The 445,836-nt window shown below is 70.8% G+C and carries 457 protein-coding genes, 10 pseudogenes and 1 riboswitch (1 of these 468 running past the window's edge); of the genes and pseudogenes, 230 read left to right on the top strand and 237 right to left on the bottom strand.

Annotated features, from left to right (window positions below; all coding sequences use genetic code 11):
- Together ACQP1V_RS22220 and ACQP1V_RS22215 are read left to right on the top strand one after the other, a co-directional pair.
- Positions 1–1,052: the 3' portion of a sensor histidine kinase gene (locus tag ACQP1V_RS22220; protein ID WP_433411304.1), read on the top strand. The gene continues 214 nt to the left of window position 1, outside the view; 1,052 of the gene's 1,266 nt are visible here — the last part of the coding sequence; its start codon lies beyond the left edge, outside the window; it ends in the stop codon at positions 1,050–1,052.
- Positions 1,049–1,699, top strand: coding sequence for a response regulator (locus tag ACQP1V_RS22215; RefSeq protein ID WP_433411302.1), 651 nt, complete (start codon positions 1,049–1,051; stop codon positions 1,697–1,699). The genes ACQP1V_RS22220 and ACQP1V_RS22215 overlap by 4 nt, the downstream gene beginning before the upstream one ends.
- Positions 1,700–1,750: 51 nt before the next feature.
- Here the strand turns inward: ACQP1V_RS22215 and ACQP1V_RS22210 are convergent, their stop codons facing one another.
- Positions 1,751–2,725: a LysR family transcriptional regulator gene (locus ACQP1V_RS22210; RefSeq protein ID WP_433411300.1), complete on the bottom strand. Its 975-nt coding sequence runs from the start codon at positions 2,723–2,725 to the stop codon at positions 1,751–1,753.
- A gap of 128 nt (positions 2,726–2,853) precedes the next feature.
- Here ACQP1V_RS22210 and dnaE point away from each other — a divergent pair, with 128 nt between their 5' ends.
- From dnaE to ACQP1V_RS22190, 4 genes are all read left to right on the top strand, one after another.
- Positions 2,854–6,384 (top strand): DNA polymerase III subunit alpha, encoded by a 3,531-nt coding sequence (gene dnaE, locus ACQP1V_RS22205; RefSeq protein ID WP_433411298.1) that lies wholly within the window; start codon positions 2,854–2,856, stop codon positions 6,382–6,384.
- Positions 6,381–6,701, top strand: a complete 321-nt coding sequence (locus ACQP1V_RS22200) for a DUF6300 family protein (protein ID WP_433411296.1) — start codon at positions 6,381–6,383, stop codon at positions 6,699–6,701. Before dnaE ends, ACQP1V_RS22200 begins: the two co-directional genes overlap by 4 nt.
- Before the next feature lie 200 nt (positions 6,702–6,901).
- Positions 6,902–7,480: a TetR/AcrR family transcriptional regulator gene (locus ACQP1V_RS22195; protein ID WP_433411294.1), complete on the top strand. Its 579-nt coding sequence runs from the start codon at positions 6,902–6,904 to the stop codon at positions 7,478–7,480.
- Entirely contained in the window at positions 7,477–8,976 is a 1,500-nt protein-coding gene (locus ACQP1V_RS22190) for an MFS transporter (protein WP_433411292.1), read from the top strand. Before ACQP1V_RS22195 ends, ACQP1V_RS22190 begins: the two co-directional genes overlap by 4 nt.
- Here the strand turns inward: ACQP1V_RS22190 and ACQP1V_RS22185 are convergent.
- The gene (locus ACQP1V_RS22185; RefSeq protein WP_433411289.1) at positions 8,958–9,977 is read right to left on the bottom strand and encodes a hypothetical protein; all 1,020 of its coding nucleotides are present in this window, start codon (positions 9,975–9,977) and stop codon (positions 8,958–8,960) included. The two genes, ACQP1V_RS22190 and ACQP1V_RS22185, sit on opposite strands and share 19 nt — an antisense overlap.
- A gap of 130 nt (positions 9,978–10,107) precedes the next feature.
- Between ACQP1V_RS22185 and ACQP1V_RS22180 the strand changes: the two genes are divergently transcribed.
- Positions 10,108–11,205, top strand: a complete 1,098-nt coding sequence (locus ACQP1V_RS22180) for a sensor histidine kinase (RefSeq protein ID WP_433411287.1) — start codon at positions 10,108–10,110, stop codon at positions 11,203–11,205.
- Positions 11,145–11,774: a response regulator gene (locus ACQP1V_RS22175; protein ID WP_067127461.1), complete on the top strand. Its 630-nt coding sequence runs from the start codon at positions 11,145–11,147 to the stop codon at positions 11,772–11,774. Before ACQP1V_RS22180 ends, ACQP1V_RS22175 begins: the two co-directional genes overlap by 61 nt.
- 262 nt (positions 11,775–12,036) lie before the next feature.
- Here ACQP1V_RS22175 and ACQP1V_RS22170 read toward each other — a convergent pair whose 3' ends face one another.
- Entirely contained in the window at positions 12,037–12,984 is a 948-nt protein-coding gene (locus ACQP1V_RS22170) for a helix-turn-helix domain-containing protein (protein ID WP_433411285.1), read from the bottom strand.
- Positions 12,985–13,055: 71 nt separating this feature from the next.
- On the opposite strand from ACQP1V_RS22170, the gene ACQP1V_RS22165 reads away from it, so the two are divergent.
- Positions 13,056–14,129 (top strand): saccharopine dehydrogenase family protein, encoded by a 1,074-nt coding sequence (locus tag ACQP1V_RS22165; protein ID WP_433411283.1) that lies wholly within the window; start codon positions 13,056–13,058, stop codon positions 14,127–14,129.
- Between the two features lie 134 nt (positions 14,130–14,263).
- Here ACQP1V_RS22165 and ACQP1V_RS22160 read toward each other — a convergent pair whose 3' ends face one another.
- From ACQP1V_RS22160 to ACQP1V_RS22135, 6 genes are all read right to left on the bottom strand, one after another.
- Positions 14,264–14,800, bottom strand: coding sequence for an alpha/beta fold hydrolase (locus tag ACQP1V_RS22160; RefSeq protein WP_433411281.1), 537 nt, complete (start codon positions 14,798–14,800; stop codon positions 14,264–14,266).
- A complete protein-coding gene (locus ACQP1V_RS22155; protein ID WP_433426140.1) occupies positions 14,775–15,053 on the bottom strand; it encodes a hypothetical protein in 279 nt (92 codons plus the stop codon). The genes ACQP1V_RS22160 and ACQP1V_RS22155 overlap by 26 nt, the downstream gene beginning before the upstream one ends.
- 121 nt (positions 15,054–15,174) lie before the next feature.
- Positions 15,175–17,538 carry a hypothetical protein gene (locus tag ACQP1V_RS22150; protein WP_433411279.1) on the bottom strand — a complete coding sequence of 788 codons (2,364 nt, stop codon included), beginning with the start codon at positions 17,536–17,538 and terminating at the stop codon, positions 15,175–15,177.
- A gap of 282 nt (positions 17,539–17,820) precedes the next feature.
- Positions 17,821–18,645 (bottom strand): MerR family transcriptional regulator, encoded by an 825-nt coding sequence (locus tag ACQP1V_RS22145; protein WP_433411277.1) that lies wholly within the window; start codon positions 18,643–18,645, stop codon positions 17,821–17,823.
- Positions 18,629–19,552 (bottom strand): alpha/beta fold hydrolase, encoded by a 924-nt coding sequence (locus ACQP1V_RS22140; protein WP_433411275.1) that lies wholly within the window; start codon positions 19,550–19,552, stop codon positions 18,629–18,631. The genes ACQP1V_RS22145 and ACQP1V_RS22140 overlap by 17 nt, the downstream gene beginning before the upstream one ends.
- A gap of 115 nt (positions 19,553–19,667) precedes the next feature.
- Positions 19,668–20,420 (bottom strand): dienelactone hydrolase family protein, encoded by a 753-nt coding sequence (locus tag ACQP1V_RS22135; protein WP_433411273.1) that lies wholly within the window; start codon positions 20,418–20,420, stop codon positions 19,668–19,670.
- 421 nt (positions 20,421–20,841) lie between these two features.
- Here ACQP1V_RS22135 and ACQP1V_RS22130 point away from each other — a divergent pair, with 421 nt between their 5' ends.
- Positions 20,842–23,511, top strand: coding sequence for a DUF6493 family protein (locus ACQP1V_RS22130; RefSeq protein WP_433411271.1), 2,670 nt, complete (start codon positions 20,842–20,844; stop codon positions 23,509–23,511).
- Positions 23,512–23,668: 157 nt separating this feature from the next.
- Here the strand turns inward: ACQP1V_RS22130 and ACQP1V_RS22125 are convergent, their stop codons facing one another.
- From ACQP1V_RS22125 to ACQP1V_RS22105, 5 genes are all read right to left on the bottom strand, one after another.
- Entirely contained in the window at positions 23,669–26,059 is a 2,391-nt protein-coding gene (locus ACQP1V_RS22125; RefSeq protein ID WP_433411269.1) for an ATP-binding cassette domain-containing protein, read from the bottom strand.
- 225 nt (positions 26,060–26,284) lie between these two features.
- Positions 26,285–26,695, bottom strand: a complete 411-nt coding sequence (locus ACQP1V_RS22120) for a VOC family protein (RefSeq protein ID WP_433411267.1) — start codon at positions 26,693–26,695, stop codon at positions 26,285–26,287.
- Between the two features lie 5 nt (positions 26,696–26,700).
- Complete coding sequence (locus tag ACQP1V_RS22115) at positions 26,701–27,153, bottom strand: helix-turn-helix transcriptional regulator (protein WP_433411265.1); 453 nt, start codon at positions 27,151–27,153, stop codon at positions 26,701–26,703.
- A gap of 152 nt (positions 27,154–27,305) precedes the next feature.
- Entirely contained in the window at positions 27,306–27,986 is a 681-nt protein-coding gene (locus ACQP1V_RS22110; protein WP_433411263.1) for a DUF4097 family beta strand repeat-containing protein, read from the bottom strand.
- Between the two features lie 265 nt (positions 27,987–28,251).
- On the bottom strand, positions 28,252–29,376 hold the full coding sequence (locus ACQP1V_RS22105; protein WP_433411261.1) for an epoxide hydrolase family protein: 1,125 nt from the start codon (positions 29,374–29,376) through the stop codon (positions 28,252–28,254).
- A gap of 64 nt (positions 29,377–29,440) precedes the next feature.
- Between ACQP1V_RS22105 and ACQP1V_RS22100 the strand changes: the two genes are divergently transcribed.
- The 8 genes from ACQP1V_RS22100 (at position 29,441) to ACQP1V_RS22065 (ending at position 40,244) form a co-directional block, all read left to right on the top strand.
- Complete coding sequence (locus ACQP1V_RS22100) at positions 29,441–32,059, top strand: ATP-binding protein (RefSeq protein WP_433411259.1); 2,619 nt, start codon at positions 29,441–29,443, stop codon at positions 32,057–32,059.
- 151 nt (positions 32,060–32,210) lie between these two features.
- Positions 32,211–33,428: an NAD(P)/FAD-dependent oxidoreductase gene (locus ACQP1V_RS22095; protein WP_433411257.1), complete on the top strand. Its 1,218-nt coding sequence runs from the start codon at positions 32,211–32,213 to the stop codon at positions 33,426–33,428.
- A gap of 21 nt (positions 33,429–33,449) precedes the next feature.
- Entirely contained in the window at positions 33,450–34,403 is a 954-nt protein-coding gene (locus ACQP1V_RS22090) for a sigma-70 family RNA polymerase sigma factor (RefSeq protein WP_433411255.1), read from the top strand.
- Positions 34,404–34,508: 105 nt separating this feature from the next.
- Positions 34,509–35,069 (top strand): DinB family protein, encoded by a 561-nt coding sequence (locus tag ACQP1V_RS22085; RefSeq protein WP_433411253.1) that lies wholly within the window; start codon positions 34,509–34,511, stop codon positions 35,067–35,069.
- A gap of 411 nt (positions 35,070–35,480) precedes the next feature.
- Positions 35,481–38,267, top strand: coding sequence for a BTAD domain-containing putative transcriptional regulator (locus ACQP1V_RS22080; RefSeq protein WP_433411251.1), 2,787 nt, complete (start codon positions 35,481–35,483; stop codon positions 38,265–38,267).
- 256 nt (positions 38,268–38,523) lie between these two features.
- On the top strand, positions 38,524–39,282 hold the full coding sequence (locus tag ACQP1V_RS22075) for a class I SAM-dependent methyltransferase (RefSeq protein ID WP_433411249.1): 759 nt from the start codon (positions 38,524–38,526) through the stop codon (positions 39,280–39,282).
- 106 nt (positions 39,283–39,388) lie between these two features.
- Positions 39,389–39,937 (top strand): GNAT family N-acetyltransferase, encoded by a 549-nt coding sequence (locus tag ACQP1V_RS22070; protein ID WP_433411247.1) that lies wholly within the window; start codon positions 39,389–39,391, stop codon positions 39,935–39,937.
- An 88-nt stretch (positions 39,938–40,025) separates the two neighbouring features.
- A complete protein-coding gene (locus tag ACQP1V_RS22065) occupies positions 40,026–40,244 on the top strand; it encodes a hypothetical protein (RefSeq protein WP_433411245.1) in 219 nt (72 codons plus the stop codon).
- A gap of 10 nt (positions 40,245–40,254) precedes the next feature.
- Here the strand turns inward: ACQP1V_RS22065 and ACQP1V_RS22060 are convergent, their stop codons facing one another.
- The 5 genes from ACQP1V_RS22060 to ACQP1V_RS22040 all read right to left on the bottom strand — a co-directional run bounded on the left by ACQP1V_RS22060 (position 40,255) and on the right by ACQP1V_RS22040 (position 43,678).
- Complete coding sequence (locus tag ACQP1V_RS22060; protein WP_433411243.1) at positions 40,255–40,989, bottom strand: alpha/beta hydrolase; 735 nt, start codon at positions 40,987–40,989, stop codon at positions 40,255–40,257.
- Positions 40,990–41,346: 357 nt separating this feature from the next.
- Positions 41,347–41,985 (bottom strand): recombinase family protein, encoded by a 639-nt coding sequence (locus ACQP1V_RS22055; RefSeq protein WP_433411241.1) that lies wholly within the window; start codon positions 41,983–41,985, stop codon positions 41,347–41,349.
- A gap of 117 nt (positions 41,986–42,102) precedes the next feature.
- The gene (locus tag ACQP1V_RS22050) at positions 42,103–42,468 is read right to left on the bottom strand and encodes a recombinase family protein (protein ID WP_433411239.1); all 366 of its coding nucleotides are present in this window, start codon (positions 42,466–42,468) and stop codon (positions 42,103–42,105) included.
- A complete protein-coding gene (locus ACQP1V_RS22045) occupies positions 42,461–42,598 on the bottom strand; it encodes a hypothetical protein (protein ID WP_433411237.1) in 138 nt (45 codons plus the stop codon). Before ACQP1V_RS22045 ends, ACQP1V_RS22050 begins: the two co-directional genes overlap by 8 nt.
- Positions 42,599–42,823: 225 nt before the next feature.
- Positions 42,824–43,678, bottom strand: a complete 855-nt coding sequence (locus ACQP1V_RS22040; protein ID WP_433411235.1) for a MarR family winged helix-turn-helix transcriptional regulator — start codon at positions 43,676–43,678, stop codon at positions 42,824–42,826.
- Between the two features lie 139 nt (positions 43,679–43,817).
- Here ACQP1V_RS22040 and ACQP1V_RS22035 point away from each other — a divergent pair, with 139 nt between their 5' ends.
- Entirely contained in the window at positions 43,818–44,684 is an 867-nt protein-coding gene (locus tag ACQP1V_RS22035) for a haloalkane dehalogenase (RefSeq protein WP_433411232.1), read from the top strand.
- Between the two features lie 1,023 nt (positions 44,685–45,707).
- Here ACQP1V_RS22035 and ACQP1V_RS22030 read toward each other — a convergent pair.
- The gene (locus ACQP1V_RS22030; RefSeq protein ID WP_336203725.1) at positions 45,708–46,001 is read right to left on the bottom strand and encodes a DUF1330 domain-containing protein; all 294 of its coding nucleotides are present in this window, start codon (positions 45,999–46,001) and stop codon (positions 45,708–45,710) included.
- A gap of 188 nt (positions 46,002–46,189) precedes the next feature.
- Between ACQP1V_RS22030 and ACQP1V_RS22025 the strand changes: the two genes are divergently transcribed.
- The gene (locus ACQP1V_RS22025; RefSeq protein WP_433411229.1) at positions 46,190–47,092 is read left to right on the top strand and encodes a LysR substrate-binding domain-containing protein; all 903 of its coding nucleotides are present in this window, start codon (positions 46,190–46,192) and stop codon (positions 47,090–47,092) included.
- Between the two features lie 408 nt (positions 47,093–47,500).
- On the opposite strand, the gene ACQP1V_RS22020 is transcribed toward ACQP1V_RS22025, so the two are convergent.
- From ACQP1V_RS22020 to ACQP1V_RS22005, 4 genes are all read right to left on the bottom strand, one after another.
- Positions 47,501–47,914: a nuclear transport factor 2 family protein gene (locus ACQP1V_RS22020; RefSeq protein WP_433411227.1), complete on the bottom strand. Its 414-nt coding sequence runs from the start codon at positions 47,912–47,914 to the stop codon at positions 47,501–47,503.
- A gap of 148 nt (positions 47,915–48,062) precedes the next feature.
- Positions 48,063–49,712 carry a sensor histidine kinase gene (locus tag ACQP1V_RS22015; protein ID WP_433411225.1) on the bottom strand — a complete coding sequence of 550 codons (1,650 nt, stop codon included), beginning with the start codon at positions 49,710–49,712 and terminating at the stop codon, positions 48,063–48,065.
- A gap of 115 nt (positions 49,713–49,827) precedes the next feature.
- Entirely contained in the window at positions 49,828–50,646 is an 819-nt protein-coding gene (locus ACQP1V_RS22010) for an ABC transporter permease (RefSeq protein WP_433411223.1), read from the bottom strand.
- Positions 50,643–51,581 (bottom strand): ATP-binding cassette domain-containing protein, encoded by a 939-nt coding sequence (locus ACQP1V_RS22005; protein WP_433411221.1) that lies wholly within the window; start codon positions 51,579–51,581, stop codon positions 50,643–50,645. The genes ACQP1V_RS22010 and ACQP1V_RS22005 overlap by 4 nt, the downstream gene beginning before the upstream one ends.
- 237 nt (positions 51,582–51,818) lie before the next feature.
- Here ACQP1V_RS22005 and ACQP1V_RS22000 point away from each other — a divergent pair, with 237 nt between their 5' ends.
- From ACQP1V_RS22000 to ACQP1V_RS21985, 4 genes are all read left to right on the top strand, one after another.
- Positions 51,819–52,499 carry a response regulator gene (locus ACQP1V_RS22000; RefSeq protein ID WP_433411219.1) on the top strand — a complete coding sequence of 227 codons (681 nt, stop codon included), beginning with the start codon at positions 51,819–51,821 and terminating at the stop codon, positions 52,497–52,499.
- 115 nt (positions 52,500–52,614) lie between these two features.
- Positions 52,615–54,216 carry a carboxylesterase/lipase family protein gene (locus ACQP1V_RS21995; RefSeq protein ID WP_433411217.1) on the top strand — a complete coding sequence of 534 codons (1,602 nt, stop codon included), beginning with the start codon at positions 52,615–52,617 and terminating at the stop codon, positions 54,214–54,216.
- A 75-nt stretch (positions 54,217–54,291) separates the two neighbouring features.
- Positions 54,292–55,152, top strand: coding sequence for a helix-turn-helix domain-containing protein (locus ACQP1V_RS21990; RefSeq protein WP_433411215.1), 861 nt, complete (start codon positions 54,292–54,294; stop codon positions 55,150–55,152).
- Positions 55,153–55,318: 166 nt separating this feature from the next.
- Positions 55,319–56,155, top strand: a complete 837-nt coding sequence (locus tag ACQP1V_RS21985; protein WP_433411213.1) for an aminoacyl--tRNA ligase-related protein — start codon at positions 55,319–55,321, stop codon at positions 56,153–56,155.
- Positions 56,156–56,292: 137 nt separating this feature from the next.
- Here the strand turns inward: ACQP1V_RS21985 and ACQP1V_RS21980 are convergent, their stop codons facing one another.
- Positions 56,293–57,171, bottom strand: a complete 879-nt coding sequence (locus ACQP1V_RS21980; protein WP_433411211.1) for an alpha/beta fold hydrolase — start codon at positions 57,169–57,171, stop codon at positions 56,293–56,295.
- A gap of 112 nt (positions 57,172–57,283) precedes the next feature.
- On the opposite strand from ACQP1V_RS21980, the gene ACQP1V_RS21975 reads away from it, so the two are divergent.
- From ACQP1V_RS21975 to ACQP1V_RS21960, 4 genes are all read left to right on the top strand, one after another.
- The gene (locus ACQP1V_RS21975; protein WP_433411209.1) at positions 57,284–59,221 is read left to right on the top strand and encodes a BTAD domain-containing putative transcriptional regulator; all 1,938 of its coding nucleotides are present in this window, start codon (positions 57,284–57,286) and stop codon (positions 59,219–59,221) included.
- A gap of 232 nt (positions 59,222–59,453) precedes the next feature.
- A complete protein-coding gene (locus ACQP1V_RS21970; protein WP_387418371.1) occupies positions 59,454–59,807 on the top strand; it encodes an ArsR/SmtB family transcription factor in 354 nt (117 codons plus the stop codon).
- On the top strand, positions 59,804–60,265 hold the full coding sequence (locus tag ACQP1V_RS21965) for an SRPBCC family protein (RefSeq protein ID WP_433411207.1): 462 nt from the start codon (positions 59,804–59,806) through the stop codon (positions 60,263–60,265). The genes ACQP1V_RS21970 and ACQP1V_RS21965 overlap by 4 nt, the downstream gene beginning before the upstream one ends.
- Positions 60,265–61,734, top strand: coding sequence for an MFS transporter (locus tag ACQP1V_RS21960; RefSeq protein ID WP_433411205.1), 1,470 nt, complete (start codon positions 60,265–60,267; stop codon positions 61,732–61,734). Before ACQP1V_RS21965 ends, ACQP1V_RS21960 begins: the two co-directional genes overlap by 1 nt.
- A gap of 45 nt (positions 61,735–61,779) precedes the next feature.
- Here ACQP1V_RS21960 and ACQP1V_RS21955 read toward each other — a convergent pair whose 3' ends face one another.
- From ACQP1V_RS21955 to ACQP1V_RS21940, 4 genes are all read right to left on the bottom strand, one after another.
- Positions 61,780–62,706: an FAD-dependent oxidoreductase gene (locus ACQP1V_RS21955; protein WP_433411203.1), complete on the bottom strand. Its 927-nt coding sequence runs from the start codon at positions 62,704–62,706 to the stop codon at positions 61,780–61,782.
- Positions 62,703–62,933 (bottom strand): FAD-dependent oxidoreductase, encoded by a 231-nt coding sequence (locus ACQP1V_RS21950; RefSeq protein ID WP_433411201.1) that lies wholly within the window; start codon positions 62,931–62,933, stop codon positions 62,703–62,705. The genes ACQP1V_RS21955 and ACQP1V_RS21950 overlap by 4 nt, the downstream gene beginning before the upstream one ends.
- Before the next feature lie 263 nt (positions 62,934–63,196).
- Entirely contained in the window at positions 63,197–64,033 is an 837-nt protein-coding gene (locus tag ACQP1V_RS21945) for a phosphotransferase enzyme family protein (protein WP_433411199.1), read from the bottom strand.
- A gap of 199 nt (positions 64,034–64,232) precedes the next feature.
- Entirely contained in the window at positions 64,233–64,754 is a 522-nt protein-coding gene (locus ACQP1V_RS21940; protein WP_433411197.1) for a hypothetical protein, read from the bottom strand.
- A 225-nt stretch (positions 64,755–64,979) separates the two neighbouring features.
- Between ACQP1V_RS21940 and ACQP1V_RS21935 the strand changes: the two genes are divergently transcribed.
- The 5 genes from ACQP1V_RS21935 to ACQP1V_RS21915 all read left to right on the top strand — a co-directional run bounded on the left by ACQP1V_RS21935 (position 64,980) and on the right by ACQP1V_RS21915 (position 70,165).
- A complete protein-coding gene (locus tag ACQP1V_RS21935) occupies positions 64,980–67,565 on the top strand; it encodes an AAA family ATPase (RefSeq protein WP_433411195.1) in 2,586 nt (861 codons plus the stop codon).
- Positions 67,566–67,722: 157 nt separating this feature from the next.
- Positions 67,723–68,232: a carboxymuconolactone decarboxylase family protein gene (locus ACQP1V_RS21930; protein ID WP_387418377.1), complete on the top strand. Its 510-nt coding sequence runs from the start codon at positions 67,723–67,725 to the stop codon at positions 68,230–68,232.
- Positions 68,233–68,371: 139 nt separating this feature from the next.
- The gene (locus ACQP1V_RS21925) at positions 68,372–68,737 is read left to right on the top strand and encodes a DsrE family protein (protein WP_387418378.1); all 366 of its coding nucleotides are present in this window, start codon (positions 68,372–68,374) and stop codon (positions 68,735–68,737) included.
- A 603-nt stretch (positions 68,738–69,340) separates the two neighbouring features.
- Positions 69,341–69,559 (top strand): DUF4158 domain-containing protein, encoded by a 219-nt coding sequence (locus tag ACQP1V_RS21920; protein ID WP_433411192.1) that lies wholly within the window; start codon positions 69,341–69,343, stop codon positions 69,557–69,559.
- Positions 69,560–69,805: 246 nt separating this feature from the next.
- Complete coding sequence (locus ACQP1V_RS21915) at positions 69,806–70,165, top strand: DUF4158 domain-containing protein (protein ID WP_433425918.1); 360 nt, start codon at positions 69,806–69,808, stop codon at positions 70,163–70,165.
- Here ACQP1V_RS21915 and ACQP1V_RS21910 read toward each other — a convergent pair.
- From ACQP1V_RS21910 to ACQP1V_RS21865, 10 genes and pseudogenes are all read right to left on the bottom strand, one after another.
- A pseudogene (locus ACQP1V_RS21910) lies at positions 70,083–70,520 on the bottom strand (cytochrome P450); the annotation flags it as partial. The gene ACQP1V_RS21915 and the pseudogene ACQP1V_RS21910 sit on opposite strands and share 83 nt — an antisense overlap.
- A 655-nt stretch (positions 70,521–71,175) precedes the next feature.
- Positions 71,176–71,574, bottom strand: coding sequence for a hypothetical protein (locus ACQP1V_RS21905; protein ID WP_433411190.1), 399 nt, complete (start codon positions 71,572–71,574; stop codon positions 71,176–71,178).
- Complete coding sequence (locus tag ACQP1V_RS21900; protein WP_433425916.1) at positions 71,571–72,311, bottom strand: SDR family oxidoreductase; 741 nt, start codon at positions 72,309–72,311, stop codon at positions 71,571–71,573. Before ACQP1V_RS21900 ends, ACQP1V_RS21905 begins: the two co-directional genes overlap by 4 nt.
- 103 nt (positions 72,312–72,414) lie before the next feature.
- Positions 72,415–73,311: an RNA polymerase sigma-70 factor gene (locus ACQP1V_RS21895; RefSeq protein WP_433411188.1), complete on the bottom strand. Its 897-nt coding sequence runs from the start codon at positions 73,309–73,311 to the stop codon at positions 72,415–72,417.
- 372 nt (positions 73,312–73,683) lie between these two features.
- Positions 73,684–74,532, bottom strand: coding sequence for a helix-turn-helix domain-containing protein (locus tag ACQP1V_RS21890; RefSeq protein ID WP_433411186.1), 849 nt, complete (start codon positions 74,530–74,532; stop codon positions 73,684–73,686).
- Between the two features lie 52 nt (positions 74,533–74,584).
- Entirely contained in the window at positions 74,585–75,412 is an 828-nt protein-coding gene (locus tag ACQP1V_RS21885) for an alpha/beta fold hydrolase (protein WP_169806712.1), read from the bottom strand.
- Between the two features lie 127 nt (positions 75,413–75,539).
- Entirely contained in the window at positions 75,540–77,255 is a 1,716-nt protein-coding gene (locus tag ACQP1V_RS21880; RefSeq protein ID WP_433411183.1) for an ABC transporter ATP-binding protein, read from the bottom strand.
- Positions 77,252–78,967 carry an ABC transporter ATP-binding protein gene (locus ACQP1V_RS21875; protein ID WP_433411181.1) on the bottom strand — a complete coding sequence of 572 codons (1,716 nt, stop codon included), beginning with the start codon at positions 78,965–78,967 and terminating at the stop codon, positions 77,252–77,254. Before ACQP1V_RS21875 ends, ACQP1V_RS21880 begins: the two co-directional genes overlap by 4 nt.
- 101 nt (positions 78,968–79,068) lie before the next feature.
- On the bottom strand, positions 79,069–79,464 hold the full coding sequence (locus tag ACQP1V_RS21870; RefSeq protein WP_433411179.1) for a cupin: 396 nt from the start codon (positions 79,462–79,464) through the stop codon (positions 79,069–79,071).
- Positions 79,465–79,479: 15 nt separating this feature from the next.
- Positions 79,480–79,668, bottom strand: coding sequence for a hypothetical protein (locus ACQP1V_RS21865; protein WP_067137437.1), 189 nt, complete (start codon positions 79,666–79,668; stop codon positions 79,480–79,482).
- A 401-nt stretch (positions 79,669–80,069) separates the two neighbouring features.
- On the opposite strand from ACQP1V_RS21865, the gene ACQP1V_RS21860 reads away from it, so the two are divergent.
- The 6 genes from ACQP1V_RS21860 (at position 80,070) to ACQP1V_RS21835 (ending at position 85,614) form a co-directional block, all read left to right on the top strand.
- A complete protein-coding gene (locus tag ACQP1V_RS21860; RefSeq protein WP_433411177.1) occupies positions 80,070–80,444 on the top strand; it encodes a hypothetical protein in 375 nt (124 codons plus the stop codon).
- A gap of 47 nt (positions 80,445–80,491) precedes the next feature.
- Entirely contained in the window at positions 80,492–81,040 is a 549-nt protein-coding gene (locus ACQP1V_RS21855; protein WP_433411175.1) for a tyrosine-type recombinase/integrase, read from the top strand.
- A gap of 361 nt (positions 81,041–81,401) precedes the next feature.
- Complete coding sequence (locus ACQP1V_RS21850) at positions 81,402–81,743, top strand: hypothetical protein (protein ID WP_433411173.1); 342 nt, start codon at positions 81,402–81,404, stop codon at positions 81,741–81,743.
- Positions 81,744–82,446: 703 nt separating this feature from the next.
- Positions 82,447–83,304, top strand: coding sequence for an NAD(P)H-binding protein (locus tag ACQP1V_RS21845; RefSeq protein ID WP_433411171.1), 858 nt, complete (start codon positions 82,447–82,449; stop codon positions 83,302–83,304).
- Between the two features lie 156 nt (positions 83,305–83,460).
- Positions 83,461–83,886: a tyrosine-type recombinase/integrase gene (locus ACQP1V_RS21840; protein WP_433411169.1), complete on the top strand. Its 426-nt coding sequence runs from the start codon at positions 83,461–83,463 to the stop codon at positions 83,884–83,886.
- Between the two features lie 552 nt (positions 83,887–84,438).
- The gene (locus ACQP1V_RS21835; RefSeq protein ID WP_433411167.1) at positions 84,439–85,614 is read left to right on the top strand and encodes a hypothetical protein; all 1,176 of its coding nucleotides are present in this window, start codon (positions 84,439–84,441) and stop codon (positions 85,612–85,614) included.
- Between the two features lie 194 nt (positions 85,615–85,808).
- Here the strand turns inward: ACQP1V_RS21835 and ACQP1V_RS21830 are convergent, their stop codons facing one another.
- Entirely contained in the window at positions 85,809–86,996 is a 1,188-nt protein-coding gene (locus ACQP1V_RS21830) for an MFS transporter (protein ID WP_433411165.1), read from the bottom strand.
- 126 nt (positions 86,997–87,122) lie between these two features.
- Between ACQP1V_RS21830 and ACQP1V_RS21825 the strand changes: the two genes are divergently transcribed.
- The gene (locus ACQP1V_RS21825) at positions 87,123–87,572 is read left to right on the top strand and encodes an ArsR/SmtB family transcription factor (RefSeq protein WP_433411163.1); all 450 of its coding nucleotides are present in this window, start codon (positions 87,123–87,125) and stop codon (positions 87,570–87,572) included.
- 247 nt (positions 87,573–87,819) lie between these two features.
- Here the strand turns inward: ACQP1V_RS21825 and ACQP1V_RS21820 are convergent, their stop codons facing one another.
- Positions 87,820–88,512 (bottom strand): TetR/AcrR family transcriptional regulator, encoded by a 693-nt coding sequence (locus ACQP1V_RS21820; RefSeq protein WP_433411161.1) that lies wholly within the window; start codon positions 88,510–88,512, stop codon positions 87,820–87,822.
- 54 nt (positions 88,513–88,566) lie between these two features.
- Here ACQP1V_RS21820 and ACQP1V_RS21815 point away from each other — a divergent pair, with 54 nt between their 5' ends.
- Positions 88,567–89,739, top strand: coding sequence for an FAD-dependent oxidoreductase (locus ACQP1V_RS21815; protein WP_433411159.1), 1,173 nt, complete (start codon positions 88,567–88,569; stop codon positions 89,737–89,739).
- A 133-nt stretch (positions 89,740–89,872) separates the two neighbouring features.
- Here ACQP1V_RS21815 and ACQP1V_RS21810 read toward each other — a convergent pair whose 3' ends face one another.
- Positions 89,873–91,069, bottom strand: coding sequence for an MFS transporter (locus ACQP1V_RS21810; protein WP_433411157.1), 1,197 nt, complete (start codon positions 91,067–91,069; stop codon positions 89,873–89,875).
- A gap of 54 nt (positions 91,070–91,123) precedes the next feature.
- Positions 91,124–91,717 carry a TetR/AcrR family transcriptional regulator gene (locus tag ACQP1V_RS21805; RefSeq protein WP_433411155.1) on the bottom strand — a complete coding sequence of 198 codons (594 nt, stop codon included), beginning with the start codon at positions 91,715–91,717 and terminating at the stop codon, positions 91,124–91,126.
- A gap of 347 nt (positions 91,718–92,064) precedes the next feature.
- Between ACQP1V_RS21805 and ACQP1V_RS21800 the strand changes: the two genes are divergently transcribed.
- Positions 92,065–92,589 carry an RDD family protein gene (locus ACQP1V_RS21800; protein WP_433411153.1) on the top strand — a complete coding sequence of 175 codons (525 nt, stop codon included), beginning with the start codon at positions 92,065–92,067 and terminating at the stop codon, positions 92,587–92,589.
- 125 nt (positions 92,590–92,714) lie between these two features.
- Here the strand turns inward: ACQP1V_RS21800 and ACQP1V_RS21795 are convergent, their stop codons facing one another.
- Both ACQP1V_RS21795 and ACQP1V_RS21790 read right to left on the bottom strand, forming a co-directional pair.
- Positions 92,715–93,599: a LysR family transcriptional regulator gene (locus ACQP1V_RS21795; protein ID WP_433411151.1), complete on the bottom strand. Its 885-nt coding sequence runs from the start codon at positions 93,597–93,599 to the stop codon at positions 92,715–92,717.
- Between the two features lie 403 nt (positions 93,600–94,002).
- The gene (locus tag ACQP1V_RS21790) at positions 94,003–94,932 is read right to left on the bottom strand and encodes a LysR family transcriptional regulator (protein WP_433411149.1); all 930 of its coding nucleotides are present in this window, start codon (positions 94,930–94,932) and stop codon (positions 94,003–94,005) included.
- Between the two features lie 157 nt (positions 94,933–95,089).
- Between ACQP1V_RS21790 and ACQP1V_RS21785 the strand changes: the two genes are divergently transcribed.
- Positions 95,090–96,262 (top strand): alpha/beta hydrolase, encoded by a 1,173-nt coding sequence (locus ACQP1V_RS21785; RefSeq protein ID WP_433411147.1) that lies wholly within the window; start codon positions 95,090–95,092, stop codon positions 96,260–96,262.
- Here the strand turns inward: ACQP1V_RS21785 and ACQP1V_RS21780 are convergent.
- A complete protein-coding gene (locus ACQP1V_RS21780; protein WP_433411145.1) occupies positions 96,259–97,239 on the bottom strand; it encodes a helix-turn-helix transcriptional regulator in 981 nt (326 codons plus the stop codon). The two genes, ACQP1V_RS21785 and ACQP1V_RS21780, sit on opposite strands and share 4 nt — an antisense overlap.
- 13 nt (positions 97,240–97,252) lie before the next feature.
- Between ACQP1V_RS21780 and ACQP1V_RS21775 the strand changes: the two genes are divergently transcribed.
- On the top strand, positions 97,253–97,747 hold the full coding sequence (locus ACQP1V_RS21775; protein ID WP_433411142.1) for an alpha/beta fold hydrolase: 495 nt from the start codon (positions 97,253–97,255) through the stop codon (positions 97,745–97,747).
- Positions 97,748–97,871: 124 nt separating this feature from the next.
- On the opposite strand, the gene ACQP1V_RS21770 is transcribed toward ACQP1V_RS21775, so the two are convergent.
- Together ACQP1V_RS21770 and ACQP1V_RS21765 are read right to left on the bottom strand one after the other, a co-directional pair.
- Complete coding sequence (locus ACQP1V_RS21770; RefSeq protein WP_433411140.1) at positions 97,872–99,047, bottom strand: erythromycin esterase family protein; 1,176 nt, start codon at positions 99,045–99,047, stop codon at positions 97,872–97,874.
- A gap of 222 nt (positions 99,048–99,269) precedes the next feature.
- On the bottom strand, positions 99,270–99,944 hold the full coding sequence (locus tag ACQP1V_RS21765) for an alpha/beta fold hydrolase (protein ID WP_433411138.1): 675 nt from the start codon (positions 99,942–99,944) through the stop codon (positions 99,270–99,272).
- 154 nt (positions 99,945–100,098) lie between these two features.
- Here ACQP1V_RS21765 and ACQP1V_RS21760 point away from each other — a divergent pair, with 154 nt between their 5' ends.
- From ACQP1V_RS21760 to ACQP1V_RS21750, 3 genes are all read left to right on the top strand, one after another.
- Positions 100,099–100,713, top strand: coding sequence for a TetR/AcrR family transcriptional regulator (locus ACQP1V_RS21760; protein WP_387409920.1), 615 nt, complete (start codon positions 100,099–100,101; stop codon positions 100,711–100,713).
- A 414-nt stretch (positions 100,714–101,127) separates the two neighbouring features.
- Positions 101,128–101,421, top strand: coding sequence for a hypothetical protein (locus tag ACQP1V_RS21755; RefSeq protein ID WP_387409918.1), 294 nt, complete (start codon positions 101,128–101,130; stop codon positions 101,419–101,421).
- Positions 101,422–101,649: 228 nt separating this feature from the next.
- Positions 101,650–102,570, top strand: a complete 921-nt coding sequence (locus ACQP1V_RS21750) for a recombinase family protein (RefSeq protein ID WP_387409916.1) — start codon at positions 101,650–101,652, stop codon at positions 102,568–102,570.
- Positions 102,571–102,579: 9 nt separating this feature from the next.
- Here ACQP1V_RS21750 and ACQP1V_RS21745 read toward each other — a convergent pair whose 3' ends face one another.
- A complete protein-coding gene (locus tag ACQP1V_RS21745) occupies positions 102,580–102,984 on the bottom strand; it encodes a PPOX class F420-dependent oxidoreductase (RefSeq protein WP_433411135.1) in 405 nt (134 codons plus the stop codon).
- Positions 102,985–103,006: 22 nt separating this feature from the next.
- On the bottom strand, positions 103,007–103,942 hold the full coding sequence (locus ACQP1V_RS21740) for a zinc-binding dehydrogenase (RefSeq protein WP_433411133.1): 936 nt from the start codon (positions 103,940–103,942) through the stop codon (positions 103,007–103,009).
- Between the two features lie 158 nt (positions 103,943–104,100).
- On the opposite strand from ACQP1V_RS21740, the gene ACQP1V_RS21735 reads away from it, so the two are divergent.
- A complete protein-coding gene (locus ACQP1V_RS21735; RefSeq protein WP_387409911.1) occupies positions 104,101–104,490 on the top strand; it encodes a MerR family transcriptional regulator in 390 nt (129 codons plus the stop codon).
- Between the two features lie 57 nt (positions 104,491–104,547).
- Positions 104,548–104,919 (top strand): recombinase family protein, encoded by a 372-nt coding sequence (locus ACQP1V_RS21730; RefSeq protein ID WP_433425915.1) that lies wholly within the window; start codon positions 104,548–104,550, stop codon positions 104,917–104,919.
- Here the strand turns inward: ACQP1V_RS21730 and ACQP1V_RS21725 are convergent.
- Positions 104,817–105,296 (bottom strand): annotated as a pseudogene (locus ACQP1V_RS21725) (MerR family transcriptional regulator); the annotation flags it as partial. The gene ACQP1V_RS21730 and the pseudogene ACQP1V_RS21725 overlap by 103 nt on opposite strands.
- 191 nt (positions 105,297–105,487) lie before the next feature.
- Positions 105,488–106,282: pseudogene (locus ACQP1V_RS21720) on the bottom strand (IS5 family transposase); the annotation flags it as partial.
- A 268-nt stretch (positions 106,283–106,550) separates the two neighbouring features.
- On the opposite strand from ACQP1V_RS21720, the gene ACQP1V_RS21715 reads away from it, so the two are divergent.
- The 5 genes from ACQP1V_RS21715 (at position 106,551) to ACQP1V_RS21695 (ending at position 111,404) form a co-directional block, all read left to right on the top strand.
- Positions 106,551–108,026 (top strand): MFS transporter, encoded by a 1,476-nt coding sequence (locus ACQP1V_RS21715; RefSeq protein WP_433411131.1) that lies wholly within the window; start codon positions 106,551–106,553, stop codon positions 108,024–108,026.
- Between the two features lie 162 nt (positions 108,027–108,188).
- The gene (locus tag ACQP1V_RS21710) at positions 108,189–108,479 is read left to right on the top strand and encodes an ArsR/SmtB family transcription factor (RefSeq protein ID WP_067127300.1); all 291 of its coding nucleotides are present in this window, start codon (positions 108,189–108,191) and stop codon (positions 108,477–108,479) included.
- On the top strand, positions 108,476–108,862 hold the full coding sequence (locus ACQP1V_RS21705) for a VOC family protein (RefSeq protein WP_433411128.1): 387 nt from the start codon (positions 108,476–108,478) through the stop codon (positions 108,860–108,862). The genes ACQP1V_RS21710 and ACQP1V_RS21705 overlap by 4 nt, the downstream gene beginning before the upstream one ends.
- Positions 108,863–109,002: 140 nt before the next feature.
- A complete protein-coding gene (locus tag ACQP1V_RS21700; RefSeq protein WP_433411126.1) occupies positions 109,003–109,989 on the top strand; it encodes an ArsR/SmtB family transcription factor in 987 nt (328 codons plus the stop codon).
- A gap of 113 nt (positions 109,990–110,102) precedes the next feature.
- On the top strand, positions 110,103–111,404 hold the full coding sequence (locus ACQP1V_RS21695) for a Cmx/CmrA family chloramphenicol efflux MFS transporter (protein WP_433411124.1): 1,302 nt from the start codon (positions 110,103–110,105) through the stop codon (positions 111,402–111,404).
- Positions 111,405–111,464: 60 nt separating this feature from the next.
- Here the strand turns inward: ACQP1V_RS21695 and ACQP1V_RS21690 are convergent, their stop codons facing one another.
- The 3 genes from ACQP1V_RS21690 to ACQP1V_RS21680 all read right to left on the bottom strand — a co-directional run bounded on the left by ACQP1V_RS21690 (position 111,465) and on the right by ACQP1V_RS21680 (position 113,877).
- On the bottom strand, positions 111,465–112,211 hold the full coding sequence (locus ACQP1V_RS21690; protein ID WP_433411122.1) for a class I SAM-dependent methyltransferase: 747 nt from the start codon (positions 112,209–112,211) through the stop codon (positions 111,465–111,467).
- Between the two features lie 245 nt (positions 112,212–112,456).
- Positions 112,457–113,218 carry an SDR family oxidoreductase gene (locus ACQP1V_RS21685; RefSeq protein WP_433411120.1) on the bottom strand — a complete coding sequence of 254 codons (762 nt, stop codon included), beginning with the start codon at positions 113,216–113,218 and terminating at the stop codon, positions 112,457–112,459.
- 14 nt (positions 113,219–113,232) lie between these two features.
- Positions 113,233–113,877 (bottom strand): carboxymuconolactone decarboxylase family protein, encoded by a 645-nt coding sequence (locus ACQP1V_RS21680; RefSeq protein ID WP_433411117.1) that lies wholly within the window; start codon positions 113,875–113,877, stop codon positions 113,233–113,235.
- Positions 113,878–113,972: 95 nt separating this feature from the next.
- Between ACQP1V_RS21680 and ACQP1V_RS21675 the strand changes: the two genes are divergently transcribed.
- Both ACQP1V_RS21675 and ACQP1V_RS21670 read left to right on the top strand, forming a co-directional pair.
- On the top strand, positions 113,973–114,929 hold the full coding sequence (locus ACQP1V_RS21675; protein WP_433411115.1) for an RNA polymerase sigma-70 factor: 957 nt from the start codon (positions 113,973–113,975) through the stop codon (positions 114,927–114,929).
- Between the two features lie 196 nt (positions 114,930–115,125).
- On the top strand, positions 115,126–115,536 hold the full coding sequence (locus ACQP1V_RS21670) for a GbsR/MarR family transcriptional regulator (RefSeq protein WP_433411113.1): 411 nt from the start codon (positions 115,126–115,128) through the stop codon (positions 115,534–115,536).
- A 49-nt stretch (positions 115,537–115,585) separates the two neighbouring features.
- Here the strand turns inward: ACQP1V_RS21670 and ACQP1V_RS21665 are convergent, their stop codons facing one another.
- Complete coding sequence (locus ACQP1V_RS21665) at positions 115,586–115,816, bottom strand: hypothetical protein (RefSeq protein WP_067127285.1); 231 nt, start codon at positions 115,814–115,816, stop codon at positions 115,586–115,588.
- Positions 115,817–116,111: 295 nt separating this feature from the next.
- On the opposite strand from ACQP1V_RS21665, the pseudogene bla reads away from it, so the two are divergent.
- Positions 116,112–116,963, top strand: a pseudogene (bla, locus tag ACQP1V_RS21660) (class A beta-lactamase); the annotation flags it as partial.
- 113 nt (positions 116,964–117,076) lie between these two features.
- Here the strand turns inward: bla and ACQP1V_RS21655 are convergent.
- Complete coding sequence (locus ACQP1V_RS21655; RefSeq protein WP_433411111.1) at positions 117,077–117,865, bottom strand: SDR family NAD(P)-dependent oxidoreductase; 789 nt, start codon at positions 117,863–117,865, stop codon at positions 117,077–117,079.
- A gap of 110 nt (positions 117,866–117,975) precedes the next feature.
- On the opposite strand from ACQP1V_RS21655, the gene ACQP1V_RS21650 reads away from it, so the two are divergent.
- A complete protein-coding gene (locus ACQP1V_RS21650; protein ID WP_433411109.1) occupies positions 117,976–118,437 on the top strand; it encodes a winged helix-turn-helix transcriptional regulator in 462 nt (153 codons plus the stop codon).
- Between the two features lie 207 nt (positions 118,438–118,644).
- Here ACQP1V_RS21650 and ACQP1V_RS21645 read toward each other — a convergent pair whose 3' ends face one another.
- Together ACQP1V_RS21645 and ACQP1V_RS21640 are read right to left on the bottom strand one after the other, a co-directional pair.
- Positions 118,645–119,304 (bottom strand): CHAP domain-containing protein, encoded by a 660-nt coding sequence (locus ACQP1V_RS21645; RefSeq protein WP_433411107.1) that lies wholly within the window; start codon positions 119,302–119,304, stop codon positions 118,645–118,647.
- 14 nt (positions 119,305–119,318) lie between these two features.
- Positions 119,319–119,458: riboswitch (cyclic di-AMP (ydaO/yuaA leader) on the bottom strand.
- 327 nt (positions 119,459–119,785) lie between these two features.
- The gene (locus ACQP1V_RS21640) at positions 119,786–121,057 is read right to left on the bottom strand and encodes an MFS transporter (RefSeq protein WP_433425728.1); all 1,272 of its coding nucleotides are present in this window, start codon (positions 121,055–121,057) and stop codon (positions 119,786–119,788) included.
- Positions 121,058–121,129: 72 nt separating this feature from the next.
- Between ACQP1V_RS21640 and ACQP1V_RS21635 the strand changes: the two genes are divergently transcribed.
- Positions 121,130–121,972, top strand: coding sequence for a LysR family transcriptional regulator (locus ACQP1V_RS21635; RefSeq protein ID WP_433425726.1), 843 nt, complete (start codon positions 121,130–121,132; stop codon positions 121,970–121,972).
- A gap of 213 nt (positions 121,973–122,185) precedes the next feature.
- Here the strand turns inward: ACQP1V_RS21635 and ACQP1V_RS21630 are convergent, their stop codons facing one another.
- The gene (locus ACQP1V_RS21630; protein ID WP_433425724.1) at positions 122,186–122,728 is read right to left on the bottom strand and encodes a MarR family winged helix-turn-helix transcriptional regulator; all 543 of its coding nucleotides are present in this window, start codon (positions 122,726–122,728) and stop codon (positions 122,186–122,188) included.
- Between the two features lie 49 nt (positions 122,729–122,777).
- Between ACQP1V_RS21630 and ACQP1V_RS21625 the strand changes: the two genes are divergently transcribed.
- Positions 122,778–123,626, top strand: a complete 849-nt coding sequence (locus ACQP1V_RS21625; RefSeq protein WP_433425722.1) for an alpha/beta hydrolase — start codon at positions 122,778–122,780, stop codon at positions 123,624–123,626.
- 211 nt (positions 123,627–123,837) lie between these two features.
- Here the strand turns inward: ACQP1V_RS21625 and ACQP1V_RS21620 are convergent, their stop codons facing one another.
- Positions 123,838–123,996 (bottom strand): transposase, encoded by a 159-nt coding sequence (locus tag ACQP1V_RS21620; protein WP_433411875.1) that lies wholly within the window; start codon positions 123,994–123,996, stop codon positions 123,838–123,840.
- 72 nt (positions 123,997–124,068) lie between these two features.
- Here ACQP1V_RS21620 and ACQP1V_RS21615 point away from each other — a divergent pair, with 72 nt between their 5' ends.
- Positions 124,069–125,217, top strand: coding sequence for an RNA-guided endonuclease InsQ/TnpB family protein (locus ACQP1V_RS21615; RefSeq protein WP_433425720.1), 1,149 nt, complete (start codon positions 124,069–124,071; stop codon positions 125,215–125,217).
- 165 nt (positions 125,218–125,382) lie between these two features.
- Here ACQP1V_RS21615 and ACQP1V_RS21610 read toward each other — a convergent pair whose 3' ends face one another.
- Entirely contained in the window at positions 125,383–125,679 is a 297-nt protein-coding gene (locus tag ACQP1V_RS21610) for an AzlD domain-containing protein (RefSeq protein WP_433425718.1), read from the bottom strand.
- Positions 125,676–126,347 carry an AzlC family ABC transporter permease gene (locus ACQP1V_RS21605; protein WP_387409867.1) on the bottom strand — a complete coding sequence of 224 codons (672 nt, stop codon included), beginning with the start codon at positions 126,345–126,347 and terminating at the stop codon, positions 125,676–125,678. Before ACQP1V_RS21605 ends, ACQP1V_RS21610 begins: the two co-directional genes overlap by 4 nt.
- Before the next feature lie 67 nt (positions 126,348–126,414).
- Here ACQP1V_RS21605 and ACQP1V_RS21600 point away from each other — a divergent pair, with 67 nt between their 5' ends.
- A complete protein-coding gene (locus tag ACQP1V_RS21600) occupies positions 126,415–127,293 on the top strand; it encodes a LysR family transcriptional regulator (protein WP_433425715.1) in 879 nt (292 codons plus the stop codon).
- A gap of 147 nt (positions 127,294–127,440) precedes the next feature.
- On the opposite strand, the gene ACQP1V_RS21595 is transcribed toward ACQP1V_RS21600, so the two are convergent.
- The 3 genes from ACQP1V_RS21595 to ACQP1V_RS21585 form a co-directional block, all read right to left on the bottom strand.
- Entirely contained in the window at positions 127,441–128,100 is a 660-nt protein-coding gene (locus ACQP1V_RS21595; protein WP_433425713.1) for a class I SAM-dependent methyltransferase, read from the bottom strand.
- 101 nt (positions 128,101–128,201) lie between these two features.
- Positions 128,202–129,236, bottom strand: coding sequence for a serine hydrolase domain-containing protein (locus ACQP1V_RS21590; protein ID WP_433425711.1), 1,035 nt, complete (start codon positions 129,234–129,236; stop codon positions 128,202–128,204).
- Positions 129,237–130,156: 920 nt separating this feature from the next.
- Positions 130,157–130,783: a TetR/AcrR family transcriptional regulator gene (locus ACQP1V_RS21585; RefSeq protein WP_433425709.1), complete on the bottom strand. Its 627-nt coding sequence runs from the start codon at positions 130,781–130,783 to the stop codon at positions 130,157–130,159.
- Positions 130,784–130,842: 59 nt separating this feature from the next.
- Here ACQP1V_RS21585 and ACQP1V_RS21580 point away from each other — a divergent pair, with 59 nt between their 5' ends.
- Positions 130,843–131,265 (top strand): VOC family protein, encoded by a 423-nt coding sequence (locus ACQP1V_RS21580; protein ID WP_433425707.1) that lies wholly within the window; start codon positions 130,843–130,845, stop codon positions 131,263–131,265.
- Between the two features lie 303 nt (positions 131,266–131,568).
- Here ACQP1V_RS21580 and ACQP1V_RS21575 read toward each other — a convergent pair whose 3' ends face one another.
- Positions 131,569–132,780, bottom strand: coding sequence for an RNA polymerase sigma factor (locus ACQP1V_RS21575; RefSeq protein WP_433425705.1), 1,212 nt, complete (start codon positions 132,778–132,780; stop codon positions 131,569–131,571).
- A complete protein-coding gene (locus tag ACQP1V_RS21570; protein ID WP_433425704.1) occupies positions 132,777–133,148 on the bottom strand; it encodes a YciI family protein in 372 nt (123 codons plus the stop codon). Before ACQP1V_RS21570 ends, ACQP1V_RS21575 begins: the two co-directional genes overlap by 4 nt.
- A 233-nt stretch (positions 133,149–133,381) precedes the next feature.
- Between ACQP1V_RS21570 and ACQP1V_RS21565 the strand changes: the two genes are divergently transcribed.
- Positions 133,382–134,875 carry an MFS transporter gene (locus ACQP1V_RS21565; RefSeq protein WP_433425702.1) on the top strand — a complete coding sequence of 498 codons (1,494 nt, stop codon included), beginning with the start codon at positions 133,382–133,384 and terminating at the stop codon, positions 134,873–134,875.
- 64 nt (positions 134,876–134,939) lie between these two features.
- Here the strand turns inward: ACQP1V_RS21565 and ACQP1V_RS21560 are convergent, their stop codons facing one another.
- Entirely contained in the window at positions 134,940–135,836 is an 897-nt protein-coding gene (locus tag ACQP1V_RS21560; protein ID WP_433425700.1) for a sigma-70 family RNA polymerase sigma factor, read from the bottom strand.
- A gap of 75 nt (positions 135,837–135,911) precedes the next feature.
- On the opposite strand from ACQP1V_RS21560, the gene ACQP1V_RS21555 reads away from it, so the two are divergent.
- Positions 135,912–136,631: an FMN-dependent NADH-azoreductase gene (locus tag ACQP1V_RS21555; protein ID WP_433425698.1), complete on the top strand. Its 720-nt coding sequence runs from the start codon at positions 135,912–135,914 to the stop codon at positions 136,629–136,631.
- Positions 136,632–136,742: 111 nt separating this feature from the next.
- Here the strand turns inward: ACQP1V_RS21555 and ACQP1V_RS21550 are convergent, their stop codons facing one another.
- Positions 136,743–137,138, bottom strand: coding sequence for a cupin domain-containing protein (locus ACQP1V_RS21550; RefSeq protein ID WP_387409850.1), 396 nt, complete (start codon positions 137,136–137,138; stop codon positions 136,743–136,745).
- 183 nt (positions 137,139–137,321) lie between these two features.
- Between ACQP1V_RS21550 and ACQP1V_RS21545 the strand changes: the two are divergent.
- The 5 genes and pseudogenes from ACQP1V_RS21545 to ACQP1V_RS21525 form a co-directional block, all read left to right on the top strand.
- Positions 137,322–137,495: pseudogene (locus tag ACQP1V_RS21545) on the top strand (argininosuccinate synthase); the annotation flags it as partial.
- 2 nt (positions 137,496–137,497) lie between these two features.
- A complete protein-coding gene (locus ACQP1V_RS21540; RefSeq protein ID WP_433425696.1) occupies positions 137,498–137,815 on the top strand; it encodes a hypothetical protein in 318 nt (105 codons plus the stop codon).
- A gap of 378 nt (positions 137,816–138,193) precedes the next feature.
- Positions 138,194–139,393 (top strand): cytochrome P450, encoded by a 1,200-nt coding sequence (locus ACQP1V_RS21535; RefSeq protein ID WP_433425690.1) that lies wholly within the window; start codon positions 138,194–138,196, stop codon positions 139,391–139,393.
- Between the two features lie 189 nt (positions 139,394–139,582).
- Positions 139,583–140,797 carry a hypothetical protein gene (locus ACQP1V_RS21530; protein WP_433425688.1) on the top strand — a complete coding sequence of 405 codons (1,215 nt, stop codon included), beginning with the start codon at positions 139,583–139,585 and terminating at the stop codon, positions 140,795–140,797.
- A gap of 131 nt (positions 140,798–140,928) precedes the next feature.
- Positions 140,929–144,072: a BTAD domain-containing putative transcriptional regulator gene (locus tag ACQP1V_RS21525; protein WP_433425686.1), complete on the top strand. Its 3,144-nt coding sequence runs from the start codon at positions 140,929–140,931 to the stop codon at positions 144,070–144,072.
- On the opposite strand, the gene ACQP1V_RS21520 is transcribed toward ACQP1V_RS21525, so the two are convergent.
- The 10 genes from ACQP1V_RS21520 to ACQP1V_RS21475 all read right to left on the bottom strand — a co-directional run bounded on the left by ACQP1V_RS21520 (position 144,056) and on the right by ACQP1V_RS21475 (position 153,187).
- Entirely contained in the window at positions 144,056–144,805 is a 750-nt protein-coding gene (locus ACQP1V_RS21520; protein WP_433425684.1) for an ABC transporter permease, read from the bottom strand. The two genes, ACQP1V_RS21525 and ACQP1V_RS21520, sit on opposite strands and share 17 nt — an antisense overlap.
- The gene (locus ACQP1V_RS21515; RefSeq protein ID WP_433425682.1) at positions 144,802–145,746 is read right to left on the bottom strand and encodes an ATP-binding cassette domain-containing protein; all 945 of its coding nucleotides are present in this window, start codon (positions 145,744–145,746) and stop codon (positions 144,802–144,804) included. Before ACQP1V_RS21515 ends, ACQP1V_RS21520 begins: the two co-directional genes overlap by 4 nt.
- 166 nt (positions 145,747–145,912) lie before the next feature.
- Positions 145,913–146,665 carry an AraC family transcriptional regulator gene (locus ACQP1V_RS21510; protein ID WP_433425680.1) on the bottom strand — a complete coding sequence of 251 codons (753 nt, stop codon included), beginning with the start codon at positions 146,663–146,665 and terminating at the stop codon, positions 145,913–145,915.
- 46 nt (positions 146,666–146,711) lie between these two features.
- A complete protein-coding gene (locus ACQP1V_RS21505) occupies positions 146,712–147,014 on the bottom strand; it encodes a putative quinol monooxygenase (RefSeq protein ID WP_387409839.1) in 303 nt (100 codons plus the stop codon).
- A 197-nt stretch (positions 147,015–147,211) separates the two neighbouring features.
- Positions 147,212–149,173 carry a heavy metal translocating P-type ATPase gene (locus ACQP1V_RS21500; RefSeq protein ID WP_433425678.1) on the bottom strand — a complete coding sequence of 654 codons (1,962 nt, stop codon included), beginning with the start codon at positions 149,171–149,173 and terminating at the stop codon, positions 147,212–147,214.
- Positions 149,170–149,547, bottom strand: coding sequence for an ArsR/SmtB family transcription factor (locus ACQP1V_RS21495; protein ID WP_433425676.1), 378 nt, complete (start codon positions 149,545–149,547; stop codon positions 149,170–149,172). The genes ACQP1V_RS21500 and ACQP1V_RS21495 overlap by 4 nt, the downstream gene beginning before the upstream one ends.
- Before the next feature lie 344 nt (positions 149,548–149,891).
- Positions 149,892–150,560, bottom strand: coding sequence for an SDR family oxidoreductase (locus tag ACQP1V_RS21490; RefSeq protein ID WP_433425674.1), 669 nt, complete (start codon positions 150,558–150,560; stop codon positions 149,892–149,894).
- Positions 150,561–150,643: 83 nt separating this feature from the next.
- Positions 150,644–151,162, bottom strand: a complete 519-nt coding sequence (locus ACQP1V_RS21485; protein ID WP_433425672.1) for a MarR family winged helix-turn-helix transcriptional regulator — start codon at positions 151,160–151,162, stop codon at positions 150,644–150,646.
- Between the two features lie 175 nt (positions 151,163–151,337).
- Positions 151,338–151,997 (bottom strand): response regulator transcription factor, encoded by a 660-nt coding sequence (locus tag ACQP1V_RS21480; RefSeq protein WP_387409824.1) that lies wholly within the window; start codon positions 151,995–151,997, stop codon positions 151,338–151,340.
- Complete coding sequence (locus ACQP1V_RS21475) at positions 151,994–153,187, bottom strand: sensor histidine kinase (RefSeq protein WP_433425670.1); 1,194 nt, start codon at positions 153,185–153,187, stop codon at positions 151,994–151,996. The genes ACQP1V_RS21480 and ACQP1V_RS21475 overlap by 4 nt, the downstream gene beginning before the upstream one ends.
- Before the next feature lie 110 nt (positions 153,188–153,297).
- On the opposite strand from ACQP1V_RS21475, the gene ACQP1V_RS21470 reads away from it, so the two are divergent.
- From ACQP1V_RS21470 to ACQP1V_RS21460, 3 genes are read left to right on the top strand one after another with little or no spacing between them, the layout of a single operon-like run.
- Complete coding sequence (locus ACQP1V_RS21470; RefSeq protein ID WP_433425668.1) at positions 153,298–154,227, top strand: ATP-binding cassette domain-containing protein; 930 nt, start codon at positions 153,298–153,300, stop codon at positions 154,225–154,227.
- Complete coding sequence (locus ACQP1V_RS21465; protein ID WP_433425666.1) at positions 154,224–155,771, top strand: hypothetical protein; 1,548 nt, start codon at positions 154,224–154,226, stop codon at positions 155,769–155,771. Before ACQP1V_RS21470 ends, ACQP1V_RS21465 begins: the two co-directional genes overlap by 4 nt.
- Entirely contained in the window at positions 155,768–156,544 is a 777-nt protein-coding gene (locus tag ACQP1V_RS21460; protein ID WP_433425664.1) for an ABC transporter permease, read from the top strand. The genes ACQP1V_RS21465 and ACQP1V_RS21460 overlap by 4 nt, the downstream gene beginning before the upstream one ends.
- On the opposite strand, the gene ACQP1V_RS21455 is transcribed toward ACQP1V_RS21460, so the two are convergent.
- Entirely contained in the window at positions 156,524–157,678 is a 1,155-nt protein-coding gene (locus ACQP1V_RS21455) for a zinc-dependent alcohol dehydrogenase (protein ID WP_433425662.1), read from the bottom strand. The two genes, ACQP1V_RS21460 and ACQP1V_RS21455, sit on opposite strands and share 21 nt — an antisense overlap.
- Positions 157,679–157,815: 137 nt before the next feature.
- On the opposite strand from ACQP1V_RS21455, the gene ACQP1V_RS21450 reads away from it, so the two are divergent.
- Positions 157,816–158,400 carry a TetR/AcrR family transcriptional regulator gene (locus ACQP1V_RS21450; protein ID WP_433425660.1) on the top strand — a complete coding sequence of 195 codons (585 nt, stop codon included), beginning with the start codon at positions 157,816–157,818 and terminating at the stop codon, positions 158,398–158,400.
- Between the two features lie 142 nt (positions 158,401–158,542).
- Here ACQP1V_RS21450 and ACQP1V_RS21445 read toward each other — a convergent pair whose 3' ends face one another.
- From ACQP1V_RS21445 to ACQP1V_RS21435, 3 genes are all read right to left on the bottom strand, one after another.
- Positions 158,543–160,162 (bottom strand): DHA2 family efflux MFS transporter permease subunit, encoded by a 1,620-nt coding sequence (locus ACQP1V_RS21445; protein ID WP_433425658.1) that lies wholly within the window; start codon positions 160,160–160,162, stop codon positions 158,543–158,545.
- A gap of 151 nt (positions 160,163–160,313) precedes the next feature.
- On the bottom strand, positions 160,314–160,658 hold the full coding sequence (locus tag ACQP1V_RS21440; protein WP_433425656.1) for a VOC family protein: 345 nt from the start codon (positions 160,656–160,658) through the stop codon (positions 160,314–160,316).
- A 1-nt stretch (position 160,659) separates the two neighbouring features.
- Positions 160,660–160,839, bottom strand: coding sequence for a CopG family transcriptional regulator (locus ACQP1V_RS21435; protein ID WP_433425654.1), 180 nt, complete (start codon positions 160,837–160,839; stop codon positions 160,660–160,662).
- A gap of 90 nt (positions 160,840–160,929) precedes the next feature.
- Here ACQP1V_RS21435 and ACQP1V_RS21430 point away from each other — a divergent pair, with 90 nt between their 5' ends.
- Positions 160,930–161,403, top strand: a complete 474-nt coding sequence (locus ACQP1V_RS21430) for a cupin domain-containing protein (protein WP_433425652.1) — start codon at positions 160,930–160,932, stop codon at positions 161,401–161,403.
- Positions 161,404–161,852: 449 nt separating this feature from the next.
- On the top strand, positions 161,853–162,986 hold the full coding sequence (locus ACQP1V_RS21425) for a methyltransferase (RefSeq protein ID WP_433425651.1): 1,134 nt from the start codon (positions 161,853–161,855) through the stop codon (positions 162,984–162,986).
- Between the two features lie 61 nt (positions 162,987–163,047).
- Here the strand turns inward: ACQP1V_RS21425 and ACQP1V_RS21420 are convergent, their stop codons facing one another.
- A complete protein-coding gene (locus tag ACQP1V_RS21420; RefSeq protein ID WP_433425649.1) occupies positions 163,048–164,397 on the bottom strand; it encodes a serine hydrolase domain-containing protein in 1,350 nt (449 codons plus the stop codon).
- Positions 164,398–164,470: 73 nt separating this feature from the next.
- Positions 164,471–164,794 (bottom strand): ArsR/SmtB family transcription factor, encoded by a 324-nt coding sequence (locus ACQP1V_RS21415; RefSeq protein WP_433425647.1) that lies wholly within the window; start codon positions 164,792–164,794, stop codon positions 164,471–164,473.
- 120 nt (positions 164,795–164,914) lie between these two features.
- Between ACQP1V_RS21415 and ACQP1V_RS21410 the strand changes: the two genes are divergently transcribed.
- Positions 164,915–165,811 carry an LLM class F420-dependent oxidoreductase gene (locus tag ACQP1V_RS21410; protein WP_387409806.1) on the top strand — a complete coding sequence of 299 codons (897 nt, stop codon included), beginning with the start codon at positions 164,915–164,917 and terminating at the stop codon, positions 165,809–165,811.
- Between the two features lie 68 nt (positions 165,812–165,879).
- Here the strand turns inward: ACQP1V_RS21410 and ACQP1V_RS21405 are convergent, their stop codons facing one another.
- Positions 165,880–166,722 (bottom strand): NAD(P)H-binding protein, encoded by an 843-nt coding sequence (locus tag ACQP1V_RS21405; protein WP_433425645.1) that lies wholly within the window; start codon positions 166,720–166,722, stop codon positions 165,880–165,882.
- Positions 166,723–166,802: 80 nt separating this feature from the next.
- Here ACQP1V_RS21405 and ACQP1V_RS21400 point away from each other — a divergent pair, with 80 nt between their 5' ends.
- On the top strand, positions 166,803–167,297 hold the full coding sequence (locus ACQP1V_RS21400) for a MarR family transcriptional regulator (protein WP_433425643.1): 495 nt from the start codon (positions 166,803–166,805) through the stop codon (positions 167,295–167,297).
- Positions 167,298–167,576: 279 nt separating this feature from the next.
- Positions 167,577–169,796 (top strand): SF1B family DNA helicase RecD2, encoded by a 2,220-nt coding sequence (gene recD2 / locus ACQP1V_RS21395; protein ID WP_433425642.1) that lies wholly within the window; start codon positions 167,577–167,579, stop codon positions 169,794–169,796.
- A gap of 9 nt (positions 169,797–169,805) precedes the next feature.
- On the opposite strand, the gene ACQP1V_RS21390 is transcribed toward recD2, so the two are convergent.
- Positions 169,806–170,537: an ArsR/SmtB family transcription factor gene (locus ACQP1V_RS21390; protein WP_433425640.1), complete on the bottom strand. Its 732-nt coding sequence runs from the start codon at positions 170,535–170,537 to the stop codon at positions 169,806–169,808.
- Between the two features lie 241 nt (positions 170,538–170,778).
- On the opposite strand from ACQP1V_RS21390, the gene ACQP1V_RS21385 reads away from it, so the two are divergent.
- On the top strand, positions 170,779–171,984 hold the full coding sequence (locus ACQP1V_RS21385) for an Ig-like domain-containing protein (protein ID WP_433425638.1): 1,206 nt from the start codon (positions 170,779–170,781) through the stop codon (positions 171,982–171,984).
- A gap of 128 nt (positions 171,985–172,112) precedes the next feature.
- Here ACQP1V_RS21385 and ACQP1V_RS21380 read toward each other — a convergent pair whose 3' ends face one another.
- From ACQP1V_RS21380 to ACQP1V_RS21370, 3 genes are all read right to left on the bottom strand, one after another.
- A complete protein-coding gene (locus ACQP1V_RS21380) occupies positions 172,113–172,595 on the bottom strand; it encodes a TIGR03618 family F420-dependent PPOX class oxidoreductase (RefSeq protein WP_433425636.1) in 483 nt (160 codons plus the stop codon).
- A 49-nt stretch (positions 172,596–172,644) separates the two neighbouring features.
- Positions 172,645–174,114 carry an MFS transporter gene (locus ACQP1V_RS21375; RefSeq protein ID WP_433425634.1) on the bottom strand — a complete coding sequence of 490 codons (1,470 nt, stop codon included), beginning with the start codon at positions 174,112–174,114 and terminating at the stop codon, positions 172,645–172,647.
- Between the two features lie 147 nt (positions 174,115–174,261).
- Positions 174,262–175,038, bottom strand: a complete 777-nt coding sequence (locus ACQP1V_RS21370) for an alpha/beta fold hydrolase (protein ID WP_433425632.1) — start codon at positions 175,036–175,038, stop codon at positions 174,262–174,264.
- A 57-nt stretch (positions 175,039–175,095) separates the two neighbouring features.
- On the opposite strand from ACQP1V_RS21370, the gene ACQP1V_RS21365 reads away from it, so the two are divergent.
- Positions 175,096–175,569 carry a MarR family winged helix-turn-helix transcriptional regulator gene (locus ACQP1V_RS21365; protein WP_433425630.1) on the top strand — a complete coding sequence of 158 codons (474 nt, stop codon included), beginning with the start codon at positions 175,096–175,098 and terminating at the stop codon, positions 175,567–175,569.
- Positions 175,570–175,671: 102 nt separating this feature from the next.
- Here ACQP1V_RS21365 and ACQP1V_RS21360 read toward each other — a convergent pair whose 3' ends face one another.
- From ACQP1V_RS21360 to ACQP1V_RS21330, 7 genes are all read right to left on the bottom strand, one after another.
- The gene (locus ACQP1V_RS21360; RefSeq protein WP_433425628.1) at positions 175,672–176,160 is read right to left on the bottom strand and encodes a MarR family winged helix-turn-helix transcriptional regulator; all 489 of its coding nucleotides are present in this window, start codon (positions 176,158–176,160) and stop codon (positions 175,672–175,674) included.
- A gap of 63 nt (positions 176,161–176,223) precedes the next feature.
- The gene (locus ACQP1V_RS21355) at positions 176,224–177,024 is read right to left on the bottom strand and encodes an ABC transporter permease (RefSeq protein WP_433425626.1); all 801 of its coding nucleotides are present in this window, start codon (positions 177,022–177,024) and stop codon (positions 176,224–176,226) included.
- On the bottom strand, positions 177,017–177,802 hold the full coding sequence (locus tag ACQP1V_RS21350; RefSeq protein WP_433425623.1) for an ABC transporter permease: 786 nt from the start codon (positions 177,800–177,802) through the stop codon (positions 177,017–177,019). The genes ACQP1V_RS21355 and ACQP1V_RS21350 overlap by 8 nt, the downstream gene beginning before the upstream one ends.
- Entirely contained in the window at positions 177,799–178,725 is a 927-nt protein-coding gene (locus ACQP1V_RS21345; RefSeq protein ID WP_433425621.1) for an ABC transporter ATP-binding protein, read from the bottom strand. The genes ACQP1V_RS21350 and ACQP1V_RS21345 overlap by 4 nt, the downstream gene beginning before the upstream one ends.
- A gap of 95 nt (positions 178,726–178,820) precedes the next feature.
- Positions 178,821–179,333 carry a GNAT family N-acetyltransferase gene (locus ACQP1V_RS21340; protein WP_433425619.1) on the bottom strand — a complete coding sequence of 171 codons (513 nt, stop codon included), beginning with the start codon at positions 179,331–179,333 and terminating at the stop codon, positions 178,821–178,823.
- Between the two features lie 61 nt (positions 179,334–179,394).
- Positions 179,395–180,147, bottom strand: coding sequence for a phytanoyl-CoA dioxygenase (locus ACQP1V_RS21335; RefSeq protein WP_433425617.1), 753 nt, complete (start codon positions 180,145–180,147; stop codon positions 179,395–179,397).
- Positions 180,148–180,205: 58 nt separating this feature from the next.
- Positions 180,206–180,946 (bottom strand): SAM-dependent methyltransferase, encoded by a 741-nt coding sequence (locus tag ACQP1V_RS21330; protein WP_433425615.1) that lies wholly within the window; start codon positions 180,944–180,946, stop codon positions 180,206–180,208.
- 185 nt (positions 180,947–181,131) lie between these two features.
- Here ACQP1V_RS21330 and ACQP1V_RS21325 point away from each other — a divergent pair, with 185 nt between their 5' ends.
- The 3 genes and pseudogenes from ACQP1V_RS21325 (at position 181,132) to ACQP1V_RS21315 (ending at position 182,975) form a co-directional block, all read left to right on the top strand.
- Positions 181,132–181,572 carry an SAM-dependent methyltransferase gene (locus tag ACQP1V_RS21325; protein WP_433425613.1) on the top strand — a complete coding sequence of 147 codons (441 nt, stop codon included), beginning with the start codon at positions 181,132–181,134 and terminating at the stop codon, positions 181,570–181,572.
- 91 nt (positions 181,573–181,663) lie between these two features.
- A pseudogene (locus ACQP1V_RS21320) lies at positions 181,664–181,834 on the top strand (response regulator transcription factor); the annotation flags it as partial.
- Positions 181,835–182,207: 373 nt separating this feature from the next.
- Positions 182,208–182,975: a GNAT family N-acetyltransferase gene (locus ACQP1V_RS21315; RefSeq protein ID WP_433425611.1), complete on the top strand. Its 768-nt coding sequence runs from the start codon at positions 182,208–182,210 to the stop codon at positions 182,973–182,975.
- Between the two features lie 139 nt (positions 182,976–183,114).
- Here ACQP1V_RS21315 and ACQP1V_RS21310 read toward each other — a convergent pair whose 3' ends face one another.
- Together ACQP1V_RS21310 and ACQP1V_RS21305 are read right to left on the bottom strand one after the other, a co-directional pair.
- Positions 183,115–183,831, bottom strand: a complete 717-nt coding sequence (locus ACQP1V_RS21310; RefSeq protein WP_433425609.1) for an SDR family NAD(P)-dependent oxidoreductase — start codon at positions 183,829–183,831, stop codon at positions 183,115–183,117.
- A gap of 110 nt (positions 183,832–183,941) precedes the next feature.
- Positions 183,942–184,622: an NADPH-dependent F420 reductase gene (locus ACQP1V_RS21305; protein ID WP_433425607.1), complete on the bottom strand. Its 681-nt coding sequence runs from the start codon at positions 184,620–184,622 to the stop codon at positions 183,942–183,944.
- 72 nt (positions 184,623–184,694) lie between these two features.
- Between ACQP1V_RS21305 and ACQP1V_RS21300 the strand changes: the two genes are divergently transcribed.
- From ACQP1V_RS21300 to ACQP1V_RS21275, 6 genes are all read left to right on the top strand, one after another.
- On the top strand, positions 184,695–185,117 hold the full coding sequence (locus ACQP1V_RS21300; protein WP_433425605.1) for a MarR family winged helix-turn-helix transcriptional regulator: 423 nt from the start codon (positions 184,695–184,697) through the stop codon (positions 185,115–185,117).
- Positions 185,118–185,540: 423 nt separating this feature from the next.
- On the top strand, positions 185,541–185,951 hold the full coding sequence (locus tag ACQP1V_RS21295) for a TOBE domain-containing protein (protein ID WP_433425603.1): 411 nt from the start codon (positions 185,541–185,543) through the stop codon (positions 185,949–185,951).
- 10 nt (positions 185,952–185,961) lie between these two features.
- The gene (gene modA / locus ACQP1V_RS21290; protein WP_387409767.1) at positions 185,962–186,756 is read left to right on the top strand and encodes a molybdate ABC transporter substrate-binding protein; all 795 of its coding nucleotides are present in this window, start codon (positions 185,962–185,964) and stop codon (positions 186,754–186,756) included.
- Positions 186,757–186,856: 100 nt separating this feature from the next.
- Positions 186,857–187,618, top strand: a complete 762-nt coding sequence (gene modB / locus ACQP1V_RS21285) for a molybdate ABC transporter permease subunit (RefSeq protein WP_387409966.1) — start codon at positions 186,857–186,859, stop codon at positions 187,616–187,618.
- Positions 187,615–188,661: an ABC transporter ATP-binding protein gene (locus ACQP1V_RS21280; RefSeq protein WP_433425601.1), complete on the top strand. Its 1,047-nt coding sequence runs from the start codon at positions 187,615–187,617 to the stop codon at positions 188,659–188,661. Before modB ends, ACQP1V_RS21280 begins: the two co-directional genes overlap by 4 nt.
- 304 nt (positions 188,662–188,965) lie before the next feature.
- Positions 188,966–189,145: a hypothetical protein gene (locus ACQP1V_RS21275; protein ID WP_433425599.1), complete on the top strand. Its 180-nt coding sequence runs from the start codon at positions 188,966–188,968 to the stop codon at positions 189,143–189,145.
- A gap of 221 nt (positions 189,146–189,366) precedes the next feature.
- On the opposite strand, the gene ACQP1V_RS21270 is transcribed toward ACQP1V_RS21275, so the two are convergent.
- On the bottom strand, positions 189,367–190,365 hold the full coding sequence (locus ACQP1V_RS21270) for a radical SAM protein (protein WP_433425597.1): 999 nt from the start codon (positions 190,363–190,365) through the stop codon (positions 189,367–189,369).
- A 286-nt stretch (positions 190,366–190,651) separates the two neighbouring features.
- Here ACQP1V_RS21270 and ACQP1V_RS21265 point away from each other — a divergent pair, with 286 nt between their 5' ends.
- A complete protein-coding gene (locus ACQP1V_RS21265) occupies positions 190,652–192,121 on the top strand; it encodes a PLP-dependent aminotransferase family protein (RefSeq protein ID WP_433425595.1) in 1,470 nt (489 codons plus the stop codon).
- A 70-nt stretch (positions 192,122–192,191) separates the two neighbouring features.
- On the opposite strand, the gene ACQP1V_RS21260 is transcribed toward ACQP1V_RS21265, so the two are convergent.
- Entirely contained in the window at positions 192,192–193,166 is a 975-nt protein-coding gene (locus ACQP1V_RS21260) for a helix-turn-helix domain-containing protein (protein ID WP_433425593.1), read from the bottom strand.
- Positions 193,167–193,709: 543 nt separating this feature from the next.
- Here ACQP1V_RS21260 and ACQP1V_RS21255 point away from each other — a divergent pair.
- Entirely contained in the window at positions 193,710–194,534 is an 825-nt protein-coding gene (locus tag ACQP1V_RS21255) for a tyrosine-type recombinase/integrase (protein ID WP_433425912.1), read from the top strand.
- A gap of 62 nt (positions 194,535–194,596) precedes the next feature.
- Here the strand turns inward: ACQP1V_RS21255 and ACQP1V_RS21250 are convergent, their stop codons facing one another.
- Complete coding sequence (locus ACQP1V_RS21250; RefSeq protein WP_433425591.1) at positions 194,597–195,742, bottom strand: FAD-dependent monooxygenase; 1,146 nt, start codon at positions 195,740–195,742, stop codon at positions 194,597–194,599.
- An 11-nt stretch (positions 195,743–195,753) separates the two neighbouring features.
- Positions 195,754–196,758, bottom strand: a complete 1,005-nt coding sequence (locus tag ACQP1V_RS21245) for a reductase (RefSeq protein WP_433425589.1) — start codon at positions 196,756–196,758, stop codon at positions 195,754–195,756.
- A 158-nt stretch (positions 196,759–196,916) separates the two neighbouring features.
- On the opposite strand from ACQP1V_RS21245, the gene ACQP1V_RS21240 reads away from it, so the two are divergent.
- Both ACQP1V_RS21240 and ACQP1V_RS21235 read left to right on the top strand, forming a co-directional pair.
- Positions 196,917–197,366, top strand: a complete 450-nt coding sequence (locus tag ACQP1V_RS21240; protein WP_433425587.1) for a GbsR/MarR family transcriptional regulator — start codon at positions 196,917–196,919, stop codon at positions 197,364–197,366.
- Positions 197,367–197,400: 34 nt separating this feature from the next.
- Positions 197,401–197,604: a hypothetical protein gene (locus tag ACQP1V_RS21235; protein WP_433425585.1), complete on the top strand. Its 204-nt coding sequence runs from the start codon at positions 197,401–197,403 to the stop codon at positions 197,602–197,604.
- 109 nt (positions 197,605–197,713) lie between these two features.
- On the opposite strand, the gene ACQP1V_RS21230 is transcribed toward ACQP1V_RS21235, so the two are convergent.
- Positions 197,714–198,292: a hypothetical protein gene (locus tag ACQP1V_RS21230; protein ID WP_433425583.1), complete on the bottom strand. Its 579-nt coding sequence runs from the start codon at positions 198,290–198,292 to the stop codon at positions 197,714–197,716.
- 221 nt (positions 198,293–198,513) lie between these two features.
- Between ACQP1V_RS21230 and ACQP1V_RS21225 the strand changes: the two genes are divergently transcribed.
- Positions 198,514–199,971 carry an IS1380 family transposase gene (locus ACQP1V_RS21225; RefSeq protein WP_433425910.1) on the top strand — a complete coding sequence of 486 codons (1,458 nt, stop codon included), beginning with the start codon at positions 198,514–198,516 and terminating at the stop codon, positions 199,969–199,971.
- A gap of 389 nt (positions 199,972–200,360) precedes the next feature.
- Here ACQP1V_RS21225 and ACQP1V_RS21220 read toward each other — a convergent pair.
- Positions 200,361–200,498, bottom strand: a pseudogene (locus ACQP1V_RS21220) (VOC family protein); the annotation flags it as partial.
- 158 nt (positions 200,499–200,656) lie between these two features.
- On the opposite strand from ACQP1V_RS21220, the gene ACQP1V_RS21215 reads away from it, so the two are divergent.
- Entirely contained in the window at positions 200,657–200,899 is a 243-nt protein-coding gene (locus ACQP1V_RS21215) for an LLM class flavin-dependent oxidoreductase (protein WP_433425581.1), read from the top strand.
- A gap of 209 nt (positions 200,900–201,108) precedes the next feature.
- A complete protein-coding gene (locus tag ACQP1V_RS21210; RefSeq protein ID WP_433425579.1) occupies positions 201,109–201,801 on the top strand; it encodes a carbon-nitrogen hydrolase family protein in 693 nt (230 codons plus the stop codon).
- Positions 201,802–201,872: 71 nt separating this feature from the next.
- Here ACQP1V_RS21210 and ACQP1V_RS21205 read toward each other — a convergent pair whose 3' ends face one another.
- Positions 201,873–202,289, bottom strand: a complete 417-nt coding sequence (locus tag ACQP1V_RS21205; RefSeq protein ID WP_433425577.1) for a hypothetical protein — start codon at positions 202,287–202,289, stop codon at positions 201,873–201,875.
- On the opposite strand from ACQP1V_RS21205, the gene ACQP1V_RS21200 reads away from it, so the two are divergent.
- The 5 genes from ACQP1V_RS21200 to ACQP1V_RS21180 all read left to right on the top strand — a co-directional run bounded on the left by ACQP1V_RS21200 (position 202,266) and on the right by ACQP1V_RS21180 (position 205,636).
- On the top strand, positions 202,266–202,820 hold the full coding sequence (locus ACQP1V_RS21200) for a hypothetical protein (RefSeq protein ID WP_433425575.1): 555 nt from the start codon (positions 202,266–202,268) through the stop codon (positions 202,818–202,820). The genes ACQP1V_RS21205 and ACQP1V_RS21200 overlap by 24 nt on opposite strands.
- Positions 202,821–202,833: 13 nt before the next feature.
- Positions 202,834–203,103, top strand: coding sequence for a cupin domain-containing protein (locus ACQP1V_RS21195; RefSeq protein ID WP_433425908.1), 270 nt, complete (start codon positions 202,834–202,836; stop codon positions 203,101–203,103).
- A 313-nt stretch (positions 203,104–203,416) separates the two neighbouring features.
- Positions 203,417–204,028 carry a dihydrofolate reductase family protein gene (locus ACQP1V_RS21190; RefSeq protein ID WP_433425573.1) on the top strand — a complete coding sequence of 204 codons (612 nt, stop codon included), beginning with the start codon at positions 203,417–203,419 and terminating at the stop codon, positions 204,026–204,028.
- A 52-nt stretch (positions 204,029–204,080) separates the two neighbouring features.
- Positions 204,081–204,404: a YciI family protein gene (locus ACQP1V_RS21185; RefSeq protein WP_433425571.1), complete on the top strand. Its 324-nt coding sequence runs from the start codon at positions 204,081–204,083 to the stop codon at positions 204,402–204,404.
- Positions 204,401–205,636 carry an RNA polymerase sigma factor gene (locus tag ACQP1V_RS21180; RefSeq protein WP_433425569.1) on the top strand — a complete coding sequence of 412 codons (1,236 nt, stop codon included), beginning with the start codon at positions 204,401–204,403 and terminating at the stop codon, positions 205,634–205,636. The genes ACQP1V_RS21185 and ACQP1V_RS21180 overlap by 4 nt, the downstream gene beginning before the upstream one ends.
- Positions 205,637–205,674: 38 nt before the next feature.
- Here ACQP1V_RS21180 and ACQP1V_RS21175 read toward each other — a convergent pair whose 3' ends face one another.
- The 4 genes from ACQP1V_RS21175 to ACQP1V_RS21160 form a co-directional block, all read right to left on the bottom strand.
- Positions 205,675–205,812, bottom strand: a complete 138-nt coding sequence (locus tag ACQP1V_RS21175) for a hypothetical protein (RefSeq protein ID WP_433425567.1) — start codon at positions 205,810–205,812, stop codon at positions 205,675–205,677.
- Between the two features lie 44 nt (positions 205,813–205,856).
- Positions 205,857–207,827, bottom strand: a complete 1,971-nt coding sequence (locus tag ACQP1V_RS21170) for a GTP-binding protein (RefSeq protein ID WP_433425565.1) — start codon at positions 207,825–207,827, stop codon at positions 205,857–205,859.
- Between the two features lie 190 nt (positions 207,828–208,017).
- Positions 208,018–208,470 carry a hypothetical protein gene (locus tag ACQP1V_RS21165; protein ID WP_433425563.1) on the bottom strand — a complete coding sequence of 151 codons (453 nt, stop codon included), beginning with the start codon at positions 208,468–208,470 and terminating at the stop codon, positions 208,018–208,020.
- Positions 208,467–208,616, bottom strand: coding sequence for a hypothetical protein (locus ACQP1V_RS21160; protein WP_387409748.1), 150 nt, complete (start codon positions 208,614–208,616; stop codon positions 208,467–208,469). Before ACQP1V_RS21160 ends, ACQP1V_RS21165 begins: the two co-directional genes overlap by 4 nt.
- A gap of 44 nt (positions 208,617–208,660) precedes the next feature.
- Here ACQP1V_RS21160 and ACQP1V_RS21155 point away from each other — a divergent pair, with 44 nt between their 5' ends.
- Positions 208,661–208,885: a helix-turn-helix transcriptional regulator gene (locus tag ACQP1V_RS21155; RefSeq protein WP_433425561.1), complete on the top strand. Its 225-nt coding sequence runs from the start codon at positions 208,661–208,663 to the stop codon at positions 208,883–208,885.
- Here the strand turns inward: ACQP1V_RS21155 and ACQP1V_RS21150 are convergent.
- On the bottom strand, positions 208,854–209,339 hold the full coding sequence (locus ACQP1V_RS21150) for a hemerythrin domain-containing protein (RefSeq protein WP_433425559.1): 486 nt from the start codon (positions 209,337–209,339) through the stop codon (positions 208,854–208,856). The two genes, ACQP1V_RS21155 and ACQP1V_RS21150, sit on opposite strands and share 32 nt — an antisense overlap.
- 179 nt (positions 209,340–209,518) lie before the next feature.
- Positions 209,519–210,415: an alpha/beta hydrolase gene (locus ACQP1V_RS21145; RefSeq protein WP_433425557.1), complete on the bottom strand. Its 897-nt coding sequence runs from the start codon at positions 210,413–210,415 to the stop codon at positions 209,519–209,521.
- A gap of 117 nt (positions 210,416–210,532) precedes the next feature.
- Between ACQP1V_RS21145 and ACQP1V_RS21140 the strand changes: the two genes are divergently transcribed.
- The 4 genes from ACQP1V_RS21140 to ACQP1V_RS21125 all read left to right on the top strand — a co-directional run bounded on the left by ACQP1V_RS21140 (position 210,533) and on the right by ACQP1V_RS21125 (position 213,418).
- On the top strand, positions 210,533–211,567 hold the full coding sequence (locus ACQP1V_RS21140; RefSeq protein ID WP_433425555.1) for a helix-turn-helix domain-containing protein: 1,035 nt from the start codon (positions 210,533–210,535) through the stop codon (positions 211,565–211,567).
- 127 nt (positions 211,568–211,694) lie between these two features.
- Positions 211,695–212,018, top strand: coding sequence for a DMT family transporter (locus tag ACQP1V_RS21135; protein WP_387409741.1), 324 nt, complete (start codon positions 211,695–211,697; stop codon positions 212,016–212,018).
- Positions 212,019–212,077: 59 nt separating this feature from the next.
- On the top strand, positions 212,078–212,626 hold the full coding sequence (locus ACQP1V_RS21130; RefSeq protein ID WP_433425553.1) for a TetR/AcrR family transcriptional regulator: 549 nt from the start codon (positions 212,078–212,080) through the stop codon (positions 212,624–212,626).
- 198 nt (positions 212,627–212,824) lie between these two features.
- Positions 212,825–213,418 carry a TetR/AcrR family transcriptional regulator gene (locus tag ACQP1V_RS21125; protein WP_387409738.1) on the top strand — a complete coding sequence of 198 codons (594 nt, stop codon included), beginning with the start codon at positions 212,825–212,827 and terminating at the stop codon, positions 213,416–213,418.
- Positions 213,419–213,426: 8 nt separating this feature from the next.
- Here the strand turns inward: ACQP1V_RS21125 and ACQP1V_RS21120 are convergent, their stop codons facing one another.
- Complete coding sequence (locus ACQP1V_RS21120; RefSeq protein ID WP_433425551.1) at positions 213,427–214,416, bottom strand: hypothetical protein; 990 nt, start codon at positions 214,414–214,416, stop codon at positions 213,427–213,429.
- The gene (locus ACQP1V_RS21115) at positions 214,400–215,026 is read right to left on the bottom strand and encodes a PadR family transcriptional regulator (protein ID WP_433425548.1); all 627 of its coding nucleotides are present in this window, start codon (positions 215,024–215,026) and stop codon (positions 214,400–214,402) included. Before ACQP1V_RS21115 ends, ACQP1V_RS21120 begins: the two co-directional genes overlap by 17 nt.
- 229 nt (positions 215,027–215,255) lie before the next feature.
- On the opposite strand from ACQP1V_RS21115, the gene ACQP1V_RS21110 reads away from it, so the two are divergent.
- Entirely contained in the window at positions 215,256–215,402 is a 147-nt protein-coding gene (locus tag ACQP1V_RS21110) for a hypothetical protein (protein ID WP_433425546.1), read from the top strand.
- On the opposite strand, the gene ACQP1V_RS21105 is transcribed toward ACQP1V_RS21110, so the two are convergent.
- Positions 215,366–215,770, bottom strand: coding sequence for an MscL family protein (locus ACQP1V_RS21105; protein WP_433425544.1), 405 nt, complete (start codon positions 215,768–215,770; stop codon positions 215,366–215,368). The genes ACQP1V_RS21110 and ACQP1V_RS21105 overlap by 37 nt on opposite strands.
- A 10-nt stretch (positions 215,771–215,780) precedes the next feature.
- Here ACQP1V_RS21105 and ACQP1V_RS21100 point away from each other — a divergent pair, with 10 nt between their 5' ends.
- Together ACQP1V_RS21100 and ACQP1V_RS21095 are read left to right on the top strand one after the other, a co-directional pair.
- On the top strand, positions 215,781–216,071 hold the full coding sequence (locus tag ACQP1V_RS21100; protein WP_433425542.1) for a hypothetical protein: 291 nt from the start codon (positions 215,781–215,783) through the stop codon (positions 216,069–216,071).
- A gap of 247 nt (positions 216,072–216,318) precedes the next feature.
- A complete protein-coding gene (locus tag ACQP1V_RS21095) occupies positions 216,319–217,110 on the top strand; it encodes a putative protein N(5)-glutamine methyltransferase (RefSeq protein ID WP_433425540.1) in 792 nt (263 codons plus the stop codon).
- A gap of 3 nt (positions 217,111–217,113) precedes the next feature.
- Here the strand turns inward: ACQP1V_RS21095 and ACQP1V_RS21090 are convergent, their stop codons facing one another.
- The gene (locus ACQP1V_RS21090) at positions 217,114–217,848 is read right to left on the bottom strand and encodes a DUF2786 domain-containing protein (RefSeq protein ID WP_433425538.1); all 735 of its coding nucleotides are present in this window, start codon (positions 217,846–217,848) and stop codon (positions 217,114–217,116) included.
- Between the two features lie 904 nt (positions 217,849–218,752).
- Here ACQP1V_RS21090 and ACQP1V_RS21085 point away from each other — a divergent pair.
- A complete protein-coding gene (locus ACQP1V_RS21085; protein ID WP_433425536.1) occupies positions 218,753–219,400 on the top strand; it encodes a GNAT family N-acetyltransferase in 648 nt (215 codons plus the stop codon).
- A gap of 101 nt (positions 219,401–219,501) precedes the next feature.
- On the opposite strand, the gene ACQP1V_RS21080 is transcribed toward ACQP1V_RS21085, so the two are convergent.
- Positions 219,502–220,023, bottom strand: coding sequence for a TetR/AcrR family transcriptional regulator (locus ACQP1V_RS21080; RefSeq protein WP_084258498.1), 522 nt, complete (start codon positions 220,021–220,023; stop codon positions 219,502–219,504).
- Positions 220,024–220,101: 78 nt separating this feature from the next.
- On the opposite strand from ACQP1V_RS21080, the gene ACQP1V_RS21075 reads away from it, so the two are divergent.
- Complete coding sequence (locus ACQP1V_RS21075; protein WP_433425534.1) at positions 220,102–220,899, top strand: NAD(P)H-binding protein; 798 nt, start codon at positions 220,102–220,104, stop codon at positions 220,897–220,899.
- 105 nt (positions 220,900–221,004) lie between these two features.
- Here the strand turns inward: ACQP1V_RS21075 and ACQP1V_RS21070 are convergent, their stop codons facing one another.
- The 6 genes from ACQP1V_RS21070 to ACQP1V_RS21045 form a co-directional block, all read right to left on the bottom strand.
- A complete protein-coding gene (locus ACQP1V_RS21070; RefSeq protein ID WP_433226795.1) occupies positions 221,005–221,829 on the bottom strand; it encodes an ABC transporter permease in 825 nt (274 codons plus the stop codon).
- Entirely contained in the window at positions 221,829–222,599 is a 771-nt protein-coding gene (locus ACQP1V_RS21065; RefSeq protein ID WP_433425532.1) for an ABC transporter permease, read from the bottom strand. The genes ACQP1V_RS21070 and ACQP1V_RS21065 overlap by 1 nt, the downstream gene beginning before the upstream one ends.
- 1 nt (position 222,600) lies before the next feature.
- Positions 222,601–223,536: an ABC transporter ATP-binding protein gene (locus tag ACQP1V_RS21060; protein ID WP_433425530.1), complete on the bottom strand. Its 936-nt coding sequence runs from the start codon at positions 223,534–223,536 to the stop codon at positions 222,601–222,603.
- A 130-nt stretch (positions 223,537–223,666) separates the two neighbouring features.
- Positions 223,667–224,689, bottom strand: a complete 1,023-nt coding sequence (locus ACQP1V_RS21055) for a metallophosphoesterase family protein (RefSeq protein ID WP_433425528.1) — start codon at positions 224,687–224,689, stop codon at positions 223,667–223,669.
- A gap of 466 nt (positions 224,690–225,155) precedes the next feature.
- Positions 225,156–226,409 (bottom strand): RNA polymerase sigma factor, encoded by a 1,254-nt coding sequence (locus ACQP1V_RS21050; protein WP_433425526.1) that lies wholly within the window; start codon positions 226,407–226,409, stop codon positions 225,156–225,158.
- A gap of 2 nt (positions 226,410–226,411) precedes the next feature.
- On the bottom strand, positions 226,412–226,762 hold the full coding sequence (locus ACQP1V_RS21045; protein ID WP_433425524.1) for a YciI family protein: 351 nt from the start codon (positions 226,760–226,762) through the stop codon (positions 226,412–226,414).
- 333 nt (positions 226,763–227,095) lie between these two features.
- Here ACQP1V_RS21045 and ACQP1V_RS21040 point away from each other — a divergent pair, with 333 nt between their 5' ends.
- Entirely contained in the window at positions 227,096–228,379 is a 1,284-nt protein-coding gene (locus ACQP1V_RS21040; protein ID WP_433425522.1) for an APC family permease, read from the top strand.
- 10 nt (positions 228,380–228,389) lie between these two features.
- Here the strand turns inward: ACQP1V_RS21040 and ACQP1V_RS21035 are convergent, their stop codons facing one another.
- The 9 genes and pseudogenes from ACQP1V_RS21035 to ACQP1V_RS20995 form a co-directional block, all read right to left on the bottom strand.
- Positions 228,390–229,649: an RNA polymerase sigma factor gene (locus ACQP1V_RS21035; RefSeq protein WP_433425520.1), complete on the bottom strand. Its 1,260-nt coding sequence runs from the start codon at positions 229,647–229,649 to the stop codon at positions 228,390–228,392.
- Positions 229,646–230,056: a YciI family protein gene (locus tag ACQP1V_RS21030; RefSeq protein WP_433425906.1), complete on the bottom strand. Its 411-nt coding sequence runs from the start codon at positions 230,054–230,056 to the stop codon at positions 229,646–229,648. The genes ACQP1V_RS21035 and ACQP1V_RS21030 overlap by 4 nt, the downstream gene beginning before the upstream one ends.
- Before the next feature lie 168 nt (positions 230,057–230,224).
- Positions 230,225–230,869 (bottom strand): hypothetical protein, encoded by a 645-nt coding sequence (locus ACQP1V_RS21025; protein ID WP_433425519.1) that lies wholly within the window; start codon positions 230,867–230,869, stop codon positions 230,225–230,227.
- A gap of 211 nt (positions 230,870–231,080) precedes the next feature.
- A pseudogene (locus ACQP1V_RS21020) lies at positions 231,081–231,215 on the bottom strand (hypothetical protein); the annotation flags it as partial.
- A 192-nt stretch (positions 231,216–231,407) separates the two neighbouring features.
- On the bottom strand, positions 231,408–233,519 hold the full coding sequence (locus tag ACQP1V_RS21015; protein ID WP_433425517.1) for a xanthine dehydrogenase family protein molybdopterin-binding subunit: 2,112 nt from the start codon (positions 233,517–233,519) through the stop codon (positions 231,408–231,410).
- Entirely contained in the window at positions 233,516–234,502 is a 987-nt protein-coding gene (locus tag ACQP1V_RS21010) for an FAD binding domain-containing protein (RefSeq protein ID WP_433425515.1), read from the bottom strand. Before ACQP1V_RS21010 ends, ACQP1V_RS21015 begins: the two co-directional genes overlap by 4 nt.
- Positions 234,499–235,005: a 2Fe-2S iron-sulfur cluster-binding protein gene (locus ACQP1V_RS21005; RefSeq protein WP_387409703.1), complete on the bottom strand. Its 507-nt coding sequence runs from the start codon at positions 235,003–235,005 to the stop codon at positions 234,499–234,501. The genes ACQP1V_RS21010 and ACQP1V_RS21005 overlap by 4 nt, the downstream gene beginning before the upstream one ends.
- Positions 235,006–235,230: 225 nt before the next feature.
- Entirely contained in the window at positions 235,231–235,854 is a 624-nt protein-coding gene (locus tag ACQP1V_RS21000) for an ATP-binding protein (protein WP_433425513.1), read from the bottom strand.
- Positions 235,855–236,037: 183 nt separating this feature from the next.
- Complete coding sequence (locus tag ACQP1V_RS20995; RefSeq protein ID WP_433425511.1) at positions 236,038–236,595, bottom strand: CGNR zinc finger domain-containing protein; 558 nt, start codon at positions 236,593–236,595, stop codon at positions 236,038–236,040.
- 38 nt (positions 236,596–236,633) lie between these two features.
- Between ACQP1V_RS20995 and ACQP1V_RS20990 the strand changes: the two genes are divergently transcribed.
- The 3 genes from ACQP1V_RS20990 (at position 236,634) to ACQP1V_RS20980 (ending at position 238,033) form a co-directional block, all read left to right on the top strand.
- Positions 236,634–236,756 (top strand): hypothetical protein, encoded by a 123-nt coding sequence (locus ACQP1V_RS20990; RefSeq protein ID WP_433425509.1) that lies wholly within the window; start codon positions 236,634–236,636, stop codon positions 236,754–236,756.
- Positions 236,757–236,770: 14 nt separating this feature from the next.
- A complete protein-coding gene (locus ACQP1V_RS20985; RefSeq protein ID WP_067127049.1) occupies positions 236,771–237,508 on the top strand; it encodes a class I SAM-dependent DNA methyltransferase in 738 nt (245 codons plus the stop codon).
- A 117-nt stretch (positions 237,509–237,625) separates the two neighbouring features.
- Positions 237,626–238,033 (top strand): DUF3224 domain-containing protein, encoded by a 408-nt coding sequence (locus tag ACQP1V_RS20980; protein WP_433425507.1) that lies wholly within the window; start codon positions 237,626–237,628, stop codon positions 238,031–238,033.
- A 30-nt stretch (positions 238,034–238,063) separates the two neighbouring features.
- On the opposite strand, the gene ACQP1V_RS20975 is transcribed toward ACQP1V_RS20980, so the two are convergent.
- The 3 genes from ACQP1V_RS20975 to ACQP1V_RS20965 all read right to left on the bottom strand — a co-directional run bounded on the left by ACQP1V_RS20975 (position 238,064) and on the right by ACQP1V_RS20965 (position 241,313).
- Positions 238,064–239,422: a hypothetical protein gene (locus tag ACQP1V_RS20975; RefSeq protein WP_433425505.1), complete on the bottom strand. Its 1,359-nt coding sequence runs from the start codon at positions 239,420–239,422 to the stop codon at positions 238,064–238,066.
- Between the two features lie 122 nt (positions 239,423–239,544).
- Positions 239,545–240,162 carry a response regulator gene (locus tag ACQP1V_RS20970; protein WP_387409692.1) on the bottom strand — a complete coding sequence of 206 codons (618 nt, stop codon included), beginning with the start codon at positions 240,160–240,162 and terminating at the stop codon, positions 239,545–239,547.
- Positions 240,159–241,313 (bottom strand): sensor histidine kinase, encoded by a 1,155-nt coding sequence (locus ACQP1V_RS20965; RefSeq protein WP_433425503.1) that lies wholly within the window; start codon positions 241,311–241,313, stop codon positions 240,159–240,161. Before ACQP1V_RS20965 ends, ACQP1V_RS20970 begins: the two co-directional genes overlap by 4 nt.
- 148 nt (positions 241,314–241,461) lie before the next feature.
- On the opposite strand from ACQP1V_RS20965, the gene ACQP1V_RS20960 reads away from it, so the two are divergent.
- Entirely contained in the window at positions 241,462–242,001 is a 540-nt protein-coding gene (locus tag ACQP1V_RS20960; protein WP_067127026.1) for a hypothetical protein, read from the top strand.
- Positions 242,002–242,017: 16 nt separating this feature from the next.
- On the opposite strand, the gene hypF is transcribed toward ACQP1V_RS20960, so the two are convergent.
- On the bottom strand, positions 242,018–244,366 hold the full coding sequence (hypF, locus tag ACQP1V_RS20955) for a carbamoyltransferase HypF (RefSeq protein ID WP_433425500.1): 2,349 nt from the start codon (positions 244,364–244,366) through the stop codon (positions 242,018–242,020).
- A 170-nt stretch (positions 244,367–244,536) separates the two neighbouring features.
- Here hypF and ACQP1V_RS20950 point away from each other — a divergent pair, with 170 nt between their 5' ends.
- From ACQP1V_RS20950 to ACQP1V_RS20890, 13 genes are all read left to right on the top strand, one after another.
- Complete coding sequence (locus ACQP1V_RS20950) at positions 244,537–245,457, top strand: SIS domain-containing protein (RefSeq protein ID WP_433425498.1); 921 nt, start codon at positions 244,537–244,539, stop codon at positions 245,455–245,457.
- Entirely contained in the window at positions 245,444–246,124 is a 681-nt protein-coding gene (locus ACQP1V_RS20945) for a D-sedoheptulose-7-phosphate isomerase (RefSeq protein ID WP_387409683.1), read from the top strand. Before ACQP1V_RS20950 ends, ACQP1V_RS20945 begins: the two co-directional genes overlap by 14 nt.
- 175 nt (positions 246,125–246,299) lie before the next feature.
- Positions 246,300–246,692: a hydrogenase maturation nickel metallochaperone HypA gene (locus tag ACQP1V_RS20940; RefSeq protein ID WP_433425496.1), complete on the top strand. Its 393-nt coding sequence runs from the start codon at positions 246,300–246,302 to the stop codon at positions 246,690–246,692.
- On the top strand, positions 246,640–246,918 hold the full coding sequence (locus tag ACQP1V_RS20935) for a HypC/HybG/HupF family hydrogenase formation chaperone (RefSeq protein WP_067127017.1): 279 nt from the start codon (positions 246,640–246,642) through the stop codon (positions 246,916–246,918). Before ACQP1V_RS20940 ends, ACQP1V_RS20935 begins: the two co-directional genes overlap by 53 nt.
- Positions 246,919–246,924: 6 nt before the next feature.
- On the top strand, positions 246,925–248,052 hold the full coding sequence (gene hypD, locus ACQP1V_RS20930) for a hydrogenase formation protein HypD (protein WP_433425494.1): 1,128 nt from the start codon (positions 246,925–246,927) through the stop codon (positions 248,050–248,052).
- Complete coding sequence (hypE, locus tag ACQP1V_RS20925; protein WP_433425492.1) at positions 248,049–249,188, top strand: hydrogenase expression/formation protein HypE; 1,140 nt, start codon at positions 248,049–248,051, stop codon at positions 249,186–249,188. The genes hypD and hypE overlap by 4 nt, the downstream gene beginning before the upstream one ends.
- Before the next feature lie 43 nt (positions 249,189–249,231).
- Positions 249,232–250,218, top strand: a complete 987-nt coding sequence (locus ACQP1V_RS20920) for an NADPH:quinone reductase (protein ID WP_433425491.1) — start codon at positions 249,232–249,234, stop codon at positions 250,216–250,218.
- Between the two features lie 83 nt (positions 250,219–250,301).
- Positions 250,302–251,285, top strand: coding sequence for a carbohydrate-binding protein (locus ACQP1V_RS20915; RefSeq protein ID WP_433425489.1), 984 nt, complete (start codon positions 250,302–250,304; stop codon positions 251,283–251,285).
- A gap of 195 nt (positions 251,286–251,480) precedes the next feature.
- A complete protein-coding gene (locus ACQP1V_RS20910) occupies positions 251,481–252,845 on the top strand; it encodes an alpha/beta fold hydrolase (protein WP_433425487.1) in 1,365 nt (454 codons plus the stop codon).
- Between the two features lie 12 nt (positions 252,846–252,857).
- Positions 252,858–253,532 (top strand): response regulator, encoded by a 675-nt coding sequence (locus ACQP1V_RS20905; protein ID WP_433425485.1) that lies wholly within the window; start codon positions 252,858–252,860, stop codon positions 253,530–253,532.
- Positions 253,529–254,932, top strand: a complete 1,404-nt coding sequence (locus tag ACQP1V_RS20900; protein WP_433425483.1) for an ATP-binding protein — start codon at positions 253,529–253,531, stop codon at positions 254,930–254,932. The genes ACQP1V_RS20905 and ACQP1V_RS20900 overlap by 4 nt, the downstream gene beginning before the upstream one ends.
- Complete coding sequence (locus tag ACQP1V_RS20895; protein ID WP_433425481.1) at positions 254,929–255,408, top strand: hypothetical protein; 480 nt, start codon at positions 254,929–254,931, stop codon at positions 255,406–255,408. The genes ACQP1V_RS20900 and ACQP1V_RS20895 overlap by 4 nt, the downstream gene beginning before the upstream one ends.
- A 79-nt stretch (positions 255,409–255,487) precedes the next feature.
- Entirely contained in the window at positions 255,488–256,447 is a 960-nt protein-coding gene (locus tag ACQP1V_RS20890; RefSeq protein WP_433425479.1) for an NAD(P)/FAD-dependent oxidoreductase, read from the top strand.
- Between the two features lie 5 nt (positions 256,448–256,452).
- Here ACQP1V_RS20890 and ACQP1V_RS20885 read toward each other — a convergent pair.
- From ACQP1V_RS20885 to ACQP1V_RS20875, 3 genes and pseudogenes are all read right to left on the bottom strand, one after another.
- Positions 256,453–256,503 (bottom strand): annotated as a pseudogene (locus ACQP1V_RS20885) (hypothetical protein); the annotation flags it as partial.
- 44 nt (positions 256,504–256,547) lie between these two features.
- A complete protein-coding gene (locus ACQP1V_RS20880; protein WP_433425477.1) occupies positions 256,548–257,222 on the bottom strand; it encodes an SDR family NAD(P)-dependent oxidoreductase in 675 nt (224 codons plus the stop codon).
- Between the two features lie 267 nt (positions 257,223–257,489).
- The gene (locus tag ACQP1V_RS20875; protein WP_387409669.1) at positions 257,490–257,963 is read right to left on the bottom strand and encodes a cupin domain-containing protein; all 474 of its coding nucleotides are present in this window, start codon (positions 257,961–257,963) and stop codon (positions 257,490–257,492) included.
- Positions 257,964–258,029: 66 nt separating this feature from the next.
- On the opposite strand from ACQP1V_RS20875, the gene ACQP1V_RS20870 reads away from it, so the two are divergent.
- Positions 258,030–258,992, top strand: a complete 963-nt coding sequence (locus ACQP1V_RS20870) for a DUF5937 family protein (RefSeq protein ID WP_433425475.1) — start codon at positions 258,030–258,032, stop codon at positions 258,990–258,992.
- Between the two features lie 154 nt (positions 258,993–259,146).
- Here ACQP1V_RS20870 and ACQP1V_RS20865 read toward each other — a convergent pair whose 3' ends face one another.
- The gene (locus ACQP1V_RS20865; RefSeq protein WP_433425473.1) at positions 259,147–259,536 is read right to left on the bottom strand and encodes a MerR family transcriptional regulator; all 390 of its coding nucleotides are present in this window, start codon (positions 259,534–259,536) and stop codon (positions 259,147–259,149) included.
- Between the two features lie 80 nt (positions 259,537–259,616).
- Here ACQP1V_RS20865 and ACQP1V_RS20860 point away from each other — a divergent pair, with 80 nt between their 5' ends.
- The 4 genes from ACQP1V_RS20860 to ACQP1V_RS20845 all read left to right on the top strand — a co-directional run bounded on the left by ACQP1V_RS20860 (position 259,617) and on the right by ACQP1V_RS20845 (position 263,869).
- Positions 259,617–260,801 (top strand): MFS transporter, encoded by a 1,185-nt coding sequence (locus ACQP1V_RS20860; protein ID WP_433425471.1) that lies wholly within the window; start codon positions 259,617–259,619, stop codon positions 260,799–260,801.
- Between the two features lie 103 nt (positions 260,802–260,904).
- Positions 260,905–261,801 (top strand): oxidoreductase, encoded by an 897-nt coding sequence (locus ACQP1V_RS20855; protein WP_433425470.1) that lies wholly within the window; start codon positions 260,905–260,907, stop codon positions 261,799–261,801.
- A 188-nt stretch (positions 261,802–261,989) separates the two neighbouring features.
- On the top strand, positions 261,990–262,793 hold the full coding sequence (locus ACQP1V_RS20850) for a zinc-dependent alcohol dehydrogenase family protein (protein ID WP_433425468.1): 804 nt from the start codon (positions 261,990–261,992) through the stop codon (positions 262,791–262,793).
- Between the two features lie 176 nt (positions 262,794–262,969).
- Complete coding sequence (locus ACQP1V_RS20845; RefSeq protein ID WP_433425466.1) at positions 262,970–263,869, top strand: aminoglycoside phosphotransferase family protein; 900 nt, start codon at positions 262,970–262,972, stop codon at positions 263,867–263,869.
- A gap of 120 nt (positions 263,870–263,989) precedes the next feature.
- On the opposite strand, the gene ACQP1V_RS20840 is transcribed toward ACQP1V_RS20845, so the two are convergent.
- From ACQP1V_RS20840 to ACQP1V_RS20830, 3 genes are all read right to left on the bottom strand, one after another.
- Positions 263,990–264,859, bottom strand: a complete 870-nt coding sequence (locus tag ACQP1V_RS20840; protein ID WP_433425464.1) for an alpha/beta fold hydrolase — start codon at positions 264,857–264,859, stop codon at positions 263,990–263,992.
- 170 nt (positions 264,860–265,029) lie between these two features.
- Positions 265,030–266,226: an NAD(P)/FAD-dependent oxidoreductase gene (locus ACQP1V_RS20835; RefSeq protein WP_433425462.1), complete on the bottom strand. Its 1,197-nt coding sequence runs from the start codon at positions 266,224–266,226 to the stop codon at positions 265,030–265,032.
- A gap of 93 nt (positions 266,227–266,319) precedes the next feature.
- The gene (locus ACQP1V_RS20830) at positions 266,320–267,264 is read right to left on the bottom strand and encodes an RNA polymerase sigma-70 factor (protein ID WP_433425460.1); all 945 of its coding nucleotides are present in this window, start codon (positions 267,262–267,264) and stop codon (positions 266,320–266,322) included.
- A 143-nt stretch (positions 267,265–267,407) separates the two neighbouring features.
- Between ACQP1V_RS20830 and ACQP1V_RS20825 the strand changes: the two genes are divergently transcribed.
- From ACQP1V_RS20825 to ACQP1V_RS20810, 4 genes and pseudogenes are all read left to right on the top strand, one after another.
- Entirely contained in the window at positions 267,408–267,722 is a 315-nt protein-coding gene (locus ACQP1V_RS20825; protein ID WP_433425458.1) for a hypothetical protein, read from the top strand.
- Between the two features lie 109 nt (positions 267,723–267,831).
- Complete coding sequence (locus ACQP1V_RS20820; protein WP_433425456.1) at positions 267,832–268,173, top strand: hypothetical protein; 342 nt, start codon at positions 267,832–267,834, stop codon at positions 268,171–268,173.
- Positions 268,174–268,315: 142 nt separating this feature from the next.
- Positions 268,316–268,747: a hypothetical protein gene (locus ACQP1V_RS20815; protein WP_433425454.1), complete on the top strand. Its 432-nt coding sequence runs from the start codon at positions 268,316–268,318 to the stop codon at positions 268,745–268,747.
- A 205-nt stretch (positions 268,748–268,952) separates the two neighbouring features.
- Positions 268,953–269,261: pseudogene (locus ACQP1V_RS20810) on the top strand (beta-ACP synthase); the annotation flags it as partial.
- 84 nt (positions 269,262–269,345) lie between these two features.
- Here the strand turns inward: ACQP1V_RS20810 and ACQP1V_RS20805 are convergent.
- Together ACQP1V_RS20805 and ACQP1V_RS20800 are read right to left on the bottom strand one after the other, a co-directional pair.
- Positions 269,346–269,459: a hypothetical protein gene (locus ACQP1V_RS20805; protein ID WP_433425904.1), complete on the bottom strand. Its 114-nt coding sequence runs from the start codon at positions 269,457–269,459 to the stop codon at positions 269,346–269,348.
- A complete protein-coding gene (locus ACQP1V_RS20800) occupies positions 269,434–269,652 on the bottom strand; it encodes a methyltransferase family protein (RefSeq protein WP_433425452.1) in 219 nt (72 codons plus the stop codon). The genes ACQP1V_RS20805 and ACQP1V_RS20800 overlap by 26 nt, the downstream gene beginning before the upstream one ends.
- Positions 269,653–269,890: 238 nt before the next feature.
- Between ACQP1V_RS20800 and ACQP1V_RS20795 the strand changes: the two genes are divergently transcribed.
- The 5 genes from ACQP1V_RS20795 (at position 269,891) to ACQP1V_RS20775 (ending at position 275,168) form a co-directional block, all read left to right on the top strand.
- Positions 269,891–270,070, top strand: a complete 180-nt coding sequence (locus ACQP1V_RS20795) for a hypothetical protein (protein WP_433425450.1) — start codon at positions 269,891–269,893, stop codon at positions 270,068–270,070.
- Between the two features lie 360 nt (positions 270,071–270,430).
- Positions 270,431–271,753: an ABC transporter substrate-binding protein gene (locus tag ACQP1V_RS20790; RefSeq protein WP_433425448.1), complete on the top strand. Its 1,323-nt coding sequence runs from the start codon at positions 270,431–270,433 to the stop codon at positions 271,751–271,753.
- Between the two features lie 139 nt (positions 271,754–271,892).
- Positions 271,893–272,894, top strand: coding sequence for a carbohydrate ABC transporter permease (locus ACQP1V_RS20785; protein WP_433425446.1), 1,002 nt, complete (start codon positions 271,893–271,895; stop codon positions 272,892–272,894).
- Positions 272,887–273,726: a carbohydrate ABC transporter permease gene (locus ACQP1V_RS20780; RefSeq protein WP_387409649.1), complete on the top strand. Its 840-nt coding sequence runs from the start codon at positions 272,887–272,889 to the stop codon at positions 273,724–273,726. Before ACQP1V_RS20785 ends, ACQP1V_RS20780 begins: the two co-directional genes overlap by 8 nt.
- An 89-nt stretch (positions 273,727–273,815) precedes the next feature.
- Positions 273,816–275,168 (top strand): GH1 family beta-glucosidase, encoded by a 1,353-nt coding sequence (locus tag ACQP1V_RS20775; RefSeq protein WP_433425443.1) that lies wholly within the window; start codon positions 273,816–273,818, stop codon positions 275,166–275,168.
- 71 nt (positions 275,169–275,239) lie between these two features.
- Here ACQP1V_RS20775 and ACQP1V_RS20770 read toward each other — a convergent pair whose 3' ends face one another.
- Entirely contained in the window at positions 275,240–276,292 is a 1,053-nt protein-coding gene (locus ACQP1V_RS20770; protein WP_433425441.1) for a LacI family DNA-binding transcriptional regulator, read from the bottom strand.
- A gap of 448 nt (positions 276,293–276,740) precedes the next feature.
- Entirely contained in the window at positions 276,741–277,139 is a 399-nt protein-coding gene (locus tag ACQP1V_RS20765) for a hypothetical protein (protein ID WP_433425439.1), read from the bottom strand.
- A gap of 268 nt (positions 277,140–277,407) precedes the next feature.
- Here ACQP1V_RS20765 and ACQP1V_RS20760 point away from each other — a divergent pair, with 268 nt between their 5' ends.
- From ACQP1V_RS20760 to ACQP1V_RS20745, 4 genes are all read left to right on the top strand, one after another.
- On the top strand, positions 277,408–277,854 hold the full coding sequence (locus ACQP1V_RS20760) for a ribosomal protein L7/L12 (RefSeq protein WP_433425437.1): 447 nt from the start codon (positions 277,408–277,410) through the stop codon (positions 277,852–277,854).
- A gap of 381 nt (positions 277,855–278,235) precedes the next feature.
- Complete coding sequence (locus tag ACQP1V_RS20755; protein WP_433425902.1) at positions 278,236–279,972, top strand: IS1182 family transposase; 1,737 nt, start codon at positions 278,236–278,238, stop codon at positions 279,970–279,972.
- Between the two features lie 522 nt (positions 279,973–280,494).
- The gene (locus ACQP1V_RS20750) at positions 280,495–280,962 is read left to right on the top strand and encodes an SRPBCC family protein (protein WP_433425435.1); all 468 of its coding nucleotides are present in this window, start codon (positions 280,495–280,497) and stop codon (positions 280,960–280,962) included.
- Positions 280,963–281,607: 645 nt separating this feature from the next.
- On the top strand, positions 281,608–281,736 hold the full coding sequence (locus tag ACQP1V_RS20745) for a hypothetical protein (protein WP_433425433.1): 129 nt from the start codon (positions 281,608–281,610) through the stop codon (positions 281,734–281,736).
- Here the strand turns inward: ACQP1V_RS20745 and ACQP1V_RS20740 are convergent.
- Positions 281,733–283,067, bottom strand: a complete 1,335-nt coding sequence (locus ACQP1V_RS20740; protein WP_433421412.1) for an ISL3 family transposase — start codon at positions 283,065–283,067, stop codon at positions 281,733–281,735. The two genes, ACQP1V_RS20745 and ACQP1V_RS20740, sit on opposite strands and share 4 nt — an antisense overlap.
- A 158-nt stretch (positions 283,068–283,225) precedes the next feature.
- Here ACQP1V_RS20740 and ACQP1V_RS20735 point away from each other — a divergent pair, with 158 nt between their 5' ends.
- Positions 283,226–283,882, top strand: a complete 657-nt coding sequence (locus ACQP1V_RS20735) for a class I SAM-dependent methyltransferase (RefSeq protein ID WP_433425900.1) — start codon at positions 283,226–283,228, stop codon at positions 283,880–283,882.
- A gap of 333 nt (positions 283,883–284,215) precedes the next feature.
- Here ACQP1V_RS20735 and ACQP1V_RS20730 read toward each other — a convergent pair whose 3' ends face one another.
- A complete protein-coding gene (locus ACQP1V_RS20730; RefSeq protein ID WP_433425431.1) occupies positions 284,216–285,310 on the bottom strand; it encodes a serine/threonine protein phosphatase in 1,095 nt (364 codons plus the stop codon).
- 162 nt (positions 285,311–285,472) lie between these two features.
- Here ACQP1V_RS20730 and ACQP1V_RS20725 point away from each other — a divergent pair, with 162 nt between their 5' ends.
- Together ACQP1V_RS20725 and pip are read left to right on the top strand one after the other, a co-directional pair.
- Positions 285,473–286,042 (top strand): HIT family protein, encoded by a 570-nt coding sequence (locus ACQP1V_RS20725; RefSeq protein WP_433425429.1) that lies wholly within the window; start codon positions 285,473–285,475, stop codon positions 286,040–286,042.
- A gap of 229 nt (positions 286,043–286,271) precedes the next feature.
- Complete coding sequence (pip, locus tag ACQP1V_RS20720) at positions 286,272–287,228, top strand: prolyl aminopeptidase (RefSeq protein WP_433425427.1); 957 nt, start codon at positions 286,272–286,274, stop codon at positions 287,226–287,228.
- A 32-nt stretch (positions 287,229–287,260) separates the two neighbouring features.
- Here pip and ACQP1V_RS20715 read toward each other — a convergent pair whose 3' ends face one another.
- The 5 genes from ACQP1V_RS20715 to ACQP1V_RS20695 form a co-directional block, all read right to left on the bottom strand.
- Positions 287,261–288,079 carry an SDR family oxidoreductase gene (locus tag ACQP1V_RS20715; RefSeq protein WP_433425425.1) on the bottom strand — a complete coding sequence of 273 codons (819 nt, stop codon included), beginning with the start codon at positions 288,077–288,079 and terminating at the stop codon, positions 287,261–287,263.
- Between the two features lie 140 nt (positions 288,080–288,219).
- Positions 288,220–289,011 carry a methyltransferase domain-containing protein gene (locus tag ACQP1V_RS20710; protein ID WP_433425423.1) on the bottom strand — a complete coding sequence of 264 codons (792 nt, stop codon included), beginning with the start codon at positions 289,009–289,011 and terminating at the stop codon, positions 288,220–288,222.
- 359 nt (positions 289,012–289,370) lie between these two features.
- Positions 289,371–289,925: a dihydrofolate reductase family protein gene (locus ACQP1V_RS20705; RefSeq protein WP_433425421.1), complete on the bottom strand. Its 555-nt coding sequence runs from the start codon at positions 289,923–289,925 to the stop codon at positions 289,371–289,373.
- A gap of 56 nt (positions 289,926–289,981) precedes the next feature.
- On the bottom strand, positions 289,982–290,920 hold the full coding sequence (locus ACQP1V_RS20700) for an RNA polymerase subunit sigma-70 (RefSeq protein WP_433425419.1): 939 nt from the start codon (positions 290,918–290,920) through the stop codon (positions 289,982–289,984).
- A gap of 67 nt (positions 290,921–290,987) precedes the next feature.
- Positions 290,988–291,455 (bottom strand): MerR family transcriptional regulator, encoded by a 468-nt coding sequence (locus tag ACQP1V_RS20695; RefSeq protein WP_433425417.1) that lies wholly within the window; start codon positions 291,453–291,455, stop codon positions 290,988–290,990.
- Between the two features lie 166 nt (positions 291,456–291,621).
- Here ACQP1V_RS20695 and ACQP1V_RS20690 point away from each other — a divergent pair, with 166 nt between their 5' ends.
- The 3 genes from ACQP1V_RS20690 (at position 291,622) to ACQP1V_RS20680 (ending at position 295,012) form a co-directional block, all read left to right on the top strand.
- The gene (locus tag ACQP1V_RS20690; RefSeq protein ID WP_433425415.1) at positions 291,622–292,536 is read left to right on the top strand and encodes an NmrA family NAD(P)-binding protein; all 915 of its coding nucleotides are present in this window, start codon (positions 291,622–291,624) and stop codon (positions 292,534–292,536) included.
- Positions 292,537–292,853: 317 nt separating this feature from the next.
- The gene (uppS, locus tag ACQP1V_RS20685; RefSeq protein WP_433425413.1) at positions 292,854–293,543 is read left to right on the top strand and encodes a polyprenyl diphosphate synthase; all 690 of its coding nucleotides are present in this window, start codon (positions 292,854–292,856) and stop codon (positions 293,541–293,543) included.
- Positions 293,543–295,012 carry an oxygenase MpaB family protein gene (locus ACQP1V_RS20680; protein WP_433425411.1) on the top strand — a complete coding sequence of 490 codons (1,470 nt, stop codon included), beginning with the start codon at positions 293,543–293,545 and terminating at the stop codon, positions 295,010–295,012. The genes uppS and ACQP1V_RS20680 overlap by 1 nt, the downstream gene beginning before the upstream one ends.
- A 178-nt stretch (positions 295,013–295,190) precedes the next feature.
- Here ACQP1V_RS20680 and ACQP1V_RS20675 read toward each other — a convergent pair whose 3' ends face one another.
- Together ACQP1V_RS20675 and ACQP1V_RS20670 are read right to left on the bottom strand one after the other, a co-directional pair.
- Positions 295,191–295,742: a GNAT family N-acetyltransferase gene (locus ACQP1V_RS20675; protein WP_433425409.1), complete on the bottom strand. Its 552-nt coding sequence runs from the start codon at positions 295,740–295,742 to the stop codon at positions 295,191–295,193.
- 23 nt (positions 295,743–295,765) lie between these two features.
- Complete coding sequence (locus ACQP1V_RS20670; protein WP_433425407.1) at positions 295,766–296,854, bottom strand: epoxide hydrolase family protein; 1,089 nt, start codon at positions 296,852–296,854, stop codon at positions 295,766–295,768.
- A gap of 203 nt (positions 296,855–297,057) precedes the next feature.
- Between ACQP1V_RS20670 and ACQP1V_RS20665 the strand changes: the two genes are divergently transcribed.
- A complete protein-coding gene (locus ACQP1V_RS20665) occupies positions 297,058–297,498 on the top strand; it encodes a MarR family winged helix-turn-helix transcriptional regulator (protein ID WP_433425405.1) in 441 nt (146 codons plus the stop codon).
- A gap of 32 nt (positions 297,499–297,530) precedes the next feature.
- Here ACQP1V_RS20665 and ACQP1V_RS20660 read toward each other — a convergent pair whose 3' ends face one another.
- Both ACQP1V_RS20660 and ACQP1V_RS20655 read right to left on the bottom strand, forming a co-directional pair.
- On the bottom strand, positions 297,531–297,902 hold the full coding sequence (locus tag ACQP1V_RS20660) for a ClpX C4-type zinc finger protein (RefSeq protein WP_067126919.1): 372 nt from the start codon (positions 297,900–297,902) through the stop codon (positions 297,531–297,533).
- Positions 297,903–298,321: 419 nt separating this feature from the next.
- Positions 298,322–298,873 (bottom strand): helix-turn-helix domain-containing protein, encoded by a 552-nt coding sequence (locus ACQP1V_RS20655; protein WP_433425403.1) that lies wholly within the window; start codon positions 298,871–298,873, stop codon positions 298,322–298,324.
- Between the two features lie 57 nt (positions 298,874–298,930).
- Between ACQP1V_RS20655 and ACQP1V_RS20650 the strand changes: the two genes are divergently transcribed.
- Together ACQP1V_RS20650 and ACQP1V_RS20645 are read left to right on the top strand one after the other, a co-directional pair.
- Complete coding sequence (locus ACQP1V_RS20650; RefSeq protein ID WP_433425401.1) at positions 298,931–300,220, top strand: alpha/beta fold hydrolase; 1,290 nt, start codon at positions 298,931–298,933, stop codon at positions 300,218–300,220.
- A gap of 47 nt (positions 300,221–300,267) precedes the next feature.
- Positions 300,268–300,597 (top strand): DUF3817 domain-containing protein, encoded by a 330-nt coding sequence (locus ACQP1V_RS20645; RefSeq protein ID WP_433425399.1) that lies wholly within the window; start codon positions 300,268–300,270, stop codon positions 300,595–300,597.
- A 200-nt stretch (positions 300,598–300,797) separates the two neighbouring features.
- Here the strand turns inward: ACQP1V_RS20645 and ACQP1V_RS20640 are convergent, their stop codons facing one another.
- From ACQP1V_RS20640 to ACQP1V_RS20625, 4 genes are all read right to left on the bottom strand, one after another.
- Complete coding sequence (locus tag ACQP1V_RS20640; RefSeq protein WP_433425397.1) at positions 300,798–301,352, bottom strand: isochorismatase family protein; 555 nt, start codon at positions 301,350–301,352, stop codon at positions 300,798–300,800.
- A gap of 35 nt (positions 301,353–301,387) precedes the next feature.
- Positions 301,388–302,794: an MFS transporter gene (locus tag ACQP1V_RS20635; protein ID WP_433425395.1), complete on the bottom strand. Its 1,407-nt coding sequence runs from the start codon at positions 302,792–302,794 to the stop codon at positions 301,388–301,390.
- 79 nt (positions 302,795–302,873) lie between these two features.
- On the bottom strand, positions 302,874–303,314 hold the full coding sequence (locus ACQP1V_RS20630) for a MarR family winged helix-turn-helix transcriptional regulator (RefSeq protein WP_433425393.1): 441 nt from the start codon (positions 303,312–303,314) through the stop codon (positions 302,874–302,876).
- 154 nt (positions 303,315–303,468) lie between these two features.
- Entirely contained in the window at positions 303,469–304,905 is a 1,437-nt protein-coding gene (locus ACQP1V_RS20625; protein ID WP_433425390.1) for an MFS transporter, read from the bottom strand.
- A 200-nt stretch (positions 304,906–305,105) separates the two neighbouring features.
- On the opposite strand from ACQP1V_RS20625, the gene ACQP1V_RS20620 reads away from it, so the two are divergent.
- Both ACQP1V_RS20620 and ACQP1V_RS20615 read left to right on the top strand, forming a co-directional pair.
- Complete coding sequence (locus ACQP1V_RS20620; RefSeq protein ID WP_433425388.1) at positions 305,106–306,203, top strand: tyrosine-type recombinase/integrase; 1,098 nt, start codon at positions 305,106–305,108, stop codon at positions 306,201–306,203.
- Positions 306,204–306,332: 129 nt separating this feature from the next.
- The gene (locus ACQP1V_RS20615; RefSeq protein WP_433425386.1) at positions 306,333–307,001 is read left to right on the top strand and encodes a LysE family translocator; all 669 of its coding nucleotides are present in this window, start codon (positions 306,333–306,335) and stop codon (positions 306,999–307,001) included.
- A gap of 204 nt (positions 307,002–307,205) precedes the next feature.
- On the opposite strand, the gene ACQP1V_RS20610 is transcribed toward ACQP1V_RS20615, so the two are convergent.
- The 3 genes from ACQP1V_RS20610 to ACQP1V_RS20600 are packed head-to-tail and all read right to left on the bottom strand — an operon-like array spanning position 307,206 to position 309,053.
- A complete protein-coding gene (locus ACQP1V_RS20610; RefSeq protein WP_433425384.1) occupies positions 307,206–308,051 on the bottom strand; it encodes a MerR family transcriptional regulator in 846 nt (281 codons plus the stop codon).
- 59 nt (positions 308,052–308,110) lie between these two features.
- The gene (locus tag ACQP1V_RS20605) at positions 308,111–308,614 is read right to left on the bottom strand and encodes a DUF3995 domain-containing protein (RefSeq protein WP_433425382.1); all 504 of its coding nucleotides are present in this window, start codon (positions 308,612–308,614) and stop codon (positions 308,111–308,113) included.
- Entirely contained in the window at positions 308,601–309,053 is a 453-nt protein-coding gene (locus tag ACQP1V_RS20600; RefSeq protein ID WP_433425380.1) for a hypothetical protein, read from the bottom strand. Before ACQP1V_RS20600 ends, ACQP1V_RS20605 begins: the two co-directional genes overlap by 14 nt.
- Positions 309,054–309,272: 219 nt before the next feature.
- On the opposite strand from ACQP1V_RS20600, the gene ACQP1V_RS20595 reads away from it, so the two are divergent.
- The 4 genes from ACQP1V_RS20595 to ACQP1V_RS20580 all read left to right on the top strand — a co-directional run bounded on the left by ACQP1V_RS20595 (position 309,273) and on the right by ACQP1V_RS20580 (position 311,806).
- Positions 309,273–310,007 (top strand): GNAT family N-acetyltransferase, encoded by a 735-nt coding sequence (locus ACQP1V_RS20595; RefSeq protein ID WP_433425378.1) that lies wholly within the window; start codon positions 309,273–309,275, stop codon positions 310,005–310,007.
- Between the two features lie 110 nt (positions 310,008–310,117).
- Positions 310,118–310,837, top strand: a complete 720-nt coding sequence (locus ACQP1V_RS20590) for an HAD family hydrolase (RefSeq protein WP_433425376.1) — start codon at positions 310,118–310,120, stop codon at positions 310,835–310,837.
- A 193-nt stretch (positions 310,838–311,030) separates the two neighbouring features.
- Complete coding sequence (locus ACQP1V_RS20585; RefSeq protein ID WP_387409589.1) at positions 311,031–311,444, top strand: VOC family protein; 414 nt, start codon at positions 311,031–311,033, stop codon at positions 311,442–311,444.
- Between the two features lie 5 nt (positions 311,445–311,449).
- The gene (locus ACQP1V_RS20580) at positions 311,450–311,806 is read left to right on the top strand and encodes a YdeI/OmpD-associated family protein (protein WP_433425374.1); all 357 of its coding nucleotides are present in this window, start codon (positions 311,450–311,452) and stop codon (positions 311,804–311,806) included.
- Between the two features lie 184 nt (positions 311,807–311,990).
- On the opposite strand, the gene ACQP1V_RS20575 is transcribed toward ACQP1V_RS20580, so the two are convergent.
- The 3 genes from ACQP1V_RS20575 to ACQP1V_RS20565 all read right to left on the bottom strand — a co-directional run bounded on the left by ACQP1V_RS20575 (position 311,991) and on the right by ACQP1V_RS20565 (position 317,605).
- Positions 311,991–312,821: a GNAT family N-acetyltransferase gene (locus ACQP1V_RS20575; protein WP_433425372.1), complete on the bottom strand. Its 831-nt coding sequence runs from the start codon at positions 312,819–312,821 to the stop codon at positions 311,991–311,993.
- Positions 312,818–314,245, bottom strand: coding sequence for an adenylosuccinate lyase (purB, locus tag ACQP1V_RS20570; protein ID WP_387409585.1), 1,428 nt, complete (start codon positions 314,243–314,245; stop codon positions 312,818–312,820). Before purB ends, ACQP1V_RS20575 begins: the two co-directional genes overlap by 4 nt.
- A 111-nt stretch (positions 314,246–314,356) precedes the next feature.
- Positions 314,357–317,605, bottom strand: a complete 3,249-nt coding sequence (locus tag ACQP1V_RS20565) for an efflux RND transporter permease subunit (RefSeq protein WP_433425370.1) — start codon at positions 317,603–317,605, stop codon at positions 314,357–314,359.
- Between the two features lie 128 nt (positions 317,606–317,733).
- Between ACQP1V_RS20565 and ACQP1V_RS20560 the strand changes: the two genes are divergently transcribed.
- Both ACQP1V_RS20560 and ACQP1V_RS20555 read left to right on the top strand, forming a co-directional pair.
- A complete protein-coding gene (locus ACQP1V_RS20560) occupies positions 317,734–318,240 on the top strand; it encodes a MarR family winged helix-turn-helix transcriptional regulator (RefSeq protein ID WP_433425368.1) in 507 nt (168 codons plus the stop codon).
- Positions 318,241–318,280: 40 nt separating this feature from the next.
- On the top strand, positions 318,281–319,054 hold the full coding sequence (locus ACQP1V_RS20555; RefSeq protein WP_433425367.1) for an SDR family NAD(P)-dependent oxidoreductase: 774 nt from the start codon (positions 318,281–318,283) through the stop codon (positions 319,052–319,054).
- On the opposite strand, the gene ACQP1V_RS20550 is transcribed toward ACQP1V_RS20555, so the two are convergent.
- Together ACQP1V_RS20550 and ACQP1V_RS20545 are read right to left on the bottom strand one after the other, a co-directional pair.
- A complete protein-coding gene (locus ACQP1V_RS20550) occupies positions 319,041–319,934 on the bottom strand; it encodes a pentapeptide repeat-containing protein (protein ID WP_433425365.1) in 894 nt (297 codons plus the stop codon). The two genes, ACQP1V_RS20555 and ACQP1V_RS20550, sit on opposite strands and share 14 nt — an antisense overlap.
- Before the next feature lie 147 nt (positions 319,935–320,081).
- Positions 320,082–320,678 carry a TetR/AcrR family transcriptional regulator gene (locus ACQP1V_RS20545; protein WP_433425363.1) on the bottom strand — a complete coding sequence of 199 codons (597 nt, stop codon included), beginning with the start codon at positions 320,676–320,678 and terminating at the stop codon, positions 320,082–320,084.
- A 115-nt stretch (positions 320,679–320,793) separates the two neighbouring features.
- Between ACQP1V_RS20545 and ACQP1V_RS20540 the strand changes: the two genes are divergently transcribed.
- The 3 genes from ACQP1V_RS20540 to ACQP1V_RS20530 all read left to right on the top strand — a co-directional run bounded on the left by ACQP1V_RS20540 (position 320,794) and on the right by ACQP1V_RS20530 (position 324,378).
- Positions 320,794–321,810, top strand: a complete 1,017-nt coding sequence (locus tag ACQP1V_RS20540; RefSeq protein WP_433425361.1) for a hypothetical protein — start codon at positions 320,794–320,796, stop codon at positions 321,808–321,810.
- A gap of 120 nt (positions 321,811–321,930) precedes the next feature.
- Entirely contained in the window at positions 321,931–323,493 is a 1,563-nt protein-coding gene (locus tag ACQP1V_RS20535) for an FAD-dependent oxidoreductase (RefSeq protein WP_433425359.1), read from the top strand.
- Positions 323,494–323,880: 387 nt separating this feature from the next.
- Entirely contained in the window at positions 323,881–324,378 is a 498-nt protein-coding gene (locus tag ACQP1V_RS20530; protein WP_433425357.1) for an SRPBCC domain-containing protein, read from the top strand.
- A 226-nt stretch (positions 324,379–324,604) separates the two neighbouring features.
- On the opposite strand, the gene ACQP1V_RS20525 is transcribed toward ACQP1V_RS20530, so the two are convergent.
- Entirely contained in the window at positions 324,605–325,384 is a 780-nt protein-coding gene (locus ACQP1V_RS20525; RefSeq protein ID WP_433425355.1) for an SDR family NAD(P)-dependent oxidoreductase, read from the bottom strand.
- Between the two features lie 50 nt (positions 325,385–325,434).
- On the opposite strand from ACQP1V_RS20525, the gene ACQP1V_RS20520 reads away from it, so the two are divergent.
- From ACQP1V_RS20520 to ACQP1V_RS20510, 3 genes are all read left to right on the top strand, one after another.
- Positions 325,435–325,788, top strand: coding sequence for an ArsR/SmtB family transcription factor (locus ACQP1V_RS20520; protein ID WP_387409553.1), 354 nt, complete (start codon positions 325,435–325,437; stop codon positions 325,786–325,788).
- Between the two features lie 103 nt (positions 325,789–325,891).
- Entirely contained in the window at positions 325,892–326,710 is an 819-nt protein-coding gene (locus ACQP1V_RS20515) for an alpha/beta fold hydrolase (protein WP_433425354.1), read from the top strand.
- Entirely contained in the window at positions 326,707–327,177 is a 471-nt protein-coding gene (locus tag ACQP1V_RS20510; RefSeq protein ID WP_433425352.1) for a GbsR/MarR family transcriptional regulator, read from the top strand. The genes ACQP1V_RS20515 and ACQP1V_RS20510 overlap by 4 nt, the downstream gene beginning before the upstream one ends.
- Positions 327,178–327,282: 105 nt before the next feature.
- On the opposite strand, the gene ACQP1V_RS20505 is transcribed toward ACQP1V_RS20510, so the two are convergent.
- Entirely contained in the window at positions 327,283–327,681 is a 399-nt protein-coding gene (locus ACQP1V_RS20505) for a nuclear transport factor 2 family protein (RefSeq protein ID WP_433425350.1), read from the bottom strand.
- An 88-nt stretch (positions 327,682–327,769) separates the two neighbouring features.
- Between ACQP1V_RS20505 and ACQP1V_RS20500 the strand changes: the two genes are divergently transcribed.
- On the top strand, positions 327,770–328,558 hold the full coding sequence (locus ACQP1V_RS20500; RefSeq protein WP_433425348.1) for a helix-turn-helix domain-containing protein: 789 nt from the start codon (positions 327,770–327,772) through the stop codon (positions 328,556–328,558).
- A 101-nt stretch (positions 328,559–328,659) separates the two neighbouring features.
- Here the strand turns inward: ACQP1V_RS20500 and ACQP1V_RS20495 are convergent, their stop codons facing one another.
- Positions 328,660–329,619 carry an AraC family transcriptional regulator gene (locus ACQP1V_RS20495; RefSeq protein ID WP_433425346.1) on the bottom strand — a complete coding sequence of 320 codons (960 nt, stop codon included), beginning with the start codon at positions 329,617–329,619 and terminating at the stop codon, positions 328,660–328,662.
- A gap of 89 nt (positions 329,620–329,708) precedes the next feature.
- Between ACQP1V_RS20495 and ACQP1V_RS20490 the strand changes: the two genes are divergently transcribed.
- The 3 genes from ACQP1V_RS20490 (at position 329,709) to ACQP1V_RS20480 (ending at position 333,822) form a co-directional block, all read left to right on the top strand.
- On the top strand, positions 329,709–331,316 hold the full coding sequence (locus ACQP1V_RS20490) for an alcohol dehydrogenase catalytic domain-containing protein (RefSeq protein ID WP_433425344.1): 1,608 nt from the start codon (positions 329,709–329,711) through the stop codon (positions 331,314–331,316).
- 242 nt (positions 331,317–331,558) lie between these two features.
- Positions 331,559–333,277 carry a PHP domain-containing protein gene (locus tag ACQP1V_RS20485; protein ID WP_433425342.1) on the top strand — a complete coding sequence of 573 codons (1,719 nt, stop codon included), beginning with the start codon at positions 331,559–331,561 and terminating at the stop codon, positions 333,275–333,277.
- The gene (locus tag ACQP1V_RS20480; RefSeq protein ID WP_433425340.1) at positions 333,274–333,822 is read left to right on the top strand and encodes a hypothetical protein; all 549 of its coding nucleotides are present in this window, start codon (positions 333,274–333,276) and stop codon (positions 333,820–333,822) included. The genes ACQP1V_RS20485 and ACQP1V_RS20480 overlap by 4 nt, the downstream gene beginning before the upstream one ends.
- Before the next feature lie 71 nt (positions 333,823–333,893).
- Here ACQP1V_RS20480 and ACQP1V_RS20475 read toward each other — a convergent pair whose 3' ends face one another.
- Positions 333,894–335,234 carry an FAD-binding oxidoreductase gene (locus ACQP1V_RS20475; protein WP_433425338.1) on the bottom strand — a complete coding sequence of 447 codons (1,341 nt, stop codon included), beginning with the start codon at positions 335,232–335,234 and terminating at the stop codon, positions 333,894–333,896.
- 254 nt (positions 335,235–335,488) lie between these two features.
- Between ACQP1V_RS20475 and ACQP1V_RS20470 the strand changes: the two genes are divergently transcribed.
- A complete protein-coding gene (locus tag ACQP1V_RS20470; protein ID WP_433425898.1) occupies positions 335,489–336,376 on the top strand; it encodes an RNA polymerase sigma-70 factor in 888 nt (295 codons plus the stop codon).
- Positions 336,377–336,433: 57 nt separating this feature from the next.
- On the opposite strand, the gene ACQP1V_RS20465 is transcribed toward ACQP1V_RS20470, so the two are convergent.
- The 3 genes from ACQP1V_RS20465 to ACQP1V_RS20455 form a co-directional block, all read right to left on the bottom strand.
- Complete coding sequence (locus ACQP1V_RS20465; RefSeq protein WP_433425896.1) at positions 336,434–336,730, bottom strand: SDR family NAD(P)-dependent oxidoreductase; 297 nt, start codon at positions 336,728–336,730, stop codon at positions 336,434–336,436.
- An 89-nt stretch (positions 336,731–336,819) separates the two neighbouring features.
- Positions 336,820–337,704, bottom strand: coding sequence for an erythromycin esterase family protein (locus ACQP1V_RS20460; protein ID WP_433425336.1), 885 nt, complete (start codon positions 337,702–337,704; stop codon positions 336,820–336,822).
- A 59-nt stretch (positions 337,705–337,763) separates the two neighbouring features.
- Positions 337,764–338,354, bottom strand: a complete 591-nt coding sequence (locus ACQP1V_RS20455; RefSeq protein ID WP_433425334.1) for an NADPH-dependent FMN reductase — start codon at positions 338,352–338,354, stop codon at positions 337,764–337,766.
- Between the two features lie 106 nt (positions 338,355–338,460).
- Between ACQP1V_RS20455 and soxR the strand changes: the two genes are divergently transcribed.
- Together soxR and ACQP1V_RS20445 are read left to right on the top strand one after the other, a co-directional pair.
- The gene (soxR, locus tag ACQP1V_RS20450) at positions 338,461–338,910 is read left to right on the top strand and encodes a redox-sensitive transcriptional activator SoxR (RefSeq protein ID WP_433425332.1); all 450 of its coding nucleotides are present in this window, start codon (positions 338,461–338,463) and stop codon (positions 338,908–338,910) included.
- Positions 338,907–339,029: a hypothetical protein gene (locus tag ACQP1V_RS20445; protein WP_433425330.1), complete on the top strand. Its 123-nt coding sequence runs from the start codon at positions 338,907–338,909 to the stop codon at positions 339,027–339,029. Before soxR ends, ACQP1V_RS20445 begins: the two co-directional genes overlap by 4 nt.
- A gap of 22 nt (positions 339,030–339,051) precedes the next feature.
- Here the strand turns inward: ACQP1V_RS20445 and ACQP1V_RS20440 are convergent, their stop codons facing one another.
- On the bottom strand, positions 339,052–339,684 hold the full coding sequence (locus ACQP1V_RS20440; protein WP_433425328.1) for a LysE family translocator: 633 nt from the start codon (positions 339,682–339,684) through the stop codon (positions 339,052–339,054).
- Positions 339,685–339,833: 149 nt separating this feature from the next.
- Between ACQP1V_RS20440 and ACQP1V_RS20435 the strand changes: the two genes are divergently transcribed.
- Entirely contained in the window at positions 339,834–340,688 is an 855-nt protein-coding gene (locus ACQP1V_RS20435; protein ID WP_433425326.1) for an alpha/beta fold hydrolase, read from the top strand.
- Between the two features lie 17 nt (positions 340,689–340,705).
- On the opposite strand, the gene ACQP1V_RS20430 is transcribed toward ACQP1V_RS20435, so the two are convergent.
- Both ACQP1V_RS20430 and ACQP1V_RS20425 read right to left on the bottom strand, forming a co-directional pair.
- On the bottom strand, positions 340,706–341,467 hold the full coding sequence (locus ACQP1V_RS20430) for an alpha/beta fold hydrolase (RefSeq protein ID WP_433425324.1): 762 nt from the start codon (positions 341,465–341,467) through the stop codon (positions 340,706–340,708).
- Between the two features lie 101 nt (positions 341,468–341,568).
- Entirely contained in the window at positions 341,569–342,534 is a 966-nt protein-coding gene (locus ACQP1V_RS20425) for a helix-turn-helix transcriptional regulator (RefSeq protein ID WP_433425322.1), read from the bottom strand.
- A 71-nt stretch (positions 342,535–342,605) separates the two neighbouring features.
- Between ACQP1V_RS20425 and ACQP1V_RS20420 the strand changes: the two genes are divergently transcribed.
- Positions 342,606–343,370, top strand: coding sequence for a DeoR/GlpR family DNA-binding transcription regulator (locus ACQP1V_RS20420; protein ID WP_433425320.1), 765 nt, complete (start codon positions 342,606–342,608; stop codon positions 343,368–343,370).
- 40 nt (positions 343,371–343,410) lie between these two features.
- A complete protein-coding gene (locus ACQP1V_RS20415) occupies positions 343,411–344,631 on the top strand; it encodes an MFS transporter (protein ID WP_387409356.1) in 1,221 nt (406 codons plus the stop codon).
- Between the two features lie 18 nt (positions 344,632–344,649).
- On the opposite strand, the gene ACQP1V_RS20410 is transcribed toward ACQP1V_RS20415, so the two are convergent.
- The 8 genes from ACQP1V_RS20410 to ACQP1V_RS20375 all read right to left on the bottom strand — a co-directional run bounded on the left by ACQP1V_RS20410 (position 344,650) and on the right by ACQP1V_RS20375 (position 350,904).
- Complete coding sequence (locus tag ACQP1V_RS20410) at positions 344,650–345,417, bottom strand: sulfite exporter TauE/SafE family protein (RefSeq protein ID WP_433425319.1); 768 nt, start codon at positions 345,415–345,417, stop codon at positions 344,650–344,652.
- Between the two features lie 78 nt (positions 345,418–345,495).
- A complete protein-coding gene (locus ACQP1V_RS20405; RefSeq protein ID WP_433425317.1) occupies positions 345,496–346,107 on the bottom strand; it encodes a hypothetical protein in 612 nt (203 codons plus the stop codon).
- Positions 346,098–347,576 (bottom strand): hypothetical protein, encoded by a 1,479-nt coding sequence (locus tag ACQP1V_RS20400; protein WP_433425315.1) that lies wholly within the window; start codon positions 347,574–347,576, stop codon positions 346,098–346,100. The genes ACQP1V_RS20405 and ACQP1V_RS20400 overlap by 10 nt, the downstream gene beginning before the upstream one ends.
- The gene (locus ACQP1V_RS20395; RefSeq protein WP_433425313.1) at positions 347,573–348,448 is read right to left on the bottom strand and encodes an ABC transporter ATP-binding protein; all 876 of its coding nucleotides are present in this window, start codon (positions 348,446–348,448) and stop codon (positions 347,573–347,575) included. The genes ACQP1V_RS20400 and ACQP1V_RS20395 overlap by 4 nt, the downstream gene beginning before the upstream one ends.
- The gene (locus ACQP1V_RS20390) at positions 348,445–349,275 is read right to left on the bottom strand and encodes a zf-HC2 domain-containing protein (RefSeq protein WP_433425311.1); all 831 of its coding nucleotides are present in this window, start codon (positions 349,273–349,275) and stop codon (positions 348,445–348,447) included. The genes ACQP1V_RS20395 and ACQP1V_RS20390 overlap by 4 nt, the downstream gene beginning before the upstream one ends.
- Complete coding sequence (locus ACQP1V_RS20385; protein WP_433425309.1) at positions 349,272–349,847, bottom strand: RNA polymerase sigma factor; 576 nt, start codon at positions 349,845–349,847, stop codon at positions 349,272–349,274. Before ACQP1V_RS20385 ends, ACQP1V_RS20390 begins: the two co-directional genes overlap by 4 nt.
- Before the next feature lie 274 nt (positions 349,848–350,121).
- Entirely contained in the window at positions 350,122–350,499 is a 378-nt protein-coding gene (locus tag ACQP1V_RS20380; protein WP_433425307.1) for a YbaB/EbfC family nucleoid-associated protein, read from the bottom strand.
- A gap of 15 nt (positions 350,500–350,514) precedes the next feature.
- Entirely contained in the window at positions 350,515–350,904 is a 390-nt protein-coding gene (locus tag ACQP1V_RS20375) for a YbaB/EbfC family nucleoid-associated protein (RefSeq protein ID WP_387409348.1), read from the bottom strand.
- Between the two features lie 135 nt (positions 350,905–351,039).
- On the opposite strand from ACQP1V_RS20375, the gene ACQP1V_RS20370 reads away from it, so the two are divergent.
- The 6 genes from ACQP1V_RS20370 (at position 351,040) to ACQP1V_RS20345 (ending at position 356,442) form a co-directional block, all read left to right on the top strand.
- Complete coding sequence (locus tag ACQP1V_RS20370; RefSeq protein ID WP_433425305.1) at positions 351,040–351,360, top strand: hypothetical protein; 321 nt, start codon at positions 351,040–351,042, stop codon at positions 351,358–351,360.
- The gene (locus tag ACQP1V_RS20365) at positions 351,351–352,328 is read left to right on the top strand and encodes a hypothetical protein (RefSeq protein WP_433425303.1); all 978 of its coding nucleotides are present in this window, start codon (positions 351,351–351,353) and stop codon (positions 352,326–352,328) included. Before ACQP1V_RS20370 ends, ACQP1V_RS20365 begins: the two co-directional genes overlap by 10 nt.
- Before the next feature lie 71 nt (positions 352,329–352,399).
- Positions 352,400–353,098 (top strand): hypothetical protein, encoded by a 699-nt coding sequence (locus tag ACQP1V_RS20360; protein ID WP_433425301.1) that lies wholly within the window; start codon positions 352,400–352,402, stop codon positions 353,096–353,098.
- A gap of 130 nt (positions 353,099–353,228) precedes the next feature.
- The gene (locus tag ACQP1V_RS20355; RefSeq protein ID WP_433425299.1) at positions 353,229–354,263 is read left to right on the top strand and encodes a pyridoxal-phosphate dependent enzyme; all 1,035 of its coding nucleotides are present in this window, start codon (positions 353,229–353,231) and stop codon (positions 354,261–354,263) included.
- A 74-nt stretch (positions 354,264–354,337) separates the two neighbouring features.
- On the top strand, positions 354,338–355,153 hold the full coding sequence (locus ACQP1V_RS20350; protein WP_433425297.1) for a hypothetical protein: 816 nt from the start codon (positions 354,338–354,340) through the stop codon (positions 355,151–355,153).
- Between the two features lie 41 nt (positions 355,154–355,194).
- Entirely contained in the window at positions 355,195–356,442 is a 1,248-nt protein-coding gene (locus tag ACQP1V_RS20345) for a sensor histidine kinase (protein ID WP_433425296.1), read from the top strand.
- 36 nt (positions 356,443–356,478) lie between these two features.
- On the opposite strand, the gene ACQP1V_RS20340 is transcribed toward ACQP1V_RS20345, so the two are convergent.
- Entirely contained in the window at positions 356,479–356,793 is a 315-nt protein-coding gene (locus tag ACQP1V_RS20340) for a DMT family transporter (protein WP_387409341.1), read from the bottom strand.
- Positions 356,790–357,416, bottom strand: coding sequence for an FMN-dependent NADH-azoreductase (locus ACQP1V_RS20335; protein ID WP_433425294.1), 627 nt, complete (start codon positions 357,414–357,416; stop codon positions 356,790–356,792). Before ACQP1V_RS20335 ends, ACQP1V_RS20340 begins: the two co-directional genes overlap by 4 nt.
- Positions 357,417–357,496: 80 nt before the next feature.
- Between ACQP1V_RS20335 and ACQP1V_RS20330 the strand changes: the two genes are divergently transcribed.
- On the top strand, positions 357,497–358,057 hold the full coding sequence (locus tag ACQP1V_RS20330) for a TetR/AcrR family transcriptional regulator (RefSeq protein WP_433425292.1): 561 nt from the start codon (positions 357,497–357,499) through the stop codon (positions 358,055–358,057).
- A gap of 149 nt (positions 358,058–358,206) precedes the next feature.
- Here the strand turns inward: ACQP1V_RS20330 and ACQP1V_RS20325 are convergent, their stop codons facing one another.
- On the bottom strand, positions 358,207–358,797 hold the full coding sequence (locus ACQP1V_RS20325) for a TetR/AcrR family transcriptional regulator (protein WP_433425291.1): 591 nt from the start codon (positions 358,795–358,797) through the stop codon (positions 358,207–358,209).
- Between the two features lie 50 nt (positions 358,798–358,847).
- Between ACQP1V_RS20325 and ACQP1V_RS20320 the strand changes: the two genes are divergently transcribed.
- Positions 358,848–360,371 (top strand): ABC-F family ATP-binding cassette domain-containing protein, encoded by a 1,524-nt coding sequence (locus ACQP1V_RS20320; RefSeq protein ID WP_433425894.1) that lies wholly within the window; start codon positions 358,848–358,850, stop codon positions 360,369–360,371.
- A complete protein-coding gene (locus ACQP1V_RS20315; protein WP_433425289.1) occupies positions 360,365–361,276 on the top strand; it encodes a Vgb family protein in 912 nt (303 codons plus the stop codon). Before ACQP1V_RS20320 ends, ACQP1V_RS20315 begins: the two co-directional genes overlap by 7 nt.
- A 62-nt stretch (positions 361,277–361,338) precedes the next feature.
- On the opposite strand, the gene ACQP1V_RS20310 is transcribed toward ACQP1V_RS20315, so the two are convergent.
- Together ACQP1V_RS20310 and ACQP1V_RS20305 are read right to left on the bottom strand one after the other, a co-directional pair.
- Complete coding sequence (locus ACQP1V_RS20310) at positions 361,339–361,512, bottom strand: CsbD family protein (protein WP_387417663.1); 174 nt, start codon at positions 361,510–361,512, stop codon at positions 361,339–361,341.
- Positions 361,513–361,711: 199 nt separating this feature from the next.
- Positions 361,712–364,999: a BTAD domain-containing putative transcriptional regulator gene (locus ACQP1V_RS20305; protein WP_433425287.1), complete on the bottom strand. Its 3,288-nt coding sequence runs from the start codon at positions 364,997–364,999 to the stop codon at positions 361,712–361,714.
- A gap of 175 nt (positions 365,000–365,174) precedes the next feature.
- Here ACQP1V_RS20305 and ACQP1V_RS20300 point away from each other — a divergent pair, with 175 nt between their 5' ends.
- Entirely contained in the window at positions 365,175–365,774 is a 600-nt protein-coding gene (locus tag ACQP1V_RS20300; protein ID WP_387417661.1) for a dihydrofolate reductase family protein, read from the top strand.
- A gap of 85 nt (positions 365,775–365,859) precedes the next feature.
- Here ACQP1V_RS20300 and ACQP1V_RS20295 read toward each other — a convergent pair whose 3' ends face one another.
- A complete protein-coding gene (locus tag ACQP1V_RS20295) occupies positions 365,860–366,015 on the bottom strand; it encodes a DUF6131 family protein (RefSeq protein ID WP_387417660.1) in 156 nt (51 codons plus the stop codon).
- A 577-nt stretch (positions 366,016–366,592) separates the two neighbouring features.
- Here ACQP1V_RS20295 and ACQP1V_RS20290 point away from each other — a divergent pair.
- Complete coding sequence (locus ACQP1V_RS20290; RefSeq protein WP_433425285.1) at positions 366,593–367,705, top strand: DUF4037 domain-containing protein; 1,113 nt, start codon at positions 366,593–366,595, stop codon at positions 367,703–367,705.
- Between the two features lie 109 nt (positions 367,706–367,814).
- Here ACQP1V_RS20290 and ACQP1V_RS20285 read toward each other — a convergent pair whose 3' ends face one another.
- The gene (locus ACQP1V_RS20285) at positions 367,815–368,219 is read right to left on the bottom strand and encodes a winged helix-turn-helix transcriptional regulator (RefSeq protein WP_433425283.1); all 405 of its coding nucleotides are present in this window, start codon (positions 368,217–368,219) and stop codon (positions 367,815–367,817) included.
- 127 nt (positions 368,220–368,346) lie between these two features.
- Here ACQP1V_RS20285 and ACQP1V_RS20280 point away from each other — a divergent pair, with 127 nt between their 5' ends.
- The 3 genes from ACQP1V_RS20280 (at position 368,347) to ACQP1V_RS20270 (ending at position 370,799) form a co-directional block, all read left to right on the top strand.
- The gene (locus ACQP1V_RS20280) at positions 368,347–369,207 is read left to right on the top strand and encodes an SDR family oxidoreductase (protein ID WP_433425281.1); all 861 of its coding nucleotides are present in this window, start codon (positions 368,347–368,349) and stop codon (positions 369,205–369,207) included.
- A 227-nt stretch (positions 369,208–369,434) separates the two neighbouring features.
- Positions 369,435–370,040: a hypothetical protein gene (locus ACQP1V_RS20275; RefSeq protein ID WP_433425280.1), complete on the top strand. Its 606-nt coding sequence runs from the start codon at positions 369,435–369,437 to the stop codon at positions 370,038–370,040.
- Between the two features lie 117 nt (positions 370,041–370,157).
- The gene (locus tag ACQP1V_RS20270; protein ID WP_433425278.1) at positions 370,158–370,799 is read left to right on the top strand and encodes a response regulator transcription factor; all 642 of its coding nucleotides are present in this window, start codon (positions 370,158–370,160) and stop codon (positions 370,797–370,799) included.
- Positions 370,800–370,817: 18 nt separating this feature from the next.
- Here ACQP1V_RS20270 and ACQP1V_RS20265 read toward each other — a convergent pair whose 3' ends face one another.
- Both ACQP1V_RS20265 and ACQP1V_RS20260 read right to left on the bottom strand, forming a co-directional pair.
- Positions 370,818–372,068, bottom strand: a complete 1,251-nt coding sequence (locus tag ACQP1V_RS20265; RefSeq protein ID WP_433425276.1) for a hypothetical protein — start codon at positions 372,066–372,068, stop codon at positions 370,818–370,820.
- A gap of 65 nt (positions 372,069–372,133) precedes the next feature.
- Positions 372,134–373,108 (bottom strand): helix-turn-helix transcriptional regulator, encoded by a 975-nt coding sequence (locus tag ACQP1V_RS20260; protein WP_433425274.1) that lies wholly within the window; start codon positions 373,106–373,108, stop codon positions 372,134–372,136.
- 65 nt (positions 373,109–373,173) lie between these two features.
- Here ACQP1V_RS20260 and ACQP1V_RS20255 point away from each other — a divergent pair, with 65 nt between their 5' ends.
- Positions 373,174–373,662 carry a hypothetical protein gene (locus tag ACQP1V_RS20255; protein ID WP_433425272.1) on the top strand — a complete coding sequence of 163 codons (489 nt, stop codon included), beginning with the start codon at positions 373,174–373,176 and terminating at the stop codon, positions 373,660–373,662.
- Between the two features lie 123 nt (positions 373,663–373,785).
- Here ACQP1V_RS20255 and ACQP1V_RS20250 read toward each other — a convergent pair whose 3' ends face one another.
- Positions 373,786–374,499 carry a hypothetical protein gene (locus ACQP1V_RS20250; protein ID WP_433425270.1) on the bottom strand — a complete coding sequence of 238 codons (714 nt, stop codon included), beginning with the start codon at positions 374,497–374,499 and terminating at the stop codon, positions 373,786–373,788.
- 95 nt (positions 374,500–374,594) lie between these two features.
- Here ACQP1V_RS20250 and ACQP1V_RS20245 point away from each other — a divergent pair, with 95 nt between their 5' ends.
- From ACQP1V_RS20245 to ACQP1V_RS20210, 8 genes are all read left to right on the top strand, one after another.
- Positions 374,595–375,620 carry an AAA family ATPase gene (locus ACQP1V_RS20245; RefSeq protein ID WP_433425268.1) on the top strand — a complete coding sequence of 342 codons (1,026 nt, stop codon included), beginning with the start codon at positions 374,595–374,597 and terminating at the stop codon, positions 375,618–375,620.
- 7 nt (positions 375,621–375,627) lie between these two features.
- Entirely contained in the window at positions 375,628–376,542 is a 915-nt protein-coding gene (locus ACQP1V_RS20240; protein WP_387417647.1) for a DUF58 domain-containing protein, read from the top strand.
- Positions 376,542–377,489: a VWA domain-containing protein gene (locus ACQP1V_RS20235; protein ID WP_433425266.1), complete on the top strand. Its 948-nt coding sequence runs from the start codon at positions 376,542–376,544 to the stop codon at positions 377,487–377,489. The genes ACQP1V_RS20240 and ACQP1V_RS20235 overlap by 1 nt, the downstream gene beginning before the upstream one ends.
- A 22-nt stretch (positions 377,490–377,511) precedes the next feature.
- Positions 377,512–378,105 carry a class I SAM-dependent methyltransferase gene (locus ACQP1V_RS20230; RefSeq protein ID WP_067126700.1) on the top strand — a complete coding sequence of 198 codons (594 nt, stop codon included), beginning with the start codon at positions 377,512–377,514 and terminating at the stop codon, positions 378,103–378,105.
- Entirely contained in the window at positions 378,102–378,659 is a 558-nt protein-coding gene (locus tag ACQP1V_RS20225; protein WP_067126698.1) for a TrmH family RNA methyltransferase, read from the top strand. Before ACQP1V_RS20230 ends, ACQP1V_RS20225 begins: the two co-directional genes overlap by 4 nt.
- Positions 378,660–378,756: 97 nt before the next feature.
- Positions 378,757–379,548, top strand: a complete 792-nt coding sequence (locus tag ACQP1V_RS20220; RefSeq protein ID WP_433425264.1) for a glycerophosphodiester phosphodiesterase — start codon at positions 378,757–378,759, stop codon at positions 379,546–379,548.
- Between the two features lie 40 nt (positions 379,549–379,588).
- On the top strand, positions 379,589–381,007 hold the full coding sequence (locus tag ACQP1V_RS20215; protein ID WP_387417643.1) for an MFS transporter: 1,419 nt from the start codon (positions 379,589–379,591) through the stop codon (positions 381,005–381,007).
- 122 nt (positions 381,008–381,129) lie between these two features.
- Positions 381,130–381,474, top strand: a complete 345-nt coding sequence (locus ACQP1V_RS20210; RefSeq protein WP_432859648.1) for an RNA polymerase-binding protein RbpA — start codon at positions 381,130–381,132, stop codon at positions 381,472–381,474.
- Positions 381,475–381,698: 224 nt separating this feature from the next.
- On the opposite strand, the gene ACQP1V_RS20205 is transcribed toward ACQP1V_RS20210, so the two are convergent.
- Positions 381,699–382,154: a hypothetical protein gene (locus tag ACQP1V_RS20205; RefSeq protein ID WP_433425262.1), complete on the bottom strand. Its 456-nt coding sequence runs from the start codon at positions 382,152–382,154 to the stop codon at positions 381,699–381,701.
- Positions 382,155–382,160: 6 nt separating this feature from the next.
- Positions 382,161–382,526 (bottom strand): class I SAM-dependent DNA methyltransferase, encoded by a 366-nt coding sequence (locus ACQP1V_RS20200; protein WP_433425260.1) that lies wholly within the window; start codon positions 382,524–382,526, stop codon positions 382,161–382,163.
- Between the two features lie 73 nt (positions 382,527–382,599).
- Between ACQP1V_RS20200 and ACQP1V_RS20195 the strand changes: the two genes are divergently transcribed.
- Positions 382,600–383,202 carry a TetR/AcrR family transcriptional regulator gene (locus ACQP1V_RS20195; RefSeq protein ID WP_433425258.1) on the top strand — a complete coding sequence of 201 codons (603 nt, stop codon included), beginning with the start codon at positions 382,600–382,602 and terminating at the stop codon, positions 383,200–383,202.
- A gap of 248 nt (positions 383,203–383,450) precedes the next feature.
- Here the strand turns inward: ACQP1V_RS20195 and ACQP1V_RS20190 are convergent, their stop codons facing one another.
- Positions 383,451–383,735, bottom strand: coding sequence for a DUF2218 domain-containing protein (locus ACQP1V_RS20190; RefSeq protein ID WP_067126686.1), 285 nt, complete (start codon positions 383,733–383,735; stop codon positions 383,451–383,453).
- 107 nt (positions 383,736–383,842) lie between these two features.
- Between ACQP1V_RS20190 and ACQP1V_RS20185 the strand changes: the two genes are divergently transcribed.
- The gene (locus ACQP1V_RS20185) at positions 383,843–384,370 is read left to right on the top strand and encodes a MarR family winged helix-turn-helix transcriptional regulator (protein WP_433425256.1); all 528 of its coding nucleotides are present in this window, start codon (positions 383,843–383,845) and stop codon (positions 384,368–384,370) included.
- On the opposite strand, the gene ACQP1V_RS20180 is transcribed toward ACQP1V_RS20185, so the two are convergent.
- Positions 384,330–384,953, bottom strand: a complete 624-nt coding sequence (locus ACQP1V_RS20180) for a TetR/AcrR family transcriptional regulator (RefSeq protein WP_387417640.1) — start codon at positions 384,951–384,953, stop codon at positions 384,330–384,332. The two genes, ACQP1V_RS20185 and ACQP1V_RS20180, sit on opposite strands and share 41 nt — an antisense overlap.
- A gap of 192 nt (positions 384,954–385,145) precedes the next feature.
- On the opposite strand from ACQP1V_RS20180, the gene ACQP1V_RS20175 reads away from it, so the two are divergent.
- Positions 385,146–386,135, top strand: a complete 990-nt coding sequence (locus ACQP1V_RS20175) for a zinc-binding dehydrogenase (protein ID WP_433425254.1) — start codon at positions 385,146–385,148, stop codon at positions 386,133–386,135.
- A 25-nt stretch (positions 386,136–386,160) separates the two neighbouring features.
- Here ACQP1V_RS20175 and ACQP1V_RS20170 read toward each other — a convergent pair whose 3' ends face one another.
- The gene (locus ACQP1V_RS20170) at positions 386,161–387,168 is read right to left on the bottom strand and encodes a phosphotransferase enzyme family protein (RefSeq protein ID WP_387417638.1); all 1,008 of its coding nucleotides are present in this window, start codon (positions 387,166–387,168) and stop codon (positions 386,161–386,163) included.
- Positions 387,169–387,289: 121 nt separating this feature from the next.
- Here ACQP1V_RS20170 and ACQP1V_RS20165 point away from each other — a divergent pair, with 121 nt between their 5' ends.
- Positions 387,290–388,969 (top strand): FUSC family protein, encoded by a 1,680-nt coding sequence (locus tag ACQP1V_RS20165; RefSeq protein ID WP_433425252.1) that lies wholly within the window; start codon positions 387,290–387,292, stop codon positions 388,967–388,969.
- Positions 388,970–389,039: 70 nt separating this feature from the next.
- Complete coding sequence (locus ACQP1V_RS20160) at positions 389,040–389,543, top strand: MarR family winged helix-turn-helix transcriptional regulator (RefSeq protein ID WP_067126666.1); 504 nt, start codon at positions 389,040–389,042, stop codon at positions 389,541–389,543.
- Positions 389,544–389,596: 53 nt separating this feature from the next.
- Here the strand turns inward: ACQP1V_RS20160 and ACQP1V_RS20155 are convergent, their stop codons facing one another.
- Complete coding sequence (locus ACQP1V_RS20155) at positions 389,597–390,166, bottom strand: TetR/AcrR family transcriptional regulator (RefSeq protein WP_433425250.1); 570 nt, start codon at positions 390,164–390,166, stop codon at positions 389,597–389,599.
- A gap of 60 nt (positions 390,167–390,226) precedes the next feature.
- Between ACQP1V_RS20155 and ACQP1V_RS20150 the strand changes: the two genes are divergently transcribed.
- Positions 390,227–393,328 (top strand): bifunctional cytochrome P450/NADPH--P450 reductase, encoded by a 3,102-nt coding sequence (locus tag ACQP1V_RS20150; protein WP_433425247.1) that lies wholly within the window; start codon positions 390,227–390,229, stop codon positions 393,326–393,328.
- A 36-nt stretch (positions 393,329–393,364) separates the two neighbouring features.
- Here the strand turns inward: ACQP1V_RS20150 and ACQP1V_RS20145 are convergent, their stop codons facing one another.
- The 4 genes from ACQP1V_RS20145 to ACQP1V_RS20130 all read right to left on the bottom strand — a co-directional run bounded on the left by ACQP1V_RS20145 (position 393,365) and on the right by ACQP1V_RS20130 (position 400,119).
- Positions 393,365–393,505: a hypothetical protein gene (locus tag ACQP1V_RS20145; protein WP_433226400.1), complete on the bottom strand. Its 141-nt coding sequence runs from the start codon at positions 393,503–393,505 to the stop codon at positions 393,365–393,367.
- Positions 393,506–393,606: 101 nt separating this feature from the next.
- Positions 393,607–398,124 (bottom strand): cation-translocating P-type ATPase, encoded by a 4,518-nt coding sequence (locus ACQP1V_RS20140; RefSeq protein ID WP_433425245.1) that lies wholly within the window; start codon positions 398,122–398,124, stop codon positions 393,607–393,609.
- Positions 398,125–398,208: 84 nt separating this feature from the next.
- The gene (locus tag ACQP1V_RS20135; protein WP_433425243.1) at positions 398,209–398,802 is read right to left on the bottom strand and encodes a hypothetical protein; all 594 of its coding nucleotides are present in this window, start codon (positions 398,800–398,802) and stop codon (positions 398,209–398,211) included.
- Positions 398,803–398,985: 183 nt separating this feature from the next.
- On the bottom strand, positions 398,986–400,119 hold the full coding sequence (locus ACQP1V_RS20130; RefSeq protein WP_433425241.1) for an anhydro-N-acetylmuramic acid kinase: 1,134 nt from the start codon (positions 400,117–400,119) through the stop codon (positions 398,986–398,988).
- A 68-nt stretch (positions 400,120–400,187) separates the two neighbouring features.
- On the opposite strand from ACQP1V_RS20130, the gene ACQP1V_RS20125 reads away from it, so the two are divergent.
- Positions 400,188–401,168 carry an N-acetylglucosamine kinase gene (locus ACQP1V_RS20125; protein ID WP_433425239.1) on the top strand — a complete coding sequence of 327 codons (981 nt, stop codon included), beginning with the start codon at positions 400,188–400,190 and terminating at the stop codon, positions 401,166–401,168.
- Positions 401,169–401,184: 16 nt separating this feature from the next.
- On the opposite strand, the gene ACQP1V_RS20120 is transcribed toward ACQP1V_RS20125, so the two are convergent.
- Entirely contained in the window at positions 401,185–402,747 is a 1,563-nt protein-coding gene (locus tag ACQP1V_RS20120) for a glycoside hydrolase family 10 protein (protein WP_433425237.1), read from the bottom strand.
- Positions 402,748–402,884: 137 nt separating this feature from the next.
- On the opposite strand from ACQP1V_RS20120, the gene ACQP1V_RS20115 reads away from it, so the two are divergent.
- Together ACQP1V_RS20115 and ACQP1V_RS20110 are read left to right on the top strand one after the other, a co-directional pair.
- A complete protein-coding gene (locus ACQP1V_RS20115) occupies positions 402,885–404,414 on the top strand; it encodes a glycoside hydrolase family 3 protein (protein ID WP_433425235.1) in 1,530 nt (509 codons plus the stop codon).
- Positions 404,411–405,310, top strand: a complete 900-nt coding sequence (locus tag ACQP1V_RS20110; RefSeq protein ID WP_433425233.1) for a MurR/RpiR family transcriptional regulator — start codon at positions 404,411–404,413, stop codon at positions 405,308–405,310. Before ACQP1V_RS20115 ends, ACQP1V_RS20110 begins: the two co-directional genes overlap by 4 nt.
- A 386-nt stretch (positions 405,311–405,696) precedes the next feature.
- Here ACQP1V_RS20110 and ACQP1V_RS20105 read toward each other — a convergent pair whose 3' ends face one another.
- From ACQP1V_RS20105 to ACQP1V_RS20090, 4 genes are read right to left on the bottom strand one after another with little or no spacing between them, the layout of a single operon-like run.
- A complete protein-coding gene (locus tag ACQP1V_RS20105) occupies positions 405,697–406,161 on the bottom strand; it encodes a hypothetical protein (protein WP_433425231.1) in 465 nt (154 codons plus the stop codon).
- Positions 406,162–406,197: 36 nt separating this feature from the next.
- A complete protein-coding gene (locus ACQP1V_RS20100; RefSeq protein WP_433425229.1) occupies positions 406,198–406,776 on the bottom strand; it encodes an SWIM zinc finger family protein in 579 nt (192 codons plus the stop codon).
- A complete protein-coding gene (locus tag ACQP1V_RS20095) occupies positions 406,776–408,683 on the bottom strand; it encodes a DEAD/DEAH box helicase (protein WP_433425227.1) in 1,908 nt (635 codons plus the stop codon). Before ACQP1V_RS20095 ends, ACQP1V_RS20100 begins: the two co-directional genes overlap by 1 nt.
- A gap of 6 nt (positions 408,684–408,689) precedes the next feature.
- Positions 408,690–410,153, bottom strand: coding sequence for an MFS transporter (locus ACQP1V_RS20090; protein ID WP_433425226.1), 1,464 nt, complete (start codon positions 410,151–410,153; stop codon positions 408,690–408,692).
- Between the two features lie 109 nt (positions 410,154–410,262).
- On the opposite strand from ACQP1V_RS20090, the gene ACQP1V_RS20085 reads away from it, so the two are divergent.
- Entirely contained in the window at positions 410,263–410,775 is a 513-nt protein-coding gene (locus ACQP1V_RS20085; protein ID WP_433425224.1) for a MarR family winged helix-turn-helix transcriptional regulator, read from the top strand.
- Positions 410,776–411,145: 370 nt separating this feature from the next.
- Entirely contained in the window at positions 411,146–411,553 is a 408-nt protein-coding gene (locus tag ACQP1V_RS20080; protein WP_433425222.1) for a nuclear transport factor 2 family protein, read from the top strand.
- 141 nt (positions 411,554–411,694) lie between these two features.
- Here ACQP1V_RS20080 and ACQP1V_RS20075 read toward each other — a convergent pair whose 3' ends face one another.
- Together ACQP1V_RS20075 and ACQP1V_RS20070 are read right to left on the bottom strand one after the other, a co-directional pair.
- Positions 411,695–412,543, bottom strand: a complete 849-nt coding sequence (locus ACQP1V_RS20075; protein WP_433425221.1) for a phosphotransferase — start codon at positions 412,541–412,543, stop codon at positions 411,695–411,697.
- A 229-nt stretch (positions 412,544–412,772) separates the two neighbouring features.
- Entirely contained in the window at positions 412,773–413,249 is a 477-nt protein-coding gene (locus tag ACQP1V_RS20070) for a hypothetical protein (RefSeq protein WP_433425219.1), read from the bottom strand.
- Between the two features lie 51 nt (positions 413,250–413,300).
- On the opposite strand from ACQP1V_RS20070, the gene ACQP1V_RS20065 reads away from it, so the two are divergent.
- Entirely contained in the window at positions 413,301–413,516 is a 216-nt protein-coding gene (locus ACQP1V_RS20065; protein WP_433425217.1) for a hypothetical protein, read from the top strand.
- Between the two features lie 23 nt (positions 413,517–413,539).
- Positions 413,540–413,878, top strand: a complete 339-nt coding sequence (locus tag ACQP1V_RS20060) for an FAD-dependent monooxygenase (RefSeq protein ID WP_433425215.1) — start codon at positions 413,540–413,542, stop codon at positions 413,876–413,878.
- A gap of 214 nt (positions 413,879–414,092) precedes the next feature.
- Here the strand turns inward: ACQP1V_RS20060 and ACQP1V_RS20055 are convergent, their stop codons facing one another.
- Positions 414,093–414,980, bottom strand: coding sequence for an NAD(P)-dependent oxidoreductase (locus ACQP1V_RS20055; RefSeq protein WP_433425213.1), 888 nt, complete (start codon positions 414,978–414,980; stop codon positions 414,093–414,095).
- Positions 414,981–415,029: 49 nt separating this feature from the next.
- On the opposite strand from ACQP1V_RS20055, the gene ACQP1V_RS20050 reads away from it, so the two are divergent.
- Positions 415,030–415,380, top strand: coding sequence for a winged helix-turn-helix transcriptional regulator (locus ACQP1V_RS20050; protein ID WP_433425212.1), 351 nt, complete (start codon positions 415,030–415,032; stop codon positions 415,378–415,380).
- A 114-nt stretch (positions 415,381–415,494) separates the two neighbouring features.
- Positions 415,495–415,971 carry a hypothetical protein gene (locus ACQP1V_RS20045; RefSeq protein ID WP_433425210.1) on the top strand — a complete coding sequence of 159 codons (477 nt, stop codon included), beginning with the start codon at positions 415,495–415,497 and terminating at the stop codon, positions 415,969–415,971.
- A gap of 19 nt (positions 415,972–415,990) precedes the next feature.
- Here ACQP1V_RS20045 and ACQP1V_RS20040 read toward each other — a convergent pair whose 3' ends face one another.
- Together ACQP1V_RS20040 and murQ are read right to left on the bottom strand one after the other, a co-directional pair.
- Positions 415,991–417,088 (bottom strand): serine hydrolase domain-containing protein, encoded by a 1,098-nt coding sequence (locus tag ACQP1V_RS20040; protein WP_433425208.1) that lies wholly within the window; start codon positions 417,086–417,088, stop codon positions 415,991–415,993.
- On the bottom strand, positions 417,081–418,004 hold the full coding sequence (gene murQ / locus ACQP1V_RS20035; protein WP_433425206.1) for an N-acetylmuramic acid 6-phosphate etherase: 924 nt from the start codon (positions 418,002–418,004) through the stop codon (positions 417,081–417,083). The genes ACQP1V_RS20040 and murQ overlap by 8 nt, the downstream gene beginning before the upstream one ends.
- Before the next feature lie 67 nt (positions 418,005–418,071).
- Here murQ and ACQP1V_RS20030 point away from each other — a divergent pair, with 67 nt between their 5' ends.
- Entirely contained in the window at positions 418,072–419,235 is a 1,164-nt protein-coding gene (locus tag ACQP1V_RS20030; RefSeq protein WP_433425204.1) for an exo-beta-N-acetylmuramidase NamZ family protein, read from the top strand.
- Between the two features lie 10 nt (positions 419,236–419,245).
- Here the strand turns inward: ACQP1V_RS20030 and ACQP1V_RS20025 are convergent, their stop codons facing one another.
- The 9 genes from ACQP1V_RS20025 to ACQP1V_RS19985 all read right to left on the bottom strand — a co-directional run bounded on the left by ACQP1V_RS20025 (position 419,246) and on the right by ACQP1V_RS19985 (position 427,896).
- Positions 419,246–420,133: a GNAT family N-acetyltransferase gene (locus ACQP1V_RS20025; RefSeq protein WP_433425202.1), complete on the bottom strand. Its 888-nt coding sequence runs from the start codon at positions 420,131–420,133 to the stop codon at positions 419,246–419,248.
- Complete coding sequence (locus tag ACQP1V_RS20020; RefSeq protein WP_433425200.1) at positions 420,130–421,140, bottom strand: ABC transporter ATP-binding protein; 1,011 nt, start codon at positions 421,138–421,140, stop codon at positions 420,130–420,132. Before ACQP1V_RS20020 ends, ACQP1V_RS20025 begins: the two co-directional genes overlap by 4 nt.
- Positions 421,137–422,177, bottom strand: coding sequence for an ABC transporter ATP-binding protein (locus tag ACQP1V_RS20015; RefSeq protein ID WP_433425198.1), 1,041 nt, complete (start codon positions 422,175–422,177; stop codon positions 421,137–421,139). The genes ACQP1V_RS20020 and ACQP1V_RS20015 overlap by 4 nt, the downstream gene beginning before the upstream one ends.
- A 3-nt stretch (positions 422,178–422,180) precedes the next feature.
- Positions 422,181–423,089, bottom strand: a complete 909-nt coding sequence (locus ACQP1V_RS20010; RefSeq protein ID WP_387415967.1) for an ABC transporter permease — start codon at positions 423,087–423,089, stop codon at positions 422,181–422,183.
- On the bottom strand, positions 423,086–424,126 hold the full coding sequence (locus tag ACQP1V_RS20005) for an ABC transporter permease (protein WP_387415966.1): 1,041 nt from the start codon (positions 424,124–424,126) through the stop codon (positions 423,086–423,088). The genes ACQP1V_RS20010 and ACQP1V_RS20005 overlap by 4 nt, the downstream gene beginning before the upstream one ends.
- A gap of 4 nt (positions 424,127–424,130) precedes the next feature.
- Complete coding sequence (locus tag ACQP1V_RS20000; protein WP_433425195.1) at positions 424,131–425,945, bottom strand: ABC transporter substrate-binding protein; 1,815 nt, start codon at positions 425,943–425,945, stop codon at positions 424,131–424,133.
- 168 nt (positions 425,946–426,113) lie between these two features.
- Positions 426,114–427,019, bottom strand: a complete 906-nt coding sequence (locus tag ACQP1V_RS19995) for a TIGR03619 family F420-dependent LLM class oxidoreductase (RefSeq protein WP_433425192.1) — start codon at positions 427,017–427,019, stop codon at positions 426,114–426,116.
- Positions 427,020–427,111: 92 nt separating this feature from the next.
- Entirely contained in the window at positions 427,112–427,441 is a 330-nt protein-coding gene (locus tag ACQP1V_RS19990; protein ID WP_387415963.1) for a transcriptional regulator, read from the bottom strand.
- Positions 427,438–427,896, bottom strand: coding sequence for a hypothetical protein (locus ACQP1V_RS19985; RefSeq protein ID WP_433425190.1), 459 nt, complete (start codon positions 427,894–427,896; stop codon positions 427,438–427,440). The genes ACQP1V_RS19990 and ACQP1V_RS19985 overlap by 4 nt, the downstream gene beginning before the upstream one ends.
- A gap of 259 nt (positions 427,897–428,155) precedes the next feature.
- On the opposite strand from ACQP1V_RS19985, the gene ACQP1V_RS19980 reads away from it, so the two are divergent.
- Positions 428,156–428,500 (top strand): hypothetical protein, encoded by a 345-nt coding sequence (locus ACQP1V_RS19980; RefSeq protein WP_433425188.1) that lies wholly within the window; start codon positions 428,156–428,158, stop codon positions 428,498–428,500.
- A 24-nt stretch (positions 428,501–428,524) separates the two neighbouring features.
- Here ACQP1V_RS19980 and ACQP1V_RS19975 read toward each other — a convergent pair whose 3' ends face one another.
- Complete coding sequence (locus ACQP1V_RS19975) at positions 428,525–429,151, bottom strand: Lrp/AsnC family transcriptional regulator (RefSeq protein WP_387415995.1); 627 nt, start codon at positions 429,149–429,151, stop codon at positions 428,525–428,527.
- A 130-nt stretch (positions 429,152–429,281) separates the two neighbouring features.
- On the opposite strand from ACQP1V_RS19975, the gene ACQP1V_RS19970 reads away from it, so the two are divergent.
- From ACQP1V_RS19970 to ACQP1V_RS19945, 6 genes are all read left to right on the top strand, one after another.
- Complete coding sequence (locus ACQP1V_RS19970) at positions 429,282–430,883, top strand: ABC transporter substrate-binding protein (RefSeq protein WP_433425186.1); 1,602 nt, start codon at positions 429,282–429,284, stop codon at positions 430,881–430,883.
- Positions 430,858–431,967 carry an ABC transporter permease gene (locus ACQP1V_RS19965; RefSeq protein ID WP_433425185.1) on the top strand — a complete coding sequence of 370 codons (1,110 nt, stop codon included), beginning with the start codon at positions 430,858–430,860 and terminating at the stop codon, positions 431,965–431,967. The genes ACQP1V_RS19970 and ACQP1V_RS19965 overlap by 26 nt, the downstream gene beginning before the upstream one ends.
- On the top strand, positions 431,964–432,845 hold the full coding sequence (locus tag ACQP1V_RS19960) for an ABC transporter permease (RefSeq protein WP_433425183.1): 882 nt from the start codon (positions 431,964–431,966) through the stop codon (positions 432,843–432,845). Before ACQP1V_RS19965 ends, ACQP1V_RS19960 begins: the two co-directional genes overlap by 4 nt.
- Complete coding sequence (locus ACQP1V_RS19955) at positions 432,842–433,696, top strand: ABC transporter ATP-binding protein (RefSeq protein ID WP_433425182.1); 855 nt, start codon at positions 432,842–432,844, stop codon at positions 433,694–433,696. Before ACQP1V_RS19960 ends, ACQP1V_RS19955 begins: the two co-directional genes overlap by 4 nt.
- On the top strand, positions 433,693–434,607 hold the full coding sequence (locus tag ACQP1V_RS19950; protein ID WP_387415956.1) for an oligopeptide/dipeptide ABC transporter ATP-binding protein: 915 nt from the start codon (positions 433,693–433,695) through the stop codon (positions 434,605–434,607). Before ACQP1V_RS19955 ends, ACQP1V_RS19950 begins: the two co-directional genes overlap by 4 nt.
- A gap of 132 nt (positions 434,608–434,739) precedes the next feature.
- Positions 434,740–435,747 carry an Acg family FMN-binding oxidoreductase gene (locus ACQP1V_RS19945; RefSeq protein WP_067126549.1) on the top strand — a complete coding sequence of 336 codons (1,008 nt, stop codon included), beginning with the start codon at positions 434,740–434,742 and terminating at the stop codon, positions 435,745–435,747.
- Between the two features lie 25 nt (positions 435,748–435,772).
- On the opposite strand, the gene ACQP1V_RS19940 is transcribed toward ACQP1V_RS19945, so the two are convergent.
- Both ACQP1V_RS19940 and ACQP1V_RS19935 read right to left on the bottom strand, forming a co-directional pair.
- On the bottom strand, positions 435,773–436,591 hold the full coding sequence (locus ACQP1V_RS19940) for a universal stress protein (protein WP_433425180.1): 819 nt from the start codon (positions 436,589–436,591) through the stop codon (positions 435,773–435,775).
- Positions 436,592–436,629: 38 nt separating this feature from the next.
- A complete protein-coding gene (locus tag ACQP1V_RS19935) occupies positions 436,630–437,748 on the bottom strand; it encodes a site-2 protease family protein (RefSeq protein ID WP_433425178.1) in 1,119 nt (372 codons plus the stop codon).
- Between the two features lie 163 nt (positions 437,749–437,911).
- Here ACQP1V_RS19935 and ACQP1V_RS19930 point away from each other — a divergent pair, with 163 nt between their 5' ends.
- Positions 437,912–438,067, top strand: a complete 156-nt coding sequence (locus ACQP1V_RS19930) for a hypothetical protein (RefSeq protein ID WP_433425177.1) — start codon at positions 437,912–437,914, stop codon at positions 438,065–438,067.
- A gap of 47 nt (positions 438,068–438,114) precedes the next feature.
- On the opposite strand, the gene ACQP1V_RS19925 is transcribed toward ACQP1V_RS19930, so the two are convergent.
- Positions 438,115–438,306: a hypothetical protein gene (locus tag ACQP1V_RS19925; protein ID WP_433425175.1), complete on the bottom strand. Its 192-nt coding sequence runs from the start codon at positions 438,304–438,306 to the stop codon at positions 438,115–438,117.
- A gap of 129 nt (positions 438,307–438,435) precedes the next feature.
- Here ACQP1V_RS19925 and ACQP1V_RS19920 point away from each other — a divergent pair, with 129 nt between their 5' ends.
- Positions 438,436–438,936, top strand: a complete 501-nt coding sequence (locus ACQP1V_RS19920) for a MarR family winged helix-turn-helix transcriptional regulator (RefSeq protein ID WP_433425173.1) — start codon at positions 438,436–438,438, stop codon at positions 438,934–438,936.
- Here ACQP1V_RS19920 and ACQP1V_RS19915 read toward each other — a convergent pair.
- Together ACQP1V_RS19915 and ACQP1V_RS19910 are read right to left on the bottom strand one after the other, a co-directional pair.
- Positions 438,923–439,663, bottom strand: a complete 741-nt coding sequence (locus ACQP1V_RS19915) for a hypothetical protein (RefSeq protein WP_433425172.1) — start codon at positions 439,661–439,663, stop codon at positions 438,923–438,925. The genes ACQP1V_RS19920 and ACQP1V_RS19915 overlap by 14 nt on opposite strands.
- Before the next feature lie 114 nt (positions 439,664–439,777).
- Positions 439,778–440,560: a 3'-5' exonuclease gene (locus tag ACQP1V_RS19910; protein WP_084258458.1), complete on the bottom strand. Its 783-nt coding sequence runs from the start codon at positions 440,558–440,560 to the stop codon at positions 439,778–439,780.
- 101 nt (positions 440,561–440,661) lie between these two features.
- On the opposite strand from ACQP1V_RS19910, the gene nfi reads away from it, so the two are divergent.
- Positions 440,662–441,351 (top strand): deoxyribonuclease V, encoded by a 690-nt coding sequence (gene nfi / locus ACQP1V_RS19905; protein WP_433425170.1) that lies wholly within the window; start codon positions 440,662–440,664, stop codon positions 441,349–441,351.
- A 10-nt stretch (positions 441,352–441,361) separates the two neighbouring features.
- Here nfi and fdhA read toward each other — a convergent pair whose 3' ends face one another.
- The 3 genes from fdhA to selA all read right to left on the bottom strand — a co-directional run bounded on the left by fdhA (position 441,362) and on the right by selA (position 445,808).
- Entirely contained in the window at positions 441,362–442,585 is a 1,224-nt protein-coding gene (gene fdhA / locus ACQP1V_RS19900) for a formaldehyde dehydrogenase, glutathione-independent (RefSeq protein ID WP_433425168.1), read from the bottom strand.
- A gap of 134 nt (positions 442,586–442,719) precedes the next feature.
- On the bottom strand, positions 442,720–444,504 hold the full coding sequence (locus ACQP1V_RS19895) for a SelB domain-containing protein (protein WP_433425166.1): 1,785 nt from the start codon (positions 444,502–444,504) through the stop codon (positions 442,720–442,722).
- Positions 444,504–445,808, bottom strand: coding sequence for an L-seryl-tRNA(Sec) selenium transferase (selA, locus tag ACQP1V_RS19890; RefSeq protein WP_433425165.1), 1,305 nt, complete (start codon positions 445,806–445,808; stop codon positions 444,504–444,506). The genes ACQP1V_RS19895 and selA overlap by 1 nt, the downstream gene beginning before the upstream one ends.
- Positions 445,809–445,836 lie beyond the last annotated feature (28 nt).

The raw sequence follows: 445,836 nt of genomic DNA, 5'->3' as shown, positions 1-445,836 counted from the left end.
TCCGGATCGGCGTGATGGGCGTCTTCCTGGCCGGCCTGATCCTGTTCGGGCTGGTCATGGTCCTGCGCGACCCGTGGTTCGGCTTCTACACGCCGGCGCTGTACGTCTACGCGTTCTGGATCATCGGCTGGCCGCGCGAGCTGTACTTCATCGCCGGCGCTGCGGTGGTGGCCGGCACGGCACAGTCGGCCGGCCTGGACACCGGCTCCTGGGTCGGCCGCGTCGAGTACCTGGGGGTCCTGGTCGTCAACATCGCGCCGATGTGCCTGCTGGCCTGGATGGGCGAGATCGGCGCGCGGTACTACAACTCCCGGGAGGCGGCGCTGCGCGAGGCCCGCGAGGCCAACGCGCGGCTGGCCGCGGCGCTGGCCGAAAACACGACGCTGCAGGAGCGGTTGATCGAGCAGGCCCGCGCGGCCGGCGTCCTGGACGAGCGGGCCCGGATGGCTCGGGAGATCCACGACACGCTGGCCCAGGGCCTGACCGGCATCGTCACCCAGTTGCAGGCGGCCGAGCACGCGGCCGACGACCCGGCCGCGTGGCGCCGGCACCACGCGGCGGCGACCGCGCTGGCGCGAGAGAGCCTGACCGAGGCGCGGCGCTCGGTGAACGAGTTGCGCCCGGAGCCACTGGAGACCGGCCGCCTGGCCGACGCCATCACCGAGGTGGCGGCCAAGTGGTCGGCCCGCCACAGCATCCCGGCCCAGGTCACCGTCACCGGCGAAACCCGCACGATGCGCCCGGACGCCGAGGTCGCCCTGTTGCGGACCGCCCAAGAGGCCTTGGCCAACGTCGCCAAGCATGCCGGCACCGTCACCCGCGTCGGTCTCACGCTTTCCTACATGGACCAGCAGGTGGCCCTCGACGTCCGCGATGACGGCCGCGGCTTCGACCCGACCGCCCGGGGCGAGGGCGACGGAGGCTTCGGGTTGGTGGCGATGCGGCAGCGGATCGCGGCGTTGTCGGGGACCTTGCAGATCGAATCGGAGGTGGGGGGTGGGACCGGGATCTCGGCCTGCCTGCCCGCCGAGGCGCCGGAGGTGCGTTCGTGAGTGACCCGATCAAGCTGCTCATCGCCGACGACCACCCGGTGGTACGGGACGGGCTGAGCAGCATGTTCGCCCGCGACCCCGAGTTCACCGTGGTCGGCGAGGCGGCGGACGGGGCCGAGGCGGTCCGGCTGGCCGAGGCGCTCGAGCCGGACGTGATCCTGATGGACCTGCGGATGGCCGGCATGGACGGCGTCACCGCGATCGGCGAGCTGACCCGGCGCGGCGTACCGGCCCGGGTGCTGGTGCTGACCACCTACGACACGGACAGCCACGTGCTGCCCGCGATCGAGGCCGGCGCCACCGGCTACCTGCTCAAGGACGCGCCGCGGGACGAGCTGCTGCGCGCCGTACGCTCGGCCGCCCGCGGCGAGGTCGCGCTCTCGCCGTCGGTCGCCGCCCGCCTGATGAGCCGGCTGCGCGCCCCGGCGCCCTCGACCGGCCCGTTGAGTCAGCGCGAGCTGGAGGTGCTGCGCCTGGTCGCGGCCGGCCACACCAACCGGGAGGCCGCCGCCCGGCTGTTCATCACCGAGGCCACGGTCAAGACACACCTGCTCAACATCTACGCGAAGCTCGGCGTCAACTACCGTGCGGCCGCGGTTGCGGAGGGGTACAACCGCGGCCTGCTCGGTGCTCCCGAGCGTCCGTGAATCATCCGGGCGGATCTGATCGATTCGATCATCGTTTGATCGGGTGCGCTGTCAGCCCTGTCGGGGGGCGGAAGCCGCGGCGAAGGCGGCACGGTCGGGCTCGGGCAGCCACTGGCGTCGCGGGTCGAACGGCGGGACATTGTTCACGACGAAGCTGATGAACGGGGCCAGCGCCGGGTGCCGGTTCTGCCGGTGGTAGACCAGCGAGGACGGGTACGCCGGCGCGGGGTCGACGATCGGGATCTGAACAGTCCGCGGATGCCAGGGCACCCGCATCCGTTCACCCACGAACCCGATGTGTTCGCCGGAGCCGATCCCCTCGACGTAGTACTCCCAGCCGAAATCCGGCCCTGAGGTGTCGAGCCGGATGTCGAACTCGGCCCCCAGGGAGCAGTAGAACTCGGCCCACTCACTGCCGGGGACGTTGCCGGGCATCCACACGGTCGATCCGGACAGTTGCGCCATCTCCACCGCCCGCCGGTCGGCGAGGGGGTGGTCGCGGCCGACCAGCAGATGCAGCGGCTCAAGGCACGCCGGCACGTGGCGGAGGTCGTCCTCCAGGGGCCCGGTGACGCGGGCGACGGCGGCGTCGACGGATCCGTGAACGAGCGCGCGGCGCGCGGATCTGAGCCCGTTGGACGTGATGACCTCGATGTCCGCGTCCTTGACGGTCTGATGGAACGCCCGGATCAGATCGACGGAGGACAGCCGGGTGTCCAGTACGTCCACCCGGAGCGCGCGGCGCCGGCTCCGCAGTGCGTCAAGTGCCTGGTCGGCGATGCCGACGAGGGCGCGCGCGTGCGCGAGGAAAGCCCTGCCGTCCTCGGTGAGATCGGCTCCGTTGCGTGAGCGGACGAGCAACCTCACGCCGAGGTCGGCCTCAAGCTTCGCGATCCGCTTGGAAACGGCCTGCTGGCTGATGCCCAGCCGGGCCGCGACCTCGCCGAAGTATCGGTCCTCGGTGACGGCGACGAACGCGCGGACGGTGCCGAGATCGAGATCCGTCCCCGCCTCATCTACAACCAACGGTTGGGGCTTATCGGCGTGTCGATTGTTGGACAACCGCTCCTGCTCTCGGGTCGAATGCTCGGATTGAACGCTCGGGTCGCGGGCGAGCCTACAACCAGGAGGCGTGGATTTCGGTGGGATCCTTCGTGCATCTCCACGTGCACACCGAGTACAGCATGCTTGACGGCGCCGCCAAGGTCGGCCTGCTGATGGACGAGGTGTCCCGGCAGGGGATGCCCGCCGTGGCGATGAGCGACCACGGCAACGTGCACGGGGCGTACGAGTTCTATCAGGCGGCGCGCACGGCGGGGATCAAACCGATCATCGGCATCGAGAGCTATGTCGCTCCGGCCTCGCGCCACCATCGGCAGCCGGTGTACTACAGCGACAACCTCGCGTTGCGCCGGTCGAACGACGAGACAGGCGAAGGCGGGGACGTCTCCGGGCGAGGCCTCTACACGCATATGACGATGTGGGCCGCCGACGCCGAGGGCCTGCGCAACCTGTTCCGTCTCCAGTCCCGGGCCTGGCTGGAAGGCCATGTCCAGAAATATCCGCGTATGGACGACGAACTGCTCGCCGAGCACGGCCGGGGCATCATCGCCACGACCGGCTGCCCGTCGGGGGAGGTGCAGACCAGGCTGCGGCTCGGCCAGTACGGCAAGGCGGTCGAGGCCGCCGCGCGCTACCGCGACATCTTCGGGAAGGACAACTACTTCCTGGAGCTGATGGATCACGGCCTCGCCATCGAGCGCCGGGTGCGCGACGAGTTGCTCAGGCTCGGCAAGGAGCTCGGCCTGCCGCCCCTGGCCACCAACGACTCGCACTACGTCACCGAGAGCCAGGCCCAGGCGCACGACGCGCTGCTGTGCGTCGGCACCGGCAAGCGGATCGCCGACGCCGACCGCTTCCGGTTCGGCGGCAGCGGCTACTACATCAAGCCCGCCGAGGAGATGCGCGCGCTGTGGGACGGCGAGGTGCCGGGCGCCTGCGACAACACGCTGCTGATCGCCGAGCGGATCGGCGACTACGGCGAGGTCTTCGCCCATCGGGATTTGACGCCCCGCTTCCCCGTCCCCGAAGGGGAGAGCGAGTCGAGCTGGCTGCGCGAGCAGACCCTCGAGGGGGCGCGCCGCCGCTACGGCGGCGGGCTGTCCCAGGAGGTGCTCGACCGCATCGACTACGAACTGTCGGTCATCGACGCCATGGGTTTTCCCGGCTACTTCCTGGTGGTCGCCGACATCTGCCGGCACGCCCGCGAGCAGGGCATCGGCCTGGGCCCGGGGCGCGGCTCGGCCACCGGCTCGATCGTCGCCTACTGCACGGGGATCACCCAGCTCGACCCGATCGAGCACAAGCTGATCTTCGAACGCTTCCTCAACCCCGAACGCGTCACCATGCCGGACGTCGACCTCGACTTCGACGACCGGCGGCGCGACGAGATGATCGACTACGTCACCCGTAAATACGGCGCGGACCGCGTCTGCCAGATCGTCACCTTCAGCACCATCAAGGCCAAGGCCGCGATCAAGGACTCCTGCCGCGTCCTGGGCCTGCCGTATGCCGTGGGGGACCGCATCACCAAAGCCTTCCCCGCCGCGGTCGGCGGCAAGGAGATCCCGCTCGCCGCCATCCACAACGAAGGCCACCCCCGCCACGGCGAGGCGGCCGAGCTGCGCCAGATGTACGAGCAGGACCCGGACAGCCGGCGGGTCGTCGACACCGCGGCCGGCCTCGAGGGCCTCACCCGGGGCACCGGTATCCACGCCGCCGGCGTGATCCTCTCCAGTGAGCCCCTGATCGACGTGATCCCGCTGGCCAGGCCCAAAGCCGACGGCCCGATCATCACCGGCTTCCCCTTCACCCAGGCCGAGGACATGGGCCTGCTGAAGATGGACTTCCTCGGTCTGCGCAACCTCACCGTCATCGGCGACGCGATCGCCAACGTCCGCGCCAACAAGGGCGTCGACATCGACATCCTCGACGTTCCGCTCGACGACGCCACGACGTACGAACTGCTGGCGCGCGGCGACACGCTCGGGGTCTTCCAGCTGGACGGCGGCGGCATGCGGGTCCTGCTGAAACTCATGCAACCCACCACGTTCACCGACATCGCCGCGGTGAACGCGCTGTACCGGCCCGGACCGATGGAGATGAACGCCCACACCAACTACGCCCTGCGCAAGACCGGCAAGCAGCCGGTCGAACCGATCCACCCCGAACTCGCGGAGGCGCTCGAACCCATCCTGGGCGACACCTACCACCTGGTCGTCTTCCAGGAGCAGGTCATGGCCATCGCCCAGCAGCTCGCCGGGTACTCCCTCGGCGCCGCCGACATGCTGCGTCGCGCCATGGGCAAGAAGAAGAAGGAGGTCCTGGACGCCGAGTGGGGCCGTTTCTCCGCCGGGATGCGCGAACACGGTTACTCCGACGAGGCGATCAAGGCGGTCTGGGACGTACTGGTGCCCTTCAGCGGCTACGGCTTCAACAAGTCGCACACCGCCGGGTACGGCCTGGTCTCCTACTGGACCGCGTACCTGAAGGCCAACCATCCCCAGGAGTACCTGGCCGCGCTGCTCACGTCGGTCGGCGACGACAAGGACAAGATGGCCGTCTACCTGTCCGACTGCCGGCGCCTGGGTATCCGGGTGCTGCCCCCGGACGTCAACGCCAGTCAGCTGGACTTCGCCGCCGTCGGCTCCGACATCCGGTTCGGCCTGGGCGCGGTGCGCAACATCGGAGCCGGAGTCGTGGACGCCGTCGTCGCCACCCGCGAGGCCGAGGGCCCGTACGCGGACTTCAACGACTTCCTCGCCAAGGTCCCCGCCGCCGTCTGCAACAAACGCGTCATCGAGTCACTGTCCAAAGCCGGCGCGTTCGACAGCCTGGGGCATCACCGCAAGGCCCTGGTCGCGGTGCACGAGCAGGCCGTCGACGCGGTCGTCGACGTCAAACGGAACGAGGCCCACGGCCAGGACTCGCTGTTCGGCGGGCCGAGCCAGCGAGGCGCCTTCTCGATCGCGATCCCGCAGGGCGAGTGGGACAAGGCCACCCTCCTCGCCTTCGAGCGCGAGATGCTCGGCCTGTACGTCTCCAGCCACCCGCTCGACGGCGCCGAGCACGTCCTGGACGCCAACCGCGACACCACGATCGCCGACCTGCTGGCCTCCGGTCGGCAGGACGGAGTGACCAGGATCAGCGGCATCGTCTCCGGTCTGCAACGCAAGGTCACCAAGCAGGGCAACCCGTGGGCGATCGTCACCCTTGAGGACCACGACGCCGCCGTCGAGTGCCTGATCTTCCCCAAGACCTACATCCTCTACGGCGACACGCTGGCCCAGGACCGGGTGATCTCCCTACGGGGCCGGATCAACGTACGCGACGAGACGATGAGCGTCTACGGCGAGGAGATCACCGTCCTCGACGCCTCCCGGGCCGACACTGAGCCCGCCGTGGTGATCTCGATCCAGGAGACCCGGCTGAACCTGCGGCTCGTCCGGGAGTTCCGGCACATCCTCACCACCCACCCCGGCCGGGCGCCCGTACACGTGCGGCTGCTGCGCCACGGCGCCGCGAGCGTGCTGGTGAACCTCCAGCCCTTCCGGGTCGCTCCGGAACCGGCGTTCTACGGCGACGTCAAGGCGCTGCTCGGCGCGGACGCGATCGGTGGCGCATGACCCGCGACTGGGCCTGCCCGCGCTGCCGTACCGACAGCGTCCTCGCCGTCCTCCGCCTGCCCCGCACCTGGACGAACGCGTCGGGGAACCAGGTCCGGGGCGTCAGCGACGTCCTCCTGTGCGCCCGCTGCGACGCGGCCGATCCCCTCGCCGGCCCGATCGTCGCGCACTTCGCCGTCCACGGAACCGTGCGGCCGGAGAACATCGCCCAGCTCGCGCCAGGCCTGCTCCGCTGGATCGACCGGGCAAGGCCGCCCAAACCGGACGAGGACGCGCTGGATGCCGAGGCAGAGGCCTGGTACCGCGGCGAGCTGTGACCCCCGGCTTCGCGGCCAAGTCGTCCAGCTCCAGCTGCGGGACGTGCGAGATGAAGGGCCGGATTCCTCCCTCGCCATGCCCGCTCATCCGGCAACACGCCTGCCGCCCCTGCCGTGCGGTAGACAGTGTCTACCGACAGTGGTAGACACTGTCTATGCAATCGGAGGGCTCTCTTCAGAAGCGGCTTGTCGATGTCGGCGTGGAAATCGTGCTGACCGAGGGTGTTTCGTCGGTGGGATTGCGAGAGATCGCTCGCCGGGCGGGAGTGTCCCACGGGGCTCCGCGCCGGTACTTTCCCACCCATCAGGCGCTGCTTTCGGCGATCGCCCGCCGCGGGTTCGCCGACCTTGCGGAGCGGTTCGCGGAGGCGGCCGGCGACGCGCCGTCACCGGTGGCACAGCTGCGGGCGCTGGCCGGTGCGTACGTGCGATACGCGCAGGAACGTCCCGGCATGTTCGAGCTGATGTTCCGGCACGACCTCCTGCGCGGACAGGCGCTCGCGGCCGGTCAGCCGCAGCTGCGGGAGGCGAGCATGCCTCTGTTCGGCCGGATCGTGGATCTCATCTCCCGGTCCCGGAAGCGGGAGAGCGGGCGCGGGAACGTGCCGGCGGAGGTGACCGCGGTCGCGCTGTGGACGAATGTGCACGGCCTCGCCCAGCTGTGGGGGTGGGGCAGTGTCGGACTCGCGCTGGGCGACGACTCGGCGCAGGCCGACGACCGGCTCGACGAGCTCGTCACCGCGATCGTCGACGCCCATCTGGGCGGAGCGGACACGTGAGCAGCACCGTACGGCGGCGTCTGGCCCTGGTGGTCAGCGCCGGGGGCGCGATGTTGGTCGCCCTCGACGGCACCGTCCTGATCCTGACCCAGCCCAGCGCGCAACGCGACCTCGGCGCGAGCGTGGCGCAGATGCAGTGGACCAGCACCGGCTACCTGCTCGCCGTGGCCGCGCTGCTGGTCATCGCCGGGCGCCTCGGCGACCGGTACGGCCATCGGCGGCTGCTGCTGTGCGGCCTGCTCGGCTTCGCGGGGACCTCGGCCTGGATCGCGCTCGCGCCGAACATCGGGTGGATGATCGGCCTGCGCGTCGCGCAGGGCGTGTTCGGTGCCCTCCTTCAACCGGCGACGCTGGCGATACTGCGCCTGACCTATCCGCCGGAGCGGCTCGGCGGCGCCGTCGCCATCCGTACCAGCGCCATCGGCGTGGCCAGCGCGGCCGGACCGGTCCTCGGCGGCGTCCTGGTGGCACACCTGGGCTGGCGCAGCGTGTTCGTGATCAACGTTCCCTTCGCGCTGGCGATCGCCGCGGCCGCTCTCGCCGTTCGAGCAGCAGCACCGGAGCACCGTGAATCGACGCGCGAGCACACGCAGCGGCTCGATGTCGTGGGCGCGGCGCTGGTCGCGGGCGTTCTCGCCATCGGGGTGTACACCCTCGTCGGAGTACCGGCGCACGGCTGGACCGGCGGACCGACGCTGGCGGGCCTGGCCTGCACCGTGGCCGGTGCGGCGCTCCTGATCGCCCACGAACGCCGCGCCGCCCATCCGATCGTGCCGCCCGAGGTGGCGCGATCGGTCCCGGTGACGGCCGCGATGGCGATCCTTCTTCTCACCGCCGGCGGCATGTTCGGTGCCCTGTTCGTCGCCACCTTCCTGTTCCAGGACGTGCTCGGGCTGGATCCGCTCGCGACAGGCCTGCGGGTCCTCCCGATGACCGTGCTCATGATCCTCGGGGCGCCCCTGGCCAGTGCGGCACTCCGGCGGTACGGGCCGCGCCGCACCGCCGTGGTCGGCTCCGTCCTGGTCACGCTCGGCATCGTGGCCCTGTCCGGCCGCACCTCGGCGACCGCCTGGACGGGGAGTAGCGTGGCCTTCGCCCTGCTGGGCGTCGGCTTCGCCGTTGTCATGGTCACCGCCACCGGGACCGTGGTCGGCGACGCGCCTCCCGGGTACGCCGGAGTCGTCGGCGGGCTCAAGCAGACCGCCATGAACATCGGCCCCACCCTCGGTATCGCCGTCGCCGCCGGCCTGATGCAGACGGACGCGCTCGAGGCCGCGAGCTCCCCACCGCTCAGGACCCTGGCCGCGACCGCCCTCACGGCCCAACCCGCACTGCTGGCATCGGCCGCGGTCGCCGTCCTCGGACTGCTGCCCGCCCTGCTGCTGCCCGCTCAGCCGACGCCCAATGCGCGGCACCCCGAGCAGACCGCGGCTGACCCCGGCGCTCAGGGGCGTCTCCCTCGGCCGCGGATCCAGGTTCACGACCGGATGCTGTGATCGGCGTGAGGGGGACGGACAGCGCTTTCCTGGTGCCCGTCGCGCCTGCGGCGCAGGTGGTAGCAGGTGGTGGCGGTGGCCAGCGCGGCGCCCCAGATCGGCCAGAAGCACTCCGGCAGCCAGGCCCCCCACTCGGCCAGGGCGAACCGGCCGGCGACGGTCCAGCGGATGTACGTCAGCCCGGCCACGGTGATGATGATCGAGACCAATCCGGCGGGGACGACCGCGAGCAGCGGCGGCACCCTTCTCCCGCGCAATCCGGGGATCCAACGCGGGAGGATCTCGCCCCACCGTTGGGTCAGGCCGAGGGTGAGCAGGCCGCCGAGCGCGCCGAAGGTGGCCAGGTAGGCGCCCGCCAGCCACAGACCGCCCTCGCCTTCGGCCAGAAACTCCGCGCTCACGCCGAGCGGGATGCCCAGGGCCCACGCCCATCGGGTGGCGCAGTACACCAGCGGCACCGCGATCGCCACATACACCGCCACCCGCCCCCGCTCCGGAGTGAACCAGCGTCCGCGTCCCTCGTCGCGTCGATAGGCCAGCGCCGCGGCGGCCAGCAGCAGGCCGCCCAGCACGCACACGAGCTGGTTGAGCACCGGCCACGGCCAGGCGTCGGCGAAGGTTGCGCCGCCGAGGCCCCAGCCGAAGACGGGGGCGACGAGCAGCAGCGGCGTGTAGGCGACGCCCATCATCAACCGCGAGTCGGGGATCACCAGGACCAGGAGCGCGGCGATCGCCCAGGCCGCGATGACCGGCGTACGGCGGCCGCTCCCGCGGGTCAACGCCAGCGCCGTGATGGCGGTCACCAGGCAGCCGGCGGCGATCGCCCAGCCGAAGCCCGGAGTCGTTCCGGCCAGGATCGACAGGGCGCCGTCCGGGTCGGGATCGGCGGCGCCCCAGGGGTACCCGGGCGCGCCCAGCGCCCACCCGACCCCGAGCGCGCCATAGGTCAGCGCCCACAGCGCCGCCGCATACCCTTGCCGGCGAAAAGTGAAGATCGTCATGTGACCAGCCTCCCGGCGCGGAGGGCTGACGAGCCAGATGCCGTTCGGCACCCTTCACGGTGAGAACGGGTGCCGTTCGGCACTCCTCGCTACGGCACAAAAGGCGCGTATCCTCGCCCAGGTGTCCGTGATGCTGGTTGTTGCCGGGATATCGGTTGCTGTTGCTGTCGCGCTCGCCGTGACCGGGTTGTCCCGGCCCCGGTTCCGGCCGCACCTGTCCGCGTCGGCCTTGCTCGCGGCGGGCGTGTCGATGTCTGTCACGCTGGCTCATGTGACCGGCGTGGGGCGCCCGGCGCCGGGCACGGACGCGCTCGGCATGGTCGAGAGCGTGGCGTTGATGGTGCTGGTCGGCCTGGTCATCCGGTACGCGCCGTCCCGGCGGGCGGTGTTGTCCGCTCCGGCGGCGGGTCTTGCCGCGGCCGTCTGGTTGCTGCGCGTGTTCGCGCCCGCCTCGCCGCTGGAAGGGGTGGGGGTGTGCGCGTTCTGGGGGCTGGGCGTGCTGGTGGCCGCGGCCGTCGGCGGCTACCTCCGTTTTCTCGACGTACGGCAGGAGCGCGCGGTGGCCGACACCCACCTGACCCTGCGGCTGCGGCTCGCCGGGGACCTGCACGACTATCTGGCGCACGACATCAGCGAGATGGTCGCGCACGCCCAGGCGGGCCAGGTGGCAGGTGAACCCCTGCGGGCGCTCGAACGCGTCGAGGCCGCGGGCCAGCGCGCCCTGTCGATGCTGGACCGGACGCTGGACATGCTGCACCACGACCGGCCCCTCGCTCCCGGCGGCGACCTGGGCGGCATCCGCGAGGCGGCCGAACGGTTCTCCGCCGCCGGCCCGGCGCCGGTCCGTCTGCGCATGGATCCGGCTCTGGTGGTCCCGCCGGAGACCGCGGCCCTGGCCTACCGGATCGTGATCGAAGGAATGACCAACATCCGGCGGCACGCACCGCGGGCCGGACGCGTGGACCTGAGCGTCAGCGCCTCGTCCGGCGTCCTGGAGGTCACGATGACCAACGACGGCATGGTCCGCGCCCCGAGCATCCGGCGTGGCGGCACCGGCCTGCGCGCCCTGGCCTCGCTCGTCCAGGCCCAGGGTGGCGAGCTGACCGCGGAAGCCGTATCCGACGGGTGGTCGCTGACCGCCCGCCTGCCACTGGCAGAATCGCCGGAGTGGTCACCCGCATCCTCATCGCCGACGACCAGGAAGGCATCCGCGGCGCCTTCCGCCTGATCCTCGACGCCCAGCCCGACATGACCGTGGTGGCCGAAGCCGCCGACGGGCGTACCGCGATCGACACCGCCAAGACGATCAAACCCGACGTGGTCCTCGCCGACATCCGCATGCCCGGCGCCGACGGCATCGAGGTGACCCGCGCCCTGGCCGGCACCGGCATCCACGTCGTGGTCGTCACCACCTTCGGGCTGGACGAGTACGTCCACGCCGCGCTGCGGCACGGTGCCGCCGGGTTCGTCCTCAAACGCTCCGGCCCCACGCTGCTCATCGAGGCCATCCGGGCCGCGATGAGCGGCGACGTGCTCATCAGCCCGCAGCTCACCGTCCGGCTGCTGCGCGGGAGCGGCCGGCCACGCGAGACGTCCACCGTCGTCCTCACTGAGAGAGAGGACGAGATCGTGACCCTGGTCGCGCAGGGCAGGACCAACGCCGAGATCGCCGCCGAGCTCTTCCTGTCCGCGGGCACCGTGAAGAACCACGTCGCCTCCATTCAACGCAAGACCGGCGCCAGGAACCGCGTCGCGATCGCCGCGTGGGCCTGGGCGACCGGCCGGGCCGAGCCCTGATCCAGAGCCGGTCACTCTGAGGGGGGCGGCTTCAGGATGCGTTACCGCCGTCGTGGTCACTGTGACGCGTACCGGCGCCGCCTGACCGGGCCTCGCCGCTGAGGGCCCGGCCGTGGCTTCCAGTGAGGAACCAACGACGTCCTCGTCACAGCGCCGCGTCTGCGCGGACCATCCCAGCCGGACCGCCTCAGCCGGCCCGCAAAGGCCGGCGGCCCGTCGGCCGCTGAGACGGCCGAGGGCCGTCAAGGTGCGGACCGCGGCCTCACGCCCGGAACGTCCGGCGGTAGGCGTCCGGCGGTACGCCGATCGTGCGGTGGAAGTGGCGGCGCAATGTCGTCGCCGTGCCCATGCCCGCGGCCGAGGCGATGGTGTCGACGCTGTCGTCCGTGGTCTCCAGCAGCTCCTGCGCGCGGCGGATCCGCTGCGTCAGCAGCCACTGCAGCGGGGTGGTGCCGGTTACCGACCGGAAGTGGCGGGCCAGGTGGCGTGAACTCATGTTCGCCTGGCGGGCCAGGTCCTCCACGGTGAGCGGCTGATCCAGCCGCCGCATCACCCAGGGGAGCAGCTCGGCCAGGGGATGGCCGTCCTGGGCAGGCACCGGTGTGATGACGAACTGGGCTTGGCCACCGGCCCGGTGGGGCGGCACGACCAGGCGGCGGGCGACCACGTTGGCGACTGCCGAGCCGTGGTCGCGGCGGACCAGATGCAGGCACAGGTCCATCGCTGCGGCCTTGCCCGCGGACGTGAGCACGCTGCCGTTGTCCACGTAGAGCACGTCCGGATCGACCTTCACCCGGGGATAGCGCGCGGCCAGTTCCTCGGTGTGGGCCCAGTGCGTGGTCGCGCGCAGCCCGTCGAGCAGGCCGGCGGCGGCGAGCACGAACGCGCCCGTGCACAGGGAGACCACCCGCGAGCCGGACTCGTGGGCCGCCCGAACCGCCTCGACCAGGTCGGCCGGCGGGTCCTCGTCGACGTCCGCCAAGGCGGGGACGATCACGGTGCCGGCGTGCGCCAGCCGGTCGAGCCCGCAGTCCGGCTCCAGCCGGAACCGGCCGACCCGGACGGCGTGCGTGCCGCACACCCTGACGTCGTACCAGGGGCCGGGCAGGGTGGCCGGGGCGGAGCCGAAGACCTCGTGGGCCAGGGCCAGCTCGAAGTGCAGCATCCCGTCGGTAGCGGCGATCGCGACGGAGCGCGGGACGGAGCTCATGTCGGGAATTGTACGGGTTATGTCGTTTCGGACACTGGCACCGATGAGTCAACGGGGACAGGATTTTCGCGGTGGATCACTTCGAGCACGCGGGAGCAGGCATGGGATCGGGTCGGAATGTGGCGGTGTTCGGCGCCTACGGGCACACCGGGCGGTTCGTGGTCGCGGAGTTGCGCGAGCGCGGATACGTCCCGCTGCTCCTCGGCCGCGACCAGGACAAGCTGCTGGCGCTGGCGCAGGCCCAACCGGGGCTCGAGGCGCGGCAGGCGTCGGTCGACGATCCGGCCTCGCTCAACCGCGCGCTGAACGGCGCGGCCGCCGTGATCAACTGTGCCGGGCCCTTCGCCTCAACCGCCGCCCCGCTGGTCGAGGCGGCGCTGCGCGCCGGCATCCCGTATGTCGACGTGGCGGCCGAGATCGAGGCGAACATTGACACGTTCGCACACTTCGCGGGGCGCGCCCGCGCCGCGGGCACCGTGGTGGTCCCGGCGATGGCCTTCTATGGCGGCCTCGGCGACCTGTTGGTCACCACCGCGATGGGCGACTGGACGGCGGCGGACGAGGCGCACATCGCCTACGGCCTGAGCAGCTGGCACCCCACTGCCGGAACGCTCGCTTCGGGCGCGGTCTCGGGGCAGCGACGGGGCGGCCGCCGGGTCCGCTACACCGGCGGACGGCTGGAATACCACGACGACGCTCTGCCGACCCTGGAGTGGCCCTTCCCCGCTCCGCTCGGCCCCCAGAGCGTCATCGGAGAGTTCACCATGGCCGACATCGTCACCGTTCCCAGCCACCTGGCCGTCCCGGAGGTGCGCACCTACATGACCGCCAAGGCGGCCGCGGACCTGTCCGCTCCCGACGCCGCGGCACCGACCGCCGTCGACGACCGCGGCCGCTCCGCGCAGACCTTCGTCGTCGACGTCCTGGTCCGCTCCGGTGGCACGGAACGCCGCGTGGCCGCCACCGGTCAGGACATCTACGCCATCAGCGCGCCGCTCGCGGTGGAGGCCGTCGACCGCATCCTCACCGGCCGGACCAGGACCACCGGCGTCGCCTCCGCGGGCGCGGTCTTCGACGCCCCGGACTTCCTCCGCGCCCTGTCCGCGCATCTCTCGCTGCACGTCCCGCTCGACACACGCGGCTGACCGGCGACCCGTGCCGGGAGCCAGGTCATGGTCAGCGCGGTCGATGAGCAGGCCGATCACCCGTGCGGGACGGCCGTCCGGGCCGAGCACGGTGGTCGGCTGAGCGACGGCGGCAGGCGGTTCAGGTGGACGCGTCAGGCGTCGGGGTCGCCGGCCAGGAACGGCAGCACGCCGGAGAGCACGTCGGCCGATCTGTTCCAGCCTCCCTGGTGGTCGGCGTCGAGCACGGAGAAGAAGCCCACGCCGGTACGCCGCGCGAAGGTCCGCATCGGATCGTGCCAAGGGTCGGCGGTGCCCGCGTACATCAGCATTGTGACGCCGCAGGCCGCCAGTTCGGCGTGCGGGCCGGGCTCATGGGAGAACGCCTCGTAGTTCGCGCGGAACGCCCCGAGATCCCCGGCAACGATGACGGCGGCTTGGGCGGGATCGGCGGCGGCTCCCTGTTTGACCAGCTGGTAGGGGTCGACGTCCGCGGGCAGCCCGAGGTGGCGCAGCGTCGGTCCGATCGCCGAGCGGAAGCCGCCGATGGGGTCGAAGGCGCCGGCGACGAGGCGGGTGAGCCGTCCGGGCGCGTGTACGGCGACCGCGTACCCGGTGAGAGCTCCCAGCGAATAGCCCCAGAACGCGGCCTTGTCCGCACCGACGTCATCCAGCACGGCGGTCGGGTCCACGCGCTCGAGCTTGGTCCAGCCGGTCCAGCCGCGCTTCTTCAGCAGCTCGATCAGCCGACGGGCCGGTGGCACAGTGTCGAACGCCAGTGTGTCCATTCAGCGCCAGCACCAGCGCGAACAGCGCCTGCGGACTCCTGGCCAGTTCCTGAGCCCAGTCGGTCTCCTCGGCCGTCGGGGCGAAGAACACGTGCAGCACCCGCGCCGAGGTCAGGCGCTTGAACTGCGGGTAGGCGGTCCGCTCGATCGACGTCACGGGCGAGCCCTTCCTGCTGATCACTTCCAGAACCCGCACACCATAGCGACAGATGATCACAACGCACCGCACAGCTCATCGGACTGCAACCAAATCAACGCAAATGGTGACACCTCGGCTGCTATCGTGACCTCTGACCAGCCCTATTAGCCCTTTCCGGCGTACTTGGTCTGCCCCCCATGTGACGGCGTATCCGGTCGGCGTCCTCGCCCCGGCCGAGATCGTCGAAAACGTCAGCGAGGAGATCCAGGTCCTGTCGCCGCCGGACAGTGAAGAACCCCGGCGACGGCCGGGCCCATACCATGCAGAGGTCCACCGCCTCCCGCGCGGCCGCCAACGCATGCTCGTGCTGTCCACGAGCGTACTGAGAGGCGGCGAGTGCGGTCAGAGCGCAGGCGAGACCGGGCTGAAAGACGACCGGGAGGTCGCCCGCCAGGCGACGGTGCGTCCGCACGGCTTCCGCGGCGGCGTCGACGGCCTGCTCCACCTGGCCAAGCCGAGTCAGGCACAGGGCGAGACCGGTCAGCGCGTCGGCGAGATCCGGCTCTTCTGTCACGCTCGCCTGCGCCGCCGCCCGGCGATCGGCCACGTATTCATGGAACGCCGCGACGGCCTCCTCGACGGCGGCGAGCGCGTCGACGGGGTTCAGCCATCGGCCCAGATCGCTGAGCATCTCGCAGAGGTATTTCAACGCGTCGGCTCGGGCGAACCGGTTGGTTGCGGCCACCTCGCGCAAGGTCCGTACGGCTTCGTCGGCGGCTGTCAGAGCGTCATCTCCACGTCCGGCCTCCCATAGTCGTCGGCTGAGGGCCGCGAGAGCCGGGGCGAGGTACACCGCGTTTTCCAGCCGCCGATGCACCTCCACCGCGGAGACGGTGACGGTCAGCGCATTGTCGCTCCTGCCCAGGTCGGCGGCCAGTCTGCCCAGTCCGGTCAACGCCTGGGCGAGATCGAAGTCGGCCGGGACGGGCTGCGTCATTTGGGTGTGGACCGCGATGGCGCGCTCCGCGGCGGCCGATGCGTCGCCACTGCGGCCGGCTTCCCCCAGGTGTCGGCCGTACTCCGTCAGCACCCGGATCAGGTGGGCGTCGGACGGGGTGAGCCGGAGAGAGATTCGCACCGCCTCCGCCGCGGCTGCCACGGCCCGCTCCCGATGCCCGGACGCGGCATGCGCGCCGGCGAGGCGGAGCAGTGCTTTGGCCAGTCCGAGCCCGTCTGATTCCGCGCCACCGTGCTCGGCCACGATCTTCTCGGCGGTTGCCAGCCATTCGCCGCGCACGGTGGACAGCCGTACCCCGTGGTCCCGCAGCCAGGCGCGGCTGTCGTTCGCGTGGGCGAGAGCCCGGCACGCCTGCCGGTCGTACGGGAGCCGGATCCGCTCGAACACCCTACGGATGTCGCCCAGCGACAGACTCCACAGCGATTCGTTGTCCGCCAGCGCCGCCAGGTACGCCCGCTGGGCGTCGTCCAGCTCGACCGGCGGCTCCGGAAACGCCTTGAGCAGCAACAGGATCCACTCGAACCCGTCCGTCAGCCGCGCGAACGCGAGCGCCACCGGAAGGAATTCGGTGAAGCCGGTCACCCGCTCCAGGGCGGCATCGAGGAGTGTGCCGCGAAACCGGCCGACAATCTGCGGCAGTCCGTCGGGAAACCAGCGGTCGGCGGCCTCCGGGTCCTGCAACGCGTTCATGATCATATTGACGGCTGCGAGGTCGTCGGCCAGCGCGGGCGCCAGGGCCGCGCACGCCCGCACCCCGGGGTGGGGGTCCTCGAGGAAGTCGCGTGGCGCGGCGCCGAGGTCGCCGAGCGCGAGAACCAGCGCGGCCCGTTCGGCCGCGTCGGCGGTTGGCGCGAGCCGGGCCAACCGCCGAACGAGCCGAGGCCGGGGCGACGGCGCCGTGGCCGCCAGTTCGGCGGCGCGGACCAGCCGGGTCGCCGCGCATGCTGAGGACGCCCGCACCCACGGATCCGCGTCGGCCAGGCAACCTTCGACGACGTCTGCCAGCCGGCTCGCCGCCTGCCGGCAATCGAGCAGGACCATGGCCCACATCGCATGCTCACGCTCCGCATCCTCGAGGATGTCGTCGTACACGTCCTCATCGCTGGAGGCGGCGGCGATCCGCGCGATCTCGCTTCTGATGTCCCGCCCTCCGGGGGCGGCGTCGGCGGCCAGGTCGCCCGGGTACGGCGCGGCGGCGGCTTCGCCGACCTCGGCCAGCCAGCGCAGCAGATCGCGTCTCAGCCAGGCGGTATCCGGGCCGGCGATCGACGGGGCGCGAAGGATCTGCCCCACGGCCAACGCGGCGGACGCCGTGGCCGTCCACGGCGTGCCCTGGTGAATGACGGCGCTGTTGAGATGGTCCAGGGCCGCGCGCCGGGCGGACTCGTCTCCGTCCAGAAGCGCCGTCAAATGCCCGGGTGTGTCGGTCGCCTTGCCGTAGGCGTGCAGCAAAACCGCGAATGAACCGTCGTCTGTCGTCAGCACCCGGGAAGTGTTCCACAGCCCCGGCATGCCCTCGGTCCAGCTCGTACGGGACGAAGTCGCCCGTAGGCGGATCACGCCAGTGGCTCTCGGACGACGCCGGCGACGACCGTGGTCACCACCTTGTGAACCGCCTGTGCCTCCGGCGGGACGCGGCCTGCCCCAGCCGGCCCGCAAAGGCCGGCGGCCCTTCGCGTTGATCGAAGACATCCGCGAGCCGCTGGAAGCGCTGTCTGCCCGGCCCCGCCATCGCCGCGGCCCGCCATGCTTACGACACCCGATCACCTACCTGATCGGGAGATGCTCACCCGAAGGACACGTCGGCCCGGCGCGGTTTCCCTGTGGGTCCACGCGCTCGAGCTTGGTCCAGCCGGTCCAGCCGCGCTTCTTCAGCAGCTCGATCAGCCGACGGGCCGGCGGCACAGTGTCGAACGCCAGTGTGTCCATCAGCCTGACCAGCGGAGGCTCGATGTCGGTGTCGTCAACGTAGTCCTCGCCCTGCTCGTCGGCCAACTGCGTGATGTAGGCGGCTAGTTCGTCGGCCAGCTCGGCCAGCCGTGGGTCGTCGGCGGTCCGGTCGAGAACCTGGCTGAGGGTGAGATAGAAGTCGATGAGCTGCGGGTCGGCGATCTGCTCCCGCTTGCGTGCCATCCACTCCGGGACTCGCTCAGGTGAGTGCGCGGCCAGCAGGATCCAGCCGTCACGCTCGGCCCGGACGATCCGTTCGTCGACCCTGAGCACCCGCAGTCGGTCGAGATACTCGACCACCTCCGGCGGCAGCGTCAGGCTGTCCCCGGCGGCGAGCCGGGCGATCTGCTCCCGGTGCCGCTGCCGCTGCCGGATCTCCGCCCGCAGCCGCTTGTCGATGTCCGCGACCGCCGCGGCGAACTCCTCCTCGTCGGCCCGCAGCAGCTCCCGGACCCGAGCCAGCGGGACCCCTGCCTGCGCGAGAGTCCGGATCTTGATCAGCTCGATCACGGCGCCGGCGTCGTACCTGCGGTAGCCGGAGTGGTCCCGCTCCGGCTCCGGCAGCAGCCCCTTGGCGTGATAGTGCCGCACCGCGCGCACCGTCACTCCGGCGTACGACGCCAGCTCACCGATGGTCAGCATCCCGCCAGTCTCCTCGGGTGTGGCCGACAGGGCCGTGTGTACTCCGGATGATCTGGGCGATCTCCGGGGCGTGGGTGAAGACCAGCCCGTGGTCGGCGTCGAGCCAGGACGTGTCGATGCGCGGCTGCTCGCGGCCAAGCCGCTCGACGCCGGCACGCCAGTTCTGATTGAACCGCGACGCATGCCCTGCGCCGCTGTCGCCGGCCATCGAGGTCGACATGATCATGCTGATGGGCCGGTCGATCTTCTGGTACCGGCCCAAGATCTCGGACCGTACCGCATCGATCTCGACATTCAGGTCGAGAATCTCCTGGGCGGTGAGCAACACCTGACGCGCGGTGCCCCGCACGGCCTCCTGCTGCGTCACCATGTCCTCCCACATTGCGCGGAACTCCGGCAGGACGGCCTCGGTGATGAACGGCTCGGGCACCGGGTTCGCCCCATCGATGAGAACAAGCCCGGCGACGCTGCCAGGGTGCTCGGAGGCATAGTGCACGGCCAGGTCCGCGCCCAGCGAGTAGCCCACCAGCACGGGCGCCGCGTCCAGGTCGAGGCGTGCCAGCTCCGCCATCACGGCGGCCAGATCGCTGAGGAACGCCTCGAAGGAGTACCGGCCGGCGGCCGAGGCGAGGCCATGCCCCCGCAGGTCGAAGGTCACCACGTCGTGGTCGCGCCGCAGCAGGTCGGCCAGCTCGTGCAGGTCGGCCCGCGTCGAGTTCAGCCCGGGGCACAGGACCAGCGGTCGCCCCCGGCCGCCGCGAGACACCGGGATTGTGACGCCGTCGTGGTGGATCGTGAAGTGCCGCATCGTCCTGTCGCTTCTCTCGGCCCGCTGCCCATCGTCGCCGTGGTCGCCGTACGACTCGCGCGGGCCGGCGACCTCCACCGCACTGTTCTTCGTGGTCATGCCACCATGCTGAGAGGTTGCCCCTGCGTCAGGGTCAACCGTCGCGGCGACATGACCTCCGCGAATGCTCGGCTTCGGGGCTCATCTCACGCATCCGAGCGGGGGAGCGGGGGCTTCAGGCGGGCCCGGCCGCCGCGCCGTGCCGGCCGGTGAAATCGAGGATCCGCCGCCAGGCGTCCGCGCACGCCTCACCCCACTCGGCGTAGGCGCGGTCAAAGAAGGAGTGCGGGGCGCCGGGATAGGCGTGGGCCTCGTACGGCACGCCGGCCTCGGCGAGTTCGCCGGTGAACTCCTCGAACTCCCTGGCCGGGGTCACGCTGTCGTTGCCCGCGATGAGCAACAGCAGTGGGCGGCGCATCTCCGGGATCACCTCGCGGACCAGCGCCGGGCGGCCGTAGAAGCCGATCACACCGGACAGGTCCACCGGGCCTGCGGACAGCCGCCACGACATGCTGCCGCCGAAGCAGAATCCCGCGGTGAAGGCGGGGCCGGTCGCCCCGCGCCCGGCCAGGTGCTCCAAGGCCACCGAGACGTCGGCGGCGACGTTGCGCGGGTCCACGTGAGGCAGGTGCGACCGGAACGGAAAGCCATCGCCGCGCTCGTCGTTCTCGGTGGTGCGGCCGAACCAGTCGATCGCCGCGGTCGCGAACCCGGCCTCGGCGAACCGTACGACAAGGTCGCGATAGTAGGGGTGCAGCCCGCGCACGTCGGGCAGCACGACCATCCGCCCGCGCGGCGGCCGGGCGGGCAGGGCGACGTGCGCGGCCAGGCGGCTGCCGTCCGCCGAGGTCAGCGTGACGGGCTCGTGCTCCGCGACCGGGCCCGGGGCGGGCGGGGCGGGCGGGCGGCTGTCGGTGGAGTGGCACATAGTCCAACTCTGCGACAGTCGTCACCGAGCCGAACACCCGCCCTCCGGTTACGCCGGCATCCATGCCATCGGGGGCCGCTTCGGGGCACCCCGTCAGCTGCTGCGCTCCAGCGGCGAGGGCATGCCCGCCCACGCACTCCGGCGGGCCGTACCGAACATCACCGGCAACGTCGTGGCCGTGGTCTTCCTCGGCCGGCGGAGGCCGTTCTCACGTCGGAAGCTTGACGGACATGTGGTGATATGGGCCGACGACATATAGGCCGACGACGTCTGCGCGACGCACAGCGGAACTGTCGGTGGCGATCAGTATGGTCCCCGCCATGGTTGATGCGCTGCCGACGTATTCACACGTTCGCTCTTCCCCGCCCGACCCGGTGTCAGGCCGCCCGGGTCCGTCCACCTCCTACTGCCCGGTGCTCGCATGAACCCGTGGCAGGAGGTCGTGGAGCGCATCGAAGGGCGTCACGACGACGACCTGATGGACGTCCTCGCGTCCCTCGGCGAGCTGGAGCGGCAGGTGGTGGCCGAGCGGCTTCGCCGCTATCTGGCGGACCGCCTCGCCGAGGGAACGGCGACACGCTGGAAGGTCGAGAGCCAGGCCGCGGGACTTCGCCTCGCGGGCGCGGCCTGCTTCACGCGCCCGGCTCAGGTGGCGGCCTGGCTCGGTCGGCGCGAGCTGCGCCGGGTGCCCGACCCGCGCCTGGACGCCGAGCGCATCCGGTCGCTGGTGCGGGACCGGCCGCAGGAGTGGCGCGCGGACCTCGCGGCTCGGCTGGTACGGCGGCTGCCGCGCCCGGCCGGCCGGTGGCGTCGTCTCGACGGCCCGCCGGGGTGGGAGCTGGCTGTCGGGCTGCTGGTGGAGACGGGCAGCGAGCCGCCGGAAGCGGACACGTTCGTCGATGGCTGGGTCCGCCACGCGAGCGCGACGCGCCGCGAGAACGGCGGGCGCGCCACCATCGAGGACGACCCGCTGCTCGACGCGATGGTCCCGCGGCTGTTCCGCGCGGAGGGGGTCGCCGCCACGCTGGCCGCGGACCACGAGTGGGCCCCGGAGACGTCGCTCGTCTCGGCACTCGCCGCCCTCGGCGACTCCGGCCGGCTGAAGCGCCAGGATCTGATCGACGGTTGCGCCGCGCGCTTCCTCGCCGGGGGCGACGTGGCGGAGCTCCGCCCGTTCGTGACGTTGTGGACGGATCTGCGGCCCTCGTCGGCGGAGATCCCGCTGCTCGACTTCGTCCGGCTGCTGCCGTCGGCCGCGTCGCCGTTCGTGCAGATGGCGCTTGACGCGCTGGGCCCGGCCGACGACGAGGGCCTGCTCGGTGACGAGCTGTTCGCCGAGGCGGTCCACGCCCTCGCCTTCCGGCCGGAGAAGAAGTTCGTCACGGCCGCCCTGCGGTGGATCGCACGCTCGGCGACCGGTGCCGGGGCTCCCGGGCGGGCCGGCGGCGCGCTGGCCGCGCTGGCGATGGTATTCGGCCACGAAGACGCCACCCTCCAGGGCCGGGCGGTACGGCTCGCGGTGGCGCTCGCCGCGCATGCGGACCCGTTGGCGGCGGAGGAGGTCCGGACGGCGGCGGGCGAGCTTGTGCCCGAGCTCCGGGAGCAAATCGCGGCCGTCTTCGGCGAGGTGACGGCCGAGGAGCCGGAAGATCCACCCACAGCCGCGGCCCTGATCGTGGCGCCGCTGCCCGGCCTCCTGCCGCCCATCACCTCGGCGGAGGAACTGGCGGTCGAACTGGGCCGCCCCTCCCTCTGGCCTGAGGAGCCCGCCGTGTTCGAACGCATCCTCGCGGCGCTGGTCGAACTCACCCACCGTGACCGCGCGGCCGTCGTCGCGGCGCTCACCCCGTGGCGGCGGCGCGCCTGGCGCGAGCCGTTCGACTCCCATGTCTACGTGTACGGCATCAGCGGTTTCGACCAGCTCGCCCATTCCCTGCTGTCCCGGGCCGCGCTGGCGGTGGTGTCTCCTGAGGAGAGCAGGGAGCTCACCGGTCGGCTGGCCGACTACCAGCGCGAACACCCGCCTTACGACCGGAGCATCCAGGTGCTCGTCCAGCGCCGGCTACGCGAGGTGCTCTTCATGCTGGAAGCCGGACACTCGATGCCGCTGCTGCTCGCGACGCCGACCGCCGCGACCGGACACGTCGACCCCGACATTCTGCTCGACCGGATGGAACGCCTCGAGGGCGCCGAACCGCTGCCCGCCGACTTCCACCAGGCGCTGCTCCGGCTGCCCAGGACCGTGGACCCGGCGACGGCCGTACGGGCGGAACGACTGACCTCGGAGGCGGGGCGGCGCCTGGCGGCACTGCTGCGTGACGGCGGGCTGCCCGATCCCACGGTGACGAGCGATGTCGGGAGCCGTCGCGGGTACGACAGCATTTACGGCACCCAGATGGCCATCCAGAGGATGCGTTCCCGGGTGACGCCGCCTCCGGGTGTCCCCGAGGAGATCCGGAAGCTGTGGGCCGTGGAGACCGACGAGGTGTCGGGGGCCCACTCGGGTGAGACGGTGTGGTGGCCGACGATCATGCCGTCCCACCGCGACGTCGTAGCCGCGCACCTTCTGGAATCCGCCCCATGGCTGGCCCACGGCTATGACGGCCAGATGGAGGCGCTCCGGAGGCTCGTCCACGGGGACGGCCCGGTCGGCGCGGCGACGGCCGGGGCGATCGTCTGCGTCATGGCCCACGCGCGGCCGGCACGGCGTGCGGCGGCGACCGACGCCCTGGTCACACTGGCCGCGCGGGACGAGGTGCCCGCGGCGGAGATCGGACGCTTGCTCGTGGACATGGCCGTCGCGGGCCTGCTGAAGCTCAACCGAGCGGTGGCCGTCCTGGACGACGCCGTGCGGGCGGGGGCGCACGCTTCGGTGTGGTCGATCCTCACGGAGGCGCTGCCCGCGCTGCTGCCCGCGGCGGGGGAGAGGGCCAGGGCGGGGCTCGGGGACCTCCTCGCGGTCGGTGCCAGAGCGGCCGCCCTGGCCGGAGCGCGCGCCGACATCCCGGAGCTCGCCGCGGTCGCGACGCGGCGCGGGGGTAGCCGGGTGGTCGAGGAGGCACGTCGCCTCCACCAGCGCTTGTCGGCGTGACCGGAAGCGCCCCCGTGTGGGGCGCTTCCGGGCGTGGACGGCCCTCGGATAGACCGAGCTACCTCAACCCTTCTCCGCGCCGGCCGACGCCGCCTCCGCGGAGGACGAGGAGAGGCGTCGGCTCATCGCGCCGACCTCCGGCTTTCCCGCTGCCGACCTACCGGTCGATGCCGACGTATGCGGCGAGGTGCTCGCCCGTGAGGGTGGAGCGGGCCGCGACGAGGTCGGCGGGTGTGCCCTCGAAGACGATCCGGCCACCGTCGTGGCCGGCGCCGGGGCCGAGGTCGATGATCCAGTCGGCGTGCGCCATGACCGCCTGGTGGTGCTCGATGACGATGACCGACTTGCCGGACTCGACGAGCCGGTCGAGCAGGCCGAGCAGCTGTTCGACGTCGGCGAGGTGGAGGCCGGTGGTCGGCTCGTCGAGGACGTAGACGCCGCCCTTCTCGGACAGGTGGGTGGCCAGCTTGAGCCGCTGCCGCTCGCCGCCGGACAGAGTGGTGAGCGGCTGGCCGAGGCTGAGGTAGCCGAGCCCGACGTCGGCGAGCCGGTGGAGGATGGCGTGCGCGGCCGGCGTGCGCGCCTCGCCGGCGCGGAAGAACTCCTCGGCCTCGGTCACCGACATCGCGAGCACCTCGCTGATGTCGCGGCCGCCGAAGTGGTAGTCCAGCACCGACGCCTGGAACCGCTTCCCCTCGCACTCCTCGCAGGTGGTGGCGACGCCGGCCATCATCGCCAGGTCGGTGTAGATCACGCCGGCGCCGTTGCAGGTGGGGCAGGCGCCCTCGGAGTTGGCGCTGAACAGCGCCGGCTTCACGCCGTTGGCCTTCGCGAACGCCTTGCGGATCGGGTCGAGCAGTCCGGTGTAGGTCGCCGGGTTGCTCCGTCGCGAGCCGCGGATGGCCCCCTGGTCGATCGACACCACACCCGCGCCGGCCGGGACCGACCCGTGCATGAGCGAGCTCTTGCCGGAACCGGCGACGCCCGTGACGACGACAAGCACCCCGAGCGGGATGTCGACGTCGACGTCGCGCAGGTTGTTCGCCGTCGCGCCGCGGATCTCCAGGGTGCCGGTGGGCGTCCGTACCGTGTCCTTGAGGGCGGCCCGGTCGTCGAGGTGGCGGCCGGTGATGGTGTCGCCGGCCCGCAGCTCCTCGACGGTGCCCTCGAAGCAGACGGTGCCGCCCGCCGTACCGGCGCCGGGGCCGAGGTCGACGACGTGGTCGGCGATCGCGATCGTCTCCGGCTTGTGCTCCACGACGAGCACCGTGTTGCCCTTGTCGCGCAGCCGCAGCAGCAGGTCGTTCATCCGCTGGATGTCATGGGGGTGCAGGCCCGTGGTGGGCTCGTCGAAGACGTAGGTGACATCGGTGAGCGAGGAGCCGAGGTGGCGGATCATCTTGACGCGCTGCGCCTCACCGCCCGACAGCGTGCCCGACGGCCGGGCGAGCGAGAGGTAGCCCAGCCCGATCTCCACGAACGAGTCGAGGACCTGCTGCAGCGTGGCGAGCAGCGGCGCCACCGACGGCTCGTCCAGGCCGCGGACCCATTTGGCCAGGTCACTGATCTGCATCGCGCACGCGTCGGCGATGCTGATCCCGTTGATCTTCGACGACCGGGCGGCCTCGCTGAGCCGGGTGCCGTCGCATTCGGGGCAGATGGTGAAGGTGACCGCCCGCTCCACGAACGCCCGGATGTGCGACTGCAGCGAATCGACGTCCTTGGACAGCATCGACTTCTGGATCTTCGGAATCAGACCCTCGTAGGTCAGGTTGATGCCATCGACCTTGATCTTGGTCGGCTCCTTGTAGAGGAGGTCGTTCAGCTCCTTCTTGGTGAACTCGCGGATCGGCTTGTCCGGGTCGAAGAAGCCGCAACCGCTGAAGATGCGGCCGTACCAACCGTCCATGCTGTAGCCGGGGATCGTGAGAGCGCCCCCGTTGAGCGACTTGCTGTCGTCGTAGAGCTGGGTCAGGTCGATGTCGTTGACCGAGCCCCGGCCCTCGCAGCGCGGACACATGCCGCCGGTGACGCTGAAGGCGCGACGCTCCTTCACCTTCTGTCCGGCGCGCTCCACGGTGACCGCGCCCGCTCCGCTGATCGAGGCGACGTTGAAGGAGAACGCCTGGGCAGAGCCGATGTGCGGCGTCCCGAGTCGGCTGAAGAGGATGCGCAGCATCGCGTTGGCGTCGGTGGCGGTGCCGACCGTGGAGCGGGGGTCGGCCCCCATTCGCTGCTGGTCCACGATGATCGCGGTCGTCAGCCCGTCAAGCACGTCGACGTCGGGCCGTGCCAGCGTCGGCATGAAGCCCTGGACGAACGCGCTGTAGGTCTCGTTGATCAGTCGCTGCGACTCCGCGGCGATCGTGCTGAACACCAGCGAGCTCTTGCCCGAGCCGGAGACGCCGGTGAACACCGTCAGCCGGCGCTTGGGGATCTCGACGCGGACGTCCTTGAGGTTGTTCTCACGCGCGCCATGCACGCGGATCAGATCGTGGCTGTCGGCAACGTGCAGCGCAGGCGACTGCGTGTCCGTCCTCGTGCTCATGCTTTTCGTGACTCCATCTATTGGGCCTGTTAGGCGGGGCCGCCTTCGCGGTCTCCGTCGGCATCGCCTGTTCGATCCAACCAGCTTCGAGCAGTGCGTCCGGTTCTTCTTCGTCGGCGCGGTCGCGGCAACGATCCGGCGCCATGTCCGATCGCGGTGCCGGCCGAGGCCACGTGACGCCCGCCCGGTATCAGCCGGACGGGCGTCGCGTGGCCCGCGCACGGCTCAGCGCAGTTCCTGAATGCGGACCAGGTTGCCCGCCGGGTCGCGGAAGGCGCAGTCGCGAACCCCGTACGGCTGCTCGGTCGGCTCCTGGACGACCTCGGTGTCACCGGCCTGCAGCTTCTCGAACGTGCCGTCAAGGTCGGGGGTAGCCAGCAAGATCCAGCCGTAGGTGCCTTTCGCCATCATCTCGGCGATGGTGCGGCGCTCGTCGTCGGTGATGCCGGGGTCGGCGGCCGGCGGCGCCAGGAGGATGGACGTGCCGGGTTGGCCGGCGGGGCCGACCGTGATCCAGCGCATCTTGCCGTGTCCGACATCGCTGCGGACCTCGAAGCCGAGGGTGTCGCGATAGAAGGACAGGGATGCGTCCGGGTCGTCATGCGGGAGAAAGGACGTGTGAATAGTGATATCCATGCGGGTCAGGCTATGTGCGGCTCGGGAGTCGGCGCTTCTCGATTCCTGACCGGTCTGGTCACCTGCTTCGCCACGCACGACGGCATCCCGGCTGTCGCCCGCGCCGCCTCCCGCCGGTACGCGCTGGGCGGCATACCGACCAACTCCGTGAAACGCGTACTGAAGGTGCCCAGAGAAGAGCAGCCGACCGCGAAACAGACCTCGGTGACGCTCAGGTCACCACGACGCAGCAACGCCATCGCGCGCTCGATGCGACGCGTCATCAGATAGGAGTACGGCGACTCCCCGTAGGCGAGCCGGAACTGGCGGCTGAGGTGCCCGGCCGACATGTGCACGCCACGGGCCAGCGCCTCCACGTCCAGCGGCTGCGCGTACTCCCGGTCGATCCGGTCCCGAACACGCCGCAGTCGCGCGAGGTCGCTCAGATGCTGCGAGGTGGCGGATCTGTTGCTTGTCACAGGAGAATCGTAGGTCGGGCCGGGCGGTGCGGAACTCGCCGCCCGAGGAGGGCGTGGACAGGCGAGCCGGCGGGCCGGCGCCCTTGATGAACACCAAATCCCCGCCGTTCCCGGAGGAAGGCGGGGAAGATGTCGCCGGGCAGCGGCGCGAACTACGCGGGCAGAAGGCTGACGTTGCCGGAACCGGTGTGGATCACGACCCTGTGCGGCGAGCCCAGATCGGTCTTCACCGAGATCGTCGTGTCACCCGATCTCGTCTGGGTGTCCACGCTGTATGGCCCGTCGGGAAGTGTGATCTTCGCATCCCCTGAGCCGGCCGACACGTTGACGTTGTCGGGAGCGGTGGCGTACTTCAGCGTGGCGTTGCCCGAGTCGGCCTCGACCTTGAGCTCCTTACCCGTCAGCGCGGTGCCTTCCAGGTCCCCGGACCCCACCTTGGCCGTGATCGGACCGCTCAGCTCGGTGAGGTACACGTCACCGGAACCGGTTTCCACTTTGGTGGGGCCGCTCAGCGCGTTCAGGCGGACGTCACCCGAACCGGCTTTCGCCTCTACCCGCATGCCCTTGGGCACCTTGACCTTGTAGCTGACCGAGCAGTTGTCCATGGCGTGCGGGCACTCGTAGCTCATCACGAGAGCGTCACCCTCCACCCTGTGCTCGGTGACGGGCTTGCCTGAGGACCAGCGGAGGGTCTCGCCCACCTTGACGACGCTGTCGTCCGCCTCGCCGACCTCGATCTCACCCGAGCCGCCCACCAGGACGACCCTGGCCACCTTGTCCTTCACGTCGTACGTGACGGTCTCGTTGTTGGCTGCTCGCGTGATGTTCTGCAAGCCACATCCACTCACCAACGCCGCGGAAGCCAGCAGACCGCCCGTTATCACCATCGCCTTCACAAGGAAGATCATGCAGCATCATCTGGCCTCGCGCGGTAGGGCATACCCCCCGATCTCTCCTCCGGGATCCCCGAATCCAGGCCATCAGTGAACGGCCAGCCGGGTCCCGGCCTGCGCAGCCGGATCATCTGGGCCGAGCGACTCGAGGTGCCCCTGGGGGCACTGCTGTGGGCGTTCGCCCGGCCCGTCGTGCACTTCCTGGTCAGGCGCTCGCTGCGGAAGCCGGCTCGGCCAGCGGGCCGAAGAACGCCCGCACGTCCGCCATCAGCAGGTCGGGCACCTCGAGCGCCAGGTAGGCGCCGCCGCGGTCGAGCTCGGTCCAGCGCTGGATGTTGGCGTCCCGCTCGGCGAAGCGGCGGATGGTGACGTCATCCTTGGCCAGCAGCACGGCCGTGGGAACGGTCACCTGCGGCTTGGGGGCGTAGGCGCCCGGGTCGTGGCCCATGTCGTAGTAGAGGTTGGCCACCGACCCCGCGGTGGCGGTGAACCACATGATGCTCACGTCGGTCAGCACCCGGTCGCGAGAGAAGGCGTCCTCGGGCAGCTCGGCTGCGGAGTCGGTCCACTCCTTGAACTTCTCCACGATCCACGCGAGCTGCGCGACCGGTGAGTCGGTCAGCCCGTAGGTGATGGTCTGCGGCCGGGTCGACATGATCTGGTTGAATCCGAGGCCCTCCTGCATGAAGTTCTGCATGATGCCCAGCCGCCGCTGCTCGTCGGCGGTGAACTCGCTCTCGTCCGGCGAGGGGAAGGCGACCCAGGCGTTGACGTGCACGCCGACTACCCGCTCGGGCACCTGGCGGGCCAGCTCCAGGCCGAGGTTGGCGCCTCCGCCGCCGCCCTGCGTCCCGAACCGCTCGTAGCCGAGCTTGGACATCAGCTCGGCGAAGGCCGCAGCCGTACGGGGAACCGTCCAGCCCGGCTCGGTGACATAGCCGGAGAACCCGACGCCCGGGCAGGAAGGGACGACCAGGTGGAAGTCGCGCGACAGCTCGTCGAGCACGTCGAGGAAGCCGATCACGCCGCCCGGGTTGTCGGGCAGGAGCAGCAACGGCAGGGCGTCCTCGGAGCTCGACCTGATGTGGAAGAAGTGGATGTTCTGCCCGTCGATCTCGGTGACGAACTGCGGGTGCTTGTTGTACTCAGTCTCGGCCGCCCGCCAGTCGAAGTCGTTGAGCCAGTAGTCGGCCAGTCCCTTGAGGTAGTCCAGGGGTACGCCGCGGCTCCAGCCCTGCCCGGCGATCTCGCGGGTCCATCGGGTGCGCCGGAGCCGTTCGTGCAGGTCATCGAGGTCGGCCTGGGCAATGTTCACGCTGTATGGCTTCATGTCGACAACAGTAGAAGGAGCCCAAGATCTCGGCATGAGTCATCGCATAGGTAATCTTCGACCCATGTTGTGGGGCCGGGATCATGAGTCGAAGATCATCGACGCGCTGCTGGACGGTGCGCGGGAGGGGGTCAGCGGCGCCCTCGTCGTCCTGGGGGAGCCCGGCATCGGCAAGACCGCCCTACTCGGCCACGCCGACCGGACCGATGTCCACGTCCTGCGGACCACGGGCATCGAGGCCGAAGCGGAGTTGCCGTTCAGTGCCCTGCACATGCTGTTCAGGTCGGTACTCGACCGTCTGGAGCACATCCCGGACAGGCAGGCGGCCGCCCTGCGCGGCGCCTTCGGGCTCGGCGAGAGCGGTGCGGGGGACCGGTTCCTGATCGGGCTGGCGGTCCTGTCGCTGCTGTCCGAGCTGGCCGAGAACGGGCCGGTGGTGTGCCTGATCGACGATGCCCAGTGGCTGGATCACGCCTCGGCCGAAGCGCTGCTGATCGCGGCGCGGCGGCTGGCGGCCGAGGGCGTGGTGATGGTGTTCGCCACGCGCCCGGGGTTCGAGGCCAAGGGACTGCCCGTGCTGGAGCTGTCCGGCCTGGACGAGGCGGCAGCCGCGGAGCTGCTCGACTCCGCCGGCCGCACCCTGCCCGCCGGGTCCCGGCAGCGGATTCTCACCGAGGCGGCGGGCAACCCACTGGCGCTCATCGAGCTGCCCAAGTCGCACGGTCCCGCCGACGAGCTCTCCCTCACCGCACGCCTGGAGGAGGCCTTCGCCGCCCAGGCCGACGGGCTGCCGACGAGCGCCCAGGTCATGCTCCAGGTCGCCGCCGCCGACAGCACGGGTGAGCCGGGCATCGTGCTGGCCGCCGCCGGTGCGCTGGGGAGTATGCCGGAGGACTTGGAGCAGGTGCTCGCGGCCGGGCTGGTCGTCCTGGGTGAGGGCAAGCGGCTGGAGTTCCGCCACCCTCTCGTGCGCGCGGCCGTCTGGCAGCGTACGCCGCTGGCCAGGCAGCTGACTGTGCACCACGCGCTCAGCGACGCCCTGGACCGTACCGCGGACGCCGACCGGAGTGCCTGGCACCTGGCCGCGGCCACGCTGGCCGCCGATGAGCGGGTGGCGGCCCGGCTGGAGTCGGCCGCCGACCGCGCCCATTCCCGCAGCGGGTACGCGGCCGCGGCGGCGGCCTACGAGCGCGCCGCCTCACTGAGTCCAGAAATCGCGGACCGGGCGCGCAGGCTCACGCTCGCCGCCGAGGCGACCGAGTACAGCGGCCGCTTCGATCAGGCCAGGAACCTGGCCGAAGGCGCCGGCAATCCCGACACCGAGCTGACCTCCCGGCTGATCCGGGTGCGCGCCTGCTCCGACTATGGCGAAGGACATCTCGCGGGAGCGCACGCGATGTTGTCGGCGGGCGTCGACCATCTGGCGGCCACCGATCCGCGCTCGGCCGCCGGGCTCCTGCTCGACGCCGCGTCCATGATCTGGTTCGACGGGGACCGCGACATGGCCTGGCGCACCGCCGAGCAGCTCGACGCGCTCCAGGTGCCGCCCGGCGACGAGGTCGTCCCGGTCCACCAACTGTCGCGCTGGTTCATCGCCATGGCGCTCGGCCGGCCGGCGGACGGGCTGCCGCCCCTGGGCGAGGTGGTGGAGTCGGCCCGCGCGCTGGCGAAGGCCGACCGTCGCGGGCTGCTGCTGATCGGCGGGCTGGGCCTGGCCGAATACGACGCCCGTACCCACATGCTGGCCTCCGCGGCCACTGCCACGATCCGGGCCGAGGGCATGGTCGGTCTGTTGCCGCAGGCACTGACGTTCCTCTCGCGGGTCGAGTACGCTCGCGGCCGCCACGCCGAGGCACGCAGCCTGGCCAGTGAGGCCGTGGCCATCTCCGGCGACACCAGCCAGCCCGCGTGGGCGCGCCAGGCCGCCGGGCTGCTGGACCAGTTCGCGGCAGTCCGGGGCGAGGCGCTCGATCCCGCCACGGCGCACCCGGGCGCGCTCGCCCTGCTCGACCTCGGCCAGGGACGCTCCGAGCAGGCCCTACTCAGCCTGGAGTCGCTCGTCTACGGTCGGTCCCGCAACCAGATCATGGCCATGCACCACGTCCCCGACCTGGTCGAGGCCGCGCTGCGCAGCGGCAGGATCGCCCGCGCCGCGGAGCCGTTCTCCCGGCTGGAGGCCTGGGCGGCGATGCTGGATCAGCGCTGGGCCGACGCCCTGGTCTCCCGATGCCGCGCCCTGCTGGACACCTCCGGCGACCCCGGCGCGCATTTCCGCGCCGCGCTGGCCGCCCACGATCGACCCTTCGACCGCGCGCGTACCGAACTTCTGTATGGGGAGTGGCTGCGCAGGGCTCGCCACACCGGCGAAGCACAGGAGCAGTTGCGGGCCGCGCTGGAGGTCTTCGAGCGGCTCGGCGCCGAACCTTGGGCCGAGCGGGCGCGTACGGAACTGGGCGCCACGGGCTGGAGCGCGCCGCGCCGTAACGGCGTGGACCGCTTCGTGCGGCTCACCCCGCAGGAACGGCAGATCGTGCAGCTGGCCGCCACGGGGCTGTCCAACCGGGACATCGCCGCACACCTGTTCCTGAGCCCGCGCACCGTGGGCCAGCACCTGTACAAGGCCTTCCCCAAGCTGGGCGTCACCTCCCGCGGCCAGTTGGCCGAGCTCACGCTCGACGAATGAGCTCGGCGAACGGGACCAGCGCGCGCAGGTAACACCGGCCCCGCCGAGCGCCGGGCCGGCATGTGACCGATGCCACATGCGGTTCCTGTCAGCAATCGGGGCGCCGCTCCGCTCAACTCACCGGGAGCAAGCGAACCGACAGGAGTAACACATGAAGCACCGCATCGTCGTCCTCGGCGCCGGCTATGCCGGGGTCTACGTGGCCGGGAACCTGGTCCGCCGGCTGTCCCCGGCGGACACCGAGATCACCGTGGTCAACGCTGTGCCGGACTTCGTCGAGCGGCTGCGGCTGCACCAGTTGGCGGCCGGCCGGGAGATCGAGGCACAAAAGCTCGCCGACCTCTTCGCGGGGACGGGGATACGGCTGCGCCTGGCCCGTGTCACCGCCGTCGACCCCGAGCGCCAAGTCGTCGCCGTGGCCGACGCCGACGGCGGCGGTGAGCTCGGCTACGACACGCTTGTCTACGCGCTCGGCAGCGCCGGTGACGTCGAAGGTGTCCCCGGCGTGGCCGAGCACGCCTTCGACGTCACCGGCCGGCCCTCGGCGCTGCGCCTGCGCGAGCGCCTGGACAGCCTGGGCAGGCGGGGCAGGCGGGGCAGGCGGGGCGAAGGCGGGAGTGTGCTGGTCGTCGGCGACGGGTTGACCGGCATCGAGACCGCCACCGAGATCGCCGAATCCCGGCCCGGCCTGCCGGTGACGCTGGTCGCCCGCGGCGAGCTGGGTGCCCGGCTCTCCGCCGGAGCCCGCAGCCACCTGCACCAGGCCTGCGACCGGCTGGGCATCACCGTCCTGGAGCACACCAGCGTCGAAGCCGTCGGAGCGACGCGGGTGCTGTGCGCCGACGGCACCGCCCTGGCGTCCGACGCAACCGTGTGGACGGCCGGGTTCGCGGTCAGCCCCATCGCCGCCGCCAGCGGGCTGGAGGTCACCGAGAACGGTCGGATCGTCGTCGATCGCACCATGCGGTCGGTCTCGCACCCGAACGTCTACGCCGTCGGCGACAGCGGCTACGCCATCGGCGACAACGGCCGGCCGCTGCCGATGTCCTGCGCTTCGGCCGGCTTCACCGGCGGGCAGGCGATCCACGCGATCGTGGGACGCCTGACCGGCCGCAAGATCGCGAAGACCAAGCTGGTCTACCTGGGCAACCACATCAGCCTCGGGCGGCGGGACGGGATCCTGCAGATGGTCGACGACGAAGGGCAAGCGAAGCCGACGTATGTGGGCGGCCGGAAGGCCGCGCGGATCAAGGCGGGCATCCTCAAGATGTCGCTGTGGGCCAACTCGCACCCGACCTTCGGCGTGCCCAGGCGCAGGCGCCGCGTGGCCGCCGCGCCGGATGTGTCCGCCGCGAACGTGGTCGCGTAGCCGCGACCTTGCGTGGCACGCGTGGACAGAACCGTCACTGATCGCTTCGACACCAGTCGGTTCGAGGCCAGCCGGAACCGGCTGGCCTCGCTGGCATACCGGCTGCTGGGCTCCGCCGCCGACGCCGAAGACGCCGTGCAGGACGCGTTCCTGCACTGGCAGGCCGCCGACCGGCAGCGGATCAAGGTGCCGGAAGCATGGCTGACCAAAGTCGTCACCAACCTGTGCCTCGACCGGCTCCGCTCGGCACAGGCCCGCCGCGAACGCACCGTCGGCTCCTGGCTGCCCGAACCGCTCCTCGACGGCGACCCGATGCTCGGCCCTGCCGACACTTTCGAGCAGCGCGAATCGGCCGCCCTGGCCGTGCTCACTCTCATGGAGCGCCTGTCACCCCTCGAGCGGGCCGTCTACCTCCTGCGCGAAGCGTTCTCCTACAGCCACGCCGAGATCGCCGAGATCCTCGACATCACCGAGTCCGCAAGCCAGCAGCACCTCCACCGGGCCCGGCGCCGCATCACCGCCGCGCGCCGCCGCGGTGGCGAAGTCGACCCGGCATCCGCCCGCAGGGTCGTCGAGGAATTCCTCGCCGCTGCCTCCTCGGGCCGCACCGAACGGCTGGTGGCGCTGCTTACCGACGACGCGACCGCGATCTCCGACGGCGCCGGCCTGGCCGAGAGGCTGCTGCAGTACGACACTCCGCATCGCATCGCCGCCGTCGTACGGGCCGGCTTCAAACCCACACCCGCGAAACGGCGATTCGCCGGCGGCACGCCCGCCATCCACTACGCGCTCGTCAACGGCGCCCCCGCCATCCTCTTCGTGGTCGGCGACCAGGTCGTCGGCGCCGTGACGTTCGACGTCACCAACGGCAAGATCGCAACCGTGCGCGGCATCGCCGCCCCCACCCGCCTCGCCCGCCTCGCCGAAGCCTGGCGGCAGCACGAACCGGACACACCGCTCATCACCCAGTGGTGACCCGCCGCCGACCGCGGCCAGCGGAACCGGGCTCAACGGCGGCGTCGCCTGGCGCGCCCGAATAATCACTTGCCTGTCGGACCGTTGCTCAGAATCATTCACACGGTGAGCGACATACCCGAGCGGTGGACCCAGGCCAGTGTCTACCCCGACATGTGGGTGAACCCCGACGAGGACCCCCGCAACACGGACGGGGTCAGCCCGGACGGTGAGTTGGCGACGCTGCAGGACTTCCTGACCGGCTATCGACTGACCCTGCGGATGAAGTGCGAGGGGTTGACCCCGGAGCAAATGGCGCGCCGGTCGGTGCCGCCGTCGACCATGTCCTTGCTGGGGCTGGTTCGCCACCTTGCCGAGGTGGAGCGGGACTGGCGTACCTGGATTCAGCCAGAAGATCCGGCACCGAAGCTGTACGGAGCGCGTGACAGCGACTTCGAGGGAGCCGTTGCGGAGCAGGCGCTGGTCGACGGCGCATTCGCCGATCTTGCTCGCGAACAGGCGGCAACCGATGCGGCGCTGGCCGAGTATCCGGATCTGGGGGCGCGGGTGATCCGCGACGGCGCCGCTGTCCGGGAGCTGTGGGTTCACCGGGTCGAGGAGTACGCCCGCCACTGCGGGCACGCCGATCTGCTGCGCGAACGCATCGACGGCCGAGTGGGGCAATAGCGCCATCGACTACGGCCCGGAGCGCGACGTCCCAGGCCGAGAACCCGGCGGTCCTGCCGGAGTCATCGGAAGTGACTCCGGCCGGACCGCTTTTGACTGTCTTCACCGCATGTTCATCAGCAGCAGTCCTGGTCATCGGCCGACGCGGACGATGCGACGACCACCCCACCGGCCGTGGCGGACACGGCGAACAGCACGGCGGCCATCAGGCGGAGCAACGTGCGCTTCATGGGATCTCCTTCGTTGGCAACAGTCGGTCGCCTCGGTCCGGGGTGGATCCGACGACGACCGCGCACCGGTTCGTCGACGACGATGCGCGGCCAACCCTGGACAATCCTTGCGAACAACCTTGAATCGGCAGATTGGAACCGCTACAGACTGGTGATCGAGAGATGGAGGTGCGGCGTGCCGATGGAGTTCCGACTTCTGGGTGACGTGGAGGTTCGCGTAGACGGCCGGCGCGTCGAACTCGGGCATCACCGCCAGCGGTGCGTACTCGCGGTACTGCTGGTCGAGGCCGGCAGGCGCGTGTCGATCGATCAGCTCCTGGACCGGGCATGGGGCCACCACCCGCCTCGGCATGGTCGCGACACGCTCTACAGCTACCTGTCCCGCCTGCGGCAGATGCTGGCGGCGGTCGACGGCGCGCGAATCGCACGGCAGAGCGGCGGCTATGTGATCAGCGTCGATCCCATGATGGTCGATATGCACAGGTTCCAGCGCTGGGTCGGAGAAGCCCGAGCCGCCGACGACGTCCACGCCCGACGTCTGCTGGAGCAGGCGCTCGCCCAATGGCGCGGGGATGCCTTCGCCAACCTGGACACCCCCTGGCTGAACACGCTGCGCGAAGGCCTGGTCCAACAGCGGCATGCCGCCGAACTCGACCTCACCGACGCCCACCTCCGTTCGGGGCGGCACGCCGAACTGGTTCCCGCGTTGACGATGCGGGCGGCACGCCATCCGCTGGACGAGCGGCTGGCCGGCCAGCTCATGCTCGCCCTGCACCGCAGCGGCCGGTCGGCCGAGGCCCTCCAGCACTACCAGCGGATCCGGCTGCACCTGGTCGAGGAACTCGGCGCCGACCCCGGCCCGTCACTGCAGGACTTGCACCGCCGCATCCTGACCGCCGACCCCACGACGGCACTGCCCGCTTCCGCGACAGTCACACTGGCCGGACCGCCCGGCATCGTGCCGCGTCAGTTGCCGGCCCCGCCGGCCCGGTTCACCGGCCGAAGAGCCGAACTCGGGCAGCTCAGCAGAGCATTGGACGAATGCGGCCGGCCAGGGGGCACGGTGGTGATCTCCGCCATCGGCGGGATCGGGGGCATCGGGAAGACGTGGCTGGCCCTACGCTGGGCGCACGAGAACATCGACCGCTTCCCCGACGGACAGTTGTTCGCCAATCTGCGGGGCTTCGATCCGATCGAGCAGCCGCTGTCCCCGGCCACCGCCGTACGCGGCTTCCTGGAGGCACTCGGCGTCGATCCCCAGGGGATGCCGACAGACCTGGACGCGCAGGTAGGCCTGTACCGCAGCCTGGTGGCCGGACGGCGGATGCTGATCGTGCTGGACAACGTCCGCGACGCCGACCAGGCCGCGCCTCTGTTACCCGGCAGCCCCACCTGTACGGTCGTGGTGACCAGCCGCCATCAGCTGGCCGGAATGGCCGCGGCCAACGGCACCCGGCCGGTCGCTCTGGACGCACTCGACGACGCCGAGGCCCACCAGTTGCTCCTCCAGCAACTCGGCGCCGACCGGTTGGCGGCGGAACCGGAAGCCGTGGCCTACCTGCTGGCCTGCTGCGCGGGTCTGCCGCTGGCGCTGGCCGTCCTCGCCGCCCGTGCCGTGCTCAGCCCGCAGCTGCCGCTGGCCGCGCTCGCCGCCGAGCTACGGGACACCACCGGCCGGCTGGACGCGTGGGACACCGGAGATCTGCGGACCAACCTGCGCGCCGTGTTCACCGCCTCCTACCTCGGCCTCTCCACGCGAGCCGCCGAGGTATTCGGCCTGCTGGGCCTGGCACCGGGCCCGGACATCGGCCTCGGCGCCATCGCCGCCCTGACGGGCCTGCCTCCCGCCCGAGTACGCGGACCGCTGCGAGAGCTGGAAGGGATGTCCCTGGTCCATCAGCACGCTCCGGGCCGGTGGCGCATGCACGACCTGGTCCGCCTCTACGCCGCGGAACAAGCCCGCGAGGACCAGCCCGAGACCGCTCGGCAGGCCGCGCTTCGGCGGTTGGTCGATTTCCACCTGCACACCGCCTACGCCTCCGAACGGCTCCTCGCGCCGCATCGCGCACCGATCAAGCTCGGTGCCCCCGCTCCTGGATGGTGGCAGGGGCCGCCGGCCGACGACACCGCCGCCTGGGCATGGTTCGCCGGCGAACATGCCTGTCTGCTGGCCACCCAACACCTCGCCGCGAAGCAGAACTGGCACGAAGCGGTATGGCGGCTCGCCTGGAGCCTGGGCACCTTCCACTTCCGGCGCGGAACCATTCAGGACCAGTTCGACAGCTGGCTGGCGGGACTGGAAGCCGCTCGCGATCTCGACGACCCGGAGGCTCAAGCGTTGGCTCACCGGATCCTCGGCCACACCTGCACGCGGATGGGCCGACATGGCCTGGCCATGGATCACTTGCAGCAGGCGCTCACCCTCGCCCAGCGCACAGGGGACCTCGCCGCCCAGGCCCAGATCCATCAAGGTCTGGCGATGTCCTGGGCGCAGCGGGAGGATTTTCGGCAGGCTCTGGAGCACACCACCCAGGCCCTGGACCACTACCAAGCCCTCGACGACCCTGTGCGGACAGCCGACGCGCTCAACGACATGGGCTGGTACGCGAGCAAGCTCGGACTGCACACCGAAGGCCTCGCCCACTGCGAAGCGGCCCTGGCCCTGTTCCGCCGCCACCAGAACCGCGACGGAGAAGCCAACACGCTCGACAGCCTGGGATACATCGCCCACCACACAGGTCAGTACGACCAAGCCCTGAGCTACTACAACGAAGCTCTCAGGCTGCTCCAAGAGATCGGCAACGCCTTCGACGAAGCCAACACCCTGGAACACCTCGGAGACGTCCACGCCACGATCGGTGACCGGCAGCAGGCCCGCAGCGCGTGGCGTCAGGCGCTACGGCTCTACCAAGCCCAGAACCGTGCTGAGGACGCCGACCGCGTTCAGCGCCGGTCGTCCGCCGTCTGAGCGTTCCCGCTCGGGGCGGCAGATCCACAGACAGTCAGTCGACGCCGGGCCGGCCCCCGGTTCGCGCCTGAGCGCGGGGATGGCCGGCGGGAGGATCATGTTGTCGACGCTGAGCACCAGTAGTGCCAGACCAAGAACGCCGAGGATCCACCATCGGCGTGGATGAGTCATGTGACTTCTCCAGCATCGGCGCGTCCGGCGTCCGCCGACTGCCCAGCACCCGCGCGGCTCGCGGGCCCGAGCCTGGTAAGCCAAGATGGCCGACATGTCTACCGTGCCCGAAAATCACGTTGAGCCGGCACACCCGTCCCGAGCCAACGACTATGACAATCTCGCCGAGGCGTACGCGGCCGAGAACGAGGCCGGCATCGCGAACGCCTACTACGAGCGGCCCGCCATTCTGGCCCTCGCCGGGGATGTGACCGGCCGGCGGATCCTCGACGCCGGCTGCGGCTCGGGCCCGCTGTTCGCGGCGCTGCGTGACCGGGGTGCCGTCGTGACCGGCATCGACAACAGCACCGGAATGCTGGAGCTGGCCCGGCAGCGGCTCGGTGCCGGCGCGGACCTGCGGGTCGCCGACCTGCGTAACCGGCTGCCGTTCCCCGACGGCGCGTTCGACGATGTCATGGCGTCCCTGGTACTCCACTACCTGGAAGACTGGGGGCCGACGCTCACCGAACTGCGGCGCGTGCTGACGACCGGCGGCCGGCTGATCGTGTCCGTCGACCATCCCTTCGCCATCCACGCCATCCACCGCTCGGCCGGGCGCAAGACCGACTATTTCGCGACCTACAACTGGACCGAAGAGTGGACCATGGGCGGCCTGACCGTCCCGATGAGCTTCTGGAACCGGCCGATGCACGCGATGACCGACGCCTTCACCGCGGCCGGCTTCCGCCTGGCCGTCATCAGCGAGCCACAGCCCGTGCCGGCCGCCCGCGAGCTGTTCCCCGACGAATTCCGCGCCCTCGCCACCAGCCCGAGCTTCCTGTTCTTCGTTCTCGATGCCGACTGAGGCCCACGACCGGGGAGCTGCCGGCGGCCTTCTTGGGGAGCCGTGGCTTTGTTCGTGAGTTGTGAGAGCGCGTGTTGCTCGGCGGGATTGCGATAGGTTGCCCGCCATGACCGAGCTTGGACCCGTTGCCTGGCCACCTGCCCCGATACGGACCGAGCGGCTCGTGCTCCGTGAGCCCGAGGCCCGGGACCGTGCGGCGATCATCGAGCTGTTCACCTCGCCAGAGGTGGGCACCTACATTGGTGGCCCTCGACCGCGTGATGAGTTCGAGCGTGCGATGCCTGAGGTGCCCACGCGGCGCCCCGGCCTTTTCGTGGTCGATCTGGACGGAGCGATGATCGGCATCGTCACGCTCGACCGGCGCGACGCGGAGCGTCCGGGTCACGTCCGTCCGGATGCCGGGGAGGCCGAACTCGGCTACATGTTCCTGCCGGAGGCGTGGGGACGCGGGTACGCCACCGAGGCGTGCGCGGCGGCACTCGACTGGTTGGCCGGCGCGCTTCCCGGCGAGCCGGTAGTGCTCTGCACCCAGACCGCCAACGACCGCTCGATGCGCCTCGCGGCGAAGCTGGGGTTCACCGAGGTGGAGCGGTTTGAGGAGTACGGCGCCGAGCAGTGGTTCGGCGTGTGTCCCTCGGACACGCCGTCTGGTTGAGCTCGTGCCCGGAAGGGGTGGTGTGCCGGCCGCGAGTCCTCGTCCGGCGTTGGGGAATATCGGTACGCCATTGTCGCTGAGAACGATCATGGTCGTTCAGGCCCTCCTCCACTCGGGGACGTGGGCCCAGCTGATGGAGCCGCTGGTGGCCGAGCGCCGCCCCGACCGGCCGGTACCGCCGATGGCCGGTACCGCCGCGATCGGGGCGGTTGTGCATCTGCCGGCCACCGCAGTCGAGGAGGGCCGGGGCCTGTCCTCGATGAGCGGCATCCTGGCCGGCGCCGCCTACCGTCTGCTGCCGGCCTGACGGCCCGGCCTCACTTCAGGTGCCGGGCGAAGAACCCGGCCGCGTCCTCCCCTGCGAACTGCGGGACGCCGGTGTGCCCGCCCATGTTGGCGTGCAGCGTTTTCTCCTTGGAGCCGAAGGCGTCGAACAGGTCCAGGGCCGCCTGTCGGTCGTTCCCTTCGTCATCCCACTGCAGCAGGACATGCAGCGGAATGGTGACCTGTCGGGCCTCCTCGAACATGGTGCGAGGCACGAAACTCCCGGCGAAGAAGCCGGCGGCCACGATGCGCGGCTCGACCACCGCCAGCCGGATCCCGATGGAGATCACTCCCCCCGAGTACCCGACCGGGCCGCCGATCTCGGGCAGCGACAGGAGGGCGTCCAAGGCGGCCTGCGATTCCGGGACCGCCTTGTCGACGAGCGGGAGGATGAGGGCGTCGATGATCTCGTCGCTGACCGGCTCGCCGGCCTCCATAGCCCTGCGCAGGTCGGCGCGGGCCTGCTCGGCGGCGGCCCAACGGGGCCGGTCACCGCTCCCGGGGAGCTCGATGGTGGCCGCAGCGAAGCCCTCCACCGCGGAGTGCCGGGCCCGCGCCACCAGCCGGGGGTACATCTTGTGCAGTCCGAGCGGGGGGTGGCCGAGCAGGATCAGCGGGACCGGTGCGGATGCGGATGCGGGCGTCCACAGGATGCCGGGGATCTCGCCGAGGGTGAATTTGCGTTCGAGGACGCCGTCATCGAGGCGCTGCTCGGAGGTGAATCGCATGGTCGTGCCTTTCGGGAGTGGCTCTTGAGCGGCGCTCCCGGACGACCTATCGCCCGACCGTGACCCCGGAGGGGAGCACCCATGTCGATACTGCGTTCACGGGTACCACCTCCTCGTTCTCTCGCACGGCTTCTGAAAAAGTAGCAGTGGTCGCCGTGGTCCGCCAACGGGTTTTCGCAGAGGCTCCGTGGCCGTCCGCAGACTCCGGCGCCCATCCGCCGCGGGGGCGTAATCGACCGATTACGCCCCCAGGTGACATCTGACGCCACCCACGGCCTCGGGGAGCAATGGAACAGTGGTTGGCGTTAAGCATTGACCGACGTCATGGACGCCGTTGACGGCGGGCGTTCCCGCCGGTTACCCGTGCTTGTCCGGTTCGGCGTCGGCGAAGGCGCGGTACAGCGAGGCGACAGAGGGATGTCGCCCGGCGTTCTTGCCGGTCTTGATCGTGATCTTCTTGGCGATCTCGGGCACGGGGACGCCCTTGTCCTTAAGCGCCTGCGCGAACGTCAGCATGTCTTCGTCGATGACCTTGGGGCGTCCGCCATGGTTGCCTTTCGCCGCGGCGGTGGCTTGGCCTTCGAGAGTCTTCTCGCGGATGTAGTTGCGTTCGATCTGGGCTGCGGCGGCCAGGACGGCGAAGAACATGGCGCCCATGCCGTTCGGGTCGTGGATGCCGGTGAGCGGGCCGGTGAGCAGTTCGAGTTGCACGCCGGCGCCCTGGAGTTTCCCGGAAGGGGTCATGAGCTCGGCGGCGTTGCGGGCCAGGCGCTTGAGCTCGTGGACGGTGAGGATGACCTCCTGGTCGGGGGCGGCCTCCTTGATGTCGTACGCGAGTCTGAGCGCCTTCTCCAGCTCGGGGCGGACCTTGATCCGGGTGCTGATCTTCTCGGAGTAAACCCGTTTGCAGCGGGCGGCCTCCAGGGCGTCGAGCTGGCTTTGGAGTTCCTGCTGGACGACGACATCGCCCGGCTGTCCCCGTTCGGACGCAAGCACATCAACGTGATCGGCACCTACTCCTTCACCGCTCCCGACCTCGGCCCCACCGGCGTCCGCGAACTACGCGACCCCGACGCCGACGACGACTGACCCACCCGGCGACGCGCCGGCCCTTCAGTCGCCCTCGTCGGCTGCCGGAGCCCGGCGGATCACACGATGGATGGTGGAGCGGCCGACGCTGTACTCGCCCGCCAGGTCGGCCAGGGAGGCCTCGCCGGCGGCATAGCGGCGCCGGATCGACCGCTGCGCGGACTCGGGGAGCTTGGGCTGCTTGCCCTTGAGCTTGCCCTGGCGTTTCGCCAGAGCCATGCCCTCGCGCGTACGCAGGTGACCGAGGTTGGCTTCGAACTCAGCGACCATCGCCAAGGTCTGCAAGAACAGCCGCCCGAACGGGTCGTTCCAGTCATAGACCGAGCCGCCGAGGCCGAACAGCACACCACGGTCGGACAGGTCGGTGAGGATCTGGTTGGCCTCAGCCATATTGCGGGCGAACCGGTCGAATGTAGATCCGATCCTTCGGGACCCCGAGCGCGAGCAACTGCTCGGTCTGGATGATCACGTCTTGTTCGTCAGTGGAGCAGCGCGCGTAGCCAACACCGGTCCCGTTCACGCCCTCCAGTGTTCCGGATAGCCCCCGTCACCGGAACATTTCGCGGAACAGCCTTACGGAACACCTTGACCTGCGGGACCGCTCCGGCCGCCCGGTGTTCCGGTAGACGACCCCCTAACGGAACACCCGATCGACGCCCGCTACTGCAGTCGCGCCTGCAAGGCAGCCGCCCGCCAGCGACGCCGGCCCTACTGCTGCGAGATGCGGCGGGGTGTGTCGATCTGCTTACGGCAAGAGCTTGGTGAGAAGGACGCGAAGTTCTTGCGCGCGGTCCGGGCCGAGGACGTCGTCGATGTCGCGCTCCATGCTCTCCAGGGCTGCACGCACTACAGGCATGCGGGCGCGGCCGAGGTCGGTGAGCTGTAGGGCATAGCGGCGTCGGTCGTGCGGGTCCTGGCCGCGGGACACGATGCCGGCCTGGACCAGTTCCTCGATGAGCGATGCGGTGGCGGGCTCGGTCAGGTGCAGGTATCGGGCCAGTTGCTCTTGCGGGCAGGGGGCGAGCCGGTCCAGCGCGGGCAGCAAGGCGAAGTGGCGGGTGTGCAGGCCGTGCGCCGCGAGCCGATGATCCCCAAGACGGCGCAGGCGGTAGTGGGCTTGAGCTATCAGGTACTCGATGCTGTGGATGGCGGATGGCCCGTCGTCGGCGACGAGCATGGTCAACAGCGCGGCGAGGCGCCGCCGTTCGAGGTCGGTGAGCGCGGCGGTGACCCGGGCATCGCTGTCGGCGACGGCTTGGCGCATGCCGTCCAGGGCGGTACGGCCCGCCTCGGTCAGCGACAGCATGTAGGTGCGGCGGTTGGCCGGGTTGCGAGTGCGGACGATATGGCCCGCCTCTTGGAGCCGATCGAGCAGCCTGACCATGATCGTTCGGTTGATGCCGAGTCGGTGGGCGAGGTCCTGCTGGGAGGGGGCGTCCGCGTCGGCGAGGATGTCGAGCACCACGAACTCGCGCGACTGGGGCCCGTCCTTCACGGCGTGAGCGGTGACGGTCGTGAACACGCGGCGCATCAGGTGACCGATGGTCGCATGCAGCGGTCCGGATTCGTCGTCGACGACGGTTCCTGCCTGGTCGGGCACGAGCCTCACCTCCGGGCGTGATATTAGCAGGCTGATGCTTCTGTAAGTGACGGTTGTATCGGCATTAGTTGGAATGTTGACAGTTGGAGGAGTGCGGATCTAGATTCCCGGTGCCAAACCAGCGAAGGGTCTAACGATCATGCACACTGTCGCCGTCCTCGACTCCCACCTCGCCTACACAGAGACCGGGCAGGGCGAGTCGCCCGTGGTGTTCCTGCACGGCAGCCCCACCTCGTCCTACATCTGGCGCAACGTCATCCCGCACGTCGCCGATCGCGCCAAGGTCCTGGCCCCTGATCTGATCGGGATGGGCGCCTCCGGAAAGCCCGACATCGGTTACCGCTTCGCCGACCACGCCCGCTACCTGGACGCGTGGTTCGAAGCCATGGAGCTGAAGGAGGCCGTCCTGGTCGGCCACGATTGGGGCGGCGCACTGGCCATGGACCGTGCCGCACGCCACCCCGACCAGGTGCGCGGCATCGCCGTCCTGGAGACGTTCCTGCGGCCGCAGATGTGGGCGGAGCTGCCGCAGGACGTGATCGACCATTCCAAGGCGCTGCGCACCCCCGGGCTCGGCGAGCGGCTACTGCTGGAGGAGAATGCCGCCATCGAGTTCGCCCTGCCCCACACGTTCGCCATCAAGACAGGCCTCAGCCCAGAGGACCACGACGTCTACCGCGCGCCCTACACCGACCCTGCGTCGCGCCTTCCGTTGCTCCAGTGGCCTCGCGAGATTCCCTACGACCGCGAACCGGCCGATGTGGCCGAGCGCATGGACGCCTACGGCGAATGGCTTGCCGGCAGCCCCGAGGTGCCCAAACTTCTCCTCACGGTCGAGGAGGGTGTCGGTATCGCCTCCCCCGAGATCGTGGACTGGGCCCGCCGGAACATCGCCGCCCTCGAAATCGAAGGGATCGGACCCGCCGGCCACCAGGCCCCCGAGGACCAGCCCCACGCCATCGGCCAGGCCATCGCCGGCTGGCTGAACCGCCATCACCTCATCTGAGCTGGCCCGGCGCAGCTGCAACACCACCAGCGCGACCAGCGGCTCGCCAACATCCGCCGAATCTACGGCCCGGAGAAGGAAGCGCTGGGAGTCCTGACCATCGAGATCGAACTGGTCACAGACCACCCCTCCTGGGCGCACCACCCGCATCGGAACGGCCAGTCACGACAAGACGAGCCCGCCGGGCTCCTTAACGCGACTGGCCGTTCGGTTGCTGCTCAAGCCCCGTACCCGGTGAGCTTTGCTGGAGTATTGTCCCAGGGCCGCTGCCGGCTCTGGCTACGAGCGATCGAGGTACGGCGGTGTCCTGCTGGCACCGCACACCTGCCTAAATCGGGAAGTTCCAGATAATCTCCCCGTCGGGGCCGCTGGCCCGGTGGTCGGAAGTCTGTCGCACCGGCGCGGCCCCGTGACGGGCGTGCATGAGGTGCGGCGATGGGCTCAAGCCTCGACGGCCGCATGGCCGACTTTCAGGTCGGCCAGTTCGCGCAGGCAGGGCTCACGGGGAACGGGCCTTCGCGGTAGATCTGTGGCATGGCCACCTGATCCCCGAAGCAGGGCGGCCGGCTCCAGTGCGCCATCCTGGCGCAGCCAGGCGCGCCCCTGGGCTACTTCAACAACAGAAGAACCGCAGATCGAAACCCCTCGAAAGAGGTCTTGACCTGCGGTTCTTCAAACTGTATATCAGTACTCTGAGTAGCCCCGCCGGGGCACACGGCAGATGGATGCAGGATGCGCCCCTGGTCATCGAAGCCTTGTGTTCGCTGGACCGATCTGTCGTGTGAGAAGCGGTTCGCGGTTCGCTTCGGGCGAGGGTGAGTTTCGTCGACGAGGTCAGCGAGGCAGTCCAGCTGGCCCGGACGTCGCGTCGCTTCTTCGATCCGCCCGACAGGGATCAGGCCGTCGAGGACGTCGACGACGAACTGGGACGCGGGGCATGGCTTCGAACTCGTCTCGTGAGTCGTCGGTCAGCACCGTGTGCCTATCAGGTGACGGATGCTCAGCGATGGCTGGGCCCGCCGGTCAGTCGATGCCTTCGATGATGCGGAAGTCGCGCTCGACGCCGTCGGGGAGGGCCACCAGCGCCTTCTGGTATGCCTCGCTCTCGTATGCCGCGACGGCCTGTTCAAAGCTGTCGAACTCGATCAGAACGACGCGTTGCGTGATTCCGGCCTCGTGGGCGACGACTCGACCGCCACGGGACAGGAGGCGCCCGCCCCCAGCCTGGACAGCCGGACGGGCCAGCTTGTCGTAGGCAGTCAGCCTCTCAGGGTCGGAAATGGCGGGGTAGACACTGACCCAGTAGCCCTTAGCCATGGAAACCTCCTGTGTTCGGCCGGACACGTCCGACTTCGAATTGACACTCAGATCGATCGATCCCGGCGACGGGTACTGCGGTCAGTTGAATCGTCATATGCGCAGGTTAGGGCTTGATGTGCGGTCGAGGGAAAGACCGGTACGGGATAGACTCAGAACGGATCGTTATCAATCGGCAGGGAGGGCACGTGGCGCCGGATACGGTGAGCCTGCGGTACTTCCTGGTGCTGGCGCAGGAGTTGAACTTCACCCGCGCGGCCGCACGGATCGGTATCGCACAGCCCGCACTCAGCGCCCGGATGCGCCGATTGGAGGCGGAACTCGGTACGGCCCTGCTGGTCCGCAACACGCGCAGCGTCGTATTGACCACGGCCGGTGCGGCTTTGGCGGAGTCTGCGCCGCCCGCGCTGGCGGCGCTGGACCGGGCATGGGACACCGCCCGGAGCGCGGCGGCCGGTGAACTGGGCACGCTGCGCATCGGATACAGCCTCAGCGCCGGGGCCGAGACGGCACCGGCCCTGGTGGACAGGCTGATTCGCGGCAACAGCGGACTCGAGGTCGGCGCGGTCCCGATGGCGACACCGGAGATCTCCCCCGCGGTCGCCGACGGCCGCATCGATGCCGGGATCACCCGCGGTGAACAGCCGGGCCGTGGCGTGCGCCGGTTCCTGCTGCGGCGTGAGCGCGTCGGGGTCCAGCTGGCGCAGCACCATCCGCTGGCCGAACACCCGGAGATCGAGATCGCCGACGCGGCCGCGTATCCGCTGCGACTCCCGGACCGTGCGGCCAACCCCGTGATCCACGATCAGCTGTCCGCACTGTTCCGAGACACCCGACCACACCCCCGATTCCACACGCCCGCAGTCTCTTTCGACATGTCTCAGCGCGACCTGCGCGACGGGGTCACCCTCGCCCCGGCCGGAGAAGCCGCGGTCACGGCACAACCGGCCGGTCTCACCTGGCGGCCGCTGCGAGGCGCGCCCAGCCTGACGTTCCACCTGGTCCTCCCACGCGAGCAGTCGCCGCTACACCGCCGCATCCGTGCCGTCGCCAAAACCCTGGCGTACGAGCTGCACTGGCTGCCGGACTGACGCGCAAGAGGTCAAGCGAGACGGACACCTGCGGTGGCGAGGCCGAAGACCTTGCGCCCGGCGGACTTCGCGGTGATGACGACGACGGCGGTCTTGCTGAATGTCCGACACGACCTCGTTACGCCGGCGGATCAGCATCCGATGATGGCCCCGGGTCCGGTCCGAGTCGTACACCGCGGCGACGTCCTCGCCCAGCCCGAGATCTCGGCGGATACCGCGCCTTCGCCGACGCCGAACCGGACAAGCACGGGTAACCGGCGGGAGCGCCCGCCGTCAACGGCGTCCATGACGTCGGTCAATGCTTAACGCCAACCACTGTTCCATTGCTCCCCGAGGCCGACCCAGAGGGCACGCTTGCCGGTGGTCCGTGCCACACGCTTGTGGCGTCCACAACTTCCAGGAAAGAGATCAGCTCTCGCGTGTCCAGGCGGGCGTGATCCGCACCTCGCGGATCCGCCAGCCCGCCGGTGTCCGCACTGCGGTGGAGTACTGTCGCAGGCCGCCCGTGAAGTGGGGTGCCTGGCCATCGCGGTAGTAGTACACGATCGAGTTCGCCGAGGTGGCCGCCTGGTCGCCGTCGACGTCCACCAAAAGGTCGGTGGTCGTGTGCTGGGCGTGCTGCCCCTCGACCGCACCCTGTCGCATGAAGCTGACGACCTTGTCGATGCCGCGGAGTTCGCCCCCGCGCGGAGAGTGCACCGCCACATCGTCGGCGAAGACGGTGTCTGCATCCTCCCACCGCTTCTCGTCGAGCAGACGCGCGAAGCGGGCGAACAGGTCGGCGATCTCGATACGGTCGGCGATCAGAGTATCCGTGGACATGAGCATCCCTTTCATTGGGAACTCCAACATTGGTTGCGCCAACTATACACAGATTAATTGGCTTCGCCAACGATTTGTGGCGGCGACAAGGCCGTGCTCAACGCGAGCGGTCATGGGTGGTGGCGAGGACTCAGGTCTTCTGAGCAGGTCAGCGTTGGTTCGCCCGCACAGTGTCCTTGGCCACCAGAATGTCGTCGAGCCAGCAGAGCCGGTAGAGGTCGACTTGGTCCAGCAGGTCACGGCCGGAGCGGTAGAACTCGCAGTGCGTGGCCGGCGGCCGGGGTGCGGAACGGGCGTGGTCGGGCGGATACGGAAAATCGCGGGCCGGGAGCAGCCGGGCGAGCTCGGCGCGGGACCGCCCTGTCTCCAGCTCGTCGAACCGGGACGGCGACAGCACTCCCGTCGTCAACTGCCAGGCCAGATAGACGGCGGCCGGCACGAAGAACGCTGCCGCGGTGACCGGCGCCGCAAAGGCGACGACGGAGCGGCGGCGCGCGGTGCGCCGTACCTCGGCGAGCCGTTCGGCGGACTCCGGGGTGGCGCCGAGCTCCGTGTCCCTGCCCGTGTCCCTGCCCGTCTCAGGGGCCGCTGCCCGCGTCGCAAGACGGGCCGGGGCCTGGTGGGGGAGGACGGCGGCAACACGAAACCCGCCCTGGTGCGGACCGGTCCGCAAGGAGCCGCCGAGAACCGTCACCCGCTCCCGAAGCCCCGTCAGTCCCCGGCGTCCGGCGCCCGAGGTCCGGTCTTCGTCCGCCTGCCCAGGCTCGTCAGCGGACCCGCCCGCCGATGGGGCCGCATTGACGACGGTCACGCGGGTGCGGTCGGCCTCGTGGGCGATCCCCACCCGGACCACGCCGCCCGGGGCGTGCTTCACGGCGTTGGTAAGGGCCTCCTGCACCACCCGATACATCCCGCGTTCGACCAGGGGCGACAACGCGGGCACCGATCCGTGCCGCTCCCAGCGCACCGGTACCCCGGAGGCGACCGCCCGGCCGAGAAGGTCTTCGACCGTGTCCTTGACGGGAAGGCCGCCCGAGCCCGTATCCGTCTCACGTGGTTCGTGCAGGACGGCGACGGTCTCCCGCAGCTGCTCGACGGCGTCCGCGATGGTCCCGCGCAGCTCGGCGAGGTCGGCGCGGTCGCGGCCGGTGAGGCCGGGGGAGAGCTCCAGAGCGCCGGCGCGCAGGGCGACCAGGCTCAGGACATGTCCGAGGGAGTCGTGCATGTCGGCCGCGATGTCGGCGCGTTCGGTCAGCCGGGCCCGCTCCGCGACGAGGTGCTGCCGTTCCTCCAGACTTCGGGCCAGGCGCCATCCTTCCTGTACGAGTTCGCGGCGACCGCGCCAGTGCCGTCCGGCCAGCCATGGCAGCAGGAGGGAGCCGGGCAGCATGGTCAGGGCGTAGAACCACCACACGGCCGGCACCCGCAGCACGGCGCAGGCCGCGACGTCGACGGCCAGGCAGGCGGCGAGCACCAGCAGCGGGCCCCGGGCTGCCGCGACCCGGTCACCCAGCAGACAGCTGAGCGCGGCCAGCGACAGGACGTGAGCGTTGGCGGGGGTCGCGGAGTCGGCCAGGCCCAGTGCGCACAGCCCGTTGACGAGGAACACCGCGGCCCCCGGCCGGCTGCGGGACAGCGGCACGGCCACCGCCAGGACGGCCAGCGGGAGCAGCAGGTCCACGACCGGCGAGGGCGCGCTCGCATCCTGGAACCCGTATCCGGTGGCGGCGGCGAGCACGGCCCACAGAGCCACGTCGGCGAGCACGTACCTGGCCGGGGGGATGCGCGGGCGCCGCATGGTGTGTCGCGTCCTTCCGATCGGTGTCGTCACGTGCTCGGGTCGATTCTGGAGGACGTGCCCGAGAGCCCGGCGACGTGGTGGGCGATCCGCGGAAGGCCGGGCCGGTGCGGCGTCAGGCGTCCGTACGGCGCAGCACGAACAGGCCGATCAGATGTGCCGCCGCGGCCCACGCGACCACGATCAGGATGGCCGTCGCCGACGTGTACGGGGCGTCCGCGCCGACGTGCATGAAGTGGTCGCCCGCTCCGTGCGGCAGATGGTCGTTGACGGCCGTGAACGTGTCGCCGCCGAGCCCAAGGAGCACGCTCGGCAGTGCCCACAGCAGCGTGATGAGGATCGACAGCGCGCCGGCCGGGTGCCGCGTGGCGAAGGCCACGCCGACGGTGAGCACGGCGACGAGCGCCTGGTAGGCCCCGACGGCAAGGATCTGCTGGACGGTCGTGCCGATGTCGAGCGAGGCCCGTCCGTCGAACGCGCCCCAGGCCACGGCCGTGCCCACCAGGGCGAACGCGGTGCCGGAGAGGAACGCGACCACGGCTGTCACCAGTGCCTTCGCCGCGTGGACCCGATGCCGCCGCGGCACCCACAACAGCGTGGCCCGTACGCTCCCCGTCGAGTACTCGGAGGTCACCGCCACCGTGGCCAGGATGACGACGGCGAACTGGGAGATGACGGCGGAGGCGGCTGCCGCGTTCCCGACGGGCTGGACCGGATGGTCGTTGATGCGGGCGATCGAGGCGTAGTAGAAGGTGAACACCCCCGTGATCGCGAGGCCCGCCAGGAGACAGAGGTAGGCGGCGCGGACGGACCACAGTTTGGTCCACTCGGAGGCGACCGCCCCGGCGAAGCCGCCGGGCGTGCGCCGGCCCGGGGCGTCGGGCGCGGTCCGAGGCGAAGCCGCCTGCCCGCCGTGCGTCGTGGTCGTGGTCACTGTCGGCCCCTTTCTGCGGTGCCGCCCGTCGCGTACTCGACGCTTCGCGCGGTCAGGTCCATGTACGCCTGCTCCAGCGACACCCGGATGTCGCTCAGGCCGTGCAGCCGTACGCCGCAGTGGTGGGCGAGGTCGCCCACCTCGGCGGCGGTGCTGCCCTCGACGGTGAGCTCGCTGTCCGCCGACGTCTCGACGCTTACGCCGTCGATCGCCATCAGGCGGCGGACCAGTGTCGCCCGCTGCTCCGGGTCGGGCACCGAGGCGCGCGCCGACGCGGGTGATGCGGCGGCCAGGAAGTCCGTCATGGAGGTGTCGCTCAGCAGGCGCCCCCGCCCGATGATGGCGAGGTGGTCGGCGGTCAGCTGCATCTCGCTCATCAGGTGGCTGGAGAGGAACACGGTGCGCCCCTCCGCCGCCTGGTCACGCACGAGCCGGCGGATCCACCGCACGCCGTCCGGGTCGAGGCCGTTCACGGGCTCGTCCAAAATCAGCACGGGCGGGTCGCCGAGGAGGGCGCCTGCCACTCCGAGCCGCCCGCTCATGCCCAGCGAGTACGTTCCGGCCGGCCGGCGGGCCGCCTTGGTCAGACCCACCGTCTCCAGCACCTCGTCCACCCGCCGTACCGGGATGCCGTTGGCCCGGGCCTGGGCGACGAGGTGTGTGCGGCCGGAGCGGGCCGGGTGAACGGCCCGGGCGTCCAGCATCGCCCCGACCGCCCGCAGTGGCCGGCGCAGGTCTGCGTAGGGCCGGCCGGCGATCAAGGCCCGCCCGCGCGTGGGGTGGTCGAGCCCCAGGATCATGCGCATCGTGGTGGACTTCCCGGCCCCGTTTGGGCCGAGGAAGCCGGTTACGCGGCCGGTCTGGATGTCGAAGGTCAGGTCGTCCACGGCGAGGGTGCCGCCGTAGCGTTTCGTCAGTCCTCGGAGGCTGATCACGGAGTTCCTTTGTCGTCGGTCGCGAAGCTCGGCGCACGGGTCGCGGAGCGCAGTGCACGGGAACGCGGAAGGCCGCCGCGCTTCCCGTACGGCAGCGACGCTAGGGGTCGGCACAGCCGTCGCCCATTGGTCGAACGGCAGCGGTGCCCTGCCTTTCGTCGGGGGTGCGCCCCGACCCGGGAGGGATCTCCGGGGCTCACGCCGCGCACGGCGGCGCGCCGACCATAGGCTCGCCGGGTGGAAGAGACGACACCGAGCGGCCGGCCGGTCCGGGTCCTGGTGGCCGACGACGAGGCGATGGTCCGGGCCGGGGTACGCGCCATCCTGGCCCGGGACCCGAACGTCGAAGTGGTCGCCGAGGCGGGCGACGGGCACGAGGCCATCGCGCTCGCCCGCCGGCACCGGCCGGACGTGGTCCTGCTGGACATCCAGATGCCCGGCCTCGACGGGCTGACGGCCGTGGCACGGTTCCACCGGGAGCTGACCACGGTCGGTGTGATCATGCTGACGACCTTCGGCCAGGACGAGTACATCACCCGAGCACTTGAAGAAGGCGCCGACGGCTTCCTGCTGAAGGCGGACGACCCGAGGGAACTTCTCAACGGCGTACGGGCGGTCGGCGCCGGCGGGGCCTACCTGTCTCCGCGGGTCGCCGGCCGGGTCATCGCCGGGATGCGCGCGCACCGGTCCGCACACCCGCACCGTTCACTGGACCGGCTGACGGAGCGGGAGCGCGACGTGCTGGCCGGACTCGGCGCGGGGCTGTCCAACGCGGAGATCGCGAGCCGACTGCATCTGGCCGAGGGCACGGTGAAAGCACACGTCAGCGCCGTACTCACGAAGCTGGGCGCGCGCAACCGAGTGGAGGCGGCCATCGCCGCGCATGAGGCGGGCCTGATCCCGCCGCGCCGCGGCTGACCCGGTGCCCCTCGCCGGATCGAGGAAAGAGCGACACCAACTGTGGCAGGCCGGGTCGACGGCGTCGCGTGGCCGTCGTGGACCACGCCCGCCAGGCCGCCGCCGGTGCCCGTGGGTGCTGACCACAGAGCGAAACATTTGTTCAATACACCCTGGCCCTGAGCTTGTGATGCTCGATCTCGGCACGGCTCCACGTGCGGAGGCCGCGGAGCTCCAAGCGACAGGAGAGGTGATGACCGTGGACAGCGCGCCAGAGGTTCAGGTGGCGAGCGGTCGGCTGCGGGGTCGGATGGACCAGGGAGTCGCGGCGTTCCTCGGGATCCCGTACGCCGCTCCGCCCTTCGGGGCGCGCCGCATGCGGCCTCCCGAGCCGCCCGTGCGGTGGGAGGGCGAGCGCAGCGCCACCGATTATGGGCCGACCTGCCCGAAAGGCGACTACGGTCCGGAGAGCGCGGCGCTGTTCCCGGAGGTCGTGATCCCTGGCGAGGAATGCCTCAACCTCAACGTGTGGACCCCCGATCCCCGGGGATCCGGCTTGCCGGTACTGGTCTGGATTCACGGCGGCATGTTCACCCAGGGGTCCGGATCCGTCGCCGGCTACCGCGGCACCTCCTTCGCCCGCGACGGGGTCGTGTGCGTCACGATCAATTACCGGCTCGGCGCCGAGGGCTTTCTCTACCTCGATGACGGCACCGCCAATCTGGGGTTACTGGACCAGATCGCCGCGCTCGAGTGGGTCCAGGGAAACATCGCCGCCTTCGGCGGCGATCCGGGGAGGGTGACCGTCGCCGGCCAGTCCGCCGGGGCCATGAGCATCACCACCCTTATGGCCATGCCTCGCGCCCGAGGCCTGTTCCGCCAGGCGGTCACCCAAAGCGGGGCTGCCGCCCAGGCACTCACGGCCGAGGCTGCCCTGGGCTTCGCCGCAAGGCTGGCTGAATCGCTCGGGGTTGCCCCGACACGTGAGGCTTTCAGCGAGGTGCCGGCCGAACAGCTCGCGCGGGCGGCGTCCGCCCTCGTCAAGGAGGTCCAGACCGCCTCGGATCCGGCCGAGTGGGCAAGCCTCCCCTTCGCCCCGGTCGTAGACGGCGACACCCTCCCCGACCACCCGCTCGACGCGCTGAGAAAGGGCGCCGGCAGCGGCGTGCGGCTCCTGGCCGGGTGGAACCGGGACGACATCCGGATCGGCCTCGTCCCCACCGGCATGATCGACATCGTCGACGAGCCCGCCCTCTCTGCGATCGCGGGCGCCCTCGGAGCGCCCGGCGGGACGGTCGAGCGCTATCGGGCAGCCCGGCCGGGAGCGAGCAACGGGGATCTGCTCGCTGCCGTGACCACCGACCGCTTCGTTCGGGTTCCGGCGATCCGGGTCGCCGAGGCGCATCTCGAAGCCGGCGGGGCCGACACCTGGATGTACCGCTTCGACCACGAGTCGCCGAGCTTCGCCGGCCGCCTCAGGGCCGCCCACGCGGTGGAGGTCCCGTACGTGTTCGACCTCCTCGACGAGGAGTCCAGCTACGCCCTCATCGGCGACGAACCACCACAGGTCGTCGCCGACACGGCCCATGGCGCCTGGGTCCGCTTCGTCGCCGACGGCGACCCGGGCTGGCCCCGATACAACCTGGCCGACCGGTCCACGGCGTTGATCGACGAGGGGATCACCGTGGTCGACGACCCCGACGGTGCCGAGCGCGAGGTGTGGGCCGGCCGACGCTGATCGGGAGTTGCCATTCGGTGCCGACCGTGTGACTCAACGGTGGCGATCCATTTGACGAAGGCGCAAGGTGGTGTCATGGGGCGAGATCAGAACCAGCACCGAAGCGCCGATGTGCCTCAATGGGAGATCACGGTCCCGTCGCGTCCTGGCCGGCTGCCCGGGGTCATGATGGCAGGGTTCAGCGATCGGGCGAACGAGTTCCTCGACGTCGCGTTCCTCCCGCACCCCGCGGTCACGGTGATCTTCGACTTCAGCGACTATCCATTCGTCGTCGAAGACGGTTGTGGTTCGCAGCAGCGAGAACGCGTCGTCGCCGGACTCGCGCCCAACAGGGCTCGAGGGCGGAGGTTGGCCAGAAGTTCCGAGTGCCTCCAGCTGCGGCTTTCGCCGATGATCGCGCGCGCCATCCTGGGTGCCTCGTGGGAGCTGGACGGGATGGTGGTCGCCCTCGATGACCTGTGGGGACGAGAGGCCGTGCGAACCCAGGAGCGATTGCGTGCCGCCGGGTCGTGGGAGGACCGATTCGCGATCGCGGAGGCGGTGCTGGCTCGGCGGGGGGACGCAGGCCGAACTGTCGACCCGGAGGTCACCTTCTCCTGGGGACAGATGATGGCCAGCCGAGGGCGGGTACGTGTCGAACGACTGGTCGCTGAGACCGGATGGAGCCGCAAGCGCCTTTGGTCGCGGTTCCGCGCCCAGGTCGGCCTCACCCCCAAGCGTGTCGCCCAGCTCATCCGCTTCGACCACGCGGCCCACCGTCTCGCCGCCGGCCACCGCGCCGCATGGGTAGCAGCAGAGAGCGGCTACGCCGACCAGTCCCACCTTCATAGAGACGTCATGGCCTTCGCCGGGATGACGCCGACCGCGGTCGCGGCCTCGCCGTTTCTGGCGATCGACGATGTCGCGTGGCCCCCGAAGCGCGCATCTGGCAGGTGACGTGAGCGAGCCCGACGGCTGGCGCCGATGCCCGTCGCGCTGCTCGGGGGTTGAGGAACCTCCACGTCAGATCGTGCGCCAAGCCCTCGCGGCCTCCATTGACCCTATGACCTGGGCTGCTCGTAGACGTTCGTGCGGCACCACATCAACATGCTCGGCCGGTGGCGTGCTCGGCGGACTGACCCGTGTGCGGGCCATCCAGCTCAACGACGCGCACATCTTCTGCACCCTGGACCAGGTCGCCGAGGAGGCCCAGGCGGCGCTGAAGATGATCCGCCGGGCGTACGAGGCGCTCGGCATCACCCCGACCCGCTACCGGCTCTCCCTCCCGGGTCCTGGCGGCAAGTACGTCGCCGCACCCGAGAAGTGGCAACGGTCCACCGCCCTGCTGACCGACGTCCTCGACCGCTCCGGTCTGCCCTACGAGGCAGCCGAGGGAGAGGCCGCGTTCTACGGCCCCAAGATCGACGTTCAGGTCGCCGACGGCGCCGGCCGGGAGTCCACCCTGTCCACCGTCCAGGTGGACTTCCACCAGCCCGAGCAGTTCGACCTGCATTACATCGGCGCGGACGGCGCCAAGCACCGCCCGGTCATGGTCCACCGCAGCATCATCGGCAGTGTGGAACGTGCGGTCGCCCATCTCATCGAACAGCACGGCGGCGCCTTCCCCGCCTGGCTCGCCCCCACTCAGCTGGTCATTCTCCCGATCTCCGACACCGAACTGCCGAACGCCGCAGCCCTCGCCCAACGCTGCACCCGCCTCGGACTGCGTGCCGAGATCGCGGGACCGGAACGCGGCAGCCTGGGAGCCCGTATCCGAGAGGCCCGCCTGGTTCCCTACCAAGCCGTCATCGGCGCCAAGGAGGCCGCTGACGATCACGTCGCACTGCGCTTGCGTGACGGACGCCGACTCGACCCGCAGCCAATTAGTGACGTGCTCACCCACATCAGCGCTCTCATCGGGGCCAACAGCACCGACCTGTGGGCCGACGCCACCTCATAGCAGGCGTCGCGATCAGCGCCTGCTGTCGCCCGGGGCGAGGACACTGGTGATCTCCGCGCGTCACCAGCCTGCCTGGGCAGTACACCTAGGGCTCGCCGACCGACCGTGGGCCAGTCGGCGAGTCGAGAACAGGAGGCTCAGCGGGCCAGCAGGCCCTGGATCGCCGCCGCGATCTCGTCGGGTGCCTCCTCGGCCATGAAGTGCCCCGCTCGGGTCAGCCGGTGGTCCAGGTCCGGCGCCCACGCCTTCCACACCCCGGCAGCGTCGTAGCCCAGTTGCGCGCCCCAGTCCTGCTGGACGACCGTCACGGGCATGGCCAGCTGCGACCCGGCGTCCAGGTCCGCTTGGTCGTGCATGACGTCGATCCCCGCCGAGGCCCGGTAGTCCGCGACGATCGACGTCACCGCCGCGGCGCTCGCCCGCAGATATTCGGCACGCACCTCCTCCGGCATGGCGGTCGGGTCGTTGGCCCAGGCGTCGAGGAACGAGCCGAAGAACGCGTCCGCACTGCCTGCGATCATCGCTTCCGGCAGGCCCGGCGGCTGCGCCATCAGGAAAAGGTGGTAGCCGACCGCCGCCGAGGCGCCATGCAGGACGTTCCACATGTCGAGCGTCGGCACGATGTCGAGGATGCCCAGGTGCGTGATGGTCTCAGGGTGGTCCAACCCCGCCCGGAAGGCGACATGGGCGCCTCGGTCGTGGCCGACGAGGGCAAAGCGCTCGTGGCCGAGCGCCGCCGCCAGGGTCACGACGTCGGCGGCCATGGTGCGCTTGGCGTACACATCGGGGTCGGTGGCGGCCGGCTTGTCGCTGGCGCCGTAGCCCCGCAGGTCAGGACAGATCACCGTGTGCTCGTCGGCGAGCCGCGCGGCGACGTGTCGCCACATCAGGTGGGTCTGGGGGAATCCGTGCAACAGCACGACCGGGCTTCCGCTGCCGCTGACAGCGGCAGTCAGCTCCACACCGTCTGCACCGGGCAGGCGGATGTGGTCGAAGCCGGGAATGGTGAGCGTCATGAGGGACCACCCTTTCGGGTCGGGGACTTGACCGGATCAGCTTGGGCGACGGCGATCAGCAGCCGATCAGTACGGTTGGGCGCAGTCGGCCCCTGGCACGGAGGATGGGGGCATGCGAATCGACGTGCTCGGTGCCGTGCGGGCCTTCCGCGACGACGGCAGCGCGGTTGACCTGGGCGGACCCCGCCATCGTGAGGTACTCGCCCGGCTCGTCGCCGCCGAGGGACGGATGGTCACCACCGACACCCTTGTCGACGACCTGTGGGCCGATCCGCCGGCCCGCGCCGTGGGCGCTTTGCGGACGTTCGTCGCCGCGCTGCGCCGCGCCCTCGAACCCGACCGGCCGCCCCGCAGTCCGCCGCGCGTAATCATCACCGAAGGTCCCGGCTACGCGCTGCGCCTGCCGCGCGAGGACGTGGACGTCCATCGGTTCCAGGACACCCTGGCCCGAGCCCGGCGCAACCCCGACGCGGTGACCGATCTCGGCACGGCACTCGCGGCCTGGCGCGGACCCGCCTACGCCGATGTGCCCGGCTCCCCATGGGCGCAGCGCGAGCGGACCCGGCTGGAGGAACTGAGGTTGGAGGGGGTGGAACTGCGCGCCCGCATCCTCCTCGACTCCGGGGAAGGGGCCGATCTCGTCGCCGAACTGGGTGCTCACGTCGCCGAACATCCGTGGCGCGAGCCGGCCTGGGGGCTCCTTGCCCGCGCGCTACACCGCGCGGGCCGCCAGGCCGACGCGCTGGCCACCCTCCGCCGCGCCCGCACGATGCTCGTTGATCAACTCGGACTGGACCCCGGTGCCGACCTTCAGCGCTTGGAGATGGACATCCTCACCGGATCCGCGTCCCTCGAAGGCGCACGTACCGCGTGGACCGGCCCCGGTGCCCGGCTCGGCCCGCGCACCACCGTGGATCTGGCCCGCACCCTCGCACTGGCGGGTGGCGACGCCCTCGTCCACTCGCGGCGCGACCGCCTCGCCGCCATCCAGGCGGCGGAACGCACGGGAGACCTCTCCCTGACCGCCCGGATCATCGGCGCCTACGACGTGCCCGCCATCTGGAGCCGGGCCGACGACCCCGAGCAGTCCCGCGCCGTCGTCGTGGCTGCCGAGCGCACGCTCACCGCGCTCGGCCCCGACGGCCCCGCCGACCTGTCCGCCCGCCTCCTGGCCACGATCGCCGTCGAGAGCCGCAGCGCCGATCTATCCGGGATCGAGCTGAGGCGCGCACAGCAGGCGGCACTGCGGGCCGAGGCGCTGGCACGGGACCTGGCCGATCCCGCCCTGCTGGTCTTCGCCCTCAACGGGGTGTTCCTGCAGTCCTTCACCCGCCCCGGGCTCGCGGCGGTACGGGACAGGATCGGCGCCGAGATCCTCGACCTGGCCACCCGGCACGAGCTGCCGAACTTCGCCGTACTCGCCCGACTCGTCCGCCTGCAAGCCGCCTCGGCCCTCGGCGACCTCGACGCCGCAACCTCGCACGCCGAGGCCGCCGAACAGCTCGCCGCCATCACCGAGGCGCCCCTCGTCTCCGTCCTCACCGGGTGGTTCAGGGCCCGGGCCACGGCCGCCCGCAGCACCGAACCCGGCGGACCGACCGCCGCCACGGCAGCAGCGCACTACCGCGCTGCCGAAAACGCACTCCGGACGGCCGGAATGCCGGGGCTGCACCGCGGCCTGTTCCCGCTCGCCCTACTGGGGCTGCGCCTGCTGCACGACCGGCCCGCGCCCACTGACCCCCACCTCGACTGGGGCCCGTACCGGCCTTGGGCACGGCCCCTCGTGTTGCTCGCCCAGGACCGGGGCGAGGAGGCCCGTACCGCCCTCGCCGCGGTGCCCGAACCACCGCGTGACCACATGCAGGAGGCCATGTGGTGCCTGACCGCCCGCGCCGCCGTACGCCTCGGCGAGCGCGGAATCGCCGCACACGCTGAGGCCGCCCTGCGCGATGCCTGCGCAGAACACGCCGGCGCCGCCAGCGGAATGCTGACCCTCGGCCCGGTGGCGCGCTACCTGGCAGAGGCGAAGGCATGCGCCGGAGCGGGGTAAGCGAAAGCAATCCGCGAACCCCGAACCCGCCCGCGCTCGCCCATAGCCCCGGCGGGATCAGGTCGCCATGACGTTCAGGGGCATCCGTCGCCGACACCGGGCGGTCGGCGACGGTCTCGACGCCACGCGTGGTGATCCCGGATGAGGCGTATGCGAGGAACCGGCATGCCCTCGGCGAGAAAGGTTAACCAAGTGCTTGACTATTTGCGGTCGGCACTAAATAGTTAGGCACATGCTTAACCAAGCTGGTTCGTTGGACCGGGTGTTCCAAGCGCTGGCGGACACAACTCGCCGGGAGATCGTTGCGCGGTTGATCCGCGGGCCTGCCTCGGTCAGTGAGCTGGCCCGGCCGCTCGCCATGTCGCTGCCGGCGGTGATGCAGCACCTACAAGTACTGGAGGCGTGCGGACTGGTCCGGTCCGAGAAAGCCGGAAGGGTACGCACCTGCCACATCGAGCCGGGTGTGCTGCGAATGGCCGAGGACTGGATCACCGCGCAGCGCACTGCCTGGGAACACCGCCTCGATCGCCTCGGCGACTACCTGACCGAACACCGCGACAGCCCAGATCAAGGGAGCACACAATGACCGATCACGTGGTCACGCATGCCACGTTCACCCTCGAACGCCTCTACGCGGCCTCACCGGCCACAGTGTTCGCCGCATGGGCCGACCCCGAAGCAAAGGCCCGCTGGTTCGCCGGCCCCGACGCCGAGCACGAGCTTGATTTCCGCGTCGGTGGGCGGGAGGTCAACCGCGGCCGCTCCGACGGTGGCGCAGTGCTGACGTTCGAGTCCTGGTACCGCGACATCGTCCAGGACGAGCGGATCGTCTACACCTCCACTCTGTCCGAGGGGCAAGACCTTGCGACAGTGTCGCTGACGACGGTGCAGTTCTGCCCCGAGGGTGGTGGCACCCGGCTGCTACTCACCGAGCAGGGCACCTTCCTCGATGGCCGCGAAGAACCACGCTGGCGGGAGCAGGGCACCGGCAAGTGGCTTGACGCGCTCGCCGCCGAACTGCTGCGAAGCATCAAGCAACAGTGATGACCACGAGCGACCCTTCGCAGAATCGACGTTGGCGGGTGCTGGCGCTGCTGGGCACGGCGTTCTTCATGACCATTCTGGACGGCACCAGCCTGCTCACCGCTCTGCCCGCGATCGAACACCACCTTCGCCTGCACGGCCCTGCCATCCAATGGACCGTGACGGCCTACGCGCTGGCCTTCAGCGGACTGCTGTTGTTATGCGGCCGCGCTGCGGATCTGCTGGGCCGTCGGCGGGTGTTCATCGCCGGGATGGTGCTGCGGGTCCTGGCCTCGCTGGCGTGCGGGCTCGCCCCATCCATCCAGACGCTGGTGGCCGCCCGTGCACTCCAGGGCGTCTCGGCCGCGATCATCGCTCCGGCCGCGTTGTCGATGGTCATGAACACCTTTCCCGAAGGGGCCGCCCGGAACAAGGCGCTCGGCATCTGGGGCGGACTCGGCGGGTTCGGCGCCACAGCCGGTCTACTACTGGGCGGCATCATCACCGACATCCTCGGATGGCAGTGGGTGTTCTGGATCAACGTCCCGGTCGGGACTCTCGTGCTGGTACTCGCCCCCGCCCTGCTGCGCGAAAGCCGGGACCGAGCACGCTCCCGTTCCTTCGATATCCCTGGTGCACTGACCATCGCCCCAGCACTCGTCCTGCTCGTATACGTGATCACCCGGGTGCCGACATCCGGGTGGGCGAACGGACAGACCATCGGGCTACTGGCCGCCGTGGCCGTACTGGTCTGGATGTTCATCCTGATCGAGAAGCGATCGGTGGCCCCGCTCGTTCCCTTCCGGGCGCTGCGCTCGCGCATGCTGATCGGCGGCAACCTCCTCCTGCTCATCGCCGGCATGACCGTCGACGGCATGCTCGTCACCCTCACCTCTTTCGTGCAGCAGGTGCTCGGCTGGTCGGCGGCGCAGTTCGGGCTGGCGACCGCGATGATGACCGTCACCGCGGTCGCAGGCGCCCTGCTGAGCCAACGAGTCGTGACCAGGATCGGCCTGCGGCGGGTAGCTGCCGCCGGGATCGTCCTGCTCGGTTGTGGCTGCCTGCTGCTCACCCGCATACCGGCCAGCGGCGCGATGAGTCTTCTGCCGGCCGCCCTGTTCTTGTTCGGGGCGGGAATGGGCGCCGCCACGGTATGCGCACAGATCGCCGCGCTGACCGGCGTCACCGAAAATGACTCAGGCATGGCCGCCGGCCTCGCCGACACCTCCTTTGCCGTCGGCACCGCCCTCGGCACTGCCATCTGCACCAGCGTCGCTGCCGCCTACACATCCGCGATCGGTGGTCAGGCACCGCTACCGCTCGCACTCACCACCGGGCAGCATGCCGCATTTGGGGCAGCCGGCGTCTTCGCCGCACTGGCCTTGATCACCGCGTTGACGCTCCTCCGCAAGCGATCCGGCCTATCTCGCAATGTGTCGGCAGACGCAAGCGAGAACGTATCCACCAGGGCGCCGTCGACCTCACCTTGATCTACAGGGCACACCCTGCCGCGCTCCTAGCTGATTCCTGTTCTCCTAGGTCGTCGCCAGGCCAGCCTGCTTGGCTGCGGCGGCCACAGCTTCGAAGCCGTATCGGAGCATCTCCGACTCATAAGCGTGTACGGCCTCAACCAGCGGCAGCCCGCGGTCGCGCGCCTCGGTGAGCCGGCGGGTGAGCAACGCGGCGTCGCGCAGGGCCACCGCAGCGCCGATCCCGGCTGGCACCATGCAGTGGATGGCGTCGCCGACCAGCGTCACCGGGCCGCTCGGCCACGGCTCCACCGGCTGCGACGTCCGCATGGACGCAGTACGGACCGTCGCCGGGTCCACTCGCCGAATGATCTCCCCGAGTTGGGGATGCCAATCGGCGACGCGCTCCTGGACGGCGTCTCGCAATCCGGCGCCGTCCAGCCCCGACACGTCGTCGGGCGTGCCGAGCACCCACATGACGTAGTCGCGGGTGTCGGTGAACTCCAGGCCCAGCCCGAGTTCAGCGGCGGCGGCGCGCGGGTCGCGCCGGAATCGGTGCCCGGCCAGCGGCATGAACCGTCCGCCGGAGCCGACGATCGTGGAGAAGCCATCCAGGGACTCGGCCGGGGTGATCGCCGCCACCTCGTCGGTCAACGGGGTCTTGCCGAAGATCAGCCGTACGCCGAGATCCACGACCCGGGCGTCCGGGAGGAACTGGTGCCGGACCCGCGACATTGACCCGTCGGCGGCGACCAGCAGGTCAGCCTCCTGTACGGCGCCGTCGGCGAAGTGCGCCTCGACCCGGCCGCCGGGAAGGTACGCGAAGTGGGTGAACGCGGCCCCGAACCGGGTCACCTCCTCGAGTTCGGCCAGCAGGATCGTGCGCAAAGTGAGCCGGTCCACGCTGATGTGGCTGTCGGGGGTCGGCTCGGCCGCCGGGTCGCCGACCGGGAACCGGTTGATGACGGTGAGATCGTCGGCGAGGATCGTCACGCCCGAACCGGGCACCCCGTGGTGGCCAGCACCAGGCGGTGAAGGTGTTCGGGCAGGCAGTCGTGGAGTGCGCGGTTACCCTCCGGCGCGATGTGGATGCGGTAGCCCTGCCCCTTGGCCGGCGCCGAATCGCGCTCGTGCAACGTCACCTGGAATCCGGCCCGTCGCAGCCCGTGGGCCAGGCACGGTCCCGCCAGACCGCCTCCGATGATCGCGACATTACTCATCTTTGGAGTTAAGTCCAGATATATCGCGTACCCCGCGGCTGCCGCCCCTCAATCGAGGCCCCACCAAGATGGGACGGCACGCGGACGCCTCGGGTCCGGTGGGATTGCCTCATCTTCAACGAGGCACATAGACACGCCCGCGGTCGCACACGATCGTCGTCGGGGACGATCATCGGCTTCGCTGCCGCGTTCTCCAGCCGCACCGCCTTCGACCGACCGCACTGCCACGCCCGCACCTCACCAACGCCATGATCAATGGACGGTCACCAGTGGGCGATCCCGGCTGTGATGGCCGGGCCCTCCTGCTGTATCCACGCCTCGGCACGAGGCAGCCGATCCTTCGCCCCCTCGTCCCAGAAACGCCGGAACACCGGATCTCTTTCGGCTGCGGCGCGCATGTTGACGTGGAAACGGCCGATCATCGTGGTGGCCGTGGGGACCAGGACGCGGCGCTGCTCCGACGTCATGCCGTAGGCGTCAGCGAACACCGCGACGCGGTGCGGGATGTCAAGGTCGCGGAAGGCGGGCGCCCGGTCCTCGGGATGCATCAGCGGCGCCCAGTAGTAGAGGGCATTGGCAAGGTCGTCGACCCGTGTGGTGGGCTTGGCCAGGTCGAAGTCGATGAGCGCCGCGGGCAGGCCGTCGCGGAAGACGACGTTGCCGGGACAGTAGTCGCGGTGACTCACCAGCATCGGCTCACCGTCCGGGGTCGAGTTCCGGATCCGCATCCCGGGGATCCCGCCCCAGACGGCGTCCTCGGGTGCGACCCAGCCCTCGGCGACGTCGTGCAGCCGCCGGATGAGCTGCGCCAGTGCGACCAGCACCTCCTCCCTCGCTGTCTCCGGCGGGAGTGGTTCACGGGGAACGTCACCGGGGATGAAGGACAACACCTCGCGGCCCCGCTCGTCGAGCCCGAGAGGAACGGGCGCCTCGGAGAATCCTGCGGCGTGCAGGTGCGCCAGGTAAGCCTGGATCGTCAGAGTGAAGGGCCGGACCGGGCGGCGCACGGTGTCCCCGACCCGCACGATGCCTTGGGTGACGCCGTCACCGATTAGCGGTTCCTCATCGGACTGGTCGATGCCACGGCTCGGGTCGGTCACGGGCGCTCCACTGGTGTTGGTTCCACGGTGTCCAGGTTTAGCGGATGGGTCGCGCTCTGGCGATCTGCGCCGGTTCGTAGCGGATCCGAACGCGTCTCCGCGCTGAGTCTCCTGAGACAGGACGATGGCACACCGGACAGCCGCCCCACTCACTTTCACTGATACGGCAACTGTAGATCGTTAGGTGCTGCGGCAGAGGTCACGTGGTCGAAGCCGCCGTGACCTCGTTCCACCGCCGATGACAGGTCGCTGCCCGATATTGATGGCGACGCCGCCACAGGGACGAGCGCAGGGCATGCTCGGGATCGATGTCTTGCCGAGGACGGGGAAGCGTGAATCGGCGAAGGAGTTTCACCAGCTCACGGCAGCTCACCGGGACGAGCTCGACCTTCCTGGTCTCGGCAGTACCGCCGCGTTCGAGGGTGATCGTGACGGCCAGCAGCGCATACGCGATCATGCTGATCAGGCTCCACCGATGCCAGGAGGTCCAGCCGGTGACCTGTCCCTGGTCCAGCCCGGTCAGGCCCTTGGCTGCTTGGAAGTCCTCCTCGATCCGCCACCTGCGGCACACCACGCTCACCAGCTCCTGCAGCGGACGGGGTGTGGCAGACCAGCACCGATAGAACGACAGGGTGCCGGTGTAGCGGTGGCGGCGCACCAACAGGGTGCTCTGCCCGGCCTGGTGTCCGTCAGGGGTGTCGTCGGCGAGCACATCGATCATCGCCCAGTCGTAGTGACGGTCGCCCTTGGTGCCGCTACCGGTCCGCAGCCGCTGCCAGGACCGGCCGGGTAGGCGTTTGACCAGGTCGGTGACGGTGAACGTTCCTGCCGCAGGACAGGAAGGAAGGTCGGCAGTTCGACCCTGCCCCTGACCACACTTCTCTGAAGAGCTCAGACGCCCTGAGCCGATCACGGCCGGGGCGGTTTTGACTTTACTATCGTGCGCATGGAGCTGTGGGAGCGTTCCGGGACGCTGGATCTCCTCGGCGATCTTCTGCGTGAGAGCGCCCGCGGCGGTCGCGTGGCGGTGGTGGCCGGCGAGGCCGGGATCGGCAAGTCCGTGCTCGTGACCGAGTTCGTCCGGCGATGCGGGCCGGCGGCATGGGTGCTCTGGGGCGGCTGCGACCGGTTGATCACCCCACGGGCCCTTGGTCCCCTCCACGACATCGGCCGCCAGACCAGAGGTGTCCTGGCCAAGCGGCTGAACGCCGGTGCCGCGCAGGAGGAGCTCTTCACGGCGTTTCTGGACGAGATCTCCGGCCCGCTGCAGCGCCCGCGCCCGGTCGTTGTCGTGGAGGACGCCCACTGGGCTGACGAGGCCACACTCGACTGGCTGATCTGGTCGGGCCGGCGGATCGGCCGGATGCCGGTCCTGTTCGTGGTGACCTACCGTGACGATGAGGTGGGTGCCGAGCACCCGCTGCGGGGCGCCCTTGCGACCCTGCCCGGCGCGATCACGCGACGCGTGTCGCTGTCGCCGCTGTCGCGGGAGTGCGTGGCGGATCAGGCATACCGGACCGGGCGGGATCCGGAGCTGGTCTACCGGTTGTCCGGCGGCAACCCGTTGCTGGTGACCGAACTGTTGAAGGCGGAGGGGCGGGCGGTGCCGGCCACAGTGCAGGACCTTGTCCTGGACCGGCTGCGGCTGTTGCCGCGGCCCGCCAAGGAGCTGGCCCACCTGGTGTCGGTGATCCCGACTCGCACCGACGCCGCCGTCGTGGCGGGAGTGCCGGACCTGGTCGACATGTGCGTCAACGCCGGGGTACTCATGCCGTCCGGTGACGGCGTGTCGTACCGTCACGAGTTGCTGCGGAGCGCGGTGGAGGACGCGCTGTCGCCCGCGCGCCGCGCCGCGCTGCACCGGCGGGTGCTGGGCGTGCTGGCCGAGGTCCCCGGGGTCGACCCGGGCCGCTTGGTCCACCACGCTATGCAAGCGGGGGACGAGGCCGCGGTCCTGCGGTACGGACAGGTGGCGGGGGCCGGCGCTGCCCGGCAAGGCGCCCATCGAGAGGCGACAGCACACTATCGGTCAGCGGCCGTGTACGCGGACCGGCTACCGGCCCAGCAGCAGGCCGAGCTGCTGGAGGCCTACGCGTTCCAGGCGTACCTGGCCGGGCTGGCCGAGGAGGGATTGCAGGCCCGGTGGGCGGCGCTGGCCGTACGGGAGAATCTGCGGCAACCCGAACAGGTCGGTGAGAACCTGCGCTGGATCTCTCGGTTGGCCTGGTGGGCGGGGAACGCGGGGCAGGCCTGGGAGGCGGCCGCGCGGGCGATCACAGTCCTCGAGACCGAGCTGCCGGGCCGGCAACTGGCCATGGCCTACAGCAACCGGTCCCAGTTGCACATGCTTGCGGGCGATCGGGAGGCGGCGGTCTCGTGGGGAGAGCGGGCGCGAACCCTGGCCGTTCGGCTGGAGGATGTGGAGACCTCCGTCCACGCTGAGATCAACGTGAGCACCGCCCGGCTCACGGGCGGTGACGAAACCGCGGTCGCGGCGCTGCGGGAGGTGCACGAGCGCGCCTCAACCCTCGGGCTGGCCGATCACGCCGCCCGGGCACTCGTCAATCTGGCGACCTCGCTGGTGCAACTGGCCGAGTATGAAGCTGCCGCTCCGGCGGTCGAACACGCGCTGGCGTACGCCACTCAACAGGACCTCGACGGCTACGTCCAGTACCTGCTCGGGGTACGAGCGGGGGTGCGGCTGGTGCGGTGTGACTGGGCCGGCGCTCTGGCCGATGCGGACGCGGCACTGGATCGGCCGGTTCGAGCCGGGGTCGCCGTGGTTCCCGCGCTGCTGGCGCGGGGCCGGATTCAGGCGGCCCGTGGCGAACGCGAGGCGCGGGTCACGCTCGATGAGGCCGCCCGCCAGGCCGACCGCACCGGTGAGGTGCAGCGGGTCTGCCCGGTGGCGGCGGCCCGCTCGGAGTACTTCCTGCTGTACGGCGATGCCAAGCGTGCCGCCGAGGAGGCCCGGCGCGGCCTGGACCTGGCCGTCAGGGCGAACCATTCGGTTTACATCGGGGAGCTGGCCTACCGGTTGTGGCGGGCCGGGGATGCCGGGTTGCCCGGTGCGGGGGCCCAGCCGTACCAGATGATGATCGACGAAGATTGGGCCGGCGCGGCTGCGGAGTGGGCGCGGCGCGGGGCCGCGTATATGCGCGTCGAGGCACTGGCGGGCGGTGATCAGAGCACTGCGGCCGAAGCCTTGCGGGTCCTGGACGAGCTGGGGGCCACGCGGGTGGCGGAGCGGTTGCGTGCGGAGCTGAGAAGGCGCGGTTTCACTCAGGTGCCGCGTGGCCCTCGCCGGACAACGGCCGCCAACCCCGGCGGCCTTACGCTGCGCCAGGCAGAGGTGCTCGCACTGCTGGCCGAAGGGCTGTCCAATGCCGAGATAGCCGGGCACCTGTCGTTGTCGGTCAAAACCGTCGACCACCACGTTTCCGCAGTGCTGGACAAGCTCGGTGTGGCCAACCGGGGCCAGGCGGTTGCTGCGGCGCACCGGCTGAACCTGGTCCGGCCGCCCGCAAAATAGGGAATTCTCCCCAGTCGCGGATCGTCGCGAGGACCTACCGTTCTGCGCTGAGATGGCGTCCCAAGGGGGAGACATGAGTTACCTCAGCACACCTAGCGAATCACCCCTTTACGAAGCTGAGCGGCCCGCTCGGGGATACGTGCCCAACTATCTGAGGGTGCTGGCGCTGCGGCCTGAGGTCTATCACGCATGGCTGCGGCTCGGGGAGGTGGTCAGGGCCGGTATGGATCCGCGTCGGTACGAACTGGTCACCCTGACGGCCGCCCGCCGCCTCGGTTCCACGTACTGCGGTCTCGCGCACGCGGCCGCGCTGCTTGAGCGGTTCTACGATGACGTGGCCCTGCGGGCGATCATGGCGGACCATCACGATGCGGGGCTGGCGCCGGCGGATGTGGCGGCCATGGACTTCGCGGACCGCGTCGCCGCCGATCCCGCCGGCGTGACTGAGGGGGACATCGCGGTCCTGCGCGGGCACGGCCTGGCCGATGACGACATCTTCCAGATCGTCCTCGCCGTCTGTCTGCGCCGGTTCTTCAGCGGCCTCCTGTCCGCGGTCGGCGCCGTCCCGGATCCGGTCTTCCGCGAGCTGCCCCCAGGCGTCCGGACGGCCGTCGGGGCAACCGATGAGGCCTTTGCACGCCAGCGGGGCGACGCAGGTGGCTCGTAGTTCAATCCGCTCCGGATGTCTCGATGACTTCCACCAACTGTCTCCGGCGCCGAGCGGGCAGGTTCGCCGACGGCGTGGTGGACCGTTACCCGCTCCCTGAAACCGACACATGCTCTCGACGAAGGACAAGGAGAAGATCATGGCCGGAAAAGCCGTCGTCAGCCTGACCACCGGACTGGAGGACCCTGAGCGGGTCACTGTGGCGTTCCTGGTCGCGCTCGGCGCGGCCGAGCAGGGCCGTCCCACGCTTATGTTCCTTACCAAGGAAGCAACCCGGCTGGCCCTGGGCGGCGTCGCCACCGCAGTCGCATGTGACGGCTGTCCTCCACTGGCCGACCTCGTAGCCCGGTACGCCAAGGCAGGCGGGCGATACTTCGTCTGCCCGATCTGCTTCGAGGCGCGCACGCTCGACAGGCAGCAGCTCATCGAGGGCGCGGAATTGGGCGGGACCATCCCGATGTGGCAGTGGATCGGCGACGAGGGCGCGACCACTTTCAGCTACTGACTGGTTCCCCCGCTGCCGATGCCGACGGCAACGTTGACGGCAACGTCCTCTGCCAGAGGCAAACGCCGGTTGCCATCAAGCGCCCTCCGTCCCCGGATCCCGGATAGGTGGCAGGGCGACTGCCACAGCTGAAAAGCGGAGGGCCGGCAGTTCGACCCTGCCCCTGACCACACTCTCTGAACAGCAAGAGCGCCCTGAACGGATCATCGTTCGGGGCCTTTTGATCTCCATTGACGACAACGTGCCTGTGACTCTTTGCGGCTGATCATTTTGTTGGCCTCGGTCGGTAGTGGCCAGCACCAGTTGTCGCACAGGTCGGTGAACAGCGACGGTCTTTCCCAGAGTGGGGGTCAGCCCACATAAGCCCAAAACCCGCATTGAGATGATCTTGAAGCCTTGAGCGGGTGGGTTGATGAAGCTGTGATCTTCTTCGTCTGTTACGCGCGTGTTCGTCTCGCTACGGTTTGTTTCGTCCGTTGGCGGGTTGAGCCGGGAGGCGCATGCGGTGACGTCGGTCGAGCGGACCGCCTATCGGGTGTTCCCGCGCTTGATGATGACGCGCGAGCTGTACCTCTTCTACTCCCCCTCGCAGGAGGAGATGGCGTGGGCGCGGGAGAGACCGACACCGATGAGCACCTGCTGGCGCTGACGCTCGCGCTGAAGTGTTTTCAGCGGCTGGGCCGTTTCGCCAAGGCCCGTGAAGTGCCGCCCGTGGTGGTGGAGCACGTACGACGGTGCCTGGAGGTGGGCGAGGACGTGGCCCCGGTGTATGCCTCGCCGCGTACGGCGGAGTCACATCGGGTGCTGGTACGGCGCCGGTAGGGGGTGGCGTAGGCGCCGGGCAAGGCTCGCAAGATCGCGGCCAAGGCGATGACCCGGGCGGCGTGGGTGAAGAACCATCCGCCGGATCTGATCAACGTGGCGTTGGAGCGGCTGGCGCAGGCGCGGTTGGAGCTGCCGGCGTGTCCGGGTGCCACCGGAATACGGCAGAAACGGGCCGCGGGTGTGATCACCGGTCGTTAGGATCTGAGGGTTCGCGCTGATTGGTGACGGTTTCCGGGAGTTCGGGTGGCGTCGATCGACCGGACCGCCTACCCGAGGTTCGCGCGGGCGGTGTCCGCTCGGGAGTTGGCGGAGGTGTTCACCCCGTCGCTGGTTGAGGTGGAGTGGGCGCGTGGCAAGACGCAGGACGATCAGCATCTGTTGGCGCTGCTGGTGTGGTTGAAGGCCTACCAACGGCTTGGGTACTTCCCGAAGCTCGCGGACGTCCCGCCGGTGGTGGCCGAGCACATCCGTGGCGTGATCGGGTTGGCAGAGCAGGTTGTGCTGACCGCAGGGCGAGGCGGAGTTCCATGCGTGCCAGTTGCTGGCCGAGGCATTGGTGGATGCCATGCCCGAAGGCGACGTGAGCGCTGGGGCGGCGGGTGACGTCGAAGGTGTCGGGCTCGGCCATCAGTGCCGGGTCACGGTTGGCCGAGGGCAGGGAGACTGCCACCCGTTCGCCCTCGTGGATCATCTGGCCGGCGAGGGTGAGCTCCTCGGTCGCGGTGCGGATGGCGCCGTTGTTGACGATCGACAGGTAGCGCAGCAGCTCCTCGATCGCGCCGTTGACCACCTCGGGCTCCTCCCGCACCAGCGCAAGTTGGTCGGGGTGACGCAGCAGGAGCAGGGCGCCGAGGCCGAGCATGTTGGCTGTGGTTTCATGGCCGGCGATCAGCAGGAGATTGCCGATGCCGATCAGGTCGTCGTCGCTGAGCTCGTCGCCGTGCGCCCGGACCAGCATGCCGAGGATGTCCGCGCCGGGATTCTCGCGCTGGGCGGCCACCAGGCCGCCCATGTAGGTGTGCATCTCAATGGCGTTGGCGAACTGCTCCTCCATTGTCAGGCTGAGGTCGAGCATGGTGTCGCTGTGCCGTTGGAAGTCCGCGCGGTCCTCATACGGGACCCCGAGCAGCTCGCAGATCACCAGTGACGGCAGCGGCAGCGCGAAGGCGGTCATCAGGTCCACCGGACCCCCGGCCTTTTCCATCCGGTCCAGGGCTTCGTCGACGAGCTCGACGAAGCGGGGGCGGAACGCATTGATCCGCCGGACGGTGAACTCGCCGGTCAACAGCCGTCTGATGCGGGTGTGGTCGGGCGGATCCATGGCTACCAGGAAGCCGGCCTGCTCGCCGATCAACTTCCTCAGCTTGGCATCCGGGCGGCTGCTCAGATGCGAGCAGGCCAGCGCTTCGCGGGCGGTGCCGTACCCGGTGACCAGCCGGACGTCGACCAGGTCGCCGGTCGGCAGGAGCGCCTGGGAGGCCGAGACGGGATCGGTTTCACGCAGCCGGGCCATCTCCGGGTCGGGGCTGAACGGGCAGGCCGCGTCCCTGCGGATCGGCAATGGAACGTTTTCGGGCATAGCAAAGACGCCTTTCTGCGGAAGTGTGGAGGAATTACGCCTTTTCGAGCCGGCTGGTGAGCGGAAGCAGCGCCAGCGGGATCACGACGGCTGCCGTGAGTGCGGCCAGCAACGGCACGCGCTCGCCGGGCGTGAGATGGTGCAGCAGCTGGATGTGGATGGCCAGGTGCGGCACGGCGAACACCAGGTACACGGCGAGTGCCGTACGAGCCGTGCTCCGCCGTACGACGAAAACGGCCACGCCCAGCACCACCGACGTGGCCAGGCTCATCGCGCCGTAGTCCATCATCAGATGCGCGTTGTACGGCATGCGCATCCCCACCCACGGAATGTCGAAGAACGAGCGTGGGAACAGCAGTGCCCACACTCCCACAGCGAACTGCGCCACGGCGAGGAAGGCCAGGCCCGCGCGCAGCCAGGTGCGGGCGCTCATGCGGCGAGGAACTGCTCGAAGGTGATGCGTCCGTCGGCGTGCTCAGGGGTGAGATGTCCCCCTTCGCGGTAGCAGCGGATGCCGACCCCGGGCATCGGCACCGACACCACCGGCCAGCGGCTGGAGCGCGAGCGAGCGTACGCGCGGGCCAGATCGGCGGCGGGGCGCACCTCGGGCCCGCCCATGTCCGGCACCCGGCCGGCCGGTGGCGCGCCGGCCAGCGCGGCCAGGCGGGCGGCCACCTCACCGGCGTCGACGGGCTGGAAGCTGACCCCGCTGGGCATCACGATCATCGGCAGCCAGCGCTGGCTCGTGCACATCCAGACGATGAGCTCATGGAACTGGGTCGTCCGCTGAATCGTCCACGGCAGACCCGAGCGTTCCACGAGCTGCTCGCAGGCCAGTTTCGCCCGGTAGTAAGCCAGGTCCACCCGGTCGACGCCGACGATGGACACGTACATCAGATGCGGACGCCCGGCTCGCACCGCCGTCTGGATGAGGTTGCGCGTGCCGGCGATGTCCGCACGGCCGTTACCGGTGGCGCAGTGGACAATCACACCGACGCCGTCGACCGCCTCCTCCAGGCCCTCACCGGTGAGCAGGTCACCGCGGCACGTCTGCTCATGCGATGGCGGCTTGCGGCTCAGCACGCGGACGGCATGACCGGCCGACAGAAGCTGTGGCACGAGCGCGCGGCCGAGCCGGCCGGTACCGCCCGTCACCAGGATCGGGTTCATCACGGTAGAAACCCCCACGGAGAGCGCGATGCCGGGGTGTTGCGGCCTCGCACGGCTGTCAGGTCACCGCCTCACGCCGGGACCCGGCGTTCGCGGTCACCCATTAAGAACCGGATAGGCCTCCGGAATGTGACAACCGGAGCTTGTCGGGGTTGGCGATGATGCGAATCCCACTGATCCGGCCGTCCGACGTCTCCGGCACCAGCACGCCGACCAACTCCTCGCCGACCCGGGCCAGCAGCCCCAGTGCGCCGTTCACCTCCGTAGCCGACAGCCTCACCCCCTGACCGGCGATGTTCAACGAACCCACCAGGTAGCGCGCCACCTGGGAAACGCCGGAGATGGGCCGCCGGGCAGCGCCGACCCTGCCGCCACCGTCCACCCACACGGTCACGTCCTCGGCCAGCACCTTCTCCAATCCCGGCAGGTCCCCCTGCTGCGCGGCTGCCAGGAAGCTCTCCACCAGGTCGCGGCGGCGGGCCTGGTCCAATCCGCGATCGGAGCGACCACGCGCCTCGGTGAGGCGTCGGCGAGCTCGGGTGTACAGCTGCCGGGAGTTCGCCTCGGAGGAGTTGATGACCTCGGCCACCTCCCGATGGCTGTAGTCGAAGGCTTCGCGCAGGACGAACACCGCGCGCTCCACAGGGTTGAGCCTTTCCAGCACCACCAGGAAGGCCAGCGAGACGAATTCCCGCTGCTCGGCGCTTTCCAGCGGGCCCAGAGCGCCGCCCGCGGTCAGCACCGGCTCCGGCAGCCATGAACCGACATAGCTCTCCCGGCGCGCACGCGCGGACGTCAACCGGTTCACACACAGGTTGGTGGCGACCTTGGCCAGCCACGCCCACGGCGACTCGACAGCGCTCGCCTGATGCCAACGCAGGAAGGCGTCCTGGACGACGTCCTCGGCCTCCTCCGCCGAACCCAGCATCCGATAGGCCAACCCGAACAGCTTCGAGCGGTGCCGCTCGAACTCCTCAACCGCATCAACTGTCACGCCCACCAGCCTCTCAGCGCCCCTTGGCGGCCCGGTCGCCTGGAGGCCATGACCGGTGCCGCTCGCCCTGCCGCAGCGATCGGGGAACGCGCGGAGCGAGTCGCGCGGTTACCAACCAGCGCGAACCACCAGATCCTAACGAACGGTGATCAGCCCGCGGCCCGTTTCGTTTTCCGGTGGAACCCCAGGTAGGCGCCAGGCGTCGATGTCGGCCTGGCCACGGCTTGGCAGCTCACGATCGCGCCGGCTCAGCCGGAAGTTCTCGAGATGCGGCCACGACCAGCGAACCTTCCGCGGGGACTTTGACGAAACCGCCCTGACGCGGCGGGTCTCTCCACCTGCGCGGCGCGTGGCAGCCGCATCGTGTAGGCAAGCTGTTCAACGAAGGTCGGGGATGCGTTCGCCATCCTTCGCCGGGCGCTGGGTCGGCGATGAAGCCGGCCACGCGACGTCGTCGACCGCGAGCCACGGCGCGACGGCCAGGGCCATGGGCGTGAGCCCGGCAAACGTCGTGACCTCGCGGTGGAGGTGGGACTGGTCGACGTAGCCGCTCTCGGCGGCAACGCGGGCGGCGGCGTGACCCGCCGCAAGTAGGTGGGCGGCGTGGTCGAAGCGCACCAGCCGGGCGGCGCGTTTGGGGGTGATGCCGAGCTGGGACCGGAAGCGGGACCACAGGCGCTTGCGGCTCCAGCCGACCTCGTCCGCCAGGCCGTCGACCCGCACCCGTCCCCGGCTGGTGAGCGTCCGCCGCCAGGCGTAGGCGACCTGCGGATCGACCGGTGGGTGGGCGCCCAGCCGTCGGCCGAGGATGTCCACCGCGATCGTGAATCGTTCGTCCCACGACGCGGCGGTGCGCAGCCTGTCCTCGGCTCGCTCGGCGTCGCGGCCCCAGACCTCCTTAAGGGCTACCACCGTCCCGCTGAGCTCGGTCGATGCGCCGAACAACGCAGCCGCCGCGACCGGCTCCAGCCGGATCTGGAGGCACTGGCCGGCTCCCCAGCCAGCCGCCCGGAGATCGCCGGGGAGGAGCCCGACGACGACACTGCCGCGCTCGTGCCGGCCATGGGTTTCGTAGACGACGCCTTCTCCCTCGCTCAGATCGACGAGCAGGGTGACGGACGGGTACGCGACCATGGCGATGTCCACCAAGGCCGGGGCACGATGGCGGAACCCGGCCATGCTGACCCCCGGCAGCCGAACCGACGGGCGGGGGACTGCGACGTCCACCCACGCCTGGTCAGGTGGCGTACCGGCCGACAACACACGGCCAGTCTAGGCATCAGGGGATCACCGGTCGTCGGCGGCCCGTCGCCGTGAAGCTCAGCAGCAGTTCGCCGACCGTCTCGGGCGCTTCCAGCATGGGCAGGTGCCCGACGCCGGGCAGCAGCTCGACCCGCGCGTCCGGCACCGCGTCGTACCGGTGCGCCGACGACGGCTCCCAACGGGGGTCGGCAGCGCCGAAGATCACCTGCACGGGGACATCGAGAGCGGCCAGACGCTCGGGCACGCTCCGCTCGGCGATGTAGGCGGTGTTGCGGCGCAGCACCGCCCGCATCACCCGGTAGGTGATGCCCCGTACGTCGGCGACCACGTCGTCCGGGAGGTCCACCGGGCGAACGGCCGTCGCGCTGATCCCCTTGCGGATCATCGCATCCGAACGCCTCGGCCACAGCAGCGGGCCCAACGGCGGGGCCAGCAGGGCCCGCAGGATGAACGGCTGCCGGAGGAGCGCATCCGGACTCGGGCCGCTACTGATCAATGCAAGCGAACCCACGAGGTCGGGACGTTGCTCGGCAAGCGCGGTGGCGACATAGCCGCCGCTGGAGTGCCCGGCCGCGGCGACGTGACGAAGCCCGAGGTCGTCCAGCAGCGCCGCCACCTGGCCCGCCTGCGCGGGCACGTCATACGACGGCGCGGGCGGGGACTGACCGCAACCCGGCAGGTCAACGCGGATGACGTGATGGTGGCCGGCCAGCGCCGGGACCACCGGGCCCCAGAAGCCGCCCGAGGCCCCCGACCCGTGGATGAGCAACAACGGCGGCGCCTGCCGCGGGCCGTCATGGACCACGTGCATCCCATGCGAGTGCTCAATGTCGTATTCACTCATGCGGAGACTATGCACGGGCGGCCGAGCGTCGGTCTTGGACAAATGTTCCCGTGGAGTTGAAGACCGGCGGCCGTGGCCATAACGGCTGTACCGAGGTCCCCAAGTCCGGAACACGGGCCTGGCGGGCTCATTCCCGCGCGGCGGGAGCCATGGAGAGGTTCCAGAAGTCGGCGTAGCGGCCGCCATGGTCGAGCAGGTCGTCGTGGCTGCCTTCCTCCACGATCCGGCCGCCGTCCAGAAAGGCGATGCGGTCGGCGCGTTGGACGGTCCGCATCCGGTGCGCGACCATGACCACCGTCCGGCCGGCCATCAGGTGCTCGATCCCCTCGTGGACGGCTGCCTCGTTGATCGGGTCCAGCGCCGAGGTCACCTCGTCCAGCATGACAATGGGCGCGTTCTTCAGCAGCGCCCGCGCGATCGAGACACGCTGGCGCTCACCACCTGACAGCAGTGTGCCGCCCTCGCCGACATTGGTTTCCCAGCCAGCGGGCAGTCGCTCGATCACCTTGTCCAGCCGCGCCGCGGTCGCCGCCGCCCGCACCTCGGCGACGTCTGCGTCGGGGCGGCCCAGACGTACGTTCTCCTCGATGGTGCCGTCGAAGAGATAGACGTCCTGGAAGACGATGGCGATCCGCGCCATCAACTCTTCGGTGCTGATCGCGCGCACGTCCACGCCTCCCACGCGTACCGCGCCGGCGTCCACGTCGTAGAAGCGTGCCAGTAGCTGCAGCAGTGTGCTCTTGCCCGCGCCGGACGGCCCGACGACCGCGAGCCGCTGTCCCTCAGGGACGGTAAGCGACATCTCGTCGAACACCGTGCGCTGGCCGTGCCGGAAGGTGACGGCGTCGAACTCCAGGCCGTGGTGCGCCGGCTGGATCGGCTCGCGCGGTTCCCGCAGCGGCTCGGTGCGCAGCACAGCCTCGAGTCTGGCCAGCTCCGAACGCGCGCCGCGGAGTTTGCCGCCGATGTCCGACAGCGACAGCAGGGGGTCGGCGCAGCGGGCGGCCAGCACCAGGATCGCCAGGATCTCCGCCGCGCCGATGTTCCCGCCGAGCGCGAGGTGGGTGCCCAGCACCAGCAACGCTGTGAAGATCGCCTGCACGGTGAGCGTCAGTCCCACGGCGCTGGGCAGCGTGGCCAGCACGGTACGGCGGGAGGCACGCTGGACATCCAGCAGCGAGTCATCGAGCAGTTGGAAGCGTTCGCCGGTCCGACCGGCGGCCCGTAGCAGCGGCTGGTCCCGGAGGAATTCGATGACGCGTCCGCCGGCCTCCTGGTCGCGTTCGTGACGCTCGGCGTCGGCGGCGGCCGTCGCGCGTGCCGTCCGGGCCTGGATCGCCGCCACCACGGGTGCGGCGAGCAACGCGGCCAGTCCCATCCGCCAGTTGAAGGCGGTCATCACGGCCACGATGGTCAGGGGCGTGACCAGGGCGGAGATGAACGGTGCCAGCAGATGCGCGGCCACGCCCATGGCTTGCAGGAGGCCGCGGCCGGCCAGGACGGACACCTCGCCGATGCGACCGGCGTTGTACCAGCCGAGGGGGAGGCGGGCCAGGTGCTCGCCAAGCCGGTGATACATGCCGCGCAACATGGTGGTCCCGACCCGCATGCCGGACAAGTCGCTGATATAGCGCAGCACGGCGTAGAGGGCGACCGCGGCCCCGAACGCGACCAGCCAGCGCACGGCGTCCGCGGGCGTGCTGCCGAGCAGCGCCCGCAGCACCGGGACCAGCAGCGCGTAGGACAAACCTTCGACCACCGCGGTGACCGTCATCAGGATCACGGTGCGGCGCATTGCCCAGGCGTACTCGTCCCCGAGCACGCGCAGCAGCATTCGGATCATCGGGGCTCGTCTCCTCGCAGTACGCCACCGTGGGTTTCGATCTCGGCGGATTGGCGGGATCGCCAGAACGCGGCGAATCTCCCGCCTCTTTCCAGCAGGTCAGTGGGCCTGCCGCGTTCGACGATCGCTCCGTCCTCCAGCACCACGACGGTGTCGGCGTCGGCGACCGTCTCCAGCCGGTGGGCGATGACGACGATCGTGCGGTCGCCGCTCAGCGTCGCCAGAGCCCGGCGGACCGCCTGTTCGGTCTGCGGGTCGGCGAAGGAGGTCGCCTCGTCCAGCACCAGAATGGGCGCGTCGGCCAGCAGGGCGCGGGCGATCGAGATCCGCTGCGCCTCGCCTCCGGACAGCTTGGTCTCTTCACCGAGCACCGTGTCATATCCGCGCGGCAACCGGAGGATGCGGTCGTGGATGCCGGCCAACCGGGCGGCGCGGACCACGTCGTCGCGGCTGGCCTGTGGCATCGCCAGCGCGATGTTGTCGGCGACCGAGGCGTGCAGCAGACGGACGTCCTGCAAGACGAAGGACACCCGCCGATACAGCTCCCGGCTGCCGATCGCACGCAGATCGACACCGCCGAGAAGGACCGAGCCGTGAGTGGGGTCGAAGAACCGTGGCAACAGCTGAACCAGCGTGGACTTGCCGCTTCCCGACGGCCCGACGACCGCGGTGACCGTCCCCGGCTCCAGCACCAGGTCAATGCCGCGCAGCACCTCGTGATCGGCGTCATAGGCGAAACGGACGTCACGCAGTTCCACCCGGTGCCCCTGCGGCGGGCGCGGGTGGGCAGGCTCGGGCAGCGGCGGAACGGCGAGCACGTCTTTGATCCGGCCGACCGCGCGGCCGGCGCTCTGCAGATCGTCGAAGCCGTGGCCGAGCGCCGCCACCGGAGCGGTCAGTCCCAGCCCGAGGAGCAGGAACGGCAGCAGATCCGCCGGGGCCAGGCCACCAGACGCGATCAGCGCCGAGCCACCGATCAGCACGACGAGCAGCACGAACGGCGGCGACAGCGCCAGCTGCATCCCGGCGGCGACCGCGGACATGCCGCGCACCCAGCGGGAGAAGATGCTGACGAAGTCGTCGGCGGCCGTCAGGAACGCGCGGTGGGCGCGCTCGCCGCCGCCGAACGCCTTGACCACCGAGATGCCTTGCACGAACTCGACTACGGAACTGGCGATCCGTCCCATGGCCGCGTCGTAAGCCTCCTGCTCGCGCGTCCTGGCGGGCAGCATCAGCAGCGGGACCAGCGCCATCGCCAGCACCACCGGGATCAGCGTGATCAGCGTGAGCCGCCAGTCGACGGTGAACAAGTAGATCAGCGACACCAGGGGCACCACGAACGCGGAGACGAGCTCGCCGGGGGCGTGGGCGATGAACGGGTGCACGGCACTCACGTCCTCGCTCACCACCTTGGCCAGCTCGCCGGTGCGGCGCCGGGAGAACCAGCCGAGCGGGACGTGTCCCAGCGACGCGGCCAGCTGCCGGCGGAACGTCAGTTGCACCCGGCTGTCGAGAAGATGCCCGATTCCCGACGACGCGGCGGTGAACAGCAGCCGGACGAGCAGGCCGGCCGCACCCGCGGTCACGACGGTCCAGACGTGCGTGTGGTCGATCGGGCCGGGCGACAGCAGGGTACGGCCCAGCTCGACGACCGCCAGCAGCGGGGCCAGACCCGCGAGCGCGCCAATGACCTGCAGGAGCGCCACAGCCACGAAACTCCGCAAATGAGGGCGCAACAGCCGAGTCATGCTCGGTCCCGCCGCGGAATCGGCATCGGGTTGCTCAATCGTCTGAGCGAGATCGGTGGTGCTGGTCATCGTTCTCCGGTTTTCGTCGATCTCGTCACGACCCGGCCCGTGGCCGAGCCGATGGTGGATGAGGGGGCGGCGGTGGATGAAGGGGCAGGGTGCGAGCGGGCCGGCCTGGGCTTCCAGGCTCCGGTCCGCATCTCCAGGCGGCTGCCTCGCGGCAGGGTGACGGCCATGATGTTGCTGGGGACGTCCAGCTCGATGTGGTGCCACAGTCCGCGCGAGACGATGGCAGCGGTGCCGGCCACCAGCCTGACCTCTTCCTCCTGCTGTCCCGCCAGCTCGGGACGGAGGTAGAGGAGTATCTTCCCGATGAGGCAGGACACGATCTCCTCGGCCGCGGGGTGGACTTCCCAGCGGTCGGCGTGGACGTCGGCATCGGTCTTCGCGTGGAAGGCCATCAGCTGCCAACTGTCCTAGCCGGAGTCCGTGAATCTTCTCCTGACATTGATCTCGCCGACTTGGCGCAGGTGGATGGAGGACTCGAAGAGATCGATCGGGAAGGACGAGTGCGGGGGCACGTGGGTGCCGTCCTGGCACACGTAGACGTCTCCGTCGTCCAGGGCCAGGATCGAACTCTCCGTGGTGCCGTCAGGAATGGTCATGGGCCCACTGTCGCCGCCGGCGCGCGCCGGCGGATTGGACAAATGTTCCTCTAGCCGCGGCTTGGGGACATCTTCAGGATTCGATACGCGCCCAAGGACGCGATCCCCGCCGCCACCCTGGCCGCCTGCGCCGCCGCCTACGCCCGGTACTGGGCGCGGATGAGCCGCCAGCCCGCGCCCGCCGGGGTTCCGCATCTGCGCGCCTACCAGCGCCTGGCCGCCAAGGGCGCGCTCGCGTGGACGATGTATCGCACCGGCTGGTAGCCCCAAGGGACTATTCCGGGGATAGCTGATCCTGCAGATAATTCCCTATTATCTGTGGCATCGCTGATCACGGCCTGCGGCGACCCGCCGCCGGGCGTACGTGAAGCGGCCCTGTCATCTGTGCCAGGGAGGACGCCGTGCCCACCGTGGCGCACCTGTCGGCGGCGCCGGGGCTGACGGTCCGCGCCGCGGCCGACGCCTTCCTCGACACCTTGCCCAACCCCAACACCGTGCGCGCCTATGCCGCCGGCGTCGGCAAGACCGCGTCCCGGCTCGGCGAGCATCGCCCGCTCGCGGCGGTGGCCGACGATGAGATCGGCGAGGCCCTGGAAGTCTGGTGGGGAGGCGCGGCGGTCAACACATGGAACGCCCGCCGTGCCGCCGTGCTGTCCTGGCTGGCCTGGTGCCGCGAGCGAGGCCACGCCGCCCCGGCCGTACCCGCCTGGGCCAAGCGGCTGGCCGCCCCCGACAGCGAGACCCCGCCCGTTCCAGGACCGCGATCGACCGGCTGATCACCCGCCGCGACGTCGGAGTCCGCGAGAAGACCCTCTACCGCCTGTTGTATGAGACCGCCGCCCGGGCCGAGGAAATCCTCACCCTCAACATCGAGGACCTGGGCCTGACCGCCCGCCAGGCACGGGTCAAGGCCAAGGGCGCCCGCGCCAAGACCCGCCGCCGCGGCCAGGCCCGCGAGGACTTCGTGCTGGAGACCGTCTACTGGGACGCCGGTACCGCCCGATTGCTGCCCCGCCTGCTCAAAGGCCGCACCCGCGGCCCGGTCTTCGTCACCCACCGCCGCCCCGGCCCCGGCAAGGTCGTCAGCCCCCGGGATGTGTGCCCCGACACCGGCCTGGCCCGCCTGTCCTACGGCCAGGCCCGCGCCCTGCTGGACCAGCACACCGCGCTCGACGGCCCCGGCACGGGCTGGGACCTGCACGAATTCCGCCATTCGGCGCTGAGCCATCTGGGCGAGGCGGGCGCGAGCCTGCTGATGCTGATGGCCAAATCCCGGCACAAGAAACCGGAGAACCTGCGCCGCTACTTCAAGCCCTCACCGCAGGCCATCGCCGGGATCACCAGCCTGCTCGCCCCCAGGACCAGCGGCTGACCTGCCCCGGCTCACTCAACCAAGATCGCGATTGTGGGTTTGGGGCTTACCCTGGCCGCACCCGGTGGCCCCCCAGGGTTCGCGCGCCTGCCCCCACCATCACCACGCGCCATGTCTCAGGTCGTCCCAGACCGGCACCAGCCGCCCGTCGCACCTTCACCACATCGAGACCCTAGGCCGCCTCCTCCCAGCACGGGATCCACTCAAGATCATCCCAATGTGGGTTTTGGGCTTATGTGGGCTGACCCCCAGAGTGGGGTTGTACGAGGTTGATCGACCGGGGCGGGCGCTCTAGGTTCTGAGCGTGATTTCCGTGGAGTCGGCTTCGTCGCGATCGCGCCGTTTGGCGCCGGGGATACATATGGGCTGGGCGTTCGTCGTCGCGCTCGCGTCGTGGATCCTGGGATTCTTCGCGTTGTTCCTGGTCACCGGGTTGATCGAGCTCAGGGAGTGCAGGCTCGATCCATATACGGAGCACGAGAGCGGGAAATGCGCTTCGGTGAGCGCGTGGGCATCCGTGATCGCTAACGTCTGGCTGGCCACGCCGCTCGTCTGGGTGGTCGTGATGGTGTTCCTGGGGCTGGCCCGGGGCCGGTGGGTTCGCGCCCGATGGGTCGCCGGTTGGTGCGTTCCCGCCCTTCCGGTCGGCGCCCTGCTGGCGCAGGTCCTCGTCTGCGTGCTCTACGGCCTGCCGCCCGCGTGACCTGCGCCGCCCGCCGTGGTCATCCCGAGGCCGGGTTACCTTCGGATCGAGACGAGGTGTGTTGGGTTCGCATCCCTCGGGGGTGTCGCGTGCTGGTGAAGGGGACCTCCGTCCCGCCCACGGTCGTCAGTCGGCGACGGACCTGCCGCCGCCTCGGTCTGGCGGACCGGGGCGGACAGCGACCGCAGGCGGTTCCCACGTTCACCACATGACCGATCGACGAGGGAGGCGCCCGGCTCATGCACCGGCAGCGTCGCCACGCCTACGCCGCAGACCTTCGGTGTGGCCTCCCCACCGGCGCTGTCGAACGGCTTCGGAGTTGACCATCCAGTGGATGGCCACACGCTGCACGCCGACCCATATCCACCAGGTTGGAGCCGGCACTCCGCTTACGGAGCTTAACGGTGGTTTCTCGCGTGCACCTTCTCGTCTCGCTAGAAGAGCCCACACCACCTGGTAGTTGATCACCGAGGGCGCCCAAGCCCACGCAAGCGCCATCAATCATTACGAGGCCGAACCATTGGGGGTGTGCCGTGCAGAGCTCCGACGACGAGGTGGTGTCTCTCATCGGTTGAGCCTCTGATCGAACGGCCGCAAACGCCCAAGTGGGAACGTTCCATGTGCGAGGTCGGCCGGACCTGTCCTACTGTCCTCGGCAGCGGGCCCGCACCCATCGTTCGTTTCCACAGAGAGAGGTTTCTCCATGACCATCCTCGTGACCGGAGCGACCGGCACCGTGGGCAGGCACGTGGTCGATCGGCTCGTCGCGGCCGGACGGCCCGTGCGGGCGCTCACCCGCAACCCGGAGGCCGCCGGGCTGCCCGACGGCGTCGACGTCGTCAAGGGCGACCTGAACCGTCCGGGCGAGCTGTCGTTCGACGGGGTACAGGGCGTGTTCCTCATCGCGGGCCTTTTCGATCCAGAGCACGCGACCGACCTGGCGCAAGCATTCGTCAGCCGCGCCGTGGCGGCCGGGGCCGCCCGGATCGTGTCCCTGACCAGCTCTGGCGTCACGGGCCGGCGGGCCGGCTTCTACGAGATGCTGCACTCGGTGGAACTGGTCGTCGAGAAGTCCGGGGCGGCCTGGACCCACGTACGGCCCGGCGAGTTCGCCGTCAACAAGCTCGACGTCTGGGGCGAGTCCATCCGGACCGAGAACATGGTCCGCAACGCCTACCCCGACGGCATCGGCGTGCCGATCCACGAGGCCGACATCGCCGACGTCGCGGCGATCGCCCTGCTGGAGGACGGTCACGCGGGCCGGGCGTACGACCTGACCGGGCCGCAGGCGCTCACCCACCGGCAGCAGGCGGAGGCGATCGGCGCCGGGCTCGGCCGTGCGATCGCGTTCGAGGGGCTGACGTACGGGCAGGCTCGCCGGGCCTACATCGAGGGCGGACTTCCGATGGAGGTCGCCGAGTTCATCTTGGGCTACCAGGCCGAGTACGCGGAGGAGCCCCCGGCGGTCTCGCCCACGTTCGAGCAGGTGACCGGAAGGAAGGGCCGGACGCTCGCGCAGTGGGCGGCCGACCACGCCGCTGAGCTGGCCCCGGCCGCCTGACGGCCGACGGCACGAGGCGGGGCGGGGCGGGGCGGCGGGGGTCTCGGCCCCCAACCGCCCGATAGAACCAATCAAGACCGAGTTACACCGGTTGATTGGACAGACCAGCTGTGGACGGATGCCTGGGCCGAGTTCGTCCCGTTCCTGGCCTTCGATGTGGAGATCCTGCCGCTGGCCCCGCCGATCGCCGATGCCCTGGACTGCTACCTGGCTGACCGCGCCGTCCGGGCTGGCGTGGAGCCCGACCGGCTACACGGGCCGCTATTCCTCACCGAGCCTTCCGGCGCCCACCCTGGCGGAAAGCGCCTGGACCGGTGGGCGATCGCCAAGCTGATCCGCCGGATCGCCCGCGCCGCCGGCATCGCCTCCGCTGCCCGGCTCACCCCGCACTCGCTGCGGCACTCCTTCGCCACGCTGTCCCTGGATGCCGGGGCCGCCCTGCGCGACGTGCAGGACGCCATGGGCCACGCCGATCCGCGCACTACCCGGGCCTACGACCGCGCCCGGTACGCGTTGGACCGGCACCCGGCCACCCGTCTGGTCTCCTTCGTCGTCGCCGTCCGCGACGACCACGACCGCTGAGAGTCACGTGACGAAATCCCAAGAGATGACGGAGCGAACCCCATCGCGTGATCGACCGGCACTGACATATCGCGACCAGTTGCAGTGACGATTAGCGACGAACCCCCAGTGGGACGACGACATGGTCAACGGGATGACACCCTGTTCGCCACCTCGATGACAGACCAACAGTGCGTGACCTCTTGATCCACGAATGGAGTGAGGGTCGCATGCGTACCTCGGTGCGGCGGCGTCGTGATCAGGCGAGGGGAGGCAGGTCGTGGACGCATCTTTACCGACACGAACAGAACATTTAGGTGCCGAGTAGGCGGCTAAGCCGCTGACACGCCATGAGGAACCCGCTGACGGCAGTGACGAAACCCCTGACCAACTAGGTGACCACTCTCACAACTTCACTGAGCCAGGACAGCAGGGCCAGGGCGGCCGCACCCGTTCGGGATTACTTGCGGGAATTGACATTCTCCCAAGTGATCGACGGATCGTTCTGCGCAAGGATTCACCTTTTCTGTTTTTGAGTTTCCAGAAATACAGAAATTGCTAGAGTTGGCGCCCATGACGACCCCTCCGGCGGCGACGCCGTGCAAGCACTGCGGCATGCCCATCGAGCAACGGCCAGGGCGGGGGAGACCCCGCGAGTACTGCCCGGAGGGCGACTGCCAGGCCGCCGCCAAGCGCGAGCGCGAGCTGCGCCGGGCGACGCCGGGGCTCGAAGGCTCGCTCGCCCGCGCCGAGGATCTCTACGAGCGCATGGAGAAGGGGCTGGCCGCGGCGATCGCTCCGCTCGCGCACGTCCTGGCCGAGGAGCTGAGCCCCGCCGGAGTGGAGGCCCGGTTGAGCGCGATACAGGCCGAGGCGCACACCCGCGTCGCCATCGCCCGCACCGAGCGGGAGCAGGCGTTCGAGCAGGTACGGCTGGCCCGCGAGGCGACCGAAGAGGCGAAGCGCGAAACCGAGGAAGCTCGCCGCCAGACCGAGGAGGCGCACACGGAGCGCGACGGGGCGTTCGCCGACGCCGAGACCGCCCGGGAGCAGGCGCTCGCCGCGCTGCGCGAGGCCTCGACGACGGAACGGATGGCCAAGCAGGCGGTCGAGGACGCCCGCAAGCGCGCCGACCTCGCCGAGACCGCCCGGGATCAGGCGCTGCACGAGCTCGCCGAGCACACCGAGCGCGCCACCGCCGAGGTACAGCAGGCCCAGGCGGACGCCGTACAGGCACGGCAGGAGAGCGAGCGGGCCAGCACCGACGCCGCGACCGCGAAAGCGGAGGCGGAGATGGCGCGCCGGGCGCATCGAGAGGCCGAGCAGGCGACCGCCGCCGCCATCGCGCGGGCCCAGGCCGCCGAGGCGGAGCGCGACCGGGCCATCACCCGCGCGGACGGGGAGCGGGACCGGGCCGAGGCCGCCGAGTCGGCCCGCGCCCTCGCCGTAGCGGAGACCTCGCGGGCTCAGGCCGAGGCCACGAAGGCCGTCGCCGACGCCCGCGCCGCCCGCGAGGAGTTGGCCACGGCCGCGGAGCGGGCGCGCTCGGACGCGGCGGAGCGCGAGCGGCTCCAGGCCGAGCTGACCCTGGAGCGGGCGCGCCTGCAGGACCTTCGGGCGCAGCTCGACGCGGCGAGGGCGGAGGCGGCCCAGCTCCGCGAGCGCGCGGTCGCGGCCGAGTTCCGGGCGAACCGCCACGACGAGGCGTCCACGGGCGACACCGGACAGGCCCCCCGGCCTACGGCCTGACGCCCCGCCCGGGCAAAAGCCGCCCTCGTGGTCCGAGCAGCGAGGGACGTGGAATCTCGGTGCGTGATCTTGCTGGGGTTGCCGCTACCGCTCGATGGTCCGTCACCGGCCGACCCGAGGTCACCTCCACTGAGGATCCGCCGAGCCCCGGAGCCGACAACGACTCCGGGGTCCGTGGCGGGCCCATCGGGGCGTTACGCCTCGGCCTTCTCCGGGGTGGAGGGGGCCGGCACAGGTGCCGCGGGCGAACGGCGGTGTGCGGTGGCCAGGTGGTAGAGCAGGGCCAGGATCGTGACACCGGCGGCGGGCAGCCCCAACGCGGCGGGCACGATGGCGAACCACTCCTGCACCAGTCCACCCAGGCCGCCACCAAGAGCTATCCCGACGTAGATGGCCGAGGAATTGAGGCCGAGCAGAACCGGTGCTGCGGCCGGGTTGAGGGCGATGAGCCGGTGCTGTTGGGGTACGACGATGACACCCAGGGCCGCGCCCCAGATCGCGGCCCATGCCAGGGTGGACACGAGCGTGGCGGTCGCCACCGAAGTGAGGGCAAGGGCGACGGCGGCGATGGTGAGGGGACCGGTCAACACGTGCGCGGGGTCGTGCCGGTCGACCATCCGTCCGGCGATGATGTTTCCGGCCAGGACGCCGATTCCCCAGGCCAGCAGGATGACGGCGAGCAGCGATTCGGAGCCGCCGGTCGCATCCCGCAATGCCGGGCCGATGTAGGTGTAGAGGGTGTAGGCGCCGAGGAAGACCAGCGTGGTGACGGCCAGCAGCGCGAGGACCCGGCCCTGCTTGAGCGGGCGCAGCCGGGCGCCCAGTGAGGCGGCGGGGAGCGTCACCTTGGGCAGGCCGGCGGCGATCCCGAGGGCCGCGACGAGGCCGATCCCGGCGACGGCCCACAGGGTGATGTGCCAATCGGTACGGCCGATCAGCGTGCCGAGAGGAAGACCCAACGCCGTCGCCAACGTGAGACCGCCCATCACGAAGGCCAGGGCCCTGCCTCGGCGTTCCGGGGGTGCGATGGCCCCCGCAGTGCTGGAGGCGGCGGAGTTGATCATTCCGGCCCCGACCGCGGTGACGATGCGGGCGATCATCACCAACTCGTAACTGGTGCCCAGGGCGGTGACAGCGTTGCCGACCACGAAGATACACAACGCGATCAGCAGCGCGGTCCGCCTGTCCAGTCCACTGGTGAGCGCGCCCATGACGGGCGCTGACAGGGCCATCACCAGGGCGAACACCGTCACCAACTGCCCGGCGGCGGGAGTGGAGACCTGCAGGTCGGTGGCGATGGCCGGGAGCAGGCCCGCGATGACGTAGCTGTCGGTGCCGACGGCGAAGGTCGCCAGGGCCAGCGGAAGAAGTCGTTTCAACACCGGGTGGTGCCACCTTTCCAGAGGGACCTCAGAAGTACCGAGGGGAACCCTAGGCAATATATGGATGCTTGTCCATGTATCCATATGTTGATAGCGTGGCGGGTGTGCGGAACACAGGGGGCGGCGATGCGTGAGGTGTCACAACCGGCGACCGAGGCCATCCGGCTGGTGGAGGTGCTGCGCGCTCTGGCTGATCCGGTGCGGCTGGACCTCGTCCGGCGGCTCGACCAGATGGGCGAGGACTTCTGCAACGCGATCGGCGCCGAAATCGACGTGCATCAGACGACGCTGTCGCACCACTACCGGGTGCTGCGTGAGGCCGGCGTGACGTGGACGACTGTGCAGGGTCGATCCCGGCTGGTACGGCTACGCCGGAACGATCTCGACACCCTGTTCCCCGGCCTGCTTGACTCCGTACTCAACGCCCAACGTCGAACATTCGACACCGCGACCACCAGCACCGTCGAGACGCCGCCTCAAGACGCTGACCAGCGTGATCGAGTTCGGCTCCAACAGCGAGGGCGCGCGGGCACCGGCGGCGATGAAGCAGTTGCCCCGGCTGCTGGCCGGCAGTAAGAAGAAGGTCGACCTTCACCTGCCGGAGGATCCCGGACAGTTGCTCGCCTAGCGCACGATGGTGCTGCACGTGTGCTGCACTGACCGAGAAGTACGCCACGGTGCGACCGTTCCTGCAGCAGTTGGGCGCGTCGAAGGCGCAGCACGGTCGTCCGGCGTCAAAGCTTGCCGTTGAACCAGTCGAGCAGGTAGGGCGCAGTCTGGCGGGGTCATGCGGCGCCGGGATGCGACCTGGGAATCCTGAGCGTCAGGCCGGCGGCTGGGCGAGTTTGACGGCGACGGCGTCGAGGATCCAGTCCAGGCCGGTTGTGAAGGACGTCTCGGCGTCCACCTCCGTGCCGTCGTGCACGGCCTTGGCCAGCGCGGGGAAGCGGCCCGTGGCCAGCATCCTGCTCACATGCGGGCCGTAGGCGCGCTGCCAGTCGCGCTTGGACAGGCCCGTGGCGCGCTCGGCCCGCAGGTTCGCGATCTCGCGCCTGATCGCGCCAGTGATGTAGGCGCTGACGGTCTCCACGGCGCGCATGACGGTGTCGAGGTCGGCGAGGCCGTCGAGGGCGGCCAGCGTGCCCTCTCCCACGGCGAGGGCGTTCGGGCCCAGGCTCGGACGGCCGCCGAGCAGGTCGGCGAGCCATTCGTGACGGAGGGCGGCCTGCCTGGTGCGGTGGGCGTGGGCGCGCAGCACCTCCCGCCAGTCGCCGGGCCGCTCCTCGGGAAGGAGCTCGGCGTGGACCTCGTCCACCATGAGGTCGAACAGCTCTTCCTTGGTGGAGATGTATCCGTACAGCCGCATCGGGCCGGCGTCCAGCCGGGCGGCGACTTTGCGCAATGACACCGCCTCCAGCCCGCCCTCGTCGGCCAGTGAGATGGCGGCGGCAACGATTCGCTCGCGGTCGAGCGGGGCGGGGCGAGTCGGCGGCTCCGGCCGGTCCCACACAGTCATGGGTTACATCGTACTGTTGCGATACGCCGTATTGCCTTAATACAGTGTATCGACATGAGCCATCGTATCGCCGTGATCGGGGGCGGCCCCGCCGGCCTTACCTTCGCCCGCGTCCTGCGCCACCACGATCACCCCGTCACCGTCCTCGAACGCGATCCCGCCCCCGACGCCCGGCCCCCGGGCGGCACGCTGGACCTGCACGAAAAGATGGGCCAGCTCGCGCTGGCCAAGGCGGGACTGCTGGCGGAGTTCCAGGCGCTGTCCCGTCCCGAGGGGCAGGCCATGCGCATCCTGGACATGGACGGGACTGTCCTGCGCGACTGGCAACCCCGTCCGGATGACCAGGCCAATCCCGAGATCGACCGTGGGCAACTCCGTGACCTGCTGCTCGGCCCCCTGGACGTTCAGTGGGGGCGGGGCGTGACGGAGGTGGTGCCGGGGACCCGGGATGGCGTGCTGGTCCGTTTCGCGGACGGGCGACAGGAGACGTTCGACCTCGTGGTCGGCGCGGACGGCGCCTGGTCCCGGGTCCGCCCGGCAGTCTCGTCCGCGACGCCGCACTACACCGGCGTCACCTTGGTCGAAACCTCCCTGGACGACGTCGACACCCGCCACCCCGACCTCGCCCGGCTGATCGGCGACGGTTCCATGGCTGTGTACGGCGTGAACCGCGCCCTCGTCGCCCAGCGCAACAGCGGCGGCCACGTCAAGGTGTACGCCCAGTTCCGCGCGCCGCTGGACTGGCACACGAACCCGGACCGGCATATGGGCCTGAACCGGCGCGCAGGTCTGGACGCTGGCCTGGGCCTGGCCGACGTCGAGGCCGTGCGATCAACGGTGCTGGCGCTGTTCGACGGCTGGGCCGCTCCCGTCCTCGACCTTCTCCGCCACGGCACCGCTTTCGTCCACCGCCCCCTCTACGTCCTGCCCGTGTCCCACACCTGGGCCCACGTCCCCGGGGTGACGCTATTGGGTGACGCCGCCCACCTGATGCCCCCATTGGGGGTGGGCGCGAACCTCGCGATGCTGGAAGGCGCCGAACTCGCCGAGTCCGTCGCGGCCGCCCCCGGCCCCGACGATCTCGACGAGGCCGTCCGCGCCTTCGAGGAACAGATGTGGGCACGGGCCGGCAGGTGGGCGAAGATCACGGCGGCGGGTCTGGAACGCCTCGTGAGCCCGGACCCCACCGAAGCCCTCGCCCTTTTCGATGAAGTTCAGCCATCCTGACTGCCAAACGCGAGAGCACCAGCGGCTCACCACAGCTTCGCGAGGCAGCACGGCACCACTGCGGTGGCCGCCCGTTGCGCGGTTCGGTCCATGCACCGCGTCGGTGGGTGGTGGATTCGGTTTGTGCGGCGCGTCAGTGGGTGGTGGCGGCTTCGACGCGCTCCTGAGCGAGGCTCTCCGTCGATGACTGCGCCCTGGTACGGCCAAGCTCGGGCAGGAGGGACACCATCCCGAGTACGGCCAGCCCGACGCCCAGCCAGAGGGGGGCGCGCAGCCCGAAGCCGTCGATGACCAGCCCGCCGACCGAGGAACCGATGATCACCCCGAGGGTGATGAAGGAGGCGTGGACGGTGTTGACCAGCGGCCCCGGGTTGCCGACGCGCTGGACGCGTACGGCCATCGCCGGGTTCATGGTCACTCCAACCAGCCCGACGCCCAGCATGGCGATCACCGCGGGGACGCTGAGGTGGGCGAATATCGCGAACCCGGCCAGGAAGATCGTGTTGAGGATCAGCCCGGACAACAGGACGCTGGTGGTGTGCTTGTCGGCCAGGCGTCCGACGATGTGGTTCCCGATCACGGTGGCTGCGCCGTACGCGACGAGCAGGAGGGGAACGGCCCCCGAGGTGAACCCGGTGACCTGGGTGAGGATTGGACTGAGATAGCTGAAGGCGGCGAAGGTCGCGCCGATGATGAGGGTGCTGGTCGACAGCGCCAGCCACAGCCGGCCGTTCCTGAAAACCGCCATCTCCTGCCTGAAGTTGCTGTTGCCGCCGTCAGCGCGCCCGAGCCTGGGAACGCCCGTCATCGTGGCGAGTGCGGCGATGACGGTCAGGGCGCCGACGGCCCAGAAGGCGGCGCGCCAGCCGAGCTGCCCGCCGATCAGTGTGGACAGTGGCAGCCCGAGCAAGGTGCCGAGCATCAATCCGTTCAAGACGATGGCGAGGGCGCGGCCGCGTACCTCTGGGCGGCTCAGCTGGACCGCCACCGAGATGGCGACCCCGAAGAACGCCTGGGAAGCGACGCCGGTAATTACGCGAGCGACCATCATGATCGAATAGGAGGGCGCGACAGCCGCGAGCACGTTGCCTACCAGAAAGATTGCAAACAGCAGCATGAGCGCGGGTTTCGGGCGTATCCGTACCAGCGCGACGGTCATCAGCGGCCCGCCCGCCGACATGGCCACCGCGAAGGCGGTGATCAGATAGCCGATTTGGGAGATGGTCACGCCGAGTCCGCCTGCCATCTCGGGCATCAGGCCTCCGACGGCGAACTCGCTGGTCACCATGGCGAAGATGCCTATGGCCAGGACGTAGACGGCTCTGGGCAAGGGACTCCTTTTTGCATCAATCGGTGTAGAACTTAGGCATGAAAAAAGCAGAGGTCAGGCCAGGGCGTCCATGGCGGTAGCCGCGATGGCCTCGATGGTGGCGTCGTCGGCGCCGCCCTGAGCGGCCACCCGGATCCCGGCGATCACGGCGTTGACGAACCTGGCGAGCTCGGCGGGATCGCGGGTGGAGCTGATGTCACCGTCGACCTGCCCGCTCTCGATGACGGCGCTCAGGTTGACGACTCGCTGCTCGGTGTTGCGATCAAGCATCAGGGCGATCTCCGGGTCGCGGCCGGCGAGCTCCATCGTGGTGTTGACAGTCAGGCAACCGAGGCCGTAGCCGTCGCGCCGGTTCTCCGCCTCCGTCTGGAGGATCTTGGCGAACAGCGCGCGGATCCGCTCGATCGCCGGCAGCTCGTGATTGTCAAGGATCCGCAGCTGGTCGGCAGTGGTGGCGTCCATGTAGCGGGTCAACGCGCGTTTGAACAGCTCGCGCTTGTTGGTGAAGGCGTTGTACACGCTGCTGCGGTCCAGGCCGAGCGCCTCGCACAGATCCCTGGTCGAGGTCGACTCATAACCGTTCGCCCAGAACGTGCGCATCGCAGTGTCCAGGACCCGGTCCTCATCGAATGATCTCGGCCTCGCCATACGAGCACGTTACCGGTTTTGCATCAGTCGGTGCAATACGGGATGGCTACACGTTGCGGGAGCGGTCGCGTACCGGGACTTTCGTTCCGATGTTGGGTGGTTTGAGATCTACATGCGCTCGACGCAGGCCCATGCCGCCTCGTGCCCGGCTCACCGAACACGAGGCGGTCCACATGGAGGAGGCCCCGCACCCTCACTGCCCAGCCGATAGGGGGACGGTTGGCGAGCGGCCTGACCCGCCGCTGGCTGACCTGCGGGACGATCTCGATGAGCGGTGCCACAGGCCGCACAGTCGATGGCACCGGATACGGTGTCTTCGACGACCCCCCCGGACCCTGGAGACGAGCATGGCCGCGGCCTTGCGCAGAGTAGCGGCCACAGTGATCGACTACGGCCTGATCATGGCCTATGCGGGCGTGGTGGCGGCGGTCTATGTCCCGCTCTACTTCGCGGGGATCAAGCTGATCCCCGCCATCGACGGCCTCGGGAGCAGGATTCTCGCCCAGGTGGTCGCGGCGGCGATCCTCTCCGTCCCCGGCACGGTCTGGCTGGCCTCGCGGGAATGGTCCGCGTGGCAGGCGACGCCCGGCAAGCGCCTGCTCGGCCTCAAGGTGGAGACCCTCTCGGGCGCGCGTCCGAGCAGGTCGGTGGCGCTCGCCCGGACGGCGCTCAGGGTGCTCCTGCCGTGGGAGGTGGCCCACACCATGGTCTGGAATCAGCTCGCGTGGCCGAAGGGTGAGTTCGGCCCGCGCGACCTGACGCTGGCCATCGTCACCTACGGGCTGCTCGGCCTGTATGGGCTCACCCTGTTCCTGGGCTCGGGCCGGACCCCTTACGACCGGCTCTGCGCCACGAGGGTTGTCAGAGCTTAGGGAGTGCCTGACAAACGCTGCCCGTAGCAGGGCTTGATTTGTCAGACACGACCTCTAGGGCAGCTCGGTCGCTCCAGCTTCGCCTGCGACGGCCTCGGCGTTGACCTGCGGACGAGATTTCGGCCTTAAGGCGCTACCAGCGAGGCGGTCAGGTGGTCGCGGAAGCGGCGCGCCGCCTCGGACACGTAGGCCCCTTCCCGCCAGTACAGCCGCAGTACCCGCTCGGCACCGGGAGCGGCCAGCCGTACGGGAGAGAACGGCACCCGCGACGCCAGCGGCGAGCGGAGATACCACGCGGGCCCGAACCCCACGCCGAGCCCGGCGCCGACCATCTCGATGGCCGTGGTGGCCTCGTCGATCTCACAGGCGACCACCAGCCCCAGCCCGGCCTCGGAGAACAGCCGCTCGGCCAGCGTGCGCTGCCAGATCCCCGGCCGGGTGGTGACGACGGGTTCGCCCGCCAGATCGGCCATGGTCACCTCCCGTCGGCCCGCGAGCCGATGCCCGAGCGGCACGCCGAGCCAGACTTCCTCGCGGACGAGCTCCTCATGACCCAGCCCCGGCCCGTCAAGCACCTCGGAGGCCAGGCAGAAGTCGACCTGTCCCTCGCTCAGCCGCTCGGCCATGACCTCCGGTGTCGCCTGGAAAAGACGCACGGCGACGCCTGGATGCTCGGCGATGAAACTCTTGACCGGTGCGGTGACCGTGAGCAGCGTCTCCGAGGCGAGCGAGACGCTGCCGCGGGTGTGGCCGGCGGCGTCGGTGAGTTCGCGCCTGGCGTCCTCCAGCTCGGCCAGGGCTCTGTCCACCCGGCGCCGGAACGCGGCGCCGAACCGGTTGAGACGGATCCGCCTGCCATGCCGGTCGAACAGCGGCACCCCCAGGTCGGCTTCCAGTCGCGCGATGGTCCGGCTGAGCGAGGGCTGGGCGACGCGGAGCTCTTCGGCCGCCTTGCTGATGTGCTCATGGCGCGCCACGACTTGGAAATAGCGCAGCGACAGGAGATCCATTATACCTCTGGAGCTATGAATATATTGAAAAACTGGGCTTTGGAAGCATATAGCGGTCCTCCCTGTGATCATCCGCGAGGATGCGATCTTTGGAGGTTCGGTGCCGTTCGGGTATCTATTCACTGTGGCGCTCGTCGCTATCGGCACGCTGTTCGCGCTACGGCCGCTGCCGTTCTGGGGCCCGTTGGGGGTCAGCTCGCATAGGCCCAAAACCATACATTGAGTGGATCTTGCGGCAAGCGGCCCGCTCTTCGGGTGCCACATTGGCAGGACCGCGGCTGAGGAAGCTGCCGGCTAGGGGCGGTTCGGCGCCGCCAGACGGCCCGTCGGCGAGGAGGTTCTGGCGAAGAACAACCAGCCGGACCTGATCGGCGCGCGAGCCGAGTCCGGGCGTTGAAGTTAATCAACAGGTGGTGGCGGTCGGCACCGAACCGTTGGAGGAGTACAACCCCCCCGGTTGATGGCTATCGGCGGCCGCTCGGGCGAATGCGCGAATGAGTGGAGTTTCGCTCGAAGTACGCGATACGAAGCACCACTGACAGAGGGGGGCGTCTCGGATGGGGACGAAGGCCAGGCTGGGCCATGAGTAGAAGTCGGCCACCTCGGCGGTGACTGCGGCGGTGGCCTGGCCCGAGGAGACGACGCTGAGTGTCTCCTGCCAGGTAGTGACCTTGGGGCCACGGCGGACGGGGCGGCCTGAAGGGGTGTGCCGGGGGTTGAAGACCTCCTCCATGTAAGAGGGGATCGACCGGCCTTCGACCATGGTGCAGTCGCCGAGATCCTCAAGGCAGATGGTGTCTTGTTCCGCGTAGGGGTGGTCGGCGGAGACCATCAGCAGCACTTCGGAGGTGTGCGGAGTCGGCCTGACGGTCAGGTCGGGTTCGCGAACCGGCAGCCATAGGTACGCCATGTCCAGGTCGCCCGACTTGAGCAGGTCCAGAGGGGAGGCCGGTTGGATCTCGCGGTGCTGGAGGCGGGCGTTCGGGTGGCGGGCCAGGAACAGGTCGATGATGTTCTTGATCTGCATGGAGTACGGGCCAAGGGTGCCGAGCGTCAGTGTTCCCGCGGTGCCGTCGGCGGTGGCCTGAGCAGTCGCGATCCCTTGCATGATCTGCAGGTAGCCGCCCTTGAGCGCTTGGTACAGCTGCTCACCGAGTGGGGAGAGGCGAACGGCTCGGGTGGTGCGGTCGAACAGGGGCGCGCCGATGCGTCGTTCCTGTTTCTTGATCGATTGGCTGACGCGAGCCGGGCTGATGCTCAGCCGCTCGGCGGTACGGCTGAAGTGCAGTTCCTCGGCCAGCGTCAGAAAGATCTCGATCTCTCGCATCTCCATGGGCGGGCCTCAGATTCCTTAGCTCAGGGTTAAAAGACGTTATCGGATCCGTCGTTGATGCGGTGCGAGTGGGTCGGGAAGGCTGGGGCGCGCGCAGAACGTCCCAGATGGGGGCGTGCTCGATGTCAGTTCAGAAGTTGTCGTCTTTGGAGGTTCGGTGCCGTTCGGGTATCTGTTCACGGTGGCGCTCGTCGCTATCGGCACGCTGTTCGCGCTACGGCCGCTGCCGTTCTGGGGCCCGTTCGGCCGTCAGAGCTACTACTTCGGCCTGGCCGCCAACGAGCTGCCATTCGCGGCCTTCTTCTGGATGCTGCTGCTCCCGACGGCGCTGGCGTTCGCCGAAGGCGACATCCAGTCGGCGGGCGGCTGGGCGGTCGTCGCCCTGGCCGCCGTGACCGCGATCGGGCTCGCGGTCATCGCCTACCGCGCGCTGGGCGAGCGGGCCAGGATCGAGCGCGCCATGGACGAAGGACTGGGCGCGGGATGGCGCGCCGCCATCGACGCCGACCTCAGCGCCGGACTGCGGCGCCGCCCCCCATGGGCCCGCATCCTGTTCCTGCCCATCCTCAAGCGCCGCCCGGACGTCCGGCGCGTGGCCAACCTCGCCTACGGCGACGCGGGCCTCCGCAACCTACTCGACCTCTACCACCACCGCTCGCGCCCCTCCGGCGCACCCGTCATGATCCACCTGCACGGCGGCACCTACTCCGGCGGACACAAGAACAGCCAGTCACTTCCCCTCCTCTACCACCTCGCCGGCCAGGGATGGGTGTGCATCAGCGCCAACTACCGGCTACGGCCGCAGGCCCAGCACCCGGACCACCTGATCGACCTCAAGAAGATCATCGCCTGGGTGCGGGAACACGCTCACGAGTACGGCGCCGACCCGTCGACGCTGTTCGTCGCGGGCAGCTCGGCGGGCGGGCACATGGCAGCGCTGGCCGCGCTCACCCCAAACGACCCCGCCTTCCAGCCGGGCTTCGAGGACGCCGACACCTCCGTGACCGGCGCCATCTACCTGAACGGCTGGTACGGCACCTACTTCGGCCAGGGCCCCGAATCCTCGCCGCTGGCCCACATCGCACCGGACGCACCGCCGTTCCTCGTGGCCCACGGCGATCTGGACCCGCAGGTGCCCGCGGCCGATGCCCGGCACTTCGCCGACCGGCTACGCCAGACCTCGGCCGCCCCCGTCGTCTACGCCGAGCTGCGCGGCGGGAACCACGCCTTCGACCTGTACCACTCGGTCCGCTTCGAGGCCGTCATCGACGCGATCGAGGGCTTCACCGCCTGGGTGAGATCACGGGAAAGAAGAGCCGTAGCCGGCTAGCCGGGACGTCCGCTCATGGGACTTCCATGTGGCGTTCCGAGCGCGTGGCCGATGCGTGCGTGCAACCTCTTGAAGTGCTCGACCAGTTCGGCCGGTTCGTGGACGGTGAAGTCGAAGCCGAGCAGGGTGACATGCAGGGCGAGCCCGTCCAGGGAGTTCGAGCCGGCGCGCAGGGTGCAGGTGCGCTCGTCGACGGCTTCGACCACCCCCGCGTCGGCCGGTACCCGCTCGGCGACCTGTGCCGCCGGGGCGTACATGGTGAAACGTGCCTGGTAGCGATAGCGGTCGACACCCACCGCCCAGGACGCGTACCCGCCGATGTCGCCGGACGGCGGCTCGCGCGGTGTGAACCGCGGACCGGCCGGGAGCCGCGGCCGCAGCCGGTCGACCCGGAACGTCCGCCAATCGGCCCGGTCGAGATCGTAGGCGACCAGGTACCAGCGGCGCCCGGCGTGGACCAGCTTGTGCGGCTCCACCGTACGGATGGTGTCCGTGCCGTCGTGATCGCGGTAGTCCATGCGCAGCCGCTGGTGGTCGCGGCAAGCCGTGGCGATCGTGGTCAGCACCTCCGCCGGGACCACCGCACCCGGACGGTGCTGCGCCACGGTGGCCGCGTCCAGCGCCGAGACCCGGTACCGCAGCCGCGCAGGCAGGATCTGTTCCAATTTGGCCAGGGCCCGCACCGACGTCTCCTCGATCCCCGCCACCGTGCCGTTCGCCGCGGTGCGCAATCCCACGGCGACCGCGACGGCCTCGTCGTCGTCGTCGAGCAGCAGCGGCGGCATGGCGGCCCCGGCGCCCAGCCGGTACCCGCCGACGTTCCCGATCGTGGCGTGCACCGGGTAACCGAGCTCGCGCAGCCGATCGACGTCACGGCGCACGGTGCGCACCGTCACCCCCAACCGGTCGGCCAGCTGCGGACCGGGCCAGTCCCGGTGCTGCTGCAGCAACGTCAACGCCGCCACCGCCGGGTTCATCCCGTTCGGCGGTGTGCCAGAGGGTACGGAGCTGACCGACGCCGAGCAGGCCCGGCTCGATCGGATGAACCGGTTCCTCTCCGATGGCAACGCCTACTTCCAGATCCAGGCCACGCGTCCGCACACGCTCGGTTTCGGCCTGGCCGACTCCCCGATCGGCCAGCTCGCCTGGATCGGTGAGAAGTTCCACGACTGGGCCCACCCTGCCGGCTCGATCGGACCCGACGATGTCATCACCCACGCGATGATCTACTGGCTGACCAACACGGGCGCCTCCTCGGCGCAGATGTACTACGAATCCATGCACACCAACAGCTGGCCAACGCCTTCGCAGGTACCCACCGGAGTGGCCAACTTCGCCGAGGACGTCGCGATCCGCCGATTCGCCGAACCGCTCAACAACATCACCCATTGGGCCGAGTACGACCGCGGCGGGCACTTCGCCGCGCTCGAGGTCCCCGACCTGTTCGTGGACGAACTGCGCACCTTCTTCCGCACCGTTCGCTGAACGCCTGGCCACCGCTGCCCTCGAACTGTCATCGGCCGCCCGGCATGGACCGTCCTCGCCATCTCGTGATCGTTCTCCGCATGGCCACTACGGAAGGCAGCTCAGCCTGACGCGTACGCGCCTGTCAACCCAGCTTTTTCAGCCTGACAGCCTGCTTGAGGAAGACGACGCCGTCGATCATGTCGAGCTGGGCCGGGTCCAGCGGGAAATAGGCGAAATCGCAGGAGATGCGCGGATCGGGCTTCGTGATGGCCTCGGCCAGGCGGCCGGCGTCGATGAGGGAGTGGTCCCACGGGAGCGTGGACAGGAGGCCCTCGACGGTGTCCGGGGACGGAACGTCGTCGCCGACCGTGCCGAAGGCCGAGGCCAGGAAGGCGTACCGGTCGCCCAGGTGCGTCGCGGTGATCGCTCCCGCGCTCCACCACTCCAGCGTCTGGTCGCCGAACGACATCGAGCTCTTGTTCCGCTGCAGGTGCAGGTTGCTGGCGAAGACCAGGGCCGGGCCGTGCTCGGCGACGGCACGCAGGTTGGCGGCCATCATCGCGTCCCGCAGAGCCGACAGCCGGGTCCACCGTGCCGGGGACGTGTCGGCCATCCAGTAGTGGTAGCGGAGCAGGCCGATGGCGGTGCGCCCGTACAGTGCCGCCCGCTCCCTGTCCTCCGCGCTCAGCTGCGGCGCCTGCGTGTCCAGCAGCGCCACCAGGTCGTCGGCGATCAGTCGCAGCCGCTGGGCATCGGCGGACTGGCCGATCGACTGGGACGGATCCATGGCCGTGGCCTCGTTCGACCACCGGTCGTCCGGGCCCAGCAGCGTGTCGAGGGTTTCCCGGGTTACCACAGCACGGGGGAGCGGTCCGTCGAGGAGGGCGTAGAGGGCGGTGAGCGCCTGGCGCGGGCTCGCCGCCCAGTACTCCAGAGGGCCGTCAAATCCGAAGAACCGGAGCTTTTCGTCATGCCCCTCGTTGTACGCCCGCATCCAGCGCACGAGCTCGCGGTTGGCCGGTGGCTCGCCGAAGCCGTGGCTGAAACCGCGTTCCATGACGTCATCGAGCGTGCCGGCGCCCGTCGTGATGTAGTCGTCCACCACGAGACCCATGAGACAGTCGCTCTCGATGGCAAACGACCGGTAGCCCTCGTGCTCGACCAGATGCCGGAAGATCTCGTTGCGCACCTCGCCCAGTTCCCCCACGAAGTGCCTGGCCTCGCCCAGGCCGAGCAGCTGGGGCTTGGCGGGCAGCGATCGGAGGAACGCCGATACGCCCGCGCCGTCGAGCGGACGGGCTGTGTCCTTGATGTCCATGACCTCAACGGTATCTTTGAACCTTCGGTGTAAACTTTTCGTGGGAATCTCCGCTTTCATCGCGATAAACCCTCAATCGGTGGTGCATCGCTGGCCGGGAAGATCTTCCACGGCAGGAAAGGCGAGATCTACCAGCGCTACTGCAAGGGCGTGGAAGACCAGCTCGGCGCGCTCGGCCTGGTGCTCAACTGCGTCACGGGTCCGATAGCCGAGATCGGTAGGTCAGCTGGTTTCGCCGGTTTCGAGCAGGATTTTCAGCAGGTCCTGCGGGGCGTCGCGCATGAGGTTGTGCCCGCTGTCGAGTGCGTGGGTGGTCCATGTGGGGTCCTGGCGTAGCCGCTGGTAGGTGGTAGTGAACGGTGATGGGGTCGGCCATCCTGCCGCATACACGTAGACGTCGGGGCGGCTGTGGGTGGGACTGCCGGTGAAGCGCAGTGGCTGCAGGAGGGAGGCGAGGGGGTGGGGTGTGGCTCGCGGGTCGAAGAAGGGCATCGGACGGACCGCGTCGCCGGACGCGGTGACCTCCAGGTACCACTGCCGTTCGTTATCGGAGACCAGGTCCCACATCGATTCGCCGTCGCCTGGCACGACGGCGTCCAGGTAGACCAGTGATCTGACGCGCTCGGGCATGCGGTCGGCGACTCCGGCGATCACCATTCCGCCGTAGCTGTGACCGACCAGGACCGCGTCCTGGAGGTGCTCGGCCGCCAGCACACCGGTCACGTCCTGGATGTGGGTGTCCAGGTTCACGCCGCCGTGCAGGAGATGGCTGCGCTCGGACAACCCGGTCAAGGTCAGGGGGTAGGGGCGGTGCCCGTGGGAGCGCAACTGTTCGGCGAGCTCGTGGAAGCACCAGCCGCCGTGGCACATGCCGGGAATCAGCACGAAGGTGGTCACTGTCGTTCTCCTTGTCCGGTGGCCGGCGAAGGCCGGCGTGCGGGTGATCTCAGGCTCCGGGTTTGGTGCGTTGCGGTGGCGGGCGGCGAGATCGAACCGATCGGTACGGCCTGTGACCCTAGCAGCTGATCGAACCGAGCGGTACCATCTGTGTGTGCCAGTGACCAAGGGAACGACGATCGACCCGGCGCGCACCCGCGCCGCCATCCTCCAGGCGGCCACCCCGCTGCTGTACCAGCGCGGACTCGACGGCATCGGCGTCGCAGAGCTGTGCACGCGCATCGGGGTGTCCAAGGAGACGCTCTACCGGCACTTCGGCACCAAGGACGGCCTCGTCGCGGCCATGCTGGAGGTACGCAGCCAGCGGGTGTTCGACTGGCTCGCCGCGGCCGTCGCGACGGCCGGAGACGACCCCGCAGACCAACTGGCCGCGATCTTCGACGCCCTGCGACAGTGGCATGACGAACCGACATTCCGCGGCTGCGCCGTGGTGAACGCAGCCGCCCAACACCACGACCACACCGTACGGGCCATCACCGCACGGCACCTGGACCGCTACCTCGACCTTCTCACCGGCATCGCCGCCCGCGCCGGAGCCGCCGCCCCCGCCGCCCTCGCCCGCCAGCTACTCATCCTGATCGAGGGCGCCACCGTCGTCGCCGCACACCACCCCATGACCGGAACCGCCGACCAGGCCCGCGACGCCGCCCTCACCCTGCTGGCGGCCGCCACCGCCACCCCGCACGACGGGCGAGGGCGGAGCACCTGATCCAGGAGACCGAGGCGCTGCGTTGTGCTCGGTGTCAGCGCCGAGTTGCCGAGCTCTTCCTGGAACTGGCCAGACGTGCGGCGGCCGACGGCCACACCGACGACAGTTCCGCAGCGGTGATCAAACCGTTCCGCAAGCGCTCTGCCCGGCGCGGCCCAAGAGCGCACGCGAAGGATTCGTCAGCGCCCGTCCGCTGGGCTGCCCGGCGCCCATAGCTGGGGGACGGCCGGAATACGCCGGAAAGACACCGCGAGAGCTAGACGCTTACCCCGGGAGCGGTGTCTGACGTGCTCAAACTTAGGTTTCAAGAAGGCATGGCCTCTTCACCGCGCAAGCCGATGACCACGGGTCGCATTCGGACGGCCCTGCGCCGTTTCGTGCGTGAGCGGCCCGCCCAGTCTCGCGCCTTCCTTGATGATCCGGTCCTGGCCCAGATCGACGCCGCCCGGTGGCTCGCCTCCCGAGCTGGAACTGGCCACCCGGGAGCTGGTAGTGACCGCGTGCCGGGGCGAGCGGCGCTACTCCTGGCGGCTGATCGGCGCGGCGATGGGCACCTCCGGCCAGACCGCTGGCAAATGGGCTCGCTCGCAGGATCTGCCCGTCGACGAGCCGACCACCGTCGACTGCACCGAGACCGTCGAGGAAGGGCGGGCACTCGTCGCCGCACTCCACAGCCGCCGCCATCATGGGCGGCCACGCAAGGTCTGAGCCAGTCGTCTGTGCAGTCGACGGCCAATCAACCGTGGGGGCGGAATCGACCGTCTACGCCCCCACCGTCGATCCAATGAGAACCCCGCGCCCGACCTGCCGAAACCGGGAGCCGATCCAATCGGATCCGATCCCCGCTTCCGCCCCCCCCTTTTCGCCCCCTAGAATCGCCGCCAGAGCCCGCCGGACGACCTCCCGGGCCACCGCGGGGAAGGGAACCGATCGGGCATGGCCGACCGCGTCTACCTGCGGCACTCCACCGACAAGCAGACCGACGCCCGCCAGCGGCACGCCCTGGCCGCGCTCCTGGCTTCCGGCGCCCCCGTCTACGACGACCCCGCCACCTCCAGCCGCCGGCCCTCCCTGGAGCGCGCCGGGTTCACCAAGCTGCTCCACGAGGCCGCCGTCGGCGACACCATCCGCATCGCCGACGCCGCCCGCCTGTTCCGCTCCGTCGCCGACATCCTCGCCCTGCGCCCCGTGCTGATCCGCCGCGGCCTGCACCTGCGCGTCGAATCCGGGCTGCTGTCGGGGATCGACCTGGCCGCCGACGACCCCGGCACCAAGATGATGGTCAACGTGCTGGCCTCGGTCCTGGAGTTCCAGCGCGACATGATCAGTGAGAACACCCGCCAGGGCGTCGCCGCCGCCGAGGCCTCCGGCAAGGCCCTCGGCCGCCCCACCGCCCTCGACGACGGCACGGCCGCCGACGTCGTCACCGCCTACCAGCAAGGGACCGCCGTCAAGGCCCTCGCCCGCGAGCACCACGTCGCGCCCAAGACCATCCGCCGCGTCCTGGACGCCGCCGGCGCCCGCCAGCTCCCCGACCAGCTCGACGCGCCCCCCGTCCCCGAGGAGCCGTCCGGCCCTGCCGCGGACACGCCCGTGACGCTCGACCTGCCCGGCCTGCTCGCCGACCACCTGCGGGCCGTCGGCGACGACACCATCCGCCAGGCGCTCATCTGGGGGCGGATCATCCGCCGCGGCAAGGGCTACTCCATCCGCCTCACCATGCCGCTCGAACTCCACCACGCCGCGCTGCAGCAGAGCGCAGCCCTCGCCGCCGAGGGCGCCGGGCCCGCCGAACGGAAAGCCCACAGGGTGTACGCGATCCGCATCCGAACGGCCAACGGCGGCAACCCTGCCTGAACCGGCTCGCTAAGGCCGTTGGGTGGTCGGTTGCTGCTCAGGCCCCGATTCGTCGAGGCCGAAGCTGATGATCCGCCGAGGGTGTATGCGGATGATCGCACCGTCTGTACCGGGCCAGGGACCGGCCGGGGTGTGTACCTGCTCGGCCGTGCCGCGGACCTCCAGGTAGCGGACTCGCCAAGGCTGTCGGGAGAGCACGTCGTCGATGACGAAGGCGACGCGGTCGTTACCGGCCACGTTACGGAATTTGCGGGTCGTGGCCATCGATCGACCGCCTATGTCGATCGTGTCGTAGTCGGTGTTGTAGCGGAACATGACCGGGTTGACCTGAACGGTACCGTCGGGTTGGACGGTTGCCAGCCGACCAAGGTCTTGCGTATGCATGTAGGCGATTTCGAGATCGGTGAAACGCATAGCAGATGCCTTCTGGCTCGGATCACACGCTGGTGGTGATCAGGGTCTTGCCGAACGCGGTGCGGCCCTCGATCGCGGCATGCGCGACCCCGGCCTGATCGAGCGGAAAGGTCTGCCCGATGACCGGCGCGATCACACCCGCGGCGGCCTCACGCAGCGCCTGCTCGACATAGCGTGTACGGTCGCGCTCGGACAGTTGCACCGCCTCGATACCGGTCACCGAGACACCTCGCTCGTCGGCGGCCTGCCGGTCGATGTTCGCGAAACGCCCGCTGGGTGTGCCGTGGGCTGAGAACCGTCCTCCGCGGGCGGTGAGTGTGAAGGCGGCTTCCCCTAGCGGGCCGCCGACATTGTCCAGCACGACGTCGGCACCGTGTTCGCCGAACACCGCTCGGGCCTGCTCGACCCAGTCCGGCCGAGCAGAGTCGACCGATGCGTCGGGACCGAGTCGTGCGACCCGCTCCAGCTTCGCGCCGCGGGCGACCGCGACCACATTCGCCGCGCGGGCGCGGGCGAGTTGTAGGCACAGCACTCCCAAGCCACCGCTGGCTCCGACCACGAGCACCCCGTCCTGTGGACCGACCTTTGTCGTGTCGAACAGGGCGAGGGCGGTCACTCCGTCATGCAACAGGGCCGCGGCCACCGTGAGGTCAATGCCGTCGGGCACCGCCACCACCGCCTCCGCTGCGACCACGGCGCGATCGGCGTAACCGCCCTCCCCGCGGGTGTGCGCCACCACTCGGCGACCGCGCAGGTTCTGGTCGACCCCCGCACCGGTCCGTACAACCCGGCCGGCGACGCCGTTCCCGGGCACATACGGCGGGCGCATCGGCCAAAAGCCCTGGCCCGCCCCTGAGCGCACCATCGTCTCCAGCCACAGCGTGTCGATCACCTCAACACTGATCAGGACCTCCCCGGCGCCCGGCGCAGGATCGGGTGTCTCGACCAACTCGAACACCTCCGGCCCACCGAACCTCGACACCGTCGCTGCACGCACCACACCCACGCCCCGTTCTGCTGCTCGTCCCGACACGGCTGATCGCCGGCTTCCGCTTTGCGGTGCTCGCTATGCTAGGAGTTCAACATTGGTTGAAGTCAAGCGTGTGGAGGGTCACCATGACCGGCAGCGTCACCGTGCAGCCGTATTTGACAGTCGGGGATCTGGCTCGCGCGAGCGGGGTGGCGCCCTCAGCCGTGCGGTTTTACGAAGCCCACGGCCTGCTCACCAGCGAACGTACAGCCGGTAACCAACGCCGATTCCGTGAACCAGATGTCTGCCGGACCAAGGTCATCGGCGTAGCCCAACGTGTCGGGCTGTCCATCGCGGAGATCAGAGCACTCTTTGCCGAGCTCCCCGCCGTCCCGGCTCCCGCCGACTGGGGGCACCTGACCGGGCGCCTCATGGCGGAGGCTAACCACCGGATGCAACAACTGCGACACGTCCTCGACGACATCGCAAGCAGCGAGAAACTATGTGAACTCCAACCCGCCAACCGGACTTCCTGACTTCAGCGAGAGCATGCCTGCTGCGTCCACAGGGGATCGGTCCCCGACGCCCGCGACATCGGCGACACCCTGGTCGCCCGTGGCGCCCGCCTCCCCCTCGGCGGGAGCGTCTACGACCCGGCCGACCCCATGAGCAAGATGTTCTTCAACATGCTGGCCGTCTTCGCCGAGTTCGAAGCCGACCTGCTCAAGATGCGCACCCGCGAGGGCATAGCCATCGCCCGCTCCCACGGCAAGCTCAAAGGACGCCAGCCCAAGCTCACCGCCCGCCAGCAAGCCGAACTGGTGCGGACGTCGATCTTGTGGTCGATGAGCCTGAGGTTCTCCTGTATCTCAGCGAGCTTGGCGGTCACCTCGGCGCGGTGGGCCTCCAGGAGAGCAAGCCGCTCCTGCTCATTGCCGCGCCCCGTGGAGACGAGCTGGGCATAGCGGCGGATGGCCCTGATGGGCATGCCGGTGGCCCGCAGCTTCGTGCAGATGACGATCCACTCAAGGTCGAGCTGCTGATAGCGCCGCCGTCCGCCGGCGGTGCGGCTGACGGGAGTGACGACCAGGCCGGCGCGTTCGTAGTAGCGCAGGGTGTGCACGCTGACGCCGGTGCGGCGGGCAGCTTCGGCGATGCCCAGGCCCGCCTCGGGGTCAGAGCGAGCGGCTCCGGGTAGCGGCAGCGGATTGACTTCGAGCACGCTCGAAATCCTAGCGTCGGGCCGATCACTGAGAGCCTGCTGACAAAGGCTTAAGTGCGCGTGGGCATGGGGCCATAGAGAGCTGGTCCGATCTTGTTGATGTAGCCCTGGTGTGACCATTGGGACAGTTGGACACGGAAGCTGTTGACGTTCTCGACCCCGAGGATGGCGGCCAACTCGGCCCCTTTCCAGGCCCGCCAAGGCTGGGCGGCCAGGAGTTCCAGGACCTTGCCGCGCCGGTCCGGACTGGACAGGTCAGGAAGCGCAGGCGGGTCGCTCCAGCGGCCATGGGGCGGTTGGCCTGCGAGTTCACGGGTCAGGCGGCGGGTCATCTGATGCACGGTGGCCCACCAGATCATGGCTTCGTGGTGTCCGGGCTTGCGTTCGTAGATCCGGACGAGCCGACGGTAACGGGCCAGCCAGGCGAACGTTCTTTCCACCACCCACCTGCGGGGCAGGACGACGAAGCCGCGGATATCGTCCGAGCGCTTGACGATGGTGACAGCCAGGCCGAGGACCTGCCTGGCCCAGCTCAGCAGGCGTCCGGCGTAACCGCCGTCCGCCCACACCAGCGTGATGGTGGAGAACTTCTCCCGCAGCCGAGCCAGCAACGGGTGTGCGCCATCACGGTCTTGGACCGACGCGGCGGTGACGATCACGCACAGGAGCAATCCGAGCGTGTCGACCGCGATATGCCGCTTCTGCCCCTTCAGCTTCTTGCCCCCGTCGTAACCGCAGTCCGCGGCCGGGACGGTCTCGGCTGCCCTGACCGTCTGGGAGTCGATACAGCCGGCTGTCGGCAGCTCTCCGCGCCCGGCCATGACCCGCAGGCGGCCGCGTAATCGCCCGGCGAGCCGTTCGGGCAGGCCGCGCCGGGACCACCGCAGGAAGAACGCATACACCGCCTCATGCGGGGGGAAGTCGACCGGCAGGGCCCGCCACTCGATCCCGTACCGGGCCACATACCCGATCGCGTCCAGCGCCGCCCGCAGATCATGGACCATCGGCCTGCCCGTGGTCGCGACCAACTCGGCCATCACCGCCCGCGCCTCGCCTGCCAGCACTCCCCGCTCGGCATCGGTCAGATCCGACGGATAGGCCGGCATCCGGTCATGACATCGGCACCCCGGTGAGGCGCAACCACTGGCGCTCACGGACACGGGCGTGTAAACAGACAACCACGGGCTCCTGGCCGCCGAGTTGCGTAGACAACACCTCAGCTACCAGGAGCCCGTTCCTGTCCGCAGGCGTATCAGTGAAGACGGCCCCGACCGGGGCATACCTGGCCCCGGCCTCAGCGGCCAAATCCTTTGTCAGCAGGCTCTGAGAAGTCCGCATTGCCCGCCGCCGGGAGTGTCCTCCGATTGGATCCGCATGCCCGAATTGAGTCAGCATCGCCGATTTCTGGCGCTCGCGATCTGCTGCGCCAGCGTCGTCGTGGTGGTCATGGACATCTCCATCGTCAACGTCGCGTTACCGGCGATCCGCCGCGACCTGCACGCCTCGGAGTCCGGCCTGCAGTGGACGGTCGACGCCTACACCCTTGTGCTGGCCGGCTTCCTCGTACTCGCGGGCTCTACCGCCGATCGGATCGGCCGCCGACGCGTCTTCCAGGTTGGCCTGGCCGCCTTCGGGGTCGGCTCGCTCCTGTGCGGCCTGGCACCGAGCATCGGCTGGCTGATCGCGGCCCGCGCGCTGCAGGGCATCGGCGGCACGATGCTCAACCCGGTGGCGATGGCGATCACCGTCAGCACGTTCCCGGACCCGGCTGAGCGGGCCAGGGCCATCGGCGTGTTCGGCTCGATGTCCGGCCTGGCGCTGGCTCTGGGTCCAATCCTCGGTGGCGCCCTGGTCGACGGTTTGGGCTGGCGCTTCGTCTTCTGGGTCAACGTGCCGCTCGTGGCCGTCGCGATCGTGGGCACCGTGCTGTTCGTGCCCGAGTCCCGCGCCGCCCGGGCGCGCCGGTTCGACCCGGTGGGCCAGACCCTGGTGATCCTGGTGCTGGCCGGCGTCATCTACGCGATCATCGAGTCCAAAGTGCTGGGCTGGAGTTCGCCGATCATCCTCGGCCTTCTCGCCGTCGCCTTACTCGGTGTGCTGGGCGTCCTCGGCTACGAACCGCGCCGTGCCGACCCGCTGCTGGAGCTGCGCCTGTTTCGCAGCGTGCCGTTCAGCTCGGCGATCCTGATGGCGCTCTTCGCCTTGTGCGGGTTCAGTGCGTTCCTGTTCGTCTCCACCCAGTACTTGCAGGACGTGCGCGACATGTCGGCGCTGGCGGCCGGGCTGTGCATGCTCCCCGTCGGCCTGCTGGTCGTGGTGCTCTCCCGGCGCACCGGCCGGCTGGTCGGCGCGCGCGGGCCCAAGCTCCCGCTGACGGTCTCCGGGGTCGCGCTGGTATTGGGCGGCGCCGCGTCGCTCTGGGTGGATGCGGCCACCCCGCTGCCGGCCGTGCTCGCGACCTACCTGCTGTTCGGTGTCTTCCTCGGCACCGTCAACCCGCCCATCACCAACACGGCGGTCGCCGGAATGCCCCGCTCGATGGCCGGGGTGGCGGCCTCGCTGGCCTCCACCGGCCGGCAGACCGGCACCACTCTGGGAGTCGCGATCGCCGGAACGATCGTGGGACCGGCCCTGGCCCGCGGCGGGACGGCCTACACCAGCGCGGAGCACGGCGTGTGGTGGCTGGTGCTCGGACTCGGCGTCGGCATCCTGATCCTCGCGCTCCTCAGCACTGGTCGCCGGGCCATGGACACCGCCGCGCGGGCGGCGGCGCTGTTCGAGGAGGTGGACCAGGACGCGGAGCCTCGAACCGCCTCGTACGCCGCTGATGGCCGGAGGCGAGGGCACTGACCTCGGCGTCGTCCGGACACATTCCGCCGGGCCGGCTGCCACCTCTGATCGGCGATGACCTCGCCGCCCGACGCCGCCGCGGGGTGGGGAGCGCTCGCGGCGCGCCGGCGGGTTTCTACGGCTCCACTTGATAGGCAAGTGTGCGCTTGCCTATAGTGGGGCGTGGCCGAAGACATCTTCAAAGCCTTGGCCGACCCCACCCGCAGGAAGATCCTCGACGAACTCGCCGAGCGGTCGGGGCAGACCCTGTTCGAGATCTGCTCGCGGCTGAGCATGAAACACCAGCTCGGCTTGTCGCGCCAGGCCATCTCCCAGCACCTTGCCGTGCTGGAAGCCGCTGGCCTGGTCGAGAGCCGGCGGGAGGGACGCTACAAGTTCCATGACCTGAACACGGCACCGCTGGAGCACATCGCCGAGCGGTGGATCAGGCGCGACGCACCGGAGGACTCATGAGGATCCATCTGTCCAGTGTCCTTGTGGACGACCAGGACAAGGCCCTGCGCTTCTACACCGAGGTGCTGGGCTTCGTGAAGAAGACCGAGGTCCCGCTCGGCGATGCCCGATGGCTGACCGTGGTCTCTGCCGAGGATCGGGACGGCACCGAACTGGTCCTCGAGCCCGACAGCCACCCCGCCGTCAAGCCCTTCAAGGAGGCGCTGGTCAAGGACGGCATCCCCTTCACCTCCTTCGCCGTCGACGACGTCCACGAGGAGTACAAGCGTCTGCGCGCGCTCGGGGTGCGGTTCACCCAGGAACCGATGGAGATGGGGCCCGTCACCACGGCGGTGTTCGACGACACCTGCGGCAACCTGATCCAGATCGCCCACCAGCGGTAAGGGCACGGATCACCGATCGCCACGTCGATCAGATCGGCTGGGTCGTCCGTGGCCCGGGCCGCGGACGTGATCACGTCCGCGGCCCGTTTTCGCCGCACGCTATCGGCGGTCCGTCGCCAATCGATGTAGCGTTCCGCTTAATGATCAGCTTTGTGCTCGGCGTCGAAGACCTCGCGGACACGCGGTTCGCTCTCTCGCCCCTGAGCGAGACCGTGGTCAGCCTCCGGGTGCTGTACGACCCCGGCCTCTCCGCGTTGCATCTCCCGTGGCGCAGGTCCATACTCCGGAGGACCGGCGCGCTCGACAGTGCCCTGTTGATGTCCCTGGTATCGCGGAGGCTCACCCTCCCCGACTTCCTGACGCCGAGGCCCGGAAGCTTCGCCCCGGACTTCGACGCGGAGCTCGCCGTCGCCCGCCGGACCCCCGCCGGCCTGGTCCGCCGCGACCTGCTGCACACGCACGCGCCCGACCCGCTTCCCGAAGCCCTGTGTGACGCCGCCGGCGATGACGCGTCCGTCGTCCGCCTCCGCGACGCCGTCTGTGAGCTCCTCCGGCAGTACTGGGAGATCGCGGTCAAGCCGATGTGGCCACAGATGCGCCTCGTGCTGGAAGCCGACATGACGTACCGCGCGCGGCAGCTGGCCGTGGGTGGCGCCCGCCTGCTGTTCGCCGGAATGCACCCGAACCTGCGCTGGCACGACGGTGTGCTGCACATCGACCAGATGATCAGCCATCATCGGGTGGCGGCGGCCGGTCGAGGTCTGCTGCTCATGCCCTCCGTGTTCGCGCACAAGCCCGCGCCTCCGCTCAGCCCCGAGGAGCCTCCGTCGCTGGTCTATCCCAGCCGTGGAGTGGCGACCCTCTGGGCAGCGGCGCCCTCCGTCGACGAGCCCGCCCTCGTGTCGCTTGTCGGCCCGCCCAGAGCGAGGCTGCTCCGCCTCCTCGAGGAGCCGCTGCCCACGGTCGAGCTCGCCCGCCGCCTCAGGGTCACGCCCAGCGCCGTCTCCCAACATCTGCGGGTGCTGTACGCCACGGGTCTGGTCACCCGGGCGCGCGACGGACGGCAGGTCCTGTACCGGCGAAGTTCCCTGGGGGACCGGCTCGCCGGCGTCGCCTCCCAGGACTGACGGGAGGGGACGGGCCGACCGGATCGGCAGGGCCGCCGGACGTCCCGGTTTCGGCAACAAATGTTCCGCTTCGCGCACCGCGGATGTCACAGTCCCGGGCGGAGGTGAGGACGATGCAGAGACATCGTGATGGAGAGATCATCAACGTGGGCACGGCGGAGCCCATCAGTGGCGCCGCCGACCGGGCGGTGGGGAACGTCGTGGATCCGCGACCCCGGGCCGGCGTCGAAACCACCGCACAGCGGGCGCCGGTCTCCCGTGGGAGGCTGCCGCTCGGCGTCTACCTGCTCGCGTTCAGCCTGTTCGCGATGGGCAGCGCGGAGTTCCTGCTCGCCGGGGTCCTGCCGACGATCGCGGAGGACCTCCGGATCACGTTGCCCTCCGCCGGCGCGCTAATCTCGGCGTTCGCCGTCGGCGTCGTCATCGGCGGGCCGCCCCTGGCCATCCTGACGTTGCGCTGGCCGCGACGGACCACCCTCGTGGCCACCCAGGCCATCTTCGCCGCCTCCGTGGCGGTCGGCCTGCTCACCGACAGCTACGGGATGCTGCTGGCCACCCGCTTCATCTGCGGTCTCGCGTACGCGGGGTACTGGGCGGTCGCCGCGGTCACCGCAATCAGCCTCGTCACCCCCGACCGCACCGCGCGCGCCTCGGGCGTCGTGGTCAGCGGGCTCAGCCTCGCCATGATCGCCGGTGGTCCGGCGGGAGCGATGCTCAGCTACTTCACCGGATGGCGGGGCGGGTTCTGGGGCGTGGTCGCCCTCACCGTCGCCGGAGCGATCCTGGTCCTGCTCGCGCTGCCCGCGACGAGCGCGAAGACCGAGCCGAGCATGCGGAGCGAACTGCGCACCATGCGACGGCCGCAACTCTGGGTCGTCTACGCGGCCACCCTCCTCAGCACCGCCGCGTACATGATCTCGTTCAACTACCTGGCGGCGTTCCTGACCGACGTCACCGGCGTACCCGGCGTCTGGGTGCCCGCGATCCTCGTGCTGTTCGGCGTCGGCGCCTTCATCGGCCTCTCCATCGGAGGCCGGATCGCCGACCGGCGGCCCACCCACGCACTGCTCATCGGAGCGATCGGGATAGCGGCCACTTCGGTGCTGCTGGCGGTTTTCGCCCCGTACGCGCCGGCCGTCGTCCCCCTCGTCCTGGTGCTCGGGATCGCCGGATTCGTGCTGAACCCGGCCATCTACGGGCGGGTGTTCACCATCGCGTCGGAGGCGCCGACGCTCGCCGGGGCCACCACCGTCTCCGCGTTCCAGCTCGGCATCAGCCTCGTCCCCGCGCTCGCCGGGGTCGCCCTGAACGCCGGCGCCGGCATCACGTCCGTCGCGTGGATCGGCGCGGGCCTGGCGGCGGTCACGGTGCCGACCGTCCTGCTTGACCGGGCGATCTCCCGCCGCCGGCCGTAGCCGGCGCACGCGGGAGGAGGAGACGCATCGGCGGGCACGACAACCGCGGACGGCGCGGGTTCAGGCGATCAGCAGGCGAAGGCCAAGCTCTGCCGCGTCGAGATCGACGAGGTCGGGGTTGCGTTCGGCCCACCGACCGGATGCGAGATCGTCCCGGAGGCTGTGCACTGCGCGCTGCTCGGCGTCCGGCCCGACTCTGGCCCAGACCGATACCCCGCGACGGACGTTCTCGTCCAGGTATGCCTCGGGCCGGCGCCAGTAGGCCTCGAAGAAGCCGTCAGCGCAGTCCCACGGGATGAGCACCGGTTCCATCCGGGCTCCGATCGCGCGGGCCTGCTCGGTCACCGAAGGCCGGCCGGCAAGGAGGTCCGCGACCTCAGGCAGGTAGTCGCGAGTAAGCCAGAACCGATGACGCCATCCGGTGTCACTGGTGTCGTGCGTGAACACCACCACGCGGCGAGCAACCCGCCGCATCTCACGCAGGCCGGCAATCGGGTCCTGCCAGTGATGAACGGAGGAAACAGCCATCGCGGCGTCGAAGGACTGGTCGTCGAACGGCAGGTTCTCGGCAGATCCAACCAGGCACGGCGCCGCGTCCGGAAGGCGCTGCGAACGCATGAGCGCCGACGGTTCCACCGCGAGGACGTGGCGGTCGGAGGGCTCGTAGGACCCGGTGCCCGCCCCGACGTTCAGTACCGTCCGGGCATCCCCGAGCGCAGCCCAGATCCGCGCGGCGATGCGCGGTTCAGTGCGCCGCGTCACGGTGTAGGTGGCTCCGATGGTGTCGTACAACTGCGCGCTGGACATTGACACTGCCTTTCCGGCTGTCACCGTCGTCGTCCCCGCACCGGGCTTGCGGCCTGGGTGGCGTGTCCCTACGCGGGATGTCGCTTGATCGTTATTTCACCATATTGATCGGCATGTGAGGAGCTGTCATCGAGTGGCGCTCACAGCGCTTCCTGACCGATCCGCTGGAGCGAAAGCCCTTGTTCTCGGAGGCTCCGGGCCGTGGAGTTCCGAGAACAAGGGCAAGGCCGTGCCGTACGGCCGGCTCAGGGTTGGGCGTCGAGCCACTCCTGGAAGGTGGGTCCGGCGAGCTTGGCGTGCGGGCTGGGCAGGAACCCGCCGTTGGCGGCGATCTCGGCATCGGGCATGCCGGACCCGTCGACGCCGACGACCTTGATGCCTCGGCGGGCGCCGACGAGTCGGGCCGCCTCCGCCATGGTCTCCCTGCGGGGGCCGGCGATCTCGGGGATCGGTGTTCCCGGGACGGGCGCGTCGGGGTCGAGGGCCAGGTCGACCAGTTCCTCGGCCACGGTGCGGCAGGCCACGAGCTGGGTGGGCAGGGCCGGGACGTAGGCGACGTCGCCGCCGTGCTGCCAGTCCAGGAGCTGACCGACGAACTCGTGGAACTGTGCGGCCCGCAGAATGCGGACGGGGAGCGGGCCGGACAGGAGGAGTTCCTCGTGCACCTTCTTGGCGGCGACGAAACCGGCGGTGGCCTTGTCGACGCCGATGATGGACGCCACGGCGATCTGGGCGACCCCCGCCTTCTGACCCGCCTCCTGCAGATTGCGGGCCGACGTGCGGAAGAACTCCGTCGCCGCCTCCTGGTCGGAGGCGTGCCACGAGGCGACGTCGATGATGGCCTCGACCCCGGTGAGGGCCTCGGCGAGGCCATCACCGGTGATGATGTCCACGCCGGTGGCTCGGGACATCGGCACGACCTGGCGTCCCCTCTCAGCCAGGACGTCGACGACGTGGCAGCCCAGCCGCCCGGTTGCTCCCGCCACCGCGAACGTGGTGATGCTCATGCTGTGTGCCTTTCTTACTCGCTGTAGTTCTGGCCGGGGGGCATGCCGGGGATCGGCTTGGCGATGAGAGCGGCGGGGGTGAAGAAGCCGATGTGGGCGATCGCCATGATGAGCGACCACATCGCCTTGTCGTCGTAGTGCGCGGACGCCTTGGCGTACAGCTCATCGGGGACGCGCTCCCCGGACGGATTCGGGGTGAGGACCGCCTCCACGAGCTCCAGCGCGACCCGTTCGGCGTCGGTGAAGTAGGCGGCGTCCCGCCAGGTGGCCACGGCGGTGATGCGCTCCTCTGCCTCCCCGATCCTGCGGAGGTTGCCGGTTTCCCGGATGGTGAAGTACGTGCTGCCGAGCATCTGCCCGGCGCGCAGCTGCAGGAGGTGGATGGTGACCTGCGGAATCGCGCCGTTCTTGATGACCTTGTGCAGGCCTTCGCCGACTACCGCCATCTCGGGGACGAAGGGGAGGGGGTTGGGCATACGCGACCGCAGGGCCTCCTGCTTGGTCGTCGTGCCGGTCGTCGTGGGTGTGGACATGGTGAGGTCTTCCCTGCTCAATCTCAACTCGTGATGGTGCGTGCCGTAGTGCCGTACGGATCGTTCGCGCGGCGTCCTGACGAACACGAGACGCCGGCGCCCCGAGCCCTGTAACAGTGCGGCCATGTGACATAGGCCACCTACCGTGGGTGTTACAAAGCGATGGGGACCGGCGTCTTGTGCGTGTGGCAGTGCTGAGAGCGAACAGGCAGGATCCGGGCATGAGCGAGCGCGGCGAACGAAGTGCGGACCCGGCCGAGCCGCTCGATCGTGCCGACCGAGTCGACTCCGTGGACTCCGTGGACTCCACCACCGAGGCGTTCGTCGCCCACCGCAACCTGCTGTTCACCGTTGCCTACGAGATGCTCGGTTCCGCCTCCGACGCCGAAGACGTCCTGCAGGAGACCTGGCTGCGATGGGCGAACGTCGATCTCGGCACCGTGCGGGAGGAGCGGGCCTACCTGGTGCGGATCGTCACCCGGCAGGCGCTGGACCGGCTGCGTGCGCTCAGCCGGCGTAAGGAGTCCTACGTCGGGCCGTGGTTGCCTGAGCCGTTGCTGACCGCGCCTGATGTGGCCGAGGACGTCGAGCTCGCCGAGAGCGTCTCAATGGCGATGCTGCTGGTGCTGGAGACGCTTCAGCCGATCGAGCGGGCGGTGTTCGTCCTGCGCGAGGTGTTCGATCTGGACTATGACGAGATCGCCGAAGCCGTCGACAAGAGCCCGGCCGCGGTCCGCCAGATCGCCTACCGGGCGCGGGCACATGTCGCCGTGCGCCGACCACGCGGCATCGCCTCCCCGGCCGAGACCCGAGCCGCGATCCAGGCCTTCCAACGAGCGGTCGAAACCGGCGACCTGCAGAGCCTGCTCGACATCCTCGCGCCGGACGTCGTCGCCCTGAGCGATGGCGGCGGAGTCAAACACGCCCTGCTGCGGCCCGTCGTGGGGGCCGGCCAGGTGGCTCGCTTGCTGGCCGCCGGCTGGTGGAGGCGCGACGCCGAAAGGTCGGTCGAGCCGGTACAGATCAACGGTGGGCCGGGGCTGCTCGTACGAGTCGACGGGGAGATCGACGGCGTCGTGGCGGTGCGTGTGGAGAACGGCTACGTCACCGGCGCCTACCACGTGCGCAATCCCGAGAAGCTGTCGCGTGTGGAGCGGGAGACCGCCGTAACCCGCTGATCTTGGCGAGACCGGAAGCGCCGGCAAGTAGCGTCGACGACCAGGCCGAAAGGCGACAACGGCCACGTAAGAGTGGCGTGACACGCCTCGGTGCCGGTGAGCCTCACGACACGATAGGCACCCGCACCGCCCGGCCCTGTCTAGTGAGTCGGCGCGGCATTGTCAGCCACCCCGGCTGGAACAGGAGACCGTCGAGATGGCGGTCAGGGCGGGGATGCCGAGGACGGCCGCGCGCGTGCACCACGACCTGATGCTGTCCAAGGACGGCAGGCGCACCGCCGCCGAACTGGCCCGCGCGCTGAACGTCAGCCCGGCCGCCGTCTCCGTGGCCGTGAACTACCTGATCCAGCAGGGGTATGCCCGGCGTGAGCGCGATCCGCAGCACCCTCGCGACATCTACGTGATCGACAACGACGCCTGGTACCACTCCATCCTGATCAGTAGGCGGCAGACCCTCGAGACGGTGCGGGCCACGATGGCGGCGGCCGAGACCTTCGGGCTCGACAGCCCCGTGGGGCAACGGCTGGCCAAAACAGCGTCGTTCCTGGAACGCGTCAGTCTGGACATGATCGAGTCTGCCGACCGCTGGCGCACCCTCCTGACGTGATGAGACTCAGCCGGCGCGGGGGAGCGCGGTGAACGCCGACCGGCCCCCGTCAGGCCGTCCTGCGGTCGTCCGCCGCGACGACGATGACGCCGCCGAGGAGCGCGAGGCCCAGGTTCGCGTAGACCTCATACCCGGTGAACAGGTCCACCCGCGGGACGATGACGCGGTTGAAGTAGTTGAGGATCGCACCGAGGAACGGCTGCGCGGCAAGGCGGTCGATCGTTCCGCTGATGCCCGCGACGACCAGATAGAGCCCGAAGAGCTGGATGGCATGACGCATGAGGCAACCTTAGAAAGCCGCGGCGCGGCGGCGGATCGGCCCGCGGACGCTCGTCACCCCGCCGGAAGTCGCCGTTTCGACGGCCACGTCCGCGACCGAAGACGGACGAGCCGCGACTTTCGTATCGCCCGCCGGTTACCAAATACCGCCTGACCAGCTGCGATATTGATTACCCGATCGATTCGGGACCGATAGCAATATTGGACACCGCGTGATCGGTTCTGGTCTGCTGGGCGGCATCCGATCCACCAGAGATCGGGTAGCGACCCGGGCGAGCGAAAGCAGGTTCCACCGAATGTCCGACGAGCGGTCCGGCCTCTCGCGCCGCGCTTTGCTGGTGGCCGCGGCTCTCCTGCCGGTGGCAGGGTGCGACGCAGGTGACCGCTCGGCGTCCGCGTCGTCCCCGGCGCCCGGTCGCCCCACCGCCGGTTCTACGGCCTCCGAGCCGTCCCCGACCCCGACTCCCCGCCCTGCCGAATCGCCGGACGTTTCGCGGTTGAGAGCGCTCGAGCGCAAGCACGGCGCTCGCCTGGGCGTGTACGCCCTGGACACCGGCACCGGCGTCACCGTCGCCTACCGCGCGGACGAGCGGTTCGCGTTCTGCTCCACCTTCAAGGCCCTCGCCGCGGCGGCGGTCCTGCACCGAAACCCGCTCAGCCACCTGGACACGCGCGTCACGTACACCGAGGCCGACGTCAACTCCATCTCGCCGATCACCCGGGATCACATCGCGACCGGAATGACCATCAGGCAACTGTGTGACGCTGCCATCCGCTACAGCGACGGCACGGCCGGAAACCTGCTGATGCGCGACATCGGCGGCCCCCGGAAGTTGACCGCGTACCTGCGGGAGCTGGGAGACAGTGTCAGCCGCATGGACAATTACGAGCCCGAGCTGAACAGCGATCGCCCGAAGGACCCGCGCGACACCACGACTCCCCGGGCGATCGCGTCCGACTACCGGGAACTCGTGCTCGGCGACGCGCTGACCGCCGACAAGCGCGCCCTGCTCAAAGGCTGGCTCGTACGCAACACCACCGGTGATGAACGCATCCGCGCCGGGCTGCCCAAGGGCTGGAAGGTGGCCGACAAGACCGGCACCGGCAACTACGGCAGGGTCAACGACATCGCCGTCGTGTGGCCGCCGCCCCGGCCCGCCCGCAAGGCGGCTCGGTGGGGGCCCACCGGCAGGCCCCCACTCTGGAAGGTCGGACCCCGTCGACTGTCCGAAAGGATGCGGCCGTCGGGTGGCACAGCGGGTCAGTCGGTGACGCTGCCCGCGCTGAGATTGGCGACCGCGCCGGTCATCGCGCTGGCCCGGTCGGAGGCCATGAAGGCCGCCACGTCGGCGACCTCGGCCAGGGTCGGCAGCCGCTTGAGCATGGTGGCCTGTTCGCCACCGGCCTGGAACTGCTCCGGCGTGAGACCGACGGTCGGGGCGATCAGGGAGAAGACCTCGGCGATGAGAGGGGTCTCGGGGATGGAGTTGGAGCGCAGGCACACCACCCGGACGCCAGCCGGGCCCAGCTCGGCCGCCAGCACGCGGGAGAACGCCTCGATGGCGGCCCAGGCCGGGGCCATGCCGCCGACGAGCGGGGCGGCCAGCCGCGCGGGTGTGGCGGACAGCGTCATGATCACCCCGGAGCCCTGCTCGGTCATGTGCCGGGCCGCCGCCGTCGCGGTGATGAACTGGGCTTTGGTGTAAAAGTCGATCGGACGGCTGAAATCCTGCTCTGGCAGGTCGGCCAGGGGGGTGCCCTGAAGACCCCGGTGCGATATGCCCGTGGCGTTGAAAGAGATGTCGATCTGACCGGCCGCGCGCCTCACCTCGGCCAGGTGGTCGGCCACCATCGTGCGGTCCAGGACATCCACGCGGGCGAACTCGGCCTGTCCGCCCGCGCTCACAATCTTGTCGGCCAGCACCTCAAGCCGATCGAGATCACGTCCGGTGAGGAAGACGCGGGCTCCCTCCCGAGCGAAGGTCTCGGCCACAGCACCGCCAACCGCTCCGGTGGCCCCGTAAATGACAGCGTTCTTGTTCACCAGCATGGTGTCCTCCAGTGGAGATACGAAGATGCCGATCTACTAGCATCATGAAAGCAATCTAGATCGCGCAGTTGCGTGATGCAAGTTGCCTGCGTGGCGGTGAGGAGTGCCTGATGCTCGGCAGGTTGTACGACAACGAGGTGTGTTCGGCGGCACGCGCCCTGGAGATCGTCGGTGAGCGCTGGAGCCTGCTGATCATCCGCAACGCGATGTTCACGGGCGCCACCCGGTTCACAGAGTTCCAGCGCGCGCTCCGCATCGCCCCGAACATCCTGACCAGCCGCCTGCAGCGGTTCGTCGAGGCCGGCCTGATGGAGACCAGGCCTCAGCCGGACGCCCCCGAGGTGCACGAGTACGTCCTCACCGACAAAGGACTGGACCTCCAGCCTGTGATCATCGCGCTCACCCACTGGGGTGACCGCTGGGCCGCCCCCGACGGACCGCCGATCATCTACCGGCACGACGGTTGTGACGGCCCCCTCCGCCAGCACCTCACCTGCGACAACTGCGGCGCCACCCCAACGTCCGCGGAGGTCGGCGTCCTCCGGGGACCCGGCATGCCACCCGGCCGCTGAAAGCCGACTGACGGGAACATTTGTCCAATCCGCCGGCGGCACGGACGGCGACAGCGGGCTCATGATTACTTCCCCGGGGGTCGACGACGGCCGGAGGCCGGGTTCAGCCCGTGGAGTGCGGCGCATCTCCGCCTCCTGATCCGGACAGCAGAACGCCCCCGGCGGTCTGCCGGGGGCGTTCATGGGGTCACGTCTGTCAGACGGACATCACGCGGTGTAGACGGGGTAGCCGAAGCCCGTCACCTGGCTCATCGGCCGGGTGCGGATCTCGACCTTGCCGTTGCCGGTGTTGCCTTCGACGGTCTTGATGGTGCCGTCGCCGTTGTCCTTGACGACGAGGCCGACGTGGTCGATGCCGTAGATGCTCTTGCCGCCGTTCCAGTCGAAGAACACGACCGCGCCGGGCGTGGCCTTGTTGCCCCAGCGGTGGTTGTCCTGGAACCACTTGGCGTGCTGGACGGTGTAGGCGTCCCAGCCGAGGACCGGGCGCAGACCCGCCTTCTCGCCGACCCAGGAGACGAACATGTCGCACCAGGGGGCGTTGGCGTAGGCGTTGACGTGGCCGCCGTCACGGGCGACGGTCTCCTTCGCCCGCTGCGAGCTCATGTACCACTCGTGGAACTTGGTGCCGCCGCCGTTGGCGTTCTCGCTGACGCCGACCTGGTCCTGCGCGATCTTCAGGAGCTGCTCGGGGCTCACCTTAGGCAGCGAGGCGGCCTTCTTCATGAGGGGGCTGACGCTGGCCGCCTGCGTGCCGGCCGGAAGGGTCTCCGCGTGGGCCGCGGCCATCGTCACGGGGACGGCGGTGCCGGCGGCGAGGATTCCGGTGATCAGGGCAGTACGAAGAAGAGTCTTAGGGGCTCGCATTACGGGGGTCTACTCCCTTGCTTCCAAGCCGCCTACCGGGTTAGCTGACGGGTTCGGGCGTGGAAGTCGCCCTACGGTACGGCTGTACCGATTCACCCCAGAGTGATGGTGGGTCCCCGGCTCCGCGACGACGCGGACTCAGCGGTCGAGCGGTCAGGTCCAGGAAAGGACAACCGCATGATCGGTTATGGGGCAGGCATACTGCGCAGAGGTCAGGTATGCGCCGTGTTCCCAGAACAGTAATAGACGAACCCAAATCGGTCAAGCATGGACAAACTGGGACATAGTTCCGTAATGATCGGTTAATGGGGTTCCGGCCTCAGGGTCAGGGAGATCGACGATCGGCCGCAGGGCGCGCAACCCCCTGCGGGTACGCCGATCCCGATGCCGCGGGCAGAGATCGGCGGCCGGGCGCCGGCGCGCGGCGGCAGCCCCGTAAAGATCTACGAAGAGGCTTGGGCCGGGCATGGGGATTCCCTGGTCATCGGGATGCCGTCGACGAGCGGCGAGATGTGCCGGACCGGGCGCCGGCCCCGGGCGGATCGAGGTCCGGGGCTCCGGCGAGGCCGAGATCGCTGAGCGGAGACCGTGTCCGGGCGGGCGAGTGGCGGGACAGCAGGCATCCGATCAGCGCGGCGGCGAGGCCGGCCAGCCCGGCCGCCGCGAAGCCGCCCGCCGGCACCGACAGGTCGATCGCTCCCCCCACGATCGGGGACCCGAGCGCGAAACCCGCGCTCAGCGCCGAGGATTGCAGCCCTGTCGCTTCGCCACGCACGCTGGCGGGCGCGAGCCGGCTCACCGCGTCGGCCACCGTGGAAAGAGTCGGCGCGGCGAGCAGCCCCGCACCGACACCGGCCACGCACAACCAGGGCCAATCGTGGGCCAGCCCGGCAGGAATGGTCGCCAGCCCGAGCAGACCGAGCAGCAGCCACGTGGGCAGCGGCCGGGGGAGCGCGCCGTACACCAGCCCACCGACGATGGAGGCTACGCCGTACACCGCCACGACCACGGCGGCCCAGGACACCTGGCCCGCCTCTTCGAGGGTGGCGACGATGGCCAGGTCGGTACCACTGAGCAGCATCGTGACGCCGAACGCCATCACCAGCACGGCGATCATGTCCGGGCCCAGCCACTCCCGGCGACGGGGGCGGCCGGCCGTGTCGGCCTCCGCCTCGTCCTCGGCACGCAGCGGCGGGTTGAGCAAGGCGATCCCCGCTCCACCCGCCACGATCGCGGCGCCGACGCCCCAGGCCACCACGCCGGGGGACACCTTCGCCGCGCAGAGGATCACGATCGGTGGGCCCACCATGTACGACAGCTCGCCCTGCACCGATTCCAGCGCGAACGCGGCCCGGCGCTGTCCCGCCGTCGTCATCGCGGCGATCGCCTGCCTGGTCACCAGCGAGGCCGGCACCAGCAGCAGACCCGCCGCGAAGGCGGCGACCAGCAGGATCCCGTACGGCATTATCGGCACGCTCAGCCAGAACACGACCTGCAGTACGACAGTGACCCGCAATACGATGCGCGGACCCCGCCAGTCGATCATGCGGCCAAGCAGCGGCCCGCCCAGCGCCATCCCTGCGGTCATAGCCGCCGCGACGCCACCCGCTGCCGCGTAGCTCATGTCCAGGCCCAGCACGACATACATCGTCAGCGCCATCACAGATGCTGTGATGGCGGTACGGGCGAGCAGCGACATGCTCAGCAGTGGTGCCATTCCTGGCACGGCGAGTACCTGTCGGTAGCTGGTCACCTGCGTGACGCTAGATCCTCTGCCGTGCCATAGGAAGTGGTTATTTTGTTGGAGATGGCATAATGAATACTTATGGCTGGGGATCTTGAGACCGCGTTGCTGCGGTCATTCGTCACCGCCGTGCGGGCGGGCAGCATCAGCCGCGCCGCGACCGCGCTCGGACACACCCAGCCCGCGCTCAGCCAGCAGTTGCGCAAGCTCGAGAGCGTCGTCGGCCGTCCGCTGCTGCACCGGTCGCCATCTGGCGTCTCGCCGACGCGGGCGGGTGAGGAGCTCCTGCCGTACGCCGAACGCATTCTCACGCTCTCCGCACAGGCACTCACCGAAACCGGGCGCGCGCTTACCGGCCACTGCGGCATCGGGCTGCTTGAAGACCTTGCCGCGTCCCGGCTTCCGCAGGCCCTCGCCGACCTCGCCCGGCTGCACCCCGGCGCGACGTTGGAGGTGCTGAGCCTTTCCAACGCCGCGATGCGGGAGGCCTACGACGCGGGCCGCGTCCAACTCGTGCTCGACGCGGTGCCGGACGTTCCCGGGCCGCCGCGCTGGACGGTACGCCGCCCGCTGGTCTGGGCGATCGGCCAGGGGGTGGACGTGACTGCCGACCCGCTGCCGGTGGTGCTGTTCTCGAACCCGTGCTCCTGGCGCACGTCAGTGCTGGAAACGATGGAACGTGCCGATCGGCGCTGGCGGGTGGCGTTCGAAAGCAACAGCCTGGTCGGTGTCCTCGCCGCGGTACGGGCCGGGCTCGGCGTCGCGGCGCTCATGCCCGCAAACCTCGAACCAGCCATGGCCTGCCACAACGCGGACGCCCTGCCCACCCTGCCGGACGTCGAGCTCGGTCTCGTACGGCACCCACCGACCGAAGGTGATCCCCTGATCGATGCGGTGGAGACCGCGCTACGACGCATGATCTGAGAATGGCGGCTGGGTCAGCGGGCAGATCCCGGCGTCAAGCCCCGCCGCGCCCGGTGGGGACCGTGGAAGGTCTGTGCGATCGCTTCGACGGTGTGGGTGCCGTCGTCCAACGTCTTTCTGGGGACGCGCCCATGCCGGGGGCGCGGCAGCACGCCGACCGGGCGATCCACCCGTACACCCCGGCGCAGGACACCCGGCGCCGTACCGGCACGCCTACTGCTGGGGGGACACGGTCGGAGTGCCAACCGCTTCGAGGGCGATGACCTGTTCCAGAGCGCGCCGCAGCATGGCGATCTGGTCCCTGCCGACAAGCCGGGACCATCGCTGCTCGACGTCCGCGAGGATCCGGGCGGCTGCGGCCTGGGCCATCCTGCCCTGGTCAGTGAGCCGGATGATCTTCGCGCGGCGGTCGGCCTCGTCGGCGACCCGCTCGAGGTAACCGTGATCCTCCAGGTCGCCGACAAGTTCACCGATCGCCTGCTTGGTGAGTCCGGAGCGTTCGGCGAGCGTGGTCAGCCGCGAACCTTCGGCGTCGATGTTCCGGAAGACCGAGCCGTGGACGAACCGGATCCCCTCGAACCCTTCGTCGGCCAATTGCTGGTGAAGTCCCTCAAGCGCGATGTCTCTGACCTGCGTGAGCAGGGTGGGGAGTGGCAGCTTCGGGTTGCCGCTCCCGCGTTCTGAACGCGTCGTCATCGTCGTGCGGTCCTTCTTTCGGGCGAGTTCGTCAGGCCGCTTGACAGTATCATCCAGCATGGTAAGGTCACCTGACTGTAAGGCGACCTGACTAATTCTGGAGGACGAAATGCCCAACATTGCCGAACGGCGCGAGCAGTTCGCGGCGATGTTCACCCGGCCCTTGCCTGCGGACGTCGACTCGTCGGCGACGACACTCGGCGGGCGGCCGGCACTGGAGCTGCGGACCACGGCGCCGGGCACGGCGGGCGAGGACGTGCTGCTGTATCTCCACGGCGGTGGGTTCGTGGTCGGGTCGGCGCGGGTCACCGCCCACCTCACCGCCGCGCTGCTGCGGCACCTGGACGGCCGGGCGGTCTCGCTCGACTACCGGCTGGCGCCCGAGCATGCGTTCCCGGCCGCACCCGATGACTGCCTGGCGGCCTACCGCGACCTGCTGGACTCCGGTGTCGACCCGCAGCGGCTGGTGGTCGCGGGCGACTCGGCCGGTGCCGCCCTGGCCGTCGTCACCATGATGCGCGCCCGGGACGCGGGCCTGCCGATGCCGGCGGCGGCGGTCCTGTTCTCGCCGGCGGTCGATCTGACCCTCAGCGGCGCGAGCATGCGGTCCAAGGACGGGGTGGACCCGTTCTTCGCTCCGGCCGATCTCAAGTGGCTCTTCGATCGGTACCTCGCCGGCGGTGACGGTGCGGCGCCTGAGGCGAGCCCGGTCTTCGCCGATCTCACCGGGCTGCCGCCCCTGCTGATCCAGGTCGGCTCGAGCGAGCTCCTGCTGGACGACGCTGTACGGCTGGCCGGACGTGCCGGGGCCGACGAGGTCGCGGTGACGTTGGAGGTTGTTCCCCGTCAACCGCACGTGTTCCAGCTCGACGACGAATCGGCCGAGGCGGCAGCGGCGCTGGAGCGTGCCGGCCGGTTCCTGGCCACCCGGCTCGGCGGCGAGAAGGAGGACTCATGAACCGGCCGGCCGATCAGGTGATGGGGCAGGTACGCGCGCCCCGCGACGAGGGGTACGACGAGGAACGCGCGTGAGCACATCGGTCACTTCAGCGGTATATAGCGAGGAACCCCGGGCGTTCACGCCCGGGAGGAATCGCTTCCCTCGCCTCGCCCGGACGCTAGTCCGCCGGGTGGCCCGGAGGTGAGATCCCTCCGGGCCACCCGGCACGCTAGTCCGGGCGTTTCTGGTTCTCGATGTACTCCTTGATGATCGACAGTGAACCGTCGCCGCAGGACGCCGCGAAGTGCGACGGTGACCAGGAATGGCCGCCTCCGGCACTTGGTAGGGAAGACCGAATGCGCGTGGAGGCCGTAGACCTGTAGACCACACTGCGACGTCCGCGGATATCCGGATTCGGTTTCCATCACGGCGACACGACCCAACCGATAATGTGTTCGATGTGAAGCTGGTGGTGCAGGTGAGACTCCTGCCCACGCCCAAGCAGGCGGCGGCGCTGGAGGCGACCCTGCGCGCTTGCAACGACGCGGCGAACTTCGCCTCGGTGACCGCGTTCACGACCGGGGACCGGCGTGAGTACGCGCTGCGCAAGCACACCTACCGCGAGGTGAAAGCACGCGGGCTGGGGGCGCAAGCCGCCCAGCATGTGATCAAGAAGGTCGCCGACGCCTACACCACCCTGAAAGCAGGCATCCGTGCGGGGAACCTGGGACCGCAAGGCTGTGCGCGCCGCATCCGGGCCGAGAGCAAACCGATCGCCTTCCGCGCCGATGCCGCGCAGCCGTTCGACGACCGCTGCCTGTCGTGGGACCACACGGCTGCCACGGTGTCGATCTGGAGCACGACCGGCTGGCTGAAGAATGTCGCGTTCATCGGCTCGCCCGGCCAACTCCAAACACTCGCGGTGTGCCGGAAGGGCGAATCCGACCTGGTCTGCCGGGACGGCATGTGGTTTCTGTACGCGACCTGTGAGATCCCTGATGTTCCGGTCACCGCACCGGACGGGTTCGTAGGGGTGGATCTGGGCATCGCCAACATCGCCACCACCAGCGACGGCGCCCGCCACTGCGGCAAGGGCCTGAACGCGGTCCGCCACCGCAACCGGGAGCTACGCCGCAGGTTGCAGGCCAAGGCCACCACATCCGCCAAACGGCTGCTGAAGAAGCGCCGCAGGGAGGCACGGTTCGCCGCCGACACCAACCACACCATCGCCAAACGCATCGTGGCCGAGGCAGAACGCACCGGACGCGGCATCGCCCTGGAAGACCTGGGCGGGATCCGTGACCGGGTACGGCTCCGCAAGCCCCAGCGGGTCACGCTGCATTCGTGGAGTTTCCACCAACTCGGGTCGTTCATCGCTTACAAGGCGGCCCGGCACGGGGTCGCCGTGATCCGTGTGGATCCGGCCTACACCTCCCAGACCTGCTCGGCCTGCGGGCACGTGGACAAGGCCAACCGGACCGACCAGGCAACCTTCTCCTGTACGTCGTGCGGCTTCGCTGAGCACGCCGACGTCAACGCAGCTCGCAACATCGCCTCGCGCGGTGTCGCGGGCTGGGCAGTGAGTCACGCTGCCGACGACGCGGCCTGACCCGTACCCGTCAGGTACGGCGAGGAGCTGCAAGCTCGGCCCTTTCAGGGCTGAGAAGCTGACGCCTTCTCGGTCTGCCCCGGCCAATGTCGGCGTCCAGCCTCTTGGCGGCGCGGCGGCTGAGGAGTGCCCGCTCCTGTGCAAGGGAGGCGTGCGGCTGCGTGGTCAGATGAGGCTGACAAGTGCCCCCGCCGCCCCTCCGACCAGCACCGCCGGCAGGAAACCCAGCCGTGTGCTGGCCAGGCCCGCGGCGACCGCCGCTGCCAGCAGATGGGGTTCGAGGTGCCCTTTGGGGACCACCTGCGTGGCCGCGACAGCCGCCAGCAGCGCGACCGGAAGCAACGCCACCATGCCGGTGCCGGAGTCGGCCTTTCTGCCGCCGCGCGCAGCCAGCACCACCCCGCCGAGCCGGACCAGGAAGGTCGTGGCCGCCAGACCACCGATGAACAGCCACACGGTCATCGCGCCACGCTCCTTTTCCGGATCAGCGCGGCGGGCACCACCATCAGCGCACTCAGCAGTACCGGGACGCCGGGAGGCACGTGGGCCACCGCTCCCAGGGCCACGACGAACGCCAACAGCGCCAACGCCAGCTCGCGGCGGCCGTGGATCAGAGGGACCACCAGGGCCGCGAAGACCGCTGCCGCGGCCGAGTCGAGGATGCCGCGCACCTGGTCGGGGAGCGTCGCCCCGAAGACGGCGCCGATCAGCGTCCCGGTCGTCCAGCCGGTGAACAGGATCAGGCCGACGACCACGAAGGTCCGCCGTCGTTCCGCGGGTGTGGCGCGGGTCAGTGCGGTCCCGGCGGACTCGTCGGAGACCAGGTGGGCGGCGCTGAACCGTCCTCGCCATGAGGCGAACACGTCACCCAACGCGAATCCGAACACTCCCAGCCTCATGTTCACCAGGGTTCCGGCGGCGACCGCGGTCAGCGGTGCGGCACCCGCGCCGAGCGCTGCCAGCCCGACGAGCTGGGCACCTCCGGCATGGATGACGACGCTGGCCGCCACCGCCTGCGCCACCGACCAGCCGTTCTGGACGGCGAGCGCTCCGAACACCGCCGAGTACACGGCGGCGCCGACGCTGGCCCCTATGGCCAAGCGCAGGTCAGAACCATTGAGTTTGATCACTGCGCCAGTCTCGGCACGTCGTTGCGGACAGTCCAATAGTCCGACCACATACTTATAGCCTTAGGTTATGGGCGAGTCGTCGCGTGTCACCGTCTCGGCTCTGCGCGCGTTCGCGGCGGTCGCGCGGACGGGATCGTTCACCGCCGCCGCCGAGACGCTGGGTGTCAGCCAGCCCAGCGTCAGCACCGCCGTCGCCCGCCTGGAGTCCCGCGGAGGCCAGCCCCTGCTGCGACGAGAGCAGGCGGGCATCACTTTGACCTCGCATGGCCGGCGCGTCCTGGAAAGGGCGTTGCCGGCGTTGGCCGCGCTGGATGAGGTGGAGGCCGCGCTCTCCGGGGCCGACCCGTCGGATCTGACTTTGGGGTTCATGGGCGAGGCCGCCGGGACACGCACCAGCACGGTGATCAACGTGTTGCGTGAACAGCCCGAAATCCGTCTGGCACTACGCAGATTCGACTTCGACGACCCGACCTGCGGCCTACTCACCGGGGACAGCGACCTGGCCGTCATCTGGCCACCGGTCTCCACCGACGCACTAGAGACTCTCCCGCTGGCCACCGACCGCCGCGCCATCGCCCTGCCGGTGGCTCACCCCTTGGCCGCGCGGCACGACCTGCACCCCGACGAACTGCACGGACTGGCCTGGGTCACGCCGAGATCACCCGATCCCGAGTGGGCCCAGTTCCGCGCCCCGGCCGCGATCGGTGCCACCGGCGGGCACGTGGCGGCCGAGTCCAGCGCCCTGGAGGAGACCCTGGAGTTGGTCGCCGCCGGGGTCGGGATCGCGCTGGTGTCGATGAGCACCGACCAGCACTACGCACGGTCCGGCGTGGTCATCGTTCCCCTGCGCGGCGGCCACCACTGCACGACAGTCCTGGCCTGGCGCCGCCGGGACACCAGGCCCCCGATCACCGCAACGGTCAAACACCTGCGCGCCTCACTCTGACCACAACGCCATCCCGATCGGCCATGTCGACCAGCCGATGAACATCTCCTCGCCCCCGCACCAGAAGCCGCCGCCCGCTTGTCCATCGACCAGGGCCGACCCGCGAGGCGCTCATCGTGGCCCTGGCGGAGTGGGCCGCCCAGCGGGCTACCGGGACCCCCCGGTGGGGGCGTCGTAGACCAGGGTGTACCGCCAGAACAGGCGACGCCGGATCCGGGCGCCGGGCAACTCCCGTGCGGCCGCGGCCCGGATCTCGGCCAAGGTCTCCTGCGGATCGGCGGTGGGCGCCGTCATGTGCAAGGGCGTCGCATCGGCGCGGGCCGGGTGCTTGACCAGCCCCATGATCGGGTTGGCGGCCACGGCAAGCAGGGAGGCGAGCAGGTCGGCCGAGCCGGCCTCCCGGTAGCAGCCGACGACCACCAGGCGCCCGCCCGGGGTGAGACAGCCGCGCAGTTCCCGCAGGGTGGGCGCCAGCGGAAGGTGGTGCAGGACGGCGACGAGGGTGACGGCGTCCCAGCGCCGGTGCGGGTCGCGCCCGGCGAAGCCGGTCTGGACGATGGTGACCACGGGGTCGTCGGTGAAGCGCTCCGCCACGGTGTGGGCGGTCGCGGGGTCGGGCTCGAGCCCGGTGACGGTGGCGCCACGGCGGCGGAGCAGAGCGACGAGGTTGCCCGTGCCGCACCCGACGTCGAGGACATGGCGCGCGCCGGATGCGACCACCTGGCCGGCGACCCAGCGGCCGTAGTGGTCGTTGTGGCTCCACGGGTGCCGCCGGTTGAACTCGTTGAGGTAGGACAGCAGCGCCATGACGATCACCCTAACGATCACCAGTCACGCTCGCGGCCCCTTCCCGGCCGCCCCAGCGGGTCCACCGAGCCGCTCGCGACGGCCGGCGTCGGCAGATCGGGTCAATCGCGAGTTGACGCTGTGAAGGCTGCCTCGAGAAACGGGTTCTGCCGGGGGATGCCGCGGGCGACGCGGTCCCAGCTGTTCTGATAGATGATGACGGTTCGTCCGGCATCCGAGCGGAACGCGTAGCAGTCCACCCCGAAATGAGTGCCGCCATGCCCGTAGAGGGCGGTCCCGTTTCCAAGGGTGTAACTCGCCAGCCCCATCCCGTAACTGAGGTCTCCGCCGATCGCCGGCGTCGTTCGCATGAGAGCGAGCCACCGCGGCTCAAGGAGGCGGCCGCCGAGCAAAGCATCGAGAAAGGCGGCGAGGTCTGAGGGGGTGGAGATGATGGCTCCGGCAGACCAGGATTCCGAGGGCGTGAACTCGGTGGAGTCGATGTAGCCCACGTCCTGGTCGAGCCTCACATAGCCGCGAACGTGACGACCCTCGATATGCACCTCGCTTCCCGGCATGTAGGTCAAATCAAGATGAAGCGGTGCAAAGATCCGCTGACGAAAGACCTCGGCCAGGGATTGCCGGGTCACCTCCTCAACAATCAGGCCGAGGATGATGTAGTCGGTGTTGGAGTACCGCCGGCCTTTCCCCGGCGCCCACCGATCAGGCTGGGCGAGCGCCGTGCTGACGAGTTCCTGCGGGGCGAAGTATCGCTGCAAGCGTGCGGGATCGGGCGGATCGCCCAGCACGGGCCAGACGTAATCGGGAAGACCGGAGCGCATCCGCAGCAAGTGGTTCAGGGTGATGCCTTCGCTCGCCGGCACCAGGCCGGGCAGCCAGGCGTCAAGGCTGTCTGTGAGGTGGCATCGCTGCTCGGCCGCCAGTTGGAGGATCACGGTGGCCAGATAGACCTTGGTCACGCTGGCGATGCGAAACCGGTCCGCGCTGGTGATCGCCCTCGGCCGGTTCAGGTCGGCAGTGCCGACGCTGCCGGCGAACACGACATCTGCGCCGTCCGCGACGAGGGCGAAGACGCCGGGCCCGCGGCCGCAGGCGAGCTCTTCCAGGGCTGCCTGCAACCGCTCACTGCTGAACATGGGGAACCACCTTTTCCGGCTGTGGGTCTGAACTGGTCACCCGTACGACCGCGGGATTCGGAACTGTCCCCGCCGTTCCGCCGTCCGGTCGGCTGCTACGGCGCCCGACGCCGAAGGGCCCGCTGCGGACCTTGAATGACACGTGGCCGGCTGACCGCGGCGCACCCCTGCCCATGGACGGCGAACGCCGGGATCAAAACGGGCGGTGGACGGTTGGCCTGCGGGACGGCGGCTGGGGTGATCTTCGTTAAGGGGACTCTATGATCATTGTCTCAGCCCGAGGGCCACCTGGGTCAGGCCTATGACTTCACCAGCCCCTTGTGGAGCTATCCGGAGCTGGCGGACTCGCTGGACGTGGCGGCCCGTGACCGACAACCGACCGGCAACGGTGGAAGCGAGCCGAGGCGGGCGGAGTTACCGCCGTCCACGGCTCCGAAGTGGGTCGGTGCGACGAGGCGTCTGTCCTTGTAACGGTTCGGCTGCTCTGGGTTGGTTACCGGTGGGTCCGCCCTACCTTGCGGCCCATGCCGGTGGATTTCCTGCCAGAGGATGAGGAAGCGGCCCATGGCCGGTACGCGGGGACGCCGTCGCAGGCGGACTTGGAGCGGGTGTTCTTCCTTGAGGCGCGAACGCCGAGGGCGCCGCGGTCCTTCAGGCGATGCAGATGCTGCCGGACATCCTGGCCTACCGGAGCTGGCTGCCCACGCCGCTGATCCCGGCCAAGCTGATCGACCCCGCCGTGGTGAACGGTGCATGGGAAGCGCCTGGTGTTCGGCCATCCCACGTCACGGGCCGTGGCCTACCGAGAGGTTCCCGCCTCAGAACCGGGGCCCATGAGTTGGCTCGACATCCAGGTGTGAATGGGCGCGCTGGAATATCAGAGCACCGACCTTGAGCGGCCGCTCGGCAGGCCGGCCGGCTCAGCCGATGCGCAGCGCCTCCAGCATCCGGGACAGGGCGGCCCATGTGTCGGCCAGGTCGCCGGGATTCACCTCGCCGTGGTTCGACGACCCGGCCAGCCACAGGGCCGCCTCGTTCATCGCTCCCGACAACAGGTGAGCGAGCGGCGCGACCGGCTGCCGGGCGATCGTTCCCACCTCGATCAGGGTGGTGAGCGCTTCGCCCAGGTGGCGGGCCGAGGCGGCCTCGTCCAGCGCGCGCCACTCGTTCCAGCCCAGTACGGCGGGGCCGTCAACGAGCATGATCCGCTGGACATCCGGGTCGGTGCTCGCGGTCAGGAAGGCCCGGCAACCGGAGGTCAATTGCTCCCACGGATCGTCCTCGGCCTCGGCGGTCGCGGCCACCATCTGGGCCACCTCCTGCTGCACCTCCTCCAGGACCGCGCGGAAGAGGTCGGCCTTGCTGTCGAAGTGGTGGTAGAGCGCTCCCTTGGTGACACCGGCAGCGCGCACGATCTCCGAAAGGCCCACTGCACCGTAGCCCCGAGTGGCGAACAGCCGGCGGCTCTCGCGCAGCAGGGTACGCCGGGTCTGCTCGCGCTGCTGCGCCCTGGCTCCGTTCGTCATCCCGGCCGCTCCCGTTGACATACCGATGGTACGTCAATACCGTACCCTGACATACCATCGGTATGCGAAAGGAGCTCTCCATGACGCTGACCAGCTTCTATCCGGTCATCTGCACGTCCCGGCTTCAGGAGTCGCGCGACTTCTACACCAGGCTCTTCGGGTTCGAGACCACGTTTGAGGCGGACTGGTACGTGAGCCTGCAGCGGGCGGGAGCGCTGCCGTACGAGCTCGCGCTGCTCGACTACCGCCACCCGACGCTGCCCGAGGCCTACCGCGTTCCGGTGCGAGGGTTGCTGCTCAACTTCGAGGTGGAAGACGTGGACGCGGAGTGGGAGCGGCTCGTCGTTCGCGAGGGCCTGCGAGCCGAACTCGAACTGCGCAGCGAGGACTTCGGGCAGCGGCACTTCATCGTGGCCGATCCGAACGGTGTCCTGATCGACGTCATCACACCCATCGCGCCCTCCACGGAATATGCCGACCAGTACATCGGATGCGGATCCTGAATCACCGTTTGAGATCGTGGCCAATGCGCCGGGCCACGCCGGCGCCAATCGCCAAAGTCACCGAGCTTCTGGCACCTCACCGCCGTACCCACTGATCAAAGCAGTGGCGACTCGTCCCAGCTATAGGAGTTCCGGGCCGTTTCGGCCGCGAAGCAAGAGGACTGACCTGCACTAACGCATCGCGCGTGCCTGGTGGCGGCAGTCTTACCGACGCCCCGTCGAGGGTGTTCAGTTCTGTCGTCACAAACGGATCTTGAACGCCCTCGCCCTATTTCCGCAGGCGATCCCTTGGACTCAATCTTCCTAGGTTCTTACCCGGCCGGCCCGGGACTCCAGGTAGCGCTGCTCGGCGATGCTGGCGGTGGCCTTCGCGGCGCGCCGGTAATACTCGTACGCCCCGGCCATGTCGCCGGCCTTCTCCAATAGATGCGCCCGTACGGACAGCAACCGGTGGTGCCCGGCAATCCGCTCGTCACCGTCCAATGTGGACAGCAGGGCCAGCCCGGCCGACGGCCCCTCGGTCTCGGCGAGCGCGATCGCCCGGTTGAGGGTGACCATCGGGTTGGGCGCGATCCGTTCCAGGATCAGGTAAAGGGCGTGCACCTGCGGCCAGTTGGTCTCCTCGGCCGTGGCCGCGTCGGCGTGCGTGGCGGCGATGGCGGCCTGCAACTGGTACGGCCCCAGCTCCGGGCCGGCCAGCGACCCCTTGATCAGCTGGACGCCCTCGTCGATCAGGCCGCGGTCCCACTTCGTACGGTCCTGCTCGTCCAGCGGCACCAGGTCGCCCGCCGCGGTCGTACGGGCCTCCCGGCGGGCATGGGTCAGCAGCATCAGCGCGAGCAGCCCGGTCACCTCGCCGTCCTCGGGCAGCTGCGCGTGCACCATCCGGGCCAGCCGGATCGCCTCGTGCGCGAGGTCGGGACGGTGCAGCTCGCTGCCCGAGGAGGCGATGTAGCCCTCGTTGAAGATCAGGTAGAGCACGTGCAGGACGACCCGTAGCCGCTCCTCGCGCTCCGCGCCGTCCGGCAGGGTGAACGAGCTGCCGGCGGCCTTGATCCGCTGCTTGGCCCGGCTGATCCTGACCGCCATCGTGCCCTCCGGCACCAGGAACGCGCGGGCGATCTCGGCAGTGGTCAGGCCCCCGACCGCCCGCAGCGTCAGAGCGGTCTGGGAGGCCGCGGTCAGCGTCGGATGGCAGCACAGGAACAGCAGGACGAGCGTGTCGTCGGTGTCCGGCACGTCTCCGGGAGCCGCCTCGGCGGCCGTCGCCCACTCCCGCTCGCGGCGCGCGTGGTCGCTGCGCATCTGGTCGATGAGCCGCCGGGACGCGACCGTCATCAGCCAGCCGCGCGGGTTGTCCGGCGCTCCCTCGGCCCGCCACTGCACGGTGGCGGCGAGGACAGCCTCCTGTACGGCGTCCTCGCACCCCTCGAACTGGCCGTACCGGCGTACCAACGCGCCGAGGACCTGCGGCGCGAGCTCGCGCAGCAGGTCCTCGATGGCTGATGCTGTCATGCCTCCAATTGTCCGTCAGCGAACATGACCTGCCGCACCTCGACACCCAGACCCTCGATCGCGGCGTCCGGGATCTGCGCCGCCAGCTCGATCGCCCGCTCCTTGTTCTCGCAGTCGATCAGGTAGAAGCCGCCCAGATACTCCTTGGACTCCAGGAAAGGTCCGTCGGTCACCACCGGCTGGCCGTTGCGTACGGACACCACGACGGCCTGTGACGGGTCGATCAGCGCCTGCGTGGTGATCAGCTCGCCGGACTTCTTCAGCGCCTCGATGAACGTGCCGTGGCCGCCGCCGATCGCCGCCTTCTCCTCGTCGGTCAGCGCGTCCAGCACGGCCGGGTTGATGTGCATGCTGATCAGGAACTGCATGTGGTGCTCCTTGTGATTCACGAGCCCCGGTTGGGCCCTTCGACCAGATGGTCGGAGCCGTCGGCGTCGTCTTGACATCCCCTCCAGATTTTTTCACGAGTCGTCGCCGCATCGCCCGAACCGCGAGCCCCGCCGTGGCGGACGCGCGAGATTTCCTTCCGTACCGATGTCAAGAAGCTCTCGGCCGCTCCGACCAACCGGCGAGACATCGAGAGAACAAGGGGTTTTCGGATATGCGAGTCAACCGGGCATGGCTGGGACTGGTCGTCCTGGTTCTGCCGACATTCCTCGTCGCGCTGGACATGACGGCGCTGCTCCTCGCGCTCCCGCAGCTGAGCGCCGACCTGGGCGCCACCAACGTCCAACAGCTGTGGATCAGCGACAGTTACGGATTCATGGTGGCCGGCCTGGTCATCACGATGGGTACGCTCGGCGACCGGATCGGCCGCCGGCGCCTGCTGATGATCGGCGCAGCGGCGTTCGCGGTGCTGTCGGTCGTGGCCGCCTTCTCGGTCAACCCACTGATGCTGATCGTCGCGCGAGCGCTGCTGGGCGTCGCCGGCGCGACCCTGACGCCGTCCACGCTCGCCCTGATCACGAACATGTTCCACGACGAACGGCAGCGTGGGCAGGCCATCGCGATCTGGGCGACCAGCCAGTTCGCCGGCGGTGCGCTCGGACCCGTACTCGCCGGATTCCTGCTCCAGCACTTCTGGTGGGGATCGGTGTTCCTGGTCGCCGTCCCGGCGATGACGCTGCTGCTGATCGCCGGGCCGATCCTGCTGCCCGAGTTCCGCAGCGACCACGCCGGCCGGCTGGACCCGGCCAGCGTCGGACTGTCGCTCGTGGCGGTGCTTTCGATGGTCTACGGCGTCAAGCAGCTGACCGTCGAGAGTACGCCAGTCGTGCCGGCGGTGGCCCTCGTCGTCGGCGCGGCCATCGGCTTCCTGTTCGTACGCCGGCAACTGCGGCTGGAGACGCCGCTGCTGGACCTGCGGCTGCTCCGCAACCGCCCGTTCACGGCCGTGCTCATCGGGCTGGTCTTCGCCGGCATCGCCATGGCCGGTACGGGCCTGCTGGTGACCCAGTACCTGCAGAGCGTGTTGGGCTTTTCACCGGTCGTTTCGGCGATGCTGTTCGCCCCGATGGGCCTGGGCGTGGCGGTCGGCACCATGGCCGCGCCGGCGCTGGCCCGGCGGATGAAGCAGACGACCGCCATCGCCGGCGGGCTGGTGGGGTCGGCGCTGGGCAGCCTGCTGCTGGTCGGCGTCGACGGTGCGGGCACCCTGCCCCTGGTGATGATCGGCATCACCGTACTGGCGCTGGGCACCGGCCCCCTGTTCGCGCTGGGCACCGGCCTGATCGTCGGGTCCGTGCCGCCGGAGCGCGCCGGCTCGGCGGCGGCGATGTCGGAGACCGGCAACTACTTCGGCGGCTCGCTCGGCTTCGCACTGCTCGGCGTGGTGGCCGGGGTGGTCTACCGCAGCCGGATGGGCGGCACGTCCGACTCGCTGGCCGACGCGGTCGCCGCCGGCCGGCGTCTTCCCGCCGCCCAGGGCGCGGAACTGCTGCACACCGCGCGGGAGGCGTTCACCGCGAGCCTGCACGTCACCGGCGTCGTCGCCACGGTCATCTTCGCCGGACTGGCCGTACTGATCCTGACCATGCGCCCGGCGACCCGGACCGCCCCGGCCGGGCTCCCGGACTACGAGGCGACGCGCTCATAGAACCGCCGTCGAGGCCGCCGCTGGGGTTGTCCTATCCGAACGCGGCACTCCATCGGGGAGACCTTCACTCCCGGCGATCCGGACTGAGCACGGCAAGATCGAGGTTCCTCAGGCGCGCGGGATCGGCGATCACGTCGTATTCGATGATCTTGTCGTTCTCGATCGCGAAGGTGACTGCGAGTACCAGCCGGCCCTGAGGAGCCACGACGACCCCCACCGCGCCATTCACCAGCGCGAGTTCGGCGAGCTGCGACCTGTGGGCAAGCGCCACGGTCCCTTCCGCCACGGCCCGGGCACCGCGGACCTCGGCCGCCGCGCCCGGCGCCAAGGCAGCCGGATCGGCACGCCGCACCACATCCGGAGCCAGCACGGCGAGGATCCCGTTGAGGTCGCCGGCCCGCGCGGCGGACAGGAACGCGGAGACGGTTCGCCGGTGCCGGGCAAGGTCGGTCGCCGAGACCAGCGGCACGCCCTGGACCTTCTGGCGCGCGCGGCTGGCGAGCTTCTTCGTGGTGACGGGCGTGCGCTCCACGATGGGGGCGATTTGGTCGAACGGCACGGCGAACATGTCATGCAGCACGAACGCGATCCGTTCGGCGGGGCTCAGCGTGCCGAGCACCACGAGCAGCGCGTTGCTGACGGAGTCGGCCAGCACCGCCTCGTTCTCCGGCTGGGTCCCCCGAGCGGGGGTCGAGACCTCGTCGAGCACCTGCTGCTCAACGAGATCTTCCTGTCGTGACCTACGGGAGCGGAGCATGTCGAGGCAGATGCGGGTCACCACGGTACGCAGCCAGCCGGCCAGGTTGTCCACCCGCTGAACGTCGATCCGCCCCAGGCGGAGCCACGCCTCCTGCACGGCATCGTCGGCCTCGCTCGGCGAGCCGAGCATCCGGTACGCGAGCGCGCGCAACTGGCCCCGCTGCTCCTCGAACCGTTCCGCCAGCCCGTCATGCTCGTTCACCCGGTCACCTTTCCACGCTTCGTTCCGTCGCCTCCTTTGACGTATCCGACGTAACTGAGGTGACAGGAGAAGACCATGACGTCCTTGCTGCACGTGGATTCCAGTGCCAATCGTTCCGACGAGTCGATCAGCAGGCGGCTGACCGCGTTGTTCGCGGACACCTGGAGGGCCCGGCACGGCTCGGCCGGATACACGTACCGGGACCTCGCCGCCGCCCCGGTGCCGCCGCTGGACAGTGCCTACTGCGCGCTGGGCAGGCGGGTGGAGCGAGACGGTCTCCTCCCGCCGGCAAGGGTGGGCGAGCTGATCGTGAGCCCGGCCGAGCAGCGTGAATGGGAGCTGACCCACCCATTGATCACCGAGTTGCTGTCAGCCGACGTCGTGCTGATCGGCGCCCCGATGTACAACTTCTCGATACCCGCCTCCCTGAAGGCATGGATCGACCGGGTGAGCTTCCCCGGGGCGTTCAGTGCCCCCGGCACCGGGGACAGCCTGCTGCGCGACACCAAGGTCGTGGTGATCACCACACGAGGCGGCGCCTACGGCCCCGGCACCCCCATGGAGGCCTGGGACTTCCAGACTTCTTACCTGCGGGCGTACTTCGCGAAGCACGGCGTATCCGACGGGAATCTCTCCTTCATCACCGCCGAGATGACCCTGGCCGACCTGGTCCCGCACCTGGCCGGCTTCCGGTCCTCGGCGGCGAGTTCGCTGGCCACGGCACAAGCCGAGCTGACCGCGCTGGCCGCTGCCCTGACTGAGCCCGCTCGGGTTCGCGTGCCAAGGACGCCGTAGTTCCCGCGTCGTCATCGCGACCCCGCGCGCTATCAGAAGCAAGCAGTTCGTCGCGGCACCCCGTGCGGCGGTGACCGGTTCATCCCCGGCCGCCGCGCGCCGGGCACCCGCTCAGGCGAGCGGGTGCCCGGTTGTGGCGTCCACGTGGCCGGGGATCTCGTCGTGCCGGTCGCCGACGCTCGACGTCCCGGTCGGCTCGAACAGCAGGATCGAGGCTCCGCGCGGGGAGGAGGGCCGGTGCTCGACGCCGCGCGGCACCACGAAGACCGATCCCTGGGGGAGTTCGACGACGCGCTCCCCGGAGGCCGTGTCGCGCAGGGCGATGCTCAGCTCGCCCTCGATGACGAGGAAGAACTCGTCGGTGTCGTCGTGGGCGTGCCACACGTGCTCGCCGGCCACCTTGGCGACCCGTACGTCGTAGTCGTTCACTCGGGTGACGATCCGCGGGCTCCACAACTGGTCGAAACCGGCCAGCGCGGCGCGCAGATCGATGGGCATGTTCGTCATGTACCGATCTTGGCGTGAGCCGACCCTTCTCGGGAAACGGGGTAGACCGGGCCGGGCAGGACGTCGGTGAGCCAGTCATAGACCAGCGAGGACGTCAGGGCGATATCGCCGTTAACCTCTGATCTTCGCATTTGCCCTGGCCGACGCTAATGATGATCTATCGCGCATAGTCGAGGACCGGCGGCGGGACTCGGCATGGTCGGCACCCCGCATCCGGCCTTGATCGGTACCGCCCGGACGACTAGCCTGATCGCCGTTCTGCCGGAAGGCGGGGCCGAGGCGATCGCGTCACGCGGGAAGAGCCCCGACCACGACGAGCTGCTCGACCACACCGCCATGGAGTTTGGGACCAACTGACGATGAGCGCGGAAGAGGATTTCAAGCAGGTCGGCGCCGAGCTGGCCGATCTGGGTGTACGGATCTCCAGGATGATGGGGAGTCCCGCGCTCAAAGATCAGGCGGGGAAGGTGTTCGCGAGCCTGCAGCGCGACGGCGCGATGGTGTTCCGGCTGGTCAGAGACACCCCCGAACACACAGCCGCGCTCCAGCTGGCCGGGGCGTCCCTGTTCGACCCCATGGGGCAGGGCAGGGAGATAAAGGACTGGGTGGTCGTGCCCCACTCCTCGGCCGAGAAATGGACGGATCTGGCCGAGGTCGCCCTCAGCCGCCCACGCTGATCAGTAGGCCACGTCGACGGTGTGGCGGTGGGCGCCATCACCGGCCGTACGCGGCGCTCCTGGGGCGGCGTGGAGACCCGCCGCCAACCTGACCCTGGGCGCGATCACCTGGTGGCTGGAGCACGACCGCCCCCTGCCCCCGCGCCAGATGGCCGAGGCGGTCATCCGCTTCGCGACCCAGGGTACTTCGGTGCCTTGGGCCTCGACGTGCTCCCATCCACTCCTTGATTTCCGCCTCGCGGTGTCGTGTCAGCGGCCGTGTCAGCACGGCGACAGCCCGGTATCAGGGCGGTCGGCGATGGTGGATGCCATGAACGGTTCAACGATCGCGGCCTCGAGGCTGCGCAAGGCATCCCACGGCTGAGGAGAGGAATGGCCATGGAACACACCGTCACCACGCTGCCGACCGCGCGCCAGCCCGGCTGTCCCTTCGACCCGCCCAAGGAGCTGATCGACGCCCGCGAGCACAGCCCGATCAGCCGCTTCCCTTTCCCCGACGGACACCAGGGCTGGCTGATCACCGGCTATGACCTGGTCCGGTCGGTCCTGGCCGACTCGCGGTTCAGCTCACGCAGGGAGCTCATGCGCCACCACCCGCTGGTCGACTTCGGCGACATCGAGGTCCCCCCGGCGCCGCCCGGCGAGTTCATCCTCATGGACGAGCCGCAGCACAGCCGCTACCGCAAACCGCTGGTGGGCAAGTTCACCGTACGGCGGATGCGCCTGCTCACCGAGCGCGTCGAGCAGATCACCGCCGACCACCTGGACGCCATGGAGAAGGCCGGCCCGTCGGCCGACCTGGTGACCGCGTTCGCCAAGCCCATCCCCTCCATCGTGATCTGTGAGCTGCTGGGCGTGCCGTACGAGGACCGGGGCCGCTTCCAGGATCAGATCGACAAGTTCCTCGGCGGGGAGACCAGCGACGAGGAACTGATCGCGGCCTACACCGCGACCCAGCAGTACCTCGCGGAGCTGGTGGTCGCCAAGCGCGCCAACCCCACGGACGACGTGCTCAGCGACCTTACCGACAGCGACCTGACCGACGAGGAGCTGCGGGGCATGGCCCTGATCCTGCTGTCGGCCGGGTTCGACACCACCGCCAACATGCTGGCGCTGGGCACCTTCGCGCTGCTGCAGAATCCGGCGCAGCTGGCCGCACTACGCGCCGAGCCCGCACTCATCGACGGGGCAGTGGAGGAGCTGCTGCGGTATCTGACCGTCGTCAAGTCATTCATGAGGACGGCGCTGGAGGACGTCGAGCTGGGCGGCCACACCATCAAGGCCGGTACGACGGTCATCCTGTCCTACAACACCGCCAACCGCGACCCCGGGCGCTTCACCGACCCCCACGTGCTCGACCTGCGCAGGCAGGACGGCGGGCACCTGGCCTTCGGCCACGGCATCCACCAGTGCCTGGGCCAGCAGCTCGCCCGCGTCGAGATGCGGGTCGCGCTCCCCGCACTGCTCAACCGCTTCCCCACGCTGCGGCTGGCCGTACCGGCCGAAGAGGTCGCCCTGCGCCCGGAGACCGCCGACGTCTACGGGGTGAAGAGCCTCCCGGTCACCTGGGACGTGTGACCGTATAGCGAATGTATTGGAGATCTTCGGGTCTTGGGTGTGAGTGGCGCTGCGTAGGCTGCCGGGGAGTCGCGTACGCCATAGAGGGGCTGCAAGGTGTCAGATCCGGAGATCGTCGCAGAGGTGGCCGCGCTGGTGTCGTGGGGAGCCGCTGGGCGAGGTCACCGCCCGTCTCAAGCATCTCGTGCTTTGAGTGCCAAGCGCCTGGCCGCGTTATGCGCGGCTGCCGTCCTAGGCGCGGGGTGCGTCGCCGCGCCGCCGCCGCGAGGCACGCCCGCGCCGACCGCCACCTCGCCCAGCGCCACCGCGGCAACCCTCAAACCCTCTCCAGTCCGTACGGCCCACGGCCGGGGCTGGCGGCTCGAGCACATCGGCGACCAGCGCGGAACCCGGCTGAATGCGGTCGCAGCCAGCGGTCCGCGCGACGTGTGGGCGCTCGGCAGCCCGGACGAAGGCACCGGCCGGCTGCTGCTCCTGCACTTCGACGGCCGACGTTGGCGCGAGCGCCCCGCACCCGAGGTGACGTGGGACTCCAAAGACCACGAGGGGTTTCCCGCGCTGGTGGCGACCGGACCGCGCGACGCCTGGATCTTCGCCGCCACCGCCGCTCTGGCCGCGCACCACTGGGACGGCGAGCGTTGGACCCAGGTTCCGCTACCGGACATGGACTACAACCCGGGCGAGTGGGCCGGTGCCACCGCCCTCGCGCCCGACGACGTGTGGCTGGTGGTTGGGGATCATGCCGCGCACTGGGACGGGCGGGCCTGGACGGTCATGCGTCTGCCCGCCTGGGCGGCGTCGGTGTCGGCCTCGGCGCCCGACCAGGTGTGGGCGGTCGGCGGCACCGGCCGGCCGCTCGCGCAGGGGAGCTCCAGCTCCCAGGCGGCGACCATGCGCTGGGACGGCCAGTCATGGCAGCTGGTCCCCGCGCCCGAGGATCGCACACCTAGCAAGGAGATCAACGGCCAGGGCCGGCCGGACGGCAGCATTCCGTCGATCATGCTCACCCAGGTCGTCGCCCACGGTCCCGGCAACGTGTGGGCGCTCGGCACCCGCGAGGAGTTCGACTACGAGGACGGCAGCAGGAGTGCCACGATCACCATGCACTGGGACGGCACGGCCTGGTCGTGGGTGCCGGGCTCGGCCGACGTCAGCACGTCCGGATCCGACGGCGCGGACGGGATCATCCTGGTCGACTGGGATGCCGCCGAGAGCGGCTTGAGCGGGACCATCCGGGTCGCGCCCGACGGCAGCCGGACGGAGCTACCGCCGATGGCGGGGGCGAACCGCAGGCGCGAGGTCGACGTCTCCGCGGTGAGCGCGGTGCCCGGAACAAGGACGGTCTACGCAGTCGGCCTCGCCTATGGCAAGAACTTCGGGCCCATGATCGCCCGCTACCACTGAGTTCCACCACCCTGTGACTTGGCCGCCGTGGACCAGGCCCCGCTTCCAGGCATTCGCCGCAGGAAGACTCGCCGGCGCCGATGAAGGTGGGCGGTGTGCGCGCGGGGGCGGTTATCGGCACAATTGCTGGCGTGCGCGTCGGATTGCTCGGACCGTTCGAGGTCAGGAACGGCGATGGAGCCGTGGTGGAGGTTCCCGGGATTCGGCTGCGCGCGCTGCTGGCCGCACTCGCCCTCGACCCCGGCCGGATCGTCACGCGGGCGAGGCTCGTGGACTGGATCTGGGGGCAACGGCCGCCCGCGGACGAAGTGAACGCCTTGCAGGCGTTGGTGTCCCGGCTGCGCAGGGTGTTGCCGGACGGCGTGATCGAGGCGGATTCCGGCGGGTACCGGCTGGCCGTGACCCCTGATGCCGTGGACGTGGCCCGGTTCGAGCACCTGGTCGGTCAGGGCCGCGCCGCCGAGCCTGCGGCGCGGGCGGATCTGCTCCGCTCGGCCCTGGCGTTGTGGCGTGGTACGGCCATGGCGGACATCGCGCTGCACGGCAGCGATGCGTTCGACGCCGCGGTCGCGCGTCTGGACGAGCTGTACGTTGCCGCGCTCGGGGATCGGGTGGATGCGGACATCCGCCTCGGCCGCGGCTCGGAGTTGGTCTCCGAACTGACCGAGCTGGTCGCCACGTATCCGCTGCGTGAGGGGTTCGTGGCGGCCTTGATGCGAGCGCTCGCGGAGGCGGGGCGTGGGACCGAGGCGTTGACCGTGTACCAGCGGACGCGCGAGCGGCTCGCCGAGGAGCTGGGCGCCGATCCGTCGGCCGAGCTCTCCGCGTTGCACACCGCGTTGCTCCGGGGCGAGTTGGGCGAGCGGGCGGAGAACCGCAGGACGAACCTGCGCGCTGAGCTGACGAGTTTCGTCGGCACGGCCGATGACATCGCCGCGGTGGCCGATATGGCCATCAAGCACCGGCTGGTCACCTTGACGGGGCCGGGCGGCTCCGGCAAGACCCGGCTGGCCACCGAGACCGCGCGGACGATGCTCGCCGAACTGCCGGACGGGGCGTGGCTGGTCGAACTGGCCTCGGTCCGGGCAGGCGGTGACCTGGCGCAGGCCGCCCTCACCGCGATCGGCCTGCGTGACCAGCCGCTGCTCGGTGACGCGCGGGGTGGAGAGCCGATGGATCGGCTCATCGCCGCGGTCCGGGAGCGCGCGATCCTGCTGATCCTGGACAACTGCGAGCACGTGATCGAGGCGGCCGCGGCTTTCGCGGATCGGCTTCTGGGGGAGTGCCGGAGGCTGCGGATTCTGGCCACGAGCAGGGAACCGCTCGGCATCACCGGGGAGGTGCTGTGGCAGGTCGAGCCACTCGCGCTGCCCGCGAAGGGAGCGGACCCCTCCGAGGTCGGGTCCTCGCCCGCGGTCCGGCTGCTGCGGGACCGCGCGGATCTGGTACGCAAGGACATCGGCTCCGACGCGCCCACCTTGGCGGCCATGGCGCGGATCTGCCGGGCACTCGACGGGATACCGCTGGCGATCGAACTGGCCGCGGCTCGGCTGCGCACCTTGACCGTCGATCAGCTGGCGCATCGGCTCGATGACCGGTTCCGCCTGTTGACCAGCGGCAGCCGTACGGCGCTCTCCCGGCACAAGACGCTGCGCGCGGTCGTGGACTGGAGCTGGGATCTGCTGACCGAGGCCGAACGCGGCGTGCTGCGGCGGCTCTCGGTGTTCTCCGGCGGGGCGAGCCTGGAAGCGGCCGAGCGGGTGTGCGGGGACGAGGCGTTCGCCGGGGAGCAGGTCTTCGACGTGCTCACCGCGTTGATCGAGAAGTCGCTGCTGCTCGCCGACGGCGAGGGCACGCCGCGCTACCGGATGCTCGACACCATCAGGGAGTACGCGGCGCACCGGCTCGCCGAAGCCGGGGAGACCGAGCCGGCCCGCCGGGCGCACCTCGCCTACTTCACCGAGCTGGCCGAGACGGCCGATCCGCACCTGCGCCGGGCCGAACAGCTGGAATGGCTGGCCACGCTCGACGCCGAGCACGACAACATCAGTACGGCCCTGCGCGGGGCGATCGCCGAGGGATGGGCCCACGAGGCGATGCGGCTGGTCGGGGCAACGGGCTGGCACTGGTTCCTCAGCGGGCACCGGGCCGAGGGCACCGAGTTGAGCATCGCGGCGGCCTCGATGCCCGGTGAGGTGCCCGATGAGGTGCGGGCGCTGGCGTACACCATCGTGACAGTGTTCCTGACCTCCGGGGTCGGCAGCGATCAGTATCAGGCGCGGGAGTGGATCCACGAGGCGTACCGGGTCACCCGGCGCAGCGGGTCTCGCCACCCCATGCTCGGGTTCGTCGGGCTTTGGGAGCGGATGCTGCACGAGCCGACGGGGTTCCTGCCCGCGTTGGAGCCGCTCCTCGCAGATGATGATCCATGGGTGCGCGCGCAGGCCAGGCTCACTCGTGGCCGGTTCCGGCTCACGCTCGGCGGCGACGAGACTGACGTGGACATCGACGCCGAAATCGCCCTTGCCGAGTTCCGCACGCTGGGTGACCGGATGGGGATCTCGTTGGCGCTGGCGTTCCTGGCCGATCGGCTCGCCATGCGCGGCGACTTCGCCCGCGCGTGTGAGCACTACGAAGAGGCGGGCACGGCGCTGAGCGAGCTGGGCGTGCGGGAGGAAGCGGTCAGCCTGCGGGTGCGGCAGGCTCAGCTGTACTGGTTGCTCGGCGATGAGCGATCCAGCACGTCCGCCATGGCCGAAGCGCAGCGGTGCGCGGGCGGGATCACCTGGCCGGACGCGCTTGCCGAGCTGGCGCTCTCGAAGGTGCAGCTGGCGCGCTGGCGCGGCGATCCCGATGAGGCACGCCGGCACCTGGCCACGGTGGGGGCGATGCCGGGCAACGCGGAAACGAACGACTTCATCCGCGCCAAGGCCATGGACCAGTACGGCTACCTCACCGAGGACCTCGAAGAGGCCCGCGCGCATCGGAGCGAGGCGTTCCGCGTGGTGGTGGAGACGGCGTACCAGCCGCTGATCGCCGAGGTGTTGGTCGGGATCGCGGATCTCGCGCTGCGCCAGGGACAGTACGAGCAGGCCGCGCGGTTGCTCGCGGCGAGCGACGGCGTGCGCGGCACGCCGGATCGTTCGCTGCCGGACGTTTCCAGGATCACCGCGGAGACGCGGAATCGCCTCGGTGAAAGCGTGTTCACCGAGGCGATCCGTGACGGGCAGCGGCGGGACTGGCGTGAGCTGGCCGAGATCACGCTCGCTTCTTGAACGACGCGCGGGCCCACAGGTAGCCGATCAGCGCCAGCCCGACACACCAGGCGACCGCCCTGACGGCCGAGCCCGCCGACGGCGCGCCGGTCAGCAGCCCGCGCAGGGTTTCGATGATCGAGGTGAACGGCTGGTACTCAGCGAACTGCCGCGCACCGGGACCCATCTTGCCGGCCGGTACGAACGCACTGCTCAAGAAGGGAAGGAGCATCAGCGGGACGGCGGCCAGGCCCGCGCTTTCCGGCGTTTTCGCCGCGAGACCGAACGCGACGGTCAGCCAGCCGATCGCCAGCACCGTCAACACGACGATGCCGATCACGCCGAGCCACTCCGCGAAACTCGCCGACGGCCGGAATCCCATCAGAAACGCGACCCCGATGACGAACGCGATGGCCGCCAGACTGCGCAGCATGGTCACGATCACGTGCGCGTTCAGCACCGCGGCCCGGGACACCCGCATGACACGAAGCCGGTTGATGAACCCGCTCGTCATATCGGAGTTCACCGCGATCGCGGTGGGGCTGATGCCGTAACAGATGGTTGTCATGATCAACCCCGGCGTCGCGTAGTCGGCGTAGTTGACACCGACGCTGAACGCGTCGCCGAGCACGTAGACCATCAGGAACATCAGAACGATCGGCATGATTATGGCGTTGAACAGCGTCAGGGGATTTCGCGTCGTGTGCCGGAAGTTGCGCCGCAACATGGTCGCGGAGTCTGAGATGACGTTCATCGTGCGCTGACCTCCTTGTTCCCGTGACCGGTGAGGGCGAGGAAGACGTCATCCAGGTCCGGTGTATGAACCGACAGTTCCTCGACGTCGATGGAATGCTGATCGAGCCGATCGAGCAGCGCGCGCAACGACCGCACCCCGCCGTCGCCGGGTACCCGCAAAGTCAGTTCTTCGTCGTCCCTCGTGGACGCGTCCAGGACCTGTGCCGCGATGTCGAGCGCGTGCCGATCGGTGAACCGCAGCCGGACGTGGCTGCCGGGAACCCGGCGCTTGAGCTCGTCGGCGGTGCCTTCGGCGACCAGCCGGCCCTGATCGAGTACGGCGATGCGGTCGGCGAGTTCGTCGGCCTCCTCGAGGTACTGGGTGGTGAGGAAGATGGTCGTACCGCCGGCGACCAGTTCTCGGATGATCTTCCACATGGTGCGGCGGCTGCGCGGATCGAGTCCCGTCGTGGGCTCGTCCAGGAAAATGATCTGCGGCTTGCCGACCAGCGTCATGGCGAGGTCCAACTTGCGGCGCATGCCGCCGGAGTAGGACGCCGCCGGTTTGCTCGCCGCTTCAGCCAGATCGAACCGGTCGAGCAACCGGCCGGCGACTCGCTTGCCCTCCGCCTTGGGCAGGTGCAGGAGATCCGCCATCAGCAGCAGGTTCTCCTCGCCGGTGAGCAGGTCGTCCACCGAGGCGAACTGCCCGGTGACCCCGATGGCCGCGCGCACCGCCGTGGTTTCCGTGACCACGTCGTGCCCGGCGACGACCACCTTCCCGGCGTCGGGGGACAGCAGCGTGGTCAACACGTTCACCGTCGTGGTCTTCCCGGCGCCGTTGGGGCCGAGCAGAGCGAAGATCGTGCCGGTACGGACATCAAGGTCGATGCCGTCGAGCACGACCTTGTCTTTGTATGCCTTTCGCAGCCCCGAGACCGCGATCGCTGATCCGTTCATGGCATCCACGATCGCCGACCGCCCTGATACCGGGCCGTCGCGGTGCTGACGCGGCCGCTGACACGACACCGCATCGGACCTGATCGCCACGCACCTGGCTGACGTCAGCCGTTGTCATTGCCGATTGCGCCTTATTCGGGCGTGGGAGGCGCGAGCCCGGACCTGGTCAGGTCCGGAAGCTGGCTCGATACTCCGTGGGTGTGCGGGCGGTCAGCTGTCGGAACGCGGCGTTGAACGCCGACAGTGAGGTGTAGCCGACCGCGAACGCAATCTTGGTGATCGGAGTATCGCCCGCAGCCAGTTCTTCGATCGCACGCAGGACCCGCATCCGGCGCAGGACTGCCCGCCACGTCATACCGGTCTCATCCTCGAAGCGCCGGGCCAGCGACCGTGGCGCCAGGCCCACCTCCTCTGCCACGTCCTCGAAGCGGAGCTCACCGCCGAGCCGCTCCTCGGTCAACTGCAGGGCTCGACGTAGCTCCGGTGATCGCCCCGCTGGCACGACGACTGGACTCGGCCGCTCGGCGAGCCGCCAGGACACTGCGGCGAGCGCGGTGAAAAGCGTCTCGGCGTACGCCGTAAGAGGTTCGTCGCTCTCACCCCAGGTGCCGCACTCGTTGACCAGCGCGCGTGCCAGAGGGCTGAGGTCGAATACGGTCAACGGTGCCGGCGGGGCCGCGGTGAACCGGGGGTCAAACAGCACGGACGCGGTCGTGACCGGCTGCGGGATGCTCACCTTGATCGCCTGGCCCGCCTCGATCAGGGCGGCCCGTGCCGGCGGCAGCAGCCACGCCTGGCCCTGCGCCTCGAGCCGGAGGGCACCGGCCGAGGCGCAGAGCAGGTAATGGCCGTCCATTTTAAGCGCGCGAGCGGGCTCCTGCGGGAACGTGCGGACGAAGCTGTACGCCTTCCGGTTCATCCGCAGCCTCGCATCGACCAATCATAGGGAGCCGCCATGACACCGGTCAGGCCACGGTCTCCAGCAAATCCGCGCGAAAGCGCCGGCTCACCGGCGACCCGACCATCATCGGCCGAAGCACCTCACCAGAGCGTGCGAAGGAGTCTGACTTCAGGTAGCCGGCAAACGACTCCTCGTCGTCCCACTCGTGGATCACGGTTACCCGGGTCTCGTCCTCCCGGGAGGCGTACGCCCGGTAGGCGACGTTACCCGGCATCGCGCGCACCTCGTCGCGAACGCTGTCGACCTGGGCCAGGGCAGCCGCACGGTCGGCAGCGGCGGTATCGAAGTCGACAATGGCAATGATCACGAGGACCTCCTGGATCGGGGCGGCGACTGCCGCTCGGGGATGTCCCGATCCTCACACCGACCCGGCCTGGCCGGCCTCCGCGAGCCGGACGCGTTCACGCTTCCAACGGACACGCCCTCGGCGGCCCGCTTACCGGGGCCGTTCGGGCGCCGCGTGGCCGGTGGCCGGGCTGCGAGGGCGTGGTCATGCGTGCGTGCTCACGCTTCCGCCGTCGCCGGTGCGAGCGCGGGGCTCACCTGCTGGGCCGGGGGCAGTGGCTTGGCCCGCCCGGCACGAACCCCGTTGCCGATGACGACGATCTCGGCGAGTTCGTGCACGGCCACGACCGCGGCCAGGCCCAGCACGCCGAAGGCGGCCAGCGGGATCAGCACACCGATCAAAGCGAGGGACAGGCCGACGTTCTGCAGCATGATCGCCCGGGAGCGGCGGGCGTGCGCGAGCGCCTGGGGCAGATGGCGCAGGTCCTCACCCATCAAGGCCACGTCGGCGGTCTCGATCGCCACGTCGGTGCCGATGGCGCCCATGGCGATCCCGGCGTCGGCGACGGCGAGAGCGGGTGCGTCGTTGACGCCGTCGCCGACCATCGCGGTCGGCCGCGCCCGCCGCATGTCCGCCACGATGGCGGACTTGTCCTGCGGACGCAGGTCGGCATGCACCTGCTCGATGCCCGCGGCGGCGGCCAGCGCGTGGGCGGTGCGGGCGTTGTCGCCGGTGAGCATCGCCACGGTGTACCCGCCGGCGTGCAGCCGGGCCACCACCTCGGCCGCCTCGGGCCGCAGGTCGTCGCGGACCGCGATCGCGCCGATCAGCGTCCCGTCGTGCTCGATGAGAACGGCGGTCGCGCCGGCCTCCTGCATCGCGGTCACCTGATCCGCCAATGGCGCGGCCTCGATCCAGCCGGGCCTGCCCAGCCGGGCCGGTCGCCCGTCCACGGTCCCGGTCAGACCGGCGCCGGTGACCGCCTCCACATCGGTGGCCTCCTGGTGCCCGGCGGAGGCGGCGAGGATGGCGCGGGCCAGAGGGTGCTCGCTGCGCGCCTCCAGCGCTGCGGCCACGGCCAGGACCCGCTCTCGGGTCGCCTCGCCGGCGGTGGCGACGTCGACCACGGCCGGGGTGTTGCGGGTGAGTGTGCCGGTCTTGTCCAGCGCGATCGCGCGGATACGGCCCAGCGCCTCCAGCGCCGCGCCGCCCTTGACCAGCACGCCCAGTCGACTGGCGGCGCCGATCGCGGCGACCACGGTCACCGGAACCGAGATGGCCAGCGCACAGGGAGAAGCCGCGACCAGCACGACCAGGGCGCGCTCGACCCAGGTCCGTGGATCGTCGGCCAGGCTGCCGACCACGGCGATGACTGCGGCCAGGATCATGATGCCGGGAACCAACGGCTTGGCGATACGGTCGGCCAGGCGTTGAGCGGCGCCCTTGCGTGCCTGCTCGGCTTCCACGATCGCCACGATCTTGGCCAGGGAGTTGTCCGCTGCCGTGGCGGTGGCCTCGACCTCGATGGCGCCGACGCCGTTGATCGACCCGGCGTACACCGCATCCCCGGCATCCGCTTCGACCGGCATCGATTCACCGGTCAGCGCGGAGACGTCCATGCTCGTGCGGCCGGAGCGGATCATGCCGTCGGTCGCCACCCGCTCCCCGGGACGCACCAGCAGCACATCCCCGACCCGCAGATCCGCCACCTCCACGACATGCTGCGCTCCATCGCGTAGCACGGTGGCCTGCGTGGGCACCAGCGACAGCAGCGCCCGCAGGCCGCGCCGGGTACGCACCAGCGCGTACTCCTCAAGGCCCTCGCTGATGGAGTACAGGAACGCCAGCATCGCCGCCTCGGCGACCTCGCCCAAGATGACCGCGCCGACGGCGGCGATCGTCATCAGCGTCCCGACACCGATCTTGCCCTTGGCCAGGCGCTTGAGGGTGCCCGGCACGAACGTCCAGGCGCCCACCGCCAGCGCCACGGCGTTCATCGCGATCACCGCCGTCTCCGGCGCGCCCGCCAGACCGGCGATCAGGGCGGCCAGCAGGAACACCCCTGCGGCGGCGGCGAACCGCAGCTCGCTGACCTGCCACAGCCGCTGCGGCTCCCGCTCTTCCTCCTCGGCCCCCTGCTCGCGAGGCTCGGTGGAGCCGCAGCCGCACGCGTCACTCATCGCCCCTCCTCCGCGGCACGCGCCGGCTCGGCGGCCTGCTCGCCGTAGGTGGGGCACAGCGCGACCGCGTCCCCGGTGGCGGCCAGCAGCCGCTCGGCGGCACTCAGCAGATCCATCAGCTCCGGCCGGGCGAGGAAGTAGAAGGACTGCCGTCCCTGTGCGCGGAAGGCGACCAGCCCGCAATCACGCAGACAGGCCAAATGGCCCGACACGGTGGACTGCGCCAGGCCGAGCTCGGTCATCAGGTCACGCACCCGAGCCTCTCCAAGGGCCAGGCGGCGCACGATCGCCAGCCGGGTGGGGTCGGCCAGGGAGCGGAACAACGCCACCGCCGGGGACAGGGCGATGCCCGCTACACACTCATTCATCGACATGAACCGATGATAGCTAAAGTGACCGATGCGTTGTGGCGAGTGATCGTCAGCAACAGCGCGCCGGAGCCCCTCCGAGGTGCTATTCGTTGGCCGTGGTCGCCGCCACCCTGGCCGTCTTCGTCGCCCATGAGCGGCGGAGCGAGCTGCGGGTCTTTCCGCGTACGACCTACCAGAGGGCTTGCGACCATCTGCGCGATCGGCGCCCTCACCGCACGCGCCGCAAATCGCGCAATGCGGATGGATCCGGTCGATCGGGTCCCGCTCCGCCAAGGCTCGTGACTGCCTGAGCTGACATGTCCGGCTCAGCGGATTGCCCCGGGGCGGTCGCCCGGTCCCCGCTGCTCTCAGCCGATCACGTGCTCGGCCGCCTCGCGGCGGGTGTACAGCTCCCAGTAGTCCTGCGCGATGTCGTCCGGGGCGCGGTGCGGAACGCCATCGAGGGCCTGGCCGGCGTCGGCGATCATGAGGTTGATCGCGACGTTGGCGGCGTAGATGCCCTGGTCGGCGAGGGTCTTGTGGAGGTTGAGGGCCCAGTTGCGCTGGCCGGCCTGCGCGATGTTGGCGGTGGCGAGCATGGGGTAGGGGGCGATGGCGCCGCCGCCGGTGGTGAACAGCAGGGTGCCGGAGCCGGCCTCGCGCATGGCGGGCAGCACGGCCTGCACTGCCGCTACCGCCCCGAACAGCAGGGCGTCGACCTGTGGGCGCAGCGCGTCCAGGGTGACGTCTTGGGGTTGGACCATGGTGAGACCGGCGTACGGGGAGAACTCCAGGACGTCGATGCGCCCGAAGCGGGCGGCCGCCTCGGTGAGGGCGCCGGTGAGCTGGCCGGGGTCGGCGACGTCCGCGGGGAACGCGGCGGCGGTGACACCGACCGCGCCCAGCTCGGCCACCAGGGCATCGAGCCGGTCCTTGCTGCGGGAGATAAGAGCGACGTTGAAGCCGTGGCCGCCGAAGACCTTGGCGATCGACAGGCCGAGACCCGGACCTGCTCCGACGATGGCGAGAGTGGGCATGACGGAACCTTCTCCTTGCTCTGCCGGGGCCCGAACGGGGCACCCGGGGACGGGATGCGGGGTGTGCGGTGGGTGATCCAGGATCAGCGGGGATCAGCGGGTGACCAGTCGGTGGGGCAGGGCGCGTCCATCGAGCGCAGGATGCGCTGTGCGATGGCGCCCAGCTGGCGCTGCTGCGCCTTGGTGAGCGGATCGAACACCAGGCGGCGCACTTCCTCGGTGTGGGCCGGCGCGGCGCCGGCGACCGTGTCCTGGCCCTGGTCGGTGAGGGTGGCCAAGGTGTAGCGGCCGTCGGTGGGGTCCGGTCGGCGCCGGATCCAGCCGCGCTTTTCCAGCCGGGCGACCACGTTGGACAGCCGCGAGAGCGTGCTGCCGGCGTAATGCGCCAGATCGCTCATGCGCAGGGTGCGCTCGGGCGCCCCGGACAGCGCCGACAGCGTCATGTATTCGAAGTGCCCGATGCCCGCGTCCCGCTGCATCTGCGCTTCCAGGGCAGCCGGCAGCTGGGTGAGGACATAGGCGAACGCGTACCACTGCTGCTGCTCGTCGGCGTCCAGCTGGGGCCTGACGGGCGCTTCCTCGCGCTTCCGGTGCTCTTCCACGCCCCCACCGTAACTTCAAGCATGAAGCGATGCAAACGGTCGATCGCTATGAGCTTGAAGTGATCGAGTGCTATTTTCACTCTAAGCTTGAAGTCATAGTGAAGGAGTGGGGACGCTTGGGCGCTTCTCGGGCCTGCTGGCCCTGATCTTCCTGGCGGCCGGGAAGGCCGGAGCACTACGGACGAATCCGGTAGCCCACGCCGGGCGTGGTGGTGATGACCGGGGGATCGCCGAGCTTGCGGCGCAGCCGGCCGACGGTGACGGTGACCGTGTTGGTGAGTGGGTTGGCGTATTCGTCCCAGACCTGTTCGAGCAGGTCTTCGCTGCTGAGGAACGCGGGACTGGCACGCAGGAGGGCTTCGAGGAGGGCGAACTCCTTGACCGACAGGTCCAGCGGCCGGCCGTCCCGGGTGGTGGTGCGGCGCAAGGGATCGAGTTCGATGCCCGCCGCGCGCAGGGTTCGAGGGCGGGCGGAGGGCTGGCGGCGGGCCAGGGAGCGGATGCGCAGGACCAACTCCGGGAAGTGGAAGGGCTTGGCGAGGTAGTCGTCGGCGCCCAGAGTCAGGCCGGCGACCCGATCGCCCGGCGAGCCGGCCGCGGTCAGCATCAGGACCATGACGCGGTCATCGCGCTCGCTGATCATCTGGCAGAGGGTGTCACCGTGGACGCCCGGCAGGTCGCGGTCGAGGACGACCACGTCGTAGGCGTTGAGGTCGAGCTTGGCCGCGGCTTCCAGGCCGTCGTACGCCACGTCCACGGCCATGCCCTGGTCGGACAGCCCTTCGACCAGGACGGCGGCGAGGGCGCGCGCGTCCTCCACTACCAGGACTCTCATGCCGGGACCCCCGCCCGCGCGCTCGTCAGGGGGAGCGAGACGGCGACCCGGAGGCCGCCTTCGGGCCGGGCACGCAGTTCCAGGCCGCCGCCGTACGCCTCGGCGACGGCGGCGACGATCGACAGGCCGAGCCCCGAGCCGTTGTCGGAGCCGGTCCGGTCCGCGCTGAGCCGCTGGAACGGCCGCGCCAGCAGCGCGACCTGGCCCTGATCGAGAACGGGCCCGCCGGTCTCCACGACGAGGAGCGCGCGCTCGCCCTCGGCCCCGGTCGCGCACCGGATCCAGCCGCCGTCGTGGTTGTGCCTGACGGCGTTGTCGATCACGTTGTCGATCATCCGGGCCAGCAGTGTCGGGTCCCCCCGCGTCCACGCGCGGTCGTCGACCGTACCGTCATGAACGGTCAGTCCCTTGGCCGTGATGCCGGCGGCGTGGGCGTCCAGGGCCGCGGACACCGCGCGGCCGAGGGAGAACGCCGTGCCGTCGGATGACGCGCCGTGCTGGGCGCGGGCGAGGACGAGGAAGCCCTCCAGAAGCCGGTCGACCCGGTCGAGTTCGGCGCGGAGCCGGTCGGCCAGCGCGGCCGTCTGGGCCGGCACCGGATCCGGCTTGGCCATGGCCACGTCCAGCGAGGCCCGCATAGTCGTCAGCGGGGTGCGCAGCTCGTGGGAGGCGTTGGCGACGAACCGGCGTTGGGCGGCGAAGGACGCCTCCAGGCGTTCCAGCAGTCCGTCGATGGTGTCGGCGAGGTCCTTCACCTCGTCGGCCGGGCCCGCCACGGCCAGGCGTTTGTGCAGGTCGTCGGCGGAGATCCGGCGGGTGGCCGCGGTGATCGTGCGCAGCGGGCGCAGCACCCGGGCCGCGACGATCCGGCCCAGCGCGACCGACACCACGGCCATGACGGCCAGCGCGACGATCGAGCCGACCAGGAGCTGACGCGATTGGGCCGCCTTCACCTGTGACAACTCGGCGTGGAGGAGCTGGTTGAGCTCCATGGCGGCCGCGAGCGTGTCCGGCCGGTCCGGCGCGGCGCCGGGAGGCGCGACGTGGCTGGATTGCGTCCCCCACAGTCCCACCAGGTTGTTGATCACCAGCAGACCTGCACCGGACATGAGGAACATGGCGCCGTACAGGGCGGTGAACCGCCACCGCACGGTGCGGGCCCCAAGGGCCATACGACGCGGCGTCCTCATCGGTCATCTCCTTGCTCGGTGCCGACCTTCAGGATGCCGCGCCCGACCTAACAACGATGTGACAGGGCTCGTTCGGGCCGTGTTAGGTCCGGGTCCGTACAACCGGAGCCATGCACGCAACCATCGAAGTCCACGGCCTGCGCAAGCGGTTCGGCCAGACTGTGGCGCTGGACGGGATGTCCTTCACCGTGTCCCCGGGACACGTCACCGGCTTCGTCGGCCCCAACGGCGCGGGCAAATCCACCACGATGCGGGTGATCCTCGGCCTGGACGCGGCCGACGAGGGCACCGCGTTGGTGGGCGGGCGGCCGTACCGGAGCCTGCGCACACCCCTGACCCACGTCGGCGCACTGCTCGACGCCGCCGCGCTGCAGCCCAGCCGTACCGCGCGCAACCATCTGCTGTGGCTGGCGCACTCCCAGGGGCTGCCCGCCGGGCGGGTCGACGAGGTGCTCGACCAGGTCGGCCTGCGATCGGCGGCCCGCCGCAGGGCCGGCGGCTTCTCCCTCGGCATGCGGCAGCGGCTCGGCATCGCCGCCGCGCTGCTCGGCGACCCGCCCATGCTCATGCTGGACGAGCCGGTCAACGGCCTCGATCCCGAGGGCATCGTGTGGATCCGCGGCCTGCTGCGCTCGCTGGCCGCGCAGGGCCGCGCCGTCCTGGTCTCCAGCCACCTGATGAGCGAGGTGGAGGACACCGCGGACCGTCTCGTGGTGGTGGGCCGGGGCCGGGTCGTGGCCGACACCACCGTGGCCGAGTTGATCGCCGCCGCGTCCCGTGACCGGGTCCGGCTCCGTACGACGGCCCGGGAGCATGCGACGACGGTGTTGTCGCAGGCCGGGGCCACCGTGGCCGGCGCCGACCGCGACGTGATCACCGTCTCGGGGCTGGCGGCCGAACGCGTCGTGGCGGCACTCACCGCCGGCGCCGTCCCGTTCTCGGAGGTGGCCGCCGACCGGGTCACGCTGGAGCAGGCCTACATGGAGCTCACCCGGAACGCGGTCGAGTTCCGCGCGGCGGACGCCGAGGCCGGCCGATGAGCGTCGGCACGGCCCCGCGCCGCGGCGGCTCCGGGCGCCTGCTCCGCGCCGAGTGGACCAAGTTCAGGACGGTACGCGGCTGGGTGCTCGGCCTGGCTGTCGCGGCGCTCGTCATCGTGACGCTCGGGCTGGTCGCCGCGTCGGGCAGCCACACCTCGTGCGGCGGTCCGAACGATGTCTGCCCCGCCGTTCCGGTCGGACCGGGTGGCGAAGCGGTGGACGACAAGTTCTACTTCGTGCACAGGTCGCTGACCGGCGACGGCACCATCACGGCCCGCGTGAGCTCCATGACCGGCCACATCCGCAAACCCGACGTCAGCCGGGGAGTGCGTAACGAGGTCGACGGCGTCGTGCCGTGGGCGAAGGCCGGAGTCATCGTCAAGGACGGCACCCGGCAAGGATCCACCTACGCGGCGACGATGGTCACCGGCGGCCACGGGGTGCGGATGCAGTACGACTTCACCCAGGACATCGCCGGCCGGCCGGGCGGCGTGTCGACCGACTCCCCGCGCTGGCTGCGGCTGACCCGCTCCGGGGAAGAGCTCACCGGCTACGAGTCGGCGGACGGCCGGCACTGGACCACGGTCGGCACCGCCCGGCTGGCCGGGCTGCCGGACACGGTGCAGATCGGGCTCTTCGTCGCCTCTCCGGGCGACCTGACGGTCCAGCAGGCCGATTTCGGCGGGAGCATCCAGGCGGTCCGGTTCACCGAGGCCATCGCCGTCTTCGACCAGGTCGCCCTGGAGGGCAGGACGTCCGGCGGCGCATGGGAGCGCGACGACATCGGCGTGACCATGGAGCCCGATGGGGCGCCCCACCATCCGGGCGGGTTCGCGCAGTCCGGTGGCACCTACACCGTGACGGGGGTCGGCGACATCGGGCCGACCGGGGACGGCCCGCGGATCGAGAGCACCCTCTCCGGCCTGCCCGCCGGTCTCGTCGGGGTAATCGTGGTCGCGGTCATGTTCGTCACCGCCGAATACCGGCGGGGCCTGATCCGCACCAGCCTCCTCGCCGGCCCGCGACGCGGCCGGGTGCTGGCGGCCAAGGCCGCGGTGATCGGCACGGTGACGTTCGTCGCGGGGTTGGCCGCGGCGGGCATCGTGGTCATCGCCGGCACGCGGATCCTACGCTCCAACGGCAACCCCGTCCTTCCGGTGAGCACGTTCACCGAGCTGCGGGTCATCGCCGGGGTCGCCGCGCTGGCGGCCGTCGCCGCCGTCCTCGCGTTCGCTCTCGGCGCCCTGTTCCGGAACAGCGCCGCGGCGGTCACCGCGGCCGTCGCCGTCATCGTCGTGCCGCACATCCTCGCGACCACGTCCGTCCTGCCGGTCGGCGCGGCCCAGTGGCTGCTCCGGCTCACCCCGGCCGCCGGATTCGCCGTCCAGCAGAGCATCCCCGAGTATCCGCACGTCATCTCGTACTACGCGCCGTCGGCCGGCTACTACCCGCTGGCCCCCTGGGCCGGCCTGTCCGTGCTCTGCGCCTACGCGGCGCTGGCCCTCGGGCTGGCGGTCGTCCGGATTCGCCGGAGGGACGCATGAGGCGGCATCTGTCGGCCGAGTGGGCCAAACTGCGCACCCTGCCAGGAATCGGATGGCTGCTGCTGGCTGTCGTCACCCTGACCCCCGCCGCGAGCGCCGCCGCGGCCGCGGTGGTCTCCTGCCCGCCCGCGGGATGCGCCTACGACGTTCCCAAGCTCGCCCTCATGGGAGTCCAGGTGGGCCAGGCGATCGTCGCCGTCCTGGCCGTGCTGGCGATCACCGGCGAGTACGGCACCGGCCTGGTCCGCACCACCTTCACCGCCATGCCGCGCCGGGTCACCGTCCTGACCGCCAAGGCGGCCGTCCTGACCGGGGTGACGCTGACCGCGGCGACCGGCGCCGTGCTCGCGTCCGTACTGGCCGGGCGGCTCATCCTGCCCGGCAACGGGTTCGTCCCCGAACACGGCCAGCCGCTGCTGTCCCTGGCGGACGGCCCGACATTCCGGGCGGCCGCGGGCTCGGTCCTCTATCTGGCGCTCATCGCCCTGCTCAGTCTCGGCGTCGCGGTCGCCGTACGGGACGCGGCGATCGCCATGGGGATCGTGTTCGGCCTGCTCTACGTCCTCTCGGCCGTTCCCCTCATGGTCTCCGATCCGGGCTGGCAGAAGCTCCTGTGGCAGATCTCTCCGATGAACGCGGGGCTCGCCGTCCAGGCCACCACGCGTCTCTCGGACCTGCCGCTCAGCCCGTGGGCCGGACTGGCCGTGCTCGCGGCGTGGGCCGCCGCCGCGCTCCTGTGCGGCGGGCTGCTGCTACGGGCACGCGACGCGTGAGCCCGCTCCCGCGTCGCCGGTGAGCCGGTCCCGCTGGAGAACGAGTTTCGTGGCTTTCGCGGCGTACGCGGCCGGGGCGTCGTCCCAGTCCGCGAGCAGGGTGGTGACGCGTTCGGCGGGGAAGCCGGTGCGGTGGACGAAGTCCAGCAGGTCGGGGAGGGCGGCGCGGGCGTGCGAGACGCCCACTCGGAGGGTGATGTCGGTGGCGTACATGCGCATGACGGGGACGCGGGTGCCGGCCGCGAGGTAGTAGCCCACGGCTGTGCATACGCCGCCGGGAGCCGTCGCGGTGAGCGCCCGGCGCAGGCCCGGGGCCTGTGATGTGGCCTCCACGACGATGTCGTAGCCGCCGCGGACGGCAGCGGCGAGTGGTCGCGCTTCGGCGCCGAAGGATTCGGCGATCTGGCGTCGCCCGGGGTCGCCGTCGAGGTAGTGGACGGTCGCGGCGCCGTGGGCGGTGGCCAGTCCGGCGGCGTACAGGCCGATGCTCTTGGCGCCGCCGCCGAGGATGAGTACGCTCGCGCCCTCGCGGCGGGCGAGTAGCGGGACGACGGTCCGCCAGGCGTCGGCGAGGTTGTCGCTGGCCGCGGCGACGCGGAGCGGCGGCACGTCGTCTGGGACGGGGACGAGCATGTGGTCGGCGTGGGGGACCCGGATCCGGTCGGCCACCATGCCGCCCCACGGGCCGCAGGCGGGGCCGAAGCCGTAGGCGGCGAGGGTGCCGCGGATGGTGGTGGCGCATTTGGAGGTGAGCCCGGCCAGGCAGCGGGGGCAGGTCCCGCAGGAGACCGCCCAGGGGACGACGACGGTCTGGCCGACCTGGATCCGCCGCACGCCGGACCCGACGGCGACGACTTCGGCGACGCATTCGTGCCCGATCGGGAAAGGCCCGCGGAAGGGGACCTTTCCGCAGATGGCGCCCACGATCGGGTCGACGAGGCCGAGCGCCATCCCGGCTTGGAGCGCTCGCGAGACCGGCCGGTGGATCGGGACGGTGTCGCCGTCGCAGCGGCCGGCGAGGAACGGCCGGACGATGGCGTCGCCCGGCTCGGCCAGTTGCGGTGCGGCGCGCTCGCGCCAGGCGAGGCGACCGCTGCGCAGGAAGACGAGCTCGCGCACGTTGTCGTAGGTCATCGCTGCCGTCGCAGGCGGGGAAACAGCGGCATGAGGAGACTCCTGACGGGGACGGCGGCCGGGCAAGTTATAACGAACGTCATAACCGCACGCCACCGTAAGCTATAACGCGTGTCATAACCAATTGGAGGTGTCCGATGCCACAGCGGGAGCCGCGGTCGCGAGAGCGGATCGTCGTCGGCGCGGCCGACCTGATCCGGCGGCGCGGCCTGGCCGGGAGCACGGTCCGGGACCTGGCCGCGCACTCCGGCGCGCCGCTCGGCTCCACCTACCACTACTTCCCACGCGGCAAGCAGCAACTGGCCGCAGAAGCGGTCCGGTTCGCCGGCGACATGGTCACGCGGGTCCTGGAGCGAGAGCTGGAGGTCGGCCCCGCGGCCGGGCTGCGCGCGTTCCTGGCCTTGTGGCGGCAGACGGTCATCGACAGCGACTTCACCGCCGGCTGCCCCGTCCTGGCCGTCGCGGTCGAGGAGCCACCGGACGACACCGCCCGCGAAGCGATCACCGCCGCCGCCGAGGTCTTCACCGCCTGGGAGGGCCTTCTCTCCGCGTCGCTGCGCGACCGCGGCGCCGCACCCGAGCAGGCGGTGCGGCTGGCCGCTCTGATCGTCGCAGCGGTGGAAGGGGGCGTCGCGATGTGCCGCGCCAAACGTGACATCCAGCCGCTGGATGACATCGCCGCCCAACTGGAGATCCTCGTCCACACCGCCGTCACGGAGTGACCGGGACGGTGACCGGGCCCACACCTACCTGCGAGGCAGTTCGTCGGCCTGGCGGCAAAGGTGCCGGCGGCGAACGCCGTACTGGGAGGTACTGGGCGCCCGGCGGACCGCACTGGCTTGTGGCCATCGCGCGCTGTGGCGGCTAAGCGGATGTGCCGATGTCGGCGGCGTCCGCAACGCTGGGCTGGTGGTCGGCTGGTCGGCGTCGTCGCACCAGGGCGCACGAGACGGCGCCGACCGCGATCACGGCGATGGGCAGCGCCAGGGTCGGCCGCATCGCGTGGACGAACCCGTGCCCGAACACCGACTCCGCCGTCTGGTGAATGTGCTGGGCGAGGCTCGCCGGCGTTCCCGGCGGCAGCGTCAGCGCCGCGCCGGTCTGCCCGGCGCCGACTTCCAGGCCGCCCTTCCCGGCCTCGGTGAAGCCGGCCACGAACTGGTCGCGGACACTCGCCGGAAGGTCGGCTGCCTGCTTGGCCGCCTCGGTGTGGAGTGAGGCGGCGAGGCGGTTCTGTAGCACCGCGCCCACCGCGGCGCTGCCGCAGATCGTGCCGATCTGCCGGATCGTGTTCAGCACGCCGGAGGCGGCCCCGGCCAGCTTGGGTTCCACGTTGCGCAGCGCGACCGTGACCATCGGGCCGAACACACAGCCGATGCCGAACCCGGCCACGATCAGAGCCGGCTGGAACTCCCACCACGCGCGGCCGACATCGGTGACCCAGGTGAGCCAGGCCATGCCGACCGCGAACAGGGTCAGGCCGGCCATCAGGATGTACGTGCCGCCGATCCGATCCGACATCCGGCCCGCGACCGGCGACAGGAGCGCCGATGCCACCATTGCCGGCGCCATCACCAGACCGGCCTTGAACGCGCTGAAGCTCAGCACCGACTGCAGGTAGATCATCACCGGGAGGAACAGGCCGATCATTCCTACCTGGACGGTCGCGGACACGAAACTCATGACCGCGTAGCTGCGGTCGCGGAAGAGCACGAAGGGCAGCAGCGGTTCGTCGTCCTGCCTGCTGCGCTGGTAGATCAGGAACACCACCAGCAACAGCCCGGCCCCGCCCAGCAACGCCAAGATTCCGGCGCTCCAGTCGTACCGCTCACCCTCGGTGAGCGCGAAGGTCAGGCAGAACAGCGTCGCCGTGGCGAGCACGACGCCCGGCATGTCCAGCTTGCGGCGGACACCGTGCCGGATGTCAGGAACGAGCATGACGGCCATTGCGAGCACGACCGCGCCGATCGGGACGTTGATGAAGAAGATCCAGCGCCAGTCGGTCGCGCTGACGAGAAACCCGCCGAGTGTGGGCCCGGCGATCGTAGCCACGCCCGCGACCGCGCCCCAGACGCCGAGCGCCGCGCCCCGGCGCTCGGCCGGGAACGTGCCGATGATGATCGTCATCGTCTGCGGCACCAGCGCCGCGGCGCCCAGTCCCTGCACAACGCGGGCGGCGATGAGTTGGGCCGGATCCTGCGAAAGGCCGCAGAGCACGGACGCCACCGTGAACAGCGCGACGCCTCCGATGAACATGGTGCGTGGCCCGCGCACATCGCCCAGCCGCCCGGAGGTGATCAGCAGCGCGGCGAGAACGAGGACGTAGACATTGATCACCCATAACATCTCGTCGAGCGACGCGTGCAGCTTGTCGATCATGCTGGGGATCGCGACATTGACGACCGTGATGTCCAGCAGCGTCATGAAGAATCCCAGGCTGAGGGTCAGCAGCACCACCCAAGGGTTGCCGCGCCATCTACTCATTCGCATCTCTCCGCGTGGTTCTCGAATCGCCGAAGCCGGGCGTCGATAGCGGCGCCATCGAGCGGGGATCGACACGTCCTGCTGCCCTCATGCCCTCGCCCGGCGCCCGGTCGGCCGAGGCGGATCAGCCCACTCGGGTCACAGGCGGATGTCAGCTCTTGGCGGGGGCCTGGAGGCTCCACAGCCGCCCGTCGGGATCACGGACGGTCATCTCCCGGGTCCCGTAGTGGGTGTCCTCGAACGGGGTGACCACCTCGACGGCCGGATCGGGACGGAACTGGTCCGCATCGGCCACCTTCAGCGCGAGCTGCACCCCGGGCTCTCGATCCTCGGGGACCTCCGCGACAACGAGATAAGGCCCCTCGCCGTTGCGGAACACACCGGAACCATCTCCTGCGGAGATCTCCAGTTCAAAACCCAGTGCCTGGAAGAACTTCGCGGCCTTCCCCCAGTTGTGGGTCTCCAGGAAAACCGCCTCGAACCCTTCGGTCGCCATGTCACGACTCCTTTCCGGATGGTTGCTGTCGTTGCCCTTGGGCGTCGTCGAGGTAGACACGCAACGCGTCGGCGACCAACGCCGACAAAGACATGCCTGTCTCGATCGCGTGATGCTTGACCTGCCTGATCAGCTCTACCGGCAGGTACACGTTGAACTGCTTGACTTCCGCATCACCCATGAGAGCGATGCTAGCATGCTAGCAAGCGCTAGCATGCTAGCAAGCTAATGCTAGCAAGCTACTAAGCTAACCCTCGGGAAGGAAGCACACGTGTCTGTTCTTGCAGCCAGCCCGCACGACCCGGTTGTCGTCCGCGCGGGTGACGCCGAGCATCTGCCCGAGATCGGTCACTACCTACTGGCTGACGCCAGTGCCAGCAACGGTGCGCTCAGCGCCCACCGCATCCAACTCGCCCGCGGCGCAGATGGTGCGGTCCCGCATCGGCACAACCACTCGTCCGAACTGTTCTTCATCATCGACGGAGCGCTCGAATTGCTCGTGGGTTCGGAGATCATCACCGCTGGTTCCGGTGACTTCCTGGTCGTCCCGCCGGGCTGTGACCACGCCTTCCGCACCGACCTGAACAGCACAGCCGACGCGCTGATCGTGATCACCCCTGGCGTCGAACGGTTCGCCTACCTTCGGCAGGTCGCCCGGATCCGCCGGGGCGAAGCCAGCCGCGACAGCCTGCTCACCGAACAAGACCGTTACGACACCCATTTCGTCACCAGCCCTGCCTGGTAGGCAGGCCCTCTGCCTCCGGGCGCGCCCACCTTGGAACCTGAACCGGATAGCGGCGCCCCGGGCGATCGTCGGTCGAGTGGTTCACGGGGCAACGCCTACAGTTGCCGCTGACCCGCGTGTGCGCCGAAGCCGCGCGGGCCACAGCCGAGCCCGGATCGGGCGGCTCCGCTCCGATACTCCCCAAGGGCCGTGATGGCGCCCTGAGCCGGGGGCGCACCGCGTTTGCCCGCCCGGCTCGGGTGTGCGAGCCTGTTGCGATCATCTCGTGGAAAGGGCTGGTCGTGACGCTCGGCATGGTTCTCGGCGACTTCTCCTCTCGCGCTTCGACGCGGGAGCGGTAGCCCGACCTGCCCTGACACTCGCGCCCGTGCTCAAGCACGGGCCGTTTCCGCTGCTCCTCGTCGAAGTGCTCTTCGTGCCACCGCACCTTCGACCACGAGGAGTACGTCGTGTCCACGATCCACTGGACCGAAGCCCGAGCCATCCGATTCGCCCGCTGGCACTCCGAGAACACGACGCCACCGCCGAGGCGGGTCGTCGTCGCGGACGACCGGATGAGAGCCGACACCGCCTATCGCCTGGCCTGCGAAGGAACAGCGCTGCTGTGGCGTGGCGACTTCCCCAACGCACGCCACCTGTTGCGGGCGATGGGCCGCCGTATCGACCGCAACCGACCCCGCACCGGCGGGAGTCCGGCTGAGTCGTTCCACCTGCACCGGCAGGCCCGCGCCCACCGTGCCCAGATTCTGGGCAGGCTCCTGGTGGCCTTGGACGACGAGCACTCTTTGGTGCTGCGGAGGGCGCCCAACGTGCGTCAGGCGTGCACCGAGGCGTACGGTCCGCCGCGTGAGCGCCTGGTGGTCTCGTTGCGTGAGCTGCTGGGCGTGATCGGCGCGCACGAATGGCGCAGAAAGGGCGTGGACGTACCGGCTCTCGGCGCGCGCATCCATCCGCACTACGGCGTGTTCTCGCCGGTCAGGGGCGAGTACGTCGATCTGGTCGCACAGGCGGCGCTGCCCGCGTCCGCGCGCCGCGGCGCCGGTCCTCGAACGGCCTTCGACCTCGGCACAGGGACCGGCGTCCTCGCCGCCGTCCTGGCCCGCCGCGGGATCGGCCACATTGTCGCGACCGACATCAATCCCCGCGCGCTGGCCTGTGCCCGCGACAACGTCCGCCGGCTGGACCTCGACGCGCGGGTCGACGTCGTCGGTCCCGCTTTGTTTCCCGAGGGCCGCGCGGACCTCGTCGTATGCAACCCACCCTGGATCCCCACCCGGCCGACCTCCGCCCTTGAACAGGGCGTCTACGACCCGGACGGCGTCATGCTCCACGGCTTCCTGCACGGGCTCGCCGCCCACCTCGAACCGGCAGGTGAAGGATGGCTCATCCTGTCCGACCTGGCCGAGCACCTCGGGATCAGGACGCGAGGCGAGCTGCTGACCGCCATCGAGGCGGCCGGGCTCCGCGTGGTGAACACGATAGACACCCGGCCGCGGCATCCGCGTGTGCGGGACAGCGCCGACCCGCTGCACGCCGCCCGCGCCGCAGAGGTCACCTCGCTCTGGCGCCTGGGTCGCGTCTGACTTGGCCGGGTCGATGATCCTCGGTCCCGCCGCCACGCGGTCGGCGGCGGGACCGGGCGTGTCAGCGCCAGCCGCCCTCGTCCACGCCGCCGGGGACCGGCGCCGAGGCGTCGTACGGCTCACGCGTGAAGACGAACGTGTTGAGGTCGATGTGGACGCCGCCCTCGGGGGAGTGGACCACGCGCAGCGTCTCGCCCGCGTAGTACCCGTCGAGGCCGAGCCAGGTGCCGTCCGGCTGGGCGACGAACCGGGAGGCGCGCCCCTGGCCGCCGACCGGGGTGAGCGAGACGCCCCGGTCCGGCAGCAGCCGCAGCAGGTAGGCACTCGGCCCCCAGTACCACGGGCCGGTGAGCGCGAGCAGGTCGGCGTCGGCCGTGCCGGGCAGCCACTCGGCCGGCAGCGCCGGCTCGTGCGCGGCGAGAATGTCGAGCAGGTCCTTCGTGAGCGAAGCTCGCACGCCCGAGGTGGTGTTGGCCAGGAACAGGACGCCCAGGTCGGCGGCCGGGTCGGCCCACACGGTGGCCAGGAACCCCGGCATCGATCCGGTGTGCCCGGCCAGGCGACGGCCGCTGTGCCGGACGAGCTGCAGGCCGAGACCGTACCCCGAGACCCAGCTCTCGCCGTCGTCGACCGCGGCGGGCTCGCGCATCTCGGCGAGGGTGTCGGGGCTCAGAACGCCCCCCGTATGGCCGGCGACGAAGGCCGTCCAGCGGGCGAGATCCACCGGAGTGGACCAGAACTGCCCGGCCGGGGCCATGGCGCCGTGGTCGTTCTCGGGCTCCGGAAGCAACACGTCGGCCCAGGGGTGCACCGCGTAGCCCTGGGCGTGCGGGGCGCGCGGCCGCGTCGTCGTGCCAGTCATGCCGAGCGGTTCGAGGACCTCCTCACGCACCGCCTGCTCCCACGGCATCGAACGCTTGCGGGCGACCAACTCGCCGAGCAGCGCGAAGCCCAGGTTGGAGTAGTGGTAGCGACGGCCGGGGCGGTGCCGGGAGAGGCCGGAGCCGAGACCCGCGAGCAGCTCGTCGGCCGGCGCACCGGGCGTGCGCTCCCACCACGCCCCCGGCGGCTCGGCGGTGAGCCCGCTGGTGTGGGAGAGCAGGTGGGCGACGGTCACCTCGTCGGCGGGCGTGCCGGGCATGTGCTTGCCGAGCGGGTCGAGCAGGTCGAGCGCACCCTCGTCGCGCAGCCGCATCACCATGACCGCCACCATGCTCTTGGTGATCGACCCGATGCGGTACTGCGTCTCCGCCGTCGGCGACTCGCCGTCAACCCTGCCCCGGAAACCGAGCCAGGCGACCTGACCCCCTCGGACCAGCGCTGCGGCCAGTGACGGCACACGTGACTCCGCCTGCTCGGCCGCCAGTCTGTGCAGCAGGGCGCGAGCCGTACGTTCTTCGACCTTCGACATGGGTCCAAGGCTAGCGGCGTGCTCCGACAGACCCGGACGGCATCGGCGGGTCCCACGCCCGGTCAGGGGCGGCTCAGCCGGCCCCGTCCACGCCGTCCGCGCCAGCCGCTTTCTCCCCGCTCCCAGGCTCGGCGCCCTCGGCCAGGACGAGGTCGAGCAGGCCGGGGAAGCGGGCGCCGAACTCGGCCGCGCGCAGCCGGTTGACGCGGCGGGTGCCCTCGTCGCGCTGCTCCAGCAGCCCCGCCTCCCTGAGGACCGCGAAGTGGTGGCTGAGCGTCGACTTGCTCACCGGGATGTCGAAGGTGCCGCACGCCTTGGTCCATTCGGGCGAGGCGGCGACCTGCCGGATGATCAGCCGCCGCACCGGATCGGCGAGGGCGTGCAGGGCGGACTGCAAAGTCGCCTCCTGGGGATGCACGTGGGTGAGGGACCGGCCTCGGCCGGTACCCCCACTGTTCGATGCGCGTCGAACATCTGAGTAATGTTCCATCTCGATCGAACATCTTAGGAGGAGCTCATGGACGACCAGCGGACCAGGATCGGCCGGGTGGGGGTATGGCACGCCGCGATCGGCCGCCTGTCGGGGGAGGCGACCAGGAAGGCGGTCGCCGAGATCGAGGAGTTCGGCTACGGCACCCTGTGGTTCGGCGAGGGATCGACGACCAAGGAGGCGCTCAGCAACGCGGCGATCCTGCTCTGCTCCAGCAGGCGGATCACCGTCGCCACCGGGATCGCGAACATCTGGGCCCGCGACGCCACGGCGATGGCCTCCGGCGCGGCCACGCTGGCCGAGGCGTTCCCCGGCCGGTTCGTGCTCGGTATCGGCGTCAGCCACGCCCCGCTCGTCCAGTCGCGCGGCCACGACTACCGGCGGCCGGTGGCCGCGATGGCCGGCTACCTCGACGCGATGGACCAGGCGAGGTACGACGCGAAGGCCCCCACCCATCCGGCGCCCCTCCTGCTGGCCGCGCTCCGGCCCAAGATGCTGGGGCTGGCCCGTGACCGCGCCGACGGCGCGCATCCGTACTTCGTGCCGGTCGAGCACACAGCGCGGGCGCGCGAGGTGCTCGGGGACGAACCGGTCCTCGCGCCCGAGCAGGCCGTCGTGCTCGAGCGCGACCCCGGCGCCGCGCGGGCGTACGCGCGCGAGCACATGGCGCCCTACCTGGCCCTGCCGAACTACGCCAACAACCTCCGCACGTTCGGGTTCGACGACGACGACCTCGCCGACGGCGGAAGCGACCGGCTGGTGGACGCGATCGTCGCCTGGGGCGACGAGGACGCGATCCGCGACCGGGTGCAGGCGCATCTGGACGCGGGTGCCGACCACGTCGCGATCCAGCCCCTCGCGCCCGGTGGCCGGCTGCCGCTGGAGCACCTGAGGGAGCTCGCGCCCGCCCTGCTTTCTCTCTGACAAGCCCTCGGACGGGCCTTCAGACGAGTGTCGTGCCGTGCCGCCCATAACGGCCAGGCGACGGCGAGTCAGCCACGGAATGCTTCGGCATGATCGGCGGCCCAGGTGGCGAAGGTCCGCGCGGGCCGGCCCAGGACGGTTGCCACGGTGTCCGACGATGGGCCGGGCGTCTCCGTGCGGTCGGCCAGGTAACCGAGCAGCCGGTCCGGGACATCCTCCGGATGGCCCTGGGCGATCATGGCCTCGCGGACCCGCTGGGGCGGGAGCTCCTCCCAGGCCAGCTCTTTGCCGAGCGCCTCCCCAAGGAGGCGGACCTTGTCGCGCTGGGTGAGCGACTCGGGGCCGGTGAGCACGTAGCGGCGCCCGGCATGATCGGGGTCGACGAGCGCCCGGGCGGCGACGGCGGCGACGTCCCGCTCGTCGACGGGCGAGGTCGCGGCGTCGCCGTAGGCCCCTCGGACGACACCGGCCGCGCGGATCTGCGGCGCCCAGGCGAGGCTGTTGGCAGCGAAGTCCGAGCACCGCAGACAGGTCCACGGCAGGCCCGATGCGATGACGGCGTCCTCGGCCGCCGCGAATCCGTCGGCGAAGCGGCGCTCACCGCCACCGAACTCGACGGTTGCCGCGGACAGCAGCACCACCCGCTCCGCCCCTCGCTCGGCCGCCAATGCGACCAGCTCCGCGGCGGCGTCCCCGACCGCACGCGGACTGATCAGGACGGCACTGATGGCATAAAGCGCGGGCGCCAGCGATGCGGGCCGCGAGGAATCACCACTCACCACATGGACGCCTTCCGGCAGCGCGGCGGTGGCCGGGGAGCGGGTGACAGCCGCCACCTTCTCCCCACCCTCCAGCAGCAGCTCTATGACTTCCCGCCCCACGTTGCCCGTCGCCCCGGTCACCAGGATCATGGCCAGTCCTCCTCGTTCGCCGATTCGTGTGCCAGTACGCTGAGTCACCCGAAACCCATACGATACGAGAACGATATTATATGAGTTCCATAGAATCTCCCGAAAGTGGAGACGCCGCGCGCAACAAGAGGCGGCTGGCAAGCACGATCAAGGACTCACTGCGTGAGCTGAGTGTCGAGTTGTCCATGCTCAACCACCAGGTCAGCGCCCACCTGTCCCTCAAGGACGTCGACCTCGGGTGCCTGGACCTCCTCGTGCGTCAGGGCCCGATGAGCCCGAGCGCTCTCGCCCGCCGTGCCGGCCTCCATCCCGCCACCCTGACCGGCATCCTCGACCGGCTGGAGCGCGGCGGCTGGGTCGTACGTGAACGCGACCAGAACGACCGCCGCTCGGTCGTCGTCCGCGCCCTGCGTGACCGCAACGCCGAGGTCTTCCACCTGTTTTCAGGGATGAACGCAGCGATGGACGAGATCTGCGACCGCTACGACGAAAAGGAACTCGCGCTCCTCGCTGATTTCCTCCGGCGGGCCACGAGCGCCGGCCAGGTCGCCGCCGATGACTTGGCCGGCGGTTGAGCAGGCGGTCCGCCCCTCACCGGATCCGGCGGATTCGACACCGCGGACGTACGTGCTGCCGCGCCGGCCGCACGGCGGGAGCGTCCGGGGCCCGGCCCCGCACAGGCCCCCGATGGCGTGCCGCCCGGCAGGGATAAGAAGGCCGGCAGTCAGGCCAAGCCCCATAGATACCCCGAACGGGCGGCCGGCCTGGCCGGGCTCGCAAAGGTGATCACTGGTGTTTCATTGCCGGACTCCTGGCCTAGGCTTGCCCCGGGTGTTCGGTATGGAGGTGACGGTGTGAACCCCGAGGCATCTGGTGGCTCCGGTACCTGTCTTTCGGCGGTTCTGGAACGGATCACCTACGCCAACGAGGAGACCGGCTACACCATCGCCCGGGTGGCGACCGAGCGCTCAGGAAACGAGCTGCTCACCGTGGTGGGGCCGTTGCTGGGCGCCCAGGTGGGCGAGTCCCTGAGCCTCACCGGCCGGTGGACCTCCCACCCCCGGTACGGCAAGCAGTTCGAGGTGTGGTCGTACACCACCGTGCTGCCGGCGACCGTCCAGGGCATCCAGCGCTACCTCGGCTCGGGGCTGATCAAGGGGATCGGCCCCAAGATGGCCGAGCGGATCGTGGACCACTTCGGCACCGACACCCTGCGGGTGATCGAGGAGGAGCCCGGCCGGCTGGTGGAGGTGCCGGGACTCGGCCCCAAGCGCACCAAGATGATCGCCGCCGCCTGGGAGGAACAAAAGATCATCAAAGAGGTGATGATCTTCCTGCAGGGAGTCGGCGTCTCGACCTCGATCGCGGTCCGCATCTTCAAGCAGTACGGCGACAGCTCGATCGAGGTGGTACGCAAGGAGCCCTACCGGCTCGCCGACGACGTGTGGGGCATCGGGTTCAAGACCGCCGACACGATCGCGCAGGCGGTCGGCATCCCGCACGACAGCCCGGAGCGGGTCAAGGCGGGCCTGCGCTACACGTTGTCCCAGGCCGCCGACGACGGCCACTGCTACCTGCCCGCGCCCAACCTGGTCACCGACGCCGTGAAGATCCTCGACGTCTCGGCCGAGCTGGTCACCACCTGCCTGGATGAGCTGACCGCGGACGACTCCCGCGAGGCGAGCGTCGTCCGGGAGGAGATCCCGGCGGCCGAGGGCACGGTGCCCGCGATCTACCTGGTGCCGTTCCAGCGGGCCGAGGCGTCACTCGCCGCGACGCTGCGCGGCCTGCTCACCACCTCCGGAAACCGGCTGCGCGCGTTCGAGGAGGTGGACTGGCCGGTCGCGCTGGACTGGCTGCACGGCAAGACCGGCGCCGAACTCGCCCCCGAGCAGGCCCAGGCCGTACGGCTGGCGCTGACCGAACGGGTCGCCGTGCTGACCGGGGGACCGGGCTGCGGCAAGAGCTTCACGGTGCGCTCGATCGTCACGCTCGCCAGGGCCAAGCGCGCCAAGGTCATCCTCGCCGCGCCGACCGGCCGGGCGGCCAAGCGGCTGGCGGAGCTGACCGGCCACGAGGCGACCACCGTGCACCGCCTGCTGCAGCTCCGGCCGGGCGGCGACGCCACCTTCGACCGGGACAACCCGCTGGACGCCGACCTGGTCGTGGTGGACGAGGCGTCCATGCTCGACCTGCTGCTGGCCAACAAGCTCGTCAAGGCCGTCGCGCCCGGCGCGCACCTGCTCTTCGTCGGCGACGTCGACCAGTTGCCCTCGGTCGGCGCGGGCGAGGTGCTGCGCGACCTGCTGGCCGCGCCCGACATCCCTAGGGTGCGGCTCACCCAGATCTTCCGGCAGGCGCAGCAGTCCGGCGTTGTCGTCAATGCGCACCGGGTGAATACCGGCCAATCGCCTCTCGTGCGCGAATTCCCTGACTTCTTTCTTTTCCCATGCGAAGAGCCGGAAGAAATCGCCGCGCTCACCGTGGACGTCGTCGCCCGCCGCATTCCGGCGAAGTTCGGGCTCAATCCGCGCCGCGACGTGCAGGTGCTCGCGCCGATGCACCGGGGCGCGGCCGGGGCGGGCGCGCTGAACATCGCGCTGCAGGAGGCGCTCACCCCCGCGCGCGAGGGCATGCCCGAACGCCGGTACGGCGGGCGGGTGTTCCGCGTGGGCGACAAGGTCACGCAGCTCCGCAACAACTACGACAAGGGTGCCGCAGGCGTGTTCAACGGCACCGTCGGCGTCGTCACCGGCATCACGCCGGAGGAGAGCAAGCTCACCGTCCTGACCGACGAGGACGAGAACGTCGACTACTCCTTCGACGAACTGGACGAGCTGGCCCACGCGTACGCGGTGAGCATCCACCGCTCGCAGGGCAGCGAGTATCCGGCCGTGGTCATCCCCCTCGCGACCAGCGCGTGGATGATGCTGCAGCGCAACCTGCTCTACACCGCGATCACCAGGGCCAAGAAGCTCGTGGTCATCATCGGCTCCCGGCGCGCCCTCGGCCAGGCCGTACGCACCAAGGGGGCGGGCAGGCGGCACACCGGGCTGACCCACCGCCTGCTGTGAGCCCGGCGGCTACGTGCCGCCGCCGTCGTCGAGGGAGAGCCGCAGCGCCGCGACGTCGATGCCCAGCAGGCGGGAGAACGCCTCGGCTCCGGCCGGGCCGACGGTCAGGGCGCGCCCCGAGCCGATGCGGGTGACCCATCCCTGGTCGAGCGCGTGGCGGCAGAGGGCGGCCCCGGCCGTCCCGGCCAGGTGCGGGCGGCGCTCGGTCCAGTCCAGGCACTGCCGGGCGAGCGGTCGCCGGCCGGTGGTGCCGGGCAGGCCGCCGAGCACGTCCTCCAGCCAGGACGTCCCGGCCTCGGTGAAGGCGAAGCCCGTCCGCCGTTCGAGCAGGCCGTGGCCGGACAGAGCGTCGGCGACCGCGACTCCGAGCCGCCCGGCCATGTGGTCGTAGCAGGTGCGGGCGAAGGCCAGCGCGCGGCGCGCGCCGGCGACGCGCAGGGTCCCGGGCGGCGAGCTCGCGGGCGGGTCGTGCGCCGCCATGTCCTCGATCAGCTGCGCCACGACCGGGTCGGCGAGCCGTACGTAGCGGTGGCGCCCCTGGTGCTCCTCGGCCAGCACGCCTCCGGCGACCAGGCGCGAGAGGTGCTCGCTGGCGGTGGATGGGGCGACGCCCGCGTGCCGGGCCAGCTCGCCGGCCGTCCAGGCCCGCCCGTCGAGGAGCGCGAGGCAGAACGCGGCGCGGGTGCCGTCGGCGAGCAGCCCGGCCAGCCGGGTCAGCGCGATCTGGGAATCGGAGGCCATCCGTCCATCATGGGTGCCGCACATTGCGGCCGGCGCCGAAGTGTCGCGCCATATTGACGATGATCATGCTTTTGGTTTGACGCGCACTTTACTCGGATAGAACTAAGTTCAGGGTATTACGTAACGAAAGTGTGACCTAACTCTCCAAAAGAACGACTACGGGTGGAGTTGGTCCTAATAGAGTCTTGTGTTGCACTTTGCCATCATGGGGGAGACGTTTGCGTTGACCACTAACACGCGCATGAGATTGCCACTCGTCGGCCTCGCCGCCGCCACGGCCGTCGTGTTGTCCGCTTGTTCCGGGGGCTCGGGCGCAGGGGGCGCTTCGGGAACCGACGGCTCCGGCGACACCGGAGCGACCGCGGCCGCCGCGCCCACGATCAAGATAAGTCCGACCGAGGGCAGCGCGACGGTGCGCCCGGACAAGACCGTCGTCGTCACCGCGGCGAACGGCTCGCTTGAAGAGGTCACCCTGGAGACCGACGGGGAGCAGGTCGAGGGGGCGTTCAACAAGACCCGCACCAAGTGGATCTCCAAGCAGCCGTTGAAACCGTCCACCAACTACACGGTGTCGGCCAAGGCGAACGGCGACGGGGGACCCGCGACCGCCACGAGTGATTTCACCACCATGAAGCCCAAGATCGAGCTCGCGGTCGCCGACGTGACCCCGGGAGTCAAGGGCGAGACGGTCGGCGTCGGCATGCCCATCATGGTGACGTTCAACCAGGCCGTGCAGGACAAGGCGGCGGTCGAGGCCGCCCTTGAGGTGAAGGCGCAGAAGCCGGTCCCCGGCGCCTGGCGGTGGATCAACGACAGGCTGGCCATCTATCGGCCCGCCAAGTTCTGGCCCGCGCACCAGACCGTCACGTTCACCGCCCACCTCGCCGGCGTCAAGGGCGGCCCGGAGATGTACGGCGTCGAGGACCACACCGCCAAGATCAAGATCGGCGCGGAGTGGGTCAGCTACGTCAACATCAAGACGCACATGATGGTGGTCAAGCGCGACGGCAAGACCGTGCAGACCATGAAGATCAGTGCGGGCAACGGCACCACCCGCGAGTACACGACCACCAGCGGCGTCCATCTGACCATGGAACGCGGTAATCCGGTCACCATGATCTCCCCGGGTAAGAAGGAGGGCGAGCCCGGCTACTACAAGGAGATCGTCGACCACGCGGTCCGCATCTCCAGCAGCGGCGAGTACGTGCACAGCGCCCCGTGGTCGGTCGGCTCCCAGGGCCGGGCCAACGTCAGCCACGGCTGCATCAACGCCCACCCGACGCAGGCCAAGTGGTACTACCAGAACTTCCACCGGGGCGACGTCGTCAAGATCGTCGGAACCACCCGCGCGCTCGAGTGGAACAACGGCTGGGGTTTCTGGCAGATGCCGTACAGCCAGTGGAAGAAGGGCAGCGCCCTGAAGTCCCAGCCCCAGTCCCAGGGATAGTCCGACCTTCACCGGCCCTGGCCGTCCCCGCAGCGGGGACGGCCAGGGCCGTTCTGTGGCTGGCCACGGCGCTCGCCCCCGCCGTCGTACGCGGACGGGCGAACCCTCCGCCCTGGTCGTGGCCATGGTCAGCCCTCGGCGGCGATGTCCAGCGCCGTTCCGTACAGGCGGGACACCCGGATCCTGATCACCACGCGCCGGTCCGCCACCATCTGCTCAAGGAAGGCCGCCTCGTCCGCGGGATCCGCGAAGCCGGGCGTCAGGGCCAGCAGCTCCCGTCCGACCGCGTCGCCGGGAACGGTCGACGCCTCGGACACCTCCGCCTCGCCCTCGGCGACGACGAACGACCAGGCATCCGGGCTCACATGCAGGGCGGCATGCGGATCGCGTCGCAACTGGCGCACCTTGAGACGGTCGGCCGTGGAGGAGATCCGCACCACGCGCTCCTCGGGGCTCCAGCGGTGGACGACGGTGGACAGATGCGGGTGGCCGCTGCTCCTGACAGTCGCCAGCACTCCGAACTGCTGATCGCCCAACGCCTGTGACAGTTCCTCCTGGGTGAGAACCCGGGGCTCGGGTCCGCTGCCCGGCTTGTGCTCGGTCGCGCTCATGGGACATGCCTTTCGTGTGGTCGTGAAGTTCGGGTGGTCGTGGAGGAGGTCAGGCGGCCGTGGTCCGGGTGGTGGCGGGGACGGGCTCTCCGGGCCGCTCACTCGGCCGCCGCAGTACGACGAGGGCGACGGCGAAGGCCACGGCGAGTAGTCCGGCGCCGACGGCGAAGGCCAGGCGGTAGCCGCCGGTCAGCGCGACGGCCTGGCTCATCCCATCCGCGAGCAGCCCCTCGGTACGGGAGGCCGCCAGCGTGGACAGCACCGCGACCCCCATGGCCATGCCGACCTGCTGCGTGGTGTTGAACAGCCCGGAGGCGAGGCCCGCGTCGCCGTCGGCCGCCCCGGACATGGCGAGCGCGGTCAGCGCCGGAAGGGCGAGGCCGAAGCCGGCGGCGAGCAGCATCACCGGCAGCAGGTCGGTCACGTAGTCCGCGTGCACGGGGACGCGGGCGAGCAGCCCGAGGACACCGACCAGCAGGACCAGCCCCACCAGCAGGACGTTGCGCTCGCCGAAGCGGGCGTTGAGCCGCGCCGAGACGCCGAGCGACACGGCGCCGATGAGCGCCGCCGCCGGGAGCATCGCCAGCCCGGTCGCGCCCGCGCCGTACCCGAGGACGTTCTGCAGGTACAGGGCGAGGAGGATCTGGAAGGCGAACAGCGCGGCGACCATCAGGACCTGCACCAGATTGGCTCCCGAGACGGCGCGGGAGCGGAAGATCCGCAGCGGCATGAGCGGGGAGCGCGCGGTGGCCTGGCGGGCGACGAACGCGACGAGCAGCGCGGCAGCGAGGGCGCCGGATCCGAGCGTGACACCCGAGGTCCAGCCGCGCTCCCCGCCGGTGACGACGGTGGAGATCCCGAGCATCAGCCCGGCGGTGATCAGGACGGCGCCGAGGACGTCGGCCCCGGCCGCGAGTCCGATCCCGCGCACCGCCGGCAGCGCGTACGCCCCGGCCGCGAGCGTCGCGAGCCCGATCGGCAGGTTGATGAAGAAGATCCAGTGCCAGTCGAGGGCGTCGGTGAGGACGCCGCCGAGCACCTGGCCGATCGAGGCGCCGGCCGCGCCCGTGAAGCTGAAGACGGCGATCGCCCGAGCCCGCTCCCGCGGCTCGGTGAAGAGCGTCACCAGGATGCCGAGGCCGACCGCGGAGGCCATCGCGCTGCCGACGCCCTGCAGGAATCGGGCGGCCACCAGCACGGCGGGCGTGGTGGCGGCCCCGGCGAGCACGGAGGCGGCGGTGAAGAGCGCGGTGCCGGCCAGGAACATCTGTTTGCGGCCGACCAGGTCGCCGAGCCGCCCGGCGAGCAGCAGCAGGCTGCCGAAGGCGATCAGGTACGCGTTGACGACCCAGCTCAGGCCGGCGGGGGAGAAGCCGAGATCGCTCTGGATGGCGGGCATCGCCACGGTCACGATGCTGCCGTCGAGGACGACCATCAGCGTCCCGGTGGCGATCACGCCGAGGGCGATCCGCCGCGATCGGGCCGGTGCCGATGAGGGGGCCGATGAGGGGGTGGACATGGGAGGTCCCTCCTGTCAGACGAGACAACAAGAGGGACCGTAGCAGATAGTTCCGTTGCAGACTATCTCTCTCGGTTCTACTCTTCGTCGAGCACCCACCACCCCCATCTGCCCGACCGGGCCGGTTGAGTGCTCCCTGTGCTGCGGTCACACGGTGCGCAGGAAGTCGTCGAGGATGTCGTTGTAGAGGTCCGGGCGCTCCATGTTGGGGTAGTGGGCGGTGCCGTCGATCGAGGTCGCGCGGCCGTCGGTGACGGTTTCGGCGAGGCGTTCGGCCATGCCGATATGGTCGGGCGAGTCGAGGGCGCCGTTGATGGCCAGCACGGGTACGTGGATCTTGGGGATGCGTTCCCAGGTGTCGCGCACTGGAACGAGCAGGTTCGCTTCGCCGACGGCGTGCTTGGACATGGTGGCCCTGGCCATCCGGCGCAGGTTGGCGGCGACGCCGGGATCGAGATCACCAACGGTGCGATACGGGCCCGCGGCGAAGAGCATGAAGCCATCGATCGAGGCCTCCAGATCACCGGCGGCCATCGCCGCGTGCCATGTCGCCATGGACCGGGTGGTCCAGGGGTCGGCGAAGTACGGCTCGCCGGTTCCCGCGCCGCCGACGACCACGGCGCCGACCAGTTCCGGGTGCTCCAGCGCGGTCTCGACCGCGATGCTCGCACCCATGGATACTCCCGCCACGATCGCGGGACCCACGCCCAGGTGACGCAGTAGCGCGGCGAGGTCGTCGGTGAGCCGGTACGGCTCAGCGGCGTTGGCGGAACGGCCGCGGCCACGGGCGTCGGGGGCGATCACACGGTAGCGGGAGGAGAAGAAGGAAATCTGGTCGTCCCACATGCTGTGGTCCACGAAGCCGCCGTGCAGCAGGACGAGGGGTCGGCCGGTGCCGGTGTCGAGCCAGAACTGATTCTTCATGACAACTAAGGTGTCATTATTGGGCCAAGATGACAACCGAGCTGTCACTATTGGAGGGTGAGCGAGACAGACCGTGGCCCGGCCTCCGAAGAGCTGACCGACCGGCTCAGCGAGGTATTCGACCTCGTGGGTCCGCTCTACCGGCGCGCCTATCGCAAAGTGGAGCAGGACGCGCCCATCGAGGGGCTGTCGGTGGGCGTGCGGGCCGTACTCAACATGCTCCGCGAGAACGGGCCCATGACCGTCCCCCAGATGGGCCGGGCCCAGGCGCTGAGCCGCCAGTTCGTGCAGCGCATGGTCAACGACGCGGCCGCGCGGGGCCTGGTCGAGTTCGTCCCCAATCCGGCGCACAAGAGGTCCTTGCTCATCCGGCTGACGAGGGAGGGCCGGGCCGCCATCACCGCCGTGTTCGACCGCGAGCGGGCGGTGCTCCGCCAGGTCGGCGGCGACCTCACCGACAACGACATCACCGCCTGCATTCGCGTCCTCTCACGCCTTCTACGCCATCTCGACGACGTCGACGTGGACTGAAGCGGAGATATTGCAGGCTGGCGGCGTTTCCGTTGGATCTTTCGCCGCCGCTACCGGAACCTCTACCGGGTCGACCTGGGTTGCGGACTATCTTTTTCGGTTCTACTTTCCGCGCTGGCGGGCCCGCCGTACCGGCTGGGGGCTCTCCACGGGCGCGGCCAGGTGACCGTCGGCGAGCCGGTTCAGCGCGCGGACCAGGACCTCGCGCTCGCCTTCCGGCAGCGCGGCCAGCGCCTCCGCGTGGACCCGGTCCACGATCTCCTGGCTGTGCCGGGCGACCCGTGCACCCTCCTCGGTGACCGCGATGATGCGGGCGCGCCGATCGGTGCTGGAGGGGCGGCGCTCGGCGAGGCCCGCCTCCTCCAGGGCGTCCACCGTGACGACCATCGTGGTCTTGTCCATGTCGCCGATCTCGGCGAGCTGGATCTGGGTGCGCTCCTCTTCCAGCGCGTGGACCAGCACGCAGTGCATCCGCGCGGTCAGCCCGATCTCGGCGAGCGCGGCGGCCATCCGGGTCCGCAGGACGTGGCCGGTGTGGTCGAGCAGGTACGACAGGTCCGGTTCGGTACGGGTCGGCGCCATGGCGGTCATAGCCGCAGCATAACAATCCGATCCGTCGTGGATTATCCGCTGGCAGACGTCCTCGGGGGCCGATCATGTTCCCGTGCTCTGGTAGTGCCGGAGCTGGCGGGACCAGATCCGGTAGGCGAGGGCGAACAGCGTCACCCCCAGCAGAGGACTCCCGTACGCCACCGGCGCGGGCACGTTCAGCTCGCCGGTCCGGTCCAGCAGCACGCTCGCCGGCACGTACGCCACAAACGCCACGGGCAGCACGAACGTCAGCGCCCACTGGGCGGCGCCGCCGAAGACGCTCATGGGATACGACCCGAACTTGCTGAACAGGTCGTCGGCGAACGCCCGCACCCCCAGCGTGTTCCACGTGCGCAGCGCCAGCGACGCCAACGCCAGCGACACGGCCGCCTCCACCAGCGCCCCGCCCACGACGGCCGCCAGGCAGAACAGGATCGAGGCCGGCCCCAGCGGCGGCAACGCCACCACCAGGAGGACCAGCCCCGCCAGCAGGTCGCCGAGCTGTCCCACGCCCAGGCGCTTGGCCATGATCTGGACGAGCGGGTTGAGCGGACGCAGCAGCACCCGGTCCAGCTCTCCCTCGCGAACCAGCCAGTCCAGGCCGATGAGACTGCTGAACGGCAGGACGTAGAGCGCGTGCGCGGTCAGGCGCATGCCGTACAGGAACGCGATCTCCCGCAAGCTCCAGCCGCCGACCGCCGGGAACGTGTGCATGACGACCCACACGAAGGCGAAGCCACTGCCCTGGTAGGCCACCCCGGCGGCGATGCCGATCACCAGATTCAGCCGGTACTGCAGCGCGCCGCGCATGGCTGCACGCTGCAACCGCCAGTACAGGCGCAGCGCGCGCACGACCTCAGCCACCCTGGATCACCACCCTGTGGTGGGCCCGCCGCCATATCGCCCACAGCACCCCTGCCAGCGCCGCGATCCACCCGATCTCGACGGCCACCGCCTGGCCGATCTGCCCGCCCGAGAGCTGCCCCACGTAGACGGCCGCCGGGACGTAGCCCATGTACTTGAACGGCAGGGCGTCGGCCAGGACGCCGAGCGCCCCGGGGAAGAACGACAGCGGCACCATCGTCCCGGCGAAGAAGTGGCTGACCAGCCGGTACAGCAGCGAGATCGCCCCCGTCTCCAGCGTCCAGAAGCCGATCACGCAGATGAGCAGCGACATCATCACCGAGATGACGTAGCCGAGCGCCAGCGTCACCGCGTAGCCGATCGGGTGCTCGGTGGGAGTGATCGTGCCGACCAGCAGCACCACCGGGATCGCCGGGGCGAGCATCAGCAGCCCTCCGGCGGTGTGCCCGGCCTGGAACGCGGCCATCTGGGGCAGATAACCGGTCGGCCGGGACAGGTCGAAGAACACCGTGCCGGTGCGGATCCGGAAATGCGCAATGATCGGGATGATCGGGGTGGTGACGAACGCCTGGAGGTTGGCCAGGCTCAGGTAGGCCAGCAGCGCCTCCAGGGTGAGCCCCCGGGGGTCAGACTCCCGGCCGCTGTACAGGGACGTCCAGACCATGCGCAGCAGGAACACCTGCGCGACCAGCGCCACCACACTCATGATCACGTCGCTGCGGTAGGCGAACTGAAAGCGCATCCCGACGCGGGCCATCCCGGCCAGCGGGCGGATCATCGCTCGCTCTCGGCGTAGATGCGGGTGATCACGCTCTCCAGGTCGGGCTCCCGGATCGACAGGTCGCGGATGGGGTGCTCGGCCGCGACCTGGGCGATCAGCTCGGGGATCGGCCGTCCGGCGGCGATCTCGAATGTGCGGGTCTCGTCGTCGGCCAGCTCGACCACCAGCCGCCGCGGCGGCGCGTAGGCCGTGACGAGATCGTCGATGCCGCCGTCGTACAGCACCCGGCCCTTGTCGATGAGGATGATCCGCTCGCACAGCGCCTCGACGTCGGCCAGGTCGTGCGTGGTCAGCACGACGGTGGTGCGGCCGAGCCGGTTGGTCTCGGCGATGAACTCCCGCACCGCCTGCTTGGCCATGACGTCGAGGCCGACGGTCGGCTCGTCCAGGTAAAGGATGGGCGGGTCGTACAGCATCGCCGCCGCCAGGTCGCCGCGCATCCGCTGGCCGAGGCTGAGCTGGCGGACCGGGGTGTTCAGGAAGTCGTCGAGCCCGAGCAGGTCGCACATGCGGCGCAGCGATCCGGTGAAACGGGCGGAGGGTACGTCGTACAGGTCGCCGACCAGGCGCAGCGAGTCGATCAGCGGCAGGTCCCACCAAAGCTGGCTGCGCTGGCCGAAGACCACGCCGACCGCTCTGGCGTTGGCCTCCCGGTCCCGCCACGGGACCCGGCCGTCCACCTCGATCAGGCCGCTGGTGGGGGTGAGGATGCCGGTCAGCATCTTCACCGTGGTGGATTTGCCCGCGCCGTTCGGGCCGAGATAGCCGACGATCTCGCCGGCGGAGATCTCGAAGCTGACGCCGTCCACGGCGGTCCGCTCGTCGTATCGGCGGGTCAGGAGGGTGCGCAGGGGGCCGAGGGGGCCGCTGAAGGTGTGCGGGCGGCGGAAGACCTTCGTCAGCGACTCGACCCTGATCATGGCGACATCCTTCACGCGGAGGATGTCGCCTGGCAACTGTTTTCTTCCGGCCCCGGCCGGCCCGCCCGCGAACGGTCAGCGGAGGCCGGACGTCGTCAGGAGTCCGCGGGGGAGATCCGCATCTCCAGAACCTGGCCGGGCCACTCGCCGACGACGAACTCGACGGTGCGGGAGAACCCCACGCTCTCGTAGTACCTGACGAGCCTGCCGTCGTCCCCGGCGTAGCAGTCGACCCGCAGCAGGCCCACGCCGAGCCGGGCCGCCTCCTCGCGGGCCCAGCCGAGCAGGGCGGAGCCCACACCCCGGCCGGAGAACCGGCGGTCGATCACAAGCATCTGCACGTACAACTCCGGCTCCGGCGCGGGGGTCACGTACGGCATGGCGGGGCCCACCACGATGCTGCCGGCCGGCTCACCGTCGATCTCGGCGATGCGCATGTCACCCTCCGACGCCCGGCGGGTGACGCTCTCGATCCTGGCCGCGTCGGTGGAGAACGGCGTGCTGCCCCACTGGCCGGTGCGCCCCTGCTCGGCCAGCCAGGCCACCGCGCTGTCGAACATGCCGAGCATGGCCGGAACGTCGTCCGGGCCGCCCTTTCTGATCTTCATCGGGCGATCCTAACAGTGGTCCGACGAACCGCCACGATGCCCCCGAAGCCGGATGAAACGGTCACGATCGACCGCCCCGCGTCACCTGGTCGAGCGGCGTGGAGCCGCCCGGGCTGAGCGGCGTCCGCAGGAACATCGGGACCTGCGACATGAACCGGGGCCGACTCCCGCGATGCCGCTGGGCCGCGTGGACCAGGAACGGGTGGCAGATGTAGGCGTCGCCCGGCACCCCCGTGGCGAGCGCCTCCGGCCGGTGCGCGGTCGCCTCGTCCAGGATCGGCCCCGACTCGAAGAACGGCAGGCCGCCCTCGCCGTACGGCTCCAGCACCCGCGCCGCGTCCCGGTGGGAGCCCACGCGCAGGCGGGTGGGCGCGTCGTCCGGGCCTACCTCGGAGAACAGGAGCAGGAGAAGGAAGGTGTGCGACCGGTCGGTCACCACGCCCCAGGCGTCGTCCGGACCCGGGACGTTCTGGTCGATGTGCCACCCGGCGTCGCCGGAGTCCTCCGGATGGGGGAAGCGCACCGGGGTCATCCCGATCACCGGGCGCGGCACCCAGCCGCCCGCACCCGCGACCAGATCGAGCGCGTCGGTGAGGCGGGCGGCGTGCATCACCTCGCCCAGCGCCCCCTCCCCGCTCGGCTCCACCCACACCACCGGGCGGGTCCACTCCTGCGGGCGTTCCGGCGACAGGCCGAGGCGCTCCCATAGCAGGGCCAGGGCGCGCTCGCCCGTCTCGCGCGGGAACGCCTCCTCGACCTTGAGGAACCCGTCGGCCGCGAACCGCTCGATGGCGGAGTCGTCGAAAGGAGTCACGGCCGGACCCTAGAGCCCGCCGCGCGCCGGAGGCGACCGGTTTATCCGCCGCAGGCGCTCAGCACGGGCGGACGACGAACACGCCCCATCCCAGGTGCCGCCGGCCGTACGCGAGGTGGGAACGGCGGGAGCGCTCCAGGAAGGCGCGCACCTCCGCCGCCTCCGGGTCGCCGGGATTGGCACGCAGCCAGTCGCTGAGCGCCCACCACTGCGGAGCCATGTAGCGATCCCAGCTGTCCTGGTCGGCCAGCACCATCTCGATCAGCTCGACCCCGGCGGCCTCGAACCGGTCCAGCGTCTCGGGCAGCGTCCCGAACGACGCGGCCTCCACCTGGAGCGCCGCACACGCCTCCGCCGGAGGCGGCGAGATCCAGTACGGCTCGCCGACCAGCAGCAGACCACCGTCGCGCAGCCCGGGACGCATCAGGTCGAGCGTGCCCGCGAGGCCGCCGCCGATCCAGGTGGCGCCGATGCAGGAGACGATGTCGTACGCCCCGGGCTCGACGGCGTAGGCCCCGGCGTCGCCCCGTTCGAACCGGACTCGGTCGGCCACGCCCAGCTCCTCGGCGCGCTCGTGGGCGGCGGAGAGGAAGACGTCGCTGATGTCGACGCCGACGCCCTCCGCTCCGTGGTCGGCGGCCCACCGGCACAGCATCTCGCCCTTCCCGCAGGCAAGGTCGAGCTGCCGTACGCCCGGCGAGACACCGCAGATCTCGGCGAGCAGGGCCATCTTGTCGTGGGTGAGCGGGTTGAGGATCCGGTTCCGGTCCTCGGCGATCTCGTGGAAGCGCAACGACATGGGGGTCATCCTGTGCCCCCGCGCCCCCTCCCGGCGACCGGTTTTCACCCCACCGCGAGCCCGCGCGGCCGGGGGAGTGGCGACCCCTCATGACGCCCGGCGCGGAACAGACCAGTCATCGTGACGGATTCGGAGGGCGAGCCGACCGCCGTAAAGTCACGGCCATGACTATAGAACTGCACTCGGTGGGAACCGTGATCGGCGGACGCGCCGAGGCGTATGACGACGGCTGGAACGCAGAGGAGGCGGTGATCCGCCTGGACGGGAATCGTTTCGGGCCGGAGTCCCTGGCCGGCCTGGACACGTTCTCGCACCTGGAAGTGGTCTTCCAGTTCCACCTCGTGGATGCGGATTCCGTGCAGACGGCCGCGCGCCGGCCCCGGGGCAATCCGGACTGGCCGCTGGTGGGAATCTTCGCGCAGCGCGGCAAGAACCGCCCCAACCGGCTGGGCGTCTCCCGCTGCCGCCTGCTCGGCGTGGACGGCCTCGACATACGCGTGCGCGGCCTCGACGCCATCGACGGCACCCCGGTTCTCGACCTGAAGCCTTACATGGTCGAATTCGGTCCGCAGGGTGAGGTCGTACAGCCGGTCTGGGCGACCGAGTTGATGCGTTCTTACTACTGAGGAGTGGCATGCTGTACGGCCGTCAGGTGGAGCAGGCCCGGGTCGACGAGGCGCTCCACGGCCCGGCCGGCGACCCGCTGGCGGCGCTGACCCCCAGGAGCTCCAGGTGGTACGGCTGGCTGTCACGGGAGCCTCCAACCGCGAGATCGGCGCGCAGCTGTTCCTGAGCCCGCGCACGGTCGCCTACCACCTGTACAAGGCCTTCCCCAAGCTGGGCGTCTCGTCCCGTGGGGAACTGGCCAGGCTGGTTCCGTTGACCTAAACACGGGCGGGTCCAGCGCAATGGCGGAAGCGGAGGCCAGCCGCAGGAGCCGTGGATCCCGCCCGAGCGCATCCGCGTGGCGCGTGACAGCGGGCCGGGACAGCCGAGACGCAGAGAAAGCACTTGCTCGCCCCCGCCGGCCGTGGAAGAGTGGCGCACGCTCTGCGATCTCGCAGACGGACTCACGGTGAGGAACGACAGCCAATGACCTCGGCGTCCCCCAGCGGCCGCCACCGGCACTGAGCGCCCGCTTCCCAGCAGCCTCAGCCTGTCGCGCATGGCGGCCCCATGATTCGGTGCCGAACGCACCGCCGGTTCGCCCTGCCCGAGTTCGCCTCGGGCTCATCGTGAGACTTCGTGAGGTCAACCCACCATGGACATCCAGGTCCAGAGCTTTGCCGTCGCCAACCTCCGCCGCCGCCCCGTGGTCGTTGAGATCGGCGGCTTCGTCGCGGGCTTCAACCCCGACACCGACAGCCCCTACCTCAACTACGCGACCCCGCTGCCCGGCGCAGAGCCGACCGAGCGGGACGTCGCGGCCCTGATCACGTCCTTCCGGGAGCGTGGCCTGCTGCCGCGGCTGGAGTTCGCACCGCAGGCCGCACCTGCCGTGGCGCCCGCGCTGCGGGCGGCGGGCTTCGGCACCGAGGCCGTGCACGAGTACCTCGTCTGCACCCCGAGCACGCTGACGGCCCCTCACCTCACCGACGCACCGCGTGTGGAGACCCCGGCCACCGACGAGGAGTACGCCGCGCTCGACGCCGCGCTCGGGGAGGCATTCGGCGGACCCTTCGCCTCCTCCCCGCAGGGTGTCGCCCTGCTGCGGCGGACCCAGCAGAGCGGTGGTGCCGTGCGCTTCGTCCGCGCCCCGGACGGCGGCTGTGCCGGCGGGGCGTCCTGCTCTCCGCCGGCCGAGGACACCGCCGAGCTGTCCGGCGTCGGAACCCGTCCGGCCTACCGCGGCCGCGGCATCGCCGGCGCGGTGACCGCCGCGCTGACCGGAGCGATGTTCGTCCAGGGGGCCGCCTCGGTGTGGTTGGAGTACTCCGGCGACGGCTCCCGCCGCGTCTATGAGCGTGTCGGCTACCGGCCGCGGGGCACCCGCCTCTACCTCTCACTGCCCACGGAGCTGCGGCACTGATCGCACAGACCCGCTCGGGGGCGGCGACAGGTCGCCGCCCCCCGAATGGCGCGCCGCCAGCGGTCCAGTAGCTCGGCGATGACGCCGTACGCGGTGCGTTCCGTGTCTGCGTCCGGGCGCCCGGTTCCCGTGACGCCGGTCAACGCTGGTCGCCGCCGGCGTCTGAGGTGGCGCCGACCGTGACGCCTTCCCCAGCGGGGACGCTGCGGCCGCTGTGGAGGACTTCCCGTTGCCATTGCTGTCGCGGCTGGGTGTGCAGCCGCCAGTAGTGTTCGGCGATGTCATCGGGGTCGAAGGCCGTACCCGGAGCGACGGGGCCGTCGACGGTGACGCTGGCCACGTGGACTCCGGAGGGCCCGTATTCCTGGTCGAGCAGGTCCACCAGCGTTCGCACTCCGGCCTTGCCGAGCGAGAGACTGACATATTGCGATTTCGGCTCGGGCATGCCGCCGGTGATGATGAACGAACCACTCCCGCGCCGCGCCATCGCGGGCGCGATGTGGGCGGCGGCGGTGAGCGCGCCGACCACGTTGACCGCCCAGGCGTCCAACTGGGCGCGCGCCGGCAGCTGTCCGGGCGTGTCCGCCTGGATGATCGCCGCGTTGTAGACCACGACGTCGGGGAGGCCGAGCTCATCGGACGCCGCGTCGAGGGCAGCACGCAGCGCCGTCTCATCGGCGCTGTCGGCGGTCAGCGAGACGATGGGCACGCCGGAGGCGGAAACCGCCTCGGCCGCGTCGGCGAGTGTTCCGGCGCTCCGTGCGATCAGGGCGATCGGCAGGCCCTGGCGTGCGAATCGGCGGGCGACCGACCGGCCGATCCCTGGACCGGCTCCGATGACCACTGCTCCCGGCATAACTGACTCCTTCGCTGGGTGATTGCTGATAATCGGGACCGCAGCCGGCGATGCCTGGCCGGCTCCTCCCTCGGACGCTGAGGCGGGTCGGCCAGGCGTCGTGCCTGACATCAGCTGGGGACGGCGACGGGGGCAGGCGCCAGGACCGCCGAGATCTGAGCGGTCAGGTCGGCCGGGGTGAACATGTGGGGGAACAGAACACCGCCGGGGTCCAAGGGCGCCGACTCGGCGAGGGCGCCGATGTGAACAGGGACGAAGCCGGTGGCTCGTACCAGAGCATGAACGATTCCGCTGGCCTCAGGATCGTCGCCGGCGACCGCCATGGCCCAGAAGCCCGGCTGGGCGGATCCCCGGTAGGCGAGGGACTCGTCCATCACGTGGGAGAAGGCCCGGACGATCGTCGACTGCGGCAGGCGCTGGGCGGTGCGGGTTCCCCCGGTCAGGCCCGAGGCGAGTGTCGAGATGATCCGTCCGTCCGCGGAGACTCCCATGGGATTGCTCGCGTCGATGACGATCTTCCCTGCCAGGTGCGCGGCCGTGGCCGCCAGGACCTCGTCGACGGCCTGGTAGTTGAGCGCGTTCAGGACGATGTCGGCGGTGGCCGCGGCCTGCTCCAGCGACGCGGCCTCGGCCCGGGGCCCCAGCTCGCCGGTGAAGGCGAGGAGCTTTTCCGGCGTGCGGACGCCGAACGTCACGTGGTGGCCGGCGTCGATCCAGAAGCGGCCGATCGCCCGGCCGATCGGACCGGCTCCGAGAATCCCCAGCCGCAGTGGAGTGGTTGAGTTCCGCATGAGCAAGACCTTAAAGCTTGAATTATTCAAACTGCAAATGTCCTAGCTTGAGGCAGTTGCTAGGATGGAGGCATGGACAGTGGCGAGGTGCGCGACTTGGCCGCCGAGCGGGAGATCTGCGGACTGGTGGCGGAGCTGGCACGACGCATCGACGACCACGTCCGCCGGCGCGTGGTCGAGCTTGAGCTGACCGGGCCACAAGCGGTCGCGCTACGTGAGCTGACCGGTCCGATGACGATGCGGGAACTCGCGCTGCGGATGGGGTGCGAGCCGTCCAACGTGACCTACATCGCCGACCGTCTGGAGAAGCAGGGCATCATCGAGCGGCAGGCCCATCCCCACGACCGCAGAGCCAAGCGACTCGCCCTGACCGCGCAGGGCGGCGCCCTGCGCGAGCAACTGATCAAAATTCTGTCCCAGGGCTCGCCGCTGGCCGGTTTGTCCTACGAGGAGCAGAAATCCCTTCAGGACCTGCTGCTCAAAGCCGTGCGCTGACCAGTGAGCCGATATCCGTACGAGCCTCCACGTGCTCGCGGTCGTCTCCGGCCAGGTCGCCGGCCTTGCCGTAGAAGATGTCTTTGCTCGCGCTGTTCCAGTTTCTCCGTGGCGCTTTCAGGCCTTCGTTGATCTCGCGGCAGCTCGTCAGCGAGGCAGCCGCAGATGATGATGGTGCGCATCACGCGGCCGAGTTCTTCGATGGCCTGGTAGGTGGGGGTGCTCGGGCCCGCCGCGGGCGAACCGGTGCAGCATCTGGTGAGACTCGGCGGTGCGCGGTCGCAGCGCGGTGGTGGGTGATCAGGTCCCGGTCGATGGTCGTGAGGGACTGCGCGGGTGCGATGGGAGCGCCAGCCGTGGTGTCGCTATTGCAAGGACAATATGGTGTTCATGCTGGAATGTGCGAAGGTATGGTGATTGTTCGTGACGACGTTCCGGATCAGTGAGGCCGCCGTTCTGCTCGGTGTCAGCGCGGACACCGTGCGCCGCTGGGTGGACTCCGGCCGGCTCGCCGCCCAGCGGGACGAGCACGGCCACCGCCAGGTGGACGGCCGGGATCTGGCCGCCTTCGCGCGCGGCCAGATCGAGGACGAGAACAGCTCGGGTCACTCCTCGGCCCGCAACCGCTTCCGCGGGATCGTGACCGAGGTGATCAAGGACGCGGTGATGGCCCAGGTGGAGATCGCGGCTGGGCCGTACCGGGTGGTGTCGCTGATGAGCCGCCAGGCCGCCGACGAACTCGGCCTCGAACCGGGCGTGGTCGCGGTCGCCGTGATCAAGTCCACCAACGTCGTCGTGGAGATCCCGGACAGCACACGCGTTGTGAGCCAGTAAGGAGCCCCCCTTGTCAAGGCGTCTCTTCCGATGGGCCGTCGCGGCCCCCCTCGCCCTCGTCCTCGCCGCCGGCCTGACCGGCTGCGGCTCCGGCACCGCGGACACCTCCGCGCCCGCCTCCTCCGGAGGCGCGGCCAAGACGCTGACCGTGTTCGCCGCCGCCTCGCTCACCGGCACGTTCACCGAGCTGGGCACGGCCTTCGAGGCGGCCCACCCCGGCACGACGGTGAAGTTCAACTTCGGCTCCAGCGCCACGCTGGCCCAGCAGATCACCCAGGACGCCCCCGCCGACGTGTTCGCCGCCGCCAGCCCGGCGACGATGAAGACCGTCACCGACGCCTCCCTGGCCGGCCAACCGACCACGTTCGTCCGCAACAGGCTGGAGATCGCCGTACCGGCCGGCAACCCGGCCAAGGTGAACGGACTGAAGGACCTGGCCGACCCGAAGACCAAGGTCGCGCTCTGCGCGGAGCAGGTCCCGTGCGGAGCGGCCGCCGTCAAGGCGCTGGACGCGGCCGGGCTCACGGTCACCCCCGTCACGCTGGAGCAGGACGTCAAGGCCACGCTGACCAAGGTCGAGCTGGGCGAGGTCGACGCCGCCCTCGTCTACAAGACCGACGTGATCGCGGCCGGGGACAAGGTCCAGGGCATCTCCTTCCCCGAGGCCGAGAAGGCGATCAACGACTACCCGATCGCGGCGCTGACCAAGGCGCCCGCCGGTGACCTGGCCAAGGAGTTCGTCGACCTGGTGCTGTCGCCGCAGGGCAGGGACGTGCTGACCAAGGCCGGGTTCGACGCCCCCTGAGAACGCCGTGACACTGTCCACCCGGTCCACCCCGCCGACCGCTCAGGGCGACACCCGTCGCCGTCCTGAGCGGTCCGGCGTGCCCGGTCGTGTGCCGTGGATGCTGCTGGTTCCCGCCGTCGTCGGCATGGCCTTCCTTGTGCTGCCGCTCGCCGGGCTGCTGGCACGCGCCCCCTGGGCCACGCTGGCCCGGCGGCTGGCCGAGCCGCAGGTGCTCGAAGCCCTGCGGCTGTCGCTGCTCACCGCCACCGCCGCGACGGCCGTGTGCCTGATCCTCGGCGTGCCGCTGGCCTGGCTCCTCGCCCGCGTCGAGTTCCCCGGCCGCCGCCTGGTCCGCGCGCTGGTCACCGTCCCTCTCGTGCTGCCGCCGGTGGTGGGCGGCGTCGCGTTGCTGCTGGTGCTCGGACGGCGCGGCCTGATCGGCCAGTGGCTCGACGACGCCTTCGGCGTCACGCTGCCCTTCACCACCGCGGGGGTCGTCGTCGCCGAGGCGTTCGTCGCGATGCCGTTCCTCGTCATCAGCGTCGAGGGCGCGCTGCGCGCGGCCGACCGGCGGTTCGAGGAGGCGGCCGCCACCCTCGGCGCCTCGCGCTGGACCGCGTTCCGCCGGGTCACCCTGCCCCTCATCGCCCCCGGTGTCGTGGCCGGAGGCGTCCTGTGCTGGGCCCGCGCGCTGGGCGAGTTCGGGGCCACCATCACCTTCGCCGGCAACTTCCCCGGCAGAACCCAGACCATGCCGCTCGCCGTCTATCTCGCCCTGGAGACCGAACCCGAGGCCGCCATCGTCCTCAGCCTCGTACTGCTCGCCGTCTCCGTGATCATCCTGGCCTGCCTGCGCGACAAGTGGGTGAACAGCCCATGACCCGGCCCACCGCACTCGACGCGCGCCTGGTCGTCGCCCGGCCCGGCTTCACCCTCGACCTCGAGCTCCAGGTCGCCGCCGGCGAGGTCGTCGCCCTGCTCGGCCCGAACGGCGCGGGCAAGACCACCGCGCTGCGCGCCCTCGCCGGGCTCACGCCGCTGGCCGAGGGGGGCCGCATCAGCCTCGACGGCCACCCGACGCACACACTTCCGGCCGAGCGACGGCCCGTCGGCATGGTCTTCCAGGACTACCTGCTCTTCCCGCACCTGTCCGCGCTGGACAACGTCGCCTTCGGGCCGCGCTGCCAGGGCGCGGGACGCGCCGAGGCCCGCCGCACCGCCGCCACGTGGCTGGAGCGCGTCGGCCTGGCCGAGCACGCCTCCGCCAAGCCCCGGCACCTTTCCGGCGGCCAGGCCCAGCGGGTCGCCCTGGCCAGGGCACTCGCCGTACGGCCCCGCCTGCTGCTGCTGGACGAGCCGCTGGCCGCGCTGGACGCGCACACGCGGCTGGAGATCCGCTCCCAGCTCCGCCGCCACCTGGCCGACTTCGACGGCGCGACCGTCCTGGTCACCCACGATCCGCTGGACGCCATGGTCCTGGCCGACCGGCTGGTCGTCATCGAGAACGGCTCCGTCGTCCAGCAGGGGGCGCCGGGCGAGGTGGGCCGCCGCCCGCGCACCGACTACGTCGCCCGCCTGGTCGGGCTCAACCTTTACCGAGGCCACGCCGACGGCCCGCGGGTCACGGTCGAGGGCGTCCAGTTCAGCGTCGCCGAACGCCTCGACGGCCCCGCCTTCGTCGCCTTCGCACCCTCCGCCGTCGCGCTCTACCTCTCCAGGCCCGACGGAAGCCCGCGCAACCTCTGGGAGGCCGTGATCGACGGCGTCGAACGCCACGGCGACAACATCCGCATCCACCTCGACGGGCCGATCAGCGCCTTCGCCGACGTCACCCCCGCCGCCGTCGCCGACCTGGATCTGGCCCCCGGCCGGCGTGTCTGGGCCTCCGTCAAGGCTACCGAGACCCACGCCTACCCGGCCTGACCCGGCCCTGATGGCCCAGGTAGCGGCGGGCATGGATGAGGCCGCCGCCCCGCGGAGCACCGCAGGGCGACGGCCCCGGTCTCAGGTTGTGGACCGCGCCCGGTTCGGCGCGTCACGGTCCGCGGTCATGCGCGGCTACCACCGCCAGTGGCGGAAGTGGTGCCGGCCGCCGTCCCAGTGACGGTGCCAGCCCCCGTCCCAGTGACGGTGCCCGCCCCAGTGGCGGTGACGCCAGCCGCCGTCCCAGTGGCGATGCCAGTGCCGGAACCCATGGCACCGGCCGTGCCAGCACGGCCCCCCATTCGTGGCCGACGTCGTGGTCACCGTGGTGGACGCGGGCACCGCGGACGTGGTGGCGACCGTCGCCGCGGGTGCCGCGCTCACCGGTTGCGCGGGCAGTGTCACGGGGACGACGAGAGCGGAAGCCGCCATCGCCCCTGCTGCCAGAGCGTGCCTCATCATGAGCGATCACCCCGTGTCGTGATGGTTTCGGCTGCCAGACCCGGCCTGGCTACGGAGCGTCGATTCGGTCGTACGGAAGCCGTACGGAAGTCACCGAAACGGCGTGCCCATCAATTCCACGCTAGGCACGCCGGACGGCCGGGCGCATCCAAGGGAGGCAAAGCCCCTGTCGAGAGTGGTTGCCCCAAATCCGGAGAACCGTGCTTGGCGCAGGACGCCCTTTCGGCCCGTGCTGCGGAGCGATCAGGCGAGTGTGAGCTGGCGGGCGGGGGAGCGGCGCCGCCGCCAGCGGCGGTCGCCCCGGCCGATGCCGTACGTCTCGGCGAGGCCGCGCACCTGGGCGGCGATCCGCGCCCGATAGCCGGCTTCCGCGGTGGAGCCCCTGCCGTACAGGGCCTGGTAGCGCGGCAGGAGGCCCGGGTGCTCGCGCTCCAGCCAGGACAGGTACCACTCGCGGGTGCCCGAGGACAGCCGCAGCACGATCGGCGTCACGCTCACCGCCCCGGCCTCCGCCGCCCGGCGCACCGTGGAGCGCAGGTGGTCGGGGGAGTCGGTGATCAAGGGGAGGATCGGCGACATCAGCACCCCGCACGGGATGCCCGCCTCGTTGAGCGCGGCGCACACCTCCAGGCGACGCTGCGGCGTCGCGGCGCCCGGCTCGACCGAGCGGCGCACCCGGTCGTCCACGAAACCGACGGGGACAGCCGCGCGCACCGGCGCGACCTTGGCCGCCTCCCGCAGCAGGTCGAGGTCGCGCAGCACGAGCGGGCTCTTGGTCATCACGGTGAACGGGTTCCCCGCGTCGGCGAGCGCGCGCAGGATCGGCGGCATCAGCCGGTAGACCTCCTCCACCGGCTGGTAGCAGTCGCCGGCCGCGCCGAGCACGACGGGCTCGGCCTCCCACCGCGGTGACGCCAGCTCGCGCCGGAGCCGGTCGGCCAGGCCGGTCTTCACCACGATCGTGGAGGCGAACCCGGCGCCCGCGTCCAGGCCGATCCCGCGGTGGTCGCCGCGGGCAGCGCAGTACGCGCACGCGCCCTCGCACCCCCGGTAGGGGCTCACGCTCCACCGGTACGGCAGCTCCGCCGCCTCCGGGACCCGCTCGACGGCCGTCCGCGCCGCCACCTCATGGCAGGTGACGCCGCCGTTGGCCCGGGTGACCGCCTGCCGCTCGGTCCGGGGGCGTTCGACCGGCGGGGACGCGTTCCCGGCGTCGAGGAGCGACTCCTGCACCGCTCGCATGAGGTTCAGTAGAACACGCATTCGACGGCTTTGCCAGGCGAATCGACGGTTCCGGCCCCTACGAGGCCATGGAGATGTTCCAGAGATCGGCGTAGCGGCCACCGCGGCGCAGCAGCCGTGCCGTGCGTCCCATCCCGGAATCGGCATCCCGGTGGCGGATGAGGATCGCCATCTCCGGTCGTCCGCACCGAAGATCACCAGCGGCGGGCTCGCCTGGAGCTCCCACGCCGCCTCGGCGCGAGAGTCAATTCCCGGCGACCTGGTTGGGCCAAATACGCTGCGGACCATGGACTTCCACGTGAGCCTCGCGGGCCGGGGTGACCTCTCCGCCCGGATCTACCGGCAGGTCGTGGACGCCATCCTCGACGGGCGCCTCCGGCCGGGCGAGCGGCTGCCGCCGTCCCGCGAGCTGGCCGGGCGGCTGGAGGTGTCGCGCAACACGGTGGCCCTGGCGTACGAGCGGATGGTCGCCGAGGGCTTCCTCGAAGGCCGGGCCGGGGCGGGGACCTTCGTCACCCAAAAGGCGCTGCCCGGCCGCCCGGCCGCGTACGGCGGGGCGGCACCGCGACGGCGGAAGGCGGGCGCGGTGGCGCCGCGCCGGCTGTGGCAGGAGCTCACGACCCCGGTCGGCGGGGACGGCGGCACCCCGCCCGGCTACGACTTCCGGGTGGGCACGCCCGACCCGCGGCTGTTCCCCCTCGCGACCTGGCGGCGGCTGGTGGCCGGCGAGCTGCGCCCCTCCGTCGTCCACGCCGCCGTCTACGGCGACCCGTCCGGGCACCCGGGACTGCGCGCCGCGATATCCCGCTATATCGGGATATCGCGTTCGGTGCGGGCCGAGCCCGACGACGTGCTGGTCACCCAGGGGGCCCAGCAGGCGCTCGACCTCGTCGGCCGGGTGCTGATCGAGCCGGGGGACCACGTGGCCGTCGAGGAACCCGGCTATCCCCCCGCCCGCCTGCTGTTCCGCTCCCTCGGCGCGCGCGTGACCGGGGTCCCGGTGGACGCGGAGGGCCTGGACGTCGCCGCCATCCCGGCCACCGCGCGCCTCGTCTACGTGACGCCGTCCCACCAGTTCCCGCTGGGCACGCCGATGTCGCCCGAACGCCGGGCCGCCCTGCTCGACTGGGCGGAACGACGCGGCGCCACCGTGATCGAGGACGACTACGACAGCGAGTTCCGGTTCGGGGGACGGCCGCTCGAACCGCTGCACAGCCTTGACCGCGCGGGCCGCGTCGTCTACGTCGGATCGTTCTCCAAGACCCTGCTGCCGACGCTGCGCGCCGGCTTCCTGGTCGCGCCCGCGTCGCTGCTGCCCGCGCTGCGGCGGGCCCGGCAGCTCGCCGACTGGCACGGCGACGTCGTCACCCAGTCGGCGCTGGCCCGGTTCATCGACGAGGGGATGCTCGGCCGGCAGATCCGCAAGGCCACCCGCGAGTACGCCGTCCGCCGCGACCTGATCCTCACGACGCTCCGGCGTGACTTCACCGACCTGCTCCAGGTGATGCCGTCCGCGGCCGGCCTGCACCTGTGCGCCCGGCTCGTCCCGTGCGCCGACGAGGATGTGGACCTCGGCGCGGTGATCGCCCGCGCCCGGGAGGCGGGCGTCGCCGTGGAGAACCTCGCCGCCTACTGCGGGGAGCGTCCGGCGCGCCACGGGCTCGTTCTCGGCTACGGCGGGATCCCGGCTGAGCGCGTCGAGGAGGGCCTGCGCCGGCTCCTGGCCTGCTTCCCACCCCGGCGGACCCGCCCGTAGCCGTCCGCCGGTCGCGACGCGGACATCCGGCCCACCGGAACGGGGTTGCCGTCGTACTCGCCGACACGCCTCAGCCGCGCGGCTGCGTGCCGCCGGCGTGGCCGCCGAAGGAGCGGCGGTAGGCGGCCGGCGTGGCGTGCACCATGGCGTGGAAGCGTCTGCGGAGGTTGGCCGCAGAGGACAGGCCGACCCTGGTGGCGATCGTCTCCACGGGGAGGTCCGTCTCCTCCAGGAGGGCGCGAGCCGCCATCACACGCTGCTGGAGCAACCATCGGCCGGGGCTGGTGCCGAGCTGGTCGGCGAATCTCCGGGCGAGGGTTCGCGGTGAGATGTTGGCCTGTGTGGCGAGGTCGCTGACGGTGAAGGGCTCGTGCAACCGCTCGGTGGCCCAGTCGAGGACGGGGGCCAGCGACTCCGTCGGGCGGTAGGCATGAGGGGGAGCGGCGTACTGCAGCTGTCCGCCCTCGCGATGTGGCGGCATGACCATGTGCCGGGCGATCTGCGCGGCGTAGGCCGCGCCGTGATCGGTTCGGGCCAGGTGCAGGCACAGGTCGATGCCGGCGGCAGTGCCCGCGCTGGTGGCGATGTCGCCCAGGTCGATGTAGAGGGCGTCGGGCTCGACCTGGATGTCGGGGAAGCGGGTGGCGAGTTCGGTGGTCATCCGCCAGTGGGTTGTCGCCCTGCGGTGGTCCAGCAGCCCCGCCTGGGCGAGGAGGAAGGCGCCGGAGCAGATCGCAACGAGGCGGGCGCCGCGCCGGTGGGCCTGCCGTACCGCGTCGATCACGGTGGGCGGGGCGGGTTGTTCGCGATGCTGCCAGCCGGGGATCACCACCGTGTCCGCGACCTCGATGGTCGGCAGTCCGTGGCTCACCGCCATGTCGTAGCCGGCCAGGGTCGGTACGGCGCCCGGGCGCTCCGCGCACACGTCGAACGCGTAGCGGGAGGGGAGACCGGACCGACCCATGCCGAAGACCTCGGCGGCGCACGCCAGCTCGAACGTGGACTGCGGTGGCAGGACCAGGGCGACCACGCGGTGAACACTCATGGCAGAAAAGTATCTGCTGGCGTCATTCCTGACGCTGGTGCGGAGTGAGACCTCCCGTGACGATTGGCTTCATGACGCAAGAGTTCAGTGATGTACTTGCAGAAACGAGCTGATGTTGCCGCAGGTGGGGTCCACCTCCGTCTCATCCGACCTGACACATTTCGGCGAACGCGCCTGTCCGTTCTCATTGCAGGTGGCATCCCGTCGGGACGCTGAAATACGAAGATGCCAACTTCGATGAGACAGGCCGTCGGTGATGTCTCATCGAAGTTGGCCCCACGGGTCAGGTTGGCCTGCCGTGTCTCACTGAATCTGGCCCGTGATCTTCAAATCGCTAGTCCAGCGAATGCGGGAGCATCTCCTCGTCGGGGCTGTCGGTGTAGAAACCCCACGGGGCGTCATCGCGATATTCACGCTGATCGAGAATCCAACCGACCAAAGGATCTCGTGTGCGATGGTAGAGGTCCGCGAACCAGACATGGCTGGGAGCGAGCGTGCGACGGACCTCAGCCAAGAATCTTAAGTTGATCATCGAGCGCGGACCTGTCTTCAGCTCCGCTGAAGACAGGTCCGCATCGTGAGCGTGAGCGGCCGCGGCTGTCATGGCGTGGAGACCATCGCCGTCGCCAACGAACCGCCAAGGCCTACGCCATCGCGCTGCGTGCCCTGCTCGCCGAGTTCGGCGAGCAGGCCCCGCTGGCCGAACTCGAGGGGGAGGCCGGAGCCGACCGGCTCGCGGCCTGGTTCACCAGCCGCTGGGGCGGCGCGGCCGCCGCGACCTTCAACGTCCGCCTGGATGCGCTCGGCTCCGCATGCGCGTGGTGGCGCGACCAGCACTGGCTGGCCGGCGACCCGCTGCGCCGCATCCGCCGCCGCGCCCGCACCCCCGACCGCACCCGTGCCCTATCCCGCGCCGACATCGAGACGCTGCTCACCCTGCCGCGCTTGGCCCTGCGCGAGCGCACCCTGTTCCGGCTGCTGTACGAGAGCGCCGCCCGCGCTCAGGAGGTCCTGGCCCTCGACGTCGACGACCTCGACCTGCGCAACCGCCGCGCCCGGGTCAGGCGCAAAGGCGGCGCCGTCGACGTCATCGTCTGGCGCACCGCCGCCGCCCCCGCCACCGGCCAGGCCCGGCTGTCCTACCGGCGCGCCGCGGCCACCACCGGCCTGCCCGGCGGGCCGTACACGCTGCACCAGCTCCGCCACGGCGCTCTGACCCACGCCGCCGAAGATGGGGCGAACACCTCCACCTTGCTCGCCTTCTCCGGCCACACCTCCGTCGCCTCCCTGGCCCGCTACGCCCGCGTCTCCCCTGAGGCGCTGGCGCGGTGGCAAGAAGGCCGTGACCCGGCGACTCGCCGCCCCTGAGCACAGCTCGCCGAGGCCAAACGGAACACCTGGCCGCGCGGGCGGCCAGGCGCCCCACATACTCAGCCCTTGATGAAGCGGCGCGTCATGTACCGGCGGACCGGCGGCAGGGAGGCCAGGCGCAGCGGGAGCAGGCTCAGCCACAGCACCAGGGGGTTGGCCGGGGCGTAGACGCCTTTGACGCGGCGGCCGAGCTTCTGCTTGCGTTCGGCTTCGGGGCGGATGGCGGCCTCCCATGCGGCCAGGGCGGCGGGGATGTCGCCGGGGTGTGCGGCCAGTTCGGTGCCGAGCCGGTCGGCGCCGCCGACGGCCAGTGAGGAGCCGTATCCGGCGAACAGGGTGACGCACCAGGCGGCGTCGCCGAGCAGCACCACGCGGCCTTTGCTCCAGGTCGGTGCGACGACCTGGCTGATGGTGTCGAAGTAGACCGAGTCGGCTCGTGCCAGTCCGGCGAGGGCTTCGGGGATGACCCAGCCGAGGTCGCCGTAGATGCGCTCCAGTTCGGTGCCCACGTCCTCGCCTGGGCGGGCGTGGTCGGTGCGGTAGCCGAAGAAGGCGACGTTGCGGCCGTCGGGGATGCTGATGATGGCGGCGGTACGGCCGTTGGAGGACAGGGTGCCGGTCGCGCCGGGTGCAATGCTGGCCGGTCGCCGGTCGAGCATGAAGACGGCGACCTTGTGCTCCATGTCGAGTAGGAAGTTCTCCTCCGGGCCGAACAGCAGGGCGCGGGTGGCCGAGTGCAGCCCGTCGGCGCCGACCAGCAGGTCGCCCTCCTCGACGGTGCCGTCGCTCAGGGTGACGCGGACGGCGTGGTCGTCCTGGTCGACATGGGTGAGGGTGGTGCCGAAGCGGAGCTCGGTCTGCTCGTGGACCTTCTCGTACAGGACGGCTTCGAGGTCGCCGCGCAGGATGGTGATCGAGCGCGGGCCTGTGGTGGCGGCGATGGTGGCGCGGTCGAGCGCGAATCGGCGCGATCCGTCGCTCTTGTGGTAGACGAGCTCGGTGGTGTCGAACGCCTTGGCCCGCAGGTCGTCCACGATGCCGAGGCGTTCGGCGGCGTCGTAGCCGATGCCGCCGAAGGTGACGGCGTAGCCGCCGCCGCGCCGCTGCGGGGCGCGTTCGACGATGAGGCTGTCCCAGCCGATCTGGTGCAGGCGCAGGGCGGTGGCCAGGCCGGCGATGCCGGCTCCGATGATGATGGCGCGCATGTCTTCGTCTTTCAGTGGGAGAGCTGGCCGAGCAGCCGCTGTTCGGCGGCGGCGTCCAGCCAGGTGTCGGGGGAAGGCGCGTCCGCGCGGGGTGCCGGGTCGCCTTCGGCTTGCAGCCAGGTCCAGGTGTCGGCGAGGGTCTCGCGCAGCGGGCGCGTGGTGAGGCCTTCGGCCGAGGCGGCGCTGACGTCGGCGTCGTGCATGCCGCTCGGGACGCTGCCGTCCGGTAGGCGCAGGCCGAATTCCATGCCGAGCGGCAGACCGTGGCGGATGAGCAGGTCCGGGTCGGCCCACACGAGCTCGGTGTCGAAGCCGGTGACCTCCAGTGCCGTGGTGAGCAGCTCGCCGAGGGTGATCGCGCCGGGTGGGCCGGTGACGGTGAAGGCGCCGCTGAGGCCGCGTTCGGCGGAGGAGATCATCCAGGCCGCCAGGTCTCGGACGTCGAGGTACTGCAGGGGCGTGTCGGCGGGCGCCGGGGCCAGGACTCGGCCGCCCTTCTCCAGGCGTCGCAGCCAGCACGGGATGCGGCCGACGTCCTCATACGGGCCGAGGATCATCCCGGCCCTGGCCAGCAACGCACGCTCGCCGAAGGATTCGGCGACAGCGAGCTCGCCGCCGCGCTTGGCCGCGGCGTAGTCGGCGTCGTCGGTGCTGGCGGGGTCGCCGTCGACCAGGGGCGCGTGCTCGTCGGCGCCGGGCGGCCAGGGCCAGCGGTGCACGCCGCGGCTGGAGACGTACCCGTAGTGTCCTGCGTGGTCGGCCAGCAGGCGGGCGCTGTCACGCACCACCCGCGGCGCCCAGGCCCAGGTGTCGATGACCGCGTCCCACTCGCCGCCGCCGAGCGTCTGCCGTACGGACTCGGGGTCGGTGCGGTCGGCGATCAGGGCGCGCACGCCGGGCGCGGGAGCGCGGCTGAGCCCGCGGTTAAGGGTGGTCACCTCGTCGCCGCGCTCCAGTGCGGTCTCGACGAGGGCGCGGCCGACGTGGTGGGTGCCGCCGAGTATGAGGAGTTTCACGATGCTCCTGGTGATCTGACCAGCGTTGGGGGTTGTCACATCGCCGACCAGACTTCCCGGCACACCATCGAATCCTCTCCGGGGAGAGGCCGATAGTCGCACTATACTGACATTTCGGAAATTTCTGAAGCTACAGCGCCTTGGATACGCTTGCGTACGTGAACGACAAGTGGAGCGCGGCCGAGCAACTGGCGCTGACCCTGATCGAGGGTGGGTTGCAGCGCATGTCCGCACGCACCCTGACGGTCTTCCTCTTCACCGACCAGGAGAGCGTCACCGCCGGGGAGATCGCCGAACGACTGGACGCCAGCGCGGGCTCTGTCTCCGGTGCGATCAAATCCCTGCTGGCGGTCGGACTGATCGAGCGCCTGCCCGCCCCGGGGAGCCGGCGCGAGCACTACCGGCTGCGCGACGATGCCTGGGCGACCCTGTTCACCGGCCAGAACACCGTGATCGAAGCCATGCTCCAGGCCGCCGCCGCGGGTATCGCGGCCACCGAGAGCGGAGCCCCCGCCCATCGGCGGCTGACCCAGATGCACGCCTTCTACGAGTTCTTGCTCGGCGAGATTCCCGGCCTGCTACACCGCTGGCACCAGCAGGCCGGCTGACTCAGGCCTCGTCAGCCATCTCCGTTTGGGAGTCATGACACGCCTACTGCCTGGCACCCAAACAGACAGCGGCGATGACCACCTCGATCGTCTGTTCTTGCCATCGCAGCAACAACACACGCTGGCAACACGAGAACTTCCGACGATCATCCTGCGGATAATTGAGCTTCTGTTTGGTATAGAAATACCGCTTCTGTCGATCGGCTGCCGGTCGGCAGCCCCGGCGCTGGTTTCCTGAAGCTCGCTGACCTGGTCCGTTGACCGGGTCAGCGGCAGAGACGCGACTACACAGCGCTACTTGGCGGCAGCTTCGGCAGTACAGGGCCTACGCGGAGCGCCCGTTCGGCTCAGGCGCGGGGGCGGGAGCGGAGGTAGCCGGGCAGGTGGCTGTCACAGCAGGCCCACTTGGTGCCGGACTTGTCGGTGACAGCGTACTTGGGCTCGTCGGTGCAGGGGTTCTTCTTGCTGCCTCCCCAGGTGCACCGCCGTCGGCTGTCATCGCCGGGGAAGAGATCGGGATTGTGATCGTCGATCTCGACTGCGGCGGGGCGCCGGCCGGTCAGATTCCCGACGGCGAGGATCTCCTTGGCGCCGAAGGCGCGGCTGACGCCGGAGGGGGTGAGGCCGGCAGCCTGGCCGAGGGTTTCCAATGTGTGCGGGCGCGGGGTGACGTAGACCCGGCCGTAGGCCAGGAGCAGCCGAATCTGCTCATCGGCGGCCTTCTTGATCGCGACGAGGTCCTCAAGAGCGGCGAGGAGCGGATCGTAGTCCGGGCCGTGATCTGCCGCTGCGGCTTCCAGTCTCCGGATGAAGTCCGAGCGGGGCCTCCACGCGTCGTGCACCGCGGCGTCGCGCTCGCGCGGAGGGGTCTGGTCGTCCTCGGGGAAGTACGGCAGCGGCCAGCGGATGGCGAGGATGTTGTCCACCAGTTCCTGTAAACTTATGCATTGAAGAATGCACAAGATTTTGAATGAATACAAGCGATTTGCCAAAGGCGAGTTTCTGACGTGCCGGAGGAAGCGGATTGCCGGGGTTGGACAGGGCCCGCCGAACCGACCTCGGCTATTCAGTCGGCATTTCGCACTGAAGATCAATAATGAAAGAAGGTGCCTCCGGCCTGCGATGATCGGATTGCCTAGATCACGAGATCGCAGAGAACGGACGCACCTTCCGGGTGAACAGTACGGCATGGGACCGCCGCTTGTCCGTACGCGTGGACGGCAAGGGCTTGATAGGGCACGCCGGAGCCGTGCTCTTACGTAAATGCGCTGATCAGACAGGGTTGACCGGGGCACTGGGCGCCGTGTTCGCCCGACTGGGCACCGTGCCGGTATGGGACCGGGGCGTAGTGCTCATCCAACTGGCGGTCGCGATCACGCTCGGGGCCACCAGCATGCGCCAGATCGTGTTGCTGGCCCACCAAGAGGCGCTGTTCGGGGCCCCACCCTCGGACTCCACCGTGCGGCGGAGCCTGGAACCGGTCGGTGAAGGCGAGCGGCTGAGGATCTGGATCGCGCGGGCCAGGGCGCGGGTGCGCCGGCACGTGTGGACGCTGATCGCGCAGCGCGAGGCCGGATTCCCCTGGCTGCAGGTGGCCGGAAAAGTGCTCACCGGGTGGGTCGTCATCGACATCGACGCGACCCTCATCACCGCGCATTCGCCCAAGGAAGGCGCGGCGGCCACGTTCAAGAAGACCTGGGGTTTTCATCCGCTGGGTGCGTGGTGTGCCAACACCCAGGAATCGCTGGCGATGCTGCTGCGCAAAGGGTCGGCGGGCTCGAACACGGTGGCCGATCACCTGGAGGTGCTGGCTGCGGCGATCGAGCAGATCCCCGCCCGGTGGCGGGCCAAGCTGCTGATCCGCATCGACGGTGCGGGCGCCACCCATGACCTGCTGGAACGGCTGGAGAAGCTGAACACCACGCGGCGGACGGTGCGCTTCACCGTCGGATGGACGATCACCGAGGTGGATGAGGCGGCGATCGCCGCCCTGCCCACGATGGCGTGGGAGGCGGCGCTACGCCAGGACGGCACCGTGCATCCTCAGGCCGGCGTCGCCGAACTGACCGGCGTCAACGCCCGCGCCGGGATGTGGAAGGTGCGTCTGCTGGTGCGCCGGGTCAAACCCTCGGGCCGGCATGCGGCGAAGCTCACGGCGTTGGAGAAGCAGACCGGGGGGAAGTACTCGATCATCGCGACCAACATGGGCCCGCGGGGGATGCGGGGCGTGCCCGGTAGCCATCAGGCGCAGTTCATCGACGTGCTGCACCGCTCGCATGCGAGCGTGGAGGACCGGGTGCGGACCAGCAAGGCCATGGGCTTGCGTAATCTGCCGTCCAAGACCTGGAACGTGAATGTCGGGTGGGTGCTGGCGGCCAACATCGCCGCCGATCTGGACGCCTGGACTCGCCTGCTGGGCCTGTACGACGACGCCGAGCTGGCTCGGGCCGAACCGCAGACGATGCGGTACTGCCTGTGGCACCTGCCCGCCCGGCTCGTCTCCCACGCCCGCCGCCGCATCGTGAAGATCAGTGCTACCTGGCCGTGGAGACAGGCGTTCCTGACGTGCTGGGCGCGCCTGTGCGCGCTTCCGGCACCCACATGACCAGCTTGAACGTGTCTCGTCGATCTCAGAAAGGAGCAGTTGCGGTCCTGTCGCGGCCCGTGGAACCGCCGTCCACCCGAGCGTCTCGGGCAGGCCGCCGTACCAGTCGCCCGCAACGAACGTGACGATCAGGCGGAAACCTCCGTCAGCCGAAGCTGATCAGGGAGGATGACCACCCCGTGAGTCATCGAGGCCGATCCGCCCTCCACGCCGTACCAGCGTCAGCCGGCACGGGGGGCTGTCCTGTCTCGTTGGCCTTGAGGCATTGTGGCCCTCCTGACCTGGGTGCCTCATGATCAAAGAGGTAGTCCTTTGAACTGGCCGTCTCGTTGATCACGAGGCATCTCGTTGGATTCGATGGTGTCAGCGGACGGCTCTGGGATGTCGTACTAGCCGAGCTGCTCGGCCAACCCGACGAAGATCCCCTCGGGGCCGCGGACGTAGCAGAGCAAGTAGCTGTCCTCGTACCGGACCACACCACCGACGAGTTCGGCACCGTGAGGGCGCAGGCGGGCAAGGGTGTCCTCGCCTCCTGCACGGCGCGGTTGGCCTCGGCGACAGCAGCGTCGGCCTGCTCGCGTGTCTGCCGGATCTGCTCTACCGCTTCCTCTTGGGCGGCGCTCACCCGCTCGTCGGCGCCGCGTTGCGCGATCGCGGCACCCCCAGAACTGTCGGTGCCGGGTGCTTGGGTGGGGGGCATGCGTTACGGCATCGACGTCGCGCCGCGGCGGCGCAGGCGACCTCGCACATCAGGCTGGGCACGGCGGTGACGGCCGTGGCCCGGCACCGCCCGGAAAGGCTGGCCCAGACGGTGGCGACGCTGGACAGGCTGAGCGGCGGCCGCGCGATCCTAGGCGCCGGGCTGGGCGGCGTGAAGCAGGAGTTCACCGCCTTCGGCTCAACGCGTCCCGGCGGGGTCGGGGGTTGATACTGGTGGGCTCGCGTATTCAACTGTCGTGTATTGGTCCACCGGCAGCCTCGAACAGTGACTTTGGGTGACGGGGCTGGGGAGCGTTGAGTCTGGGCAAGCGGTGATGTGCTGGTGGAACGACGGCAGGCTTCTGCGGCAGGTGCGCAACGGCTCGCTGTGTGGCTGCTCTGTAGGCTGATCGTGCGATTCGATGAGGGGAGTTCGGGGTGGAGCAGGCGTTGAGCATCGCGGCGGCGCAGCCGAGGTGCACGGCTTACGACGTGACGGCCAACGCGGTGGCTCACGCGGAGGCCGTTCGGGCGGCGGACGCGCGGGTGGTGGTCTTCCCCGAGATGTCGCTGACGGGATACGAGCTGGACGCGGTGCCGGTCGTTCCGGACGATGAACGGCTGGCTCCGATCGTCGCCGCCTGTGCCGAGACCGGGACGCTTGCCCTGGTCGGCGCGCCTGTGCCGGGTCCGTGCATCGGCATCCTGGCTGTGGAGGGAGACGGCGCGCGCGTGGCTTATGGGAAGGTGTACCTCCACGGCAGCGAGGCCGCTCACTTTGTGTCTGGGGAGCCCGCCGTGATCGAAGTGGACGGGTGGCGGCTAGGGCTTGCCGTCTGCCGCGACACGGGTATCCCCGAGCATGCCGCGAAGACGGCCGCGCTGGGCATCGACGGGTACGTGGCTGGGGTTGTCCACGCCGATCACGAGGCTAAGGTCCACGGCGAGCGAGCCCGCCGGGTCGCCGCCGACCACGGCGTATGGGTCGCCACGGCGGCCTTCGCAGGTCCGACCGGTGGCGGCTTCGATCGCACGTCCGGCCGTTCGGGCATCTGGTCCGCCGACGGGGAACTGGTCGCGGAGGCGAGCGCCGCCCCCGATGAGATTGCGCGGGCGGTTTTCATCAAGTGAGTCCGAGCCGGAGCGCGGGAGCCGCGACTGACAGGTGACAGAGGGCTCTCGTGCTCAACTGTCGTGTGTTGTCAGTGCTGTTGACGTGGCAGTGACTTTCCGTGCTCTCCGGGGGCGTATCGGCTCCATGCCCCGCCGGTCTCGTTGAGTAGCCGGGTGGTGGTCTTGTCGTGGTAGCCGAGCGCGTCGGCAACGACGGGGGCGGGCACGTCCAGGACTTGCTGGCGGATCGCTGCGGTCCGGGCGGCGGTCGTGGGGATGCCGAGGTCGTTGAGCAGGCCGGAGAGGCTGTTGGGGTTCAGCGGCTGGCTGGCGCGACGGCCGGGAAAGAGCCATCGGGAGTCGCGGTTGGTCGCGGTGTTCATGTTGTCGCGGTTATCGATCCAGCTCAGGAGGAGTTCGACGAACGGCGCGGGCACCGGCGAGGCAGGTTCGCCCAGACGCAGCAGGACCTGGTCGTTGTCATGAAGGACGTCGTCGATGGTCAAGCGGACGACTCGGCTGCAGGGCTGCGCATAGAGCAGGACGATGACCGCGGCGACGCGACTCCGCAGCGGCAGGCTGTCATCGGTGAGGAGTCGGCCAAGGAGGCTCAGGCGCTCGTTCTGGGCGAGCGGGGCTGCCCGCCGGGCCTGCGGGGGTGGCAGCCGGAAGCGTCGGGTGAGTTTGGTGCTCTGGCACCACAGCAGGAAGGGCCGGACGGTGTCCCGGTTGTGCTCGTTGTGCTCGACATGCCAGCGGTCGATGTCGGTCTGGCGGCATGTGGTGAGGGTCAGGTCTTGATCGCTGAGCCAGATCAGGAAGGCCGTCGCGTGCTTGACCTGGCCCGTGGCGTACTTCTGGCTACCGGGTGTGAGGGGTCGGCGGTCGGCGCCGGCCCGGAGTTTCGGCAGGACGCTCCAGGTCGCGAACCGGCGGACGATCTGGGCGTGTTCAGGCTCGGCGATGATGGCAAGGTGACCGACGAGCCAGCTCTCGAAGAGGCAGACCTGCTTGTCGACACAGGTCCTGCACGTTGACGAGGTCGAACCGGTGGAGGTCGTTCCCGGGATCGTTCGGCGGCGCTTGCCGGCCACCGAGTGGGCTCGCGGGTGGATGTACGACTTCGCTCCGGGGACGGAGTGGCCCGAGGTGGATGTCCACGAGGGCGAGGAACGCTATTACGTGGTGTCGGGGGAGTTCATCGACCGAGGGCGGCGCCTCGGGCCGGGCAGTTATGTGGTGTTCGCACCTGGCAGCACGCACCGCCCGCGTACGGAGACCGGCGCCCGCATGATCGGCATCAGCATCCTCACCCGCTAGCACGCCCGCATCCAGCGCTTCGGCGGCTACGCCACCGACGAGGGTGCCCTCGCGCCCGAGCCGTTCGACGCCCGCCACCACTGGCCAGGATCTTCGCGTTCGACCTGGTCCACGAGCTTGTCCGCGCTGGGCGCGCTTGAGGAGGCGGAGCGCAGTCGCCGCGACACTGTCGTGCTGTCGGATCGATAACAACCGGCGTCCCGGAAATTTCTTCAAAGAAGTCCGGGAGGGGGTGTCGGATCGGGGTGGTGGTGTTCGTAGCAGGGGTGAGGCCGCCCACAAGCGGCGGCGCCAAGGCAAAGGAACCGCGATCATGAAGCTGACGACCATGACCCAGGTCACCCTCGATGGAGTGATGCAGGGAAACGGCGCCGCGTCGGATGACCGCAGGAACGGATTCGAGCGCGGCGGATGGGCCCGGGGGGCGGGTGACGACGAGACCAGGACGTTCATCACGCAGACCTACCAGCGCGCAGAGGCGTTCCTGTTCGGCCGGCGCACCTACGAGCTGTTCGCCGGCTCCTGGGGATCAATCGACCAGATGCGCACACATCCCATCGGCGTGGCCTTGAACGAGGCCCCCAAGTACGTTGCCTCGACCACGCTCACCGCGCCGCGTTGGGAGGACACGACCGTTCTCTGCGGTGACCTCGCGGCGGCCATCAGTGAGCTGAAGGCCAAGCCCGGGGGTGAGCTGCAGGTGCACGGCAGTGGCGCCCTGGTCCGGTGGCTGCTGGAGAACGATCTGGTCGACGAGCTGACTCTGATTGTCGTTCCCGTGGTTCTCGGCCAGGGCGCGCGATTGTTCCCGGAGACCGGTCCGGATCTTGCGCTCGACCTGGTCGAGTCGCGGGTCGACTCGAAGGGCGTGACGATCCAGGTCTACCGGCCGGCCGGGCGCCCTCAGTATGCGCCAACGGCTTGAAGTCCTGACCACCGAACCACGCTGTCTTGACACCACAGGAGATGATCTTCAGATGCAGTACCTGGTTTCCGTGATCGATGACAAGAGCAATCCCGGCAGCACGGACAGGCAGCCTGCCATCAGCGCGTTCAACGAACGACTGATCGCCGAGGGCTACTGGGTTTTCGCGGGCGGACTCGCCTCACCCGACACGGCCACCGTCATCGACAACCGGGGCGAGCAGGCGATGTTCAGCGACGGGCCTTTCCTGGAGTCGAAGGAATACCTCGCCGGCGTCTGGGTGTGGGAGGCCCCCGATCTGGATGTGGCGCTCAAGCTCGCCACCGAGGCGTCGAAGGTCTGCGATCGGAAGGTCGAGGTGCGGCCGTTCCAGTGAGCGACGTCGAGGAGGCGGTCACCCGGGCCCACCACGAGGAGTGGGCCCGGGTGGTCGCCGCCCTGACCAGGCGTTTCGGTGACCTCGACATCGCCGAGGAGGCGGCCGCCGAGGCGTTCGCGACCGCCGTGCAGCGGTGGCCGGCCGACGGCGTACCCCCCAACCCCGGCGCCTGGCTGACCACCACCGCCAACCGCAAGGCCATCGACCGGATCCGGCGCGAGAACAAGCGCGACGACAAGCACAAGGAGGCTCAGATGGTGTACGACGACGACCCGCCCGAGCCTCCCGGCGCCATCGACGACGACCGGCTCCGGCTGATCTTCACCTGCTGTCACCCGGCGCTGGCGATGCAGACCCGCGTGGCGCTGACGCTGCGCATGGTCGGCGGTCTGACCGTGCCCGAGATCGCCCGCGCCTTCCTGGCGGCCGAGAGTGCCACGGGGCAGCGGATCACCCGCGCGAAGGCCAAGATCAAGGCGGCTCGCATCCCCTATCGCGTGCCGTCCGCCGAGGATCTCCCGGCACGCGTCACCGGCGTGCTCGCCGTCCTGTACCTCGTCTTCAACGAGGGCTACCTGGCGACCGGCCCCGACACCGATCCCGTACGTCACGACCTGACCGCCGAGGCGATCCGGCTCACCCGCCTGATCCGTGCCCTCATGCCGGACGACGGTGAGGTGGCCGGGCTGCTGGCGCTGATGCTGCTCACCGAGGCCCGCCGCACCGCCCGGATCTCGGCGAACGGCGAACTGGTCGCGCTCAACGAGCAGGACCGTGGGGCCTGGGACGCGGCGCTGATCGCCGAGGGTCACCGGCTGGTGCGCGAGCGCCTCGCCGCTGCCGCCGCCGGGGTGGCTCCGGGCCGCTACCAGATCCTCGCGGCGATCAACGCCGTGCACACCTGCGCCCGCGACGTACGCGACACCGACTGGTCGCAGGTCCTCGCCCTCTACGACCAGCTCGTCCGCCTCGACCCCTCGCCGATCATCGCCCTCAACCGGGCCATCGCCGTGGCCGAGCTCGACGGGCCGGAGGTGGCACTGGCCATCGTTGACCGACTCGCCGAGGCATTGGCCGGCTATCACGCCTACCACGCCACCCGCGCTGACCTGCTGCGCCGGCTGGGCCAAAGCCAGCAGTCACGCGCGGCCTACGACCAGGCCATCGAGCTGGCCGGCAACACCGGCGAGACCGCCTACCTCACCCACCGCCGCGACCAACTGCAGTAGCGCCCGCGCTTGAAGAGCGCGCTTGATACCGTACGCGATCAGTCATCGTCGGCCTCGTTACGGTCGGCGGCGTGCTGCGCCCGGTCGTCGACGCCGACCTGTGCGGTCGCTGAGTCCGGGTCGCGTAGGGCGACCGGCTCCGCTACGGCCTCCTCCTCCGCCTTGCGATGCACCACCCTGGATCACCGCTCCGTCCCGGCAAACCTTGCCGGTCGCGGCACTAGACCCGCCGCATGACGTGCAGCAGGTATTCCTTACGGTTGATCGGATTGAGATCCGACCGCGGTCGGCTCGGAGGCGCGCCACGGACCGGTTCGTAGTGGTCGAAGGCGAACTCCAGCACGCCTTCACCGCGCGTCAGCGCGTGCAGCTGTCGCTGCAGCTCGTGCACCCGAGCCGCCGGGATCTCACCTTCAAGCACGCATGCCGGACCCCGAATTTCCGGAACTCGCGGAACGGCACTCAACCGCGCAAGCACGGGCAGGATCGTTCCGATCGTGTCTGCCGGGACGTCGAGGTGGAAGCGGTGGACCGGCTCGCACACGACGGTTCCGGCCTGCTGCAGCGCGCTCATCAGCACCATCGGCGTCAGGAGGCGGAAGTCCCTCGCGGTGCTCTCCGGGGATGTGTAGCCGGACTGCGTGATGGTGACCGTGCAGTCGGTGACCTGCCATCCCCGGAGGCCTTGGCGCAGGGTTTCCCGCACCGTGTTCTCGATCGCCTTCTGGAATTCCTCGACCGCCTTGTAGATGAAGAGCGGAATCGACCCGACCTTCACTTCCAGTTTGACGCCCACGCCGGAACCCGCGGCGGCCGGTTCGATCCGCAGCCCGACCGTGGCCAGGAACGGGTTGGGCTCCTTGCCGAGTATTTCGACGGCCACGCCGGTGCCGATCGGCCGTTCGAAGCAGATCGTCGTCGTTTCGCGGAAATCGACGTCAATGCCGAAGTCGGTCGCCAGCGTCTCCTGGATGACCTCCTTCTGCACCTCGCCGTAGAGCGAGAGGAACAGCTCCTGCCGGAGGTCGTCCTGCCGCAGGTTGATGAGCGGGTCCTGTTCGGCGAGCTGGGCGAGCGCGACGTGCAACGCCCCCTTCTCCTCGGGGTGTCGGGGAACGACGGCCGTTTCCAGCGTGGGCGGGGCGAAATGGTGATACTCCGCGGCCGTACGCGATGCGCCGATCGCGTCGCCGACCTGGACATCGGCAAGTCCCCAGAGTTTTCCGATCTCTCCCGCGGTGACCGACGCACGCGTGACGGCAGACCCGCGATCGAAGACATGGACCGCGGTGACCTTCCCCTCGTTGTCCCCGCGGAATCGCAGCCGATCTCGCGTTCGGACGGTGCCCGAGAACACGCGGACGTAGGCGATCTTCTCGCCGGCTGGACCCCGCTCGACCTTGAACACGTTGGCGGAAACAGGTCCGTCGACGTCGCCTTCGGCTGCGGGCAGAAGGTCAGTGATACCGGTGATCAGCGCGTCCACGCCCGCACCCGTGATCGCCGAACCGAAGAACACCGGATGCGCCAGGGCCCGCTTGGTCTGTGCCGCGAGCTCGTCCCGGAGCCGGTGGTACGGAACCGCCGTCTCGTCGTTGACGTACGTGGCCAGGAACGCATCGTCGTGGCTGGCCAGTAGATCGGTCAGTGCGGTGGTGAAGGCGTCGTCGGCCGCGCCGTACGTTGTGAAGCCGGCGGCGCGCGCGCCGAGGTCGCGGACCGATCCCATCGGCATGATGGCAGGCGTCAGCTTCTCTGAGATGTCCCGCAGGGTGCGTTCATCTTGGGCGCCGCCGCGGTCGATCTTGTTCACGAAGATGAGGGTGGGGATGCGCAGCCGCCGCAGCGTCCGCATCAACACCCGGGTCTGCGCCTGCACCCCTTCAACGGCGGAGATCACTAGTACGGCGCCGTCGAGCACGCTCAACACCCGCTCCACCTCGGCGATGAAATCCGGGTGGCCGGGCGTGTCGATCAGGTTGACCGTAACGCCATCGATGGCGAAGGACACGACGGCGGACTTGATCGTGATGCCGCGTTGCCGTTCCAGCGCCATGGAGTCGGTCTGGGTGCTGCCGTCATCGACGCTGCCGATCTCGTCGATGGCACCGGCGGCGAAGAGCAGCCGCTCGGTCAGGCTCGTCTTACCGGCGTCTACATGCGCCAAAATCCCCAAGTTCAGCGTTTGCACGAAGCGTCATGCCCTCTGGATCGATGGAAGCTCTCTTCTGGGTGGACATGAACGCTTCGCGCATTTCCGGCTCCTCGCTCGATCGGCTGTTCGTCGGGAGTACAACAGACGGCGCCCCGGGGGACAACCCATTTGTTGGTCTCTCAGCGGCCGCCGTCACGGCCCAGCCAGCCCGCTGACCTGCGCCGTTCTAGGAGACGCGGGTGGAGGCCATGATCCAGTTGGTCTCCCAGGACTGCCCGCCGTCGTAGGAGAACGCCTGCTCCCACTGGCATGAGTCCGGCGTGATCCGGGACCAGGTGAACCGCACGCGGATCGGGCGGCCGTCGTCGGTGTCGTCGGCGTAGAAGGTGCCGACCCCGTCGACGAACCGGCCGACGACCGGAACCGGGTCGAGGCCGCGCGTGCTGTTGATCCAGTGGATGGACCACTCGTCCCGCTCGGCGTCGTACAGGCGGATCGTCGCGCCGTCGAAATCCTTGGTGGGGAAGGTGATCTCGTCGAAGTTGCCCGCGCCGCCGAACACGCTGTGCGCGACAGACCTTCCGGGAAACTCCTCCCACTCGCTGCTGCCGGCGCCTCGCTTCACCAGCCTGCGGTTGGCCACGTTCCAGGTGCCGATGTAGAAGTCGAAGTCGTTCACAGACCCACCGGTCCTTCCGGGCGCGTGTTGGCGAGCAGGCAGGCGCCGGTGTCCGCGCCCTTGTGGAGGACGATCTGGCGCTTGCAGGTGCGGCCGCCGACGACGACGGGGTCGAGCGGCCGCATGGTCTTCTCGATGAATGCCATGAAGCGGACCATATGAGACATCCACTGACACGTATTGTCAGTGGATGCGAGTTTCTCGGCTGCTGTCCATCCTGCTGCTGCTCCAGTCGCGCGGGCGGATGACGGCCCGGCAACTCGCGGACGAACTCGAGGTCGGCGCCCGCACGATCTATCGCGACGTCGAACCACTGCACGCTGCCGGCATCTCCCTGTACGGCGACGCCGGACACCATGGCGGCTACCGGCTTCTCGACGGCTTCAGTGCCCGGGAAAGTGCGTCAGGGAGTTGAGGACCGGTACGAGGTAGTGCTCCTCGCGGTCGAGGTGAGTGATGAGCTCGACCGACAGGCGTTCCAGATCCGTAGGGAAGTCGGGGGCGGAGGGGGTAGCGGCAGCCTTGCGGAGGTCGGCCAGGAGGGACGCCATGATGCGGTGATCGGAGGTCAGGCGATCCAGCACCTCGGACAGTTCGGGATGCTCCTGGGCCAGGAAGGGGAAGACCGACCGGTCCTCGGTGGTGTGGTGAGCGTCCAGGGCCTCGCAGAAGGAGAGGCAGTGGCTGTGAAGCCGTTCGGGCAGGAGAAGCGGGTCGGGGATGTCACCGTCGGCAGAGAGTCGTGATGCCTCCTCTCGCAGGGCGGCGATGTCGCGGCGGAGTTCGTCGTGAAGAGTGATCAGATGGTCGCCGAAGGCGGTCAGTCTGGAGCGCTCGGAGGCGGTGGCGGTGTGTGGCTGGTCAGGCATCGGAGAGTTTCTTCCGTTGTAAGTGAGTTGGGTTCGATCGCTCACAGGGCCGGGGATGCCGGGTGTGGCTGTGGGGTTGCAGCCCTGTGCCGGCTTGATGGGATTGGCCATCCGGCGTGCCGCGACGACTCTGCCTCGCCCGCACGGCCGGGCCTTGGGATGACCCGGCCGTGGCGACCTCAGGCGGTCAGGGCCCGGCGCAGCGCCGCGGCGAGGTCGGCGATCTGCCGCTGAGACACCTCGGCGGACAGGATCGCCTGTGACCCGTGGAAGGTGCCGGGCCACTGGTGCAGCTCGACCGACACGCCCGCCTGCAGCAGGCGCAGCGCGTAGCCGATGCCTTCGTCGCGGACCGGGTCGAACTCCGCGGTGGCGATGTAAGCGGGCGGCAGGCCGGACAGGTCAGCGGCCCGTGCCGGCGCGGCGTACGGCGTGGCGGGCGCCGAGCCCAGGTAGTGCCGCCACGCTGTGGTGATCTTGTCGCGATCATGCCAGGGCGTATCGGTGAAGTGCAGCTGCGACCACGTCTCCTGCCGGTCGTCGAGCCCGGGCTCGTTGAGCAGTTGGAAGCGAATCGGCGGCCCCTGCTCAGCACGCGCCCGCAACGCCACCGCGGCCGCGAGGCCCGCGCCGGCACTGTGACCTCCGACCGCGATCCGCTCCGGGTCGATACCGAGCTCGGCGGCGTGCTCGGCCGTCCAGCTCAGCACGGCGTAGGCGTCGTCCAGGGCGGCCGGGAACCGGTGCTCGGGGGCCCGACGATAATCCACCGAGATCACCACCGCGCCGGAGCCGTCGGCGATCCGGGCGGCCCACGGGTGCTCGGTGTCCAGGTCGCCGAAGACCATTCCGCCGCCGTGCAGCCAGACGATGGCGCCCTGGGCCTGGCGCGGGCGATAGATGCGCACCGCCACGTCCGGATCGGCGGGCACCGTACGGTCCTCGATCTCCATGTCCGCGGTGTCCGGCGCCGGCCTCGCGGCGGCGCGCTCGGCGAAGCTCTTGCGCGCGGTGACCGGGTCGGTCAAGTCGGTTTTCGGGAGAAACGGGATGAATGCTTCCAGTTCGGGATCCATGCCATCCATCCTCATGACCGCCCCCTCCGAGATCATCCGCCATCCGTCGGACATCCCATCCCGATCACGCACCGATCGGCGCTTATCGTCTAGCCGAAGAGGCCCTATCCTCCTGCCATGCAGGCCCTGGTCGAACATCTGCCGCACCTGGATTCGCACGTCCAAGGCACGATTCGCGTCGTCGCGTTCTACGACACACTGATGCGCCGACGAGTGGATCTGCCGGCGCTCGCCAGGGCCTCAGCGGGCCTGGCCGAGTGCGTGGCCGGGATTCGGCTCCACGGGACGGGACGGGTGATCCGTATGGCGCCTGATGGCAGACAAGCAACCGCTCCACCGCCACCCCCGTCCACGACGGCGCCGATCACGCTCGATGAGGAGGAGATCGGCACGGTGTGGCTGGAACGCCCCGGCCCGTCGAACCCGCTCGACGAGGTGCTGCTGGACCGGCTCGCCATCGCCGCCGCGGCGGTCGTGGAGAAGTACGGCCCGGCCCGCACCACCATGGCCGACCCCGCCCTGGTCGAACTGGTGATCAGCTCCGAAAGCGACGAGGCGGCCAGAGCTCGGGCACTGCGGCTCCTGGGTTTCGCCGCCGACCTGCCGATCCACGTCGTGGCCGTACGGTCGCAGTTTCCGCTCGATCAGGTCGGCGGCCTGATCTGCCCGGTCCACCTGGTCAAGGCGGCACCACTCGCCGACATGGGCGTCATCCTGGCCACCACCGTGGACCCGGCCCGGTTTCCGGCAGGCGTACGCGCGGGACTCGGCGCCGCCGCGAGCCCCGAGCGATCCTGGCAGCAAGCCCGCACCGCCCTCCGCTTCACCACCCCACGCCAGCCAGTCGTCCACCACGACGGCCTGGGCGCGATAGCGCTCCTGGCCGAGATACCCGCCGACGCCGTGCGAGGCAACGCCGACGTGGCCGCGATCGCCCAGATCGCCGGCAACCCAGAAGATCTGGAGACGCTGGACGCCTACTGCGAGACCGGCTCCCTACGCCGGGCCGCTGACCTGCTCCACCTGCACCACAGCAGCGTCGCCCGCCGACTCGACCAGATCGGAAAGGCCCTGGGCATCGAGCTCACCGAGCCCACCGGACTGACACGGGCCAGGCTCGCCCTCACCGCACGACGACTGCTCAGCGACTGAGGCGGAACGCAGGGCGGCCCACTCGCCCCTGTCCTGGCCTGTGCGAGCCCGTCACGCGCGCACCCTAATTAATCGTGATATTTCCACTAAAGTGGGACGGGCGTACCGTTTTTGTGGAGGTTTCCCCATGGCCTGGCTCCTGCTCGCCGGCGCGATCGCCTCGGAGGTCGTCGCGACCACCGCGCTCAAATTCAGCGACGGGCTGAGCCACAAGGGGTGGAGCGTCGTGATGATGGTGGGCTACATCGCCTCGTTCGTGCTGCTGGCCCGGGCCCTCAAGCTGCAGATGCCGCTCGGTGTGGCGTACGCGGTGTGGTCCGGAGTCGGCACCGCGGTGATCGCCGTGATCGGCATGTTGTTCCTGGGCGAGAACATGAATCTCGCCAAGATCGGAGGAATCCTGCTGATCATCGGCGGCGTCGTGCTGCTGAACCTGGCAGGGGCCCATTGACCGGCCCGGCCCCGAGCGGGGACGGCGGGAAGGCCCGGCGCAAGCCACAGGAGAGGGCGTTGCGCCGCAAGGAGGCACTGGTCGAGGCGGCCGTCACGCTGCTCGGCGAGGGCGGCTTCACCGCGGTGACCCACCGGGCGGTCGCCGAGCGGGCGGGCATCCCGCTCGCGGCGACCAGCTACTACTTCACGTCCCGCGACGAGCTGGTGGCGCGAGCCTTCGCCGTGCTCGTCGAACGCGACCTGCGGCTGATGCGGGCCTCCCTCACCGAGGAGGCGGCCACCGGCTCCCTGGTCGAGCTGGCGCAGGCGCTCCTGCGCGCGTACGCGTCGGACCGGGGCCGCCAGCTCGGGCTCTGGGAGCTGTACCTGCAGGCGGGCCGCGAACCCGCCCTCCAGGACATAGCCCGGAACTGGACGGACGGATGGCACGACATCGTGCGGACGCTGCTGGAGCGGGCCGGGTACCCCTGCGGCGCCTCCGAGGTCCACTTCCTCGCGACGCTGGTGTCCGGACTGTGGCTGGAGCTCCTGGTCGAGGATCGGCCCGGGGCACTGGACCGGGCCGGGGAGATGGTCGCCCGCGGCCTGCGCGCGATCTCCGCCTGACGGGTACCCGCGGGCCGCTCCCGGCTTACCCGAGCAGCGCCCGGCGCGAGCTCCCGCCACGTCTCCGTTGGCGGCGCCGCCGGATCCGCGGACAGCACCCGCCGGCACACATGTCCGGCGCCCGCATCACCGGAGAACCTCTCCGGTTGGCTATGGCGAAGGGGCGACGCTCCACCCGAGATGACCGAGAATGGGACGATGACAGCGGACGGCCTGATCAGCGCGCGGCGGCGCTCGGACGCGCGGAGAAACCACGACCTCATCATCACCGCGGCGCGGGAGACGTTCGCCGAGTCGGGGCCCGACGCCTCGCTCAACGAGATCGCCCGCCGGGCCGGCGTGGGGCCGGGCACCCTCTACCGTCACTTCCCCAACCGCTCCGCCCTGCTGACGGCGGTGCTCCAGGACCGGATCGACACCCTGCGCGAACACGCGCGACGGCTGCTGCCCGCGGAATCCGCCGACGAGGCGCTGGCCGAATGGCTCCGCGCGTTCCTGGACCACGCCCGGGTCAACCAGGGCCTCGCCTGCACCCTCATGCTCGAGGAGCGGGACGCGCCGGGCCTGGACTGCCAGCGCGTGATCGAGGAGGCCGTGGCGGCCCTACTCTCCCGCGCCCAGCGGGACGGCGCCGCCCGCCCCGACCTGACGCCCGGCGACCTCATCCAGCTCGTCGTCGGCATCGCCCTGTCCACCGCCAGGAACGACGACGACCCCGGCCGGGCCGACCGCCTCCTCGCGCTCGTCCTCGACGCCGTACACGCGCGCCCGCAGCGCGAGGCCGGCGCGTAAACCGGGGGTCAGCGCCCCAGCTCGGCGATCAGCTTCTGATACACGGCGAAGGCCGGCTTGGGCGTGTAGTCGTCGGACATGAGGCCGAACCGGTGAAACAGGCCCGGCTGGGAGCTGTCGGCGTCGCGCAACGCGAAGTGGGTGTAGCCGACGATGTTGACCTCGTCTCGGCAGCCGTCGATCGCGCGGACGACGGTCTCCACCACCCGCGCCTGCCGTTCCGGCGTACGCTCCGGGCCGGTGGGCCAGCCGTTCTCGGTGACGTGCAGCGGAACGGCGGGATCGATGCCCGCCGGGGTGAGACGCTCGGCCCGGTGCAGGCGGAGCAGACCGGTGACGGCGTCGTGCAGCCGGTCGGCGGGGACCGGCATGAAGACATCCGGGAAGAAGTCCAGGCCCACATAGTCGAGGGCGTCCAGGAACGGCCGCCCGCCCGCCTCGACGAGCGCGGCGACGAAGCCCTCGCCCGGGCCGAACAGCGGGGTCGTGTTGAACCCGATCTTCAGGTGGCCGAAGCCCTGCCGCCGCGCCTCGTCCTTGGCCGCGATCACGCCCTCGACCACCGCCTGCCGGACGCCCGGGTAGTAGCCGTCCAGCGTCGGGTTGCCGGCGACGTTGGGCTCCTCGGCCACCTGCACGGTCGCGGCGCTGCGCCCGTGGCGGCGCACGAGATCCCGGAGGAAGGCGACATATCCGGCGACGTCGCCGCCCCGCGACTGGTACTGGACGACCAGGTCGAGGGCGCGCCCCTCACCGGCGTACCGCTCAACCCGCTCCGGCGCCTGGACGTGGACGCGGAGGTCATCGGGGTCGGTGAACCCGACGTAGCCACGCACCAGGAAAGGCCGCTCACCGCACTGGAGCGACCGCAGCGCCTCGACGATGCGCTCCGGATCGTCCGGCGGCCCCCCGGCGAGCCCACCCGCGTCGTCGCCGGTGATACCGCCGGGATAGACGCCGAAGAGCAGGCCGTCGGACACGTCACCGGCTGAGGTCATGGTCGGTTCCCTTCGTCTTCTCAGGGGTGGAGGCGGCCGGCTCACCCGGCCAGGCCAGGGTTCCGCCGTCGATCTCCTCGGCGACGGCGGTCACCCAGTCCAGCTCGGCGCGCGCCATGTGCGTGGCGTACTCGGCCTCGATGACGTACAGGCGGGGCACCCCGCCGGACGCCGTCGCCTCCCGCAGCGCCCGCTCGTCGTCGGAGAGGGCGGCGCGGAGCCGGTCGGCCCGCTCCCGCAGCGCCACCGCGGCCCCCGCCGGACCCAGCGCGCCGAGATAGGCGACGGCGGTGAGGAAGAGCGGGAACTCCCGCCGCGGGGTCCGGATCTGCTCCTCAACCCGGGCGGCGAACGCCGCCCGCCCCTCGTCGGTCAGCCCGTACACCGTCCGGGCCGGGCGGTTCCCCTCCCGGACATGTCCGGTCGGCGTGATCCACCCCTGCCCCTCCAGCGCGGCCACCACGTCGTACAGGGAGCCCCGGTTGATCCGGACGCTGGCGTCCTTTCCGCGCTCCCGCAGCACGGCGGCCATCTCGTACGGGTGCATGGGCCGCTCCATGAGCAGGCCCATCAGGGCCAGCGCCAGGGGATTGTCCACACTGCGTGCCATAGTCGCCTCCTGATATCAGGAACCGACTATACACATGCGGCAGGCTCGGCCCGCCCGCCCAGCGACACGGCTCAGCCCGGTCTACGCCTTCGGAGTTGCCGTGGTTCTCGCGAAAATTCGGGCGGATAGTGTGTCACGAACGCGGAGAGGGGCTTGAGATGTGGGAGCAGCCACCTGAAGCGGTGCTGCGTGAGAGATGGAGGATTCTCGGCCCTTCCGGTCGCCCTGCATGGGGGAGGCACTGTTGAAGGAGCTGGACGAGTTCCTGCTGGCGCGGGTCATGGAACACGACCCGCCGCGCCGGCCGTCGAACCGGGAAAGCCGCCAGGAGAACCAGGCCTACCGGGGGTACGGGGGCTGGTCGGTGGCGCAGTAGCGGCACTTCGACGCCGCCACCGGCAAGTCGTCCGACAGGCACGCGGGGCAGGTCTTCGCCGGCTTCGGGTCGCCGAACACCGTGACGCCGCGCCGGGCCTGGACGCGCTTGTAGGGGATGACGATCAGGAAGTAGACGACCGCCATGAAGAGGACGAAGTAGATCATCGCGGAGATGAACGCGCCGATGTTCAGGTAGGTGGCCGGGTTGCCGGACTTGCCCAGCTGCCAGCCCAGCGCCGGCGCGTTTCCGCCCTGCGCGACCGTGATGATCGGATTGATCACGTTGTCCGTGAACGCCTTGATCAAGGTACTGAACGCCAACGCCGTAATCAGGCCGACCGCGACCACGATCACATCGCCGCGCATCAGGAAATTCTTGAAACCCCGCAACACCGAGCCACCCTCACTCTCGCCGACGATCATCCGGGCGTGCCCAGCCCACGCGGGCACGCCCACCACCAGGACGACCTCAGAACCCCTGGTCCTGGCCGTACCCGCCCTGTCGGCCGCCACTCTGCGTGATGACGCCATCGCACGCCATGCCTATGAGCAGAACGGCGGCGTCGATTCGGCCCGCCCCTCGGGTGCGCTGGCCGACTTCCGCCGCCACCTGAAGCCATACTGGGACGTCCCGACTGCCCGGGAGTTCCTCGAGCACACCGCCTGAGCGCGGCCGGCCCAGGGCTACCGGAGAGCCACCGCAGGAGTCTTCACCGACGGCTTCGGCCCTGACCTGTCCTTCTCGGGGCAGGGGGGCCCGACCGCTCTGGTAGTGTTGCCGTCCCCAGCGACGATCCCCAACGCGAGGAGGTGAGCCCCATTCCGCCGTACCAGGCAGGGTGCTCCCTTCTCACCGCCGTCCGGCTCGTCTGACCGGGCACGCGGGAGCGCCCCTCGGCTTCCGAAAGGCTCCCATGTCGGCTTCGCCGTCGCTTTCCTCCATGTCACACATTGTCACCACCCTCCGCTCCGCGGGATGCGTCTTCGCCGAGGACGAGGCACGGCTCCTCGTCTCGGCGGCACCCACCCCGGCCGATCTCGCCGCCATGGTCGACCGGCGGGTCCGCGGCCTGCCCCTCGAACACGTCCTCGGCTGGGCCGACTTCTGCGGCGTGCGCATCGCGGTGGACCCGGGCGTCTTCGTCCCCCGCCCGCGCACCCAGTTCCTCGTCGGCCAGGCGATCGCCCTCGCCCGGCCGGGCGCGGTCGTCGTCGACCTGTGCTGCGGCACGGGCGCGATGGGCGTCGCCCTGGCCGCCGCCGTGGACGGCGTCGAACTGCACGCCGTCGACATCGACCCCGCCGCCGTGCGCTGCGCCCGGCGCAACCTCGCCGCCGCCGGCGGCCACGTCCACGAAGGCGACCTGTACGCACCGCTGCCCGCCACCCTGCGCGGACGGGTCGACCTCCTGATCGCCAGCGCCCCGTATGTGCCGACCGAGGCGATCGGGCTGTTGCCGCCGGAGGCCCGCGTCCACGAGCCGAGGGTGGCGCTCGACGGTGGTGCGGACGGCCTCGACGTCGTTCGGCGGGTGATCGCCGACGCGTCGCGGTGGCTAGCCCCGGACGGTCACCTCCTGGTCGAGACGAGCGGACGCCAGGCCGCGCCGACCGCGGAGGCCGTGGCCCGCGCCGGGCTGGTCCCACGCGTGGCCGACTGCGAGGAACTGGACGCGACGGCCGTCATCGGCGCCCGCCGCGGGTGAACCTCACCGGCCGAGCGCGGCCCGGCTCGGGGCGCCGACACGGGAGCCGCCCAGATCGGCGCGATCCCCGGCAGCCCGGCCCCCGGCCCAGCCCGACCAGTCGCTCATCGTGCGCCGCCCGGCGCGGCGCACATGGGGGAACATTCGCTCGTACTCCCGACGCACCTCGGCGACCCGGTCACGCAGCACCAGCTCGGTCGAGCGCCCGCCGCCCGGCGCCCCCGCCCGGTCGGCGTCCATAGCGGCCGCCCTCTCGGCCGCGCGCAGCCGCTCACAGACCCGGTTGGCGTATCCGGCCATCCAGCTCTTCCGGAAGCTGATCGTGGTGTGCCCGGATGGCACCGGCTCACGCACGACGGCGGAGGCCATCTGCAGGCAGAGGGAGGTGAAGAGCATCTCCACCAGGTCGAGATCGGACCGGAAGCCGATGACCTGAACTCGCGACACCGCCCCGACCTTGCAGTAGATCGTGCGGCAGCGCAGCGCGGAGGCCACGCCCGCGAGCAGGGAGCGCCGATCCGGCTGGTACGGATTGCCGATCTCGATGGTCAACTGATCGACCTCGTCGCGCACCTGCCCGGCGTCGGCCAGCACGGCCTGCTCGACCCCGTACGCCGACATGAGGGCGCACGCCCTCTCCAGGTAGACGGCGGCCTCGGCCGCGCCGGTGTTGGGATGCTCGGCCACCGCCAGGAGCTTTCGGATCAGCTCCAGCTTGCGCTCGGGAATCTCGTTCACGGTGGCCACCCCTCCGATGCCGACGACAACGGGCGCAACGTTACGGGACGCTACCGACAGTTACGGATCCTGTCTGAGGCGTAGGGGTCAGTCGAGCGCCGCGGCAACGACAGCCGCGCGTGCGCCCTTTCGCGGCGGGCCGGCGGCGGGTCCCAGCCGGTCGGCGCCCGATCAGTTGTCGGACTTCGTCCCCCGGCACAATGTGATCGGCACCGCAGCTGAGGGTGCTAGGCTCTCGGACGTTTGGTGTTGGATCGGCATGAGAGGGAGGTGAGGTTTGATGACCGCGGTGAAGACCGCTGCCGTGCGCAGCGCCCGGACCATCCTCACGTCCCGGGTCCCGGTCTGACCTGCTTCTTCCCCCAACCTTGAGCCGCCAGGCTCGCCTATGGGGGTGGCGTCCGCGTCTCGTCGGGGCCCCTTCTCCGCAAGGTGTCTCACGTTGCCACATACCTTCACGAATCCATCCGGCCTGTCCCGGTACGGGTGGACCGACGCACTCGACCAAGCCTTCACCGAACGCTACGAAGCGGGCCTCCTACCGGCCCGGATCTCACGCGTCGATCGCGGACTGTGCTCGGCGATGACCGCGTCTGGCCCGGTGCGGGCCACGTTCGCGGCGCCGCACGGGCCCGGCCCGCTCCTGACCCCCTGCGGTCCAGGCCGCCATCCGGGCGGGCGAGCTGCCCCAGCGCCGGCTGGACAGCTATCGCAAACTGCAACGCGAGAACGCCTGGGCTGCCTCACGCACCGACGCCCGGCTGCGCGACGAGCGCGCCAGGCGGCAGAAGGCCATCACCAGTCATCTGCGCGCGACCTACAAGTTCCGGGATCAGCAGCCATGACCGGCCGCGTCCCGCCGGTCTCCGGGCCCGCTCAACGTCCACCAGGAGCACACACCACCATGCCCGACAGCCTGCCCGGCGTGATCGGCGACCCCGCAGTGGCGGCGTTTTCCCTGCGCCGCGAGCACGTCGCGGGCTATCAGCACACCGACTACGTCCTGCGACTGCGGGAGAACGAGGAAGCGAACCCGACCATGACCACCTCTTGGACCGCCCGCCCCGAGACCGCCGGCGATGTCGCCGCCATCCGCGACATCAACCTCGCCGCCTTCCCCACCCCGCACGAGGCCGACCTCATCGAGGCTCTGCGGGCCGACCCGCAGGCGTGGATGCCCGGCCTGTCCTGGCTGACCGAGTCACTCGGCGGCGACCTGTCCGGATACGCGCTGCTCACACGCTGCCACGTCGGCGACTCCCCGGCGCTCGCGCTGGGCCCGTGCGCCGTCAGGCCCGAGCACCAGCGGTGGGGCGCCGGTTCCGCCGCCATCCACGCCGCCCTGCGCGCCGCCCGCGAGCAGGACGAGAATCTGGTGGTCGTGCTCGGCCACGCCGAGTACTACCCGCGGTTCGGCTTCACTCCGGCCTCCGGGTTCGGCATCCGCCCGCCCTTCGATGTCGAGGACAAGTACATGATGGCGCTCGCCCTCGACCCTGAGCGGCCGGTCCCGAGCGGCGTCATCCGCTACCCGGCGGCGTTCGGCGTCTGATCTCCCGCTCCTTGCACGTGCCGAACGGCCCCCACGCTGCGTGGGGGCCGTTCGGCCGCCGGAAAATCGGGCCGTGATACCGGCATAAAGCGGGCAACCGGTCAGCCCTTCTCCGAGCGGCGGCCTATCCCGTCGAGCATGAGGGGCAGGAAGCGCTCCGGAATGACGCCCGGGTGGCAGGCGAACACGTTCAGCAGATCCATGAGGTCGCCGGTGCCGACATCTGAACGCATCGCACCGTCCACCTGCGCCTGCCGTACCAACTCGTCGAGTCGCCGCGTCAGCGCCTGCCTCGCCTGCGGCGCGGAGGTCCCGGCCAGCGCGGCCGCGATGGCACCGCGACTCTTCTCCACGCTGTGGACGACGAAGGCGCGAATGGCCGCCCACGCGTCAGGCTCGGCCGCCGCGGCGCGGTCGAGGGCGTCCATGAGCTCGTGAACGTACTGCTCCGCCAAGGCGGCGAGCAGCACGCCGCGGTCGGGAAAGCGCCGATAGAGCGTGCCGACCCCGACGCCGGCCCGGCGGGCGATCAGCTCCATCGGCGCGTCCGTGCCGCGCTCGGCCACCGCGTCGCGCGCGGCCTCCAGGATCCTGTCCCGGTTGCGGCGTGCATCGGCGCGCATTGAACTCCCCATAACTGGACGACAAGCTTCCGCTTAGTATAGAAGAGGAAGCCAACATTCCGCTTAGGGGGTTGCGCGATGATTGTGGTGACAGGTGCGACAGGCACGATCGGGCGTGCGCTGATCGAGGAACTCGGCGATGCGGCGCGAGCCGTGGTACGGCGCGCGGAACAGGGCGAAGAACTGGGATGCGACTACGTGGTCGGTGACCTGGAGCGGCCGGAGAGCATCCCGCTCGAGCCCGGTGACAGGCTCTTTCTCAACAGCGGGCTGTGGCCGGGTTTCGTGCGAGCGCACCAGGCGGCCATCGATCATGCGGCGGCCGCGGGAGCGGCGCAGGTGGCGACCGTCTCCGTGCGCGGCGTGACGTCGAGCAGCCTGCTCGGGTTCGGCATGCACGGACAGGTCGACGATCATCTCAAGGCCTCGGGACTGCCGTGGTCGATCCTGGCGCCCGTCGGCTTCATGCAGAATCTCGCAGGCGACGTCGACGAGGAGGGGCGGATCTTCGGCTCGTACGGCAGAGGCAGGGTCGGCTACATCGACGCGCGTGACATCGCGGCGGTCGCGGCCGTGCTGCTCACGCGTCCCGTCGGGGCCGACGCCACCTACGAGCTCACCGGGCCGGTGGCACCTACGCATGACGAGGTCGCCGCCGAGCTCACCCGAACACTCGGCCGGACCGTGCGTTACGTGGACCTGCCGGTCGAGGAAGCCGCCACTCACCTGGAGAAGCGCGGCATGCCCGCCCAAGCGGCCCGTGACCTGGCCCGACTCATGTCGCAGATCGGGGATGGCCGCTGGGCGAGCACGACCACGACCGTGGCCGACATCCTGGGTCGCCAACCGCGTTCGCTGCGGGAGTTCCTCGGGTAGACGTGCGAAGCGGCGGCCGAGAGACGAGGGACAGGACCCGGCCGCCGCTCCTGCTTCGGCGGCCGGGTCCGCTCCCGCGCCGTAGGCGCCCGGCCGGGCAGCCGGTCAGGGGCAGAGCAGGCGCTCCATGCGGCGGGCGGCGAACCACAACCCGGCCGCGAGCATGACCAGGAGGTAGGCGGCGTGCCCCAGCAGGCCGGGGCCGTACAGACCCAGGGACAGCCCGCGCACCAGCTCGACCGCGTGGTAGAGCGGGGTGATCTGGATCAGGACCTCCATCCACGCCGGGTAGTCCTGCACCGGGGAGAACGTCCCGGAGAACAGGAACATCGCGAACTGGCCGGTGGTCAGCAGGTCGAAGTCCTGCCAGCCGCGCATCAGCGTGCTGATCGTCAGGCCGACCGCGCCGAACGCCAGGCTCACCAGGATCGTCGCCGGGAAGGCGGCCAGCGCGCCGCCCACCGGCGCCAGGCCGAGCGCGACCATCACGCCGAGGAAGATCGCGGTGTAGAGGGAGCCCCGGACGGTCGCCCACGTCAGCTCACCGAAGGCGATCTCCACCGGCCGCACCGGCGTGGCGAGCACCGCCTCGTACGTCTTCACGTACTTGAGCTTGAAGAACACGTTGAACGTGGTCTCCGCCAGCGCCCCGGTCATGGCCGACACCGCGAGCATGGCCGGGGCGACGAAGGCGGCGTACGACATGGTGCGGCCGTCGACGGTCAGGTTTCCGACCAGCGCGCCCACGCCGACGCCGATGGATAGCAGGTACAGCAGCGGCTCGAAGAAGCCGGAGACGAGCACGATCCAGTAGGCCGGGCCCGAGCGCAACGCGCCGACGTTGCGGCTGATCACCGCGCCGACCCGTGTGGTGGAGAGCCCCGGACGGGAGGCGCGCATCGACCTCGCGGCCGCCAGAGTGGTCAACATCAGTCCTCCAGCCTCCGGCGGAACCGGCGTGCGGCGAGCAGCGTGCCCGCGACGGCCCACACCAGCAGGCAGCCGACGTGCGCGGCGACCGGCCACGGCGGCGCGGTGCCGAGCGTGGCCGAGCGGCACAGCTCCACGGCGTGCCACAGCGGCGAGACGTACGCCACCGGCCGGATCAGGCCGGGGAGCTGCTCGATGGGGAAGAAGACGCCCGAGAACAGCGACGCGGGGATCATCACGAAGCGGAACAGCAGCGTGAAGTGGCTGTCGCTGTCGATGCTGGCCGCGAACGCGCTGACCGGCGCGGCGGTGGCCACCGTCAGCAGCGCGCAGACGAGCGGGACCGTCACCGCCCACGGCGAGCGCAGCGCGCCGAAGAACAGCACCACGAGCAGGAACGCCAGGACGGCGGTCGTCACCCGGAACAGCAGGTAGAGCAGGTGGCCGGTCAGGATGTGGTTCGGCTGGACCGGGGTGGCCCGCATCGCGTGGAACGCGCGCGACCACTTGAAGTCACCGAGCAGGGGGTAGGTCGACTCGCCGAGCGCCATCTGGAACGCGGTCGAGGCGACCACGCCGGGGACGATCCACGACAGGTAGTCGACGCCCTTGACGGAGCCGACGTATCCGCCGACCCCGATGCCGATGCTGATCACGAAGAGCACCGGAAGGACGAACGAGGAGAACACCGACGCCCGCCACAGCCTGCGGTAGAGCGTCAGCTGCCGTTCCAGGACGGCGATGCTGGGACGGACGGTGCCGGCGGTCATGTCAGTCCACCAACGTCCGGCCGGTGAGGTGGAGGAACACGTCCTCCAGGGTGGAGCGGCGGATCAGTACGCTGGAGGGCGTCAGACCGCGCCGGTGCACCTCGGTCAGCGCCGCGTCGCCGTCGTCGGCGTACAGCAGCACCCGGTCGGGCAGCGGGTCCACCCGCTCGCCGATCCCGTTCATCTTCGCCGCGTAGTCGGCGTTCAGGTCGAGGCCGTCGGGGAAGCGCAGCTCGACCACCTCGGCCGTGGAGTACGTCTCGATCAGCGAGCGCGGCGACCCCTCGGCGACGATCTTTCCGCCGTCCATGACCACGAGCCGGTCGCACAGCTGCTCGGCCTCGTCCATGTAGTGCGTGGTGAGCACGAGCGTGGTGCCGCGCTGCTTGAGCCGGAACAGCCGCTCCCACAGCAGGTGTCTGGCCTGCGGGTCGAGGCCGGTGGTCGGCTCGTCGAGCAGCACGATGTCCGGCTCGTTGATCATGGCTCGGGCGATCGTCAGGCGGCGTTTCATGCCGCCCGACAGCGGCTCGACCATGCTGCCCGCCCGGTCGCTGAGCTGGACGAAGTCCAGCAGCTCGTCGGCCCGCCGCCGCCCCTCGACGCGGGACAGCCCGAAGTATCGGGCGTAGGTGGTGAGGTTCTCCCGCACTGTCAGGTCGGGGTCGAGGTTGTCCAGCTGCGGGCAGACGCCCAGCCGGGCGCGGATCCTGGTGCCGTCGCGCACCGGGTCCATCCCCAGGATGCGCAGCTCGCCTGAGGTTGGCGCGGACACGCAACTGATCATCCGCATCGTCGAGGACTTGCCCGCCCCGTTGGGCCCCAGGAAGCCGAACGCCTCGCCCGGCGCGACCTCGACGTCGATGCCGTTGACCGCGGTGAAGTCGCCGAAACGTTTGACCAGACCACGAGCCAAGATCATTGGTTGCTCTGCCACGTGGCAAGACCCTAGTGAAGCGCACCGACATTTTCGCAACAGGTTTTCCCGCGCCGCGCGCGGCCGTCGGCGCCACCGCCGTCGGCGGGCACGGCCACCGGCCGGGGCCACCGGATCGCCGGGGCGTACATCAGCGACAGGCGTAGGTCGGGCTGGTGTCCTTCACCTTGCCATCGGTGCCGATGAGCTGCCAGGAGAAGGTGCTGTCGGTGAACGTCAGCTTCACCACGCCGCTCGTGCCGCTGAGCCGGAACCGGCTGTTGGGCCGGACGTTCTTGATCTTGTACGATTCGGCGCCGCCCATGCCGCCGAGCAGCTCGACCGGGCCGTTCGGGTCGGCCTTGCCTGAGGGGTTCTGCGGACCGAACCGCTCGTAGTGGTGGTCGTGCCCGTTGAGCACCAGGTCGGCTCCGGCGTCGTAGAGGATCTGCCAGACGGGCCGGCTGACGGGGTCGTCGCCGTGCTCGCCGGAGCTGAACAGCGGGTGGTGCCAGTACGCGGCGACGCAGCCCCTGGTGGTGGCGGCGAGGTCGGCCCTGAGCCAGTCGATCTGCGCGGTCTGGTCGAAGAGGTTGGAGTCGAGGGCGATGAAGTGCCAGTTGCCCCGGTCGAAGCTGTACCAGCTCTTGCCGTTCGGGAACGCGATCGCCCCGAAGTAGGACTTGTAGCCGGCCTCGAACCCGGCCGGGTCGTAGCTCTCGTGGTTGCCCGCCGTGGGACGGGTCTTGTTCTTGAACTTGCCCCAGGTCGTGTCGTAGTACTTCCGGTAGTCGTTGATCGTGCCGCGGTCGTACTGGTTGTCACCCATCGTGAGGACGAACTCCGGGTTGATCGCCTGGACCTGCGCGGCCGTTTTGGCATGGGCGCAGGAGCTGGAGCTCGCCGTGCACTGCGCGGCGATGTCGCCCGCCGCCACGACGGTGAACGTCCCTCCGCGGGGGGACGGCGACGCCGACGGCGAGGGGGAGAGGGAGGGCAAGGCGGTCGGGGTCACGCTCGGCGACGGGCTCGGCGAGAACCCGGCGTCGGCGCGATCGGCGGCCGTGAGCAGTCCCGCGAGCAGGGCCACGACGGTGGGAACCACGCCAAGGCGGGCAGGCCGTCCGGCCCGGGAGCGCGGCGGGGGGAAGGGGTCGGGCAGAGGCAGGGACACGGCTGTCTCCCGGGGATGAGCGACCATGACGGACCACGTGGACGGACCATAAGACGGGTTCGTGAGCCCGGCGACGCCGTGGCGGGACCGTCCCGGAACGGCCGGCCCGCCGTCCACTGTGAGTCACCTCGACGTCGGCAGCCTCACAGTAGTGGCGCACGCGCTATCCGCCCACCTCGGCGGCGTCCGCGTTGAGGACCGGCGCGACACGTGTCCCTCATGAGCAAGCGACGTGGCCGGAGGCGGCACGACTCGCCTGGCCGATGCGGCCCCCCGCCCGTGCTCACCCACTTCGGGATGCCGGCGGACGCCGACCTCGCCCAGCGGACGCCGCCGCTGACCGGACCGACGGCCGTACCCGGGACAGGCCCACCACACGGGCCTGTCCCGGGAACGCGCCGAGGCGGCGCTGACCCTGCTGGATCCCTGGCGCGTGACGCCGCGTCCCGGCGGCCGGCTCGCCCACCTAATCCTCGATCGCGTCCAGCCTCCGCCGGAGGTGCGCGCGCTCGGGCTCGGTGCCCGCCAGTTCGAGGGCCTGGCGATAGGCCGCGGCGGCCTCGGAGAATCGGCCGACCCGGCCCAGCAGATCCGCCCGCGCCGCGGGGTAGGGGTGGTAGCCGCGCAGCCGCGGCTCGCCGGCCAACTCGTCCAGCAGCGCCAGGCCGGCTTCCGGGCCGTCACGCATCGCCACCGCCACGGCCCGGTTCAGCGCGACGATCGGAGACGGGACGAGTGCGAGCAACACGTCGTACAGCGCCACGATCTGCGGCCAGTCGGTGGTGTCGAGGCTGACGGACTCGTCGTGCAGGGCGGCGATCGCAGCCTCAACCCCGTACGGGCCCGGCGGCCCGCCGGTCAACGCGACGGCCACCAGGTCACGGCCTTCCGCGATCATGCCGCGGTCCCACCGGGCACGGTCCTGCTCCTCCAGCAGCACCACCTCGCCGTCCGGGCCGCTGCGCGCGTCCCGCCGGGCGTGGACCAGCAACATCAGCCCGAGCAGCCCGGCGACCTCCCGCTCGGCGGGCAGCAGACGGCGCAGGATGCGCCCGAGGCGGATCGCTTCCTCGGCGAGGTCGAGCCGCTGCAGACGTGGGCCCGAGCTGGCCACGTACCCCTCGGTGAAGATCGAATACACCACTTGAAGCACGCCCGGCAGCCGCCCCGGCAACTCGTCCGCACCGGGCACCCGGAACGGGATCCGGGCGGCGCGGATCTTCTTCTTCGCCCGGGTGATCCGCTTGGCCATCGTCTCCGCGGGCACCAGGAAGGCCCGCGCCACCTCCGGCGTGGACAGCCCGGCCAGGCAGCGCAGCATCAGCGCCCCCCGGTCCTCGGCTGCGAGCGCGGGGTGGGCGCAGGTGAAGAACAACTGCAGCCGCTCGTCCGGCAGGCCGCCGTCCGCGTCCGGGGCCGGCGCGGGCTCCGCCCGCTCCGCCTCCACCCGCAGCACCGCCAGCCGTGCGGCGAAAGCCTGGTCGCGCCGCAGCCGGTCGACCGCCCTGCGCCGGGCCGTGGTCATCAACCAGGCTCCGGGCTTCGGCGGGACGCCGTCCACCGGCCAGCGCGCCAACGCCGCCTCGATCGCCTCAGACGCGACCTCTTCGGCCAGGTCCAGATCACCGAAGCGGCGGACGAGCGCGGCCAGCAGCCGGCCGTGCTCCTCGCGGAACACGGCCTCCACGAACGCCACGCCGTCCGCCCGCTCGTCACGCACAATCAGACCCCGAAGTCGGCGATCGGCCGCACCACCACCGAGCCGCTACCGCGGGCGCCGGGGCAGCGGGCCGCCCAGTCCAGCGCGGCGTCCAGGTCCGGCACGTCGATGACGTAGAACCCGCCGAGCACCTCGCGCGTCTCGGCGAACGGCCCGTCCGTCACGGTCCGCTCGCCGTCCGGGCTGACGCGCACCATCGTGGCGGTGACCAGGTCCGCCAGGGACTCCCCGGAAACGAAGATCCCCGCGTCCTTCACCTCCTTGTCGTAGGCCACCCAGGCCCCGAAATCGCTCTCGGCGGCCTCGCCGTTCTCGGCGACTTCGCCCGCCTGGATCAGCAGCATGTACTTCATGACCGGCTCCCTCAGTGTTCCGTTGTCTCGTCTCATCGCGCGGCGGGATCGCCGCATGCCATAACTACGAACGGGGCACCGCCAGATGGACATCCTCCGGAAATTATCGCGCGACCGGCTTCGGCGGCCTCGACCCGGGCAGCGGCCGCACGGCGCTCCGGCTCTCCCCGGTGACCGGCGCGGGCCGGAGTCCAGGGCGCGCCGCACCGCCGGGGTTCGCGGTTGGGCCGTACCTCGTGCCACCAGTAGCCGACGAGGTTCGCTACCGTTGCCGACGGTCTGTCGCGGCGGCATGCGGGTCCGGCCGGTTCGCGTACGGTGACGGGACAAGGGGTGAGCCGATTGGGCAAGGCGACGACCGCCGCCGCGGCCCCGGACGAGCTGCGGCGCCGGCTCGGGCCCTTCGACGCCGTGGTGATCGGCCTCGGGTCCATGATCGGCGCGGGGATCTTCGCCGCCCTCTCCCCGGCGGCGCGGGCGGCCGGATCCGCGCTGCTGCTCGGACTGGCCCTGGCCGCGGCGGTCGCCTACTGCAACGCCACCTCCTCGGCCCGGCTCGCGGCCCGCTACCCGGCCTCCGGCGGCACCTACGTCTACGGCCGCGAACGCCTGGGGGAGTTCTGGGGATACCTGGCCGGCTGGGGGTTCGTCGTCGGCAAGACCGCCTCGTGCGCGGCGATGGCCCTGACCGTCGGCTACTACGTCTGGCCTGAGCAGGCGCACGCGGTGGCCGTGGCCGCCGTGGTCGCGTTGACCGCCGTGAACTACGTCGGGGTGCACAGGTCCGCCTGGCTCACCCGCGTCATCGTCGCCGTCGTCCTCGCGGTGCTGACCACCGTGGTGATCGCCGCCCTCACCTCCGGCGCGCCGGACGCGTCCCGGCTCGGCCTCGGCTCGGACGCCTCACCCGGCGGGGTGCTGCAGGCGGCGGGCCTGCTGTTCTTCGCGTTCGCCGGGTACGCGCGCATCGCCACGCTCGGGGAGGAGGTCCGCGACCCCGCGCGCACGATCCCCCGCGCCATCCCGCTGGCGCTGGGCATCACCCTGGTGGTCTACGCGGCGGTCGCGGTCGCGGCGCTGAGCGTGCTGGGCGCCGCAGGAGTCGGCGGGGCGGCCGCCCCGCTGGCCGAGGTCGCCCGCGCCGCCGGGCTGCCCGGCCTGGTGCCGCTGGTACGCGTCGGCGCGGCGGTCGCCGCGACCGGCTCGCTGCTCGCGCTGATCCTGGGGGTCTCCCGTACGACGCTGGCCATGGCCCGCGACCGGCACCTGCCCGGCGCCCTCGCCGCCGTCCACCCGCGGTTCGGCGTACCCCACCACGCCGAGCTGGCGGTGGGGGCGGTCGTGGCCGTGGTGGCGGGCATGGCTGACCTGCGCGGCGCCATCGGGTTCTCCTCCTTCGGCGTGCTCGTCTACTACGCCATCGCCAACGCCAGCGCGGTGACGCTCATCCCGGCCGGAGCCCCGCACCGGCGGGCCGTGCCCGTACTCGGCCTGGCCGGCTGCCTGATCCTGGCCTTCGCCCTGCCGCTCTCGTCGGTGGTCGCCGGAGCGGTCGTCCTGGCCGTCGGGGCCGCCGCCTACGGCCTGCGCCGTCGCCGCCGGTCACCGATGTCCTAAATGTCCTAGGTCAAGAGTCCTCGCCCGCCAGGCGGGCCGCCCTGCCGTGCAGATACCGCTGCCGGGGGAAGCTCGTGGTCCGCCGCGCCGCCTCCAGATAGGCCGCGCGCGCCGCCGCCTCCTCACCCGCGCTCTCCAGCAGGTGGCCCCGCACCGCGTACAGCCGGTGGTCCCCGGCGATCCGCTCGTCCGCCGCCAGCGCGTCGAGCAGGTCGAGCCCCGCCCGCGCGCCGCGCGCCATCGCCACCGCGACCGCGTGGTTCAGCGCCACCACCGGGTTGTCGGAGATCCGCAGCAACACCTCGTACAGCGCCGTGATCTGCGGCCAGTCGGTCTCCTCCGCGCTCGGCGCCTCGTCGTGCAGCGCGGCGATCGCCGCCTGCAGCTGGTACGGCCCGGCGTCCCCGCGCGGCAGCGCCTCGCTGATGAGCGCCACGCCCTCGGCGACGCAGCCGGCGTCCCACCGGCGGCGGTCCTGCTCCGCCATCGGGATCAGGGCGCCGTCCGGGCCGGTACGTGCCGCCCGCCGGGCGTGGGTGAGCAGCATGAGCGCGAGCAGCCCCGTCACCTCGCCGTCCTCCGGCAGCAGCCGGTGGACCATGCGGGCCAGCCGGATCGCCTCGTCGGCCAGCTCGATCCGCTGCAGGCTCGGCCCCGACGTGGCCGCGTACCCCTCGTTGAAGATCAGATACAGCACGTGCAGCACCGCGCCGAGCCGTTCGGCGCGCTCGGGCCCCGAAGGCAGCCGGAAGGGGACGCCGCTCTCCGTGATCTGCCGCTTGGCCCGGCTGATGCGTCGCGTCATGGTCGCCTCCGGCACGAGGAACGCCCGGGCGATCTCCGCGGTGGTCAGGTCGCCGACCGCGCGCAGGGTCAGCGCGATCTGCGACGCCGGCGACAGCGAGGGGTGGCAGCACATGAACAGCACGATCAGCGAGTCGTCGGAGTCCGCGGCCGGCCGATCGGCGGCGTCCGCCGGCCACCGCTCCGTCAGCGCCCACGCCGCGACCGTGTCCTCGCGGCGTCGCCGGGCCTGCTCGGTGCGCAGCAGATCGGTCAGGCGGCGCGCGCCCACCGCGACCAGCCAGCCGAGCGGACGGTCCGGGACGCCGTCCTCCGGCCAGCGCAGCGCGGCGGCGAGCAGCGCCTCCTGCGCCGCGTCCTCGGCCGTGTCGAAATGCCCGTAACGCCGCACCAGCGCGCCGAGGACCCGCGGCGCCAGCGCGCGCAGCAGATCCTCGACGTCGCCGCCCCGCGGGGTGGAGGTCACTCCTGCGGCTCCCCGCGGCCGTCGAGTGGCCGGACGTCCACGTACCACTCATGGTCAGGACCGGCGTTCTCCGGACGCGGCGTCTTCGCCAGGCGGGCGGCGATCTCGGTCGCCCGGTCGAAGCTCTCGCACTCGACGATCGTGTACCCGGCGAGCACCTCCTCGGTCTCGGCGTACGGGCCGTCGGTCACCACGGGCACGCCCGCGCGCAGCCCGACCCGCCTGGTGTGCACGGGCGCGGCCAGGCCCCGGGCGTCCACGAACTCCCCGGAGTCGACCAGTTCGTTGTTCCACGCCTCCATGAACGCGTGCATCGCCGCGACGTCCTCGGCCGGCCAGGCGGGCCGCTCGCCCGGCCTCCCGGCCAGGGCGTCGTAGTCCTGCTGCGAGCCGTACAGCATGATCATGTATTTCACGGTCTCTCCCTCTCGGCCGGCGCCCGCGCGGCGCCTCTCACCCGGAACGTCGAAGCCGGCCGCCCGTTCCGGACATCCTCCCGCCGCAAGCACCCGCATGGCCTCGGGAAGCCGACCAGCATCTGAAGGAAAGACACCCTTGGCGCCGGGACGCAGCGGTCACCCTCCCACCGGGAAGTTGCTGCGGAAGGTGTTGTGCGGGTCCCGGTGGCGTTTGACGGCGCGCAGCCGGCTCAGGGTGGTGGAAGTGAACGCGTCGGCCGCGGTCTCACCGGGATTGAGGAAGCTGAACGGCTTGCCGCCGCTGACGGGAAGCGCGCCGGCGAGAGCGCGCTGCTTGTCCGCGATGGCCCGGGCCGTCGCCGGGTCGGTGGGGACGCCGAACAGGTAGAGCGCGTAGGGCTCGGCCAGCGGGCCGTGCGGGCTGTCGGAAGGGCGGGCGAACGCGCCGCCCAGGTGCCGGATCTGGACGCTCAACAGCGGCGCGATCGGGTCGGCGAGCAGCGTCTTGGCCGCGACGTCGTCCAGGTAGGTGAGCAGTTCGCCGCGCGACAGCCCGGGTCCCGGGTCGGTCGGTTCCGCGGTGATGGTCCCGAGTTCGGAGACCGCCATGACCCGCCTGCCGTCCGACAGCGGCCGGGGCAGGCGGTCCAACGGGGCCAGCAGGTCGCGTGCCTGCTCGGCTTCGCCGAGGTAGGTGGCATCGACGGCGACCATGGGGTCGGAGCCGGGGAAGTGCAGCAGGTCCAGCCACACGGTCAGCTCGTCCGGGGCGGTCGCGGTGATCTGCCGGTAGGCGTTCATCACCTTGGGGGGCGTGCTCGGCCGTCCACACCATGCGGCCGCCGTACAGGCGCGGCGCGTCGTGGAGGGTCAGTTCCAGGCCCGTGACGATCGCGAAGTCGCCGCCCGCGCCGCGCAGGGCCCAGAACAGGTCGGGGTCGATACCGGCGGTGACGTGCCGTTGGTGGCCGTCCGCGTCCACGAGGTCGAACGCGCTGACGCTGTCGGCGACCCACCCGCACGCGCGGCCGAACCAGCTCAGCCCGCCGCCGAGGGCGACGCCGGTCACGCTGACGACCGGGGAGCTGCCGGGCAGGCCGGTCAGTCCGTACGGCGCGGCGGCGGCCTGCACCCGGCCGGAGGACACGCCGGCGCCGATGTGGGCGCGGCGGGCGTCCGGATCGATTCGCAGGCTGTCGAGCCGGGCACGCGTACGACCTCATCAACGATCACGCCGCCGAGTAGCGGAGCGTGACCGTCTGGTCGGCATATTTCCCGGCCTCGACCGTCCTCCGGACATCCCGGCGCGCACCGCGGCGTGCACCGCGGCGCGGCGGCTTCAGCGCAGCAGCACGTCGGGCGTGATCGGCAGATCCCGCACCCATACCCCGGTCGCGTTGTGCACCGCGTTGGCGATCGCCGCCGCGGCGCCCACGATGCCGATCTCGCCGATGCCCCTGGCCCCCAGCGGCCCGGCGTGGACGTCCTCCTCATCCAGCCAGACGGCGTCCACGTCCACCACGTCGGCGTGGGTGGCGATGTGATACTCCGCGAGATCGTGGTTGATCACATGGCCGGTGCGGTGGTCGAGCACGCCCCGCTCGTGCAGCGCCATCGACAGCCCCATCGTCATGCCGCCGATGAACTGCGACCGCGCCGTCCGCGGGTTGACCACCCGGCCCACCGAGAACACCCCCAGCATCCGCGGCACCCGGACCTCACCGGTGTCGGCGTCCACCCGGACCTCCGCGAACTGCGCCCCGAAGGAGTGCATCGCGAACCGCTCGGCGTCCGGATCGTCCGGCATGTCCGCGCCAGCTTCCGCTCCCGCCGGCGGCTGCTCCCCGTACACGTGGCGGAACGCCCGGCACGCCGCGACGACCGCCGACCCCCAGCTCGTCGTCCCCGACGACCCGCCGGCCACGGTCGCCGCCGGAAGATCGCTGTCCCCGATCTCCACCCGCACCGCGCGAAGGCGGCAGCCCAGCGCGTCGGCCGCGATCTGCGTCAGCGCCGTCCAGGCGCCGGTGCCGATGTCGGCCGCGCCGATCCGCACCGTGTAACGCCCGCCGCCTTCGTACTCGACCACCGCCCGCGACCCCGGGAACCGGTAGTACGGGTAGGTCGAGGCGGCCACCCCCAGGCCCACCAGCTCGCGCCCGACCAGGCGGGTGCCGGGCGCCGTGCGCTCGGCCCACCCGAAGCGGGCCGCGCCCTCACGCAGGCACCGCACCAGATGGCGCCCCGACCACGGCCGGCCGGACTCCGGGTCCACCTCCGGATCGTTGCGCGCCCGCAGCTCGATCGGATCCAGCCCGCACGCCTGCGCGAGCTCGTCCATCGCCACCTCCAGGGCGAAGAACCCCGGTGCCTCGCCCGGCGCCCGCATCCACGACGGCACCGGCACGTCCAGCGCGGCCAGCCGGTGCGAGGTCCGCCGGTTCGGCGCCGCGTACATCATCCGCGCCCCGACGGCCGTCTGCTCCGCGAACTCCTTGATCGCGGAGGTGTGCTCCACCACCTCGTGCGCCACCGCCGTCAGCCGCCCGTCCGCACCGGCGCCCAGCCGTACCCGCTGGATCGTCGGCGTGCGATGGCCCGCCAGCGCGAACATCTGCTGCCGGGTCAGGGCCAGCTTGACCGGCCGCCCCGGCACCGCCCACGCCGCCAGCGCCGCGAGCACGTTGTGTGCGTGCGGCATCCCCTTGGACCCGAACCCGCCGCCCACGTACGGGGAGATCACCCGCACCCGCTCCGGCGGCAGGCCGAAGACCTGCGCCAGCGTCGAGCGCACCACATGCGGGCCCTGCGTCGAATCGAACAGCGTCAGCCGCGCGCTCTCGGCGAACCCGCCGCCCGGAGCCCGCTCACCCGGATCCCACACAGCCACGCTGACGTGCGGCTCCATCGGGTTGTTGAACTCCATCGGCGTCGTGTAGACCCGGTCCACGGTCACCGCCGCCGCCTCCAGCGCCGCCTCGGCGTCGCCCTCGTCGGTGTCGCTCACGAACCCCCCGTTGACTTGCTCCGGCGCGTACAGGCCGGACCGGTCGGCCCGCAGCTCGGTGTCGTGCGGCCGCTGCTCGTACTCCACCCGCACCAGACCGGCCGCATGCCGCGCGGCCTGCGGCGTCTCGGCGACCACCACCCCGACGAACTGCCCCCGGAAGCCGACCTCGTCCGACTGCAGGACCGCCAGCTCGGCGTCCCCGGTATCGGCCAGGCGCGCCGCGTCGCGGTGGGTCACCACCGCCAGCACCCCCTCCACCCCGGCCGCCGCCGCGGAGTCGATCGAGGCCACCCGGCCGCGCGCGATCGTCGCCTGCACCGGGAACGCGTACGCGGGATCGGTCACCGGCCGGTCGTAGGTGTAGCCGGCGCGGCCGGTCACCTTGGCCGGCCCCTCCACCCGGGCCGCGGGCGCGCCCACCGCTTCTCGCCAGACCGTCATCGCCCCTCCTCGGCCAGCGCGCGCAGCGTCGCCACGACCGCGTTGCGCGCCATCGCCACCTTGAACGCGTTGCCCGGCAGCGGCCGCGCCGCGGCCAGCTCGGCCTCGGCCGCCCGGCGGAAGGCGTCCTCCGTGGCGGGACCGCCGCGCAGCTCCGCCTCGGCCCGCGTCGCCCGCCACGGCTTGTGCGCCACGCCGCCCAGCGCCAGCCGTACGTCCCGCACCAGGCCGCCGTACAGGTCGAGCGCGGCCGCGACCGACACCAGCGCGAAGCTGAAGGAGGCCCGATCACGTACCTTCCGGTACGCCGAACGCCGCGCGAACGGCAGGTGCGGCAGCTCGACGGCGATGATCAGATCGCCGTGCTCCAGCACCGTGTCCCGCTGCGGCGCGTCCCCGGGCAGCCGGTACAGCTCGGCCAGCGGCAGCGTGCGCGCGCCGCCCGGCCCGAGCACGGCCACGACGGCGTCCAGCGCGACCATCGCCACCGCCATGTCCGACGGGTGCGTCGCCACGCAGTGCTCCGACGCCCCCAAGATCGCGTGGTAGCGGGTGTACCCGCCGGCCGCCGAGCACCCCGACCCCGGCACGCGCTTGTTGCACGGCGTGGTGACGTCCTGGAAGTAGGGGCAGCGGGTGCGCTGCAGCAGGTTGCCCGCCATCGTCGCGACATTGCGCAACTGCCCGGAGGCGCCCGACAGCAGCGCCCGCGCCAGCACCGGGTAGCGCTCGCGGACCAGCGGATGTGCGGCCAGGTCGCTGTTGCGTACGGCGGCGCCGATCCGCAGGCCGCCCGCGGTCTCCTCGACCCGGTCCAGCGGCAGCCGCGACACGTCCACCAGCAGGTCGGGCCCGGCCACGCCCAGCTTCATGTGGTCCACCAGGTTGGTGCCGCCGCCCAGGAAGGCCGCGCCCGGCCGCCCCGCCACGGCGGCCACGGCCTCGGCCGGATCGCCGGCCCGCAGGTACTCGAAGGGGATCACGACTCGGCCTCCTCGCGCAGGGCCGCGACGATGTTGACGTAGGCGCCGCACCGGCACAGGTTGCCGCTCAGCCGCTCCCGGATCTCCTCGTCGTCCAGCGTGACCGGCCCGGTCAGGTCATCGGTGACCTCGCTGGGATGCCCGGCCTTGACCTCCTCCAGCATGCCGACCGCCGAGCAGACCTGCCCGGGGGTGCAGAAGCCGCACTGGAAGGCGTCCTTCTCCAGGAAGGCCCGCTGCACCGGGTGCGGCTCGCCCTCCTGCGCCAGCCCCTGCGCGGTGGTGACCTCGGCGCCGTCGCAGGTCACCGCGAGGATGAGGCAGCTCACCACCCGCCGCCCGTCCAGCAGCACCGTGCACGCGCCGCACTGGCCGTGATCGCACCCCTTCTTGGGCGAGGTGACCGACAGGTGGTCGCGCAGCGCGTCGAGCAACGTGGTGCGGGTGTCGAGCGCGACCGGCCTGACCCGGCCGTCCACCCGCAATGTGATCCGAGCGTCCATGGTCGCCTCCCGGCGGGCCTCACCTCCGCTCCCGGCCGGGGCCCCGGCGGCCCGGCCTCGGAGCGGCTCCCGAAGGCCCACCGTGCCCACCCGGCGCGCGACTAACGCCCGGACCGCTGATCGTGGCCTGACCCTGCACGCCTTTGGCGGCGCCTTGCCTATTCCCGCCTTCCCCGGCTTCCTGGCCTCTCGCCTTCCCTGGCTTCCCGGCCCGGCGCGCCCCTATCAGTCGAGCCGGCGCAGGCCCTCCAGAACGCACCGGAGCGTACGCGCGTCCGGGCCGTCGGCGCGCTCGGCAACCCGCGCGTGCCGCAGGCGCCGCGGGAGTGTCGTGCTCGGCCGCCGTACGGGCGGCGGGGCGGAAACGGGGGAGGGGGCCGGGCTCACGGGCACGGCGACCTCACACCAGACGATCTTGCCGCGGCCGGGCGCGGTGCGCTGCCCCCACGCCGTGGACAGCGCGCCGACCAGCGTCAGCCCGCGCCCGCCCTCCCGCAGCTCGTCTGGCGGATCGGCCCGCTGCGTGGCCGGCATCTGCGCGCTGATGTCCCACACCTCGACCACGAGGCTGCGGGCCGACAGCACCAGCCGCAGCGCGACCATCCGCAAGGCCACGGGGAACACCGAGGAGGCCACCGGCAGGCCGACCACCGCCTCCGTCGCCCGCACCGCGTTGGTCACCAGCTCGGACGTGAGCAGCTCGACCGTGTCGGTCAGCTCCGGCAGCCCCCACCCGGCGAGCTGCGCGCGGACGAAGGCCCGCGCCCGGCGCGGTGTGGCGGCGGACGCCCCGAACACCCGGTCGGCCGCCCGCGCGTCACCGCGCGCCGGGAACGGCGAGGTCAGCATTCGCGGGACATTCCGCGTACCGGCCGGCGGTCGGGGGCCGGCGGCATCGGCGCTCGGGCGGGCCGGGGGAGCAGTCGCGCAAGACGCATGACACCGATCATGTGGCAGCACCCGCCCCGGCGGTACCTCGTTGACGAGATCGGTGGAAAAATCTCACCCCGGCCCGTGTCGCCGGGTGTTCCGTCAGGGGGCCTTGCTGCGGTGATAGTGGCGGGCGACGCGAACGCGGTTGCCGCATCGGGAGGCCGAGCACCAGCGGCGCCGGGGGTGCGCGGGCAGGAACAGCATCACGCAGTCGTGGGCCTCGCACTGGCGGACCTTGGTGACGCCTGGATCGACCAGCAGGCCGGCGGCGGCCTCGGCCAGCGCCGCGGCGAGCCGCACCCCGACCGGCCCCGACCGGGCGCGGCGCGTCACGACCGCCGCCCCCTCCCAGGACAGCTCGTTGATCGCGGGCGCGGCGCGCTGCGCGTCGTTGAGCGCCGCCAGATCGGCGGCGGCGGGCGCTCGACCGTGCCGAACGCGGTCGAGCGCGCGGGCGGTGTGGTCGCGTACCGCGTGCACGGCGGCCAGATCCGCGACGGTGAGCTCGGCGGCGCTCGCGTCCGGCAGCCGTCCGGCCTGCAGTTCCAGCCAGGCGTGCAGAGCGTCGGGGGTGGCGATCAGATCGCCGACGGCCGGGCGGGTGTTGACCAGGTCCAGCGCCAGGGGCTCACCCGTCAGGGGAACGACGTCACTCACGGACCTAATGCTATCCCTGCCGTTGACACATTAGAGAAGTGATCGCTATAGCTAGCGACTTCATCGCCCTGCGCCCCGAGACCGCCGGTGCCGAGAGCACCGTCCGTGGCCTGCTGACCCTGCCCGGCGGAAAACGGATGGCTTCGCGAGGGCTCGCCTGATTACGGTCTGCGGCATGGACGATCCTGACGGCTACTTCGGAGAAAACGTCGCGGCGACCTACGACGAGGCGGCGGCCGACATGTTCGAACCCGCTGCCGTGGACCCGGCGGTCGAGGTTCTGGCCGAGCTCGCCGGCGACGGCCGGGCACTGGAACTGGGCATCGGGACCGGACGCGTCGCGCTACCGCTCTCGCGCCGCGGCGTCCCCGTCCACGGCATCGACCTGTCGCGCGCGATGGTGGCCCGGCTCCACGCCAAGCCGGGCGGTGACGCGATCGGCGTGACGATCGGCGACTTCGCGACCGCGAAGGCGGACGGCGCGTTCTCGCTCGCCTACCTGGTCTTCAACACGATCATGAATCTGACCACCCAGGACGCGCAGGTGGCCTGCTTCCGCAACGTGGCGGACCACCTCGCCCCCGGCGGCCGGTTCGTCATCGAGGTCATGGTCCCCGACCTGCGCAAGCTGCCGCCCGGCCAGAACGCCGTGCCGTGGCGCACCGGCCCGGAACTGTGGGCGATCGACGTGTACGACGTCGCCACCCAGGCGATGAGTTCCAACTATGTCGAGGTCGTCGACGGCCGCGGCGAGTACCGGTCGATCCCGTTCCGCTACGTCTGGCCTGCGGAGCTCGACCTCATGGCCCGGCTCGCCGGGATGCGGCTGCGCGAACGCTGGGGCGACTGGGATCGCGGCCCCTTCACCGCCGACAGCACCAGCCACGTCTCCATCTGGGAGAAGCCCGCCTGATCCCCGCCGCGTATGAACGCCGTGGGCCAACCTGACGCGGGCTGACAGGTATGGCCTGAATACTCACCACCAGACCGGCGCCGGCCCTCGGCGCCCGGCCGGACCCCATCCCACGACATGAGCGAGACGACGATGACCACGCGCGCGACCGGCACGTTCGAGATCACCGACTGGACCGAGATGGCCACCGACCAGCGGGAGGGCGCGACCATCACCCGGGTGCGCATCACCAAGGAATTCCAGGGCGACCTCCGGGGGACCAGCACCACCGAGATCCTCACCGTCGCCACTGACGCCGGCCCCGCCGCCTACACCGGGATCGAGTACGTCCAGGGCAGCCTCGGCGGCCGCACCGGCACCTTCGTCCTGCAGCACAGCGCCGGCGCCGAAAACGGCGAGCAGTGGATGCGCTGGCTGATCGTCCCCACCTCCGGCACCGGCGAGCTCGCCGGCCTGCGCGGCGAGGGCAAGATCATCCTCGAGAACGGCGGGCACTCCTTCGTGCTGGACCACGAGATCGGCTGATCCCCGGGGCGTGACCGCGGCGGGCGGCGCTCATCGGCCGGGGAGCAGGCGTCCACCCTTCGCCAGCGCGTAGGACCTGCCCCCCAGAGCGCGGTTCGCCGGCAGGCGGGGGTCGTAGCGTACGACGTGCCCGTTCCCGATGACGTTCTCCACGACCCCGCCCTTGATCTGTGCGCCGGTGAGCGCGCCGACCACGGAGTCGTCTGTCACCGACCACCGGCTCGAGGCGTCCAGCGCCAGCGCGGCGGCCCGGGAGATCCGCCCCGTCAGCCGCGCGCCCCCGCGCAGCTCCACCGTCGCCGAGCTGGTCTCGTCCGTCATGACGTCGCCGTCGAGCGCGCTGCCCTCCACCGTCAGGGCCGCCCGCGCGAGCCGCGTGACGTGAAGCAGCCGCCCGTCGTTGCGCACCCGCACCCCCCTCCGCACCGTGATCAGCCCGGTCGTGCCCCTCACCTGGAACGTGTCGCCCTTCTCCGCCATCAGCCGGCCGCCCTCCAGGGTCAGCACGCTGGGCCCCTTCCTCCGGCCGCCCAGCCGGAACATCCGGGCCCCGACCGCCCCCCGCACCACGCAATCCTTGGCCGACAACGAGCTCGCCCCGTCGACCACCAGCCCTTCGCCCCGCTCCGCCTCCAGGCGCGCCCCGACGCACGTCACCGAGCCCATGCTGTACGCCCCGGCGGACAGGCGCCCGGAGGTGGCAAGCTCCCCGCCGATCACCGTCACCTCGCCGCCGCCTCGCGCGGCGAGCACCGCGGCGGAGTGGATGCCCGAGGTCGTGACCTTCACCCTGGCCAGGGTCGCCCGGCCCCTATCCGCCGCCGACCCGCCGTGGGAGTAGTCGGCGGACGTCTCGATCGTGCCGCCCGTCATCGACACCGTGGAGCTCTCCCCGTAGGCGAACAGGCCGTTCGCGCCCGCACCGTCCGTCGTCACCGACCCGCCCGAGATCTCGACGGATCCGCCCGACTGGGCCAGCACCGCCGCGTTCACCCCGAAAAAGCCACTCTCGCTGCTCGACGCGGAGTTCCCGGTCTTGTCGATCTGCGGGTTGGTGAGCGCCAGCCGCCCCGGCCCGGACACCAGGATCGCCGACTCGTTGGCCCCGTCGGCCTGGTACCCGCCCTGGGAGCGGCTCACCGTGCCCTGGTCCACCGTGAACCTGCCCCTGGCCACGAACTGGCGCGGCGTCAGCTGTGGGACCGGTGAAGCCCCCGGCGACACCGGCGACACAGGAGAGGCCGGAGACACAGGCACCCCCGGCGACACGGGGGAGACCGGAGACAGTACGGCCCGCCGCCCGCTGTCCTCCGGCGACGGCACGACAGCCTGGCAGCCGCCCGCCAGCAGCGAGGCCGCCACCACCCGCGCCATGACCCGCCGTCCCACGATCCCCCTCCCGCCATATCGTTACTGTCCGTAATCGCAGGAGGTCATGCCGGGCGGCGATCAGGCGCCGTCCCGCGACGCCGCGTGCCCGGCCGCACCACTCGCCCCTCAGGGGCGGGGGATCACAGCCCCGACCAGTAGACCGCCGCCTGCGCCCGGCTGCGCAGCCCGAGCTTCGCCAGCACCCGGCTCACATGCGTCTTCGCGGTCGCCTCCGCGATGCCCAGCGACCGCGCGATCTCCGCGTTGGACAGCCCCCGGCCCAGACCGGCGAGCACCTCGTGCTCACGCGGCGTCAACACCTCCAGCGCCCCGGGATCGGCCGCCGGAGCCCCGGCGAACGCGGCGATCAACTTGCGGGTCACCGACGGAGAGATCAACCCCTCACCCTGGGCCACCAGCCGCACCGCCGCCACAAGCGAGTCCGCGTCGGTGTTCTTCAGCAGGAACCCCGCCGCCCCCGCCCGCAACGCGCCGAACACGTACTCGTCGATGTCGAACGTCGTCAGGATAAGCACGTCGGCCACCCCGGCCAGCTCCCGCGTGGCCGAGATCCCGTCCAGCAGCGGCATCCGCACGTCCATCAGCACGACGTCCGGCCGCAGCCGCACCGCCATCTCCACCGCCGAACGCCCGTCGCCCGCCTCGCCGACCACCTCCATGTCGGGCGCCCCCTCCAGGATGAGGACCAGCCCCGCCCGCACCGCCGCGTGGTCGTCGGCCACCAGCACCCGGATCACGACACGCTCCCGATCGCCCCGGCCGGAGCCACCGGCAGCTCCACCCGCACCCGCCAGCCCCGCCCATGCGGCCCCGCCTCGAAGCTCCCGCCGAGCAGCGTCGCCCGCTCCCGCATCCCCGCCAGGCCCGCGCCCGCACCCGGCAGCCCGCTGGGACCCGCCCCGACCTCGTTCACCACCGTCAGCTCCACCAGATCCGGCCGGTACCCGACCAGCACCCGAACACCCGCGCCCGTCCCGTGCTTGAGCACGTTCGTGAGCGACTCCTGCACGATGCGGAACCCCGCCAGATCCACCGCGGCCGGCAGCTCGCGCGGCGTCCCCGCCACGGCCAGCTCCACCGGGAACCCGGCCCGCTCGATCAACGCATCGACATCCGACAGCCGCGGCCGCCGGGCCTCGTCGACCTCCTCGCCCTCCTCCCGCAGGAAACCGATCATCGTCCGCATCTCCGCCATCCCCTGGACGCTGTTCTCCCGGATCGACTCCACGATCCGCCGCGACGTCGCCGCGTCCAGATCGGCGCGGGAAAGCATCGCGCTCGCCTGGATCGCGATCGCGCTGAAATGGTTGGCGACCAGATCGTGCAGCTCACGCGCCATCCGGGCCCGCTCCGCCGACACGGCCGCCCGCCGGTCCAGCTCCGCCAGCCGCGCCACCTGCTCCGCCCGCGCCCGCTCGTCCGCCGCCTGGTCTCGATGCTGGCGCACGATGATCGCCGTCGTCACCGGGACGACCCCCACCAGCGCCGCCTGGATCGCCATGGCGGCCAGCACCCGCCAGTCATGGATCGCCAGCGCCGTCCCCGCCCCCACCACGACCGCGCCCACCGACGAGACCCACAGCATGATCCGCCCGAGCCGGCGCGGCCCGTACAGCACACCCGCGTAGATGTTGTCCGTCACGATCAGCACGGTCGCCAGCGACGGGCCGAGCAGCACGTCACCGGCCAGCGCGACACCCCCCAGCGCCAGCGCCAGGACCGGCGCCCGCCGCCGCACCGCCACCCCCGCGCACGTCACGGCCAGCGGGATCGCCAGCAACGGCGCGGCAAGCCCCCGGTGCACGAAGGCCCCGCCGGCGACCAGGACCAGGCCCGCGGCGAAGGCGGCCACCGCCATCGCCGCGTCCTGCCTGGTGGGAGTCAACATCACCCCATCTCACCACGACCCGCCACCGGCCCCTTCCCCCTCCGGTACGGCGCCGACGTACACCGAAGGATGTAGCGACATTCATCACCGGCGACGACGACCGCCGCCGCCCCGGCACACCACCCTGGATCGTGGAGGTGGTGAGCGAGTGCTCGCGGTGATCATCGGATGTGAAGTCGGCTTCTGGGTGTTCCTGGGCCTCGGACTCCTGGCGCGCTACCTGCTGCGCATGCGGCGCACCGGCGCGGCGCTGCTGCTGGCCGTCCCCCTGCTGGACCTCGTCCTGCTCGGCGCCACGGTCATCGACGTGCGCGGGGGAGCGGCCACCACCTGGCAGCACGGCCTGGCCGCCGCCTACCTCGGGTTCACCGTCATGTTCGGCCACCGCACCATACGATGGGCCGACGCCTGGGCCTCCCACCGCCTCGCCGGCGGCCCCCCGCCGGCCAAACCACCGGCCGGCGGCATGGCCCGCGCCCGCTACGAATGGATCGTGTGGCTGCGCATCCTCGCCGCCTACGCCATCACCTGCGCCCTGCTGTTCGCGATCATCTGGCTGGTCGGCGACCCGCCGCGCACCGAGGCGCTGACGCAGTTCATGCTCGGCGTGGCCAAGGTGCCGCTGTTCGCCCTGCTGTGGCCGATCAGCTACACCCTCTGGCCCAAGAAGGCGACCCCCGGTCGCTGACCGCGTCCCCGGCCCGCTACGGCGGGCCCGCCGCGTCCCTGGCCGCCGCCACCGCGGCCTGGCCCAGGCTGATGCCGCCGTCGTTCGGCGGCACCCGGCGATGGGTCAGCACCCGGAACCCGCGCTCCTCCAGCCCGCCCACCACGCGGGACAGCAGCAGCCCGTTCTGGAAGACGCCCCCCGACAACGCCACCGTGCCCAGCCCGCTCCCGGCCCCGCCCGGCCCGGCGCCCTCCCGCACCAGCGCGCACACCGCCACCGCCGCAGCGGCCAGCCCGTTGTGGAACCGCGCGGACACCACCGCCCCGTCCACGCCGTCCAGGACGTCGGCCACCACCGCGCGCACCAGGTCGTCCCCCCGGATCACCAGCGCCCGCCCCACCTCGACCCGGGCCGCGTACGCGCCCTCCTCGGCCGGGTCGGCCCACCGCTCCAGCCCGGCCGCCGCCTGCCCCTCGAACGTCACACCGTCGCGCACCCCGACGATCGCCGCCACGGCGTCGAACAACCGCCCCGCGCTCGACGTGAGCGGCGAGCCCACCCCCGACCGGGCCACCGCCACCACCCGATCCCACAGGCCGGCGTTCCGCTCCCGCACGGCCAGCCCCTCCGGCGGCGCCCCCGCGAACGCGGCGTCCAGGTACGCCGCCGCCATCCGCCACGGCTGCCGCACCGCCGCCGCACCGCCCGGCATCGGCACCGCCCCCAGATGCGCCACCCGGGTGAACCCCTCCAGATCGGCGACCAGCACCTCGCCACCCCACAGCGTGCCGTCCACGCCGAACCCGGTCCCGTCGAACGCCACCCCGATCACCGGGCCCACCTCGCCCGCCTCCGCCAGGCAGGACGCGATGTGCGCGTGATGATGCTGGACCGCGACCAGGTCCACCCCCTCCAGATCCAGCGCGTACTTGCTCGACAGGTACTCCGGATGCGGGTCGTGGGCCACCACTCGCGGATCCACCCCGAACAACCGCCGGAAATGCGCGATCCCCTCCACGAACGACCGCAACGTCTCATAGCTCTCCAGATCGCCCACATGCGGCGACAGGAACGCCCGCTCACCCCGGACCAGGCAGAACGTGCTCTTCAGCTCCGCACCGCAGGCCAGCACCGCCCGCCGCGCCGGCCGCGCCAGCCGTACCGGCAGCGGCGCGTACCCCCGCGACCGCCGGACCGGGATCTCCCGCCCGCCCGCAACGACGACCACCGAATCCTCCGCCCGCGCGTGGATCTCCCGATCATGGACCAGGAACGCCTCCACCATCGCGCCCAGCCGCTCCACCGCCTCCCCGTCCCGGTGCACGATCGGCTCGTCCGACACGTTCCCGCTGGTCAGCACGTACGGCCGGGCCAGCTCCGCGGCCAGCAGATGATGCACCGGCGTGTACGGCAACATGACCCCCAGCCAGCCCTCACCCGGCGCCACCTCCTCGGCCACCGACGGGCGCCCCGCCGCGGCGTCCGCATGGCGCGGCAGCACGACGATCGGACGCGCGGGGGAGACCAGCAGCCGCTCGGCCTCCCCACCGACCACGCACAACCGCCGCGCCGCCGCCACATCCGCGACCACCACCGCGAACGGCTTGTCCTCCCGCCGCTTGCGCGACCGCAGCGCGGCCACCGCCACCGCGTCCGTCGCGTCCACCGCCAGGTGGTAACCCCCCAGCCCCTTCACTGCCACGACACCGCCCGACCGCAGCACCGCGACCGCCCCGGCCACCGGGTCGCCGGCCACCTCACCGCCCCGCCCGTCCAGCAGCCGCAGCACCGGACCGCACCGCGGGCAGCACACCGGCTGGGCGTGGAACCGCCGATCACCCGGATCCCCGTACTCCGCCGCGCACGCCCGGCACATCGGGAACGACGCCATCGTCGTCGCCGCCCGGTCATACGGCACGTCCCGCACGATCGTGTACCTCGGCCCGCAGTTCGTGCAGTTCACGAACGGATGCCGATACCGGCGGCACGACGGGTCGAACAGCTCCGCCAGGCAGTCCGCGCACGTCGCCACGTCGGGGGACACCAGCGTCCGCCGCCCGCCGTCCCGGCTCGGCACGATGCCGAACCCGCGCGCGCACCGCTCGCCCAGCACCGGGATCGCCGTCACCGAGATCCGGTCGATCACCGCCAGCGGCGGCGCCTGGCCGGGCAGCTCGCGCTGGAACCGCGCGACGTCCTCGGCCGCCCCCTCCGCCTCGATGAACACCCCGCGTCCGTCGTTGCCGACCCACCCCGACAACGCCAGCCGCCGGGCCAGCGCGTGCACGTAGGGCCGGAACCCCACCCCCTGCACGATCCCCTCGACCCGGATCCGCACCCGCTCCGGATCCCCGCCCCGGCCGGCGGCCTCCCCGCTGCTCACCCGGCCATCCTCACCGCCGCGCCCGGCCGCGCCCGCCGCCGCCACGCCCGCCCCGACCAGTGCCCCACGGCACGTGAGCAGACCTTTACCCCCGCCCGGCGCTCCAGGTCCGCCCCCGCCACGACCACGAAACGTAGCCTGACGGCCACGCGGAACAACGGAGCGTACACATGTCTGTCGCAGCCACCATGCAGCTCGCCCTCCGGGACGCCTTCCTCCGCCGGGACTCACCCGGCCACGCCCTCGCCCGGGACTCCACCCGGGTCGCCGAAGCCTGCCAGGCCATGGCCGACCGCTTCCGCCGCGGCGGGAAACTCATCGTCTTCGGCAACGGCGGCGCCGGCGCCGACGCCGCCCACATCGCCGTCGAGTTCATGCACCCCGTCACCGTCGGCAAGCGTGCCCTGCCCGCCCTGGCCCTCAGCAACGACGCCGCCACCATGACCGCGATCGGCGTCCGTGAAGGCCTCGCCGAAACCTTCGCCCACCAGCTCGCGCACTGGGCCGCCCCCCACGACATCGCCCTCGGCATCTCCCGCGACGGCCGCTGCGCCAACGTGCTGCGCGCCCTGCGCACCGCCGCCGACCGCGGCCTGCTCACCGTCGCCCTGCTCGGCGACGTCCCCCCGCCGCCGCAGGGGGAGTCGCCCCGCATCGACGCCGACCACGTCCTGCTCGCCCGCTCCACCGACCCGGCCGTGGTCAAGGAGATCCACGTCACCGCCTACCACCTGCTGTGGGAGCTCGCCCACCTCTTCCTGGAACACCCCGCCGCGCAGCAGCCCGCGGACGACACCCAGCCCCTCGCCCAGCCCCACACCCAGCCCCACACCCAGCCATGGCCCGTGGCGGCCGAACAGCCGCCCCCGGCCTGCGGCGACACCTGCACCACCTGCGCCGACCAGGCCACCCCCGCCACCATCGTCCAGCTCCTGGACGGCGGACTGGCGCTCGCCGACACCGGAACCGGGACCGGCACCGAAGAGATCAGCGTCGCCCTCGTCGACGCCGCCGTCGGCGACACCGTCCTCATCCACGCCGGAGAGGCCATCGCCGTCATCACGAAAGGAACCGACCATGGCCGTCGTTGACGAGCCGCCATCGGAGGAGATGCGCGGCCTGTACCCCTTCCTCTATCCCGACCAGGACCACCTGCGCTCCGTCCTCGCCGAGGCCCAGCGCTCCACCGAGGCCAAGGCCGCCGAGATCGTACGGCTCCGCCGCCACCTCGCCGAACTCGACGGCGACCGCCTCATCGCCTGCGCCCAGGAGATGGCCACCCGCTTCGCCGCCGGGGGACGCCTGTTCGCCTTCGGCAACGGAGGGAGCAGCACCGACGCCCAGGAGGTCGCCACCGCCTTCCTCCACCCTGACCCGCCCGCACGCCCGCTGCCCGCCCTCGCCCTCACCAGCGACGTCGCCGTCGTCACCGCCCTGTCCAACGACGTCGGCTTCGACGTCGTCTTCGCCCGCCAGCTCGCCGCGCTCGCCCGCCCCGGCGACATCGCCCTCGGCCTGTCCACCAGCGGCGGCTCCGCGAACGTCGTCCACGCCTTCCGCGAAGCCGCCCGCCTCGGCCTGCTCACCGTCGGCCTGGCCGGCGACCGCGGCGGCCGGCTCGCCGAACTCGGCCTGCTCGACCACCTCTTCGTCGTGCCCTCACCGTCCGTGCACCGCATCCAGGAGGCGCAGACCACCCTCTACCACGTGCTGCGGGAACTCACCCAGCACGCCCTAGGCGCCTCCCTGCCCGCCTGACCCGGCCCATCCGGCCCGTGCGGCCGATCCCGGCTGATCCCGGCTGATCCCGGCTGATCCCGGCTGATCAAAATGCCCTGACCGGAAATTTCCCGATCACAGCACCACCGCCCCCACCGGCCGGGAATGACTACGCAACGTAACCATTCGCCACTCCCGGAACGGGGTGACCACCGTGCATGAAATCGGGATCGCCGAAGCGATCCTCGACGCCGTCGAGAAGCGCGCCGCCGGCCGGCCCGTACAGCACGCCCGCGTCCGCGCCGGCGCCCTCCTGCGCATCAGCGAGCCCGCCATCAACCAGGCCTTCGCCATGGTCTCGGCCGGATCACCCGCCGAAGGCGCCCGCCTCGAACTCGTCATCATCCCGGTCCGGCACGTCTGCCGCACCTGCCGCCACGTCACCACATCCGACGACGCCTTCGCCTCCTGCGACGGCTGCGGCGGCATCGACATCGTCACCGAAGGCGGCGACGAACTCATCCTCGAATCCATCCAGACCACGGAGGCCGACCATGTGCCTGGGCATCCCCGGCGAGATAGCGGAGATCCTGCCCGACCATCCTGACCTCGCCATGGTCGACATCAGCGGCGTCCGGCGCGCCATCAACATCGGCCTCCTCGACCGCGAGGACCTCGCCCCCGGCGACTGGGTCCTCATCCACGTCGGCTTCGCCCTCTCCAAGATCGACGAAGAGGAGGCCGCCGCCGCTCTCGACTTCCTCAACAGCATCGGCGACCCGTACGAGGACGAGATCGCCGCCCTCCGCGAATCCACCATCGACCAGGGGTGACACCCGATGCGCTTCGTCGACGAATACCGCGACGCCGGGCAGGCCCGCGCCCTGTCCGGCCAGATGGCCGCGCTCTGCCGCCCCGGCCGCACTTACAAGTTCATGGAGGTCTGCGGCGGCCACACCCACACCATCTACAAGCACGGCCTGGAGGACTACCTCCCCGACGCCGTCACCCTCATCCACGGCCCCGGCTGCCCCGTCTGCGTCATCCCCATGGGACGCCTCGACGACGCCATCCACATCGCCGAGCAACCCGGCGTCATCATGACCTCCTTCGGCGACATGATGCGCGTCCCCGGAGGCCGCGGCTCCTTCCTCGACGCCAAAGCACGCGGCGCCGACATCCGCATGGTCTACTCACCCCTCGACGCCCTCAAGATCGCCAGACAGAACCCCGGCAAACGCGTCGTCTTCATGGCCATCGGCTTCGAGACCACCGCCCCCTCCACCGCCATGACCGTCCTGCGCGCCGAAGCCGAAGCGATCCACAACTTCTCCGTCTTCTGCAACCACGTCACGATCATCCCGGCGATCAAAGCCATCCTCGACTCACCCGACCTGCACCTCGACGGCTTCATCGGCCCCGGCCACGTCTCCGCCGTCATCGGCTGCCGCCCCTACGAGTTCATCGCCCACACCTACGGCAAACCCCTCGTCGTCACCGGCTTCGAACCCCTCGACGTGCTGCGCTCCGTCTACCAGATCCTCACCCAGCTCACCCACGGCCGCAGCCAGGTCGAAAACCAGTACGCCCGCGTCGTCCCCTGGAACGGCAACCCCAAAGCGCTCAACGCCATCGGCCGCGTCATGGAACTGCGCCCCTACTTCGAATGGCGCGGCCTCGGATCCATCTCCCACTCCGCGCTCCAGATGACCGAGAAATACGCCGCCTACGACGCCGAACGCCTCTTCCACATCCCCGGCGTACGCGTCGCCGACCCCAAGGCCTGCCAGTGCGGCGAAGTGCTCAAAGGCGTGCTCAAACCCTGGGAGTGCAAGGTCTTCGGCACCGCCTGCACCCCCGAGACCCCCATCGGCACCTGCATGGTCTCCTCCGAGGGCGCCTGCGCCGCCTACTACAACTTCGGCCGGTTCTCCCGCCAGCGCGTCAAGGAGGCGACCAGCCCGTGAACACCGACCCGAGCGAGGAGACCACCGCCCCCTGGGCCGAGACCGCCGTACGCGAAGCCGGCCACCTCCACCGCCCCACCCGCGAAGACCAGGTCCTCGAACGCATCGAACGCGCCCGCCGCGGCAAAGCACGCATCAGGGAAGAACTCATCACCCTCGCCCACGGCGCCGGAGGCAAGGCCACCCACACCCTCATCGAAGCCGTCTTCCTCGAGGCGTTCCGCAACCCCCTCCTGGAACCCCTCGCCGACGGCGCCGTCATCGGCGACCTCGCCCTCACCACCGACGCCTACGTCGTCAAACCCCTCTTCTTCCCCGGCGGCGACATCGGCGACCTCGCCGTCAACGGCACCGTCAACGACCTCGCCATGTGCGGCGCCACCCCCCGCCACCTCACCGCCTCCTTCATCCTCGAAGAAGGCCTGCCCATCGCCGACCTGCGCCGCATCACCGCCTCCATGGCCGCCGCCGCCCGCGCCGCCGACGTCCACATCGTCACCGGCGACACCAAGGTCGTCGAGAACGGCAAAGCCGACGGCTGCTACATCACCACCGCCGGAATCGGCGCCCTCGACCGGGGCGCCGCCCTCAGCGCCGCCTCCGTCACCCCCGGCGACGCCGTCATCGTCTCCGGCCCCATCGGCGACCACGGCATGACGATCATGCTCGCCCGAGGCGAACTCGACCTGGAAGCCCAGCTCACCTCCGACACCGCCCCCCTCCACGACCTCACCGCCCGCCTCCTCGCCGCCTGCGGCGACGCCGTACGCTGCCTGCGCGACGCCACCCGCGGGGGAGTGGCCACCGTGCTCAACGAGATCGCCGCCGCCTCCCGCACCTGCGTCATCCTCGACGAGAACGCCGTCCCCATCCGCCCCCAGGTACGCGGAGCCTGCGAACTCCTCGGCATCGACCCCCTCTACGTCGCCTGCGAAGGCCGCATGGTCGCCGTCGTCGCCCCCCACCGCGCCGACGCCGCCCTCGACGCCCTGCGCTCCCACCCGCTCGGCGCCGACGCCGCCCTCATCGGCCGCGCCGGCGACGACCCACCCGGCCTGGTCCTGCTCAAGACCTGTTTCGGCGGCACCCGCATCGTCGACCTCCTCGTCGGCGACCCGCTCCCGCGCATCTGCTGACCACGCCCCGACCGGGACGGGACCGCGGGAAAGGAACCCCACCATGAGCACCCCGCGCATGCGCGCCGCCTACGTGACCGAACTCGGCCCCGCCGAACGCATCCACGTCGGCGACCTCCCGCTGCCCGAACCCGGCCCCACCGACGTACTCGTCCACGTCGACGCCGTCGCCGCCAACCACGTCGACACCTACGTCCGATCCGGCCTCTACCGCACCCCCACCCCCTTCCCGTTCGTCATCGGACGCGACCTCGCCGGCACCGTCGCCGAGACCGGACCCGGCGTCACCGGCTTCGCCCCCGGCGACCGCGTCTGGTGCAACAGCCTCGGCCACGGCGGCCGCCAGGGCTCCTTCTCCACCCACGCCGTCGTCCCCGCCGACCGGCTCTACCCGCTGCCGCCCGGCGTCGACCCGGTCACGGCCGTCGCCGCCCTTCACCCCGCCGCCACCGCATTCCTCGGTCTCTTCCGCGACGCCCGCGTCCGCCCCGGCGAAACCGTCGTCATCGGCGGGGGAGCGGGCGCCGTGGGCTCCTGCGCCGTCACCATGGCCGCCCGCGCCGGAGCCCACGTCATCGCCACCGCCCGCCCCGCCGACACCCCCTACTGCCACGACCTCGGCGCCGCCGAAGTGTTCGACTACCGCGACCCCCACCTGCTCACCCACCTCGGCAAGGCCGCACCCGACGGCGTCCACGTCCACTGGGACACCTCCGGACACCACGACATCCCCGGCGTCACCCCGCTCCTCGCCCGCGGCGGCCGCGTCCTGCTCACCGCCGGCATCAGCGCCCGCGCCGAGATCCCCGTCGGCTCCCTCTACACCAGGGACGTCCGGCTGCTCGGCTTCGCCCTCTCCAACGCGAGCGCCGCCGACCTCGCCGACGCCGCCGCGCTGGTCAACCGCCTGCTGACCGCCGGAACCCTGCGCGTGCGGATCGGCGACATCCTCCCCCTGGACCAGGCCGCCGAAGCCCACCGCATGCTGGAGGACGGCCAGACCACCGGCCGCGTCATCCTGCGCCCGTGAACCGGACCCGGCCCGCGAACTCCTTCCATATCACCCAGTTATGGAAATTTGTAAGGTGTTCCGCTGATCCGTTCCGTGTCAGCTTGGGTGCAGTCAAGGCGCCCCGGGCCGGACCGCGCACCCAGCTCACGCCGCCGGCCGCCACCCACACCCGCCGGCGTACCGCCGAGCGCGGCGCCCCGGACCGGGCCGCCTCACCCCCGACACCGAGAAGGCCACTGATGGACACCGAGAACACGCCCACCGAGCAGGGGCGCAAGGGCATCACCCGCAAGACCCTGCTCAAGGCCGCACTGGTCGCCCCGCTCCCGCTGCTGGTCGGACAGATCCCCGCACTGGCCCGCGACGCACGGGGGACGGGGGAGCCGCTGACCCCGACGCCGTACTGCTCCGACCACGACGACCCGACGGTCCCGCAGATCGAAGGCCCGTACTTCAAGCCCAACTCGCCGCTGCGCACCACCCTGGCCGGCCCCGGCACGCCCGGCGTCCCCCTCACGTTCACCGGCTACGTCTTCGGCCTCTCCTGCCAGCCCCTCGCCAACGTGCTCCTGGACTTCTGGCAGGCCGACGACAACGGCGCCTACGACAACTACGGCTTCACCTTCCGCGGCCACCAGTTCACCAACGCCCAGGGCGCCTTCACGCTCACCACGATCGTCCCCGGCCTCTACCCGGGCCGCACCCGCCACATCCACGTCAAGGTCCAGGCGCCCAACCGCCCGATCCTCACCACCCAGCTCTACTTCCCGGGCGAACCCCGCAACAGCACCGACACCATCTACGACCCGCGCCTGCTCATGAACGTCCGCAACGCCGGAGCCGGCAAGGAGGCCACGTTCGACTTCGTGCTCAACGTGCCCGGCGGCGGGCCCAGCCCCTCGCCGAGCGCGTCGCCCACCGCCTCCCCGAGCACACCCCCCGGCGGCACCTGGAGCGCCGGCACCGTCTACCAGGCCGGAGCCACCGTCACCTACGGCGGCGCCACCTACCGCTGCCTCCAGGGACACGCCGCACAGGTCGGCTGGGAGCCCCCCAACGTCCCCGCCCTGTGGCAGCGGATCTGACGCACACCCCGCCGCCACACCCGCCCAGCCGCCGGCCACGGACACCGGCGGCCGGGCCCCTCCCGCCGACGCCCGGTCACCCCGCCGGTCAGCGGCCATCCTGCGGAGCTCGCGCCGGCCGGCGGCCACTGTTACACACTCATCACGTATCCAACGTCACCCGATAACGTCGATCCAGCAAGCTCTCCACCTGTGATGACGAAACTCCTTCTCGCCGCCGTTCTCAGCCTCGGCGGCGCCCTCGCGCCGCAGTCCGCCTCTGCCATCCAGTGGGAGAAGTGCCCGCCCGACCCGCCTTACCCGGCCCCGGGCGAGGGCATCGAGTGCGGCACGGTCAAGGTGCCCGTGAACTGGTCTCTACCGGGCGGCGAGCAGATCAAGGTCTTCGTCTCCCGCAGCAAGGCCCGCAAGCAGAAGCTCGGCACACTGGTCACCAACCCGGGCGGCCCCGGCAATCCCGGCGCGACCCCGGTCATGATGGCCCCCGAGGAGTTCCCCGACGAGATCCTCGACAGTTTCGACATCATCGGCTTCGACCCGCGCGGCATCGGACGCAGCCACCCCATCCAGTGCGACGACACCCTGATGACCAAGACCTTCACCCCACCGGCCACCCAGACGGCCTGGAACGAACTCGTCGCGCACAACCGCAGGCTCGGGGAGAGCTGCCGCAAGAAGACCGGCCCGCTCTTCGACCACCTGGACACCAGGTCCGTCGCCCGGGATGTCGAGGCGATCCGCCGCGCGCTCGGCGCGGAGAAGATCAGCTTCCTGGGCCAGTCGTACGGCACGCTCATCGGCCAGCACTACGCTCAGCTGTTCCCGGACAAGCTCGACCGGCTCGTCCTGGACGGCGTCGTGGACCATGGCCTCAAGACCGCCGCCGCTCACCTGCTCGACGGCGCCCAGGAGGCCGAGCGCGTCTACCGCGAGCATCTGGACCCGGCCCAGAGCCGTACCGTGACGCTGCTGTTCGCCAGGGCCGACAGGGGCACGCTCAAGCACGGGAAGACCACCGTCACTCCGTACATGCTGACCGTGTTGCTCAACCAGTATCTCGGCACCGACCACATGGAGAAGGTCATCAACAGCCTCGCCACGGGCAAGGGCGAGGTGCCCTTCTCGTCGTCGTACGCCGAGATCATGCATCGGGCCGCATGGTGTCAGGATTTCTCGGTCGCGACGACGTTCGCCCAGTTCGGCAAGGCGATGGCCACCGCTCGCAAGGCCGCCCCCGGCATCCGCTACAACTCCCAGTCCACGAACTTCGTGCTCGGCTGCCAGGGCTGGCCGGCGAAGGTGACCAACCCGCCTGCGACCCCGGAGGTGAAGGGGGTGAACGCGCTGATCGCCACCTACGAGCGCGATCTGGCGACCCCGAAGGCATGGGCGGGGCGCGTGGCGGCCCGCATTCCCGGCGCCGGGCGAGTCGTCCTCCCGGCCACCGGCCACATCACCTACCGCCGATACGCCGTCACCGACGCCCAGAAGTGCGTGCACCGCGAGGTCACCGGTTTCCTGATCACAGGACAGGGCTCGGGCACCACCTGCGGCAGCTGATACTCGAAGACCATGGCTCGAGTACTCATCATCGAAGATGATCCGTCCGTCCGCGACGGCATGGAGCTCGTCCTGGGCCGCTACGGCCACGACGTGCTCGCCGCCGCCACCGGCGAGGCCGGGCTCCACCTGTTGCGTGACAGGCCCGACATCGTGGTGCTCGACCTGATGCTGCCAGGTATGGACGGCTTCGAGGTGTGCCGGCGCATCCGGGCCGCAGGCCCGATCCCGGTGATCATGCTGACCGCGCGCGGCGACGACTTCGACGTGGTCGGCGGGCTGGAGGCCGGCGCCGACGACTACGTGGTCAAGCCGGTCACCGGCCGTGTGCTGGAGGCCCGCATCCGGGCGGTGCTGCGCCGCGTCGAGCCGGGGCCGCAGCAGGTCGACGTCGATGACTTCGGTGATCTGCTCATCGATCGGGCGGCGCTCACCGTGGCGAAGAACGGCGTGAAGATCACGTTGCCGCCGACCGAGCTGCGGCTGCTGCTGGAGCTGTCGGCGGCCCCCGGCCGCGTGTTCACCCGCGAGCGCCTTCTGGAGCTGGTGTGGGAACACGACTACCTGGGCGACTCGCGTCTGGTGGACGCGGCGGTGGCCCGGCTGCGCGCGAAGGTCGAGGACGTGCCGGCGAAGCCGCGTCACATCCAGACCGTGCGCGGATTCGGCTACAGGTTCGATCAGTGAGGTTCGGTGGGCTCCGCACCCGGACGGCGGCCATCTTCGTGCTGGTCTCGGTGATCAGCTCGGCGACCGCCACCGGCCTGCTCTATCGCCAGTCGCGTAACTTCGTGCTCCAGCGCACCCAGGACGCGGTCATGGAATCCTTCCGTGACCGCGTCTCCGCGCTCGCCCGGGAGCTGGACGTGCCGCCCGGCCAAGACGAGCTCCGCCGCTTCGCCCTGTCGGTGGTGCCCGCCGTACGGAACGGGGTGGTCATCACCCACTATGGCGGCCTCACCGTCGCCTCCGACGACCGCGCTGACCGTTCGCGTGTGACGGCGGATCTGCGCGCGGCGGTGACCCGCCACGCCGCACTGTCCTGGCAGCGGGTCCAGTACGGCGCCCGCCCTTGGTTCGTCGTCGGCGCGCCCGTCACCTTCGAGAAGTCGGGCCGGTCCTCCGGCCTGGAGGTCTACGCGATCGTGAACCTCCTCCCGGAAGAGGAGGACATCGGCCGGCTCCTGCGCGACGCCCGCAACGGGATGCTGCTTGTCGCCCTCGCGGCGGTGGCGCTCGCGCTGCTGGCCGCCCGCGCGGTGCTCCAGCCCGTCCGCGACTTGAGCAGGGCCGCCCGCCGCCTGGCCGCGGGCGACCTGGCCGGCCGCGCAACCGTCCGAGGCTCGGACGAGCTGACCGAACTCACCCACACCTTCAACGAGACCGCCGCCGCGCTCGAGACCAGCGTCGGCGAACTGCGCGACCAGGAGGCCCGCGCCCGGCGCTTCGTCGCCGACGTCTCCCACGAACTGCGCACCCCGCTGGCCGCGATGGCCATGGTCGCCGAAGTCCTCGACGAGGACGCCGCCATGATGCCGCCCGACAGCGCCCGCGCCGCCCGCACGGTCAGCACCGAGGTCGCCAAGCTCACCCGCCTGGTCGAGGACCTCATCGAGATCTCCCGTTTCGATGCGGGCGCGGCGGTGCTCAATCCGGCCGATGTGGACGTGGCCGACTCGATCCGGGCCACGATCGCCGCACGCGGCTGGCGCGACCTGCACCTCGACCTGCCCCCGGGCGTACGCACCCGGCTGGACCGCCGCCGTCTCGACGTGATCGTGGCCAACTTGATCGGCAACGCGCTGCGTCACGGGGCAGCCCCCGTGACGGTACGGCTCCGCGACATCGGAGCCGAGCTGGAGATCGAGGTGGCCGACCGGGGGCCGGGCATCGACCCGGCGGCGATCCAGCATGTGTTCGACCGGTTCTACAAGGCGGACGCGGCGCGTACACGGTCGGATGGCAGCGGTCTCGGGCTGGCGATCGCGCAGGAGAACGCGGCGCTGCACGGTGGGCGGATCAGCGTGGAGAACCGCCAGGGAGCAGTGTTCACGCTGCGGCTTCCGAAGAGCCGGGCCGCACAGTGAGGCGGGCGCTCACCGCGGTGGCGGCTCTTGCCGTACTGGCCGGGTGCGGAGTCGCGCCGACCGGCGTGCAGGGGGGCGGCGAGCCGCCCACCGGAATCGACAACGGGATGCGGCTCTACTTTGTCTCCGACTCCGGCCTGCGCGGCGTGCCCCGGCAAGACCATGACCTGCGCGACCTCAATGGGATCGTCAAGTTGCTCATGGCCGGTCCGACCCCGGATGAGCAGCGAACCGGTTTATCCACGCTCGTCCGCATCACGGGCACCTTCCGGGTCTCGTCCAGGAAGGACAGGGTCACCCTGCGGATCGCCGACCAGGATCTGGCGACATCGGCCCAAGGCCAGCTCGTGTGCAGCCTGGCGCGCGGGCAGGCCGTCCTGACCGGCGCGCGCCCCGACCGTGTGGAGGTGACGATCGACATCGGCGAGCGCAGCGCGGGTCCGTACCGCTGCCCGCAGTTCCTCAACCAGGGGTAGCGGCAGTCCCACTTCTTAAGCTCGTGCTTCCTTCGGGCTCCTTGCTGGTCCGCCGCCCTCCGCTCGACGCCCCGCCCCCGTGCGGCACGAACCCACCGTCGATGTGCGGCAGGGCCGCCAGGTGACCGCGCTCACCATCCGGGACGGACACCCTCCACGGGTCATGGGAGTACAGGTAGGCGGAGACGCACACCGGGCGGACCTCGTCATCGACGCGTCCGGACGCCGCTCACCGGTGCCCGCCTGGCTCACTGCGGCCGGATGCCGTCCGCCCGTGATCGACAGCCACCGCACCGGGATCGCCTACCTGTGCCGCTGGTATCGCCTGCGCACCGACGGCCCACGCGACCCCGGCCGGGTGAAGACCGGCTCAGCGGTGCCGTTCGCGCTCGCAGGCGTCTTTCCCTCCGACAACGACATCTTCGCGGTGAACCTGGTCCTCTCCACTGCCGATCCGACCCGCGCCGCGCTCACCGATCCCGCGGTGTTCGAGACCGCCGCCCGACGCTTCCCCTCCACCGCCGCCTGGCTCGACCTGGCCCCGGAACCGCAGTCCTCCGTCCTTGCGATGGCCGGCCTCGACAACCGCTGGACCGCCCTCGCCGACAACGACGGACCCATCGTGACCGGCCTGGTCAACGCAGGCGACAGCCTCGTTCACACCAACCCCACCATGGGCCAGGGCGTAGCCCTCGGGCTGCGTGCCGCCCAGCAACTCGCCACCCACGTCGACCAGGTCGCCGCTGACCCCACCGGCTACCACGCCTGGACCGCCCAGACCCTTCACCCCTTGTTCGACGCGCAGGTGGCGGCTGACCGCGCGAGCGAACAACGCCTCGCCCACGGCTCGCCGCCCACCGACGTGCGGGCCGCCGCGCAGGCCGCCTGCGCATTCGACGATCCCGTCGTCATGCGGGCCAGAGCCCAGGTACGCCACCTCCTGAGCACAGCCGACGACGCCTACGGCAGCGACGAAGTGCACGAGCGCGTCACCGCCTCCTCGGTGGACTCCCAGACCGCGACGTTCATCAGAAGTTGACTGTCCGCCGTTCTCTTGTGCATCTGCAGGGAGACGAATCCCGGCTGGGCCTTCATGAACTCCGCCTGCCTCGGAAAGAGGGTCAGGAACGCCTCGGTCCTCACACGGTGAAGACGCGCTCGACTTCGTTGCGCTGCGTGTGCAGGTCCCAGTAGAGGGGGGCGACCTCCTCGGCCGAGGCCGCCGGTACTCCGGGCGGGCCGTCCGTGCCGATCCACACGCCGATGGCGACGTGCGCGGCCTGGACGCCGGTGTCGGCCAGTTCCTTGTGCAGGCTGAGTACCCAGTTGCGCAGCGCGGCCTGGGCGGTGTTGAGGTTGCCGAGCATCGGAGTGGGGTCGACCGAGCCGGCGCCGTTGGTGTAGAGCAGGGTGCCCGCGCCGGCCTCGCGCATTGCGGGCAGCACGGCCCGTGTGGCGGCAATGGCCCCGTAGAGCAGGAAGTCCATCGCCCACTGCACATCGGACGGGTTGGTCTGGGACGGAGCGGTGAGCGTCGTGGATTCGATGTTCCCGGCCGGGGAGTACTCCAGGACGTCGATGCCGCCGAAGCGGGTGGCGGCGTCCTTGAGCGCCTGGGTGAGTGCGTCATGGTCGAGTACGTCCGCGGGGAACGCGGCGGCGGTGATGCCTTCGGCGTCGAGCTGGCCGACCAGGTCGTTGAGCTTGTCGCGGTTGCGGGCGATGAGAGCGACGTCGAAGCCGTGGGAGCCGAAGGTACGGGCGATGGCCAGGCCCATACCGGGGCCGGCTCCGACGATGGCGATGCTGGGCACAGTGAATCCTTTGCTGGGAAACCCGTTGGGAAAGGGGTGGATCAGGCAACGGTGAGCGCGATCTTGCCGAGCGTGCCGGCGCCGAACGCCTCGCCAGCCTGTGCCAGGTCGTAGGCAGAGATCACCAACACCTTGAGGGCCACTGCGGACGAAGTCGGCCTCCGGACCCGGCTTGGCGGTGGCGATCACGCGCGGGAGCAGTTCTACGAGCGCATTCCAGGTAGTGGGGTGGTTCGGGGGTCGGGGCACATGCCGTTGCCGGTGCCATCACCGCTCGTAGTCGTCGACGAAATGGTTGTCGTGGGCTTCGTGAAGCCGGCTCAGGTCACGCTCGTTCACAGTGGCGAGCTGCGCGAAGTACTCCTCCCGCGGTACGCCTGGCGAGAGTGCCATAAGGAGGGTGGCAGGTTCGGCGCGCTCCTTCCGGAGCGCGTGGACATCACCCACCGCGGCATGCGCGGTGTCGCCGGGCAGCAGCGTTCGCCAGGCCCGCCCATCGAAGTAGTCGACTTCACCTTCTTCAACGATGAAGGTCTCACTGAAGGTCGTGTGAAAGTGCGGGGCAGGTCCCCGGCTGGAGGGCGACATGCGCCACCGGTAGATGCTCACGATCCCGCTGGTCTCCGCCGGACCGGCGAGGACTTCGATGGTCGATCCGCTGGCGCCCAGCCGGATCGTTCGCGTCTGTTGGGCTCGCTCGGGTTGCTTGGAAAACCAGGCAATCGACTCCGTGTCAGTCATGACCCGAGTCTCGGGGCTTCGCCGCTCCGCTCGCGCTCACTTCGGCGGTGGCCTAACAATAGTGGAGTGATCCGCTACCGATTGGGCGCTGGTGCTGCGAGCGTGCGGTGGGCGATGTCGCCGATCCACGAAGTGGTCAGTCTTGCCCAGCTCTTGACCGAACCGCAGCGTCACCTGATGTTCCACCCGTGGCTTCGCCGTCGCCACCGCCGTCTCTCGGTCCTGGACCTGAGGGCGCTCACGGTCTTCATGGCCGATGGCGCGTATCGACCCGACTTCCTTGACCCATCGCCGATGTCCAGTGAGCCAACGTTTGAGGAAGGCATGGATGCCCTCCTCGCCGCGCCGGCGGACCAGACGTACGCCGAACTGGTCGACGCAACGATGGGACGCGGGGCGGAAATGGGCCGCCGACTGCTCGAAGACCCCGACCGAGCCAGGTCCGAGGCCGCCGATGCGCTGCGCCGTCTCTGGAAGGCAGTTGTCGAACCGGAATGGCCGTCCATGCGGCAGGCGCTGCGTGCCGAGATGCTGGATCGGGCCATCCAGGTCAACCGCGAGGGGCTGCGCGCAGTCCTTCCGCGCCTGCACCCTTCCGCTGCGTGCGAAGGCGACACCATCACCGTCGAGAAGACCGTCAACATCGACGTCGACTGCCCTGAAGGACTCATTCTCGTACCGTCACTGTTCATCACCGACCGGATGCAGTGCACCACCTCGGACCACTGGACTCCGGCGATCTATTACCCGGCATCCGGGCGGTATCTCTGGGCGGCACCTCCCACTCCGAGGTCGCTTGACCGTCTTCTGGGGGTGACCCGATCGAGGATCCTGGCCGCGCTCGCCACTCCGCTGCAGACGACCGTTGTGGCCAGGCTGGTGAGCGTCACCCCCCCGACGGCCAGCGAACACCTGGCGATCCTGCGAGACGCCGGGTTGATCGACAGCAGCCGGGCCGGTCGCACGGCCACGCACGAGCTCACCAAGGCTGGACGTGCTCTCCTGGACGCGGCCTCGCCGCGGCCATGACAGGTCGGGGAGCTTGGCCACCCGTCATCACCGACGACATGTTGCACACCGTGCTTCGGCGCAGGGCACTCGGTGAGTCCGTCGAGCAGATCCAGCGGCACGGCGGTGACCCGTTACTCCCAAGGGCCGCGACGGCCGATGACGGACACCGCGTTCAGGCGCCGAGCGCGGCGACTGCACGGCGCGTGACATCGGGCGGGGCTGCCGCGATGACGACGTCAAGCGCACCCAGGGACGTCTGCAGGTCGATGATCGACTGTGTGATCCTGTCTCGTTCTCGGTGAAGGTCGGCGAGCAGGTCTGAGCAGGTTGGGATCAGCCGGTCGCCGTCATCGCGGAGGCAGGGGAGGATCGTGGCGATGGTGGCGGTGTTCAAACCGGCGGCCAAGAGGCTGCGGATACGGCGGACGGTGTCGATGTCTCTGTCGTCGTACTCCCGGTAACCGCTGGGGAGTCGCTCGGGATGGAGCAGGCCCTGCTCCTCGTAGTAGCGCAACAGGCGCTCGTGGACGCCGGTCCGCCGTGACAGCTCTCCGATGCGCATGGCCTCTCCCTGGTCTGCCGCGACGAAGTCGCGGACGCGACTTGACTCTCACATCCGTGTGAGACTTTAGCGTCCTCGCCATGAGAAAGGCTTTCGCGACGCTCGCCGCCCTGTGCGTGAGCGTCTTCGTCGTCGGCACGTCGGAATACTTGATCTCCGGGCTGCTGCCCCAGGTCGGAGCAGACCTGAAGGTATCCGTGGGCGCGGCCGGACAGGCGGTCACCGTTTACGCGCTCGGAGTTGTGGCCGGTGGGCCGATCGTGGCCACACTGACCGCCAGGATGCCCCGCAAGGGGCTGGCGCTCGGCCTGATGCTGCTGTTCGCGGCGGGCAGCGCGATCTGCGCTCTGGCCCCCTCCTACGAACTGCTGCTGGTGGGACGCCTGGTCTCTTCGTTCAGCCACGCCGCCTTCCTCGCCCAAGCCCTGGTGATGGCGACCGGCGTGGTGTCGCCGGAGAAGACCGGCACGGCGATCTCCGCGGTCGCCTCGGGCTTCACCGTCGCCACCCTGCTCGGCGTGCCCTTGGGCGCGTTGCTCGGGGAGAGCGCCGGATGGCGCACCCCGTTCGCCGTCCTGACCGCGTTGGCACTGGCAGGTGTCGTGCTGCTCGCAGCCGTCCTGCCCAAGCAGCCGGCCCCGGCCACGCGGCTGCGCGACGAGGTCCGGGTGGTGACCCGCCGCCCGGTCCTGCTGGCCATCGCCACCACCGCGGTCGGATTCTCCGGCGTCGCCGTGGTGTTCACCTACATCGCCCCGCTGCTGACGCGCGTGTCGGGTTTCTCCTCCACGGCGGTCTCGGGGCTCCTGCTCGCGTACGGAGCAGGCAGCTTCTTCGGCAACCTCCTCGCCGGCCGGCTCACCGACAAGTCCATGAGCGCCACCGTGCGCGGCGTCTTCGGCGGGCTGACCGGTGTGCTCGCCCTCATTCCGTTCGCCGCCGTCTGGCAGCCTTCGGCGGTGGCCGCGGTCCTGGTGCTCGGCCTGCTCGCCACCGCCACCATCGCGCCCTTGCAGGGGCTGATCCTGCGCCACGCGGGCGATGCCCCCACGCTGGCCGTCTCCGCCAACGTCGGCGCCTTCAACCTCGGCGCCGCCGCCGGCTCGGCCATCGGCGGCCTCATAGTCTCGGCAGGCGCCCTGCGCTGGACCGGCCTGGCCGGCGCGGTGCTGAGCTTGGCGGGCCTGGCCCTGACCTACCTCGGGGCGACAAAGGCTCCGTTGCCGGTCATGCGCCGGGCGTCGCGCGCCTCATCGCCGTCGTAGCCCCGGCGCACCCCAGAGGCGTACGGCGACCACCGTGGGGACCGCGGCGCTCGCGGTGGACCTGCCGAACCCAACAATCCCGGAAAGGGTGAAAAATCACCCCATGACCTCAGCCACGATCACCGCCGCGGCCGCAGGCACCTGGAAACTCGGCGACCTGACCGTCAACCGGATGGGATTCGGCGCGATGCGCCTGTCCCAGAACGGCGAAGCCTTCGGAAACGCCACCCCGAGCGACCGAGACCGCGCCATCGCCGTACTGCGCCGCGCGGTCGAACTCGGCGTCAACCACATCGACACCGCCGCCTTCTACTTCTCCTCGCTGCGCTCCGCCAACGAGCTGATCAACAGCGCGCTCTCCCCATACCCCGACGACCTGGTGATCGCGACCAAGGTCTGGCCCGGACGCGACCCCTCCGGAAACTGGTGGTGGGCCGAACCCGCCCAACTGCGCGGACAAGTCGAGGAGAACCTGCGCCAGCTCGGCCGCGACCACCTCGACCTGGTCAACCTGCGCATCCCGCCCAGCCGTACCGCCACCTCGATCGCCGAACACTTCGGCGCGCTCGCCGACCTGCGCGACGCCGGGCTCATCCGCCACCTCGGCATCTCCAACGCCACACCGGAACAGCTCGCCGAAGCCACGCGCATCGCCCCGGTCGTCTGCGTCCAGAACCCCTACGGCATCGGCACCCGCCCCGAGGACCGCGCGATGCCGCGCACGTGCGGCGAGCAGGGCATCGCCTTCGTCCCGTTCTTCGCGATCGCCGGAAAGGGCCGCGAGGCGGGCCGAACCGGAGCCGACGACGACGAGATCCAGTCCATCGCCCGCGCCCACGGCGCGACCCCCGCGCAGATCCGGCTCGCCTGGACGCTCCAGCAGGGCCCGCACGTACTCGCCATCCCCGGCACCGGCAACCCCGGCCACCTGGTCGACAACATCGCCGCCGCGGCGATCCGGCTCACCGAGGACGAGCTGGCCCGCCTCGACACCCTGTGACGGCCCCGCCCACGCCAGGCCCGCTCGACGTCACCGGCAGCGGGCCCAGGGGTCAACGCCCCTGCGCCTGGGGCGTGGTGAGGGCGTCGAGCAGGCCGGGGAACACCTTGTCCATCTCGGCGCGGCGGAGGGTGTTCATCCGCTATGTGCCGACGTAGTGCTGCCGGATCAGGCCCGCCTCGCGCACGGTGAGCCGGGACCGGGGTCCCATCCGGGTGGACGCCATCGGCGTCAACAGGGCCGAGGCACTGTTCCGCAGCGGTCACTACATCGAGCCGGTCAAGCACCTGCCGGCCACGCTCGGCTCCGAGGCCGCCGGCGTGATCGAGGCGGTGGGCCCCGACGTGACCGGTTTCGAGAAGGGGCAGACGATAAGAGTCGTACCGAACTTCTCACAGAACGACTACGGCGTTTACGCCGAGCAGGCGATCGTGCCGGCCACCGCACTCCTGCACCGCCCCGACCACGTCGACGCGGTGTCCGGCGCGGCGGTGTGGATGCCCTACCTCACCGCCTACGGCGCGATGGTGGAAGTCGGCCGCATGCGGGCGGGTGACGTGGCGGTGGTGAACGCGGCCTCCAGCAGTGTCGGCCTGGCCGCGATCCACACCGCCAACCGCATCGGCGCCACCCCGGTCGCCATCACCCGCACCCACGCCAAGAAGCAGCAGCTGATCGGCGAGGGCGCGGCCGAGGTCATCGTCTCGGACGAGGAAGACGTGACGAAGCGCGTCCTGGAGCTGACCGGCGGCAAGGGCGCCGAATACGTCTTCGACGCCGTCGCCGGCCCGGGAGTCGTGGACCTGGCCCGCACCGTGGCGGCCGACGGGACCCTGTTCCTGTGGGGCGCGCTCAGCGGGCAGCCCACCCCGTATCCCGGGTTCGACCTGGGCATGCCCGCACTGATCCCGCTGGACGAGATCGTGCGGGCACACCAGCACATGGAGTCCAACACCCAGTTCGGCAAGATCGTGGTCACCACGGCTCGCTGACATCAGCGCAGAACCCGAATCCCTCCTCGGCGGCTCGCCCCCGCTGAACACGCTGAACACGCGCCGGCCAGCGACCAGATCGAGCCGACCGCCCGGGGGAGCGGCACTCCCGCGCGCGGCGACCCGCCCGAAAACCGACTTGCCGCGATCGGCGCAGGCCAACAAGGATGACCGCGATGACCAGAACCAGAATGCACGCGGACGAGATCCTCACCGACGAAGCCCTCGTCCGCCGCCTGATCGCCGACCAGTTCCCCCAGTGGGCCGACCTCGCGATCGAGCTGGTCGACTCCTACGGCACCGACCACGACATCTACCGGCTCGGCGACCACCTGTCCGCACGGCTGCCGCGCATCGAATGGGCCACCCGCCAGGCGGCCAAAGAGGCACGGTGGCTGCCCACGCTCGCACCGCACCTGCCGCTCGCGGTCCCCGTACAGGTGGCGGCGGGGCAGCCGGCCGAGGACTACCCCTTCACCTGGTCCGTCTACGAGTGGCTGCCCGGCCGCAACGCCAACGGCACGATCCACGACCTGAACCAGGCCGCGGCCGACCTCGCCGCGTTCATCACAGCGCTGCGCCGGGCGGACACCTCCGGCGCCCACCCGCGCCCGCCGCACGCCCGCGGGGGACCGCTCGCCGAGCACGACGACGGCGTACGCCGATCGATCGCCCAACTCGGCGACCGCATCGACGGCGCCACGGCCCTGCGGTCGTGGCAGGAGTCCCTCGAAGCCCCGGCATGGGACCAGCCGGGAGTGTGGGTCCACGGCGACCTGCTGCCGGGCAACCTCCTCGTCGTCGACGGCCGCCTGTCGGCGGTCATCGACTTCGGCGGCCTCAACGTCGGCGACCCCGCCTGTGACCTCCAACCCGCATGGAACGTGTTCACGGGGGAGAGCCGCCGACGCTTCCGCGACGAGGTCGCCGCCGATGACGCGTCATGGCTGCGCGGCCGCGGCTGGGCACTCCTCCAGGCCGTCATCGCCCTCCCGTACTACTGGGACACCAACCCCGGGATGGTCCGCCAGGCCACGCACGCGCTCACGCAGGTCCTCGCCGACGGCTCCCACTGAGCCGCCCGCGCCCCCGCCACACACACGACCTCGGGGGAGCGAAGCCGCCCCCACGGAGCCTCGCAAGAGCCGGAAGGCCCAGGCCGAATCGACCTGCCCCAGCGCCCGAAGAAGCCGGCTCTAGCCACCCACGACCCGTCCGAGAAAACCGCGCATGTAGCCCGCGATCACATCCAGATGGCTCTCCAGAGCGAAGTGACCGGCATCGAGCAGGTGCACCTCGGCCTCCGGCAGATCCCGCAGAAAGGCCGTCGCGCCGGCCGGGCCGAAGATGCCGTCGTTCGCGCCCCAGACGGCCAGCAGCGGCACCTGGCTGGCCCTGAAGTACTCGTGGACCCTGGGGTAGAGCGCGACATTGGACGGGTAGTCGCGGAAGAGCGCGAGCTGGATGTCGGCGTTACCCGGCCGATCCAGCAACATCTGGTCGAAAGTCCAGGCGTCCGGGCTGATCAGGGACAGATCGGCCACGCCGTTCTCGTACTGCCAGCGGGTGCCGTCCAGGCCCAGCGCCGCCCGCACCGGCCGTTCGGTGTCCGGGCCCGGAGCGGCGGCGTAGGCGAACAGGCCACCCCAGAAAGCGTCGACGAAGCCGTCGGTGTAGGCGTTTCCGCTCTGGGTGACGATCGCGGTGACAGGCCCGGGTGAGCTCATGGCCAGCCGCCACCCGATCGGCGCGCCGTAATCCTGCACGTAGATCGCGTACTCATCGACCCCTCGCCGGGCCAGCAGCGCGGTCGTCACCTTGGTCAGAGAGTCGAAGGTGTACGGGAAATCCGCAACGGACGGGGCCGAGGAGTAGCCGAAGCCGATGTAATCGGGCGCGATCACGTGGTACCGGTCGGCGAGAGCGGGAATCAGGTGCCGGAACATGTGCGAGCTGCTGGGGAAACCGTGCAGCAGCACGATCGTCGGCGCATCCTTGGCGCCCGCCTCACGGTAGAACACGCTCAGCCCGCCGACGTCCTCGGTCAGATGGTGGACGGCAATCATGGTCACCTCCCGCACGTCGGGTCGCGATTCCAGTCAACGGCGCGGAGCGCCTGACGACATCGCATAAATAGGTGAGATCGCCGCATAAATACCGGCAGGTCAACCGCCACGCCGACCAACGGCGAAGCGGAGCGCCCGCCCCCCGAGGGCGCCCCGCTTCACGTGGCGCCCTACGCCGACGCCGCGACAGCCGAACCCGCCGCGACCCGCTCCCGCGTGACGCGGCGCCGCCGCGTCGGCAGCCCGAACGTCGGATTCGCGACACCCCACGCGGCGCCCTTGCAGACCAGCTCCTTGTAGACAGCGGCCAGCCGCCCGGTCAGGGCCGCCCGCACCGCCCGATCGTCCGCGGTGACGTACTGGATCAACCCCTCCTTGCGGCCCAGCGAGACGCACTGGTTGAAGTAGCGGATCGGCACGTTCGGGAGCTTCCCGCCGGTCAGCCGCGCCGCGATCGCGTCAACGGCCTGCCACGCGGTCGGAACCCCCGAGGCGCACGACATCCGCAACGGCTTGTCCCCGGGGCCCATCACCATGGCCGCGTCGCCGACGGCGTACACGTCCGGATGCGAGACCGAGCGCATGGTCCCGTCGACCACGATCTGACCGGTGCCGGTGACCTCCAGAGCGGTCGCCTTCGCGATCGGATGCACCGCGAAGCCGGCGGTCCACACAGTCACCGCCGCCGGGATGGCCCTGCCGTCGGCGGTGGCGACGCGGTCGGCTTCGACGCCGGTGACCGCGGCGTGCTCATACACGGTGATCCCGAGCCTGCCGACGACCTTCCGCAGATGCTCGCGCCCCTTGGACGAGAGCCAGTCGCCGAGGCCGCCGCGGGCGGCGAGCGCGACGTCGAGGTCCGGGCGGGTCTCAGCGATCTCGGTCGCGGCCTCCAGACCGGTGAGACCGCCGCCGACGACGACCACGGCCTGCCCCGCGTCGAGACGGGCCAGGCGCTCACGCAGCCGGAGCGCCCCCGGACGGCCGGCGATCTCAAAGGCGTGCTCGGCGGTCCCAGGGACGCCTTGGGCGTTCCAGCCGCTGCCAAGCGCGTAGACGAGCGTGTCATAGCCGAGTTCCTCGGCGCCGTCCGCGCCGGCAACGGCGACGGTCTTACGGTCGACGTCGACGCCGGTGACCTTCGCGAGCCTCAGTTCGACGCCCGTGCCCGCGAACATCCCGCTGAACGGCCGGGATTTGAGGTCCTGGCCGACCGCCAGCTGATGCATGCGAACGCGCTCCACGAAGTCGGGCTCTGCGTTGACGAGAGTGATGGCGACGTCCTCGCGGCGCAGCCGCCTGGCGAGGCGGCCGGCGGCGAAGGCTCCGGTGTATCCAGCTCCGAGGACGATGATGCGGTGCCGCATTTCGTAGCTCCTGTCGTGCGCGGTTTCGCCCCTTGAACCGGACGGCCCGCCGTTTCCTGACAGGAACGCGATGTGAAGCACCTCACACAGTGCTCAGAAGGCGTTGAACAGCGGCTCCCCGTGGTCGGCCGCCGCCCAGAGCGCGGTCGCACGTTCAAGCTTGTCGGGGTTGGCCTGGGTGCGGAACGCGGCGATGCCCTCGGCGGTGATCTCCAGGCACATGACGCCGACGACCCGGCCGTCCACGACGGCCACGACGGCGGGCCCGCCGTTGGCGGTCCAGGCGTAGATCTCGGCCGGGCCGCCGACCAGGGCGCGCTTGGCCGGGCCGGGCTTGAGCAGGCCCCATAGGAACTTCGCGACCGCGACGGCGCCCTCGAACGCCTTGGCGCGGGCCGGGACCTTCCCGCCACCGTCGCCGATCGCGACGGCGTCCTCGGTGAGCAGACGCACAAGCGGCTCGGTCCGGCCGCTGGCGGCAGCCGCCAGGAACTCCGCGACGATCCGCCGGGCGACGGCCTCGTCCACCTCGGTGCGGGCCTTGCCGTCCGCGACGTGCTTCTTGGCCCGGTGGAAGATCTGCTGGCTGGCGGCCTCGGTGATGTCGAGGATCTCGGCGATCTCCCGATGCGGATAGTCGAAGGCCTCCCGCAGCACGTACACCGCCCGCTCGTTGGGGGAGAGGCGCTCCATGAGAGTGAGGACCGCGTACGAGACCGACTCGCGCTGCTCGGCGGTGTCGGCCGGGCCGAGCATCGAGTCCCCGGCGAGCAGCGGCTCGGGAAGCCATTGGCCCACATAGGTCTCGCGCCGCGCCCGCGCCGACGTGAGCTGATTGAGGCACAAGTTGGTGAGAACCTTCGTCAGCCAGGCCTCAGGGACCTCGACACGGTCGACGTCCGCGGCCTGCCAGCGCAGGAACGTCTCCTGTACGGCGTCCTCGGCCTCCGCCGCGGAACCGAGAAGGCGGTAGGCGAGGGCCCCCAGGCGCGGCCTGAAGGCCTCGAACCGATCGACGTCGTCCGCGGTCAATGGCATGACCCGATGCTAGTGGCCCGTCACCGAATCTCGAACGGGTAATTGATCTCCAGCGGAGAACCCGCCAGGCCGGCTACCTATTCAAGTAGCCAGGTGCGTGAACACATCTGCCTGATCGCCAGGACGGTCCCCCGCCGAATGCGGTGGCGTCCGGCGGGTTCGCCGGCCCGGCTGCGTGCCACCTACAACCGCTACGCGGATCGGCCGTCGCCGCCCGCTGGCTGTTGCTCGCCGGGCCGGACTGCGCCGATCTCGCCACCGAGCTGTCCGCGAAGGCGGGGGAGTGGCTGACGGTTCGCTTCCTGCGGCCCGGCGGCACGCTCTGCCATGGTCTCGGCATCGCCCCCAGAGGCTGGGTGCTGGTCCGTCCCGACGGTTACGTATGCGCGGGCGGCGCGGAGCTGACCGTCGGCCGGCCCTCCGCCGCGTTGACCTCGGTGGGCATTCCGGCTCTATGACGCGCTCTCCGGCCTGAAGCCGGAAAGCTGGAGCACTGCGGGCGAATCCGGTAGCGAGAACGCGCCCTCGTTGCCCAGACTGTGATCAGCCACCAACGGGGGTGGCCCAGTGAGCATGGTGGTGCTTGCAATGGCGGCAGTGGATGTGTCGAGGATCGATCGTCGCGTGCGGGGCGAGGTGGAGCGGAGGGGTTTGTTCCTCGTCTCACCTGAGGTGGAGTCAAGCGGGCGGGATACCTTCGTCTTCGTCTGCACTGACCCAGACCCGGGAGACTGCGGCTTCACCAGGGTGGGACAAGTGTCCACAGCGACGGGGTTCAACCACGTCGTCTACGCAATGGACGGTCGCAAGACCTCGCCGGCGGTATCGCTCTCCCAGATCCGTGGCCATTTCCCGACTTGGGAAGACGGGATCATGGTTGTACTTTCTGCGTTCGATCAGTGGCGCTGAGTGCCTACTTCTCGGGTGTGTCGAGACGCGGTGGCTGGCGTACGACCCTTCGGGTTGGCGCGGGCTTGTCGTGGGCATCGCACCGAGCCGATGAATTTCCCTGTCCTGTAGCGCAGTTGAGGCGATCGGAGCGTCGGCACAGATGAGCCTGTGGAGCTGGATGAGCGTCTTCACACCGTGGGAGGTACCCACCCCCGACGGCCTCGGCCAACATTTTCTCGGGCAGACAGAGATCCGCGTGTTCAGCTCCGCGCGGACGGCCCGTGCCGATCTTCAGAGCTACCTCGACGACGGCAACACCGATTTCGAGGCCGACCCTCGACGCTGGGACCCTCAACGGCGAGCCGCTGCCCTCCTGCGGTCCGAGGGACGCAACGGTGAACTGATGATGTGGGTGGGCGCAATGCTGGGGTGGGTCATCTTCGAGATCCCACCCGGCATGAAGCCCTTGACCGCGGGGGTGTCCGCCCTCAAACGGTGGGAGCCGTCGGCGTACCGCTCATGGTTGGGGTACGGGGACGCCACCGATTGGGAGGATGTGTCCGCGCCGGGGCTGTGGTTTCCCCTTGGCTAGCCGGGCCGGCCAATCCGGGCCGCTCCGGGCCAAGGTGGCGGCCGCAACCTTCAGAACGATCAGTGTCGGGTGTGCTCGCAGGGCAGCGGCTGCCGGGGCACGCTGATTGTCCTCCTCGGCCAGGCGCTGTTTGCGATAGGCGACGACCAGGGCGACAGCGCCGCCGATGCCGCCGACCATGGCCAGTGAGATCTTGACGATCTCCCTCGGCGAGGGAAGCGCCGTACTGGTGCTGGAGGAGCCGACCGCGGCCATGGCCCGGGGCGGGCACATCTACGCGGAGATCGGCGGATTCGCCAACCGCAGCAACGCCTATCACATGACCGGTCTCCGCTCGGACGGCGCGGAACTGGCAGCCGCGATCACCGCGGCGCTGGGCGAGGCGCGGCTGAACCCGGAGGCGGTCGACTACGTCAACGCGCAGGGCACGGCGACCAAGCAGAACGACCGGCACGAGACAGCCGCGTTCAAGCGCAGTCTCGGTGAGCACGCCTACCAGGTGCCGATCAGCTCAACCGGCTGAGCGAACGACCATTGCCGCGTTGAAACCGCCGTATCCCCGGGCGAGCGCGTCCCCTGGCCGGGCGCGGCTCCCCGATCACCAGGTCGCTGTCGTAGCCGGGCGTCGGACGTTCACGGTCGGCGGCACGACGCCGTCTCGCAACGCCATCAGTGCGCCGACGAGGTCAAGTGGGGCCGCGCCTGAGGACAGCCGCCCGATCTACCCGGGCGGCTCGGGGATTGGTGCGCAGAATAGCCGCGACATCGTCAGGATCAGCCGGCCCGACGGCGAACGCGTCGAAAACCCGCAGCTCAAGCGCGGCACGTAACAGGTAGGTGGACTTGAACGCCGTCATCATCGCCAGCAGCCGCTCCCGGCTGACCTTGCGATCGGTTCCAGGCATAGCGCTCCTTCGTATCGAGCCAGCCGGACAGATGTGACGTTGGCAACGATGACGAGAAGCGCGATGGATGCCCGGTGGAGGCTGCTCGGGACTTCCCGACGGTCGGCTCTTCAGTCGCTGTTCGCGGGCGGATCACGACGGGTGCTCCGGGTCCCATGATGAAGCCGGTCCGCGTCGACGCTTCCCTTGAGAACGGGGGAGAGGTGCATGCCGCCGCACCGGCATCAGCCGTCATCCGGTGATCACCCGCTGGGACGAGGTCCGCCGGGGCGGCGGGCCGATCGTGATCGGCGTCACCGTCGTCCTGGCCGCCACGCTGCTGGCGTACGCGGTCAGATCCCGGCTGGGCCACCGGGCCCGGCCCGGTTCCGCCGCGTCACGGTCAGGCGGCAGGCCGGAGGGAGAGCGCTCTCCATGAGAGTGACCCCGCAGGCCGCGGCTTGTCAATAGTTCCTCGCCGCGCCCCTCGCCGTGCCCTCCACACGGCCCGCATCTCTCTTGTGCGCCTGATCTGGGCGTTCTCCGTATGCGCTCACCCAAGGGTTGACAGTGCTCTGCGGCGCGGGCACTCTCGCTCTGGAGAGCGCTCTCCCTTCCCTCTCGCCGCGGCATCCCGGTTCCGGCCGGGGTGCCGCGACACGGCACCCCGAGCCGATCCCTCGTCTCCACAGTCCATCCACCCCCCCGAGACACTCCCGAGACCCCGCCCCCCAGAGCCGGGCTCCCGCGGTCAGCAGGCGGAGCCCGACGACCAGCCGGGAAACTAGTGAGGACAACCGTGCGTACACGCAAGCTCGGATTCACGACCGCGGCCTTGAGCATGGCCGGGGCGCTCGTGCTCGCCACCTCTGCCTGCGGCGACGACAGCGGATCGGCCGGCTCGGACCGGCCCGTGACGCTCACCTACTGGGCGTCCAACCAGGGCCCCAGCCTGGAGGCCGACAAGCAGGTGCTCCAGCCCGAACTCGACCGGTTCGAGAAGCAGACGGGCATCAAGGTGAACGTCGAGGTCGTCCCCTGGTCGGACCTGCTCAACCGCATCCTCGCCGCCGCCACCTCCGGACAGGGACCGGACGTGGTCAACATCGGCAACACGTGGTCGGCCTCGCTCCAGGCGACCGGCGCGTTCGTCCCCTTCGACGACGCCGCGCTGGCCGCGCTCGGCGGCAAGGGCCGTTTCCTCGGCCCCAGCCTCGCCGCCACCGGCGCCGCGGGCCAGCCGCCCACCGCGGTCCCGATCTACGGCATGACGTACGGCCTGTTCTACAACAAGAAGATGTTCGCGGACGCGGGCATCGACGGCCCGCCGAAGACCTGGGACGAGCTGATCGCGGACGGCAAGAAGCTCACCCACGACGGCAAGTGGGGGCTCGCCGTCGAGGGCGCCAGTGTGAGCGAGAACGCCCACCACGCCTTCATCTTCGGCCAGCAGCACGGGGCCGACCTGTTCGACTCCTCGGGGAAGGCGCAGTTCGACTCGCCGCAGCAGGTCGCCGCGGTCAAGCAGTACATCGACCTGATGGCCGTTCACAAGATCGTGAACCCGAGCAACGCCGAGTACGCCAACGGCACCGAGGCCATCCAGGACCTCGTCACCGGCAAGGCGGCCATGCTGATGTGGCAGTCCATCGCCAGCTCGGTCAAGGCCGCCGGCGTGAGCGAGGACGACTTCGGCCTCACGCCGATCCCGCTCCCGGACCCGGGGATCGGCGGCAGGCAGGTCAACGGCATGGTGGCCGGCATCAACCTGGCGGTCTTCAAGCACACCAAGAACAGTGACGCCGCGATGAAGTTCGTCGCCTTCATGACCGGCAAGGAGGCGCAGCAGACGCTCAACAAGGCGTACGGCTCGCTCCCCACGGTCAACGACGCCTACGACGACCCGGCGTTCCAGACCCCGACCATCACGGCGTTCCAGCAGATCCTCGCCAACACCGCGGCGCCGCTGCCACAGGTGCCCGACGAGAGCCAGTTCGAGACGCTGGTGGGCACCGCGATGAACCAGATGTTCGCGGACGCCGCGGCCGGAAAGCCGATCACCGACGGGTACGTCAAGGCCAAGCTCTCCGACGCCAAGCAGCAGATGACCGGCGGCAACTGAACCTTCCCCCACCACCATCCCGGTTCAGGGAGCGCGCGAGCGGGTGAACCCCGCCCGCGCGCCCGCGACCGGCCGCGCGAGCCGCATCGGTCCGCCCGGCGCCGGGCGCGCGGCCCGACCGATCCCAGAGAGGACTTCCATGGTCGTGTCCACCCCGTCACGCTCGGGCGCGTGGCGCGGAGCCGAGCGGGGCGGCGGAGACGGCGGCGGGGGACGGATCACCCGTCTCATCCCGGTACGGCTCCGCCGCGTCGGTCTGCCGTACCTGCTGATCCTTCCCGCGGTGCTGCTGGAGCTGCTCATCCACCTGGTGCCGATGGTGATCGGCGTCGGCATGAGCTTCCTCAGGCTCACCCAGTTCTTCATCAGGAACTGGCTGGCCGCGCCGTTCGCCGGGCTGGGCAACTACCGGGTTGCCGTCGACTTCGACTCCGCCGTGGGCGCCGCGCTGCTGCACTCGTTCCTGGTGACCGTCGCGTTCACCCTGCTCGCGGTCGGCCTGTCGTGGCTGTTCGGCATGTGCGGCGCGGTGCTGATGCAACGACCGTTCCGGGGGCGCGGGGTGCTGCGCACCCTGTTCCTCGTGCCGTATGCGCTGCCGGTCTACGCGGGGGTGATCACCTGGAGCTTCATGTTCCAGCGGGACTCCGGGCTGATCAATCACGTGCTGGTCGAGCAGCTGCACCTCACCGACGAGCGCCCGTTCTGGCTCATCGGAGGGAACAGCTTCGCCTCGCTCGTGGTGGTGGCCGTCTGGAGGCTCTGGCCGTTCGCCTTCCTCGTCCTCACCGCCGGGCTGCAGAACATCCCGGAGGACCTGTATGAGGCGTCGGCGATCGACGGGGCGAGCTGGTGGCGGCAGGTGCGCACGATCACGCTGCCGCTGCTGCGCCCGGTCAACCAGGTGCTCGTGCTGGTCCTCTTCCTCTGGAACTTCAACGACTTCAACACGCCGTATGTGCTGTTCGGGAAGTCGGCGCCGAGGGAGGCCGACCTGATCTCCATTCACATCTACCAGAGCTCGTTCGTCACCTGGAACTTCGGCTCCGGCGCCGCGATGTCCGTGCTGCTCCTGCTGTTCCTGCTGCTGGTGACCGCGGTGTACCTGGCACTGACGACCCGGGGGAGGAGCCGTGCGTGAGCCGCGGTGGCTGCCCTGGGCCCGGGTGATCTTCCTCGGGCTGCTCGGCCTCTTCACGCTGACCCCGCTGTACGTGATGGCGACCTCGGCGCTCAAGCCGCTGCGGGACGTGCAGGGCGACTTCCACTGGATCCCCGTCACGATCACCCTGCGGTCGTTCTCCGACATGTGGCGGACGGTGCCGCTGGCCCACTACTTCGTCAACAGCCTGGTGGTCTCCTCGATCTCCGCGGTGGCCTCGGTCGTGGTCGCGGTGTTCGCCGCGTACGCCGTGAGCCGCTACCGGTTCCGGGGCCGCCAGATCTTCTCCGTCGCCGTGCTGTCCACGCAGATGTTCCCGGGCATCCTCTTCCTGCTGCCGCTATTCATGATCTTCGTGAATCTCGGGAACGCCCTCGGCGTCGAGCTCTACGGCAGCAGACTCGCGCTGATCATCACCTATCTGACGTTCTCCCTGCCCTTCTCGATCTGGATGCTCGTCGGCTACTTCGACTCCGTGCCGGCCGCGCTCGACGAGGCGGCGCAGGTGGACGGGAGCGGTCCGATCGGGGCGCTGCTGCGGGTCGTCGTCCCGGCCGCGATGCCCGGCATCATCGCGGTCACCATCTACGCCTTCATGACCGCGTGGGGCGAGGTGCTCTTCGCGTCGGTGATGACCGACGAGTCCACCCGCACCCTCGCCGTCGGCCTCCAGGCGTACGCCACCCAGAACGACGTCTACTGGAACCAGGTCATGGCGGCGTCCCTGGTCGTCAGCGTCCCGGTGGTGGCGGGCTTCCTGCTCCTGCAGCGCTATCTCGTGCAGGGGCTCACCGCGGGCGCGGTCAAGTAGCCGTTCCCGCGGCGACTCGAACCAGAACAACCGGAAGAACCAGCAAGGAAGGAGGGAGCGCGGACACCACTCGGGGGCCGCGCACACCCATGGACATCACTTCCGCCTTCGGCCCTGACTTCGTCTGGGGCGTCGCCACCTCGGCGTACCAGATCGAGGGAGCCGTCCACGAGGACGGCAGAACGCCCTCGATCTGGGACACCTTCGCGAGCGTCCCCGGCGCCGTCGATGGAGGCGACACCGGCGACGTCGCCTGCGACCACTACCACAGGTGGCGTGAGGACGTCGGCCTGCTGGGCACGCTCGGCGTGGACGCCTACCGATTCTCCGTCGCCTGGCCGAGGGTGATCCCCGGCGGATCGGGCCCGGTCAACCCGCCCGGGCTGGCGTTCTACGACCGACTGGTGGACGCGCTGCTGGAGGCGGGCATCCGCCCCTTCGTCACGCTCTACCACTGGGATCTGCCCCAGATACTGCAGGACGAGGGCGGGTGGCCGCGGCGGGACACCGCGTACCGATTCGCCGACTACGCGACCGCGGTCGTGGAGGCGCTCGGCGACCGCGTCACCGACTGGACCACGCTGAACGAGCCGCTCTGCTCCTCCTGGCACGGCCACCTGCAGGGCGTGATGGCCCCGGGCTGGAGGGATCTCACCGCGGCCGTCCGCGCCTCGTACCACCTGCATCTGGGGCACGGCCTGGCCACCCAGGCGATCAGGGCGGCGGCCCGCCGCACGCCGTCGATCGGAATCGTCAACAACCTGAGCCCGTGTGAGCCCGCCACCGACAGCGAGGAGGACCACGCCGCCGTCGTGCGCGCCGACGGCCACGCCAACCGCTGGTGGCTGGACCCGATCACGGGACGCGGCTACCCGCAGGACATGATCGACCTCTACGGTGTCGACCTGCCGATCCGGCCGGGCGACCTGGAGGCGATCGCGGCGCCGCTGGACTACCACGGGCTGAACTACTACTTCCGCCAGGTCGTCACCGCGGACCCCGAGGGTCCGGTGCCGTACGCGCGGCAGGTCGAGGTGCCCGGAGCGCCCGTTACGGCCATGGGGTGGGAGATCTACCCCGACGGCCTCGAACAGCTGCTGCTGCGGCTGGCCCGCGAGTACGGCATCGAGCGGATCTACGTCACCGAGAGCGGCTCCGCCTGGCCGGATCCGGTCGGCGCGGAGGGTGAGCTCGACGACCGCGAGCGGTCCGCCCATCTGGAGGGCCACGTCGCGGCCTGCGCCCGCGCGGTCGCGCAGGGCGTGCCGCTGGCCGGGTACTTCGCCTGGTCGCTGCTGGACAACTTCGAATGGGCCTACGGGTACGACAAGCGGTTCGGGCTGGTCCACGTGGACTACCGCACCCAGGCGCGCACCATCAAGTCGAGCGGCCACCGGTATGCCGCGCTGATCCGCGATGCCAAGGGGGCACCGGTGGGATGACCGGCCCCGCCGGTCGACAGAGGGAGGGCGGCGCCCGCCGTGGCGCCGCCCTCCGGCGCTCCCGCGATCGGTCAGGCGGACTCGCGGACGACCAGGGCGGGATCGAAGATGACCGAGGTCACCCGCTGGTCCGGCTGCTCGATCTGGGCGAGCAGGAGCCGCGCCAGCTCGGCCGCCATGTCCTCGACGGGATGGCGGATCGTGGTGAGCGGCGGCTTGCAGGCCAGGGCCGCGCTGCTGTCGTCGAACCCGACCACGGCCACGTCGTCGGGGACCAGGCGGCCGTGCCGGTGGAGCACCTGGAGCGCCGCCTGGGCCATCAGGTCGTTGGCCACGAAGACGCCGTCGACGTCGGAGTGCTCGGCGAGCAGCCGCTCCATCGCGGCCGCGCCGCTGTCGAGCGTGAAGGCGCCCTCGACGCAGGGGATGTACGGGTGGCCGTGCATGGCCATGGCGTCCCGGAAGCCGGCGAGGCGGTCCTGGGCGGCCAGTACGTCGAGGGGGCCGGAGATGGTGGCCACGCGGTGGCAGCCGCGCGCGACCAGGTGGTCGGCGGCCAGCTTGGCGCCCGTCCGGTGCGCGACGTCGACGTAGCTGATCGGGAGTGGTTCCGGTGGCCGGGCGAAGAGCACGGCGGGCAGCCCTCCGTCGACGAGGAGCTTGGGCAGCGGGTCCTCGCCATGGGTGGAGACCAGGATCGCGCCGTCAGCCTTGCCCTGGCGGAGGTAGTCCACGACCTCCGCGCGGGCGGCGTCGGTCTCGGCGAACAACAGGACCGGGTGGATGCCGAGCGGGCGGAGGTATCCGACCACACCGCCGGCCACCCGGCCGAAGAAGGGGTCGGCGAAGACCTGGTTCGGGAACGGGTTCTCCTCGCCCTCGACGCCCGCTCCGGAGACGACCAGGGCGACCGACCCGGTCCGGCGGGTGACGAGCGAGCGGGCGGCCTGGTTGGGGACGTAGCCGGTGGCGGCGATGGCCTGCCGGACCGTTTCCTGGATGGCGGGGTTGACGTTGCGAACACCGTTGATCACACGGGAGACGGTGGCACGGGACACGCCCGCCGCCCGGGCCACGTCCTCCAAGGTGGGGGATCCCGACACAGGCGGGGGAGCCTCGCTCATACGGCCTTTATAGCATATTGGAGAGCGCTCTCCAGACTGCTCGGGACGAGCCGAGGCGTGGACGAGATGCGAGATTTGAGTAGGTTGTCTGGCGCCGATTCCCTCCCGCCCCCCTGAGAAGCGCCGCTGTACGTCGCGGCCGGGATCCTGGGCGGCGCGCCGGGACCAGCGCGTGGAGCGGCTTGAGTGAGACCGGGCCACGCCGGTCAGCGGCGACTTGGCCAGGAAGACCGCCTTGGCGACGATCGTGGAGCCCACCCAGAAGGCCCGCGACAAGAACGGGGGAGCGGACCGCCACCCGCTCGCCCTGCCTTCGCTCCATCGCACCCGCATCCTGCGGCTCACGTGACGCGCCCTCGTCCATCTCCACGCTCCCATCGCAAACCCGCACCATGCTTCGCGGCCCCAGCACCTCAACGCCAAGATTCGCCACCACCAGCCGCCGGCTTCATAACAGATGAAAGATCACCGGCAAAACAGCCAGACGGTCACCAACCGTTTCAACCTCGGACATCAACGACCTAGGCTTGGCAAACACGCCCATCAACTCATCGGCGACGTCTTCGCGCAGGCAGTGAGCCCTCCGATAGCCGGCCAGCCAGCGGACATTCGCTGCCAGGACGGGGGAGGACCCTCCGTCCTGCGAAACACCCACCCCACCTTGGCGCAAGCCCGTGAAGTTCCTGTGTCCGTTGAAGGAGGGGAACGCCCTCGAGGGCGCCATCCGCTCGAAGGGGATATGCCAGCACAACGAATGGGGCTCCTGTCGCCGAACGCCCATCTCGTTCGAGAAGGCCGGCTCGAACCATGACGAGGCGACCACAGCAGGAACCGGCGACTCGCTCACGCCACCACCGATAGGTTCACGTAACGGCCATGTCGCGCAATGCAGGCAGAGTCAATGTCGGGCTGACCAAATGAAGTGAGACAACCCGCAAAGTGGGCCAGGTTCGATGAGACAGCCTGCGCCTTGGGCCAGATTCAGTGAGACAGGACACTCGCACGGCAGGGGGAGCTCCGACCCCTCTCTCACTCCAAGCTACTTGACATAATGTTCGTTATCGAGCAATGCGAAAGAGGTTCCCGGGGCACCGCTGAAGTCGTACGATCACGGCGTGTTCGGTATAGATAGCACGTCCGCGATCGTCGTCGTCGTCCTGGTCATGGCCGTCGCGCTGACAATCGTCATCGTGCTGGCGGCCCGAGCGGGAGCCCAGCCCAGCGCCCGGCTCGCGTGGCGAACACCGGGGCTCATGCCGCCGATCCCACGCGACCTCCAGGAACGCGTCCGCGAGCTGTGCGCCGAAGGCAAGAAGATCCACGCGATCAAGGCGCTCAGAGACGGAACCGGGCTCAGCCTCAAAGAGGCCAAGGACGTCGTGGACGCCCTGGACGCAGGACGCTCCGTCCCGACCCCCCAACCAGATGGGCAACCCGGCGACCTCGCCTCGCGGGTGCGTGCACTGAAGGCCGCCGGACGCGCCGAGCAGGCCGTCTTCCTCGTACGCGGTGAGACCGGCATGTCGCAGACCGAGGCCGAGACCTTCGTCGATGCCCTCTGAGGCCCCTCAGACTGTCCGAAAAATCACGACAAGAACGGTCAACCAAGGCAGGCGGTCGGCGCACGACCCCGGCGGCAACGTGGCGGCGCATGGGTCGGCCACCCGCCGACCGACGGACGCGACCACTCAGGAGCCTCCCGCCGAGGCCGCGTACGCTCCGGAACCCCGCCGTCACGGCCACCGGCCGCCCGGGCCCAGGCGGCCGGGACAGCGGAAGGAGCCGGACTCTCCTCTCGACGACCACCCCGTGGTCGGAGACTCTGCTGGCTAACTCGCGACACGCGGGTGTCGGGTCCGTGACCTGAGCTGTTATAGCCCGAGATCATGCCGTGCGCGGCCGTTTCTCCCCTCATCCGGCCGCGGATGGAGTGGTCGGTGTCGATGCAGCCGAGGCCGTGGCCGGATCCCGACCCGCAGATCGCGGCAGCGATCCAGGCGATGCATCGCGGTAAACGCGAGAAGCCATTGCCGGTCCGAGTCCGTGATGAGCTGGGAGAACTGTTCGCCGACGCGGAGTTCGCGGTCGCGTTCGGGATCGAGGGCAAGCCAGGCTGGTCACCGGGACGGCTGGCGTTGATCACGGTGCTGCAGCGAGTGGACAACCTCACCGACCGCCAAGCCGCCGAGACCGTGAGGATGGACCTGAGCTGGAAATACGCTCTCGGATTAGCGCTGGATGATCCCGGGTTCGACGCATCTGTGCTGAGTGAGTTCCGCACCCGGGTCCTCCAGCACGGCCTGGAGGAGAAGGCCCTGGACCTTCTCCTCGCCAAGCTGGGCGAGAAAGGCCTGGTGAGGGCGGGTGGTAAGCAGCGGACCGACTCCACCCACGTGATCAGCGCGGTTCGGGATCTGAACCGGCTGGAGTTGGCCGGTGAGTGTGCGCGCGCCGCGTTGGAGGCGATCTCGGCCGCTGACCCGGGCTGGACGAGCAGGGTCCTGGAGCTGCCCGGATGGGCGCAGCGTTACCGGGCCCGCGTCGATTCATGGCGGCTGCCGACCTCGGAGTCGAAACGGGAGGAGTTGGCGGTCGCCTACGGCACCGACGGGTATGCGCTGCTGGAGGCGGTGTACGCGCCGTTCTCCCCGGTCTGGCTGCGGAACCTGCCCGCTGTCGACGCGCTGCGGGTCATGCTGATCCAAAACTATGTGCGCATCACCGGTCGAGGCGGGCGGGAGGTGGTCAAGCGGCGGCGGCCCCTCGAAGACGGCGGAGAGGGACTGCCGCCCGGCAGATGGCGGCTGACTTCCCCCTACGACATGGATGCCCGGTGGGCGGCCAAGGGCGAGGACCTGTTCTGGAACGGCTACAAGGTCCACATCAGCGAGACCTGCCATCCCACCCCCGGCGAGAACGGCGAGAACGGCGAGAACATCGTGCCGCCCAACCTGATCACGAACGTGGCCACCACGGACGCGACCGTCCCCGACAACCAGATGACCGAGAAGATCCACCAGATGCTCGCGGCACGTGGGCTGCTGCCGGCCGAGCACTACCTCGATTCCGGCTACCCGTCCGCGGAAATCCTCGTGAGTGCGCGCAAGAGGTTCGATATCGCGCTGGTCACCCCGGTTCTGCTTGATCACTCATCGCAAGCCCGTGCCGCCGCCGGCTACGACCGCTCGGCGTTCACCATCGACTGGGACGCTGAGCAGGTCATCTGCCCGCAAGGGCAGGCGAGTTCCTCGTGGAGTCCCTGCACTCAGCGCGAGACCGCGGCGATCGTGGTCAAGTTCGGCGGCGAGGTCTGCCGGCCGTGTCCGGCTCGCTCCTTGTGCACCTCGGCCAAGAAGGGTGGACGCCAGCTCACCATCCGCGCCCGCCCACTTCAACAAGCTCTTGACCAGGCCCGTGTCGATCAGACCAGCAAGGAGTGGCAGGGCAAATACAAGCTCCGCGCCGGAGTCGAGGGCACCATGCGCCAGGCCGTCGCGGTCACCGGTGTTCGCCGGGCCCGCTATCGGGGCCTGGCGAAGGTCCACCTCGAACACGTCTTCTCCGCCGTGGCGCTCAACCTCATCCGCCTGGATGCCTGGTGGAACGGGCACCCACTCGATCGGACCCGCACCGGCCACCTTGCCCGCCTCGAACTGGCAGAACTCGCTCTCGCGGCCTGAGACAAGTTAGCCAGCAGGGTCGTCGGAACGTACAAACGCCAAGAAGGACAAAAGCGACGATAAACGCTATACCAGACAGAAGGTGAATTCTGTCCGGTATGACGCGAGTTATCCAACTTGCCCCAAGCGGGCCTGTGTCCTTGTCCCGTCTCATCGAACCTGGCCCACGTCTCACACAGCTGGCCCAATTCGCAAATTTGTCTCACTGAACCTGGTCCGCAGGTGTTTCCGCCTCTTCGGGCGTCTCACTGAGCGGCATTCTTGTCTCACCGCGCTGGAGAACGCTCGCCGTCGATCGATTCGTCGACAGGCTGGCTGATTTTTACGCCGAGATTCGGAAGGTCGCACCCGATTACATCCCTCGCAGCGCGAACGATCCGGTCCTGCACTGGGTCGATGATCAGTTACGCATTAACGAAGCCCTCCGCAGTGGGAGAGACCCGAGAATCGTGCTTCCGCAGCTCGGGTTGAGCGAGACGAGGTGAGCATTCCGCTGACATGCCACAGCCTTAGACTTAGCGCATGCCGCGCTTCGAGGTCGTTACGCATGTCATCGCGCCGCCGGATCGGGTCTTCGACATCTCGCTGGACGTGGGCGTCCATACCACCTCGATGGCGGGCTCATCCGAAAAGGCGGTCGGCGGAGTGACCGCCGGCGGCCTGGAGCTCGGCGAGAGCGTCACCTGGCAGGCACGACACTTCGGCATCCGCTGGCGGATGACTTCCACGATCAGCGCTTACGACCGGCCGGGATATTTCGTTGACGAGCAGGTGTCGGGCCCGTTCAAGCACTGGCACCACACTCACCGTTTCCAGTCCGACGGTCATGGCGCCACGGTGATGAGCGACATCATCGATTTCGCCGCACCCCTTGGTCCTCTGGGGACCATCGCTGAAATCCTGGTCCTCTGCCGCTACATGCGCAGGTTGATCCGAGTCCGGAACCAACATGTCAAACAGGTTGCCGAAACCGCTCCCGCAGTCGAGTGATGATCCGCCACGTTAGATCACATCGTGCGAGGCAGCTTGAGCATTCCGTTGAGATGGGCCAGATTGGATGAGGCAACCTCTGGAGAACGCGCTAAATGGACCACATTCGATGAGACAGCTCACTGACGCATTCAACAGTTTTCTCAGTAGCCCTGACACAAGATCGCTATAGTGCTCCTCACTGGCGATCTTCGTGTGAGGTGGGAGCTGTTTTCATGGCCCCCACTGGCGTTCCTTCAGATGATTCGACTTTGGTCGCAGCCAAGTATCCGCCGGCCCTCGCCCTGACCCGACTCCTGGCCTCGTCCTTTTGGAAGGCACGCACCCCCACCGGCACGCCCTCTTCGTCGAGGAAGTGCGCCACACTTTTGAGCCCGGCTACATCTGGGAGCCCTCCGCCCATGCGCGTTACGTCGAGCCCTTGATTCGCATTTCGCATGTCGCGCGAGGAGCCCGAAGAGCGGGAGCGAGAGGCCAGACAGGCCGAGTACCGACGCGCCCACAACATCCCAGAGCCGCCCAGCGACACCATCTAATTCGACGAGTTGTTGTGAATTGGCGCTTCAGTTGGCGGATGTGCGCTCAGCCATGGCAAACGGGCTGTATGTCTGCGCAACCCGTGACCAGTGGACCAAAATGGCCCGCATGACGACTATGCCCGAGAACCATGTTGAGACCGCACATTCGTCCGAAAGCAACGCCTACGACCTGATCGCCGAGGGGTACACGGCCGAGAACGAGACCAGTCTCCTGAACGCGGGTCTACGAATTTAGGCGGGGATGGTTCGACTCCGGCTCGCGCGAGTGGTTGCGCAGCGTGATCGAAGGCGTTGGTTGCTCGTGTTGCGGAAGCCGTAGGCGCAGCGCGCTTCGAGCTTGATCACCCGGTTGGTGCCCTCGCTCTTGGCGTTGGTGATGCCGGTGAGGAGGAACGCCTCGATCTGTGGCCACCAGGCGGCGATGGTCTCGGCGAGGGTGACGAGTTCGGGCAGGTAGGCGTGGTCGGCGCACCAGACGTAGAAGGCATGCAGGCGGTGGCTGATCTGTGATCGGGCCGGGTTGGTCCGGGCCAGGGCGAGCAGGCGGCGCAGTTTCTCCTTGGCGCGCCAGCCGGCCAGGATGTGCTTGCCGTAGGTGCCGGTCCGCTTCAGGTCACGCTCCAGGTCGGAGCGCTGCTGGTCGGTCAGGTCCTCGCTGTTGGAGCGCAGCAGCCTGCGGTGGTCGAACTCCGGGTCGCCTGCCCGGCCGCGGCGTCCGCGCATCTTCCACGTCAGCCGTCGTCGCAGTTCGGCGAGCTTGGTGTTGGCCAGCTGCACCAGGTGGAAGTGGTCGACGACGATGACGGCGTGGGGCAATGCGGTACGGATCGCCGACCGGAACACGGTGCACATGTCGATCGCCACGTGCGTGACGGCGTTTCTCCACTCGGCGGGGCGGGCGGTCAGCCACGTGGCGACCGCCGTCGAGACGCGGCCCTCGACCTGACCGAGCAGCCCTTGACCGCCCGAAAGGTCGGTGAACCCGACGTGCCATCGGTCCGCGACAAGCCGATATTTCCCGGTGGCCGGGTCGAGTTCCCAGCGGGGACGGCCCCGGCGGATCTCATCGATCCCGATCGCCTCCGTCGGCTTGGGCTGCTCGGGAAGCACCTGTGCGGCGTAGGCGCGCATCTCGCGCATCGCCACCGGCCAGGACACGCGATGGTCGCGGGCGGCCTGGGCCACCGTACGCCCGCCATCGGCCACCGCCCGCCCGCATGCGCGGCGCAGCCGGGCCGTCGTCCGCATCCCGGCACTGACCTGCGCGATCTGCTCGGTGAACGACCCGCGTGGGCACAACGTCTCCCGGCAGATCCAGCGGCGCTTGTGCCACAGCAGCGTGATCGGCTCGCCACCCACGCACAGGTCACGCGGCGAGGTGACCACGCGCTGCTTGACCTGCGTCGAAAGTACCCCGCATGTCGGGCAGGCCCGTGCGGCCTCATCGTCGGTGACCACGTGGGCCACGCGATGGCCATCGTCGCCGCGCTCCACCGCCGTGACCGCCAGGCCTTCCAGGCCCAGCAGGAGTGTCGCGTTCGAGGAGATCTCTGTAGTGTTGTGCACGCCCGTGGTTTCTTGAAGATCGGCTGCCTAGACAACAGTCATGATCCACAAGAGCCGCGGGCTTCGCATATCCGGGGTCGGCCTACACCTCGGTCGTCACTCACCGTGATCGCCTACCGAGATGCGCGGCGGACCTCCCCGATCAAGCTCGAAGAGCCCTGAACGCGTACTACGAGCGGCCCGCGATGCTGGAGCTCGCCGGGGATGTGACCGGCCGGCGGATCCTCGACGCCGGTTGCGGCTCGGGTCCGCTGTTCTCCGTGTTGCGCGATCGAGGCGCCATCGTGACCGGCGTCGACGCGAGCGCCGGGATGCTGGAGATGGCCCGACGGCGGCTGGGTGCCGACGCGGACCTGCGGGTCGTCGACCTGGCCGGCCCACTGCCCATCCCCGACGACGCGTTCGACGACGTCATCGCGTCCCTGGTGCTGCACTACCTGGAAGACTGGGGACCGACACTGGCCGAGCTGCGACGCGTGCTGAGGCCTGGCGGCCGACTCCTCGTCTCGGTCGAACATCCATTCATGAGCACCCTCATGCAGCACATGGCCGGGGAAAAGCCCACGTACTTCGAGACTCGAAACCGGACCCAAGAATGGACCATGGGCGGGCAGACCGCCCAGATGAGCTTCTGGGACCGGCCGCTGCACGCGATGACCGAAGCCTTCACCGCGGCTGGCTTTCGCATCAGCGTCATCAGCGAACCGCCGTTTGTGCCGGAAGCCCGCGAGGTGTTCCCCGAGGAGCTCCGCGAGATCGAGCTCACCCGCACGAGGTTCCTGAGCTTCCTGTTCTTCGTTCTCGAAGCCAACTAACGGCGCCTCGTCACGATCGGCTGTGGTGACTGAGCGTTTCAGCGGGCGATTCCCGCCAGCTGAAACGCTCAGTCACAGTTGTGTCAGTTGTTTTGAGACTCCGCGCTCCTCTGCTGTCTCAATAGAACTGACACACCCGAGGTGGACGAACATCTGTGTGTCACATCAATTGAGACGGAACACCTGCCTCAGGGAACTTGGCCCCCGTCTCATCAAGGTGGCCCCGTACGGGATGTCGTCTCACTGAAGTGGCCCCGCGCGACAACATGACGTTGCCGGGATCTTGATGTGCGGCCTGTCGGCTTGGTGTGGGTGCTGCCGGGTCTGATGGGATCAGCGCATGGCGCTCATGGCGCGTTCGATCTCCTCGCTCGGATACGGCGTCGTCCTACTGGTGCCGAACACGTCCCAGTAGAAGTCGTTCATGGCCGCCGCCACGGGTGCGTACCGGCGGATCACCGCTGCCACAGCCGGCGGGGCACCGGCGGGGTCCGCGCCGTCCGCGCACGCGCGAATGTACTCGTTGCGTTGCGCCACTCCCCCGTTCTGCGGCACCCCGCAGATATTGGTGACGAGCCAGTTGACCAGCCGCATCAGCGCGTACCCGATGTCATGGGTCCGGTTACGCTCCAGGAATTCGATCTCCTGCTTGGACAGGTCGAACCGAGGGGATGTCGCCAGCCCGAGGTCGGCGATGTACAGGCGTTCACCATCGGTGAGGATGTTGCCGAAATGGCCGTCGAAGTGCATCAACTCCTGGCCGTTCATGAAGGCCACGTCGGTGCGCAGGCACGACTCGACCATGGCGCTCGCCGCTATCGCCGCGTCCTGGCCGGCGGTTCGCTGAGCGACGAGCCAGTTGTCGAGGTTGTAGGGGATGAACTCCTGAAACAACACGATGCCGGCCGAGGCGCGGGCAAGGGCGTGGAGACGATCCCGTACCGCTGGTGATCCCTCCCAGTACTGCACGGCCGCCTCGACGTCGGCGTGCTCATCGCTGGGTGGCGGCGCTCCCGGCAGCACCCGCCAGTGATACAGCAGCGGAAAGGCAGCGCTGCGCCCGGCCAGGACCCAGTTGGTCGTCATGACGTTGGCCGCGAGTTCACGCCACGCACCGAAGCCCGGCCCGCCGATCTCGACAAGTCCGTACTGGCAGAACGGAGGCACCCCGAACAGGTTCGCGGTGGACATCACGTTGCCCGCGCGGCGCTCCAGGTCGGTCAGCGGGATTCGCTTGGCGAAGACCGGCACGCCATCGATGTCCAGTAGTACCGAGGTGCCACCGATCCCCGAGCCAAGAGTCTGCGCCTGCTCCAGTGACTCGCCGAGCTGCCGGTCGCTGTGCAACGCCAACGCGCTCGCGACGTCGCTGTATCTGCCGACCCGCTCACTATGCGACATGTCCAACCGTGTGTCTTGCAGTTCCAATGGCGGGCACCCCTCTGATCAACTTCGCGTGTTAGACGCTACACCCGCCGGGGATGGGCCTTTCCGGGTTCGTTTCGCGGCGATTACCTCGTTGGCGGCGGCGCGGGCGGCGGATTCATCGACGATGCTCCTGTCCACTCGTGGCCGCCTATGGTGGCGACCATGAGCGTGCATTCCTCCGGCGGGGACCTTCCCGCCCAGAATTGCCAAGGCGAACCGCCGTCCCCACGGAAAGAAGCGTTCGATCTCGCCGGCTATGTTCGGCGCACCCGAGGCGGTCCTTGTTTCGTCTGCGCCATCCTGGCGGGCGCTCCCGGCTACGACCTTGAGCAGATCCTCTTCGAGGATGAGCACCACATCGCTTTCCTGGATCGCTACCCCACGATGCCCGGCAAGGTCCTGGTGGCTCCCAAAGCCCACGTCGAGCACGTCGCCCGGGACCTTGACGAAGAGGCCTACCTACGGCTGATGGGGACGGTCCGCCGGATCACCCTGGCGGTCGAGGCGGTGGTCCCCTCCGAGCGCACCTACCTGCTCTCCCTGGGCAGCCAGCAGGGCAACACCCACCTGCACTGGCACATCGCTCCCCTGCCTCCCGGAACTCCTTACGAGCAGCAGCAGTACCCCGCTCTGATGACCGAGAACGGAGTGATCCCCTGGTCAGCGCGGCAGGCCCTTGATCTTGCCGGCCGTCTCCGCGCGGCCCTGGCCGGGATCGGCGAAGACAAGTGATACCCGGCACGCCGTTGCCCGTCGGGGCCGGGGCCGTTTTGTTGCGACGCCCGTAATTCTGGGACCAATTTGCGGAGACGGCCGTCTTGCCGGGCGGGGGGAATGTCAACGGACCTGCACGTCACGGATCCGGCTGCGGGGAAACTTCAGTGGGAACTCTGTTCCTGGGGGCGCGGGCCATTCTTGTGGCCGGGAACCTGCATCTGGCTAATGACTATATTTTCGAATCATGTACTCCCCCATCGATCCCTACGACCGCGGACACCTGGACACCGGCGACGGCCATCTCATCTACTGGGAGGTCTGCGGCAACCCGGAGGGCAAGCCCGCGGTCGTCGTTCACGGTGGGCCCGGCTCAGGCTGCACACCAGGCCAGCGCCGTGCTTTCGACCCGGCCCGCTACCGCATCATCCTGTTCGACCAGCGCAACTGCGGGCGAAGCCTGCCCCACGCGAGCGACCCGGAAGTTGATCTGTCGGCCAACACCACCCACCATCTTGTCGCCGACATGGAGCGGCTCCGCGAACATCTCCATGTCGACCGATGGCTGCTCTACGGCGGGTCGTGGGGCTCCACGCTTATGCTCGCCTATGCCGAGGCGCACCCCGAGCGGGTGTCGGAGATGGTCATCACCGGCGTCACCATGACCCGCCGCTCCGAGATCGACTGGCTCTATCGCGGTGTCGGCCGGTTCTTTCCCGAACAATGGCAGCGCTTCCGCGCGGGAGTCCCTGAGGACCAGCGCGATGGCGATCTGCTTGCCGCCTACGCGCGTCTCATGTCCGACCCCGACCCTGCTGTGCGGGCCAAGGCGGCTCACGACTGGACGGCCTGGGAGGACGCGGTGATCTCCTTGGAGGTGAACGGCAAGCCGAACGCCTACAGTGACCGGCCACCCGCTGATCTGCAGGCCCTTGTCAGGATCTGCGCGCACTACTTTTCGAACGCCGCCTGGCTGGAGGAGGGCGTCCTGCTGCACAACGCGCACAAACTGGCCGGCATCCCCGGCGTGCTCGTTCATGGCCGCTTCGACCTGGGTGGGCCGCTGGAGACCGCCTGGCAACTTGCCCAGGCTTGGCCTGATGCGCGCCTCGTCGTTGTGGACGACTCAGGGCACACCGGTAGTGACACCATGCGCAAGGAAATCCGCGCCGCTCTGGACGGCTTTGCCGGCTCCCAGTCGTGAGTTGGAGGAGATGGTCGCGATCGTCGGTGAACTCACGCCAGGAACTGCCGCGCGCCGCGGAGCGTGGTCCGAAGCCGCTGCTGGGTCATGCCGCACTCCAGGCGTACGTCTATCGGGCCGGGCGCGTTGGTGTCCGCTCGCCGCCCTGAGGGCAGCCGGTCCGGATCGAGCCCGTCGCGTCGGGCGATGAGCCGGCCCAGCTCGTATCGGCTCACTGCATCGCTTCCGGCGACATGGTGAACGCCGTGATATTCGGATGCGGCAAGTTCGAGGAGCGCCGCGGCGAGATCGGCGACGTGCACGGGGCATCGCATGTCATCGGTGAACAGCACTCCTCTCCCCTTGCCGGTGGCCAGTGAATGCACCAGCGCCTCGTGCGGGGAACCGCCGTCACCGATGATCAGGGATGTCCGGGCTATCACCGCGGTCGGCGCGATCGCGTTCACCGCCGTCTCGGCAGCGGCTTTGGCCGCACCGTACGGGGTGATCGGGTCGGGGACGCACGTCTCGTCATAGTGAATCGCGGCGCCGGAGAAGACCGCGTCGCTGGACACATGAACCAGGCGCCCACCTGTCGCAGAGGTGGCGAGAGCCACGTTCACGGCTCCGGTCGCTGTGGTCGTCCAGTCCGCCGACCGGGACGCCGTGTTAATGACCGCTTCTGGCTGAAATGCGGCGATCAGCGCGGCAACGTCCTCTCGTCGGCGCACGTCGAGCGGCAACCACTCAACGCCCGCGGTCTCTCCTGGCCGGGTCAGGTAGGTCGCGGCCACCTCATGCCCGGCCGCCGAACACTGCCGAGCGAGTTCGCCGCCGAGAAAACCGCTGCCACCGATGATGAGGAATCTCATGAGCGCTCACCAGAGTCGATCAGTAGGTGTGTCCGGGCCAACGACCGTCACCGCACTTCCCCGCCCGGACAGATCGGTCCGGGCGTCCATGGTCAGGTGAACCGAGGCGTCCCCCGACGCCGCCCGTGTCCCGAGCAGGTTCAGCTCTTCCGAGCCTCGATGAGGAAACGCTGCGAGTAGGCCACGAAGGGGCCGTGCCGTTCGAGGAAGTCGTGGAGTTCGGCCAGGCGGTCGCGGTACGCGTCGACGGTGAAGCCCGGGACGATCCAGATCACCTTGCGGAGGAAGTGGACCACCGCCGCGATGTCGTAGAACTCCATTCGGAGTGCTTCCTGACGAAGGTCGACGACCTCCAGACCCGCCGCCTCCGCGCTGAAAGTGGCCTCCATCGGGGTCGCACCGGCCGTGGTCGCCAGCGGTCCCAAAGACGGGTGGACCGAAGCTTCCTCTGCTTCCTGCGCCCCCATCATGAACTCGGTCAGCTCGCGGACCGAGCCCGAGCCCACCTGCTGCGCGAGATACGTACCGTTCAGGCGCAGAACGCGGCGGACCTCGTCCCAGCGGGTGATCACCGGATGACGGCTGACCACCAGGTCGAAGTGGTCCGACGGGAACGGCAGGTCGGCCTCGTCGTCGACCTCGACGACCGTGGCGTCGAACTTGGCCAGGTTGCGCCGGGCGATCCCGATGTTCGGCTGCCACGATTCCGTAGCGGCCAACACCGGTGGGGCGGCCGCGATCGAGGCCAGCACCTCTCCCCCGCCGGTCTGAATATCGAGCGCCGCCTCGGCCTTCGCCATCCGGTCCGCGAGCAACTTCGCGTACCCCCAGGACGGACGTTCTTCGACCGCGCGGCCGGTGAACCAGGAGAAGTCCCACCCCTCGGTGGGGACTGATTCACCTTCAGCGACAAGATCTTCAAATCGGGACACCCAGCGATGATGGCAGAGGCTGGAGACCCTTCGCATCGCGATTGCGACGCCGGTTGGCATGCCGGCGCCCCGCTCGCGATCCCCCTTCCGTCTCCTGGCCTGATGGCCCGGAACTCCGGTCGGGGAACCGCCCGGAGACGTCCCCACGGCGACAGTGTGCCTACGTCCGCTCAAGCGGACGATCACGAATGATCGACCGTGCGACGGACCGCAACACCCCCGAACCAGGTCCGATCCGGGACGTACACGAGCGTGTACGTCCCGGAAACCGCGGAGATCCTCAGCGTTGGTCAATTGTCTTCGCGACGGGTCAATTAGGCCTATCTACCTGGGGAAACAGGCGAGGAGGCGAACGGTCATCATGCCGCCCTGCCGTACCGGGTGAGGACGGCGGCGCCCACCTGCTCGGACGACAGGCACTCCAGGTAGGCGGGTGATCCGCCGGAGGGGAAGAGGCGCTCGCCGCGGCCGAGGATCGTGGGGAAGGTCAGCAGCCGGTATTCATCGATCAGGTCCTCGGCCATCAGCGCGCGCACGACGCTCAGGCTCCCGGTGATGATCACATCGCGCCGCTCACGCTTGACGGCGTCGACGAGGTCGCCGTCGATGACCGTGGAGTTCGCCCATGCCGAGGTGTCAGCCAGCGCGCGGGAGGCGACGAGCTTCGACGCGGCGTTCATCCGCGCAGCGAACGGGTTGTCGCGTCCCGGCCACAGCCGCGAGAACAGCTCCCAGGTCCTGCGTCCCAGCACCAGGACGCCGTCGTCCATTGTGCTTCCGAGCCGGAACTTGTCCCCGGCGACCGTCTCGGGGCCGTGACGGAACGCCCAGCCGCCGGTCGGCGTGCCATCGGAGCCGTCCGGGTCGGACACGATCCCGTCCAGGGTGATGAATTCAATGACGATGACGCTCACGATGAGTGTCCTTTCGTTCGATGCTCGCCCGTACGTACCGGCGGCATCGGCCCGACTCATCGCCTCTGGTCGAATTCGTCGAAAGGAATCCGCCGCGGCAGGTCGAAGGCCTCGAACACGGCCGGGTCGGCGAACACGACATTGCGTGCGACCCGCTCGCCGGTGAGGGTGAGGACCTGCAGCGTGTGCAGGTGATGCCCGCCGCGGGGCTCCGGCGCGTAGGCGGCGAGCGCGGGCTGCCCGTTGGCGGTCAGGGGCCTGACGCGCCAGCCGGTGCCGCGCATGTCGAACACGCGGCGCATGAACAGGCCGTAGTCGTGGCTGCCCCGGTACCACAGCGGGACCGGCGGCATCTCCAGGACCGCGTCGTCGGTGAGGAGCCGTACGAGCGCGGGGACGTCGGCCGCCTCGAACGCCCGCACGTACCGGCCGATCGTTGCGCGGGTCTTCGGGTCGTCCGGCTCGGTGACCTCGTCGATCTCGCGCGCTTCCGCGAGGGCGGCGCGGGCCCGCTGTAGCGCGCTGTTGACGGCCGGGACCGTGGTGCCGAGCTGGACGGCCACCTCGGCGGCGCTGAACTCCAGTACCTCACGGAGTACGAGCACCGCCCGCTGCCGCGGCGGCAGGATCTGCGTCGCCGCGACCAGCGCGATCCGCATGTCGGTTCGTGTCCCGGTGTCGAACCGCGCGTCGGGGAACGGCTGGAGCCAGGGAACGTCGAGAGCCGGTGTGAGCGGTGCCCCGGGGTCGTCGCTGGGCGCGCCCAACCCCGACGGCAACGGCCGCCGCGCCCGTCCCTCCAGCGCGGTCAGGCAGACGTTCGTGGCGATCCGATACAGCCAAGTCCGGGTGGACGCGCGCGTGTGGTCGTACCGGTCCCGGGCCTTCCACGCCCGCATCATCGTCTCCTGCACCAGGTCCTCGGCCTCGTGGAACGAGCCGACCATCCGATAGCAGTACGCCACCAACTCACCCCGGTACGGCTCAAGATCCACGGGCTCATTATCGGGCAGACGGCATTCCGCACGTCGGGGGCATGCCTCTGGCCGGCGCGAAGGCTCGCTAACGAAGGTTGAGTGCTCTGCGGCCCGTCGCGTTCGATGTGGACCGCGGCCGTGAGCCGCCCGGTTTGCCCGCGGGGTCCGACACCGGAGTGCGAATGCCCGGCGTTGGGGAGCCCGCGCCCTCCCCGCGGCGGATGACGTTGTCGAGGGCGGCGCGGGCGTCCAGCAGGCCCTGGATGACCTGGTCGATTCGCTCGCGTTCGCCGCGCAGCCGTTCGACGACCCCGGCGCACGCGGGGGTCGGCAGCGAGTCATCGCGCAGGCATGAGCTGACCTCGGCGATGGTGGCCGTGGACAGCCCGGCGGCCAGCAGTCCCCGGATCTTCTGCACGGCGCCGACATCGGCTTCGTCGTACTCGCGGTAGCCGTTGGTGGACCGCTCGGGCACCAGCAGGCCCTGCTTCTCGTAATAGCGGAGCAGTTGCTCGTCCACTCCGGTGCGCCTGGCCAGCTCCCCGATGCGCATGGTGTTCACCTTCACCGCTTGACCTTGTAACCGGTTTCAGAGTTTACCTTCACAGTCGATCACCCGAATCGGGTCGAACAGACCACGCCGGTGATCGGACGCACGCTGCTCATCCGCCGTACCGCCCACGCGATACGGCGCGACTGCTCAAGGAGATGCAACGACAATGACGGCACAGGCAGAGGTGTTCCTGGTGGGTGCGACCGGGCTGCTCGGCAACCGGCTCGCGTCGGCCTTCCTGGCCAAGGGCGCGACCGTGCGCGCGCTGGTGCGCCCCGGGGCCACCGGCGAGAAGAAGCAGGCCCTCGACGCCCTGAAGGCCAAGGGAGTCGAGTTGGTCGAGGGTGACATCACCGACCCCACCGACCGGCTGGCCGCCGCGATCGGCGGAGCGCAGACCGTCGTCTCCGCCATCCAGGGCGGTCCCGACCTCATCGTGGACGGGCAAGCGAACCTGCTGACGGCGGCCGAGCAGGCCGGAGCGGCCCGGTTCGTCCCCTCGGACTTCGCCATCGACATCACCAGGCTCGACGACGGTGACAACTTCATGATCGACTGGCGGCGGCAGGCGGCAGCGGGCTTCGCTGGAACCCCTCTCGGCGTCCTCTCGGTGCTGAACGGGGCCTTGGTCGAGGTGATGGTGGGCTTCATGGATCTCATTGACTGGGAGAAGGGCGCCCTGTCGCACTGGGGCGACCCCGACCAGCCGCTGGATCTGACCACCGTCCAGGACACGGCCGCCTACACCGCCGCCGCCGTCCTGGACCCGGATCTGGCGAACGGAGGCACGATGCGCTTCGCCGGCGAGGTCGTCTCGATGCGCCAGTTCCACGCGGCGGTCGAACACGGCACGGGCCGGAAACTGGAGCTGCGGACGCTGGGCACGGCCGAGGAACTGCGCTCCGAAATCGAGCGCCGGGCCGAGGCGACCCAGAATCCCTTCGACTACGTGGCGTTGCAGTACCAGTGGTGCATGGTGACCGGAAAGGGCAAGTTCGACAGCCTGGACAACGATCGCTACGCGGAGATCAAGCCGACCTCGGTTGAGGAGTTCGTGCGCGGCGCGAGCCTGGGCGCCTGACGCCTCCGACGGATCGCTCACCCGTTATCGGGAAGATCGGGGCCATACATCGGTCATGCATCGGCCATGCGGGCAGACGGGGCCGCATGGCCGATCGATGGGCACCCGGGCCGCCCGTGGCCGCGACTGATCCCTGTCGATTTCATTGCGTAGTTGACTGATTACAGGATATTAGTTGGCGCGGCACATCACCGCGACAGGTGCGGCTTGGGTGCTCATTGCGCACTTTGGCGGATTCGGCGTACGACGGGAGCGGTCATGTCCTCCTCTTCATGGCGGGCGGTGTGAGAAGGCCGCCGCGCCATGTGGCGTGCGTCATGGACGGGAACGGCCGATGGGCGGCGCAGCGGTCGCTCCCCCGCACCGCGGGACACCGGGCGGCCGAGGCCGCGGTGATCGACGTCATCGAGGCGGCCCACACGGCCGGCGTCGAGTGGCTGAGCCTGTATGCCTTCTCGACCGAGAACTGGCGGCGCCCGGCCGCCGAGGTCGACGTCCTGCTGCGGCTGGTGCGGCGCGCCATACGCAAGCACGCCCTGTCGCTGCACGCGCGCGGGATCCGATGCCGTTTCCTGGGGGTCTCCGACCCCCGGATCCCGCCGCCACTGGCTCGGGACATCGCCGACCTGATGGCGCTCACCCGCGACAACCGGCGGATGACGTTGACGGTGGCGTTCGATCACGGCGGACGCCGTGACATCGTCGAGGCCGCCCGATCGCTGATCCGCGACGGCGTACCGCCCGAGCAGGTCACCGAGGAGAGTTTCGCCCGCCATCTCCCCCACCCGGACATGCCGGAGGTGGACCTGGTCATCCGCACCTCAGGAGAGCAGCGGATCTCCAACTTCATGCTCTGGCAGGTGGCCTACGCCGAATGGGCCTTCCCCAGCGTGCTGTGGCCGGACTTCCGCGCCGAGCACTTTTGGGAATGCCTGGACGTCTACCGGCGGCGCGACCGCCGGTTCGGCGGTGTGCAGGTACCGACCGCGACAGGAAAGGGACCTTGATGAGCAACGCCGCACCCGCGGGCATCGATGACGGCATCGCGTCCGCGTCCCCCGCCGACCCACTCGGCCCCGGATCGATGCTCTACGAGCTGAGCCACCAGGTGCGCTGGGGGCTGGTGGCGACCCGGGCCATCGTGCTGGAGGCCGCGCACCCGCAGATCGGCGCGGCGCTGATCACCAACTCGACCTTCGTCGCGCATCCCTGGCGGCGGCTGCGCAACACCGTGCTCAGCGCGCAGCGGATGGTCAACCCCGACGAGCGGGTACGGCAGCGGGAGGCGGCCCGGCTGAATCGCCTGCACGCGCGCATCACCGGCACCGACGCCGAGGGCCGCCAGTTCAACGCGGCGGACCCCGAGGCGCGCGCGTGGGTGGTGGCGACGCTGTTCGAGTCCACGGTCACGATGTGCCGGCTGAGCGGCGAGTCCCTCGACAGCCCCGCCCTGGACCGGCTGTACTCCGAGTTTCTCGCGTTCCTCGCCCTGACGGACCCCGACGGCGGGAAGCTTCCGCCGACGCTGCGGGAGTTCTGGCCCTACTACGACTTCATGATCGAGGAGCGGCTGGAGAACACCGAGGCGGTCCACATCATCCTCGACCGCCTGTTCGCGCAGGTGCCCGCCCCTCCCCTGCTGCGGGACAGTCCGGCCGCGTGGGCGGCGGGCCGGGCGCTCGCCGGTCCCGTGGCCACCGCGATCACCGTGGCGTCGCTGCCCGAGCGGCTTCGCGCGCGGCTGGGGCTTCCCGAGCTGCCGGGCACCCGCGCGTTGACGCACACCGCGTACCTGTCCACGCGGCTCGCGACGCGGCTGCTGCCGGAGGCGTGGACGCGGCTGGACACGGTCATGACCATGCTCGACCCGGCGTACGCTTCTCCGTCGGGCGGCGACGCGCTGGGAGGGCTGCGCCGCGGCGCGGCGAAGGCGGGGGCGCTCCTGCGTCTTCTCACGCCGGCCCCGATGGAGCCGGCCGCCGACGAGTCTCGGCTGCGGTCCGCCTCACGGTTCTTCGCCGAGGTCCTGGACCAGACCGGCAACGGGTACCTCGACTGGCCCGACCTCGCGGCGATGGCGCGGGAGATCGCCACCCGTCTCGATCTGGACACCCCGGACGAGGACCGCCTGTTCGCCGCCTTCGCGGACTGGTGGCGGGAGCTGCAGAAGGAGCTGGACACCGACGGCGACGGACGTATCACCGGCCAGGAGTACGCCGCGGCGACCGCCGCGATGACCAGCTCCGCCCTCATCAGGGTCGCCGAGGTGCTGTTCGACGTCACCGACGCGGACGGCGACCAGACCATCGACGCGCGGGAGTACCGGGCCCTCTTCCACACCGCGTTCAATCACGACACGGGCGGCGGCGACGGTGACGAGCGGCTGACCCGCGCCGAGTTCGTCCGCCGGTTCCTGAACTTCATGGCCGGCCGCGGGCACTCGGACGCCTACGACGGGTTGTTCGCCCAATCCTGACCACATCGCGTGGTGGAGCGCGCGTGACTCCCAGTGGAACGCGCGCTCGATGCCGCTCAGCCCGGCGGTGGCCAGCGCGACGCCGACCAGGTCGAGCCGGTGTCGCCGGCCCGCGCGCATGGGCGGCGCGAGGGCCATTGTCGGCGTGGTGAGTGACTTCCACCTGGAATGACCGGATCTATTGGGCGTCCCGGTATTTGTCCCAGACCTCGGGGAGTTCCTGGAAGCCAGCTGACTTGTAGGTGGCGACGGCGCCGACGTTGGAGCTCGGGGTGCAGACGAGCGCGCTCAACGAGCCCAGCCCCTGGAGTGCGGCCGCCGCGGCGACGGTGATCGCCTTACCGTAGCCGTGACCGCGACGTTCCCGGTGCACGCCCATCGGCTCGAGCAACCCGGGCTTACCCGGACCGGCCGACCACACCGTCACCGCCGCCACCGCGTTGCCCTGGTCGTCGTACGCGACCAGACACCGGGCGTCGGCGTACGGCAATCCGGCCGCCATCGCGTGCCAGCGCTCGTCCGTGAACGTCGAACCGTCGAACGACGCCCGCTGTATGGCGGTCCGCACGTGCGCCTGCTCCGGCCCGATCACCTCGATCCGCACGCCTGGGTCCTTCACCGGCTCCGTGAGGTCGCGGCGCAGCGGTGTCCACGGCTCGTCGGCGTTCCAGCCGTTCTCGGACAGCAGATCCTGGACCAGCGCGCACATGGGCGCCTCGACGTTCACCATTCGCGGCCGGCAGTGTCTCCTGGCTAGTCGTACTTGACGTGGGTGAGGAAGAAGTCCCGGACGTCCTCGGCGAGCAGCTCCGGCACCTCCATCGCGGCGAAGTGGCCGCCGCGCTCGAACTCCGACCAGTGCCTGATGTCGTACAGCCGCTCGGCCAGCGGTCGCACCGACTGCGTGATGTCGTGCGCGAACACCGCCACGCCAACCGGTACCGGGCACGGCTCGGTCCGCCGCGAAGCCTCGCGGTGCAGCCGCGCCGAGGAGGCCGCGGTGGCGGTCAGCCAGTACAGCGAGATGTCGGTGAGCATCCGCTCGTCGCTGATCTGCGAGCGAGGGTCGGTCCACTGGGCGAAGCGCTCGGCGATCCAGGCCAGCTGGCCGACCGGTGAGTCGGTCAGCGCGTAGCCGATGGTCTGCGGGGTGGTGGCCTGCAGAGCCTGGTACGGCGGGCGGTTCGCCATCAGCTGCCGGACCTTGTCCAGCCGGGCTTCGTCCGTTTCGGACAGTTCGATGCCGGCGTCCGGGACCGGCCGGGTCGGCAGGTAGTTGACGTGCACCCCGGCGACCTGCTCGGGTGCCACCGTGCCGAGCGCCATGGAGATGCCCGCGCCGAAGTCACCCCCCTGCGCGCCGTAGCGCTCGTACCCGAGGCGGCGCATCAGCTCAGCCCAGGCCCGCGCGATCCGGACGGCATCCCAGCCGCGTTCGTGGGTCGGCCCGGAGAAGCCGTAACCCGGGATGGACGGAATCACCAGGTGGAAGTCGCGCGACAGCGGCTCGATCACGTTGAGGAACTCCAGGAACGAACCGGGCCAGCCGTGGGTGAGGATCAGCGCGAGCGCGTCCGGTTTCGACGACCGGACGTGAACGAAGTGGATGTTCTGGCCGTCGATCTCGGTGGTGAAGTGCGGAAGCTCGTTGAGCTTGGCCTCGTGTGCGCGCCAGTCGTAGCCGGTGCGCCAGTGTTCGGCCAGTTCCTTGAGCCGCGCCAGCGGGAAGCCGTAGTCCCACCCGGCGTCGGCGACCTCGTTGGGCCAACGGGTGCGGGAGAGCCGGTCGGTCAGGTCGTCGAGGTCGGCCTGGGGGATGTCGATGCGGAACGGCTTGATCACGGTCTTCACTCCAGGGGATTCGGTGCCCGAATGTTCGGGCGGCCGGCGTTTGGTGCGTCGCTATCGTGGGCGGCCGTCAACGATTTGCCGGACTCGCCGCAAGGGGCACTCGTCGAAGGCGCCATTTCGTTGGAATCTCCAACGTTGGCGAGGCCAACTATACACAGATTCATTGGCTCCGCCAACGATGTAGGGTGGCTGTCGTGGAAGAGACACCCGCACGCCTGACCGCGAAGCCGAGTTGGCTGCTCACCCAGCTGGCAGTGCACGCCCACCGGTTGGCGTCCGACGGCTTCGGCGGGGTGGGCGCGCGGGGGTACCACTACCGGATCCTGGCCGCGCTGGACGAGTTCGGGGTGGCCAGCCAGGCCGAGCTCGGTCGCCGGTGCAACATGGACCGCAGCGACGTCGTGGCGGCGATCAACGAACTGGCCGAGCAGGGTTTCGTCGAGCGGACGCCGGACCCGGATGACCGAAGGCGCAACATCGTGACCCTCACCACGGCAGGTGAGCGGCAACTGCGACGCATGGACCATGCGCTCGACAAGGTGCAGGACGACCTACTCGGACCGCTTCCGGCCGAGGACAGGCAGACCTTGACCCGCCTGCTCACTCAACTGCTCACGCACCACCAGCGGGGGTGAACATCGGCCGATCCCCCGCCGGGCGCGGACCTCTACTCCTCTCCTGAGAACCGCTCCCAGGCCGACTGCCGGGCCATGCCGAGCGCGGCGCCGATCTTGGCCCAGGTGACGCCCCGGTCGCGGAGCCGGTCCACCCAGACCTGCAGGCTCGCGTCGACCTGGGCGCTCGCCGCGGCGATGCGCGGCAGGAGTTCGAGGATCTCTTCGTCGGTCGCGCGGTCCGGCCAGGGGATCTCGGCGGCGGGCGCCGGGTCGGGCAGGGTGGCGAGGACGGCGTTGCACAGTCCGACGCATTCGTTGCAGATGTACACGCCGGGGCCGGCGATCACCCGCTCGACGTCGTCCCTCGATTTGGCGCAGAACGAGCAGTGGATCTTCTCCTCGTTCAGGGATGGGGCGGCCATGGGCCCTCCCGGGGTCGACGACTGTCAGGCATCTCCTGACAGTGAGATCTTGAACCTAGACTGTCAGGCTTCGCCTGACAAGCAGCCGGCGCGGGATGGGTGCCGTCAAGAACTCTGCGACGAGCCACAAGCCGCCTCTGAGCATGGATTTCGCCATTGCGAAGCGCCGTCGGACTCCGGTGATGCGGTCATCCGGTACAGGTGATCTGACTGACCGAAACGGTGAGGCATCGTCGGCGAGCCCATGAGTACGGGCCCGGCATCGACGAACTGGCCGACCACCTGAACAGCCACGGCCGGCGACAGGTACGCCTGCCCGGCGTGAGCGGCACGGACCGCGCGGATCAGTTCGTCGGGGTGCACGTCTTCAGGGCGAACCAGGCCCCCGCCCTTGGTGGCCGGCCGGTGTCGGCGGCCGCTCAACCGGCCTCGGGGTCGGCGGGCGGTTCCTCCACCGGGAACTGGATCGGACTGATCAGGTACCGCGCGCGGCCCGGCCCCGGCGGGTTCGCCAGTCGGGGCGCGATGGCGCGGCGCATCTCGCCGATCATCTCCAGCAGCTCGTCGTGGCTGAGCCAGACGGCGTGTTGACGGTAGCCGACGAGGTCGGCCGCGGGGTCGGCGCGATCCCGGTCCAGGTAGGCGTTGAACTCGGCGATCAGGGCGGCCATCGCCGCGGCGAACCCACTCCGGTGATCGTCGAGTGTCAGCGACTCGGCCGTCTCGGCGTCGATCGCCGCTCGGTCCTGGCGCAGGCGGTATCGGCGCTCCACCGCGCCGCGTACGCGCCGCTCGTCGGCGACCTCGAGGATGCCTCCGGCGGCGAGCAGGTCGACATGCCGGTAGACGGTCGCCTTGGAGACGTCGGGGAGGCGGGCGCAGAGCTGGGAGGTGGTGAGCGTCCGCCCTCCTCGCATGGCGTGCACGATGCGCAGCCGTACCGGTTGCGCGAGCAGTTCCAACGGGTCCATCGGGTTACATTCTCATGATGTGTTACCTTTCTCAAAGTTCAAGAAAGGTGGAGGGTGATGAAAGCCGATCACGAGGCGGCCGCCAGGGCGGTCGTCGAACTGGCACGCGACGAGCGCTTCGGGGACCTCGAGGCCCTGTTCGCGCCGCCGCTGCGGGCACAGGTGTCCGCCGAGACGGTACGGACCGCCTGGGCCTCGGAGGCGGGCCGGAACGGGCCGGTCTCCGCCATCGGAACGCCGGTGAGCGAGCCGATCCACTCGGGGCTGGTCCGGGTGAGCGTCCCCGTGACCTGCGAGCGCGGGGGGCTCACGATGGTCATGGCGTTCGACGAGACCGGCCTGATTCACGGTCTGCGCCTCGCGCCCCCGGCCACCGCGGCGTGGACGCCGCCGCCGTACGCCGACCAGGAGACGTTCGACGAGCACGGGGTCACGCTCGGCGCCGGCCCCCTCGCCGTACCGGGAACGCTGAGCCTGCCCCGCGGCCACGAGCCGCGACCGGGCGTGGTGCTGCTCGCGGGCGGGGGGCCGTTCGACCGTGACGCCACCGGCGGGCCGAACAAGCCGCTGAAGGATCTGGCCTGGGGGCTGGCCAGCCGCGGCGTGGCGGTGCTGCGGTTCGACAAGGTCACCCACGTCCACGGCGCTCAGGTCGCGGACACGCCCGGGTTCACCATGTCGGAGGAGTACGTTCCGCACGCGGTGGCCGCCGTCCGTCTGCTCCAGGCTCAGCCGATGGTGGATCCGGGGCGGGTCTTCGTCGTCGGCCACAGCATGGGAGGCAAGGTGGCGCCGCGGGTCGCGGCCGCCGAGCCGTCCGTCGCCGGTCTGGTGATCCTTGCCGGTGACGCTCAACCGATGCACCGGGCCGCCGTCCGCGTGACCCGCTACCTCGCCTCGCTGGATCCCGGCGCGGAGGAGTTCGCCGAGCTGATCGCCCGGCAGGCGGCGACGGTCGACAGCCCCGGCCTGTCGCCCTCCACGCCCGCGGCGGAGCTGCCCTTCGGTCTGCCGGGCGCGTACTGGCTGGATCTGCGCGGCTACGATCCCGTGGCGGCCGCGGCGGCGCTGGACCGGCCGATGCTGATCCTGCAGGGCGGCCGCGACTACCAGGTGACCGTCGAGGACGACCTGGCACGCTGGAGGGCAGGCCTCGCCCACCGGCGCGACGTGACGATCCGCGTCCACGACGCCGACAACCACCTGTTCTTTCCTGGCGCGGGTCCCTCCACGCCCGCGGAGTACGAGGCGGCGCACCACGTCGACGCGGCCGTGGTCGCCGACGTCGCCGAGTGGCTGGCGCCTCGGGTGCGGCCCGGCGGCGGGGGCGGCCCCGGGTGCCCGTAGGCTCGGGGCAACCCCTCCCTGCCGCATGTGTGAAAGGTGATGCCCTCATGCCCTCCGCGTTCCGCCTCTTCCGTGCCGTCGCGATCGCCGAGGCGTTCTCCTGGGCGGGCCTTCTCGTCGGCATGTTCTTCAAGTACGTGGTGGTCGGCAGCGAGATCGGCGTGCGGGTCTTCGGGCCGATCCACGGCGCGCTGTTCGTGCTCTACGTGCTCGCGGTGCTGTCCGCCGCGCGTGCGGGGCAGTGGAGCCGCGGCACCGTGGTGCTCGGGCTGGCGTGCGCGGTGCCGCCGTTCGTCACGGTGTGGTTCGAACGGCGGATGACCCGGCGCCTGGAGCCGGCCGCCCCGCTGGCGGCCGCCCACGCGGAATCGGCCTGACCGCGCCACCGGCCGGCCTAGAGGTTCAGGCCGGACTCCAGGTGCGCCGGCGCCTGGACTGGCGACGGCCAGGCCGCGGCCACACGGCACTACCACGGTGGCGCCGTCCCGATCCCCCGGCCTCCTGTCCCATTTCACCGTCGCAACCTGGAGCGCGTGGTTCACGCCGCGCCGGGAGGCGCTCATCTACGTCATCACTGTCAGGCGCCGATGTGGGCGAGGACCTCGGCGGTGGTGCCCGTCTCTCCGAGGCGGGGGAAGATCAACGTGGCCGAGTTCTCGTGCGTGGCGGCGTCGAGGTCGGTCATGGCGTCCAGGGGCAGCGCCACGTGGAAGCCGTGCTCGTGGGCCTGTCGGGCGGTGGACTCGACACCGATGGCAGTGGAGAGTCCGCAGACGACGACCTGGGTGACGCCGAATTCCTGGAGATGTTCTGCCAGGTCGGTGTTGTGGAACGCCCCCCAGGTGTACTTGGTGACGGTCTTGTCGCCTGGCTGCTGGTTAAGTTCCGGGAGAAGGTCCGTCCAGCCAGAGGGGAGGTCCGAGGCCCCGAAGTCGTGCTCGGTGCGGCCCGGGGCACCACCGGCGACGTTGACGAGTACGACGGGGAGTTGCTTGGCGCGGAACGCGTCGGCGAGCCTGACCGCGTTGGCCAGGACGGCGTCGAACGGGTGAACCGTCGGCATTTGGGCGGAGGCGGACTGGAGATCGACGACGATGAGGGCCGTGTTGGGGTCGATCGTGGTGATGGGCATGGGTATCTCCTTCATCAATTGATGGTGTTGAGCGGTCAGTGCCGGGCGGGCCGCAGGGTGCGGTCGGCGAGTGTGAGTGCCGCCAGAACGAGGCTGACGGCCGTCATGATCCAGCCGATCCGGTGGACGCCGTGATTGGTGACGTTGTGATGGAAGACCAAGCCGGTGACGGCGCTGGCGCCGATGGAGCCGACGTACCCGAAGGTGCGCAGCAGCCCGGACGCGGTGCCCAGCTGATCGGCGGGTGCATGCTGGGTGAGCGAGGTCTGGTTGCCGGCGGTTGAGAAGCCGATGGCGAGACCGAACACGAGGGTCAGGATGACCACGGTGCCGATCCACACTGTGGAGCTGAGCAGCAGGACGCCGACCGATCCGAGCAGGCAGGTGGCAGCGGCTGCGACGGCCGGTCCCCGGACGAGGCTGCGCCGGGAGAGCGGCGTGATGATGAGACCCGAGACCAGCGTCATGGGCAGCAGGAGCAGTCCGGCGGCGGACTCGCTGAAGCCGCGGACGCTTTCGATCCACTGGGTGACGCCATACAGGACGACGTATACACACAACTGGGTCAGGCCGAAGCGCAGGTAGGTGTTGGCCAGTCCGGGGTTGGCGGCCAGGAGCCGCACGTCGAGGAAGGGGGTCCGCGCTCGCAGCTCCCACAGCACCAGCGCCGCCCACAGCGCAATGGACAGTGCGAGGATCCACCAGTGCGCGGTCGGCAGACCGAACAGGAAGATCAGCAGCGTCAGCATGGCTCCAACGAAGCCGAGGATGCCGGACACGTCGAGCTTCGACGCGATCTCATGCGCGCTCATCCGTTCGGCACGCTTTGGGTCGGGTTCGATCCAGGCGACCGCGGCGATGAACGCGATGACGGCGACGGGCACGTTGACGAAGAAGACAGCTCTCCAGGTCAGGGCGTTCACCAGGACGCCGCCGAGGGGAAGGCCGAGCGAGGCGGTGGCGATCCCGGCGATCATGAGTCCGCCAAGGACGCCGCCCGGCGGCTTGGCCAGGCCGGCATCCCGCGCGCGGCGTTGGATGAGCAGCATTGCGGTCGGGTACGCGCACGAGGTGCCCAATCCAATCACGACCCGGCTCAGGATCAGCATCCACAGGCTCTGCGCGAAGCCGCCGAAGACGGCGCCGAGGGCGACGATGACGATGCCGGACATGAAGACCCGCCGGGGCCCGAACACCTCGGCGGCCTTGCCCGCGGTGGGCTGGGCGATCGCGCTCGCCAGGTAAAGGGCGGCCACAAGGGCCGCGGCCTGGCCGATCTGGATGCCCACGTCGCTGGCGATCGGCAGCAGCGCCGTCGCGATGAGAGAGCTGTTGATCGGGTTGAGGGCCGAACCGATGAACAGGGGCGTGGTGAAGCGCCAGGAAAACGGGTGGCCACCGTACGCAGGCACAGTCGCGGAGTGCTCTTCGGTCACTGCCATACGCACGTCCTTATGCGTGGTCGAGGCCGCACGTCATCGGCTCAGCACGCTCGGCATGGGGGCTGGTTTGGATCAAGGGTCAGAGATGCTGGGCCAGGCGTTCCAGCAGCGGAGCCGCAGCCGCCAGAGTGGCGACCTCGTCGTCGGTGAACGACTCGCCGAGGGCGACGGTCATGCGATCGGATATCGCGTTGCGGCCGGAGTGGAGGACGTCGCTGCCCGCGCCACTCACCGTCAGCAGCGATCGCCGCCGGTCGTTGGGGTCCGGGGACCGCGTTACCAGCCCGTGCTTCTCCAGCGACGCGACGGTGGAGCCCATCGCCTGCGGGGTGATCTGCTGCTGACGGGCGAGATCGGCGACAGTGCTCGGACCGCTGCGATCGATCTGTGCCAGCGCGGACAACTCCGGGGTCGTCAACTGCCCGTCGGCCACGGCCTCGCGGGTGCGTCGCTTGAGCATTCCCAGCGCCACCCGGATCGCGGTGGCGGTGGACCGGTTCAGAGCATCGCGAGCGTCCATAATTAGAAGGCTAGGCTTCGAAGGACGATATTGCAATGCCAGCCTTTCTAATGCGGCGGGCGGCGCTGCCGGACGGCGTGCGCTCGCCGCTGCTGAACTGCTGGACGAGCGCCGTACCTGGAGAACGCCACATATGGCCAGGACCCGGGTGCGCTCATTCGGCGGTCAACGGCTTGGCGATGTGTTCGAGTGACTGCTGCTCGGCCCGCACGCCGAAGACCAGCTCGACGACGCCGCCGACGGCCATGGCGGCGGCCCCGATGAAGAAGCCCACCGCGACCAGGGTCGTGTTGCCGGTGGCGATGAAGCCGCCGAACACCAGCGGCCCGGTGATGCCGCCGATTCCGGTGCCGACGGCGTAGAAGAGGGCGATCGCCAGCGCCCTGGTCTCCATCGGGAAGATCTCGCTGACGGTGAGGTAGGCCGCGCTGGCCCCCGCCGAGGCGACGAAGAACGTGAGCGCGATGAGCGCGACGAAGGAGACGGCGGTCAACCCGCCGCTCATGAAGAGGACGCCGAGCACGGCGGCGAGCGCGGCCGACCCGAGATAGGTCCCGGAGATCATCGGCACGCGGCCGACCGTGTCGAACAGCCGCCCGAGCAGGAGTGGCCCGAGGAAGTTGCCGAGCGCGAAAACCACCATGAAGTACGGCACCGCACCCGACGTGACACCGAAGAAGGTGTGCAGGATGGTGCCGAGGTCGAACGTGACGGCGTTGTAGAGGAACGCCTGCCCGATGAACAGGGCCAGCCCCAGGACGGTCCGCCGGGGGTAGCGCCGGATCGCAACCTCGGCGATGTCCCGGAAGGGGATCGCGTGACGCTGCCGTACGGTGATGGCGCCATGGGGCGGGGGCAGCTCGCGGCCGGTCTCGGCGCGGACCTCGGTCTCGATGGCGCCGACGATGCGCTCGGCCTCGCGCTCGTGGCCGTGGATGAACAGCCAGCGGGGGCTCTCGGGCACCTGCCGGCGCACGATCATGATGCCGATGCCGAGGAGGCCGCCGATGCCGAAGGCGAGCCGCCAGCCGATGTCGGTCGGTAACAGCGTGGACAGCAGCAGCAGCGCGGCGGCACTGCCGAGCGCGGAGCCGGCCCAGAAGCTGCCGTTGATGGTGAGGTCGACCTGGCCGCGGTTGCGCGCCGGGATGAGCTCGTCGATCGCCGAGTTGATCGCGGCGTACTCCCCTCCGATGCCCATCCCGGTGAAGAAGCGGAACAGGAACAGGTACCACGGGGCGAAGGAGAAGGCGGTGGCCACGGTCGCGACGACGTACAGCGCCAGGGTGATCATGAAGAGTCGTTTGCGGCCGTAGCGGTCGGTGAGCTGGCCGAAGACGAGTGCGCCGGTGCACGCTCCGGCGACGTAGAGGGCGGCGGCGGTGCCGATGTCGGCGGCCGTGAGGGCGATGCCGCTGCCGGGTTCGGTCATGCGGGGGGCGATGGCGCCGACGATCGTCACCTCGATGCCGTCCAGAACCCAGACGGTCCCCAGGCCGACGACGATCCGCCAGTGGAAACGCGACCAGGGCAGCCGGTCCAGGCGGGCGGGTACGGCGGTGCGCACGACCTTGAGCTGCTCGGCTGTCATCGGCACCGCTCCCCCGCTCAGCCCGTGCTCACCCGCGACCGTTTCCCTGCCCGCGTCGCCGGCGGTGGCCTCCCGGCGTACGGCGGGCGCCGGGAGGCGCGTCTCCAGCCTCGCGGGGCGGGCCGGACGGGCGCATCCCTCGATCGGGTAGTCGTGCGAGCGGGCGCGGGTTGTCGGTGGGCCGGGATACGGTGTGGATCATGCTTCCGGCTCGGTTGAACCGCCTCACCGTGGAGGAGGCCGTGGATCGCTACGTGGAGCTGGTCCGGGCCAAGACGCTGACGGGGGCGCTGTCTCCCGCCACCGCCGAGGTGTACGCGCGGGACGTGGCCACGTTCGCGCGGCTGGCGGGTCCCGATCGGGTGCTGGACGATCTCACGGGTGAGGACGTGGACGCCGTGCTGCTGGCCTTCGCCCGCAAACCGGACGAGCGCCGCCGCGCGGCGGCATCCCCGAACGAGACGGGCACCGCAAACACGGGAGGCGCGGCGGCGGGGACGCAGAGCGCGGCCTCGCAGGGGCGGTTCCGCCGCTCGGTGTCGGCGCTGTTCAAACACGCGGCGCTGTCCGGCTGGGTGCAGCTCAACCCGATGCCGGCGGCGACGGTCACCGCGCGGGAGCGGGGCGGGCTGCGGGCCGAGCGGCGGGCGCTCACCCGGGAGCAGGCCGAGGGCCTGATCGGGGCCGCGCGGTCCCCGGTGGAGGAGCCGGCCCGCCGCAGGGACCAGCGCACCGAGGCGCGCGACGCGCTGATCGTGCTGCTGCTGACGACGATGGGGCCGCGGGTGTCGGAGCTGGTGCGCGCCAACGTGGAGGACTTCTACACCAACGACGGCGTGCGGTACTGGCGGATCTTCGGCAAGGGCGGCCGGACGCGGGACGTCCCGCTCCCGGCCGATGTGGCGGAGGTGTTCGACGCCTACATCGAGGGGCGGGCGGCTGGCGAGGAGAAGGCGCTGCTGCTGTCGTGGCGGGGCCGGCGGCTGGCGCGGGGCGACGTCCAGGCGGTGATCGACCGGATGCAGCGGCGGGTGGAGCCGGGACGGCAACGCGGCGTGACACCGCACGGGCTGCGGCACACGACGGCGACGCATCTACTGGCCGACGGCACGGACATGGACGCGGTGCGCCGGGTGCTGGGGCACAGCGACCTGTCGACGCTGGGGCGCTACCGCGACGAGCTGCCCGGCGAGCTGGAGGTGGCGATGCGGGCGCATCCGCTGCTGCGCGGCCGTCGTGGCGTGGTGGACGGGCCGGCGCCGGCCGTACGGGAGGACCCGGACGACGAGGGGCAGTGAGGGCGCCGGCCCGGGGTCGGGCGCGGTCCCCGGCTGAGGTCAGGCTGCCGGGGGTGGGCCCGCCGAAGGTTGACGTACTGCCCGTCAACTGGCTGGACGAAGCCGGACGTTCCTCGCAAGGATCGACGCATGACCGTATTCTCGGCACTTGCCTCGTTCTCCGTCGTGGCCGGCCTGATGACGATCGTTCCCGGCCTGGACACCGCCCTGGTCCTGAGAGCGGCCATCTCGGGAGGGCGGCGGCACGCGTTCGCGACCGCCCTGGGGATCAACACGGGCGTGCTGGTGTGGGGTGCGGGTGCGGCGGTGGGAGTGTCGGCCCTCCTGACCGCGTCACAGACGGCGTACACGGTGCTGCGGCTGGCCGGGGCCGCCTATCTCGTCTGGTTCGGCGCCACCATGGTGTGGCGCACGATGCGCAGGCGGTCCGCATCTTTGACGACCACATCCTCCGGTGCCGGGCCCACCGAGATCACGGACACGCCTGCGGTTGCGGCCGGACCGGGCGAGGCGTGGGCGCGCGGACTGGTGACGAACCTGCTCAACCCCAAGATCGGCGTGTTCTACGTGGCGATGCTGCCGCAGTTCATCCCGGCGGACGCGCCGCACCTGCCGATGGGCTTGCTGCTTACGCTGGTACACAACGTCGAAGGGATGGCGTGGTTCACGTTGCTGATCTTCGGGACGCATCTGGCGCGCGCCTGGCTGACCGGGGCCCGAGTCCATCGGGTCATCGACCGGATCACCGGCACCGTGCTGGTCGGGTTCGGGCTACGCCTGGCGCTGTCCGCCGAGTGAGCACCGACGCGTCGCATCACGGACGAACGCCGGCGCGCGGCGGCGCGGCTCAGTTCGGCGTCCCGGCGGGTCCATCAGCTCCTGCGTGCCCTGCTCGCGCGTCCACGGCGTCGCATCCATCTGACCCGCCGGCTGCTGGAGGCCGGGCTCCTCGATTCCGGTTCACCTGGCGGATTCACCTCACCGCGTTCAGGCTGAAAGAAGTCATGACATTCCCTCCAAAGGAATCATGAGGTGGGTAACCAGCTCTTCGGGCGGCGCGGTCGAAGGGTCACTGACATAGACCTCGCGCAGCGGCCCGGCGGGAGGATGGCCGCGCTCGGCACACCAGGCCAGCAGAGCGTGCGCGGTGAGCGGGATCTGGTCGTACGGTCCCACGTGGACGGCGCGGGCGAAGGTCCCGCCGGGCAGGATGTGAGGCCGGGTCCCGGGCGGCGGCTCGTCGCCATGCCATTCGGGGAGCACCGCCGCGACCGTGATCGGGACGGCGTCCTCGACGTCGACCGGGAACAGGCCGATGAGCCGCACCGGCCCGCTGAGGGGGAAGGACCGCAGGGCCGCGAGCAGCCGGCCGACGCAGGCCGAGGTGACGGCGCCGATGTGCTCAGGCGAGGCGGCGACGTCACGCAGCAGCGCGACCCGGTGCGGCGGCTCACGCACCACGCTCACCTCGGCGGCGGGCAGACCGCCCTCCAGGATGCGTTCCAGAGTCCGCAGGGTACGGCGGCGGCGGGCAAGCTCCGATTCCAGGTCGTCCCGTACGCGGGCGAGCGCGGTGGCGGCCCGCCGGTCCCCGACGCCCGGCTCCTCCGGGTCCGCGGCGCCGGATCCGATCACGGTCGCGACCACGGCCAGGGGGACGTCGAGCGAGCGCAGCAGCCCGATGGACAGAGCCGCCCGCGCCTGTCCGGCCCGGTAGTAGCGGTAGCCGCTGTCGGGGTCGATCCACGCGGGTTCGAGCAGCCCGAGATCGGCGTAATTGCGGAGCTGCTTGACGCTGAGCCGGGAGAGCCGGGCGAACTGCCCGATGGACAGCAGGTCGTCGTTCACCCGACCCAGCATGGCCCCTCAGCCGAGCGGAAGGCGCCGCCACTCGATTTCGGACCGGCCTAGGAAACCCGGCGGAACCGCATCGCGGCTGTCGTCCAGCACGTACCCCAGAGCAAGAAGAACGGCGACCACAGCAGCAGGTCCCACAACGCCAGCTCACGAGCCAGCGCGGCGTGCTCGGCGGGCACCTCGACGACCCCGGCCAGCCTCAGCGCGTCAGGGACGAAACCGAACCCCACCACTCCGACCGACCGAGCGATCATGAAGATCCCCGCGGCCCACGCGAGCGCCGGCAGCAGCCGGCGCGGAACGGCCACACCCCAGGGGCGGACGGTGGCCAGCGCCACGACGACGCCCACAACCGCGGCACCGGCGAGCACCCAGTGGCTCGCCACGAACAGCGGATCGCGCGCCACCAGCCGCTCGTGCAGCTCCGGCGGTAGCGGGTCCTTGTCGGCCAGCGCGTTGGCCCCCAGCGCCTGGGCTAACTTCATCGATCCGTAGACCACGCACAGGGCCGCCGCGCCGTACCCGCCCACCCGCGTCCAGTCAGACCGTGACACGTCGTGTTCCCACCATGTAGGACCGGCACGTCTCCGCGAACAGCCCGATCCCGAAGATGCCAAGAACGCCGTGATACCACTTCCAGCCCACGCCGATGCCGACGAACCCGTCTACGATCATGATCGCCGCGCCGCCTCCGACGGCCAGCAGCATCACGGCCAGCGCGAGCAGCATCAGCGCCTTCGGCACCTTGCGTCCCAGCCGCGTGACGGTGGCGAGGATGACGCACGCGGCCACCACGCCGGAGCCGGCCGCGATCCACTGCGCGACAGCCGCGTCCATGAAGTACCTCTGCGCCTCTGCGGCCGGCACGGGCGGGCCACCGGGAAAGCCGAGCCGTGCCTGCAGGGCGAAGGCGGCCTTCCCCACGGAGTAGCCGAGGAACAACACCGCCAGCGTGTACGCCGGCCAGCGTCGCCGGTGAGCGGACTCAAGCATGGCTCGACCGTAGACAGGGCGGATCAGGCATCACTCCCCTGTACGGGGGAGAAGGCTCCCCCACGCGGGGGGACATACGGAGTTCCGGGCCAGGACGCGCCGGTGTGGCGGCGGTAGCGGCCCTCCCGGGCGGCCGGCCGCCGACTACGATCAAGAAACCGGCCACCGGCCACCGCCCCCGGCGGCTCCCAGCCCCGCCCCCGATGAGGAAGGAGCACGATGAGCCGAACCGCCTCCAGCCCGGGCGATCTGGAGCTTCTCGACACCGAGACGCGCGTCCTGTGGGACGTCGACGCCCGCGGCCGGCTGCCCGGCCCCGAAGCGCTGGTCATCGCCGTCGCGCCCGACGGCGTCGGCGCCACCGTCGCCGCCACCGTGCCCGACGACCTCGCCGCGCGGCTGCTCGACCTCACCGCCTATGCCACGCCGTCCCACCCCGGCCGGCCCCCGGCCGTCCTGGAACCGTGCCGCGCGCTCCTGGAGCAGGCCGCGCCGGGCGACTGGACGCTGTCGGCGGGCCCGAGCTACCTGGTCCGCCCGCCCCTGCGGTTCGACGTCTCCGTCGCGGTGCTGCGCTCCGACCGCCCGGCGGACGCCGGGCGCGTACGCGCCATCCGGCCCGGCAACTGGGAACCCGACGAATGGGAGGAACTCCTCGACGGCGGCCACGGAGCACCCTGGACGATGATCGCCGACGGCGACCGGGTGGCCTCCATCTGCCACACCCCCCGCCGAACCCGCGCCGGCGCCGAGGCGGGCACCTGGACCGACCCGGCGTTCCGCGGCCGCGGCTACGCGGCCGCCACGACCGCCGCCTGGGCCGACCTGCTGTCCGCGGACTGCCCGCACCTGTTCTACAGCACCAGCGCCGACAACCTCTCCTCCCAGCGCGTGGCCGGACGCCTCGGCCTGCGCGCCATCGGCTGGCTTTGGAAGCTCACCAGGAAAAGCTGATCAAGAGACCCGCGCACCGGCCGCCCACGGCCGCGGCTTCCCAGTCGGCCGCGGCGTCGCGTTCACCCGATCGAAACGCGACCGAAACCCCGATCCGCCAGGATGTCCTCATGATCAGGGCGGTCCTTTTCGACCTCGACGAGACCCTTTTCGACCACCGTGGCGCGGTCGCCCACGCCGCCGTGGCCTGGACACGCGCGCTCTCCCCCGGCCACCTGCCGCGCACCGGCGTCCCCGCCCTCTGGCTGGACCTGGAACGGCGGCACCTGCCCGCCTGGCACGCCGGAGAGTGCTCCTTCGCCGAGCAGCGCCGCCGACGGCTCCGCGACTTCTGCCACCTCATGCGGCTGCCGCTCCCCGCCGACCTCGACACCGCCTACGCCGACTTCCTCCGGCACTACGAAGCCGCGTGGACGGCCTTCCCCGACGCCGCCTGCACACTGGACGCGCTCACCGGCCGCGGCCTGACCCTCGGCGTCCTCACCAACGGCGTCCCGGTGCAGCAGGAGGCCAAGCTCCGCCGGATCGGCCTGATGGACCGCCTCGACCCCGTCCTGACCCCCGACGCGCTCGGCGCCTTCAAACCCGCCCCCGAGTGCTACCTGGCCGCGGCGGCCAAGCTCGGACTGCACCCGCAGGAGATCCTCCTCGTCGGGGACGACCGCGAACTCGACGCGATCGGCCCGACCCGGGTCGGCATGCGCGGCGTCTGGCTCGACCGCCACGAAACCGGCCACCCCGATGCCGGCCACCCCGATGCCGGCCACCCCGACAGGCAGGGGCCGCCGCGCATCACCTCGCTGCGCGAACTCCCGGCGCTGCTCGGCTGAGCCGCTCGGCTGCGCCGGACGCTCACCGGCCCTCCGCTCCCGAACACGTCCCCAGCCGCCAGGTAGGCCGGCAGGACGGCCACCAGACGATCCGCTCTCACGCTTCGAGACGATGCCAGAAAAGTGATCATTAGATGAGCACTTTGCCTGGAAGCATCGATCTCACAAGCCACCGAACGGAAGGCAGAAGGACATGCTCCGCGGACTCACCACCATCAGCTTCTACGCCCATGACGTCGTCGCCGCCCGTGACTGGTACGCCGAGTTCCTCGGCGTACGGGCCTACTTCCAGCGGCCCGAGCAGGGCGACCCGGCCTACGTGGAGTTCCGCGTCGGCGACTACCAGCACGAGCTCGGCATCATCGACGCGCGGTTCGCTCCGGACGGCTGGAGCACCGAGGGCGGCGGAGCGATCGTCTACTGGGCCGTCGACGACCTGGAGGCGACCTGGGAGCGGCTGCTGGAGATGGGGGCCACCCCGTTCGAGAAGCCGACCGAGCGCGGCCCCGGGTTCGTCACCGCCTCGGTGCGCGACCCGTTCGGCAACATCCTCGGCGTCATGGTCAACCACCACTACATGGACGTCCTCGCGGGCCGGAAGGGCTGACCACGATGACCGACAACGCCCTGCTCCTGGACAACGCCGCCGCCTGGAGGGCATGGCTCGCCGAGCACCACGAGACCGCCCGCGACATCTGGCTGCTGATCGCCAAGAAGAACGGCAACGCGACGACCGTCACCCTCGACGAGGCCTTGGACGAGGCGCTGTGCCACGGCTGGATCGACAGCCACCGCAGGGCGTTCGACGGCGACTACTACCTGCAGCGCTACTCGCCGCGCACCCGCCGAAGCCCTTGGTCCGGCATCAACGTCGCGAAGGCCGAGGCGCTGACGGCCGCCGGCCGGATGCGCCCGGCAGGCCGCGCCGCGATCGAGACCGCCAAAACCGCCGGCCGCTGGCCCGCCTAGCACACGCTTTGCGGACCGGCGGAGGCGAATCCACGAGCCCGGTCGCGACCAGGGGGCGGGGCCGGCAGCCGACGCCCCCGGCAAGGCCACCGAACAGGCCTACGACTCCGCACCAGCCGTCCAGCTAGAAAAGGCGCGATCCTCCGGCCGGCGGCGATCTCGGTAGTGGTGGGGTGCGACGCGCTCAGCAGCCCCCACTACTCAAAGATCCCATCGTCGCTCTTTCGCCCCGGGTGCCGGCGGGCGCCAGGGCCGCCACCCGGCGACGCGCGTACCCCAGCCGCTCGTACAACCGGATCGCCGAGTCGTTCCCGTCGTCCACCATCAGCGCCGACCGGCCGTGCTCGGCCACCAACGCCCGCGTCACGAACCGGCACACCCGCTCGGCCAGACCACGGCCCCGCGCCGGCGCCGCCGTCGCCACACCCGCCATCAGCCCCACCGTCGGGGCCGACCAGGCGTCCGCCGCGACCGCGACCAGCGCGCCCGACGCGTCCCGCACCCCCGCCCAGCGCGACACCCGGTCGATGCCGGGCACCGCGTACGACGACGGGTTCGCCCCCGCCAGCAGAGCGGCGATCTCCGGATCGGCGTCCGGCCCCAACCAGCCGGCCGCGCCGCCACCCGCGGACTCGGGCCGCGGCGGCAGGGGTGGGGGCGGGGGCGGGGGTGCCGACCGGGTGACCATCCACGAGAAGCCCACCGCCTCGGTCATCCCCTCGACCCCGGCCGAGACCGCCCGCACCAGCTCGGCGTCCCCGAGCGGCCGGTACGTCGGCCCCGCCTCCGCCAGCGCGTGCCGAACCAGCGGCAGCGCGCACGCCGTACTCCCCCGGACCGCCAGCCGATCCCGCCGCGACGCGCCCGGACTGGCCACCGCCACCGCGTCACCCAGCGCCCAGGCCCGCACCCCCGGCCGCATCCCCTGCGCCGCCCACACGATCAGGTCGTCGTCCTCGCCGGCCTCGGCCACCTCCGCGGCCGAGGCCAGCGGGCGCGGCGACCCCGCCGTCACAGGATCGCGCCCGGCCGGTACTCGGCGGCCTCCGGATAGCGCGCCGCGACCTCCGCCACCTGCTCGACCACCGCACCCACCTGCGACGAGGCGGCACCGGTGAACGAGATCCGGTCCGCCAGCAGCCCGTCCAGCCGCTCCCGGTCCAGCGGGAACCGCTCATCGGCCGCCAGCCGGTCCAGCAGCGCGTTCGCCGACCCCTGCGACCGCATCGCCAGCGCCGACGCCACCGCGTGCTCCTTGATCAGCTCGTGCCCGGTCTCCCGGCCCACCCCCGCGCGGACCGCCGCCATCAGCATCTTCGTCGTCCCCAGGAACGGCAGATACCGGTCCAGCTCCGCCTCGATCACCGCCGGGAACGCCCCGAACTCGTCGAGCACGGTCAGCATCGTCTCCACCAGGCCGTCGAACGCGAAGAACGCGTCCGGCAGCGCTACTCGCCGCACCACCGAGCAGGACACGTCCCCCTCGTTCCACTGGTCGCCGGCCAGCTCACCCGTCATCGACGCGTACCCGCGCAGGATCACCGTCAGCCCGTTGACCCGCTCGCACGAACGCGTGTTCATCTTGTGCGGCATCGCCGAAGAGCCGACCTGGCCCTCCTTGAACCCCTCCGTCACCAGCTCGTGCCCGGCCATCAGCCGGATCGTCTTGGCCAGCGACGACGGCGCGGCGGCGAGCTGCACCAGCGCCGACAGCACGTCGTAGTCCAGCGACCGCGGATACACCTGCCCCACACTGGTGAACCGCCGCGCGAACCCCAGATGCGCCGCGACCCGGTCCTCCAGCTCCGCCAGCCGCTCCTGCGACCCGAGCAGGTCCAGCATGTCCTGCGCGGTCCCGACCGGCCCCTTCACCCCGCGCAGCGGGTACCGCCCGACCAGGTCCTCCAGCCGCCCGAACGCCACCAGCAGCTCGTCGGCCGCCGTCGCGAACCGCTTGCCCAGCGTCGTCGCCTGCGCGGCCACGTTGTGCGACCGCCCCGCCATCACCAGCTCCGAATGCTGGGCCGCGAGCCGGGCCAGCCGCGCCAGCAGCGCCACCGTCCGCGCCCGCACCAGCAGCAGGCTCTCCCGGATCTGCAACTGCTCGACGTTCTCGGTCAGGTCACGCGAGGTCATCCCCTTGTGCACCTGCTCGTGCCCCGCCAGCGCGTTGAACTCCTCGATGCGGGCCTTCACGTCATGCCGGGTGACCCGCTCACGCGCGGCGATCGAGGCCAGGTCGACCTGGTCGACCACCTTCTCGTAGTCGGCGACCGCCTCCGCCGGCACCTCGACGCCGAGGTCGGCCTGCGCCTTCAGCACCGCCAGCCACAACCGGCGTTCCAGCACCACCTTGTGCTCGGGGGACCACAGACGGGCCAGCTCCGCGGAGGCGTAGCGGGAGGCCAGGACATTCGGGATACGCGGCTTGTCACTCACGTTGGCCCAGTTTATTGATTCCCCGGACACGGCTCGCGCCGGTCCCCCACGTAGCCATCACGGGAGAACCGGCGCGAAACCCACAGCGCCGCGCGGACGCCGCTTCCCGCCCTACGTGGACGACGCGAGCGCGTCCTTGTCGTACACCTTCACCTCCGACGCCGGCCGGTTCTTCGGCGTGCGGCGCATCCGCTCCTTGGTCCGCTCCACCATCGTGTAGAGCGTCGGCACCAGCACCAGCGTCAGCAGCGTCGAGGAGATCAACCCGCCGATCACCACGATCGCCAGCGGCTGCGAGATGAACCCGCCCGACCCGGTCACGCCCAGCGCCATCGGCGTCAGCGCGCAGATCGTCGCGATCGCGGTCATCAGGATCGGCCGCAACCGCCGCCGGCCGCCCTCCAGTACCGCCTCCACGATCCCCAGCCCCTGCTCGCGGTACTGGTTGACCAGGTCGATCAGCACGATCGCGTTCGTCACCACGATGCCGATCAGCATCAGCATGCCGATCAACGCCGGGACCCCCAGCGCCGTGTTCGTCGCCAGCAGCAGCCCGATCGCGCCGGTCGCCGCGAACGGGATCGACACCAGCAGGATCAGCGGCTGCACGAAGCTCCGGAACGTCGCCACCATGATCATGAACACGATGGCCACCGCCAGCATCATCGCCAGCCCGAGATCCCCGAACGCCTTCTCCTGCTCCGCGCTCGCGCCGCCGATCTTGTACGTCACGCTTGCCGGCAGCTTCACGCCCGCCAGCGTGTCCTTCACCTTCACCGTGATCGCACCCAGATCGGCCGCGTCCGCCTTACCCGACACCGTCGCCGTACGGTCGCCGTCCTGGCGGGTGATCTGCGTCGGACCGTCCGCCCGGACCACGTCCGCCACCGAGCTCAGCTTCACCAGCCCCGACGCCGTCGGCAGCGTGATCTTCTCGATCGCCGCCAGGCTCGCCGGAGCGTCACCCGTCCGCAGCACGATGTCGCTGGAGCGCCCGTCCAGGCTGATCGACCCCACCGGCGCGCCGCGGAACGCCTGCGCCACGAACTGGCCCACGGTCGCCTCGCTCAGCCCCTTGGCGGCCGCCTTCTCCCGGTCCACGTGGACCTCGATCCGGGGCGCGCTGGCCTCCAGGTTGGAGGCGACGTCCCGCAGGCCCTTGACCCCGGCCATCGCCTCCCGCACCGCGGTCGCCGCCGTCTTCAGCTCATCGCTGTCCGCGCCCTGCAGGATCACCTGCACCTGGTCGGAGGCGAACCCGCCATCCGAGCCGCCGACCGTGATCTCTCCCGCGCCGGACAGGTCCTTCAGCCGGTCCCGCAGCGAGTCCTGGAACGCCGACGCGTCCACGCCCTCGCCCACCGTCACCGAGTACGACGCCCGGTCGGCGCTGCCGCCGAGCCCGCCCATGAACTGGTTGCCGCCGCCCACCGTGACCTGGTACGACGCGATCTGCGAGAACTCGCCGAAGACCGCCTCGACCTTCTTGGCCGCCGCGTCCGTGGTCGCCAGCGCCGTCCCCACGGGCATCCGCTGCGTCACCTGGATCGAGTCGTTGCCCGAGGAGTCGAGGAAGTTCGTCTTCAGGTTCGGCACCAGCGCCATCGTCCCGGCGAACACCACCAGGCCGATCACCAGCGTCACCAGCCGACGCCGCGTCGCGAACCGCAGCACCGGCAGATACATCCGCTGCAGCGGGCTGCGCAGCTCCCGCAGCTCCGCCTCCTCCCGCACGGCCTCCGCCTCGGCCGGCGACAGCGCCGGAGCCTTCAGGAACCAGTACGCCAGCACCGGGATCACCGTCAGCGACACCACCAGCGACGCCAGCAGCGCGACCGTCACCGTCACCGCGAACGGGCTGAAGAGCTGCCCGACCATGCCGCCGACGAACGCGATCGGCAGGAACACCGCGACCGTCGTCAGCGTGGACGCCGTCACCGCCCCCGCCACCTCGCGCACCGCCGTGAGGATCGCCTGCCGCTTGTCCTCGCCGTACCCGAGGTGCCGCTTGACGTTCTCCAGCACCACGATCGAGTCGTCCACCACGCGGCCGACCGCGATCGTCAACGCGCCCAGCGTCAGCATGTTCAGCGAGTAGTCGCCCACCCACAGCGCGATCAGCGCCATCACCACCGACAGCGGGATCGACACCGCCGTCACGATCGTGGACCGCACCGACAGCAGGAACACCAGGATGACCAGCACCGCGAACGCCAGACCGAGCAGACCCTCGGTGGTCAGGTCCTCGATCGACCGTTCCACGTACGGCGCCTGGTCGAACACCACCGTCAGCTCCGAGGCGTCCCCGACCGCGCGGGTCAGCTCCGGCAGCGCCGCGCGCACGTCATGCGAGATCCGCACCGCGTTGCCGTCCGGCTTCATCGTGATCGACACGCCCAGGCTCGGCTTGCCGTTCGTCCGGGTGAGCGTGGTCGCGTCGGAGTCCTTGACCGCGATGTCGGCGACGTCACCCAGCTTGACCGGCTTCGGCGCGGCCGACACCCGCCCCGGAAGCTGACCGCCCGCCGCGGCACCGGCGGCTCCCGCCGCCGATCCGGTCCGGCCGGCCGCCCCGGCTCCGCCCCCGGAGGCTCCGGCGCCCGTGCCCGCCTGCGGCGCCGCGGGGGCCAGGTACAGGTTCTTCAGGTCATCGACCGTCTCGATCCGGTCCCCGACCTGCACGGTCAGCGTCCGGTCCTTCTCCGTGAGCGCGCCCGCGGGGATCGCCACACCGTTCGCGCGCAGCACCTCCGGGATCGACGCCGCGGAAAGGCCGCGCAGCGCGAGCTTCATCTGGTCCGGGGTGATGACGACCTGCTTCTCCCGCGCGCCGGAGACGGTCGCGTCGCGTACGCCGTCGATGCTGCGCAGCTTGGGCACCATCGAGCGTTCGAGCCGGTCGAACATGGTGTGCTGGTCGCCCGCGTCACCCACCGCGATCACCATCACCGGGATGTCGTCGGTGTTCCCCGCGACCACCTGCGGGTCGACGCCCGCGGGCAGCCGGGAGCCGATCCGCCCCACGGCCTGCTGCATCTTGGCCACGGCCGCGTCGATATCGGTGCCATACTCGAACGCGACCTGAACCTGCGCCAGTCCTTCCTTGGACGTCGAGGTGATGTCGGTCGCGCCCGCGATGCCCTGGAAACTGTTCTCGATCGGCTTGGTGACCTGTTCCTCGACGATCTCGGGCGAGGCGCCGGGATAGGCGGCCACCACGAACGCCCCGGGGAAGCTCAGGGACGGGAACAGCTGCTGTTTGAGAGAGGGGATCGCGAAGGCGCCGAGCGCGCTGAGCACGACCGCGATCATCACCACAAGTGTGCGGTTGGCCAGGCTCAGGCGAGCCAGGAACGTCATCTGGCGGAGCTCCTTCACGGATGATCTTGGGGAAACTATTCGCCCCACCCTAACACTTCGTGTAATACGAATAATTCGCCTTCGTGTTAATGACTGGTAACCTGACTGGCCGACGGCGAGAGGTGAACGTGGGCGACAATCAGGCGACAGGACAGGCCGGCGGCGAGCGAGACGAGCGCCACGCGCTCATCGACCGGCTCACCCAGCTCCAGCGGACACTCGGCCGCTTCCTCGCCCACGACCGCTCCACCCCACTGCTCGCCTCCAGCCTCACCATGCAGCAGCTCAAGGTCGTCGTGATGCTCTTCTTCCGCGACGCCTCCTCCGGGCAGCACCTCGCCAGAGCGCTCGGCGTCGGCCTCGGCACGGTCACCGGCATCGTCGACCGCCTCGTCGCCCAGGGCCTCGTCAGCCGCCGCGAGGACCCCGCCGACCGCCGGGTCCGCCTCGTCGAGCTCACCACCCGCGGCCGCCTCCTCGCCGAGGAGCTCATCGACGCCGGTACGGCCAACTACATGCGCCTGCTCGACCGGCTCGACACCGAGACCCTCAACACCCTCGAACAGGTGATGATCAAGCTCCAGGCGGCCGCCGACTCCATGCTCACCGAGAGCGGACGCTCCGCCGCCCACTGACCCCGCCCCGACCCAGACGACAAAGGTAGGATGATCCGCTATGTCGTCCTACGCTGCCGAACTCTTCTCCCTCCGTGGCCGCACCGCCCTCATCACCGGCGGAAGCTCCGGCATCGGACAGGCCATGGCCGAGGCCATCGGCCGCGCCGGCGCCTCCGTCGTCATCGTCGCCCGCCGCCCCGCCGAGCTCGCCGCCACCGTACGAACCCTCGAAGAACACGGCGTAAACGCCGCCGCCATCAGCGCCGACCTCGGCGACCGGGCCGCCGTCGCCCGCGTCTGCGCCGAAGCCCCCGAGTTCTTCGGCGACATCGACATCCTCGTCAACGACGCCGCCAACAACATCCGCACCCCCATGGGCGACCTCACCGTCGACGACTACGACCAGACGATCGCCGTCAACCTCACCGCCCCCTACCTGCTCGGCCAGCACTTCGCCCCCCGCATGGCGGACAGGGGCTGGGGCCGCATCATCAACATCGGCTCCCAGCAGTCGATCAGCGCGTTCGGCGACAGCGGAGCCTACGGCGCGTCCAAGGCGGCCATCTGCGGCCTCACCCGCTCACAGGCCGAGGCCTGGTCCGCCCGCGGCGTCACCAGCAACACGATCATCCCCGGATTCGTGCTCACCCCGCTCACCGAGCCCGCCCAGGCCGTACCCGGACGCGTCGAAACACTCGCCGCCCGCACCATGACCGGCCGCAACGGCCTCCCCGCCGACTTCGCCGGCGTCGCCGTCTTCCTCGCCGGCGACGCCTCCGCGTACGTCACCGGCCAGGCCATCTGCGTCGACGGCGGATTCAGCGTCCACTGACCCGTCCGCGCCGGGGCGCACCGCTCCGGCGCGGCCGCGCCCCCTCCCGCCAGTGCGCCGGACGCGCCAGCGCCGCCGGCAGCCGGGTCGCGCCGTCGCCCCTGGCCGCGTTGACCTGGGCCTGGGTGAGGAAGATGCTCCCAGTGAGATCGGCGCCGCTCAGATCGGCGTCCCGCAGGTCCGCGCCGATCAGATCCGCCGTCCGCAGGTCCGCACCCGCCAGATCGGCCGCGATGAGGTACGCGCCGCGCAGGTTGGCACCCCGCAGGTCGGCGCCCCTGAGCCTGGCCCCGATCAGATCGGCGCCCCGGTGGTTCCGCTTCCGCCCCGCAACCCCCGCCCGCGCCAGCTCGCTGGCGCGCAGCAGCAGCGCGCTGACCTCCGCGCGCACCGCCGCCACGTCCGTCTCCGCGAGCGTTTCGGCGCTCTCCCGGGTGAGCCGGTCGATGCCGTCCAGGGCGGTACGGAGATCATCGTGAACCGGGCGGGCCGCCGCCAGCGACAACGCCTCGTTGACGTACCAGAGCAGCTCGTGGAGCTGGCGCATGACGGCGAACACGTCGAACATCCGCCGCGCCGTGTCCGGGTTCCGCCGCCAGTCCCGCCCTCCGAAGGTGACCTGGGAGACCTTCTGCCCGGCCCCCAGGCAGTCGAAAACGGTGCAGCCCGCGAAGCCGCGCTCACGCAGATGCGCGTGGATGCCGCAGCGGAAGTCGTCCCGCAGGTTCGCGCACGGCTTCCCCGCGTCCTTGTCGACGGCGAAGTCGGCCGAAGCGGCGAAAGGCAGCGCGACACAGCACAGCCCGAAGCAGCTCGCGCAGTCGGCGCGCAGGCCGAGACGGTCGATCTCAGTGGACGGAGCGTGCTGCTGCTGGGACAACGTACGGGGTCTCCTGCCAGGAAAGAGCGGCGAACGCGAGGGCGGGCCGGACCCGCTCGCGACGTTCCCCCATTCTCCCCGACCCGCCACCTCTCCCGAGCCGCCTTATCGGCCCTCCACTACAGGTCTCAGCAACAGCGCGGAAGATCAGCTTGAGGTCGGCCCGCGCCGCCGCACCAAGGGCAGGAACACCTCGTCGACGATCTCGACGAGGACGTCGTCGGGTGCGGTAGGGACTCCGCGCACGACGAACTCGTTGCGCAGCAGGACGATGGCCACCGTGGCGACCCGTGGATGAAGCGCTTCGGGCGCTGCTTCACCGCGTGCGACCGCGCGCCCCAGGATGGTCAGCCAGGGGGCGGCCACGGCGTCACCGGACTGGTCCTGCAACTGCGCGAGGAGCTCCGACGTGCCGCCGGCCGCGGCGAACAGCTCGCGCAGGATCGCGCCGAACGGGGAACTCCAGTGACGGTTGGCCTGGCGTAGCAGTTCCAGGACGTCACCGCGCAGGCTGCCGGTGTCCGCGAGCGGGACCGTCGTGGCCAGCTGCCGATAGGCGGCGATGCCGAGCGCCAGGCGGTTCGGCCAACGTCGGTAGATGGCGTTCTTGTTGGTGCCGGCGCGAGCGGCGACCTTGTCCATGGTCAACCCGGCGTATCCGGACTCGGTGAGCTCCTCCACCGCAGCGTGCAGGATCGCCTCCTCCAGGGCCGCTCCGCGCCGCCGCGTCGGATTCCCCGCCATGACCCCTCCCCGGGAACGGTACTGCTCGTACCTCCTCATTCTGGTTGCCAATGCTGGACAGCGGCAATTAGGGTACGGCCAGTACCGTAAGAGCACCTTGTAGGAGAAGGAACCCGTGCGCGCCAAAGGCATCAGCTACGACACCGGCTTCGTCAAGAACGGAGCGACCTCTCGCAAGCACTTCAACCCGGAGACGGTCAAGCGCGAGCTGCGCATCATCCGCGATGACCTGAACTGCAACGCGGTCCGCATCATGGGCGGCGACCCGGAACGGATAGAGCTGGCGGCGACGCACGCGGCCGACCTGGGCCTGGAGGTCTGGTTCTCCCCCTACCCCCTCGAACGGGCCACCGAGGAGATGCTGAAGCTGTTCGCGGACTGCGCCGAACGCGCGGAGCGGCTGAGGTCGCGAGGAGCCGAGGTCGTTTTCGTCACCGGCGCCGAGCTGAGCTTGATGAATCCCGGGTTCCTGCCCGGTGACAGCACCGACGAGCGGATCGCGCTGCTGAGCCGGCCAGATCGCGTGCGCGAGCAGATCGGCGAGGTCAGCGCACGCGTCAACGAGTTCCTCGGCACGGCCGTGGCGCTCGTCCGCGCACGCTTCGGCGGCAAGGTGACCTACGCCTCCGTACCGCTTGAGCGCGTCGACTGGGCACTCTTCGACTTCATGTCCGTGGATCTCTATCGGTCGGCCGAGATCGCTGACCGTTTCGCCGACGGCGTCCGCGGCCTGGTCGCGCAGGGAAAGCCGGTCGCGATCACCGAGTTCGGCGCCGCCGGCTACCAGGGCGCCGGCGAGCGGGGCGCTCTCGGCCTGGAGATCGTCGAGTACGACAAGAACGGTCCCGTTCGGTTGAACGGCGAGTACGCCCGGGACGAGGCCGGTCAGGCCGCGTACGTGCACGAGCTGCTGGAGGCATTCGAAGCCGGAGGCATCGACAGCGCCTTCGTGTTCACCTTCGCGCTGTACGACCATGTGCACCGTCCCGACGGCCTCCCCCACGAGGACCTGGACCTGGCCAGCTACGGCATCGTCAAGGTCTACGAAGACCGCCTCGGAGCCACCTACCCCGACATGCCATGGGAACCCAAGGCCGCCTTCACCACCCTCGCCGAGTACTACCGCGGCTGACCACGGCAAGGACCGCAACCCGAAGCGAGCCGCACCGGCGCCGCCCACCGGCCATGCGCTTCAGCGCTCCATCCGCCCTGCCCTTTTTCATGCGAATTCCATGCGAACGAAGGAGAAATCGTGATCACAGATGTCGTCATCGCCGGAGGCGGCCCGAACGGGCTGATGCTGGCCTGCGAACTCAGCCTGGCAGGGGTCCGGCCGATCCTGCTGGAGCGGCTACCGGAGATAAGCCAGGAACCCAAAGCGAACGGACTGCTCGGCCAGGTCGTGAAAGTGCTCGACCACCGGGGGCTGCACGAACGCCTCAGCGGCAGCCAAGAACCACCGCAGCCGAACTCCGCATACTTCATGTTCGGCGCGATGGGCCTGGACCTGGGCATGCTGGAGGACAGCCCCATTTATGCCCTGCCGGTGCCGCAGCGCCGCATAGTGCAGGTGCTGCAGGAGCGCGCCATCGAACTGGGCGTGGAAATCCGACAGGGACACGAGGTCGTCGGCCTGTCGCAGGACGACGACGCGGTCACCGTCGACGTCGCGAGTCCGAGCGGGCCATACCAGCTGCGGGCCCGGTACCTCATCGGCGCGGATGGCGCACACAGCACCACGCGCAAACTCTCCGGCATCGAATTCCCCGGCGTCACCTACGACCGGATGACCGTCCGCACCGCGCACGCGACGATCCCGGCGGACTGGGTTGATCCCGCGACCGGTGCGCTGAACGTGCCCGGCCACGGCGCGGTTCCGCCGTTCCTGCCCCGCCGCACCGAGCGCGGCGGGTTCTCCTACGCACCGATGCCCGGCCACCCGCCGCTGATCAGCACCACAGAGTGGGACCAGTCCGAGACCGACGCTCCAATGAGCCTTGACGAGTTGCGGGCGAGCATCCGCCGCGTACTCGGCGTCGACGTGCCACTCGGTCCGCCCGACGGCGAAGGGCCGCACGTGCTGCGCCGCCTGACCGGCGGAAACACCCGAGTCGCCGAACGGTTCTCCGACGGCCGCGTGTTCCTGATCGGTGATGCCGCCCACGTGTACGCCGCCACGGGGGGAGGACCCGGGCTCAACCTCGGCCTGCAGGACGCGGTCAACCTCGGCTGGAAACTCGCCGCCGTGGTCCGCGGCAGTGCCCCGCCCGGACTGCTGAACAGTTACGAGACGGAGCGGCGATCAGCCGCCCGCCGCATGGTGTTGAACGCGCAGGCACAGTCGGCCCTGATAGCCCCCGGCGGCGACGTCACCGGACTGCGCGAAGTGTTCACCGAACTGCTCCGCGACCAAAGCACCGTACGGCGCCTCGCCGAACTCGTCGCAGGCGCCGACACCCGCTACGACATGGGCGTACCCGAAGCGCACCCACTGATCGGCCGGTTCGCCCCGGACATGGAACTGCACACCCCGGCCGGGCCGGTCCGGCTGGCCGAGCTGACCAGAACGGCACGCCCCCTGCTGCTTGACCTGACCGAAGAAGCATCCCTGGCGGAGACGCTTGCCCTGCCGCAGGACCACGTCGACATCGTCACCGCCCGCCCCCAGGCGTCAGCGCCCACCGCCCTGCTCCTTCGACCGGACTGCTATGTGGCCTGGGCATCCGCGTCACCCCAGCCAGATCCCACGGAAATGGAGGCACTCCGGACAGCCTTGCAGCAGTGGTTCGGTGTCACCGAACCCACCCACGCCTGAGAGGAATCCCAGAAGACGCCGGACCTTCATCGCACCGCCGCTGCCCGCCAAGGAACCGCGAACGGTTCACCTCCGGCGGCACGGCGCTGCGCGACCGGCCATGCTCATGGGACGCCGGCGCGGGCGGCACAGCGGCCACAGGTGCCGCACGCCCGCGGCGGCGCCCGGATAACCAGGCCGTCCGCTCGGACGGCCTGGTCTGTTGCAGAGGGGTTTTGCGTTGTGGTGTTCGGTCATGCTGATCTTGCACGACCCCCGCGCCTTTACGTTGTAGATTTCAATAGCTCGCCGACCGGCCGCGTCCACGCGCGCACGCGCCGTTCCGGTCCCGGAACGGGATCTCGCGGCATGCGAGTTAGCCTGATGAGGAATACGGGAGGGAACACCATGACCGAGTACGGCAGCGTGTCCACGACCGGCGACACCTGTACCCTGCGTTTCGAGCGCCGCCTCCCCCACCCCGTCGAGCGCGTCTGGCGCGCGATCAGCGAGGCCAAGCACCTGATCGAATGGCTCGCCGAGGCCGAGGTCGAGCACCACCTCGGCGGCCAGGTCACCCTGCGGTGGCTCGGCACGGACGAGCACGGCAGCCAGAGCGCCCCCGCCGTCCACGGCCTGATCAGCGCGTACAAACCACCGCACATCTTCCAGATCGACACCGACACGCACGGCGCCCTCCGCTGGGAGCTCGAGGGCGACGGCAGCGGCTGCCTGCTCCTCTTCAGCGCCACCGGCGACTACGGCGACGAGGCGGCCAAGGTCCTGGCGTTCTGGCACGCCCACCTCGACTTCCTGGCCGACTCGCTCGAAGGGCGGCGCATCGACTGGCCCCGCTGGCCGCGCGCCCGCTGGGAAGCCCTGCTCGGCTACTACAGATCACGCTGACCGTCCGGCGTCCCCTCCCCCATGCCCCGGCGCGGGAGAGGAGCCGCCGCCACACCAGCCGCATGCGCGACGGCCTCCAGCCCATCCCGGTCGAGGTATACCGCGGCATCGGCGGCGCCCGTGGATCCACGGGCGCCGCCCGGCGACCTGATCAAACGTGGCGGGCGCCTGTCCATCAGAGACCGAGGCGCAGGCGAATCCTACTGATCTCAACTCCGTACAGCCCCTACGTGAGTTCCAGGCCGCCGTCGACGGTGAGGATCTGGCCGGTCAGCCAGGTCGCGGCGGGATCGGCCAGGCGCAGGATCCACACGGCGACCTCGTCGGGTTCGCCGCGGCGGCCGAGCGGGATGCGGGCGGCCTCGTCGCGCTTGATCTGTTCGATGACGGGCTCCGGCAGCCCCGCGGCGGTCAGGGCCTGGCTTTCGGTGGGGCCGGGGGCCACGGCGTTGACGCGGACGCCGTCGGCGGCCAGTTCCACCGCCCAGCTGCGGGTGAGATGTTCGAGGGCGGCCTTGGAGGCGGCGTAATGGGCGCCGCCGGGCAGCGGCCGGTGGCCGTAGGTGCTGGAGACGTTGACGATGGAGCCCGCGGTGCCGCGCAGGTGGGGCAGGGCGGCGCCGGCGAGCAGGCTGGGCGCGGTGACGTTGAGAGCGAACAGGTCGGTGATGCCGTCGGCGGTGGTGTCGGCCAGGGGCATCATCTTGGTGGCGCCAGCGTTGTTGACCAGCACGTCCACTCTGCCCCACAGGGCGACGGCGGCGTCGACGACCTGCTGGGGCGTGTGCGGGTCACGCAGGTCGGCGGCGTGGACGGCGACCCGCGGATGACCGGCGGCGGTTTCCTCCAGCGCCTCCTTGCGGCGGGCGACGCCGAGCACGTGGGCTCCGGCGCGGGCGAAGGCCCGGGCGGCGGCACGGCCGATGCCCGAGCCGGCGCCGGTGACGATGACCACCTTGCCGGTGAAGTGTCCGTTGAGGTCCGCGTGCGACCGGTCGTGCACCATGACTCCTTGTTCGTTGTTCGTGAAACATCGAACACGGTAGCATTGCGGCCGTGAAGCAGGCGCACCATCCCGAGCTCGAGGAGATGACCCTCGTCGCAGTGATGGGCGCGCTCAGCGACCCGATCCGCATCGGGCTGGTACGCGTACTGGCCGACGGCCGCGAGCGGGGGTGGGGCGAGCTTCGCGCACCCGTGGCCAAGTCGACGCTCAGCCACCATCTGCGCGTACTGCGCGACGCCGGCATCACCCGGACCCGCCAGGAAGGCACCCGCTGCTTCGTCGAACTGCGCCGCGGCGACCTGGACGTCCGCTTTCCCGGCCTGCTGGACGCGGTGCTCGACGTGGCCCACAGCGACGACGTCGGCGCGCACGTCGGGGTGGCCGACGACCCGCGCCTCGCCTGACCCCGGCCGGGCTCGACCCGGAGGTGGACGCGGGAGCAGGCGGCGCTCTGACACCTCCCCGCACCGGCTCCACATCTGGTACGAAATTCACTATATTTAGTAAATGGTGAATTTGCCCGAGACACTGTCGCTGGATGGTTGCGCTGTCCGCTACGCCGACACCGGCGGTGACGGCGTACCGCTGGTGTTCTCGCACGGCGCCGGGGCCGATCATGTGATGTTCGACGCTCAGCGCGAGTATCTGCCTGCCCGGGGGTATCGGGTCGTCGTATGGGACATGCGCGGCCACGGGCTGTCTCGCCCGGCCGGTGCCGGTTTCACCGCCGAACGGGCGGTCTCGGACCTGCGCGCGCTGATCGAGCACCTCGCGCTTGACCGGCCGGTGCTGGTGGGACAGTCGCTCGGCGGCAACCTCAGTCAGGCGATCGTGCGGCGGTACCCGGACCTGGCCCGGGCGCTGGTCGTGATCGGCGCGGCGTGGAACACGGCACCGCTGTCATGGAAGGAGCATCTGCTGGTGAAAATGGCCACGCCGAGCCTGGCGATGATCCCGGCCAAGAACCTTCCCCGCCTGATGGCGGAGGCCTCCGCGGTGAGCGAGACCGCGCGGGCCGATGCCCGGCGGGCCTTCTCGCAGTTGCCGAAGAAGGAGTTCCTCCAGGTGTGGCGGGCAACCGTCGAGTTCCTCACCCCCGATCCCGGCTTTCGCACGCCGGTGCCACTGTGCCTGATCCGCGGCGAGCACGACCGGACCGGCAACATCGCCTCCGCCATGCCCCGATGGGCTCAGGCCGAAGGCGTCGAGGAGGTCGTCATCCCCGGCGCGGGCCACATCGCGAACCAGGACGCCCCTCAGACGGTGAACGAGGCGATCGAGATGTTCTTGCGTACGGTGCCGGCGTCGAGGCGGGCACCCCGATGAGCGAGGCCAGGCGCCGCGCGTTCATCACGTCGGTAGGTGACCTGCTGGCCTCGTGGAACCTGCCGCACGCGACCGGCCGCGTCTATGGGCTGCTCCTGGTCACCGAGGAGCCCGCCTCCCTCGACGCGATCGCCGCCGAACTGGAGCTGAGCAAGGGGGCGGTGAGCACCTCGGTACGGCAGCTGGACTCCTGGGGGCTTGCCCGAGTGATCCCGCAGCCCGGCAGCCGCAGGCTCCTCGTCGAAGCCACCGCCGGGATCGAGACGCTGCTGGAGGCCAGCCATGCACGGGCCAGAACGCTGATCGCCGCCCTGCGCGACGGCGAAGACCTGGTCAATCCCGGCCCGGCACAAGATCGGCTCCAGGACGTGATCGGGCTGTTCGCCGGCTATGTCGACGTCGGAGAGCAGCTGCTCAGCAGATCCAGAGTCGAGGAACGCGGGAATAGCCGTTGGCGCCCAGAATGATTTTGTCCTCCACACCGGCCGAAGACCTGCGGCAACTCAGCGAGATCCCCGACCTCCCCGACGATGTCCACGGCCGCGGCGCCCGGTTTGCGGCCGGGTCGGCGATCAGCGAATCTCCCACCAGGTCAGGTTGGCGGCCGCCTGGGACACCGGCTCGATGATTTCCCATGCCTCGGCGATCAGACCGTCGTTGAGCCGCCAGATGTCGACGACCATGATCTCCGGACCGGCATCGGGCAGCCTGCGCCGCGAATGCATCACGACGTGTTCCCCGTCGGCCAGCACGTGCTGGATCTCGACCTGCATGCCGGCGAGTGGAGCGAGCGCGGCGCCCACGGCGGCCAGCCATTCTGACTTCGTCTTGGAGGTCGCGTCCGGCCGGTGGTGGAGGAAGTCGTCGCTCAGCAAGGGCGCGAGCGCGTTGACGTCGCCGGTCGCGACCAGTGCCGTCAGCGCTTGCTGGACGATGCTCTTGTTGTCGTGGGTCATGTTCTGCGTAGTCATGGGCCGCAGTGTTCCCACTGTCCGGGATGGTTGTCGATGAAATCGCATTTCATGGCGTTCTGCTTCCTGATGAGTAGCATCGTCACCCATGTACACGGTGGGGGAACTGCTGCGGCAGTGGCGGCATCGCCGGCGGCTCAGCCAGCTGGACCTCGCGATCGCCGCCGACGTGTCGGCTCGTCACGTCAGCCTGGTGGAAACCGGCAAGTCCCACCCGAGCGCCGAGATGATCCTGCGGCTGGCCGAGCAGCTCGACGTGCCGTTGCGCGAGCGCAACCGGCTGCTGCTGGCTGCCGGCTTCGCGCCCCGCTATGCCGAGCGGCCGCTCGATCAGAAGGCGCTGTCTGCGGCCTGGGGCGCGATTGAATGGGTGCTGCGCGCGCATGAGCCGTATCCGGCGCTGGCCATCGATCGCCGGTGGAACATCGTGATGAGCAATCGCGCCATTGACCCGTTCCTCGCCGGCATCGCCCCCGACCTGCTGGTCCCGCCGATCAACATGGTGCGGCTGGGGCTGGACCCGCGCGGGCTCGCTCCGCACATCGTCAACCTGGCGCAGGTGCGTGCGCTGCTGCATATCCGGATCACACGGCAGCTCGCCACGGCTCCCGACCCCGAGCTCACCACACTCTACGAGGAACTCCTGGCCCCCCACTCGGGGGACGCGAGCCAACCGGTCGAGTCCGAGGTCGCCATCCCGATGATCTTCCGCTTCGGCGGACGGGAGCTTCGGCTGTTCTCGACGACCACCACGTTCGGCACGCCGATGGACATCACCCTGGACGAGGTCGCGATCGAGTCGTATTACCCGACGGACGCCGAGAGCGCCGCCTACTTCACCTCACCCGACGCCGGCAGGAAGCCACCTGCCCTGTGACCAAGAAGACGGCGGCGAGGAGTTCTCGGGCCTGACCAGCCGCGAAGATCGCCGCAGGTCAGGAAACAGCGCAGCCACCGGGCCGCCATCGCGATCATCGACTACCACTCGGCGCCTGCCTCCGTTCGGCCTGAAGGCGGGCAGCCCAGGCGGCGGTATTTGCCGGGGGCCATGCCGTACTGGCGCTTGAAGGCATTGGCGAAAGCGAACTCCGAGCCGTAGCCGACCGCGCCGGCGACTCCGCTCAGCGCGGCGTCGGAGTCGCGCAGCATGCGCGCGGCCGTGCCCAGCCGCCACCAGGTCAGATAGGTCAGCGGCGGCTGCCCGACGAACTGGGTGAACCGGCGGGAGAACGCCGCGCGGGACAGCCCTGCGCGGCGGCCGAGCGACTCGACCGTCCACGGGTGGGCGGGGTCGCGGTGGATGCCGTCGAGTGCGGCGCTGATGGCCGGGTCAGCCAGAGCGGCGGCCCAGCCGTCAACTTTGCAGTGCTCCATCGAGACGTCGAACCAGGCGCGCAGGATGTACAGCAGCAGCATGTCCAGCAGCGCTGACACCACCATGTCGGCGCCTGGCCGCGGGGCGTCGATCTCTTTACCGAGCAGCTCGACGGCGGCGCGCAGCTCGGTGTTGTGCCCCAGCCTGGCGGGCAGGTGGATCAGCGCGGGCAGCCCTCTGAGCAGCGGATGCGCCCGGCGGGAGTCGAGCTGGTAGCCGCCGCAGAGGATCACGGTGACGGGCCCGGCGCCCTCCATCGAAGCCGAGGCGAACAGCTCGGCGTCGGCATACGGATCGCAGTCGGGCTCCGCGATGGGGCTGGTGGGCGAGTCGGCCAGCGTGTAGCCGTGTCCGTGGGGGAAGAACAGTACGTCGCCCGTCCCGACCGGGATCGGCTCACCTTCCGGCGGGATCGCCCAGCACGAGCCCTGCAGCACCACCTGGAAGCCCGCCGAACCAGGCGCTGACGGAAACCGCTGCCCCCAGGGCGCCCGCCACTCGACCCGCGCCGAGCGCGGCACGCCCATGCGCATGGAGGCGACCACGTCGCTGAGCACATCCATGGCGCAAGTCTAGGCCGGGAGACGATCGCGTATAAATTGCAGATAGAAGCACGTTGGATGCCTCTTTCATGGCTCCTATGGTTGACGCCATGACAAAAGTCCTGGTCAGCGGGGCGACCGGCACGATCGGCCGCCCGCTGGTGAACCAACTTGAGAACGCGGGCGCCGACGTCCGCACGGTGACGAGAGCGCTGACCGACCCGGTCGCGCTGAAGGCGGCTCTCGACGGTGTCGACGCGGTGTTTCTGCTGTGGCCGTTCGCCTCGGCCGAGGGTGCCCGCGAGGTGCTGGAGCTGATCGGAGCGCGGCGGGTGGTCTACCTGTCCTCGGCCGCCGCGCGCCCGCACGAGGTCGAGATCGAGCGCCTGATCGCCGGCACCGCCCGGGAGTGGACGGTGCTGCGGCCGCACGCGTTCGCGGCCAACACCTTGCGGTGGGCCGAGCAGGTCCGCGCGGGCGTCGTGCGGCAGCCGTCCGGCGACGCGGCCTTCTCCCCCATCCACGAGCGGGACATCGCAGCCGTCGCGGTGCGCGCGCTGCTCGGCGAAGGGCACCACGGCGCGGTCTACACGCTGACCGGACCCCGGCCGCTGACCCAGCGGGAGCAGGCGCGGGCGATCGGCCGGCCGGTGCGCTGGGAGGAGGAGCCTCCAGAGGAGGCCAGGCGACGGCTGCTCGGGCTGGGATGGCCCGCACCGGCCGTCGACGGGATGCTGCGCAGTATGGCCGAGCCGGGCCCCACCACCCGGACCGTGGAGGAGGTCACCGGGGCGCCCGCGAGCGCGTTCGGGACGTGGGCGAGCGAGCACGCCGCGGACTTCCTCGGCACCATGAGGGCCGCCCGCATCCACGAGTACGGCGACGCCTCGGTGATCTCCCTGGACGAGGTGCCGGTGCCGAAGCCCGGGCCGGGCGAGGTGCTCATCAGGGTGGCCGCCACGTCGTTCAACCCGTCGGAGGTCGGCCTGCGGATGGGCCTGCTGCAGGACGTGCTCGGTGTCACGCTGCCGCACACGCTCGGCTGGGACGTCGCGGGCACCGTGGTCACCGGGGCGGGTGACTTCGCCCCCGGCGACCGGGTGTTCGGGCTCATCGACGGGGCGGCGGCCGAGTACGCGGTCGCGACGGCGAGCGCGCTGGCCGGGGCACCGGAGCGGATTCCGCTGGCGGACGCGGCCGCGGTGCCGGTGGCCGGGCTCACCGCGTGGCAGGCGGTCTTCGAGCATGCCCGCGTCGGCCGCGGCACCCGGGTGCTGATCAACGGGGCCGGCGGCGGCGTCGGGCTGTTCGCCGTGCAACTGGCCAAGCACGCGGGCGCGTACGTGGTGGCGACCGCCGGCCCGCGCAGTGCCGCTGCCGTGCGGGCGCTGGGCGCCGACGAGGTCGTCGACTACACCAGCGCTCCCCTGCCGGGCGGCAACGACGTGCTGATCAACCTGGTGGCCGACGTACCCGCCTCGGTGACGCGGCTGGCCAAGGAGTTCGTCTCGATCACCCAGCCGATCGAGCATCCGCGCGCCGTCCGGTTCGTGGCCCGCAACGACCCGGGCCAGCTGGCCGAGCTCGCGGCGCTGATCGACAAGGGCGTGGTCCACGTCACGGCGGACGTTCGCCCGCTGGAGTCCCTGGCAGACCTGCACCGGGCCGCCGAGCGCGGCCTTGTTCGGGGAAAGGTCGTCCTGAACGTGGAGGCGTGATCAAGAGCCGAATTCGGCCGCCCTGCAGCCGTCGACGGTGGCGACGCGGTCCGGCCCGCCCGGCTCGCCGTGCCTTCCCCTGACGCCACCCCCGCCGTCCCTCGGCGGGCTGGGCGGAGATCGTACAGTCAGCCGACCACCATACGGTCCGCATCGTTCACTTGTCGTTTGTCCGATTCCGAAATGGTGCCCTGCGTAGCCGGAGCGCGATCTCTGCTCCGGCGGAGAGAAAGGGCACCCCCATGGGTCACGGGCACCCCCACACCCACGACCACGAACACCACCACCATCACCACGACCACGACCACGACCACGGCGGCGACATCTCGCCCGCCGCCGACATGGCCATCCCGGACCAGGAGCTGGCGCCGGGCGACCTGTCCCGGCGCCAGATGTTCCGCCGCGCCGGACTCCTGGGCGCCGGGCTCACCGCCGCCGGCGTCCTCGGCGCCGTGACCCCGGCCGCCGCGGCCGCGGCCCGCTCGGCCGGCGGTCCCGAGAAGCAGGACGGCTTCCTCTGGCTCGCGGGCGACCACCACATCCACACCCAGTACAGCTCCGACGGCGTGTACAAGGTCATCGACCAGGTACGGCACGCCAACGCGTACGGGCTGGACTGGATGGTCGTCACCGACCACGGCAGCGTGGCGCACGCGAAGATCGGCGTGGAGAAGGTCAACCCGGACATCGTCGCCGCCCGGCAGGCCGTCAAGGACACCCTCGTCTTCCAGGGCCTGGAGTGGAACATCCCGGCCGCCGAGCACGGCACCGTCTTCGTCGCGCCGGGCAAGGGCGAGGTGGCCACGCTCAAGGAGTTCGAGAACACCTTCGACGGCGTGGTCAAGGGCGCGACCTCCGGAACCCCGCAGAACGAGGCCCTCGCCATCGCGGGCCTGAACTTCCTGGCCGACGCCGTCAAGCGGCGCCGCGTCCCCGACGCGCTGTTCCTCGCGAACCACCCCGCACGCAAGGGCATCGACTCGCCGCACGAGATCCGCGGCTGGCGCGACGCCCAGCCGGACATCGCCGTGGGCATGGAGGGCGCGCCCGGCCACCAGGCGGCGGGCATCGCCAAGCCGAACGGCCCGGGGGCCGGCCGCGGCTACTACGACAACGGCCCCAGCGCCGACTCGTTCCCCGGCTACCCGGCCGAGAGCTACAAGACTTTCGGCGGCTTCGACTGGATGACCGCGACGGTCGGCGGCCTGTGGGACAGTCTGCTCGCCGAGGGCAAGCCCTGGTGGATCACCGCCAACTCCGACTCGCACACGGTCTACGGCGACACCACCGACCGCGGCCCCGGCAGCGACTTCAACACCAACGGCAGGTACGAGGACCCGATCTACAAGGGCGTGCCGAACCTGTCCAACGGCGACTTCTGGCCCGGCTACTACAGCCGCACCCATGTGGGGGCGACGAACTTCTCCTACGCCGCCGTCATGGAGGGCATCCGGCAGGGCCGGATCTGGGTCGACCACGGCGGCCTGATCAGCGGCCTGGTCGTGCGCGCCCGCGCGCAGGGCAACCACGGCGTCACCCTCGGAGACACCCTGTTCGTGCGCAACGGCGCGAAGACCGAGGTGTCCATCCAGATCACCCTGGCGAACACCCCGAACTGGGCGCAGTTCGTGCCGACCCTGGCCCGGGTCGACGTGATCCAGGGCGACGTGACCGGCCCGGTGTCGGACAAGGACGCGTTCACCACGCCGAACACGAAGGTCGTGCAGTCGTTCGAGGTCGGCAAGAACAGCGGCACCGTCACGTTCACCTACCAGGTGGGCGCCGTCGACCGGCCCATCTACGTGCGGCTGCGCGGCACCGACGGTAAGCGCTCCGCCGCCGGCCTGCTCGGCTCGTCCGTCGACCCGAACGGCCCCCAGATCGACGTCTTCGGCGACGCCGACCCGTGGAACGACCTGTGGTTCTACACCAACCCGATCTGGATCGTGCCGCGCCGATGATCCTGGGAACCGACTCGGGATCACGTACGGTCGCCGAGGCCGAGCGCCTTCTCCACTCCGTGGTGGAGGCGCTCGGCCTGCCGTCCGGCGTGATCGGCTGCACGCACTTCGTCAGGACCGGGGCGCTCCCCCATGTGGCGTGCTCGGTCACCCTGGAGGGAGACGCCGACCTGTCCCTCCTGCCCGAGGGCGTCTCGGCCGCGCTGGGCGAGCACCGTACCGGCCCGGACGCGGACGGCGCGGCGCTGGCCGCGGCCGAGCACGCGGCCGGACGGTCGGGCAGGATCGTCCTCTTCCCGGGCCGGGACGAGCTGACCGGCACGCTGGCCGTCGGCGAGATCCTCGCCCGCTCGGCCGTCGAGCGGGTGGTCGTCCTCGCCCAGGTGGAGGACCCGGACGCGGACACGGCCGTGGTCACCAACGACCACGTGCGGCCGGAGTGGCGCGACGGTGTGCTGACGCTGGTCACCATGCCCGCGTCCGGTGGGCGCCTGACTCCGGCCGAGATCCCCAATCCCACGCCCTGCTGCGCCGACCACGCCTGAGCGGCCGGCCCTGCCGAGCAAGATCCTGGCGTTCTGGCACGCCCACAACGGCGTCGCTTTGTCCGCAGGGCCTACTGAGGCCGGACGTTGTGGTTGCGGGCGAACAGATTGCCGGGGTCGTACTGACGCTTGACCGCTGCGAGCCGCTCGTAGGTCTGCCTCGGATAGATCGCGGCGACATCCTCCTCGGTGGCAGAAGCGAGGAAGTTGGCGTAGGCGCCGTTGATATGAGGTGCGAGTCTCACCCAGATCGCTTCGAGAGCCGGACGCGCGGCCTCGACGACCGGCCGCGGACCCGCGACGGTGGTCACGAACATCAGCTCCGCCCGGCGATGCGCATAGGCGGTGGCATCGTCGGGAACGCGGGACACCGCACCGCCGACGCTGCGAACGGCGATGAGCGGCGACCCTGTCGATGCCCCGACCTCGGCAAGGATCCGAATGACCTCGGCCACCGATTCCTTGCCGGCAAAGGCGCTTCGGGTGACGAGCTGGATGCCCGGCGGCGGGGTGAGGCCGTCCACCAGCGTGTCGCCATAGGGTTTCAGCGCGACATTGTCGTCGATCACCGTGCCGAGCCTGCGGATCGGGTCGATGGCCTGCGCCGCGAGCTCCGGGTCATCGCCGTCGAAGGTGACCTGGATCTCGACCGGCGCCTCGGGCCCGCCGGCGAAGGGATTGGCGAAGCTCACGATGGAGGTGAGCTCTTCGGGCGCGACGCGGAGGTAGTCCGCCCACCCCTGGAGCACGACGGCCGCCTCCGACGCCGGGAAGGCGATCCTGCCGTAGAAGACGTCCGTCGTCAGGTGTGCCACGAACTCGAACGCGGTCACGATCCCGAAATTGCCGCCGCCGCCGCGGATCGCCCAGAACAGCTCCGGGTTCTCCTCCGCGCTCGCCCGCACGACCTCTCCGCCGGCCGTGACCACCTCTGCGGCGACCACGTTGTCCAACGCGAGGCCGTACTTCCTGACCTTCCAGCCGATGCCACCGGTCAACGTCAGCCCACCGACACCGACGTCCTTGGTGTCACCCGAGGAGATCGCCAGTCCATGCGGGGCGAGGGTGGCCGCGACCTGACCCCAGGTGGCGCCGCCGCCGATCCGGACGAGGTGACGTTCCTTGTCGACGACCTCGACGTCGGCGAGCGTGCTGAGGTCGATCACGACGCCGTCGTCGTTGGTGCCGAAGCCCGGAAAGCTGTGGCCGCCGCCTCGCACGGACAGCACAAGCCCTGTGCCGGCGGCGAACCTGACCCCTGCTCGCACGTCCGCGACACTCTTGGGCCGGAGAACATAGGCCGGGCTGCCCGAGGCCAGTACCGCGCGGCCGGCCGACGCGTACTCCGCCGCGCCCGGTTCGATGATGTCGCCGCCGAAGCCACGGTGAAGAATTTCAAGCGCTGAGCTCATGACGTTCCTTCCACACAGAAGAGCGCCGCGTGGATCGTTGGCGCGGCGTCCTGACGACCAAGAGATCCCGGCGACCGGATCTTTGTGACAGCGCGTCATATGTGACATGCGTCACTCATCGTGGGTGTCACAAAGCGGAGGGGCCCGGGATCGTATGCATGGCACGGTCGCGGACGAACAGACAGGAACCAGCAATGAGCGAACACAGCGAGCAACCGACGGACACGGCCGGGCCCCTCGCTTGCGGCACCCGCATGGACCCCGCCGTGGACCCCGCCGTCGACTCGGCCACCGAGGCGTTCCTCGCCCACCGCAACCTGCTGTTCACGGTCGCCTACGAGATGCTCGGCTCGGCCGCCGACGCCGAGGACGTCCTGCAGGAGACCTGGCTGCGGTGGGCGGGCGTCGACCTCGGCACAGTGCGGGATCAGCGCGCGTACCTGATCCGGATCGCCACCCGCCAGGCGCTGAAACGGCTGCGTACGCTCGGCCGGCGCAAGGAGTCCTACGTCGGCCCCTGGCTGCCCGAGCCGCTGCTGACCGCGCCGGACGTCGCCGAGGACATCGAGCTGGCCGACAGCATCTCGATGGCGATGCTGCTGGTACTGGAGACGCTCACGCCGACCGAGCGGGCCGTGTTCGTGCTGCGCGAGGTGTTCGACCTGGCCTACGAGGAGATCGCCGAAGCCGTCGACAAGAGCCCGGCCGCGGTCCGCCAGATCGCCCACCGGGCACGGTCACACGTCGCCGCCCGCCAGCCGCGCGGGACCGCCTCCGCGGTCCAGACCCGCGACGCGCTCGAGGCGTTCCAGAGCGCGGTCGAAACGGGTGATCTGCAACGCCTGCTCGACATCCTCGCGCCGGACGTCGTCCTCGTGGCAGACGGCGGCGGCCTCAAGCAGGCCGCGCTGGTGCCCATCGTGGGGGCCGACCAGGTGGCCCACCTACTGGGCAGGATCGCGCCGGCGTCGCTGGAGCCGGCGCAGGTCAACGGCCACCCGGCACTGATCTTCCGGCGCGACGGCGGCCTCGACACCGTCATGGCGGTGCGCATCGACGACGGCCTCATCACGGGGCTCTACGCCGTGCGTAATCCAGAGAAGCTGTCGCACATGGAGCGGGAGACCACGGTGAGCCGCTGATCGGTTGTCCGGTCGTGTCGTTGTGCCAGATTGCGGCGGTCAGTGCCAGGACCCGGGTCAGCGGAAGAACGGGGCAGTGGCGTTGACCGCGCAGATCCGCTCGAACTGCTCTCTGGTCACGTGCTCGATGCCGGGCTCGTCGTTGAGGATGCCCGCGTTGTCGACCAGGATGTCCAGCCCGTAGGCGCACGCGTCGAAGGCCGCCCACAGGCGTTCGGCGCCACCGGGCGTACCCAGTTGTGCCTGCAGAGCGAAGGCGAGCCCGCCTGCCGTCTCGATCGCGGCCACGGTTTCGTTGGCGGCCTGCTCGTTTGTGCCGTAGTGGACGGCGACGCGGGCGCCGTCGCGAGCCAGGCGCCGCGACGGCCCGGCCGATTCCCCTGCTCGCGCCGGTGACGAGGGCGGTCTTGCCGTGCAGAGTGTTCATTGCGCCTCCTGCTGCGTCAGATGGAGATGAGGTGGACGGGAGTCACCCGCCGATGGTGTGCGACGACGTCGAACCACCCGCCGAACGATCCGCCGGACAGGTGTTCTGTGGAGTCCTGAGCGGGGCCGATCAGCCGGGTTCTGGCCGGCTCCTCCAGCCAGGCGCGCACCGGTTCGGGCCCAGGCGTACGCAGGTCGAGCAGGAACGCGTCCAGGCCGGCGGCGCTCAACGGCGTCTCGGCGAAATCCGCCGGCGGGCTGGGCACCGGCATGGGCAGCGCGCCGTACTCGAAGGTCAGGCCGATGGACAGGTACCCGGCCCCGAAGCGCTCGCGCAGGTGGCCCCCGAGATGGCCGGGGGACTGGATCGTGTGGGCGACGCCGCCCCAATAGACGATCTTGTCTCCTGAGCGTTCGCGCCACCGGATCACATCGTCGGCCAGGCGCTCTTCCAGGTCCGCGCGGGTCGGCGGAGCCTGTCTGGACGGCTCGGGCAGCCCGGCGAAGCGGACCGGGTCGTGCGGGTGCCGCTCGTTGTGGGCGCGCATCCAGGTGACGACGCCGAGGATCTCCTCCGTGCGCAAGAACGGCCGCGCCCGTGCCAGCAGCGCCCGCGGATCGCCGTGTCCGGTCCGTACGTAGGCGCCCAGCCCGACACGTTCCGGATCGTCACCTTCGAGAGCGAGGGAGCGGAATCCCCGTTCCTCGACGAGAAATCGCAGCATCCGGTGGGCGACAGCCGACAGTTCGTGTGCCTGGCGCGTCGAAGCGCCCACAGCCACGATGGCGGCGTCGGCGGCCATGTTCCTTAGCGGCCCCAGGTCGTCGAGCGGGGCCTGGGGATCCAGTGTGGTCAGTGGATGGGCGTGGCGCTTGATCCACTCAGATGTGGTCTCGTTCACAGCAGCCTTCTCTTCCGGTGTCTGGGGACGGGCCGTGACGTGGTCGCAGGGGCGAGCCTTCATGCGGAGTAGGGTCGGGCCGCCCTGCCCTCGCGCAAGGTCCGCGCCCACCAGTCGAGCCGGTCGAGCATGATCTTGGCGGCGATACGCGCGTCCGGGTCGGTCGGCGTGCCGTCCGCGTCGAACTGGGCCCAGGCGTGCTGAAAGCTGACGGTGTCGCGGATGGTGACCGCGTGCAGTTCGGCGAAGACCAGTCGAAGCTGCTCGACCGCGCGCAGGCCGCCGGAGACGGCGCCATAGCTGACAAAGGCGATCGGCTTGGTGTGCCACTGCCGGTTGTGCCAGTCGACGGCGTTCTTCAGAGAGGCGGGAAAGCTGTGGTTGTACTCGGGGGTGACCACAACGAACGCCTCGGCCCGTTCCAGGCGAGGGGTCAGCGTTGCCAGGGCCTGGGCCGCGGCGGGCGTGGGCGTGCCACCGAAGTCCGGCAGCACCATGGGCAGGTCGATCCCGGCCAGGTCGATGACGTCGACGATCCAGTCGCCGCGCTCGCGGGCTTGGCCCGCGATCCAGGCGGCGACGGTCGGGCCGAGCCGGCCGTCCCGTACGCTGCCGACGATCACTGCAAGTTGGAGCGGCTCTTCGGGCACGGCAGTCTCTCCACTGGTCACGAAGGGATAGGCGGCGTCCTTGGGCGCCCTGGCCGAACCAGCCTCGTTGTTAAACCAAGGTTCAAGTCAAGCTAGGTTGGCCGGTATGCCGGATTCCGACGCGATCGTCGCGGAGCTGACCATCGGGGAGCTGTCCGAGCGCAGCGGTGTGCCCGCCTCCGCCCTGCGCTTCTACGAGCGCAAGGGGCTCATCGCCAGCCGCCGTACCGTCGGCAACCAGCGCCGATATCACCGCAGTACGCTGCGCAGGCTCGCGTTCATCCGCGCCTCTCAACGCGTCGGCATACCTCTGTCGGTGATCGAGGGCGTCCTGGAGTACGTCCCGCACCACGTCTCGCCCACCCGAGAGCTGTGGTTGAAGGCGTCGGAGTGCTGGGGCGAGGCGATCAATACCCGCATCACCACGCTGGAGCGCATGCGCGACCAGTTCGCTGAGTGCGTCGGCTGCGGCTGCCTGTCCTTCGACCAGTGCCAGTTGGTCAACCGCGATGGCAGGCTCGCCGGGCCAGGTGTGCCCCCTCTCCTTGACCCTTGACAAGGGGCGCGCCCGGCCGCCAGGCGGCGGGCATCGCCAAGCCGAACGGACCGGGATCCGGCCGCGGCTACTACGACAACGGCAGGTACGAGGACCCGGTCTGCAAGGGCGTCGCCTAAACGCCGTCTCCGGCGGGGTCGGCTAGTGGCTGTCCGTGGCGAGGCGGACGGCCAGGGCGGCGAAGATCGTGCCGGAGACGCGGTGCAGCCATTTCTGCACGGCGGGATGCCGGCGGACGAAGTCGCCGAGGCGCCCCGCCAGAAGTCCGGCCGACGCGTCGACCGCCAGGCCGACGACGATGAACAGCGCCCCGAGCACGAAGAACTGCGCCATCACGCTGCCCCGGGCCGGGTCGACGAACTGCGGGAAGAACGCCAGGTAGAACGCGATCACCTTGGGGTTGGCGAGGTTGGTCAGCAGCGCTCTCGCGTAGATGCGGCCCCACGACGTCCTGTGCGCGCTCTGCCCGAACGGTTCCGGCCTACGCGCCGACCGAAACGACGCCACGGCAAGGCAGATCAGGTAGACGGCGCCGAGCACCCGCACGATGTCGAAGACCACCGGGAAGGCCCGCATCAGCGCGCCGAAGCCCAGCGCGGCCGCCGTCGTGTGGACGGCCAGGCCCGTCGACATGCCGAGCGCCGCCAGCACCCCCGCGCGCGGTCCGGACGTCAGCCCTGTCGCGGCGATGAAGAGCATGTCGGCGCCCGGAACCAGGGAGATGACCAGCGCGGCCAGGCAGAACGTCAACGCGACGGCGGGATCGAGGAGCACAGGTGGAACCTACCGTAGAGGCCGAACCGGCCCGCCGAGGGCCGATTCCGGCCCTGACGGACAGGCCGTTCCTAACGCCCCGGAGAGGAAAGATCCGCCGCTCGCGAACACGCCGAGCCGAAATGGCGCGACGCTGTACTTTCCGCCGTATGACGATCCTTGACGAAATCGCGTACGACCAGGCCGGGCCGCGTGGGGCCGAAGCCGTGGTGCTGGTCCACGCGGCGGTGGCCGACCGCCGGATGTGGGAGCACCAGTTCCGCGCCCTGTCGGAACGCTATCGGGTGATCCGCTACGACTGGCGCGGACACGGCGAGTCCGCGGACGCCCCCGGCGAAGTGTGCCATCACGAGGATCTCCTGGCCGTGATGGACGCGCTCGGGGTGGAACGGGCGGCGCTGGTCGGGTGCTCGATGGGAGGCGCGTACGCGACCGAGGCCGCGCTCGTCGCGCCCGGCAGGGTGGCGGCGCTGGCGTTGATCTGTTCGGGGCTCGCGGGACACACATGGCCGCCCGAGATGCTGGCGCAGGCCCGCGAACGGGTGCGCAGCTCGGTGCCAGAAGAGCGACTGGCCCGCTACTTGCAGGGGAACGCCGAGGAGGTGGATCCCGCGGACGTGCGGGCCATGGCCGACGCCCACACACTCTGGCAGGTGGCGGGACCGGACCGCGGCCGGGACGCGCTCTCCGACGAGGTGTGGGAGGCGGCGACGGAGATGTGCCGCCTGGTGTTCCAGAGGTCCTGGACCGGGCCCCATGGCACCGAACGCCTGCTGTCCCCGCCTGCGGCCGGGCGATTGCACGAGATCGCGGCGACCACGCTCGTGATCAACGGCTTGGCGGATGTGCCGGGGATCCAAGAGGTGTCGGACCTGCTGGCCAAGGGCATCCCCGGCGCCCGCGTCGTCGACCTGCCCGAGACGGGCCACCTGCCGCCGCTGGAGCGGCCCGAGGAGGTGACGGCGGCGTTGACGGCCTTCCTGCCGGACGCCTTCGCCGCCTGATCTCCTCTTCACCCCCGCTACGGCTGGTCTGGCTCCCGCAGGAAGTCCTGGATGATCCGGGTCGTCTCCGCCGGGCGCTCCAGGTTCGGCAGGTGTCCGGCCCACTCCAGCTCGACCAGGCGCGCGTGTGGCAGGGTCGCGGCGAGGTGGCGGGCCGAGTGCTGGAAGTAGGGCAGGTCGTGGCCTCCGCCCACCACGAGGGCGGGGGCCCGTACGGCGGCCAGGTCGATCCGGCCGCGGATCCGCTCGGGCTCCGGGTCGGCCGCGAGCTGCACCTTGTACGCCTCGTGCTGCATCTCGGCGAGCCGGGCGCGGGTCGCGTCGTCGGCGTCGGGGCCGAGCCAGGTCCGCGCGTTGAGCTCCGCCGCGCCCACGAGGTCGCCGGCTTCGACCAGGCGCATCTCCTCAGCGCCGAACTCCTCGACGTCGGGCGTCGCGGGCAGGTCGCATTTGGCGTTGAGCAGCACCAACCGGGAGACCAGGCCGGGACGCGCGGTGGCCAGTTCGAGCGCCACCTGACCGCCGTGCGAGGAGCCGACCACGGCGACCCGCTCAAGGCCGAGGTCGTCGAGCAGCCGGGCGACGTCCCCGTCGTCGGAATAGGGGTCGTCCGCGGCCCACGGGCTGCGGCCGTACCCTCGGAAGTCCAGCCGGATCACGCGGAACGACGCGGTCAGCGCCTCCCACTGCGGGTCCCACATGCGGGCGTCCGCCGTGCTGGAATGCAGCAGCAGCACCGGGTCGCCCGCTCCCCCGGCCTCGTGCCAAACACCGGTCAAAATCGCCTCACGGCTCCTCTGTCACGCGTCGAAAAGTCGCCCAATGGTGCCGGTGCGGCCCGCCGTTCCGCAAGCGTTTTTCGTCCCGATTTCAGGCGATGTCAGGCGCGGTACATCGCGGAGAGCTCGGCGACCGTCTCGGCCATCAGATCGCGCAGCGCGGCCGGTTCCAGCACCTCGACAGCGGCGCCGAGCCGCAGGAGCTGCCAGCGCGCGTGCCGCAGGGACTCGATCGGCAGCTTCACCCGCGTCCAGCCGTCGTCCTCGGCGTCACCGAGGCGCAGCGCCTCGCCGGCCACGTCCCCGAAGGTGTAGCAGAAGAGCCCGATGGCCTCGGGCGCCACCCGCACGACGGCGTCGGCGGTGTACATGCGGGCGGCGAACTCGACGGAGAACCGCCGCCAGAACGCGACCAGGTCGAAGTCGGCCGGCCTCTCGAACCACTCGTCCAGGATGTCCACGTCGATGATGCGGCTGACGCGGTAGGTGCGCACGCTGTCGCCGCAGGCGGCGGCCAGGTACCAGGAGCCGCCCTTCAGCACCAGGCCGTACGGGTGGACCAGCCGCTCCACCTCCTGCGGGCCCCAGCGCTGGTAGCGCAGCCGCAGCATCCGCTGGTCCCATACCGCCCGGGAGACCTCGGAGAGGAACGGGACGTCGTCACCGGCCCGATACCAGCCGGGCACGTCCAGGTGGAAGCGCTCGCGCATGCGGGCGGCCTGGGAGCGAGGGCCGGGAGGCAGCGCCGCGAGCAGCTTCAACTCGGCCGTCGCGGCCACCTCCGCCAACCCGAGCTCGGCGGCCGGCCCGGGCAGCGCGGCGAGGAACAGCGACGAGGCCTCCTCGCTGCTCAGCCCGTTCACCTTGGTGCGGTATCCGTCCAGGAGCCGGTAGCCGCCGGCCGGACCGCGGTCGGCGTAGACCGGCACACCGGCCGCCGAGAGTGCCTCGACGTCGCGGTAGACGGTACGGACCGAGACTTCCAGCTCGGCGGACAGCTCGGGGGCGGTCATCCGGCCGCGGGTCTGCAGGAGGAGAAGGAGGGACAGCAACCTGCTGGCGCGCATGCGCCCATCCTGCCACCTTTACAGCGTAGATTTATTTGATCGGCGAACAGTCGGCATGTTCAAATGAACGTATGGAAAGTTCGGATCGGATCAGGGCGATCATGAACGCGCTGCGGGCCGCCGACAGCGTCTCGGTCGCGGAGCTGGCCGCCGCGCACGGCGTCTCGGAGATGACCATCCGCAGGGACCTGGACGAGCTGGCCCAGCAGGGCGTCGTCCGGCGGGTCCGCGGCGGCGCGCTCAGCCTGCTGCTGCGGGGTGAGGAGCCGCCCTTCGGCGTACGCGCGCGCGAGGCGGTCGAGGCCAAGCGGCGCATCGCCGCCGAGGTCGCCGCGCTCCTGTCCGACGGTGAGGCGGTGCTGCTCGACAGCGGCACGACCCTGCTGGAGGTGGCCAGGGCCGTACGCGACCGCCGCCTCACCGTGCTCCCGCTCGGCCTCCAGGCGGCGCAGGAGCTCGCCGCCGCCCCGCGGATCCGCCTCGTCCTCCCCGGCGGCGAGGTGCGGCAGGGCGAGCTGAACTTCGTCGGCCCGCTCACCGAGGCGTCGATCGGGGCGCTGCGGTTCGACACCGCCGTGATCGGGTGCTGCGGGCTGTCCGCCGAGCACGGGCTGACCGCGCACGACCTGCCCGAAGTAGCGATCAAGCAGGCGGCCATCGCCTCGGCGCGCCGGGTCGTGGCGGCGTGCGACTCGGGCAAGTTCGGTCGTACCGCCTTCGGCGCCGTCTGTCCGCTGGACCGGCTCGACGTCGTCGTCACCGACGAGGGCGTCCCCCGCGAACAGCACGACGCCCTCGCCGCGGCCGGCGTCGTCGTCCGCGTCGCCGCCCCCTGAGGTCGTCCTCTCCCGCCCCCTCTCCCCCTCGGAGCGTCCCATGGTCTTTCCCGCCCTCGACCGGCCGGCCCTGCTGCGCGCGCGGCTCGCCGTATACGGGTTCTTCCTGCTCGCCGGGCTCACCTTCGGCACCTGGACGGCCCGCATCCCCGCCGTCAAGGCGCGCCTCGCCCTGTCCGACGGCGAACTGAGCCTCGGCCTTCTCGGCATCGCGGCCGGCGCGATCACCGGCATGCAGGTGGTCGGCCGGCTCATCGACCGGTTCGGCAGCCGCCGCGTCGCGATCCCGACCGCGGTCGTGCAGGGAGTCGTCCTCGTGCTGCCCGCCTACGTGCCGAACCTGCCCGCGCTCGCCGCCGCGCTGTTCGTCTTCGGCCTGACGCACGGCAGCCTCGACGTCGCCATGAACGCCAACGCCGTCGTCGTCGAGCGCGCGTACGGCAGGACGTTGATGGGGTCGTTCCACGCGGTGTACAGCATCGGCGGGTTCCTCGGCGCCGCGCTCGGCGGGCTGTTCGCGCACGCGTCCGTCGACGCGGGCCCGACGTTCCTGTCCGCCGGGCTGCTGATCGTCGTGCTCGCGGCGGTGTCGTCCCGGTGGGCCATGCGCGACACCGCCGAAGCCTCCGAGGGTCCGGCCGCGGCGGCGCAGCCGGCCGTAGGGTTGCCGCGCGGCGTGCTGTTCCTCGGCGTGCTCGCGTTCTGCTGCCTGGTCGGCGAGGGCGCCGCGGGCGACTGGAGCTCGGTCTACCTGGTGGAATCCCTGGGCTCGGCCCCCGCGACGGGGGCCGTCGCCTACGCCGCGTTCGCCGTCATGATGACCACGGGGCGGTTCGCCGGAGACCGCCTGGCCGCGCTGCTCGGGCCGGTGCGGCTGGTGCGCTGCTGCGGGATCCTCGCGGCGGCGGGCCTCACGCTCGCGGTGCTCGGCGGAACGCAGGTCACGGGCGTGCTCGGATTCGGGCTGTTCGGGGCGGGTCTGTCGTGCACCATCCCGCAGGTCTTCTCCGCCGCCGGGCACCGCGACCCGGCCCAGGCCGGCCGCGCGCTGGCCCGGGTGGCGAGCCTCGGGTACGCCGGGCTCCTCGCCGGTCCGGTCCTGATCGGCGGCGCCTCCGAGCTGTCCACGCTCCGCCACGCCCTGCTCATCCCCGTGATCCTGGCGCTGTTCGTGGCGGTGACGGCGTCCGCGCTGCGCTCGCCTCGCGCTGCCCACATGTCCGGCGCCGCCGCCCCGGCCCTGGGCGACACACCCTCCTGAGGTGCTGCGGCGGCGCCCTCAGCGGGCGAAGAGCTGCTCGTAGCCGAGCTTGAGGACCAGCGCGGCGACCACGCAGAGCAGGACGACCCGGACGAAGCCGGAGCCCCGGCGGAGCGCCATGCGCGCGCCGAGCTGGGCTCCGGCGATGCTGCAGACGGCCATGCCGAGCCCGAGCCCCCAGAGCACGTGCCCCTGCCAGGCGAAGACGATCAGGGCGCCCAGGTTCGTACTGGTGTTGAGGATCTTCGCGGTCGCCGAGGCGTTCACGAAGTCCATCCCGAGGACCGAGGTGAACGCGATGAGCAGGAACGTGCCCGTCCCCGGACCGAGGATCCCGTCGTAGAACGCGATCACGATGCCCGCGAGGGCGATGGCGGCGGCCAGCCGGGTCTGGGTGCGCAGGTGGGGCTGCGGGGCGAGGCCGAACGCCGGCCGGAGCGTCACGAAGGCCGCCACCCCGAGCAGCACCACGAGGACCAGCGGTTTGAGCACACCGGCTTCCAGCATCGCGGCCGAGGCCGCCCCGAGACCTGCGAAGCCGATCGCCAGCACACCGGCCGGCACGGCCACCGCCCGGTCAAACTTGGTGTTCCGCGCGTACGCGACCGCGGCGGACGCGGTGCCGAAGATGGAGGCGGACTTGTTCGTCGCCATCGCCTGCACCGGGGACAACCCCGCCAGCAGGAGCGCCGGGAGCTGGAGCAGCCCTCCCCCGCCGACGACCGCGTCCACCCAGCCCGCGGCCAGCGCCGCCACGAGCAGGACGACGACCTCTCCCGCCGCCATGCGGCTCCCCTCCCCCTTGACGATCTCTTGACCGTCCGAGGCTATCGGCCCCCGTACGGGACGGCCGGGGCCGGGCGGTCACTCGCGGTTGGCCCGGACGAGCGCGACCAGCGCGGGCGGCAGCACGGCCGCCCATCCGTAGTGGACGACCTCCCAGTTCGCCTCCTCGGGATACAGCCACGGCCAGTACGGCCCGCGCAGCACCAGGGTCACCGAGAACACCGCCAGCAGGGCGCCCATCCCGGCGAGCGCGGCCGCCTTCCCCTGGTGCGCCCGCCCGGCCACCGAGGCCGCCAGCAGTCCGAGCGTGACGCACACCGCGGCCTCCACCGCCATCCCGGCCACCCTGAGCGATCCGCCCTCGGCCAGCCGGGCCGAGGCGACCGCGCAGGCCGCGCTCCAGGACGCCCCCGCGGCCAGTCCCCCGTACGCGCAGCGCACCCACTGGCGCAGCGCCCGGGGCGTCGGGGTCGCGGCCGTGCTCGCGGTCATCTCGTCGATCACCGCGAACCCGGCGGCCGCGCCCAGCATCACCCCCGTCATCCTGAGCAGCGTGAAGGCGGTCCCGGAGCCCAGTGGGGAGCCGGCGTCGATCAGCGCGGCCATGAGCACGGCGGCCGCTCCGGTGGCCGCGAGCGGGATCCAGTCGATCGCCCGCGCGATCGGCCTGAGCAGGTGGATCAGGAGCACGGCTGCCCCACCGGCGGCTCGGCGGCGAACTCGGGCCGCAGGCCGAGCAGCGGCAGCGCCTGCTCGACCGTCGTGCCGGGTTTCACCAGGGTGTCCCAATGCGCCCAGATCCGCTGCTTGGCGTCGGGCGCGGCGAGCAGCCTGCGGGCGTATCCCAGCTCGGCCGTGCCGTACCGGATCGCGCCCAGCGGCGACCGCTCCTCGGCGAAGACGGAGGAGCCGATCTGGACCTGCCGGTCCCGGGGCGGGGCCGGGGGTACGGCCTGGCCGAGCAGCCAGAGCGCGACGACCGCCCGGCTCTGGCCCCGCGCGTCGCAGCCCGTCCGTTCCTGCGGCAGCAGGCCGGTCACCGAGCGGACGATCCCCGAGGCGAGCACCGCGCGGTAGGCGTCCTCGGCGCCGGCCCGTCCCCACACCATGAACGTGAACTTCGCGACGGAGGGCTCCTCGTCGCCGTCCACGTGCCACCAGCTGTCGGTGAGCTGCCCGACCATCGGGAAACGCCCGCGTTCGGCCGGCGGCAGCGCCCGCATCACGGGGTCCACCGCCGACACCCATTCAGGGATCCAGGCCGCGTAGTCGCGGTAGGCGCAGTACGTGACCGGGCCGTGCTTCTCGCACCTGCGCGCGCCGGGGCCGAAGAACCGCTCCCGCACCTGGGCGCCCATGAGGGCGAAGGAGGCCTCCGGCCCCTTCAGCTGAGCGGTGTTCATCTCTGCGCCGGGAGCCGCGGCGGTGGCGGCCGTCCCCGTGGTCACCGTGACCGCGGCGGCGGCGCCGGCCGCGGCCAGTCGCGGCCACGTCCTCCCGTGCCGGAGCAGCGCCAGGGCCGCGAAGAGCGCGACGGCGGCCACCAGATAGACGACGTGCTCGGCGGAGGGCCGTGGCGGCCAGTCGGGCCGGTGGAAGAGCACGACCGGCAGGAACCAGCCCCCGTAACCGCTCTGCTGGCCGTTCAGCCAGGTGAAGGCGCCGATCAGGAACACGGCCAGGGGGACCGCGACCGGCCGGGGAGCCCACCGGCCGAGCAGCGCGCCGAGCGCGGCGGCGAAGGGCACGGCCAGCACGCCGCCGATCGCCTCGAAGGGGTCGAACACCCCGGCCACCGGCCCCATCGCCTGCCGCGCCAGCAGGTAGGCGGCCATGACCGCCGAGGCAAGCCCGGTTCCGACCGTCACCGACGCCGCCAGCGCCGCCGCGGTCCGCCGCACCGCCCGGCCGGGCACGGCGGCGAGGGTCTCGCCCATGCCGCCGCGGACGTCCCGGGAGATCGCGAGGTGGGCCGACAGCATCATCGCGGCGGCCAGGAGCAGCAGCGCGCCCGACGTGCCGACCGGCTCGACGCTCATGTCGGGCAGCAGCTCCCAGGTCGCGGCCAGCCGCAGTCCCAGGCAGAGCGCGGCGGCGGCCCACGGGATCGGGCTGCGGGCCAGCCTGCGGACCTCGGCCAGGAACAACGCCCGGGTCACGAGGCCTCCCGCTCGCTCGAACCGCCCAGCAGCAGCAGATAGCCGTCCTCGATGCCGGGATCGGCCGGGTCGCCGGCCGGGGGGCGGGCTCCGAGCGTGCGGTACCGGCCGTCGGCCGTCCGCCAGAAGAGGCCCTCCTCGGTGGGCGGGCGGTCCGACAGCCAGACACGCCCGGCCGCGACGGCCCCCAGGCCTTTCGGCGTCCCCTGGAACACCGCCGCGCCGTCCTTCATCACGATCACGCGCTCGCACAGGGCGGCCACGTCCTCGGTCTGGTGGGTGGACAGGAGCACGGTACGGCTCTCGCCCAGGCGGGACGCCAGGGCGCGGAACCGCATCCGCTGCTCGGGGTCCAGCCCCACGGTGGGTTCGTCCAGGATGAGGAGTTCCGGGTCGCCGAGCAGCGCCTGGGCCAGCGCGAGCCGCTGCCGCATGCCGCCGGAGAGCCTGCGTACCTTCGTCCGTGCCCGGTCGGCGAGATCGACCTCGCCGAGCACCCGGCGCACCTCGCGGTGGCGCGTGACGCGGTCGGTCAGCTCCTTCAGGATCGCGACGTACTCCACCAGCTCGAAAACCGTGAAGTGCGGATAGAAACCGGGGTCCTGCGGGAGGTAGCCGAGCCGCCGGCGCAGCGCGACGCGCTCGCCGGAGTCCGCCGGGTCCAGCCCGAGCGCCCGGACCTCGCCGCCGTCAGGGGCGAGCGTCGTCGCCAGACAGCGCAGCAGGGTGGTCTTGCCCGCGCCGTTGGGGCCCAGGAGGCCGGTCACCCCCCGGCCGAGCTCCAGCGTGACGCCGTCGAGCACCACCCTGCGGCCGTATCGCTTGGCCAGGTCTCGTACGGTCACGGCCACTGTGGCCGGGGGTGCGGTCATCGGGTTTCTCCGGGGTCCAGGCGGGCGCGCCGCAGGTAGACGAGGGCGAGGAGCGCCGGCGCCGCCAGCGCGTACAGCGCCTGCGCGCCGGGTGAGAAGGCCAGCAGCAGGTCGCCGGCGAGCAGGGGCCCCGCGGCCACCGCGCCGGACCAGCCGGCGGCGAGCGCGGCCACCGACACCGGCGGCGCGAAGCGGGTCGAGAGGGCCAGCGCGGCCGCGGTCAGCGCCAGGGCGGGCAGCAGCCAGGCGGCGGCGAGCCCCGGAGGGCCGGGCAGCAGCGGCGTCGCCGCGCCGGTCAGCGCGACCGCGCAGCACAGCACCGCGAGCGCGCGCAGCAGCAGCGCCCGCCACCCCGCCAACGGGGTCGCGGCCTGCAGCTCGTACGCGGGATCGACGTGCCGGCCGTACGCCGCCGCGATGCCGGCGAGCGGCAGGAGCGGCGCCGCCACCAGGAAGGGGATCAGGGCGTCCGCCGCGCCCGCCCCGTCCTGGGCCGAGAACCGGGCCGCCGCCACGGCGAAGCCGAGCACGCCGGCCATCGCGGCGAGCCAGCCCCGGGCGAGCGCCGGGGTCGCGGCGAGGAACACGGCCACATGCTCGGGGACCCCGAACCGGCACAGGAGGCGCGCGGCGAGGCGCGGCCGGGGCCGGTCGACCAGGTCCTCGATCCGTTCCCAGCTCGCCGTGAGCCATTCCTCCTCGTACGGCACCGCCGCCCGGCAGGCGGGGCAGCGCGCGAGGTGGCTTTCCACGGACATCGTGAGGACCGGGTCGAGACGCCCCCGCGCGTAGCGTTCGACGAGGTCGCGGGGCGGGTGCCAGGTCATGCGAGATACCCCCTGAGCCGGGCCTTGGCCCGCATGACGCGGGTCTTGACGGTGCCCTCGGGGATCCCGAGGAGGCGGGCGGCCTCCTTCACGGTGAGGCCGTCGAGAACGGTGGCCTGAATGGCGGCGCGCAACTCGGGCGAGAGCCGGGCGACGGCGGTGCCGAGGTCGCCGTGCTCGACACCGACCAGGACGGCGTCCTCGGCGGACTCGGTGACCAGGCGCGCCTCGTCGTACGGGGTGGCGGGCGGAGCCGCGGCGGTCGCGCGCAGCGTGGAGATCAGGCGGCGGATCGCGATCGTCCAGATCCACGCGGCCACCTCGCCCTCGCCCGCGCGGTAGCGGTGGGCGCCGCGCCAGACGGCGACGAAGGTGTCCTGGATCGCGTCGTCCACCGTGTCGGGATCGGCGCAGCGGCGGGTGAGCCGTACGCGGATCCAGGGGGCGTGCCGCTGGTGCAGCAGGCGCAGCGCCTCCGTCCTGCCGGCGGCCACGGCGGCAAGCAGCTCCGCGTCGTCGCCGGCGGGGCCGATCGGAGGAGGCTCTCTCCGCCGGGCGAGGAATCTGTACACACCTGATCTATCGCGACATCCGCCGCAGGCGGTTCCCTTGGGGCCGGAAAAGGCTAGAAGATCGGTTCTCTATGCCGCCCCGGAGCCGCCGGGCACAACCACAACGCTTCGCCGTCAACGACGTCCGGATTCAGCGGATGCGTATCCAGGGCACGCGGGCAGCGTCTGCCCCCACGTCGCCTCGATTGCATGATCTTGCAGGCCCGCGGCCAGATGGGCGATCGCATACGCGCGGGGGACATTGAGCGGCCGGCGGCTACGGCCCGGGGCGGCGTCAGTGCCAGTCGGTGAGCAGGCGCTGGAACTGCTCGTCCGCCGCCACCGGGTCGAAGCCCGGCATCCCCTCGCGCATGAGGTCGTGCACCTGGCGCTGGGCGTCCGCGCACGCCTCCCGTACCGCCACGAGTGTCTGCTCGGCCAGCACCTGACTGCCGGCCCGCGTCGCGCGCGGGCCGTAGGAGACCTCGCGGACCCGGCCGTTCACGTCGACGGTCGCCCCGACCTGGCCCTCGGCCGTCTCAGCCGTCCCCACGATCCGGTCGAGGTCGGGCTGCGCCGTCTCCAGCCAGGCCAGCACCCGCTCGTGCTGGTGGGCGACCTCGTCGAGGCTCCGGTCGGTGAGGTCGGCGGGGTCGAACTGTCGGCCGTACACGGCTTACCTCCCAGGCTATTGAAGAAGATCGCGGGCGACCTGCTCGACGCGGCCGCGTACGAAGGTCTCGTCGAGTGGTCGGGGCAGGTCGGCGGCGCGTTCCGCCGCGTCCGCGATCTCCTGCGCCTGGCGCGCGGCGTCCTCCTGGGCCGCCCGGAGCACGGCGGCGACCTCGCGGCCGAGCGCCGGCTCCGCCAGCCGCAGCGCGCGCGGGTCAATGCGCAGCCGGGTCAGCCCGCCCTCGCCGTCGGCGGCCGCCTCGATCAGCCCGTCCCGGCTCCTCGCCAGCCCCTCCACCTGCCGGATGGCCGACTGCGCCGCCCGCAGGTCGCGGATGACCTGCTGGCCTTGGGCGTAGTAGTCGTGCAGGTACGTCTCGTCGTCGTCCGGCGTGGGTGGCCGCATGTCGGACCTCCGGCTGTCAGGAGAGCGGGCAGCGGCCCAGTTTAGACACATCCCGACTGCGTCACGGTGAGATATAGATCTCATGAATGACAAGCGTTAGAAAGATCGCGATATGTGACGATATGGTGCTTCGCCATGACGGGACTTGAGATCGCCCTGGGCGCTGTGGGGCAGGAAGCTTCCCAGATCAGGACCCATGCGGAGGGCTACGACGCCGCGCTGGCACCGCTGCGCACCCGCGGCGACGGCGGCTCCTCGTTCGGGGACGACGGCCTGTTCGGCATCTTCACCAGCATGTACGCCGAGTGCCGCGCGGTGTCGATGGCCGCGCTCACCGGGCTGTCCACGCTGATGGCCGACACCGCCGACGGCCTGCACACCGTGGTCAGGAACACCCGCGACGGCGAGACCGCGAGCATCGCGGCCACCGACGAGCTCGGCCGCACATGGCAGTAGTGCTCCCCCCGGCAGCCGCCGCGATCATGCAGATGCTGGGCCCCTGGCCGAACATAAACGAGGACGAGATCAAGGCCGAGGGCCACGCCGCGCGGACCGCCCAGTCCGGCACGGGCGTCGCGGCGACCGCCGCCGACTCGGCGGTCCGTACGACGCGGCAGGTCTACCACGGCGAGTCCGCCGCCGCCATGGATTCCTACTGGAACCGCAACGGCGCCCAGGGCGGCCACATCGCCCAGGCGAACGCGGCCATGAAGGTCATGCCGATGGCCCTGGAGGGCACCGCCACGGTGGTGTCGGCCGTGAAGGTGGCTGCGGGCACGCAGGCGGTATTCACCGCGGTCACGGTGGCCAAGGCGCTGGCGTTCGGCGGGGCGGTCGGGGCGACCGTCGCAACCGCCCGGGTGCTGGCCTCACGCCAGGCGGTCAGGAAGATCCTGCGCGAGGGCAGCGAGGGCACCGGCAAGGTGATCGCCCCCATCATGCGCCGCCGGGTCACCGACCCGATGCGCCGCATCCTGGACGACCTGCGCCGCCCAGGAGGCCCCGGACCGCGCCTGGCCACGGCCGGACCGCGCGGAGGAGTCCCCTTGAGGCCGTCCGGCCTGCGGAACCCGTCCGGACCGCGGTCCGTCAAGGACGGCATCGCCCAGATGAGCCGTAGGAACAACCGGCGCAACAGTGGCAACAGCGGCAGCAGCGGCCGTGGCGGGGGCTTCTTCTCCCGCAACTCTGGCAACGGCTCGCGCCACGACGGAAGGATCCACGGCGAACCGCCCAGCAGCGCCAGAGGCATGAGCAAGGACGAGGCGAACAAGGCCGCGGACATGTTGCGGAAAAGCATCAGGGCGAGGAAGGCCGAGGAGGAGAGGATAGGTTACGAGGCCGGGCACGCCGAGCGGATCCGGAGGGAGGAGCGGGCCCTCAAAGACCTGGAACAAAGCATCGAACGACAGCAGTACGACTAGACGCCCTCCTCCAAAGAGGCACGTACAGCGGGGGCTCTCAGGGCCTCCGCCGACGAGTGGGAGAACAGAAGGTGGCAGAGCCGATGCAGACGCGGGCGGGCGACGACCTGATCGAGCGCATCCTCGCGCGCCCGGGCGACGGCGACCTCGTGGGCCCGGCGGCCAACGACCTCCTCAGCGAGCTGTACGCGGGCTACCCCGTCGAGAACCTCACCAGGCTCCTGCACAGCGGCGACGACCGGATCCTGCCGACCGCGACCTGGTTGCTGTCGGAGCTCGGCGGCCTCGCCGCGCCGCTGATCGGCGAGGTCCCAGCCCTGCTGTCCAGCCCGATCCGCAGCGTGCGGTACCAGGCGATCGCGGTGGTCCTGGACAACGCCGACGAGCGGCACGGGCCGGTCATCGCGCAGGTCATGAACCTGAGCCGCGACCCCGAGGGCGCCGTCCGGTGGAAGGTCCTGGAGTTCCTGGCCGAGGCCACGGTCGAGCAGCTTGAGGCGGGGGCCTCCTGCCTGCCTCCCGGCCCGCTCAAGCAGCTGGCCGAGTGGCTGATCCTCCAGGACGGCGAGGAGCCCGACCTGGCCGGGATCGTCATCCGGCTCGAAGCGGGCGACCCGGTGACCCGGCTGTTCGCCGCGGCGGCCGCCGCCAGCCTGTCCGACGAGCAGGACGCGCACCTCCTGGAGCGGGCGGCCCTGCTCGAGGTAGAGGAGATCCGCTCGTTCGCCCAGGAACGGCTGAACGACCTGCGTGAGGAAGCGACCGATTAAAGGTCCTTTTGCCTGACCTCCTGTGATGCCGAAGAGCCCGGCGCGGCCTGAGCCCCGCGTCCACGGGCTGAGTACACCCAGTGCCGCGGCCATATCGAGGGCGTACGTCGGCCGGGGTTAGATTGCCCACGTGATCAACGCATGGGCGACGCAGGCGATCGAGAAGCTGGACGAGGAACGGCGCCGGGCGGGTGTCACCCCGCTCCGCGAGTTCCCCCTTCCCGAGGAGTGGGGGGTCCGGCTGCTGCTGAAGGACGAGTCGGCGCAACCGGAGGGCGGCCTCAAACTCCGGCTGGCGCGCGCCCTCTTCCGCGACGCGATCGCCGCGGGCCGGATCCGCGCGGACACCACCGTGGTCGAGGCCACTGGGGGCGCGATGGCGGCCGCCCAGGCGTACCTGGCCCGGCTGCTCGGCCTGCCGTACGTCGCCGTGATGCCGAAGAAGGCCTCCGGCGCGGACGTGGAGCGGCTGGGCGGCACGTGCCGGTACGTCCATCCGCCGCTCGCGATCTACGACGAGGCGCGGGAGCTGGCCGAGCGGCTCGGGGGCCACTACGTGGACCACTACACGGCCGCCGCGAGCGTGGACTGGCGCGGCGGCAGCCTGGCCGAGGAGCTGTTCGGGCAGCTCGGAGCGTGCCCGCACTGGGTGGTGGTGGGTGCGGGGACCGGCGCCACGTCCGCCGCGCTCGGCCGCCACCTGCGCGGACGCGGCCTGCCCGGACGGCTGGCCGTGGCCGATCCGGAGAACTCCGCCTACTTCCCGGGCTGGGCCTACGACGCGGCCGACTACTCCACGGGGATGCCGTCCCGGATCGAGGGGGTCGGCCGCCCCCGGCTGGAGCCGGCGTTCGCCGCGGACGTCGTCGATCTGGTCGTCCCGGTGCCCGACGCGGCGAGCGTGGCCGCCGCACGCCGCCTGCGCGCGGCGACCGGCCTCGCGGTCGGCCCGGCCAGCGGGACGAACCTGTGGGGCGCGCTGGAACTCGCCGCGCGCATGCGCGCCGAGGGCGTACGCGGCGACGTGGTCGCCGTGATCGGCGAGGCGCACCCACGCCACCTGCGCGCCTGTCACGACGACGCCTGGGCGGAGGGCCGGGGGCTGGACTGGCGGCCGCACGCGGCGCGGCTCGCCGACGTGCTCGACCGGGGCGCGCCGTGGTGATCTCCCCCGTACGGGGGAGGCGGTTCACTCCGGCTCGGGAGGAGCGTGGATCGTGACCACGGGAACGTGGGGACATGGTTTCCCTCACGTCGTCGTACCGCCCCGCCGTCGTGGCGGGCGGGTGGATCACCGCCGCGCTGCTCATCGGCTACTCCGCCACCGGTGTCGCCTTCGACATCCTGCTGCTCATCATGCGAGGGGTCTCCCTTCTCACCGGTGACACGGGCCTGCTCAATATGGACATGGATTGGCTGCTCAGCGGTAGCCGGATCGTGTCCCTGGTCGCGGGCACGGCGGTCGCCGTCGCCACCCTGCGGTACCGGCGGCGGGCGCTGGGCGCCTGCGCACGCTGCGGCCGCGCCGCCGAGGGCGGGAGCGGCCCGGACGGCCGGCACGGCCTGAGCGGATACACCCGCCACGCCGGGTACGCCTGCGCCCTGCTCGCCGCCGCGTACGGCGGCCTGAAGGCGCAGTGGGGGCTCGGCGGCACGTTCGGCCTGGACGACCCGCACGCCTTCGGCGACGACGTCCACCTGTGGAGCCCGGGCCTGGGCGACACCGCCGTGCTCGGGTTGATCGGCGTGGCGCTCGGGATCGGGTTCGCCCGCACCTGGACCCCCCGGTTCATCCCCCGCTGGATGCCGCTGACCGCCGCCTTCGTCGGGTCGGTGATGTCGATCTCCGTCGGGCTCCTCAGCATCGGCATGTCGGTCGCCGCCGGCCTCGGACTCCTCGAACTGCCGAACTCCGGCGACCTCGGCGGCATCTCGGCGTGGGTCTTCGAGGGGATCTATCCGCTGTTCCTCGCCTGGGGGCTGACCATGGCGATCGCGGCCGTCGGGTACCACTACCGGACCCGGGGCCGCTGCGCCGCCTGCGGGCTCGGCTAAGTTTGCGGACCGACGACCAGGTGAACGGAAGGGGGCCCGCGATGCGCGCCGTCGCCGCCGCGTTGCGCAGTGCGGTCACCTACCGCCGGTGGGCCTGCCTGGTCCTCGGCGGGGCGCTGCTGATGCCGTACATGATGGCGGGCGAGGTGGTGGCGGCGGTGTGGTACCGCTCACCGGCCGCGGGCGACCCGCTGCTGTCGGTCCAGCCGCTGATCTTCCTGGCCGTCCTTCCCGTCGTCGCCGTCTCCGGCCTGTTCCTGCCGGTACGCGTGTTCGAGATCGTGGCGGCCCGGGCGCTGCTCGGCGTCTCTCTGGAGGCTCCCCCTCCCCTCTCCCGGCGCACCTGGCTGGAGCGCCTGCGCACCGCCGCGTGGTTCACCGCCCATCTCGCGATCGGCGGCGTGGCCAGCGGGCTGGCGCTCGCGCTCGTGCCGTTCGCGATCTGGGCGGCGTCGCTGCCGCTGGTGGACGGCCCCATACGCGTCGGTGACATCGTCGGCGCAATCGTCGTCGAGACGGGCGCGGCGGCGTGGTGGGGTCCGCTGCTCTCCGTGCTGACGCTCGTGGTGCTGTTCGGGGCGCTCGTGGGGGCGGGGGCGCTGCTGGCCGAGCTGGCCCCGGCCCTGCTCGGCCCCTCGCCCGAGGACCGGCTGGCCGCGGCCGAGGCGCACGCGCGGGGGCTGGCCGCCCGCAACCGCCTGGCCCGCGAGCTGCACGACTCGGTCGGCCACGCCCTCAGCGTCGTCACCGTCCAGGCCGCCGCCGCGGGCCGCGTCCTGGACCGGGACCCGGAGACGGCGCGGGCGGCCCTGCGGGCGATCGAGGAGTCGGCCAGGTCCGCCCTGGCCGAACTGGACCACGTGATCGGGGTGCTGCGCGAGGGCGCGAGCCGCCGGGAGCCCGAGCCGACCCTGCGCGACCTGGACCGGCTCCTGGACTCCTCGGGCGCCCGGATCGTCCGCAGGATCGGGGATCTGTCCGGCGTTCCTCCGGTGGTGTCCCGGGAGGCGTACCGGATCGTCCAGGAGGCGCTCACCAACGCCCTCCGGTACGGCGCCGGCCCGGTGGATGTGGCGCTGGACGTAAGCGACGGGAGCCTTGAGCTGGACCTGCGGAACGCGACGGGCTCCCGGCGCCCGGGAGGCCGGCGCCGCACCGGGCGCGGCGTGGCGGGCATGCGGGAGCGGGCGGATCTGCTGGGCGGGGAGTTCACGGCCGGTCCGGCCGAGGGAGGCTGGCGGGTCGCGGCCCGCCTGCCGCTGGACCCCAAGGGAGGGACGGGGTCATGAGGGTGCGCGTCGTCGTCGCCGACGACGAGGTCCGGCTCAGGCGGTGACCCGGGCCAGCACTATCCCGCCGACGATCAGCGCGAGCGCCGCCAGCCTGCCCACCGACACGGGGTCGTCGTTGACGACGATGCCCAAGGTGATCGCGCCGACGGCGCCGATGCCGGTGAAGACGGCGTACGCGGTGCCGACCGGCAGCACGTTCATGGCCTGGGACAGCAGCCAGACGGCGACCGCCATCAGGACCAGGCAGATCAGCGTGGGCAGCGGCCGGGTGAAGTTGTGCGTCGGCTTGATGCTCTGTGACCACGCCACCTCGACGAGCCCGGCCAGCAGCAGGATCAGCCACTTCATCGGGCCGCCTCCTTGAGCGCCGCGGCCAGCGACTCCTCGTGCCGGTCACGCAGGTGCGCCAGCGCCGGGTCGAGGCGGGCGTTCACCAACTCCGCGTGGATGAACGTCACGTCCTCGACCCGAAAATGCCCCTTGAAGAAGTCACGCAGATAGCGCTCCTGGTGGTCGTACGGTTCGCGAGGCGTGCCGGGGCCGTACGAGCCGCCGCGCGCGCTCGCCACCACGAACGAGCGCCCGTCGAGCGACATCTTGGGAAAGGTGATCTGGTCGAGCCAGGCCTTCAATGACGAGGGGATCGAGTAGTTGTACATCGGCGTGCCGATGAGGATCACCTCGGCCGCGACCACCTCCTCGAGCAACGGCTCCACGACAGCCCACGCCTGACGCTGGGCAGGGGTGCGGACCGCCTCCCGATAGCGCGAGATGTCGGTGATCTCGTGTTCCAGGATGTAGTCGCACAGCTCGGTCCATGCCTCGCCGATGTGCGGCACGGGTTGCGTGGCCAGGTCGCGGTAGACGTAGCCGGCCTGCGGGTGGGCGGCCCGCCAGGTCGCGGCGTAGACGCCCGACAGCTTCCGCGAGAACGACGCCCGGCGGGCGCTGGCGTCCAGGTGCAGCAGCATGATCTCTCCTCGTCACAGATATGTGGACACGGTGTCCGGATGAATATAACCGGACGGCGTGTCCAGATACAATCGGGCGCATGGAGAGAGCCGACGCCGCGCGCAACCGCGCACGGATCCTCGAGGCGGCCGCGCTGCTGTTCGCGGAGCGGTCACCGCAGGACGTGACGATGGACGACATCGCCAAGAAGGCCGGGGTGGGCCGGGGCACGCTCTACCGCCGCTACCCCGACCGGGCGTCGATCGCCGTGGCGCTGCTCGATGAGCACGAGCGGGACCTGCAAGAACGCCTGCTGCGCGGCGAGCCGCCCCTGGGCCCGGGGGCGCCGCCCGCCGAGCGGCTGGCCGCCTTCTACGCCGCCATGGTGCGCCTGCTGGAGGACCACTCCCACCTGGTGCTCGGCTCGGAGGTGGGCCGCTCCCGCTTCGAGACGGGCGCGTACGGCTTCTGGCGCGCCCACGTGCGCGCGCTCCTGGCCGCCGCGGGCACGCCCGGCCCGGACGCGCTGGTCGACGTCCTGCTCGCCCCCCTGGCCCCCGAGGTGTACGGCTACCAGCGCACAGTGCTCGGCCTCGCCCCGGAGCAGATCGCCGAGGCGCTGGCCAGGCTCACGAGAGCCCTCGGCCCAGGGTCCTCGTAGGCCTGGCCCTGACGGGCGACGGCCGGGTCGGTCACTTCGCCGGAAGGAACCTGCGGTCCTCGCAAAGCCCGCTTCGCCGGGCCAACGCTCCGATCCTCGCTCCCTTCCGCTCCGCTCCCTCGATCCCGGTGGACGTTTGCGGCAGCGCGCTAGACGACGCGGATGACGCCCGCGCGGGCGGCGGCGGCAGCGGCGTCGGCCGCGCGTTCCGCGTCGCGTTCGGTGACCGGCTCGTGAGTGACGAACAGCCGGTAGTAGATCGGGGCGACGGCCATTCTGATCACCTCGGCACCGTCCGTGTCCGGCGGCAGTTCACCCCGCTCGACGGCTCGCCGCACCACTACGGCCGCCTGCTCGTGGCGGGCCGTGAAGAAGTCGTGCAGGGACCGCGCGGCATCGCCGCTCTGTACGGCCGCCGCCACGAACGCGGCGGAGATCGGCCCGGCGACGGGGTCGGCGAACCCGCTCTGCACCAGCCGGACGATCCCCCTCAGATCATCCTGAAGGGAGCCGGTGTCGGGCATCGGCCACGGCTCCTCCCGCGCGAGCTCCAGCGCGTCCGCGATCAGACCCTCCACGCTTCCCCAGCGGCGGTACACGGTCGTCTTATGGACACCTGAGCGGATCGCCACGCTTTCCACCGTCAGTCCGCTGTAGCCGTGTTCGCCCAGCTCGGCGAGGGTCGCCTGTCGTACGGCGTCGCGCACACGAGCGCTGCGACCACCAGGACGTCGCTCCAAAATCTACTCCAGTTGCATTAAGGCTCACGGTCATGTTAGCTTAACGCGACATAAGTTGCGATTGGAGCCCTTTCCTGACCACACAGCTCTCCCTCAGGGGAGTATCGAAGTCGTACGGCGAGCGCCGAGTCCTCAACCAGATCACCTTCAGCGTCCGCCCCGGCGAGCGCGCGGGGATCGTGGGCGAGAACGGTTCCGGCAAGTCCACGCTGCTCCGGATGATCGCCGGGGTGGAGAGGCCGGACGACGGCGAGGTGACGGTGTCGGCGGCCGGCGGTGTCGGCTACCTGAGCCAGACCCTCGACCTACCCGGCGACCACACCGTCCAGCAGGCGATCGACGCCGCCCTGGCCGAGCTGCGCGCGCTTGAGCGCGGCATTCAGGAGGCCGCCGAGGCGCAGGACATGGACAGGTACGGCGAGCTGCTCACCGCCTTCGAGGCCAGGGGCGGATACGAGGCCGACGCCCGCGTGGACAAGGCGATGCACGGGCTGGGCCTGGCTCAGATCGAGCGCTCGCGCGTGCTGTCGAGCCTGTCCGGCGGCGAGCAGGCGCGGCTGGGTCTGGCCTGCGTGCTGGCGGCCTCGCCGGAGATCCTGCTGCTCGACGAGCCGACCAACCACCTCGACGAGGCGGCGATGACCTGGCTGGAGGATCGGCTGCGCGAGCACAGGGGCACGGTGGTGACGGTCTCGCATGACCGGATCTTCCTGGACCGGGTGGCGACGGCGATCCTCGAAGTCGAGGGCGGCACGATGACCAGGTTCGGCGGCGGCTACACCGGTTTCCTCGCCGAGAAGGCGGCGGCCAGGCTGCGCTGGGAGCAGGCCTACTCCGACTGGCAGGAGGAGATCCGGCAGGTCAAGGAGTTCGCCGCGACCACCGCGCACCGCGTCGCCGTCGGCCGGGCCATGAAGGACAACAACAAGATGGCCTATGACCGCAACGCCGGGCGGGTGCAGAGCTCGGTGGCCTCGCGGGTACGGCAGGCCCAGGAGCGCCTGCGCCGCCTGGAGGAGGACCCGGTCCCGCGCCCGCCCAGGCCGCTGCGCTTCCGCGGCGCGTTCGCGCCCGCCGGTGCGCGCACGGGCACGCTCGTGCAGGTCGACCGGCTGCGGATCGCGGCGGGCGACCGGCTGCTGATCCACGGGCCCAACGGCGCGGGCAAGTCGACGCTGCTCGCAGCGATCGCGGCCGAGGCGGGCGAGCGAGCCGGATACCTCCCGCAGGAGGTGACGTTCGATCCGGACAAGACGGTCATCGAGACCTACGGCGGGGAGGCGGCGGCGCTGATGGCGACCGGCCTGTTCCCTCCGGAGGCGCTCGAACTCAAGGTCGGCGCGCTGTCGGTGGGCCAGCAGCGGCGGCTGGCGCTGGCCATGCTGCTGGCGGGCGAGCACGACCTGCTGCTGCTCGACGAACCCACCAACCACCTCTCGCTCACCCTGGTCGAGGAGCTCGAACAGGCGCTCGACGGCTACGGCGGCGCGCTCGTGGTGGTCACGCACGACCGGGCGCTGCGGCGCCGTTTCACCGGCACGGAGATCTCACTTTCAGGGGGCTACGTATGTTGATCAATGGTTCTCCTTACGGCGTCGTCACCGGTCCCGACGGCGCGCTGTGGTTCACGCTCGTCCATCAGGGACAGATCGGGCGGGTCGTGCCGGGCGAGGACCCCACGATCTTCCCGCTCGATCCTGCCGATGGTCAGCCCACGGTGATCACCGTGGGGCATGACGGGTCGTTGTGGTACACCGAGTTCGCCGGTGGCCGGATCGGGCGGATCACCCAGGACGGCACGATCACCGCCTTCGAGGTGGCCTCGCCGTACGGCATCGCCGCCGGCCCCGACGGGGCCATGTGGTTCACACAGCTCCAGGACGACCGGATCGGCCGCATCACCGCGACGGGCGAGGTCACCCTCCACCCGCTGCCCACCGAAGGCGCGATGCCGTCCGCGATCGTGGCGGGACCTGACGGCGCGCTCTGGTTCACCCTCAACCAGGGCAACGCGATCGGCCGCATCACCGTTGACGGCGTGGTGACGCAGTACGCGCTACCCACAACGGGCGCGGCCCCGGTGGGCATCTGCGCCGGACCGGACGAGGCGCTGTGGTTCGTGGAGATCGGCGCGGGCCAGGTGGGCCGGATCGACACCTCCGGCGCGATCAGCGAGTTCCCACTGCCTGATCGCGCCGCCAGGCCGCACGCCATCGTGACCGGCCAGGACGGCGCCCTCTGGTTCACCGAGTGGGGCATCGGCAAGCTGGGCCGCATCACCACCGAGGGCAAGATCGACGAGTATCCACTGGAGGGCGCCGAACCCCACGGGCTCACGGTCGGCCCCGACGGCGCGATCTGGGTCGCGATGGAGTCCGGGGCTCTGCTGCGGAATCAGCCAGGCGATCTGGCCGCTGATGGCCCCACGGCGACGGGCAGGGCTTCCTCGGAGTTCGCGGGCTTGGGGAACAATTCTTAGGGGGCAGGAGGTGCAGCGGGCGGCGGAGATCGTTGGTCGCCACCGCCCACGGGTTCGTAAGATCAGTCTTTGAACGCGTCCTTCACCTTCTCGCCTGCCTGCTTGATGTTGCCCTTGACCTTGTCGGCCTTGCCTTCGGCTTCCTTACGCTTGTCGTCGGTCATCTCGCCGACGCGCTCCTTGGCTTTGCCCTTGAGCTCCTGAGCCTTGTTGGAAACCTTGTCACGCTTACCCATGTCAGACTTCCTTCCGCTATGCGGCGATTGTCCGCTATTGGGAAACTAGCCGGTGCGTGGGCAAGGGAACCCCTTCTCCATCTCAGGGTTTTGTGAGGGTCGTGGTGGAACACGACGCATCGGAACAACCTGGCCGCGCTCACGAGCGGCGAGGTCGCCCTGCACGGGCAAGCCCGTGAGCACGGTTCGGCGGGGTTCCTCAGGCGTACGGTACGGCCAGCAGGGAGCGCAGTTCGGCGGGGGAAAGCGCGGCACCGAGGACGGCCTCGGCGGCGAAGCGTTCCTCGCCCAGCGCCGTACGGACCCGGGTGGTGACGCGGTCGATGTCCGCGCGCTCGGCGGGGGCGGGCGAGGGGGCACCCGAGGCCCGCGACGCGGCAGCCGCGCTCAGGAGCCGGGCGGCGCGCTCGTGGTGTCCGCCGAGGGACAGCGCCCCGGCCAGACCGTCGAGGACGATCGTCATGTTCCGGGAGGTGTCGAAGCCCGCCGCGAGGTGGAACGCCTCCAGATGCAGGTCGTAGGCGGCCGGCGCGTCCCCGCGCAGCTCGGCGACGAAGCCCAGCTCGCTCAGCACCAGGGGCAGGTACGGCGGCGCGGCCTCTTCGGAGTCCCGGCGCGGAGCCCGTTCGAGCACGTCGCGCAGGTGGGTCTCGGCGAGGTCGAGCCGGCCCTCCTGACGGGCGGCGAACGCCAGCCCCATCCTCGCGAAGATCTCACCGGCCTGGTGGCGCTGCTCGACGGCCAGCCGCAACGCCCGCGCGCAGTGCTCGCCCGCCTCCGCGAACTCGCCCCGCCGCAACGCGATCCAGCCGAGCCAGGCGTGCCGCCCGCCGACCTCCGGCCACAGCTCCAGTTCCTCGGCGAGGCGAAGGCCGTCCCCGTGGAGCCGCGCGGCCTCGGCGAGGTCGCCGGTCATCTCGGCCAGCGCGCCGAGCCAGCCGGTGGCCTCAAGCCGCCCCCAGCGGTCGCCGATCTCGTCGAACAGCGCCAGGCTTCGCTCACCGTCGCGGCGCAGCCCGTCCAGGTCGCCCCGCACGTGCGCGAGCTTGGCCCGGGTGGCGAGGGCCGCGGCCGTCCCCCACACGTCGCCGGCTGATCGGAACGCGGGCAGCGCCAGGTCGAGCAGGTCCCCGGCGACGGCGAGATCGCCCAGGTCGATCGCGGTGTAGGCGAGGAACCACCGGGCCCTGGCCAGCCCGTTCGGATCGCCCGCCTCCTCGTACTGCCGCAGGGCCTCCCGGCGGCGGTCCTCCCGGTCGGCGACGTCACCCTGGAGCAGCCCGAGGCCTGCGGCCCAGGCCAGCGCTTCGGCCCGCAAGGCGCGGACCGCCCGTCCTTCCGCGGATTCCGCCGGCTCCGTGACGGCGACGTCCAGCGCCGCCGCCAGGGACCGCCGAGCCTCGGCCAGCCGCCCGCGCAGGAACCAGTACCAGGCCATTGCGTTGACGAGGCGCAGCGCGTCGGTCGCGCTCCGGTCCCTGACGGCGGCGTTCAGCGCGGCCCGCAGGTTGCCGGCCTCGGCGTCCAGGTGCCGCAGCCGACGCCGCTGGTCCGGGCCGCGCAGATGTGGCGTGGCCCGTTCGGCGAAGGCCACGTGGAAGCGGCGGTGCCGCAGCCGGATCCGGTCGAGCTCCCGCGCCTCCCGCAGCCGCTCGACGCAGTACGCGGCCACGGACTCCAGCAGCCGGTAGCGGGGCCCGTCCGGCCCGTCCGTCATCATCACCAGCGACCGGTCCACCAGGCGCGCCAGCAGGTCGAGCACGTCGAGGCCGTCCTCCGCGCAGACCGCCTCGGCGGCCTCCAGCGTGCAGCCGTCGGCGTGTACGGCCAGCCGGCGCAGCACGACGCGCTCCGCCTCGGTCAGCAGGTCCCAGCTCCACCCGATCATCGCGGCCAGGGTTCGCTGGCGCGGCGGGGCGCCCCGATGCCCGGCGGCCAGCAGCCGGAACCGGTCGTCCAGGCGCTCGACCAGGCCGTGCACGCCCAGGGCCCGGACCCGCGTCGCGGCCAGTTCGAGGGCCAGCGGGACGCCGTCCAGCCGGCGGCACAGCGTCGCGACCGCGGGCGCGCTGTCCGCGTCCAGTGCGAATCCGCGCGCGGAGGCCGACGCGCGGGCCACGAACAGCCGCACGGAGGCGGTCCGCTCCAGCGCCGCGACGTCGGCGGCGTGGGCGGGCACCTCGAGCGGTGGGAGGTTCCAGACCACCTCGCCGGCGAGCCTGAGCGGCTCCTGGCTGGTCGCCAGGATCCGCAGTCCCGGGGCCGCCCGCAGCAGCCGTTCCACCAGTTCGGAGACCGGAACGACGACGTGCTCGCAGTTGTCCAGCACGAGCAGCAGCCGCCGGGCGCGGAGCGCGTCGGCGAGCCGTTCCACGGCGGTCACCGGCTCGGCGGACGGCGTGCCGTCCCGGACGCCCAGTACGCCGGTGATCGTCTCGACCAGGCGGGACGGCGCGTCGGGGTCGGCGGGCCGGTCCAGTGCGGCCAGCTCGACCCACCACACGCCGTCCGGGAACAGGTCCGGGCCGGGGGACGTGCCGGCGCCGCTCTCGACCAGGCCCGTGGCGGCCTCCAGCGCCAGCCGGGTTTTGCCCACCCCGCCGGGGCCGGTCAGCGTCACCAGCCGGTCCGCCGCCAGCCGTGCGCGGACCTTGGCGAGCGCGTCCTCCCTGCCGATCAGGTCGGCGAGCGATGCGGGCAGGTTCGTGGCCGGACGGGCCACCGCGGAGTACGGCGCGGCGTCCGGGGCCAGCACCGGGTCTCTGGCCAGGATCGCCCGCTGCAACGCGACCAGGTCGGCGCCCGGCTCCAGCCCCAGCTCGTCCGCCAGCAGCGCGCGCAGCGCCTCGTAGCTGTCGAGCGCCTCGCTCTGCCGTCCCGAGCGGTAGAGGGCGCGCATGTGGGCGGCCCGCAGCCGCTCGCGCAGCGGGTGCTCGGCGACGAGACGCCCCAGCTCGCCGACCAGCCGGGCGTGCTCGCCCAGGGCCAGCCGTACCTCCGCGAGGTCTTCCTGGGCGGTCAGCCAGCGCTCGGTCAGGTGGGCGGCGGCGGCCTGGGCGAACGGCTCGTCCGCGACGTCCGCGAACGCCGGGCCGCGCCACAGCGCGAGCGCGTCGGACAGCAAGGTGGCCTTGGTCCGTGGGTCGCCCGCCCGCTCCGCCTCGGCGAGCAGGGACCGGAAGGCATCCGCGTCGGTCTCGACCTTCAGCAGGTAGCCCGCCGGATGGAGCGGGAGCAGCTCCCGGCCACCCGGTGCGGCGTCCTCAAGTACCCGGCGGAGCTGCGACACCTTGGCCGACAGCGCGGCGAACGGGTTGCCGGGCGGCTTGTCGCCCCACAAGTCGTCGATCAGCCGGTCGGCCGGCACGGGGCGGCCCTCATGCGCCAGCAGGTCGGCCAGCAGGGCGCGGACCTTGATCCCGGGGACGGCGACCGGCTCACCGTCGGCACCCCAGACCGCCACTGGACCCAAGATCCCGAAACGCATGCGCGTCACGATAACGGGCGATGGCGACGCGCCGACGGATTTCCGTAAACCGGCGCGAAAGAAGCCGTAAACCGCCTCCGCCACAGTAGTTTCCACAGCGCGGTGACCGCGCGCCGAGAAGGCGCCGGTACACCTCGCGCCGACCGCGTCCGCGATTCACGACAGGGAGAACGTCATGCGAAAGATCATCGCCTCGACCTACAGCACGTTCGACGGCTTCATCGACAACCCGCATCTGTGGTCCATGCAGTACACGAACGAGCAGAGCATGACGTACGCCCTGGACCTCGTCCTCGGCAGCGACGCGCTGCTGCTCGGCCGGGAGACCTACGACGGCATGGCGCAGGCGTGGCCCGCAATGGGCGGCAACCCCTACGCCGACCAGGTGAACTCCATGGCGAAGTACGTGGTCTCCTCCACTCTGGAGAAGGCCGAGTGGAACAACTCGACCATCATCCACGGGGACGACCTGGTGGCCGACGTGACCAAGCTGAAGGAGCAGCCCGGAGAGAACATCCTGATCTGGGGCTGCGGGAGGCTCACCGACGCGCTGATGGAGCACGGTCTCCTCGACGAGTACCGGATCTGGATCTGTCCCGTCATCCGGGGCGGCGGGCAGCGCCTCTTCCGCGAGGGCACCGAGGCGACGCTCGAACTCCTGGACGCGACGACGTTCGATTCAGGTGTCGTCGTACTCACCTACCGGCCGGCGAGCGCGGCCGGCAAAGCGGGCGTGAGCGGGGACGGGGGCGAGGACGGCGACACCGCAGGCTGATCCTGCGGGTTCCGCGCACCGCTCCTGCATCCCGGCCCGGCCCCATCAATCCGTGGTTCACCTGTGGTGGGAGGAGAACGGGCGATCACCAATAGTGGCGTCGTCCGCCGACCGCGTGTCCGAGTGCTCCAAGGACCCATAGGACGGCACCGATCACCAGCAGCACTATCCCGATGGTCCACAGGACGGAGATGCCGAATATGAAACCGATGATGAGAAGGATGATTCCGAGAGTGATCACTGGGCCCTCCGATCCTCCAGGAGGAGTAGTAACGTCCACTTCCCGTCAGGTCACCAGATATGCCTCTCGGGGCGGTACCGGCAGGCCGCCGACAAGCTGTTAGAGAAGCCCCTGGTAGGCGGGTTGTCGACCAAGAGCAACACCACTCCAGGAGCTTCGAGTGCTGTTCGCGTGCCGCCCTGCCGTTGTCGCGCCGCACCCTGGACGGCATGATCACCGCCTTCGAGGTGGCCTCGCCGTACGGCGAAGCGGGCCGGCACCGCCTATCCGGTGACCGTCCAGCGTGGCGGGACCACCGTTACGCTGCAGCTCACCTTGGACAGCTAGAGCACCGAAGGCTCCGTCCAGAGCGGCCGTACCCTCGTGCGGGTCCGGCCGAGATACGGCCAGAAGCAGCCCTGAGTCTGACCCCGTATCTCGGCTGGACCCGAACCCGTTGGCACCGAGGCCTCAGCCGGCCTCCGACCCGGCCGCGGGCTGCGTCCAGGCCCCGCCGAACGGCCGAGCCGTAGATGTGGCGGCGACGCGGCTGATATCCGGTGGATCCGCGTGACGCGTCGTTGGCACAGTAAGCGGCATGGTCACGCCTGCTGCCGCTTTCGTCCCCGGCCTTGAGCTCGCGAGGACTCTGTACGAGGAGGCGGTGAAGCCGATCCTCGACAGCGCCTATCCAGGGCTTCGGTACGCGGCCGCCCGGGTCGGCGCGGGGTCCGAGGTCCTGGGATTCGACACCGCGCGCTCGGCCGACCACGACTGGGGACCTCGCCTGGAGCTCTTCCTCGCTCCCGAGGACGCGGTACGCCACGGTGGGCGGATTCGCGACCTCCTGGCCCAGAGGTTGCCGAAACGGGTGCATGGATGGCCCACCCACTTCCGCCGCAGCAGCGATCCACTCGATCCGGTCGGCCACATGGAGCCGACCGAGGGCCCGGTCGACCACCGGGTCTCGGTGCACGGGGTGGGCTCCTGGCTGACCGCACAGCTGGGCCCTCGCGCGGCAGCCTGGGACGATGCGGGACCGGCGATCGGCGACTGGCTGGCGCTGCCGCAGCAGAAACTGGCCGAGGTGACCGGCGGGGCGGTGTTCCGCGACGATCTGGGTGATCTCACCGCGGCGAGGCGGCGGCTGGCGTGGTACCCGGAACAGGTCTGGCGCTACCTGCTGGCCTGCCAGTGGCAGCGGATCTCCCAGGAGGAGGCGTTCGTCGGCCGCTGCGCGGAGGTCGGGGACGACCTGGGCTCCGCCATCGTGGTCGCGCGCCTGGTCCGTGACCTGATGCGATTGTGCCTACTGATGGAGCGACGCTATTCGCCGTACAGCAAGTGGCTCGGCAGCGCCTTCGGGCAGCTGAGGACGGCCAAAAGGCTGGCGCCGTCGCTGCGTGGCGCCCTGGGCGCGACCGACTACCCCGGCCGGGAGCGGCACTTGTGCGACGCGTACGAGGTCGTGGGCCGGACGCACAACGCCATCGGGCTCACGGGGCTGGTGGATCCGACCCGCAGGCCCTACCACAGCCGGCCGTTCCTGGTCCTGCATGCCGAACGCTTCGCCCGGGCCCTGCTGGAGACGGTCACCGATCCCCGGTTGCGTGAGCTGCCGCTGACCGGAGGCGTGGACCAGTGGGCCGACAACACGGACCTTCTGGGTCACCAGGACGCCATCCACGCAGCCGTGGACGCCATCATCTGATCTCGATGCCCCGTTCCCGCCGATGCGGCCCCTCCACCGATGCCCGAAATGGCCACCGAGGGGAATTTTCGACGCTACGACTTCCACGAGGGCCCGCTTACCGCACGGATCAGTCGCGGTCGTCCTCCTGGTCGTGACGCCGCTGCGCGGCGACAACGGCGGGCATGTGCGCCTCCAGGTGCTCGATGACCTCGAGCAGCTTGGCGGCGGTGCTGCTGCCGAGCTTGGTGAGGCTGTACTCCACGCGCGGCGGCAGCACCGCGTGGACGTCGCGGCGGATGAAGCCGTCGCGTTCCAACTCCTTGAGGGTCTGGGCGAGCATCTTCTCGCTCACCCCGTCGACGCGGCGGCGCAGGGCGTTGAAGCGAGCCGGCCCCTGGTGGAGGCCGACCAGGGTGAGGAGGCCCCAGCGGCCGGTGAGGTGTTCCAGGACGGGCCGCGAGGGACAGTGGCGGGCGAATACGTCGAACTCGAGCGACTCGTCCTCGGCAGGCCGCGCTGTCGATGTGTCCATATCAGCAAATGCTACCCGACGGAGAGCACGGTGGAATAGTTTGCACTTTCGATTAGAAAGCATAAGGTGAGTGGAGGTCGGCGCCGCCGGCCGTTCCCCACCATCCCCACACGAAGGGCATATTTCGATGATCGTCGTCACTGGAGCCACCGGACCGTTCGGCCGCCTCGCCGTGGAGAGCCTCCTCAGGCGCGGGGTGCCCGCGTCCAAGATCGCCGTCGCTGTACGCACCCCGGACAGGGCCGCCGACCTGGCCGCCAAGGGCATCACCGTCCGCGAGGCCGACTACGACCGGCCAGAGACCCTCTCCCCCGCCTTCGCCGGCGCCGACAAGCTCCTGTTCGTCTCCTCCAGCGGACCCGACGCGCTGCGCGTCGCCCAGCACCACGCGGTCGTCGAAGCGGCGCGTACGGCCCGCGTGGGGCTGGTCGCCTACACCTCGATCGTCGGGGCGGACCGCAACCCGCTGAGCCTGGCCGCGGTCCACCGGGACACCGAGGCGGCCCTCGCCACGTCCGGTCTGCCCACGGTGCTGCTGCGCAACGGCTGGTACACCGAGAACTACACCACCACCCTGGCCGGTTCGGTCGAACGCGGCGCGATCGTGGGCAGCGCGGGCGAGGGGCGCATCGCCTCGGCCACCCGGGCCGACTTCGCCGAGGCCGCCGCCGTCGTCCTGACCCGGGACGGGCAGGCGGGCAAGGTCTACGAGCTGACCGGTGACACTGCCTGGACCCTGCCCGAGCTGGCCGCCGAGGCCGCCGCCCAGTCCGGCAAGCCGGTCGTCTACACCGACCTGCCCGCCGAGCGGTACGCCGAGATCCTGACGGGAGCCGGCCTGCCCGGCTTCTTGGTCGAGCTGCTGGTCGACGCCGAGGTCCAGGTCGCGAAGGGCGCCCTCGCCGACGTCACCGGCGACCTGGCCGCCCTCCTGGGCCGGCCCACCACGCCGCTGGCCGACGCCGTCGCCTCGGCGCTCAAGGGCTGACCGGCCCGACCGGGCGACGACGTTGCGTGCGCGCGTCGAGCACATCCGCGTGGCCCTGCGAGGCTTTGCGGACTACCTGCGCGGTGACGACGAGGACGGCGCCCACGAGGCGCCCACCGTGCCGAGCATCCCCCGGGCTGCCCGTAGCGCGCCCTCGGCCGACCCTTGACAGCCGTCCCGCGGATTCCCTCAACTGAAGATCGAAGATCGTTCTAGACTGCGGCACCGTGCGTACGCTCAGGGCGATCCTCACGCTGTCGGTCCTTTATGCGCTCACTCTGGGCCCCGCGCCCATGGTGTCGGGCCGGGTGGTCGTGGAACGTGCGACGTCCGGGGCCGTCGAGGTGTTCACCATGGACTGGACCGACTTCCTCAACGAGCCCTACGACTCGCGCATCGAACCGTTCAACCACGCGCTGGACGAAGCCATGCAGCGCGTGGAGGCCCACCCGAAGGACCTCGCGTCGCCGTACCTGCTGAAGCGGCCATTCCGACTGGTCGCTCCGTACGTCACCGAGCGTGGACGGGGGCTGGCCGCCGCACCGATCACCGGTGTCGCGTGGCCCGACCAGGTGCGGACCCCTTTCACGATCATTCCGGTCGTACGGCAGGTGCGGCACAGCCGCGCGGAGCTTGAGGCCGTGTTGGACGCCGTAATGCCGCCGGGCGGCGATCCGAGGATCTTGGCGGGCCACATCGACGCCGAGCGGAACCGGGCCGAAATAGAGGTGAACGACGTCGACCTACGGCTGCGTCGTCGGCTGGCCCAGGAGTACGGCTCCGATATGGTCGCCATCCTGTGGAGCCCGGGAGTTATGTACGACGACCTTTGACGACGTCGAAAGCACGGCGATCCGCCTGCCACAGGAGTCGCCATCGGCGATCCGGTCGCTGACACATCAGCCGGACGGCAGGCAAACCAACCGTTTGCGGCGTTCTAGGGTTGGGCCATGACGTTGAGCGTGGTGATCGTCGACGACGAGGACCTGATCCGTACCGGCCTGCGGATCATCATCGAGTCCGAACCCGGGCTCAGCGTCGTGGGCGAGGCCCGGGATGGGGCCGAGGCGGTGTCGGTCGTCCGCGCGACGCGGCCGGATCTGGTGCTGATGGACGTGCGGATGCCCGCCGTGGACGGGATCCAGGCGACCCGCAGGATCCTGTCCGGGGAGGCGCCGCCCAAGGTGCTGGTCGTCACGACCTTCGAGAACGACGACTACGTCTATGAGGCGCTGCGGGCGGGGGCGAGCGGCTTCCTGCTCAAGCGCGCCCGGCCGGAGGAGCTGGTGCACGCGATCCGGCTGGTGGCGTCGGGCGACTCGCTGCTCTTCCCGGCCGCGATCAGGTCACTGACCGCCGCGCGCGGCGCCAGCCGCACGGTGCCGGGGATCGGCCGGCTCACCGCGCGCGAGGCGGACGTGCTGCGCCTGATGACGCGTGGCCTGTCCAACGGTGAGATCGCGGCCGAGTTGGTGGTCGGGGCGGAGACGGTCAAGACGCACGTGCGGAACGTGCTGGCCAAGCTCGACGCCCGGGACCGGACCCAGGCGGTGATCTCCGCGTACGAGTCGGGCTTCGTCTCCCCCAGCTGACCGGTGCCGGGACTCGCATCAGGACGCGTCCGAGACGAAGATGGCGGAAGTGCGATCCCCGTCGTCCGTCTCGATGAAGCCGAATCCGTAGAGATCTCCGGTTGCGGCCACCCGCGCGAAGGAGGACAGGAACGGTTTCGCACCCTGGGGGTGCGGAAGGTTGGAGATGGTCCAGGAGCCGTCTTCCCGGTGAGAAAGCACCGCTGAGTAGTCTGGGTTTCCCTCCTGATCCATCTTTGTCGCGGCCACGTGAACGGCACCGCGCGTACCGCCGATCACCGCACCCAGTTGCCAGCCGTGCGGCACCGGGACCTGGCTCCAGAGGCGACCGTTCCAGTGCGCGGCAACGGGAATCTCCTGCCCGTCGGAGGCGCCCTCGCCCGTGTGGTCGGTGCTTGACCCGGTTTGCGTTCCGAAGACCCAGACGTCATCCCTTGCCGCGGCGTGCACGCTGGTGAACTGGGTGAACGCCTGATCGTTGGGCGAGCCGAACGCGGAACCAAGGGACACAGTCCCCCACGTTCGACCGTCGAAGTGGGCAACCGCCGCCCGATCCCCGTCGGCACCATCACGCCAGCCGATGGCCCACACGTCCTCTTCGGAAGCGGCGCTCGTCGCGGTGACCCGGAGCGGTAAACGCACCCGCCGCCAGCTGCCGTCGTCGAAGAACCAGTTGTCCCCGGCGTAGCCGCCGAACAGCCATGCCCGGTGGCGGCCAACGGCCTGCACGCTGCTCACGTCCTGCTGGACCCGGCGGGCGAGCGTCCACCGGCGACCATCGAAGCGGAGCACATTGGCGATTCCGGTCTCGGAGCTGGACACAGCCCAGACGTCGGTCCGTGACGAGCCACTCGCGGACAGAAACGCGCCCTCGAACTTGCCTGGGAGCCGGACCGCGCGCCACGATGCCCCATCCCAGCGCAGCGTCACGGGGAACTGCGGCTCCAGCTCGTCACCCACATTGGTCTGGCCGAACGCCCATCCTTCCGTCGAGCCGACCATGACCCCGACATTCATCGAGTCGAACTCGCCGTAGTCGTGCGCATGTGCGATTCGCCATGGCGGACCAGCGGCGACGACCGGCTCCGCCCCGGCAGGCGTCTTCCCGATCGTGGCCGCGGTCACCACGGGGGACGACCTCGCTGACGGTGCCGTGGCAGGCCGCCGAACGGACTGGCAGCCGGTCAGGACCACCACCGTGACCACCACGCCCGCCGCTACGGCAACTTGCCGCAGCTTGCCCGGCTTTAGGACTTCGGCAGCGTTCATTGCATCTCCTGGAGCGTCCATGTCGATGGAGGAACGTAGAGGGACGGAGCACGGCGATCCAGGCGCTAGATCTCCCCGTCGTAGAGCGTCGCCATGGCCCGTGCCGATCCGGCGATGCGCTCCCGAAGCTCCGGCGGTGCGAGCACCTCCACCTCCGGGCCCAGCCGCAGCAGCTCTGCCTCCGCGTGGTCGAGGCTCTCGATGGGGATGACGGCCCGGCGCCAGCCGCCGGGCTCCGGCTTTCCCTGGTTCACGCCATCGAGCACCGCCTGCGCCGCGACGTCCTGGAGGCGGGTGACGCCGACCGGTGAGATGCGTATCTCCGCTTCGCCCTGCCACAGCCGCTCCTGCAGCCGCGCCGTATGGGCCTGCCAGTGACGAGCCAGGTCGAAACGGACCGGCGGGTCGAACACCTCTTCCAGCGGCTCCAGGTCAAGGATCTGCCCGATCCGGTAGGTGCGCAGGTCATCGCCGGCACGGGCGACGGTGTACCAGCGTCCGGCCTTGAGCACGATCCCGTAGGGCTCCAGACGCCGCTCAACCACCTGCGGGGCATGCCACCGGCGGTAGCGCACGCGGATGGCCCGCCGCTCCCACACCGCGGCCGCCACCGCCGGAAGATGTGGCACCTCGTCCGCCTGCCGGTACCAGCCCGGGGCGTCGAGGTGGAAGCACTCACGGATCCGCCGGACCTGGTCCTGCAGCGCGACCGGCAGGGCCGCCTCGAGCTTGAGCTCGGCCGCTGCCAGGACCGAGCCCATCCCCAGCTCGGCCGCCGGCCCGGGGAGGCCTGCCAGGGGCAGAGCCTGCGCCTCGGCCGCGGTCAGCCCGGTCAGCCGCGTGCGGTAGCCGTCGAGCAGGGCGTAGCCGCCCGCGTGCCCCGCCTCGCCATAGACCGGCACGCCCGCCGCGATCAGTGCCTGCACATCCCGGTACACCGTACGCACCGACACCTCGAGCGCCGCCGCCAACTCATCGGCGGTCATCCGGCCGCGGTTTTGCAGCAGGAGCAGAAGCGAGAGGAGTCGACCGGCGCGCATGGCCGGAAATCTACGGCCGATCCACTGACACAGGATGTCAGGGGGCCGGTCCTAGCGTCTGTGGCATGACGAACAACGACTTCGCGTTCTTCACCGGCACGTACGACGTCGCCAACCGCTGGCGCAAGGACTTCCTCGACCCGACGGAGGGCGACGACCGTTGGGAGGAGTTCCCCGGCATCACCCGCGCCTCCTGCCACTTCGACGGCGCCGCCAGCTTCGACGAGATCGAGTTCCCGACCAAGGGCTTTTCCGGGCTGACCTTGCGGCTGTTCAACCCGGCGACCGCACAGTGGTCGCTGTACTGGGCCAACAAACGCACCGGCACTCTCTACCCACCCGTCACCGGCAGCTTCGGCGCGGACGGCACCGGCGTCTTCCACGGCGACGACGAACACGACGGCCGCAAGGTCAGGGCGCGCTTCATCTGGTCCGGCATCACCACCGACCGCGCCCACTGGGAGCAGGCGTTCTCCCTCGACGACGGGCAGACCTGGATCACCAACTGGCACATGGACTTCACCCGGCGCACGGCGACCGACCGCGTCGTCTAACGGCGGCTGCCACAACCACAAGACCGGACAGCGACCGCAGCGTGCACGCCGCGGGTCGGAGACCTCGTCGTCGAGCGACGACGACAGGCCACGACTCGCAACGCGCCCCTGATGAAACGCGGCTCAGATGTCCCCGCCGACGTCGTTGTCCTGGCCCGGGAGGGTGGTCCGGCGCTCCGTGCCGCCCTGGGACGGCGTCGGCGACTGCTCCCCGGGACGCGGCGAGGCCGGGGTCGGCGGCGGCGTGGGGACGACGACCGGCGGGGGCAGCGGGCGGGTCGGCGGTGGGTCGCTCTCCAACCGGAACAACAGCAGCCACGCCATCACGACCATCATCGTGACGAGCGTGGCCAGCAGCGCCGCGGCCAGGCCGACCGCGCGCCTGGTCGCGGCCGGCGGGGGTGCGGGCGGCCCGGGCGCGGGCAGCGCCGGGTCGCGGTCGCCCAGCCAGTACGGCACGAAGTCCGGCCCGTTCCGGTCGCCGAGCAGCATCCCCGACACCATGACCGGTTCGAGGAAGCGCTCCGCCCCCGCCCCACCCGGCGCGTACGGCACGGCCACCCAGGGAGCCGGCCCGCCGTCCATGGCGAGCACCGTCAGGGCCGCGCGCGACCCGCGCCGCCTTCCGCGCCGTTCGGCCTCGCGGACGGCGGCGACGAACCGGTCCCTGGCCACCGGGTCGAGGGCGGCGCCCCGGGTGAGGAGAGCGACGGAGACGGCGCGGCCGTCGGGGCCCTGCCCGAGGTAGACGAGGCCGGCCGGGCCGGTCAGCAGGCGGGCCTGCAGCACGAATGGCCCCAGGTGGGGCGGGTCGCCGTACTGCAAAGGTGTGGCCATCCAGCTCATGAAAACACACCGAACGGTTCCGGCTTCCGACGCCGGGCACTGTGTGGGCATGGATTCTCCCACCAAGTCACGATTGAATAACGCGCATGACCGTCGCGGATGAGCGCAGTGAACCGGATCGGGACCGGGCGGGGGACGACGACGCTGAGGCGTTGCGGGAGACCCTCGCCGAGGTGAGGCGGGTGATCGTCGGGCAGGACCACATGGTCGAGCGGCTGCTGGTGGCGTTGCTGGCCCGGGGCCACTGCCTGCTGGAGGGCGTCCCCGGGGTCGCCAAGACACTGGCCGCCTCGACGCTGGCCACGGTGGTGGGCGGCACGTTCGCGCGGATCCAGTTCACCCCCGACCTGGTGCCGAGCGACATCGTGGGCACCCGCGTCTACCATCCGGGCAGTGAGCGGTTCGACGTGGAGCTCGGCCCGGTCTTCGTGAACTTCCTGCTCGCCGACGAGATCAACCGCGCCCCGGCGAAGGTGCAGTCGGCCCTGCTGGAGGTGATGGCCGAGCGGCAGGTCACCCTGGCGGGGCGGACGCATCCGCTGCCCCGGCCGTTCGTGGTGCTGGCGACGCAGAACCCGATCGAGTCCGAGGGGGTCTATCCGCTGCCGGAGGTGCAGCGCGACCGGTTCCTGTTCAAGGTGCGGGTGCCGCATCCGAGCGCGCGCGAGGAGCTGGAGATCCTGCAGCGGATGAGCGTGCGGCCGCCGGCGGCCCGGCCGGTGCTCGACCCCGACCGGCTGACGCGGCTGCAGGAGGCGGCGGAGCAGGTCTCCGTCCACCATCTGGTCGCCGACTACGTGGTGCGGCTGGTGATGGCCACCCGCTCCCCCACCGAGTACGGCCTGCGCGACCTGGAGGAGACGATCGAGGTCGGCGTCAGCCCGCGCGCCACGCTGGGGCTGATGGCGGCGGGCCGGGCGCTGGCGCTGCTGCGCGGACGCGACTACCTGCTGCCGGACGACGTGCGGGACGTGGCGATCGACGTGATGGCGCACCGGCTGATGCTCACCTTCGACGCCCTCGCCGACGACGTGGACGCCGAGCATGTAGTGCGGAGCATCCTGGCGACCGTCCCCCCGCCGGTCGTGGTGTGGAACCAGGGCGCCAGGTGATCCACTCATGAGCGCCGCGTCGCCGGAGCTCGCCCTGCGCCGCCTGGAGCTGACCGTGGTCCGGCGGCTGGACGGCCTACTGCACGGCAACCATCAGGGGCTGGTCCCGGGGCCGGGCAGCGAGCTGGGCGACACCCGCGTCTACGTCCCGGGCGAGGACGACGTCCGCCGCATGGACTGGGCGGTCACCGCGCGGACCACCACCCCGCACGTGCGGGACCTGATCGCCGACCGCGAGCTGGAGACGTGGGCCGTGGTGGACCTGTCGGCGAGCATGGACTTCGGCACCGCCGACATGGAGAAGCGCGACCTGGTCGTCTCGGCCGTCGGCGCGATCGGGTTCCTGACCGGCCGGGTCGGCGACCGGTTCGGCGCGTACATCCTGAACGGGGCGGAGATCCGCCGCCACCCGGCGCGCGGCGGGCGGCCCGCCCTGTACGCGCTGCTGCGCCGGCTGGCGGACGCGCCGCGCGGGGCGGGGGCGGTGGACCTGGGCGCCGCGGTGGAGTCGCTGGCCGCGGCCCACCACAAGCGGGGGCTGCGAGTGGTCGTCTCCGACTTCCTGGACGATCCGGACTCCTGGGAGCGACCGATGCGCCGCCTCTCCTCCCGGCACCAGGTGCTGGCCGTCGAGGTGATCGACCCGCGCGAGCTGGAACTGCCCGACGTGGGCCTGGTGGCGCTCCATGATCCGGAAACCGGCCGTACCCGCGAGGTGCACCTGTCGCGCCGGGTCCGCGAGCGGTACGCCGTCGCGGCGGCCATGCAGCGGGAGGCGACCCGGGCCGCGCTGCGCCGCGCCGGGGCGGCGCACCTGGTGCTGCGCACCGACCGGGACTGGGTGGCCGACATCGTCCAGTTCGTGCTGCGGCAACGGCGCACCGCGCATCTGGCCCGGCGCCGCCAGACGGGAGGGCGCTGATGATCTTCCTTTCCGCGGGCTGGCTGTGGCTGTTCGTCCCGGTCGCACTCCTGGGCGGCGGGTACGTCGCGTTGCAGTTCGCCCGCCGCAGGTACGCCGTCCGGTTCACGAACCTGCGGCTGCTGTCGGTGGTCGTCCCGGAGCGGCCGGCCTGGCGGCGGCATGTCCCCGCGGCGGTCTTCCTGGTGATGATGAGCGTCATGGTCCTGGCCGCCGCCCGCCCGGCGGGCGCCGTGCGCGTGCCGCGGGACCGGGCCACCATCATGATCGCGGTGGACGTCTCGCTGTCGATGGAGGCCCGGGACGTCCCGCCGACCCGGCTGGCCGCGGCCCGGCAGGCGGCCCAGCAGTTCGTCGCCGACCTGCCCGAGCGCTTCAACGTGGGGGTGGTGGCCTTCGCGCGGTCGGCGTCCGTGGTCATCTCCCCGACCGCCGACCACACCGCCGTGATCACCGCGATCTCCAACCTGACCACCCGGCCCGGCACCGCGATCGGCGAGGCGGTGTTCGACTCGCTCGACTCGATCCGGTCGTTCGACCAGCGGGCGGTGACCGATCCGCCACCCTCGGCGATCGTGCTGCTGTCCGACGGCGACAACACCTCGGGCCGCTCGGTCAACGAGGCGATCCAGGCCGCCGTGTCCGCCAAGATCCCCGTCTCCACCATCGCGTACGGCACACCGGAGGGGACGGTCACCATCGACAACCGGCCGGTGCAGGTCCCGGTGAACAAGGCCACCCTGCAGTCGCTCGCCGACGGCACCGGCGGGCGGGCGTACGAGGCGCAGTCGGGCAGCGAACTGCGCGACGTCTACGCCCAGATCGGCACCTCGCTCGGATACAAGATCGTGAACCAGGAGATCACCCAGCGGTTCATCCTGGTCGCGCTGCTGCTGGGCGCGGTGGCGGCCGGGGCCGCCATGCTGCTGGGCGCACGGCTCCCCTGACCCGTTGGTAACGTCTCTGGACGTGGCACATTACTTCGAGGAGCGGCCGCGGACGGCCAGCCGGCCGGGCACGGTCACCCTGCTCCTCCCCGACCTGCATCTGCGGCTGGAGACCGACCGCGGGGTGTTCTCCCCCGACCGGATCGACGCGGGGACCCGCGTCCTGCTGGAGAGCGTGCCACCGCCGCCCGCCGAGGGCGACCTGCTCGACCTGGGCTGCGGCTACGGCCCGATCGCGCTGACCATGGCCTCGCGGGCGCCGGGCGCGACCGTGTGGGCGGTGGATGTGAACCGCCGCTCCGTGGAGCTGTGCGCGCGCAACGCCGAGGCCGCCGGCCTTGACAAAGTAAGGTCGGTTCATGTCGACGAGGTGCCCGGCGACGTGCGCTTCCGGGCGATCTGGTCCAACCCGGCCATCCGCATCGGCAAGCAGGCGCTGCACGAGATGCTGACCCGCTGGCTGGACCGGCTCACCCCGGACGGCGTCGCCTACCTGGTCGTCCAGAAGCACCTCGGCTCCGACTCCCTGCAGAACTGGCTGAACGAGCAGGGCTGGCCCACCACCCGGGCCGCCAGCCGGTCCGCCTACCGAATCCTCAAGGTGGAAGCGCGATGAGCACCCCCAACCCGCGCAGGCAGCTCCGTCCGACCGACGTCAAGCGGCTCAACCGCACCTGGCGCCGGGCGACCGGGTCCCGCCTCGCGATGATCCTCGAATCGGTCACCGGCCCGTTCAACATCGGGTCCGTGTTCCGCACGGCCGCCGCGTTCGGCGTGGAGACGATCTGGCTGGCCGGGAACGCGACCCCGCCGACGAACCCCAAGGCGCAGAAGACCGCGCTGGGCACCGACCGGCTGGTCGAGTGGCACGAGCCGGTCCCCGCCGTCGACGCCGTACGCGCGGCGAAGGAGAAGGGGTACCGGGTCGTCGCGGTGGAGCTGACCGGGGACGCCGCGCCGCTGCACGAGGCGAGCCTCGGCGGGGACGTCTGCCTGGTCGTCGGCAGCGAGGACCACGGCTGCTCCCCCGCGCTGCTGGAGGCGGCCGACGCGGTCGTCTACATCCCGCAGGTGGGCCGGGTGGGCTCGCTCAACGTGTCGGTGGCGGCGGCCATCACGCTCGCCGAGGCGCGGCGGCAGGAATGGGTGACAGCGGCCGTTCACCCCTGATCATCGGTTGTTCACCGAGCGCTGGCTGACGGGCTGGGCCTCCAACCGGCATACTCCTGGGCATACTGGAGCTGATCCGAGGAGCCGTGACCAACGAATGACCCGGCGTCGCTTCGCCTTTCTCGACCACCCCGGGCCGCTCGCCTTCGCCCACCGGGGCGGGGCGGCCGAGGGGCGGGAGAACACCATGTCCGCCTTCGCGCGCGCGGTCGAGCTCGGGTACACGTACCTGGAGACCGACGCGCACGCGACGGCCGACGGCGTGCTGCTCGCCTTCCACGACCACACGCTGGACCGGGTCACCGACAGCAAGGGCCGGATCTCCCAGCTCCCCTACCGCGAGGTGCGCAAGGCCCGCATCTGCGGCACGGAGGAGATCCCGCTGCTTGAGGACCTCCTCGGCGCCTGGCCGGACGTCCGGTTCAACATCGACGTGAAGGAGAGCGCGACCATCCTGCCGCTGGCCCGCGCGCTCCGCCGGACCAACGCCTACGACCGGGTCTGCCTGACCTCGTTCTCCGACCTGCGCCTGGCCCAGGCCCGCCGCGCCGTCGGCATCCCGGTGTGCTCCTCGCTCGGGCCGCGCGGGGTGGCCACGCTGCGCGCCGCCGCCATGGGGTCGGGGTACGGCCGGCTGCTCACCTCCCTGGCCCGCGCCGGGGTGCCCTGCGCGCAGGTGCCGATCGGCGTGGGCGGGCTGCGCGTCACCACCCGCTCCTTCATCCGCACCGCGCACGCGCTCGGCATGCAGGTGCACGTCTGGACGGTGGACGACCCGGCGGTGATGCGCCGGCTGCTCGACCTCGGCGTCGACGGGATCATGACCGACAACATCACCGGCCTGCGCGACGTCCTCAAGGCGCGCGGCCAGTGGCATCCCCGCACCTGAAACCCCCGCACCCGACACCCCCGCCCGGCGAGGAGGACGTGTGACCGCCCCCCAGGTCATCGACGAGACCCCGAAGGCACGCCTTCGGGAACAACGCGGCTGGTACTTCTACGACTGGGCCAACTCGGTCTTCTACACCACGATCATCTCGGTCTTCCTCGGGCCGTACCTGATCCCGGTCGCCAAGGCGGCGGCGTGCGGCAAGGACTTCCCCGGGATGCCGGTGGACGCCTGCGTGGCCGACTTCGACCGGCTGGCGACCGGCGAGCTGGGCTTCGTCGACGTGCTGGGCCTCGACATCCGGCCCGCGGCCTACTTCGGGCTCGTCATGACGGTGTCGGTGCTGGTGCAGATCGTCGCCCTGCCCGTGGTGGGCGCGCTCGCCGACCACACCGGCCGCAAGAAGGAGCTGCTCGGCGGCTTCGCGTACGTCGGGGCCCTGGCGACCATGGGTCTGTACTTCGTGGAGGGCGACCGCTACCTGCTCGGCGGCGTGCTGTTCACCGTGGCGAACCTGTCCTACGGCGCGTCGGTCGTGGTCTACGACTCGTTCCTGCCGCAGATCTCCACGCCGGACGAGCGGGACCGCGTCTCCTCACGCGGGTGGGCGATCGGCTACCTCGGCGGCGGCCTGCTCCTCGCGCTCAACCTCGCCCTCTACCTCGGCCGGGACAGCTTCGGCGTCAGCGAGGGCATGGCGGTGCGGATCAGCATGATGTCGGCCGGGATGTGGTGGGCGATCTTCACGGTCGTGCCGCTGCTCGCCCTGCGCAACCGGCCGGTCCCCGCTCACGAGACCACGGCGCTGCGGTCGGTCGGAGGCAGCTTCCGCCAGCTCGGGCGGACCATCGCGGAGCTGCGCCGCTATCCGCGCACGCTGCTGTTCCTGGTCGCCTACCTCGTCTACAACGACGGCGTCCAGACGGTGATCGGGAACTCGGCGGCGTACGCGTCGGAGGCGTTGAAGCTGAGCAAGGACGTGCAGATCAGCGCGATCCTGATGGTGCAGTTCGTGGCGTTCGGCGGCGCGCTCCTGCTCGGCGCCCTCGCCGCCCGGTACGGCACCAAGCGCACCATCCTGGCGAGCCTGGTGCTCTGGACGGCGATCGTGGTCGTGGCGGTCTTCCTGGAGGAGGGCGCGGCGGCGCAGTTCTACGCCATGGGCTTCGGCATCGCCATCGTGCTCGGCGGCACGCAGGCTCTGTCGCGATCGCTGTTCTCGCAGGTGATCCCGCGCGGCAAGGAGGCGGAGTACTTCAGCCTGCTGCAGATCAGCGACAAGGGGTCGGCGTTCCTCGGGTCGCTGACGATCACGCTGGCCCTGCAGTTCTCCAACAGCTACCGGATCGCGATCGTCTCGCTGGTCGTCTTCTTCGTGCTCGGCTTCGGACTGCTGGTCGCGGTCAACGTCCCGCGGGCCATCCGGGAGGCGGGCAACGAGGTGCCGGAGCGCATCTGAGCGATCGCAGGCCGCGAAGGGCGGTTGGATCGGGCTTCCTGTGGGAATCCCCACACGGTATCAAGCGTTGAACGCGGTGGAGACCGACCCCTCTCAGGCGGGGACCTCAGGAGGCATTAAGAATGGGCGAGCGTGCGCTTCGCGGTACCCGGCTCGGCGCGACCAGCTACGAGAACGACCGCAACACTGATCTGGCTCCGCGCCAGGAGGTGTCCTACACCTGCCCCAAGGGCCATCGCACCACCGTGCCGCTTGCCGCCGAAGCCGAGATTCCGGCGAGCTGGGAGTGCCGCCACTGCGGGGCACCCGCTCTCCGGGTGGACGCCGAGCAGCCCCAGCAGAAGAAGGCGAAGCCGCCCAGGACGCACTGGGACATGCTGCTGGAGCGGCGCACGATCGAGGACCTCGAAGAGGTGCTCAACGAGCGCCTGGCGATCCTGCGGGCGCAGCGGCGCAAGAGCGCGTAGGGCACACGTCGGGTAGGAAGACGGATAGACCGACCGATGACGACGGCCCCGGAGGGTTTTCCCTCCGGGGCCGTCGCGCGTTCCGAACCAACGGGGGCCAAGTTCAGCCAACTGGCCCGCAAAACCGCCCGGGGCAATTGCGCACTTCAGGTGGCGTGGTCTGCCACACCGGGCGCCATGAACAGCCGCGCGGATGTCGAACGGCGGCGACTTGGCGGGTGGGTTCAGGAGGTGCCGGCGCGTATGGCGGTCGCGGCCAGGGTGGTGTAGTTCATTGTGAAGCGTCCCCCCAGGGAGTCGATGGCGCTCCCGACCGCGTGCAGTATCTCGGCCAGCTGATCGGGACGGAGTTGGGTGAGGCCGCCTGTGGTGGGGAGCAGGTCCAGCCATTGGTCACGCGTGTACGACTGCTCCCAGTCGAATCGCCACTGTTCGGGATCGTCGAACCGTTCGGTCTCGCGGATCTTGTCGGCGAACTTCGCGTATGCCGCCTGGTAGAGGTCGATCGGACGTCGGGCCGGTTGGCCGTTGAGCGGGGAGTCGGGCGCCGCCCGCCGGTAGGCGGCGGCGAACGGTTCGGCCACCTCGGCAGGCGGCTCGTACACGTGCCCGAAGATCGCCAGCCGTCCCCCCGGACGCAGCACACGCGCCGCCTTGACGATGCCGGCGACCGGATCCACCCAGTGTCACGACTGGGCGGCGATGACCGCGTCGAACGTCCGGCCGGCCGGCTGCCAGGCTTCGAAGGCCGCCACCTCAACCTGCAGGCCACGGGCTCGCGCGAAGTCGGCCATCCGCGCGTCGGGCTCGACGCCGAGTACGGCGCAGCCGGCGGACTGGAACTGGCGGGCGGCGATGCCGGTACCACAGCCGACGTCGAGCACGTCAGGCCCGGGGCTCCCGGCGACAATCCGCGCCACCAACGCATCGGGGTAGCCGGGCCTGACTTGGTCGTAGCGTTGCGCGTCCGCGCCGAACGACTCGGCCATCCGCCGGGCCCTGTGCGGCTCCGCCGGGGACGGCTCTGGTTGCTCCCGCGATATTGTGGGCATGCGCCCACCTTAGTGGGCGCATGCCCACTAGCCAAGGGTCGCCGGCGGGTCGACGCACGGAAGGATCTTGTGAATGCCGACTGGGGTGCACTTTCGTGACGCGCGGCAGCAGCTGTTCGACGCCGCCGAACGCGTGCTTCTGCGGGACGGGCCGAACGGGCTGACCAGCCGGGCCGTCACCGACGAGGCGGGCTGCGCCAAAGGTGTCCTGCACCGGCACTTCCCCGACTTCGACGCCTTCCTCACCGACCTCGTGCTCAACCGGGCCGCGCAGCTCGAGACGCAGACGAGTGCGCTGCGCGCCTCCGCCGGCACCGGCACGGTGGCCGACAACCTCACCAGCGCGCTGACCACCCTGTTCGGACCGATTCCGGTGGCGATCATTCCGCTCATCACCTTCCGGGATGAACTGCGTGCACGACTGCGGCAGGCCAGGCCCGGAGGCGGCATCGCGATCCTCGCCCAGGCCACGACCGCGATCTCCGCTTATCTGGCCGACGAGCGCGAACTGGGCCGCATCGCGGCCGACGCCGACATCGGCTCACTCACCCTGTCTCTGGTCGGCGGCGGGCATCTCCTGTTCGCAGACCGCGACCCCGGCCCGCCGGCCGCCGCAGCCGTCGACAAGTTCGTGACAGCGGTCATCGCCGACGCCGTGCAGCGACGACCGGCCTAAGGAGTGTCTGACAAATGCTGCCCGTCGCGAGCGCGGATCCAGATGGATGCATCGCAAGGCGGAGGAGGAGGCCGTAGCGGAGCCTACGGCCGACGACGACAACGCGGCGAGGCGCCGTCTGGGCCGCGCGCAGCAGGGCTTGATTTGTCAGACACGACCCAGGGACCCGCCGCCACCGCTGACCAGCCTCCAGATCAGCCTTCATCGCCGCAGGCCGGAGGCGGAAAGTTTGCATTTCCGCGCCAGGGTCACTCCCAGGTGACGGTGAGCTGGTTGCGCTGCCCGAACCGTTCGAGGTGGCGGCCCAGCACGTCCTGAACGGCGCCCAGCGACTCCTCGTCGTCGGCGGTGGCGCGCATGACGAGGCGGTCGGCCTCCGGGGTCAGCAGGCCCTCGCCGCGCCCGGGGAAGGTCAGCCGGTAGCCGCCGTCGGACAGCTCCTCGGCCTGGATCTTGCGTCCCAGATGCGCGGCGAGCTGCTTGGCGTAACGGGGGGCGGCGTCGGTGGCGACGTAGGCGATGGAGCTGGGCACGCGGATCCTCCTGCGTCAAACGGTCATCGATGAACACATAGCGGTCTTCGCCAGACTATCCGCTTCTCCGGCACGCTTGAATGTTCAATCATCGCTAGGCTGGGGTCATGTCCGGGACGCGATGGTTGAGCGACGAGGAGCAGCGGATCTGGCGGGCCTACCTGGCCAGCACGCGGCTGCTCCAGGAGGCCCTCGAGCGGCAGCTCCAGCGCGACTCGGGCATGCCGCACGCGTACTACATGATCCTCGCCATGCTGTCGGAGGCGCCGGGCCGGGAGATGACGATGACCCGGCTCGCCTGCGTCACCGGGTTCTCCGCCAGCCGGCTCTCCCACGCCATGGCCCGTCTGGAGGAGAAGGGCTGGGTGCGCCGGGTCAAGCACGAGCGCGACCGGCGCACGACCATGGCCGAGCTGACCTGTGAGGGGTTCGCGGTCCTGGAGGCGACCGCGCCCGGCCACGTCGAGGAGGTGCGCCGCCGCCTGTTCGACCCGCTCACCCCCGAGCAGGCCCAGGGGTTCCGCGACGTCCTGGCCGCCCTCATGGACGCGTACGCGCGCGAGGGGGACGACACGGGCACCGAGGACCCGCCCCTCACTCCGTGGGCGCCTGGATGCCCTCCAGGACCATGCTGAGGTAGCGCCGGGCGATCTCGTCGGCGGGCAGCCGGCCGCCGGGGCGGTACCAGCTCGCCGCCACCCACACGGTGTCGCGCAGGAACCGGTACACCAGCGGCACGTCCAGGTCCGGCCGGAACGCGTTCTCCTTGATCCCCCGGTCGAGCAGCTCACCCCACATGCGCTCGAACCGGTCCCAGGACTCGCGCAGGTAGACGAAGCGCTCCCCCTCCGACAGGTGCCGCGACTCGTTCTGGTAGATCACCACGGCGGCCCGGTGCCGGTCGATCGCGCGGAAGGACTCCACGACGAGGCGCTCCATCGTCTCGCGCGCCCCCAGACCCGCGGCGAGCACCTCGTCGTAGCGGGCCCACAGGTCGTCGAGGAACGTGGAGAGGATCTCGTCGACGATCGACTCCTTGGAGTCGAAGTGGTAGTAGAGGCTGCCCCCGAGGATGCCCGCCGCGTCCGCGATCTCCCTGACGGTGGTGGCGGCGTACCCTCGCGAGGCGAACACCTCGGCCGCGGTGGCGAGCAGCTCCGCGCGCCTGCCCGCCCGCGCGTTCGCGGCGCCCTCGTCGTCCCGCCGTCGTGGACTCATCTGTGCCGGCTCCCTGGATGCTCGAAGACGGGGCCGGTCCGCCCCGTCACGTGTATGGCACTAGTCTCCCGTCTCCCGCCGGTCTCCCGGCCTAGGCCCTACGTCCGATGGCGGACGCGGGTGGCGCTGATCTACAACGGATGGCACGGGCCGCTCGGCCCGCGAGACATCGGACGAATCGGGGAGACACCCATGCGCGCCATCCGCCTGCACACCTTCGGACCCGCGGAGAACCTCCGCTACGAGGAAGCCCCGGACCCCGCGCCGGCCGCCGGCCAGGTGCGGATCGCCGTACGGGCGGCCGGGGTGCACCTGGTCGACACCGTGCTTCGCGCCGGGAACTACGGCGGCGGCCCCATCCCCGTCCCGGAGCTGCCCACGATCCCCGGGCGCGAGGTCGCCGGGGTGGTCGACGCCGTCGGCGAGGGCGCCGACCCCGGCTGGCTGGGCAAGCGCGTCGTCACCCACCTGGGCATGGCGCCCGGCGGTTACGCCGAGCTGGCCGTACGGGACGCCGCAGCGGTGCACGAGCTCCCGGACGGGCTGGGGTACGAGGCTGCGGTCGCCATGATCGGGACCGGCCGCACCACCATGGGCATCCTGGACGTGGCCGCCATCACCTCCGACGACGTCGCGCTGGTGACCGCCGCGGCGGGCGGTATCGGCAACCTGCTCGTGCAGGCGGCGCTCGCCGCCGGGGCCACCGTGGTCGGACTGGCAGGCGGCCCGGAGAAGGTCGCGCGGGTCCGCGCGCTGGGCGCCGCGCACGCCGTGGACTACACCCAGCCGGACTGGCCGCAGGCGGTGCGCGACGCGCTCGGCGACCGCCCGGTGACGGTGGGGCTGGACGGCGTCGGCGGCGCGCTGGGGCGCGGCGTGCTGGAGCTGCTGGGCATCGGCGGCCGGCTGGTCCTGTTCGGCTGGGCCGACGCCGCGAGCGGGCCGACCGAGGTCACCACCGGGGACCTGTACGCGCGGGGCCTGACGGCGACGGTCGCGGTCGGCCCTCGGGTGCTGAACCGGCCCGGGGGCCTGCGCGGCCTGGAGGAGCGGGCGCTGGCCGCGGCGGCGGACGGCGCGCTGGTCCCCCTGACGCAGGCGTTCGCGCTCAAGGACGCCGCGGCCGCGCACGCCGCGCTGGAGAGCCGGGCCACGACGGGCAAGGTCGTCCTCGTGCCCTGACCGGCTCCGGCCGGCCGGGAGCGGGTCAGAGGGAGCCGGCGAGATAGCGCTCGGCCAGCTCGCAGCTCCCCTCGGTGTATCCGGCGCCCAGCTCGCGGGCGATGTCGACGGCCGAGTGGGTGCCGATCCAGGCCACCAGCAGCAGCCGCCGGAACAGGATGAAGGTCCAGATCTCGCGCTCCTCCTCCTTCCCCAGGGGGAGGACGGCGCGGTATCCCCGGAGCCAGGAGTCGATCATCTCGGGCACCTGGGGGTGGTGCTCGATGAAGCTGAGCGCCGCGCCGAGGTCGTAGAGGTACCAGCCGAACCCGCAGTCGTCGAAGTCGATGACGTGCGGCGTGCTGGCCCCCTCGACGAGGAGGTTGGCGAGCCGCAGGTCGGCGTGGATGAGGCCGTAGCGGTCGCTCCCCCGCCCGAAGGCGGCGAGCCGCCGCCGCAGTTCGGCGTCCAGCCGCGCCAGGACTGCCGCGGCCTCGCCGTGGACCCCGACGGCGTCCTGCCAGCGTCCCCAGCGGGATTCGGCGCCGAGCGCGGCGTCGTAGTCCCAGTGGAAGCGGTGGAAGCCGGGGGGCCGCCGCCAGCCGCGCGCGTGCCGGTGCATGCGCGCGGTGAGCGCGCCGAGCCGTTCGAAGTCCTCGACCAGGCGGTCCTCGGACGGCTCGGCCCCGGGCAGGTGCTCGAACATCACGCAGTGGCGCCGCTCGCCGCCCGCGCCGTCGATCGCGAGGATCCGGGTGCCGGCGGCGGAGCGGATCACCCGGGGGGTGCGTACGCCGGCCTCCTCGCGCAGCGCCTCCAGCCAGTCCAGCTCGGAGGCGATCGCCTGCTCGGAGTGGTAGCCGAGGCGGTGTACGCGCAGGATGGAGCGCCGGCCGGTGGCCGGGTCGTCCACCCGGTACGTCGCGTTCTCCGAGACGTTGATCAGCGTCGCGGACGCCTCCGGCGACAGGGTGTGGTGGCGCAGCGCCAGGCGGGCGACGAGGTCGGTCCGCGCCAGCACCTCCGCGCCTCCGGAGAGGTCGTGTTCCCGCATGCGCTGTCCTCCGAGGGGCTGGTGAGGGCGGCAAGGTCATCGACATTGTGGAGCAGCGAGATATTTTCCAAGTAAATCATCCGTTAAACTAGTACACATGGGGACATATCACGATGTTCCGGTGCAGTCGAGGCTGAGGGACCTCGTCCGCCCGCTTCCGGTGAAGGGCGTGCTGCGCCTGCGGCCGTTCGGCGACATCTGGCACAAGCCCGCGCTCAGCGTGGTGATCGCGACCGCCGTCCCCAGCCTGGTCCTGCTCCTCCTCGGCCGCCTCGACCTGGCGATCTACGCCTCCGCCGGCTCGCTGTGCGCGCTGTACTGCCACGGCCTGCCGTACGCCGCGCGGCTCCGGACGCTGCCCTGGGTGGTCGCGGGGATGCTCGCGGGCACCGGCGTGGCGCTGGTGACCGCCTCCCTCACCGACTCGACGCTCATCCGGGTGGCCGTCGCCGCACTGATCGCCGCCGTCCACCGCGTGCTCTGCGACGCCGCCCGCATCGGCCCTCCCGGCAACGTCGTCCTCACGTTCGTCGCCGCGACCTGCGCCTTCCTCCCGCAGCGCCTGGGCGACATCCCCGGGCACCTGGCCGTCGGCCTCGGCGCGGGCGCGGTGGCGCTGCTGGTCTGCCTGGCCCCGGCGCTGCTGCGCCCGCACGGCCCGGAGCGCGTCGCCGTCGCCCGCGCCCTGGAGTCGGCCGCCCTGCTCCGCTCGGGGACGCCCGAGGAGGGGCCCGCGCGTGGCGCCGCCCGGCACGACACCGCCGCCGCCGTGAACGCCGCCTGGCACACCCTCGCGCTGCTGCGCCCGAGGTCGGCCGCGGGTCTGCACTCGCAGGCGGCGCTGGAGCGGCTGGTGGAGCACGCGGAGGCCGCGCTCGCGGGCGGACGGGCCGACCCGGCCGAGGCCGCGCGGTTGCGCGAGTGGGCCCGCGCGCTGCGCCGGCGCGGCCCGCTGCCCACGGCTGCGCCGGAGCCCGGCGCCTGCGCCCTGTCCCGGCTCCCCGCCGCGGGAGCCGGATGCGGCCTGCGCCCCCTGCTGTCCGCGCTGCGGCCGGGGTCGCCGCTGCTCCCCATCGGGGCGCGGGTCGCGGTGGGTTGCGCCCTGGCGGGCTGGGCCTCGATGGCGGCCGGGGTCGGCCATCCGTACTGGGCGGTCGTCACCGCCGCGGCGGTCTTCCAGGCGAACACGTCACTGAGCTGGCAGCGGGCGCTGCAGCGCGTGCTCGGCAGCCTGGCCGGGCTCGTGCTGTTCACCGCGATCCTGCCGGTGTCGCGGCTCGGCCCGCTCGCGCTGATCGCGACGGTCCTCGTCTGCCAGTTCCTGACGGAGGCGGCGATGACCCGCAACTACTGGGCGGGCAACGTCTTCCTGACCCCGATGGCCCTGCTGATGACGGAGTTCGCGGTGCGGCAGCCGGCGTCGGTGCTGGTCGCCGACCGCTGGCTGGACACCTGCGTCGGCGCGGCGCTCGGCGTCCTGAGCTGCCTCCTGGTGACGAACCGGCGGGCGGGCGGCCGGGTCGATCGCGCGCTGCGGCGGGCGGCCCGGGCCCAGGAGGACGCGCGCGACCTCGTCGCGGCGCGGGAGCCGTACGGCGCGGCCCCGAGCGCGAGTGAGGCGGCGCGGGTGCGGCGCGAGCTCGCTGAGGCCCTGGTCCAGCTCCGCGAGGCCGTCGACGTCGCCTCCGGCGAGTGGTGGCAGCGGGCGCTCCCCGAGCAGGAGGTCGCCCTGGCCGAACGTGAGGGACATCACCTGCTCGCCGAGCTGGCCGCGCGGCTGCCCGTCGCGCGGGCCGCCTGACAGCCGCCCGACAGGGAGTGTCTGACAATTGCTTGATTTGTCGGACACGACTTAAAGGAAGGGAGTCCGTATGGAGGACGTCGTCGCCGGGGTGGTACGCCAATGGCAGGGGGTGCGCCCCGATCTCGATCTCGGGCCGATGGCCGTGATCGGGCGGCTGAGCCGCTGCTCGGCGCTGCTGCGCCAGGCCTCGGACGCGCTGCTGGGCGATGAGGGCCTCACCCGGCCGGAGTTCGACGTCCTCGCGGCGCTGCGCCGGGTCGGCGGCGAGCTGACCCCGAGCCGGCTGGCCAGGGAGACGTTCGCGTCCGGGGCCGCCGTCACCAAGCGGGTCAGGGTCCTGGAACGCGAGGGACTGGTGGCGCGCCGGGTGGACGGGCGGGACCGCCGGGTGGTCCATCTGTCGCTCACCGAGCGGGGCCGCGAGCTGATCGACCGGCTCCTGCCCGAGCAGCTCGCCCTGGAGGCCGCCCTGCTGTCGGGTCTCGATCCGGAGCGCCAGGACAGGCTGGCCGCCGCGCTCGGTGAGCTGCTGGTCACCCTGGAGGGACGACTGGGCGGCCTGGTCGGCTGACCAGGCCGGTCGTCGAGGCAGGGCGTCGAGGCAGGGCGCGGTGCGCGGGCCGGCTACCCGCGTGCCGCGCCGGAGCCGTCCTTCCCGTACGCGGACAGGCCGTTGACGATGAGCGTGACGGCCTCCTCATAGGCGTCGTCGTCACGGGGGAACACCCCGTTGATCTCGGCCACCAGGAACCCGGCGGTGAACGCGAAGAGGGCGTTGCGCACCGCCGCCATCCGCTCCTCGGGCACGCCCGCCGCGGCCAGCGCCCGGCACAGCACGCCCGCCACCGCGTCCTGGCGCATGAGCTGGGGGTGGGCGCACAGGTACGGGTAGAGCGAGGGGTGCCGGTGGGCCAGGGCGCGCAGCCCGGCGCCGAGAACCCTGACCTGCTCCTGCCAGGAGGACCCGTCGTCGTCGGCCGGCTTTATCTCGGAGAGCACCAGGTTTCGTACGCCGTCGAGGAGCGCCTCCTTGTTCGGCACGTGGTGGTAGAGCGACATCGGGTTGACGTTCAGCGCCGCGGCGAGTTTGCGCATGCTCAGCGCCTCGACCCCGTGCTCGTCGATGAGGCGCAGCGCCTCCGCGTGGATCTCCTCGGGCGAGAGGGGCGAACCTCTCCGTGCACTCACTGCCATACACCGTATGGTAGCTTTCCATACGGTGTATGGCTGACAGAAGGTAGGAGGTCGTCTCTCATGGCCCAGCTCGTGTCCGTTCCCAGTCTCCGGGGGTTGCCCGTCGTGGGGAACGCGCTGCGCGTCCCGCACGACCGTCCGAGCGCGTACTTCGAGGAGGTGGCCGCGCAGCACCCGGGCGGTCTCTACCGGATGGAACTGCCCGGCCGGAGCGTGCTCTTCGTCTACGACCCCGACCTGGTGGCGGAGCTGTGCGACGAAAGCCGGTTCTACAAGCCGGTGGACGCACCGCTGTCCACCGTGCGCGACTTCGCCGGTGACGGCCTGTTCACCGCGCGCGGCGACGACCCGGTCTGGGGGCAGGCGCACCGGATCCTCCTGCCCGCGTTCGGGCAGCGGTCGATGAAGGCGTACTTTCCGCAGATGCTGGAGGTCGCCGAGGCGCTGACCGCGAAGTGGGCCCGCTCCGACGAGGTCAACGTGCCCGAGGACATGACGCGGCTGACCCTGGACACGATCTCGCTCACCGGGTTCGGCTACCGCTTCGACTCCTTCCAGAGCGCCGAGCTGCACCCCTTCCTGCGCTCGATGGGCAACGCGCTGACCGAGGCGATGGCGCGCAACCGCCAGCTCCCGTTCGTCACCAGGATGAAGCGGCGGGCAGACGAGGCGTACCAGGCGGACATCGCGCGGATGCGCGAGCTGGTCGACGAGGTCATCCGCGAGCGGCGCGCGGCCGGGGCCGGCACGGGCGAGACCGACCTGCTCGGGCTGATGCTGCAGGCGGCCGACCCGCGCACCGGCGAGCGGCTCTCCGACGCCAACATCCGCGACCAGGTGCTGACCTTCCTCATCGCCGGGCACGAGACCACCAGCGGCCTGCTCTCCTTCGCGATCTACAACCTGCTGCGCAACCCGCAGGTGCTGGCCCAGGCGTACGCCGAGGTCGACCGCCTGCTTCCCGGCGACACCGTCCCGACGTACGAGACGATCATGAAGCTGGACGTCATCCCGCGGATCCTCGACGAGACGCTGCGGATCTGGTCGCCCATCCCCTCGATCGGGCTGGCGCCGCGCGAGGACACGGTGATCGGGGGCCACTACCCGGTGGCGAAAGGGACCAAGTGTGCGGTGCTGCTGCCGCCGCTGCACCGCCACCCCAAGGCGTGGGAGCGGCCCGACGAGTTCGACATCGACCGCTGGCTGCCCGAGAACAAGGCCGCGCACCACCCGCACGCGTACAAGCCGTTCGGGAACGGCGAGCGGGCCTGCATCGGCCGCCAGTTCGCGCTCACCGAGGCCCGGCTGGCGCTCGCGCTCGTCCTCCAGCGGTTCGCGATCTCCGATCCGGAGGCGTACCGGATGGAGATCAAGCAGACCCTCACCATCAAGCCGGACAACTTCACGGTGCGGGTGCGACCGCGCCGGACGGCCGAGCGGCTGGACGCCGCACCCGCGCCCGACCCGGCGGAGGCGGAGGCCGAGCAGGGCGCCCAGGTCCGGGTCCAGGGGGTGGGCCTGACCGTCGCCTACGGCTCGAACCTCGGCACCTCGCAGGACATCGCCGAGCAGGTCGCCGACCGGGCCCGCAGGTCCGGCTTCGCGACCACGCTGACCTCGCTCGACGCGCTGGAGCCGCCCCGGGACGGGCTGCTCGTCGTGGTCGCGGCCAGCTACAACGGCCGGGCCCCGGACAACGCCGCCGCCTTCGACGCGGCGGAGAGTCTCGGCGACCTGCGCGGGCTGCGCTTCGCCGTGCTGGGCTGCGGCAACACGCAGTGGCCGACGTACCAGGCGTTCCCGAGGAGGGTCGAGGACAAGCTGCTCGCCGCGGGGGCCGAGCAGTTCGTCCCGCGCGGCGAGGCCGACGCCTCGGCCGACTTCGACGGCGACGTGCAGGCCTGGACGTCCGCGCTCTGGTCGGCGCTGGCCGCCGAGTACGGCGCGGGCGCGGCGGCCGAGCCGGAGGGCCGCCGCTACCGGGCCGAGCTGCTGACGCAGACGCAGGTGCGGCCCGCGGTCGTCTCCGATCGGGCGGTCCCGCTCACGGTGATCTCCAACGAGGAGCTGGTCCGGGATCCGTCCGGGCTGTGGGACTTCGGCGACGAGCGGCCCCGGCCCGGGGTGCGCTCGATCGTCGCCGAGCTGCCCGAGGGCGTCACGTACGAGGCGGGCAACCACCTCGCCGTGTACGCGAAGAACGACCCCGAACTGGTCGCGTGGGCGACGCACTGCCTGCGGCTGCCCGCCGGTCAGGTGGTGCGGCTGAGCCAGGAGGGCGAGCGCGCCACGCACCTGCCGCTCGGCGTTCCGGTGCCGGTGGAGCTGCTGCTGACCGAGTTCGTCGAGCTGCAGGAGGTCGCCACCCGCTCGGACCTGGAGACGCTGGCGTCCTTCACAGAGTGCCCGTGGACGCGGGGCGAGCTGGCCCGGATCGACTACGCCGAGGACGTGCTGGCCAAGCGGGTGTCGGTGCTGGCCCTGCTGGAGCGGTTCCCGTCGATCGCGCTGCCGCTGGAGGCGTTCCTGGAGATGTGCGGCCCGATCCGGCCGCGCTTCTACTCGATCTCCTCCTCGCCGCTGGCCGGGCCGCGGCGGGTACGGATCACGGTGGGACTGGTGGACGGCCCCGCCTGGTCGGGGACGGGGCGGTACCGGGGGATGTGCTCGGCCTACCTGGCCGGCCTTGAGCCGGGGGACGCGTTCTACGGGTACGTCCGAGTGCCCTCTCCCCCGTTCCACCTGCCCGCCGACCCGGCCACGCCGTTGGTCCTGATCGGCCCCGGCACCGGTTTCGCGCCGTTGCGCGGCTTCCTGGAGGAGCGGTCGCTGCTGCCGGACGCCGGTCCGGCGAAGGTGTTCTACGGCTGCCGCCACCCCGAGCACGACTGGCTGTACCGGGACGAGACCTGGGACGCGGACGTGCGCGTGGCGTTCTCCGCGCTGCCCGGCCACCCGCACCGGTACGTCCAGGAGGCGCTGCTCGCGGACGCCGAGGGTGTGCGTGACCTGGTCGAGCGCGGAGCGTACGTGTACGTCTGCGGCGACGGCGTGCGGATGGCCCCGGCGGTGCGCCGGGCGCTGGTGGAGATCTGCGGCGAAGAAGGGGTACGCCGGCTGGACGCGGAGGGCCGCTACCAGCAGGACGTGTTCGGCGGCTGAGGAGCTCCCGCCGAAGTGGAAGGAGCGGGCCGGGCCCTACGCGGCCTGGAAGAGGACCGGCTGGGGCCCGCCCGTACGCATCGTGGACATGACCAGGGACTGGACGATCCGCATGATCAGGGCCTCGAGGAGCATGAAGGCCGCCTTGGCCAGAATGGAAGCCAGGAATTCGGACACTTGATACCTCACGGGGGTGAAACTGCACTTACGGCCAGATTCCACCACATAAACGGATAGCGAGGCACCATCTAGGTGAACAGAAGATGAACAGGCAATGACTACTCGGCGGCCCCCGCGATGGCAGGAACCAGTGTGACCTGCGGTGCGACCGAAATCTCGGGGTGAACCTCAGGATAGCCCGCCGGGTGGACCGCCACCGCCCGCTCGACCACCCGCCCCAGCAGGCCGATCCCCATGGCGCAGCCGAGCCCGATGCCCCAGCCGAACGGCCCGACCGGGCGGCAGCCGAAGAACTGGCTGAATCCGGGAACCGACACGATCAGGGCCAGGACGGCGAGCGACGCCAGCACGGCCAGCGTGACCGGGCGGTCCCTGCCGCCGGCCATGAGCGTCTGCAGCAACTGCGTCGCCACCAGGCCGATCAGCCCGACCGTGTCCGCCCGTCCGCGCGTCCCGGTCATCCGCGCCAGCGCCCAGGCCAGCCCGGCGCCCACGGCCGTCGTCCCGGCGCGTACGTAGATGTCGCGGGTCAGTGCGGCGCCGAGGGACGCCTCCGGCCCCTCCTCCAGGAGCTTCTCCGGGCTGATGGCGCTCGGCGGGCGCACCGCGACCATCATGGCCGGGAGCATGTCGGTGAGCAGGTTGACCAGGAGAAGCTGGCGGGCGTTCAGCGCGCTGCGCCGGGTGAGCAGGCTGGAGCCCACGGTGAAGAGGATCTCCCCGACGTTGCCGCCGAGCAGGATGCCCAGCGACTCGCGGACCGATCCCCACATCGCCCGCCCCTCGACGATGGCGTCGATGATCGTCTCAATGCGGTTGTCCGCCACGACGATGTCCGCGGCGGCGCGGGCGGCGGGCGTGGCCCCCGATCCGAGCGCCACCCCCACGTCGGCGAGCCGGATCGCGGGCACGTCGTTGGCACCGTCGCCGGTGACCGCCACGACCTTCCCTGCGCGGCGCAGGCAGGACACGATCCGCGCCTTGTGCGCGGGGGTGACCCGCGCGAAGACCGACACCTTGGGCAGCAGTTCCACCAGGGCGTCGTCGTCCATCTCGTCGATCTCGGGGCCGGTCATGACGGGCATCCCGTTCAGCGCGCCGACCTCGGCCCCGATCGCCTCGGCCGTGCTCGGGTGGTCACCCGTGATCATGACGACCCGGACCCCGGCGCGGATCAGCCCCTCCACGCTCCGCTTCGCCGTGGGCCGTACCGGGTCGGACAGGCCGAGGTAGCCGAGGAAGCACAGACGGCTGATCCGGGACTCGTCCAGGTCGGCTCGGCTGGAGGCGCGGCGCTCGGCCACCGCGAGCACGCGGTAGCCCTGCCGGGCCAGCCGGTCCACCTCCTCACCCAGCTCCGTCCGGATCTTGTCGTCCAGGGGGACGACCTCGCCGTCGCGTACGACGCTGTCGCAGCGCTCCAGCACGACCTCGGGCGCCCCCTTGACGCTCAGCAGGTGGCCGGCCTCGGACAGGCCGAGCACGGCGTGGTAGCCGCGGGCCGGCTCGAACGGCATCTCGTCGACGCGCGTCCACTCCCGCAGACCGTCCTCGGGGGTCACGCCGATGCGGGTCCCCCCGTCCACCACGGCCCGGTCGGTCGGATGCGGGATGGCCCGGCCGCCCCCGAACCGGGGGGACGCGCGCAGGGCGGCGCCGACGATCGGGCGCAGCCCCGGGGTGAGGGCGTCCACGTCCTCCTCCGTCCAGCCGTCCGACACCCGGCCCAGGCTGATGCGCCCCTCGGTGAGGGTCCCGGTCTTGTCGAAGCACAGCACGTCCACGCGGCCGAGCGCCTCGATGGTCGAGGGGTTCCTGACCAGGGTGTTGCGGGTGGACAGCCGCCTGGCGGCGGCCAGCTCGGCCACGGTGGCGATGAACGGCAGCCCCTCCGGGACCGCGGCGACGGACAGGCTCACCGCGGTCGACACGGCGGAGGCGACCGGCGAACCGCGCAGCAGGTCGATCACCATCAGCAGCGCGCCGGAGCCGAGCGCGACGGGCAGGATGCGCTGGCTCAGTTCGCGCAGGCGCAGCTCCACCCCGCTCGGGGGCGGCCCCTCGCCGCCCATCTCCGCCGTGCGGCCCACCTCGGTCCCCCCGCCGACCGCGACGACCACACCCAGGCCGTGCCCGGCCGCGACGGTGGTGCCCTGGTAGACCATCGACGTCCGGTCGGCGACGGCCGGCGCCGCCGTGGGCGCCGTCGTCTTGGTCACGAGCTGCGACTCGCCGGTGAGCGTGGACTCGTCCACCTCCAGGCCGACCGCCCTGATCAGCCGGGCGTCGGCGGGCACCGCGTCCCCGGCGCGCAGCTCGATCACGTCGCCCTGGACCAGGTCCTCGGCGATCGCTCCCCCGTGGCCGCCCCGCCGCAGGAGCCGTACGTGGAGCTCGGTCTCCTTCGTGAGGTGACGCAGGGCGCGCTGGGCGTCCCTGCGCTGGGCACCGCCGAGGAGGGCGTCCACGACCATCACCCCCCCGATCAGGACGGCGTCCAGGACCGAGCCGACCACGGCCGACACCCCCGCGCCGGTGGCGAGGACCGGGGTCAGCGGGTTCGCGAGCTCCTCGACGGACGCCCGGACCAGCGACGGCGGCTTCTCCGGCGCGTGGGGCGTGACCGCCTCGTGCCGGTGGACGGCCTCCTCCTCTTCCAGGCCGGTGGACGAGGTGTCCAGCCGGGTCAGCACGTCCGACGTCGCCATCGCGTGCCAGGGCGTGCGGTCGGTGGCGGTCGGCGGCCGCACGCCGCGCAGGCCGCGGCCCACCAGCGCGCCGACGACCATCGCCGCCAGCGCGCTGGCGTCGCCGAGGAGGAGGGCGCTCGGGATCGCGCGCCGGCCGGGGCCGAGCGCCGCCATCCCGAGTCCGAGCACGGCGGCGAACATGGTCACCCGGACGCTCTGCTCGCTCGCCTTCCTGGCATACGGCAGGCCGCGCAGCAGCAGGTGGACGCCCTCCAGGTCGGCGATCACGTCGGCGTCCCAGGGCACGTGCGACGAGCCGCTCCGGAAGACGCCGATGCCGAGGTCGGCCTCCGACAACCCGTGCGGGGAGCGTCGCGACACGAGCGCGACGCCGTGCCCGTCCCGCTGGAGGCTCCGCACCGTATCGGCCAGGTGCGCGGCGCGTTCCGCCGTCTGGTCCACGCCCAGGCGGCGGCCGAGGCCCGGCTCCCCTCCGGCGATCATGACGCGGACGGTGCCCATCGGCGCCGCGGCGAGCGCCTCCGAGAGCGGGTGCAATTCGGGCGCGAGGCCCACGAGCGCGACCCGCGTGCCGTCCCTCCGCACCTCGATCGGCCGTACCCCGTGCTCGCGCCACAGCGCCAGCCGCTCGGTCTCCCCCGTCTCCTGTTCCCGCTCACGTGGAAGCGGCTCGGCGACCCAGTCGCCGTCCGTGCGCCGCGCGTCCGGCTTCTTCAGGTCGAGGAGCGTGTACAGCCGGGCGTGCAGCGTGTCGCGATCGCCGTCCGGCGTGAGCGGCACCACCTCCTCGATCTCCCACCCTCCGGTGGCAAGGACGGCGGCGTCGATGAGGACGGTGTCGATCCGGTCCATCCGGCGCAACGCGATGCGGTGCAGCACGATGCCGCCACGCTCCGACAGCACACGGACGAGGACACTGACGAAGCCGTCCCGGCCGAGCCGGGCCGCCTTGGGCGTCGTCGAGATCAGCACCGAAACGCCGCGCTCCTGGCTGCGGCTGATCACCGAGGTGAGGCCCTGCGCGCCCAGGGCGGCGAAGCTGGCCGCCTCGGCGTACCGCTCGATCGGGCCGTGCGGCAGGGGCGCGGAACGGGGCTTGACGGGCACGCGCAGGTGGCGGTAGGCCCCTTCGTGCGCCGCGAACTCCTGCTCGCGCCGGGCCCAGGAGCGACAGCCCGCCCGGGCGTCGGCGTACCGGCCCGCGGCCGCGAGCGAGTCGAGGAAGAGGGCGATGGGCCGCACCGCGAGCGTCTGGATGACGATGCGGCTCGCCGTGAAGAGCGTGTCGGTGGCCGGCACCCCGATCCGGCGTTCCAGGGTCACCCGCACCCGGGGCATGTGCTCGACGAGCCCCACGAAGGCGGGGACGGTGGGTGGCAGCCGCCGTACATGGGTGAGGAGCCCGGCCAGCGCAAGGCTGGTGCCGGCGATGCCGCCGAACAGGGCGATGCCCGCGTGGACCTGCTGTGCCACGCCGTCGCGCGCCCACCGGACGCCGCCGGCCTGCTCGGCCTCCTCGGCCTCCTCCTCGTCGTCGCCGACGTCGCCCGGGTCGGGGTCGCCCCCGCCCGGCGGGTCGGCCTCCTGGCCGTCGGGCTCGGCCGCACCCGTGTCGCACTCCTGGACGATGGCCAGCAGGCGGGACAGATCGGCGTCCTCGGCGTGACGCACGAAGACGCAGCCGAGCGCGCCGTTCACCTCGGCGCGGTCGGCGCCCGCCTCGCACAGGCGGGCCTCAAGCGCCTCGGCCGCGTCCCGGGTTCCGGGGCCGCCGATGCGGCGCAGTTCGATCCGGGTTCCGCCCGCGCACACCTGGAGGCGGCGCGGGCGTGGTACGAAACTTCGCAGCGGCTCCGGGAGGATGCTGAGCAGCGTGCCGAAAGCGGACAGTCCGGGAAGCGCCATGTCAGCGACTCCGGCCCGTCACGTGGATCGGGTGGGCGGCGGTCCGGGTGGGCGTCTGACCGCCGCCCGGACAGGACGGCGGGATCACCCGCGCGTCCGAGCGGACCGCATCGCCGGAGTCCGCGCCCGCGACCAGGCCTTGGATTCCTCCGTGCGTCCCCGCTGCGCGAGCATGGTTCCCACGCCGATGGCGGCGGCGACCGGCCATTCGAGCACGCCGAAGACGGCGAGGGCGCCGAGGCCTCCGTAGTAGATGACGCGCTCCGGCGGCGGCAGGAACGACCGCGCCACGTCCACGGCGTGGCCGACCTCCTGGCGGCTCATGTGCGGCATCTCCACGTGCGGCATTTGCGGCCGATGGAACTGGAGGCTGACCATGGGCAGGTTCAGCGTGAATTCACCGTTGTGCCCGTCATGTTGCCCCTGCGTGATCGGGGTCGGCGTGGACGCGGCGCGGGCGGCACGCGCGCGGGTCGCGGCGGTCCGCGTCGTCCGCGTCGTCCGCGTCGCGGCGGCCCGCGTCCCGGCGGCGGTCCGCGTCGCGGCTGTCCGCGTCGCCGTCGTCGTCGTCCGCTTGCTCGCGGGCTTCTCCACGGCCGGCTGCTTCTTCGTCGTCGGCCGGGGCGTCGTGGCCGCGCGTGTACGGGTCGTGCGGCCCGTCTGGGGCGTCTCCGTCACGATCGAGTCCCTCCTCCACCCGGGAGCGGTCCCCCGGCAAGACGGCAGGGAGGAAAGCGCCCGGCTGCGGGCGGGCCTCCCGTATCTCCATACTTCGCCCGCCCGCCGATTACGGAAAGCCCTAATCGCGTCCTTTTACAGTCCCATTCTCGATCCCGGACACTCCGCCGCCCGAACCGCGGGTCAGCGCAGCCGGAGCCGCTCCGGCAGTGCGGCGAGAGGCTCCGGCAGCCGCAGCGGGCCGCGTCCCGGGGTGATGGTGCCCAGAATCCGCGCCCCGGACGCGCCCGTGCAGCCGGGCACCGTCCCCGCCAGCCCGTGCGCGGTCAGCCAGCCCAGATAGGAGAACGCGATCGCCTCCTTGGCGTCAGAGGGCACGCCCAGCTCGTCGCTCGCCAGGAAGCGGGCGCCCGGCGCCCGGCGCCGCAACTCGTCCATGACGACCGGGTTGCGCACGCCGCCGCCGGACACGACCACCGTGTCCAGCCGGTGCCGCCGGATCTCCGCCGCCACGGTCTCCCCGGTCAGCGCGGCCAGCGTCGCGAGCAGGTCCGCCAGGTCCAGCGCGTACGGCGCCGCCACCCTCGCGAGGTACCCCTCGTGGAACAGCTCCTTGCCCGTGCTCTTGGGCGGCGTGCGCCGGTAGTACGGGTCGGCGAGGAGCTCGGCGAGCAGCCCCTCGTGGACCCTTCCCGCCGCCGCGAGCCTGCCGTCCTCGTCGTACGGCCGGCCGGTCGCGGCGAGTACGGCGGCGTCCAGGAGGGCGGAGGCGGGGCCCGTGTCGTACGCCACCGGGACGGCCGGCACGGTGAGGTTGGCGATCCCGCCGAGGTTGAGCGCCCCGGCCCGGCCGGGCAGTCCGGCCAGCAGCGGCAGGTCGAACGCGGACACCAGGGGCGCGCCGTGGCCGCCCGCGCTCACGTCGCGGACGCGCAGGTCCGAGACGACCGGGACGCCGAGGCTCTCGGCGATCCAGGCGGGCTGGCCGAGCTGCAGCGTGCCCCGGACCCGGCCGTCCTCGACCCAGTGGTAGAGGGTCTGCCCGTGCGAGCAGATCAGGTCGGCGGCGGGGCACTCCCGCGCCGCTCCGGCGAACGCCTGGCCGATCAGCGTGTCCAGCCGGCACACCTGCGCCATGTCGACCGGGTGCGGCGGCAGCGCGGCGACGATCGCGGCCCGCAGCTCCGGCTCGTACGGTCGAGCACCCACATGCTCGACCACGCCGGTGAGAACGCCGTCGGCGGCCATGGTCCAGTCCACGACCGCGCTGTCGATCCCGTCATGGGACGTCCCTGACATCAGCCCGAGCACTCGCACGCCTGCTCCTTGTCGGGATTCTTCATAGGAATATAGTTCTTGGAAGATTATCTACACATGGAGAGCGTGTGACGACTCTGGTCATCGGCGTCGACGGCGGGGGCACCGGCACCCGCTGCGTGGTGGCGACACGTACGGGCCACGTGGCCGGGAGGGGAAGCGGCGCGGGCGCCAACGTGCTCTCCGCCGCCGACCCCGCGGGCAGCCTGCACTCCGCGCTGGAGGGGGCGCTGTCCGGCCAGGACCGCGACCGGGTCGCGGGCGGGGTGTTCGCGCTCGCCGGCGCCGGCTCGGCGCCGGAGCGGGCCGAGGCGCTGGCCGCCGAAGTGTGGCGGGCCTGCGGCCTGCCCGGGCGGCCGGTGGTGGCGCCGGACATCCTCGCCGCGTTCGCCGGGGCCACCGAGGAGCCATCGGGCCGGGTGCTCATCGCCGGCACCGGCGCGGTCGCCGCCAGGATCAGCGGGCGCGCCGTCGTCGCCCGGGCCGACGGGTACGGCTGGATCCTCGGCGACGAGGGCTCGGGGGTGTGGATCGGGCGGCGTGCCGTACAGGCCGTGCTGGGCGCGCTCGACGGCCGGGGCACGCCCACGGCGCTGCTCGACGGGCCGCCGGAGTGCGCGATCCGCGACGCCCTGGTGGAAGTCCCGGGCGAGCCGGGCGCGCGCATGACCCCGGAGGCGGTCGTACGGGTCGTCCAGGCGGGGGTCGCCGAGGGCGGGCCCGCGTGGCTGGGCCGGTTCGCGCCGGCCGTCGAGGCCGCTGCCCGCCTCGGCGACGAACCGTCCCTGGCGATCCTGCGCGAGGCCGCGCGCCACCTCGTGGCCACGGCCAGGTCCCTGGGCGAGGAGGCCGGGCCGACGGTGCTGGCCGGGTCGCTGCTCACCGAGCCGACCCTGCTGGCCGACCTGGTCAGGTCCGGGCTCGGCGGCCCCGCGGTCCCGGCCCGCGACGGCGCGGCGGGGGCGGCCGCTCTCGCCCTCCACCGCGCCGCGCCGGAGGCCTCCGAGGCCCCGGACGTGCTGGCCGCCCACCGCAGGCTCATCGCCTGATCGGGGGCGGCCCTGATCAGCGGACCGTGCGGCCGTCGCTCGGCTCGCTGATCCGGTTCACCTGGTCCACGGCCGCGACATAGTAGGTCGCGCCCTGGCCGCCTTCGGGATCCACCCAGCGCACGTTGCGGCCCGCCGGGACGAGACCGACCAGGTTGCGGGCGTCGGCGAAGTCACCCGGCCCCGCCTCCCGGTCGAACCGGAAGACCGCGAACTGGAACGGGATGGTGCCGCCGGTCGCGACGATGTGCAGTTCGACGCCTCCGGCCGCCCGCCGGGCGGTGGCCAGGACCGGACGCCGCGGGGCCTGGCCGTTCGCGAGGCGCGGCAGCAGCGGGCCGAGGGCCGGTCGGGTGTAGTGATCGGTCGCGACCGTGGAGAGGGAGCCCAGCCGGTCCTCGCGCACGTCTACGGCGCTGAACCAGATGTCCCCGCCGACCTCCGGATGGTTCCGGTTGAGCGTGAGGTGCCGGGTGAGCTCGCCCGGCTGGAACCACTCGGCAGGCTGCCCGTCGGCACCGGCCTTGTAGGCGGCCTGGCCGATCCACAGCTGCACGCCGGTGCCGGACGCGACGCCGGACCACCAGGGGATCAGCTTCGCGTAGTTGGCGTTCGACTGGCCGATGTACCAGTAGATCTGCGGCGCGATGTAGTCCAGCCAGCCCTTCCTGACCCAGCCCCGCGTGTCGGCGTGCAGGTTGTCGTAGGACTGGCCGCCGGCGGTGTCCGAGCCGAGGGGGTCGGTGGACTTGTTGCGCCAGATGCCCGACGGGCTGATGCCCCAGGCGACCTCCGGCTTGGCCTGCCGTACGCGCTGCTGCATCTCCTGGACGAGCAGGTCCACGTTGTGGCGCCGCCAGGCGGCGAGGTCGGGGAAGCCCGCGCCGTACTGTGCGAAGGCCGCACTGTCGTCGAACGCCGTGGTGTTGACCGGGTAGAAGTAGTCGTCGAAGTGCAGGCCGTCGATGTCGTACCGGGTGATCGCGTCCATCATCGCGTCCTGGACGAAAGCCCGTACCTCCGGAATTCCGGGGTTGTAGTAGAGCTTTCCGCCGTACGAGACGATCCAGTCCGGGTGCTTGCGGCCCGGGTGCTCGGGGTGGAGCTTGGCCGGGTCCGGCTGCATCGACACACGGTACGGGTTGAACCAGGCGTGGAAGGCCATGCCCCGCCGGTGCGTCTCCTCAACGAGGAAGCCCAGCGGGTCGTAGCCCGGATCCTGTCCCTGAACGCCGGTCAGCCACTCCGACCAGGGCTCGAAGTTCGACGGCCAGAACGCGTCGGCGGTCGGCCGGATCTGGACGAACACCGAGTTGAGCTTGCGCGCCTGCGCCAGGTCCAGCCAGGCGAGATACTCCGCCTTCTGCTGGTCGACGGTCAGGCCCGACTTCGACGGCCAGTCGATGTTGACCACCGAGGCGATCCACATCCCGCGCATCTGGCGCAGCGGCGGGACGTAACCGTCGGGGCTTCCGGCCGCGAAGGCGGGCGAGGAAGCGAGGGCGGACAGGGGGAGAGCCGTCGCGGCGGTGGCCAGAGCCAGGCCGCGCAGGACGGAACGTCGGGTGGGGGAGCTCATCGGACCTCCGTTGGGGGATGAAGAAGAAGGCACCGAGCGCGAGATTGGCAGAAACTTACTTTCAGATCAATGACGGTGAAAGAAAGTGTCATTGATGTGTAACCTGCTTCAAGACGTCCACACGGGAGGGTGACCTCGTGCCCGCACGCAGTTCCAGCCTGGACCGGCTGGCCATGACCGTCCTGCAGCCCGGCTTCGACGGCGTCGCGCCGCCCGCGTGGCTGCGCGGGGCGCTCGCCGACGGCCTGGGCGGCACCGTCCTGTTCGCGCGCAACATCGTGGACGTCGGGCAGACCGCCGCGCTCATCGCCGCGCTGCGCGAGGAGAACCCCGCCGTGGTCGTCGCGGCCGACGAGGAGGGCGGCGCGGTCACCCGGTTCGAAGCCGCGCTGGGCAGCTCGTGGCCCGGCAACCGGGCCCTCGGCGTCGTCGACGACGTCGTACGCACCGAACACGTCGCCCGGGCCATCGGCCGGCTCCTCGCCGCCGCGGACGTGACCCTGAACTACGCGCCCGTGGCGGACGTCAACGCCAACCCGGCCAACCCCGTGATCGGCATCCGCTCCTTCGGCCCCGACCCCAGCCTCGTCGCCCGGCACACCGCCGCCTGGATCACCGGGCTCCAGGCCGAAGGCGTGGCCGCGTGCGCCAAGCACTTCCCCGGCCACGGCGACACCGTCACCGACTCCCACCTCGCGCTGGCCACCGTGCACGCCTCCCTCGACGTGCTCCGCGAGCGCGACCTGCCGCCGTTCCGCGCGGCGGTCGAGGCCGGCGTCCGCTCGATCATGTGCGGCCACCTGCTGGTGCCCGCGCTCGACCCGGACGCCCCCGCCACCCTCAGCCGGCGGATCCTCACCGGCCTGCTCCGCGAGGAGCTCGGCTTCGACGGCATGCTCGTCACCGACGCGATCGAGATGCGCGCCGTCGCCGCGCTCCACTCCCCCGGCGAGGTCGCCGTACGCGCCCTCGCGGCCGGAGCGGACGCGATCTGCGTGGGCGTCTCCTCCCCCGGCGGCGAGAGCGTCTACGCGCTGCGGGACGCGATCGTCGAGGCGGTGCGCGACGGCCGGCTCCCCGAGGAACGCCTCGCCGAGGCCGCGGCCCGGGTGCTCGCCCTCGCCGACTGGCACGCCGCCCAGGCCGCCGAGCGCCGCCCGGCCGAGCCCGCGACGGCCGTCGACCGCGCGGCCGAGGAACTCGGCCTGGACACCGCCCGCGCCGCCATGCGCGTGGCCATGTCCGACGCGGCCTCCGTACCGCTCTCCCAGCCGCCCCTGGTGATCCACGTCGCCCCCCGGATGAGCCGGGCGGTCGAGCCCGGAGCCCCCGCCGGCCTCACCCGTGAGCTGGCCGAGCTGCTTCCCGGCACCGAGGGCCATACGATCATGACGGAAGCCACCGCGCTTCCCGACCTGAGCGGCGACCGGCCGGTCGTTCTGGTCGTGCACGACGCAGGCCGGCACGCGTGGGTCCGCGAACTCGTGGCGACAGCCGTACAAGCCCGGCCAGACGCGATCGTGGTAGAGACCGGCATTCCCGCCGAAGCAGTCGGGGCGGTATATGTCACTACACACGGCGTCTCACGGGCATCCGAGCGCGTCGTCGCTCGTTGGCTCACCGGCGGCGAAGAACCGAGACCCGGACAGGAGAAGGCGGCAGGGTGAACGAACACGAAGGGCCGAACCCGGTCAACCTGGTGGCGACGGTGCGGGCGGTCCTGCCGTCCCTCACCCCCGCGGCCCAAGCCGTCGCCCGCCTGATCCTGGACGACCCCGCGATGGTCGCCGGCAGCACGATCACCGAGTTCAGCGCCGCCTCCGGCACGAGCGAGGCGACCATCGTGCGCACCGCCAGAGCCCTCGGGTTCGCCGGCTACTCCCAGCTCCGCTTCGCCCTCGCCGCCGCCGTGGCACGCGCCAAACCCGAACGCCTCGTCCCCGGCGACCTCGGCCCCGACGACCCCCTCACCGACGTGATCGCGAAGGTCACCCGGGCCGAGTCCGAGGCCCTCGCCGACACCGCCGCCCAGCTCTCCCCCGAGCGGCTCGCCGCCATCGTGGAGGCCATCGCCTCGGCCCGGCGGATCGACGCCTACGGCGTGGGAGCCTCGGGGCTGGTCGCGGTCGACATGGCGCAGAAACTCATGCGCATCGGGCTCCCCGGCCACTCCTTCACCGACGCGCACCTCGCCCTCACCAGCGCCGCCCTCGTCCGCGCCGGCGACGTCGCCGTCGGGGTGAGCTGCACCGGCGAGACACCCGACGTGCTCGGCCCCATGCGCGTGGCGAGCGCGGCCGGAGCCACCACCGTGGCGATCACCAACAACCCCCGGTCCTCCCTGGCCGAGCTCGCCGACCACGTACTGGTCTCGGCGGGCCGGGAGACGGCCTTCCGCCCGGGATCACTGGCCAGCCGGATCAGCCAGCTCCTCATCGTCGACTGCATCTTCGTCGGGGTGGCCCAGCGCACCTTCGACACCTCGGACTCCGCCTTACGCGCCACCCGTGCCGCGGTCAACGGCTACGTCGAGGACTCCCGCCGGCGTACCAAGATGGGATGAGCCCGTGGTGGCTCGCCGTCGATAAGTGACGCCGCGGCGGGCGGCTGCTCCGGGAGGCGTGGTGCCCGCCGTCAATGAGCGGCGGGGGTGCTCCGGTGTTCGTTGGTGCCCGCCGTCAATGAGCGGCGGGTGGCTGTTCCGGTGTGCGTCACAGCTCTTCCGTGGTGCTCACCGTCCGAAAGTGGCGCTGCGCTGCGGCGCCGACTTCCCGCCGTCCGGCCCCTTGCCCGCCGCCGTCGGCTTCCCGCCTGCCGTGGGCAACCCCGCGTGCGGTCGCGTCGCCGGATCCACGCGTACCTCATCCATATCGGCCTTGATGCCATCGCCTACTGCACTTTCCGACGCCGCTGGGACGAGGTACGGTCCAACGTCTTGCCGGGGCGCAGTCAGGTGGCCTCACCCAACTGTTCGGCCAGCCGCTCCAGGCCGCCCCTGATGAGCTGCCCATACTCGTCGTCGCCAAGCGCGCCGATCTCGGCCTGCGCCTGCTGGAGGTGCTCACGGGCGCGGCCGAAATCGCCCAGCTTGCGATAGCACTCACTCAAGTTCAGATGCAGCGACGGATACAAGCCGGCCACTGAAAGTGGCACCCCAGCTTGGGCCACCCGCTCATCGGTGACCAGACCGGCGGCGGCAAGCGCTCGCAGGTCCCACATCAGCTCCTGGTGCACATCGTCCTGCACGTCGGCCATCGAGTGGGCAAGGACGCAAACATGCAGCGGGTCGCCTCGCTCACCGCCGATGTCGTCCCAGATCTGCGCGAACAAGTCGCGAGCGGCGTCACGCCGGCCTTGGTGGTGATGCAACTCCACCCCCTGGCCGATCCGGGTCATCGTTGGGTCGGTGGTCATGAGCAGCTCCTTCACCGTCGCCGGCGATCGCGGTCGCTACTCCTCGGTGCCGGTCCGGCCGATGTAGAAGATCGCGGGATCGAGATCGGCCAGGGCGATCCAGTCCGGTGGCAATTGGTGGCCGGGGCTCGGGTTAGGCATGCGCAGTTCGATGGCGGTCTTGGGGTGTTCGTCGACACGTTGGGTGAGCGTGTAGAGGGTGGCCAGGATGTGGAGGCAGGGAGTGCGGCGCTCCGAGCAGGTGCAGTGCGTCGTCAGTTGGTCGAGTGGGACGGCGAGGCCGACACGTCGGGACAGTACGGGCGCGAGTTCGTCGGGTAGGTCGCCTGGGGCCAGGCCTCCGGCTGCCTCCGCCAGGGCGTTGTCGATAAGGGCCGTGGCGTCGGCCAGCACTTGGTCGGCCCAGCACGGCAGCTGGATGCGGACGTGGTGGGAGACGTCGCCGGTGCTGCTTTCCGCCTCGATCAGTCCCGGTCCGATGGTGGCGATGGTGACGGCGTTGTTGCGGGCGAGGCTGCGTGCCTTGGGCAGTCGCCGGTCAGGGGCGGCGGTCGGGGATTGGAGTGTGCGCAGCCACGATCGGCCCCATGGACCGGCTCCGAACTCGGCGGCCATCAGCCGATCCCTGGGTCGTCGTCGAGGGCGAGGATGGCGTGCAGTTGTTCGTCGGGCAGGACGGCCAGGGCGGCCTCGGTGTCGCCGGCGACGATGTCGGAGAGTGCGCGTTTGCGTTCTTGGAGGCGCGCGATGTGGTCCTCGATGGTGCCTGCGGTGACGAGGGTGTGGACGTTGAGCGCGCGCCGCTGCCCAATCCGGTGAGCGCGGTCGGTGGCCTGGTCCTCCACCGCGGGGTTCCACCAGCGGTCGTAGTGCACGACGTGTCCGGCCCGGGTGAGGTTGAGCCCGAAGCCGGCGGCGCGCAGGCTCAGCAGCAGGATGGGCGGCGCGTGGTCGTCGTTCTGGAACGCCTCGACGAGCCGGTCGCGCCGTTGCGGGCTCAGCCCTCCGTGCAGGAAGGGGATGGGGGCGGTGTCCAGGACTTGGCCGAGATGGCGGGAGAGCATCTGTCCCATCGCCCGGTACTGGGTGAAGACCAGGGCTCGGTCCTGGTCCTGGGCGATCTCGGTGAGCATTTCGGTGGCACGGTCGAACTTGCCCGAGCGCCCGGCCAGGTCGCCGTCGTCCTTTCCGAGGAAGTGCGCCGGGTGATTGCAGATCTGCTTGAGCGTGGTCAGCAGCGCCAGCACACGACCGCGCCGTCCGATGCCGGTGCCCAGGCCCTCGGCGAAGGCCCGGTCGACGGCGTCGCGGTAGAGGCGTGCCTGTTCGCCGGTGAGGGAGCAGGTGACGGTCGAGCACTGCTTGGGTGGCAGATCGGTGAGGACCTCGTCCTTGGTCCGGCGCAGCAGGTGGGGTGCGACGAGCGTGTTGAGCCGTGCCGCGGCGGTGGCCGAACGCCGTTGCTGGATGGGCACGCCGAAGCGCTGTTTGAAGCGTTCCCGGGTGCCCAGCAGGCCGGGGTTGGTGAAGTGGAGCAGCGCCCAGAGATCTTCCAGGCGGTTCTCCACCGGCGTGCCCGTCATCGCGATCCGGGTCCGCGCGGGCAGCAGCGCGGCGGCCTGGCCGGCCTTGGAGTCGGGGTTCTTGATCTGCTGGGCCTCGTCCAGCACCAGCACCTCCCAGCCGGTTGCGGCCAGTGCCGCGGCATCGGTGCGCAGGACGCTGTAGCTGGTGACGACCACGCTGCCCGGCGGCATGGTCTCGGGCAGCTCTCGCCGGGGCCCGTGGTAGGGGACGACGGGCAGGTGAGGGGCGAACCGCGCCAGTTCGCGCCGCCAGTTGCCCAGCACCGAGACGGGGCAGACGACCAGGTGCGGCCGCGTGGTGGTCCGGGTGGCCAGCAGGCCGATGGCCTGCAGCGTCTTCCCGAGTCCCATCTGGTCGGCCAGCACGCCGCCGCCGTGCAGCGCCCGCAGCCATGCCACCCCGTCCAGCTGGTAGGGGCGAAGCTCGGCCTGGACGGCCGCGGCCTTCAGCTCCGACCGCGTGAGCACCGCCTGCCGGAACCGTTCCAGCATCGCTGCGGCCGAGTAGATCGCGGTGCCATCGTGATTGAGCACAGCGTGTGCGGCGGTCGGCATCCGCCCGGCCAGTTCCGCCAAGGCATTGTCCTCGGCCGCGGTGTCGTCGGACACCTCGGTGTCGGCGCGGCCGGGGCCCACCAGGCGAAGGGCGTCGCGCCATGCTCGCACCGAGGCGCCGAACACCGTGTCCGGGCCGGTGAGGGTGTCCAGCGCGGGTATCGCGGCATCCAGATCGACCAGCCGTACCGCAACGTCGGCGGCGACGATCACGCGCTGCCGGTCGGGCACGGCGATGCGGCAAGTCGCCGACCGCCCCGCGGGGAGCCCATGGCTTGTCAGGATGGCGGCGATTTGTCCGGTACCCCACCAGGCCATCGCGTTCTCGTCCGGAACGAACGTGGCCTGGATCAGGTCGGGCGGCTCGACATCACACGGCACGGCCGGTCACTTCCCGTGGGGAGTCGGGGAGGCGGTGGGCTTGCGCGGGAGCAGGAAGGTGGCCGCGAAGGCGACCGCCAGCAGCGCGATGCTCAGCCACAGCGAGGCGGCCTGCGCATCGCCGAACCCCTCGGCCAGCGCCTGTGGGGTGTGGTCGGTGCCGCGCACCCGGGTGAAGAAGAAGGTGCCGATCACCGCGACACCCACAGACGCGGCCAGTTGCGTGACGGTGTTGTAGAGCGCCGAGCCTGAGCCCGCGTCGCTCACCGGCACGTCGTTGAGCGTCAGTTGCAGCAGCGGGGCCACGACCATGCCCATCCCGGCGCCGCCTACCAGCACGCCCCAGACCAGGTCGCTCCAGCCGGTGTCGGGCGTGGCCCCGGTGGTCGCGGTCGCCACGAGCGCGAACCCCAGGGCCATTACCACCAGCCCGATCTGCACGGTCGCCCGGCCGATCCGCGGCAGTAGCAGGGCCGCCGACACCGTGGCCAGCACCGGGACCGCCACCGACCAGGGCAGGATCATCAGGCCGGACCGCATCGGGCTCATCCCCAGGCCCTGCTGCAGGAACAGCATGAAGACCATGAAGAACCCCATCGTCGGGATGAAGAACAGCATCTGGACCAGCAGCCCGCCGTTGACCGACCGGAACCTGAACAGCGACATCTGCACCAATGGTGCGGCGACCCGCCGTTCCCACAGCACGAATGCGGCCAGCACGACCAGGCCGGCGCCGAGACAGATCCAGGTCCACAGCGGCCAGCCGGACCGGTCCGCTGCGGTGATCAGCGGGTACAGCACCAGCAGCAACCCGGCCGCCGACAGTGCGACCCCGGCCAGGTCGAGGCGGGAGGCCGTCTCGGCGCGGCTGTCGGGCAGCAGCGTGGCCGAGGCGACCACGGCCAGCGCGGCCAGTGGAACGTTCACCCAGAACACCAGGCGCCAGCCCGCCCCCCACAGGTCCCACTCCAGCAGCGCCGGTCCGGCGATCGGGCCCAGTGTCGCCGCCAGTCCCGACAGCGCGGCGAACGCCGCCATCGGGCCGCCCCGCTCCCGGGGCGCGTACATCACCTGGATCTGCGACAGCACCTGCGGGATCATCGCGGCCGCGCACAGTCCTTGCAGCACTCGCGCCGCGACCAGCAGGCCGGGACCGGCGGCCAGCCCGCACAGCCCCGAGGCCGCCGCGAATCCGGCGATGCCGGCGATGAACACCCGCTTGTGCCCCAGCAGATCGCCCAACCGCGCCCCGCTGATCATTCCCACCGCGAACGCCAGGGTGTAACCCGCCTGGATCCACTGCAGGTGCGCCGGGGAGGCGTGCAGATCCGCCTGGAGCGGGGGCAGGACGACGTTCACGATCGTCACCCCGATGAGGTCCAGGAACGCCGCCAGCAGGATCGTCAGCAGAGCCAGGCTCCGCCCCTTCCCGGCCGGTCGGGCCTGATCGGCCACGGTGGTGGACGCCATGCGCACTCCGTTCGATGGTCGCTACACTCATTCCATTGCGCCACACATTGAGTGTGTGGCGCAATGATTGCGCGACGCAAGATATTGCATGGGATCGAGGCATGTCAACATGACCGAGCACAAACCACTGGCGGACCGCGGGGCGGCAACCGACCGCGTCATCGACGCGATGCCGGATTGGGTGACCGCGTCGGTGCAGCTCAACAGCTTGATCGCGGACCATATGGGCGTCGTTCCGTCCGACTTCGCCTGCCTGCACGCCCTCAATCGCGGCGGCCCCGCCACCGCCGCCGCCCTGGCCGACCGGGTGGGCCTCACTCCCGGATCGCTGTCCCGGATGATCGACCGGCTGGAGGCGGCGGGCCTGGTCCAGCGCCACCCGGACCCGCACGACCGGCGCAAGACCCTGATCGAACCGACCACCGAAGGACTCGCCCGCATCAGCGACTACTACGCCGGCCTGAACGTGCGCACCCGCGACGTCCTGGCCGACTTCACCGCCGACCAGCTCGACTCGGTACTCCGCTTCGTCCAAGCCGCTCACACCGCCACCCAGGACGAGGTCGACCGCCTGCGATCCCCCGGCCGGGGCACTGGCAGGGGCACGGCCGGTCGTCGCTAGGGAGTGTCTAACCGCCTGGACGAGAAGGGCCCAGCCGGTGCTCCCTGGAATGTCGACGAACGTCGGCGCGGTGGGGAGCGGAGCGGAGTGCGGGTGGTTGTGGAGGCGCGCGTGAGACCGTGCCCTGTACCACCGCGCCCGCGATGGCCGCGGGAGCGGCATCACCGGAGCGCAACCATCACGGCGCGCCGGAGCCGCCACCCGCCGCAGCACAGCGCCGTATCCCGCGGCGCGAACCACGCACACCGGAACAGCAGCCCGCCGCAGCGGCCAGGGGTCGGCTACCGCGGTCCCAAGCTGCACGAGAACCCTCGGGTAACATCTGTCGTGCGAGCCAGCGACATTCCTTCTGGTCATGAGGGGATAACGGGTGAACAGCGCAAGTGATCCTGAAGCCGATATCCGGGCTCGGCTCCAGCAGCACTGGGAGGCATCCGAACGCGGGGACGTCGACGCTGAGCACGCGATCTACGCTGCAGACGCGATCCTGGACTACCCGCAGTCGGGCGAGCGCTTCAGCGGCCGGTCAAGGATCCAAGCGCAACGCGGCGGGCACCCGGCCGAACGCCACTTCACCATCCGCCGAATCCTGGGCGGCGGCGACCTTTGGGTGAGCGAGTGCGTGATCACCTATGACGGCGTGCCCACATACACGCTCAGCGTTATGGAGATCACCGATGGTCTCGTAACGCACGAGACCCAGTACTTCGCCGACCCCTTCCCCGCGCCTCCCGGGCGCGCTGCGCTAGCTGAGCCGATTCCGGTCCGCGACCAATAGCCGATTGAGCTGTCGGGTCGATGGACGACATCGACCGGACGTTGTCGGATTTCCATCAAGAACAGCAGGCACGGAATCAAACACCGCGATCGACTTGTCTTGGAGTTGGTCCAGGTGGCACAAACCGTGGCGCTGACGGGATTACGGTGTGCTCAGCGCCGCGTCGATGGCCGCGCCATGGCGACCCAGCCAGGCCTCGCGCCGCTTGATCTCATCACCGATGCCCTCCTCCCACATCCTCGCCCAGCCACCGCCCTGCTCCTCGGCTCTCTGTTTCATCAGGAACCACGCCCGCCGGGTCCCCAGCGTGAGCATCTCGACGAGCCGGGAACGGTCGACGTCCGACATCCCGTAGGCGTCGGCCAGGATCCGGCAGCGGCGCGGCGCGTCCACCTCCCGCAACAGCGGGTCGGCATCGACGGGGTCGCACAGCGGCGCCCAGTACATCATCGCGTTGGACACCTCATCTACCCGGGTGGTCGGCCTGGCAAGGTCGAAGTCGATCAGCGCGGCCGCCTTACCGTCCCGGAACACGATGTTGTCCGGCGTGTAATCCCTGTGCCCGACCACCTCAGCCGGGTATCGCGGCGCGGGCGGCATACCCGGCGGCTCCGAGAGCCCCCGGCTCGGCCGCACCCCGTCAGGGATGACGAACCCCGCGACGGCGGCGTGGTAGCCGCGTACGAGGCGCCCGACGGAGGCCAGCCGCTCCTCGTCGGCGAGCCACGCCGGCCTCGGCCGCCCCGCGACCTCGCCGGGAACGAAGGTCAGCACCTCGCGCCCGGCCGCGTCGATGCCGAGGAACCGCGGCGCGCCCGGGAACCCGGCCTGCTCCAGATAGCCCAGTAGCGCGTGGACAAGCGGGGCGTTCGGGCCTACCGGCCGGCGCACAGTGTCGCCGACCCGCACAACCCCCTCGGTGACGTCACCGCCGACGAGCGGGATCTCGGGGTGGGACTCGGACGATTCGACGTAGGTGAAAGAGTTCATTTTCCCTGGGGGGTAGAGGCCAACGACTCGGTCTGCCGGAGCGAATACAGTCATGATCTCAAAGCACGCGACCCGATGCTGTGCCAGATCAGCCGTGGGCAAGACCCTGCTACTGAACGAACGGAATCGACCCCGGATTCTTGTCTCAGCCGCCAGCGGCAAAGCCGCCGCACACGGGTACATCGACCGGCTCGGCCGGCCACGGCGCATGGCTTCCCTTGTCCATGAGTCAGCTGAGGGTGTTGAACGTCGCTTCTGGGCGGTCACGTCGGGAGTACAGCTCCCAAGCCGCTTCGGCGATGTCATCGGGATCGAGTGTTCTGGCCCCTACGTCACCGAACTGGTCCTGCTGGGACTGGACCATCTCGTAGATGTCACCGCGTTCGATAAGCCCACCGATGATCAGGCTTCCGGCGTAGACGCCCTTCTCGGCCAGTGCCGCGTTCAGAGTGAGGGCGTAGTTGCGCAGCGCGGCCGAAGACAGCGCGAGCGCGCCGAGTGCGGGCATGGGCATGACAGCGCTGAGACCGCCGGCGAACAGCAACCCGCCGTCGCCACGCTCGATCATGCCGGGTAGCACCTTGCCGACCACGTCAACGGCCGGATACACCGAGGCCATCGCTTCTCGCACGCCCGCCGAGTCGGTATCGACGATCGGCGTCGGCGGGTCCTGCAGGTCGGCCGCGCCGGGCCCGTAGTAGAGCACGTCAATGCGGGAGGCATCGCGCCCGGCGACGGTGTGGAGGCCGAGCCGGGGATGATGTACTTCACCTTCGGCCGCGCCTTCCTCGGCCACTGGGCGCTGCCGGACAGCCGGATCGTCTGGTTCGGCAGCCTGCCCTCCGAGGACCCGTTGACCGCCGCGCAGGTCCGCGCCGTCCCCGCCGCCGAATGGCTGGAGCGACTGCGTCCCCTGTACGCCGGCCACGTCCCCGGCGAGACCCTCCTCGCCCGCGCCGCCCCGAGGACCTGATGGCCGTCGGCCCGATGGAGGCCATGCCCGATGTTCCGGCATGGCACCGGGGCCGGATGGTGCTGGTCGGTGACGCCGCGCACGCCCCCTCCTCAAGCTCCGGCCAGGGCGCGTCACTGGCCGCCGAGAGCGCCGTCGAGCTGGCCCGCTGCCTGCGTGACCTGCCCACCGCCGAGGAGGCGTTCACGGCGTACGAGCGGCTGCGCCGCCCCCGCGTGTCGGAGATCGCCGGGGATGCCGCCGCCAAGAACAAGGCGAAGGCGGGCAAGGCCGAAGGCCAGGCGGCGTTCCCGACCCCCGAGCAGATGTTCGCTCCCGTGCACCGGCATCACATCGACTGGGACGCCCGCGTCACTGCCTGACGCCTGAAATGTCGGCGATGGTCGGTGCGGCGGGAAAGCGGAGCGGAGTGCGGGTGGTTGCTCCGGCGCGCGTAGGACCGTGCCCTGTACCACCGCGCCCGAAGCCGCGGCAGCGGTAGCACCAGAGATCAGCTATCACGGCGCGCCGGAGCAACTGCCCGCCGCAGCGCAGCGCCACTCTCGGACGGCGAGCACCACGCCCGGGGAACTCCCCTCAGCGAGAGCTGAGGATCTCGGTGATCCGGATGAACCCGTCCGTGCCGTGGCCTCGGTCGATGGCGCGCCGGGTCAGGTCGTCGACGGCGCGCATCACGCTCGCGTCGATGCCATGGGCTTCGGAGGCGTGGACGATGTGGGCCACGGACGACGCCGCCGAGGTGATCGGGTTGCCCTCGCCGGAGAACGTGCCGCCGTCCACGTCGTCCGCGAGCTGATCGAAGAGCGGGGGAAGGATCGCGCCGATGCCCTTGGCGAACGGCGCCAGTTCCCGCGCGGTGATCCCTTCGGCCCTGGCCATCGCCAGGGCGTGCGCGTATCCCGCCATCGCGGTCCAGAAGATGTCGAGCAGCGCGATGTCGTACGCGGCCGCCCGGCCGACGTCCTCGCCGAGGTGGGTGTGGGTGCCGCCCAGGGCGTCCAGCACCTGCTGGTGCTCCAGGTAGAGCTCTTTCGGGCCGCTGTGGAGGAACACGGCGGCCGGTGTGCCGATGGTCGGGGTCGGCGTCATGATCGCGCCGTCGAGGTACCCGATGCCGTGTTCAGCCGCCCAGGCCGCGGTGTCGCGGGCGCGGTCGGGGGTGTCGGCGGTCAGGTTCACGAGGGTGCGGCCCTTGAGCGCGGCGGCGACCGCGTCGTGCCGTACGACGGCGTCCACCGCGTCGTAGTTCACCACGCAGATCACGGTCAGCCCGCTCGCGGCGATCGCCTCTTCGGGGGACGAGGCGCTCACCGCGCCCCTTTCGACCAGTTCCCGGTCCCGGCCCGGCGTCCGGTTCCAGACGGTGGTTCGCAGGCCGGCGTCGAGGAAGGCGCGGGCCAGGGACCCGCCCATAGGCCCCAGGCCGAGCACAGTGACGGCAGACTGTTCGGTATGTGACGTCATGATCTAACTCCTGCTTGGAAATCAACAAACGGCAACGAATGGGACGAAGATGACGCGCAGCCGCGCCCAGGACCTGAACGTCTGCGGAGTGACCGCCGCGATCGCGGTGATCGACGGCAAGTGGAAGACGATCCTGCTCTGGCTTCTGGAATCGCACCCGTACCGGCCCGGCGAACTGCGCCGGCGGCTGCCCGGCCTCACCGAGAAGGTGCTGACTCAGACACTCCGGGAGATGGAGGCCGACGGACTCGTCCACCGGGAGGTGCACGATGTCCGGCCGCTGAAGACCGTGTACTCCCTGACCGAGTTCGGCCGGGAGCTGTCCGAAGCGTTGGCTCCGCTCTCCGACTGGGGCCACCGGCGCCTGGACAGGCTGGCCGAGTCCCAGCGGGTTTCCTGAGCCACGGCTACGCCTCCCTTCGCACCGGATTTCGACGGCCGCGCGACCGCCCATGACCATGGTTCCGGCCACCACATCCCGCGACAAGTACCCACAAAAAGGTGGCTATCGGCCATGAGGAGCATCGGGCGCGTCTCCCGCGGCCTCTTCAGGGGGCCGCGGGCCCGGAGGGTGGAGCGGCTGGCCGGCCGCCTGCATGACGCGTGGCGCGCGGGACGCCGGCTGCCGGGCGGCGGCTACGAGCCGCAGATCAGGACGACCGCCGATCGGGCCTGGGTGAGACGGCACGGCGCCGACCGGGTGGACATCGCCAACACCGGTTACCGGGATCTACCGGCCGACTGGCAACAGGAGAACCGGGAGTCGGCGATCGTCGCGGTCAGGCTGGTGACGGAGGGCCGCAGGCGCGGGGCCGACCTGTCGGGCGAGGAGTTCATGGAGTCCGCGAGCCACGCCGTGCACGAGGCATGGCTCGTACGCAACGGGCGGCGGGCGTCGCCGGAGCAGCGGCTGCCCTACCGCCTGCTACCCGAGGCGGAGAAGGAGAAGGACCGGCTCGTGGTGCGCCTGGCGCTTGAGCTCTGGTCGTGAACGCCGGACGGCGCTCCGGTCAGGACGAGATCCGGAGCGCCTCGGCGGCGACGGCGTGGCGCAGGTCGCGGATGCCCGGCCGGCCGCGTACGGGGTGAACGTTGTTGGTCAGCAGGACGACGGTCAGCGCCCGTTCGGGGTCGACGACGAGGGAGGTCCCGGTGAACCCGGAGTGGCCGTAGGCACGGCCGAGCGGCCCCACGGTGGCGGGGTCGCCGATGCGGACGCCGAGCCCGTGGTCGAACGCCGCCCCCGTGACGCCCTGGTCGCGGGTCATCTCCGCCACCGTGTCCGGGCGCAGGATCGGCCCGCCCCCGGTGCGCAGGGTCTCCCCGAAGCGGACCAGGTCGTCCGCCGTGGAGAACAGCCCGGCGTGGCCGGCGACCCCGCCGAGGCCGTACGCGGTCTCGTCGTGGACCTCGCCCCTGATGCAGCCGGGGCCGGGGCGGTCGGCCTGGTACTCGGTCGCGACGACGCGCGGGAGCAACTCGGCCGGGGGGCGGTAGCAGGTGCTCGTCAGGCCGAGCGGCCCGATGACACGGGTGCGTACGAGCTCGTCGAGGGGGGCTTCCCCGGCGATCTCGGCCACCCGGCCCGCCGTCACCATGCCGACGTCCGAGTAGACGTACCGCTCCCCGAGGGGGTGGTCCGGCCGGGTGGTGAGGATCAGCTCCATCCGCGCGGCGTGCGCGGCGGGGCCGTCGCCGGGGATCTCCTCGTGGGCCCGGCGGCTGGGCGGCAGGCCGGCCGTGTGGGTGAGCAGGTGCCGCAGCGTGGTCGCGCGGTGCCCTCCGTACGCCGCCGGGAGCCAGGTGGCGACCGGCTCGTCGAGCCTGAGGAGGCCGTCCTCCACCAGCGACAGGATGGCGGTGGTGGTGAACAGCTTGGTGATCGAGGCGAGGTCGAAGACCGCGTCGCGGCGGGCGGGCGGACGCTGGTCCAGGAGCGCCTCCGTAGCTCCTGAATAACGTACGGCCTCACCCGCCGCGGCAGCGGCGACGACAGCTCCGTCCACGGCGATCACGGCGACCGCCGCCGAGCAGGCGGTGGGGACGGCGTCCGCGAGAATTCCCCGCAGGCTCGCGTCCGGGCCGCCGGAGTCTCCCGGGTCAGGCACCGACCACTCCCCCGGACGCGGCCTGCCTGGCCGCCTCCAGCTGGTCGCCGTTGGCCTGCAGGAGCGCCCTGGCGTCGTCGGCCCCGAGGTCGTGCTCGATCATGAGCACGGCCGCCTTGACCTGCCAGCCCGCCGCCTCCAGGGCCGCGTGGGCGGTGTCCAGGCCCGCGCCGGTGATGTCGCCCACCATGCGGGCGGCCCGGTCGACGAGCTTGGAGTTGGCCGCGGAGACCTCGATCATCGAGTTCCCGTACGTCCGGCCGAGCCGGACCATCGCGATCGTGGAGATCATGTTCAGGACCAGCTTCGTCGCGGTCCCGGCCTTGAGGCGGGTCGACCCGGTCACGATCTCGGGCCCGACGACCACCTCGATCCGGTGCTCGGACGCCGCGGAGAGCGCCGAGTCCCGGTTGCAGGACAGCCCGGCGGTCAGCGCGCCCCTGCGGGCGGCCTCCCCGACGGCCCCGATCACGTACGGCGCCCGCCCGCTGGCGGAGACCCCCACGACGCTGTCGAGCGGGCCCACCTCCTTGCCGGCGATGGCCGCGGCTCCGGCGGCGGCGTCGTCTTCGGCTCCCTCGACCGAGCGGGTCAGCGCGGGCACGCCGCCCGCGATGATGCCCTGGACGAGCTCGGGGTCGGTGCCGAAGGTGGGCGGACATTCGGACGCGTCGAGCACGGCGAGGCGGCCGGAGGTCCCGGCGCCCACGTAGAAGAGTCGTCCCCCCTGCTTCATACGGGCGACGATCGCGTCGATGGCGGCCGAGATCTCCGGGATCGCCACGGCGACCGCCGCGGGGACCTTGGCGTCGGCCGCGTTCATGAGCCTGGCGACCTGTTCGGTGGGCAGTCGGTCGATCTCGCTGTAGCGCGGATCACTCTGCTCTGTGGACAGGTCGGCGAGTGGTTCAATCATCTCGTTCCATGTCGCTAATTTTCACCGGATGGTTCCATTATGCAAAGATTCTTCGGAGAATGAGATCATGTCACACGTACGAACCGGCGCCGAGCGGCTCGCGAACGATCCCGATCTCCTACGTGGGGGCCGGATCGGTCTCGTCACCAACCCGACCGGGGTTCTTCCCGATCTGACCCCGACCGCGGCGGCGCTGCAGGCGGCGGGGGTTCCACTGGCCGCGCTGTTCGGTCCCGAGCACGGGATCCGGGGCACGGCGCAGGCGGGTTTCGGCGAGGACACAGGTCGGGACCCGGCGACCGGGCTCCCGGTCCTCGACACGTACGGCAGGAGCGGCGAGGCCCTGGACGCGCTGGTGGCGGCCTCGGGCGTGGACACGCTCGTCTTCGACATCGCCGACGTGGGGACGCGCTTCTACACGTTCGTGTGGACGATGCACGACCTCATGGCGTCGGCGGCCCGGCTGGGGCTGCGCTTCGCGGTGCTCGATCGGCCCAACCCGCTGGGCGGCACCCGGGCCGAGGGCCCGGCGCTTGAGCCGTCCTGCGCGAGCTTCGTGGGCCGGGCGCCCCTCCCGGTGCGGCACGGCCTGACCCTGGGTGAGCTGGCACTGCTCTTCAACGAGTCGATCGGCGCCGACCTGACCGTGGTCGTGATGGAGGGCTGGCGGCGCTCCATGCGCTTCGCCGACACCGGTCTGCCGTGGATCATGCCGTCGGTGAACATGCCGACCCCGGACACCGCGCTGGTCTATCCGGGCACCGGCCTGGTCGAGGGCACGTCCGCGTCCGAGGGCCGGGGCACCACGCGGCCGTTCGAGCTGATCGGCGCGCCCTGGCTGGACGGCGGCTTCGCCGCCGGGCTGAACGGGCTCGGCCTGCCCGGCGTGCGGTTCCGCGACACCTGGTACACCCCGGCGTTCCACAAGCACGCCGGTGCGGCGGTACGCGGCGTCCAGGTGCACGTGCACGACGCCGAGGCGTTCCAGCCGGTGCTGACCGGGGTGTCGATCCTGCACCTGCTGCGCTCGCGGTGGCCGGAGCAGTTCGCCTGGACCACCGCCGACCCCGCCGGGACCGGCGTGGAGGGCGGCCGGCACTTCATCGACCTGCTGTGGGGCTCCCCGTCGCTGCGCGAGCGGACGGACGCGGGGGACGACCCCCGCGACCTGTGCCCCTCCCCCTGCCACCCGGAGGCCTGGTTGTACGGCGGGAAGCTGCTCTACCCGTGACATCCGGCCGTCACCGCAGGTCCCGGCGGTAGAGCCAGAAGACGCGCTCGGCCCGAGCCCCCACCGCTCCGGAGTAGAACCGCAGGGGGCCCACCCAGGAGATCTGCGCGCTCGCCAGGCCCGCCGCGCGCATCTCGGCCAGGCAGCGGCGCAACAGCACGCCGCCGACGCCGAGCCCGCGCGCCGCGGGGGCGGTGCCCATGGGGCCAAACCAGGCGGGCCTGGCCCCCCACGCGGCGAAGCCGATGATCTCGCCGTCGCGGGACGCGTAGTGGCAGCCGGTGGCCTGCTCGGCCTCCCAGGCCCAGCTCTCGTTCCACTCATCGCGGACGAACGCCGCCACGGCGGCCCGCTCGCCGGGACCCGCCGCGCGTACGGCGACGCCCTTGCCGGCCAGCCGCTCGACGTCGGCCGCGACAGCCCCCTCGTCGCAGGCGGCGCCGGACAGGTCGGCGGTCATGTTCCAGGCGACCTGCTCGCGCTCGTAGCCGAGGGACTCGAACAGGCAGGCGGCGGCCGTGTAGCGCACGTCGACGCCGGGCCAGGCGTAGCAGGGCGGGTTGCCGGCGACGCGGACCGTGGTGACGCCCTCGCCGCGCAGCCACTCCTGCGCCGCCTCGACCAGCGCCCGCCCGCGTCCGGCGCCCCGGGCTCCGGGGTGGACGGCGAGCAGGTCGATGTGCCCGACGGACGGGTCGCGGGTGGACACCGAGGTGAGGACGGCGCCGTCGAGGTCGGGGGTCGCGAGCGCGGTCCAGCGGCGGTCCGCCGGAGGCGCGGCGAGCCGGGCGACCAGCCGTGGCGCCTCGGCCGCGTCGAAGGCGAGCGCGGCCGCGGCCAGCTCACCGAGGGCCGCGACGTCCCCCGACGCGTCGCGGACGCCCAGGTTCCCGGTCACGCCTGAACCGCCGGGGTGGCGACGACGCTGCGGCGCCGCGGATGGAAGCAGGCATGTTCCTGCACCGTGCCGCCGTCGTGCCCGAGCACGGGCGTCTCGGCCTCGCAGCGGTCGGTGCGGAACGGGCAGCGGGGCGCGAAGAGGCAGCCCGTGTCCTTGCGGTTCGGGTCGATCGCCTCGGTGGGCGTCACACGCTCGGCACCGGGCACCTCCAGGCCGTGCAGCACCGGGATGGCCGACAGCAGCGACTGCGTGTACGGGTGGACCGGGTCGGCGATGACCGTCTCGACCGGGCCGCGCTCGACGACCTGGCCCCGGTAGATCACGTACAGCTCGCCGTCCAGGCCGATGTAGCGGGCGGTCGCCACGTCGTGCGTGATGAACAGCACGCTCACGCCGAGCCGGTCGCGCAGGTCCTTGAGCAGGGCCAGGATGCCGAGCCGCAGCGACACGTCGATCATCGAGGTGGCCTCGTCGGCGACGAGCATGTCGGGGTCGACGGTCAGCGCCCGGGCGATGACCACGCGCTGACGCATGCCTCCGGAGAGCTGGTGCGGATAGCGCGACAGCACGTAGCCCGGGTCGAGGCCGACGAGGCCGAGCAGCTCCTCGGCCCGCTCGTCGATCCACGAGCGGGGGCGGCCGGTCTGCTTGGCCCGCAGGGTCAGCGGCGCGTCCAGCGTCTGGTGGATGGTCCGCGCCGGGTTGAGCGCGGAGTACGGGTCCTGGTGGATGAGCTGGATCCGCCGGAAGTGCGACTGGCGCCGGCGGTGGCTCAGCGACGACATCGGGACGCCGTCGATGGCGATCTCGCCGGAGTCGTAGCTCTCCAGGCCGGCGAGGATGCGGCCGAGGGTGGTCTTGCCGCAGCCGGACTCGCCGATGAACGAGACCGCTCCGCCCTTCTCCATGGAGAAGTCGACGCCGCGCAGCGCCGGGACCTCCCGGGCGCCGAGCATGCTGCCGCGCTGCCGGAACGTCTTGGTGATGCCCTTGCCGGTGATCATGCCTGCTCCTCCCCTCTCGTGGGTCCCGTCGTGACGGTCTCCTTCTGCTCCCCCTCGCCGGCCGCCGTGTGGCAGGCCACGACGCGCGGTCCGATGGTGAGGACGGGCGGCTCGCCGGTCTCGCACACGTCCATGCGGACGGCGCAGCGCTCGCGGAACACGCACCCGTCGGGCGGGATGGTGCTCAGCGTCGGCGGGCGGCCGGGCAGCGCCCTGGCCTCGTCGATGTCGCCGACCAGGCGCGGGATCGCCTGGAGCAGGCCCCGCGTGTACGGGTGCTTGGGCGCGCCCAGCACCTCCCTGGTCGGGCCCTGCTCGACCAGGCGACCGCCGTACATGACGGCGAGCCGGTCGGCGATCTCGGCGACGACGCCGAGGTCGTGGGTGATGACGAGCGTGGTGAGACCGCGCTCCTCGTGGACCTCGCGGATGATCCGCAGGATGGTCGCCTGGGTGATCATGTCGAGCGCCGTGGTGGGCTCGTCCAGGACGACGACGTGGGCGTTGAGCACCAGCGCGAGCATGATGCCGACACGCTGGCGCATGCCGCCGGACAGCTCGTGCTGGTAGGAGTCGAGGACCCGCGCCCCGTCCAGGCCCATCCGGTCGAGGAGGCTCCTCGCCTCCTTGACCAGGCCGGGCAGGTCGTCGACGTCGTGCGAGCGCCCCAGGTCGAGGAGCTGCTTGCCGATCGTCTTGAGCGGGTTGAGCGAGTTCTGCGCGGCCTGGAAGACGTAGCCGACGTGCCGGCCGCGCGTCTTGCGCAGGTCTTCGCCGCCCAGGGTCACGACGTCGCCGAGGCCGTCGATGTCCACGCTTCCCGACCTGATCCGGCCGGGCGGCTGCACCGCGTTGAGCAACGACAGCGCCAGGGTGGACTTGCCGGAGCCGGACTCGCCGACCACGCCGGTGATCGTCCCGGGTACGAGCTCCAGGTCGACGCCCCGGACGGCGGGCAGTTCGCCCGCGCCGGTGCGGTAGACGACGGACAGGTCGTTGATGCGGACGCCCGGCGCCCTCTTGTCAGTTACGGACACCGGTCACTCCTCACGCAGGCGGGGGTTGAAGATCTCGTCCATGGCGTCGACGACCAGCACGATGCCCAGGGTGAGCAGCAGGATCGCCAGCAGCGGCGCCAGAAGGTACGGCAGGGCCGCGGTCGTGGTCAGCGCGCCGCCCCCGAAAACGGCGAGGTTGAGCATCACGCCCCAGTTGTTGGCCTCGAACGGCAGCACGCCGAGGAAGAAGAGGCCGACCTGCGCGTACACGGCTCCGGTCACCGCGATGAGCATGTTCATCGCGATGTACGGGGCCATGCTGGGCAGCAGCTCCCTGCCGATGATGTGCGGCGTGGACAGGCCGAGTCCCCTGGCGGCCTCCACGAAGCCGCGCTCGCGCAGCGAGAGGGTCTGGGAGCGCACCGCGCGGGCCACGCCGCCCCAGCCGAGCAGGCCGAGCACGAGGCCCATCTCGATGGCGCTGGTGAACTTCCAGACCGTGGACAGCACCAGCATCAGTGGCAGGCCGGGGATCGTCAGCTTCATGTCGGTGATCCGCATGAGGACGCTGTCCCAGCGTCCGCGCCTGAACCCGGCGAACAGCCCGATGCCCGCGCCGAGCACGACCGTGATCACCGCGGTGACCAGGCCGGTCAGCAGGACGTACCGCGATCCGGTGACGACCAGCGCGAGCACGTCGGTGCCCTCGAAGTCGGTGCCGAACGGGTGCGCCCAGCTCGGCGGCGCGTAGAGCGCCGACGTGTCGCGCGGCAGCCGGTCCGGATAGAGCATCGGCCCGAAGACGCCCATGAACGCGAACCCGGCCATGATGACCGCACCGACCATCCGGCTGGGCTTGCGCTTCATGACCCGCCAGACGCCGCGCCAGAAGTTGCGGCGCAGGTTCGCCGAGGCGCTGCGCGCCTCCGGCATGATCGTGGTCGCGGTCATGCCGCCTCACCTCCGCTTCTGACCCGGGGGTCGATGACGGTGTACAGCAGGTCGGCCACGATGTTCGCGACGATGATCGCAGCCGTGATGAGCAGGAACGCGCCGCCCATAAGGGCGAAGTCGCGTCCGGTGATGCTGTCGATGAGCATCAGCCCGAGACCCGGATAGTTGAAGATCCGCTCGATGAAGATGGCCCCGCCGAACAGCATGCCCAGCGACAGCGCGAGGATCGTGAACAGAGGCAGGATCGCGTTGCGCGCGATGTACCTGAAGATGATCGAGCGCTTCATCCCGCGCAGCTCGGCGGCGAGGATGAAGTCGTCGCCGAGCACGGTGACCACACTGGACTTCATGGCCAGGATCCAGCCGCCGTAGCTGGACAGCGCGTACGTCACGATGGGCAGCGTGGCGTGCTGGATCAGCGAGCCGATGTAGCCGGCGTTGAAGCCCGGCTCGAACATGATGTCGGCGGTTCCTCCCGCGGGGAGGATGGGGATCAGCGTGGTGAAGATCGCCGCGAGCAGCAGCGCCAGCACGTACTGCGGCAGGCCGTGCAGCAGCGATCCGGAGATCGCGAGCAGGTCGCCGAGCTTGCCCTGGCGCTTGATCGCGGCGTAGACCCCGAGGATGATGCCGACCAGGAAGCTCAGCAGGGTCCCGGCGAGCACCGGGATCAGCGTCCACTTGGCCGCGGACATGAGAACGGTCCCCACGCCGGTGCCCGGCACGTTCAGCGACTGGCCGAGGTCGAAGTGGGCCAGTCCCTTCATGTAGTCGAGGTACTGCTCCCACATGCTGCCGGTCGGCATGAAGCCGTACAGGACGTTGACCGCCTGCTGGGCCGCCTCGGGCGACATGCCCTGCTCGACGAGCTTCTCGTACTTGGCCGCCATGGGGTCACCGGGAATGTTCCTGATGATCAGGAAGCTGATCGTGGTGACCACCAGGATCATGACGAGCCCGCGGGCCAGGTGGCCCGCGAGTCGTCGTGCGACAGCGATTACCCCGGAACGTCCCGGGACCCCGATGAGCGTCATGAACCTACTTCTTCTTGATCATTCCGAGCTGGAGCCACACGCCGGAGGTCTGCCGGAGCAGATCGCTCTCGTTCTCCGGGAAGCCGGTGAACCGGTTCGTGTTGATGAACTGCGTGTTGACGTAGTCCCACAGCTGGATAACGGGCAGGTCCTGGTTGGCCGCCTTGGCGAGCTGGCCGACGATGGCCTTCTGCTCGGCCTCGGGCGCGGAGTTCAGCTTGGCGGTGAGCTCGCCGGGGTTGATCTTCCCGACCCCCTTGACGTCGATGGTCTCGGGGCTACCCATCCAGTTGCCGTCCTTGCCCGGGGCGGAGTGCTTGATCTTGCCGCCCAGGTTGGCCCAACCATTCGAGGCGCCGTAGAGGCGCTGGTAGATGTTGTACGGCGCGGGGCCGAGGGCCACGAGCCAGAAGCCGACGTCGTACTTGCCCGCCGACAGCTCCGAAAGGTAGAGCGGGTAGTCGGCGGTGGTGAGCACCTCGGCGCTCACGCCCGCCTCGTTGAGCTGGCTGGTCACGGCCTTGGCCGCGGACACCCAGTCGGAGAACGGCGCCGGCACGTTGATCGTGAACTTCCACGGCTTCCCGTCGGGGAGCGTCCACTTTCCGCCGGTCTTCTTCAGGCCGGCTTCCTTGAACTCCTTCTCCGCCTTGGCCGCGTCGAGCTTGTACGGCTCGAGCTGGCCGAGTTCGGCGCCCAGCCACTCCTCCGCGGGCTTCTGGTGGATGCCCGTGGTGGTCAGCGCCGGGGTGCCGCCCTCGGGAGAGGCGATCTTGGTGACCTCGTCCCTGTTGATCAGGTAAGCGAGTCCCCTGCGCACGTGGATGTTGTCGTAGGGCTTCTTCGACTGGTTGAACGCCATGGCGACCGAGACGGGCGAGAAGCCCTTGACGACCGCGTTTCCAGGCGTCTGGCCGATCCGCTTCATCACGTCGGCCGGCACCGCGGTGAACGGCGCGTTGTCGAGCTTACCCGAAATCAGGTAGTTCCAGATCTGCTCGTTACCGGTGTAGTTGAGCAGCTTGACCTGGTCGGGGCCGACCTTGGCCACGTTGTAGAAGTTCTTGTTCTTGACGAGGAGCGCCTCACCCGGGTTCATCCGCTCCAGGACGTACGGCCCGGCGGAGACGTCCTTGGCCGGCGCGAAGGCGAGCACCTTCTCCGACTGGGCGGTGATCTCGGCGCGGGCCTTCTCGGCCTCGGCGCCCTCACCGCGGGCGGCCTTGAGGGTGTCCCAGAAGTTGGCGGGGACCGCGTCCTTCCAGATGTGCGCGGGCACGACAAAGCTGTCCATTACGCCACGGACGAACGTCACGGCGGGGTTGGACATGTCCTGGGAGATCTTCACCGTGTGGTCGTCGACGACCTCCACGTCGGAGGCCGCGCCGGCCGCGCCGGGGTCCAGCGAGAACGCGGTGCTGCCCTGCGTGTACGCGAGGGCGATGGAGAGCTTGACATCCTCGGCGGTGACGGGCTTGCCGTCGGACCACTTGTTGTTCGGCTGCAGGTGCAGCGTGATCGAGGAGTTGTCGGGCGCGATGTCCCAGCTCGCGGCGATGCCGGGATAGAACTGGTTCGGGTCGGTCAGAGTGTTCTTGGCCCACCCGAGCTTCATCGCGTTGAAGCCCTTGAACTGGTTGCCCTTGGGGTGCCACGGGTTGATCGGCCCGTTGACGTCGAGGCCGGGCTTGTCCCCGTCGATGGTGGTGTAGAGGCCACCGCCGGAGGCTGAGCTTCCACCCGTACTGGTGCTGCTGCACGCCGTCACAGTGACGGCGGCAAGGCTGAGCAACGACACAACCGCTGCTACACGCTTCATGGACCGCTCCGTGGGGGTCTTTATATCGGGGCTGGACAGTCGGAACTTTTTCCGGACTTTATGGTGAAGCGGCGATGACGTCAATTATCTCCACAAGCCGTGAAGCTTCTGTAACTTTCCTTCATCGCGTCACACGCGAAACCGATCGCCAGACCCTGAAGTCCATGGTCAGGAGAATGCCGCGCGGAACGCCCGGGCGAGGTCGAGCAGGTGGTCGTCGTCCCGGGCGGTGAGCTGGAGGTCGAGCAGGACCTCGTCCGCGCCCGCCTCGGCCGCCGCGGCCAGGTAGTCCGAAATCTGCGCCACGGTCCCCATGCCGGGGACGTGCGCCTCCGGCGCGGGCGCGTCCGTGACGATCGGGTTGGCCCGCAGCACCATGCGCAGGGCCTCGGGATCGCGTCCCGCGTCCTCCGCGGCCCGGCGGATCGCGGCCCACATCCCGGTCTGGACCGGGATCGGCAGGGCGGCGCCGAGCCAGCCGTCGGCCCGGCGACCGACGCGCTCAAGTGCGCTAGAAGCGAAACCGGCCAGGTAGATCGGCATCCCGCCGGGCGGTTTGGGGAAGACGCGGCTCGGCGGGACCTGCCACCGCTCGTCGGCGTAGCTGACCGGGTCGTCGGTCCAGGCGGCGTGCAGCAGGTCGAGCGTGGCGTCGAGCCGCTCCCCGCGCGACTTCCACGGCACGCCCACGGCCGCGTACTCGTCGGAGGACCAGCCGAGCCCGAAGCCCGCGATCATCCGGCCCCCGCTCAGCGCGTCGATCGTGGTCAGCGAGCGGGCCAGCAGCATCGGCGGGTACCAGCAGGCGTTCAGCGTGCTGGTACCGAGCCGTACCCGCCGGGTGGCCGCGGCGGCCACGGAGAGCACGGCGAACGGGTCGAGGAAGACCATGTGCTCGGCGGGGATCGTCCCTCCACCGCCGGGATAGCGGTCGCGCGGATGGAGCGGGGTGAGCAGCCGGTCCCCCACCCATAGACTGGCGAAGCCGAGCTCCTCGGCCTCTCGTGCCACCCGCCGCACGGACTCCAGTGAGGCGAACCGCCCGTACTGCGCCAGCGCCAGACCGAGCTCCATCCGCAACCTCCAACTGTTCCGAGAGGCTGACGATCCCGAGAGAATCCAACCCGGGACGCGTCCGGCAAATCAAGCCTTCGCCGGCCCTGCTTTCAGTCCTGTTCGTGCGGATCGCCGACGATGGCGCGCAGGGCCGCGACGTGCGCGTGGTAGGCGGCGCGGCCTGACTTCGTGAGGGACAGCCACACCCGCTGACGGGTGTCGCGCACGGCCTTGGTCTGCTCGACGTACCCGGCCTCCATCAACACGCTGACATGCTTGCTCAGCACCGAGGCGCTGACCTGCAGCCGCTCCTGCACCACGCCGAACTCGACCTTCTCGGCCGCCCCCAGCAGGGCGCAGATCCGCAGCCGGTTGGGCGCGTGGATGGTGGCGTCGAAGCCGCCGGCGGCCCGGTCGTCAGCCGTGTCGGTGAACTTCATGCCGATGCCCGTGCCCGTTCCCGCGCCCGCCGGTTGTGGAGGAGGCCGTAGCCGATCGTCCAGCAGGCGCCGGTGACGGCGATGACCACCCAGACCACCGGGCCCCACCGGTCGTCGAGGAGCTGGCCGGCGATCCAGAGCAGGAGCAGCGGCGCCGCGAGGACCAGCTGCTGGCGCATCGTGAGCTCCCGCGGCGCGACGCCGGACCTGTCGACCTGCTTGTTGTAGACGCGCTCGATCGCCAGATAGCCGATGACCAGGGCGACGATCAGTGCGAGGCTGACGATCTCGTGCAGCGCCTGGAGCATCAGGACGCCGCCCACCAGCAGGCCGAGCGTGGGAAAGAACCACGCGGGGATCGGGGTGTATCCGGCGGAACGGGCCTGCTGCACGGCCTTCAGCGCGGCGGCGGCCTCTTCGGGGGAGGGACGTAACGCGTCCTTGTCTCTTTCCATACTGGAAAGACTCCCCCCGACTTTCCAGTCCGTCAACAGTCGAATTTCCGGTACGGAAAGTCGGCGGCGAAGCCGCCGCGCGCCTTCGGGCTCAGGCCTCGGCACGACATCGCCCGCTCGCCGGCCACGCTCGCGTGTCTGCGCCCTCGCCACGGACGTCACGACCCGGCTGGACGGAAGGCGGCAGTCAGGGGCGCCCGGCCGGCGAAACGTCCAGCATCGTTTGCGAACCGCGGACGAATCGGCACGATGCGGAGGCATGGACGACAGAAATCTCAACAACCGCCGGTTCGTGATGGTCAGCTCGACCGCGAGCGAGGTGGACCCGGACGCGCCGACCGAGTTCGTCTACCTCGAGGAGGACGGCATCGTCTGGGGCAGCTACTTCGGCGACACGGTGGTCCACGGGCACTTCGTCGGCAGCCGGGACGACGACCGCCTGGAGATCACCTACATCCACCACCTCAAGAAGGGCGGGCACGCGGGCGGCCGGAGCACCAGCCGGATCGAGACCCGCCCCGACGGGCTGCTGCACCTCGTCGAGGAGTTCCAGTTCGAGGGCGACGACAGGACCCACGTCAGCGTGTGCGCCGAGGTCCGCTGACCCCGCACGTCCCCGTCGGGGGCGCTAGCCCTTGTCCCGCTGCAGCCCGGCCCGGCCCTCGGAGACGCCCTCGAAACGCATCTTGCCCAGCGGCACCCCGTCACCCGACGCCTCGGGTGCGGGCCGCCGCGGGGCGGACCGCCGGTCGGTCGGCAGGATGTACGGCCGCTTGATCACCTCGTCGAGGATGAAGACGGTCTCGGTGGCCTTGACCGCCGGGATGTTCGCCAGGCGCTCGGTCACCAGGCTGTGCACGGCGGCGACGTCGGTCATCCGCACCTGGATCATGGCGTCGTGCTGGCCCGTGGTGATCGCGCAGTACTCCACCTCGGGCATCTGGGCGAGCTGGGCGCGGAACTGGCGCCACATCTGCTGCCGCACGGTCACGAAGATCAGCGCGGTGATGCCGAGGCCGGCCCGGACATGGTCGATCTCGGCGGTGAAGCCCTTGATCGCCCCTTCGGCGCGCAGCGCCTCGAACCGGGTGTAGGCGTTCGCGCGGGAGATGCCGACCCGGTCAGCGAGGGCGGAGACGGAGATCCGGCCGTTCTCCCGCAGCACCTCAAGGATCTTGAGATGTGTCGAGTCGAGTTCCAGGCCGATGCCGATACGTCCAGAAGGAGTGGTCCCAGGCGTCGGGTAGCTTGACATTTCGGTCACGGCAGTTTCCCCCTCATCAGATTTGTCTCAGCATCCCGGCACACGCTGGACTTTCTGTCGGACACTCCTGCACCATCATCGACTAAACGTCTCACATGGCACATTTTCGGAGGATACAGATATGGCGCTCCGTTCGCGGCGCCGGCGGGCGACCACCGCCCTGCTGCCGGTCGTGCTCACCGGTGCTCTCGCCCTCGCCGCGTGCTCCAGCGGCGGCTCGTCCGCCACGCAGGGGCAGAGCAGCGCGGGCAAGACCCTCGTGATCGACACATCCTTCGATCTCAAGACGGCCGACCCGGGCCGCACGTACGAGCCGACCGGTCTGGTCATGGACAAGGCGACCTACGACACGCTCCTCACCTTCGAGGGCGCGGACGTCACCAAGCCGGTCCCGTCCCTCGCCGAGTCGTACGAGATGTCATCCGACGGCAAGGAGCTCACGCTCAAGCTGCGCAAGGACGCCACGTTCGCCGACGGCTCCCCCGTCACCGCCGACGACGTCCTCTTCTCGCTGACCCGCGTGCGCGACATGAAGGGCACCCCGTCGTTCCTGCTCGACGGCGTCGAGGTGGCCAAGACCGACGAAAGCACGATCACGCTGACGTCGAAGGCGCCCAACCCGGCGCTGCCGTACATCCTGCCGAACCCGGCGCTGGGCATCCTCAACTCCAAGGTCGCCAAGGAGAACGGCGCGACCACTGGTCCGGACGACAAGGCCGAGCAGTACCTCAACTCCGCCTCGGCCGGCTCCGGGCCGTACACGATCGAGTCGTTCAACGTGAGCAGCCAGGTGGTGCTCAAGAAGAACGACAAGTACTGGGGCGCCAAGAAGCCGTTCTACGACAAGGTCGTCCTGCGCAACGTCGAGTCGGCGACGCAGAAGCTCAACGTGCAGCGCGGCGACAGCCAGGTCGCGCTGAACCTGTCCGGCGACCAGGTGGCCGGCATGGGCGGCGGGCTCCAGGTCCAGCGGACCACCTCGGCGTACGTGTTCTTCCTGCTGGCCAACCAGGACTCGGGCGTCAGCAAGGTCACCTCCAACCCCAAGTTCGTCGAGGCGCTGCGCAAGGGCGTCGATTACACCGGCCTGCTGGAGCTGGCCGGTGAGGGCTCGACCCAGGCGGCGGGCATCATCCCGTCGATGTTCCTCGGCGCGCTCCCGGCCGACCAGGCCACCAAGCGCGACGTCGAGGGCGCGAAGGCGGCGCTCAAGGAGAGCGGCGTGGCCAACCCCACGGTCAAGCTGGAGTACCCGAGCGAGCTGACCGTCAACGGCCTGTCCTTCCAGCCGCTGGCCGAGCGCATCCAGGCCAACCTCAAGGAGGTCGGCATCACCGTGGAGATCGCGCCCGCGCCGGTCACCACGGCCCTGGACAACTACCGCAACGGCAAGGAGGAGCTCGGCCTCTGGTACTGGGGCCCGGACTTCCCCGACCCCAGCAACTACCTGTCGTTCCTGCCGGGCAAGCTGGTCGGCCTGCGCGCCGGCTGGAAGGCGGACTCGGACAAGGAGCTGGAGGCCGCGGGCGAGAAGGCCGCCGCCGCGGTGACCGACGACGACCGCAAGCAGGCGTACACCGACGTGCAGACGAAGCTCAACGCGTCCGGGCCGTTCATCCCGCTGATCCAGCCGGGCCAGAACATCGTGACGGCCGGGTCCGTCACCGGCCTGCAGTACCACCCCGTGTGGACGATCAATGTCGCCGACCTCGGCGCCAAGTAAGGACCGCGCGGGCGGCGCGGCCCCGGACAGCCGGAAGGCTGTCCGGGGCCGCGCCTCACGCCGGCATCCGTTCGCCCGCTTCCTGGTCCGCAGGATCGTCACGGCGCTGCTGCTCGCCCTGGGCATCACGCTCGTCACGTTCATCCTGACGAACCTCGTCCCCGGCGACCCGGCCGCGGCCAACCTGGGCCAGCGCGCCATCGGCGACCCGGCGATCGTCGCGCAGTGGCGCGCGGACCACGGACTGGACAAGCCGCTGCCCCAGCAGTACCTGGTGCACCTGTCCGGCGTGCTGCACGGGGATCTCGGGCAGAGCCAGCAGAGCCACCGCCCGGTGGCCGACGACCTGGCCGAGTTCGTGCCCGCGACGCTGGAACTGGCCGGCGCGGCCATCCTGATCTCGCTGGTCCTCGGTGTCGGCTTCGGCGTGGTCGCCGCGCTGCGCCGGGACCGCCTGGCCGACCACATCCTGCGTGTGACCAGCCTGTTCGGCATCTCGGTGCCGACGTTCTGGCTCGCCCTCGTCGCGTTCTACGTCTTCTTCTACCGGCTGCAGATCACGCCGGGCAGCGGCCGGATCGACCCCGGCATGACGCCGCCGCCGCACGCCACCGGCCTGTACACGGTCGACGCCGCGCTGTCGGGCCAGTGGGACGTGTTCGCCTCGGCGGCCGGCCACCTGGTCACCCCGGCGCTGGTCCTCGCGCTGTACACGATCGGCCTGCTCACCCGGTTCACCCGCTCGGCGGTGCTGGAGGTGCTCGGCCAGGACTACGTCCGCGCGGCCCGCGCCAAGGGCCTGCCCAGCCGGGTCATCCTGTTCCGGTACGTCCTGCGCCCGGCGCTGGTCCCGGTCATCACGGTCGCGGGCCTCGCCTTCGGCAGCCTGCTGTCCGGCACCGTGCTCGTCGAGGCGATCTTCGCCTGGCCCGGCGTCGGCCAGTACGCCTACAAGAGCGCGACCTCCCTGGACCTGCCCGCCATCATGGGCGTCGGCCTCGTGGTGGGCGTGGTCTACCTCGTCATCAACCTGATCGTGGACGTTCTGTACGGCGTCATCGACCCGAGAGTGAGACTGTCGTGAGACGACGGCAGACGGCGCCGCGGACAGGGGGGCTGATCCGGCGGCTGCCCGAGGCGTGGCGGCGCCCGCTGGCGATCACCGGCGGCGTGGTGGCCATCGCCTGGATCGTGATCGCGCTGGCCGCGCCGGTGCTCGCCCCCCACGACCCGCTCGCCCAGGAGCTGCCCCGGCTGGCCCCGCCCGGCCCCGGCCACTGGTTCGGCACCGACCAACTCGGCCGCGACATCCTCAGTCGCGTGCTGTACGGCGCCAGGGTGTCGATCCCGCTGACGCTGCTGCTGGTGGCGATGTCGGTGCTGATCGGCGGCCTGCTCGGCGCCTGCGCCGGATATTTCGGCAAATGGGTGGACGAGACGATCATGCGGCTGGCGGACCTCGTGTTCGCCTTCCCCACGATCATCCTCGCCATGGTGGTGGCCGCCGCGCTCGGCGCGAGCCTCGGCAACGCCGTGCTGGCCGTACTCGTCGTCGCCTGGCCCGCCTACGCCCGAGTGACGCGCGGCCTGGTGCTCGGCATCCGTGAGCGGGAGTTCGTGGTGAGCGGCCGGCTGCTCGGCTTCTCGGCCTGGCGTTCGCTGCGCGTGGACGTTCTGCCCAACGTCACCGGTCCCGTCATGGTGCTGGCGACGCTCGACATCGGCACCGCGCTGTTGCTGCTGTCCGGCCTGTCCTTCCTGGGCCTCGGCGCCAAGCCGCCGTCGCCCGAGTGGGGCGCGATGGTCGCCTCCGGCGTGGAGGTCTTCGACAGCTGGTGGGTGGCGACCTTCCCCGGTCTCGCCATCCTGACCGTGGTGCTCGCGTTCAACTTCCTCGGGGACACGCTGCGCGACGCGCTCGACCCCCGTACCGCCCGCGCCATCAAGGAGCGTGCCATTTGAGCGAGCGACACGAGACGGCCGCGGGCGACGGCGTCCTCGCCATCGAGGGGCTCACCGTCGCCATCGGCGGCAAGGAGATCCTGCGCGGCGTCGACCTCACGCTGGAGCCGGGCCGGGTCCACGGCCTGGCCGGCGAGAGCGGCTCCGGCAAGACCATGACCGGCCTGGCCGTGCTCGGCCTGCTGCCGCACGGGGCCCGCGCGTCGGGCCGGATCGCGCTGGCCGGGCGCGACCTGCTGTCCCTGCCTCCCAAGCAGCTCAACGCCGTACGGGGGGCCGAGGTCGCCATGGTCTTCCAGGACCCGGCGACCAGCCTGCACCCCATGCTGACGATCGGGCGGCAGCTCACCGAGCACATGCGCCACCACCTGCGGCTGAGCCGGGGCGAGGCGCGGGAGCGGGCGATCGACCTGATGCGCAAGGTCCGCATTCCCGGGCCGGAGGAGGCGATCGGCCGCTACCCGCACCAGTTCTCCGGCGGCATGCGACAGCGCATCGCGATCGCGGTGGCGCTCGCCTGCGCGCCCAAGGTGCTCATCGCGGACGAGCCGACGACGGCGCTCGACGTGACCGTCCAGGCGGGCATCCTGCGGCTGCTGCGCGGGCTGTGCGACGACCTCGGCCTGGCCGTGCTGCTGGTCACCCACGACCTCGGCGTGATGTCGGCGGTCGCGGACGAGGTGAGCGTGATGAAGGACGGCCTGATGGTGGAGACGGGGCCGCGCGGCCAGGTGCTGGTCGAGCCGCGCCACGCGTACACGCGGGCGCTGCTCGAATCGCTGCCCGAGAACGCCGGGAACGCGGCGGCCGCGACCGCCGGGGCCGAACCGTCCGAAGGAGAGCCGGCATGACACTGCTGAAGGTGGACGACCTGGTCGTCGAGCACCGCACGCCCGGCCGCCCCGTGGTGCGGGCCGTCGCCGGGGCCAGCCTGAGCGTGGCCGCCGGAGAGGTGGTCGGCCTGGTCGGCGAGTCCGGGTGCGGCAAGTCGACACTGGCCCGCACGGTGTGCGGGATCGGCCGCCCGGCCTCGGGGACCGTCTCGTTCCAGGGCCGCCCGGTGACGCCGCTCGGCCTGCGCCGCAGGGACTCGTCCCTGACCGGCATCCAGATGGTCTTCCAGGACCCGTACGCGTCGCTGAACCCGCGGCGGCGGGTGGGCGACCAGATCGCCGACGGACTGCGCACGGCGGCCGACACCTCGACCACGCCGGCCGACCTGCTCGACCGCGTCGGGCTGCCGCGCGAGTTCGCCACGCGGTACCCGCACGAGTTCTCCGGCGGCCAGCGCCAGCGGATCGCGATCGCCCGGGCCCTGGCCGCCCGGCCGTCCCTGCTGATCGGCGACGAGCCGATCTCGGCGCTCGACGCGTCGGCTCAGGCGCAGGTCGCCCGCCTGATGCGCGACCTCGCGGTCGAGTCGGGCGCCGGGCTGCTCTTCATCAGCCACGACCTGTCCGTGGTACGGCTGATCGCCGACCGGATCGCGGTGATGTATCTGGGCAAGATCGTGGAGACCGGCCGGACCGACGAGGTCTGGGCCGACCCGCGGCACCCGTACACGCGGGCGCTGCTCGGCGCGATCCCGGCTCCGGACGGGGCCGGGGTGCTCCCGGCGGAGCTCCCGGGGGACGTGCCCGACCCGGCCTCGCCTCCGGCCGGCTGCCGGTTCCACCCCCGCTGCCCGAAGGTGATGGACGTCTGCAGGGAGCGCGAGCCCGAGTTCGGGCCGGTCGCCTGCTGGCTGCACGAGCCCGCCTGACCGGTTCTCCCGGTCGGGCGGGGCCTGATGACCAAAGTCCCGGCGGCGCGGGGGCCGTCGGCACTGGTCTCCCCGGCGGATACGGCGAAGTCTGGCCCTGTACGAGATCCGTCTATCTCGAGGAGGCCAACGATGCTCTCGCCCCTGGCGTCCGATCTCGGCGTTCAGTACCTTCTGGTGGCGGCTGAGCAGGCCCCGTCCGTGCTCAACACCCAGCCGTGGCGCCTGCGGACCTCCGGGCACGACCTGGCCGAGCTGCTGTGCGACCCGAGCCGCAGGCTGCGGGTGAGCGACCCCAGGGGCCGTTCGATGCATCTGAGCTGCGGCGCCGCATTGTTCAACCTCCGGCTGGCGGTCAGGGTCGGCGGCCACCGCCCGACGGTGTCGCTGCTGCCCGATCCGGACGAGCCCGAGCTGCTCGCCTCGATCCGGATGACCGATTCGACGCCGGCCAACGCGACGGAGCGCGCCCTCTACTCGGCGATCCGGGTGCGCCGGACCAACCGCGAGCCGTTCGAGGACCGGATGATCCCGCCCTCGGTCATGGCCGGCCTGCGCATCGCGGCCACCCGCGAGGGCGCGAACCTGCTCCCCCTGGACGGCGCGGCGGCGAACGAGCTCCTCGAACAGGTCGCGCTGGCCGACGACGAGATCGAGCGGGACAAGAGCTACCTCGCCGAACTGGCGGCGTGGACGGCCGGGCGCGCGCTGTTCGACGGCGTCCCGCGCCACGTGCACGGGCCGCGCGCGGACCGCGACCCGGCGCCGGTGCGCGACTTCGGACTGGGCCACCGGGGACGGGACCGCCGGGTGGAGCGCTTCGAGTCACACCCGCAGCTCGCCGTGCTCACCACCCGGGGCGACCGGCCGGTCGACTGGCTGCACGCGGGCCAGGCACTGCAGCGGGTGCTCCTCATGGCCACCTGCCACGGGATCTCCGCATCGTTCCTCAACCAGCCGCTCGACCTGCGTGACATGCGCCGCCGTACGGACCCGAGGCACGCGCGCGGGCACGCGCAGATGATCATCAGGCTGGGGTACGGGCCGGTGGTGCCGCGCGCTCCGCGCCGCCCGGCGGGCGAGCTGCTGCTCCAGGAGCGGCGCGGGCGCGACCGCCTGATGCCGCTGCTGCGCCTCTAGCGGGCCTCCAGGGGCTCCGGGGCCGTCAGCTCTGGGGAATCACCGCGACGGGGCAGCGCGCGTCGTGCAGCACGGCCTGGGTGACCAGGCCGAGCGTCACCCTCGCCGGCTCGCGGTGCCCGCGGTTGCCGATGACGACCAGCGCGGCCTCCTTGCTCTCCGACACCAGGGCCTCGGCCGCCGGCCGCTCCGCGAACGAGGTGGAGACCCGCACCTGCGGATACTTCTCGCACCAGGGCGCCACGATCCGCTGGAACCGGGCGCCCACCTCGCGGGGCGGCCCCTCGTCCTCCGCCCAGGCGTGTACGGCCAGCAGCTCGGCATGGCGCAGCGACGCCTCCTCCATGGCGAAGCCGAGCACCCTGCCGCCCAGCGGCGAGTCGTCCACGCCGACGACGACGGGGCCGGAGGCCGCGCCCGGCTCGCCGATGAGGATCACCGGGCAGGGCGCGTGCCCGGCGACCTGGACGGCGGTGGAGCCCATCTTGAGCCGCTCGAAGCCGCCCGTCCCCCGCGTGCCGAGGAGGATCAGCTCTTCGGCCGCCGCATCGGTGAGCAGGACCGACGCCGGCGACCCCTGCTCCAGCCGGCCCCGGACCTCCAGGCGCGGCGCCATCGTGGTGGCCAGGGTGACGCCCTTGCCGAGGGTGTGCTCGGCCGAGAGCCGTACGGTCTCGACGATCGACGGGTCGCTCGGCTTGACCTGGAACGGCCACTGCCAGGCGTGGGTCACCACCAGGGGCGCGTACCGCAGCAGCGCCTCGCGCACCCCGAGGCGCAGGGCCGTCTCGCTGAGCGCCGATCCGTCGTATCCGACCACCACGGGCCGCTGGTCGGCTCGCATGCCGTCTCCTCTCGTCGCGCGCTCCGCCGGGCCCCGGCTCAGCCGGACCGGCGCAGGAGTGCCAGCCGGATCATCCGGGCCATGTCCTGGGCGGTGACCATGCCGGTGATCTGTCCCCCCTCGGTGACGACGGCGGCCAGCGGGCCGAGGGCCGGGCGTTCGAGCAGCACGATCGCCTCGGCGTCGGGGCCGACCACCCGCTCGGGCGCCAGCGGCCGGGCCAGGTCGCCCAGACGGGTGGAGCCGCGCCGGGCGGGCGGCACGGCGGCCAGTTCCTCCAGCGTGACAGATCCGACGGGCTCACCCCCGAACGCGACCACGGGGAACACCGTCTGGTGCGATCGGGACGCGACGCTGGAGACGAACTCCCCGACGTCGAGCCAGGCCGGGGCGAGGTCGGGCAGCGGGGTCATCACGTCCTTGATCCGGACGCCTTCGAGCCCCTCGCGCGCCGAGCGCGCGGTCATCTCGGTGCCCGCCGCGCCGGCCAGGAACCATCCGATGATCATGAGCCAGAGGCCGCCCGCCCACGTGGTGAACAGGACCTCGGCCACGCCCGCGGCGATCAGCAGGAGCCCGAGTCCCTGCCCGGCCCGCGCGGCGGCCCGGTCGGCCCGGAAGCGGTCGCCGGTGCGCCACCACACCACGGCGTGCAGCACCCGGCCGCCGTCGAGCGGCGCGCCGGGGAGCATGTTGAAGACCCCGAGCAGCAGGTTCATCAGCGCCAGCCACATGAGGGCGGACATCACCAGGCGCGGCCCGGGCGCGTACACGGCCACGACGAAGGCGATCCCCCCGACGGCCAGGCTGGTCAGCGGGCCGACCAGGGAGATCTCCAGCTCGCCGCGCGGCGTCCGCGCCTCGCCCTCCATCTGCGTGACGCCGCCGAAGAGCCACAGCGTGATCGACCGCACGGGGATGGCCCGCCACCGGGCGACCAGCGCGTGCGCCAGCTCGTGGGCCAGCAGCGAGGCGAAGAACAGCACGGCGGTCACCACGGCGAGCACCCAGTACAACCTGGGAGCCTGGCCGGGCACCGCGCCGGGCAGCACGGCGCCGGCGAGACTGACCGCGATCAGCGCCGCGATCACCAGCACCGACCAGTGGACGCCCACCGGGATCCCGGCGATCCGCCCGAGCCGCAGACTCTGCTTCATACTTCCACCATCCGCCCGAACGGCCGGTCCCGGCAGGGACGTCTCGTCCCTTTCGCCGAGGACTTTCGACTGCCCGTGGCGGGGCGGATGTAACCGATCAGCCGGCGGTGGCGGCCTCGGTCAGCCGCACGCCGTTCGCGTCGCGTCTCGGTAGCGGCCGGGGGTGATCCCGAAACAGCGGACGAACCAGCGGGTGAGGTGGCTCTGGTCGGCGAACCCCGCCTCGGCCGCCGAGTTGCTGCGGCTGGCGGGTCTGGCGGTCCACGGCGGCAGGAACGACGTGGACAAGGTGCTCAAGGGGCTGCCGCTGCACCCCTGACGCCGTTCCGGCGCGGCCGCCCGGCTGTCGGGCTGTCGGGCTGAGACTCAGCCGATGTCCATCCACATCAGCAGGAGCAGGCCGAGGATGTGGCCAAGGATCACGAAGACGACCAGGAAGATGAAGATGAACTTGGCCGGGCCGTGCTCGAAGTACTTGCCCTTCTCGACGAGGGGCGGCCGCTGCGCCTGGCGCTCGGCGATCCGCTCTTCGAGACTCTTCCGCCGCAAAGGGGCCACGACCTTACCTCCGGTCAGGTGAGCCGCGCCGGCCCTCCGGGGTCGGCGGCTCACGGACTCAGCGATTAGTTGGTGCACAAATCATTTGTGTACTAATTTTTATACCACGCCCGTCGTACGGAGGTGCATGTGACCGGCTTCGCCGACATTCCGGACCCGTTGTCCCTGGAACGCCAGGTGTGTTTCGCACTGTCCGTCGCGTCCAGGAACGTCATCGCGGTCTACCGTCCCCTGCTGGAGCCGATGGGCCTCACCCATCCGCAGTATCTGGTCATGCTGGCGCTCTGGGAGCACGCGCCCCTGGCCGTGAAGGACCTCAGCCGGATGCTCCAGCTCGACCCGGGCACCCTCTCCCCGCTCCTGAAGCGCCTGGAGGCGGCCGGGCTGGTCCGGCGTGAGCGCGACCCCGAGGACGAGCGCGCCCTCGCCGTCGTCCTCACCGAGGCGGGCCGTGACCTCCGGTCCGACGCGAAGGGGATCCCGCCGGCGATCGTGGCCCGGCTCGGCATGGGACTGGACGAGCTCCAGCACCTGCACGAGTCGCTCATGCGCGTGATCGCCGCCGCCAACGCCGCCAACAACGGCCACGCCCCGCACGAGCCGGCGCCGACCGGCGTCAGGACCCGATGAGGACGTCGATCAGCGCGGGGAACGCGACCCCCGCCCCGTAGAGCGCGAACGGGACGAGGAGCTGGAGGCAGACGGCGAGAAGGCACCCTTGACCGCCTCCGAGCGGGGACGGCGGCGAGCCCTGCGGGCCGAGCCCGCGCCACAGCGATCGGGGCTCGGAGAGCAGGTAGGCGACGGCGCCGATCTTTCCGACGGTGAACAGCCAGAACCAGGCCCAGCGGTTTCCGAGCCGGGGCCTGGCGGTGCCCAGCATGATGAGGAGCGTGGCGATCCAGGCGGCCGCCACCGCCCAGCTCGCGTGCGGCAGGGGCACCCGGAACGGCCAGGAGGGGAAGATCCCGCGGCCGGGCCGGTCCTCGGCCCGCCGTATCACCGGGCGCGGGTCGGACACGGAGGCGTCGGCGTCGGAGATCTCCGGGGCGACGTCGGCGAGAAGGCCGGCCTGCGTGTAGGGACCGTCGCCAGGCCACGGCGACCGCGCCCGGTACCAGAACAGCGGCGCCGTGGACCAGCGCACCTCCCGCAGTTCGGCGCGCGCGTCACCGCCGCCCGTGTAGATCACGTAGGTGACCCGTCCGGCGGCGAGGTCGGCGCGCAGATCGGCGAGGTCGCGTTCGCGGGGCGCGACACTGAGCAGGGCGACGAGGCCGCCCCACACCAGCACGACGAGCAGGAGCACGCGCACCCACAGCCCCGCGATCCGGTACGGCTCCCGGTACTCCGCCACGCGCTTCCCCCGATCGTCTTGGCACCCCGCACTCTTCTGGATCATCTCGTACCGAACCGTGCCGGATGCCGGGAATTCGTGGCATTCGACCAGAATGCGGGGGCGGGCGGTCCCTCAGTCGTCGAGGGCGTCCGGGTCGAGGGGCGGGTCGTCCACCGCCTCGGCCATGGTCTCGATGAGCCGCAGCACGGCGCGGCAGTCGCCGACCGCGTTGTGGTCGCCGCCGGGCAGCGCGTGCCTGCGCCAGTCTCCGCGCCGCTCGTCCCACTGGCCTCTGAACCAGCCGTACACGGTCATCGCACACTTCCAGGAGAAGCCGCGCGACCAGGCCATGGCGTAGTCGAGGCTGCGGACGCGGGCGACCTCGGCGCGCAGGAGGCGTCCGTCGTACCGGCTGTTGTAGACGATCACCGGCCGGTCGGGCGCGGTGAGCACCGTGCTCAGCTGAGGCAGGACCTCGCCGAAGGCGGGCTGCCCGGCGACGTCGCGGTCGTGGTAGCCGTGGATCGCGGACGCGTCGGCCGGGATGGGCACACCGGGGTCGACCAGCGTGTCGAGCAGGACGTCGCCGCGCATGTCGACGACGCTGACCTGCACCGCGCGGTCGGTGTTCGGGTCGGTGCCGGTGGTCTCGGTGTCGAGGATGACGGCGTTGGACCGGAGCATCGCGTCGGCCCACCGGATCGCCCTCCAGCGTTCGGCCTCGAGATCGATCGTGTCGTGGTCGCGGTAGAGTTCGAACTCGCGGCCGTCGATGACGACGAGCGCGACGGGCGGTCTGACCGGCAGGCGGCGTCGCTTCGCGAGCTGCCCCTTGGTGCGGAGGTCACGGGCGTTGGCCTGCCGCCAGGTGAGCCGGGGCAGTCCCTCGGGCGCGACCGCGGGGGAAGTGGTCATGATCGCGATATAACAGTCGCCACCGACACTTTCGCGCCCCCGCCTCGCGCGGCACGTACGGAACGAGCGGCGGAAGGCGGCCGATGGAGCAGGGCGCGGGCATGGCAGAACGGCCGGAGATGCCGGAGGCGTGGCCGCACACCGTGGCGGACGCGGAGGCGGAGCAGGAGCGGCTGCGCCCCTTCGTGGACCTCGCCGACCCCGGGCCGGAGACCGTCCGGTACGTCGCGGGCCTCGACGTCGCGTATGAGGGCCAGGACGAGGGCGACCGCCTCACCGCGGCCGTGGTGGTCCTGGACGCGCGGACCCTCGACGTGGTGGACCAGGTCGTCGTGCGGGAGCGCGCCCGGTTCCCGTACGTGCCGGGCCTGTTCGCCTTCCGCGAGCTGCCGCCGCTGCTGACCGCGCTCGACCGGGTGCGGGTCACGCCCGACCTGCTGGTCTGCGACGGGTACGGCCTGGCCCACCCGCGCCGGTTCGGCCTGGCCTGCCATGTCGGCGTGCTGACCGGGCTGCCCGCGATCGGGGTCGCCAAGACGGCGTTCGTCGGCCGCTACGACGTCCCCGCCTCGGAACGCGGCGCGTGGGCGCCGATCGTGGAGCGCGATGAGGTGGTCGGGCGGGCGCTGCGCACGCGTACGGGTGTCAAGCCGGTCTACGTGTCCCAGGGGCACCGGATCGGCCTCGACAACGCCTGCCGTCACGTGCTGCGGCTCACTCCCGAGTACCGTCTGCCCGAGCCGATCCGGCTGGCCGACCGGCTCTCCCGCTCGGGGGTGCCGGCCGCCTGACCCGCAGGCGTCAGGCGGTCGCGGCGAGCATCCCGTGCGGGTCGAGCACGTACTTGCGGGCCGCGCCCCTGTCGAACTCCGCGTAGCCGCGCGGCGCCTGGTCGAGCGGGATGGGCGTGGCGTTCACCGCGTCGGCGATGCGTACCCGGTCGTGCAGGATCGCCATCATGAGCCGGCGGTTGTAGCGCATGACCGGGCACTGCCCGGTGGCGAACGCCAGCGACTTGGCCCAGCCGAGGCCGATCCTGATCGGCAGCGAGCCCTGCCGGGCCGCCTCGTCCTTGGCGCCGGGGTCACTGGTGACGTAGAGGCCGGGGATGCCCGCGGCGCCGCCCGCCCGGGTCACGTCCATGATCGTGTTGAGCACGGCGGCGGGGTGCTCCGTGCCGGCCTCGCGCCCGTGGCCGCGCGCCTCGAAGCCCACCGCGTCCACGGCGCAGTCCACCTCGGGCGCGCCGAGGACGCGCTCGATGTGCTCGCGCGGCTCGCCCCGCGACACGTCGGCGGTCTCGCAGCCGAAGCCGTGGGCCTGGGCCAGCCGTTCCTTGTTGAGGTCGCCGACGATGACGACCGCCGCCCCGAGCAGGAACGCCGACGCGGCCGCGGCCAGTCCGACCGGCCCCGCGCCCGCGATGTAGACGGTCGAGCCCGGCCCCACCCCGGCCGTGACGCAGCCGTGGAACCCGGTGGGGAAGATGTCGGCCAGCATGGCGAGGTCGAGGATCTTCTCCATCGCCTGGGCCCGGTCCGGGAACTTCAGCAGGTTCCAGTCGGCGTACGGCACCAGCACGTACTCCGCCTGGCCGCCGACCCAGCCGCCCATGTCGACGTACCCGTACGCCGATCCGGGCCGGCCCGGGTTGACGTTCTCGCAGATGCCGGTCTTGCCCTCCTTGCAGTTGCGGCAGCGGCCGCAGGAGATGTTGAAGGGCACCGAGACCATGTCGCCGACTTTGACGAACTCGACGTCTGGGCCGACCTCGGCGACCTCGCCGGTGATCTCGTGCCCGAGGACGAGGCCCTGGGGGGCGGTCGTCCGCCCGCGCACCATGTGCTGGTCGCTGCCGCAGATGTTGGTGGCGATCACCTTGACGATCGCGCCGTGCGGAACCTTGCGGCCCACGTTGGCCGGGTTCACGCCGGGGCCGTCCTTCAGCTCGAACTCGGGATAGTCGATGGCGTGCACCTCGACCGTGCCCGGACCCTCGTAAACGACGCCCTTGTTCCCCGGCATGCCTGCCCCTCCCCGTCCCGGGCGTACCCGGCCAGGCCCGGCCCGAGGAACCGCGGAACCCCCGGATCCGGCCCGAAGATTGCAGCTCGCTTCATTGTAAATCGCCCATTGATCGCAAAATCGGGCATGCCTGATCAAGAGGGCGTACGGCACCGCCGGCGCAGGTCGTCGACGCGTTCGGTGAGCCCGCGCCGGTCGAGATGTTCGAGCAGCGGCACCATGACGCGGCGGCTGCTGTCCAGCGCCCGCCGCGCCTCGCTGACGGTGAACGGCTGCGGCAGGCGGGCGAGCAGCTCCGCCGCACGCAGGTCCGCGCCGGCCGGGAGCACCACGCCCTCGGCCACCCGCAGCAGCGCGCCGGTGCGCACCGCCGCCGCCACCTCCTTGGGGCCGAGGCCCAGCTCGGCCAGCCGTCCCGCCTCCGGCGCGAGGAAGGGCCGGGCGGCGAGCTCGGCGCGCAGCCGCTCCACCGCCGCGGCGACGGCCGGGGGCAGCGCCGCGGCCCGGTCACCGGACCCGGTCACGATCCGCCCATCGTGGACGGCGAGCGGCGGCGCGACGAGGGACGTGACGAGCCGCCGGTCGGGCAGGCCGAGCGCGCGCCGGGCGACCTCGACCGGCATCCCGGGCTCCAGGGGGTGCTCGGCCGCGTACCGGCCGACCGCGCCGGGCAACCGCTCCCGGAGCCGGATCCAGTGGGCCGGATCGGCGTGCCAGTCCCCGGACACCGGCTCGCCCTCGGGCGCGCACCCCATGGCGCGCAGGTCCGCCGTGCGCAGCAGCCGGTGCGTACGCAGCAGGGAGCGGGCGTCCGGCGCGGCCTCCGCGAGCTCGGCGGCGCGCTCCCCGGCCGCGCCTCTGCGCCGCAACGCGGGCGGCCGGGGGTCGAGCACCGTCGCCCCGGCCAGCACCCGGACGGCCGCGCTGTGTCCGGGGTCGCGCAGGAGCAGGACGTCGCCCAGGTGCAGCGGCAGCGGACGGCCCAGGCGGAGCCGGGCGATCGGCCCGCCGAGCGGCCGCACGTCGCACGCCGCGGCGGCCGACCCAATGTGCGCGGTCAGCCGCGGCGGCAGGGCCGGCCCGTCCTCCCCCGAGTCGGCGGCCGGGCCGACCAGGTGGATCCGGACGTCCACGACGTCGGTCCACGTCCACGCGCCCGGGGTGACGAGCGCCTGGCCTCGTTCCGGCGCGGCGGAGGCGCGCAGGTTGAGCGCCACCCGCGCGACCCCGGCCACGGACGGCACCGCCTCCTTCAGGCATTCGACCGCCCGCACCCGCGCCGCGCCGGAGGGCAGCGCCAGCTCGTCGCCGACCGCGACCGTCCCGGCGGGCAGCGTCCCCGTCACGACAGTGCCGCTCCCCCGCACGGTGAACACGCGGTCGATCCACACGCGCACCGGCGCGCGGGGGTCGGGCGCGGGCAGCCGGGCCACAAGGCGATCCAGCACCGCCCGCAGGCCGTCCAGCCCTTCGCCGGTGCGCCCGCTCACCGCGACCCGCTCCACACCGCCCAATCCGGCGCGGGCCAGCCGCGCCGCCGCCTGTGCGGTCGCGGGCCCCGGATCGGCGAGGTCGGCCCGCGTGACCGCGAGCAGGCCGTGCCGTACGCCGAGGGCCTCCAGGGCGGCCAGGTGCTCCTCCGACTGGGGCATCCAGCCCTCGTCGGCGGCGACGACGAACATCACGGCGGGCGCCGGTCCCACTCCGGCCAGCATCGTGGCCAGGAATCGCTCGTGCCCGGGCACGTCCACGAACGCGAGCCGCTCCCCGGAGGGAAGCGACGTCCACGCGTAGCCGAGCTCGATCGTCAGGCCGCGCCGCCGCTCCTCCTCCAGCCGGTCCGGCTCCATCCCGGTGAGGGCGCGCACGAGCGTGGACTTGCCGTGATCCACGTGACCGGCGGTGGCGACGACGTGCATCACTCCTCCTCCGGAGCCGCGTGCGCGGCCAGCGCGGCCCGCGCCACGTCGCCGTCCCGCGCCGCCGGTACGGCGCGCAGGTCGAGGAGGAGCCGCCCGCCCTCGATCCGGCCGACGACGGGCGGCTCGCCGGTGCGCAGCGGCGCGGCGAGCCGTACGGGCAGGCTCACCGCCGCGCTCGGCAGTGTGACGCCGGGCGCTCCGCCGCCGCCCACGGCCGCCGCGCTGGGCACGGCGCGCGCGTCGAGGCCGGCCCGGGCGAGCGTGCCCGCGAGGGCCGCCGCGCGGGCGGCCAGCTCCTCCGGGTCGGCGCGCAGCGCCTCGGCGACCGGTGTCGCGGGGCCGCGCAGGGTGGCCTCCAGCGCGGCCAGGGTGAGCTTGTCCACGCGCAGTGCGCGGGCGAGCGGGTGCCGCCGGCACCGCTCGACCAGGTCGCGGCGGCCGAGCAGCAGCCCGGCCTGCGGGCCGCCGAGCAGTTTGTCGCCGCTGGCCGTGACCAGGTCGGCGCCGGAGCCGAGCGCGGTCGCGGCGTCCGGCTCGTCCGGCAGCAGCGGCTCGGGGCGGAGCAGGCCGGAGCCGACGTCGGCCACGACGGGCACGCCGAGCCCGGCCAGATCGGCGACGCCCGCGGCACCGGTGAACCCCTCGATCCGGTAGTTCGACGGGTGCACCTTGAGCACGAACCCGGTGTCCGGGCCGAGCGCCGCGGCGTAGTCCTCGCGCGAGGTCCGGTTCGTGGTGCCGACCTCGCGCAGCCGCGCCCCCGTCGAGACCAGCAGGTCGGGGATCCGGAAACCGTCCCCGATCTCGACCAGTTCGCCGCGGCTGACCACGATCTCGCGCCCCCGGGCCAGCGCGGTGGCGGCGAGGACGAGCGCGGCGGCGTTGTTGTTGACGACGTGCGCGTCCTCGGCGGCGGGGACCGCCCGCGCCAGCGCGTCGAGCGCGTCCCGTCCCCGCCGGGCCCGCCTGCCGGTGGCGAGGTCGAACTCCACGTCGGCGGCCCCCGCCGCCGCCGTCACCGCCTCGATCGCCGCCGCCGACAGCGGCGCCCGGCCGAGGTTGGTGTGCAGCAGCACACCGGTCGCGTTGATCACCGGGCGCAGGGCGGCGGCGCGCGCGGGCAGCGCCGCGACCGCCGCCCGGACGACGTCGTCCGGGCTCAGCTCGCCGTGCCGTACGCGCCGCTGGGCGGCGGCGACGGCCTCCTTGACGGCCGCTCTCCCGAGGCGTCCCTGCGCCGCGACCAGTTCCGGTGCGGCCAGCACGGTGTCGGTGCGCGGCACCCGTCTGCGTCGATCCACCGTCCGAACATAGGACGCAGCCGGAGCC

The organism is Microtetraspora malaysiensis (assembly GCF_050947145.1).
GTDB lineage: Bacteria > Actinomycetota > Actinomycetes > Streptosporangiales > Streptosporangiaceae > Microtetraspora_A > Microtetraspora_A malaysiensis.
This window is presented reverse-complemented; position numbering and strand designations above follow the sequence as displayed.

Bases quoted from the DNA above. Each gene is read 5' to 3' on its own strand.
- ACQP1V_RS22200 (WP_433411296.1), top strand. From the start codon at position 6,381: ATGACCCGCGACTGGGCCTGCCCGCGCTGCCGTACCGACAGCGTCCTC.
- ACQP1V_RS22185 (WP_433411289.1), bottom strand. From the start codon at position 9,977: ATGACGATCTTCACTTTTCGCCGGCAAGGGTATGCGGCGGCGCTGTGG.
- ACQP1V_RS22180 (WP_433411287.1), top strand. From the start codon at position 10,108: ATGCTGGTTGTTGCCGGGATATCGGTTGCTGTTGCTGTCGCGCTCGCC.
- ACQP1V_RS22170 (WP_433411285.1), bottom strand. From the start codon at position 12,984: ATGAGCTCCGTCCCGCGCTCCGTCGCGATCGCCGCTACCGACGGGATG.
- ACQP1V_RS22145 (WP_433411277.1), bottom strand. From the start codon at position 18,645: ATGCTGACCATCGGTGAGCTGGCGTCGTACGCCGGAGTGACGGTGCGC.
- ACQP1V_RS22140 (WP_433411275.1), bottom strand. From the start codon at position 19,552: ATGACCACGAAGAACAGTGCGGTGGAGGTCGCCGGCCCGCGCGAGTCG.
- ACQP1V_RS22135 (WP_433411273.1), bottom strand. From the start codon at position 20,420: ATGTGCCACTCCACCGACAGCCGCCCGCCCGCCCCGCCCGCCCCGGGC.
- ACQP1V_RS22130 (WP_433411271.1), top strand. From the start codon at position 20,842: ATGAACCCGTGGCAGGAGGTCGTGGAGCGCATCGAAGGGCGTCACGAC.
- ACQP1V_RS22125 (WP_433411269.1), bottom strand. From the start codon at position 26,059: ATGAGCACGAGGACGGACACGCAGTCGCCTGCGCTGCACGTTGCCGAC.
- ACQP1V_RS22120 (WP_433411267.1), bottom strand. From the start codon at position 26,695: ATGGATATCACTATTCACACGTCCTTTCTCCCGCATGACGACCCGGAC.
- ACQP1V_RS22105 (WP_433411261.1), bottom strand. From the start codon at position 29,376: ATGAAGCCATACAGCGTGAACATTGCCCAGGCCGACCTCGATGACCTG.
- ACQP1V_RS22100 (WP_433411259.1), top strand. From the start codon at position 29,441: ATGTTGTGGGGCCGGGATCATGAGTCGAAGATCATCGACGCGCTGCTG.
- ACQP1V_RS22095 (WP_433411257.1), top strand. From the start codon at position 32,211: ATGAAGCACCGCATCGTCGTCCTCGGCGCCGGCTATGCCGGGGTCTAC.
- ACQP1V_RS22080 (WP_433411251.1), top strand. From the start codon at position 35,481: ATGGAGTTCCGACTTCTGGGTGACGTGGAGGTTCGCGTAGACGGCCGG.
- ACQP1V_RS22075 (WP_433411249.1), top strand. From the start codon at position 38,524: ATGGCCGACATGTCTACCGTGCCCGAAAATCACGTTGAGCCGGCACAC.
- ACQP1V_RS22070 (WP_433411247.1), top strand. From the start codon at position 39,389: ATGACCGAGCTTGGACCCGTTGCCTGGCCACCTGCCCCGATACGGACC.
- ACQP1V_RS22065 (WP_433411245.1), top strand. From the start codon at position 40,026: ATGGTCGTTCAGGCCCTCCTCCACTCGGGGACGTGGGCCCAGCTGATG.
- ACQP1V_RS22060 (WP_433411243.1), bottom strand. From the start codon at position 40,989: ATGCGATTCACCTCCGAGCAGCGCCTCGATGACGGCGTCCTCGAACGC.
- ACQP1V_RS22050 (WP_433411239.1), bottom strand. From the start codon at position 42,468: ATGGCTGAGGCCAACCAGATCCTCACCGACCTGTCCGACCGTGGTGTG.
- ACQP1V_RS22035 (WP_433411232.1), top strand. From the start codon at position 43,818: ATGCACACTGTCGCCGTCCTCGACTCCCACCTCGCCTACACAGAGACC.
- ACQP1V_RS22030 (WP_336203725.1), bottom strand. From the start codon at position 46,001: ATGGCTAAGGGCTACTGGGTCAGTGTCTACCCCGCCATTTCCGACCCT.
- ACQP1V_RS22020 (WP_433411227.1), bottom strand. From the start codon at position 47,914: ATGTCCACGGATACTCTGATCGCCGACCGTATCGAGATCGCCGACCTG.
- ACQP1V_RS22015 (WP_433411225.1), bottom strand. From the start codon at position 49,712: ATGCGGCGCCCGCGCATCCCCCCGGCCAGGTACGTGCTCGCCGACGTG.
- ACQP1V_RS21990 (WP_433411215.1), top strand. From the start codon at position 54,292: ATGGGGCGAGATCAGAACCAGCACCGAAGCGCCGATGTGCCTCAATGG.
- ACQP1V_RS21980 (WP_433411211.1), bottom strand. From the start codon at position 57,171: ATGACGCTCACCATTCCCGGCTTCGACCACATCCGCCTGCCCGGTGCA.
- ACQP1V_RS21975 (WP_433411209.1), top strand. From the start codon at position 57,284: ATGCGAATCGACGTGCTCGGTGCCGTGCGGGCCTTCCGCGACGACGGC.
- ACQP1V_RS21970 (WP_387418371.1), top strand. From the start codon at position 59,454: ATGCTTAACCAAGCTGGTTCGTTGGACCGGGTGTTCCAAGCGCTGGCG.
- ACQP1V_RS21965 (WP_433411207.1), top strand. From the start codon at position 59,804: ATGACCGATCACGTGGTCACGCATGCCACGTTCACCCTCGAACGCCTC.
- ACQP1V_RS21960 (WP_433411205.1), top strand. From the start codon at position 60,265: ATGACCACGAGCGACCCTTCGCAGAATCGACGTTGGCGGGTGCTGGCG.
- ACQP1V_RS21950 (WP_433411201.1), bottom strand. From the start codon at position 62,933: ATGAGTAATGTCGCGATCATCGGAGGCGGTCTGGCGGGACCGTGCCTG.
- ACQP1V_RS21940 (WP_433411197.1), bottom strand. From the start codon at position 64,754: ATGATCGATGTGCTCGCCGACGACACCCCTGACGGACACCAGGCCGGG.
- ACQP1V_RS21935 (WP_433411195.1), top strand. From the start codon at position 64,980: ATGGAGCTGTGGGAGCGTTCCGGGACGCTGGATCTCCTCGGCGATCTT.
- ACQP1V_RS21925 (WP_387418378.1), top strand. From the start codon at position 68,372: ATGGCCGGAAAAGCCGTCGTCAGCCTGACCACCGGACTGGAGGACCCT.
- ACQP1V_RS21905 (WP_433411190.1), bottom strand. From the start codon at position 71,574: ATGAGCGCCCGCACCTGGCTGCGCGCGGGCCTGGCCTTCCTCGCCGTG.
- ACQP1V_RS21900 (WP_433425916.1), bottom strand. From the start codon at position 72,311: ATGAACCCGATCCTGGTGACGGGCGGTACCGGCCGGCTCGGCCGCGCG.
- ACQP1V_RS21885 (WP_169806712.1), bottom strand. From the start codon at position 75,412: ATGAGTGAATACGACATTGAGCACTCGCATGGGATGCACGTGGTCCAT.
- ACQP1V_RS21880 (WP_433411183.1), bottom strand. From the start codon at position 77,255: ATGATCCGAATGCTGCTGCGCGTGCTCGGGGACGAGTACGCCTGGGCA.
- ACQP1V_RS21870 (WP_433411179.1), bottom strand. From the start codon at position 79,464: ATGGCCTTCCACGCGAAGACCGATGCCGACGTCCACGCCGACCGCTGG.
- ACQP1V_RS21865 (WP_067137437.1), bottom strand. From the start codon at position 79,668: ATGACCATTCCTGACGGCACCACGGAGAGTTCGATCCTGGCCCTGGAC.
- ACQP1V_RS21850 (WP_433411173.1), top strand. From the start codon at position 81,402: ATGGGCTGGGCGTTCGTCGTCGCGCTCGCGTCGTGGATCCTGGGATTC.
- ACQP1V_RS21845 (WP_433411171.1), top strand. From the start codon at position 82,447: ATGACCATCCTCGTGACCGGAGCGACCGGCACCGTGGGCAGGCACGTG.
- ACQP1V_RS21835 (WP_433411167.1), top strand. From the start codon at position 84,439: ATGACGACCCCTCCGGCGGCGACGCCGTGCAAGCACTGCGGCATGCCC.
- ACQP1V_RS21825 (WP_433411163.1), top strand. From the start codon at position 87,123: ATGCGTGAGGTGTCACAACCGGCGACCGAGGCCATCCGGCTGGTGGAG.
- ACQP1V_RS21820 (WP_433411161.1), bottom strand. From the start codon at position 88,512: ATGACTGTGTGGGACCGGCCGGAGCCGCCGACTCGCCCCGCCCCGCTC.
- ACQP1V_RS21815 (WP_433411159.1), top strand. From the start codon at position 88,567: ATGAGCCATCGTATCGCCGTGATCGGGGGCGGCCCCGCCGGCCTTACC.
- ACQP1V_RS21805 (WP_433411155.1), bottom strand. From the start codon at position 91,717: ATGGCGAGGCCGAGATCATTCGATGAGGACCGGGTCCTGGACACTGCG.
- ACQP1V_RS21800 (WP_433411153.1), top strand. From the start codon at position 92,065: ATGGCCGCGGCCTTGCGCAGAGTAGCGGCCACAGTGATCGACTACGGC.
- ACQP1V_RS21795 (WP_433411151.1), bottom strand. From the start codon at position 93,599: ATGGATCTCCTGTCGCTGCGCTATTTCCAAGTCGTGGCGCGCCATGAG.
- ACQP1V_RS21790 (WP_433411149.1), bottom strand. From the start codon at position 94,932: ATGGAGATGCGAGAGATCGAGATCTTTCTGACGCTGGCCGAGGAACTG.
- ACQP1V_RS21780 (WP_433411145.1), bottom strand. From the start codon at position 97,239: ATGAACCCGGCGGTGGCGGCGTTGACGTTGCTGCAGCAGCACCGGGAC.
- ACQP1V_RS21770 (WP_433411140.1), bottom strand. From the start codon at position 99,047: ATGGACATCAAGGACACAGCCCGTCCGCTCGACGGCGCGGGCGTATCG.
- ACQP1V_RS21755 (WP_387409918.1), top strand. From the start codon at position 101,128: ATGATCCGGTCCTGGCCCAGATCGACGCCGCCCGGTGGCTCGCCTCCC.
- ACQP1V_RS21750 (WP_387409916.1), top strand. From the start codon at position 101,650: ATGGCCGACCGCGTCTACCTGCGGCACTCCACCGACAAGCAGACCGAC.
- ACQP1V_RS21745 (WP_433411135.1), bottom strand. From the start codon at position 102,984: ATGCGTTTCACCGATCTCGAAATCGCCTACATGCATACGCAAGACCTT.
- ACQP1V_RS21735 (WP_387409911.1), top strand. From the start codon at position 104,101: ATGACCGGCAGCGTCACCGTGCAGCCGTATTTGACAGTCGGGGATCTG.
- ACQP1V_RS21715 (WP_433411131.1), top strand. From the start codon at position 106,551: ATGCCCGAATTGAGTCAGCATCGCCGATTTCTGGCGCTCGCGATCTGC.
- ACQP1V_RS21705 (WP_433411128.1), top strand. From the start codon at position 108,476: ATGAGGATCCATCTGTCCAGTGTCCTTGTGGACGACCAGGACAAGGCC.
- ACQP1V_RS21700 (WP_433411126.1), top strand. From the start codon at position 109,003: ATGATCAGCTTTGTGCTCGGCGTCGAAGACCTCGCGGACACGCGGTTC.
- ACQP1V_RS21695 (WP_433411124.1), top strand. From the start codon at position 110,103: ATGCAGAGACATCGTGATGGAGAGATCATCAACGTGGGCACGGCGGAG.
- ACQP1V_RS21690 (WP_433411122.1), bottom strand. From the start codon at position 112,211: ATGTCCAGCGCGCAGTTGTACGACACCATCGGAGCCACCTACACCGTG.
- ACQP1V_RS21685 (WP_433411120.1), bottom strand. From the start codon at position 113,218: ATGAGCATCACCACGTTCGCGGTGGCGGGAGCAACCGGGCGGCTGGGC.
- ACQP1V_RS21680 (WP_433411117.1), bottom strand. From the start codon at position 113,877: ATGGCCGCACTGTTACAGGGCTCGGGGCGCCGGCGTCTCGTGTTCGTC.
- ACQP1V_RS21675 (WP_433411115.1), top strand. From the start codon at position 113,973: ATGAGCGAGCGCGGCGAACGAAGTGCGGACCCGGCCGAGCCGCTCGAT.
- ACQP1V_RS21670 (WP_433411113.1), top strand. From the start codon at position 115,126: ATGGCGGTCAGGGCGGGGATGCCGAGGACGGCCGCGCGCGTGCACCAC.
- ACQP1V_RS21665 (WP_067127285.1), bottom strand. From the start codon at position 115,816: ATGCGTCATGCCATCCAGCTCTTCGGGCTCTATCTGGTCGTCGCGGGC.
- ACQP1V_RS21655 (WP_433411111.1), bottom strand. From the start codon at position 117,865: ATGCTGGTGAACAAGAACGCTGTCATTTACGGGGCCACCGGAGCGGTT.
- ACQP1V_RS21650 (WP_433411109.1), top strand. From the start codon at position 117,976: ATGCTCGGCAGGTTGTACGACAACGAGGTGTGTTCGGCGGCACGCGCC.
- ACQP1V_RS21645 (WP_433411107.1), bottom strand. From the start codon at position 119,304: ATGCGAGCCCCTAAGACTCTTCTTCGTACTGCCCTGATCACCGGAATC.
- ACQP1V_RS21635 (WP_433425726.1), top strand. From the start codon at position 121,130: ATGGCTGGGGATCTTGAGACCGCGTTGCTGCGGTCATTCGTCACCGCC.
- ACQP1V_RS21630 (WP_433425724.1), bottom strand. From the start codon at position 122,728: ATGCTGGATGATACTGTCAAGCGGCCTGACGAACTCGCCCGAAAGAAG.
- ACQP1V_RS21625 (WP_433425722.1), top strand. From the start codon at position 122,778: ATGCCCAACATTGCCGAACGGCGCGAGCAGTTCGCGGCGATGTTCACC.
- ACQP1V_RS21610 (WP_433425718.1), bottom strand. From the start codon at position 125,679: ATGACCGTGTGGCTGTTCATCGGTGGTCTGGCGGCCACGACCTTCCTG.
- ACQP1V_RS21600 (WP_433425715.1), top strand. From the start codon at position 126,415: ATGGGCGAGTCGTCGCGTGTCACCGTCTCGGCTCTGCGCGCGTTCGCG.
- ACQP1V_RS21595 (WP_433425713.1), bottom strand. From the start codon at position 128,100: ATGGCGCTGCTGTCCTACCTCAACGAGTTCAACCGGCGGCACCCGTGG.
- ACQP1V_RS21590 (WP_433425711.1), bottom strand. From the start codon at position 129,236: ATGTTCAGCAGTGAGCGGTTGCAGGCAGCCCTGGAAGAGCTCGCCTGC.
- ACQP1V_RS21585 (WP_433425709.1), bottom strand. From the start codon at position 130,783: ATGTCAACGGGAGCGGCCGGGATGACGAACGGAGCCAGGGCGCAGCAG.
- ACQP1V_RS21580 (WP_433425707.1), top strand. From the start codon at position 130,843: ATGACGCTGACCAGCTTCTATCCGGTCATCTGCACGTCCCGGCTTCAG.
- ACQP1V_RS21575 (WP_433425705.1), bottom strand. From the start codon at position 132,780: ATGACAGCATCAGCCATCGAGGACCTGCTGCGCGAGCTCGCGCCGCAG.
- ACQP1V_RS21570 (WP_433425704.1), bottom strand. From the start codon at position 133,148: ATGCAGTTCCTGATCAGCATGCACATCAACCCGGCCGTGCTGGACGCG.
- ACQP1V_RS21565 (WP_433425702.1), top strand. From the start codon at position 133,382: ATGCGAGTCAACCGGGCATGGCTGGGACTGGTCGTCCTGGTTCTGCCG.
- ACQP1V_RS21555 (WP_433425698.1), top strand. From the start codon at position 135,912: ATGACGTCCTTGCTGCACGTGGATTCCAGTGCCAATCGTTCCGACGAG.
- ACQP1V_RS21550 (WP_387409850.1), bottom strand. From the start codon at position 137,138: ATGACGAACATGCCCATCGATCTGCGCGCCGCGCTGGCCGGTTTCGAC.
- ACQP1V_RS21540 (WP_433425696.1), top strand. From the start codon at position 137,498: ATGAGCGCGGAAGAGGATTTCAAGCAGGTCGGCGCCGAGCTGGCCGAT.
- ACQP1V_RS21535 (WP_433425690.1), top strand. From the start codon at position 138,194: ATGGAACACACCGTCACCACGCTGCCGACCGCGCGCCAGCCCGGCTGT.
- ACQP1V_RS21520 (WP_433425684.1), bottom strand. From the start codon at position 144,805: ATGAACGTCATCTCAGACTCCGCGACCATGTTGCGGCGCAACTTCCGG.
- ACQP1V_RS21515 (WP_433425682.1), bottom strand. From the start codon at position 145,746: ATGAACGGATCAGCGATCGCGGTCTCGGGGCTGCGAAAGGCATACAAA.
- ACQP1V_RS21510 (WP_433425680.1), bottom strand. From the start codon at position 146,665: ATGAACCGGAAGGCGTACAGCTTCGTCCGCACGTTCCCGCAGGAGCCC.
- ACQP1V_RS21500 (WP_433425678.1), bottom strand. From the start codon at position 149,173: ATGAGTGACGCGTGCGGCTGCGGCTCCACCGAGCCTCGCGAGCAGGGG.
- ACQP1V_RS21495 (WP_433425676.1), bottom strand. From the start codon at position 149,547: ATGTCGATGAATGAGTGTGTAGCGGGCATCGCCCTGTCCCCGGCGGTG.
- ACQP1V_RS21490 (WP_433425674.1), bottom strand. From the start codon at position 150,560: ATGCCCACTCTCGCCATCGTCGGAGCAGGTCCGGGTCTCGGCCTGTCG.
- ACQP1V_RS21480 (WP_387409824.1), bottom strand. From the start codon at position 151,997: ATGAGAGTCCTGGTAGTGGAGGACGCGCGCGCCCTCGCCGCCGTCCTG.
- ACQP1V_RS21475 (WP_433425670.1), bottom strand. From the start codon at position 153,187: ATGAGGACGCCGCGTCGTATGGCCCTTGGGGCCCGCACCGTGCGGTGG.
- ACQP1V_RS21470 (WP_433425668.1), top strand. From the start codon at position 153,298: ATGCACGCAACCATCGAAGTCCACGGCCTGCGCAAGCGGTTCGGCCAG.
- ACQP1V_RS21465 (WP_433425666.1), top strand. From the start codon at position 154,224: ATGAGCGTCGGCACGGCCCCGCGCCGCGGCGGCTCCGGGCGCCTGCTC.
- ACQP1V_RS21460 (WP_433425664.1), top strand. From the start codon at position 155,768: ATGAGGCGGCATCTGTCGGCCGAGTGGGCCAAACTGCGCACCCTGCCA.
- ACQP1V_RS21455 (WP_433425662.1), bottom strand. From the start codon at position 157,678: ATGACCTACGACAACGTGCGCGAGCTCGTCTTCCTGCGCAGCGGTCGC.
- ACQP1V_RS21450 (WP_433425660.1), top strand. From the start codon at position 157,816: ATGCCACAGCGGGAGCCGCGGTCGCGAGAGCGGATCGTCGTCGGCGCG.
- ACQP1V_RS21445 (WP_433425658.1), bottom strand. From the start codon at position 160,162: ATGAGTAGATGGCGCGGCAACCCTTGGGTGGTGCTGCTGACCCTCAGC.
- ACQP1V_RS21440 (WP_433425656.1), bottom strand. From the start codon at position 160,658: ATGGCGACCGAAGGGTTCGAGGCGGTTTTCCTGGAGACCCACAACTGG.
- ACQP1V_RS21435 (WP_433425654.1), bottom strand. From the start codon at position 160,839: ATGGGTGATGCGGAAGTCAAGCAGTTCAACGTGTACCTGCCGGTAGAG.
- ACQP1V_RS21420 (WP_433425649.1), bottom strand. From the start codon at position 164,397: ATGTCGAAGGTCGAAGAACGTACGGCTCGCGCCCTGCTGCACAGACTG.
- ACQP1V_RS21410 (WP_387409806.1), top strand. From the start codon at position 164,915: ATGGACGACCAGCGGACCAGGATCGGCCGGGTGGGGGTATGGCACGCC.
- ACQP1V_RS21405 (WP_433425645.1), bottom strand. From the start codon at position 166,722: ATGATCCTGGTGACCGGGGCGACGGGCAACGTGGGGCGGGAAGTCATA.
- ACQP1V_RS21400 (WP_433425643.1), top strand. From the start codon at position 166,803: ATGAGTTCCATAGAATCTCCCGAAAGTGGAGACGCCGCGCGCAACAAG.
- ACQP1V_RS21390 (WP_433425640.1), bottom strand. From the start codon at position 170,537: ATGGCCTCCGATTCCCAGATCGCGCTGACCCGGCTGGCCGGGCTGCTC.
- ACQP1V_RS21385 (WP_433425638.1), top strand. From the start codon at position 170,779: ATGAGATTGCCACTCGTCGGCCTCGCCGCCGCCACGGCCGTCGTGTTG.
- ACQP1V_RS21380 (WP_433425636.1), bottom strand. From the start codon at position 172,595: ATGAGCGCGACCGAGCACAAGCCGGGCAGCGGACCCGAGCCCCGGGTT.
- ACQP1V_RS21375 (WP_433425634.1), bottom strand. From the start codon at position 174,114: ATGTCCACCCCCTCATCGGCCCCCTCATCGGCACCGGCCCGATCGCGG.
- ACQP1V_RS21370 (WP_433425632.1), bottom strand. From the start codon at position 175,038: ATGAAGAATCAGTTCTGGCTCGACACCGGCACCGGCCGACCCCTCGTC.
- ACQP1V_RS21360 (WP_433425628.1), bottom strand. From the start codon at position 176,160: ATGACCGCCATGGCGCCGACCCGTACCGAACCGGACCTGTCGTACCTG.
- ACQP1V_RS21350 (WP_433425623.1), bottom strand. From the start codon at position 177,802: ATGATCCGCCCGCTGGCCGGGATGGCCCGCGTCGGGATGCGCTTTCAG.
- ACQP1V_RS21345 (WP_433425621.1), bottom strand. From the start codon at position 178,725: ATGATCAGGGTCGAGTCGCTGACGAAGGTCTTCCGCCGCCCGCACACC.
- ACQP1V_RS21340 (WP_433425619.1), bottom strand. From the start codon at position 179,333: ATGAAGATCAGAAAGGGCGGCCCGGACGACGTTCCGGCCATGCTCGGC.
- ACQP1V_RS21330 (WP_433425615.1), bottom strand. From the start codon at position 180,946: ATGTCGTTGCGCTTCCACGAGATCGCCGAGGACCGGAACCGGATCCTC.
- ACQP1V_RS21315 (WP_433425611.1), top strand. From the start codon at position 182,208: ATGGACATCCAGGTCCAGAGCTTTGCCGTCGCCAACCTCCGCCGCCGC.
- ACQP1V_RS21310 (WP_433425609.1), bottom strand. From the start codon at position 183,831: ATGCCGGGAGCAGTGGTCATCGGAGCCGGTCCAGGGATCGGCCGGTCG.
- ACQP1V_RS21305 (WP_433425607.1), bottom strand. From the start codon at position 184,622: ATGCGGAACTCAACCACTCCACTGCGGCTGGGGATTCTCGGAGCCGGT.
- ACQP1V_RS21300 (WP_433425605.1), top strand. From the start codon at position 184,695: ATGGACAGTGGCGAGGTGCGCGACTTGGCCGCCGAGCGGGAGATCTGC.
- modB (WP_387409966.1), top strand. From the start codon at position 186,857: ATGCTGCTGGTTCCCGCCGTCGTCGGCATGGCCTTCCTTGTGCTGCCG.
- ACQP1V_RS21280 (WP_433425601.1), top strand. From the start codon at position 187,615: ATGACCCGGCCCACCGCACTCGACGCGCGCCTGGTCGTCGCCCGGCCC.
- ACQP1V_RS21270 (WP_433425597.1), bottom strand. From the start codon at position 190,365: ATGCGAGCGGTGCAGGAGTCGCTCCTCGACGCCGGGAACGCGTCCCCG.
- ACQP1V_RS21265 (WP_433425595.1), top strand. From the start codon at position 190,652: ATGGACTTCCACGTGAGCCTCGCGGGCCGGGGTGACCTCTCCGCCCGG.
- ACQP1V_RS21260 (WP_433425593.1), bottom strand. From the start codon at position 193,166: ATGAGTGTTCACCGCGTGGTCGCCCTGGTCCTGCCACCGCAGTCCACG.
- ACQP1V_RS21250 (WP_433425591.1), bottom strand. From the start codon at position 195,742: ATGCGCGCCATCATCATCGGAGCCGGCATCGCCGGCCTGGCCACCGCC.
- ACQP1V_RS21235 (WP_433425585.1), top strand. From the start codon at position 197,401: ATGACACGCCTACTGCCTGGCACCCAAACAGACAGCGGCGATGACCAC.
- ACQP1V_RS21200 (WP_433425575.1), top strand. From the start codon at position 202,266: ATGAAGGACGTCGTCGATGGTCAAGCGGACGACTCGGCTGCAGGGCTG.
- ACQP1V_RS21190 (WP_433425573.1), top strand. From the start codon at position 203,417: ATGAAGCTGACGACCATGACCCAGGTCACCCTCGATGGAGTGATGCAG.
- ACQP1V_RS21185 (WP_433425571.1), top strand. From the start codon at position 204,081: ATGCAGTACCTGGTTTCCGTGATCGATGACAAGAGCAATCCCGGCAGC.
- ACQP1V_RS21160 (WP_387409748.1), bottom strand. From the start codon at position 208,616: ATGGCATTCATCGAGAAGACCATGCGGCCGCTCGACCCCGTCGTCGTC.
- ACQP1V_RS21155 (WP_433425561.1), top strand. From the start codon at position 208,661: ATGCGAGTTTCTCGGCTGCTGTCCATCCTGCTGCTGCTCCAGTCGCGC.
- ACQP1V_RS21150 (WP_433425559.1), bottom strand. From the start codon at position 209,339: ATGCCTGACCAGCCACACACCGCCACCGCCTCCGAGCGCTCCAGACTG.
- ACQP1V_RS21145 (WP_433425557.1), bottom strand. From the start codon at position 210,415: ATGGATCCCGAACTGGAAGCATTCATCCCGTTTCTCCCGAAAACCGAC.
- ACQP1V_RS21140 (WP_433425555.1), top strand. From the start codon at position 210,533: ATGCAGGCCCTGGTCGAACATCTGCCGCACCTGGATTCGCACGTCCAA.
- ACQP1V_RS21135 (WP_387409741.1), top strand. From the start codon at position 211,695: ATGGCCTGGCTCCTGCTCGCCGGCGCGATCGCCTCGGAGGTCGTCGCG.
- ACQP1V_RS21125 (WP_387409738.1), top strand. From the start codon at position 212,825: ATGACAGCGGACGGCCTGATCAGCGCGCGGCGGCGCTCGGACGCGCGG.
- ACQP1V_RS21120 (WP_433425551.1), bottom strand. From the start codon at position 214,416: ATGACCTCAGCCGGTGACGTGTCCGACGGCCTGCTCTTCGGCGTCTAT.
- ACQP1V_RS21115 (WP_433425548.1), bottom strand. From the start codon at position 215,026: ATGGCACGCAGTGTGGACAATCCCCTGGCGCTGGCCCTGATGGGCCTG.
- ACQP1V_RS21110 (WP_433425546.1), top strand. From the start codon at position 215,256: ATGGGGGAGGCACTGTTGAAGGAGCTGGACGAGTTCCTGCTGGCGCGG.
- ACQP1V_RS21105 (WP_433425544.1), bottom strand. From the start codon at position 215,770: ATGCGCGGCGATGTGATCGTGGTCGCGGTCGGCCTGATTACGGCGTTG.
- ACQP1V_RS21095 (WP_433425540.1), top strand. From the start codon at position 216,319: ATGTCGGCTTCGCCGTCGCTTTCCTCCATGTCACACATTGTCACCACC.
- ACQP1V_RS21085 (WP_433425536.1), top strand. From the start codon at position 218,753: ATGCCCGACAGCCTGCCCGGCGTGATCGGCGACCCCGCAGTGGCGGCG.
- ACQP1V_RS21080 (WP_084258498.1), bottom strand. From the start codon at position 220,023: ATGCGCGCCGATGCACGCCGCAACCGGGACAGGATCCTGGAGGCCGCG.
- ACQP1V_RS21075 (WP_433425534.1), top strand. From the start codon at position 220,102: ATGATTGTGGTGACAGGTGCGACAGGCACGATCGGGCGTGCGCTGATC.
- ACQP1V_RS21070 (WP_433226795.1), bottom strand. From the start codon at position 221,829: ATGTTGACCACTCTGGCGGCCGCGAGGTCGATGCGCGCCTCCCGTCCG.
- ACQP1V_RS21065 (WP_433425532.1), bottom strand. From the start codon at position 222,599: ATGACCGCCGGCACCGTCCGTCCCAGCATCGCCGTCCTGGAACGGCAG.
- ACQP1V_RS21045 (WP_433425524.1), bottom strand. From the start codon at position 226,762: ATGAAGTACATGCTGCTGATCCAGGCGGGCGAAGTCGCCGAGAACGGC.
- ACQP1V_RS21030 (WP_433425906.1), bottom strand. From the start codon at position 230,056: ATGATCATGCTGTACGGCTCGCAGCAGGACTACGACGCCCTGGCCGGG.
- ACQP1V_RS21025 (WP_433425519.1), bottom strand. From the start codon at position 230,869: ATGAACGCCTACCGGCAGATCACCGCGACCGCCCCGGACGAGCTGACC.
- ACQP1V_RS21015 (WP_433425517.1), bottom strand. From the start codon at position 233,519: ATGACGGTCTGGCGAGAAGCGGTGGGCGCGCCCGCGGCCCGGGTGGAG.
- ACQP1V_RS21005 (WP_387409703.1), bottom strand. From the start codon at position 235,005: ATGGACGCTCGGATCACATTGCGGGTGGACGGCCGGGTCAGGCCGGTC.
- ACQP1V_RS21000 (WP_433425513.1), bottom strand. From the start codon at position 235,854: ATGCTGACCTCGCCGTTCCCGGCGCGCGGTGACGCGCGGGCGGCCGAC.
- ACQP1V_RS20985 (WP_067127049.1), top strand. From the start codon at position 236,771: ATGGACGATCCTGACGGCTACTTCGGAGAAAACGTCGCGGCGACCTAC.
- ACQP1V_RS20980 (WP_433425507.1), top strand. From the start codon at position 237,626: ATGAGCGAGACGACGATGACCACGCGCGCGACCGGCACGTTCGAGATC.
- ACQP1V_RS20965 (WP_433425503.1), bottom strand. From the start codon at position 241,313: ATGTTGACTCCCACCAGGCAGGACGCGGCGATGGCGGTGGCCGCCTTC.
- ACQP1V_RS20950 (WP_433425498.1), top strand. From the start codon at position 244,537: ATGTCTGTCGCAGCCACCATGCAGCTCGCCCTCCGGGACGCCTTCCTC.
- ACQP1V_RS20945 (WP_387409683.1), top strand. From the start codon at position 245,444: ATGGCCGTCGTTGACGAGCCGCCATCGGAGGAGATGCGCGGCCTGTAC.
- ACQP1V_RS20935 (WP_067127017.1), top strand. From the start codon at position 246,640: ATGTGCCTGGGCATCCCCGGCGAGATAGCGGAGATCCTGCCCGACCAT.
- hypD (WP_433425494.1), top strand. From the start codon at position 246,925: ATGCGCTTCGTCGACGAATACCGCGACGCCGGGCAGGCCCGCGCCCTG.
- ACQP1V_RS20920 (WP_433425491.1), top strand. From the start codon at position 249,232: ATGAGCACCCCGCGCATGCGCGCCGCCTACGTGACCGAACTCGGCCCC.
- ACQP1V_RS20910 (WP_433425487.1), top strand. From the start codon at position 251,481: ATGACGAAACTCCTTCTCGCCGCCGTTCTCAGCCTCGGCGGCGCCCTC.
- ACQP1V_RS20905 (WP_433425485.1), top strand. From the start codon at position 252,858: ATGGCTCGAGTACTCATCATCGAAGATGATCCGTCCGTCCGCGACGGC.
- ACQP1V_RS20875 (WP_387409669.1), bottom strand. From the start codon at position 257,963: ATGACTGACACGGAGTCGATTGCCTGGTTTTCCAAGCAACCCGAGCGA.
- ACQP1V_RS20865 (WP_433425473.1), bottom strand. From the start codon at position 259,536: ATGCGCATCGGAGAGCTGTCACGGCGGACCGGCGTCCACGAGCGCCTG.
- ACQP1V_RS20860 (WP_433425471.1), top strand. From the start codon at position 259,617: ATGAGAAAGGCTTTCGCGACGCTCGCCGCCCTGTGCGTGAGCGTCTTC.
- ACQP1V_RS20855 (WP_433425470.1), top strand. From the start codon at position 260,905: ATGACCTCAGCCACGATCACCGCCGCGGCCGCAGGCACCTGGAAACTC.
- ACQP1V_RS20845 (WP_433425466.1), top strand. From the start codon at position 262,970: ATGACCAGAACCAGAATGCACGCGGACGAGATCCTCACCGACGAAGCC.
- ACQP1V_RS20840 (WP_433425464.1), bottom strand. From the start codon at position 264,859: ATGATTGCCGTCCACCATCTGACCGAGGACGTCGGCGGGCTGAGCGTG.
- ACQP1V_RS20835 (WP_433425462.1), bottom strand. From the start codon at position 266,226: ATGCGGCACCGCATCATCGTCCTCGGAGCTGGATACACCGGAGCCTTC.
- ACQP1V_RS20830 (WP_433425460.1), bottom strand. From the start codon at position 267,264: ATGCCATTGACCGCGGACGACGTCGATCGGTTCGAGGCCTTCAGGCCG.
- ACQP1V_RS20815 (WP_433425454.1), top strand. From the start codon at position 268,316: ATGAGCCTGTGGAGCTGGATGAGCGTCTTCACACCGTGGGAGGTACCC.
- ACQP1V_RS20800 (WP_433425452.1), bottom strand. From the start codon at position 269,652: ATGCCTGGAACCGATCGCAAGGTCAGCCGGGAGCGGCTGCTGGCGATG.
- ACQP1V_RS20785 (WP_433425446.1), top strand. From the start codon at position 271,893: ATGGTCGTGTCCACCCCGTCACGCTCGGGCGCGTGGCGCGGAGCCGAG.
- ACQP1V_RS20775 (WP_433425443.1), top strand. From the start codon at position 273,816: ATGGACATCACTTCCGCCTTCGGCCCTGACTTCGTCTGGGGCGTCGCC.
- ACQP1V_RS20770 (WP_433425441.1), bottom strand. From the start codon at position 276,292: ATGAGCGAGGCTCCCCCGCCTGTGTCGGGATCCCCCACCTTGGAGGAC.
- ACQP1V_RS20755 (WP_433425902.1), top strand. From the start codon at position 278,236: ATGCAGCCGAGGCCGTGGCCGGATCCCGACCCGCAGATCGCGGCAGCG.
- ACQP1V_RS20750 (WP_433425435.1), top strand. From the start codon at position 280,495: ATGCCGCGCTTCGAGGTCGTTACGCATGTCATCGCGCCGCCGGATCGG.
- ACQP1V_RS20745 (WP_433425433.1), top strand. From the start codon at position 281,608: ATGACGACTATGCCCGAGAACCATGTTGAGACCGCACATTCGTCCGAA.
- ACQP1V_RS20725 (WP_433425429.1), top strand. From the start codon at position 285,473: ATGAGCGTGCATTCCTCCGGCGGGGACCTTCCCGCCCAGAATTGCCAA.
- pip (WP_433425427.1), top strand. From the start codon at position 286,272: ATGTACTCCCCCATCGATCCCTACGACCGCGGACACCTGGACACCGGC.
- ACQP1V_RS20715 (WP_433425425.1), bottom strand. From the start codon at position 288,079: ATGAGATTCCTCATCATCGGTGGCAGCGGTTTTCTCGGCGGCGAACTC.
- ACQP1V_RS20695 (WP_433425417.1), bottom strand. From the start codon at position 291,455: ATGCGCATCGGGGAGCTGGCCAGGCGCACCGGAGTGGACGAGCAACTG.
- ACQP1V_RS20690 (WP_433425415.1), top strand. From the start codon at position 291,622: ATGACGGCACAGGCAGAGGTGTTCCTGGTGGGTGCGACCGGGCTGCTC.
- uppS (WP_433425413.1), top strand. From the start codon at position 292,854: ATGGACGGGAACGGCCGATGGGCGGCGCAGCGGTCGCTCCCCCGCACC.
- ACQP1V_RS20680 (WP_433425411.1), top strand. From the start codon at position 293,543: ATGAGCAACGCCGCACCCGCGGGCATCGATGACGGCATCGCGTCCGCG.
- ACQP1V_RS20675 (WP_433425409.1), bottom strand. From the start codon at position 295,742: ATGGTGAACGTCGAGGCGCCCATGTGCGCGCTGGTCCAGGATCTGCTG.
- ACQP1V_RS20660 (WP_067126919.1), bottom strand. From the start codon at position 297,902: ATGGCCGCCCCATCCCTGAACGAGGAGAAGATCCACTGCTCGTTCTGC.
- ACQP1V_RS20655 (WP_433425403.1), bottom strand. From the start codon at position 298,873: ATGGACCCGTTGGAACTGCTCGCGCAACCGGTACGGCTGCGCATCGTG.
- ACQP1V_RS20650 (WP_433425401.1), top strand. From the start codon at position 298,931: ATGAAAGCCGATCACGAGGCGGCCGCCAGGGCGGTCGTCGAACTGGCA.
- ACQP1V_RS20645 (WP_433425399.1), top strand. From the start codon at position 300,268: ATGCCCTCCGCGTTCCGCCTCTTCCGTGCCGTCGCGATCGCCGAGGCG.
- ACQP1V_RS20640 (WP_433425397.1), bottom strand. From the start codon at position 301,352: ATGCCCATCACCACGATCGACCCCAACACGGCCCTCATCGTCGTCGAT.
- ACQP1V_RS20635 (WP_433425395.1), bottom strand. From the start codon at position 302,794: ATGGCAGTGACCGAAGAGCACTCCGCGACTGTGCCTGCGTACGGTGGC.
- ACQP1V_RS20630 (WP_433425393.1), bottom strand. From the start codon at position 303,314: ATGGACGCTCGCGATGCTCTGAACCGGTCCACCGCCACCGCGATCCGG.
- ACQP1V_RS20625 (WP_433425390.1), bottom strand. From the start codon at position 304,905: ATGACAGCCGAGCAGCTCAAGGTCGTGCGCACCGCCGTACCCGCCCGC.
- ACQP1V_RS20620 (WP_433425388.1), top strand. From the start codon at position 305,106: ATGCTTCCGGCTCGGTTGAACCGCCTCACCGTGGAGGAGGCCGTGGAT.
- ACQP1V_RS20615 (WP_433425386.1), top strand. From the start codon at position 306,333: ATGACCGTATTCTCGGCACTTGCCTCGTTCTCCGTCGTGGCCGGCCTG.
- ACQP1V_RS20600 (WP_433425380.1), bottom strand. From the start codon at position 309,053: ATGCTTGAGTCCGCTCACCGGCGACGCTGGCCGGCGTACACGCTGGCG.
- ACQP1V_RS20595 (WP_433425378.1), top strand. From the start codon at position 309,273: ATGAGCCGAACCGCCTCCAGCCCGGGCGATCTGGAGCTTCTCGACACC.
- ACQP1V_RS20590 (WP_433425376.1), top strand. From the start codon at position 310,118: ATGATCAGGGCGGTCCTTTTCGACCTCGACGAGACCCTTTTCGACCAC.
- ACQP1V_RS20585 (WP_387409589.1), top strand. From the start codon at position 311,031: ATGCTCCGCGGACTCACCACCATCAGCTTCTACGCCCATGACGTCGTC.
- ACQP1V_RS20580 (WP_433425374.1), top strand. From the start codon at position 311,450: ATGACCGACAACGCCCTGCTCCTGGACAACGCCGCCGCCTGGAGGGCA.
- ACQP1V_RS20565 (WP_433425370.1), bottom strand. From the start codon at position 317,605: ATGACGTTCCTGGCTCGCCTGAGCCTGGCCAACCGCACACTTGTGGTG.
- ACQP1V_RS20555 (WP_433425367.1), top strand. From the start codon at position 318,281: ATGTCGTCCTACGCTGCCGAACTCTTCTCCCTCCGTGGCCGCACCGCC.
- ACQP1V_RS20545 (WP_433425363.1), bottom strand. From the start codon at position 320,678: ATGGCGGGGAATCCGACGCGGCGGCGCGGAGCGGCCCTGGAGGAGGCG.
- ACQP1V_RS20530 (WP_433425357.1), top strand. From the start codon at position 323,881: ATGACCGAGTACGGCAGCGTGTCCACGACCGGCGACACCTGTACCCTG.
- ACQP1V_RS20525 (WP_433425355.1), bottom strand. From the start codon at position 325,384: ATGGTGCACGACCGGTCGCACGCGGACCTCAACGGACACTTCACCGGC.
- ACQP1V_RS20515 (WP_433425354.1), top strand. From the start codon at position 325,892: ATGGTGAATTTGCCCGAGACACTGTCGCTGGATGGTTGCGCTGTCCGC.
- ACQP1V_RS20510 (WP_433425352.1), top strand. From the start codon at position 326,707: ATGAGCGAGGCCAGGCGCCGCGCGTTCATCACGTCGGTAGGTGACCTG.
- ACQP1V_RS20505 (WP_433425350.1), bottom strand. From the start codon at position 327,681: ATGACTACGCAGAACATGACCCACGACAACAAGAGCATCGTCCAGCAA.
- ACQP1V_RS20500 (WP_433425348.1), top strand. From the start codon at position 327,770: ATGTACACGGTGGGGGAACTGCTGCGGCAGTGGCGGCATCGCCGGCGG.
- ACQP1V_RS20495 (WP_433425346.1), bottom strand. From the start codon at position 329,619: ATGGATGTGCTCAGCGACGTGGTCGCCTCCATGCGCATGGGCGTGCCG.
- ACQP1V_RS20490 (WP_433425344.1), top strand. From the start codon at position 329,709: ATGACAAAAGTCCTGGTCAGCGGGGCGACCGGCACGATCGGCCGCCCG.
- ACQP1V_RS20485 (WP_433425342.1), top strand. From the start codon at position 331,559: ATGGGTCACGGGCACCCCCACACCCACGACCACGAACACCACCACCAT.
- ACQP1V_RS20480 (WP_433425340.1), top strand. From the start codon at position 333,274: ATGATCCTGGGAACCGACTCGGGATCACGTACGGTCGCCGAGGCCGAG.
- ACQP1V_RS20475 (WP_433425338.1), bottom strand. From the start codon at position 335,234: ATGAGCTCAGCGCTTGAAATTCTTCACCGTGGCTTCGGCGGCGACATC.
- ACQP1V_RS20470 (WP_433425898.1), top strand. From the start codon at position 335,489: ATGGACCCCGCCGTGGACCCCGCCGTCGACTCGGCCACCGAGGCGTTC.
- soxR (WP_433425332.1), top strand. From the start codon at position 338,461: ATGCCGGATTCCGACGCGATCGTCGCGGAGCTGACCATCGGGGAGCTG.
- ACQP1V_RS20435 (WP_433425326.1), top strand. From the start codon at position 339,834: ATGACGATCCTTGACGAAATCGCGTACGACCAGGCCGGGCCGCGTGGG.
- ACQP1V_RS20425 (WP_433425322.1), bottom strand. From the start codon at position 342,534: ATGCGCGCCAGCAGGTTGCTGTCCCTCCTTCTCCTCCTGCAGACCCGC.
- ACQP1V_RS20420 (WP_433425320.1), top strand. From the start codon at position 342,606: ATGGAAAGTTCGGATCGGATCAGGGCGATCATGAACGCGCTGCGGGCC.
- ACQP1V_RS20415 (WP_387409356.1), top strand. From the start codon at position 343,411: ATGGTCTTTCCCGCCCTCGACCGGCCGGCCCTGCTGCGCGCGCGGCTC.
- ACQP1V_RS20410 (WP_433425319.1), bottom strand. From the start codon at position 345,417: ATGGCGGCGGGAGAGGTCGTCGTCCTGCTCGTGGCGGCGCTGGCCGCG.
- ACQP1V_RS20395 (WP_433425313.1), bottom strand. From the start codon at position 348,448: ATGACCGCACCCCCGGCCACAGTGGCCGTGACCGTACGAGACCTGGCC.
- ACQP1V_RS20390 (WP_433425311.1), bottom strand. From the start codon at position 349,275: ATGACCTGGCACCCGCCCCGCGACCTCGTCGAACGCTACGCGCGGGGG.
- ACQP1V_RS20375 (WP_387409348.1), bottom strand. From the start codon at position 350,904: ATGCGGCCACCCACGCCGGACGACGACGAGACGTACCTGCACGACTAC.
- ACQP1V_RS20370 (WP_433425305.1), top strand. From the start codon at position 351,040: ATGACGGGACTTGAGATCGCCCTGGGCGCTGTGGGGCAGGAAGCTTCC.
- ACQP1V_RS20365 (WP_433425303.1), top strand. From the start codon at position 351,351: ATGGCAGTAGTGCTCCCCCCGGCAGCCGCCGCGATCATGCAGATGCTG.
- ACQP1V_RS20350 (WP_433425297.1), top strand. From the start codon at position 354,338: ATGGTTTCCCTCACGTCGTCGTACCGCCCCGCCGTCGTGGCGGGCGGG.
- ACQP1V_RS20345 (WP_433425296.1), top strand. From the start codon at position 355,195: ATGCGCGCCGTCGCCGCCGCGTTGCGCAGTGCGGTCACCTACCGCCGG.
- ACQP1V_RS20340 (WP_387409341.1), bottom strand. From the start codon at position 356,793: ATGAAGTGGCTGATCCTGCTGCTGGCCGGGCTCGTCGAGGTGGCGTGG.
- ACQP1V_RS20335 (WP_433425294.1), bottom strand. From the start codon at position 357,416: ATGCTGCTGCACCTGGACGCCAGCGCCCGCCGGGCGTCGTTCTCGCGG.
- ACQP1V_RS20330 (WP_433425292.1), top strand. From the start codon at position 357,497: ATGGAGAGAGCCGACGCCGCGCGCAACCGCGCACGGATCCTCGAGGCG.
- ACQP1V_RS20315 (WP_433425289.1), top strand. From the start codon at position 360,365: ATGTTGATCAATGGTTCTCCTTACGGCGTCGTCACCGGTCCCGACGGC.
- ACQP1V_RS20310 (WP_387417663.1), bottom strand. From the start codon at position 361,512: ATGGGTAAGCGTGACAAGGTTTCCAACAAGGCTCAGGAGCTCAAGGGC.
- ACQP1V_RS20305 (WP_433425287.1), bottom strand. From the start codon at position 364,999: ATGCGTTTCGGGATCTTGGGTCCAGTGGCGGTCTGGGGTGCCGACGGT.
- ACQP1V_RS20300 (WP_387417661.1), top strand. From the start codon at position 365,175: ATGCGAAAGATCATCGCCTCGACCTACAGCACGTTCGACGGCTTCATC.
- ACQP1V_RS20290 (WP_433425285.1), top strand. From the start codon at position 366,593: ATGGTCACGCCTGCTGCCGCTTTCGTCCCCGGCCTTGAGCTCGCGAGG.
- ACQP1V_RS20285 (WP_433425283.1), bottom strand. From the start codon at position 368,219: ATGGACACATCGACAGCGCGGCCTGCCGAGGACGAGTCGCTCGAGTTC.
- ACQP1V_RS20280 (WP_433425281.1), top strand. From the start codon at position 368,347: ATGATCGTCGTCACTGGAGCCACCGGACCGTTCGGCCGCCTCGCCGTG.
- ACQP1V_RS20270 (WP_433425278.1), top strand. From the start codon at position 370,158: ATGACGTTGAGCGTGGTGATCGTCGACGACGAGGACCTGATCCGTACC.
- ACQP1V_RS20265 (WP_433425276.1), bottom strand. From the start codon at position 372,068: ATGAACGCTGCCGAAGTCCTAAAGCCGGGCAAGCTGCGGCAAGTTGCC.
- ACQP1V_RS20260 (WP_433425274.1), bottom strand. From the start codon at position 373,108: ATGCGCGCCGGTCGACTCCTCTCGCTTCTGCTCCTGCTGCAAAACCGC.
- ACQP1V_RS20255 (WP_433425272.1), top strand. From the start codon at position 373,174: ATGACGAACAACGACTTCGCGTTCTTCACCGGCACGTACGACGTCGCC.
- ACQP1V_RS20250 (WP_433425270.1), bottom strand. From the start codon at position 374,499: ATGGCCACACCTTTGCAGTACGGCGACCCGCCCCACCTGGGGCCATTC.
- ACQP1V_RS20245 (WP_433425268.1), top strand. From the start codon at position 374,595: ATGACCGTCGCGGATGAGCGCAGTGAACCGGATCGGGACCGGGCGGGG.
- ACQP1V_RS20240 (WP_387417647.1), top strand. From the start codon at position 375,628: ATGAGCGCCGCGTCGCCGGAGCTCGCCCTGCGCCGCCTGGAGCTGACC.
- ACQP1V_RS20235 (WP_433425266.1), top strand. From the start codon at position 376,542: ATGATCTTCCTTTCCGCGGGCTGGCTGTGGCTGTTCGTCCCGGTCGCA.
- ACQP1V_RS20225 (WP_067126698.1), top strand. From the start codon at position 378,102: ATGAGCACCCCCAACCCGCGCAGGCAGCTCCGTCCGACCGACGTCAAG.
- ACQP1V_RS20220 (WP_433425264.1), top strand. From the start codon at position 378,757: ATGACCCGGCGTCGCTTCGCCTTTCTCGACCACCCCGGGCCGCTCGCC.
- ACQP1V_RS20210 (WP_432859648.1), top strand. From the start codon at position 381,130: ATGGGCGAGCGTGCGCTTCGCGGTACCCGGCTCGGCGCGACCAGCTAC.
- ACQP1V_RS20200 (WP_433425260.1), bottom strand. From the start codon at position 382,526: ATGCCCACAATATCGCGGGAGCAACCAGAGCCGTCCCCGGCGGAGCCG.
- ACQP1V_RS20195 (WP_433425258.1), top strand. From the start codon at position 382,600: ATGCCGACTGGGGTGCACTTTCGTGACGCGCGGCAGCAGCTGTTCGAC.
- ACQP1V_RS20185 (WP_433425256.1), top strand. From the start codon at position 383,843: ATGTCCGGGACGCGATGGTTGAGCGACGAGGAGCAGCGGATCTGGCGG.
- ACQP1V_RS20180 (WP_387417640.1), bottom strand. From the start codon at position 384,953: ATGAGTCCACGACGGCGGGACGACGAGGGCGCCGCGAACGCGCGGGCG.
- ACQP1V_RS20175 (WP_433425254.1), top strand. From the start codon at position 385,146: ATGCGCGCCATCCGCCTGCACACCTTCGGACCCGCGGAGAACCTCCGC.
- ACQP1V_RS20170 (WP_387417638.1), bottom strand. From the start codon at position 387,168: ATGCGGGAACACGACCTCTCCGGAGGCGCGGAGGTGCTGGCGCGGACC.
- ACQP1V_RS20160 (WP_067126666.1), top strand. From the start codon at position 389,040: ATGGAGGACGTCGTCGCCGGGGTGGTACGCCAATGGCAGGGGGTGCGC.
- ACQP1V_RS20155 (WP_433425250.1), bottom strand. From the start codon at position 390,166: ATGGCAGTGAGTGCACGGAGAGGTTCGCCCCTCTCGCCCGAGGAGATC.
- ACQP1V_RS20150 (WP_433425247.1), top strand. From the start codon at position 390,227: ATGGCCCAGCTCGTGTCCGTTCCCAGTCTCCGGGGGTTGCCCGTCGTG.
- ACQP1V_RS20140 (WP_433425245.1), bottom strand. From the start codon at position 398,124: ATGGCGCTTCCCGGACTGTCCGCTTTCGGCACGCTGCTCAGCATCCTC.
- ACQP1V_RS20120 (WP_433425237.1), bottom strand. From the start codon at position 402,747: ATGAGCTCCCCCACCCGACGTTCCGTCCTGCGCGGCCTGGCTCTGGCC.
- ACQP1V_RS20105 (WP_433425231.1), bottom strand. From the start codon at position 406,161: ATGACCACCGACCCAACGATGACCCGGATCGGCCAGGGGGTGGAGTTG.
- ACQP1V_RS20100 (WP_433425229.1), bottom strand. From the start codon at position 406,776: ATGGCCGCCGAGTTCGGAGCCGGTCCATGGGGCCGATCGTGGCTGCGC.
- ACQP1V_RS20090 (WP_433425226.1), bottom strand. From the start codon at position 410,153: ATGGCGTCCACCACCGTGGCCGATCAGGCCCGACCGGCCGGGAAGGGG.
- ACQP1V_RS20085 (WP_433425224.1), top strand. From the start codon at position 410,263: ATGACCGAGCACAAACCACTGGCGGACCGCGGGGCGGCAACCGACCGC.
- ACQP1V_RS20075 (WP_433425221.1), bottom strand. From the start codon at position 412,543: ATGAACTCTTTCACCTACGTCGAATCGTCCGAGTCCCACCCCGAGATC.
- ACQP1V_RS20065 (WP_433425217.1), top strand. From the start codon at position 413,301: ATGATGTACTTCACCTTCGGCCGCGCCTTCCTCGGCCACTGGGCGCTG.
- ACQP1V_RS20060 (WP_433425215.1), top strand. From the start codon at position 413,540: ATGCCCGATGTTCCGGCATGGCACCGGGGCCGGATGGTGCTGGTCGGT.
- ACQP1V_RS20055 (WP_433425213.1), bottom strand. From the start codon at position 414,980: ATGACGTCACATACCGAACAGTCTGCCGTCACTGTGCTCGGCCTGGGG.
- ACQP1V_RS20050 (WP_433425212.1), top strand. From the start codon at position 415,030: ATGACGCGCAGCCGCGCCCAGGACCTGAACGTCTGCGGAGTGACCGCC.
- ACQP1V_RS20045 (WP_433425210.1), top strand. From the start codon at position 415,495: ATGAGGAGCATCGGGCGCGTCTCCCGCGGCCTCTTCAGGGGGCCGCGG.
- murQ (WP_433425206.1), bottom strand. From the start codon at position 418,004: ATGATTGAACCACTCGCCGACCTGTCCACAGAGCAGAGTGATCCGCGC.
- ACQP1V_RS20030 (WP_433425204.1), top strand. From the start codon at position 418,072: ATGTCACACGTACGAACCGGCGCCGAGCGGCTCGCGAACGATCCCGAT.
- ACQP1V_RS20020 (WP_433425200.1), bottom strand. From the start codon at position 421,140: ATGATCACCGGCAAGGGCATCACCAAGACGTTCCGGCAGCGCGGCAGC.
- ACQP1V_RS20010 (WP_387415967.1), bottom strand. From the start codon at position 423,089: ATGACCGCGACCACGATCATGCCGGAGGCGCGCAGCGCCTCGGCGAAC.
- ACQP1V_RS20005 (WP_387415966.1), bottom strand. From the start codon at position 424,126: ATGACGCTCATCGGGGTCCCGGGACGTTCCGGGGTAATCGCTGTCGCA.
- ACQP1V_RS20000 (WP_433425195.1), bottom strand. From the start codon at position 425,945: ATGAAGCGTGTAGCAGCGGTTGTGTCGTTGCTCAGCCTTGCCGCCGTC.
- ACQP1V_RS19995 (WP_433425192.1), bottom strand. From the start codon at position 427,019: ATGGAGCTCGGTCTGGCGCTGGCGCAGTACGGGCGGTTCGCCTCACTG.
- ACQP1V_RS19990 (WP_387415963.1), bottom strand. From the start codon at position 427,441: ATGAAGTTCACCGACACGGCTGACGACCGGGCCGCCGGCGGCTTCGAC.
- ACQP1V_RS19985 (WP_433425190.1), bottom strand. From the start codon at position 427,896: ATGGAAAGAGACAAGGACGCGTTACGTCCCTCCCCCGAAGAGGCCGCC.
- ACQP1V_RS19980 (WP_433425188.1), top strand. From the start codon at position 428,156: ATGGACGACAGAAATCTCAACAACCGCCGGTTCGTGATGGTCAGCTCG.
- ACQP1V_RS19975 (WP_387415995.1), bottom strand. From the start codon at position 429,151: ATGTCAAGCTACCCGACGCCTGGGACCACTCCTTCTGGACGTATCGGC.
- ACQP1V_RS19970 (WP_433425186.1), top strand. From the start codon at position 429,282: ATGGCGCTCCGTTCGCGGCGCCGGCGGGCGACCACCGCCCTGCTGCCG.
- ACQP1V_RS19965 (WP_433425185.1), top strand. From the start codon at position 430,858: ATGTCGCCGACCTCGGCGCCAAGTAAGGACCGCGCGGGCGGCGCGGCC.
- ACQP1V_RS19950 (WP_387415956.1), top strand. From the start codon at position 433,693: ATGACACTGCTGAAGGTGGACGACCTGGTCGTCGAGCACCGCACGCCC.
- ACQP1V_RS19945 (WP_067126549.1), top strand. From the start codon at position 434,740: ATGCTCTCGCCCCTGGCGTCCGATCTCGGCGTTCAGTACCTTCTGGTG.
- ACQP1V_RS19940 (WP_433425180.1), bottom strand. From the start codon at position 436,591: ATGCGAGCCGACCAGCGGCCCGTGGTGGTCGGATACGACGGATCGGCG.
- ACQP1V_RS19935 (WP_433425178.1), bottom strand. From the start codon at position 437,748: ATGAAGCAGAGTCTGCGGCTCGGGCGGATCGCCGGGATCCCGGTGGGC.
- ACQP1V_RS19910 (WP_084258458.1), bottom strand. From the start codon at position 440,560: ATGACCACTTCCCCCGCGGTCGCGCCCGAGGGACTGCCCCGGCTCACC.
- nfi (WP_433425170.1), top strand. From the start codon at position 440,662: ATGGCAGAACGGCCGGAGATGCCGGAGGCGTGGCCGCACACCGTGGCG.
- fdhA (WP_433425168.1), bottom strand. From the start codon at position 442,585: ATGCCGGGGAACAAGGGCGTCGTTTACGAGGGTCCGGGCACGGTCGAG.
- ACQP1V_RS19895 (WP_433425166.1), bottom strand. From the start codon at position 444,504: ATGCACGTCGTCGCCACCGCCGGTCACGTGGATCACGGCAAGTCCACG.